General features: G+C 57.4%; 293 protein-coding genes and 6 tRNA genes (1 of these 299 only partly in view). 143 read left to right on the top strand and 156 right to left on the bottom strand.

Annotation, left to right across the window (positions count from 1 at the left end; all coding sequences use genetic code 11):
- Window positions 1-1,111 carry the 3' portion of a glycoside hydrolase family 97 protein gene (locus V9K67_RS00460; protein ID WP_336719292.1) on the top strand. It extends 836 nt beyond the left edge of the window, so only the last 1,111 of its 1,947 coding nucleotides appear in the window; its start codon lies off the left edge, out of view; its stop codon occupies window positions 1,109-1,111.
- A gap of 182 nt (window positions 1,112-1,293) precedes the next feature.
- Window positions 1,294-3,822 (top strand): cellulase N-terminal Ig-like domain-containing protein, encoded by a 2,529-nt coding sequence (locus tag V9K67_RS00465; protein ID WP_336719694.1) that lies wholly within the window; start codon window positions 1,294-1,296, stop codon window positions 3,820-3,822.
- Window positions 3,823-3,919: 97 nt separating this feature from the next.
- Here the strand turns inward: V9K67_RS00465 and V9K67_RS00470 are convergent, their stop codons facing one another.
- Complete coding sequence (locus tag V9K67_RS00470) at window positions 3,920-8,098, bottom strand: hybrid sensor histidine kinase/response regulator transcription factor (RefSeq protein WP_336719293.1); 4,179 nt, start codon at window positions 8,096-8,098, stop codon at window positions 3,920-3,922.
- Window positions 8,099-8,388: 290 nt separating this feature from the next.
- Between V9K67_RS00470 and V9K67_RS00475 the strand changes: the two genes are divergently transcribed.
- From V9K67_RS00475 to V9K67_RS00535, 13 genes are all read left to right on the top strand, one after another.
- Window positions 8,389-10,038: a glycoside hydrolase family 43 protein gene (locus V9K67_RS00475; RefSeq protein WP_336719295.1), complete on the top strand. Its 1,650-nt coding sequence runs from the start codon at window positions 8,389-8,391 to the stop codon at window positions 10,036-10,038.
- A 144-nt stretch (window positions 10,039-10,182) separates the two neighbouring features.
- The gene (locus V9K67_RS00480) at window positions 10,183-15,024 is read left to right on the top strand and encodes a cellulose binding domain-containing protein (protein WP_336719296.1); all 4,842 of its coding nucleotides are present in this window, start codon (window positions 10,183-10,185) and stop codon (window positions 15,022-15,024) included.
- Between the two features lie 199 nt (window positions 15,025-15,223).
- Window positions 15,224-17,806, top strand: a complete 2,583-nt coding sequence (locus V9K67_RS00485) for a glycosyl hydrolase 115 family protein (protein WP_336719297.1) — start codon at window positions 15,224-15,226, stop codon at window positions 17,804-17,806.
- 66 nt (window positions 17,807-17,872) lie between these two features.
- Window positions 17,873-20,335, top strand: a complete 2,463-nt coding sequence (locus V9K67_RS00490) for a glycoside hydrolase family 95 protein (protein ID WP_336719298.1) — start codon at window positions 17,873-17,875, stop codon at window positions 20,333-20,335.
- A 55-nt stretch (window positions 20,336-20,390) separates the two neighbouring features.
- Entirely contained in the window at window positions 20,391-21,284 is an 894-nt protein-coding gene (locus V9K67_RS00495) for an alpha/beta hydrolase (protein WP_336719300.1), read from the top strand.
- A 56-nt stretch (window positions 21,285-21,340) separates the two neighbouring features.
- Entirely contained in the window at window positions 21,341-23,479 is a 2,139-nt protein-coding gene (locus tag V9K67_RS00500) for an alpha-L-arabinofuranosidase C-terminal domain-containing protein (RefSeq protein WP_336719301.1), read from the top strand.
- A gap of 19 nt (window positions 23,480-23,498) precedes the next feature.
- Window positions 23,499-23,879: a helix-turn-helix transcriptional regulator gene (locus V9K67_RS00505; RefSeq protein WP_336719302.1), complete on the top strand. Its 381-nt coding sequence runs from the start codon at window positions 23,499-23,501 to the stop codon at window positions 23,877-23,879.
- A gap of 595 nt (window positions 23,880-24,474) precedes the next feature.
- Window positions 24,475-27,564: a SusC/RagA family TonB-linked outer membrane protein gene (locus tag V9K67_RS00510; protein WP_336719303.1), complete on the top strand. Its 3,090-nt coding sequence runs from the start codon at window positions 24,475-24,477 to the stop codon at window positions 27,562-27,564.
- A 13-nt stretch (window positions 27,565-27,577) separates the two neighbouring features.
- Entirely contained in the window at window positions 27,578-29,473 is a 1,896-nt protein-coding gene (locus V9K67_RS00515) for a RagB/SusD family nutrient uptake outer membrane protein (protein ID WP_336719304.1), read from the top strand.
- Between the two features lie 20 nt (window positions 29,474-29,493).
- Window positions 29,494-32,349 carry a SusC/RagA family TonB-linked outer membrane protein gene (locus V9K67_RS00520; protein ID WP_336719305.1) on the top strand — a complete coding sequence of 952 codons (2,856 nt, stop codon included), beginning with the start codon at window positions 29,494-29,496 and terminating at the stop codon, window positions 32,347-32,349.
- Between the two features lie 24 nt (window positions 32,350-32,373).
- A complete protein-coding gene (locus V9K67_RS00525; protein ID WP_336719306.1) occupies window positions 32,374-34,143 on the top strand; it encodes a RagB/SusD family nutrient uptake outer membrane protein in 1,770 nt (589 codons plus the stop codon).
- A 34-nt stretch (window positions 34,144-34,177) separates the two neighbouring features.
- Window positions 34,178-35,209, top strand: a complete 1,032-nt coding sequence (locus tag V9K67_RS00530; protein ID WP_336719307.1) for a DUF5627 domain-containing protein — start codon at window positions 34,178-34,180, stop codon at window positions 35,207-35,209.
- Between the two features lie 281 nt (window positions 35,210-35,490).
- A complete protein-coding gene (locus V9K67_RS00535; protein WP_336719308.1) occupies window positions 35,491-35,709 on the top strand; it encodes a hypothetical protein in 219 nt (72 codons plus the stop codon).
- A gap of 70 nt (window positions 35,710-35,779) precedes the next feature.
- On the opposite strand, the gene V9K67_RS00540 is transcribed toward V9K67_RS00535, so the two are convergent.
- The gene (locus tag V9K67_RS00540; protein WP_336719310.1) at window positions 35,780-36,049 is read right to left on the bottom strand and encodes a KGG domain-containing protein; all 270 of its coding nucleotides are present in this window, start codon (window positions 36,047-36,049) and stop codon (window positions 35,780-35,782) included.
- 242 nt (window positions 36,050-36,291) lie between these two features.
- Window positions 36,292-37,383 carry a porin gene (locus V9K67_RS00545; RefSeq protein ID WP_336719311.1) on the bottom strand — a complete coding sequence of 364 codons (1,092 nt, stop codon included), beginning with the start codon at window positions 37,381-37,383 and terminating at the stop codon, window positions 36,292-36,294.
- A 388-nt stretch (window positions 37,384-37,771) separates the two neighbouring features.
- Here V9K67_RS00545 and V9K67_RS00550 point away from each other — a divergent pair, with 388 nt between their 5' ends.
- The 4 genes from V9K67_RS00550 (at window position 37,772) to V9K67_RS00565 (ending at window position 40,558) form a co-directional block, all read left to right on the top strand.
- Window positions 37,772-38,221, top strand: coding sequence for a YsnF/AvaK domain-containing protein (locus V9K67_RS00550; protein WP_336719312.1), 450 nt, complete (start codon window positions 37,772-37,774; stop codon window positions 38,219-38,221).
- Between the two features lie 26 nt (window positions 38,222-38,247).
- Window positions 38,248-39,183: a DUF2382 domain-containing protein gene (locus tag V9K67_RS00555; RefSeq protein ID WP_336719313.1), complete on the top strand. Its 936-nt coding sequence runs from the start codon at window positions 38,248-38,250 to the stop codon at window positions 39,181-39,183.
- Between the two features lie 372 nt (window positions 39,184-39,555).
- Entirely contained in the window at window positions 39,556-39,810 is a 255-nt protein-coding gene (locus V9K67_RS00560; RefSeq protein ID WP_336719314.1) for a hypothetical protein, read from the top strand.
- A 289-nt stretch (window positions 39,811-40,099) separates the two neighbouring features.
- On the top strand, window positions 40,100-40,558 hold the full coding sequence (locus tag V9K67_RS00565; RefSeq protein ID WP_336719316.1) for a response regulator: 459 nt from the start codon (window positions 40,100-40,102) through the stop codon (window positions 40,556-40,558).
- Window positions 40,559-40,713: 155 nt separating this feature from the next.
- On the opposite strand, the gene V9K67_RS00570 is transcribed toward V9K67_RS00565, so the two are convergent.
- The 3 genes from V9K67_RS00570 to V9K67_RS00580 are packed head-to-tail and all read right to left on the bottom strand — an operon-like array spanning window position 40,714 to window position 46,587.
- Window positions 40,714-41,901 (bottom strand): TolC family protein, encoded by a 1,188-nt coding sequence (locus V9K67_RS00570; protein WP_336719317.1) that lies wholly within the window; start codon window positions 41,899-41,901, stop codon window positions 40,714-40,716.
- A 50-nt stretch (window positions 41,902-41,951) separates the two neighbouring features.
- A complete protein-coding gene (locus tag V9K67_RS00575) occupies window positions 41,952-45,059 on the bottom strand; it encodes an efflux RND transporter permease subunit (RefSeq protein ID WP_336719318.1) in 3,108 nt (1,035 codons plus the stop codon).
- 10 nt (window positions 45,060-45,069) lie between these two features.
- The gene (locus V9K67_RS00580; protein ID WP_336719319.1) at window positions 45,070-46,587 is read right to left on the bottom strand and encodes an efflux RND transporter periplasmic adaptor subunit; all 1,518 of its coding nucleotides are present in this window, start codon (window positions 46,585-46,587) and stop codon (window positions 45,070-45,072) included.
- A 347-nt stretch (window positions 46,588-46,934) separates the two neighbouring features.
- On the opposite strand from V9K67_RS00580, the gene V9K67_RS00585 reads away from it, so the two are divergent.
- The 3 genes from V9K67_RS00585 to V9K67_RS00595 all read left to right on the top strand — a co-directional run bounded on the left by V9K67_RS00585 (window position 46,935) and on the right by V9K67_RS00595 (window position 50,675).
- Window positions 46,935-48,152 (top strand): chromate transporter, encoded by a 1,218-nt coding sequence (locus V9K67_RS00585; RefSeq protein ID WP_336719320.1) that lies wholly within the window; start codon window positions 46,935-46,937, stop codon window positions 48,150-48,152.
- A 65-nt stretch (window positions 48,153-48,217) separates the two neighbouring features.
- Window positions 48,218-48,979 carry a DUF2490 domain-containing protein gene (locus V9K67_RS00590; protein ID WP_336719321.1) on the top strand — a complete coding sequence of 254 codons (762 nt, stop codon included), beginning with the start codon at window positions 48,218-48,220 and terminating at the stop codon, window positions 48,977-48,979.
- A gap of 106 nt (window positions 48,980-49,085) precedes the next feature.
- On the top strand, window positions 49,086-50,675 hold the full coding sequence (locus tag V9K67_RS00595; RefSeq protein ID WP_336719323.1) for a BACON domain-containing protein: 1,590 nt from the start codon (window positions 49,086-49,088) through the stop codon (window positions 50,673-50,675).
- Between the two features lie 195 nt (window positions 50,676-50,870).
- Here the strand turns inward: V9K67_RS00595 and V9K67_RS00600 are convergent, their stop codons facing one another.
- Complete coding sequence (locus tag V9K67_RS00600) at window positions 50,871-51,302, bottom strand: hypothetical protein (RefSeq protein ID WP_336719324.1); 432 nt, start codon at window positions 51,300-51,302, stop codon at window positions 50,871-50,873.
- A 92-nt stretch (window positions 51,303-51,394) separates the two neighbouring features.
- Between V9K67_RS00600 and V9K67_RS00605 the strand changes: the two genes are divergently transcribed.
- Both V9K67_RS00605 and V9K67_RS00610 read left to right on the top strand, forming a co-directional pair.
- Window positions 51,395-51,628, top strand: coding sequence for a WGxxGxxG family protein (locus tag V9K67_RS00605; RefSeq protein ID WP_336719325.1), 234 nt, complete (start codon window positions 51,395-51,397; stop codon window positions 51,626-51,628).
- Between the two features lie 249 nt (window positions 51,629-51,877).
- Window positions 51,878-52,327 (top strand): lipocalin-like domain-containing protein, encoded by a 450-nt coding sequence (locus V9K67_RS00610; protein WP_336719327.1) that lies wholly within the window; start codon window positions 51,878-51,880, stop codon window positions 52,325-52,327.
- A gap of 57 nt (window positions 52,328-52,384) precedes the next feature.
- On the opposite strand, the gene V9K67_RS00615 is transcribed toward V9K67_RS00610, so the two are convergent.
- Window positions 52,385-53,398 (bottom strand): LLM class flavin-dependent oxidoreductase, encoded by a 1,014-nt coding sequence (locus tag V9K67_RS00615; RefSeq protein WP_336719328.1) that lies wholly within the window; start codon window positions 53,396-53,398, stop codon window positions 52,385-52,387.
- A gap of 301 nt (window positions 53,399-53,699) precedes the next feature.
- Here V9K67_RS00615 and V9K67_RS00620 point away from each other — a divergent pair, with 301 nt between their 5' ends.
- On the top strand, window positions 53,700-54,080 hold the full coding sequence (locus V9K67_RS00620) for a winged helix-turn-helix transcriptional regulator (RefSeq protein WP_336719330.1): 381 nt from the start codon (window positions 53,700-53,702) through the stop codon (window positions 54,078-54,080).
- A 141-nt stretch (window positions 54,081-54,221) separates the two neighbouring features.
- Here the strand turns inward: V9K67_RS00620 and V9K67_RS00625 are convergent, their stop codons facing one another.
- A complete protein-coding gene (locus V9K67_RS00625; RefSeq protein ID WP_336719332.1) occupies window positions 54,222-55,445 on the bottom strand; it encodes a hypothetical protein in 1,224 nt (407 codons plus the stop codon).
- A gap of 168 nt (window positions 55,446-55,613) precedes the next feature.
- Here V9K67_RS00625 and V9K67_RS00630 point away from each other — a divergent pair, with 168 nt between their 5' ends.
- From V9K67_RS00630 to V9K67_RS00640, 3 genes are all read left to right on the top strand, one after another.
- Window positions 55,614-56,057, top strand: coding sequence for a type 1 periplasmic-binding domain-containing protein (locus V9K67_RS00630; protein WP_336719333.1), 444 nt, complete (start codon window positions 55,614-55,616; stop codon window positions 56,055-56,057).
- A gap of 88 nt (window positions 56,058-56,145) precedes the next feature.
- Window positions 56,146-56,274 (top strand): hypothetical protein, encoded by a 129-nt coding sequence (locus tag V9K67_RS00635; RefSeq protein ID WP_336719334.1) that lies wholly within the window; start codon window positions 56,146-56,148, stop codon window positions 56,272-56,274.
- 12 nt (window positions 56,275-56,286) lie between these two features.
- The gene (locus V9K67_RS00640) at window positions 56,287-57,153 is read left to right on the top strand and encodes a sugar phosphate isomerase/epimerase family protein (RefSeq protein WP_336719336.1); all 867 of its coding nucleotides are present in this window, start codon (window positions 56,287-56,289) and stop codon (window positions 57,151-57,153) included.
- 74 nt (window positions 57,154-57,227) lie between these two features.
- Here the strand turns inward: V9K67_RS00640 and V9K67_RS00645 are convergent, their stop codons facing one another.
- A complete protein-coding gene (locus tag V9K67_RS00645) occupies window positions 57,228-57,386 on the bottom strand; it encodes a hypothetical protein (RefSeq protein WP_336719338.1) in 159 nt (52 codons plus the stop codon).
- A gap of 122 nt (window positions 57,387-57,508) precedes the next feature.
- Between V9K67_RS00645 and V9K67_RS00650 the strand changes: the two genes are divergently transcribed.
- Together V9K67_RS00650 and V9K67_RS00655 are read left to right on the top strand one after the other, a co-directional pair.
- On the top strand, window positions 57,509-60,490 hold the full coding sequence (locus tag V9K67_RS00650) for a glycosyl hydrolase 115 family protein (RefSeq protein WP_336719340.1): 2,982 nt from the start codon (window positions 57,509-57,511) through the stop codon (window positions 60,488-60,490).
- Between the two features lie 488 nt (window positions 60,491-60,978).
- Window positions 60,979-63,504 carry a glycosyl hydrolase 115 family protein gene (locus V9K67_RS00655; protein WP_336719342.1) on the top strand — a complete coding sequence of 842 codons (2,526 nt, stop codon included), beginning with the start codon at window positions 60,979-60,981 and terminating at the stop codon, window positions 63,502-63,504.
- Between the two features lie 89 nt (window positions 63,505-63,593).
- On the opposite strand, the gene V9K67_RS00660 is transcribed toward V9K67_RS00655, so the two are convergent.
- On the bottom strand, window positions 63,594-66,038 hold the full coding sequence (locus V9K67_RS00660; RefSeq protein ID WP_336719344.1) for a PAS domain S-box protein: 2,445 nt from the start codon (window positions 66,036-66,038) through the stop codon (window positions 63,594-63,596).
- Between the two features lie 131 nt (window positions 66,039-66,169).
- Here V9K67_RS00660 and V9K67_RS00665 point away from each other — a divergent pair, with 131 nt between their 5' ends.
- The 9 genes from V9K67_RS00665 (at window position 66,170) to V9K67_RS00705 (ending at window position 75,445) form a co-directional block, all read left to right on the top strand.
- Complete coding sequence (locus V9K67_RS00665; RefSeq protein WP_336719346.1) at window positions 66,170-66,595, top strand: response regulator; 426 nt, start codon at window positions 66,170-66,172, stop codon at window positions 66,593-66,595.
- A 196-nt stretch (window positions 66,596-66,791) separates the two neighbouring features.
- Window positions 66,792-67,142, top strand: coding sequence for a DUF6717 family protein (locus V9K67_RS00670; protein WP_336719347.1), 351 nt, complete (start codon window positions 66,792-66,794; stop codon window positions 67,140-67,142).
- 150 nt (window positions 67,143-67,292) lie between these two features.
- Window positions 67,293-67,787, top strand: coding sequence for a hypothetical protein (locus V9K67_RS00675; RefSeq protein WP_336719348.1), 495 nt, complete (start codon window positions 67,293-67,295; stop codon window positions 67,785-67,787).
- Window positions 67,788-67,857: 70 nt separating this feature from the next.
- Complete coding sequence (locus V9K67_RS00680) at window positions 67,858-68,328, top strand: DUF3347 domain-containing protein (RefSeq protein ID WP_336719349.1); 471 nt, start codon at window positions 67,858-67,860, stop codon at window positions 68,326-68,328.
- A 28-nt stretch (window positions 68,329-68,356) separates the two neighbouring features.
- Entirely contained in the window at window positions 68,357-71,005 is a 2,649-nt protein-coding gene (locus V9K67_RS00685; protein WP_336719350.1) for a multicopper oxidase domain-containing protein, read from the top strand.
- Between the two features lie 38 nt (window positions 71,006-71,043).
- Window positions 71,044-71,622: a helix-turn-helix domain-containing protein gene (locus V9K67_RS00690; protein ID WP_336719352.1), complete on the top strand. Its 579-nt coding sequence runs from the start codon at window positions 71,044-71,046 to the stop codon at window positions 71,620-71,622.
- Between the two features lie 77 nt (window positions 71,623-71,699).
- On the top strand, window positions 71,700-73,955 hold the full coding sequence (locus V9K67_RS00695) for a heavy metal translocating P-type ATPase (RefSeq protein WP_336719353.1): 2,256 nt from the start codon (window positions 71,700-71,702) through the stop codon (window positions 73,953-73,955).
- 161 nt (window positions 73,956-74,116) lie between these two features.
- Window positions 74,117-75,142, top strand: a complete 1,026-nt coding sequence (locus tag V9K67_RS00700) for a 2Fe-2S iron-sulfur cluster-binding protein (RefSeq protein WP_336719355.1) — start codon at window positions 74,117-74,119, stop codon at window positions 75,140-75,142.
- A gap of 87 nt (window positions 75,143-75,229) precedes the next feature.
- Window positions 75,230-75,445 (top strand): heavy-metal-associated domain-containing protein, encoded by a 216-nt coding sequence (locus V9K67_RS00705; RefSeq protein WP_336719358.1) that lies wholly within the window; start codon window positions 75,230-75,232, stop codon window positions 75,443-75,445.
- Window positions 75,446-75,592: 147 nt separating this feature from the next.
- On the opposite strand, the gene V9K67_RS00710 is transcribed toward V9K67_RS00705, so the two are convergent.
- Both V9K67_RS00710 and V9K67_RS00715 read right to left on the bottom strand, forming a co-directional pair.
- The gene (locus V9K67_RS00710) at window positions 75,593-75,841 is read right to left on the bottom strand and encodes a site-specific integrase (RefSeq protein ID WP_336719359.1); all 249 of its coding nucleotides are present in this window, start codon (window positions 75,839-75,841) and stop codon (window positions 75,593-75,595) included.
- On the bottom strand, window positions 75,825-76,943 hold the full coding sequence (locus V9K67_RS00715) for a formylglycine-generating enzyme family protein (protein ID WP_336719360.1): 1,119 nt from the start codon (window positions 76,941-76,943) through the stop codon (window positions 75,825-75,827). Before V9K67_RS00715 ends, V9K67_RS00710 begins: the two co-directional genes overlap by 17 nt.
- Before the next feature lie 253 nt (window positions 76,944-77,196).
- Here V9K67_RS00715 and V9K67_RS00720 point away from each other — a divergent pair, with 253 nt between their 5' ends.
- On the top strand, window positions 77,197-78,750 hold the full coding sequence (locus tag V9K67_RS00720; RefSeq protein WP_336719362.1) for a sulfatase family protein: 1,554 nt from the start codon (window positions 77,197-77,199) through the stop codon (window positions 78,748-78,750).
- Between the two features lie 34 nt (window positions 78,751-78,784).
- On the opposite strand, the gene V9K67_RS00725 is transcribed toward V9K67_RS00720, so the two are convergent.
- Window positions 78,785-79,516 carry a GntR family transcriptional regulator gene (locus tag V9K67_RS00725; protein ID WP_336719363.1) on the bottom strand — a complete coding sequence of 244 codons (732 nt, stop codon included), beginning with the start codon at window positions 79,514-79,516 and terminating at the stop codon, window positions 78,785-78,787.
- Between the two features lie 301 nt (window positions 79,517-79,817).
- Between V9K67_RS00725 and V9K67_RS00730 the strand changes: the two genes are divergently transcribed.
- From V9K67_RS00730 to V9K67_RS00780, 11 genes are all read left to right on the top strand, one after another.
- Window positions 79,818-82,988, top strand: coding sequence for a SusC/RagA family TonB-linked outer membrane protein (locus V9K67_RS00730; RefSeq protein ID WP_336719364.1), 3,171 nt, complete (start codon window positions 79,818-79,820; stop codon window positions 82,986-82,988).
- Window positions 82,989-82,997: 9 nt separating this feature from the next.
- Window positions 82,998-84,914 (top strand): RagB/SusD family nutrient uptake outer membrane protein, encoded by a 1,917-nt coding sequence (locus V9K67_RS00735; protein WP_336719366.1) that lies wholly within the window; start codon window positions 82,998-83,000, stop codon window positions 84,912-84,914.
- Window positions 84,915-84,925: 11 nt separating this feature from the next.
- A complete protein-coding gene (locus V9K67_RS00740; RefSeq protein WP_336719368.1) occupies window positions 84,926-85,681 on the top strand; it encodes a DUF3823 domain-containing protein in 756 nt (251 codons plus the stop codon).
- A 134-nt stretch (window positions 85,682-85,815) separates the two neighbouring features.
- On the top strand, window positions 85,816-88,761 hold the full coding sequence (locus tag V9K67_RS00745) for a glycoside hydrolase family 38 N-terminal domain-containing protein (RefSeq protein ID WP_336719370.1): 2,946 nt from the start codon (window positions 85,816-85,818) through the stop codon (window positions 88,759-88,761).
- Between the two features lie 104 nt (window positions 88,762-88,865).
- Window positions 88,866-90,695: a class I mannose-6-phosphate isomerase gene (locus tag V9K67_RS00750; RefSeq protein ID WP_336719371.1), complete on the top strand. Its 1,830-nt coding sequence runs from the start codon at window positions 88,866-88,868 to the stop codon at window positions 90,693-90,695.
- An 11-nt stretch (window positions 90,696-90,706) separates the two neighbouring features.
- A complete protein-coding gene (locus tag V9K67_RS00755) occupies window positions 90,707-93,028 on the top strand; it encodes a GH92 family glycosyl hydrolase (RefSeq protein WP_336719373.1) in 2,322 nt (773 codons plus the stop codon).
- A 25-nt stretch (window positions 93,029-93,053) separates the two neighbouring features.
- Complete coding sequence (locus V9K67_RS00760; protein ID WP_336719375.1) at window positions 93,054-94,481, top strand: sugar porter family MFS transporter; 1,428 nt, start codon at window positions 93,054-93,056, stop codon at window positions 94,479-94,481.
- Window positions 94,482-94,500: 19 nt separating this feature from the next.
- Window positions 94,501-95,406 carry an ROK family protein gene (locus V9K67_RS00765; RefSeq protein ID WP_336719377.1) on the top strand — a complete coding sequence of 302 codons (906 nt, stop codon included), beginning with the start codon at window positions 94,501-94,503 and terminating at the stop codon, window positions 95,404-95,406.
- 17 nt (window positions 95,407-95,423) lie between these two features.
- Window positions 95,424-97,811, top strand: coding sequence for a GH92 family glycosyl hydrolase (locus tag V9K67_RS00770; protein ID WP_336719379.1), 2,388 nt, complete (start codon window positions 95,424-95,426; stop codon window positions 97,809-97,811).
- A 30-nt stretch (window positions 97,812-97,841) separates the two neighbouring features.
- Window positions 97,842-101,018, top strand: a complete 3,177-nt coding sequence (locus V9K67_RS00775; protein ID WP_336719381.1) for a GH92 family glycosyl hydrolase — start codon at window positions 97,842-97,844, stop codon at window positions 101,016-101,018.
- Between the two features lie 158 nt (window positions 101,019-101,176).
- The gene (locus V9K67_RS00780; protein WP_336719383.1) at window positions 101,177-101,404 is read left to right on the top strand and encodes a hypothetical protein; all 228 of its coding nucleotides are present in this window, start codon (window positions 101,177-101,179) and stop codon (window positions 101,402-101,404) included.
- A 171-nt stretch (window positions 101,405-101,575) separates the two neighbouring features.
- Here V9K67_RS00780 and V9K67_RS00785 read toward each other — a convergent pair.
- The 5 genes from V9K67_RS00785 to V9K67_RS00805 form a co-directional block, all read right to left on the bottom strand.
- Window positions 101,576-101,649: transfer RNA gene (locus tag V9K67_RS00785), tRNA-Arg, on the bottom strand.
- A 58-nt stretch (window positions 101,650-101,707) separates the two neighbouring features.
- Window positions 101,708-101,781: transfer RNA gene (locus tag V9K67_RS00790), tRNA-Arg, on the bottom strand.
- A gap of 58 nt (window positions 101,782-101,839) precedes the next feature.
- Window positions 101,840-101,913: transfer RNA gene (locus V9K67_RS00795), tRNA-Arg, on the bottom strand.
- A gap of 247 nt (window positions 101,914-102,160) precedes the next feature.
- Window positions 102,161-104,062, bottom strand: a complete 1,902-nt coding sequence (nagB, locus tag V9K67_RS00800) for a glucosamine-6-phosphate deaminase (RefSeq protein ID WP_336719385.1) — start codon at window positions 104,060-104,062, stop codon at window positions 102,161-102,163.
- A gap of 123 nt (window positions 104,063-104,185) precedes the next feature.
- Window positions 104,186-105,778, bottom strand: a complete 1,593-nt coding sequence (locus V9K67_RS00805) for a S41 family peptidase (protein ID WP_336719386.1) — start codon at window positions 105,776-105,778, stop codon at window positions 104,186-104,188.
- Between the two features lie 109 nt (window positions 105,779-105,887).
- On the opposite strand from V9K67_RS00805, the gene V9K67_RS00810 reads away from it, so the two are divergent.
- The 7 genes from V9K67_RS00810 (at window position 105,888) to V9K67_RS00840 (ending at window position 116,118) form a co-directional block, all read left to right on the top strand.
- Complete coding sequence (locus V9K67_RS00810) at window positions 105,888-106,745, top strand: N-acetylglucosamine kinase (protein WP_336719387.1); 858 nt, start codon at window positions 105,888-105,890, stop codon at window positions 106,743-106,745.
- Window positions 106,746-106,905: 160 nt separating this feature from the next.
- Window positions 106,906-107,736 carry an N-acetylmuramic acid 6-phosphate etherase gene (locus V9K67_RS00815; RefSeq protein ID WP_336719388.1) on the top strand — a complete coding sequence of 277 codons (831 nt, stop codon included), beginning with the start codon at window positions 106,906-106,908 and terminating at the stop codon, window positions 107,734-107,736.
- A 54-nt stretch (window positions 107,737-107,790) separates the two neighbouring features.
- Complete coding sequence (locus V9K67_RS00820; RefSeq protein ID WP_336719389.1) at window positions 107,791-108,357, top strand: hypothetical protein; 567 nt, start codon at window positions 107,791-107,793, stop codon at window positions 108,355-108,357.
- Between the two features lie 318 nt (window positions 108,358-108,675).
- Window positions 108,676-109,395: a succinate dehydrogenase cytochrome b subunit gene (locus V9K67_RS00825; protein WP_336719390.1), complete on the top strand. Its 720-nt coding sequence runs from the start codon at window positions 108,676-108,678 to the stop codon at window positions 109,393-109,395.
- 143 nt (window positions 109,396-109,538) lie between these two features.
- Complete coding sequence (locus tag V9K67_RS00830; protein ID WP_336719391.1) at window positions 109,539-111,512, top strand: fumarate reductase/succinate dehydrogenase flavoprotein subunit; 1,974 nt, start codon at window positions 109,539-109,541, stop codon at window positions 111,510-111,512.
- A 215-nt stretch (window positions 111,513-111,727) separates the two neighbouring features.
- Window positions 111,728-112,477, top strand: coding sequence for a succinate dehydrogenase/fumarate reductase iron-sulfur subunit (locus tag V9K67_RS00835; protein WP_336719392.1), 750 nt, complete (start codon window positions 111,728-111,730; stop codon window positions 112,475-112,477).
- A gap of 170 nt (window positions 112,478-112,647) precedes the next feature.
- Window positions 112,648-116,118: a DUF8818 domain-containing protein gene (locus tag V9K67_RS00840; RefSeq protein ID WP_336719393.1), complete on the top strand. Its 3,471-nt coding sequence runs from the start codon at window positions 112,648-112,650 to the stop codon at window positions 116,116-116,118.
- 94 nt (window positions 116,119-116,212) lie between these two features.
- Here the strand turns inward: V9K67_RS00840 and V9K67_RS00845 are convergent, their stop codons facing one another.
- A complete protein-coding gene (locus tag V9K67_RS00845; protein WP_336719395.1) occupies window positions 116,213-116,791 on the bottom strand; it encodes a thioredoxin family protein in 579 nt (192 codons plus the stop codon).
- A gap of 149 nt (window positions 116,792-116,940) precedes the next feature.
- Between V9K67_RS00845 and V9K67_RS00850 the strand changes: the two genes are divergently transcribed.
- Window positions 116,941-120,645 (top strand): DUF4450 domain-containing protein, encoded by a 3,705-nt coding sequence (locus tag V9K67_RS00850; RefSeq protein ID WP_336719396.1) that lies wholly within the window; start codon window positions 116,941-116,943, stop codon window positions 120,643-120,645.
- A gap of 486 nt (window positions 120,646-121,131) precedes the next feature.
- On the opposite strand, the gene V9K67_RS00855 is transcribed toward V9K67_RS00850, so the two are convergent.
- Entirely contained in the window at window positions 121,132-121,353 is a 222-nt protein-coding gene (locus tag V9K67_RS00855) for a hypothetical protein (protein WP_336719397.1), read from the bottom strand.
- 179 nt (window positions 121,354-121,532) lie between these two features.
- The gene (locus V9K67_RS00860; RefSeq protein ID WP_336719398.1) at window positions 121,533-122,861 is read right to left on the bottom strand and encodes an erythromycin esterase family protein; all 1,329 of its coding nucleotides are present in this window, start codon (window positions 122,859-122,861) and stop codon (window positions 121,533-121,535) included.
- A gap of 76 nt (window positions 122,862-122,937) precedes the next feature.
- On the opposite strand from V9K67_RS00860, the gene V9K67_RS00865 reads away from it, so the two are divergent.
- A complete protein-coding gene (locus tag V9K67_RS00865) occupies window positions 122,938-124,785 on the top strand; it encodes an ABC transporter ATP-binding protein (protein WP_336719399.1) in 1,848 nt (615 codons plus the stop codon).
- 97 nt (window positions 124,786-124,882) lie between these two features.
- Complete coding sequence (locus tag V9K67_RS00870) at window positions 124,883-125,284, top strand: DUF3276 family protein (protein WP_336719400.1); 402 nt, start codon at window positions 124,883-124,885, stop codon at window positions 125,282-125,284.
- A 315-nt stretch (window positions 125,285-125,599) separates the two neighbouring features.
- Here the strand turns inward: V9K67_RS00870 and pgi are convergent, their stop codons facing one another.
- Together pgi and V9K67_RS00880 are read right to left on the bottom strand one after the other, a co-directional pair.
- A complete protein-coding gene (gene pgi, locus V9K67_RS00875) occupies window positions 125,600-127,255 on the bottom strand; it encodes a glucose-6-phosphate isomerase (protein ID WP_336719401.1) in 1,656 nt (551 codons plus the stop codon).
- Window positions 127,256-127,319: 64 nt separating this feature from the next.
- Window positions 127,320-128,336: a threonine aldolase family protein gene (locus tag V9K67_RS00880; protein WP_336719402.1), complete on the bottom strand. Its 1,017-nt coding sequence runs from the start codon at window positions 128,334-128,336 to the stop codon at window positions 127,320-127,322.
- Window positions 128,337-128,706: 370 nt separating this feature from the next.
- Here V9K67_RS00880 and V9K67_RS00885 point away from each other — a divergent pair, with 370 nt between their 5' ends.
- The 11 genes from V9K67_RS00885 to V9K67_RS00935 all read left to right on the top strand — a co-directional run bounded on the left by V9K67_RS00885 (window position 128,707) and on the right by V9K67_RS00935 (window position 142,047).
- Window positions 128,707-131,187, top strand: coding sequence for a TonB-dependent receptor domain-containing protein (locus V9K67_RS00885; RefSeq protein WP_336719403.1), 2,481 nt, complete (start codon window positions 128,707-128,709; stop codon window positions 131,185-131,187).
- Between the two features lie 343 nt (window positions 131,188-131,530).
- Window positions 131,531-132,022, top strand: coding sequence for a YajQ family cyclic di-GMP-binding protein (locus V9K67_RS00890; protein ID WP_336719405.1), 492 nt, complete (start codon window positions 131,531-131,533; stop codon window positions 132,020-132,022).
- 95 nt (window positions 132,023-132,117) lie between these two features.
- Window positions 132,118-132,366 (top strand): type B 50S ribosomal protein L31, encoded by a 249-nt coding sequence (locus tag V9K67_RS00895; RefSeq protein ID WP_336719407.1) that lies wholly within the window; start codon window positions 132,118-132,120, stop codon window positions 132,364-132,366.
- 170 nt (window positions 132,367-132,536) lie between these two features.
- Window positions 132,537-133,715, top strand: coding sequence for a putative sugar nucleotidyl transferase (locus tag V9K67_RS00900; RefSeq protein WP_336719408.1), 1,179 nt, complete (start codon window positions 132,537-132,539; stop codon window positions 133,713-133,715).
- Window positions 133,716-133,722: 7 nt separating this feature from the next.
- Entirely contained in the window at window positions 133,723-134,484 is a 762-nt protein-coding gene (gene tpiA / locus V9K67_RS00905) for a triose-phosphate isomerase (RefSeq protein ID WP_336719409.1), read from the top strand.
- 85 nt (window positions 134,485-134,569) lie between these two features.
- Window positions 134,570-135,106 (top strand): adenylyl-sulfate kinase, encoded by a 537-nt coding sequence (gene cysC / locus V9K67_RS00910; RefSeq protein ID WP_336719410.1) that lies wholly within the window; start codon window positions 134,570-134,572, stop codon window positions 135,104-135,106.
- 15 nt (window positions 135,107-135,121) lie between these two features.
- Window positions 135,122-136,465: an oligosaccharide flippase family protein gene (locus V9K67_RS00915; protein WP_336719411.1), complete on the top strand. Its 1,344-nt coding sequence runs from the start codon at window positions 135,122-135,124 to the stop codon at window positions 136,463-136,465.
- 5 nt (window positions 136,466-136,470) lie between these two features.
- Window positions 136,471-137,355 carry a sulfotransferase family protein gene (locus V9K67_RS00920; RefSeq protein WP_336719412.1) on the top strand — a complete coding sequence of 295 codons (885 nt, stop codon included), beginning with the start codon at window positions 136,471-136,473 and terminating at the stop codon, window positions 137,353-137,355.
- Window positions 137,356-137,364: 9 nt separating this feature from the next.
- The gene (locus V9K67_RS00925) at window positions 137,365-138,567 is read left to right on the top strand and encodes a glycosyltransferase (protein ID WP_336719414.1); all 1,203 of its coding nucleotides are present in this window, start codon (window positions 137,365-137,367) and stop codon (window positions 138,565-138,567) included.
- Window positions 138,568-138,616: 49 nt separating this feature from the next.
- Window positions 138,617-140,407: a translation elongation factor 4 gene (gene lepA / locus V9K67_RS00930; RefSeq protein ID WP_336719415.1), complete on the top strand. Its 1,791-nt coding sequence runs from the start codon at window positions 138,617-138,619 to the stop codon at window positions 140,405-140,407.
- 113 nt (window positions 140,408-140,520) lie between these two features.
- Entirely contained in the window at window positions 140,521-142,047 is a 1,527-nt protein-coding gene (locus V9K67_RS00935; RefSeq protein WP_336719417.1) for a sulfatase-like hydrolase/transferase, read from the top strand.
- Between the two features lie 10 nt (window positions 142,048-142,057).
- Here V9K67_RS00935 and V9K67_RS00940 read toward each other — a convergent pair whose 3' ends face one another.
- The 9 genes from V9K67_RS00940 to V9K67_RS00980 form a co-directional block, all read right to left on the bottom strand.
- Window positions 142,058-143,017, bottom strand: coding sequence for a hypothetical protein (locus V9K67_RS00940; RefSeq protein WP_336719419.1), 960 nt, complete (start codon window positions 143,015-143,017; stop codon window positions 142,058-142,060).
- Window positions 143,018-143,185: 168 nt separating this feature from the next.
- Window positions 143,186-144,475 (bottom strand): HAD-IIIA family hydrolase, encoded by a 1,290-nt coding sequence (locus tag V9K67_RS00945; RefSeq protein WP_336719421.1) that lies wholly within the window; start codon window positions 144,473-144,475, stop codon window positions 143,186-143,188.
- Between the two features lie 15 nt (window positions 144,476-144,490).
- Window positions 144,491-145,081, bottom strand: coding sequence for a D-sedoheptulose-7-phosphate isomerase (locus V9K67_RS00950; protein ID WP_336719423.1), 591 nt, complete (start codon window positions 145,079-145,081; stop codon window positions 144,491-144,493).
- A gap of 84 nt (window positions 145,082-145,165) precedes the next feature.
- Window positions 145,166-146,191 carry a GHMP family kinase ATP-binding protein gene (locus V9K67_RS00955; protein WP_336719424.1) on the bottom strand — a complete coding sequence of 342 codons (1,026 nt, stop codon included), beginning with the start codon at window positions 146,189-146,191 and terminating at the stop codon, window positions 145,166-145,168.
- Window positions 146,192-146,283: 92 nt separating this feature from the next.
- On the bottom strand, window positions 146,284-147,402 hold the full coding sequence (locus tag V9K67_RS00960; RefSeq protein WP_336719426.1) for a glycosyltransferase: 1,119 nt from the start codon (window positions 147,400-147,402) through the stop codon (window positions 146,284-146,286).
- Between the two features lie 51 nt (window positions 147,403-147,453).
- Window positions 147,454-148,395 carry a glycosyltransferase family 2 protein gene (locus V9K67_RS00965; RefSeq protein ID WP_336719428.1) on the bottom strand — a complete coding sequence of 314 codons (942 nt, stop codon included), beginning with the start codon at window positions 148,393-148,395 and terminating at the stop codon, window positions 147,454-147,456.
- Between the two features lie 214 nt (window positions 148,396-148,609).
- On the bottom strand, window positions 148,610-149,155 hold the full coding sequence (locus tag V9K67_RS00970) for a DUF4199 domain-containing protein (protein ID WP_336719430.1): 546 nt from the start codon (window positions 149,153-149,155) through the stop codon (window positions 148,610-148,612).
- Between the two features lie 3 nt (window positions 149,156-149,158).
- Entirely contained in the window at window positions 149,159-150,430 is a 1,272-nt protein-coding gene (locus tag V9K67_RS00975) for a dihydroorotase (protein ID WP_336719431.1), read from the bottom strand.
- A gap of 97 nt (window positions 150,431-150,527) precedes the next feature.
- Window positions 150,528-152,459, bottom strand: a complete 1,932-nt coding sequence (locus V9K67_RS00980) for a T9SS type A sorting domain-containing protein (protein WP_336719433.1) — start codon at window positions 152,457-152,459, stop codon at window positions 150,528-150,530.
- 505 nt (window positions 152,460-152,964) lie between these two features.
- Between V9K67_RS00980 and V9K67_RS00985 the strand changes: the two genes are divergently transcribed.
- The 9 genes from V9K67_RS00985 to V9K67_RS01025 all read left to right on the top strand — a co-directional run bounded on the left by V9K67_RS00985 (window position 152,965) and on the right by V9K67_RS01025 (window position 166,543).
- Window positions 152,965-153,564 carry an RNA polymerase sigma-70 factor gene (locus tag V9K67_RS00985; protein WP_336719435.1) on the top strand — a complete coding sequence of 200 codons (600 nt, stop codon included), beginning with the start codon at window positions 152,965-152,967 and terminating at the stop codon, window positions 153,562-153,564.
- A gap of 79 nt (window positions 153,565-153,643) precedes the next feature.
- Entirely contained in the window at window positions 153,644-154,804 is a 1,161-nt protein-coding gene (locus V9K67_RS00990) for a FecR family protein (RefSeq protein WP_336719436.1), read from the top strand.
- Window positions 154,805-155,022: 218 nt separating this feature from the next.
- On the top strand, window positions 155,023-158,037 hold the full coding sequence (locus tag V9K67_RS00995; RefSeq protein ID WP_336719438.1) for a SusC/RagA family TonB-linked outer membrane protein: 3,015 nt from the start codon (window positions 155,023-155,025) through the stop codon (window positions 158,035-158,037).
- Window positions 158,038-158,056: 19 nt separating this feature from the next.
- Window positions 158,057-159,802 carry a RagB/SusD family nutrient uptake outer membrane protein gene (locus V9K67_RS01000; RefSeq protein WP_336719440.1) on the top strand — a complete coding sequence of 582 codons (1,746 nt, stop codon included), beginning with the start codon at window positions 158,057-158,059 and terminating at the stop codon, window positions 159,800-159,802.
- 35 nt (window positions 159,803-159,837) lie between these two features.
- A complete protein-coding gene (locus tag V9K67_RS01005) occupies window positions 159,838-161,022 on the top strand; it encodes a glycoside hydrolase family 88/105 protein (RefSeq protein WP_336719441.1) in 1,185 nt (394 codons plus the stop codon).
- Window positions 161,023-161,077: 55 nt separating this feature from the next.
- On the top strand, window positions 161,078-162,514 hold the full coding sequence (locus tag V9K67_RS01010) for a GntP family permease (RefSeq protein WP_336719442.1): 1,437 nt from the start codon (window positions 161,078-161,080) through the stop codon (window positions 162,512-162,514).
- A 10-nt stretch (window positions 162,515-162,524) separates the two neighbouring features.
- Window positions 162,525-164,060, top strand: coding sequence for a galactarate dehydratase (gene garD / locus V9K67_RS01015; RefSeq protein ID WP_336719444.1), 1,536 nt, complete (start codon window positions 162,525-162,527; stop codon window positions 164,058-164,060).
- Between the two features lie 52 nt (window positions 164,061-164,112).
- Window positions 164,113-165,036: a 5-dehydro-4-deoxyglucarate dehydratase gene (locus V9K67_RS01020; protein ID WP_336719446.1), complete on the top strand. Its 924-nt coding sequence runs from the start codon at window positions 164,113-164,115 to the stop codon at window positions 165,034-165,036.
- Between the two features lie 7 nt (window positions 165,037-165,043).
- On the top strand, window positions 165,044-166,543 hold the full coding sequence (locus V9K67_RS01025) for an aldehyde dehydrogenase (NADP(+)) (RefSeq protein WP_336719447.1): 1,500 nt from the start codon (window positions 165,044-165,046) through the stop codon (window positions 166,541-166,543).
- Between the two features lie 410 nt (window positions 166,544-166,953).
- Here V9K67_RS01025 and V9K67_RS01030 read toward each other — a convergent pair.
- The 4 genes from V9K67_RS01030 to V9K67_RS01045 form a co-directional block, all read right to left on the bottom strand.
- A tRNA-Pro gene (locus V9K67_RS01030) sits at window positions 166,954-167,027 on the bottom strand.
- An 819-nt stretch (window positions 167,028-167,846) separates the two neighbouring features.
- Window positions 167,847-169,691 carry a UvrD-helicase domain-containing protein gene (locus tag V9K67_RS01035; RefSeq protein WP_336719448.1) on the bottom strand — a complete coding sequence of 615 codons (1,845 nt, stop codon included), beginning with the start codon at window positions 169,689-169,691 and terminating at the stop codon, window positions 167,847-167,849.
- Window positions 169,692-169,771: 80 nt separating this feature from the next.
- Window positions 169,772-169,845: transfer RNA gene (locus V9K67_RS01040), tRNA-Pro, on the bottom strand.
- A gap of 103 nt (window positions 169,846-169,948) precedes the next feature.
- Window positions 169,949-170,022 (bottom strand) — tRNA-Pro (locus V9K67_RS01045).
- A gap of 143 nt (window positions 170,023-170,165) precedes the next feature.
- Between V9K67_RS01045 and V9K67_RS01050 the strand changes: the two genes are divergently transcribed.
- Together V9K67_RS01050 and V9K67_RS01055 are read left to right on the top strand one after the other, a co-directional pair.
- Complete coding sequence (locus V9K67_RS01050; RefSeq protein WP_336719450.1) at window positions 170,166-170,762, top strand: TrmH family RNA methyltransferase; 597 nt, start codon at window positions 170,166-170,168, stop codon at window positions 170,760-170,762.
- Window positions 170,746-171,288 (top strand): redoxin domain-containing protein, encoded by a 543-nt coding sequence (locus tag V9K67_RS01055; protein WP_336719451.1) that lies wholly within the window; start codon window positions 170,746-170,748, stop codon window positions 171,286-171,288. The genes V9K67_RS01050 and V9K67_RS01055 overlap by 17 nt, the downstream gene beginning before the upstream one ends.
- Before the next feature lie 45 nt (window positions 171,289-171,333).
- Here V9K67_RS01055 and V9K67_RS01060 read toward each other — a convergent pair whose 3' ends face one another.
- From V9K67_RS01060 to miaB, 9 genes are all read right to left on the bottom strand, one after another.
- Window positions 171,334-171,933 carry a redoxin family protein gene (locus tag V9K67_RS01060; RefSeq protein WP_336719453.1) on the bottom strand — a complete coding sequence of 200 codons (600 nt, stop codon included), beginning with the start codon at window positions 171,931-171,933 and terminating at the stop codon, window positions 171,334-171,336.
- 251 nt (window positions 171,934-172,184) lie between these two features.
- A complete protein-coding gene (locus V9K67_RS01065) occupies window positions 172,185-172,781 on the bottom strand; it encodes a thioredoxin family protein (RefSeq protein WP_336719454.1) in 597 nt (198 codons plus the stop codon).
- A 143-nt stretch (window positions 172,782-172,924) separates the two neighbouring features.
- Window positions 172,925-173,875: a YihY/virulence factor BrkB family protein gene (locus tag V9K67_RS01070; protein WP_336719456.1), complete on the bottom strand. Its 951-nt coding sequence runs from the start codon at window positions 173,873-173,875 to the stop codon at window positions 172,925-172,927.
- 60 nt (window positions 173,876-173,935) lie between these two features.
- Complete coding sequence (gene mltG, locus V9K67_RS01075; protein WP_336719457.1) at window positions 173,936-174,979, bottom strand: endolytic transglycosylase MltG; 1,044 nt, start codon at window positions 174,977-174,979, stop codon at window positions 173,936-173,938.
- Window positions 174,980-175,052: 73 nt separating this feature from the next.
- Window positions 175,053-175,415 carry a preprotein translocase subunit SecG gene (secG, locus tag V9K67_RS01080; RefSeq protein WP_336719458.1) on the bottom strand — a complete coding sequence of 121 codons (363 nt, stop codon included), beginning with the start codon at window positions 175,413-175,415 and terminating at the stop codon, window positions 175,053-175,055.
- 1 nt (window position 175,416) lies between these two features.
- Entirely contained in the window at window positions 175,417-176,301 is an 885-nt protein-coding gene (locus V9K67_RS01085) for a DUF8458 domain-containing protein (RefSeq protein ID WP_336719459.1), read from the bottom strand.
- Between the two features lie 106 nt (window positions 176,302-176,407).
- Window positions 176,408-176,935 (bottom strand): LPS assembly lipoprotein LptE, encoded by a 528-nt coding sequence (lptE, locus tag V9K67_RS01090; RefSeq protein WP_336719461.1) that lies wholly within the window; start codon window positions 176,933-176,935, stop codon window positions 176,408-176,410.
- A 38-nt stretch (window positions 176,936-176,973) separates the two neighbouring features.
- On the bottom strand, window positions 176,974-178,242 hold the full coding sequence (locus V9K67_RS01095; protein WP_336719462.1) for a sigma-54 interaction domain-containing protein: 1,269 nt from the start codon (window positions 178,240-178,242) through the stop codon (window positions 176,974-176,976).
- Window positions 178,243-178,286: 44 nt separating this feature from the next.
- Window positions 178,287-179,705 (bottom strand): tRNA (N6-isopentenyl adenosine(37)-C2)-methylthiotransferase MiaB, encoded by a 1,419-nt coding sequence (gene miaB, locus V9K67_RS01100; RefSeq protein ID WP_336719463.1) that lies wholly within the window; start codon window positions 179,703-179,705, stop codon window positions 178,287-178,289.
- A gap of 108 nt (window positions 179,706-179,813) precedes the next feature.
- Between miaB and V9K67_RS01105 the strand changes: the two genes are divergently transcribed.
- Window positions 179,814-182,234, top strand: a complete 2,421-nt coding sequence (locus V9K67_RS01105) for an outer membrane beta-barrel protein (protein ID WP_336719464.1) — start codon at window positions 179,814-179,816, stop codon at window positions 182,232-182,234.
- 62 nt (window positions 182,235-182,296) lie between these two features.
- Here the strand turns inward: V9K67_RS01105 and V9K67_RS01110 are convergent, their stop codons facing one another.
- Window positions 182,297-182,809, bottom strand: coding sequence for a hypothetical protein (locus V9K67_RS01110; protein WP_336719465.1), 513 nt, complete (start codon window positions 182,807-182,809; stop codon window positions 182,297-182,299).
- A gap of 121 nt (window positions 182,810-182,930) precedes the next feature.
- The gene (locus V9K67_RS01115; protein ID WP_336719466.1) at window positions 182,931-183,716 is read right to left on the bottom strand and encodes a (Fe-S)-binding protein; all 786 of its coding nucleotides are present in this window, start codon (window positions 183,714-183,716) and stop codon (window positions 182,931-182,933) included.
- Window positions 183,717-183,931: 215 nt separating this feature from the next.
- Between V9K67_RS01115 and V9K67_RS01120 the strand changes: the two genes are divergently transcribed.
- From V9K67_RS01120 to V9K67_RS01135, 4 genes are all read left to right on the top strand, one after another.
- Entirely contained in the window at window positions 183,932-184,987 is a 1,056-nt protein-coding gene (locus V9K67_RS01120) for an ATP-grasp domain-containing protein (RefSeq protein WP_336719468.1), read from the top strand.
- A 123-nt stretch (window positions 184,988-185,110) separates the two neighbouring features.
- Window positions 185,111-185,827: a LysE family translocator gene (locus V9K67_RS01125; RefSeq protein WP_336719470.1), complete on the top strand. Its 717-nt coding sequence runs from the start codon at window positions 185,111-185,113 to the stop codon at window positions 185,825-185,827.
- Between the two features lie 9 nt (window positions 185,828-185,836).
- Window positions 185,837-186,331, top strand: coding sequence for a DinB family protein (locus V9K67_RS01130; protein ID WP_336719471.1), 495 nt, complete (start codon window positions 185,837-185,839; stop codon window positions 186,329-186,331).
- Between the two features lie 161 nt (window positions 186,332-186,492).
- On the top strand, window positions 186,493-187,284 hold the full coding sequence (locus tag V9K67_RS01135; protein ID WP_336719473.1) for a mechanosensitive ion channel family protein: 792 nt from the start codon (window positions 186,493-186,495) through the stop codon (window positions 187,282-187,284).
- A gap of 100 nt (window positions 187,285-187,384) precedes the next feature.
- Here the strand turns inward: V9K67_RS01135 and V9K67_RS01140 are convergent, their stop codons facing one another.
- The 3 genes from V9K67_RS01140 to V9K67_RS01150 all read right to left on the bottom strand — a co-directional run bounded on the left by V9K67_RS01140 (window position 187,385) and on the right by V9K67_RS01150 (window position 190,848).
- On the bottom strand, window positions 187,385-187,927 hold the full coding sequence (locus tag V9K67_RS01140; RefSeq protein ID WP_336719474.1) for a hypothetical protein: 543 nt from the start codon (window positions 187,925-187,927) through the stop codon (window positions 187,385-187,387).
- Window positions 187,928-188,003: 76 nt separating this feature from the next.
- Complete coding sequence (locus V9K67_RS01145; RefSeq protein WP_336719476.1) at window positions 188,004-189,536, bottom strand: NAD(P)H-hydrate dehydratase; 1,533 nt, start codon at window positions 189,534-189,536, stop codon at window positions 188,004-188,006.
- A 160-nt stretch (window positions 189,537-189,696) separates the two neighbouring features.
- Window positions 189,697-190,848, bottom strand: a complete 1,152-nt coding sequence (locus V9K67_RS01150; RefSeq protein ID WP_336719478.1) for a serine hydrolase domain-containing protein — start codon at window positions 190,846-190,848, stop codon at window positions 189,697-189,699.
- A 144-nt stretch (window positions 190,849-190,992) separates the two neighbouring features.
- Here V9K67_RS01150 and serA point away from each other — a divergent pair, with 144 nt between their 5' ends.
- The 3 genes from serA to V9K67_RS01165 all read left to right on the top strand — a co-directional run bounded on the left by serA (window position 190,993) and on the right by V9K67_RS01165 (window position 193,566).
- Window positions 190,993-192,228, top strand: a complete 1,236-nt coding sequence (serA, locus tag V9K67_RS01155) for a phosphoglycerate dehydrogenase (protein ID WP_336719479.1) — start codon at window positions 190,993-190,995, stop codon at window positions 192,226-192,228.
- Between the two features lie 130 nt (window positions 192,229-192,358).
- Window positions 192,359-192,718 (top strand): hypothetical protein, encoded by a 360-nt coding sequence (locus tag V9K67_RS01160; protein ID WP_336719480.1) that lies wholly within the window; start codon window positions 192,359-192,361, stop codon window positions 192,716-192,718.
- A 659-nt stretch (window positions 192,719-193,377) separates the two neighbouring features.
- Window positions 193,378-193,566 (top strand): hypothetical protein, encoded by a 189-nt coding sequence (locus V9K67_RS01165; RefSeq protein ID WP_336719481.1) that lies wholly within the window; start codon window positions 193,378-193,380, stop codon window positions 193,564-193,566.
- A gap of 119 nt (window positions 193,567-193,685) precedes the next feature.
- On the opposite strand, the gene V9K67_RS01170 is transcribed toward V9K67_RS01165, so the two are convergent.
- A complete protein-coding gene (locus V9K67_RS01170) occupies window positions 193,686-193,988 on the bottom strand; it encodes a hypothetical protein (protein ID WP_336719482.1) in 303 nt (100 codons plus the stop codon).
- A 333-nt stretch (window positions 193,989-194,321) separates the two neighbouring features.
- On the opposite strand from V9K67_RS01170, the gene V9K67_RS01175 reads away from it, so the two are divergent.
- Window positions 194,322-195,275 (top strand): hypothetical protein, encoded by a 954-nt coding sequence (locus tag V9K67_RS01175; RefSeq protein WP_336719483.1) that lies wholly within the window; start codon window positions 194,322-194,324, stop codon window positions 195,273-195,275.
- Window positions 195,276-195,345: 70 nt separating this feature from the next.
- Here the strand turns inward: V9K67_RS01175 and V9K67_RS01180 are convergent, their stop codons facing one another.
- From V9K67_RS01180 to V9K67_RS01225, 10 genes are all read right to left on the bottom strand, one after another.
- Window positions 195,346-196,038 (bottom strand): YceI family protein, encoded by a 693-nt coding sequence (locus tag V9K67_RS01180; RefSeq protein WP_336719484.1) that lies wholly within the window; start codon window positions 196,036-196,038, stop codon window positions 195,346-195,348.
- A 134-nt stretch (window positions 196,039-196,172) separates the two neighbouring features.
- Complete coding sequence (locus V9K67_RS01185; RefSeq protein WP_336719485.1) at window positions 196,173-199,220, bottom strand: T9SS type A sorting domain-containing protein; 3,048 nt, start codon at window positions 199,218-199,220, stop codon at window positions 196,173-196,175.
- 242 nt (window positions 199,221-199,462) lie between these two features.
- On the bottom strand, window positions 199,463-200,137 hold the full coding sequence (locus V9K67_RS01190; protein ID WP_336719486.1) for a carbonic anhydrase family protein: 675 nt from the start codon (window positions 200,135-200,137) through the stop codon (window positions 199,463-199,465).
- Between the two features lie 211 nt (window positions 200,138-200,348).
- Window positions 200,349-200,675, bottom strand: coding sequence for a hypothetical protein (locus V9K67_RS01195; protein WP_336719488.1), 327 nt, complete (start codon window positions 200,673-200,675; stop codon window positions 200,349-200,351).
- Window positions 200,676-200,770: 95 nt separating this feature from the next.
- Entirely contained in the window at window positions 200,771-202,096 is a 1,326-nt protein-coding gene (locus V9K67_RS01200; RefSeq protein ID WP_336719489.1) for a glycoside hydrolase family 28 protein, read from the bottom strand.
- 120 nt (window positions 202,097-202,216) lie between these two features.
- A complete protein-coding gene (locus V9K67_RS01205; protein ID WP_336719490.1) occupies window positions 202,217-202,930 on the bottom strand; it encodes a head GIN domain-containing protein in 714 nt (237 codons plus the stop codon).
- A gap of 100 nt (window positions 202,931-203,030) precedes the next feature.
- Complete coding sequence (locus V9K67_RS01210) at window positions 203,031-204,878, bottom strand: STN and carboxypeptidase regulatory-like domain-containing protein (protein ID WP_336719491.1); 1,848 nt, start codon at window positions 204,876-204,878, stop codon at window positions 203,031-203,033.
- 16 nt (window positions 204,879-204,894) lie between these two features.
- A complete protein-coding gene (locus V9K67_RS01215; RefSeq protein ID WP_336719493.1) occupies window positions 204,895-205,866 on the bottom strand; it encodes a FecR family protein in 972 nt (323 codons plus the stop codon).
- The gene (locus tag V9K67_RS01220; RefSeq protein WP_336719494.1) at window positions 205,863-206,483 is read right to left on the bottom strand and encodes an RNA polymerase sigma-70 factor; all 621 of its coding nucleotides are present in this window, start codon (window positions 206,481-206,483) and stop codon (window positions 205,863-205,865) included. The genes V9K67_RS01215 and V9K67_RS01220 overlap by 4 nt, the downstream gene beginning before the upstream one ends.
- Window positions 206,484-206,748: 265 nt before the next feature.
- A complete protein-coding gene (locus V9K67_RS01225) occupies window positions 206,749-207,048 on the bottom strand; it encodes a hypothetical protein (RefSeq protein WP_336719496.1) in 300 nt (99 codons plus the stop codon).
- Window positions 207,049-207,208: 160 nt separating this feature from the next.
- Between V9K67_RS01225 and V9K67_RS01230 the strand changes: the two genes are divergently transcribed.
- The 8 genes from V9K67_RS01230 to V9K67_RS01265 all read left to right on the top strand — a co-directional run bounded on the left by V9K67_RS01230 (window position 207,209) and on the right by V9K67_RS01265 (window position 216,673).
- Window positions 207,209-208,075, top strand: a complete 867-nt coding sequence (locus V9K67_RS01230; protein WP_336719498.1) for a helix-turn-helix domain-containing protein — start codon at window positions 207,209-207,211, stop codon at window positions 208,073-208,075.
- Between the two features lie 67 nt (window positions 208,076-208,142).
- A complete protein-coding gene (locus V9K67_RS01235) occupies window positions 208,143-209,060 on the top strand; it encodes an MBL fold metallo-hydrolase (protein WP_336719500.1) in 918 nt (305 codons plus the stop codon).
- A 595-nt stretch (window positions 209,061-209,655) separates the two neighbouring features.
- Window positions 209,656-210,711 (top strand): hypothetical protein, encoded by a 1,056-nt coding sequence (locus V9K67_RS01240; RefSeq protein ID WP_336719501.1) that lies wholly within the window; start codon window positions 209,656-209,658, stop codon window positions 210,709-210,711.
- Between the two features lie 54 nt (window positions 210,712-210,765).
- Window positions 210,766-212,589, top strand: coding sequence for a GMC oxidoreductase (locus tag V9K67_RS01245; protein WP_336719502.1), 1,824 nt, complete (start codon window positions 210,766-210,768; stop codon window positions 212,587-212,589).
- A 9-nt stretch (window positions 212,590-212,598) separates the two neighbouring features.
- Window positions 212,599-213,753 carry a cupin domain-containing protein gene (locus V9K67_RS01250; protein ID WP_336719503.1) on the top strand — a complete coding sequence of 385 codons (1,155 nt, stop codon included), beginning with the start codon at window positions 212,599-212,601 and terminating at the stop codon, window positions 213,751-213,753.
- Between the two features lie 11 nt (window positions 213,754-213,764).
- Window positions 213,765-215,045 carry a cupin domain-containing protein gene (locus V9K67_RS01255; RefSeq protein ID WP_336719504.1) on the top strand — a complete coding sequence of 427 codons (1,281 nt, stop codon included), beginning with the start codon at window positions 213,765-213,767 and terminating at the stop codon, window positions 215,043-215,045.
- A 104-nt stretch (window positions 215,046-215,149) separates the two neighbouring features.
- Complete coding sequence (locus V9K67_RS01260) at window positions 215,150-215,803, top strand: NADPH-dependent F420 reductase (protein WP_336719505.1); 654 nt, start codon at window positions 215,150-215,152, stop codon at window positions 215,801-215,803.
- A gap of 84 nt (window positions 215,804-215,887) precedes the next feature.
- Complete coding sequence (locus V9K67_RS01265) at window positions 215,888-216,673, top strand: YaiO family outer membrane beta-barrel protein (protein WP_336719506.1); 786 nt, start codon at window positions 215,888-215,890, stop codon at window positions 216,671-216,673.
- Here V9K67_RS01265 and V9K67_RS01270 read toward each other — a convergent pair.
- The 4 genes from V9K67_RS01270 to V9K67_RS01285 all read right to left on the bottom strand — a co-directional run bounded on the left by V9K67_RS01270 (window position 216,657) and on the right by V9K67_RS01285 (window position 222,695).
- On the bottom strand, window positions 216,657-218,093 hold the full coding sequence (locus tag V9K67_RS01270; protein ID WP_336719507.1) for a glycosyltransferase family 2 protein: 1,437 nt from the start codon (window positions 218,091-218,093) through the stop codon (window positions 216,657-216,659). The two genes, V9K67_RS01265 and V9K67_RS01270, sit on opposite strands and share 17 nt — an antisense overlap.
- Window positions 218,090-219,169, bottom strand: coding sequence for a hypothetical protein (locus V9K67_RS01275; protein WP_336719510.1), 1,080 nt, complete (start codon window positions 219,167-219,169; stop codon window positions 218,090-218,092). Before V9K67_RS01275 ends, V9K67_RS01270 begins: the two co-directional genes overlap by 4 nt.
- A 158-nt stretch (window positions 219,170-219,327) precedes the next feature.
- Window positions 219,328-219,684, bottom strand: a complete 357-nt coding sequence (locus V9K67_RS01280; RefSeq protein ID WP_336719511.1) for a response regulator transcription factor — start codon at window positions 219,682-219,684, stop codon at window positions 219,328-219,330.
- 20 nt (window positions 219,685-219,704) lie between these two features.
- The gene (locus tag V9K67_RS01285) at window positions 219,705-222,695 is read right to left on the bottom strand and encodes a PAS domain S-box protein (protein ID WP_336719512.1); all 2,991 of its coding nucleotides are present in this window, start codon (window positions 222,693-222,695) and stop codon (window positions 219,705-219,707) included.
- Window positions 222,696-222,804: 109 nt separating this feature from the next.
- Here V9K67_RS01285 and V9K67_RS01290 point away from each other — a divergent pair, with 109 nt between their 5' ends.
- On the top strand, window positions 222,805-223,887 hold the full coding sequence (locus V9K67_RS01290; protein WP_336719513.1) for a hypothetical protein: 1,083 nt from the start codon (window positions 222,805-222,807) through the stop codon (window positions 223,885-223,887).
- Between the two features lie 13 nt (window positions 223,888-223,900).
- Complete coding sequence (locus V9K67_RS01295; RefSeq protein WP_336719514.1) at window positions 223,901-224,722, top strand: glycoside hydrolase family 16 protein; 822 nt, start codon at window positions 223,901-223,903, stop codon at window positions 224,720-224,722.
- Here the strand turns inward: V9K67_RS01295 and V9K67_RS01300 are convergent.
- Entirely contained in the window at window positions 224,719-225,156 is a 438-nt protein-coding gene (locus V9K67_RS01300) for a response regulator (protein WP_336719516.1), read from the bottom strand. The genes V9K67_RS01295 and V9K67_RS01300 overlap by 4 nt on opposite strands.
- A gap of 132 nt (window positions 225,157-225,288) precedes the next feature.
- Between V9K67_RS01300 and V9K67_RS01305 the strand changes: the two genes are divergently transcribed.
- A complete protein-coding gene (locus V9K67_RS01305) occupies window positions 225,289-227,733 on the top strand; it encodes a PAS domain S-box protein (RefSeq protein ID WP_336719517.1) in 2,445 nt (814 codons plus the stop codon).
- Between the two features lie 100 nt (window positions 227,734-227,833).
- Here V9K67_RS01305 and V9K67_RS01310 read toward each other — a convergent pair whose 3' ends face one another.
- The 5 genes from V9K67_RS01310 to gyrA all read right to left on the bottom strand — a co-directional run bounded on the left by V9K67_RS01310 (window position 227,834) and on the right by gyrA (window position 235,420).
- Window positions 227,834-228,895 (bottom strand): polysaccharide lyase family 20 protein, encoded by a 1,062-nt coding sequence (locus V9K67_RS01310; RefSeq protein WP_336719518.1) that lies wholly within the window; start codon window positions 228,893-228,895, stop codon window positions 227,834-227,836.
- Between the two features lie 351 nt (window positions 228,896-229,246).
- Entirely contained in the window at window positions 229,247-230,623 is a 1,377-nt protein-coding gene (locus V9K67_RS01315; protein WP_336719519.1) for a HAMP domain-containing protein, read from the bottom strand.
- A 92-nt stretch (window positions 230,624-230,715) separates the two neighbouring features.
- Entirely contained in the window at window positions 230,716-231,402 is a 687-nt protein-coding gene (locus V9K67_RS01320; protein WP_336719520.1) for a response regulator transcription factor, read from the bottom strand.
- A 146-nt stretch (window positions 231,403-231,548) separates the two neighbouring features.
- Window positions 231,549-232,796 (bottom strand): tetratricopeptide repeat protein, encoded by a 1,248-nt coding sequence (locus V9K67_RS01325; RefSeq protein ID WP_336719521.1) that lies wholly within the window; start codon window positions 232,794-232,796, stop codon window positions 231,549-231,551.
- Window positions 232,797-232,819: 23 nt separating this feature from the next.
- On the bottom strand, window positions 232,820-235,420 hold the full coding sequence (gyrA, locus tag V9K67_RS01330; RefSeq protein ID WP_336719522.1) for a DNA gyrase subunit A: 2,601 nt from the start codon (window positions 235,418-235,420) through the stop codon (window positions 232,820-232,822).
- Between the two features lie 323 nt (window positions 235,421-235,743).
- Between gyrA and V9K67_RS01335 the strand changes: the two genes are divergently transcribed.
- Window positions 235,744-237,318 carry a saccharopine dehydrogenase C-terminal domain-containing protein gene (locus tag V9K67_RS01335; RefSeq protein ID WP_336719523.1) on the top strand — a complete coding sequence of 525 codons (1,575 nt, stop codon included), beginning with the start codon at window positions 235,744-235,746 and terminating at the stop codon, window positions 237,316-237,318.
- Between the two features lie 174 nt (window positions 237,319-237,492).
- Here the strand turns inward: V9K67_RS01335 and V9K67_RS01340 are convergent, their stop codons facing one another.
- Window positions 237,493-238,179, bottom strand: coding sequence for an SIR2 family NAD-dependent protein deacylase (locus V9K67_RS01340; protein WP_336719524.1), 687 nt, complete (start codon window positions 238,177-238,179; stop codon window positions 237,493-237,495).
- Window positions 238,180-238,280: 101 nt separating this feature from the next.
- Between V9K67_RS01340 and V9K67_RS01345 the strand changes: the two genes are divergently transcribed.
- Together V9K67_RS01345 and V9K67_RS01350 are read left to right on the top strand one after the other, a co-directional pair.
- Window positions 238,281-240,029 carry a hypothetical protein gene (locus V9K67_RS01345; RefSeq protein WP_336719525.1) on the top strand — a complete coding sequence of 583 codons (1,749 nt, stop codon included), beginning with the start codon at window positions 238,281-238,283 and terminating at the stop codon, window positions 240,027-240,029.
- A gap of 64 nt (window positions 240,030-240,093) precedes the next feature.
- On the top strand, window positions 240,094-240,879 hold the full coding sequence (locus V9K67_RS01350; RefSeq protein WP_336719526.1) for a Rieske (2Fe-2S) protein: 786 nt from the start codon (window positions 240,094-240,096) through the stop codon (window positions 240,877-240,879).
- A gap of 39 nt (window positions 240,880-240,918) precedes the next feature.
- Here the strand turns inward: V9K67_RS01350 and V9K67_RS01355 are convergent, their stop codons facing one another.
- Window positions 240,919-241,749 carry a 5'-nucleotidase, lipoprotein e(P4) family gene (locus tag V9K67_RS01355; protein ID WP_336719528.1) on the bottom strand — a complete coding sequence of 277 codons (831 nt, stop codon included), beginning with the start codon at window positions 241,747-241,749 and terminating at the stop codon, window positions 240,919-240,921.
- Between the two features lie 99 nt (window positions 241,750-241,848).
- Between V9K67_RS01355 and V9K67_RS01360 the strand changes: the two genes are divergently transcribed.
- The 3 genes from V9K67_RS01360 to V9K67_RS01370 all read left to right on the top strand — a co-directional run bounded on the left by V9K67_RS01360 (window position 241,849) and on the right by V9K67_RS01370 (window position 244,064).
- Complete coding sequence (locus V9K67_RS01360; RefSeq protein ID WP_336719529.1) at window positions 241,849-242,091, top strand: hypothetical protein; 243 nt, start codon at window positions 241,849-241,851, stop codon at window positions 242,089-242,091.
- Between the two features lie 191 nt (window positions 242,092-242,282).
- Entirely contained in the window at window positions 242,283-242,948 is a 666-nt protein-coding gene (locus V9K67_RS01365; RefSeq protein ID WP_336719531.1) for an NAD(P)H-binding protein, read from the top strand.
- Window positions 242,949-243,005: 57 nt separating this feature from the next.
- Window positions 243,006-244,064 carry an oxidoreductase gene (locus V9K67_RS01370; RefSeq protein ID WP_336719533.1) on the top strand — a complete coding sequence of 353 codons (1,059 nt, stop codon included), beginning with the start codon at window positions 243,006-243,008 and terminating at the stop codon, window positions 244,062-244,064.
- 76 nt (window positions 244,065-244,140) lie between these two features.
- Here the strand turns inward: V9K67_RS01370 and V9K67_RS01375 are convergent, their stop codons facing one another.
- The 5 genes from V9K67_RS01375 to pdhA all read right to left on the bottom strand — a co-directional run bounded on the left by V9K67_RS01375 (window position 244,141) and on the right by pdhA (window position 247,738).
- The gene (locus V9K67_RS01375; RefSeq protein WP_336719535.1) at window positions 244,141-244,554 is read right to left on the bottom strand and encodes an EVE domain-containing protein; all 414 of its coding nucleotides are present in this window, start codon (window positions 244,552-244,554) and stop codon (window positions 244,141-244,143) included.
- An 89-nt stretch (window positions 244,555-244,643) separates the two neighbouring features.
- The gene (locus V9K67_RS01380) at window positions 244,644-245,363 is read right to left on the bottom strand and encodes a (Fe-S)-binding protein (protein WP_336719536.1); all 720 of its coding nucleotides are present in this window, start codon (window positions 245,361-245,363) and stop codon (window positions 244,644-244,646) included.
- A gap of 147 nt (window positions 245,364-245,510) precedes the next feature.
- Window positions 245,511-246,002, bottom strand: a complete 492-nt coding sequence (gene ribH / locus V9K67_RS01385; protein WP_336719537.1) for a 6,7-dimethyl-8-ribityllumazine synthase — start codon at window positions 246,000-246,002, stop codon at window positions 245,511-245,513.
- A gap of 18 nt (window positions 246,003-246,020) precedes the next feature.
- Complete coding sequence (locus V9K67_RS01390) at window positions 246,021-246,713, bottom strand: tetratricopeptide repeat protein (protein ID WP_336719538.1); 693 nt, start codon at window positions 246,711-246,713, stop codon at window positions 246,021-246,023.
- Between the two features lie 29 nt (window positions 246,714-246,742).
- On the bottom strand, window positions 246,743-247,738 hold the full coding sequence (gene pdhA, locus V9K67_RS01395) for a pyruvate dehydrogenase (acetyl-transferring) E1 component subunit alpha (RefSeq protein ID WP_336719540.1): 996 nt from the start codon (window positions 247,736-247,738) through the stop codon (window positions 246,743-246,745).
- Window positions 247,739-247,843: 105 nt separating this feature from the next.
- Here pdhA and recF point away from each other — a divergent pair, with 105 nt between their 5' ends.
- Window positions 247,844-248,932 carry a DNA replication/repair protein RecF gene (gene recF, locus V9K67_RS01400; RefSeq protein ID WP_336719541.1) on the top strand — a complete coding sequence of 363 codons (1,089 nt, stop codon included), beginning with the start codon at window positions 247,844-247,846 and terminating at the stop codon, window positions 248,930-248,932.
- A gap of 173 nt (window positions 248,933-249,105) precedes the next feature.
- Window positions 249,106-249,387: a DciA family protein gene (locus V9K67_RS01405; RefSeq protein WP_336719543.1), complete on the top strand. Its 282-nt coding sequence runs from the start codon at window positions 249,106-249,108 to the stop codon at window positions 249,385-249,387.
- Window positions 249,388-249,395: 8 nt separating this feature from the next.
- Here V9K67_RS01405 and V9K67_RS01410 read toward each other — a convergent pair whose 3' ends face one another.
- From V9K67_RS01410 to V9K67_RS01430, 5 genes are all read right to left on the bottom strand, one after another.
- Window positions 249,396-249,833: a CBS domain-containing protein gene (locus tag V9K67_RS01410; RefSeq protein WP_336719544.1), complete on the bottom strand. Its 438-nt coding sequence runs from the start codon at window positions 249,831-249,833 to the stop codon at window positions 249,396-249,398.
- Between the two features lie 128 nt (window positions 249,834-249,961).
- Window positions 249,962-251,011 (bottom strand): ABC transporter permease, encoded by a 1,050-nt coding sequence (locus V9K67_RS01415; RefSeq protein WP_336719546.1) that lies wholly within the window; start codon window positions 251,009-251,011, stop codon window positions 249,962-249,964.
- Window positions 251,012-251,083: 72 nt separating this feature from the next.
- Complete coding sequence (locus tag V9K67_RS01420; protein WP_336719547.1) at window positions 251,084-251,464, bottom strand: DUF1493 family protein; 381 nt, start codon at window positions 251,462-251,464, stop codon at window positions 251,084-251,086.
- A 91-nt stretch (window positions 251,465-251,555) separates the two neighbouring features.
- Window positions 251,556-252,710, bottom strand: coding sequence for a BT_3928 family protein (locus V9K67_RS01425; RefSeq protein ID WP_336719548.1), 1,155 nt, complete (start codon window positions 252,708-252,710; stop codon window positions 251,556-251,558).
- A 6-nt stretch (window positions 252,711-252,716) separates the two neighbouring features.
- A complete protein-coding gene (locus V9K67_RS01430; RefSeq protein WP_336719549.1) occupies window positions 252,717-253,274 on the bottom strand; it encodes a DUF1599 domain-containing protein in 558 nt (185 codons plus the stop codon).
- A 55-nt stretch (window positions 253,275-253,329) separates the two neighbouring features.
- On the opposite strand from V9K67_RS01430, the gene folP reads away from it, so the two are divergent.
- Window positions 253,330-254,184 carry a dihydropteroate synthase gene (gene folP / locus V9K67_RS01435; protein ID WP_336719550.1) on the top strand — a complete coding sequence of 285 codons (855 nt, stop codon included), beginning with the start codon at window positions 253,330-253,332 and terminating at the stop codon, window positions 254,182-254,184.
- Window positions 254,185-254,451: 267 nt separating this feature from the next.
- Here folP and V9K67_RS01440 read toward each other — a convergent pair whose 3' ends face one another.
- Together V9K67_RS01440 and V9K67_RS01445 are read right to left on the bottom strand one after the other, a co-directional pair.
- Entirely contained in the window at window positions 254,452-255,396 is a 945-nt protein-coding gene (locus tag V9K67_RS01440; RefSeq protein WP_336719551.1) for an FKBP-type peptidyl-prolyl cis-trans isomerase, read from the bottom strand.
- An 11-nt stretch (window positions 255,397-255,407) separates the two neighbouring features.
- Window positions 255,408-256,415, bottom strand: a complete 1,008-nt coding sequence (locus tag V9K67_RS01445; RefSeq protein ID WP_336719552.1) for a DHH family phosphoesterase — start codon at window positions 256,413-256,415, stop codon at window positions 255,408-255,410.
- Window positions 256,416-256,593: 178 nt separating this feature from the next.
- Here V9K67_RS01445 and ung point away from each other — a divergent pair, with 178 nt between their 5' ends.
- Both ung and V9K67_RS01455 read left to right on the top strand, forming a co-directional pair.
- On the top strand, window positions 256,594-257,268 hold the full coding sequence (gene ung / locus V9K67_RS01450) for a uracil-DNA glycosylase (protein WP_336719553.1): 675 nt from the start codon (window positions 256,594-256,596) through the stop codon (window positions 257,266-257,268).
- Between the two features lie 40 nt (window positions 257,269-257,308).
- Complete coding sequence (locus V9K67_RS01455) at window positions 257,309-258,052, top strand: lysophospholipid acyltransferase family protein (protein WP_336719555.1); 744 nt, start codon at window positions 257,309-257,311, stop codon at window positions 258,050-258,052.
- Between the two features lie 170 nt (window positions 258,053-258,222).
- Here the strand turns inward: V9K67_RS01455 and V9K67_RS01460 are convergent, their stop codons facing one another.
- Window positions 258,223-260,856: a putative LPS assembly protein LptD gene (locus V9K67_RS01460; protein WP_336719556.1), complete on the bottom strand. Its 2,634-nt coding sequence runs from the start codon at window positions 260,854-260,856 to the stop codon at window positions 258,223-258,225.
- A 275-nt stretch (window positions 260,857-261,131) separates the two neighbouring features.
- Here V9K67_RS01460 and V9K67_RS01465 point away from each other — a divergent pair, with 275 nt between their 5' ends.
- The 4 genes from V9K67_RS01465 (at window position 261,132) to V9K67_RS01480 (ending at window position 265,839) form a co-directional block, all read left to right on the top strand.
- Window positions 261,132-262,127: an N-acetylmuramoyl-L-alanine amidase family protein gene (locus V9K67_RS01465; protein ID WP_336719557.1), complete on the top strand. Its 996-nt coding sequence runs from the start codon at window positions 261,132-261,134 to the stop codon at window positions 262,125-262,127.
- A gap of 173 nt (window positions 262,128-262,300) precedes the next feature.
- Window positions 262,301-263,308: an MlaD family protein gene (locus tag V9K67_RS01470; RefSeq protein ID WP_489753309.1), complete on the top strand. Its 1,008-nt coding sequence runs from the start codon at window positions 262,301-262,303 to the stop codon at window positions 263,306-263,308.
- A complete protein-coding gene (locus V9K67_RS01475; RefSeq protein ID WP_336719560.1) occupies window positions 263,305-265,248 on the top strand; it encodes an OstA-like protein in 1,944 nt (647 codons plus the stop codon). Before V9K67_RS01470 ends, V9K67_RS01475 begins: the two co-directional genes overlap by 4 nt.
- Before the next feature lie 144 nt (window positions 265,249-265,392).
- Window positions 265,393-265,839: a hypothetical protein gene (locus V9K67_RS01480; protein ID WP_336719561.1), complete on the top strand. Its 447-nt coding sequence runs from the start codon at window positions 265,393-265,395 to the stop codon at window positions 265,837-265,839.
- A gap of 49 nt (window positions 265,840-265,888) precedes the next feature.
- On the opposite strand, the gene V9K67_RS01485 is transcribed toward V9K67_RS01480, so the two are convergent.
- Window positions 265,889-267,385, bottom strand: a complete 1,497-nt coding sequence (locus V9K67_RS01485) for a nucleoside recognition domain-containing protein (RefSeq protein WP_336719562.1) — start codon at window positions 267,383-267,385, stop codon at window positions 265,889-265,891.
- Between the two features lie 114 nt (window positions 267,386-267,499).
- Here V9K67_RS01485 and ychF point away from each other — a divergent pair, with 114 nt between their 5' ends.
- A complete protein-coding gene (gene ychF / locus V9K67_RS01490) occupies window positions 267,500-268,597 on the top strand; it encodes a redox-regulated ATPase YchF (protein WP_336719563.1) in 1,098 nt (365 codons plus the stop codon).
- 65 nt (window positions 268,598-268,662) lie between these two features.
- Here ychF and V9K67_RS01495 read toward each other — a convergent pair whose 3' ends face one another.
- From V9K67_RS01495 to V9K67_RS01565, 15 genes are all read right to left on the bottom strand, one after another.
- The gene (locus V9K67_RS01495; protein ID WP_336719565.1) at window positions 268,663-270,300 is read right to left on the bottom strand and encodes a T9SS type A sorting domain-containing protein; all 1,638 of its coding nucleotides are present in this window, start codon (window positions 270,298-270,300) and stop codon (window positions 268,663-268,665) included.
- A gap of 141 nt (window positions 270,301-270,441) precedes the next feature.
- Complete coding sequence (gene yiaK / locus V9K67_RS01500; protein ID WP_336719567.1) at window positions 270,442-271,467, bottom strand: 3-dehydro-L-gulonate 2-dehydrogenase; 1,026 nt, start codon at window positions 271,465-271,467, stop codon at window positions 270,442-270,444.
- A 41-nt stretch (window positions 271,468-271,508) separates the two neighbouring features.
- Window positions 271,509-272,135 (bottom strand): MBL fold metallo-hydrolase, encoded by a 627-nt coding sequence (locus V9K67_RS01505; RefSeq protein WP_336719568.1) that lies wholly within the window; start codon window positions 272,133-272,135, stop codon window positions 271,509-271,511.
- Window positions 272,136-272,312: 177 nt separating this feature from the next.
- Window positions 272,313-275,201, bottom strand: coding sequence for a glycoside hydrolase family 2 protein (locus V9K67_RS01510; RefSeq protein ID WP_336719570.1), 2,889 nt, complete (start codon window positions 275,199-275,201; stop codon window positions 272,313-272,315).
- Window positions 275,202-275,235: 34 nt separating this feature from the next.
- A complete protein-coding gene (locus V9K67_RS01515) occupies window positions 275,236-276,270 on the bottom strand; it encodes a family 43 glycosylhydrolase (protein WP_336719572.1) in 1,035 nt (344 codons plus the stop codon).
- Window positions 276,260-279,091: a glycosyl hydrolase gene (locus tag V9K67_RS01520; RefSeq protein WP_336719573.1), complete on the bottom strand. Its 2,832-nt coding sequence runs from the start codon at window positions 279,089-279,091 to the stop codon at window positions 276,260-276,262. The genes V9K67_RS01515 and V9K67_RS01520 overlap by 11 nt, the downstream gene beginning before the upstream one ends.
- Before the next feature lie 28 nt (window positions 279,092-279,119).
- The gene (locus V9K67_RS01525) at window positions 279,120-280,340 is read right to left on the bottom strand and encodes an oligogalacturonate lyase family protein (protein ID WP_336719574.1); all 1,221 of its coding nucleotides are present in this window, start codon (window positions 280,338-280,340) and stop codon (window positions 279,120-279,122) included.
- Window positions 280,341-280,348: 8 nt separating this feature from the next.
- Window positions 280,349-281,134 (bottom strand): polysaccharide deacetylase family protein, encoded by a 786-nt coding sequence (locus V9K67_RS01530; RefSeq protein WP_336719575.1) that lies wholly within the window; start codon window positions 281,132-281,134, stop codon window positions 280,349-280,351.
- Window positions 281,135-281,150: 16 nt separating this feature from the next.
- Window positions 281,151-282,725 (bottom strand): rhamnogalacturonidase, encoded by a 1,575-nt coding sequence (locus tag V9K67_RS01535; protein ID WP_336719576.1) that lies wholly within the window; start codon window positions 282,723-282,725, stop codon window positions 281,151-281,153.
- 40 nt (window positions 282,726-282,765) lie between these two features.
- Window positions 282,766-284,118: a rhamnogalacturonan acetylesterase gene (locus tag V9K67_RS01540; protein ID WP_336719577.1), complete on the bottom strand. Its 1,353-nt coding sequence runs from the start codon at window positions 284,116-284,118 to the stop codon at window positions 282,766-282,768.
- Window positions 284,119-284,184: 66 nt separating this feature from the next.
- The gene (locus V9K67_RS01545; RefSeq protein ID WP_336719578.1) at window positions 284,185-286,152 is read right to left on the bottom strand and encodes an alpha-L-arabinofuranosidase C-terminal domain-containing protein; all 1,968 of its coding nucleotides are present in this window, start codon (window positions 286,150-286,152) and stop codon (window positions 284,185-284,187) included.
- Window positions 286,153-286,208: 56 nt separating this feature from the next.
- Window positions 286,209-287,552: a glycoside hydrolase family 88/105 protein gene (locus V9K67_RS01550; RefSeq protein ID WP_336719579.1), complete on the bottom strand. Its 1,344-nt coding sequence runs from the start codon at window positions 287,550-287,552 to the stop codon at window positions 286,209-286,211.
- Window positions 287,553-287,729: 177 nt separating this feature from the next.
- Window positions 287,730-288,965: a glycoside hydrolase family 28 protein gene (locus V9K67_RS01555; protein WP_336719581.1), complete on the bottom strand. Its 1,236-nt coding sequence runs from the start codon at window positions 288,963-288,965 to the stop codon at window positions 287,730-287,732.
- A 522-nt stretch (window positions 288,966-289,487) separates the two neighbouring features.
- Window positions 289,488-291,449 (bottom strand): RagB/SusD family nutrient uptake outer membrane protein, encoded by a 1,962-nt coding sequence (locus V9K67_RS01560; protein ID WP_336719582.1) that lies wholly within the window; start codon window positions 291,447-291,449, stop codon window positions 289,488-289,490.
- Window positions 291,450-291,530: 81 nt separating this feature from the next.
- Window positions 291,531-294,764, bottom strand: a complete 3,234-nt coding sequence (locus tag V9K67_RS01565) for a SusC/RagA family TonB-linked outer membrane protein (protein ID WP_336719583.1) — start codon at window positions 294,762-294,764, stop codon at window positions 291,531-291,533.
- A gap of 436 nt (window positions 294,765-295,200) precedes the next feature.
- Here V9K67_RS01565 and V9K67_RS01570 point away from each other — a divergent pair, with 436 nt between their 5' ends.
- From V9K67_RS01570 to V9K67_RS01625, 12 genes are all read left to right on the top strand, one after another.
- Window positions 295,201-295,821: an NUDIX hydrolase gene (locus tag V9K67_RS01570; RefSeq protein WP_336719585.1), complete on the top strand. Its 621-nt coding sequence runs from the start codon at window positions 295,201-295,203 to the stop codon at window positions 295,819-295,821.
- A gap of 125 nt (window positions 295,822-295,946) precedes the next feature.
- Window positions 295,947-296,963 (top strand): LLM class flavin-dependent oxidoreductase, encoded by a 1,017-nt coding sequence (locus V9K67_RS01575; protein WP_336719587.1) that lies wholly within the window; start codon window positions 295,947-295,949, stop codon window positions 296,961-296,963.
- 157 nt (window positions 296,964-297,120) lie between these two features.
- Window positions 297,121-297,510 carry a VOC family protein gene (locus tag V9K67_RS01580; RefSeq protein WP_336719589.1) on the top strand — a complete coding sequence of 130 codons (390 nt, stop codon included), beginning with the start codon at window positions 297,121-297,123 and terminating at the stop codon, window positions 297,508-297,510.
- Between the two features lie 660 nt (window positions 297,511-298,170).
- On the top strand, window positions 298,171-298,932 hold the full coding sequence (locus V9K67_RS01585; protein WP_336719591.1) for a hypothetical protein: 762 nt from the start codon (window positions 298,171-298,173) through the stop codon (window positions 298,930-298,932).
- A gap of 191 nt (window positions 298,933-299,123) precedes the next feature.
- Window positions 299,124-299,828 (top strand): DUF6250 domain-containing protein, encoded by a 705-nt coding sequence (locus tag V9K67_RS01590; RefSeq protein WP_336719593.1) that lies wholly within the window; start codon window positions 299,124-299,126, stop codon window positions 299,826-299,828.
- Window positions 299,829-299,905: 77 nt separating this feature from the next.
- Window positions 299,906-303,511: a DEAD/DEAH box helicase gene (locus V9K67_RS01595; RefSeq protein ID WP_336719594.1), complete on the top strand. Its 3,606-nt coding sequence runs from the start codon at window positions 299,906-299,908 to the stop codon at window positions 303,509-303,511.
- 60 nt (window positions 303,512-303,571) lie between these two features.
- Entirely contained in the window at window positions 303,572-304,162 is a 591-nt protein-coding gene (locus tag V9K67_RS01600) for a TetR family transcriptional regulator (protein WP_336719595.1), read from the top strand.
- 65 nt (window positions 304,163-304,227) lie between these two features.
- A complete protein-coding gene (locus V9K67_RS01605; RefSeq protein WP_336719596.1) occupies window positions 304,228-304,686 on the top strand; it encodes a hypothetical protein in 459 nt (152 codons plus the stop codon).
- A gap of 2 nt (window positions 304,687-304,688) precedes the next feature.
- Window positions 304,689-304,988 carry a DUF3817 domain-containing protein gene (locus V9K67_RS01610; protein WP_336719598.1) on the top strand — a complete coding sequence of 100 codons (300 nt, stop codon included), beginning with the start codon at window positions 304,689-304,691 and terminating at the stop codon, window positions 304,986-304,988.
- On the top strand, window positions 304,985-305,347 hold the full coding sequence (locus V9K67_RS01615; protein ID WP_336719599.1) for a rhodanese-like domain-containing protein: 363 nt from the start codon (window positions 304,985-304,987) through the stop codon (window positions 305,345-305,347). Before V9K67_RS01610 ends, V9K67_RS01615 begins: the two co-directional genes overlap by 4 nt.
- Before the next feature lie 250 nt (window positions 305,348-305,597).
- The gene (locus tag V9K67_RS01620) at window positions 305,598-306,242 is read left to right on the top strand and encodes a FadR/GntR family transcriptional regulator (protein WP_336719600.1); all 645 of its coding nucleotides are present in this window, start codon (window positions 305,598-305,600) and stop codon (window positions 306,240-306,242) included.
- A 43-nt stretch (window positions 306,243-306,285) separates the two neighbouring features.
- Complete coding sequence (locus V9K67_RS01625) at window positions 306,286-307,503, top strand: MFS transporter (protein ID WP_336719601.1); 1,218 nt, start codon at window positions 306,286-306,288, stop codon at window positions 307,501-307,503.
- Between the two features lie 72 nt (window positions 307,504-307,575).
- Here V9K67_RS01625 and V9K67_RS01630 read toward each other — a convergent pair whose 3' ends face one another.
- Window positions 307,576-307,974: a DUF6941 family protein gene (locus V9K67_RS01630; RefSeq protein WP_336719603.1), complete on the bottom strand. Its 399-nt coding sequence runs from the start codon at window positions 307,972-307,974 to the stop codon at window positions 307,576-307,578.
- Between the two features lie 179 nt (window positions 307,975-308,153).
- Here V9K67_RS01630 and V9K67_RS01635 point away from each other — a divergent pair, with 179 nt between their 5' ends.
- Genes V9K67_RS01635 through V9K67_RS01650 form a run of 4 tightly spaced genes read left to right on the top strand, consistent with a single transcriptional unit; the run spans window position 308,154 to window position 311,099 of the window.
- Window positions 308,154-308,762, top strand: coding sequence for a sigma-70 family RNA polymerase sigma factor (locus tag V9K67_RS01635; RefSeq protein ID WP_336719604.1), 609 nt, complete (start codon window positions 308,154-308,156; stop codon window positions 308,760-308,762).
- A complete protein-coding gene (locus V9K67_RS01640) occupies window positions 308,756-309,205 on the top strand; it encodes a hypothetical protein (RefSeq protein ID WP_336719605.1) in 450 nt (149 codons plus the stop codon). Before V9K67_RS01635 ends, V9K67_RS01640 begins: the two co-directional genes overlap by 7 nt.
- 53 nt (window positions 309,206-309,258) lie before the next feature.
- On the top strand, window positions 309,259-309,678 hold the full coding sequence (locus V9K67_RS01645; protein WP_336719606.1) for a hypothetical protein: 420 nt from the start codon (window positions 309,259-309,261) through the stop codon (window positions 309,676-309,678).
- 29 nt (window positions 309,679-309,707) lie between these two features.
- Complete coding sequence (locus tag V9K67_RS01650) at window positions 309,708-311,099, top strand: amidohydrolase family protein (protein ID WP_336719607.1); 1,392 nt, start codon at window positions 309,708-309,710, stop codon at window positions 311,097-311,099.
- A gap of 55 nt (window positions 311,100-311,154) precedes the next feature.
- On the opposite strand, the gene V9K67_RS01655 is transcribed toward V9K67_RS01650, so the two are convergent.
- Complete coding sequence (locus V9K67_RS01655; RefSeq protein WP_336719608.1) at window positions 311,155-313,977, bottom strand: carboxypeptidase regulatory-like domain-containing protein; 2,823 nt, start codon at window positions 313,975-313,977, stop codon at window positions 311,155-311,157.
- A 2-nt stretch (window positions 313,978-313,979) separates the two neighbouring features.
- On the bottom strand, window positions 313,980-315,221 hold the full coding sequence (locus V9K67_RS01660; RefSeq protein WP_336719609.1) for a 6-bladed beta-propeller: 1,242 nt from the start codon (window positions 315,219-315,221) through the stop codon (window positions 313,980-313,982).
- A 418-nt stretch (window positions 315,222-315,639) separates the two neighbouring features.
- On the opposite strand from V9K67_RS01660, the gene V9K67_RS01665 reads away from it, so the two are divergent.
- On the top strand, window positions 315,640-315,984 hold the full coding sequence (locus tag V9K67_RS01665) for a DUF3127 domain-containing protein (RefSeq protein WP_336719610.1): 345 nt from the start codon (window positions 315,640-315,642) through the stop codon (window positions 315,982-315,984).
- Between the two features lie 70 nt (window positions 315,985-316,054).
- Here the strand turns inward: V9K67_RS01665 and V9K67_RS01670 are convergent, their stop codons facing one another.
- Genes V9K67_RS01670 through V9K67_RS01680 form a run of 3 tightly spaced genes read right to left on the bottom strand, consistent with a single transcriptional unit; the run spans window position 316,055 to window position 319,933 of the window.
- Entirely contained in the window at window positions 316,055-317,200 is a 1,146-nt protein-coding gene (locus V9K67_RS01670) for a hypothetical protein (protein WP_336719612.1), read from the bottom strand.
- Window positions 317,201-317,226: 26 nt separating this feature from the next.
- Complete coding sequence (locus V9K67_RS01675) at window positions 317,227-318,561, bottom strand: Gfo/Idh/MocA family protein (protein WP_336719614.1); 1,335 nt, start codon at window positions 318,559-318,561, stop codon at window positions 317,227-317,229.
- A gap of 7 nt (window positions 318,562-318,568) precedes the next feature.
- The gene (locus V9K67_RS01680) at window positions 318,569-319,933 is read right to left on the bottom strand and encodes a 3-keto-disaccharide hydrolase (RefSeq protein WP_336719615.1); all 1,365 of its coding nucleotides are present in this window, start codon (window positions 319,931-319,933) and stop codon (window positions 318,569-318,571) included.
- A gap of 139 nt (window positions 319,934-320,072) precedes the next feature.
- On the opposite strand from V9K67_RS01680, the gene ppk1 reads away from it, so the two are divergent.
- The gene (ppk1, locus tag V9K67_RS01685) at window positions 320,073-322,187 is read left to right on the top strand and encodes a polyphosphate kinase 1 (protein ID WP_336719616.1); all 2,115 of its coding nucleotides are present in this window, start codon (window positions 320,073-320,075) and stop codon (window positions 322,185-322,187) included.
- A gap of 32 nt (window positions 322,188-322,219) precedes the next feature.
- Here ppk1 and V9K67_RS01690 read toward each other — a convergent pair whose 3' ends face one another.
- Window positions 322,220-322,477: a hypothetical protein gene (locus V9K67_RS01690; RefSeq protein ID WP_336719617.1), complete on the bottom strand. Its 258-nt coding sequence runs from the start codon at window positions 322,475-322,477 to the stop codon at window positions 322,220-322,222.
- Between the two features lie 259 nt (window positions 322,478-322,736).
- Here V9K67_RS01690 and V9K67_RS01695 point away from each other — a divergent pair, with 259 nt between their 5' ends.
- Entirely contained in the window at window positions 322,737-323,441 is a 705-nt protein-coding gene (locus tag V9K67_RS01695; RefSeq protein WP_336719618.1) for a RibD family protein, read from the top strand.
- A 138-nt stretch (window positions 323,442-323,579) separates the two neighbouring features.
- Here the strand turns inward: V9K67_RS01695 and V9K67_RS01700 are convergent, their stop codons facing one another.
- The 6 genes from V9K67_RS01700 to V9K67_RS01725 form a co-directional block, all read right to left on the bottom strand.
- On the bottom strand, window positions 323,580-325,967 hold the full coding sequence (locus tag V9K67_RS01700; RefSeq protein WP_336719619.1) for a metallophosphoesterase: 2,388 nt from the start codon (window positions 325,965-325,967) through the stop codon (window positions 323,580-323,582).
- A 295-nt stretch (window positions 325,968-326,262) separates the two neighbouring features.
- Window positions 326,263-327,318 (bottom strand): sensor histidine kinase, encoded by a 1,056-nt coding sequence (locus V9K67_RS01705; RefSeq protein ID WP_336719620.1) that lies wholly within the window; start codon window positions 327,316-327,318, stop codon window positions 326,263-326,265.
- Window positions 327,315-327,992, bottom strand: a complete 678-nt coding sequence (locus V9K67_RS01710; RefSeq protein ID WP_336719622.1) for a response regulator transcription factor — start codon at window positions 327,990-327,992, stop codon at window positions 327,315-327,317. Before V9K67_RS01710 ends, V9K67_RS01705 begins: the two co-directional genes overlap by 4 nt.
- Window positions 327,993-328,145: 153 nt before the next feature.
- A complete protein-coding gene (topA, locus tag V9K67_RS01715) occupies window positions 328,146-330,224 on the bottom strand; it encodes a type I DNA topoisomerase (RefSeq protein WP_336719623.1) in 2,079 nt (692 codons plus the stop codon).
- A 114-nt stretch (window positions 330,225-330,338) separates the two neighbouring features.
- Window positions 330,339-331,724, bottom strand: a complete 1,386-nt coding sequence (locus V9K67_RS01720; RefSeq protein WP_336719624.1) for a polysaccharide lyase family 20 protein — start codon at window positions 331,722-331,724, stop codon at window positions 330,339-330,341.
- A gap of 545 nt (window positions 331,725-332,269) precedes the next feature.
- Window positions 332,270-334,282, bottom strand: coding sequence for an alpha amylase C-terminal domain-containing protein (locus V9K67_RS01725; protein ID WP_336719625.1), 2,013 nt, complete (start codon window positions 334,280-334,282; stop codon window positions 332,270-332,272).
- A 360-nt stretch (window positions 334,283-334,642) separates the two neighbouring features.
- On the opposite strand from V9K67_RS01725, the gene V9K67_RS01730 reads away from it, so the two are divergent.
- Window positions 334,643-335,422 carry an RMD1 family protein gene (locus V9K67_RS01730; RefSeq protein WP_336719626.1) on the top strand — a complete coding sequence of 260 codons (780 nt, stop codon included), beginning with the start codon at window positions 334,643-334,645 and terminating at the stop codon, window positions 335,420-335,422.
- Window positions 335,423-335,479: 57 nt separating this feature from the next.
- On the opposite strand, the gene V9K67_RS01735 is transcribed toward V9K67_RS01730, so the two are convergent.
- From V9K67_RS01735 to V9K67_RS01855, 25 genes are all read right to left on the bottom strand, one after another.
- On the bottom strand, window positions 335,480-336,619 hold the full coding sequence (locus tag V9K67_RS01735) for a VWA domain-containing protein (protein ID WP_336719628.1): 1,140 nt from the start codon (window positions 336,617-336,619) through the stop codon (window positions 335,480-335,482).
- Window positions 336,620-336,708: 89 nt separating this feature from the next.
- A complete protein-coding gene (locus tag V9K67_RS01740; RefSeq protein ID WP_336719630.1) occupies window positions 336,709-338,919 on the bottom strand; it encodes a DUF5682 family protein in 2,211 nt (736 codons plus the stop codon).
- 103 nt (window positions 338,920-339,022) lie between these two features.
- On the bottom strand, window positions 339,023-340,105 hold the full coding sequence (locus V9K67_RS01745; protein ID WP_336719632.1) for an ATP-binding protein: 1,083 nt from the start codon (window positions 340,103-340,105) through the stop codon (window positions 339,023-339,025).
- Window positions 340,106-340,115: 10 nt separating this feature from the next.
- Complete coding sequence (locus V9K67_RS01750; RefSeq protein ID WP_336719633.1) at window positions 340,116-341,579, bottom strand: DUF5691 domain-containing protein; 1,464 nt, start codon at window positions 341,577-341,579, stop codon at window positions 340,116-340,118.
- Window positions 341,579-342,883, bottom strand: a complete 1,305-nt coding sequence (locus tag V9K67_RS01755) for an SWIM zinc finger family protein (RefSeq protein ID WP_336719634.1) — start codon at window positions 342,881-342,883, stop codon at window positions 341,579-341,581. Before V9K67_RS01755 ends, V9K67_RS01750 begins: the two co-directional genes overlap by 1 nt.
- Window positions 342,884-343,622: 739 nt before the next feature.
- Complete coding sequence (locus tag V9K67_RS01760; protein ID WP_336719635.1) at window positions 343,623-345,233, bottom strand: flavin monoamine oxidase family protein; 1,611 nt, start codon at window positions 345,231-345,233, stop codon at window positions 343,623-343,625.
- A 34-nt stretch (window positions 345,234-345,267) separates the two neighbouring features.
- Window positions 345,268-346,797: a polyamine aminopropyltransferase gene (locus V9K67_RS01765; protein WP_336719637.1), complete on the bottom strand. Its 1,530-nt coding sequence runs from the start codon at window positions 346,795-346,797 to the stop codon at window positions 345,268-345,270.
- A gap of 9 nt (window positions 346,798-346,806) precedes the next feature.
- Window positions 346,807-347,010: a DUF350 domain-containing protein gene (locus V9K67_RS01770; RefSeq protein ID WP_336719639.1), complete on the bottom strand. Its 204-nt coding sequence runs from the start codon at window positions 347,008-347,010 to the stop codon at window positions 346,807-346,809.
- Window positions 347,011-347,129: 119 nt separating this feature from the next.
- Entirely contained in the window at window positions 347,130-347,303 is a 174-nt protein-coding gene (locus V9K67_RS01775; protein ID WP_336719640.1) for a hypothetical protein, read from the bottom strand.
- Window positions 347,293-349,197, bottom strand: coding sequence for a DUF4178 domain-containing protein (locus V9K67_RS01780; protein ID WP_336719641.1), 1,905 nt, complete (start codon window positions 349,195-349,197; stop codon window positions 347,293-347,295). Before V9K67_RS01780 ends, V9K67_RS01775 begins: the two co-directional genes overlap by 11 nt.
- The gene (locus tag V9K67_RS01785; RefSeq protein ID WP_336719642.1) at window positions 349,194-349,547 is read right to left on the bottom strand and encodes an S-adenosylmethionine decarboxylase family protein; all 354 of its coding nucleotides are present in this window, start codon (window positions 349,545-349,547) and stop codon (window positions 349,194-349,196) included. The genes V9K67_RS01780 and V9K67_RS01785 overlap by 4 nt, the downstream gene beginning before the upstream one ends.
- A gap of 545 nt (window positions 349,548-350,092) precedes the next feature.
- Window positions 350,093-350,950: a CorA family divalent cation transporter gene (locus V9K67_RS01790; protein ID WP_336719643.1), complete on the bottom strand. Its 858-nt coding sequence runs from the start codon at window positions 350,948-350,950 to the stop codon at window positions 350,093-350,095.
- Between the two features lie 99 nt (window positions 350,951-351,049).
- Complete coding sequence (locus V9K67_RS01795; protein WP_336719644.1) at window positions 351,050-352,198, bottom strand: alpha/beta fold hydrolase; 1,149 nt, start codon at window positions 352,196-352,198, stop codon at window positions 351,050-351,052.
- An 88-nt stretch (window positions 352,199-352,286) separates the two neighbouring features.
- On the bottom strand, window positions 352,287-352,676 hold the full coding sequence (locus V9K67_RS01800; RefSeq protein ID WP_336719645.1) for an SPW repeat domain-containing protein: 390 nt from the start codon (window positions 352,674-352,676) through the stop codon (window positions 352,287-352,289).
- Window positions 352,677-352,903: 227 nt separating this feature from the next.
- Window positions 352,904-353,041 (bottom strand): hypothetical protein, encoded by a 138-nt coding sequence (locus V9K67_RS01805; RefSeq protein WP_336719647.1) that lies wholly within the window; start codon window positions 353,039-353,041, stop codon window positions 352,904-352,906.
- Window position 353,042: 1 nt separating this feature from the next.
- Complete coding sequence (locus V9K67_RS01810; protein WP_336719649.1) at window positions 353,043-354,197, bottom strand: TIGR03118 family protein; 1,155 nt, start codon at window positions 354,195-354,197, stop codon at window positions 353,043-353,045.
- 269 nt (window positions 354,198-354,466) lie between these two features.
- On the bottom strand, window positions 354,467-355,087 hold the full coding sequence (locus V9K67_RS01815) for a hypothetical protein (protein ID WP_336719651.1): 621 nt from the start codon (window positions 355,085-355,087) through the stop codon (window positions 354,467-354,469).
- Window positions 355,075-356,394: an adenosylmethionine--8-amino-7-oxononanoate transaminase gene (bioA, locus tag V9K67_RS01820; RefSeq protein ID WP_336719652.1), complete on the bottom strand. Its 1,320-nt coding sequence runs from the start codon at window positions 356,392-356,394 to the stop codon at window positions 355,075-355,077. The genes V9K67_RS01815 and bioA overlap by 13 nt, the downstream gene beginning before the upstream one ends.
- Window positions 356,372-357,022 carry a dethiobiotin synthase gene (gene bioD, locus V9K67_RS01825; RefSeq protein WP_336719653.1) on the bottom strand — a complete coding sequence of 217 codons (651 nt, stop codon included), beginning with the start codon at window positions 357,020-357,022 and terminating at the stop codon, window positions 356,372-356,374. Before bioD ends, bioA begins: the two co-directional genes overlap by 23 nt.
- A complete protein-coding gene (locus V9K67_RS01830) occupies window positions 357,019-358,140 on the bottom strand; it encodes an aminotransferase class I/II-fold pyridoxal phosphate-dependent enzyme (protein ID WP_336719654.1) in 1,122 nt (373 codons plus the stop codon). The genes bioD and V9K67_RS01830 overlap by 4 nt, the downstream gene beginning before the upstream one ends.
- A gap of 127 nt (window positions 358,141-358,267) precedes the next feature.
- Window positions 358,268-359,251 carry a biotin synthase BioB gene (gene bioB / locus V9K67_RS01835; RefSeq protein ID WP_336719655.1) on the bottom strand — a complete coding sequence of 328 codons (984 nt, stop codon included), beginning with the start codon at window positions 359,249-359,251 and terminating at the stop codon, window positions 358,268-358,270.
- Window positions 359,252-359,396: 145 nt separating this feature from the next.
- Entirely contained in the window at window positions 359,397-360,368 is a 972-nt protein-coding gene (locus V9K67_RS01840; RefSeq protein ID WP_336719656.1) for a deoxyhypusine synthase family protein, read from the bottom strand.
- Between the two features lie 55 nt (window positions 360,369-360,423).
- Entirely contained in the window at window positions 360,424-361,323 is a 900-nt protein-coding gene (locus tag V9K67_RS01845) for an ABC transporter ATP-binding protein (RefSeq protein ID WP_336719658.1), read from the bottom strand.
- A 58-nt stretch (window positions 361,324-361,381) separates the two neighbouring features.
- Complete coding sequence (locus tag V9K67_RS01850; protein ID WP_336719659.1) at window positions 361,382-362,182, bottom strand: ABC transporter permease; 801 nt, start codon at window positions 362,180-362,182, stop codon at window positions 361,382-361,384.
- 68 nt (window positions 362,183-362,250) lie between these two features.
- Window positions 362,251-363,348: a putative urea ABC transporter substrate-binding protein gene (locus tag V9K67_RS01855; protein ID WP_336719660.1), complete on the bottom strand. Its 1,098-nt coding sequence runs from the start codon at window positions 363,346-363,348 to the stop codon at window positions 362,251-362,253.
- A gap of 666 nt (window positions 363,349-364,014) precedes the next feature.
- On the opposite strand from V9K67_RS01855, the gene V9K67_RS01860 reads away from it, so the two are divergent.
- Both V9K67_RS01860 and V9K67_RS01865 read left to right on the top strand, forming a co-directional pair.
- On the top strand, window positions 364,015-365,256 hold the full coding sequence (locus V9K67_RS01860) for a transporter substrate-binding protein (protein WP_336719662.1): 1,242 nt from the start codon (window positions 364,015-364,017) through the stop codon (window positions 365,254-365,256).
- 151 nt (window positions 365,257-365,407) lie between these two features.
- The gene (locus V9K67_RS01865) at window positions 365,408-366,124 is read left to right on the top strand and encodes a hypothetical protein (protein ID WP_336719664.1); all 717 of its coding nucleotides are present in this window, start codon (window positions 365,408-365,410) and stop codon (window positions 366,122-366,124) included.
- Window positions 366,125-366,169: 45 nt separating this feature from the next.
- Here V9K67_RS01865 and V9K67_RS01870 read toward each other — a convergent pair whose 3' ends face one another.
- From V9K67_RS01870 to V9K67_RS01895, 6 genes are all read right to left on the bottom strand, one after another.
- Window positions 366,170-366,823 carry a response regulator transcription factor gene (locus V9K67_RS01870; RefSeq protein WP_336719666.1) on the bottom strand — a complete coding sequence of 218 codons (654 nt, stop codon included), beginning with the start codon at window positions 366,821-366,823 and terminating at the stop codon, window positions 366,170-366,172.
- Window positions 366,823-368,649, bottom strand: coding sequence for a sensor histidine kinase (locus V9K67_RS01875; protein WP_336719668.1), 1,827 nt, complete (start codon window positions 368,647-368,649; stop codon window positions 366,823-366,825). The genes V9K67_RS01870 and V9K67_RS01875 overlap by 1 nt, the downstream gene beginning before the upstream one ends.
- A 78-nt stretch (window positions 368,650-368,727) precedes the next feature.
- Entirely contained in the window at window positions 368,728-372,405 is a 3,678-nt protein-coding gene (uca, locus tag V9K67_RS01880) for an urea carboxylase (protein WP_336719669.1), read from the bottom strand.
- A gap of 25 nt (window positions 372,406-372,430) precedes the next feature.
- The gene (atzF, locus tag V9K67_RS01885; protein WP_336719671.1) at window positions 372,431-374,200 is read right to left on the bottom strand and encodes an allophanate hydrolase; all 1,770 of its coding nucleotides are present in this window, start codon (window positions 374,198-374,200) and stop codon (window positions 372,431-372,433) included.
- 46 nt (window positions 374,201-374,246) lie between these two features.
- On the bottom strand, window positions 374,247-374,900 hold the full coding sequence (locus V9K67_RS01890; protein WP_336719672.1) for an urea amidolyase associated protein UAAP2: 654 nt from the start codon (window positions 374,898-374,900) through the stop codon (window positions 374,247-374,249).
- 15 nt (window positions 374,901-374,915) lie between these two features.
- Window positions 374,916-375,632 carry an urea amidolyase associated protein UAAP1 gene (locus V9K67_RS01895; protein ID WP_336719674.1) on the bottom strand — a complete coding sequence of 239 codons (717 nt, stop codon included), beginning with the start codon at window positions 375,630-375,632 and terminating at the stop codon, window positions 374,916-374,918.
- Between the two features lie 463 nt (window positions 375,633-376,095).
- On the opposite strand from V9K67_RS01895, the gene corA reads away from it, so the two are divergent.
- A complete protein-coding gene (gene corA / locus V9K67_RS01900; protein WP_336719676.1) occupies window positions 376,096-377,094 on the top strand; it encodes a magnesium/cobalt transporter CorA in 999 nt (332 codons plus the stop codon).
- 163 nt (window positions 377,095-377,257) lie between these two features.
- On the opposite strand, the gene V9K67_RS01905 is transcribed toward corA, so the two are convergent.
- The 9 genes from V9K67_RS01905 to V9K67_RS01945 all read right to left on the bottom strand — a co-directional run bounded on the left by V9K67_RS01905 (window position 377,258) and on the right by V9K67_RS01945 (window position 391,845).
- Window positions 377,258-378,373, bottom strand: a complete 1,116-nt coding sequence (locus tag V9K67_RS01905) for a site-2 protease family protein (protein WP_336719678.1) — start codon at window positions 378,371-378,373, stop codon at window positions 377,258-377,260.
- A gap of 236 nt (window positions 378,374-378,609) precedes the next feature.
- Entirely contained in the window at window positions 378,610-379,128 is a 519-nt protein-coding gene (locus tag V9K67_RS01910) for an ester cyclase (protein ID WP_336719680.1), read from the bottom strand.
- A gap of 85 nt (window positions 379,129-379,213) precedes the next feature.
- Entirely contained in the window at window positions 379,214-380,230 is a 1,017-nt protein-coding gene (locus V9K67_RS01915; protein WP_336719682.1) for a zinc-binding alcohol dehydrogenase family protein, read from the bottom strand.
- A gap of 78 nt (window positions 380,231-380,308) precedes the next feature.
- Complete coding sequence (locus V9K67_RS01920; protein WP_336719683.1) at window positions 380,309-381,139, bottom strand: amidohydrolase family protein; 831 nt, start codon at window positions 381,137-381,139, stop codon at window positions 380,309-380,311.
- 94 nt (window positions 381,140-381,233) lie between these two features.
- Window positions 381,234-384,050 (bottom strand): glycoside hydrolase family 95 protein, encoded by a 2,817-nt coding sequence (locus V9K67_RS01925; protein WP_336719685.1) that lies wholly within the window; start codon window positions 384,048-384,050, stop codon window positions 381,234-381,236.
- A gap of 15 nt (window positions 384,051-384,065) precedes the next feature.
- Complete coding sequence (locus V9K67_RS01930; RefSeq protein WP_336719686.1) at window positions 384,066-385,679, bottom strand: DUF5060 domain-containing protein; 1,614 nt, start codon at window positions 385,677-385,679, stop codon at window positions 384,066-384,068.
- 160 nt (window positions 385,680-385,839) lie between these two features.
- Entirely contained in the window at window positions 385,840-387,402 is a 1,563-nt protein-coding gene (locus tag V9K67_RS01935) for a glycoside hydrolase family 28 protein (protein WP_336719687.1), read from the bottom strand.
- A gap of 39 nt (window positions 387,403-387,441) precedes the next feature.
- On the bottom strand, window positions 387,442-388,989 hold the full coding sequence (locus V9K67_RS01940) for an MGH1-like glycoside hydrolase domain-containing protein (RefSeq protein WP_336719689.1): 1,548 nt from the start codon (window positions 388,987-388,989) through the stop codon (window positions 387,442-387,444).
- An 84-nt stretch (window positions 388,990-389,073) separates the two neighbouring features.
- Window positions 389,074-391,845: an alpha-d-galacturonidase gene (locus tag V9K67_RS01945; protein ID WP_336719691.1), complete on the bottom strand. Its 2,772-nt coding sequence runs from the start codon at window positions 391,843-391,845 to the stop codon at window positions 389,074-389,076.
- A 306-nt stretch (window positions 391,846-392,151) separates the two neighbouring features.
- Between V9K67_RS01945 and V9K67_RS01950 the strand changes: the two genes are divergently transcribed.
- Window positions 392,152-393,606 carry an alpha-L-fucosidase gene (locus V9K67_RS01950; protein ID WP_336719693.1) on the top strand — a complete coding sequence of 485 codons (1,455 nt, stop codon included), beginning with the start codon at window positions 392,152-392,154 and terminating at the stop codon, window positions 393,604-393,606.
- The last annotated feature ends 280 nt before the right edge of the window (window positions 393,607-393,886 follow it).

The following is a 393,886-nucleotide window of genomic DNA, read 5'->3' on the forward strand; positions in this document are numbered from 1 at the left end:
TGTCGAAACGACCATTCCTTTTGACGTGGTCGACCCGCTGTACGAGCCCTCCCAGGAATACAGGTTCGGGCGTTCCTCCTGGAGCTGGATCGTGTGGCAGGACAACAGCATGAACTACGAGGACCAGGTGAAATTCATAGACCTGGCCGCGGCGCTTCGGTTTGAGTACATCCTGGTGGATGCCTGGTGGGATACCCGCATCGGCAGGGACCGGATGAAGCAACTGGTGGCCTATGCCGCTTCCAAAGGAGTGGGTGTCTTCCTGTGGTACAATTCGAACGGGCCGTTCAACGATGCGCCGCAGGGCCCCCGCAACAGGATGAACACCTCCGTGGAACGCAAAAAGGAAATGAAGTGGCTGCAGCAGGCCGGTGTCAAGGGATTGAAAGTGGACTTTTTCGGCGGCGACAAGCAGGAAACGATGCGCCTGTACGAGGACATCCTGTCCGACGCCAATGACCACGGCCTGATGATCGTTTTCCATGGCACCACCCTGCCCAGGGGCTGGGAGGTGATGTACCCCAACTACGTGGGCAGCGAAGCGGTCATTGCCTCCGAAATGCTCGTCTTCTCCCAGCAGGTGCGGGAGTCGGAAGCTTTTTATGCCTCCCTGCATCCCTTTATTCGCAATGCGGTCGGCAGCATGGAGTTTGGCGGCGTGTTGTTAAACAAGTACCTCACCAAAAGCAATAAAGAAAGAAACCAGCGATTGACCACCGATGCCTTCCAGCTGGCTACGGCTGTCCTGTTCCAAAACCCCGTACAGATGTTCGGCCTTACGCCCAACAACCTTACCGATGTTCCCGCTTTTGAGCTCGATTTCCTGAAGAACGTACCGACCACCTGGGAGGAGACGGTTTTTATTGAGGGCTATCCGGGAAAGTACAGCGTGCTTGCCCGGCGCCACAAGGACCAATGGTATGTGGCCGGGGTCAATGCCGAAAAAGAAGTGTTGAAACTGAAGCTCAAGCTGCCGATGCTTGCCGGAAAAAAAGTGCGGCTGTACCAGGATGACAAAAACCGGGAAACCTATGCCAAAGAAGTGGAGGTGGGCAAAAGCGGGGAGCTGAAAATGGAGCTGCAGCCCGGGGGCGGATTCGTTTTGAATTAAACGGAAACGGGCGGGGACTTTATCAATCGTTCCCAAAATTTGACGGAATGTATCCTCCCCGCCCGGAACCCGGTTTTACTTTTAGCCGGATACGCATACCCCGCCCTTAGCGGTGAATGTAACCTATGACAGGGCCTTTAAGCGTTTGCAACGGGGTCAATAAAGAACTTTTTTTGAGCGACATGAAAAGACAAGCATTTTTATCAGTGGTACTGCTGCTGCTCGGCGCATTCAATTTTGCTTCGGGCCAGGTTTTGAAATTAAATGATCTTGAGTATTTCGAGACGCAGGGGGTCAATGTCCTGGTGTATAATAACCTTTTTACCGGAGGTTTTAACGACGAGAAGAATGCCGGGATCGAATTGATCCACCACGGCGTCAGAACCGCCCAGGGGGGGGCGGTGCGGCTTTCCCATACGCCGGAACAGTGGGACCTGGTACCGGACGTACCCTCCCGCAAAGTAGACCGTGCGTCGAAAACCATTGAAACGACCTTAAGGTATAAGGATTACGATTTTGAATCGCGGGTGGTGGTCCGGCCGGAGGGTAAAGGTGTTGAAATAGCGGTTTACCTGGATAAGCCCGTTCCCAAAGCGCTGGAAGGGAGTGCCGGGTTTAACCTGGAGTTTCTACCCTCCCAATATTGGGGAAAAGCCTATTTGATGGACGGGCGTTATAATCGATTCCCCCGCTACGTGGTGGGGAACACTATGACGAGGCCGAACAGTGAAAAGCCAAAGCAGTACAAGGGGTATAAAACGTACGACGACAGGGGAACCGGCAAATTCATCGACCCGCTTCCGCTGGAAAAAGGGCGCACCTTTCTTTTGGCTCCCGATGAGCCCTCGCGTTTGGTAAAAATCACCTCTCAGGATGCCGACCTTATGCTTTTCGATGGGCGCATGCTGGCCCAAAACGGCTGGTTTGTAGTGCGCAGCACCCTTCCGGCCGGAAAAACAGGCAAGGTGCTGACCTGGAAAGTGGAACCCAATGCGATCAATGGATGGATCCGGGAGCCGAATATCGGTTTCTCCCAGGTGGGCTACCTCCCTTCCCAACAAAAAGTTTCGGTAATTGAACTCGACAAGAAAGATAAACCGCGTGAAAAAGCATCGCTGTATAAAATAGGCGCCGACGGCAATGCCACCGAAGTGTTCAGCGGCAAAGTCGTACCCTGGGGCAACTATTTTAAATACCACTATGTAAAATTCGATTTTTCTTCCGTCAAAACCCCCGGCATATACTATATCCAATATGGCAATTTTAAAACCAACAACTTTTTAATAGAAGAGAACGTTTACGCCAGGATCACGGATGCCACCAGCGATATATGGATTCCCATACACATGAATCATATGTTCGTAAATGAGGCGTACCGGGTATGGCATGGCGAGCCTTTCAAGGAGGGCTATCGCCAGGCTCCCCCCGGCACCGATCATTTCGATCTTCATGGCCAGGGACCCACCACCGATACCAGGTATAAACCACTCGAACGGATCCCCGGGTTAAACATAGGCGGTTTTTTCGACGCCGGGGACTTTGATATCGAAACCGGGTCGAATATCAGCGTGGTGCAGAACTTCGTCCGGACCTGGGACTATTTTAAACCCTTACGTGATCAGACCTTTGTGGACCAGAAGCAACGCTATGTCGATCTGCACCGGCCCGACGGAACGCCGGACGTATTGCAGTTTATCGAGCACGGCACATTGAACCTGGTGGCGCAGGCAGAGATTGTCGGCCACATGACCCAAACGCTCTCGAATGCTGTTTTGGACAATTACCATCACCTGGGCGACGCCGCCTCCTTAACAGACGGCCTCCCTTATAATCCGGAGCTTAGCCCTTATGAAATAGCCGCTGATGGCCGATCCAGCGGCGTGAAGGATGATTTATGGGCATTTACCAGCCGTAATCCCGACCTCGATCTCAGTGCCGCAACGATGCTGGCAGGAGCCAGCCGGGCATTGAAGGGGTATAACGACGATCTTTCGGCAAGAGCGTTGCAACAGTCGAAAAGACTGCTGAAAGAGGCAACGGAATTACTGGCCAACCGGCCGCAGGACAGCCTGGGCAGGAGGCGCGGCTCGGATATTTCCACCAATCTTCAATTGTACATCTCGACCCGGGAGCAACAATACCTCGATAAATTCCAGCAACTTTTATGGCCTGCGCTGGACCGTAACCTCAATACCGTCCTGCTGACGGCATTAGATGCCCTGCCGCATATGGATGCCTCCTATAAAGAAAAGCTCCGGCCGTATGTCGTAAAGTTCAAAGAGTATATCCAAAAACTGGAGAAAGATAATCCCTACGGAGTGCCCATCGGCCTGGGCAACTGGGCCGGTAGCGGTGACGTCGTGAACTTTGGTACCACGATTTGCTTTGGCAGCAAACATTTCCCGGACATTATCGACGCCAGCCATGCTTTTAAGACCAGCAACTACCTGTTTGGCTGCCATCCGTATCATAATTATTCCTTAGTGGCAACGGTGGGTGCTACCCGTCCCAAAGCCGTCTTTTATGGGAATAACCGGGCTGATTTCTCCTTTATCCCGGGCAATCTTGCTCCGGGCTTATTATTCAGGAAACCAGACCACTTTGAAAACTACGACGACTGGCCCTTTTTCTGGGGACAAAACGAGGGCACGATTGCCGGAAATACGGGTTATTTAATCTTTGGATCAGCTTTTAAAAACTTAGTAAAATAAATGGATAAAGCCCTGCACAACCGCAGGGCTTTATTTTTGGATCTTAATGAGCGGGGTGCGCCGGTTTTCTTAATCACCTGCTGAAGGCGGGTCCTGTTTATGGAGTGGGCCCGTCATTTTCCTTCAGTTTTTCTCCTTTTCTCATTTGGGCCAGGTATTCGGAAGGCAGCATATTGTATTTTGCTTTGAAGGATTTTGCAAAATAGTTGGGGGTGGAATAGCCGACGGAATAAGCGATCTGGGCGATGTTCATGTCGCTTTTCTCCAGTAAGACGGTTGCCTTCTCCAGCTTTACGGAGCGGATGTATTCCACCGGAGTCTGGCCCGTAACGGCAAAGAGCTTATTGTACAAAGAATTCCGGCTGATCCCCATATGCTTACTCAGGTCTTCCACCGATAATTGGGGATTGGTCAGGTTTTCCTCCAGGTACAGCATCACCCGGCCCAGGAATTTCGCTTCCTCCGATTCGATTTTCACCTCGGGGGTCAGCACCTTGACCTGTTGGGTATACGTATCCTTAAACTTGCTGTTCAAGACCAGCAGGTTTTTCACCTTGGCGTTCAGTACTTCAAAATTAAAGGGCTTGGTGATGTAGTCGTTGGCCCCGGTTTCCAGCCCCTTCAGCTGATCCTGCTCTCCGGATAAAGCGGTCAGCAGGATCACCGGGATATGGCCCGTCCGTTTATCCTCTTTGAGCTTGCGACACAGCTCCATGCCGTCCATATAGGGCATGCTCACATCGCTGACGATCAGTTGGGGATGTTGCGACAGGGCCTTTTGCCAGCCTTCTTTTCCGTTGGCCGCTTCCACCACCCTGTACTGCGTCCGCAGGTTGTCCTTCAGGTACAACCGAAAATCCTCATTGTCTTCCACCAGCAGGATGGTGGGCGGCTCCAGTTGCCCTTTCAGGGTGCCTGTTCCCGCGCTGGCTGCCGGCGTTTCCGACAATGCTTCCCCTTCGGGCACCTCCATGGGTTCCGGCAATGGTTCGGGCAGGAGCGCTCCCGGTCCCTTTTCCGCAACGGCCAGGGGCGTGAAGGGCAGGTGGAGGGTAAAGGTCGTTCCCTGCCCGGGCGCGCTTTCCACCTCTATGGTGCCGCCCTGCATCTGCACAAATTCCTTGGTAATGGACAGGCCGATGCCGGTTCCCTGGTTGAGCACGGCCGCTGGGGTTTCGTGTTGAAAGAAACGCTCAAAGACCTGCTCTTTCTGATCGGCGGGCATACCAATGCCGGTGTCGCTTACCTTCAGGGACACCCAGGTGCGGGCAGGGTCGGCAGCATGTTCCTCCTGGTCCAGTTCCAGGCGGATGGTGCCGCCTTCCAGGGTAAACTTAAAGGCGTTGGACAGCAGGTTGAACAGGATCCGCTCGATCTTATCTTTATCAAACACCGTATCCAGGCGGTCGATCCGGCTGTTTAGGAGAAAACGGATCTTCTTGCGCTCCGACAGGTCCTGGAAGGAATCCGACACCTCTTTCACAAAGGACACGAATTCGCCTTCCGTGGGGTGCAGCCTCAGTTCGTGTTCTTCCATTTTGCGGAAATCCAGGAGCTGGTTTACCAGGTTGAGCAGGCGCCTGGCGTTGCGTTGGATCATCCGCAGGTGGCCGGGGAGCTTTTCCCCCTTTTCACCGGAGAGCAACTGGTCCACCGGCCCCATGATCAGGGAAATGGGGGTGCGGAATTCATGGCTCAGGTTGGTTAAGAACCTGATTTTGAGCCGGTCCAGTTCCCGTGCCTGCTCGGCCTCTTTGCGTTCCTGTTCCCGGGCGAAGGCCTGTTTGAGCCGTTGGATGCCCTTGTGCCGCCCGTACAGCACCAGCCCGGCAAGGGCCAGTACATAGAAAAGGTAGGCATAGGCCGTGCGCCAGAAGGGGGGATGGACATATATTTTCACGGAAGTGACCGCTGTATTCCAGATGCCTTTTCTATTGCTGGCCCGCACCCGGAACACGTATTCACCGGGGTCCAGGTTGGTATAGGCGGCGGTTTTGGAAGTGCCCACGTAGTTCCAGTCCTTATCAAAGCCTTCCAGCTTATAGGAATACCGGTTTTGCTCCGGCGTGGTATAATTCAGGGCGACATAGCCCAGGGCGAAGTTTTGGCCATAGTCGAGGCGGATTTCCCGGGCTACGGAAATATGCGCTTTCAGGGGACCTTCTTCCGAGGGGGCCACCGGCTTATTGTCCACCCGCAGGCCGGTCAGCAGGACGGAGGAAACCTGTTTGTTCGGTTTCAGTTGCCCGGGGTGGAAATAATTAAAGCCCTCCAGGCCGCCGAAAAACAGCTCTCCGTCCGTGGTCCTCAGGCCGGCCCCGCGGACAAAGTTGTTGTTCTGAATGCTATTGGGGTAGGTGTGCCGGGTGAACTTTTGGGTGCGGGCGTCATAACTGCTGATGCCCTGGTTGGTACTGATCCAGATCCGGCCGGTTTTATCTTCCAAAATCTCGTAAACGCTGGTGCCCAGCAGTTCTTCTTCCCCCGGAAAGGAAATAAACCGGTCTGTTTTCGGGTCCAGGTAACAGATGCCCCCGTTGAAGGTACCGATCCAGAGGGTCCCCCGGCTGTCTTCCAGGATACAATGAATGGCATTGCTGGGGAGTTGGCTGTTGGCATTATTATAGACCCTGAACTGGCCGGTGGATGGGTTCAGCCGGGCGATGCCCGATCCATAGGAGGCGATCCAGATCTGTCCCTTGCGGTCCTCTTCGATATCCCGGATATATTCATTGACGGGCAGGGCCCGCTCGTCGGCAGCCACCGGTTGGGGCAGGTATTTTAAAAAAACCTTGTTTTCGGGGTTCAATACGTTGACGCCCCCGCCATTGGTGCCCAGCCAGACGTTTCCCTTGCTGTCCTCCCGCACGCAGAAAATATCGTTGGAGTTGATCGTGCCGGGACCGGCGCCCGCCTTCATTTGGCGGTAGCTTCCGCTGCCCCCCTCCAGCACAAAAAGCCCGTCGGAAAAGGTGCCCATATACAGGCGGCCCTTCCGGGTCATTTCCAGGGCCAGGATGGAAAGACCGTCCGTGGGGCTTTTCCCTTCGGCGGTTACCGGCAGGTGGCGCAGGTTGCCGGACTTCCGGTGGAACAGGCTCAGTCCTCCGCCATCGGTGCCGACAAAAATGTTCCCGGCCTTATCCTCGGCAAAGGAGGTGACCACCGAAACATTGAGGCCGTTCTCATCCATCGTGTTGAGCTGCTTGAAATTGAACAGGTTCAGGTTCTTATCGTACTTATTGACGCCGCCGCGGTAGGTGCCCAGCCAGTAGATGCCTTCCTGGTCATCAATGGAAATACAGCGGACCGACTTATTGGTCAGGCTGTAGCTGGTGCGGTTATCCGGCCGGTAGCGGGCCACCGCACCGGTTTGGGGGTCCAGGATATTGACGCCTGCTTCCGTACCCACCCATAATTGGTTGGCGGCATCCGCCGCCACGGAAAAGATAAAGTTATGGCTTAAGGTGTTGGGGTCGCTGTTGCTGTGCCGGTACGAAATAAAGCCGGTGCCGTCCGGCTTTAACCGGTTCAGGCCATCGGCGGTGCCGACCCACAGGGTGCCCTGTTTGTCTTCCGCTATGGCCTTTACGATATTATGGCTCAAACTGGAAGGATCTCCATCCGCATGCTGGTACCGGGTAAAGGAAGCCGTCGCCCGGTTGTACCGGAATAAGCCCTGGTTGGTGCCGACCCACATCCGGTGTTGGCGGTCTTCAAAAAGGCAGATGATCCGGTCGGTGGGGATGCCCCCGGGGCGGCGGGGATCAATGGGAAAGCTGGAAACCCCATTGGTTTTGGGGTCGAGCACCTGCAGGCCCCCGTAATAAGAGGTCCATATTTTTCCCTGGTAGTCGCTGCAGGCACTCCGGGTTAAATTACTGTTGTGGGGGGAGGTGGTCGGGTTGCGGGGGAAATGCCGGAACCGGTCCTTTTTGCGGTCATAAAGACTGACCGATCCTGCGACGCCGCCGACCCACAGGTTGCCCCACCGGTCTTCATGGAGCGCAAGGATTTCATTGATCTGGATACTGGTCGTGTCGTTGGGCTTATGCCGGTATACGGTCACATTGGTGCCGTCAAACTTGTTCAGGCCGTCTTCGGTGGCGAACCATAGCAGCCCGTAACGGTCTTTTACAATCGCGTTTATGGTATTGGAGGAAAGCCCCTGTTTAGGACGCAGGGAGGTAAACTTGATGTCCCCATTTTGCGCCCGGGCCGGGGGCAACAGGTAAAATACGCAAAAGCAGCAGGAAAGAAACTTATTCAATGTCATATGGCTCCGCAAGAATCGTTTAAAAAGGATGCGAACAGGGGCCGGGTTCCTGGTGACGGCGCCCTCCTTCGGAAGATGTCCTGCAAAGATAACCGCATTGCCTCCCGTCACAGAGGTACAGAAGGGTCCAAAAAAGGGAACAAATGTAAATTTGCCCTCCCTCGATGTTCCCCCTTTTACTTCCCGGTCGAGCCGGTGACGGCCGGTTGGAGGGCGACGGGACAATTGTGCTTTTCTTTTCGCCAAACGTGCCCTTTCCCCGATGGCGCTTCCGCTACTTTTACCTCCAGATGAAAAAGCTCCTTACCTTATTATGGACCCTTCCCTTGTTTATGGGCTGCGGCACGGCGCATAAAACAGCCTCCGACGGAGGCACTGCGGAAGCCGCCGGCAGCAACCCTAAAAACGCCGGTTCCTTCAGCACTCAGTATACCAACCCGGTCATCTGGGCGGATGTGCCGGATTTGTCGGTCACCAGGGCCGGCAGCGATTTTTATTTGATCAGCACCACCATGCACCTCATGCCCGGCGCTCCCATTATGAAATCGCGGGACCTGGTGCACTGGGACATGACCCGCTATGTGTTCGACAGCCTCACGGATCATTCCAAGTATAATTTAACGGGCGGAACGGTATACGGACGGGGCCAGTGGGCGTCGTCCATCCGGTACCATAAAGGCAGGTTTTACGTACTGTTTTCCCCGAACGACCAGCCCTTCCGGTCCTATATCTATACGGCTACGGACCCCTCGGGCAAGTGGGACCTCCTTTCCCGGATGCAGCATTTTCATGACGCCTCCCTTTTCTTCGACGAGGACGAAAGGGTGTATGTATTTTCCGGGACCGGTTCGCTCAAAGAGCTGAACCAGGACCTGTCCGGCGTCAAGCCCGGCGGTGTCGATCAAAAGATTTTCGAGCGGGATCCCGAAGAAACGGGCCTGCTCGAAGGCAGCCAGGTGGTGAAACATAACGGCAAGTACTACCTGCTGATGATCTCCTGGCCCCGCAACGGGAAGCGCCGGCAGGTGTGTTACCGGGCCGACAAGATCACGGGTCCGTATGAAAAGAAAGTGATCCTGGAAGACAACTTTGGGGGTTTCCCCTATGCGGGACAAGGCTGTATCATGGATGATGAACAGGGAAACTGGTACGGCCTGGTGTTCCAGGACCGGGGAGGCGTAGGCCGGGTACCCCTGTTGATGCCCGTGCGCTGGGTGGACGGCTGGCCGATGCTGGGCGATGAAAACGGCCGTGTGCCGCTGACCGGGCAGGTGCCGTTAAAGACCGTCGAGGCGGGACGCCGCATCGTGGACAGCGATGACTTTGCCGGCAAGCACCTGAAGACCACCTGGCAGTGGAACCACAACCCGGTGCCTGCGGCCTGGTCGCTGACGGAGCGCCGGGGCTTTTTGCGGCTGAAGACCAGCCGCGTGGTGGACAACCTGTACGCGGCGCCCAATACCCTTACCCAGCGTATGGAAGGGCCCGGGTGCAGCGGGGTGGTGGCGATGGAGGTATCGAAAATGAAAGACGGCGATGTGGCCGGTTTCAGTGCCTTTAACGGGCATTCCGCCCTTTTGTCCGTCCGTAAAGAAGGTTCTAAAAAATACCTGACGATGTCCACCCATGTCGTGAACCTCGACAACGCCAGTAAAGCCATCCGGGGCGTGGAAGCGGAGGAGAAAGCCCGCATCGAAATCACCGGCGACCGCATTTACCTGCGCATCGATGGTGATTTTCGCCTCGGCAAGGACTTCGCCGACTTTTATTACAGTGCGGACAACAAAAGCTGGATCCCTATGGGACCCCAGTTCAAAATGCGGTTCGACTATACCCGGCTCTTCATGGGTACCAAGTTTGCCCTGTTCAACTATGCCACCAAAGCACCCGGAGGCTATGTGGATATAGACTTCTTTACGTACAGGAGGATGCCCGGATAGTACAGCTGAAGCATCGGTACAATTCTTCCCTTCTTTTACCTGAATGTGCCATCCCTGCTGAAAACGCCGCTCTACTTTTATCCGCCCCCGGAGGAACCCGGGGGTGTTTTCCCCGCTTATTTTTTAACGAACAATTGCTCCATTATGAAAAGAATTTTATGCACGCCCCACGTGCTTAAAGCCCTGCTTTTGCTCCTTATAGCCGGCATTCAGTGTACGGTTTTCGGACAAGCAAGGGTGGCCTCTGTAAAAATTAATAAAAGTGTCGCCTTTCAAAAGATTACGGGTTTCGGCGCTTTTGTCAACAGTCCCCAGTTTGGCTATAACCACATGACCCCTGCCGAAATACAGCAGGTGTGGGGCGCCGGCAGTCAAGCCGGCTGCAACATCATGCGGATCTTTATTCCTACCGGGGAGTCCAACTGGGCCCAAACCATCCCTACGGCACAACAGGCAAAAAGCCTGGGGTTGAAAATCTTCGCCTCGCCCTGGTCGATGCCCACCGAGTGGAAAACGGTGAATATCATCGGCTCCCAGTACGATAGTTCGGGGATCAAGAAAGAGGTTTATCTAAAACCCGAACACTACGGCGATTATGCCCGGTACCTCAATAACTTTGTGCTGCTGCTCCGCGCCAACGGGGTGGAACTGGATGCCATTTCCCTGCAAAACGAACCCGATTACAAGGTGGATTATGCCGGGTGCGTCTGGACCACGTCCCAGATGACGAAGTTTTTAAGAGAGTTCTCCGATTCGATCACCTGCCCGGTGCTGGCGCCGGAAACCGTGGGCATGCCGGACAACTATGCCAATGCCCTTGGGGCTTCGGATGTGCTTCCGAAATTCAAAATATTCGGCGGCCACCAGTACGGTGGCATCGGCACGGCTATAAAAAACCTGCAGGCCAAAGGCAAGGAACTGTGGATGACCGAATTTTTGGTGAACTGGAATTCCGATGAAAATACCTCCCGGAATTTCGACTGGACGAAGGATGCGTTCTCCTTTGCCGGCAAGGTGAATGAAGCCCTCCTGGCCAACGTGAACGCCTGGATCCATTATGCCGCCAAACGCTTCTACGGCCTTATGGGCGACGGCCAGTTTGGAACCACCACCGGCGTCCTTACCAAGCGGGGGCGGATTTTTTCGCAGTTTGCCAAGTACCTTACCGGCTCCACGCGGGTACAGCACACTTTTAATGACAATAGCGGTGTACTGAACGGCTCGGCCTACCTGTCGGCCACAGGCGACAGTGTATACGTGGTGGTGCTGAACCCTTCGGCCAGCACGTACAGCCTGTCGGTGGACCTGCCCTTCCTTTCTGTTTCGGGAAAAACGGTCCGGACCACGGCCACCGAAGACCTGACGGCCACGGATCTTACGTTTGCGGAAACCACCCGGCCGGCAGTAGTCCTCAGCCCCTCCAGCGTTACGACGCTGGTATTCAAAAAGAGCGGTGATTTCACGCCCTCGCAGATGGTAAGCCAGGTGGTGAATTTCAAAAAGATAGAAACCCAGGCGCCCACCAGCGCGGCTTTCGGCACCGCTTACCAGTTAAGCGGTAAAACGGCTGTTTTCAGCGCGAACTCCCGGCTGATCAGTACCAATACCACCGCCGCCAATGGCTACCTGGCCCTCGATGGCGTTTACAACCGGCTGGTGTTCAGCGTGGATACCTTGACTTCTGCCGGCAGCTATACCTCCTCCGTTACAACGCTCAATTACATCAACGCCGCCGGCGCCGTTAAATCGTACAACTACGGCTCCATCGCCTTCAACCAGCGGACCAATTTCAACTGGGTGCTCGATATTTCGCCCAACGTGCTGACGGATACCTGTAAAGGAATTATCAGCCTGACCACCACGAATGCGGTTTCGATCCTCACCTTCAAACTGAAAAACGTATTTTTAGCCCTGGGCACGGAAAAGGAACTGAACCTTTCCGGTCCTTACAGCCCGTATGACGGCAACCTGCTGGACGGCTTTGCGGATACGGCCTACACTTCCTATAACTTTACCGGTGTAACCGGCATTCCTGCGGCGACAAACTGGTATGGTGCGGCCGTCAACAAGAATGCCGTTTTCTACACGGCTGCCGGAACCTTGAGTAATGGCATCAATGTCGTTTCCGGCACTGCCAGCACTCAGCTGCAGCTTAATGACCAGGGGGGCGACTTTTATCCTCCGGCAGGTTTTACGGCTATTGATGCCCGTTACCAGGGCACTTTAAATGGCTATAAAATGCTCACCCTGCCCTTTGCGGCCCGCATCCCTGCCGGTGTAAAGGCGTATACCCTGGTTTTCGCCGAGGGCCAGGTAAAAGGCACCCGCATCACCGGTGATACTTTGCCCGCCCATATGCCGGTCCTGGTATACGGGTCCGGCTCCTTTTCCTTTAGCGGAGCGGGGAATATCGTGCCCCAGCTCAACCCCCGGACAGATATCGCCACCGGCGTTTATATCCGTGTAAAGGTTCCGGTAAACAGCTATGCGCTGACCCTCACCAACGGCGTTCCGTCGTTTACCCGGGCAACCGCCGCGGTTCAGCCTTCGGTCTATTCGTTCGACGCTTACCTTTCCCCGGCCGCCACGGCTTCCTCTTTGAAGGTAGTATTGAACGATACGTCTACGGCGGCCCCGCCCATGCTCACCGTATCTGCCGCTTCGCCGGCCAACCTGGCTGCTGTTTCCGGGACCGGGTACGCTACGGTGGGTTCGTTTACCTTATCCGGTAGCGATCTGCCGCAAAATGTAGCGCTGGCGGCGCCCGCCCCTTTCGAGATCTCCCTGAGGGCCGATTCCGGCTATGCCGCTTCGCTTTCCCTGGTACCGTCGGGCGGAACGCTGGCGTCCACCACCATTTATGCACGGTTGGTTTCCGGCCAGGCGGTCGCTACCTACACGGGAGCCATTGCCATTACTTCTGCCGGCGCCGAAAGCAGGAGCGTGGCGCTCAGCGGAACCGTTTATGCACAAGCGGTGGTAACGGCTTCGGAAACAACGATAACCGGGTTGGGCTACAATACCTTCTCCACGGCAATGGCACCGGTAAAATCCTTCCAGGCAGGGGGCAGCCCGCTGGCAGGAGACGTTACCATTACGGCGCCGGCCCATTTCGAGGTTTCCCGTACCGCGAATAGCGGCTACGTCCCTTCACTTACCCTGGGCATGGCCAATGGAACGGTGGCAGCCACCACCCTCTATGTACGCCTGAAAGGGGGGCTGGCAGCAAACACCTATAGCGGGAATATCGTGGTAACCTCCGCCACCGCTGCCGACAAACTGGTGGCCTTGAACGGTGCGGTCATAGCCCGCAGGGCCTATGATTTTACCCAGGATGCTGCGGCCACCGCCGCCACAACGCCCCCTGCCACGGACATTACGGTGGCTTCGGGCAATAATGCCACTGCCGGCGTCATAAGTTATACCGACGCTGCCGGGAACACCGGCAACCGCTTCCGGGCCTATAGCGGAGGCAACCGCAACGCAACGGGCATTGTCGACCTGAACCTGTTCCCCTCCGATGCCGCGGATTATTCCGTGACCTGGAAGCAAAGCATCGGGTCCGTTACGGACTATAAAGTGGGCTGCTTATTAAGAGGCGGCGGCCCTGCAGGCACGGCCACCACGGGTTACGTGCAGGGGATGCTGAACGGCTATGTGTTCATCGTGTACAATGCCGGTGCTGCCCGCACCGAGTTCCGCATCTACCGATCTACCGCGGCCACTTCGCTCAACACGCTGGTGAATACCACCGTCGCCGGCTATGTGCCGGCCGTAGGCCAGTCCGTATGGTACCGGGCTTCCGCTACAGGTGCGTCGCCGGTAAGCCTGAAGCTGGAATACTCTGTCGACAGCATTACCTGGAACAATGGCGCCGTAGCCACGGATGCCTCCGCAGACCCCTTCACCACCGGGGCCACCCAGCTGGTATGGGGCCTGGGTTCTCCGGGCTATAATTTCTATATGGATGACATTACATACAAAAAAGTGCCGAAGGCCCAGGCGGTCACCTTTAAGGTCCTGGCGCCCAAAAGGGTAGGGGATGCTGCCATAACCCTGGAGGCTACGGCTTCCTCCGGCCTGCCCGTCCGCTATAGTTCTTCCGATACGGGAGTGGCCACCGTGGTGGATGGTACCCTTCACCTCGTGGGACAGGGCACCGCCACCATCACCGCCCTACAAAGCGGGAACGAGGATTATGCCCCCGCACAGGCCACGCAAACCCTGGCCGTGCTGCCCTGGAAGCTGCTGGTGCAGCACCTGGACGGTGATGGCGGCCAAACGGCCAACAACAACCTGCGTCCCTACCTGAAGGTGGTCAGCCAGGACAGCGTCCCGGTACTCCTGGGTGAGCTTACCGCCCGCTACTGGATGACTACCGAAAACGCCTCTTCGATTATTGCCAACATCGACTGGGCGAAGATGGGTGCTGCCAAGGTGAAGGCCCGCTATGTAGGCCTGGCGGCACCCCTGCAGGGCGCTACCGGCTACGTGGAATACAGCTTCGATACGGCCGCCGGCCTGCTGAAGGCAGGCGCCAACTCCGGTGAGATCTTTTCGAAAGTGTACCACAGCAACTGGAAGGCCCTCAACGAGCTCAATGACTATTCCTATGCCGCCCACAGCACCTTCACGGTCCATCCGAAGGTGACCCTGTACCGCAACGGCCAGCTGATCTGGGGCGTGGAACCCGCTGATGTGGGCGGCGCCTCCGTGGTGAAGAGCGCCCCCGGGGAAGAACAAGCGCAGGCAAGCGGCGTTTCGGTATATCCCAACCCGGTAAGCGACCACCTGGTGATCCGCAGCGGAAGCTTGCTGGCGGGAGCGACGGTTCAGGTGATCGATGCCAGGGGCGCGACGGTTGTTGCTGCCCGGTTGACCACTGCCCTGCAAACCCTGCCGGTTCGCCAACTGGCGCCGGGACTGTACCACGTAGTGGTGCGTAACGGCCTGGAGGTCACCACGGCAAGCATCGTGAAGCAATAGTTTGCCCGGGGTGCTCACTGAACAAGAAAGGAAGGGGTTGCTGCCCCTTCCTTTCTTTTTTACCCAAACGCGTCTCCGGGGCCGGCAGGCAGGGGAACATTACAAATGTCTCCTAGGTTTGTACAAATGACCCCTTCACCCTCGGCCGCACACGATACTTTTACCCTGGAATAAGCGGCCATAGATCATTATACGCCATATGAAAAAAACAATCCTGTTACTTTTTTTTCTGCCACAGCTGCTGTGGGCCCAGGTTACCGTCGTCAAACAACCCACCGCCGTAAAGGGGGGCTTCCCGCTGGCAACGAAAAGCAGCCTCGCCCAAATCTGCGTAGATCCGGATGATTTTGAAGCGGTGAAAAAATCGGCCGCACTTTTCGCCGCCGATATGGAGCGGGTCACCGGGCGGTTGCCAGAAGTTGTTGCTTCGACCACCGCGCCGGGCCGGAATGTCGTCATCATCGGCACCCTGGGCGAAAGCCATTTGATTGACCAGCTGGTGGCGGCAAAAAAGCTGACGGCCGACTCCCTAAAGGGTCAATGGGAGCGGTACCTGGTTCAAACGATCGACAAGCCCTTCCCGCATATCGACAAGGCATTGGTAATCGCCGGCAGCGACCGGAGGGGAACGGCCTATGGGGTGTTCTCCCTTTCCGAAGCCATCGGCGTTTCGCCCTGGTACTGGTGGGCCGATGTGCCGGTGAAAAAAAGCGCTACGCTGTTTCTGCCGCCGGTGGCCTGGCTTTCCCGGCCCCCGGACGTAAAATACCGCGGCATCTTTCTCAACGATGAAGACTGGGGCCTGCTGCCCTGGGCGGCAAAGAATTACGAGCAAACCCTCGGCGATATCGGCCCCGGAACCTATGAGCGGATCTGCGAGCTGTTGCTCCGGCTCAAAGGGAACATGCTGGCGCCGGCCATGCACAGCGCCACGGGCGCCTTTTATTCCCACCCCCACAGCAAGGCCGTGGCCGACGCGTACGGCATTATGATCACCACCTCCCACTGCGAGCCGCTGTTGTTCAATAATGCCGCGAAATCGGAATGGGATAACCAACGCGACGGCGAATGGAACTATGCCACCAACAAGGAGGTGATCCTGAAAAAGCTGGACGACCGGGTACGCGAAGCTGCGCCCTACGAAAACCTGTATACCGTGGGCATGCGCGGCCTGCACGACGAAGGCATGCGGGGAAACCTGTCCAAATCGGAACAGGTGCAAATTTTAGCCCGGGTGATCTCCGACCAGCGGGACATTCTTCAAAAATACCTGCAAAAGCCCCCCACCGACATCGCCCAGGTCTTCGTTCCGTACAAGGAGACGCTGGACCTGTACGAGCGCGGGCTGCAGGTTCCGGACGACGTGACCCTGGTGTGGCCCGACGACAACTACGGCTACATCAAGCGCCTGAGCAACCCGCAGGAACAAAAGCGTAGCGGCGGTTCGGGGGTTTATTACCATACTTCCTACCTGGGCGCCCCGCATGATTATTTGTGGCTGTGCACGACGCCCCCGGTATTGATGTACGAGGAGCTGAAAAAAGCTTATAACACCGGGGCGAACCGCTACTGGCTGCTGAATGTGGGCGACATCAAGCCGGCGGAAATGGGCATCCAGACCTTTTTTGATCTGGCCTGGAACGTGGAGGGCTTCGACTTCCAAAAGATCAACCGGCACCAAGGCCGGTTCCTGGGGAGCATCTTCGGAAGGAGCTATGAACAGACATTCCAGGATATTTTGGATACCTACTACCGCCTGGCCTGGAGCCGCAAGCCCGAATTCATGGGCTGGGAGCGCGAATGGGATGCCCCGGAATTCAGGGAACTGGCACCGACCCGGTTTTCCTTCCGGCACTACAATGACGCCCAGCAGCGGCTGGCCGACTACCGGCGCATTGCCCTCCTGGCGGAAGGGATTTTCAAAAAACTGCCCGAACAGCAGCGGCCGGCATTTTTCGAGCTGCTGGGCTACCCGGTCATCGGCTCCTTCGAGATGAACCGGAAGTTTCTCATGGCCCAGCTCAACGGCGAGCAGGTGCGCGACGGCAATCTTGCCGTCGCCAACTGGGCCGCCGGCCAGGCAAAAGCCGCCTACGAGCGCATCGACAGCCTCACCCAGGTGTACAACGCGTTGCTCGGGGGCAAATGGAAGGGCATGATGAAGCTGGCGCCGGGCTGGGTGGCCAAATACCAGCATATGCCCGCGGTCGTTTATACCGAAGGGGCCGGCGAAAAGCCGGCGGACCTGGCCCCCGAAAGGGAAAAGCGCCGGCTGGAGGGATGCACCGTGCTGAACCTGCGGCACTTCAAAAACAAAGTGGCGGCGCAGGGCCATACGCTGCGCCTGGTGGAGGGCATCGGCTACGACGGCAACGTCCTCCAGCTGGGCGAGGCTACGGAAGCCACCGCGGATCCCGGCGATCTCCGGGGTTCCCGGTATGAATACGAATTTTCGGGCGTCACCGCCGATTCGGTCACCGTGCAGGTGTATACGGTGCCTTTCTTCCCCCTCTATGAAGGCCGGAGCACCCGGTTCGGGATTTCGGTGGACGGCCAGCCGGCCTTCGTGGCGAAAAATGACCCCAAGGAGTTTACCAAACCCTGGAAAGACCAGGTGCTCCAGAATGGCGCCGTCGCCCAGGCCCGGTTCCCGGTGAACAAGGCTGCTCAAAAGCATATGCTTGCGTTAACCTGCGGCGACCCGGGTGTCATGATCCAGCGGATCGTGATCGACTGGGGAGGGCTGCAGCCAACCTACACCGGGCCCTCGGTGACTCCCTGAACTATGCTTTTCGGCAGGTGCCACCATCCGGCTCCTTCCTCTTTTAAATCGTTTTGAAATCACGGCATGAAGCAATTCTTTTTGATCTTTTCGCTGCTGGCAGCGACCACGGGCTTTTCGCAAAAGGCCACGGACCTGAAACTCTGGTACAACCGGCCCGCCGGGAAAACATGGGAGGATGCCCTGCCCATCGGCAATGGCCGGCTGGGCGCTATGGTGTACGGAAACGTGGCCACCGAAGTCCTCCAGTTGAACGAGCATACCGTCTGGTCGGGCGGACCGAACCGCAACGACAATCCCGCCGCTTTGGCGGCCCTGCCCCAGATCCGGCAGCTGGTATGGGAAGGAAAGCATAAGGAAGCGGAGGGGCTGGCCAATAAAGCCATCATCAGCAAACAGTCGCACGGGCAGATCTTTGAACCGGTCGACAACCTGAACCTCGTTTTCGACGGGCAGGAAGGGTTTAGCGATTACCGCCGCGAGCTGGACATCGAACGGGCCGTGGCCACCACCTCTTATACCGTGGGCGGGGTGACCTATACCCGGGAGGCCTGGGCCTCTTTCCCCGACCGGGTGATCGTGTTGCGGCTGACGGCCAGCAAGCCCGGGAGCCTTTCGTTCCGGGGCTTCTTCGCCTCCCCGCAGCGAAAGGCGGTCCGCAAAACCGCCGGGACCGGCGAACTAACGGTAACTGGCACCACCAACGACCACGAAGGGGTGAAGGGCCGGGTGCAATTCAAAGGCATTGCCCGGGTGAAACTGGAGGGCGGCGGACTTTCTTCCACTGACACCGCCCTTGCGGTAAAGGGGGCCGACGCGGCCACGATCTATATTTCCATCGCTACCAATTTCAAGAATTACAACGACCTGGGGGGCGATGCCGCCAAAAGGGCTTCGGACTACCTGGATAAAGCCTATGCAAAGCCCTATGCCGCCCTGCTGCAGGCCCACGTGGCGGCCTACCAAAACTATTTCAACCGGGTACGGCTGGACCTGGGGACCACGGACGCCGCCCGCCTGCCCACCGACGAACGGCTGAAGGCCTTCCGGTCGACCACGGACCCGCAGCTGGTGACGCTGTACTACCAGTTCGGCCGCTATTTGCTGATCTCCGCTTCCCAGCCCGGCGGCCAGCCGGCCAACCTGCAGGGCATCTGGAACGATAAAATGCGGGCGCCCTGGGACAGCAAGTATACCATCAACATCAACGCCCAGATGAATTACTGGCCCGCGGAAAAGACGGCCCTGCCGGAGCTGCACGAGCCGTTCCTGCAAATGGTCAAAGAAATGTCGGTCACCGGGCAGCAAACCGCCCGGGACATGTACGGGGCCCGGGGATGGGTGGCCCACCACAATACCGATATCTGGCGGGCCACCGGCGCGGTGGACGGCGCCTTCTGGGGCAGCTGGAGCGGCGGCGGCGCCTGGAGCTGCCAGCACCTGTGGGAACACTACCTGTACAGTGGCGACAAGGCCTACCTCGCCTCCGTCTATCCCGTATTGAAAGGTGCCGCCACTTTTTATGTCGACTACCTGGTGGAGCATCCGCAAAAGCACTGGCTGGTGGTCAGCCCCGACCTGTCGCCGGAAAATGCGCCGAAAGGCCATGCCGGCGCCTCCATGGATGCGGGCACTACCATGACCAACCAGATCGTTTTCGACCTGTTCAGTACCACCATGCGGGCCGCCCGGACGCTGAAAAAGGATGCCGCCTTCGTGGACACGCTGCAGCGGCTGCGCAGCCGCCTGGCGCCCCTTCAGGTCGGGCAGCACGGCCAGCTGCAGGAGTGGCTGGAAGACCTGGACAACCCCACCGACAACCACCGCCATATATCGCATTTGTATGGCTTGTTCCCTGCCAGCCAGATCTCGCCCTACCGGACGCCCCAATTGTACAGTGCGGCGAAAGCCACCCTGCTGCAGCGGGGCGACGTCTCCACCGGCTGGAGCATGGGCTGGAAGGTCAACTGGTGGGCCCGGATGCTGGACGGCAACCATGCCTACCGGCTCATCCAGGCGCAACTGACCCCGGTGGGCACCAACGAAGGAGGCGGAGGCACCTACAACAACCTGTTCGATGCGCACCCGCCCTTCCAGATCGACGGTAATTTCGGCTGCACCTCGGGCATCACCGAAATGCTGCTGCAAAGCGCCGACGGTGCCCTGCACCTGCTGCCCGCCCTGCCCGATGTATGGAAAGAGCACGGAAGCGTGGGCGGACTTCGGGCACGCGGGGGCGTCGAGGTGGTCAACATGGAATGGAAGGAGGGAAAGCTGGTGCAGGTACAGCTCCGCTCCACCCTGGGCGGCAACCTGCGCCTGCGGGTGCCCCATGCGCTGAAGGAGCGCAACGGCCGCGCATTGAAACGGGCCGCCGGCAAAAACACCAACCCGTTTTTCGAAGTGGACGAAACGCCGGCGCCCCTGGTTTCGCCCCGGGCAACGGTGGCGCCCCCGGCACTCAACGCCACCCTGCTGTACGATCTGCCCCTGGAAAAGGGAAAATTATATACCCTGGTCGCCGGCTAGCCGGTGGGCAACAGGAGTTTTCTAAAAAGAAAAAAAGGAACACAATAAAAACAATATGAAACCATTCGCATGCATCCTCACCGCCCTGGTACTGTTGGGCCATCAGAGTTTTTCACAGGACATTATTCCACCGGCCCGGCAGGGATTCGACCTGGAGCGGTCCGGCATTTCGCACGGCCGGGTGGATACTATTACCTACTCCTCCGCAACGGTGGGAGGAGACCGAAAAGCAGTTGTGTATACACCCCCGGGTTTTGCCAGGACAAAAAAGTACCCGGTATTATACCTGTTGCATGGCATTGGCGGGGATGAAAAGGAGTGGCTGAGCGGCGGCAAACCGCAGGTGATCCTCGATAACCTGTATGCCGAAGGAAAGCTGCGGCCCATGATCGTGGTCATGCCCAACGGCAGGGCCATGAAGGATGACCGGCCCACCGGCAATATCTTCGACAGCGTCAAGGTGCGGGCATTTGCCACCTTTGAACAGGACCTGCTCCAGGACCTGGTTCCCTTTATTGAAAAAGCCTACCCCGTTCTGGCCGACCGGGAACACCGCGCCATAGCCGGTTTATCGATGGGGGGCGGGCAGTCGCTCAATTTCGGCCTGGGCAACCTGGACCGCTTTGCCTGGGTGGGCGGTTTTTCTTCCGCTCCCAATACCAAAAACCCGGAGCTGCTGGTGCCCCGGCCGGAGGAGGCCCGGAAGCAACTGAAGCTGCTGTGGATCTCCTGCGGTGCCAGCGACGGCCTGTTGCGGATCAGCAAAAGAACCCATGATTACCTGTCGGAAAACAGGGTGCCCCACATTTATTACATCGAACCGGGCGTACATGATTTTAAAGTCTGGAAAAATGGTTTGTATATGTTTTCCCAACTGCTTTTTAAACCGGTAGATACCGCTGCCTTTTCGCATTATCCTGTGGCAGCCGCTCCCGGCAATGACCGTTAAAAGAATCAACAGATCACAGGAGGATCACCCTCATTATTTACTACTTTAAGGAATTTATGAAAAAGGAAATCGTTCGAAAAAGTTTGTTGGGGATGGGTTTTTGCCTGGCGGCACTGGGAGGCACCCTTACCAGGGCCCATGCGCAAACGCCGAAGCTGACACTGGATTTTACCAAACCCGGTGCTGCCGTCAGCCCGATGCTGTATGGATTGATGACGGAGGAAATCAACCATTCGTACGACGGCGGCTTGTACGCGGAATTAATCCGGAACCGGATCTTTAAAGACAATCCCTCCAAGCCGGAAGCCTGGAGCCTGGTAAATGAAGACACGGTGCAGTCAAAAGCGGCCATTAAGCTGGTCGCTCCCACCCAGGAGAATATTCCATTCGACGAACGGCGGCATGCCATCAACGGGGCGCTGACCACCTGCCTGCGGCTGACCGTGGAAAAGGCCGGCGGATGGGTAGGGATCGCCAACGAAGGTTATTGGGGCATACCGGTAAAGCCCTCCACTGCGTACAAGGCCTCTTTCTACCTGAAAGGCGGCGGCAGCATCCAGCCGCCGCGCCGCCCCGGCGGGCAGCAGGCCACCCAGCCCCCAGCACCGGTCATTGACGACCATACGGCGGGCCCGTTAACCGTAACCCTGGAAAGCAGCGACGGCAAAACGGTGTATGCCTCCGGCACCGTGAACCTGGAAAAGAGCTCTTTCTGGAAGAAATATGAGCTGACCCTGACCACGGCGGCCACTGTGCCCCCCACCGCCGATGCCCGCTTCGTGATCTCCACCAACCGTACGGGGCTTTATTATTTCAACCTGGTTTCCCTGTTCCCGCCCACCTATAAGGACCGGCCCAACGGCAACCGTCCGGACCTGATGAAGATGATGGTGGACATGAAGCCGAAGTTTTTGCGGTTCCCGGGCGGCAACTTCCTGGAAGGCCCCTTGCTGACCGATGCCTTTCCGTGGAAACAAACACTGGGACCGGTCGACAACCGGCCGGGACACCGGGGTTCGTGGGGCTACCGTCCTACGGATGGAATGGGATTGCTGGAATTTTTACTGTGGTGCGAGGATATCGGCGCGGAGCCCGTACTGGGCGTGTATGCCGGTTATTCCCTGAACGGCGACCACATCGATGCAGGCCCGCTCTTAAAGCCTTATGTAGAAGATGCGCTGGATGAAATTGAATACGTGATGGGCGATGTAAACACGTATTGGGGCGCCAAACGTGCCGCGGACGGCCACCCCGCGCCGTTTAAAATGACCTACGTGGAAATTGGCAACGAAGACTGGTTCGACAGAACGGGCAGCTATGACGGCCGTTTCCGCCAGTTCCGGGAAGCCATTGAAAAAAAGTATCCCCGGCTGGTATGCGTCTCCTCCATAGCCGACGCCCAATACCCGAACCTGAAAGTGACTTCGGGTAAAAAGCCGGCCGTACTCGACGAGCATTATTACCGCAACGCCTGGGACATGTATGAAAACGCCGCCCAGTACGATACCTACGACCGCAAGGGTCCGAAGATCTTTGTGGGCGAATGGGCCACCCGGGAAGGGGTGCCCACGACCAACCTGAATGCGGCCCTGGGCGATGCCGCCTGGATGACGGGCATGGAGCGCAATTCGGACCACGTGATCATGTCCTGTTATGCGCCCCTGTTCGTAAACGTGAACACCGCCACCGCCACGGCGCCCAAGGCCTGGCAATGGGATTCCGACCTGATCGGCTATAATGCCCTGTCCAGCTATGGCTCGCCCTCTTATTACGTACAGGCCCTGTTCAGCCAGTTTCTGGGCAATAAGATCGTACCGGTGACGGCGGAAAACATACCGACCCAAAACCGGCCGCTGAGCCGCAGGGACAGTGCCGAGAACCGGGCGCCCAAGGCGGTTCCGACCGTATTTTATTCCGCTACGAAAGATGCGAAAACGGGCACGGTCTATTTGAAGGTGGTCAATACAACCGGCAAACAGCAGCCGGTAGAGATCAACTTAAAAGGAGCGGCCAAGGTAGCACCGGACGCCACCATGGTGGTGATCAAGGGCGATAAGCCGGAAGATACCAACAGCATCACCGACCCGGTAAAGATCGTGCCGGCTACTTCCAAAATAAAGGGCGTTGCACCGGTATTTACCCGGATGCTGGATGCTTATTCCGTCACCATTTTGCAACTGCAAGCCGGCAAATAAAAATCAACTTCATTTGAGCATGAATGGTACGCTGAACAGGCATTCCTTGCACCCGCATGCGGAGGGTGCCTTCCGGGCAAAGCTGGCGGAAGCCATAGATGCCCACCTGGAAGATCCCGAACTGGATGTGGAGAAACTGGCCAGGAGCCTGTACATGAGCCGGGCGGTTTTGTACCGGAAAATAAAGACCATATCGAACCTGCCGCCGAAGAAGCTCATTCATGTTATCCGGCTGCAGCGGGCGGCTTCCCTGCTGGAAGAAGGAACCTGCAGGATCAGTGAAATAGCCTACAGGGTAGGGTATAGCTCGCATACGGTCTTCGGCAAGAATTTCCTGAAACAATTCGGAAAAACGCCCCTGGCCTACCAGGGCAGGCTGAAGTCGGAAAAGAATAGCTAACCGCCAGGCGGACGAGAATGATGTAGATGGGTTGCTCCTAAGGGGCAGCCCATTTTTTTTGCCCTTTGGTATCTATAAAATCCTGGTATCTGTTCAGCCCTGCGTAAAACCTCTCCCCCGCCACGCCCCCGGCGTGGCGGGGGAGAGGTTTTACGCAGGGCTGAACAGAAAATTTCAGTTTGCCATTCATGATACGCTACTACCAGGCTTCCTCTTTCCCTGTTAAGCGATACATTTTTGATAGTATCCGGGACAAATTTGCCCGCTTTCCAGCAGCCTTTCTTCGAATTTTAACACCTCCGGTAACGATTAGCCTTGCCATTCCAGCCTGCTGGTTTGGTGAACCATATTATCATTTAATAAGTAACCAAACGACATGATCAGAATTCCCCGACAAACGGCCTTAAGCAGGCTACACTGCAGATGGATCCCCATTATTTCCTTCCTGATTTTTTGCTTCAAGTCAAGCTTTGATCCGTAGAAAAACAACGAAAGCACGCTTGCTGCTTCCTTATGCTGTCACTACTAATTATCTCCATTAAAATGACTCCTAATGTTACTTGCTATTAAATTATGGAAATGTATTTTTTTATCGATGGTCGTGCTTGCCGCAACGGCTGTCACCTCGCCACTTTCGGCGCAAAATGCACGGATCGTACAAGGGGTGGTGCTCAATAGTGAGGCCAACCCGGTGGTGGGATCTACCGTCCAGGTCAAGCAGACCACGGTCAATACGGTAACGGATCATGAGGGTAAGTTTTCCTTGTCCGTGCCTGCGGGGAAAAAGGTGCTGGTGATCAGTTATATTGGAAAGATCACACAGGAAGTGATCCTTACGGATCAGAAAAGTATCGCGATTACCTTAAAAGACAGCACCGCTGAATTAGATGCCGTGGTGGTGGTGGGTTATGGCAAGCAAAAGAAACAAAGTGTGGTGGGCGCCATCTCGCAGACTTCCGGCAAAGTGCTGGAACAAACCGGCGGCGTCACCAACCTGGGCATGGCCCTGACCGGCAACCTGCCCGGCCTGGTAACCACCTCCTCCACCGGTATGCCGGGCGGTGAGGACCCCCAGGTGCTCATACGGGCCCAAACTTCCTGGAACAACAGTGCCCCGCTCATCCTCGTGGACGGCGTCGAGCGCCCCGGTGCCCTGAACACCATCGACATGACTTCGGTGGAAAGCGTTTCCATTTTGAAAGATGCCTCTGCCACGGCCGTTTTCGGCGTAAAAGGCGCCAACGGGGTCATCCTGATTACGACCAAGAAAGGGGTGGCCGGAAAACCCAGCATCCGCATCCGGTCCAATATGACCACGAAGGTCGCCTCCAGGCTGCCCGAAAAATACGATGCGTATGATGCCCTTACCCTCAAGAATACGGTAATTGAGCGGGAACTGATGGCGGCACCTGCCGGCTGGGCCGCTTATAAGGCCCAGGATATTATTAATAAATACCGCAATCCTGCCAATAGCGAGGAATGGGACCGGTATCCCAACGTGGACTGGGAAAAGGAATTGTTCAAGAGCAGCGCCCGGTCGTACAATACGAGTGCGAATGTATCGGGCGGGTCCAAATTCGTCACGTATTTCGCGGCGGTGGACCTGGTGTATGAAGGGGATCTGTTCAAAACCTTTCAGAATGGAAGGGGGTACGAGTCGGGTTATGGATACACCCGTACCAATGTACGCAGCAACCTGGATTTCAACCTTACCAAAACCACCAAGTTCACCACGAGGCTGTTTGGCTCCAACGGGGTGCGTAAAGGACCCTGGGGAGGGCTGGATGGTGATGGCGCTTACTGGGCTTCCGCCTACCGCAGCTCCCCGGAGGCGATGCGCCCCATATACTCGGATGGAACCTGGGGGTATTTTGCGCCCCGGAACGCAGATGTGCCGAACTCCGTTTACAGCCTGGCCGTTTCGGGCATAGAGAAAAGAACGAACACCCAGCTGACCACGGATTTTGTGCTGCAGCAGGACCTGGACCAGTTATTAAAGGGGCTGGATTTCCGGGGCAGCCTTTCGCTGGATAATAGCTTCCGGGAAAACGGGCGGGGCATCAATGACCAGTTCAATGGCCCGCAACGCAAGTGGATCGACCCGGAAACAGGGAACGTCATCTATGAAACCCCGGTGAATACAGGGACGCAGCTGGATTATTACGACCCGGTGCGCTGGGCCAACCAGGCCGGGTCCGTGGACCGCGGCGCCACCTACCGCCGCTCGAACTACATGCTGCAGTTGAACTATGCCCGCCGGTTCGGCAAGCACGACGTGTCCGCGCTGGGACTGCTGCAGCGGGAAAAGTTCGCCTCCGGCAGTGAGTTTTTCCACTTCCGGGAAGACTGGGTTTTTCGCGCCACCTACAACTATGATACAAGGTATTTTGTCGAAGTCAACGGTGCCTACAACGGTTCGGAAAAATTCGGCCCCGACTACCGCTTCGCCTTCTTTCCTTCCTTTTCGGGCGGGTGGACGATCAGCAACGAAAAATTCATGAGGCCCCTTCCTTTCATCAATTTATTAAAGGTGCGCGGCTCCTGGGGCAGGGTAGGCGATGACAATGTTAGCGGTCGCTGGCTCTACCGCGACCAATGGGTCTTTGGCGAAAATGCACAAATGGGCAGCCCGATCGCCAATACGCCCTATACCTTTTACCGGATCAGCCAGCTGGGTAATCCGAACATTTCCTGGGAGTCGGTGGTCAAACGCAACCTGGGTGTTGATTATTCTTTCCTGAACGGAAAAATTGCAGGGAGCGTGGATGTATTCGGCGACGAAAGAAGCGATATCATCATTGATGGCGGCGCCCGTGCCATTCCCACCTATTTTGGTGTGGCGGCGCCCAAGGCCAACCTCGGGAAGGTAAAAGGCAAGGGCTATGAAATGGAACTGAGGCTCAACCATACGTTCGGCAAAGGACTCCACGTTTGGGCCAACACCAATATGACCCATGCGGAAAATAAAACCGTCTTCCGTGATGATCCCGAGCTGCTGCCCGAATACCAGAAGAATGCCGGCCAGGTGCTGGGACAGACCCGCTCTTATTTGAATTACGGTTACCTCCAAAGCTGGGATGACCTGTATGGCAGTACCCAGCGCACCACCAACAACCAGAATAAGTTGCCCGGCGACTACAACATTATCGATTTTAACGGTGACGGCATCATCGACCAGTATGACCGGGCTCCCTTCGAATACAGCGGCTCCCCGCAGAATTCCTACAACGCCACGGTGGGGATGGACTGGAAAGGACTGAGCGTATTTGTGCAGTTCTATGGGGTCAATAACGTAACCCGTGAAGTGGCCTTTCCCACGTTTAACACCTATTCCGGTTCCAATGTGGCGTTTGTGGAAGGCGCCTACTGGACGAAGGAAAATGGCGGCGGCGACGTACCGCTGCCCCGCTGGTCTTCCCTGAATGCCGCCGGCGGCGACGGAACCCGTTACCTGTATGATGGCTCCTACCTGCGTCTGAAGAATGCGGAAGTCGGGTATGCGATCCCTGCGAAGCGCATCAACAAACTGGGTATGAAATCCTGCCGGGTGTACGTAAACGGAAACAACCTGCTGCTGTGGACCAAAATGCCGGATGACCGGGAATCGAACTTCTCCGGCGGCTCCGGCGGCGGTGCCTACCCCACGGTAAGACGTTACAATTTAGGTATCGACATCACCTTATAAATTTCCTGTAACCATGAGAAAATATATACAATCAATCGTCATCCCCTTCGCGATGGCGTTGGGCCTCACCCTGGTGCTCGGCTCCTGCAACAAGTACCTGGACAAGTCGCCGCTTACCGATATCAATGAAACCGAATCGTTCAAGAATTTCCGGAACTTCCAGGGTTTTACCGAGGAATTATACAGCAGCCTGCCGTTGCTGACCGCTGTGGGCTCGCATAACAACTGGAATTTCGGTGATGATGAAATGTGGGAGCCTACCGAAACCCGTTTGATGGCTTATAACATCGACCTGGGCGATTATTGGGGATGGAACAGTGCCATCTTCGGCTCCTGGTTCAAAAACGGCGGCAGCCCCTCCAATCAGAATAATGCCAATAAAGGCAACCTCTGGGGACTGTCCTGGTATGCCATCCGCAAGGCCAACATCGGCATCGCCAACCTCGATTTACTGACCGAAGCCACCGAAGAGGAAAAGAACCTGATCGCCGGCCAGTTGTATTTTTTCCGGGGCTGGTATCATTTCATGCTGATGCAGTATTGGGGCGGGCTTCCTTATATCGATACGGTATTGCCCACCGACCAGACGCCCAAACTTCCGAGGTTAAATTACCAGGCAACGGCAGATAAAGTGTCGGCGGATTTACAAAAGGCCGCAGACCTGCTCCCGGTAAACTGGGATGAGACCACCGCAGGGGCGCAGACAAGGGGAAACAACAATTTCCGCATCAATAAGATCATGGCGCTTGCCTACCTGGGCAAGAACCTGCTCTTCGCCGGCAGCCCGTTGATGAACCGGGAATCCACCGGTAGCAGCGCCTACCAGGCGGATTATTGCAAAAAAGCCGCGGATGTATTGGCGCAGGGCCTGCAGCTTACGGAAGCTACCGGACGCTACAAGCTGGCGGATTTTTCCCAATATACCCAGCTCTTCTACACATGGAACCAGAATGGTAAAATTCCCGGCCTGGAAGAAGCCATTTTTGTCGAAAACCTGGCGGGCGCCACCGGGCGCTTTCGCTGGAACCAGATCAATGATTACCGCCCGATGACCATCAACGGTTCCGGCATCAAGGTGTATCCCACCGCCAACTACGTGGATTATTATGGAATGGCCAACGGCCTCCCCATCACGGACCCGGAAAAGGCCGACCCGGTATCCGGTTATGATCCCCAGTACCCCTGGAAAAACAGGGACCCCCGCTTTTACCATGATATCATGTTCGACGGCGAAAAGGCGGTGAATGATGCCTCCCGGGTGGGGAACAATCCCCTCCGGCAGTATGCCAGCCTGTTTACCGGTGGCCTGTACCGGACGGATAATCCTACCAAAGCCGTGTTTACCGGGTACATGATGTCCAAGTTCGCGTCCAAGCTGGTGAACGACTGGGATGGGTACCGCGATAACAATACCGTCGTATTGAGCCTGATGCGTTTGTCGGATGTGTACCTGTTGTATGCGGAGGCGGCATCGGAAGGCTATAATGCGCCCACGGGCAAGGCACCCGCCTATGGGAAAACGGCCGTGGAGGCGGTGAATTTCGTACGGAACAGGCCCGGATTGGGCGTGGGTCCTGTAGCCGACCGGTTCCTGGCCTCGCAGGAGGCGTTCCGGAATGAATACAGGAGGGAGCGTGCCGTGGAGCTCGCTTTTGAAGGCCACCGTTTTGTGGACCTGCGGCGCTGGCTGCTGTTAACCGAGCGGCCCTACACGCTGAAAAAGGCCATTGAATTCGACCGGGACAGTCCGAACAATGACATCTATGCGAACCCCAGGAACGCACGTGTGAAGAATTTCCGGGAACGGGTGCTGTTTGAACGGCAGTTGGGGCAACGTCATTACTGGTTCCCCTTTCTTGCCAGCGATGTCAACATGTACCTGGATTTTAAGCAGAACCCCGGTTGGTAACTAAAAAAAGAGTTTATTAAATGAAAAAATTAAAAATAAAAACCCGCTCCTGCCTTTTCCTGCTTTGCTGTTCCGGCGTGCTGCAGCTGCAGGCGCAGGATCGAAAGGATAGTCTGGTACAGGTAGCGTTTGGAACGGTGGCCCAAAAAGAGCTTACCGGTGGCGTTTCCGTGGTCAACGTGACCGAACTGCTGAAAAAAAGTTATGGCACCAACAGCCTCGACAACCTCCAGAGCTTCGTGGGCGGCTATACCGGGAATGTATGGGGCCAGGAACCGCTGATCCTGGTGGACGGCGTACCCCGCCGGGCTTCCGATGTGCGCCTGGTGGAGGTGGAATCCATTACCGTGCTCAAAGGCGCCAGTGCCGTGGTGCTGTACGGAAGCAACGCGTCCAAAGGTGCGGTGCTCATCACCACCAAAAGAGGCGGTGTGAAGCCCCTGAGCATTGATGTGCGGGCCAATACCGGAGTTTTTGTTCCGAAAGGGTATCCCGGTTACCTGAAGTCCGCGGATTACATGACCCTGTATAACGAGGCCAGCCGCAACGACGGCATTGCCGAAAGGTATACGCAGGGGGCCATTGACAGCACCAGGGCCGGCCTCAACCCTTACAAGTATCCCGAGATCGATTATTTCCATTCCGACTACCTGAAAAAGGCGTATTCACGATCCGATCTCACCACCGAAATTTCCGGCGGCAATGACATGGCCCGCTATTATACCAACATCGGCCTGTCCTATAACAACAGCCTCATGAATTACGGGGACCAGAAAAAGAACAACGACCTGGCCTTCAACGTTCGGGCGAACGTGGACATGAATCTTTCCAAATGGCTGACGGCGTCTACGGATGCCGCCGCCGTTATTTCCAATAACTACGCCGGCAGGGGCAACTTCTGGGGCACCTCCGCAACGATGCGCCCGAACTGGTTCTCGCCCCTGGTCCCCGTTGGCATGCTGGACAGTTCCAATGCGGCGCTGCAAACCCTGGTGGAAAACAGCAACCATGTGATCGACGGGAAGTACCTTTTAGGCGGGCTCTCCACGGATCAGACCAATGCGTTTTCCGATATGCTGGCCGCCGGCTATATCAAGCGGAAGAACCGTACCTTCCTCTATAATTTGGGGGCGCGGGCCGACCTGGGTTCCCTGCTGAAAGGGCTGTCCTTCAAAGCCGGTTACAGCATGGATTATACCTCCCTGTATTCCGAAGCCTACCAGGTGGCGTACGCGGTATATGAACCTTCCTGGTCCCGGGTAAACGGCCGGGATGTGATCACTTCCCTCAAAAAGTACAACAACGACCTGAATACCACCAATGAATCCATCGGGCAGACGACGTATTCCCAGACCATGTCGCTGCGGTCGCAATTCAACTATGAGCGTACCCTTTCCGAAAAGCACCAGGTGACGGCCGCCTTGCTGGGCTGGATGTACCGGACGCAATTATCCAGCGACCCCGATAACGAAGGGGGAAGCGATTACCACCCGATCCGCAATACGAACCTGGGTTTCCAGGCGGGCTACAACTATCGCAGGAAATATTACCTGGATTTCTCCGGCGCATGGGTGCACTCTGCCAAGTTGCCGGAAGGCAGGCGCGGCGCCCTCTCACCCACACTGACGATGGGTTGGCGCATCAGCGATGAAGGATTTTTCAAAAACAATGTTTCCTTTGTCGACAACCTCCATCTTTCCGCTTCCTACGCCTCCCTGAACCAGGACCTGGACATTACCGGTTTCCGGCCGGATGGCACCACTCCTACGGATTATTATTTGTATGCGGGCTTTTACGGCAATAACAGCAGCCTGGGCGGGTGGTATCCCTGGCGGGACGGGGCTTCCGGCGGGTTTACCACGCTTTCCGGCCGGGGAGACAACCCGAACCTCACCTTCGTTCAGCGCAACGAGGTCCGGGCCGGGCTGGACGCCTCGCTCTTTCACCGGCTCCTCAACCTCAATGCGAACTACTTTTTACAGAACACCAATGGGCTGCTGACAAGGGGCGTCACCTTGTTCCCGTCCTATTTTACCGGTTCGGGTGATTTCCGTCCCTGGCTGAACTACAATAACGACCGGCGTTCGGGAGTGGACTTTTCCGTGAACCTGAATAGCGAGCTGGGACAGGTGAAATACGCGTTGGGCGTTTCGGGTATGTATTTTTCTTCCCGGGCCGTGCGCAGGGATGAAGTGTACCAGGATGCCTACCAGTACCGGGCGGGCCGCAGCCTGGATGCCTATTGGGGATACATCAGCGAAGGGCTATTCCAAAGCCAGGATGAAATCAACCGCCATGCCGTTCAAACCTTTGGCGGTACGGTGAAGCCGGGTGACATCAAATACAAGGACGTGAACGGGGATGGGCTGATCGACAATAAGGACCAGGTGGACCTGGGACATAACGGCTGGGCCGCCGCTCCGCTTACCTACGGCCTGAACCTTACGTTGAAATGGAAAAACCTTACCCTGTTTGCCCTGGGCAACGGACAAACCGGTGCGGTGGGCTTTAAGAACAGTACTTATTTCTGGGTGAGGGGCACCGGCAAATTCTCGGACGAGGTATGGGGCCGCTGGCAGGAAGCCAACAAGAACACCGCTACCTACCCGCGCCTGACGACCACCGCCGGCAACAACAATTTTCAGCATTCCACTTTTTGGATGTACAAAACCAACCGTTTTAACCTCAGCAGGGTTCAGCTTACCTGCGATCTGAAAGGGCGCCTTTTCCACAACAAGGTCGTTCAGAACGTCAGCGTATACGCGCAGGGTGATAACCTGCTGGTGCTCTCCAAAGATCGTAAACTGATGGAAACGAATGTAGGAGCCGCCCCCCAATACCGTTTTTATAACCTGGGTCTCCGGGCTTCCTTTTAATGAACCGCATAAAGAGATAATTGTATGAAAATTAAAGTAATCCTTATCGGGCTGACGGTGCTCGGTTTTGCCAGTTGCAAAAAGGAGCTGACCGCAGACCCGGAAAACCTCAAGTCGATCGACCAGATGTATACGGATGCCAACTATGCACAAGGCTTTCTCATGAATGCCTACCGGTCCATTCCCGCTTATTACGACAACAGTGACTATGCCACCGATGATGCGGTGACCAACCAGCGCAACCACGCCTTTTTGCAAATGGCTACGGGGTCGTGGACCGCTGCCAACAACCCGGTTTCGGTCTGGAACCCCTCTTATGGCGCGATCCAGTACGTGAACCTTTTCCTGGAAAACGCGGATAAGGTAATGTGGGCGGCCGATACGGCGGCGGCGAAGCTGTTTAACAGGCGGATGAAGGGAGAAGCCTTTGGCCTGCGGGCGCTGTATATGTACTTCCTGTTACGTGCGCATGGCGGGCTTACCGAGGACGGCCAGCTGCTGGGCGTGCCGATCCTGACACAGCTGCAGACCATCGAGTCGGATGTCAACCAGCCCCGTGCCGGTTTTGCGGCCTGCGTGCAGCAGATTTACAAGGACCTGGATAGTGCCGAAGCGAACCTGCCCCTGGAATATGCCGATATCAGTTCCGCCGGCCAGATCCCCGAGCGTTTTCGGGGGCTCACGCAAAAGCCGGAAGTGTATAACCGGGTGATGGGGCAGTATTCCCGCCAGTTGTTCAATGGACTGATCGCGAAGTCCTTCCGGGCACGCGTGGCCTTGCTGGCGGCCAGTCCTTCCTTCCAGCACCCTTCCCATACCAGCAGCTGGGCGGATGCGGCCGACTATGCGGCGGCGGTGATCGATTACAAAGGGGGCGTCAACGGGCTGCCTGCTTCGGGGGTGACCTACTATGCCAACAACAGCGAGATTGACGGGCTGAGCGGGGGTGCCAACCCGGCGGAGATCATCTGGAGGGAAAATGTCCTGACCAACAACAGCGACCAGGAAGCGCAACACTTTCCGCCTACCCTGTTCGGCAGCGGGAACATGAATCCCACCCAGAACCTGGTAGACGCTTTCCCCATGGCCAATGGTTACCCGATCGGCCATCCCAACAGCAATTTCAACCCCGCCAGCCCCTATGCGGGCAGGGATCCGCGGTTTTCGAAGTATATTATTTACAATGGAAGTGCCGCCGGTGTAGGCAACCAGGTCATAGCTACCGGCAGCCAGTCCGGGTCCGATAACGGGATCAACGTTCGGGAAACCTCCACGCGTACGGGCTATTACATGAAAAAGCGGCTCCGGATGGATGTCAACCGGAACCCCGCCTCCACTACCGGGAAAAACCATTACGTGCCCCGGATCCGCTATACCGAGCTGTTCCTGGCCTATGCCGAGGCCGCCAACGAGGCCTGGGGCCCCACGGGGAGCGGCACCCATAGCTATTCTGCCTACGATGTAATCAAAGCGATCCGCAAAAGGGCAGGGGTGGGTACCACCAACGGGGACGCCTACCTGGAAGAATGCAAAGGCGACAAGGAGCGGATGCGTGCCCTGATCCGCAATGAGCGCCGCCTGGAATTATGCTTTGAAAGCTTCCGTTTCTGGGACCTCCGCCGCTGGAAATCCAGCCTCAACGAGGCGGCCAGGGGCATGGATGTGCAGGCAACCGAGTACCGTCCTTTCGAGGTGGAAAGCCGGTCCTACGATGTGTATATGAATTACGGGCCCATGCCGTTTTCGGAAGTGCTGAAATACAGCAACCTGGTTCAGAACAAGGGCTGGAGGTAATTATTGATTGAACATTTAAATGATTAAAAAAAACATGAAAACCTTTAAGATACTTGCAGGACTGGCGATCGCTGCGGGCACCCTGGCAGCCTGTACGAAAAACCAGGAAAATACGTTCTCCGATTTTGACTACCAGACCCTTTATTTTGGTTCGCAGTTCCCCGTACGAACCGTTGAGCTGGGTGAGGATTTATTTGTCGACAACTCCCTGGATAATGAACGCAAGGTGCTGGTGAAAGCCACCATGGGAGGCGTGCGGGAAAATAAAAAGGATGTCGTGGTGGGCGTTTCGGTAGATGAATCGCTTTGCAACAACCTTTATTTTTCCGCCAATGGCAGTAAGGTGATCCCTTTGCCTTCCCATTATTATAAGCTGGCGTCCAACGAGATTACCATTCCTAAAGGAAGTATCCTGGGAGGCGTGGAAGTGCAGCTGACGGATGCTTTCTTTGACGATCCCTTATCGCTGGTCAATACCTATGCCCTTCCCCTGGTTATGGGCAATGCAAAAGGGGGCGACTCCATTCTTCGCGGCGTTTCCTCTGTTGCCAATCCCAACCGTTCCATTGATGCCCACTGGGTGATCAAGCCCCGCGACTTTGTTCTTTATGCGCTCAAGTATGTCAACCCCTGGCATGGCAACTACCTGCGCCGGGGTACGGACGTCATTACGGGAAGTGTGCAGCAAACACTGGTTCGGCATAAGCCCTATGTTGAAAACGACGAAGTGAATAAGCTTTCCTCCGCTTCACTGAGCAAGCTTCATTTCCCTGTCGTATTTAAAAATGCCGGCGGCACCAATGTCCCTTGTACGTTGCAACTCACCTTTGATGCTTCCGGTAACTGCACGGTTGCATCGGCAACCACCGGCGTAACGGCCTCCGGTTCCGGCAGGTTTGTGAAAAAAGGCGACAAAAACAGTTGGGGAAATAAAGACCGTGACGCTTTATATTTAAATTATACGGTTGATTTGTCCAGCCAGAACATGCATGTTTCCACCAACGATACCTTAGTCATGCGGGATCGTGCGGTGACTATGGAAACCTTTACGCCTGTTTTTAAATGATGGATCACCCAAAAACGCATCCCAGGCCTCTTTTCCAATGGAAAGGGGCCGGAGGTGCGTTTTTTTATGCATACCCATCAGGAACCAAGAGTGGATAAGGAGCCCGGGGAGCGGTCCCGGATGCACGTCTAATTCCCCTGGCAACATCCTGGCCAGCTTGGTGGAACGGCGGGGCCCCTTTTATTTTAGAAGGGGTGATTATTGAAGAGCTAATAGTTTGGTAGCCGTTCGATAGCACAACCGTAACATTGCCCGGATAGTTTCGCCGCAAACTTTAAACCATGCGGAAAAATCTACTTCCGGCGCTTGGTTGCTTTTTGGTGCTTACCCTGTCGACAGAACAGTTGTTTGCTCTGGCAAAAGGCTCCAGCACCATCCTTTCTCCCAACCTGCTGCCTGCCAAAGGGGGCGTGCAAACCACTTCCCTGCTCTCGGAAGGGGAGGTCGTTGGCACCTACAAAATGGCGGGGTATCGCCCTCTTGAACGAGTGCAGGGATAAGGAGGAGGGGCCAAAAGGAAAAGCCCGGCCATACAGCCGGGCTTTTCCTTGTCTAACTTTATTAGTTGAATTACGAGCGGTTTTCATTTTCACCGCGACTTTTATTGTTTTCCGAACTACGCTGGCCGCGGCCACCGCCACGGGAACTTTGGCCGCCTTTTCTACCCGCATTTCTTGCTTCTTCTGAAGTCCACTCGTGCGCTACACCTTGTTTGTGCGCGGCGCGTCCGCCCTCACGGGCAATTTCTCTTTGACGTTGTGGGTCCATAGAAGCAAACCCCCGATTAGAACTGCGTCCGGAATTCTCTTGTGTGTTTCTTTGATTCTTGTTGTCCGCCATAGAAATGTTTTTTATAGGTTAAGCAATGGAACAGTATCATCTCTTCCAAATAAATGCCAAACGTTTTAAAGGCAGCGTAAGGGCATTGTTGGGGAAGTTTTGCCAACAAATAGAAAGTTTTAGGGATGATAGTCAACGGTATATAAATTAATAATGCCGTTATTCATTCGGCCTGGTTTCGTGCGCTTTTTTCTGTATTTATATATTTATGAAAGAGATGCGGGCGGTTGTAGCAGGAAGGATTAAAAGCTGATGGCGGAAGAAAAGGTAAGGGCCGTATTTCCCTGTTGGGGAAGGCCTTCTTTTTCAAAGATTTTATCCCGGCTGTTTAATGCCCTGACTTCCAGGCGCAGGACCACCTGCCGGGCGGGCCGGTAGTCTATATTAGCCGAAAAGCCGGTGGTTTGAAAGCCATGGGGCGTGCCGGTGGAAATGATAACGCCCTTCCGGTCGTGGTAATATTCGCCCCGCAGGGCAACAGCCCATTGGTCGGAAGGCATATAACGGAGAATGGCAACCGGGGTGTACCAGTTGTTCCTCTTCCTGGACCCTTTTGCCTGCTGTTCCCACCCCATATCAAAGTCCAGGATAAGCCCCAGTCGCCGGGAGAGGTGAAAAATCCCGTAAAGATTATGGAAGGACCGCCATTTACGGCTGCTGTCCGGAAAGGGGGTGCCCCAAAAGGTGCTGTAGTTCAGCGAAACGGTGCTGCCGGGGGTATACAGGACCTGGGTGCCCCAGCCCGGCAGTGAATTTCCCTCCTCCCTTTGGATGCGTTGCCAGCCATTGAGCGCCAGTGCCGCAAACAGCCAGTTGCTGTCCGGCGTGTGGTAGGTAAGCCGGGCACCCGCTTCGTAATAGGGCGAATTTTCTGCCGCCATGCTGCGGGTGAGGGTCCAGCAACTGGGGGAGTGGGCGCTTTCAAAGCCAATGTGGGAAGGCAGCACCCCGATATCCAGCCAAATAGTTTGATCCCGCAACAGCTTATAGCCGGCGCTGCCCTCGTACATGTTTTTCATCGTGCCCCGTTCCGCTGCATAGTTCGCATTCATGTACGTTCCTGCCCCCAGGGCAAGGCTCACTCTTGCCCTGGCGGTCGTGTAGCTTCCTTTCAGGTAGGCAAGGTTCACGGTAAACTCGTTATGACGGCTATGGTTGTAAAGAAACCCGGGGCGATTGCTGCTGGCCGGCCTGTTAAAATCATAGCTGTAATAGGCTTCCACATGGCCATTGACGGTCAACGGGCCGGCAGCCTCCCGGTGCTGCCGGCTGGAATCCTGGGCCAGGGATGTAATTCCCAGCAGGAGTCCCGCAGCAGTGAACAGTTTTTTCATGTTGTTGTGATTCAGGCGGCGTGTTCCTTAAGCACAGCGCTCCTTCAGTGGCCCGCACCTCCGGGGTTTCATTGAATTGCCATCCCGAAATTATTCATTCTGCTGCTACTTCGAAAAGGAAAGAGTAGGAAACGGTATTTGACCCTTAAGCAGACGGAACATTTACAGAAAAAAACCTGGCGCCTTGCCGTCATATTTTATGGGCCGTGCAAGTGCCGGGAACTGCAGGCCGTTTGTAGAAAATTATGGGTAGTAAGCTGTTTGAATGTAGAATACAGCAACGGCTATTATTTCTTTTCTGTAAAGTTTTCCGTTTAAACCAGTGGAAAAAGGTGCCTCCCGTGTTTAAGAAACGATATAAGGCATGGAATTAGGATTATCCCGGCCTATGAACGGGGAAAGAGATTATAGGGAAAAAGAAAACCTGCCTCAAGGTTCCGAACGCCGGGACGAACCATCCAGGGTACTTCCTGTAGTGGAAGAGCAATTGCGGGTAGACACAAAAGTGGTGGAAACCGGTAAGGTGCATATATCCAAGACAGTGAGCGAAAACGATATTTCCGTAACCGTTCCCCTCCAGCATGAGGTGTACGATATTGAGCGGGTACCTGTAAACCAGATCGTGGATGCGCCCCCGCCGGCTTTCTTCCACGAGGGAGACACCATGGTGATTCCCGTGGTCCGCGAGGTGCTGGTGAAACGGTACGAAGTGGTGGAGGAAGTGCGGGTAACGAAAAGAAGAATGGAAAGAGACGAAACGGTACAAACAACGTTATTACGGGAAGACGTAACCGTCGAGCGCAGGAATATTGACCAGGCTCCCCCAAATCCCCTTTAACATCTTTAATTTTTAAACAGAGTTTTATGGCAAAGACAGTAATTGGTTTTTTCGACAATTATGCAGAGGCGCAACGGGCAGTACAAAAGTTAGAGAGCAAAGGCATCAGCCGTGATCGCATCGATATTTCTTCCGGCAACCGGTCTTCGGCCGATGTTGCCTATGACCGGACCACTACGGACCACAGGGAAGAAGAAAGCGGCATCGTCCGGTTCTTTAAATCCCTGTTCGGGGATGATGACGACGAAGTGAACCGTTACTCCCGCGTCGCCGAAAAGGCCGATGCCATCGTTACGGTTTCGGCCCTCTCGTCGGAAGAAGCCGACGATGCCGCCGATATTCTCGATGACAGTGGCGCCATTAACGTGGACGAGCGCGCTACCGAGTACGGTTACCGGGCTACGGGAAGCGCCGGCTATACCGGTGAAAGCAGGGATATTTCCCATGAAAGCGAAACCTCTATTCCGCGCATCGAGGAAAACCTGGAGGTGGGTAAGCGCACCGTGGAAAGGGGCGGCGTACGGGTACGCAGCCGCATCGTGGAGCGGCCGGTGGAAGAAACCGTTCGCCTGCGGGAGGAAAACGTACGGGTGGAACGCAACCCCGTGGACCGGCCCTTATCCGGTGAGGAGCGCCACGCCTTCCGCGAGCAGGATATCGAACTGACCGAGCGTGCCGAAGTGCCCGTCGTCAATAAAGAAGCCCGCGTGGTGGAAGAAGTACGCCTCAGCAAGGAGGTGAACGAACGGGAAGAAACGATTCGCGACACCGTGCGCAACACCGAGATCGACGTGGAAAACCTGGACAGGACCGATGCGCGCTACCGCGATGTGAGCGCCTCGGATACCGGCGTCACCGGCACTGCGGGCTACGACAGCAGCACTACCTCCCGCTATAATAACCTGGACGATGATTCTATCGATCGTACCGGTCGTACCGACCGCACCGACCGCACATTGTAGGTATTGGAGCAGGAGCAGACAACATGGTTTATCCTTTTCAGGTAAGACAAAAAGCAGCTACAGAAATGGCTGCTTTTTGTTTAGGAGCCAGCCGACGAAGGTCTTTTGTTGCCTCTTTCTCCTGCGGGAACTACCATTATCCCGCCCAACAAAAATAGCCGTCCCCAGGAACCGGGCGGAAGCGACTACGAGATCGCTGGTGGGCAACCCAATATCAAAGGGCGGGATGTAAAAGATGCCCGGGGAAATAAAATAGGAGAAGTGGACGAACGGATATTTGATACACGGTCTTTATAGGTCCGTTACCTGGTGGTAGACCTGGAAGGGAACACGTTTGACCTGGAGGACCGTGATGTACTCATACCGATCGGGTTGGCCCAGCTGGATGAAAAAAGAGAGGATGTGATCCTGCCCGGTATAACGGCCGAGCAGTTAAGGGCTCTGCCGGAATATGTTGAAGACCATTTCCCTCCGGAGGTGGAAACTTCGGTACGGAACGTATTTTCAGGTGCTGCTGCAGCTGCCGGAACTACGCTTGTGGGAACGGATACAGGCAATGAGGCGGATTTCTATAACCATTCCGAGCAAAAGGCAGTCCCTGCCGGGGCTGCCTTTTGCGTTTTTTGAGGGAGTAAAATACCATTGTTCGGCCGCGTTCGAAAAGGTTGACCATAAGGGTGATGCAGCGAATTTGGAATGGCATTTGCTGCTTTCAGATAATTTTTTTGGGAAGTACGGAGGCGAGGCAGTAGGCCAGGAGGTTTATGGCCTTGTTAAACAAAAACGGGGAAATGAGCAGCTAAGAATATTAAATCATACGCAAAACTCTTTTGTTTGCCTAGGCCGACTGCGGACCAGGACTCCTATATCCGATTTGTAACTATTTTTTCTTTGGGAAAGTAACATGAGCGCACCGTTGGAAAATTATCTTATTCTGGCCGATGATGATCCCGATCACGCCCTCCTTTTCAGTCGTATTCTGCAGAAGGTCACGCCCTGCAAAACATTAGCGGTAGCCAAAGACGGAGACGAGTTGTTCCAGCTCCTTTCGAAACAATTGCCGGAAATCCTCTTTTTGGATTTGAACATGCCTTGTAAAAGCGGGCTGGAATGCCTGGAGCAGATCCGGACGACCCCTGCGTATCAGGACCTTAAAGTGGTGGTCTACAGCAGTTCGGCCCACATGACGGACATCCAAAGGTGCTTAACCTCCCGGGCGGACCTTTACATGGTAAAACCCTTTGCCAGCGAACACCTGAAAAATGCCCTGGAGACCGTGCTGGAAAAGACGTGGTGGCAGAAGGCTTCCCCACATCACCACTACTTCATGAATAATCGCTTTGTTCCTTTTACTTTAAATACCGCACCCCCTTAACGGACAGGTGATTCGGGTGGGAGCGCAGCAGCTGCGTCCCGAAACCGATAAGGCCCCGACAATAGGAAAAGGGGCGGAATTTTTTTTCCGCCCCTTTTCCTGTGTACTTCCGTGAAAAGTACTTCGCTGCTAAGCGGAACCGCCGCCTTGTCGGGTCAGAGGCTAAGGCGGTACTTTAACAGGCGGGCAAGGGCCTGGTGGTATTCCAGTTCCTGCTGCAGGTACCGGTCATAGGCGGAAAAATAATAGCTTTCCTCCTGGAAGTAGCTGATCACGGTGATCTGGCCCAGGCGCAGGGCTTTTTCCAGCAGGTACGTGTTGTTCAGGCCTGCCACCAGGGCATTATATTCCTGCATCGCCTTCGTGCGCACTGCAAGCTGGTCATACAGGCGCCGGTGTTCCAGGCGGTGTTCCAGCCGGAGGGCGCCGGCACTTTCCCAGCTATGTTCCAGTTCCGCCTGTACGGCTTTCAGCCGGTTTTTATTTTCCCAAAGGGGTAGGGTAAGGCCGGCATGCCCGCCCCGGTAGCTTTGTCCGAGGATGCCCTGGGAGTGGTAGCCGGCCTCCAGTTTGGGAAGGTTCAGGGCCTTTTGCACCCCCACCTGCCGGCGCAGGACTTCCTGCTGCTGCTCGCTGGACCGGATCCGGGGATCCGCCGCCTCGATCAGGCTGTCCAGGATGTCAAAGTCCGGCAGGGAAGGCTCCTGCGGGTACAGGGTATCCCGCAGCTCCACGGGGAGGCCCCCGTTGAACTCCGAAAGGCGGGTAAGCAGGGCCTGCCGCTCACTGAGGTTCAGGGCGGCTTCCTGGTTGACTTGCAGCAATTGCAGCCTTGCTTTGTTCACGTCCAGCACGATCACCTCTCCGCGATCCAGCTTTTTCTGGTAATCTTCCGCCAGCCGGGCGGTCCTGCGCAGCCGCTGCTCCAGCACGGCTGCTTTTTTGTTGACCGCGATCAGCTGCAGGGCGGTGAGCTTTGCCTCGAGCAAGACGTCCTGGCGGAACACCGCCTGTTCCAGCCCGGCGCCTTCCGCCTGCGCGCCGGCCAGCTCTTTTTTCCGTTTGTAGGCAGTGGGAAAATCCAGCCGCTGGGTAAGGGCAAAATCCCGCTGGGTGCCGGCTCCCGCCGGTGAGCCCGGCAGGTAGTCGAACTCTACCAACGGGTCGTAGGGGGTCAGGCCGGTACGGTACTCCGCAAGGCGGGCTTCCCAGTACTTTTTATTGGCCCCGATGGCTTTGTTGTTCCTGCCAATGGCCGCCAGCACCGTATCCAGGTTTTGGGCCCGGGCAGCGAACCCCGCCAGGCTCAGGGCGATACCGCCCATCCAAATAGCTTTATACATTCCTGATTTTTTAATGGTCATGATCCGGATTGGCTCCGCTTGAAACAAGGTTATGGATTCCGGGTGTACTTATTTTTTTCATCCCTTCTTTTTACCAGGTAATACACCATCGGTACCACAAACAGGTTGAGCAGGGTAGCGCTCAGCAGTCCGCCCAGGATTACCCGGGCCATGGGGCTCTGGATCTCGTTGCCGGGCAGTTCGCCGCCCAGCGCCAGCGGGATCAGCGCCAGTCCTGCGGTCAGTGCCGTCATAAGGATGGGGCTCAGCCGGTCCTTTGACCCTTCGATCACGGTCTCGTACAGGGGCAGTCCTTTATCCTGCAGCAGCTGGTAGTGCGATACCAGCAGGATGCCGTTGCGCGTGGCGATGCCGAACAGGGTAATAAAGCCGATGATGGCCGGTATGGACAGCATACCCGAGGTCAGCCATACGCTCAAGACCCCGCCGATCAGGGCCAGCGGCAGGTTCAGCAGGATAACGCCGGCCATTTTTACTTCCCGGAACTCCTGGTACAGCAAAAAGAAAATAACCAGCAGGGCCAACAGCGAGGTCAGCACCAATGTCCTGGATGCCTCCGCTTCCGCCTCGAACTGCCCGCCGTAGGCGACGCGGTAGCCCTCCGGCAGCTTTACGCCGGCTTCGATCTTTTGGCGGAGGTCCTCCACCACGCTTTTCTGGTCGCGGCCGGCCACGTTGGCCGACACCACCGTTTTGCGCTGCACGTTTTCGCGGTTGATGGTATTGGGCCCCGAGGTCGACACCACTTCGGCCACATAGCTGAGGGGGATCTTCTGCCCGTTCCCCGCATCGATCAGGGTGTTTTGGATGCCTTCCAGGCTGCCCCGGTTCTCTTCGTTGAACCGCAGCACCAGGTCAAAGCGCTGCGCCCCTTCGTAAACCTCGGATACTTTTTCACCGGCAAAGGCCACATCCACCAGCTCGGTGAACTGCCCGATGGTAATGCCGTACTTGCTGAGCATAGCGCGGTTGGCCCTGATCTGTACCTGGGGAATTTCGACCTGCTGTTCCACGCTCAGGTCCACCAGCCCCGGTATGCCTTCAATGGCGGCTTTCACCTGTTTGGACAGGCTAAACAGGGTGCCCAGGTCGGGGCCGAAGATCTTGATGGCGATATTGGCGCGGGTGCCGGAGAGCATATGGTCGATGCGGTGACCGATGGGCTGGCCGATGGTGATATTGGCCCCGGAAACCGTGGCCAGCTTTTCGCGCACCTCCTTCATAAATGCTTCCCGGCCCCGGTCCCGAAGGGTAAAGGGCGCATCGATCTCCGAAGCGTTCACCCCCTGGGCGTGCTCGTCCAGTTCCGCCCTTCCGGTGCGCCGGGTGGTCATGCGGATCTCGGGAACCGTGAGCAGGGTTTGCTCTACGCGGGTACCGATGGCATTGCTTTCCTCCAGGGAAATACCCGGCAGGGAGGTGACGCTCACCACCAGGGAGCCTTCATTGAATTCCGGCAGAAAGCTGCGGCCCAGGGAGAAGAGCACCAGGAGCGCCCCCACGAACAACGCCCCGGCCGTGGCCAGTACCGGCTTTTTAAAATGCATGGCCCGCACCAAAGCCTGCCGGTAGGCGGTGTTGAGGCGGTGCACCAGCGGACTTTCCCGGTGCTGGCGCTGCAGCATGTGATCGCTCGCCAGCAAATAGCGGCACAGCACCGGCGTAAGGGTAAGGGCCACGATAAGCGAGGCAAACAGGGAAACGATAAAGGCAATGCCCAGCGGCGCCAGCAGGCGCCCCTCCATGCCCGATAGGAAGAACAGGGGCAGGAAGGCCACGATGATGATAAAGGTGGCGTTGATCACCGAAGAGCGGATCTCCACCGAGGCATCATAGATCACCCGCAGCTTGTCCTGGCGCAGCTCCGGCGGCCGGGCGGCATTTTCCTTCAGCCGCCGGAACACGTTCTCCACGTCAATGATGGCGTCGTCCACCAGGTCGCCGATGGCGATGGCCATGCCGCCCAGGCTCATGGTGTTGATGGTAAAGCCCAGCCACTTTAACGTCAGCAGGGCGGTAAGCAGGCTGATGGGAATGGCCACCAGGGAAATAACCGTAGCCCTCCAGTTCATCAAAAACAGGAACAGGATCACCAGCACAAAGAGCGAGCCTTCCAGCAGGGTTTTTTGGATGTTGCCGATGGAGGCATGGATAAAGTCGGCCTGTCGGAAAATGCGGGTATTGATCCGGAGGTCGCCGGGCAGGGTCTTTTTGAGTTCCGCCAGGGCCCCGTCGATCCGGTTGGTCAGCTCCAGGGTGTTGGTACCCGGCTGCTTCATCACGGTCATGATGACGGCGGGGCGGCCCTTCATCGAGCCGTCGCCGATCTTGACGGCGCCGCCGATTTTGATCTCCGCCACGTCCTCGATTTGGATGGGGGTCCCGTTCACCGTCTTGATCACCGAGCGGCCCAATTCTCCAAGGTCTGCCGTGCGGCCGATGCCGCGGACGATGTATTCGTTGCCGTACTGGCGCAGGAAGCCGCCGGCCGCGTTTTTGTTGGCGCCTTGTGCCGCCTTCAGCAGTTCGGACAGGGAAACGTTGTAATAGCGCATCTTCTGGGGCGAGGCCAGCACCTGGTACTGCTTGTACTCGCCACCAATGACCACTACCTGCGAGACCCCGCCGATAGAGAGCAGCAAGGGGCGGAGGTTCCAGTCCGCGATCGTACGTACGTCCATCTGGGAGGTGGTGGGCGCCGTGACGCTGATCAGCATGATTTCACCCATGATCGAGCTTTGCGGGGCCATCACCGGCGCGCTCACCCCAACGGGCAGGCCCGTGGCCACCACGCCGATCTTTTCACTTACGATCTGCCGGGCCCGGTAAATGTCGGTGCCCCAGGCGAATTCCACCCAAACAATGGAAATGCCCGCCGAGGAGGAGGACCGCACGCGGCGGACACCACTGGCGCCGTTGACGGAGGTTTCCACCGGGAAGGTGACGAGGCGCTCCACTTCTTCGGGCGCCATGCCGTGGGCTTCGGTCAGCACCGCCACCGTGGGGGCGGTGAGGTCGGGAAAGACGTCCACCTCCATGCGGGAGGCCGTAAACAGTCCCACGGCCATCAGCAGCAGGGAGGCTGCCACCACCAGCAGCCGGTTGTGCAGGGAAAACTGGATGATCCGGTTTAACATGGCGAACCTTTTAGTGCTCGTGGCCATGCGCGGGCATGGTGCCGCCGGCGGTGGACAATTTGATTTGATAGGCGCCCCTGGTGACCACGCGCTCGCCTTCGGCTACGCCGCTCAGCACCTGTGCCTGGCGGCCGTCCTGGGCCCCCAGCCGCACTTCGCGCTTCTGGAAGCTTTCCCCTGCGGTCTGCACGTAGACAAAGAAGGTACCCTGCTCTTCGAGGAGGGCCGAAACGGGCACTGCCAGGACGTTATGCAGCGGCGTCGTTTTGAGGTACACCTGGGCAAAGGAGCCGGGCAGCAGGCCCGGGCGGCTGTCCAGCTCAAAATGAACGGGCACGAAGGGGCTGTGGCCCCCGGTGGTTTTGGCAATGGACACGAGCTTTCCATTCAGCTCGCCGGTGTTGTAGGTTTGTTTGTTTTGCACCAGCGTAAAATTGGCTTCCCGCACGGAGGCGATGCGGCCGGCGTCTTTCAGCGAAACATCGGCCCGCAGCAACAGCTTGCGGTTGCGGGTAAGGGTGGCCAGGGGTTGGCCGGCCTGTACGTACTGGCCTTCGCTGACCAGGACGTTTTTGAGAAAACCGCTGATGGGGGCGGTGAGGGCGTTGCCGGCCCGGGAATAGTTGCGACTGAGATGAGCAAGGGCGATCCGGGCCTGCTGGTAGCGCAGGCGGGCGGCCTGGTATTCCCCCTGGGTAATGAGTTGGTCGGTGATCAGCTCGGAAGCCCGGTCGTACTCTGTTTTGGCGGTCGCCAGTTCGGCCCTTGCGGCCTGTTTGGCCGCCGCCACGTTTTCAAAGGCGATCTCCCCGCCACTGATGCTAAAGAGCTTCTGGCCCCCACGAACCGGGGCCCCCACAACCACTCCGGTGCCGGCAAACGTTACCAGGCCGTTGGAGCGGGCCGCCACCGTCACCTCTTCGCCGGGAGCGTCCAGCAACTCGCCGGTGGCCGGCACCACGTCGTACAGGGTGGTGCGCCGGACCGGGGCGTGGGCAAATTCCACCTTCCAGGCCTGTTCCTTCAGGTAGGCGATGTCGCTGCCGCCCGCTTCGGGCACCTGGGCGGCCAGGGCGGTTTTTTCGTCCGTGTAGACAGGGACGCTGTCAATCGTGATCTGATCGGTCAGCCCTTTCGCCCGTATGTCAAAGACCAGCCTGCCCACGCCTGCTTGGGCGGGCGTGAGTGCCAGGCGGAAGATGCCGGGGGAAGAGGGGGCGCCGGCGGAATCGGACAGGCGCCGGCCCTCCAGCTGTAAGGAGACCGTAACAGCGCCTTCCGTGTAAGGGGTAAAGGTTTCGCCCAGGCGGGTGAGGTGGGCGGCAAATTTGGAAGGGCTGCCCACCACCAGGGGTTTGAATTCCACGAACAGCTCGGTCGTGTCTGAGTAAAGGGTGTAGGCCAGCGGCTCCAGGCGCGCTTCCCCGGGTTGGCCGGCCTCGGCCGGGGCGAGCCCGTGCTCCGCACTTTGGTTGGTGCAGGCCAGGAGGGTAAGGACCACCAGGGCGGCCGCAGAAAAGAGCTTCATAGTGAAAATTGCTTCTGTGTTTTAAGAATTGTAGGAAAATGCAGGCTCCTTTCCCGGACCGGCAGTCAATACCGGTCCTCATGGTGACGGTGGGGCACTACGCTGTGGGCCAATACCAAGGCGTAGGCCGCAAAAAGCCAGAAGAATATGAAAAAACGTTTTTCCAAACTGCCACAAAAGTAGAGAATAAAAGCGCAGCGTAAATGGGTCCCACCGGAATAAGAGGGGGGTAAATTTGGGCAAAAAGGTAAAACGGGTACAAAAGGTTAATTCCCTTCTATTTTTCCGTGGGCGCTTTGGCTAATCTTGCCCAAAATCCTGCATAGGACCCTTCAACCCACACAAAAATGGACCCTTCAACAACAATAGAAACAGCGGCGGTGGTGCCCGAAACCCCGCACCAGCCCCCTTATTCCTTAAAACAGCTCATTGGCTACTTCTTCAAACTGGGATACGCCGGCTTCGGCGGCCCGGTGGCCCTGGTAGGCTACATGCACCGCGACCTGGTGGAGGAGCGGAAATGGATAACGGAAGAAGAGTACCGCGACGGCCTGGCCCTGGCGCAGCTGGCCCCGGGGCCCCTTGCCGCCCAGTTGGGCATTTACCTGGGCTATGTGCACTACCAGGTGCTGGGCGCCACGCTCTGCGGGCTGGCTTTTGTGCTGCCTTCCTTCCTGATGGTGGTGGCCATCGGCCTGGCCTACACCCTCTTTGGCGGCCTGCCGTGGATGCAGGCCATCTTTTACGGCGTGGGCGCAGCGGTGGTCGGCATCATCGCCATCAGCAGCTACAAGCTCACCGAAAAATCGGTCAGCAAGATCAACGGCCCGGCGCTGGCCAAAAACTGGCTCCTCTGGTTGTTTTTCGTACTGGCGGCAATCGTCACCGTCATTACGGAGTCGGAAGAAATGCTGCTCTTTATCGCCGCAGGGCTGCTGTACATGTTTGTCAAAGCCCCGCCCCGCGGGTTGAAAAAGGCGTCCGTGACCCCTTCGGTCTGGTTGCTGGGCATCGGCTTCGGGAACTGGACCGGGGGCACGCTGGGGCAGATCGCCTGGTTCTTTACCAAGGCGGGCGCCTTTGTATTCGGCAGCGGCCTGGCTATTGTACCCTTCCTGCACGCCGGCGTGGTGCAGCAGTACGGCTGGCTGAACGAACAGCAGTTTTTGGACGCGGTGGCCGTAGCCATGATCACGCCTGGGCCGGTAGTCATCACCGTGGGCTTTATCGGCTACCTAGTGGCGGGTTTTCCCGGCGCCTGCGTGGCGGCCCTGGCTACGTTCTTACCCTGTTACCTGCTCACGGTGCTGCCGGCGCCCTATTTTAAAAAGTACGGCCGGCATCCCAGCATCAAAGCCTTCGTGGACGGCATCACCGCGGCGGTGGTGGGCGCCCTGGTGGGCGCCGTGGTGGTGATCGCCCTGCGAACCATCAAGGATGTTCCTACCGCGTTGATTGCCCTGGCCACCATATTCGTTTTGCTGAAATGGAAGGTCAAGGAGCCGGCAATTATCCTGGCGGCCGCTGCGCTGGGACTGATCCTAAAACTCTTTATCCTGGTATAAACCGAAGAAAAAGTAAGGGCCGGCTCTTTACTCCGGCCCCTTTCACTCCCTGCAAAAAACCTTTTATGAACAGAATACTACCCCTTTTCGTTGCTTTTGTCGTTGCTTTTTCCCTGCCGGCAGGCGCCCAGACGGCTCCTGTCAAACAAACCGCCTCCGCTACGCAGTTGTGGGCGGGCTATTTCAACCAGACCCGGTTTTCCAACCGCTGGGGCCTGTGGTTCGACGGCCACCTGCGCACGAAGGAAGCCCTGGTGGAGGACCTCTCGCAGGGCATTGCCCGCGTCGGCCTGACCTATTACCTGGATGACGCCACCAAGTTGACGGCCGGTTATGCCTTTGTCAATCATTTTCCCTCCGATAACCACCCCGACATTTCCCAGCCCGAACACCGTCCCTGGCAGCAGGTGCAGTGGCATACGAAGTACGCCAAGTCGCGGACGATGCAGTGGTTCCGGCTGGAAGAGCGCTACCGCCGCAAGATCGAGGAGGGCTCGAAGCTGGGGGACGGTTATGCCTTCAACTTCCGGATCCGTTATAACTTCATGTGGCAGCACCCGCTGAGCAAAAAAGGCTTTGCGCCCAAGACCCTGGCGGCCCACGTGAACAACGAAGTGCATGTCAACTTTGGCAAGGAGATCGTGAACAATTACTTTGACCAGAACCGGTTTTTCGTGGGCCTGGCCTACCACGTGAACAAGCATGACAACCTGCAGGTCGGCTATATGAACCTGTTCCAGCAGCTGCCGGCTTCGGGACGGTACCGCTCGCTGCATACGGCCCGGATCTTTTATTTCCATAACCTGGACCTGCGCAAGGCTAAATGAGTTGAGTAACCGCCCCGGCGCAACCCTGCCAGGGGTATGCACTTTCCTTATTTTTAAAAGGAAGGGGTATGTATCAATAGCTTAGTTTTGCCCCCCAACCTACGCTATGAAACGACTGCTTTTACCTGCCCTTTCCGCCTTTTTGTGCGCCTTGTTTTCCTGTAAAAAGCCCGGTACGGACTCCCGGCCTTACTTAAAGTCTGACAGCACGACCCTTACCCTGGGTGGCTACCCCGGCGCCCTGGATTCCTTCACGGTCCGGGCCAGCCTGTCCTGGAAAGCTTCCACTTCCGCTTCATGGCTGTCCCTGAGCGATACGCTGACCGGTGGGGAAAAAAAGATCTTCCTGCGGGCGTTGGAAATCAATGCAACGGGGGCCGACCGCACCGCCACCATTAACATTCAGCCCGTGGACCAGCCCGACATTGCCCCGCTGACCCTCCAGGTGCGTCAACGGGCGTTTTCCCTCGGCATCCTGTTTAATAAAACCTTCGGCTTTGATAGGCATGACTATTTTTCCAGCATGGCGCTCACCCCGGACGGGGGCCTCGTGCTGACCGGGGAGTTGTACCGGACCGATCCCCAGGACGGGCAGTATGCCGATAAGGAGGTGCCCCTGCTGAAACTGAATGCCCAGGGCATGGTTCAATGGCAACGGGCCTTCGGCGACGGTCAATTTGACGGGGGCAGAGCCGTGCTTGCCACCCCGGAAGGGGGGTATGCCGTGGCGGGTACCACTGGTGTCAACAACGGCAACACCAACGGGCGCAAAGGCATGTCTGATTTCTGGATGGTCAAAACGGATGCCTTGGGTAACCCGCAATGGGAAAAGATCCTGGGCGGCTCCTCCTTCGAACAGGCTTCCTGCCTGGCCCTAACGCCCGATGGGGGTTATGTGCTCGCCGGCTATACCTACAGCAACGACGGCGACGTTACCGGCAAGCATGGCAGCACAGGAATGATGGATATGTGGGTGGTGCGCCTCGACTCCCGGGGCAACCTGATCTGGCAGAAGGCCCTGGGCGGCAGCGGGCACGAAGAAGCCCATTCGGTGATTGCCGTGCCGGGAGGCTACCTGGTGGCCGGCAGTTCCAGCAGCGGCGACGGGGACGTGAGCCCGGTCAAAGGGGTTTCGGACGGCTGGGTGGTCAAACTGAGTGAAAGCGGCAGCATCCTGTGGGAAAAAACCTTCGGCGGCACCGGCCTGGAGAAAATTTTTTGCATAGCCCCCACTGCAGACCGGAACTTTATCCTGGCCGGCTACAGCAGCAGTGCCGACGGCGAATTCGCCGGGGGCAAGGGAGCGGGCACCTACAATGGCTGGGTGCTGAAAATGGACGGCAGCGGCAACAAGCTGTGGCAAAAGACCTTTGGGGGAACGGAATGGGACGAGTTTCGCTCGGTGGCGGCCGCACCGGACGGCGGTTTCCTGCTCAGCGGGGTGTCGGAAAGCGGGGACGGGGACCTGCCGGCCAATAAGGGCATGAAGGACAACTGGGTGGTGAAGCTGGGTGCTTCCGGGCAGTTGCTCTGGCAGCGTTCCCTCGGAGGGGGCGGTAACGACTACGGCTATCTTGTCCTGCCCGCAGCGGATGGGGCAGTATGGCTGGGTGGGGGCAGTTGGAGCGACAACGGCGATGTGCCGGGCAACAAGGGCGGACAGGATGCCTGGTTGCTGAAGCTGCAGGAACAATAGGCGGACCAAACGGGGTTTTACCCGGTTCACCTTTTGGAGGTGTTGGCTCCCTGTAATCCAGAGCCAGGGGAACGAGAAGATTTTAATCAGGGGGAACGAAGAGGTAACAGCAGCTGAAAGGAAACTATAGCTAAAAAGTCAGCCTCAAGTAATACACTTGAGGCTGACTTTCGCATTCGTGTTTTAGATCCGCCGCTAGTCTTCCCGAAGACGGTATTCCTCCTCAATAGAGCGGTCGATGATGCGGCTGCGGCGCCTTCTTTCGGTGTCGCCGGTTAAACCGGAATGCGAGGCATGCTCATCCACATCAATCGCATCACAGTCATCCAGGATGTCTGCAGCTGTCTCTGCAAGGTCTTCCGAGGTTGCATGAACCGTAACGATGGTCACCTTGCTTTGTCCCACTGTGGAGTACCGCCGGGCATCATCGCTGTCATGGCCGAAGAGCTTATTAAAAAAGTCCGTAACCCTGTTGGTGTTTCGGCCATCCCTGTCTGCTGTGCCGTCGAGATATTCCCCTCTCGAAACATCGATATGCTGGCGGGAAACTCCTTTTTCCTGAAGACGCTGTACAGCTTTTTGTGCATCCGAGCCTTCCTTAAAAAATCCAATCACGGTATGTGCCATAATCAATCGTTTTTTGGAAATCTCTCCTGCCAATCCTATGCCGTTCTGGTACAAGTCTTGCTTTGAGGTTTCAACATAAAAAGAGAATGATTATGAAAAAGGCAAAAACGATTCTAACAGCAGTGGCAATGAGTGTTTTTATGGTAGCGAGTAACCCTGTCGTAGCGCAAAATACGGAAGAGACCCGTACGGAGGTAGACCGCGAAAGCGATGCAGACGATGACGGGGATGACGAATGGGGCTTACTCGGATTGTTGGGCCTGCTTGGTTTGTTGGGGCTGAAGCGAAGGGACCGCGATGACCACCACCGGACTGTTAACCGTTAGAACAGCGACATAAAAGTAAACGAAATGGGTAGCCACGTGTATCTAACCGACACCTGTGGTTACCCTTTTTTTATGGTCTTTTCCTCCAAGTGTAGCGGGTAGCCGGAAAGGAATAAACAAGGAGCAAAAGGAGAGGAGCGGCATCGCTTCAATGGAAAAGGAACAAAAGTTCCAACCATGGTTTTTGCCTTTTTTTCCCGGTTTTATTTAAATTTAATGTGCGGATGGCCCCTTGCTTAAAAAAACCATATGAATAACTGCTGCCTTCTCTTTGCCTTTCTGCTGTTCCTTGGTTTATCTTGTAGTAAAGAAGACTTCAGTAATGCGCCCTTCCCAATGGAACAAGCGCAGGCGCCGCTTGCTGTTCCCACAGCTTCTGCCCTGTACAACCCAATTGTGGGGAAATGGGAGTTAGGGTTATTTAAATCGGTATGCATCAATACAACGGATACCCTCATTTATCCGAACGAAAACGGGAACTTTATTGAATTCCGTAAAAATGACACGGCCTATTATACCTACCCTTCCGCAAATGCCACAGGGAGGTCGCCTTTTAAGGTAGTGGATTCCACCAGGTTTATTTTAGGGGATACCATGCAGATCATATACAATGACGGGGTCCGGTTAACGACCTTCTGTAAATTATCAAAGGGTGCGGTGTACCAATGGATGACCTATAAAAAAGTATCGTCCAACTAAAAAGGTATTTTCAACTTCCATTTCCAGGAGGTTGCCGCTACACAAGGCAGCCTCCATTTATATCCCTTCATTTAGCTCCATCATTATTTCTGCAAATAACCGGGCGGATTTTATCCGGTCATTTATATCGTACATGGTGGATACCGCAATGAGTTCATTCACCTTTGTTTGGTCAAGAAATGCTTTTACCTGGTTTTTTACGGTTTGCTTGCTTCCCACAAAAGAATATTTCAGCATTTGATTTACCGCCGGGTGTTGCAACAATTCTTTTAATTCTGCGGTCATTTCCGTGGGCGGGTGCAGCGGCTCCTTTGTCCCGGTTAACACACCCACAAACATCCTGATTAAGCTGGTGAACAGCTTTTCCGCTTCTTCATCCGTATCGGCGATATAAACATTTACCCCGGCCATGGTATAGGCCTGCTGCAGCGCCCCGGAAGGCTGGAATTCCTGGTTATAGATCTGTAACGCCTGCGGCAGGTAGGTGGACGCAAAGTGGCTGGCAAAAGCATACGGCAATCCCATCCTGGCTGCTAAATGGGCGCTATCCGTACTGGAACCTAATATATAGAGCGGAACATGCGTGCCTTCCGCAATAGCTGCCCGAACGTTTGATTGCCTGTTTTCCGGCGAAAAATACCGCTGAATTTTAGCCACTTCTTCGGGAAATAACTGCGCTGCCTGGAAAAAGTCGGACCGTATAGCCTGTGCCGTTTGCTGATCGGTGCCTGGCGCCCTGCCCAGGCCCAGGTCGATACGGCCCGGATATAAATGCGCCAACGTTCCAAACTGTTCCGCCACGATCAGCGGCGAATGGTTAGGAAGCATGATACCACCGGAACCCACCCGAATGGTATGGGTGTTCTCCGCAGCATAACCGATGAGTATGGAGGTAGCGCTGCTGCCGATATTATCGGAATTATGATGTTCGGCAAACCAAATGCGTTTGTAGTGATACCCTTCCGCTGCCTTCGCCAATGCCAAGGAGTGATGCAGGGTCTGTTGTATCGTCTGTCCCTGCGAAACAATGGCGAGTTCTAAAATAGAATAGGCTATGTTTTTTTCTTTCATACATCAATATTATAGATACGTCTTTTCTATGGCTTCCTTTCGCGTATGCGGAAAACTTTAACGATTCGTCGCCCTTCATTTTACTTCAGGGTAATTCCGGGCAGCGTGAGCGTAAGGGCATACCTGATGCGCCCGTTCGCTTAGACGCTGCGCTTCTTCTTTCCACATTTCAGAAAGGTGCACTGCCCGTTCTACTGCCCATGGGTACCCCTTGAAAGATTCGTTGGCAAAGTTGGGAAATAATACTTTACTTTGTATAGTACTTTCCTAAAGGAAAGTGGATTATCCAATACAATTAACAATGGCTGCCAAAAAACCCTGTCAATCCTGCCTGGACACTCTGAAGCCGGTGCGGGATGCATTAGACGTAATAATGGGCAAATGGAAATTGCCGATTATCATTTCGGTCGGAGTCGGCAATGAGCGGTTTACCGACATCCAGGAGAGCATTGCCGGAATAACGCCGAAAGCTTTGGCGAAGGAATTGAAGGAGCTCGAACAGCATCAACTGGTAAAGCGGATCATTACGGAAGATTACCCGGTGAAGATCTCCTATAAGTTAACCACCCATGCCGACACCCTAACCCCTATAATTTCGTCCCTGAAGGAATGGGGCTTAAGCCATCGGAAGATGATTTTTAACAAGGGTAATGCAACGGGTATCGTCCCTGCCCACTATTAAGACTTTTAGCTGTTTTCCCCGCTGCCCCATTTTTTGTACACCCTCCCAGCAGTTTCTTCCGGGGGAGGTCGGTTTCCGGAAACGCTTTCGGCCATGGCCCCCGTATTTCCTGTACCGGCTGCCGATTCCGCTTTGTCCTCTTCATTCTTTCAGATGAATGACCACCTTCGCATTCTTCTGGCGGGTGGAAGAAATGAATACCTCGTAGCGTTTGGTGCCTGCCCGTACGATCATCAGGGAGGTATTGGGCGGAATCGTCCCCAGGTTTTCGGCTACCATGATCAATTCATGCCGGGGTTGGGCTTCATTCACCGTAATGCGAAGGGAAACGGGCTTTTGCGAAAGCGCCGCATGCGCCACCACCCGTTCATTGTTGTGGTAAATACTTACGGTGTCCCCATCTATTTCCCCGTTGTCATACAGGTCCAGCAGGATTTCGCCGGCTTCCGTTTCTATTTCCCGCACCAGCGGGTTGGCCCTGGTGCTTAGTACCGGGGGAGGTGGTGGAAGGGGAGGATGTGGTGGTGAAAATACGGGCTCGCTTTCTTTTATAGCAGATGGAGCTGTTTCCGGGACCTGCGCCTGCGGGTGCCTGGCCGGTCTCGTTGGTGGTTTCCGGGTTACCGGGGCCTCTTTTTTCTGCACCGGCCTGGGGGCGGCAGGTTGCTTTTTTACCACTGCTTTTGGTGGGGGAGTTGGCTCCGGTGTTTGCCGGATACATTCGCGAAAGGTAATGTCATCCAATGCAAAATCATTTCCGCACCCTCCCGGGTTGTTGTCCACCAGGGAGAGGAGCAGCACGGTTTCAGCAGCCGGCATGGTAAATAGCGCCCGGAAGGGTGTCCATTGCGGGGTTTCCTGCCGTGGCAGCTCCCCGGTGCCCCACTGCGCTACGATCTTTCCTGCCGGTGTTTGTAGCCGGATGGTGATATTGGGCAGCAGCGGAAAGGGACACTTTTGATTGATCTTGCATACATTCACCAGCCATAGGCCGAACTCATAGGTAGCGTTGCTCTTTAAGCCCGGGATCTTTGTGGACAGGAACAGCGAAGGGCCGCCCCGCCGGGCATTCACCAGCATCATATTACCCGCTTTATCGCCGGGCGTATGGTCTTCCGAAAGCGTATGCCAGTGACCGTGAAAGCAGTCTCGGGTAAAGGACGTATAGCTGTAATAACCATCATTGGGACAGGCTTTTGCCACCCTTTCGTAGCCCGGTGGCACTACCGTGTTCAGGTCCTGTACGGGGCCGGCGCCAAAGTGGATGGTGACCTGAGGTGGCTTCAGCGTGCAGGCAGGAGATTGAGCTGCTACAGGAAAGAGGAAAGAAAGTGCCAGCAGCGAAAAAAGGATCTTTTTCAACATTCCGGGTACTTTATTACTAAAGCTACATTAAATCCGGCTCATCCCGGCGGCCCGCACCTTATTCACCGGAGTTAACCGCATCCTAAAAATCGATCCATGCAAATTTCTCCCTAAATGAAGACAAGTTTCTCCCTGCTGTACCCCATGCAATCTTGAACTTTATGTAACGTGAAAAATCATTACGCAGCCACCCGGCTGCTCCACCTAATGAAACCTGTGATGAATGATCCGATCCGCTATCCGGAAAGGAACCAGTTGAAAATTGCGGTACTATTGGATGTGTCCCGACCTATTGACCCGGATGTGCTGGCCGGTATCGGCGACTTCAATAAGCTGTACTATAAGTTTCAATTCTTCTTCTATACCCCAAAATATGTGGACCGGGATGATCGGCGAAAATTAATCAACCGCATCATTGCCTGGCGACCGGACGGCATACTCACCCGGGAGCGCGGCGAGTTGGTAAGACTGCTGCAACGGGAGCTTCCGCTCATTGTCATCACGCAGACCAATTTGTACGAGGACCCTATTCACCTATGGACGGATAATAAGGTCATCGGCGGAAAAAGCGCGAAGCATTTTTTGACAAAAGGCTGTCAACAGGTGAAATAAAGGCGGACATCCGGATGGCAGCGCCTGTTGAAGGGTTCGCACAGTGGCGGATTTTTTTTCAATTGTTTGCTATAATCAAAACTCCTTCATGAATCTGCGCATTGCCTGCCCGGCTTTTCACCTTCGATTTCTTTTGGGTGCGCTGGCGCTTGCAGCCGACTTCCTGGCCGGCAAGGTGCCCATGGTGCGCCCGGAAAGCTTATTCAAGGTTTATTAAAACAATTGTCGGATGAAGTATATGGAATTTTATTGTCCCCGGTGGGGAAGCGAGTACCTCGTTTGGGAGGTGTTTTGCCGTCGTGCCCAGGATAAAGGCTTTGATGGGATCGAGGTGGGTCTGGCGCAGGATGCCCCGGAGGCCGCCTTAGCCGAGGTGTGGAATGCCGCGGCCAAAGCGGGCTTGAAAATAATCGTACAGCATTACGACACTTGTGCGGCAGATTTTTCCCGGCACTACGACGCCTATTGTTCCTGGCTGGAAAGGATGGCGCCCTATCCGGTGGTGAAGATCAATTCGCAAACCGGCAAGGATTATTTTTCCTTCGGGCAGAATAAAGCCCTGATCGAAGCGGCTGCCGGTTGCCGCCTGCCGGTAGTGCACGAGACCCACCGCAGCAAGTTCGCCTTTGCGGCGCATGTTACCCGGGATTACCTGGAGCAAATCCCCGGATTAAGGCTCACCCTGGATGCCTCCCATTGGGTGTGCGTGGCCGGATCTTACCTGGACGACCAGCCCCTGGCCCTGCAGCTGGCCCTTGAACGCACCGATCACATTCATGCCCGGGTAGGCTATATCGGGGGAGCGCAGGTGACGGATCCCCGGGCGCCGGAATGGCAATACGCCCGGGAAAAGCACCTGGGCTGGTGGGACCAGGTGGTGGCCCGCAAAAAAAGGGAAAACGAAGTGCTGACCATTACTCCCGAGTTTGGTCCCTTTCCCTATATGGTCCGGCATCCCTTTAACGGGCTTCCGGTCGCCGATCAATGGTCGTTAAATGTGTATATGATGAATTTGCTGAAAAGCCGGTATGCGCCCGGGGCGCAGGCGTTTTCATCGACGGGTGCCGGTGCCCTGGAAACAATAAAAATGCCTTAGGAATAATTCCCTATGGGATACAACTGCCGCTTTTATGCCAGGTTAAGTAGGGCATAGGGTAATCAGGCAAAGGCTTACCTATTTGCCACGTCCGCCAGGGCGAACCGTACGTAAGTTGGATCTATGTCGCCCGTTTGGTTTTGTTGTATTTGCCGGTGGCAAATAGCCGCTCCTTCCCGGTAGAGGCGCTGCCAGTGCTCCTGCGCATATATGCGGTTGAACAAATGTTTCATAAGTTTCGACAAATGAGTTATTCCTGCTGAGGAAGGGTAAATAGCTTTACCTCCGCTCTGCTGCCGCAGGGGGAGCTTATTAAATCGAATGATCAAACAATTGATGTAATTAACCGCAGGACATGTTCAACCAAAAAGTACGATTCTGTTTTATTATCCTGTTCACCTGCATGCTGGGGCAGGCAATCGGCCAGGGGGCCGCGAAAACGGGCTCGCTGTCGCTGCCCGGCTATATTCAAAAGGAAGCCGGCACGGGTGCCTTCCGGATTGCTGCAAAGGGAAAGAGTTCGGAAATATATGTGGACCCGGACGATTGGAAAGGCGTCCTCCGGGCAGCTGCCGACCTGGGCGACGATGTACGCAAGGTGACGGGAACCGCAGCGCCGGTGCGCCCCCATCTGAGGTGGGGCAATGGCGCCATCCTGGTAGGGACCATCGGCAAAAGCCGTATCATCGACAGGCTGGTGGCGGATAAAAAAATTGACGTCAGCTCCATCAAAGGCAAGTGGGAATCCTTCCTGATCCAGACCGTGGACGGGAACCTGGTGATTGCCGGCAGCGATAAGCGGGGCACCATTTTCGGTATCTACGATGTGTCCGAAAAGATCGGCGTTTCGCCCTGGTACTGGTGGGCCGATGCCCCGGTTAGAAAAAGCAGCAGCCTTTATGTAAAAGGGGGAAAATATATCCAGCAGTCCCCGAAAGTAAAATACAGGGGCATCTTCATTAACGACGAAGAACCTTCATTTGGCCAGTGGGCCCGGGCAAGGTTCGGGGGCATCAATTCCAAAATGTATGTCCATATGTTCGAGCTGTTGCTGCGGTTGAAGGCCAATTACCTCTGGCCCGCCATGTGGGGCAAGGCCTTTAACGAAGATGATTCCCTGAACCCGGTCATGGCAGACGAGTATGGGATCGTTATGGGCACTTCGCACCATGAGCCGATGATGCGGGCACACCAGGAATATACCAGCCGCAAGGACCAGGTGGGTGCCTGGGACTACGTCCGTAATGAAACAAACCTCAAAAAATTCTTTTACGAAGGCATTGACCGGAACAAAGCCTTCGATAACCTGGTCACCGTGGGGATGCGGGGGGATGGCGACGTGGCGATGGGAAAAGGCGATGATGCCGAGAATATGGCCGTGCTGCGTAAGGTGGTGGCCGACCAACGGGAAATCATCCAAAAAGCTTATGGCAAAGCGCCTTCCGAAGTACCCCAGCTCTGGGCCATCTTTACCGAAGTGCAGCGCTATTACGATGCCGGCCTGAACGTGCCGGAGGATGTGACGCTGCTGTTTTGCGACAATAATTGGGGCTATATCCGCCGCACCGGCCCGCTGCAGGAGCGCTCCAGGAAAGGCGGGATGGGACTTTATTACCATATCGATATGAATGGCGGCCCCTGGAACGACCGCTGGATCAACACCACCACCATTCCCAAGCTGCGCGAGCAGTTCTACCTGGCGTACCAGACCGGGCTGGACCGGATCTGGATCGTGAATGTGGGGGACCTGAAGCCCAGGGAGCTTCCGATTGATTTCATTATGCGGTTTGCCTGGAACCCCGATGCGGTTCCGGCCCACAAAACCGGGGACTATACGCGCCGCTGGGCCGAAAGCATTTTTGGAACAGAACATTCGGGTGAAATTGCCGAAATCGTTTCCCGTTATTCTAAATACAACCTGTGGCGCAAACCCGAAGTACAGGACCCCCGCATCTTCAGTTTCGTGAATTTCGGGGAAGCCGACAGCGTGCTCCGCCTCTGGCACGACCTGGTGGCCCGGGCCGAGGCCCTGGAAAAGAAAATGCCCTCCGAAGCAAAGGATGCCTACTGCCAGTTGGTACTTTATCCTGCCAAAGCCTCGGCCGGGGTGGCCGAGATTTATCTTGCGGCCGGTCGCAATCACCTCTATGCCCAACAAGGCCGGGTAAGCGCCAACGATTATGCCCGGCGGGCCCGCGAATTGTTTGCGGCGGACAAAAAGCTCAGCGATCACTACAACGGCCCTATGGCCGGCGGCAAGTGGAAGCACATGATGCAGGATGTTCATATCGGTTACCAGCGCTGGTCCATGCCCCCGCAAAACAGTCTGCCGGAACTTCAGGAGGTGAAGCCGCTGGCGGCTCCTGCCCTGGGGGTTGCCGTGGAGGGAAGCGAGGCCGCCTGGCCGGGACCGGGCGTAACCGCCGCATTGCCCCCCTTTGACGGGCTGCAACAGCAGCGGTATTATATGGACGTATTTAACCGGGGGACGGGTTCTTTCTCCTTTACCGCAAAAGCGGCCCAACCCTGGATCAAACTGAGCAGGGAAGGGGGCACCGTGGAAAAAGAACAACGCCTGTATGTAACCATCGATTGGAAGGCTGTTCCCGAAGGCACCTCCGAGGGGCTCATTGCTATCCGCCAGGGAGCTACGGAGGTGCCGGTTTCGGTCCGAGCCGTAAAGGACGCCCTGCCGCCCGCCAAAGAGCCGTTTTTCGGCAGCCTTACCGGCGAGTTTTCCATCCCGGCCTGCCAGTACAGTGCCCGTAAACGGGGCCGGCAGGCCCAATGGATCCTGCTTCCCGACCTGGGACGATCCGAGGGGTGCATGGGTATCAGCCCGGTTACCGCACCCAGTGCCACACCTCCAACGGCGCCCTGCCTGGAATACAGGGTCTATCTGCCTGCGGGGGGCAAACAGAAGGTTTGCCTCGGCATCCTTCCCACCCAGGATGTAGCCCCGCAGCGCGGCCTGAGGATCGCGGTCTCGATGGATGAAGGAACGCCCCAGGTGCTGGACGCCCGTAAAGGGTTCGTGGACGAATTCCGCGAATACACGGCCGCCAGCCTGGCCCGGTCCCAGAATTTAAAGCCCCTTCCCGCAGTGGGGAACGACTATGCCCTGGTATCCCGTTCAAAACCCCGGCGCAACGAGATCTTCGACAACCAGCGCTGGCTCGACGTGGAACTGGACGTGCCGGCCGCCGGCCTGCATACCCTGAAGGTGTTCATGGTCGATCCCGAATTGGTGCTGGAAAAAATCGTCATCAATCCCGATGACCGGTATCCCAGCTACTTTGGTGCGCCGGCCCGGAAAATTGTTCCGACCCGCCGCTAAAGGCCCTCCCTCCTGGCGGGCTGCTCTCCCTTTGCCCTTTCTGGAAAAGGCTGAAGGGCGGTTCCCCGCTTTTTATGAAGAAGTATTCTAATTTATTTAACCCTATCTCATTCAAATAGTCCATGAAGAAGTTTCGCGTTACCTTCCTGTTTTTGTCCTTCATTTTATTTCCAGCCCTTTGTTTTTCCCAGCTGCTTGTAAGAGAGGGAGGAGATGAAAACAAGCAGTTTCCCATTCGGGGCAAATCTGCTTCCGCTACCATTTTTTATGATGATTCGGAAAATGTCCTGGTAAAAAAAGCGGCCGGCTTCCTTGCGGATGATATCGAAAGGGTGTCGGGGAAAAAGCCGCCAGTGGTTGCCGGGGGCAGCCCATTGACCTCAACCATAATAATTGTGGGCACCATAGGCAACAACAAGCTTATTGATCAGCTTGTAACCAAAAAGAAACTGGATGTCCGTTCCCTTAAAGGGCAATGGGAGCGCTTTATGATACAAACGATTGATAAACCTTTTGCCGGTGTGCAGCAGGCGCTGGTCATTGCCGGCAGCGACAGGCGCGGAGCGGCCTATGGCGTATTTACACTTTCCGAAAAAATGGGCGTATCGCCCTGGTATTGGTGGGCCGATGTGCCGGTTAAGAAAAAGGAAACCATTTTCCTGGAAAAAGGCCGTTTTGTTTCCAGCGGTCCGGCGGTAAAATACCGCGGCATATTTATCAATGATGAATCGCCGGCCTTCAGGAACTGGGCAACGGAAAAGTTCGGCGGTATCAACCACAAGGTTTACGAGAAAATATGCGAGCTGTTGCTGCGGAACAAGGCCAACTTTATGTGGCCGTCCATGTGGCTTCCCACCATGTTCCATGTTGATGATACGCTGAATGCCAAAGTAGCCGACGAATTTGGCATTGTGGTGTCTACCAGCCACCACGAACCCATGATGCGTGCCCACAACGAATGGTCTTTGTTTCAAGGGGGCGCATGGGATTACCGAACCAATAAGGAAAAGCTGCAGGAATTCTGGCGGGGTGGTGTGCAAAGAATGGGCAATTACGAAAGCGCGGTTACCGTAGGCATGCGCGGCGATGGCGACGAGGGAATGGGAGAAGGAACTGCCGTAGACCTGCTCCAGACAATCATCAAGGACCAGCGTAAAATACTAACGGAGGTAACCGGGAAACCTGCCGAACAAATACCGCAGGTTTGGGCCATTTATAAAGAAGTGCAGGATTACTACGATAAAGGCATGCGGGTGGATGATGACATCACCATTCTGTTCAGCGATGACAACTGGGGGAATATCCGCTACCTGCCCAAAGAAGGATTCAATCGCAAAGGAGGATACGGCATGTACTACCACCTGGACTACGTAGGAGCCCCGGTGTCGTACAAATGGTTGAATGTAAGCCAGATAGAAAGGATCTGGGAACAGATGAAAATTACCTATGAACATGGAGTGAAAAACCTCTGGATCGTAAATGTGGGGGATATTAAACCCATGGAGTTTCCCATCAGTTTCTTTATGGATTATGCCTGGGACCCCGGAGCGATCCAGGCGGAAGATCTGCCGAAGTATTATGTCAACTGGGTTAGGGAACAATTTGGAGAAAAGGATGCAGCAGAAATTGCCGAGCTGCTGGCACGCTACACCAAATACAATGCACGCCGGACTCCCGAAATGCTGACGGCAGGCACTTATAGCGTGGAACACTACCGGGAAGCAGACCGTGTTGTAAGCGAATATGACGAACTGGCGGCAAAGGCCCGGAAAATATATAGCCAGCTGGGCGATAATTATAAAGCGGCCTTTTTTCAATTGGTACTTTCTCCTGTGGAAATGTGTGCGAACCTCCAGGCGATGTACGTTGCTGCAGCTAAAAACAAATACTATGGCGAGCGCGGAGCCGCAGCTGCCAATTATTATGCGGATAAAACAAAGGAATTGTTTGAAAAAGATGCCCGGCTCGCAAAAGCTTATCATGAACTGGAAGGCGGCAAATGGAACCATATGATGTCGCAAACGCATATAGGCAACACCTTTTGGAACCATGCGCCCCTGAACATGATGCCGCCGGTATCGTATGTTCAGGTGCCGAAAAAGGAAGCCGAGCTGGGCTTTCTGCTGGAATACGGAAGCAGGCCGCAATGGGGATGGCTGGATGTGGAAGCAGACTGGGCCTTCAGTTCTTCGTTGCCCCAGTTTGATAATGGGAACAAGCAGGATTATTATGTGGACGTCATCAACCGGGGAGAGGAGCAATTACATTATACCCTAAAAGCAAAAGAAGACTGGATCAGGATGTCTAAAGACCGGGGCACGGTTCTGTATAACGAGAAAGTATATGTAACCATCGACTGGAGCAAGGCGCCGGAGGGTATCACCAATGGCACCATCGTTCTTTCCGGTGCCGGGAAGGAATATTCCATCAGTGTTCCTGTTCGAAACAACCTGCCCCCCGCTTCCGGCTTTGTAGAGAATATGGGGGTGGTGTCTATCGAAGCGGGTCATTTTACCAAAAAACTGGATACCAAAGAGCGCCATTGGACGATTGTTCCCAACCTGGGCAGAACCAGTTCCTCCATCACCATGGAGCCCGTTACCGTAAAGACAGGAACGCCCGGATCCAATGCCCCCGGGGTGGAGTACGCGTTTACGGTGCACCAGCCGGGAAAGTTTACCATAGAAACCTTCCTGTCTCCCACACAGGATTTCCGGAAGCAGGGGGGATTAAAATATGCCATTGCCATCGACAGCGAAAAACCGCAGGTGGTGAACATGAATGAAGGCGAAACCAGGCCCGACTGGGAGTTTCCCGAATGGTGGACTAAATCGGTGGGGGATCATATAAAGATTAAAAAAACGGAACACCAGGTAGCCACTGCAGGAATGCATACCCTGAAAATATGGGCACTGGACCCGGGCGTTGTCTTCCAGAAATTTGTGATCCATACCGGAGGAAGGCCCAGGGCCAGCTACCTGGGTGCGCCCGAAAGTTTATACATCAAGCCATAATAAATGCTTGCCCCTGCCCGTGGTTATGCGTTTGCGGGCGGAACTCATAACCGCGGGCTCCGGATTCTCTGATCGGCCTGTGCGAGCCCTTACCGGGGGCGGGGAAACACCAGTTCAAACCGGGCTCCCTGGTGCCTGACGGCCGTAGCTTTAATGCTTCCCTGGTGCATTTCGACGATCTTTTTCACAATGGCCAGCCCAACGCCGGTGCCTTCGTACTGGTCCCGGGAATGCAGGCGAAAGAAAATCTCGAAGATCTTTTCTGCCTGTTCCGGATCAAAGCCGATGCCGTTATCCTGGTAGAGGATCCGGTAGCTCTTTTCCCCGTTTTCGCTTATCTCTTCCGTCTTAATGGTCACCAGGGGCTTTCTTCCTTCCGGGCAGAACTTCAGGGAATTGGAAATCAGGTTTTGAAACACTTGTCCCAGTTGCAGCGGAATGCCCTCCACGGTGGGCAGGGGGTCCCAGTGAACGCAGGCACCTTTTTCCTGGATCAGTACTTCCAGGTCCTCGGCAATCTGGCCCAGCACCGCATTGAGGTCCACCGGTTCAAAGGAAAGCCGGTTCTGCGACAGGCGGGAAAAATTCAGCAGGTCGTCAATCAGCCGGGTCATGCGTTGGGCCGAAGAAGTAATGGTGTCCAGTTGCCGGAGGGTACGTGCGTCCAGGGACGGCTGCAGCTTTTCGGTCAGCAGCTTGCTGAAAAGGGTGATCTTGCGGACCGGCTCCTTCAGGTCATGGCTGGCCACTGAGGCGAACTGCAGTAACTCGTAGTTCCGCTTTTCCAGCTCTGCTGTGCGCTCCTTTACTTTCTGCTCCAGCAGTGCCAGGGTTTCTTTTTCCTTGTTGCGCAGTGCCTGCTGGATCTTTTTTTCCTCCGTGGTGTCCCGGGCCTCAATGACCGTTCCTTTGGGGACGCCATTTTCAATGATGGGGCTGGCTATAAAAGCTACGGGAACAAAGCTGCCGTCCTTGCGTACAAAGACCTCTTCGCCGCGGGTCTGGTTTCGGGAAGGAAGGGCGCAGTTAATAGCGCATTCCTCCATGGGGTAATGGCTGCCGTCGGGGCGGGTATGATGGATGTAATAATGCAGGGGCTTTCCCTGTACTTCCTCCAGCGTATAGCCGGTCATTTGCTCGGCGGCAGGATTCATGTAGGTGCAGATCTGGCGGTCGTCCATCAGGAACAGGGCCTGGAGGGTAGTGCCCATGATAGTATTGATCAGTACGTTCTGGCTTTCGAGTTTTTCCTCCGCCAGCTTCCGTTCGGTAATGTCGGAAAGCGAGCCGACAAAACCGCCGAAGGTGCCGTCCTGCCCGAAGTAGGGGCTGCCATGGGTGGAGCACCAACGCACTTCCCCGTCGCGGCGCCGGATGCGGAAATCCGCCGTAAACACTTTGCGGGCGGCAAAGGCCTGGAGGAAGGCCTCCTGGGTCTTTGTCCGGTCTTCCGGTTCTACGCCGTTCAGCCATCCCTGGTCCAGGTGGCTTTCCTGCGTGCCGCCTGTCCAGTCCGTCCAGGTTTGGTTAATATAAATGGTTTGTCCTTCGGCATTGGTCATCCACAGCACGACGGGGGAGATATTACTGATCAGCTGGGCGAAATCACGGGTCTTTTGAAGGGCTTCCTCTGTTTGTTTGCCCCAGGTGATGTCCTTCACCGCCGACATGACATGGGGCTTGCCCCTGAAGAGAAAGCGCGAACCCTTGAAGTCGGCTTCAAACAGCGTCCCGTCCTTGCGGATGCGCGTATTGGTGCCGCGGTACTGCCGGCCGGAAAAGGCAATTTCCTTCAGTACCTGGAAGTCGGAGGGGTTTTGGAACAGCCGGCTGGCATGGGTGCCGATCAGTTCGGCATAAGCGTAGCCGAAGATCTGGCAGGCCGAAGGGTTCGCTTCGGCAATAAAACCGTTTTCGTCGTAAATGATGATGCTGTCGGAAGTGGCATTAAAGATGCTCAGGTACTGTTCTTTTTGTTCCAGCAGCCGGCGTTCCGTTTGCTTTTTTTCTTCGAACAAATGGGCATTGGTCATGGCAATGGCCGCCTGGATGGCAATGCCTTCCACCAGTTTCTGGGACTGTTCCGTAAAGACCTTTGGCTGGGAATGGCCGAAAAACAGGCCCCCGATCGGCTCTTTGGTTACCGGTGAGACCACCGGCACCGCCAGGTAGCTTTTTACCGGCAGGTGGCCCTTGGGCATCCCGTCGTAGGGCGGGTTCTGCCCGTATTGCGGCTGCTCCGTCACATCGTCGTAGCGCACGGTGCCGCGGGCGGTAAAGGTAGGGTCGAATATTTTAGTGTTCCGGGGCATGGGAAACTTCGAGAATGCTTCCCGGGAAACCCCGGAAATGGTATACAGCATGAAGGATTCCCCTGCTGCGTTGGTGACATCGTAAAAAAAAGCGCCAAACTCCGCGCCTGCCATCTCGGTGGCCAGGTCAGTGGCCCGCTGTACCACTTTTTCCAGTTCGATTTCAGAACTGATCAGCTTCCCGGATTCGAGCAACAGCTCAAAAATCGATTTTGTATACAAGCGTTCGCTACTTTAATAATGGTTAAAGCTCAGCAAGATAATTCATTCGGGCAAAAAAAAGCCGGCCGTCCTTAAATGCCCCGCTCTAACTCTGCTGTTTTATAGATACTTTTGCATTAAATGATTCGTTTATGAAGAAGGGAAGGCAGTTGCATATTTTACTGGTGGACGATGACGCGATGGATCGGGAACTGTTTATAGACGCGTTGGGGCCCGCAGAAAAGAATTGCTTGGTATCCGAGGCTTCCAACGGGCAGGAAGCATTGGATTTTCTTCAAAACCCCTCCCTGCCGGACGTGATCGTTTTGGATCTGAATATGCCGGTCAAGGATGGCCGGCAAACGCTGCAGGAATTAAAGGCGCACCAGGTCTACAAAAGCATTCCGGTTTGTATTCTTTCCACTTCCGGAGCTTCCAGTGACGTGTTGCAGGCTTATGATACCGGGGCTTGCCTTTATCTGGTGAAGCCCCATGATTACAAGGGGCTGATCGAAATGCTTTCCTGTCTGCACGCGATGCTTGCCGGATATGTGACCCTGCCCCGCTGGGCCAATTGAAAGGCCTAAGGTCATTTACCGCAGACTGCATCCCCATTTTTCTTCAAAATGCATGTTCCGGGTTACTGCGCCCTTTTCAGCTTTGTGGCTTTGCCAGGTGGTGTTCGTATTTTTACGAATGGAAATCGTGATTTTACGAAGATGAGTCGTATTTTTACGAGACCAAAACGTAAACTGTAAAACATCAAGCCACCTTATGTTTACCATCACCTATTTTAAGCTGGGAACCCGCTGGTTCCTGGATTATCCTCAACACCTGGACCAGGGAGGGGCTGAAGAAGACCTGGAGGCCATCGGCGGCTTTGTCGATTTTCTAAACCTGGCGGCCAAGGGACTGGATTTTGTTCATTTGGAAATTGGAGACCAGCCCTTTACGGGGGCAGAGGTGGCCGAACGCACCGGTTTCAGCGGAGAAAAGACCGGCGGCTACTACCTTATCAGCCAGGTGGACGGCCTGTCGGCCGAAGTAGAGCTATGGGTCAATGAAATGATTTACTCCCTGTTTTCCGACCTTCCGGAGCGCCTCTATTATAAACGGGCATCCTGAGCAGGAGAGGCGTTGTTTTTTCTCCTTCAAACGATAAAAAAGTCCCGGGCGCCCCTTTATGGAGCATCCCGGACCTAATAAAATATAAATCTGCAGTAAAATTTTATTACGGCATATCCTTTTTCCCCCTCTACCTTTGGTGCTCGTTCAATGACCCGCACACAAAAAAATAGGATAAGGGCCCTGCTGCTGCTGCTGGTATTTTCCTTGAATACCCTGGCGGGATTTGCCTGTTCGGTGGGCATGAACCTTGGCTATAACCGCGGGCACCATCACGGGCAGGGGGGACACGGCCCTGGCAAACACGTGCAGGGAAAGCAGGACCACGGCAAGGGGCACCTGCCCGGAGCAACCGGGCACACCCGGCACCATGACAGCGGGGCGGCAGTCCATGTCTCCCCGGTGGGAAAAGAAGATTGCTGTTCAGGAGACGTGACTCGTCTTGCCCGGCAGGTTAAGAAGGTTGCCGACGAAACCCCGGCGCCTGAGGTTCCGGTACTTATGCTATCGGACATCAGCCTGCTGCTCCTACCCACCCCGTGTCGCCGTGATCCGGGCGCTAATTCCCGCTTCCAGTTTGTCCGACGAAGTTGTTTTCTCAACGATACCGACATCCGAATCGCCATCCGCTCCTTCCAGATTTGATTTTCTGCCTGGAAAAGGCAGGCTTTGTCCTGCCCGTACTCCCTTTATTTCCAACAGAAAATCAATGATAATGAAAAAGATCCTCTTTACTATTGCCCTCATGGCCACCGGCCTGCCGGGTTTTTCGCAGGACACTACCGGCAATGCTTCCGGCCTGCTGCCTCATTACTACAACCTGAAAAACGCACTGGTGGCCGGCGACGCTGCCTCAGCCGCCGCTAACGCCGAACAACTCCTCCAAACGCTCAATACGATCGATTACAAGGTCATTTCAGAAGGAAGTATCAACGCCCTGCTGAAAGATGCCACCGCCCTTTCCTCCACCAAAGACCTCAAAAAGCAGCGCACCCTGTTTGCGAACCTTTCCCGGAACCTTTCTGCCGTGGCCGCTTCGGTGCGGCTGACGGCCCGGCCGGTCTATAAGCTGTACTGCCCCATGAAAGGCGCCTACTGGCTCAGCGCGGAAAAGGCCGTGCAAAACCCCTATTATGGCAGCAGCATGCTGACCTGTGGCCAGGTGGTGGCCACCCTGCAACCCTGATTTTAAGATGAATTCCAAAAGAAATGGCATGAAAAAGATGATTCTGGTGGTGCTGCTGGCAACCGTTTCCCTGTTGGCGGGAGCACAGAAAACGATCCAAAAGGTGATTTATACCTGTATCATGCACGAGCAGGTACGGAAGGACCGCCCCGGCACCTGTCCCATATGCGGGATGGACCTGGTAAAAAAGACCATCCGGGTGGCAGCACCAAAGCGTGTCCCGGCAAAGCCGGCAGCGCCGGCAAAACGGGAGGTAAAACCATCGGCCAGGCAGCAGGCGGACACGCTGCCCCGCGAAAAGGAGCGGAAGAAGGAGGACATCAAAACGGACACGGCCGCCGCGGGGCACCAGCACCAGATGCCCCAGGATGAGCACAGCGAAACCGAAACAGAAAAGCCGCAGGTTTTTCTGCAGCAAGGAAAAACGGTGCGCTACGACCTCTACGTGAGCGACACGGTGGTGAACTTTACCGGCAAACGCAGGAAGGCCGTCGTCATTAACGGCTCCCTTCCTGCCCCCACCCTCACCTTTACCGAAGGCGATACGGCGGAGATCTATTTGCACAACCGGCTGAAAAAGGAAGAAACCTCCCTGCACTGGCACGGCGTCATTCTGCCCAACCAGGCGGACGGGGTGCCTTACCTGACCACTGCCCCCATCGGGCCGGGGGAAACCCACCTGTACAGGTTTGCGGTAGTGCAGAACGGCACTTACTGGTACCATTCGCATACGGCCCTGCAGGAGCAGGCCGGCATGTACGGCGCCCTGATCTTTAAGCCCAGGGCGGATACCCAGCAAACCACGGCTGGCAATAGAGCAGGGGAGCGGCACCATACACTGGTGCTGAGCGAATGGGCCGATGACCGCCCCTCCCAGATCCAGCGGCGCCTGCGTACGGCCAACGACTGGTTTTCCATTAAAAAGGGCAGCACCCAGAGCTATGCCGAAGCCATAGCGGAAGGTCACCTCGGCACCAAGCTGCTTAACGAATGGAAGCGGATGAAGGCCATGGACGTTTCCGACGTGTTCTACGACCGCTTCCTCGCCAACGGTCGGCTCCAAAGTTCGGTGACGGGGCTGAAGGCCGGCGACCGGGTGCGGCTGCACGTGGTCAATGCCGGGGCTTCCTCCTATTTCTGGCTGCAGTACGCCGGGGGCAAGGTTACCGTAGTGGGTCATGATGGAAACGAAGTGGCGCCCGTGGCGGTGGACCGCCTGATCGTGGCCCCGGCGGAAACCGTGGACCTGCTGGTGACCGTGCCCCGGAATAGGAGCTATGAGCTGCGGGCCACCTCCGAGGACCGGACCGGCGCAGCTTCGCTCTGGCTGGGCGCGGGCCCCCAAATGCCCGCCCCGGTGCTGCCGCGGTTGAAATACTTTGAAGGCATGCGGATGATGAACGCCATGATGCGGACCAACGGCACCATGAAGGATATGGGCATGCAGATGAGCAACCAGAAAATGGATATGAATTCTGTCATGTACCCCGAACGCTCCGGCCCGGGCACCGAAGGGGGCAGCATGCCCCTGGATTCTTCTGGCGGCGAAGCCCCGAACGACACGATGGCCGCCAAGGCCGAAGCCCAAATGCCGCAGGAAGGGGCGCCTGCAGGCCATGATATGCATCATATGGGCGCTATGGGCGGCTCCGGCCCCCTCACCCTTAATTACGACCTGCTCCGTTCCCCGGTAAAGACCACCCTGCCCGGGCAGGGGCTAAGGACCCTGCACTTCACCCTGACCGGCAATATGAACCGCTACGTCTGGACGCTGGACAACAAGACGGTGAACGAATCCGACCGTATCCAGATCCGCAAGGGGGAGGTGCTGCGCCTGGTGCTGACCAACCACTCGATGATGCGTCACCCCATGCACCTGCACGGCCACGACTTCAGGCTGGTGAACAGCGGGGGGGAATACGCCCCGCTCAAAAACGTGCTGGACATCATGCCCATGGAAACCGATACCGTCGAGTTTGCCGCCAACCAGAGCGGCGACTGGTTCTTCCACTGCCATATCCTGTTTCACATGATGGCCGGCATGGGCCGGGTATTCACCTATGAGCACTCGCCGCCCAACCCCGAGCTGCCCGATAAAGCCAAAGCCTACCGGATGTTCAAAAAAGACAACAGCATGCGCCACCTGATGGTGCGTGCCGGCATCGAGTCCAACGGCAGTGACGGCGAGGCCATGCTTTCTTCCAACCGCTATGCCCTGCAGCAGATCTGGCATATGGGCCTGAATCTCCATCACGGCTTTGAAAGCGAAACCATGATCGGCCGCTACCTGGGCGTGAACCAGTGGTGGTTTGCCTATGTGGGCTTCGATTACCATTATAAGAAGCTGGACGGCAAAGGGCTGGACAAGGCCGAGGAAAAGAACCTCTTCGGTCAGCAGAGCAACAAGAACCATCGTAAAACGGTGGTGGCGGGGGTGCAGTACACCCTGCCCTGGCTGGTGCAGGCCGACGCCCGGGTGGACGGCAACGGCAAGTTGCGCTTCCAGCTCAGCCGTGAAGATATCCCGCTGACCAAACGGCTGCGGATGAACTTCATGGGCAACACCGACAAGGAATATGCTGCGGGGCTGCGGTATATTCTTTCCAAGTGGCTGGCCCTTTCCACCCATTACGACACCGATATGGGGCTGGGTGGAGGCATAACGCTGACCTATTGACCCGGCTCCGTTAGGTACGTTTATATAAAAAATATGCTATGCAACATCGGAAATATTATATCAGGGGGATGGTCTGCGAGCGGTGTATCGCCTCGGTCAAAGAGGCCCTGGAGCACCTGGGCGTCGAGGTGGTGGCGGTGGGCCTGGGTGAAGTGACCCTCGCGCCCCATGCCCAAATACCCGAAGAGCAGGTTCAGGAGCGCCTGCAGTCCCTGGGCTTCAGCCTGCTGGAAGACAAGCGGCTCCGGCTGTTAAAGGAGGCAAAGGCCCTGGTGGCCGAGGTGTATTCCGGCTCCTTTGACTTTCCCCCGGGCTTCCGCTTTTCCACCCTTGCCGCCGACAGGCTCCGGGTCAGTCCCGATGCGATCAGTACGCTTTTCTCCGAAATGGAAGGGACTACGCTGGAGAAATACATCATTGGTTTCCGGATTGGTAAGATCAAGGAGCTCCTCGTCTATACCGACCGGTCCCTGGCCGACATGGCCTTTGCCCTGGGCTTCAGCAGTGTGGCCCATCTTTCTGCGCAGTTCAAAAGCAACACAGGACTGAATCCCTCCCACTTCAAAAAGATCCAATCGAGCAAGGAGGCTGCCCGGTCCCGCGCCGGCGGCTCCTGAAATTGTATAAGGTAAAGCGCTTATAGTGTAACAGCTACCTGCTGCATCTGCAGGACCTTTGTGAAAATCATTCCATTATGTCCGAAACAATCACCATAAGAAAGGATGCAGCCAGGGGCAAGAGCGTGAGGGAAACCTTCCCGGTGCTGGAAATGACCTGCGCCGCCTGCGCCGTCAGCGTAGAATCCATGCTCAAATCGGTGGACGGGGTACAGGACGCCGGGGTCAACTTCGCCAACCAGAGCGCCTGGGTGGAATACAACCCTTCGGTAGCCACGAAAACCGACCTGCAAAATACCATCCGCTCCATCGGGTACGACCTGGTGATTGATACCGAAAACAGCGAGGAAATACGGGAAACGGCGCAGCAAAACCATTATAAAGCCCTCCGCCGGCGCACCCTCTGGTCTTCGGTCCTTTCCCTGCCCATCGTGATCATCGGCATGTTCTTTATGGACCTGCCTTTTGGCAACGGCATCATGATGGCCCTGTCCACGCCGGTGGTCTTCTATTTCGGAAAAAGCTTTTTTGTTAACGCCTTCAAACAGGCTGGGCACGGGAAGGCCAACATGGACACCCTGGTGGCCCTGAGCACCGGCGTTGCCTACCTGTTCAGTGCGTTCAACACCCTGTTCCCGGGCTTCTGGCACCAGCGGGGCCTGCACGCCCACGTCTACTTTGAAGCCGCCTCCGTCATCATTACCTTTATCTCCTTAGGAAAGCTGCTGGAAGAAAAAGCTAAGTCAAATACCTCCTCTGCGCTGAAAAAGCTCATGGGCCTTCAGCCCAAAACCGTTACCATGGTCCACGAAGGCGGTCCTACGATGGAAATGCCCCTCAGCGCGGTGAAAGCCGGCGACACCCTGCTGGTAAAGCCCGGGGAAAAGATACCGGTGGACGGCGTGGTGACAGGGGGCGAATCCTACGTGGACGAGAGCATGATCACCGGGGAGCCGGTGGCGGTGCTCAAGAAAAGCGAAGAAAAGGTCTTTGCCGGCACCATCAACCAAAAAGGCTCCTTCCAGTTCCGGGCGGAAAAAGTGGGCGCCGATACGGTGTTGGCCCAGATCATCCGCAGGGTGCAGGAGGCCCAGGGCAGTAAAGCACCGGTACAAAAACGGGTGGACCAGATCGCCGGTATCTTTGTGCCCGTGGTGATCGGCATCGCCCTGCTCACCTTTATGGCCTGGATGCTGCTGGGCGGGGACAATGCATTCACGCATGCCCTGCTAACGGCCGTCACCGTGCTGGTGATCGCCTGCCCCTGTGCACTGGGCCTGGCAACGCCCACGGCCATTATGGTGGGAGTCGGCAAAGGGGCCGAAAACAACATCCTGATCAAGGACGCCGAAAGCCTGGAGTTGGGCCATAAAGTAAATGCCGTAGTGCTGGATAAAACCGGCACCATCACAGAAGGCAAACCCGAGGTAACCGACCTGCAGATCCTGGATGAAAGCCGGCAGGGGGCCTTAAAGGCCATCCTGAAGGCCATTGAAGCCCGGTCGGAACACCCCCTGGCCGAAGCGGTGGTCCGGCAGGTAGCAGCGGAGGAAAGCGCCCCTGTTTCGCTGGAAGGAGTGGAAAGTATTACGGGCAAGGGCATCACCTCGGTACACGGGGGCCGTAAATATGGGGTGGGTAATCTCAAACTGATGCAGGAGCTGGGCGTGCTGGTAAAAGGAGCGGTCAGCCGGAGAATGGAAACCCTGCAGGCGGAAGCCAAAACGGTGGTGTTGTTTTCTGAAGACCGGACCGTGGTGGGCCTCATTGCCATTGCCGACAGGGTAAAAAGCACCTCCCGGCAGGCAATTGAAACCCTGCTGCGCTCGGGGATCGAGGTGTACATGCTTACCGGCGATAACCGGCACACGGCGGCCGCCGTGGCCCGGGAAGCGGGGCTGAAGGAGTTCCGGGCCGAAGTGATGCCCTCGGACAAGGCGGCCTTTGTGCAGGAGCTGCAAAAGCGGGGTAAAGTGGTGGCCATGGTGGGCGACGGCATCAACGACTCCCAGGCGCTGGCCCAGGCGGATGTCAGCATTGCCATGGGCAAGGGTTCCGATATCGCCATGGATGTGGCCAAGATGACCCTGATCACCTCGGATTTGAACAGCATCCCCAAAGCCCTGAGGCTGTCGCGCAAAACCGTCGGGACCATTCGCCAGAACCTGTTCTGGGCCTTTATCTACAACCTGATCGGCATTCCCCTGGCGGCCGGCGTGCTGTATCCCGTCAACGGGTTCCTGCTGGACCCTATGATCGCCGGTGCCGCCATGGCGCTGAGCTCTGTAAGCGTAGTGAGCAACAGCTTACGGTTAAAGATGAGCAGTCTGTAAGCAAAAAGCGATACAGGTAAATAAAGTTTAGAATCCAAATTTATATGGCTTTGCTGCACCAGCCGATCAACCGACAGGGTGCAGCAAAGCCATTTACCATCAAATAGTTAAGAAAGAATTTTGTAATGAACCATAAGGCATACAACTGGAAAACAGCTTCCGTGACGCAAGAAACGGAGGATACCGTAACCATCACCTTTGAAACCGACGGGCAACCCTTTCCCTACAGGCCGGGGCAATTTGTAAACCTGCGGCAGATTATTGGAGGTGAGGAGATTTTAAGGTCATATTCGCTCAGTTCCGCGCCGGGGGAGGACGAAAAGCCCGCTATCACGATCAAAAAAGTGGAAGGCGGCAGGATGAGCAACTTCATCTTCCGCCATGCGCGGGACATCCGGGTGTGGGAAGTGGACGGGCCCCATGGCGCCTTTTATGCCGTCCCGGAGGCGACCGGCGGGCACCCGGTGGTGCTTATTGGCGGGGGCAGCGGCATCACGCCCCTGTACTCCATGCTCCAAGCCTTTTTGAAGCATTCCGGGCGACCAATCCTGGTGATCGATTGCAACCGCAGCTGGAAGGACGTGGTCTTTGCCGGTGGCATCACCCGTTTGGAACAGCAGTATGCCGACCGGCTGCAGGTCCATCATTTCCTTTCCCGGGAAACGGGGACAGCCGGCCTTCCCTGCCGAAATGCGCGGGCGGAAAAGCTGAGCCGGCTGGTGCTGAAGAAAACGCTGAAAAAATTTTTGGGCGCAAGCACCCGGGAGTCGGAGTATTTCCTGTGCGGCCCCGGCGGGCTCATGAAGCTGGCCACCGAAGTACTTCATTTCCTGGAGGTCCCTGCCGGTCACATCCATCAGGAAGATTTTGCCCCGGCAGCGGAGGAGCCTGTAGCTATAGCGCTCCCCAGGGTTCCCAAAGAAGTCTTGCTGCATTATTATGAGCAATCCAACCTGTTGGAAGTGCAGTCAGGAAAGACCATACTGGAGGCCGCCCTGGAAGACCGGGTGCCGCTTGGCTACTCCTGTAAAAACGGTACCTGCGGCCGGTGTGCGGCCCGGCAAACCGCTGGTCGTGTGCACATGAGGAAGAATAATGCGTTGACGGAAGAAGAAGTAAATGGAGGTTTCATTCTTCTTTGTCAGAGCCACCCCCTGGACGACGCGGTGGAAGTGATCATTGAATAACGGTCAAAATCTTATACAAACCGGCCGCTAAAGTATAACGGGAGCCTCTCCGAAGCCGGCTAATTTTACCCTGTAAATTTAAAAGTCATGGAAACATTGAAATTCAAAACGACCATTAAATGCTCCGGCTGCGTGGAAAAAGTAACTCCTGTACTGAATCAGGTAGTGGGTGAGGACAATTGGGAAGTGGATACCCGGGTTCCTGAAAAAGTGCTGACCATTGCATCGGAAGAAGCGGTAAATCCGGCTGAAGTGGTAAAGGCTTTGGAAGGCGCCGGCTATAAAGCAGAACCCTTAAAATAACACGTTCTCCCCAAGTCGGGCGCAACGATTTCTCGTTCCGTCATTCGGAGGGCGAACTCCATTTTAGAATACAAAAGTCCTGGCGTGACCAGGATTTTTTGTTTCTATACGGTAAGGAGATGAACACACAGAAGCAGGGAGTAAACACTATTTCATATTTTTCAGTTTTTCCTCCAACGCCGGGATATCAGCGCTCACTTTATTTTCCAGCACTTTCGCATAACTCTGGGTGGTGGTGATCTTGGTAGGGCCCAACATACGGCTTACCGTTTCAATAGGTACACCATTGGCCATTGAAAAGCCCTGCTCTATTTTTCGGATGGAGGAGGTGATCGCCCAAATAGCGGTATCATCGCGGAAGTGCTGGGATGCCGGGTTTTTAATTAGGAGCAACACAGCGGAAACCGGTATGTTCCGACCCGGAATCGGGTGACGTTTTCATACGGGCCGACACCCGGTAGCTGGCACAATAGGAAGCATGGCAGAGGAAGGAGCCGCCCCGGATCACCCGCTTGGGGGTATAAGGCTCCTGCGGATCCAGGCTCGTGGCCGGCCCGCGGGGATTCCGCGCCGGCTGGCCCGGGGACTGCCGGTAATAATCCTCGCGGTACCAGTCGCTGCACCATTCCCACACATTGCCGGCCATGTCGTAGAGGCCGTAGCCATTGGGAAGAAACTGCCCGACCGGCGCCAGCCCCGCAAAGCCATCCCGGGCGGTATTCTTCACGGGAAAGGTCCCCTGCCAGGTGTTGGCCTTTGCCCGGCCCGTTTCCACCGCCTCCCGGCCCCAGCTGTAAGGTTGGCCGCTGAGGCCGCCACGGGCCGCGAACTCCCATTCGGCTTCCGTGGGCAGGCGCTTGCCGGCCCAGCGGGCATAGGCGTTGGCATCCTCCCAGGAAAGGTGCACCACCGGGTACGCCTCCCGGCCTTCCAGGTTGCTGCCCGGTCCCTGGGGGTGCTGCCAGTCGGCTCCCTGCTGCCAGCGCCACCACCGGGTGTAATCGGTTAAGGGAACGGCCTGCGCCGGGGGCGTAAATACCAGGGAGGCGGCCACCAGCAGGCTGTCGTCCGGTTTGGGCGTTCCCGCGGGCAATTGTTTTTTGAGCTCCTCCCAGTCCGGTGCCTTTTCGGCCGTCGTTACATAGCCGGTGGCGTCCACGAATTTTCTGAACTGGGCATTGGTGACTTCCGTCGCATCCATCCAGAACCCGTCCACCTGCACCCGGTGCTGCGGGTATTCGTCCCTTCTTCCTTCGTTATCAGAGGCGCCCATCACATATTCCCCTCCCTTGATCCATACCATGCCGTCCCGCGCAGCGGCGCCGTTGGCCCGGGCGGAACCCGGAAAGGCAGGGTAGTTCGCTGCCGCAAAACGCGGGGGAATATTTTGGTGACAGGAAAGGTTTTCGGGTTGTTTTTTTACAACCGGCTGGCTGTTCGCCGAACGGGTGGCTACCGCCACGCATAGAATAAGGCCCGCTATTTTCAACTGCTTCACGATAATTACTTACGATTTACAATAAAGGTAACGGAACCGGCTGCATACCGGCAAGCACAAAAAATGTAAGGGAAATTCCCGTCCGCTTCCGGATACGGCCGGGCAAACAGGAAGGCAACATTGAGAAAAAAACAATGTAGTAATGTATGTACAAATGATGTACCTTTGACCTGTTCGAGTTCCGGGCAGGTGCGCGGGGCTCCTGCATTCACTCATCCTATTTTTCCCAGACACTATGACTTCCTTACTTGCCATGAAAAAATTGCTCCTGACGCTTGGTGTCGGGATGGCCCTTTCCGCCTTTTGGGGCCATGCCCAACCCGCAACCGCCCAAGCCGGCGGCCCGCCCGCAAAGCCCAATATCATCGTCATCATTACCGACGACCACGCCTACCAGGCCATCAGCGCCTATGGGTCGTCGCTGATCCAGACCCCCCGGATCGACCAGCTGGCACGGCAGGGGGCCCTGATGCAGCAGGCGTACGTGACCAATTCGGTCTGCTCCGCCAGCCGGGCGGTGATGCTCACGGGCAAGTATTCCCATGTGAACGGCCTGCGCGACAACGGCACCTTCTTCAACGGGGCCCAGGAAACCCTGCCCAAGATCCTGCAGCGCAACGGCTACCGCACCGCCATCGTCGGCAAATGGCACCTGTGGAGCGACCCCACCGGCTTCGACTACTGGAACATCCTGCCCGCCCAGGGGCATTACTACCAGCCGCCCTTTAATAAAATGGGAAAAGACACGGCCTATACCGGCTACGTCACCGACGTGATCACCGACCTTTCGCTGGACTGGATCGAGCAAAACCGGGAAAAACCCTTCTTTATGGTCCTGGGGCATAAGGCCCCGCACCGCAACTGGATGCCCCCCATCAAATACCTCGACCGGTTCAACGACCGGAAGTTCCCGCTGCCCGCCAACTTTTACGACCGCTACGACGGGCGGCAGGCCCTCCGGCGGCAGCAAATAACGGTAGGGGAGCACCTGGACGTGCGCTACGACAGCAAGGTGCCCTGCGACAGCTGCCCGGTGGGCGCCGTCAACGACTGGGCCCCGGCCGAATACCAGCGGGAGGTGGAGCGCCTTACGCCCCGGGAACGGCAGCTTTGGGACAGCAGCTACGCCAAAGAATACGAGGAGTTTAAAAAGATAGATAACCCGGACCAGAAGGTCCGCTGGCAGTTCCAGCGCTACTTGGAGGATTACCTGCGCTGCGTGCAGGCGGTGGACGACAACGTGGGCCGGGTGCTGCACTACCTGGAGGCCAAAGGGCTGGCCGAAAACACCATCGTGGTCTATATGTCCGACCAGGGCTTTTACCTGGGCGAACACGGTATCTACGATAAACGGTTCATGTACGAGGAGTCCTTCCGTACTCCCATGATGATCCGGTATCCCCGCCTCATCCCCGCCGGGCGGAAGGTAAAGGAGTATGCCCTGAACCTGGACATCGCCCCCACCTTGCTGGACCTGGCCGGCCTGCCCGTGCCGCAGGACATGCAGGGCGCCTCCCTGAAGCCCCTGCTGCAAAAGGAAAAGACCGGCAGCTGGCGAAAGGAGATCTATTACCACTACTACGAAAGATCCTTCGGGCTGACCAACCATTACGGGATCCGGACGCCCCGCTACAAGCTGATTCATTTTTATGACCCCATCGACAGCTGGGAGCTCTATGACCTGAAGAAGGATCCCAAGGAAATGAAGAACCGCTACGCCGATCCCGCCTATGCCTCCGTGGTGGCCGACCTGAAGGTGCGGCTGAAAAAGCTGCAGCAGCAGTACAGGGACCCGGTGCAGCAATAGGCCGGAAAGCCCACCGAAAAAAAGCCGCAGTGGATCATTCCCTGCGGCTTTCTACGGTATATACAAAGCTGTCGGCCCGGTAATACCCCAGGTTGTATTCGATGGGGCGGTCGCCCTGGTCGAATACAAAGCGCTTGCGCAGCAGCACGGGGCTGCCTTCGGCTATATCGAGCTTGGTGGCGATGAACTTGTCGGCGGCCTTGGCGCTGATCTCTTCCTGCGACAGGTTGGCCCGCACGAAATAATCCATTTCGAGGATGTCGTAGAGCGGGCGCTTGAAATCCTCGTCGCCGGTCAGCCCGATCCGGGGATGGAAATACGAGATGAAATAAACGAACGGACCTTCATTCTTTCCCCGCAGGCGCTCCAGCTTGAGCACTTTCTTGTCCCGCGCAATATCAAAGAAGTCGGCCACCACTTCGTCGGGAAGGACCCAGCTGACATGGAGCTCGAAATTTTTTACCGGGATCCCGCGGGCCTCCATTTCCTGGGAAAAGCTGAGCCAGTTGTTCGACTTGGAGCTGACCGCGCCGCCGGCCACCTTGGTGCCGATGCCTTTCTTGCGGATCAGCAGCCCTTCGTATACCAGCTTGTTCAGCGCCTGCCGCAGCGTGGTGCGGGAGATCGCCAGCTGGCGGGCCAGGTCCACTTCGTTGGGCAGCAGCTTTCCATTGGCGTATTCGGGGTCTTTTATGAGGTTCCGCAGCACCTCTTCTGCCTGCAGGTGCAGCGGTATATAACTCTGATGATCGATGGACAGGTTCATATTGACGGGTTTTGGATGATTTTCATCAAAAGTACAAAAAATTATTTGTCACATTGTATGTATGTCTGTATGTTTGTACATATAAACGCGCCGCCCGGCGCTTTCGAATTTAAAAATTGCCATAATGAGACGTTTACCCCCTGCCTGCCCCGTCCCCGTTCCCTGTGAATGCTGCGACGATTCCGCCTGTTCCTCCGCGATGAGCCCGACGCATTTTACCAAAGCGCCACCCTTCCTCCGCCGAAGTACCTGGTCCTGTTCAACCCATTTATCCATCATTAAACAGACTGCTTAATCCGTTATGAATCCTTCATTACCTATCGACCCCGCAAAAGCCGGTAAGCCTTCCCGGCAGCCCTGGTCCGCTAAGCTGAAACCTGCTTTACCCTTTATTTTTACCCTGGCTGTAGGCGTGCTGGGCGCCGGTTCCGCTTGGGCCCAAACCCCGGTGCGCATCCAGGGTACGGTGCTCGACGAAGGGGGCAAACCCCTGCCCACCGTGACCGTATCCCTCAAAGACAACGCCGGCGGAACGACCACCGATGCCGGGGGCAATTTCTCCCTGCCGGCGAAAACCGGCCAGACCCTGGTCTTCAGCATGGTGGGCTTCAAGCCGGTGCAGAAGACGATCTCCGGCCCTTCTTCCTTCACCATCACCCTGGCCTCCTCCACCGTGGCGCTGGACGACGTGGTGGTGGTCGGCTACGGCACCAAGAAGAAGACCGCCCTTACCGGCGCCATTTCTTCCGTGAGCAATGCCGAGATCGTAGCCACCAAGAACGAGAACGTGCAGAACATGCTGACCGGCAAGATCGCCGGCCTGCGGGTGGTGCAGAACAGCAGCGAGCCAGGTTCCTTCGATAACTCCTTCGATATCCGGGGCCTGGGCGCCCCGCTGATCATCATCGACGGCGTTCCCCGCGACAACATCGCCAGCCTGAATTCCAACGACATCGAAAGCATCTCGGTGCTGAAAGACGCTTCCGCCGCCATCTACGGCGTGCGGGCGGCCAACGGCGTGGTGCTGATCACCACCAAGAAGGGAAAGAAGGGCGCCCTTGAACTGAACTACAACGGCAGCTACGGCCTGCAGGTTCCTTCGCGGCTGCCCGAACCGGTGGGCATCGAGGACTACATGACGCTGGTGAACGAACAGCGCATGCACAACATCAACGGCGGCACGCCCCTGTACACGGCCGCCGATTTCGAAGCCTACCGCAACGGCACCAAAAAGGCCGCCAACTGGCAGGATGCCATCATCCGCAATTCCGCCCCGCAAGCCCAGCACGACCTGAGCGTGACGGGCGGCAGCGAGAATACCACCTATTTCGCCAGTATCGGGTATACTTCCCAGCAATCCTTTTTCAAAAGCAACGACGTCAACTACCACCGAGTCAACCTGCGTTCCAACCTGAGCTCCAGGATCACCAAAAGCCTGACGTTCGACCTGAACCTCAGCGGCATCCTGGGCAAGAAGGACCAGCCCTACATCTCGCCCTGGTACGTGTTCCGCAGCCTGTGGTACCAGCCGCCGACCCAGTCGATCTACGCCAACGACAACCCGGCCTACCTGAACAACGTGCTGAGCGGCCTGAACGGCGTGGCCCATTCTTCCAGCGACATCAACGGCTACCAGGTCCGCGACAATAAGTGGTTCCAGTCCTCCGCCAGCCTGAATTACGTCGTTCCCTTCGTCAAGGGCCTGAGCGCCAAGGCGCAGTACAGCTACGATTTCAGCACCAACGTGAACAAGCTGTACCAGAAGACGTTCAACCTGTACAACTACAACGCCAGCAACGATACCTATGCGGCCGTTCCTAACCAGAAGCCGGCCACCATCCGCAGGGAATACGCTGAATTTCCTTCCAACCAGGTGCAGCTGTCGCTGAACTACGCCCACACCTTCGGGGGCGCGCACAACCTCAGCGCCCTGGTGCTCTATGAAAAGACCAACCGCAGCGGCGACAACTTCAACGCCCAGCGCGAGCTGTCCATCGACGTGGACCAGCTGCTGGCGGGCAACAGCCTGAACCAGCAGGGCGCCATGGCTGCCGGCAACCTGTACCGCAGCGCCATCGCCGCTTACGTGGGACGCCTGTCCTACGATTACAAAGGAAAGTACATGGCGGAATTCGCGTTCCGCGAGGACGGCTCCTCCAAGTTCGCCGCCGACCAGCAATGGGGCTTTTTCCCCGTGGCCTCCGCGGGCTGGCGCGTTTCCCAGGAAAATTTCTGGAAGAGCAGCTCCTCCCTGTCGTTCATCAACAACCTCAAGCTCCGGGCTTCCTATGGTAAGCTGGGCGATGAAAACGCCTCCAACTACCAGTTCATCACCGGTTATAACTACCCGGCCGGCGGCTCCTCGGACAAACTGCCCGCAGGCGCCGTATTCGAAGGCGCGTTCATCAACTCCGTGCAAAGCAAGGGATTGCCCAACCCCAAACTCACCTGGTATAACGCCACCACCCTCGATGGCGGTATCGACCTGGAAGCCTGGAACGGCAAACTGGGCCTGAGCGTGGATTATTTCGAGCGCAACCGCACCGGCCTGCTTACCACCCGCCTGTCGACCCTGCCCGACGTAGTAGGGGTGGGCCTGCCCCAGGAAAACCTGGAAGGCGACCGCACCCGCGGGGTGGATTTCGACATCACTCACCGCAACCGGATCGGCCAGTTCCGCTACAACATCAAAGGAACCTTCGGCCTGACCCGTACCATGAACACGACCCGCATCAAGGCCAAAGCCGGCAACTCGTACCTGAACTGGAACAACAGCTACAATACCAACAACCGGTATAACAACCTGTACTGGGGCTATGGTTCCGAAGGCCAGTTCGCCAGCTACGAGGAACTGGTGAAGAGCCCCATCTTCGTGCGCAGGGGCACCGTGGTGGGCGACTACCGCTACGAAGACTGGAACGGCGACGGCCAGATCGGCGTGGACGACAACCAGCCCATCGCCCTTACCGGAGCGCCCCTGCTGACCGGCGGCCTGACCCTGGGCGGCGAATTCAAAGGCCTGGACCTCACGCTCCACTTCAACGGCGCCGGCAGGTCGTATGTCTCTTATTTCGAACAGCTGAACACGCCCCTCTGGGCCGGTGGCGGCGCCCTGGAGCAATTCCTGAATCGCTGGCACCCCGCTGATCCTACCGCCGATCCGTATGATCCCAAGACGGTCTGGATCCCGGGCCATTACGCCTATACCGGCACCGTGCCGTATACCAACACCCTGGCGAATGCCTCCAGCTCGGCCTACATCCGCCTGAAGAGCGCCGAGATCGGCTATACCGTGCCCGGCCAGCTGCTGTCCCGTCTCGGTATCAAAGGCCTCCGCGTGTACACCAACGGCTACAACATGTTCACGCTGACGAAGCTGAAATACCTCGATCCGGAGCACCCCTCCAGCCAGTTCGGGTACCTCTACCCCCTCGACATTAAATACACTTTTGGTCTGAACGTAAAACTCTAATAAAGAAGCATGAAAAACTGTTTTTATATCCTTCTCGGTCTGTTAATTCTCGGGCTGTCGGCCTGCCAGAAGCTGGACCTGCCGCCGCTGAACGTGGTCCAGGATAAGGATGTCTTTTCCAATACCAGCGGCATCGACGCCTACATGGCCCGTATCTACAGCCAGATCCCCATTGAGGACTTCAAGTACTCCCATACCACGGGGTTCAACAACACCTTTTTCGGTCCTCCCAGCGCCACTACCGGCGAAGCCATCAGCCGCGACATGGGCAATACCACGGAGACCTTCGGCTATTGGGCGGATGCCTATAAGCTGATCCGCGAGTGCAACTACTTCATGGAAACCCTGCCCGCCTACGCCGGCAACTTCAGCACGGCGCAGGTCAACAACTGGCTGGGCGAGGCCCGCTTCATCCGGGCGGCCACCTACTTCGCCCTGGCCAAACGCTACGGCGGCGTGCCCATCGTGGACAAGGTGCTGACCGGCGCCGGCAAGGGCATCAGCGAGCTGGCCGAAAGCATCGAGGAGCTCAAGGTGCCCCGCTCCCCCGAAGCGGCGGTTTGGGACTTTATCGCGGCCGACCTGGATTTTGCCTATGCCAACCTGCCGGAAACCGCTTCGAAGAGCCGGGCCAGCCGGTATGCGGCGGCCGGCTTCAAGTCGCGGGCCATGCTCTACGCCGGCAGCATCGCCAAGTACAACCAGATCGACCTGACCGTAAAGGGCGGCCGCCTGTGCGGCATCGCCAACGACAAGGCCGTGGCGTATTTTAAGGCCAGCTACGATGCGGCCGCCCTGCTGAAGGGAAAGTTCAGCCTGTACAAAAAGAACTGGGCCGCCGGTGACAAGAGCGCCCAGTACCAGAACTTCGTGAACCTGTTCCTGGATGCTTCCAGCCCCGAGAACATTTTCGTCAAGCAGTACAAGTATCCCGACGCGGTGCACGGCTACGACGCCCATAACGTTCCCCGCCAGCTGTGGGGCCCCGGCGGCTATTCGGCCGAAACCAATCCCACGCTGGATTTTGTGGAAATGTTCGAAGGCCTGCCCAAGAACGCCGACGGTACCCTCCAGACCCTGGATGCCAACGGCAAGTATCTCCTGTTCAGCAACCCCATGGAGCTGTTTGCCAATGCCGAACCGCGGTTACGGGCCACCGTGATCTTCCCCAACGATGTGTTCAAAGGCGAAAACATCGAGATCCGCAGGGGCATCTATACCGGCAGCTCCGCCGCGGGCATCAGCCGGCTGGTTCCGGCAGGCTCCACCGCCGCTTACCCCACGGCCAACCTGGTGACCTCCGCCGGCTCCGCCCAAACGGCCTATACCCTGCCCAATGGCAGCAAGATGAACCCGGCCGGCCTGAGCGGCGTGTTTACCAACTACAGCGGCTCCGCAGGCAATATCTCCGGCTTTTCTATTAGAAAATACCTGTCGCCCGACAAGCCGACCGCCGAAGTGCTGCCGAACCGTTCCGAGCAAACCTGGATCGAGCTGCGTTATGCCGAGGTGCTGCTGAACAGCGCCGAAGCGGCCTACGAGCTGCACCAGGCCGGGCAGGGGGGCACCTACCTGGCGGACGCCCTGGCCAACATCAACCTCATCCGCGAACGGGCCGGCGCCACGCAACTGGCCAACCTCGCCTCCATCGACGAGATCCGCCGCGAAAGAAGGAAAGAGCTCTCCTTCGAGAACAAAACCTGGTGGGATATGAGAAGGTGGCGCATCAGCGACAAAGAGCAGAACAGCACCATCTACAAGATCCTGATGCCGTTCTACGTGGCCGATGCGGGTAAATACATCTTCGATTCCCGGTTCGACGAGCGCAACACCCGCTACACCTTCGACCCCCGCTGGTACTACCACCAGATCCCCGCGGGCGTGATTACCAAAAGCCCCAACCTTGATCAAAATCCTGGCTATTAATTCCTATCAACATGAAACTGAACCTGAAAGCTATAGCATTCGTCCTGGCCGTGGCCGCCGCCGGCTCGTGTACCAAGATCGATAATTACGAAGCGCCGACCGAAACCCTCCGGGGCAACATCATCGACGCCGGCACCGGCAAGCCGGTGCAAAGCGAAGTGTCGGGCGATAACGGCGCCGGCACCCGCATCAAGCTGCTGGAACTGAGCTGGAGCGAAACCCCCACCCCCCTGTACCTGGCCTGCAAGCAGGACGGCACCTACAACAATACCAAGGTGTTTGCCGGGAAGTACAAAGTCTCCGCCGAGGGCGCCTTTGTGCCCCTGGTACAGGGCACCACGGTGGATGGGAGCAAAACCCTGGAGATCAGGGGCGGCACCACCACCCTCGACTTTTCGGTGGAGCCGTTCCTGCGCGTGGAATGGGTGGGTGAGCCGGTGCTGAACAGCAACGGCACCATCTCCGCGAACGTCAAAGTGACCCGCGGTACGGCCAACCCGGCTTTCCAGCAGAACATCACCGACCTGTACCTCTATGTCAACAGTACGCCCTATGTCGGCAACAACAATTTCGACAACCGCTACTCCCAGCGCCTGGCCTATAGCGGTACCGCCGGCAACGCCATCGTGGGGCAGACCGTTACCCTGACCACCATCGGCGGCGTGCTGCCCAAATCCCGGGATTATTATGTTCGGGTGGGCTCCCGGATCGACTACGGCTTAAAGCAGTTCAACTACAACGAGCCCAAAGTAGTGACCGTTCCCTAGGTGCACCCATACCTGTCGTGTTACCGGTATCCTCCACGTAGTCCGCTCTTTTACCCGGGGCGGACTACGTTCCTTTACCTCGTCCCTTCTCCTACGCTTTTTGTTTTCCGAAAACCTCCGCTAAATACTTAAAAATGTCCCCTGCACGTTTGTTTTCCCTGCTGTGGCCTGCCTGCCTCGGGTATGCGCTGCTGCAGACCGGGTATGCCCCCGGTTTCCCAGTCCTGCGCCCGGAGCCCACAAAAATTTTTTCCCCCAAATCGGATCCCTTCACCTTCGATTACGCGGTAAAACCCTGGTACAAGTACCGGCCGGACGGGAAGCCCGGGCGGGAAGTACTGCTGTATTTCCCAAAAACCCCGCTGAGCGGCAAGATCCTCCTGACCACCGAGTGGGAAGGAAAAAAGGAAGTACGGGAGCTGGCCCCCGCAACGCCCTGCGATTCCCTGGCGGTGCTGCTGCCGGCCAATGCCGGCCTCAGCGCCACCACCGTGAACATTACGCTGCAAAACGGCGAACGACAGTACCAAAGGCAGGTAGCCGTGCCCGCAAGCAAGCAATGGACCGTGTACATCTACCCGCATTCCCACGTGGATATCGGCTACACCAACCTGCAGGAAGTGGTCGAAGACCTGCATGTGCGCAACATCGACGTGGGCATCGACATCGCCCGCAAAACACAGCATTATCCCGAGGGCGCCCGGTTCATCTGGAACCCCGAAGCCACCTGGGTGGTGCGCAGTTACCTGAAAAAAGCCAGCCCGCAGCAGAAGAAATCCTTTGTCGAGGCCGTCCGCAAAGGCTGGATCCAGATCGACGGGGCCCACTCCAATCTGAATACCAGCGCCTGCTCGGATGAAGAATTGCTCCGGGTATTTGAAAACAACCATGCCATCGCCGCCGCCACCGGCGTGCCCATCACCACCATGGTGCAGATGGACAATCCCGGCGGCTCCTGGGGACTGGTGCAGGCGGCGGCGCAAAACGGAGTAAAAGCCTTTTTCAGCTTTCCCAATTATTACGACCTGCGGCACAGCTGGGACCATAAACCCTTTTACTGGGTGGCGCAGAACGGAAAGGACCGGATCTTCTTTTTGCAGGCCGCTTCCTACGGCTGGGGCTACCGGCTGAAGGGCAGCATCTACGGCCTGGCCAAAACCCAGTCCCTGAGCCCGAAGTACGACCGCGTGAGCACGGCCGACCCCCTCAAAAACTTTATCGACCCCTTTATTTTCCAGGAGACCGCCAAGCTCGAAAAGGCCAACTCTCCCTATGATATTTATGCCATGACCTGGTCGATGGCGGATAACTGCCTCATCGATGCCGACCTGCCCGAAGCGGTCAGGCTGTGGAACGAACGGTACGCTTTTCCCAAGCTCAAAATCGCGGGCATTAAGGAAATCCACGCCGCCTATGAAGCCAAATACGGCTCCGTGATCCCGGAATACAAAGGCGATTTTACGGAGTTCTGGACCAACGGCCTGGGCTCCGATGCCCGCCGCGTGGGCATGGGCCGCCGGGGCAAGGAAAACCTGGTGCAGGCGGAGGCCCTCTGGGCCCTGCTGGGAAAAAACCGCCCGGCGCCGGTAGACAGCCTGAGCCGGTCCTGGGAACAGCTGCTGCTGGCTTCCGAGCATACCTGGGGCTACCAGGACCCGCGGGCGCCCCTGGCCAAGAAGGTGGAAGCCAACAAGGCCGCCTTCTTTGAACAGGCCGAAAGCTCCAGTAAAGAATGGATCCGCCGGGCGCTGGAGCCGGTGGCGAAAAAGGAAGCCCCGGGCATCGCGGTGGTCAATACCCTTTCCTGGCCGCGGGGCGGCATCGTTACCCTGTCGCCGGAACAGGGCAGGGCAGGGGACCGGGTAGTGGACGACCAGGGCAAAGAAGTATTGTCCCAGCGCCTGTCTTCCGGGGAACTGATCTTCCGTGCGGAAAACATCCCGGCCCTGGGTTCCCGCCTGTATAAAGTCCTGCCCGGCCGCTGCAGCCTTTCCGGCGATACCGAAGCGGGCGCGGCACTGCTGCAAAACAGCTTCCTGACGGCCACCCTGGACCCGGCGACCGGCAACATCAGCCGCCTGCTGGAGCGGAAGACCGGCCGCGAGCTGGTGCGGCCTTCCTCCCCGGTGGCCCTGAACAGCTATCATTACCTCCTGGGCGTGAAGAACGGCAAGGACAGCACGTTCACGACCGGGCACCCCACGCAGGTGGCCCTCCGGGTAAAGGAGAAAGGACCCCTGCTGGTGTCGCTGGAAGCCGTCTCGGAGGCGCCGGGCTGCCGCAGCCTCACCCGCGAGGTGCGCCTCTTCAGCGGGCAGCCCTACCTGGAGCTGGTCAACACGGTGGACAAGATCGCCACCCGCAAAAAGGAAGGCATCCACTTTGGCTTTGATTTCAACGTGCCGCAGGGCGTTGTCCGCATGGATATCCCCTGGGGCAACATGGTGCCGGACCAGGACCAGGTGCCCTCCGCCAACAAGAACTGGTTCACCTTCCAGCGCCACGTGGACATTTCCAACCCGGAGTACGGGCTGACCTGGACCTGCATCGAGTCGCCGCTGGTGGAAGTGGGCGGCCTGTCGGGCAATATCCTGGACGGCGCCCGCCAGCCCTGGAACTGGCTGAAAAGCACGCCGCCTTCCCAAACGCTTTATTCCTGGCCCCTGAACAACCACTGGGATACCAACTTCCCCCTGGAGCAGGGCGGGCTGATGTCGTTCCGCTACCAGGTGCTGCCGCATGGGAAATACGACCCCGTGGTGGCCGCCCGCTTCGGCCTGGAACAGAACCGGCCCTTCGTCGTGGTGGCAACGGATAAGAACCCCGTGGACCGGGCGCCGGTCTCCGTGGATAACCCCAACATCATGATCTCCACGCTGAAGAAAAGCGCCGACAATAAAGCCCTGATCCTGCGGTTGAAATCCGTTTCCGGCCAACCCGAACGGGTCACGCTGGGCTGGCCGGCCGGGACGCCGCGCTCCGTGCGCACCTGCGGGGCCGACGAACGCCCCGGGCCGAAAAGCCCCGGTACCGTCATGGTCCTTCCTTATGGCATGACCACCTTCCGCCTCGAATTTTAAACCCTTTTGAAAACAACGAATAAAAAAATGCCGGGATTCTTTGTTAATATGTATATACATACCTACATTTGTCCTGCATTCCACCTCAACAACCTCATTTTACTATGCAAGTCCTGGATAACACGTTAGCAACCGCTCCTGTAACGAAAAAATGGAGGGCCACCTCCGAGACGATCCTTCCCCAGACCCTCCGCGGGCAGGAAAAACAGCCTTCCGGCTACGACATCTATCCGAGTCATGCCGTGGGCGCCGGAAAAATTTTTAGCGGCTACGCTTCCCTGGCCCAATGGATCATCAAACAAAAAACCGTCCTGATCGACGGGTATATCGGCATCTTCTGGGAAGAGGTGCGGCAGTGCCTGGAGCAGGAGCTGCAGCAGGCAGGCGTAACGGTTAACTGGATCCTCCTGGACCGGCTGCGGAAAGGGCCGGAAGCGATAGAGCAGCTGGTGGCGCCCTTCCTGGGCACTCCCGGTTCGGTCTGGGGCACCCGCTCCCGCCTGGACCTGAGAGATTTTTTCCAGGCCGACCGGCTGTCCGCCGCGCAACCCGACGCCCGTTATGACGTCAACATCGCCCTGGGCATCGGCGCCGCCCTGTTGCCCTGGAGCGCCCCGGTGGTGTACCTGGATATTCCCAAGAACGAGATCCAGTTCCGGATGCGGGCGAAATCGGTCACCAACTTCGGTTCCGACCGGCAGGCCGGGAACACGGAGATGTACAAGCGCTTTTACTTTGTGGACTGGCCTATTCTGAACACCCACAAAAAGGCCCTCCTGGACCGCATCGCGGTGATCGCCGATGCCCAGTGGAAGGAGTCGGTGAACTGGATGCCGGGCGCCGACCTGAAGGCGGGCCTGCAGCAATTAAGCCGGTCGGTCTACCGGGTGCGGCCCTGGTTTGAGCCGGGCGCCTGGGGCGGCCACTGGATGAAGGAGCGTTTCCAGGGCCTGAACAAGGAGGCGGTCAATTACGCCTGGTCCTTCGAGCTGATCGTGCCGGAAAACGGCATCGTCTTCGAAAGCGACGGCAACTTATTGGAAGTGTCCTTCGACTTCCTGATGTTCCGCCATGCCCCGGCGGTCCTGGGGCGCGACGCCGCGGTTTTCGGCGACGAGTTCCCCATCCGCTTCGACTTCCTGGATACCTTCGAAGGCGGCAACCTCTCCATCCAGTGCCATCCTTCCCTGCCTTATGTGCGCAGGGAGTTCGGCGAAAACATCACCCAGGACGAAACCTATTATATCCTGGACTGTAAGCAGGATGCCCAGGTGTATTTAGGCTTCCAGGAGGACATCGACCCTAAAACCTTCCGCCAGGAGCTGGAATACAGCCAGGAGTCCGGCCAGGAAATTCCCATTACCCGATACGTGCAGGCGCATACCGCCCAAAAGCACGGCCTGTACCTGATCCCCAACGGCACGGTCCACAGCGCGGGCGCCGGCAGCCTCGTGCTGGAGATCAGCGCCACCCCCTACATCTTTACCTTTAAAATGTACGACTGGCAGCGCCTGGACCTGAACGGACAGCCGCGGCCGATCAATATCGATCATGCCTTCAACAACCTCAATTTCGAACGCAAGGGCGAACGGGTGAAAAAGGAGCTGATCTCCCAACCGGTAACGCTCGCCGCCGGTGCGGACTGGGAACTGGTGCACCTGCCCACCCACGAAGACCATTTTTACGACGTCCACCGGATGGAGTTTGATTCCCGGCTGGAGGTGGACACCCGCAATACCGTGCACGTGCTCATGCTGGTGGAAGGGGAGGCGGTTCGCGTGGAGACCGCCGATGGAACTGTGCAGACCTTTCAATACGCGGAAACCTTTGTCATCCCGGCCGCCGCGGAACGTTACACCCTCACCAACCTGGGTGCCGGCAGGGCCAAAGTGGTCAAAGCCTTTATCAAAGAAAATATTTGTTTCCCCGGCTAATTCTTTTGCATATGCCAACAGATGTACGCAAACTATTCCTGGCCGTCTTTTCCGCTGCCCTGTTCCTGTCGGGACAGGCGCAGCGCAGGGAGCCGGTCGATTACGTGGATCCCTTCATCGGCACGTCCGAGTCGCGCTGGATGCTCAACCCCGGCGCCACCATGCCCTTCGGCATGGTGCAGCTGAGCCCCGACAACCAGGGCGAGGTGTGGAAGTCCGGCTATGAATACAGCCTGGGGAATGTCGGCGGCTTCAGCCACATTCACTCCTGGACCATGGTGGGCCTGTCGGTCATGCCTACCGTGGGCGAGCTCAGTACGTACCGGGGCCCCGCCGATGCGCCCACCACGGGCTGGACGTCGGGCTACCGCTCCCGCATCGACAAAAGCACCGAAGTGTCCCGCCCCGGCTATTATGGCGTCACGCTGATGAACGGGAACATCCGTACCGAACTGACCAGCACCACCCGGGCCGGGTTCTTCCGGTTTACCTACCCCGAGGCCCAGGAAGACGCCCACATTTTGCTGGACCTAGATATCCCGGGCGAAGCCAAGACCGATATCCTGGATGCCCGGATCACCCGCGTATCGGGAAACCAGGTGGAAGGCTACTGCAAGCAGAAGTGGAGCTGGAACGAGTACACGGTGCATTTTGTCGCCCGCTTCAACAAGCCGATCAAGTCGTTCGGCGGCTGGAAGGGCAGCAAGGTGCAGAAAGGCGTGACCGAAGTGGCCGGCAAAGGCCGCATGGGCGCCTTCGCCGACTTCGATATGAAGGCCGGTGAGGTGCTGTTGCTGCAGACCGGGATCTCCCTGGTCAGCATCGAGGGCGCCCGGAAGAACCTGGAAACGGAAATGAACCCCTTTCACTGGAGCTTCGACGCGGTGGCCTACAACGCCCGCAAGGTGTGGAACGGCTTGTTGGGCAAAATCAAAGTCGAGGGAGGCACGGAAACGGACAAGAAGAAATTCTATACCAACCTGTACCGCTCTTACGTGGCCCGCACCACCTGGAGCGACGTGGATGGAAAATACGTGGACGTCAATGAGAACGTGCGCCAGGCGGCCTCGCCGGTCTACGGCTCGGATGCGCTGTGGAATACGTTCTGGAACCTGAACCAGCTGTGGGCCCTGGTGAATCCCGACCTGACCAGCAACTGGGTAAAGTCGCTGCTGGAAATTTATAAGACCGGGGGCTGGCTGCCCAAAGGGCCTGCCGGCATCGAATATTCCGGCATCATGGAAGCCTCCCATGAAATCGCCCTCATCGTGGGCGCCTACCAGAAAGGCATCCGTGATTTTGATGTGCCCAAAGCCTTCGAGGCCATGGTGCACCAGCAGACCACGCCGGGGATGCGCACGCCGGAAAACGGCTTTGTCGGCAACCGGTTTTTCGAGTCGTACCTGAAGGGGGGCTACGTGCCCAACGAGGAAGGACAGGTGTCGAACACCCTGGAATATGCCTATGACGACTGGTGCGTGGCCCAAATGGCCAAAGCCCTGGGCAAGGACCTGGAGTACGAGCTGTTCCGGAAACGGGCGGGCAATTACAAAAACGTGTTCGACCCCGAAAGCAAATACATCCGGATGAAAAACCGCGACGGCAGCTGGGTGAAGGACTGGAACCCGCTCTGCTGCACCAATTTCAGCGGCCCCGGCTACCTCGAAGGCAATGCCTGGCAGTACTCGTTCTTCAACCCGCACGACGTGCAGGGCATCCTGAACCTGATGGGAAAGGACGAATTCAACCACCGCCTGAACGAAGGGTTTGAAAAGTCGGCCCGCTTCAATTTCAACGCCGCCGGCGATATGTACGACAAGGTGCCGGTCAACCACGGCAACCAGCCGAACATGCAGGCCGCCTGGCTGTTCAACTACTCCGGCCAGCCCTGGCTCACTCAGAAATGGACGCGGGAGATCATGGGCCGGTATTACGGGGCCACGGCTTACGACGGCTGGCTGGGCGACGAGGACGAAGGCCAGATGGGCGCCTGGTACGTGCTGGCGGCCATGGGACTTTTCCAAACCGACGGCGGCGTCGCTGCCAAACCCTTTTACGAGATCGGCAGCCCTCTTTTTTCCAAAATAACGATCCAGCTGGATGGCCGCTATTACAAGGGCAAGACCTTCACCATCGAGGCGCAAAACACGTCCGCAACCAATCGCTATATACAGTCGGCCACCCTGGACGGCAAGCCCCAGACGAAGCCCTGGTTCTACCATTCCGACCTGGTCGATGGCGGAAAGCTGGTGCTCCGCATGGGCCCGGCGCCCAATAAGCAGTGGGGCAGCCGCCCGGCCGACGCCCCGCCTTCAATGTCTTCCGCAAACTAACCCCTTTAATTGTTTCCATATGAATATGAAAAAAAAGCAAATCAGTCTCACCGTTATCACCCTGGTCGCCTCCCTGGGAGGGTTCCTGTTTGGTTTCGATATGGCGGTCGTATCCGGGATCCTGCCCCTGGTGCAACAACAGTTTTTATTGTCCGCCGCCCAGGAAGGGTGGTTCGTGTCTTCCGCCCTGGTGGGCTGTATCATCGGCGTGGCCTTTTCCGGCGAGCTGAGTGACCGCCTGGGCCGCAAAAAGCTCCTCCTGCTGTCGGCCGCCCTGTTTGTGCTGTCGGCCCTGGGTTGCGCCCTCCTGCCTACGCTTTCCTGGATCATTGCCGCCCGCCTGGTCGGCGGCATCGGCATCGGCATCGCCTCCAACGTCGTGCCCCTGTATATTTCCGAAATAGCGCCGCCCTCTATCCGGGGCCGCCTGGTGACCTATTACCAGTTCGCGCTGACCTTCGGCATCCTGGTGGCGTACCTTACCAATGCCGCCCTGGTCAGCTATGCCGCCCACCATCCGCCCACCGAAGGGTTCCTGTCGGTGCTGCTGGGTAAGGAGGTGTGGCGGGCTATGTTTGGCCTGGGCGTGGTGCCGGCCCTGTGCTTCCTGGCCGGTTTGTTCCTGGTGCCGGAAAGCCCCCGCTGGCTCTTCCAGAAGGGCCGGGAGGCGGAAGGACGCGAGATCCTGGGCCGGATCGCGCAAAGCCCGCAGGCCCGGGCCGAAGCCCAGGCAGCGGCCGCCGACCGCCATGCGGCCGGTTCCTACAAGGAGTTGTTTGCCCCGGGCATGCGCAAAGCCCTGCTCATCGGCATCCTCCTGCCCCTGTTTTCCCAGTTCAGCGGCATCAATGCCATCATTTATTACGGTCCCAGCATTCTGAGCAATGCCGGCATTTCGCTGAGCAACTCCCTGATCAGCCAGATCATCTTCGGGGCGGCCAATATGCTGTTTACCCTGGTGGCCATCTGGAAGGTGGACAGCTGGGGCCGGCGTCCCCTGTATATCCTGGGAACGGCCGGCGCCGCCCTTACCCTGCTGTTGACGGGCTGGTGCTTTTATGCCGGGGCTACCACCAGCCTCTGGCTGCTGGTCTGCGTGCTGGCATTCCTGGCCTGCTTCGCCTTCTCCATCGGGCCCCTGAAATTCGTGGTGGCTTCCGAGATCTTTCCCAACGCCATCCGGGGCCGGGCCCTGGCCATCAGCATCATGGTGATGTGGATCGCCGATACCATCGTCGGGCAGCTGACGCCCATCCTGCTCCGGGAGATCGGCAGCGCCGGCACCTTCTGGTTCTTTGCCTTCTTCTGCATCGTGGCCCTGGTCACCGTGTACAAGCTGCTGCCGGAAACCAAGGGCCAGTCGCTGGAACAAATCGAAAATTACTGGAAGGAAAAAGGCATTACCGTAACCAAGGAGGAGCTGGCCAAAGAGGAAGGCATGCTGCTCCACTGATACCCTTAAAAAGCGACAAATGAAAAACGATTCTTTGGTCATCGGTGCCGACATCGGCGGCACCCATATTACGGCGGCCCTGGTGGATATGGAAAAGAAGATCATCCTCCTGGACACCCTGGTAAGGGAAAAGGTGGATGCCGGGGCCCCCGCCGAACAGGTCATCGAGGTATGGAGCAACGCCATCGCCCGGGCCGCCCGCGGCCGCTCGGAAATTTTGAGCCTGGCCATGCCCGGACCCTTTGATTACGAAAACGGCGTCAGCTACATGCAGGGCCAGGGAAAGTACGAGCCGCTCTACGGGCGGAACGTCCGGGAGCTGCTGGCATCCCGCCTCGGGTTGGCGCCGGGAAATATCTCGATGATGAACGATGCCGCCGCCTTTTTACAGGGAGAGGTCTGCGTAGGGGCGGGGTACGGGCTGCGCAAAGCGGTGGGGGTGACCCTGGGCACGGGGCTGGGCAGCGGCATCTACCAGGAGGGGGTAGCCGAAGAGGCCGGCCTGTGGCAGGCGCCCTACCGGGGAGATATAGCCGAAAACTACCTGTGCACCCGCTGGTTTGTCCGGCGCTACCGCGAGCTGACCGGCGACACCGTCACCGGGGTGCTGGAGCTGCTGTCAAAAATGGAACACCCGGCAGCCGTCCGGCAGGTATTCGAGGAATTCGGCGAAAACCTGGGCCGGGTGCTGGTGCCGTTCATCAGCCTGCACGAGCCGCAGGTAGTGGTGATCGGCGGCAATATCGCCAAATCCTACGAGCGCTTCCGGGAACCGCTGCTCGGCATCCTGCGCCCACAGCATCCCGGCGTTCCCGTCCGGACGGCCCTGCTGGGCGAGAAAGCGGCCCTGCTGGGCGCCGCCAGCTACCGCGACAGCCGCCACCCCCTGAAAACCAACCATCCCACTGGAATTTACATCGATTAACAACCATGCTTACACATATGAAAGCAAAGAACAAATTAGTACACCTGGCCGGGATAGCGCTGCTGGCTATAGCGGCTCCCACCTATACCCAGGCACAGAAAAAAGGGGACTTGGTCCAATACGTCCAACCCAATATCGGAACGGCGCATTGTCGCTGGTTTCACTATGTTCCGGGTGCCTATCCCTTCGGAATGGCCAAGCCGGCCCCTTCCACCAACGGCAGCTACGGCAATTTCCATGGCTGGGACGCCACGGGCTATGACCACCGCCACGAATCCATCGAAGGTTTTCCGAACTTTCACGAGTTCCAGATCGGCGGCGTGGTCTTCGCCCCGATCACCGGGCCGCTGCAAACGACGCCCGGCAAGCTGGAAAACCCCGATGACGGCTACCGCTCCCGCTTCGACCGGAAGGACGAACAGGCCACGGCCGGTTATTATTCCGTCTTTTTGAAAGATTACGGCGTCAGGGCCGAACTCACCGCCACCCCAAGGGTAGCCTTTCACCGCTATACCTTCCCCGCCGGCAAGGAGTCGCACATCCTGTTCGACATCGGCAACAAGCAGGGTGAAAGCGGCAACGTTAAGGACGCCAAAGTGTACTACACCGCCGACGGGCGGATCGAAGGATTTGTCACTACCCTGCCGGTCTATGTGCAAAAATACCAGCCGGGGGCCGAAGTGACGATGTACTTCTCCGCCGTTTTGGATAAGAAGCCCAAGGCCTTCGGTGCGTTCAGCGGGAAAAATGTAGTCGCCGGCGCCACGGGGCAGGCCGGGAAAGGAGCAGGTCTTTACCTCAGCTTCGATACCAAAGACCAGGAAAGCATTACCATCAAGGCGGGCCTTTCGTTCACCTCCGTGGAAAATGCCCGGTTGAACCTGAAGGCGGAGGCCGGCGGCCTTTCCTTTGAGAAAGCCCGGAAACAATCGACGGCTGCCTGGAGCGACCAGCTGGGCCGGATCAAGGTGGAAACGCCGGTCCGCGAAAATATGGTCAAGTTTTACACCGGCCTGTACCATTCCCTGCTGGGGCGCGGCCTGGCCAGCGACGTCAACGGCGCCTATCCCAAAAACGACGGCACGGTAGGGCAGATCCCCCTGGACAAAAAGCACCGCCCGGTGCACCACCACTATAATACCGACGCCATCTGGGGCGGCTTCTGGAACCTCACCCAGCTCTGGGCCCTGGCGTATCCCGAATATTATTCCGACTGGATCAAAAGCCAGCTCCTGGTGTACAAAGATGCGGGCTGGCTGGCCGACGGCATTGCCAACAGCCGATTTGTGTCGGGGGTAGGCACCAATTTCGTCAGCCTGGCCATGGCCAGCGCCTACATGTCGGGCATCCGCGATTTCGACGTGAACCTGGCCTACGAGGCGTCGCTGAAAAACGAGGTGGAAGCCAACGGGCGCCCCCGCGGCGCCGGCAAGCTGGATGTCGGCAACTTTGTCAAATACGGCTATGTGAACCATATCGACAAGTCCAGGGAGTGGGCCGAAACCTGGCAGTTCTCCGCTTCCCATACCCTGGAATATGCCTACAGCTCCTACGCGGTGGCGCAATGGGCGAAGCTGCTGGGCAAAGAACAGGATTACACGCAGCTGATGCGCCTGTCCAAAGGATGGGAGCACCTGTTCGATCCCTCCCTGAAGCTGGTGCGTCCCAAGCTGGCCAGCGGCGAGTTCATCGGCGATTTCAAGCCCAGCCAGCCCTGGCGGGGGTTCCAGGAGGGCAACGCCTGGCAGTATACCTTCTATGTGCCGCATGATCCCGCAGGACTGGTAGCCAAGGTCGGCCGCGATCCCTTCAACAGCCGCCTGGACAGCATTTTCAGCACCTCGCAGAAAAATGCGTTTGGCGGGGGCAAAACCCTGGATGCCTTCTCCGGCCTGTCCGGCCTGTACAACCACGGCAACCAGCCCAACCTGCATACCTCCTGGCTGTTCAACTTTTCGGGCAAGCCCTCGCTGACCCAAAAATGGGTGCGGGCCATCTGCAATGAATTCTACGGCACCGACGGCATCCACGGCTACGGCTACGGGCAGGATGAGGACCAGGGCCAGCTGGGCGCCTGGTACGTCATCGCCAGCATGGGCCTGTTCGACGTGAAAGGCTTTACCGACATCAAGCCCCAGGTAGGCCTGGGCAGCCCGCTCTTCGACAAGATCGTGATCAAGGGCAATAAAAAGTACTACGGGGGCAAAGATTTCCAAATCGACGTGGTCAACAACAGTGCGGCGAACGCCTACGTGCAGTCGTATACCCTGAACGGCACCGAGCTGTCGCAACCCTTCCTGCAACTGTCCGACCTGCAAAAAGGCGGCAGGCTGGTGGTGCAGATGGGCAGCCAGCCGAAAGACCAATACGGTGCCGCCCCGAATGCAGTAGGACAACGCAAATAATATTTAACCGGATAAATGATGTATCTCCATATGAAAAAATTAGAATCCCGCCTGCGGAAAACGGCTATGATCTGCCTGTTATCCTGCGCAGGGGCGGTAGCAAACGGCCAGTCCCAGGTGATCTGGGAGATCGGGGCCGCCGACAATCAAAGCAAAGGCATGGCCCTGGCGCCGTCGCAGTACAAACGGTTTCTGGAATATGATTTCGGCTGGGAGGACCGCTTCTTCCTGGTCGGCCATTCCAAGCCCGAGCAGGACTGGCCCTACGTGCTGCCGGGACCCAAGGACAGCTGGGGCGGTACGGCCCCCACTTCCGGCATCCGGTCGCACCTGGTCAACATCCTGTTCGGCCTCGACCAGTTGCCCGCCCAGGGAAACTGGAAGCTGGTGGTCGACCTCCTGGGGTATAATGTCGAAAATCCCCCCTTGTTCAAAGTCAGCGTGAACGGCAAATCCACCGTCACCCAGCTGCCCAAAGGCGTTCCCGGCAGCGCCCTGACCGGCGAGGTGTCCACGGTAAAAGAGCACCTGGTGGAGATCCCCATCGACCCGGCTACCTTGCATGCCGGCGGCAATGAAATTCAACTGACCTCCCTGGACGGCTCCTGGCTGGTGTTCGACCAGGTGCGCCTGGAGGCGCCCCAAAGCGCCCGTTTGAAAACTGCGGGCAGCGTGTTTGTCCGCGAAGCCAAGCCCGCCGGCTACGAGCTGGCGGCCGAAGGCAAGCGGGTGCAGCCCCTGCTGGTCGACCTGGAGCGCATCAGCGGCAAGCCCCGGTTCACCGTGCGCCTGGACGGCAAACAGGTGTTTGACGAAACGCTGGAAACCGGCCGCTACCAGTTCGAGGTGCCGATGCCCGCCGTTTCGAAGACCACCAAAAGCCGCTACGAGCTCCTGGCGGACGGCAAAGTGATCGAAGCCGGAACCGTGACCCGGTCGCCCCGGGAATCCGCCTTTTATTCCGATTACGTGGATACCAAAATAGGAACGGCCCATTCCCGCTGGATGATCGGCCCCGGCCCCTGGATGCCGTTCAGCATGGTGAAGCTGAGCCCCGACAACCAGAACGACGGCTGGCAGGCAGGCTACGACCCCACCTTTGAAAGCATCGGCGCCTTCAGCCATATCCACGAGTGGACCATGGCCGGCCTGGGCATGATGGCCGCCAACGGTCCCCTGAAGATCAAGGTGGGCGACCAGCGCAGCGCTCCCGGCACGGGCTATCGTTCCCGCATCGACAAGGCCACCGAAGAAGCGCCCCTGGGCTATTACAAGGTAAAGCTGACCGATTATGACATCCAGGCGGAACTGACCGCCACCACCCGGGCCAGCTTCCAGCGGTATACGTACCCGAAGGCCACCGATTCGCGGGTGATTATCGACCTGCAGACGCCGGCGGAGAACCGCTATCAACTGCCCGAAGTAACGCTGAAGAAAGTCAGCGATTACCGCATCGAGGGCGTCAGCAAGCAGTTTGCGCCCCAGGTATGGATCGCCCAGGCCGGCTCCAGCGAGCAGGAGTACAACGTGCATTTCGTCATCGAGTTCGACCGGCCGATCCGCAAGTTCGGCACCTGGGTGAACGACGAGGTGCGGACCGGCGACCTGCTGCGCATCAAAGACGCCAAAGACGCAGGCGCCTTCGTGGAATTCGACACCCGCGAAAACCAGGTGGTGCAGGTGCGCACCGGCATTTCCTTTGTGGACGTAGCCGGCGCCTCCCGCAACCTGCAGGAGGAGATCAGCAAGCCCTTCGGCTGGAGCTTTGAAAAGGTGCGGGACCACCAGCGCAGCGAGTGGGACCACCTGCTGGGCCGCCTGAAGATCCAAACCAATGACCGCCGCGAGAAGGTGCGCTTTTATACCAACATGTACCGGGCGATGTGCAGCCGGAACATTTTCAGCGACGTGGACGGACGCTGGGTGGATGCTGCCGAGCAGGTGCAGCAGCTGCAAAAGCCTGGGGACGTGGCCCTGGGGTGCGATGCGTTCTGGAACTCGTTTTGGAACCTGAACCAGTTCTGGAACCTGGTGACGCCGGAATGGTCGTCGAAGTGGGTGAAGTCGCAGCTGGCCATGTATGATGCCAACGGCTGGCTGGCCAAGGGGCCTGCCGGCATGGAGTATGTTCCCGTGATGGTGGCCGAGCACGAAGTGCCGCTGATCGTGGGGGCCTACCAGATGGGTATCCGGGATTTCGACGTGGAAAAAGCCTTTGCGGCGGCCCACAAGACCCTGTCCACGCCCCAGACCAAAGTGGGCGGCGGGCTGGCCGGCAACGCCGATTTCGAGGCCTACATGAAATACCAGTATGTTCCCTACGACAAGGGACGTTTTTCCAACTCGCTGGAATATGCCTATGACGACTGGGCGCTGTCGCAGCTGGCCAAATCGCTGGGCAAGGAAAAAGAGTACGAGCAGTATCGCCAGCGGGCCGGCTGGTGGAAGAACGTGATCGATACGGCCACCGGCTATGCCCGGATGCGGAAGTCGGATGGCAGCTGGTACGAGAAGTTCGATCCGTTCCGTTCGGGCGCCAATGAACATTACGTGGAAGGCAATGCCTGGCAGCTGACCTTCTTTGTACCGCAGGATGTGCCGGGACTGGCAAAGACCATCGGCGTGGAGCGGTTCAAGGAACGGCTGGGATGGGGCTTTGACGAAAGCGAGAAATGGCGCTTCAATGCACCCAACGACCAGTACTGGGACTACCCGGTGATCCAGGGCAACCAGCAATCCATGCATTTTGCCTACCTGTTCAACTACGTGCAGCAACCCTGGCTGACGCAGAAGTGGAGCCGTTCGATCATGGACCGGTATTATAACTATGGCGTGGCCAATGCCTATTTGGGCGATGAGGACCAGGGCCAGATGAGCTCATGGTTTATCATGTCCGCCCTGGGATTGTTCCAGGTTGACGGCGGCTGCCAGGTGAACCCGATCTACGAGATCGGCAGCCCGCTCTACGAAAAGGTGACGATCGACCTGGGCGGCCGGTACGGCAGGGGCAAAACCTTTACCCTGGAAGCCAAAAATGCCTCCCGTGAAAACAAGTACGTGCAAAGCGCGGTGCTGAACGGCAGAAAGCTGGATACGTTCTGGTTCCCCGCCAGCGAGCTGCTCAAAGGCGGCAGCCTGGTGCTGGAAATGGGGCCGGAGCCGAATAAAAGCTGGGGAACAAGCACGGTTTCCGTGGCGGCCAAATAGCCGTTGGCATCCGGGTGCGTTCACCCCTTCGTTCCATCACCCGACTGTCTGGTTCAACAAGAGAAGAAAGGATTACGGTTCGTAATCCTTTCTCCTTGTCAGGGCTGAAGGGCATGGAGCTAACTGAAAATAATCCCCTGGCCTATAAAAACTGAATCATGGACCGCAGCAATCTTTTGAAATCATTGGGCGTCACTTTAGGCGCTACATTCCTGAATACCGATCTGTTTGCCCGCGTATCCCCTAACGCTTATAGTTATGCGCTGCCCGCCCCTCCGCAGCATCTGCCACTGGCGAAGCAGGCTTCCGCCCTTACGCTGGGCGCCGGCAACAGGGGGAATATTTATGGCATTTTGCCCTTTGGATCAGGCTTTGGGCGGATCTAGGTCCCCAATCGGTCCCCTGGGGATGTCTTTTCCAAGGAGGGGACCGATTAGGGGACATTTTTTTTGAGACGATTTGAATATTTTGGAAGAGGTCGGAAAGCACAAAAGCCAGTAAATCAATGATTTAACTGGCTTTTGCTATTTTTTGCGCCGATTTGATCGTCGCTTTAGTGACCCCGTCTGGATTCAAACCAGAAACCTTTTGATCCGTAGTCAAATGCTCTATTCAATTGAGCTACGGGGCCATTTCCCGAAGGAAGATTTTTGAAGACCAGCCTACAACTTGTTTGTAAGCGCTTTTAGTGACCCCGTCTGGATTCAAACCAGAAACCTTTTGATCCGTAGTCAAATGCTCTATTCAATTGAGCTACGGGGCCATTTCCCGAAGGAAGATTTTTGAAGACCAGCCTACAACTTGTTTGTAAGCGCTTTTAGTGACCCCGTCTGGATTCAAACCAGAAACCTTTTGATCCGTAGTCAAATGCTCTATTCAATTGAGCTACGGGGCCATTTCCCGAAGCGGAACCTGGTTAAGCGGTCTCACCGTTTCCGGTGCGCTGTTCCGTTTGGGGGTGCAAATATAGGCGGCGAACTTTAATTGCCAAAACTTTTTTCAAAAACGTAAGAATTTTTTCAGGGAGCTAGGTCGGAGCGCCTTTTCCCCGGAATGCAATTCCGGGTACGTGGTCCGTCCGCTCCGGAAAAGCTTGTGTCAACTTCCCCAACCCCCTTCCTCCAACGAACTCGTGAACTTGTTTAGAACGGACAGCGCACAAATGCCTCCATCGCCGCATACCTTGTCAGGCCCAGCTGGGCATAAAGGTTGGCGGTACGGGCATTGCGCTCCTCGGCCCGCTGCCAGAACTCGCGGCTGTCCTCGCCCTGGAAGGGCACCATGTCCTTCTGGCTCTGGTGAATGAAAATGCCGTAGCGCTTCTGCAGCACCTGGCCGGGACTCATGGGAATGGCCATTTCTACCTCCTCCATGTTCCATTCCTGCCAGGCACCTTTATAGAGCCACAGCCAGCAGTCGCGGATCCAGTTGAGGTGCTGGCCCTTCAGCCGCTTCAGCGCCGCCAGCACGATGTCGAGGCATACCCGGTGGGTGCCATGCGGGTCGGCCAGGTCGCCGGCACTGTACACCTGTTGTGGCTTCAGCCGCTCCAGCAGCTCGGTGGTCATATGGATATCCTCTTCGCCCATGGGATTCTTTTCCACCGTGCCGGTTTCATAAAAAGGCAGGTTGAGGAAGTGTACGTTCTCGTCCTTCAGCCCCACGTAGCGGCAGGTGGCGCGGGCCTCGCACTGCCGGATCAGGCCTTTGATGGCCCGGATCTGGGGTGTGTCGGCCTGGTTGGGCCGCTTTTGCGACAGGAACTGGCGGGCCTCCTGCAAAATACGGGCGGAGGTTTCGGCATTGATGCCGGCAATGGTTTCAAAGCCCACGGCAAAGTCCAGAAAGCGGGTCACGAATTCGTCGGTCACGGCGATGTTGCCCGAGGTCTGGTATACCACGTGCACGTCGTGGCCCTGGTCGTGCAGGCGCTGCAGGGTGCCGCCCATGCTGATGATGTCGTCGTCGGGGTGGGGGGAAAAGATCAGCACCCGTTTGGGAAAGGGATAGGCCCGCTCGGGGTGCGCCGGGTTGTCGGGGCCCGGCTTGCCGCCCGGCCAGCCGGTGATGGTGTCGCGCAGCAGGTAAAACACCTGCAAATTAATGCTGTAGGCATCGCCTTTTTCCACCAGCAGGTCGCCCAGTCCGAATTCGTTGTAATCGGCATTGGTGAGCGACAGGATGGGCTTTTCCCTTTTGAGGGCCATGTCGATCACCGCCTTTTTGATGAGGGCGGGTGTCCATTCGATATCGCCGGTAAGCCAGGGGCTCTTAAAGCGGGTAAGGCTGGAGGCGGCGGACTCATCGAGCACGAACTCGCAATTGGCATGGTGCTGCAGCAGCGAAGCCGGCACCTGCTCCGTGGTATTGCCCTCGACGGCCTTCTGTACCACGGGCGCCTTGGCGGGCCCCATGGCCATCAATAGCACCCGTTTGGCTTTGAGGATGGTGCTGATGCCCATGGTGATGGCCAGGCGGGGTACCTGGGAAATATTGGCGAACTCGTAGGCATTGGCCAGGCGGGTGGAGGGCTCGAGGTTGATGAGCCGCGTTTTGGAAAACAGGGAGGAGCCCGGCTCGTTGAAGCCGATATGCCCGTTGTTGCCGATGCCCAGCACCTGCAAATCAATGCCGCCGGCCGCCTCGATCTCCTGTTCGTAGGCGGCGCCCTGCTTTTTCACTTCTTCCCGCGACAGTTCGCCGTTGGGAATATGAATATTTTCGGGAAGGATGTCCACCTGGTCGAACAGGAGGCGGTGCATGTAGGAGTGGTAGCTCTGGAGGGCGTCGCGGTCGATGGGGTAGTACTCGTCGAGGTTAAACGTAATGACGTTGCGGAAGCTCAGGCCTTCCTCGCGGTGCATCCGTACCAGCTCGGCATACAGGGCCTTGGGTGTGGCCCCCGTGGCCAGTCCCAGCACGCAGGACTCGCCGGCCTCCTGTTTGGCCCTTATCAGCTCCGCTATGGCCCGGGCCGTGTACAACGAAACTTCCTTCGGCGAAGGATAAATGCGGCAGGTAATCTTTTCAAAGGTGTCCACCATAAAGAGTTTACGAGTTTACGGGTTTACAAGTTGGTCTTCACTAATGTAAGGGATTGTAAAATGTAAACCGCATCCCCTCGGTGGAAACCAACTCGTAAACTTGTAAACCCGTAAACGCGTAAACTACTTTTTCAGCTCCGACATGGCCGCCAGCACCATACTATCCGTACTGTTCGACACTTCGTAAAAACCCTGCGTGCGCCAGCGGAAGCGGGCCAGGTAGGCCTTAATGCGTTCCTGGATCTCTTTTTTATCGTCGGCGGGGATGTTTTTCAGGTTGATGCTGTCCTTGGCGGCAAACACCACCAGCTGGTCCCAGGCCTCGGCGGTATTGGTGAATTTGGCTTCGAACTCCGCCGGGGTGCGGTACTTCTGCAGTTCGCCCAGGTGGTTGATGTAGTAGGTATACACGAAGTTGTTGAAGCGGCCTTCGAGGTACAGCTTGGTTACGTTGCGGATATACAGGCTCGAGTCGATGGGTACGAAATGGTCGGGAACGATGCCGCCGCCGCCGTAAACGGTCTTGCCGCCGGAGGTTTTGTAGGGATGGTCCTTGGAAAAGTGCATCGAGTCGGCATAGAGCATCTCGCCGTTGTCGTAGCGCTCATAGATTTCTTCCATGTACACTTTTTTGCCGTGGTCGTAGGGGCGCTGGATGCTGCGGCCCGAGGGGGTGTAGTAGCGGGCTACCGTCAGGCGGAGGGCCGAGCCGTCGCTCAGCTCGTACTGCTCCTGCACCAGGCCTTTGCCAAAGGTACGGCGGCCTATTATGGTAGCGCGGTCGTAGTCCTGCAGGGCGCCGGCCAGGATCTCGCTGGCGCTGGCGGTCAGCTCGTCTACCAGGACCACCAGCTTGCCCCGTTCAAAAATGCCCTGCTTGCTGGCCTTGTACTCCTGGCGGGGGATGTTGGTGCCCTTGGTGTACACGATCAGCTTTTCGCCGTCCAGGAATTCGTCGGCGATGTTGATGGCCTGGGTCAGCAGGCCGCCGCCGTTGCCGCGGAGGTCGAGCACCAGGCTCTGCATTTTTTGGGCCTGCAGCTTTTCCATGGATTCCATGAACTCGCGGTAGGTGGTCTCGGAAAATTTATTCAGCTTGATGTAGCCGGTGGTGGCATCGATCATGTAGGAAGCGTCCAGGGAGGGCAGGGGGATCGTGCCGCGGGTTACGAACACGTCCTTCAGCGCCCGGTCGCGCAGGATGGTCAGCTTTACCAGGCTGCCGGCCTGGCCGCGGATCATGCGCTTGATCTCGGAGGAGGGCAGGGTCTTGCTCACGACGGAGGAATCGTTCACCTTCAGGATGCGGTCGCCGGTCTTCAGGCCTGCCTTGTCGCTGGGACTGTTGGCCACCACGTAGATCACGTGCACGGTGTCGGCGAAAATATTGAATTCCACGCCGATGCCCTGGAAGTTGCCGATAATGTCTTCGTTGACTTCACTGACGTTGGCGGCGGGGATATAAAAAGAGTGGGGGTCCAGGTTGCTGACCACCTGCTGAATGGCGTTGTCCTGCAGGGAGTCGATGCCCACCGAATCCACGTAGCGGGCCTTGATCAGGTCGAAGGCCTCCTGGAGGGCGTTGCGTTTATCACGTTTGAAAAAGCCCTGGGTGCTGCCGGTTTGCTGGTGCAGCTTGAAGCCAAAGAACATGCCGGCGATCATCACCAGGGAAAAGGTCAGCGGGAGCCAGACCTGTAACTTTTTATTCCTCATCGTTTGCGGTTACTTTATATTAGTGGTCCAAAATCGGGATGCAAAATACTGGATTTGACCAAACTGAAAGTTTTGCATTTTATTTACAACAATTCTTTAAGCCCATAAAATGGAACCAGCAACCTTAATCGCCGACGGCGGCTCTACCAAAACCGAATGGTGCCTGATCCAGGACGGCCGGAAAAAGTCCTTGTTTACCCAGGGCATGAGCCCGTACTTCTATACCTCCCGGGAGATGACCGAGCTTTTGGCCAAGGAGCTGCTACCCAGGCTGAAGGAGGTTTCCGTGGAAACCCTGTACTATTACGGTACCGGCTGCGCCAGTCCCACCAATGCCCGGAGCGTGCGGCAGGCGCTGGAGGAAACTTTTCCCGATACGGCCATCGAAGTGAATACCGACCTGGTGGCGGCGGCCCGGGCAGTCTGCGGGCACGGCAAGGGCATCGCCTGCATCCTGGGCACCGGCTCCAACTCGTGCTTTTTCAACGGCGAAAAGATCGTCCGCAACAGTCCCGGCCTGGGCTACGTGCTGGGCGACGAGGGCAGCGGCGCCTACCTGGGCAAGAAGGTGCTGCAATACTACCTCTACAATACCTTCGACGACGACCTGCGTTCCCGCTTCGACGCCATGTTCACCACCACGGCGGTGGAGGTCCTCGACAATATCTATTCCAAGCCGCTGCCCAACCGCTACCTGGCCACCTTTGCCATGTTCCTGGCCGAAAACCGGGGGCACTTCATGGTGGAGAACATCCTCGAAGACGGGCTGAACGACTTTTTCTTCCAGCACCTCTGTAAATACCCCGAGGTCTGGACCCACCCGGTCAACTTCGTGGGCAGCATCGCCTACGGCTTCAGCGACGTCCTGGAGCAGCTCTGCCACTCCTACGAGTTCGAGCTGGGCAAGATTCTCAAAAACCCGATGCAGGGGCTGGTCAACTATCATGGGGAAGAGATTAAAAGTTAGAGTTCCTGAGTTTCTAAGTTCCTGAGTTCCCGAGTTGGCGTCACTCCGGATGACGTAGAATTCAGAACAAACGGATAAGCATGTGAGCCTTTCAACCGCGAAGCTTAACTCAGGAACCCAGAAACTTAGGAACTCAGGAACTAATTAATACCGAGACAACTTGCCAGAATTCAAGAAATTAACGGAAGAGCCCGGCCCCTACAGGCACCTGGAAAAAATGCCGGTGGCGGAGGTGTTGGCGCATATCAACAGCGAGGACAAAACCGTGGCGGCGGCCGTGGAAAAGGCGCTGCCGCAGGTGGAGCGGCTGGTGGTGGCCATCGTGGACAAGATGGCGGCGGGCGGGCGGCTGTTTTATATCGGTGCCGGCACCAGCGGCCGCCTGGGCGTGCTGGACGCTTCGGAAGTGCCGCCCACCTTTGGCATGGCTCCCGGCCGGGTGGTGGGCCTCATTGCCGGGGGCGAAAAAGCCCTGACCGCGGCAGTGGAGTTTGCCGAAGACAGTGCCACACAGGGATGGGCGGACCTGCAGCAGCAGGGTGTGGGAGCGGGGGATGTGGTGGTAGGACTGGCGGCCAGCGGCACCACGCCTTACGTGGTCGGCGCCCTGGAGGCCTGCCGGCAACAGGGCATCCTGACGGGCGGCATCACCAACAACCCCGGTTCGCCCCTGGCCCGGCTGGCCCATTTCCCGGTGGAAGTGCCGGTGGGGCCCGAGGTGGTCACCGGCAGCACCCGCATGAAAGCAGGCACGGCGCAAAAGATGGTGCTGAACATGATCTCCACGGCCGTCATGATAAGGCTGGGAAGGGTGGAGGATAACCGCATGGTGCACCTGCACCCCACCAATGCAAAGCTGCTCGACCGCGGCGCCCGCATGCTGCTGGAAAAGCTGCCCCTGCTCCGCTACGAACAGGCAAGAGCCCTGCTGGTGCAATACGGCAGCGTCAAAAAAGCCCTGGCAGCCTACCGCAGGGAACGATCCTCCTAAAAATTGATAAAAACGGGCCGGCGCAAACCAAAAATACGGACCTTCGCGAGGTTTATGCATGATATTGAACCCTACTACAACTGGCGCCACATTTATATCAGCGAAGAGGATGAACGCTCACCGTTTTTCAAGCGCGAATATTCCGAGTTTGAATTCACGCAGACGGTGTACAATTACTACATCCACCCGCAGTGGGATGAGTTCGGCAGCCGCACCCTCTACCTGAAGGTGCTGCAGGCCGACTATGATGAAAGCTATGTCATCATCGAACTGATCGGGGAGTGGAACGATGCGATCGAAAACGACATCATGACGCTAAAGCGCGACGTGGTCGATGAATTCGAAAGCCAGGGCATTTCCAAATTCATTCTCATCGCCGAAAACGTGCTCAATTTCCACAGCGGCGACAAGGACTACTACCAGGAATGGTACGAGGAGGTCAGCGACGAACAGGGCTGGATCGTTTGCCTGAACATGCCCGAAGCCACCCAGTACGATTTCCGCAAGGCAAAGCTCAATTACTACGTGGAGCTGATGGACCTTTCCAACTGGCGCGTGTACAAACCCTATCACCTGTTCAAGAAGATCGATGACGTAATCAATAAGCGCTTGCCGCTTTAGAAAGTTTACAAGTTGGCGGCTTTACAAGTTTAGGGGCTGGTGGGGCAGGAGGTGGATAATGCGTTGCCAGTATACGCTTCAGAGGAGAAATAGCATGTATTAAAAAATAAAATAAGTTTATTGTTTCCAGGGATTTTACGCTTAGTTGCTCCATGAAAATTTGCTTTAAACCTTATATAAAAAATATGCAGATGTGGTAAATCTGCCGAAAATGGGGTTTAAACCTTGCGCAGCTCATATATTTAATTAATCAATGTTTTCTTTTTAACGTTTGACCCTTAACTTAGCGTCGAATTTTCAAATTTACTTTTCCCGCTTATGAAATGGTCGCATTTTTTTACATCGGCTATCGGAAAGAAGATAGTGATGGGATTGACAGGCATTTTTTTGATTCTTTTTTTGGTGGCGCACGTCGGGTTGAACGCATGTATGTTCTATGATCTCCCGATCTTTGACCCGTACGACAATGGTGAAATGTTCAACAAGGCCGCCCACTTTATGGGTTCTACCCTGGTGATGCGTTTGCTGGAAATCGTGTTGTTCATCGGGTTCTTTATCCACATCATCCAGGGATGGTCGCTGGAGCTGCAGAACCGCAAAAAACGCGGCCAGGGCTACAACGTGGACCTGGGTAACCGGGGCAGCAAATGGTACAGCCGTTCCATGGGCCTGCTGGGCACACTGGTGTTCTTCTTCCTGGTGCTGCACATCTCCGACTTCTGGATTCCTTCCCGCATCACGCACAACCTGGAGCCGGTAACTTATAACGGCGTGGATATGCACGATCTGTACCTGAAGATGTTCGATGCCTTTCAAAGTGGGATCGTAGTGGTACTGTACCTCATTGGCGTGATCTCGCTGTTCTACCACCTGATGCACGGCTTCAGCAGCGCCTTCCGCACCCTGGGTGTGTACAACAAAAAATACCAGTCGATGCTGAAAGCCACCGGCTACGGTTTTACCATCATCGTTTGCCTGCTGTTTGCCCTGATGCCGATCAGCATGTACTTCCAGTGGGTAACCCCGCACAACCCGTAAGCAACCGGCAGGCGACGGTCGTTGCCCGCCCCAACTCATTATCAGATCAAATAATTTATCATTTAAATACCGGTTCTTCTGCAACCTCCGTAAGCGCGAATACCCCTTGCGGCGGAAGAACCAGTGGAAATAAATCAGCGGTTATGCTAAATGCAAAAATTCCTGAAGGACCTTTAGAGAAAAAATGGGAAGATTATAAAGGGCATGTGAAACTGGTGAACCCGGCCAACAAGCGCAAGCTGGAGATCATCATCATTGGTACGGGACTGGCCGGCGCCTCCGCCGCCGCCTCCCTGGGCGAACTGGGATATAAAGTAAAAGTTTTCTGCTTTCAGGATTCTCCCCGCCGGGCACACTCCATCGCGGCCCAGGGCGGTATCAACGCAGCGAAAAACTACCAGAACGACGGTGACTCCGTTTACCGTTTGTTTTACGATACCATCAAAGGTGGCGACTACCGCGCCCGCGAAGCCAACGTGCATCGCCTGGCCGAAGTCAGCGCCAACATCATCGACCAGTGCGTGGCGCAGGGGGTACCCTTTGCCCGCGAATACGGCGGCCTGCTCTCTAACCGTTCCTTCGGCGGTACGCAGGTGCAGCGTACGTTCTATGCCGCCGGCCAAACCGGCCAGCAGCTGCTGATCGGCGCCTACCAGGCCCTGGAACGCCAGGTGGCCCTGGGCAACGTTACCCAATTCACCCGCCACGAGATGCTCGAGATCGTGAAGATCGACGGCAAGGCCCGCGGCATCATCGCCCGCAACCTGGTGACCGGTGAGCTGGAACGCCATTTCGGCCATGCCGTGCTGCTGTGCAGCGGCGGCTACGGCAACGTGTTCTACCTGTCCACCAACGCCATGGGCAGCAACGTTACCGCTATCTGGAAAGCCCACCGCAAGGGCGCTTACTTCGGAAACCCCTGCTACACGCAGATCCACCCCACCTGTATCCCCGTAACCGGCGAACACCAGTCGAAGCTGACGCTGATGTCCGAATCGCTGCGGAACGACGGCCGCATCTGGGTGCCGAAAAAACAGGGCGACAACCGCCGCCCCAGCGACATCCCCGAAGACGAAAGAGATTACTACCTGGAAAGAAGATACCCTGCCTTCGGTAACCTGGTACCCCGCGACGTGGCCTCCCGTGCCGCCAAAGAGCGTTGCGATGCCGGTTACGGCGTAGGTACCTCCAAACAAGCCGTTTACCTCGATTACGCCGCCGCCATCCAGCGTTACGGCAAGATCGAAGTGGGTAAGCGCGGCCTGGGCAACGTGGATGCCGACACCATCACCCGCCTGGGTAAGGAAGTGGTGAAGGAAAAGTACGGTAACCTGTTCGACATGTACGAGAAGATCACCGGCGAAAACCCTTACGAGATCCCGATGCGGATCTACCCCGCGGTGCACTACACCATGGGCGGCCTGTGGGTGGACTACGAGCTGATGACCTCGGTCCCGGGCCTCTATGCCCTGGGCGAGTGCAACTTCTCCGACCACGGCGCCAACCGCCTCGGCGCCTCTGCCCTGATGCAGGGCCTGGCCGACGGTTACTTCGTGATCCCCTACACCTTGGGGAATTACCTGGCCGACGACATCCGCACCAATGCCATCCCCACCGACCACCCGGCCTTCCTGGAAGCCGAAAAAGAGGTGAAGGACCGCATCCACAAGCTGATGAACATCAAGGGCAAGCAGACCGTGGAAAGCCTGCACAAGCGCCTCGGCAAGATCATGTGGGACAAGTGCGGCATGGCCCGCAACGCCCAGGGGCTGAAAGAAGCCATCGCCGAGATCCAGCAGCTGAAAAAAGAGTTCTGGAGCGACGTGAAGATCCCCGGCAGCATCAATGAGTTCAACCCCGAACTGGATAAGGCCGGCCGCGTAGCCGACTTCCTCGAGCTGGGTGAGCTGATGTGCCGCGACGCCCTGGTGCGTGCCGAAAGCTGCGGCGGTCACTTCCGCGAAGAATCGCAGACCGATGAAGGGGAAGCCCTGCGGAATGATGACGAGTTTATGTTCGTGTCGGCCTGGGAAATGAAGGGCGAGCACGAATGGCAGCTCCACCAGGAAACGCTGAACTACGAAGTGGTGAAGCCGAGCGCCCGGAGCTACAAATAAACCTGCGGCCCTCCCGTACCGACGGGGGCGGCAGTTCAAACAAACGTTCTTTAAATAATTCGTTGAGGAGGCGGCCGTCCCCGGCCCCGTATCCGTCCGGCCGCTTCCTTTACAGCATATCATTGTAAAAAATTTAAACGCAAACCCGGTCATCCGGAGCGGACAACGAGCCGCCCTGTTGAGCGGGGTAATCAGGGGTTATGGAACATTATAACATGAATCTCACACTGAAAGTGTGGCGCCAGAACAACAGCAAAAGCGCAGGCAGCTTTGAGACCTACAAGGTGAGCGACATCTCTTCCGAAATGTCGTTCCTCGAAATGTTCGACGTGCTGAACGAGCAGCTGGTACGCGAAGACAAAGACCCGATCGCATTTGACCACGACTGCCGCGAGGGTATCTGCGGTATGTGCTCCATGCACATCAACGGCCGCCCCCACGGTCCCTGGCATGCCACCACCACCTGCCAGCTGCACATGCGTGCCTTTAAAGACGGCGACACCATCGTGGTGGAACCCTGGCGCGCCAACGGCTTCCCGGTGATCAAGGACCTGGTGACCGACCGTTCCGCCTTCGACCGCATCGTTCAGGCCGGCGGCTATATTTCCGTCAATACCGGTAATGCCGTGGACGGCAACGCCCTGCCGGTGGAGAAGGACAAGGCCGACGCTTCGTTTGCGGCTGCTGCCTGTATTGGTTGCGGCGCCTGCGTAGCGGCCTGTAAGAACGCTTCCGCCTCCCTGTTCCTGTCGGCCAAGATCGCCCACCTGGCGCTGCTGCCGCAAGGCCAGCCCGAGCGCAAGAGCCGCGTGCTGAGCATGGTGGCCCAGATGGACAAGGAAGGGTTCGGTTCCTGTACCTTTACCGAGGCCTGCGAAGCCGTTTGCCCGAAAGAGATTTCGGTGACCAACATCTCCCGCATGAACCTGGACTACCTGGCAGCAGGCCTGTCCGCCGAGAAATAAGCGAACGAGAAAATCTATACCAGAGCCGGCTGCACAGCCGGCTTTTTTGTGCCCGACCGGAAAGCAGGAGTTGCCTTCTATTTTTCCGTTAAATCCTGCCGGTTGCCGCCCTGCGCGGCCGGTAAGCGGAAAGAGCTTCTTATTTTTATAGCTTAGCCAAAAATCACCTGTTGAAATTCCGGGGCCGCATTATTCTTTTTCTTTTCTGCCTGTTCCCTGCCCTGTACGGCGGGGCACAGTTGCCTGCCCCTGAGCTGCCGTTGTCCAACTTCCGGGCCAAGGCGGTGCCGGTACAGGACAGCCTGGTGCTGGATACGCTCAGCATCATTCCCCAAACCTTCGTCATCAACGGCCTGGCCGACAGTACCTGGCGGCTCGATTTCGTTCGGGCGGTGCTGTACTGGAACCACCGGCCGCCAACGGACACCGTTTCCCTGTCGTACCGGGTATTTCCCTTCCGGCTGAATTCGGTGGTGCAGCGCTTGCGCTACGACAGCATCGCCCGCTATTCGGCGCTCAGTTCCTATGGCCCGAAAAGCGGCGAAGAGGCCAAAGGCCTGTTCCGCTTTGGCAACCTCCAGTACAATGGTTCCTTCGGGCGGGGCATTTCTTTTGGCAACAACCAGGATGCCGTGGTGACCTCCAACCTGAACCTGCAATTGCAGGGCATGCTGGCCGACTCCATCGAGATTGCCGCCGCCATTTCCGACAACAACATTCCCATCCAGCCCGACGGCAACACCCAGCAGCTGAACGAGTTCGACCAGGTTTATCTGCAGTTTCGCAAAAAAGGGTGGCAACTGAACCTGGGCGATATCGACCTGCGGCAGAACGACCTGTATTTTCTGAATTTTTACAAGCGCCTCCAGGGCCTGTCCTTCCAAATCACCAACAAGCTGTCGCCTACAGTGCAGTCGTCCACCCTGGCCAGCGGCTCCATTGCCAAGGGTAAGTTTACCCGCAACGTCTTCCAGGGGCTGGAGGGCAACCAGGGACCTTACCGCCTGACCGGCGCCAACAACGAGCTGTTCTTTATCCTGCTGGCCGGCACCGAACGGGTATTCCTCAACGGCGAGCTGCTGCAGCGGGGCGAGGACCAGGACTACGTGGTCAACTACAATACCGCCGAGGTTACGTTTACGCCCCGCCGCATGATCACCAAGGATTCGCGGATCCAGGTGGAGTTCGAGTACGCCGACCGCAACTACCTTAATGCCAACCTCTACCTGTCACAAACCCTCGAGCTGAACAAAAAGCTTAAAATAAAGCTGGCCGCTTTTACCAACAGCGACGCCAAAAATTCGCCCATCAACCAAACCCTCGACAACCGCCAAAAGCAATTCCTCTTCGACCTGGGCGACAGCGTGCAGCGGGCGCTCTACGGCACGGCCGTCCGGGATACCTTCGCCACCGACAAGATCCTGTACGAACGGGTGTACGATACCACCGGCGCGGGCATCGACTCGTTTTACCGCTATTCCACCGATCCCGCCCTGGCGCGGTACTCGCTGTCGTTTACCGACCTGGGCGACGGCGGCGGCAACTATGTGCCCGACTTCAACGGGGCCAACGGCAAGGTGTTCCGCTACGTGGCGCCGGTAAACGGGGTGAAGGGGGGGCGCTTCGAGCCGGTGATGGTGCTGGTGGCGCCGAAAAAGCAGCAGCTGCTGACCCTGGGCTCCGATTATACCCTTAACAAAAACAACCGCCTGCAAACCGAGGTGGCGTTGAGCAACTACGACGTCAATAGCTTTTCTTCCAAAGACGGGGGCGACGATGCCGGCCTGGCCGCCAAGCTGCAGTACGAAAACCGGGTTCCCCTGAAGGGGCCTAACGCCCTGGCCCTGGCCACCCGCCTCGACCTGGAGCACGTGAACGAAAAGTTCCGGCCGCTGGAGCGGCTGCGGCAGGTGGAGTTCTCGCGGGAGTGGGGGCTGCCGCTGGTGGTTTCGCCCGCCACGGAAAACATTTTTCGTTTTTCCACCGGCCTTCAAAACCAGGCGGCCCGGGGACTGACGTATGGCTTTACCACCTACCAGCGCAGCGACAGCTATAAAGGGTATCAAAATACCCTGCAACAGACGGCAGCGGTAAAAGGATGGAATTTTAATAATGCGGTAGCCCTGACCCGCTTCAACAGTGCGACGGAAAAAGGATCCTACCTGCACCCTTCGCTCGATATCAGCAAACAACTCAGGTTCCTGTCGGGCCTGCAGGTAGGCGGGCGCTATGCCCTGGAGCGCAGCGAGGTGCGCCACCGTGCCAACGACTCTATCGACGCCCGCAGCTTTTCCTTCGACACCTACACCGCCTACCTGAAGACCGATGAAAGCCGGAAGAACCGCTACGGCCTCAGCTTCTTTACCCGGGCGGACCAATACCCCCTGGGCGACGCCCTGGTAAAAGGCGATCGCAGCTACAACGTGAACCTGGAGGCCCAGCTGCTCCAGAGCGCCCGCCACCAGCTGCTGTTCAATGCCACCTATCGCAAGCTGAAGGTGTATGAAAAGGCGGTCTCGCAAAACAACGACGACCAGACCATCCTGGGCCGGACCGAGTACCTGGTGAACGAATGGAAGGGACTGCTGACCGGCAATGTGCTGTACGAGCTGGGGACAGGGCAGGAGCAGAAGCGGGATTTTGCGTTTTTGGAAGTGCCCGCCGGCCAGGGCGAGTTTACCTGGAATGATTACAACGGCGACGGCGTACAGCAGCTCAATGAATTCGAGGTGGCCCAGTTCCGCGACCAGGCGAAGTTTATCCGCATTTTCGTGCCCAGCAACGAGTTCGTCAAGGCCGCTTATACCACCTTCAACTACAGCTTCCGCCTCGATCCCGCAGCGGTTATCGGCAAGGGGGCCGGGCGCCTGGGGCGATGGGTGTCCCGGCTGTACTGGCAGACCTCGCTGCAGCAAAATAAGAAGTTGATTGCCACCGGCGATTTTGAGTTCAATCCTTTTCGGTACAACCTGCAGGATACCGGCCTGCTGACGCTGAACACCTCCTTTGTCAATACCGTTTCCATCAACCGCATGTCGCCCAAGTGGGGCCTGGATGTCAGCCTCCTGCAAAGCAACGGCAAGGCGCTGTTGACCTATGGTTATGAAAGCCGCCGGCTGGAGGACCTGACCGCCCGCCTCCGGTATAATTTCAGCAAGTCCATCTTGTTGAATGTGCTGGCAAAGAGAGGCGCCAACGCCTTATTTTCGCCCGCTTTTGACAACAAGAATTACCACCTGGAGATCATGGCCGCGGAACCACAGCTGGTCTTCATTAAGGGAACCGTTTTCCGCCTGCAGGGCAGTGGCCGGCTGGAGCGGAAGGTGAACGAACAAAAGTTCGGCGGCGAAGAAGCCTTTTCGCGTTCGCTGAGCCTGGAAACGAAGTACAACGTGCTTCAAAATAGTTCCCTCAATGCCAAGTTTACGGTCAACAGCCTCCGCTTCGATTATCCCGCCAATACCACCGTCAGCTACATCATGCTCGACGGCCTGTTGCCCGGCACCAACCTGCTGTGGGCGGCCGACATCACCCGCCGCCTGTTGAACAATGTGGAACTGAACTTCCAGTACGAAGGCCGCCGTCCGGGGGAAACGCGGCCCATACACACGGGTAGGGCCTCATTAAGGGCATTATTCTAATGGGATCATTAAATTAATAGAGCATCTTTTTGAATGGGCACCGCCCGTTCCAAAAGATGCTCTATGCAAAGAAGGAAAATTATGTTCCCTGACCTCAGGCTACCTGCAGCTGTTGGCGGATCGAGTCGACCGCTTGTCGCAACTCGTTTTGCAGGGACCTTCCTTTATCCGCATTGTACCAGTTTTGCAATTCCGTTTTGATGGTTTCGAAATCAGCGCCTTCTTGTTTCAGGCGGTCCATCAGGGCCTGGGCGGCCTCGGGGCGCGGGCCCCAGGTAAACAGGTCACTGCCGTCCTCGGCGCGGGCAATGAGCTTCGGAATGCTTTTCCCGCCGTTGGTCAGGTAGGAGTTGATCAAATAAGGCTCGCTGTCGCGCAGCTGCAGCTCGTAGGTGACAAAGGGACTTTGTTCCGCCAGTTTCACCAGGAAGGGCAGGGTATGGGCCACATCCCCGCACCAGGGCTCCACCAGGATGATCCAGTGCTGCTTTTCGCCGGCGCGTTGCAGCGCCTGAAGCAGGGCGGGGTCCGGTTCCAGGGTTTTCGTCCAGCGCTTCATGCGGGAATGGTTCAGCCGGGTATACTGCAGGTAGTCGGGCTTGTCGTAAGGTGCCGAAGGTGCCGGGCTATTGAATATATCTTCGAATAACTGTAAAAACTGCTTGTAGTCCATGGGTGAATATTTATTGACCGGGCAAAGCTACGCTGCCGCTGGAGGGTGTTCCCTTGCGCTAAGCCAGGAAATTCCATTGATGTAGATCAATGCAATCTTGCGCAGAACCAATATCTTGCGGGTCCTAAACATTCCCTTAACGGTTGCACATGAATCGCAGGATATTTACGCTACTTTCCCTGGTTACCCTGGCCAGCGCCCAGGCCCAAACTCCTTCTTCCGGAACGCCAGCTGCTGCGCCGGCCTCCTGGCATGGCAAAGTGCGGGAACTCCGCTACCGCCCCGAAGGACAAAACTTCGTGATTAAAAACGGCAAGTTACGGTTTAACCGGGCGCTGTACGGCACCCATACCGGCTTCCGCCTGGAAACCGGCGACCTGCCCGAATTTGCCCTCTATATGCCCGGTATGGGCGGCAACCTGCGCCTGGGCCTGGTAAAGGGCGACAACAGCAAATGGCTGATCGACGCCTCCTCCGTCACTGCCCGCTACATTCCCGGCTCCATGGCCTACGAGGTACAGGACCCCCTGTTGCAGGGCGGTACGTTGTTGCTCACCGTTATCCCTACCGCCACCGGCGAGGGCATGCTGCTCAAGGCCGAAGGTCGGAACCTGCCTGCCGGACTGGAGCTGTTCGCCGCCTTCGGCGGGGCCACAGGCAAAAAATTCTCCCGTGACGGCGATATCGGGGCCGACCCGGAATCTTCCTTTTACCTAAAGCCCGAAAACTGCCGCGATAATATTTTCCAGATCGATCAGAACCGGTTTTCGCTTTTTTACGGCTCCAAAAACCCGTTATCGGAAGAAGCCCGCTACGAGATCCAGCACCTGGGCCAGAAGGATACCCTCCCCGGCGCCGCCGCGGCCCTGAAACAGCTCACCGGCCTGTTCCCGGCCGGTACCCGCCTGAAGCTGGGCGATGCCTCCCGGCAGGAGTCGCCCCTCCAATTCTTTGGCGCCACGGCCGCCGCCGCCCCGGCGCTGACGGCCCGCGTGCCCGTAGGGTCCGGTCCCCTGTACTTTTTCATTCAAAACCCCGCGGCCGCCGGTGCGGTGAAAACCACGGACCTGGGGGCCCTGTTCCAACAGGCCGAAACGGCCCGTAAAAGCCTGGCGGGAAGGGTAGTGGTGGAAACCCCCGACCCCTACATCAATACCCTGGGCGGGGCGCTGACCCTGGCCGCCGACGCGGTTTGGGAAGATCCCACCTTCCTGCACGGGGCGGTGGCCTGGCGCATGCGCCTGAACGCCTGGAGGGGCGCCTACGCGGCCGACCCCCTGGGCTGGCACGACCGGGCCCGCCGGCATTTTTCGTCCTATGCCCTGTCGCAGGTGACCAGCCCGCCGGCCGGGCCGGTAGTGGCCGACACCGCCCTGCACCTGGCCCGCCACCAGGAAAAGATGGGCACCGCTATGTTCAGCAGCGGCTATATATGCCGCAACCCCAACGGCGACTTCCGGCCGCACCACTACGACATGAACCTGGTGTTCATCGACCAGTTGCTCAACCACTTCCAGTATACCGGCGATACGGCCTACGTGCGCGAAATGTGGCCCGTGCTCCAGCGCCACCTGGATTGGGAAAAGCGGAATTTCGATACCGACGGCGACGGCCTCTACGATGCCTACTGCTGCATCTGGGCCTCCGACGCCCTCCAATACAGCGGGGGCGGGGTGACGCACTCCTCCTCGTATAACTACCGCGCTTTCAAGGCCGCTGCGGAACTGGCCAGGATGATCGGCCAGGACGGCGAGCCCTACCGGAAAGAGGCGGCCAAAATCCTTGGCGCCCTCAACGGCCAGCTCTGGATGCCCGAAAAAGGCTGGTACGCCGAGTACAAGGACCTGCTGTCCTCCAAGAACCTGCACCCCGCCGCCGCCCTCTGGACCATTTACCATGCCCTGGATTCAAAAGTGCCCGATCCCTTCCAGGCCTACCAGTCGCTGCGGTATGTCGACCACCATATTCCCCGCATCCCGGTGCGGGCAAAAGGCCTGGCCGATACCTCGCTTTACCTGCTGTCCACCACCAACTGGCAGCCCTACGACTGGTCGCTCAACAACGTGGCGCTGGCCGAAGGGCTGCATACGGCCCTGGCGTACTGGCAGGGGGGCCGCCCCGAGCAGGCGTACCAGCTGTGGAAAAGCTTTTTGATGGAAAGCATGTATATGAGCAGCGCCCCCGGCAATTTCCAGCAGCTGTCGTACTACGACGCCATCCGTGGCGAGCTGTACCGCGATTTTGCCGACCCCATCGGCATGGCGGCCCGCAGCCTGGTGGAAGGCCTGTTCGGCGTTTTCCCCGATGCCCTGAACGATACCCTGCACCTCCGCCCCGGCTTCCCGGCCGCCTGGGACAAGGCGTCGCTGAAAACCCCCGACCTGGACCTTTCTTTCCGCCGCAACGGCAACCGGGAAACCTACAGCCTGCGCTATAACAAACCGCTGAAAGCGGCCTTCCGCCTGCCCGCCCGCCTCGACGGCGTGGAAGCGGTGCTGGTCAACGGCAAAAAAGTGGCCTGGACGCTGGTGCCCCAGGCAGTGGAAACGCCGGTGCTCCAGTTTACGACGGCTCCTGCCACCACTTTCCAGGTGGAGATCGTATGGAAGGGCAATAAACTAATTCAGCCGAAGGTAAAAAGCACCTACGCCGCCGGCGAGCCGCTGGTGGTCGACATGGGTCCTGCGGTGATCCAGGAAGTGTACGACCCCCAGGGCGCTTTGGGCCAGCGGAAGCCCGGCTCCCAGATCCTGAATGCCGTGCTGCGGGCCGATGAGGGCGCCAAAACGGTATTTGTAAAGCTTTCCCAGGGCGCCGTGACCTGGTGGCAGCCTATCAGTTTTCGGGCGGTAAAAAGCGCCTCTATTGCCGCCGTAGCCGATGCCGCAGGTATCCAGGTGACGGTAACGAATGCGGCTTCGGCGCCGCTGAACGGCAAGCTGCTCGTTAACGGGCGGGCGATTGACCGCCCGGTTGCGGTGGCTGCCCAGTCGGTTTCCGGAAAGATCAGCATCCCCGCAGAGTACCGGGTGGCCGGCAGCAACCGCATCCGCCTGGAAACGGCCGGGGGCATCAAGGCCGAGGAGACCGTGCTGCATTGGGATAGCCGGAACCCCACTTCCGTGAAATATGAAAAAGTGGACCTGGCCGGAGTTTTCAACGATCAAGTGACGAGCATATTTAAAAACGAGTACCTGTCGCCGCGGCCGGTGCGCCCGACCCTGCAGCTGCCTACCCAAGGCATCGGCAACTGGTGCTACCCACTCACCATGGCGGAGATCGACGATGCGGGCCTGCGGGCAAGGGCCGGCAGCAAAAACGAAGTGGTGCTGGAAGCAGGCATCCCCCTGGCAACCCCCGGCACCGCCGGCGAAAAGAACATTTTGTACACTTCCCTCTGGGATAATTATCCCGACTCGGCCCGGGTGCCGCTTTCCGGAAAGGCGGCCCATGCCTACCTGCTGATGGCGGGCTCTACAAATCCCATGCAAACGAGGCTGGTGAATGGCGCCGTAACGGTGGTGTACAAGGACGGTAGCTCGGAAACGCTGCAGCTGAAAAACCCGGAAAACTGGTGGCCGATCGAACAGGATTTTTATACCGACGGCTATGCCTTTACCACGGGAGCGCCAAAGCCGGTACGGGTGTACCTGAAGTCGGGCCAGGATACCCGCACCTTCGAAAAGTTCAGCTCCATCAAGGGTTATTCCAACAGGGCCATTGAGGGCGGTGCCGCCACGGTGCTGGACCTGCCGCTGGACCCCAAAAAGGAACTGTCGCACCTGGAAGTAAAAACCCTTGCCAACGATGTGGTGATCGGCTTGATGAGCATTACCCTGGTGCGGAGCTTTTAAAATGCGATCCTACGCCCGGCCCATTCGTCAATTTTCAACCGGAGGTCTTTTTGAAGCTGAGTTGTTGAATGATTGTTTGGAAAGAACCTCCATTTTTATATGATTTCTAAAACTTTAAAAGTTTGGTTGAATTATTTTGAAGAAATGGGCCGGGCTCTTAATTTTGTGCTCACAAAGAACAACAACGCTCTTTACACTGTGGGGTGATGAAATTTTTGGCAGACATGCCCTCTTGTCTCGGGGGTGGGGACTACCGGATAAAAACAGCACTTGTGCTGCTGCTAACGGCCCCGTGGAGGTTCGACTCCTTCCCCTACAGCATTTTTAAACGGCCTTACAGGTTTTAAACTTGTAAGGCCGTTTTGTTTTAGGCCTATTTCGCCCCGCCAGGTCGGGACGAAATGGAAAAGGCCAACCTTGCGGTTAGCCTTCTCAATAAGGTAAGTACAAACAATCTTTAGAGATAACCGGTTTGGAAAGCCGGTCTTAAAGGGCTACTTCTTCCAGCATTCTTTTGTTCAGGCGGATGCGGCTGGCTTCCTGGGCGGCCTGGATGGGGTTAAAACGGGCGGCCGGTTCGGCTTGGCCATTGGCATGTTCCTGCAGCCGGGAGGAAGTGCTTTCCTTTTTCTGAAGATCCTGGATCAGGTTGGCCCGCAGGGTTTCTGTTTTTCCCTCCAGCAGGGTAGAGATTTCTTGAATGGTCATTTTTTACATTTGATTTAGCGGGTTCAAGTTAAGACGGATTTTTTTTATAAGAAGAAAAAAGATGAGGTAATCTTTAAATCCATGCTCCATCAGGGCTTTGCCCGGCGAAAAACGCCTTTTGTATAAAAAGCAGCAACCAGCTAACCCTCCACGCGTAAACCAGTAAACTTGTAAACTTCTTAAAACCCGAAGGGGTACGTATCCGGCATCACATGCGCATGCGGGGCCAGGTGCAGCGGGTGCAGCGCCCGGGTCTGGTCCAGGTAAATGAAGGCGTCGTAGCGCTGCGGCAGTACCGACGGTACGTAGTTCCCGTAACGCTCGTATTGCGGCCGGTAGACTACACCAATGGCACGGTGGCCGATGCGGTGCTCATTGAAGGGCGTATCGCGGAAGGCATCCATCAGCAGCAGCTTGTTCTTCGCCCCGGCCTCGTGCAACAGGTATTCCCACGAACTTTCGCGGGCAGGAGGCACGTCCACTTCCTTCATCGGCGCGCCCCAGCTGCCGCCGGCGATCACGCTGCCCTCGTACGAGCCGAAGCCCACCAGGAAGACTTCGTCTTCTTTGAATTTCGTACGTACCAGCTCCCCGATGTTGTACATGCCGTCGTCCATCATGTCGGTGGCGCGGGAATCGCCGATATGGGTGTTGTGCTCCCAGATGATGGCCTTCGAGTTGGGACCGTGCAGGTCCAGCAGCCGCTCCAGGGTTTCTTCCATGTGGCTGTCGCGGACGTTCCAGCTGTGGGGACCGCCCTTCATCATGGCGCGGTAGTACTTTTCGGCGTTTACGGCGATGAGGGCGTTCTGCTCGGCGCTGAACACGTGCTCCTGGTCCGGGTCGTATTCCGGCAGCTTGGCCTGTACTTCCTGCAGCAGCGCCAGCACTTCGTCCTGGCAGAGGTCGGGCACCAGCTGGGTGGCATAAGCATAGGAGGTGCCGTCGTCGGTCTTGTAGGGTTCAAAGCAACGCAGGGCTTCCTGGGCCTTGCCGTGGGCCTCGGGATCCTTTTGCTCCAGGTAGCCCAGGATTGCGTCCAGCGAGTCCCACAGGCTGTACACGTCGAGGCCGTAAAAGCCCGCCTTGCGGTTGCGGGGCAGGTCCAGGTTGTATTCGTACAGCCATTCGGCCAGGGCCACGATCTCCCAGTTGGCCCACATCCAGGTAGGCCAGCGGTCGAAGGACTGCAGCACTTCTTTGGCGCTGCGGGCGCCCGCTTCCTGCTTGATGTACTGGTTCACCTTGTAGCAGTCCGGCCAGTCGCCCTCCACCGCAATGAAGTTAAAATCCTTTTCACGGAGCAGCCGTTTGGTGAGGTGGCTTCTCCAGGTATAGTATTCGTGGGTGCCGTGCGAGGCTTCGCCCAGCATGACGATGCGGGCATTGCCGATCTTTTCCAGCAGCGGGTCCAGGTCCTTCATGGTGTTCAGCTCCAGCGACCGCTCCCGGATCAGCCGAAGGGCTTCTTTTTCCTCGATACCGGTGAATAGTTTCTTTATCAGCATACCTACCTGTCCACAAACTCCAAACCATAAAAAGCTAAGTCCGAAGTACTTATTTCTTCGTGCTTATATTTGGTTCTTGAAACATTTAAAAGCACTCAACAAATACTTTTGGAAGTACCGGTCCCGCTTTGGCATCGGGATCTTTTTTGTGGCGATCTCCAACTATTTTAACGTGCTGGCCCCCCAGCTGACCGGTTATGTGATCGATTACGTGCAGCGGGCCCTGCAATTGCCCGGCTACCGCCCCCGCGTCCATACGGCTTCGTATGATGTGCTGGTGCGGGCCTTTATCCATAAGGTGGAAAGCGCCGGCTATTCGCTGGGCGGGGTAGTGGCGCTCTGCGGCATGACCATCCTGGGCCTGGCGCTGCTGCGCGGCTTTTTCATGTTCCTGATGCGGCAGACCCTCATCGTCATGAGCCGCCTCATCGAATACGATCAGAAAAACGAGGTGTTTGCCCACTACCAGCAGCTCGATACGTCCTTTTACAAGACCCACAGTACCGGCGACCTTATGAGCCGTATGGCGGAGGACGTCAGCCGGGTGCGTATGTTTACCGGCCCGGCGGTGATGTACCTCACCAACCTGGTTACCCTCATCTCGCTCAGCCTGGTGTTCATGTTCCGCCGCGATGCCGAGCTGACGCTGTACGTGCTGCTGCCGCTGCCCATCCTGGCGGCCACCATCTATTTCGTCAACACCATCATCCACAAAAAAAGCGAGGCGCTGCAGGCTACCCTGGCGTCATTGACCACCAATGCCCAGCAATCCTATGCCGGCATCCGGGTGATCAAGTCCTTTGCCCAGGAAGACGCCATGCTGGAGTTTTTCGACCGCAACAGCGAGCAGTACAAGAAGGACGCCACCGGCCTGGCAAAGATCGAAGCCCTGTATTTCCCTTCCATGACCCTGTTTATCGGCCTGAGCACGCTTTTGACCATCATGATCGGCGGGCTGTACTATATCCGCGGGCAGCACAACGTGGGCCTTGATACCATCGTGGAGTTCGTCATTTACATCAACATGCTCACCTTCCCCGTCAGCGCTATCGGCTGGACGGCCAGCATGATCCAGCGGGCCTCGGCCTCGCAAAAGCGCCTGAACGAATTCCTGCTGACCGAACCGCTGATCCGCAACCACCCCCAGGCCCTGTTGCCGGCCCTGTCCGGGGACATCCGGTTCCGCAACGTGAATTTCATCTACCCCCATACCGGCATCCACGCCCTGAAGGATTTTTCCCTGACCATCCGGAAAGGAGAGAAGGTGGCCGTCACCGGCCGCACCGGCAGCGGCAAAAGCACCCTGGCCCAGCTGCTCCTGCGGATGTACGACGTCACCTCGGGCGAGATCCTGCTGGGGGACACCGACATCAGGCAGGTGGACCTGCACGCCCTGCGCCGGCAAATCAGCTATGTGCCCCAGGACGGCTTCCTGTTCAGCGATACGGTGGAAAGCAACATCGCCTTCGGCGCTCCCGAAGGGGGGCCTGCGGCGGTGCGCCGGGCGGCCCGTCTGGCCGTGGTGGACAAGGAGATCGAGGGCTTTCCCCAGAAATACGAGACGGTGGTCGGCGAGCGGGGCGTGACCCTGAGCGGCGGCCAGAAGCAACGGGCATCCATTGCCCGGGCCCTGATGAAGGAGGCGCCCATCGTGATCCTCGACGACGCCCTGAGCGCCGTGGACGCCAAGACCGAAAAGCAGATCCTGGACAACCTGCAGGAGCACCTGGCCGACAAGACCGCCTTCGTGATCACCCACCGCATCTTCAGCCTCTTTGCCTTCGACAAAATCCTGGTGCTGGACCACGGGCGGATCGCCGAAGAAGGTACCCATTCGGAGCTGCTTTCAAGGGGTGGTATTTATGCAGATATGTATGCACGCCAATTGCAAGATGACCCGGATGCGAAAAATTTCCCCAAATAAGAATAAAAATTCCCCAAATTTGGCTGTTGAGAAAACATAGTTATATTTGTAACAATTAGGGAAACCAAAACTTTTTTTAACTGTAAAAACAAATACTGTGGCGTACGAAAACAATGACAAGAAAATGGAAAGCATTTACAGCAAACGTATACGGGCTGGTAAACGCAGGACTTACTTTTTCGATGTAAGGGCAACACGGGGAAATGACTACTATCTGACAATTACCGAAAGCCGCAAGCGCTTTAACGACAACGGATACGACCGTCACAAGATTTTCCTGTACAAAGAAGACTTCAATAAATTCATCAAGGCCCTGAACGAGGCTGTGGATTATGTAAAGACCCAGCTGATGCCTGACTTCGATTTTGATGCCTACAACCACGAAGAAGTGTACGAAGGCGAAGGTGAAGTGGATGAAGTGGTTGAAATTGAAACGCCCGCCAAAACCACCGCAACTCCTTCCTCCGCTGCCGCCACCGACGAAGTAGACAAATGGTAATCCCGCTCTAAGGTTTGCTCTATCAGGTGCTGCGCAGCCTGACCCTGCCTCCTTAGGTTGCCTGCCCCAACCGTACCCTGTACGGCGGACGTCTCATCGTCCTTTAAAGTATTCAACCCTCCATGTTCCGGAGGGTTTCGTTGTGCATAGGGGCGCCCGTTCAATGTTCCACCTTTGGTTTCCCGCTGGGCAGCGAACGGGCACCCCGACCATAATGACCGCCTGACTACCGGCTATGCCGGTCCGAAAAAAAAATGGGCGTATCCGATCCCTGAAGAGGTCGGATACGCCCATTCTATTTTCAAGGCTTACGGGTTATCCGTTGCGCCACTGCTTATAGGCATTGATCAGGCCGTTGGTCGAAGCGTCATGCGAGCTGACGGGTTCGTCGCCTTTCAGTTCCGGCAGGATCTTGTTGGCCAGCTGCTTGCCCAATTCCACGCCCCACTGGTCGAAGCTGAAAATGTTCCAGAGCACGCCCTGTACAAAGATCTTGTGCTCGTAGCAGGCAATGAGCTCGCCCAGCGAGAACGGGGTGATCTTTTTTACCAGGATGGAGTTGGTGGGCTTGTTGCCTTCGAAGATCTTGTAGGGCGTTAACCGGGCGATCTCTTCCACGCTCTTGCCCTGGCTGATAAACTCCTGCTCCACTTCCTCCTCGCTTTTGCCGTTCATCAGTGCTTCGGTCTGTGCAAAGAAGTTGGACAGCAGCTTGGGGTGGTGGTCGCTTATGGGGTTATGGCTTTGCGCCGGTGCGATGAAGTCGCAGGGGATCATCGGCGTGCCCTGGTGAATGAGCTGGTAGAAGGCGTGCTGGCCGTTGGTGCCCGGCTCGCCCCAGATAATGGGACCGGTGGCATAGCTCACGGGTTCGCCGTTGCGGTCCACGCTCTTGCCGTTGCTTTCCATGTTGCCCTGCTGGAAGTAAGCCGCAAAGCGGTGCAGGTACTGGTCGTAGGGAAGGATGGCTTCGCTTTGCGCGCCGAAGAAATTGACGTACCACAGGCCGATCAGCGCCAGCAGTACCGGGATGTTCTGGTCGAACTCGGTGTTCTTCAGGTGCTGGTCCATGGCAAAGGCGCCTTTCAGCAGTTCCTCGAAATTGTTGTAGCCGATGGTCAGGGCGATGGACAGGCCGATGGCGCTCCATAAAGAATAGCGGCCGCCTACCCAATCCCAGAATTCAAACATGTTCTCCTTGTCGATGCCGAAGGCCGTCACCGCTTTTTCGTTGGTGGACAGGGCCACGAAGTGCTTGGCCACATGCGCCTGGTCCTTGGCGGTTTTCAAAAACCAGTCACGGGCCGACAGGGCGTTGGTCATGGTTTCCTGGGTGGTAAAGGTCTTGGAAGCTACCAGGAACAGGGTTTCTTCGGGGTCTACCTTTTTGAGGGTTTCGGCAATGTGGGTGCCGTCCACGTTCGATACGAAATACGACTGGATGCCTTCCACCCAGTACGGCTTGAGGGCTTCGGTCACCATAAAGGGGCCCAGGTCGCTGCCGCCGATGCCGATGTTGACGATCGAGCGGATCTTTTTGCCGGTATAGCCGGTCCAGTCGCCGTTGTGCACTTTCTGGCAAAAGGCCTTCATCTGTCCCTGTACGCGGCGCACGTCGTCCATCACGTTCTTACCGGCCGAATAAATGGGTTCGTCCGAAAAATTGCGCAGGGCTACGTGCAGCACGGAGCGGTGTTCGGTTTCGTTGATGAAGTCGCCGTCGAACAGGGCGTTGATGCCGTCTTTCAGCTTGCATTCATTGGCCAGGGCGATCAACTTTTCCAGGGTTTCGTCGGTCAGGATATTTTTCGAAAGGTCGAAAATGATGTCGTTGAACGGGAAGCTGAATTTTTTGTAGCGGTCGCCATCCTGCTGAAACAATTCCTTCAAATTTGTTTGCTTCAGCGCTTCGGCATGCTGTGCCAGCGAAGACCAGGCAGCAGTAGCAGTCGGGTTAATGTGAGGAAACATGAACTTCTGATTTTTATTGAGGTTACTGATATACGTTAGATAAGAGCTGGTTATCGGTTATTGCTTACAGTGCCCGGATCACTTCCAGGGTCCGCTGCACCATCTCCTCCGTGACGTCGAGGTGCAGCACGAGGCGCACCTGGTGGGCGGAAATGGCCAGGGCCAGGATGTCCTGTTCCTTCAGTGCCGCCACCAGCGCGGCGGGCGTGTAACGGCCCCGGACACTGAAAATAAGGATGTTCGTTTCTACGGGAAGGATTTCTTCGATAAAATCTTTTTGCCGCAGCGCTTCGGCGATGAGGCGGGCATGGTGGTGGTCCACCTCCAGCAGCGAGATGTGGTGCTTCAGGGCATAGAGGCCCGCGGCGGCCAGGTAGCCCGCCTGGCGCATGCCGCCGCCCAGCACCTTGCGGATGCGGCGGGCTTTTTTGATAAAGGGAGCCGTGCCGATCAGCACGCTGCCGGCCGGGCTGCCCAGGCCTTTGCTCAGGCAAATGGATATACTGTCAAACAGCTTTCCGTAATCGGCCGCCTCCTGGCGTTTGGCCACCAGGGCATTGAACAGGCGGGCGCCATCGAGGTGCAGCGACAGCTTGTTTTCCGTACAGACGGCCCGGATCTTTTGAAGCTCCTCCAGCTCGTAGCAGGTGCCGCCTCCGCGGTTGGCGGTATTTTCCAGGCTGACCAGCCGCGATACCGGCTTGTGCACGTCGTCGGCATTCACCCCTTCGGCTACCTGCGCCGCGGTGATCCGCCCATGGTTGCCGCTGATCAGCTTTACCGAGGCGCCGCTGTTGACGGCGATGCCGCCGCCTTCGTACTGGTATATATGGGAGGTGACGTCGCAGATCACTTCGTCGCCGGGCTGGGTGTGGCAGCGGATAGCCACCTGGTTGGTCATGGTGCCCGAGGGGCAAAAGAGGGCCGCCTCCATGCCGAAGATGCCGGCCGCCACCTGCTCGAGGCGGTTGACGGAAGGATCTTCTCCAAACACATCGTCGCCTACGGGTGCCCGGAACATCGCTTCACGCATGCCTTCCGTGGGGCGGGTGACCGTATCGGAACGAAAATCAATCAGCATCGGCTAAATTTTCGCCTAAGATAACTGTTTCGAAGTTTACGAGTTTACGGGTTTACGAGTTTACGAGTTGGGGGGAAAGTTCCTGGGTTGCGGAGTTAGTTCTTACGTTCCTGAGTTCCTGAGTTGGGCGTATCCGGGCTACCCGTTTCTTTTTGCCGTTTATCCGGTTGGCCTTGCCTTCCCTGAAAATTGCCTGTGATTAATAAAATAATGAACGTTTCTTCCCGCCTAATTCCCAATTAACCAATCCCCAATTCCCCCGCCGCCGTTTATCCTAATTTCAGGCCTCTTGTAAAAACCATGTACTATGTAAAGCAAAGTACCTATCTTTGGCTTGTAATAAACGAACACAAGTACTAAACATTAGGTTATGAGAAAATTTTTTCCTCTCTTCCTTTCCATGATATTCTTAGTCGTAACGGCCGGGGCGCAGGGACCCGCCGGCAGCGGGAAAATCGGGGGCACCGTAGTGGACGGCGACCGCAAGACCGTGCAGGCCGCCACCGTGGCGCTGGTGCGCCGGTCCGATTCTTCCGCGATAAAGTTTACCGCCGCCTCGGCGGACGGCCGCTACCTCTTTGAGGGGGTGCCCGCCGGCCATTACCGGGTGAAAGTGTCGGCCGCCGGCCATGCCACCGCCTATTCGGAGGTGGTGTCGGTAGGAGGGGATACCGCCCTCATCCGCCTCAAAACCATCCACCTGGCGCCCGAGGCCAAGGCGCTGGCCGGCGTGACCGTAACGGCGGCAAGGCCCTTTATTGAACAAAAGATTGACCGCACGGTGGTCAACGTGGACGCTTCGCCCTCCAATGCCGGGGCCACCGCCCTGGAAGTGCTGGAAAAATCGCCCGGCATCACGGTGGACAGGGACGGCAACATCAGCCTGAAAGGCAAGCAGGGCGTGCTGGTGATGATCGACGGCCGCCCGACCTACCTGAGCGCCGCCGAACTGGCCAACTACCTCAAAAGCCTGCCCGCCTCGGCCCTCGAGCAGGTGGAGATCATGACCAACCCCTCGTCCCGCTACGATGCGGCCGGCAATTCGGGCATCATCAACATCCGCACGAAGAAGAACAAGCAAAAAGGCATGAACGGCAGCGTGACGGTCAACTATGGCCAGGGACGTTTTTGGAAATCGAACAACAGCGCCAACCTGAACTACCGCACCGGCAAGTTCAACCTCTTTGCCAACGGCAGCGCCAACCAGTGGAACGGCTTCCAGCGCCTGGAGATCCACCGCAGCTTCAAAAAACCCTCGGGCGAGCCCTCGGCCATCTTCGACCAGGTGTCGCACATGCGCAATTCCAGCCGCAACTACAACCTGAAACTGGGCGCCGACTATTTTTTGGATAAAAAGACCACCCTGGGCCTGGTGGCCAACGGCTTTGCCATGACGGGTGACTTTTCCTCCTTGAGTTCCAGCACGCTGATGAACGGGGCCAAGCAGGTGGATTCCATCGTGGAGGCCCAGAGCCGCAACCACAACGACTGGAAGAACGGCAGCCTGAACCTGAACCTGCGCCACCAGTTCGACACGGCGGGCCGCGAACTGAGCGCCGACCTGGACTATATCGGCTACCGTACGGGCCTGGCGCAAACCTTTGCCAACAGCTCCTTTGATCCTTCGCGGGTGAAAAAGGGCGGCCAGGAGCTGCGCGGCGACCTGCCGGTGAACATCAACATCTACACCGCCAAAACCGACTACGTCCACCCGCTGGGCAAGGAAGCCAAACTGGAAGCCGGCCTGAAAACCAGCTTTGTGAAAACCGCCAATGCCGCCGACTATTTCCAGCGGAACGGGCAGGCAGAAACACCGGATTACACCAAGACCAACCACTTCGATTATACCGAGAACATCAACGCCGCCTATGTGAACCTCAGACGGCAGTACAAAAAAATCGGCCTGCAGGGCGGCCTGCGCTATGAGCAAACGGACTACACCGGCAGGCAATCGGGCAATCCCACGGCCCCGGATTCCTCCTTCCGCAGGAGCTATGGCAACCTGTTCCCCACGGTCTATATCAGCTACAACGCGGCCAAGCATCACCAGTTCGCCACTTCCTACGGCCGCCGCATCGACCGCCCGGCCTACCAGGACCTGAACCCCTTCCTGTTCTTCCTGGACAACTACACCTACCAGCAGGGCAACCCCTTCCTGAAGCCGATGTACTCGCACAACGTGGAGCTGGCCCATACCTTCAAAAGCTTCCTGACCACCACCCTGAACTTCAACACCGCCAAGGACATGGTGACGGAAACCTTCGAGCAGGGAAAAAGCAGCATGAGCAACGGCCAGTATACCACCATCATCAAAAGGGGCAATATCGGCCGGCGTACCGGCGGCGGCCTCTCGATCAGCGCCCAGGTGCCGGTGCGGAAGTGGTGGACGGCCATCGTGTACACCAACGCCAACTACAATGCCTTTACCGGCCGCATCAACGGCGGCGAGCTGATCGATGTGCAGGCGGCCAACCTGATGGCCAACATCAACAACCAGTTCAAATGGGGTAAGGGATGGGCGGCCGAACTCAGCGGCTTTTACCGCAGCCGGGGCGTGGAAGGACAGATCCGCATCGAGCCCCTGGGCCAGCTGTCTACCGGCCTCAGCAAGACCGTGCTGAAAGGCGCCGGCACCGTGAAGCTGAACGTCCGCGACCTGCTGTACACCCAGTACCCGCACGGCTCTATCAGCTTCCAGCAAACCGACGCCCGCTTTTCCAACCGCCACGACAGCCGGGTCGCCACGGTTTCCTTCTCCTACCGCTTTGGCAAACCCATCAAAGGCCTGCCCCAGCGCAAAGCCTCCGGCGGCGCCGGCGATGAGCAGAGCCGGGTGCGGGTGGGGAATTAGCAATAGGCAAACAGCCAGGGTCGTTCACCAGACCTGCCTTTTCAGGGATAGGCAAGCAGCCCGGAAGTAACTTTCCGGGCTTTTTTATGAAGGGCGGACAGCCTTTGGCAGAGAAAAAATCAGCCTTCGTAGTCTTTTTTGAAGGGTTCGGCAGGAGGGGACCGGCGGGATGCAGCAAATATCCCATCTTTACTTCCTGATCAGCTACGATACCTGAACTTTTTACATATTTTTATTTTCTCATGTGAACTACGGCCCCTTTGTCCAGAGGGGCTTTTTCCTTTCTTTAACAAAAAATCGTAAATCTGCACTTTCAATTCTAAAATTCAAAACCAGGATTACTATGCCTTCATTTGACATCGTGAGCAAAGTAGATATGCAATTCATGGAGAACGCGATCAACGTAACGAAAAAGGAAATTACCAACCGGTTTGATTTTAAAGATTCGCCTGTAGGCATTGAGCTGAACAAGAAGGATTCGAAGATCGACCTGGAGGCGGCCGACGACATGAAAGTGCGGCAGGTGATTGACATGCTCCTCAGCCGGGCCATGAAGCAGGGCATCGACCCCGCCGCCCTCGACCTGTCGAAGGAACCCTATCAGAGCGGCAAAGTGGTGAAGCAGGAAGTGCCCGTGCGCAACGGCCTGAAGCAGGAGGACGCCAAAAAGATCGTCAAGCTGATCAAAGAGTCCGGACTAAAGGTGCAGGCCCAGATCATGGACGACCTGGTTCGGGTGACCGCCAAAAAAATCGACGACCTGCAGGCCGTGATCCAGCTCTGCAAAACCTCCAGCCTGGAGTTCCCCATGCAGTACCTCAATATGCGTAGCTAAATTTTAACAGGAAAAGCATTTGGTGGAAATAGTTTTATACCCTAATTTTGCCGCTCCAAATTAGGCGAAACGTCTCTTTTATAAAAAGAATTATCATGAAACAAGGTCTTCATCCCCAAAATTACCGGTTTGTAGTGTTTAAAGATATGAGTAACGGCGACAGTTTTCTGAGCCGTTCCACTACTGCTTCCAAAGAAACAATCAAATGGGAAGACGGTAACGAATATCCCGTGGTAAAACTGGAAATTTCCAATACCTCGCACCCGTTCTTTACCGGTAAAAACGTACTGGTTGACACTGCCGGCCGTATCGACAAGTTCAAAAAGAAATACGCGAAAAAGTAATTATTTTCTCCCGTTTTCAACAGTATTGACTATATTATCCCGCCATTCGGCGGGATTTTTTTTTGCTCCGTACCTTCGCTTCCGCTAACCTGATGTCGAACCCCCAATGACTAATGACTAATGACCAATGTCCCAAGACCATTGACTTTTGACCTTTCATGATGCACGCTATGGAAAAGATTGTATTTACCGAAGAGTTTTGCCAGCCGGAAAGCCTGTTCCCCTTTACCCTCACCCGGCAGGTGCAGGATATCCGCGTCGGCATCCTCACCATCCGCGAAAAATGGGAAACAGCCCTGGAGCTGCCTTCTTTTGACAAGTTCGAGGACGACTACAAGGACCTCGACAAAGCCATTGTACTGGAAGAGGAGATCGGCGAGGACGTCGTTTACCTCATCCACGGCAACATCCTGCCCACCCCCAAGCTCGTAAAGCAGGTGCGCAAGCTCAAACACGGCGACTTTATTTCCGTTCCGCAGCGGGAAAGCGTCGTGTACTGCATCTCCAAAAAGGAGGTGCTTAACGAGCACCGCATCAAGGTGGGCAAGCCCGTGGAGGTGGAAGAGGAGCTGAAAGAGATCCAGTGCCCCTGGCACATTTTCGAAATGAACGGCTGGGCCATCGAGCAGGACTTCGGCCTGCTGACCCGCAAGCGCAAATCGCACGGCCTGTCCGGCACCAACAAAGTGATCAACGAAGACCACATCTTCGTGGAAAAGGGCGCCCAGGTGGAACACTGCTTTCTCAACGCCTCCGACGGCCCCATCTACATCGGGAAAAATGCCGTGGTGATGGAGGGCAGCATGCTCCGCGGACCCGTCGCCATCTGCGAGGGCGCCGTGGTGAAAATGGGCGCCCGCCTCTATGGCGCCACCACCATCGGTCCGAAGTGCGTGGTGGGCGGCGAGATCAAGAACTGCGTGTTCTTCGGTCGCTCCAACAAGGCGCACGACGGCTACCTCGGCGACTCGGTCATCGGCGAATGGTGCAACATGGGCGCCGGCACCTCCAATTCCAATATTAAGAACAATGCGTCGCCGGTACAGGTATGGACGCCCCGCGGCGCCATCAACGTGGGCCAGAAATGCGGCGTGTTCATGGGCGACTACACCCGCACCGCCATCAATACCGCCATCAACACGGGCACGGTCATGGGCGTCTGCAGCAATGTTTTCGGCAACGGGCTCACGCCCAAGTATATCCCGCACTTCTCCTGGGGCTGCGAAGGCATCGAGCGCTACGAATTCGACAAGGCCCTGTCGGATATCAGCAACTGGAAGTCGCTCAAAAAAGAAGCGGTGACCGAAAATGAGCGAATAATCCTGAAGCATATCTTTGACCATTATTAATTCCATCATGAGAAAACAAATAGCTGCGGCCAACTGGAAAATGAACCTGACCCTTCAGCAGGCCGAGAAATTATTAGACGACGTATTAGCCGCCGGCGGCGAGCTGGCGCCCGGCCAGCAAGTGGTGTTTGCCGTTCCTTTCCCCTACCTGATCGCCGCCAGCGAAAAGGTGGCCAATAAGCCCGGTTACTTTATTTCCGCCCAGAACTGCTACGACAAGAAGAGCGGTGCTTATACCGGCGAAGTATCGGCCGAAATGCTGCAGTCCATCGGCATCCAGTACGTGGTGCTGGGACACAGCGAGCGCCGCGAATATTTTAGCGAGTCGAACCAGCAACTGGCAGACAAGGTGAACATCGCCCTGCAGTACGGCCTTACCCCCATCTTCTGCTGCGGTGAAGCCCTGTCGGTTCGTGAAAAAGAAGAACAAAACGGTTACGTGCAAGTGCAGCTCGAAGAGTCGCTGTTCCACCTGAGCCCCGAGGACCTGAAAAAGGTCGTGATCGCTTACGAACCCATCTGGGCTATCGGTACCGGAAAAACCGCTTCCACCCAGCAGGCCCAGGACATGCACCACCACCTGCGCTCCGTGATCGCCGGCAAGTACGGTCCGGAAGTGGCCGACCAGGTATCGATCCTCTACGGCGGCAGCGTGAAGGCGGCCAATGCCCCCGAGATCTTCGGCAGCCCCGACGTGGACGGCGGACTGGTAGGCGGCGCTTCGCTGACCCCCGAGTTCGTGCAGATCATCCAGGCACTGAAAAAATAATCGTGTATCGTGTCCCCTGCGGGATCACCGGAAACCATCCGCGGCGGCTGCTGCGGGTGGTTTTCCTTATAAGGAGAAGTACAAAATGATCATTCAGTTTTGCGGTCTTTCGGGTAGCGGGAAAACCACGCTGGCGCAACAGGCAAAGGAATATTTCCAAAAAAGGGGCATGGCCGTGGAAGTGATCGATGGCGACGAATACCGGAAACAGCTTTGTTCCGACCTGGGATTCGGCATGGCCGACCGGATGACCAATATCCGGCGCCTGGCCTTCGTGGCCGGCAAGCTGGCCCAGTACGGGGTGCTGCCCATTATCTGCGCCATCAACCCCTACGAGGAGGTGCGCCAGGAAGTGGCCCATAAGTATCCCGGGGTCAAAACGGTTTATATCAAATGCAGCCTCGAGGAGTTGATCCGCAGGGATACCAAAGGACTGTATGCCAAGGCCCTGTTGCCGCAGCACCATGCCGACCGGATCCATAACCTGTCCGGGATCAACGACCCCTTCGAGATCCCTTCGCATCCCGACCTGGTGATTGCAACGGATAAGGAAACCCTGGAAGTATCGCTGGGCAAGCTGGTCGGCTTTATCGAGCGGCACCGGCATCCGCAGACCGTATAAAACAGGAACCTTATTTTGACCCGGTTTGTTCAAAAGATAATGGCTGCCGCCGCTTCCCTGAAGGCGGAAGGCGGGTTGTCGGGATATGTAGCGAAGAACTCGGTGCGGCTGTTTCTCCTGCAATGCTTTTCCCTGCTCCTGGGCATGTTGCTCAATTACGTTTTCCTGAAGGTCGTCGACCTGGAGGTTTATGGCACCTACGTCTTTGTGTTTAATTTACTGAACCTGCTGGCGACCATTTCCCTGCTGGGCGTAGACTCCCTGCTGGTGAAGGTCATCCCGGTGTTGTATGCCGAAAGGGCCTTTCCCCGGCTAAAGGGCGTGCTCTGTTTTTCACTCGCTTTAGTGGTGGGAGGAGCGCTGGTGACGGCGCTTTTTTCCACGAGGGTCGCCTTTTTATTCGGCGATGTGCGGGGCGCCGTGCCGGTCAACTGGTGGCTGCTGGCGACGCTGGCGCTGGTGACGCTTTCAGGGGCGGCCGTGGTGCGCTCCTGCCTGCAGGGGGTGAAAAAAGTCCTGGCGAGCCAGGTAGCCGAAACCCTGATCCGGCCGCTGCTGCTGCTGGGCGTTGTCGGCTTCCTGTGGCGCGTGGGCGGGCACATTTCCCTGGAGCAACTGTTATGGTTAAACGTAGCGGTAGGCGGTACCGGGCTGTTGATCAGTGGGCTGCTGCTGCACCGCAGCGTGACCCCCGACCTGCGCGGGCGCACACCCGAATATGCCGTCCGGCCCTGGCTGTACACGTCCATGGGCTTTTATGCCCTCAGCCTGCTGCATGTGCTGAGTGCACGGGTGGACATCTTTTTACTGGGCCAGCTCAAAGGCAATGCCGAGGTAGGCGTGTACAACATTGCCCAGCGCCTCAGCGACCTGATCAGTTTTGTGCTGACGGTCGTCAACTTTGTCACCTCCCCGCTCATCGCCCGCCTGTATGCCGAAGGGAACATTTTGCAGCTGCAGAAGCTGGTCACCCGTTCCGCCCAGGCCGTGCTGGCCGCCAGCCTGCCCCTGGTGCTGGTGATGGTGGCCCTGCGCAAGCAGCTGCTGCTGTTTTTCGGGGTGGACCTGCTGCAGGGCCGGGAAGCCCTGCTGATCCTGTGCCTGGGGCAGGCGGTGAACGTGGTCTGCGGTTCGGTGGGGTTGCTGCTGATGCAATCGGGCCACCAGAAGTGGTGCATCGTCAGCCTGGTGGCGGCGCTGGCCGTCAACCTCGCCCTGAATTTTTTACTGACGCCCCGCCACGGCATCGTCGGCACGGCGGTGGCTTCCGCCGCCAGCCTGGCGGTGTGGAACCTGCTGATGTATTATTTTGTACGGAAAAAATTAAAACTTCGCACCACCGCCTTCGGGGTGGTTTAGCAAACATGAACGAGCCGAACTTTTTTATTGTGGGCGCCCCCAAATGCGGCACCACCGCCCTGAACGACTACCTGGCCCGGCACCCGGAGGTATTCATGGCCGAAAAGGAAATGCACCATTTTGGCCGGGACCTGAAGATGAAGGACCGGATCTCCCTGCCGGATTATTTAGCGCATTTCCGGGAAGCCGCTAACCGGAAGATCCGGGGCGAGGCCTCGGTCTGGTACCTGTTTTCCGAAACCGCGGCCGCGGAGATCCAACAGTTTGCCCCGGATGCCAAAATCGTGATCATGCTCCGCAACCCCGTGCAGGTCATCCATTCCCTCCATAGCCAGCACCTGTACGACGGCAACGAGGATGTGTTCGACTTCGAAACGGCGGTCAGCCTGGACGAAGCCCGCAAAAGAGGGGAGCGGCTGCCGGACAGCGTGGATTATTTCGAGCTGCCGCCCTACCGGGATTCCGTTTTGTTTTACCGCCAGGTAAAACGCTACCTGGACGTCTTTCCCCCCGACCAGGTGAAGGTCGTTTTGTACGATGATTTCCGGTCGCACACCCCCGAAACGGTGGCGGAGGTATTCCGGTTCCTGGGTTTGGAGCCTATAGACATTTCCTACAAGGTGATCAATGCCAACAAGCAGGTGCGGCGGCCCTGGCTGCACCGCCTGCTGAAACGGCCGCCGGGGCGGCTGCAACAGCTGGTACGGCTGCTGCTGCCGTTCCGGCCCCTGCGGCACTGGATCATGTCGCAGCTCTTTCAACAAAACATCAGCATTCAGAAAAGAGGCGAAATGCCCCCGGCGCTCAAGCGCCAGTTGCAGCAATACCTGGCTGCAGATATCACCGCCTTAAGCCAATTGATCCGCCGCGACCTGTCGGCCTGGTTGTAACCTATACGTATGCATTCCAAAAACGTTTCCCCGGAGCATGGGGCTCCTTATATTCTGTGGTTGCCCTCCTGGTACCCCAACGAGCGGGAGCCCTTCAACGGCGACTTTATCCAGCGGCACGCCCGGGCCACGGCCCTCCACTTCCCGGTAACGGTCATCCATATTACGCAGTTCGGCGAGTGGGTGCCCTTTAACGAATCAAAAGTGGTGGTGCACCGGCAGGGGCAGCTGCAGGAAGTGACCGTTTACTTCCGGTTCAGGCCCCTGGGCATCGGCCTGCTCGACAAGCTGCGGTATAACCTGGAATACTACCGGGTGGCCCGGCGGTTCCTGGCAACCTACTTCCAAAAAAATGGCCTGCCCCAACGCGTACACGTGCACGTGCCCGTGAAGGCGGGCAACCTGGCGCGCTGGATCCAAAGGAAATTCGGCCTGGGCTATGTCCTTTCCGAACATGCGTCCACCTACCTCCCCGAGGCCCCGGACAACTTTTTTAAGCGCCACTTTTGGTACCGCAGGCAGGTGCGGCAGATTTTTCAGCAGGCGGCTGCGGTGATCAATGTGTCCGCCACCATCGGCAACGTTCTTAGGGATCTTTTCCGGTTAAAAGAAGTCAGGACCATCCACAACGTGGTCGATACGGATCATTTCCGGTATTCGGGGCGGAAGGCCGGGATTTTTACCTTTATCCATGTCTCCACCCTGTCCGAACAAAAGAACATCGAAGGCATGCTCCGGGCCTTCGAAGCCCTGCAGGCGATCCGGACCGACTGGCGGTTGCAGATCGTGGGCCCGCCCAATGCCGAAGTGGAGCGGCTGGTGGCAGCGGGCTCCTTCGGCGGCCGCGTGGTCTTAACAGGGGAGGTGCCGTATACCGGGGTGGCGGAGCAGATGAAGCGGGCCCATGCGCTGGTGCTGTTCAGCCGGCACGAGAATTTTCCCTGCGTGGTGGTGGAGGCCCTGTGCTGCGGCCTGCCGGTGATCGCTTCGGACGTGGCCGGCATCAAAGAGGCCGTCAATGGGTCCAACGGGCTGCTGGTGCCCCCGGGGGACGGCCAAAAACTGCTGGAAGCGCTGCTCCATATGCGGGAACGTTATCCGCAATACCATACAGAGGCCATAGCGGCAAAAGCCTCCGCGGCCTATAATTACCCCGCCATTGGGGGACAAATATTTAACGTCTACCAAATTCATCCGGGTGGCCGTTCGTAGCATTTACTTGCTACCTTTGCCTGTTCACAATCGAAGCATTTTCCTTTACATGAAAAATATCCGGAATTTTTGCATTATTGCCCATATCGACCACGGTAAAAGTACCCTGGCGGACCGCCTGCTGCAGACGACCAATACCATCAGCGAACGTGAAATGATGGACCAGGTGCTGGACGATATGGACCTGGAACGGGAAAAAGGCATTACCATCAAGAGTCACGCCATCCAGATCAACTACAAATACAAGGGCGAGACCTATACCCTGAACCTCATTGACACTCCCGGTCACGTGGACTTCAGCTACGAGGTAAGCCGGGCCCTGGCCGCCTGCGAAGGCGCCCTGCTGCTGGTGGATGCCGCCCAGGGCATCCAGGCGCAAACCATCTCGAACCTGTACCTGGCCATCGACAACGACCTGGAGATCATCCCCGTCATCAACAAGATCGACATGGAAGGCGCCATGATCGAAGAAGTGAAGGACCAGATCATCGAGCTCATCGGCTGTAAGCCCGAGGATATCCTGCTGGCCTCCGGCCGTGCCGGCATCGGCATCGACGAGATCCTGCAGGCTATAGTTGAGCGCATCCCGGCGCCCAAGGGCAGCCCCGAGGCCCCGCTGCAGGCCCTGATCTTCGACTCGGTCTTCAACTCGTTCCGCGGCATCATCGTCTACTTCCGGATCCTCAACGGCACCCTGAGGGCCGGCGACAAGGTACAATTCGTATCCACCGGCCAGGAGTACGAGGCTTCCGAGATCGGCATCCTCCGGCTCAAACCCGAACCCCGCAAGGAAGTACAGACCGGCGACGTGGGCTACCTCATCACCGGTATCAAAAACGCCAAGGAAGTAAAAGTGGGGGATACCATCACCCTGGCGGCCAACCCCACCCCCGAAGCGATCAAGGGTTTTGAAGAGGTGAAACCGATGGTATTCGCCGGCATCTTCCCGGTTAATACCGACGAGTTTGAAGAACTCCGCGACTGCATGGAAAAGCTGCAGCTCAACGACGCCTCCCTCACCTTCGAGCTGGAAACCTCCCAGGCCCTGGGCTTTGGCTTCCGTTGCGGCTTTTTGGGACTGCTGCACATGGAGATCATCCAGGAGCGCCTCGAGCGGGAATTCAACCAGACCGTGATCACCACGGTTCCGAACGTAAGCTTCGTAGCCTACACCACCAAGGGTGACAAGGTAGTGGTGAACAACCCGGCCGAAATGCCCGATACGGTAAAAATCGACCGCATCGAAGAGCCCTTCATCAAGGCCCAGATCATTTCCAAGCCCGAATACACCGGCAACATCATGACGCTTTGCCTCGGCAAGCGCGGTATCCTCATCAACCAGAGCTACCTGACGCAGACCCGCGTGGAGCTTATTTTCGAGATGCCCCTGACCGAGATCGTATTCGACTTCTATGATAAGCTGAAAAGCCAGACCCGCGGCTATGCCTCCTTCGACTACCATCCCATCGGCTACCGCGAGGCGGACATCGTAAAAATGGACATTCTCCTGAACAGCGACAAGGTGGACGCCCTCAGCGCCCTGATTCACCGCAGCCGCGCCCAGGATTTTGGCCGCAAGCTGTGCGAAAAGCTGAAAGAGCTGCTGCCCCGCCAGCAGTTCCAGATCGCCATCCAGGCCGCCGTCGGCGCCAAGGTGCTGGCCCGCGAGAACATCTCGGCCATGCGCAAGGACGTAACCGCCAAGTGTTATGGTGGTGACATCAGCCGGAAGCGTAAGCTGCTGGAAAAGCAAAAGGAAGGGAAGAAGCGCATGCGCCAGATCGGTAACGTAGAAGTACCCCAGGAAGCCTTCCTGGCCGTATTGAAACTCGAAGATTAAGGCGACCCGCATCGCCCCGAATAATATATATAAGCAATCCTGGAAGTGTTTTTCGATAAGAAGAGCGCCTCCGGGATTGTTGCTTCAACGACCCACCTGTTTTTCGGCCTGCTATGAACACCCCTCGCCCTGCACTCAAATACCTGGTTCCCCTTTTCCTGTTGCCCTTGTTTTTTCTCCTGCACGGGGTCAATGAGAACTTCGGGCTGATCCCGCCGGCTGCCGGCGGGTGGCTGCTGGGTAAATATTTCCTGCTGGCCGCCTCCCTGCTGGGCGCCTCCCTGCTGCTGTTCCGCAACCTGCAGAAGGCGGCCCTGTTTACGTTCTTTGGCCAATGTATCTACTTTTTCTTCGGGGCGGTCCACGACCACCTCAAAGAAGCTGTTCCCGGTTCCCTGTTTTCCTCCTACAGCTTCCTGCTGCCCGCCTCGGCCCTCTGCCTGCTGGCGGTATGGGTTTACCTGTTCCAATCAAAGGCGCACGGTTCCCGGTTGATCCGTTTTCTTACGTTGCTCCTCGGGCTCTTTTGTGGTTGGGAAGCGGGGCTGCTGGCCTACCAGGCCGCCACCGGCAAGGACCAGGCAAACAATTTGATGGGCCGTACCTCCCTGCCGCCCCTGCACCCCCTGCCGAACCGGCATACCTCCAAACCGGATATTTATTTTATCGTCCTGGACGAGTATACCAGCTCGGCCTGCCTCCGCCAGGAATTTAATTTTGACAACAGCGGCCTGGACAGCCTGTTGCGGGCCAACCGGTTCTTTATTTCCGCCGCTTCCCGGAGCAATTACAACGTGACGCCCTTCTCGCTGGCGTCCACCCTCGGCCTGCATTATTTACGGCCCGGCCTGGAGCGGCAGCAAGTGTCGCACCGGGAGTTTTTGCAGGCGATCGCCACGCTGAAAAATGCCTGGCTGCCCCAATTTTTAAAACAGCAGGGGTACGCCATCAAGAACTACGGCTGCTTTGACCTGGAGGGTACACCCTCCGAAACCCTCCCTTATTTTTACGGCAAGGACCGGGAGCAGATCGACAACCAGACCCTGGCCTCCCGCATCGACCGCGACATCTGGTGGAATTTTTCGACCCGCAATATTTTTACCGGTGCGTTCCAGGTGCCCCATTATTACAAAAAGCAGAAGCAATACCACCTGTTCCGCAATAAATTCAATTTTGAATCGGTGGTTCAGGAAGTGAAAGCCGAAAGCAGCCAGCCCAAATTCGTCTATACCCATTTAATGCTGCCGCATGAACCCTTTTACCTGGATGCTGCCGGCAGGGAGGTTCCCGATAAGGCGGTGATCCTTCAGGACCAGGATACAAAAGAAGCCTACCTGAAACAGGTGATCTTTACCAACCGCCTGCTGCAGCAGCTGGTACCCCTGGTACCGAAGCACGCGCAGCGCGAACGGGTGGTGATCATCCAGGGCGATCATGGCTACCGCTTTTTCTCCGGTAAGGACGCGAAGCAGAAGGAGTTCATGAACCTGAACGCCTATTATTTTTCCGACGGCGATTACTCGATGCTGTACGAGGGCATCAGCCCGGCGAATACCTTCCGGGTGGTTTTGAACAAGTATTTTCAGCAGTCCCTGCCTTTGCTGAAAGACAGCAGCACCAGTATTATTTTTAAGGAGTAGGGGCGACCAACTATTTCCTGGGCTTATTGCCCGAGCCTTTCGGAGGTTGTTGGGTTTCCTCTTCCATCGTGAAGGGGAAGGGCTGTTGCTTTCTCGGCTGGGGAACCGGCGCCTGTCCATCCTCGAGTTTTTGGTGAAACACTTTTTCGATGTGCACCCATTTGCCGTTCTTCCACTGGAAACCTTCATAGTCGCCGTCGGGAACGAAGGTGTGCGGCTTGTCCGGCTCATTCGATTCGGAGATCAGGTGGTCGAACAGGATCATGTTCAGCTCGGGGTCGTAGTTGACCGTAGTGCTGGCTTCCTTGCTGTATTCGATATAATGCCTTGCCTTGGTGGGTTTGCGGGTGGTGTCCTGCTCAAAGGAAAAGGTACCCCCGAAAACGGGCAGGTTGCGGCTGTCGAAGGTCAGCACGTCGATCCATTTCCGGGTGCTGCGGACGCTGTAGTTATCGATGCCGAACAGGGTGTAGTAGTTTTTGCCGTTGTACTGGGTTTTGATGATGTTGTAGTAAACCGCCCCGATCCAGTTGTCCTTGCTCCGCAGTGAATCCAGGGGCGCGGCGGTGAATTCCGAAAAGTCGCGGAGAGCCACCAGCTTCAGCGAGCCGTCGGGCGTTTTGTATTGAATGGCCCCGCGCTGGCGGTTGTACAGCTCGTCGAGGGCCACCGACCAGGTAAACAGGCGGAAGCTGCTGTCCGGGGCATAGAGGCGCGAGATGCCTTTGACGCTGTCAAAAGGATAATAAAAGGAATGCTTCACCTGCAGGCCGCGGACCAGGGTGCGGACGAACAGGCTGTCGGACCGCATGCGGTCGCCGGACTCTTCCTTGACGATCAGGTTTTTCGCCAGCGCCTTCAGCGTGTCCTCGCGACGCTGCAATAATTTCAGGTCGGCCGGAGCGATCTTCTGGGCGCCTGCGGCTGCAAATAAAAAAACCGTAAAGAGGATCAGAAAGAATTTTTTCACCGTCAGGAAGATTTTGTTCTGCTGCTAAGAACGGCAAAAAAGGACAAATGTTTTCCCAAAAAACAAATAGGCAATGGGCAATAAGCAATAAGTTAACAGCCTTTATAATGAATCAAGTTTCCTTCCAGCTTGCCCCTTGCCTATTGTCTATTGCCTATTGCTCATTGCCTATTGTCTCAGCGCTTCCGCAAACTGCGCCAGGCTGTCGAAGCGCAGGTCGATATCGGGATGGGGGAAGGGCTGTTGGGGGTTGGTGGTGGTGACGAAAACGGTGAACATGCCGGCGGAACGGCCGAAGCGCATGTCGCTGGGTTTGTTGCCCACCATAATGGAGCGCGACAGGTCGATGTCGGGGAAGTCGTTGACGGCCTGCCAGGCCATGCCCGGGTTGGGCTTGCGGTGAAAGCACTTGTCGTCCTTTTCCGTGCAATAATAGATGCGGTCGATGGTGCCGCCTACGGCAGCAACCTCGCGCTTCATTTCTTCATGGATGGCCTTCAGGTCGTCCTCCGTCATGAGCTGCCGGCCCACGCCGCGCTGGTTGCTCACGATCAGCACCCGGCCAAACCGGTCGGGAAAGGTTTTAAAGGCTTCGAGGGCGCCGGTAGTGAAGATAAACTGCTCCCAGTTGAGTACGTATTCGCCCACCCGCTCTTCGTTGATCACGCCGTCGCGGTCGAGGAAGAGGGTCCAGCTTTTGTCGATCTGCGACAGGTCCAGCACGGAAGCCGCCAGGTCGGTCTGCGCTTTTTTAAAGTCTTCGGGAATGCCGATGTCGATGAAGTAGCCTTCCTGCACGCAACCGAAAAAGCGGCCTTCGGCCGTATATTTTTCCAAATAGTCCTTTTCAAAGGAGAACTTTTCGGGAAAACCGTGCTGCAGGAAAATCGGAGCATTGATGAGGTAAATGCCCCCGTTGATCAGACCTTCAGCATAGTATTGCTTTTCCCGGAAGGAGCGGATGCCGCCGTCGTCGCCCGTTTCCACCACGCCGTAGCGGTCGAACTGGTGCATGGGCTTCAGGGCCAGGGTACATTCGGCCGCCTGCTGGCGGTGAAACTGGCTCAACGCTTTCAGGTCCACCTTGAATAAGGTGTCGCCATTTGCTACCACAACGTTTTCGGTAAGCGCCTGCCGCAGCGCCAGCTGGATGCCGCCGCCCGTACCCAGGGGTTCCTCTTCCACCACCGTGGTGTAAGGAAGAGTGGGGTAGTGTTCGGCCAGGTAGGCTTCTATGGCTTCGGACAGATAGCCCAGGGAAAAAATAAAGCGCTCCACGCCCTGCATGCGCAGGTAGTCCACCACGTAGGAAAGGAACGGCCGTTGGGCCACGGGGGCCATGCATTTGGGCAGGTCGGCCACTACGCTGCGCAGGCGCGTGCCCAGTCCGCCGGCCAGGATGATGGCCTCGGTCACTTTCGGGGTTTCGCCAAAATTCTTATTTTCCTGTTGCTCCATGTAACGTAAAAAATTTTACGGGTTGGGGACGGGTTCGCTGAAGATGGCTTCTTCGGCCAGCTGGCAGATGATATGGCCCAGGGTGATATGGCTTTCCTGGATGCGGGGGGTATCGGTGGACGGTATATTCACCAGGTAGTCGCTCAGCTCCCTCATGGCGCCACCGCTGGCGCCGGTAAAGCCCACGGTCACCACCCCTTTTCCGCGGGCCGTTTCAAAGGCCTTGACGATGTTGCGGGAATTGCCCGAGGTGGACAGGCCGATGAGCACGTCGCCTTCGTTGGCGATGCCGTCGATCAGGCGCGAGTAGATCACGTCGAAGTCGTAGTCGTTGGCCACGGCGGTCATATAGGAGGTGTTGCAGTGCAGGGCTTCCGCCGGCAGGGCCTTGCGGTCGGCATAAAAGCGTCCCGAGAATTCTGCCGCCAGGTGCTGGGCGTCCGCCGCCGAGCCGCCGTTGCCACAGAAATACACCCGGTTGCCCTTTTTCAGGGCCGCCACCAGCACATTGGCCACCGTCGAAGTGGTCTGGAGCAGGGTTGCGTCCTGCAGTATCTGCTGCTTCACGTCGATGGAAGCCTGAATGATGTTTTTGATCTTTTCCATATAAAAGTATAAGTCAATGGCCTTTTAGGAATTGGTTAATGGGTTCATTAGGAATTGGGAAGAACGCTACCGAACTCTGGAACTTTAAGAAATCGTCCACGACGTCAGCCCGTGTTCCACGAACTGGTAGTTGCGGTGCTGGCCGCCGAAGCGCTCCAGGCTTTTAATAACGTTGTACTTGGTGTTGCCGGGGCAGTAAAAGACCATGAAGCCGCCGCCGCCGGCGCCGGAGATCTTGCCGCCGGTAGCCCCGGCCTTTTTGGCCGTGTCGTAAATTTCTTCCATCAGTGGGTTGCTGATGCCTTCGGCCATCTTTCGCTTTTGCGCATAACCGTAATCGAGGATCTCGCCGATCTCGTGGAGGCGTCCCCGAAGCAGGGCTTCCTTCATGCGCTGGGCCTGCTGCTTCAGCTGGTGCATGGCTTCGATGGACTGCTCCTTCTTCGACTCCACGTTCTTGGATTGCTGCTCGATGATGCGGGCCGACTCGCGGCTGGTGGAGGTATAATAAAGCACGAGGTTGTTTTCCAGCTCGAACAGGTAGTGCTGCTTGATGCGGAGGGGGTTGACGATCACTTTGTCGCCGGCAAAGAACTCCATGAAGTTCACGCCGCCGAAGGTGGCCGCGTACTGGTCCTGCTTGCCGCCGGCCAGGTGGAGGTAGCCGCGTTCGATCTCGTAGGCGTAGTGGGCGATGTCGTATTCGCCCAGCGGCAGGCGCAGCATTTCGGCAAAGGCGCCGATGATGGCCACCACCAGGGTAGAGGAGGTGCCCAGGCCGGAACCTGCGGGTGCATCCACGAAGGTAGACAGCTTGAAGCCGTTTTTGATGCCGCCATAATCTCGTTGAATGCAGTTGTAGACACCCTTCAGCAGGTCGAGGTGGCCGTCTACGGGCAGGTGATCGCTCCAGGCGAATTCCTGGCGTTCGTTGCGGTCATTGGCCTCCACCACGATCTTGTGTTCCTCCAGCGGCTCGATGGACGCCTGGGCATAGAGCGAAATGGTGGCGTTCAGGATCGAACCGCCATACAGGTCGCTATACGGACTGACATCGGTACCGCCTCCGGCCAGGCCGATGCGCAACGGAGCTTTACTTCGGTAGATCATGCTTAATAAGTTCACGAGTTTACAAGTTCACGAGTTGCCTGCGCAGGTGAAGTTGTTATCTTACTTCAAACCTCGTACTGCGTACCTTCTTCTCACATTTCCAGGATCGCCTGTACTAAATTGGTCCAGGAGTATTTTTGTTTTTCGGCGCGAAGATGCGGAATAAAATAATCTTCGCCTAATTGGTAAAACTTCAGGATGCTGGAGGCAATGGCGGCGGGAGTGGGGGGACAAACCAGGCCCACCCTGCCGTCGGGGACCAGGGCGGGAAGGCCGCCCACGTTGGTGACGACCATCGGCTTTTCAAAGTGGTAGGCCAGGGGCGTCACACCGCTTTGGGTGGCGTCGCGGTAGGGCTGCACCACGCAGTCGGCGGCGCAGAGGTAATATTTTACTTCGCTGTCGGGGATGAAGTGGGTGTTCAGGATCACCGAATCCTGCAGGCCGCCTTCGGCGATCAGCTGCTGGTAGGGCTTTTCGTCCTCGTAGAACTCGCCGGCTACCAGCAGGCGGATCTTTTCGTTGCGGATGCGCTCGTCCTTCATGGCCTGCAGCAGCAGGTCCAGCCCTTTGTATTTACGGATAAAGCCAAAAAACAGGAGGATGCGTTCCTCCTGCGGCAGTCCCAGGTGCTGCCGGGCTTCGGATTTTTGGAGGGCGGCGCCGAAGTTGTCGTAGAGCGGGTGGCGCACCAGGCGGGCGGGCTTGATGGGTTCAAAGCGGCGGAGGTCGGCCATTACCGATTCGCTCATGGTCACAAAGCCGTCGCAGGCTTTGAGGAAGTAGCGGGTGAAGGCTTCGTCGCCGGGCCGCTTTTCGTGGGGAATAACGTTGTCGGCGATGCAGATGATCCGCGTAGGGCGGTTTTTCTTCAGGCCGCGGAGGATCGTGCCCAGGGCCGGGCCCATGAACGGCAGCCAGTAGCGCACCACCACCAGGTCGGGCTTCCAGGACCGCAGGGTGCGGCCCACTTTCAGCCAGTTGAGCGGGTTGATGGAGTTGATGAGGGAATGAATTTTCAGGTCCTTCGGTGCGGGCTCGTCGGAATACTGGGTCTTTCCCGGGAACAGGATGGACGGATATTGCAGGGAAAACGACACCAGGGAGCACTCATGGCCTTCGGCCACAAACTGTTGGGCCAGGCGCTGGTTAAACGTAGCCAGGCCGCCCCGCAGGGGATGCGCCGGACCGATGATCAGGATCTTTTTCATCAGGTAAATGCAATTTAGTCTACATCATGGGTGCGGGTTCGCCGGCCCCTTTTAGAGGCCGAGCTTTTCCTCGATCAGGTACGAATTGCGGCCGGGCGCGTTGCGGGCGATGAGCTCGGATATAAAGCCCGCCAGGAACAGCTGCATGCCGATGATCACCGACAACAGGGCCAGGTAAAAGCCGGGCCGGTTGGTGAGCCCGAACTCGGGCTGGAATAATTTGACGATGACCAGGTACAGGGTGATGAGCATGCCCGCCAGGAAAAACAGGGTGCCCCACAGGCCGAAAAAGTGCATGGGGCGCTTGGAGAACTTGCCCACGAAGGTGATGGACAGCAGGTCGAGGAAGCCGTTGACGAACCGCTCCCAGCCGAACTTGGTTACGCCGTACTTGCGGGCGCGGTGTTCCACCACTTTCTCGCCGATGCGGCGGAAGCCGGCCCATTTGGCCAGCACGGGGATGTAACGGTGCATCTCGCCGTAGACCTCGATGCTTTTCACCACTTTCTTGCGGTAGGCTTTCAGGCCGCAGTTGAAATCGTGCAGGTGGATGTCCGACACCTTGCGGGTCACGGCATTGAAGAATTTGGAAGGAATGTTCTTGGTCAGCTTGTTGTCGTAGCGCACTTTTTTCCAGCCGCTCACCAGGTCGAAGCCGTCCTCGCGGATCATCTTGCGCAGCCCGGGGATCTCGTCGGGACTGTCCTGCAGGTCAGCGTCCATAGTGATCACTACGTCGCCCTGGGCGGCCTTGAAGCCTTCGTTGAGCGCTGCCGACTTGCCGTAATTGCGCTGGAACCGGATGCCCCGGATGTTGGGGTCGCCGGCCCGCAGCTCCTCGATCACGCTCCAGGAGTTGTCGGTGCTGCCGTCATCGATCAGGATCACCTCGTAGCTATACTGATGCTCCAGGCATACCCGCCTGATCCAGGCGCAAAGCTCCGGCAGCGATTCTTCTTCATTTAACAGGGGAACGACGATTGACAGATCCATAACGATTAAAAGTTCACGAGTTTACGAGTTTACAAGTTTACGAGTTCGCCTGTTCACTTGTTCACGAGTTCGGTTCTAAGTTCCGGGTTTTACGTTTATTATGTTGCGCTTCGGTTAGTGCTTATAGTTACTTTGTCTTCGACGGTTTTCGTTGGGCAATAAGCATTGTCCCTTCCCAATACCCAATGAACAAATGAACCAATACCCCAATCCCCTAGACAACGTCTCCCTTCTCCCAGGGTTCGCGCTTGCGGCGGATCAGCAGGGCGAAGAGCAGGGCAAAGATGCCGCTGGTGACGATGGCGTAGGCAAAGGACAGGAACGAGGTGCCCAGCGTCATGTTGCGGCCCATATCGGAATCGAAGTTTTCCAGCTTTTTGTCGATGTCCGCCTGCTCCACCTTGTTCTTGATCAGGAAGGCTTCGAGGGCTTCTTTCATGTTCTGGAAAAAATCGGGGTTGATGAATTTCAGGTAAATGAAATTGAACGCCATGTAAAAGAATTCAAATCCCAGCACGGCGATAAACATGGTCTGGAAGGCATCCCTCAGGTCGATATAGCCGCCCTGGAGTTTGCGGCGGTTCACCCCGCAGATGTACAGCAGGATCAATACCACGGCATAGCCCACGAAGGTCCACATGCCGAACATCATGGGGTTGGCTTCCCCCACCGAATAGCGGATGAACAGGAGCGCAGCATATACCAGCCCGATGATCACGCCCCACCTTAAACCAAAATTGACATTCGTTTCTTTTTGCATTGCTTAGTTCAGTTCGTTCAGAAATAGTTGAGCGCCGTTGACGATGCCCACGGGGCGGCCGGTGACTTCCTTGTCCAGGAAAGGCGTATTCTGGGAGGCGGAGCGGAGGTCCTGCCGGCGTACGGTCCATTTGTGGTTTTCCAGGAACAGGGTCAGGCAGGCCGGGGCGCCTTCCTTCAGGCCGGGGGCCGGCAGGTGGAAGATGTCGCGGGGGGCGGTGGAGAACAGTTCCACCAGCCGTTCTGCCGGCAGGTCGGGCAGGCAGCTTTTCACGACGGCGAAAGCGGTTTCCAGGCCGATCATGCCGTACTTGGCGTATTCGAATTCCACCACCTTGCCGTCCTTGTCGTGGGGCTGGTGGTGCGAGGCGATGCAATCCACGGTGCCGTCGGCTACGGCGGCGCGCAGGGCGTCGCGGTCGGCGGCGGTGCGCAGGGGCGGGTTCACCTTCAGGTTGGTATCGTACTGGGCCAGGTCCTCGTCGCAGAAGCAGAGGTGGTAGGGCGCTACCGAGCAGGTAACGGCCACGCCTTCTTCCTTGGCCTTTTTGATGAGGGCCACCGTGCGGGCGGTGGAAATGCCGGTAAAATGCACCTTGGAGCCGGTGTATTTGGCCAGCTCGATATCGCGGGCCACCATAATCTCTTCGGCGATGGCGGGCTTGCCGGGCAGGCCCAGGCGCGTGGAAACGATGCCTTCGCTCATCAGGCCGGGACCGCTGATGCTGCGCTCTTCGGGCACCTGGATCAGCACCTTGTCGATGGCTTTAATGTATTGGAGGGCTTTCAGCAGCAGGCCGGGCGACTGGATCGAGGCCGTGCCGTCGCCAAAGGCCACGGCGCCGCTGGCGTGCATGTCGTACATCTCCGACAGTTCCTTGCCTTCGGTATTCTTGGTCACCGCGCCGATGGGGTGTACCCGTACCGGCAGGGTGCGGCTGCGCTGCACAATGTATTCCACGGAGGATTTGTTGTGGACCACGGGGGTGGTGTTGGGCAGCGAAAGCACATCGGTATATCCGCCGGCAGCGGCCGCTTCGGTCCCGGACTGCAGGGTTTCGCGGAACTCCATGCCGGGGTCGCAGAAGTGGGCAAAGATATCCAGCCAGCCGGGGGAAACGGACAGGCCGGGCAGGTCAATGACTTTGTCGGCGGAGGTACCAGCATGGCTGCCAATGGCTTTGATCACGCCAGCCTGAATAAGAATATCTGCTTGTTGCTGATGGAAAGGCGAGGAGGGGTCAATAATTCGTGCTTGCCTTATAATGATGTTCATGAAGGGGCGAAGATAAAGTATTGTGCTAAAGGTTGCATAAGGGGTGGAAAAATTTCGGATGCCGTCCCGCCTCAGGCGAGACGACATCCGAAATCCCTTACTTTATCACCAGCAGCTTCAGGGTTTGCGCGCCTTGCCGGGTATCGATCCGCACCAGGTACAGCCCTCGGGAAAGGCCGGCGGTGTTGAGGGTACAGAGCTGCTGACGGCCTGCTTCCGCCTTGCCGCTCTTCAGCAATGCCAGCTTCATGCCCCTGCTGTTGTAAAGGGAAAGGGCGTAGTCGGTGGACCGGGTGAAGTTGTAGCTGATGGCGGAGGTGGTGGTGACCGGGTTGGGCGTGGCCGAAAGGCTGCCGGCTTGGAGCAGATGGCTCAGGCTGCCGGTGATCAGGTCGGTCAGGGTAATATAAGTCGGTGAATGGACCGGGCTGCCGCTGCCGTCGATGCCTTTGACCGAAACGGCCTGCAGGCTGTCTTCGATGCTGGTAGCCAGCACCACGATTTCGGACGGGTAGGGCTGGCGGGTGGTGGTGGTGTAATTGATCAGGTAGTTCCCTGCCAGCAGGGTGATGGGCGGCCCGAAGGAAATGGGGGAGAGGGCCGATTCGCGGTAGAGCACGTCGCCTCCGTTTTCCAGCGAGCTGAAGACTACCTTGACCCGGTTTTTGGCTTCGTTCAGCACCACCACGGGACGCGTCCCTTCATTGGCCGTTACCGGGTAGAGGGGGTCCCAGGTGCCGTTGGGCCGCCGCACCAGCAGCGACACCTTGGGGTAGCCGGGCGAATCGTAGGACGTCTTTACGGCGCAATAGAGTGTACCGTCCGCCGCCGGCACCAGGTTCATATGGTCGTCGGCCATGCCGCCCTTTTTGTTCAGGGCCGACTGGGCGGCCGGCAGCTCGTCCACGGTCCAGAGCGCGGGGTCGGCGCCGGTAGTGTGGGTGCGGAAGCCGAAGCGCTGGGTAAGCTGGTTCGACCACAGCACGCCGATCTTGCCCGGCAGGGCGGTAACGGCGCAGATGTCGTCGTTGGCAATGCCCGAGGCGATCACGATGGGTGCGCTCCAGTGGGTATAAGGGGCGTCGCTCCAGCGGAGGTTCACTTCCGAGGTGCCGTCCGAGGCGATCCACATGCGGCCGTTGCCGTCGAGGGCCAGGGTGGCGGTTTCGGTTTCCGGCTCAAACACCAGGGTCAGGTTTTGCGTCCGTTTGGTCCAGAACACGTAGGTGCCCGCCAGCTCGCTGTATTCCACCGATACCAGGTAGGAGTTGCCTTCGGCGCCGCGGAACAGCAAAATATGGACTTCGTTGCCCACCACCTGCAGGTCGGCCTTGGAGTTGCGGGAGTTGGCCACCTTCAGCACGGGGGTCCAGTGGGTACCGTCGAGGCGAAAGATCTTCGTGCCGTCATAGGTAGGCAGCACCGTCCACCATTTGCCGGCATGGGTCCACACTTTCGACTGGGGCTTGTGGCCGGTATGGCTGCTGATGGGGATGGGCGCCAGGTCGGTAAAGGAAGTAAAGCCGGCGCCGGCGGGCTGCTGGCCGTTGGCATCGGTGGGGCGGGCCTGGGCATTTATGGTATAGCTGGGGCCGGGGGCGTAGCTCCTGCTGAGGGCATTGCCGGCCGTATCGGTGATGCCCGTGGAATCCCGCAGGTCCAGCCGCAGGGCGCCGGTGCCGGCGATGGCGCGCACCGACACGTCGTAGGTGGTGCCGGTCGTTCCTACCGGCTGTACCGATTCCGTTCCCTCGGTACCTACGGGTTCGGGGGCCAGCAGGGCGAGCGTACCCCGGACATTGCCGCTGAGGCGGGTGGCGACAAAATCGGCGCCGGTCACGTCCCGGACTTTTTCCGAAAATACGACACGGTAGGTGACGGTGGGGCCGAAGGCGATTTCCGTTAACGGGTTCTGGCGGGTGATGCGGACGATCCGGGGCGGGGTGACATCCGGCGGCGGGGCCTGGGCAGCGGAAGGCTGGAAAACGAGCAGCAGGAGGCCCGGAAAAAAGAAAGTGGCTTTTTTCATGGTTGATGTTGTTTTTCGCAAAAAAAGAGGGGAGACCTGGTGTGGGACAGGCCGGGTTAGCTTTAAGGGGTAGGCGCAAACAAAAGGGAGCAACTGGAACCCTCCGCCAGGGTAAACAACCGGCATCGACCCCGGGGACCGTAGTTGCTGAGTTGTTCGGAAAATAGGGCTTTAAAAAAAGCATGCCGCTGCTCAGCTCGTTCGAATAAGGGCTGTCCAGCTTACCGGGTCCGGGCCATTTTCCCAATTTGAGAAGAAGATATAAAAAAAGGGTATAATAATATACGTAGCGCTGCCACTGCAACCCCGGTTTCCGGGGATACAAAAGCGTTGCCGGCCAATCGGTTGTACCGGTGCCGTTACCAGGAGCTGCCCCGGCGGTTAAAACGCTACAATATAACAGCAATATCTCAGCAATAACGGGGCCGGCCCCCACCGGTTTTTTTCCGACAGATTTTAAGGGCTGCCGCCAATTTCCTACTTTCAACGCTGCAAGCACTTTTAGATGAGTTTTGATCCCTCAATGAACAACCAGGAAGAGGCGTCCTTTGCGGACTGGAGAAGGAGTGAGGCCGCCTTCGAGGCTTTTTTTAAAAAAACCTTTCCTAACCTCTGCGTTTACTGCAAGTTCAAGTACGGCTTTGACATGGAAATGGCGGAGGACGTGGTGAACACCAGCTTTATCAAGCTTTGGGAGGCCCGCCCCACCCTGGAAGCCGATGTCGCTCCCCGGTCCTATTTATATAAGATCATCCACCATACCAGCCTGAACATCATCAAGCACGAAAAAGTAAAGCAGCAGCATGTGCAGCTGGTGCTGAAGTCGGCCCCGGACAGCGTGGACCCCGAAGGGTTCGATGCCGTGGACCTGAAGCAGCTGCGCGCCGCCATCGAAGGGGCCATAGCCGAGCTGCCCGAGCAGATGCGCCGGGTCTTCGAGCTCAGCCGCTTTGAAGGCCTTAAATACGCCGAGATCGCCGGCCAGCTGTCTATTTCGGTAAAAACCGTGGAAACCCAAATGAGCCGGGCCCTCGCCCGCCTGCGGGAGCGATTGTCGGGCTACCTGGCCTTCTGGGCCATTGTGCTGGTTTCCAGGGTGTTGTAGGCTGCGGAAAAATTTTTTAAAAATTTTCGCTTTTCCTGTCAGGGTAAACTCTTCCATAGTTGTCTCCATTATATAGCGCATGGAAAATAACGATCTCTATAACGAACTCCTGGTCCGGTACCTTGCCGGAGAGGCCAATGCCGAAGAAAGCGAGCTGGTCGAAAGCTGGATCCGTTCCGGTGAGGACAACCGGCGCTACTTCGAAAACCTCCGGGATGCCTGGCAGCTGGCAGGGGCGCAAAAGACCCTGGCCTACGTGCTGGAGGGGATGAACGTGGACGAGAAGTGGCGCCATTTTAAAGAAACACTGGCCGCCCGGGAAGCTGCTCAGGGCGAACAGGAGCCCGCAGCGGAAGCCTATGCCGATGCCGAACCGCCTGCCCGCCGCTCGCCGGTCTACCGCCTGTTGGTAGCGGCCGCCATTGCCGCCTCGGTGCTGCTGGTGATCGGGCTGGCCTGGAAGGCTGCCGTGCAGCCCAAAGAGGCGGCACCCGTGGTTGTCACCGCCCCCGAAACCCCGGCCTCCCCGGTGGCCGAACGGCACGAGGTGAATACCACCGGCAGGGAAAAAAGGCTTTCCCTGGCCGACGGCTCCCTGGTGGTGCTGGCCCATCAAAGTGAAATTACCTACCGCGAACCGTTTACCGGTAAACGGGATATTTATTTAAAAGGCAAAGCCTTTTTCCGGGTGGCCAAAGACAAAACACGGCCGTTCACCGTAACCAGCGGCGCTATTGCCACCACCGCCCTGGGGACCGAATTTACCGTTACGGCTTTTGAAAACGCCCCCCGCATCATTGTGCGGCTGTACGAAGGAAAAGTGGTGGTGAAAGCCGTGGACCGGAACAACCGGAAGCTGAAAAAAGAGGTGTACCTGCTGCCCGGCCAGGCCTTTGTATACGGCAGCAGGACCACCGGGGTGAAAGCCTTTTCGGGCGCCAGCGGGACGGCTCCCGAGGCCATCCTGTCCGAGGAGGCGTCCCGCGACAACCCTTCCCTGCCGCAGAACGCCGAAGGCACCTGGTATATGTTCAACAACCAGTCCCTGGCTATGGTGCTCGAGCAACTGGAGAAAATGTACCAGGTGGAGATCGAATACAACCGGCAGGACGTACAGAATATTTATTTCACGCGGAAATACAATAGCCAGGATTCTATCGATGGTATTTTGAAAGAGATCGCCATCCTCAACAACCTTACGGTTACCCGGAACAACGACACGTTCGTGATTTCGAAGTAAGCCCAATCCACATTTTTCATCCCTTCCCGGCAGCTGCTGACCGGCGCGGCCGGCCGGGAGGATTTTAAAAACGATCGCTGTATGATGCACATGACCCCTGAGGCCAGGCCCCCCTGTTGCCCCTGTCCCTTCCTTTGTAAATAAACCTGATTGCACTTCCACCGGGAAAGCCGGAAACCCTGTACACGGCTTCTTCCCCAAACACAAACGACAGCCATATGACGATTACTCCCCTCAAAGCCGGGATATCCCTGCTCGTGCTCTTCTTGCTTGTACCCTTCCTGCTGCCCCTGACGGCCGGGGCCCAGGAGCATAACAGTTTCGTAAAAGGCGTGGTGAAAGGCCCCCAGGGCGAACCCCTGCCCGGCGCTTCGGTCATCCTCCGCCACGACCGCTCCAAATTCACCCTCGGCACCAAAACCGATTCCATCGGTGTTTTCACCTTTTCCCGCGTACCGGCCGGCGGCCCCTACAGCATTGCCTTTTCCATCGTGGGCTACGAATCCCAGACCCTGTCGGGCTACACCCTCCGCGAAGGCACCACCTTTACGCTGGCCGTGGACATGAAAGCCGCCGCCGGCACCCTCGACCAGGTAGTGGTGATCGGCTACGGAGCGGTAAAGAAAAGCAACCTTACCGGCGCAGTGACCTCGGTAAAGCCCGAGGAGCTGAAGAAAGTGCCCGCCTCCAACGTAATGGAAGCCATCCAGGGCAAGGTGCCGGGAGTGGACATCACCCGCAGCAGCGGCTCGGCCGGCGCCAAGGCCAACGTATCGGTCCGCGGCAACCGCTCGCTGACCGCCTCCAACCAGCCGCTCTACATCGTGGACGGTATCCAGTACACCAACTTCGAAGACCTCAACCCCAACGACATCCAGTCCATGGAAGTGCTGAAAGATGCGGCCTCCACCGCCATCTACGGCTCCCGCGGCGCCAACGGTGTGATCATCATCAATACCAAAAAAGGCAAGACCGGTCAGCCCCGCATTTCGGTGAATACCTATGCCGGCACCTCCGAGATCTACGGCTACCCTGATGTGCAGTCGCCGGAAGAATTCAAACACTTCCGCCGCGAGGCCAACCGCACCACCGGCAAATGGAACGGCCCCGCCGACGACGCGGCCCTGTTCGGCAACCTGCAAAACTCCCCCGGCGTGGTGTGGAAAGACTACCTGATCCACAAAGGAGCGCAGCAGGACGTGCAGGTGGGTGTTTCCGCTGGCAGCGAGAAAACGAATTTCTATGCCTCCCTGGATTATTTCAAGGAAAAAGGCCTCTTTAAAAACGACCAGCTGAACCGCTATTCCGTCCGCGTGAATGCCGACTACACGCTGTCCAAGAAACTGAAGGTGGGTACGCAAAACCAGCTGACCTATTACCTCCAGGACAGCCGCCGCGACGCCCTGGGCGCCTCCAATGGCCTCAACCCCCTGGAGCTGCCCTACGATTCGGCCGGCCACCTGGTGCCCCTGCTGAACAACGGCCGATCGGTGAACCCGCTGATGGAAGAAGTGGAGGGCAACTATGTCAACAACAACCGCACCTCCCGCCTGTTCAACTCGGCCTACCTCGAGTACACGCCCCTGAAGCACCTGATGTTCCGCTCCAACCTGGGCGTGACGGTGACCAACTCCCGCGACGGCCTGTACGCCGGCTCCTATACTACCGAGCGCAACGGCGCCAAGCCCCTGAGCCGCTATGTCAACGGCAATAATGCCAACTTCAACCTCGAAAACGTACTGAACTACACCCGCAACTTCGACGACCATGCGCTGACCCTGACGGCGGTGCAGTCGTACCTGGTAAACCGGGCCGAGCTGATCACCGGCCAGGGCACCAACCAGCTGCTGGCCTACCAGTCGTTCTACGGCCTGGCCAATGCCAATGAAGAAGTGGCCACCTCCACCGCCTTTATCAAGAGCTCCCTGGTATCCGCCGCCGGCCGGATCCAGTACGGCTACAAAGAAAAATACCTGCTGATGCTGACCGGCCGCTCGGACGGCGCCTCGCAGCTGAGCCCCGGCCGCAAGTGGGCCTTCTTTCCTTCGGCTTCCGCCGCCTGGCGCCTGATCAAGGAAGACTTCATGCTGAATCAAAATGCCTTTTCCGACCTGAAGCTGCGCCTGAGCTATGGCGTGGCCGGCAACTCCGCCGTGTCGCCTTATTCCACCCAAAGCAATTTAGTGCGCGTCCCCTTCGCCTTCGACGAGTCGCCCGCCATCGGCTACACCTTCAGCAGCCGCATCGGCAACGACGACCTGCAATGGGAGCTGTCGACCACCTACAACGCCGGCCTGGACTTCGGTTTGTTGAAGAACCGCATCAGCGGTACCGTGGACGTGTTCCAGACCCGCACCAAGAACCTGCTGCTCGAGCGCCTGCTGCCCCTGACCTCGGGCGTGTCCAGCATCATCGAGAACGTGGGGCGGACCCGCAACCTCGGCGTGGAGCTGGGCCTCAATGCCTCCGTGATTAACCAGGGCGCCTTCCGCTGGAACATCAACGCCTCCTGGTGGAAAGTAAAAGAAGAGATCATGGCCCTGGCCACCTCGTCCAACGACGTGGCCAACGGCTGGTTCATCGGCCAGCCCACCCAGGCTTTTTACGATTATCAGAAAACCGGCATCTGGCAGACCGCCGACTCCGCCCTGGCAAGGACCTATGGCCAGGCCGTCGGTGATATCCGCGTCCGGGACGTCAGCGGCGCCGACGGTAAGGCCGACGGGCGCATCGACGCCACCTCCGACCGGGTGATCCTGGGATCGGTACGGCCCAAGTGGAGCGGCAACCTGACCAACGATTTCAAGTTCAAAAACTTTGACCTGAGCTTCCAGGTATTCGCCCGCTGGGGACAAATGATGAAGTATGATTTTACCGGCAGCTACGACCCCTCGGCCAATACCAACAGCCTGAGCCATGTGTACTGGACGCCGGAAAACCCCACCAACGAGTTCCCCCGGCCCAATGCCAACAAAACACAGGCGTCCACCCTGTACTACAGCACCCTGTTTTACAAGGACGGCTCCTTTGCCAAGCTGCGCAATGCCACCCTGGGCTACACCTTCTCCAAAGACCTGCTGCAGCAGCTGCGCCTCTCTTCGCTCCGCGTGTACCTCACGGCCCGGAACCTGTACACCTACAGCAAGGTGAAAAACTACGATCCCGAACGCGGCGGATCCGTTTCCAACCCCATGACCCGGTTGTTCGTGGCCGGCGTAAACCTCGATTTCTAATTCCCAAACCAGACTACTCATGAAAAAGATATCCCTGATCGCCTATATCGCCCTGTCCCTTGCCGCCGCCACCGGTTGCCAGAAACAACTGGCCGAAGACAACCCTTCGGGCCTGACCAGCCAGCTGGTGTACACCACCCCCGAAGGCTTTGAATCGCTGGTGAATGCCGCCTATTCCTACACCCGTGCCTGGTACGGCAAGGAGGAAGGCTACAACCTCACCGAAATGGGCAGCGACCTGTGGCTGCCCGGCGTGGACAACCGCCGCCTCGACCTGATGCTGTACAACAACCTCCAGGGCTCCGAAGCCGGCCTGTCGGCCACCGAAGTGTTTATCGAGCGGCTGTGGCAGCGCTCGTACCAGGCCGTCAACCTGTGTAATGCCGGCATCGCCGGGGTGGCAAAGTCGGGCATGGCCCCCTCCCTGCAGAAAACAAGGGAAGCGGAACTGCGGTTCCTGCGCGCTTTTTACTACTGGCATATCGTGGAGCAGTGGGGCGGCGTGCATTTTACCACCGAGCCCACCGAAGCGGCCCAAACCACTTCCAACCGCACGCCCGTGGCGAAATTCTACGAGCAGATCATTGCCGACCTGAACTTTGCCGTGGAGAACCTGCCCCCCACCAGCACCCAGTGGGGCCGTGCCACCAAACCCGCCGCCGAAGCCTTCCTGTCCCGCATCCACCTGACCCGCGGCAACAACCAGCAGGCGCTGGACCTGGCCAAAAAGGTGATCTCCGGCTATAGCTATGCCCTCAATGCCAAATACAAGGACCTCTGGACCATGGCCAATGCCACCAACGGCGCGGCCAACAAGGAGGTGATCTGGGCGGTGAACTATACTTCCAACCTGACCTATGGTGACCTGAGCACCACCGTGACCAATACGGATGGCACCACCACCATCATCAATCCCGACGGCCATCCCCGGGGCGGCAACAACGGCCACCTGCATTTCTGCATGGCCTACGAGCGCAGCGCTGCCGGCGCCATCGGCATGCAACGCGACGTGGCCAACGGCCGGCCCTTCGCCCGCTACATGCCCACGAAGTTTTTGCTGAACCTTTTTGATGAAACCAAGGATGCCCGCTACGAAGCCACCTTCAAGCAGGCCTGGATCTGCAACAAGGGGGGCACCTACGACAAGAAGATAGGCGGCAACACCATCAAGGTAAGCCTGGCCGTGGGCGATACCGCCATCCTGGCCATGAAAGGGGAAATGCCCGATGCCGTGGAGGCCACCAAAAAATACCTGGTGATCGACGAGAGCAAGATGTACAAGGCCGATGGAAAGATCGCCGCCAACTCCCTGTATCTCCAGTTCCGCAAGTTCGACGACCCTGCCCGTCCCTCGATGAACGAGGTGCAGAGCGCCCGTGACGTGTTTGTGTTGCGCCTGGCCGAGATGTACCTGGTAGCCGCCGAAGCCGCCTTCAAGCTGGGGCGCCCCGCCGATGCCGCCGCCGACATCAACGTCATCCGCAGCCGGGCGGCGCAGCCCGGGCAAACGGCCGCCATGCAGGTTTCCGCCACCGACATCAGCCTCGATTTCATCCTCGATGAACGGGCCCGCGAATTTGCCGGCGAGCAGCTCCGCTGGTTCGACCTCAAACGCACCGGCAAGCTGGTGGAGCGGGTACGTAAGTACAACCCCGAAGCCGCCAGCTTTATAAAGGACTACCACGTGTTGCGGCCCATCCCGCAAAAGCAGCTCGATGCCGTGGTGAACAAAACGGAATTCACCCAGAACGAAGGCTACAAATAAGCGCTCTCTTTTTTCACTTTATTAAAATCATCAGCATGCGCAAACAATTTTTAGGTTTGTCCTTATTGCTGCTGGCGGCAGGCGGTGTCTTTGCCCAGGGCCAGCCCTTATCGCAACAGTTGGCGGCTACGGCCATGAACAAATGGAAAGACTCTTTGGTGGTGGGCTCCAGCAAGGACGGCACGGCCCGCTGGCACTACCAGGAGTCGGTGGTGCTGCGGGGCATGGAGGAGATCTACAAGACCACGGGCGATAAAAAGTATTTCGATTACATCAAGCGGCACGTGGACTACTACGTGAACGAGGACGGCTCCATCCGCACCTACAAGCAGGACGAATACAGCATCGACAACATACCTATGGGGCGGCTGGTCCTCTTCCTGTACCAGGCCACCGGCGAGGAAAAATACCGCAAGGCGGCCCAGCTGGTGAACCAACAGCTCGAAGGCATGCCCCGCACCCTGGAGGGCGGCCTCTGGCACAAGGCCATCTATCCCTGGCAGATGTGGCTGGACGGCCTGTACATGGGCCAGCCCTTCAACGCCGAATACGCCAAAATTTTCAGGAAAGATCCCAAAACCTACGACGACCTGGTGAACCAGTTCGTGTGGATGGAAAAACATACCCGCGACGAAAAGACCGGCCTGCTGTACCATGCGTGGGACGAATCCAAAGGCATGAAATGGGCAGACGAAAAGACCGGCCGCTCGCCCCACTTCTGGAGCCGCGCCATCGGCTGGTACGCCATGGCCCTGGTGGATGCGCCCGACTTCATGCCCGAAGGCCATCCCGGCCGCCAGCAATTGAAGGCGATCCTGCAGCGGACGGCCGAAGGCATCCGCCGCTACCAGGACCCCGCCACCGGCGTGTGGTGGCAGATCACCGACAGCATCAATGCCAGGGGCAACTACATGGAATCTTCCGGCTCCTGCATGTTCGTGTATGCGTTAGCGAAAGGCGTGCGCCTCGGCTTACTGCCCGCTTCTTACATGGAAACAGCTAAAAAGGGCCTCGAAGGCATCCGGAAACAATTTCTGGAAACCGGCGCCGGCGGCCAGCTGAACCTGAAAAATACCTGCCGGGGCGCGGGCCTGGGCAACAACCCCTACCGCGACGGCAGTTACCGCTACTACCTCAGCGAGCCGGTGGTGACCAACGACGCCCATGGCGTAGGCGCCTTCCTGCTGATGGCCAACGAAATGGAAAAGGCCGCTAAGTAAGGAAGCGGAACGAACGATTGCCCTGATTTGCATACATCAAAACCAGTCTTGCCCTATGAACGCATTTTTTATTGTCGGCACCGGGATCGTGGCGGTGCTCTTTTGTATCATCGTGCTGCGGCTCCATGTGCTGATCTCCCTGTTATTCGCCGCGCTGGTCACCGGCCTGCTGTGCGCCCAGCCCCAATTGTACCAGTATGCCCTGCACAGCGGCATGACCGCCGCCGAAGCCGAAAAGTTCTCGCAACAAGCCATCGGCTACCGGCTGTCGCATGCCTTTGGCAATACCGCCGCCAAGATCGGGCTGGTAGTCATCTTCGCCTCCCTCATCGGCTCCGCCCTTATCAAAAGCGGGGCGGCCGAACGCATCATCCGCAGCCTGCTCAAAGGGGTGGGGGAGAAGAACGCCGCCCTGGCCTTCCTGTCGGGCAGCTTTTCGCTGGCCATCCCCATCTTCATCGACATGGTGTATTTCCTGATGATCCCCCTGGTGAAGTCCATGGGCGTGCACAATCCCCGGAAACTAAGCCTTTATTTAAGCTGCGGCGTCGGCGGCGGCGTGATGGCGCATGCCATGATCCCGCCCACGCCGGGACCGTCCTTCGTGGCCAATGAGCTGAGCGTCAACCACGGCATCATGATGGTGATGGGCATCATCGTGGGCATCCTCACCATCCTTTGCGGCTACATCTATTCGGTCTGGGCCAACAAGAAATGGGACCTGCCCCTGCGCGATACGCCCGATAGTACCATCGAGGAGCTGAAGGAAAAATCACAATTGAGCCTGACCGACCTGCCGGGACTGGGCATTTCCCTGCTGCCCGTGGTGCTGCCCCTGGTGCTGATCGCCGGCAATACCGTTCTGACGCTTTTTGTCGAAGACCGCGTGACCGATGTGCATTCCGCTTTGGGCCGGGTGATCGCCTTTTTCCACCTGGTGGGCGAGAGCAACATCGCCCTGTTCATTTCCGCTTTCTTTGCACTGCTGTTGCTGTGGCGCCGGATGGCGGATGCCAAGGCCTTCCAGAAGGTGATCACCGAAGCGGTCACCAGCGCCGGCATGATCGTGCTGATCATCTCCGCCGGCGGCGCTTTCGGGCAGATGCTGCAGCAGACCGGCATCGGCGTGCAGATCGGCGAGATGGCCTCCGTGTACAAAAGCTTTATCCTGCCGCTGGCCTTCCTGATCACCGCCGTGGTGCGTACCTCGCAGGGGTCGGCCACCGTGGCCATGGTCACCACCATCGGGGTAATGAAAGGGTTCAGCAGTGCGGCCATCCTGGGCTTTCACCCGGTTTACCTGGCCCTGGTCATCGGCTGCGGCTCCAAGGTGTTCTCCTGGATGAACGACAGCGCCTTCTGGATCATTACCGAAATGTCGGGAATGCGGGAGCGCGAGACCGTCCGTTATTTCTCCTGCATGCTGACCGTTATGGGCATCGCCGGGCTGGTGTTCGTAATGATCTTATCGAAAGTGTTTCCCTTAACCTAAAAGAACCGTCATGACTGTTTCCTCCGCAGATTTTTTTGTAAAAACCACCGAGATCGATAACGTGGGGATCGTTTCCAACCCCAGGGGTTCGGCCCGGGGCGCCCTACTGGCCGACGGCCTGGTGCTGGCCGAAGACATCCCCATGGGCCATAAAGTGGCCCTGGCCGACCTGCCCAAGGGGGCGCCGGTGATCCGCTACGGCCAGGTGATCGGGTACACCAATACCGACGTGGCCAAAGGCTGCTGGCTGAACGAGACCAACATCGAGATGCCGCAGCCGCCCGAACTCGAAGACATCCCCTACCGGCAACCCCAGGCGCCCGGGTTCGAGCCCCTGGCCGGCTACACCTTTCAGGGCTATCGCAATGCCGACGGAACCGTCGGTACGAAAAATATTTTAGGCATCACCGAAAGCGTGCAGTGCGTGGCCGGCATCGCCCACCACGTGGTGGCACGGATCAAAAAGGAACTGCTGCCCCTTTACCCCCAGGTGGACGACGTCGTGGCCTTCAACCACGGCTACGGCTGCGGCATTGCCATCGACGCTCCCGCTGCCATCATTCCCATCCGCACCATTCGCAATATTGCCCGTAACCCCAATTTCGGCGACGAGACCCTGGTCATCGGCCTTGGGTGCGAAAAGCTGCGGCCCGAGCGCCTGTTGCGGCAGGAAGAGACGGCCCACGAGTCCATTCTGTACCTCCAGGACGAAGCCTTTACCGGCTTTGAAGAAATGGTGGCCGGCATCATGGAGCTGGCCCGGCGGCACCTCCAAAAGCTGAACCAGCGGCGCCGCGAGACCTGTCCCGCCTCCGACCTGGTGGTGGGCCTGCAATGCGGGGGCAGCGACGCCTTTTCGGGGCTGACCGCCAACCCGGTGGCCGGTTTTGCGGCCGACCTGATCGTACGGGCCGGCGGCACGGTGCTGTTTTCCGAAGTGACGGAAGTGCGGGACGCTATTCACCTGCTGGTGCCCCGGGCCGCCAACGAACAGGTGGCGCAGGCCCTGAAGGACGAGATGGCCTGGTACGATAACTACCTGGCGAACGGCCAGGCCGACCGCAGCGCCAATACCACTCCCGGCAACAAGCGGGGCGGGTTGAGCAACATCGTGGAAAAAGCCCTGGGCTCGGTGGCTAAGTCCGGCACCAGCCTCATTGCCGGCGTCGTGGCCCCGGGCGAACGGGTACGTACCAAAGGCCTGAACTTCGTGGCCACGCCGGCCAGCGACTTTGTCTGTGGTACCCTCCAACTCGCCGCCGGCATGAACGTGCACGTCTTCATGACCGGCAGGGGCACGCCCTACGGGCTGGCGATGGTGCCCGTCATCAAGGTTTCTTCCAACTCCAAGCTGGGGCACCGCTGGTTCGACCTGGTCGATTTCGATGCCGGTCCCATTGCCTTCGGCGCCAAAACCATCGAAGAGATGGGGTGGGAGCTGTTTCAACTGATCCTCGACGTCGCCAGCGGCACCAAAACCGTCGCCACCGATAAGCTGGGGCTCTACAACGACCTCGTCCTATTCAATCCGGGTCCCCTTACCTAAACGCATAACCGCTTTCTCCATCAAAACATTTTCTTACACATAACGTATTACTATGGCCTTATCCTTAGCACACATCCGGGCTTCCCTTGAAGACGGCTTATTGTCCTTTCCTGTTACCGACTTCGATGCGCAGGGCAATTTTAATCAAAGCGGCTATGCCGCCCGCCTCGACTGGTTTGTTTCGCACAACGTTTCCTCCGTTTTCGTTGCCGGCGGCACCGGCGAATTCTTTTCCCTGTCGGAAAAGGAATACCGCCAGATCGTTGCCGTCACCGCCGAGACCGTCCAGGAAAAAGTGCCGATGATTTCCAGCGTAGGCAAGAGCATTTCCGAAGCCATTGCCGGGGCGCAAATTGCCGAAAAGGCGGGCATGAACGCCCTGCTGCTGATGCCGCCCTACCTGACCGAATGCCCGCAGGAGGGAACCTACGCCTATGCCAAGGCCATTATGGACCACACCCGCCTTCCGGTGATCTATTACAACCGGGCCAACGGCGTGCTGTCGGCCGAGTACATTCAAAAGCTGGCCGATAATTGTCCCAATTTCATTGGGTTGAAGGACGGTACCGGCAATATCCAGGAGTTGAACGATACCATCAAAACCGTCGGCAGCCGGCTGTCGTATATCGGCGGTGTGCCCACGGCCGAGATCATTTCCGAAGCCTACCTGTCCATTGGGGTGAATACGTATTCTTCCGCCGTGTTCAATTTCGTACCCGAGCTGGCCAACCTGTTTTATACCAGCCTGCGGGGGGGTAATAAGGAAACCGTTTCCCTGATCCTGAAAAACTTCTTTATTCCCTTTGTGCGGTTGCGGGGCCGCAAGAACGGCTATGCGGTCAGCCTGGTCAAGGCAGGGGCCACCCTCATCGGCCGCACGGCCGGCGATGTACGGGCGCCGCTCACCATGCCCTCGCCCGAAGAAGTCCAGCTGTTGGAAGAAATCATTCAGCGTTCGGCCACCCTTTTAGACTAAGAACCTTATGTATAACGATACCTCACTGTCACAGATAAACGTAGTGATGCAGCAGGCCCAGGCTGCATTTCACCGCTATCGTAAATGCTCCCTTGCCCAGCGGGCCCATTTCCTGAGGTGCATTGCCCGTGCCCTGGAAAACAGCGGCGACGAATTGATTCATACGGCCATGCAGGAATCCCACCTGCCCGAAGCGCGGCTGCGCAATGAGCGGGGACGGACCGTCTTTCAATTAACCAGCTATGCCGATGCCTGCGAGCGGGGCGCCTGGCTGGATGTACGCATCGATACCGCGCTACCGGACCGGAATCCGCCGCGGCCCGATATCCGCAAAACCATGGTGCCGCTGGGGCCCGTGGTGGTGTTCGGCTCCAGCAATTTTCCCTTTGCCTTTTCCACGGCCGGCGGCGACACCGCCTGTGCCCTGGCTGCCGGCTGCCCGGTAGTGGTGAAGGCCCACCCGGGCCATGCCCAGACCTCCACCCTGGTGGCGGCGCTCATTTCCCGGGCGGCAGCCGAATGCGGCCTGCCGGAAGGTGTCTTCGCCCATGTGTACGGCGCATCCTTTGACGTAGGCGAGGCCCTGGTCAAGCACCCGATGACCAAGGCGGTAGGTTTTACCGGATCGTACAAGGGAGGCAAACAATTATTCGATTGGGGTGCCCAGCGCCGGGAGCCCATACCCGTTTTTGCCGAGATGGGCAGCATCAACCCGGTCTTCCTGCTGCCGCAGAAATTGCAGCGGTCGGCGGCGGAGCTGGCGAAAGCCTATGCCGCCTCCATCACCCTCGGGGTGGGCCAGTTTTGCACCAATCCCGGTTTGCTCCTGGGCATAGAAGGAGCGGACCTCCAGCTATTCATGGACGTCCTGGCAACGGAGATCCAATCTACAGCACCCGGCACCATGCTCCATCCTGGCATTGCCCGTGCTTATAGCGACTACCGGGAGCGGGCCCTTTCCCAGGAGGAAGTTGCTGTTCTGGCCGAATCGGGCCAGCCTGCGGCTGCCGGCTGCGGAAGCCCCACCATCGCCACGGTAACCGCCGCCGCTTTCCTCCGCAACGAAGTATTGCAGCAGGAAGTCTTCGGTCCTTATTCCCTGGTTGTTCGGTGTGCCCACCGCGATGAATTATTGGCAGTCGCCCGCCACCTGGAAGGGCAACTGACCGGCACCCTCATGGCCACGCCCGAAGAACTGCCCGAATACAGCGACCTGGCAGACCTGGTGCAGGAGCGTTGCGGCCGACTGATCCTGAACGGCGTGCCCACCGGCGTGGAAGTTTGTTGGAGCATGCAGCATGGCGGTCCGTTCCCGGCCTCCACCGATCCCCGCTTCACGGCCGTCGGTGCGGATGGCATCAAACGCTTTGTCCGCCCCGTAGCCTTTCAAAACTGGCCCGACGAATTGTTGCCGGAAGAACTCCAGAACGACAACCCGCTTCAGTTATACCGCACCGTAAATAATGAAGTTACCCGTGGGAAAATAGAGGTGCTGGCTTCTGTTTAGATGAATTCCCGATAATTCAAAAACGCAAGCGCTCCATTGAACAGAGGCTTGCGTTTTTCTTTTTATGTTTCCGCTTATAATTTCCAGCCCTTCCCGAGCAGGTGCTGTTTGCATTTGGGGCAAAACCCGGATTCTTCTCCAGTCGGTTTCCCGCCTTCGGCATCCCGCATGTAACAGGTTTTTACGGCACAGTGCGGTAGTCCTTTTTATGTCCCCGTTCGTGGATGGATACTTTAAATAATTGCATCGCCCTGTCTGTTTTTGACAACCGGAATGTAGCGACTACGCAAACATTTCCCGGGCACAGGGCCAGGCCCATGACGCCCCGGTCCGCATACCGATTTTGGTGGTGCTGATGTCCTTGTAGGGCATAAAAAAAGCAGCTCTTTTCAGAACTGCTCTCTTTGAAGTCGGGATGACTGGATTCGAACCAGCGGCCTCTTCGTCCCGAACGAAGCGCGCTACCGGGCTGCGCTACATCCCGCTATTGTTGATCGGGCCGCGAAAATAGGGGCAATTTTCAAATTGGAAAAATAAATTTAAACATTTTTCCAAAGATTTTTTCCGTTCACAGGTTGCTCCTTTAACTGCTAGTTGTCCATTTTGGTGGGTAGCGGGCAGGTCGGAAATTGGAACTCGCCAGTTTTAAAAGGGAAGAGTGATCAGGCGTATCGGGTTCCTTAGGATGAAGTGAATTCCCCCATATGCTATTTCAAAATACCTGATCTGTTAGGGAAATTGATGGTCAGCAAAACATAAATGCCCTGTGCAAGAAACCAACCGGGAAATAAAAATCCCCTCGGGGAGGGGATGGTTTATAAGGCGTTGACTAATTTCTTCTATCATGGATAATGGACGCCTTTGGTTTTTCAGGATCTGGAAGGTTCCAAGGGTACACGGATCTTTTGGATTTTTCAGGATAATGGAAACGGTCGGTTTAGACTTTTGGATATTTTTTGGATAAAAGGCTTTCAAAGGGTTTGGATCGTTTGATGAATCAAAGGTACGGCCACCCCGGGGGCTATGCCGGCAGGTTTCGGTGAAAGAGGAATTTAGGTAGACGAAAACGTACTTAAGGAGGTGAATAGGGAAGAGGCGCAACCGAAACGACACATAGGGGCAAAAAAAAGGGCCAGAATAGAAATTCAGCCCCGTATTAAAATCCAATATCCTATGAAAAACCGAGGCGAAAGTAAGACGCCTCGGCCTAATGAAAAAGCTTTAGTCGTTAATAAGCGGGCACATTAGCATCTATTTAACGAATGTAAGGGGAAACCTGCATAAGGTTTTAGCTGTTAAGAGCTTAAAGGTAATCGTCGTCGATCAGTCCCATCGCCTTGAGCTTGTGGCTGATGCCGCCGACGCCCCTTTTCAGGGTGGCGGCAATTTCCTGGAGGGAAGCGCCTATCTGGTACAGGTCGGTCAACTCCTGCTCCTCCGAACGGGTCCAGGGCTTGCCGGTATTGCCGGCCGATGCTTTCTTTCCTTCCTTCCGGGCAGGAGGGCGGCTGGCGGAACGGTTCGACGAACGGTTGAAGAACAGCCAATCCTCCTCGTCTTCTTCGGTGTACCTCGTTGTTTTCGGCTTCTCATCCCCATAGCGGGAGGGGTACTTCTTTTCCTCGGAAAACTTTCGCTTATAGGGAGCGGGCTGGGCCGGTGCAGATGCCTGGAACTGCAGGCTCCGGAACGGGTACAGCTCGGTAGGCAGGATCAGCTTGCTGCGGGCACGGGTAGCGGCCACATACAAAATGTTGACCTCCTCGTTGAGCCGGTTGCGGTCGGGCTCCTTCATCGCGCTGCCCCCTTCCATACAGGCCTTGACCAGCTTTTCCTCCGTCATGAAATCATTCAGCAAGGTCACCTCGTCGTATTCCATCCCCTTGCAGCGGTGCACGGTGCTGAAGATCATCTCGGCATCCTCCTTCCCGGTCACGTGGTTGTCCTTCAACTCGCCGATCAGGCGGGGCAGGTCGTTGCCGTACTGGCGTACCACGTCGACAATCATGCGCAAACTGTTGTCTTCGGTCTGTTCGATATATTCTTCGAGGTCCTTGAGGTCGGTCATGGTCTGCAGCAGCTTGTCCTTGATCTTTTCGTGCTTGTTGTTGTGCAGGTTCAGCACATCGTAAAGCGAAGCGCCTTCGTCGGCAAAGGTGTAGCTGCTGATGTTGCCCTCGAAATGCATTTTGCGCAACCGGCCCGACTGCCATTGCCCGATCGCATTCAACAGCAGGCTGAGGTTGGTGCGGGCCAGCGTCGCCCGGGTAAGGATGGGCCCTTCGCCTTTACCATCGCCAATTACGCGGATGGCCGGCGGCTCGCCCAGGTGCTTTTTCCAGCCCAGCACTTTGTTGGCAATAAGGGCGATCTCATCGTCGAAGCGAAAGCTGTGGGTCAGCGGGTAAAGCGGGTAAGGGGCCTGCTGGAGGCTGTTGATGGCATAGCGCCAGCCGTAGATCTGCTGGTGCACGTCGCCCACGATGACCTTGCGGGCCTTCTGCTGCAAAAACACCTGCAGCATGGCGCCGCTGGCATCCTGCCCTTCATCGAATAAAATATAGTCGTAGGGAAGCTGGGGATTGGCCAGCTGGAATTTTTTGAGGTAAAAGTCGTGGGTGATGGCAATTTCGCCTTTATCCATGCGGGCCAAAGCCTGCCGGGTGTACTGCTCGATATTCGTATAAAAATGCTGGACGAACTGGTGGGCCTTGGCTTCCGAAACGGTTTCGGCATAGTTCAGCTCCTGCACCTTCTGGGCCGTGCTGTTGCAGAAGTACGAAATGAATTTGTTGACATGGTGCGCCAGGGTATAGTCCACGTGCAGGTCGCCCGAGTCGATGCGGAGCAGCTCTACCCATTCATAGCTTTTATAGCCGGCCACCACCTTGTAGGGACTTCTTTTCACCACGGCATCGAAGGCCAGGGAGTGGGCGGTTTCCACCTTCACGTTGTTGAGGTCGGCAAATTTGCGGGCGGCCTCCGCCTTTACGCTTTTGTTGAAGGCCAGGTACAGGATGCGGGAACCGGTGGGGCGCGACCGTGCATATTCCATCAGTGTGGTGGTTTTGCCGCTGCCTGCCACCGCGTTAATGACAATATCCTCATTGGTTTGCAGGATGGCTTTCTGTTGGAGCGTAAGCTGCATGGTGTAAAGTAAAAAAGTATTTTTTAGAACCGGGAAAAAGGAAAAGGGATGACCTGTTACGATCATCCCTTTTTAAAGAGTCGGGAAGACTGGATTCGAACCAGCGACCCCTTGCACCCCATACAAGTGCGCTACCGGGCTGCGCCACTTCCCGAAAAAAATTGAACTATTCCGGTATAAAATTAACCAAATCTATGAATCACTAGTCGAAGGGGATAGAAAAGGGATGGTCTGAAGCGACCATCCCTTTCGAAGAGTCGGGAAGACTGGATTCGAACCAGCGACCCCTTGCACCCCATACAAGTGCGCTACCGGGCTGCGCCACTTCCCGAAACTAGTGACCGTCGGAAACGTTTAGATCGCCTCTCTTTCTTTCCTTTTCGTCGTTTCTTTCTATCCGTTTGTCGATCGGGTTGCAAATGTAGAAGTATTTTTTGAAAAACAAAATATTTTCAAATTAGTTTGCAAAAAAAAATGACTGAAGAACGCAGAAGCCGCCTGGAGGCCGTCCTTTCAAAACGGCAAAACGACCTGACGGTGGTGCTCGAGAATGTTTTTGACCCGCATAATATCTCGGCCATCATGCGGAGCTGCGATGCGGTGGGGGTGCAGGAAATTTATGTGCTGAATACCCGGATCCCCTTTCACAAAAAATGGGGTTTCCAGAGCAGCCGCAGCGCCGACAAATGGATCACGGCCCACCAGTTCGGCCATGTGGAGGAATGTTTTGCCGCCTTGCGGGAAAAATATTCCCGGGTGCTGGCAACGCATCTGTCCCAGGACGCTGTCAACCTCTACGAGACGGACCTAACACAGCCGATGGCCCTGGTGTTCGGCAACGAGCAGTATGGCGTTAGTGAAGAGGTGCGGGCGCTGACCGACGGCAGCCTGGTGATCCCGCAGGTAGGCATGATCAAGTCGCTCAACGTCAGTGTAGCCTGTGCCGTCACCCTGTACGAGGCCTTCCGGCAGAAGCAACTGGCGGGACATTATAAAAAACCAAAGCTATCAGCGGAGGAATTAATAATTTTAAGTCAACAATGGGGGATACCAAATGAAAAAACTGTTTAACCTGCTACTCTTTGTTATCATGTTTTCTACGGCCCATGCCCAGGAAGTTCCCGTTTGGAAGATCGGCAAGCTGGAGCAGCACCTGAAAACTGCCGACAAGCCCATTATCGTCAACTTCTGGGCGACGTTCTGCAAGCCCTGCGTAGAAGAGCTCCCATATTTTTTGAAACTGGCCAAGAAATACGATAATGCCGGCCTGCAGCTGCTGCTGGTCAGCCTGGACTTTTCCGAAGCCCATCCCAAGGCCCGGATGTATGCCCTGAAACACAATTTTGCCGAGCGCATGGTGCTGCTGGATGAAACCAATGCGGACCTCTTCTGCCCGAAGGTGGACAGCAGCTGGTCCGGCGCTATTCCCGCCAGCCTGTTCCTCAACAACAAAACCGGCTACCGTAAGTTTTACGAGGCCCAGATGTCACCCGAAAGGCTGGAAAAAGAGATCCAGTCGCTGCTGACCAGCCCCAATGACGGGAAAGGCGAAGTCAGCGAGGCCGACCGGCTGCGTAAAACCGGAGCGGGCGGATAAACGTAAACGTTTGTGGTTCGTAGTGGGTGGTTAGGCTACCCCAAACTAATCGAGTTTCTTGATGGTACAGCCCAGTGATTTGGTCACCTTCAGGGAAATGTCCTTGCCGCCGATCAGCTCGTCCATCGCGATTTTGAGGTGTTCGCGGGTAACGGCGGCGGGATTGGAAGGATTATCGTTCAGGGAGCCGTGGTACACCAGCTTTCCCTGCTTGTTGAACAAAAAACATTCGGGGGTGCGCTGCGCCTGGAAGGCCTTGGCGATGGTGGCATTTTCATCCAGTACGTAATACCAGCGATACCCATTGTATTTCGCGTATTTGATCATGGCCCCGTAGGATTCGTTCCCCTTGTGCTCGGTCTCGTTGGAATTGACCATCACCACCCCGATCTCGTTTTTTAACGCGTATTCACAAGCCAGTGACAAGGGCTTTTCGCTCCATTTGATATACGGACAGGTATTGGCGCTAAAGATCACCAGCAGGCCGTTGGCCTGGGTGGCATTGTAGAGGCTGATGTCATTGCCTCCAATATCTTTCATGTAAATATAGCCTTTGGGAATATCAGCACCGATGGGGAGTTCCGGGGAAGGTGTAAACGAGAAAAAGAGCAGGGCGGCCAGAACAGACGTTAAAGTCTTTTTCATACGCGGGGGGTTTATTAATTTTTTATTATAATGGGCCAAAAACATGCCATCACCTGACGTGGCCGGCTTTCTGTTCCCCACAACCCAGCACTATTTCAATTTTCTTCCCTAACCCGAATTGTTTGTGGATTTGTAGCGCTTCCTGGAATTCAGTCGGTCAGTTTCTTTCCTAATAACTCTCCATACCGGCAAAAAATTGCATAAAAAAAACCCGCAGGGCGGGTTTTTTTTATCGGTACAGCTTGTAACGCTTAGCTTTTTCGTTTGATGGTGCAGCCCACCGAACGGGAGGTTTTGACGCTCACATCTTTACCGGCCAACATCTCATCCATGGCGGCTTTCAGGTGGGTGCGGGTGACCGACTCCTCGTTGGAAGGGTTGTCATCTATGGCCCCGTGGTACACCAGCTTGCCTTCCTTATTGAACAGGAAGCACTCGGGCGTGCGGTTGGCGCCAAAGGCATCGGCCAGCTCGGAATCCTTGTCCAGGGCATAGTACCAGTTGTACTTCTGGTCCTTTGCATAGGCTTTCATAGCCTCGTAGGAGTCGGCATCGCTGCGCTGCGCCTCGTTGGGGTTGATCAGGACCACACCCAGGTCGTTTTTGGCGGCATAGCTGCAGGCTTCGGCGGTCCGCTTCTGGTTTTTGATCACGTAAGGGCAGGTGTTGCAGCTGAACATCACCAGCAGGCCGTTTTTCTTTTTGGCCTGCTGCAGGCTGATCTCCTGGCCGCTGATGTCTTTCATTTTTACTTCCGGCTTGGGAATAGGCGACCCGATCGGCAATTCGTTTACGGTAAACGATAACAACCCCATGGCCGCCAGTGTGGTGAACAATAGTTTTTTCATGTTTCTATGAGTTTACGAGTTTACAAGTTAAGCGTTCCTGAGTTTCTAAGTACCTAAGTTCCTGAGTTAATCGTTCTCCTGTTCAGAGTTACGCCAACTTAGGAACGCAGGAACTTAGGAACTCAGGAACTTTCTCTGCGCCCTTACAACTGTTTTTCTGCCTCCTTCTTCCGCAGCAGGGCCGCAATGGTGACATTGAGCTCGAATCCCATAAGCACTACCAGGGAGTTGACGAAGATCAGCGACATGATGATGAAGATGGCGCTGATGGAGCCATACAGCTTGTTGTAGTTGCTAAAGTGGTTTACCCAGAAGGAGAACAGGCCGGTGGCCAGCATCACCAGCGTGGTGGTAAAGACGGAGCCCGGCGTGAAAAAATGCCACTTACGGGTAACCGATGGTCCGTGGCGGTAGATAAAGGAAACGATGTAAAAAATCAGCATCACGATGAACACCCAGCGGATGTTGATGATCAGCAGGCGGAGCACTTTGTTGCGGATGCCTACCCAGTCGAGCACCACGCCCTGGGCGATCAGCAGCGACAGGAACAGGAAAAACAAGACAAACGAAATAAGTGTGAGCATCAGCGCCGTCTGGCGCTTTTTCAGGCCGTTCCATTTCTCAAAACCTTCATAATCCTTGTCGAAAGACCGCAGCACTCCCATCATGGCATTGCTGGAGAAAAACAGGGCCAGCAATAAACCAAAGGAAAGCAGCTCGTTGCGCGGGTGCAGCAGGAAGTCGTCGAGGAACTCGATAATGACGGCGTTGTTTTGCTTGCCCGGGACCACGTCGCGGATGACGCTGTACAACTCCTCGATGAATTTGCCCGAGATCGGCAGGTGCGGGATCAGGGTGAAGATGAACAGCAGGGTGGGAGGGATGGCCATGACCATGTTGAAGGAGATGGCCGCTGCCCGCTCGATCAGGCTGGTCTTGCGCAGTTGGGCGATAAAGGCCCGCCAGACCTCGAACAGCGAAAAGCCGTGAAAGCCCGGTATATAGGTATCCTTGGTGCGGTCGATACTCCGGTCGATCATGGACTGGACCGGAGTGGGAACCGACACTTTTCCTTTTAATTTTTGTAGCAACATGCTTCGGTAGTTAGGTTGATGGGATCATAAGTTAACGGTTATTCGTCATAAGTCCAGGACTTATTGCCCATTGCCTGATGCCTGTTGCTTGGGGGCGAAACGCTGCCGGAAGGCTTCCTGGTAGGCTTTGGCTTTTTTCAGGTGTTCGTCGTAGGTAGTGCTGAATACATGGGTACCGTTGAACGAGCTGTCGGCCACGAAATACAAATAAGGCGTTTCCGGTGCGTTCAGGACGGCGTCGATGGTTTTCCGCGAAGGCGTGCAGATAGGCCCCGGCGGCAGCCCGTTGTTGCGGTAAGTGTTGTAGGGCGACTCCACGTCGAGATGGGCGCCGTAAACCCGTTTAATGGAAAAATCGTTCAGGGCGAAGCGGATGGTGGGATCGGCCTGCAGGGGCATGCCCGTTTTTACCCGGTTCAGGTAAACCGAGGCGATGTTGCCCTTTTCGGCCTGGGCATTGGTTTCCTCTTCCACGATCGAAGCAAGGGTATAGGCCTGCACGGGTGTCAGTCCCAGGCGTCCGGCCTTCGCCTTGCGTTCGGCGGTCCAGAACTTCGCCGATTCCTCGGCCAGCTTCTGGTATACCTTGTGGGGCGTGGTGTTCCAGAAAAAGGTGTAGGTGTCGGGCAGCACCAGGGCCATGGAGGTGGCGGGATCTATCGAAAAAGAGCGGAGCGAGTCGGGGGTGATGAGGAACTGCAGCATGACGGCCGAATCGAATTCGAAGCGGCTGCCGGCCAGGCGGGCCAGGTCGGCGCGGGTGCGCAGCTTGGTAATTACCAGGTTGACCGGCGTCTGGCGGCCGTTGCGCAGCATGCGTACCAGCGACAGCAGGCTGGTGCCTTTGGGTACTTCATACTTACCGGGCTTGATATTTTTCCAATAATCCAGCTGGTCGGCCAGCAGGGTAAAGAAGGAAGTGTTCTTCACGATGGCGCGTTGCTGCAGCGAGTCGATCACGGCCCTTTTGGTGGCCGCATGGGAACTGATGTACAGCACCTGTTTGCGTTCGCTGAACCCGGTTGCGGGTCCCAGGAAGATCCAACCGACGATTGCTGCCCCCAGCAGAAGGAGTACCAGCAGCAGGAGAATGATTTTTTTCATATCCGTTCTATGCAGTAAAGTAAATAAAAAACCCTGTCTGTCAGACAGGGTTGTACGATAAGATTTTTGGCAATTATTTGTTCGTATCAGCAGCAGCAGGAGCCGTGGGAGCTGCGGGGAAAGCACCAGGAGCGGGAGCTGCCTTCTGGGGAGCGCTTTGCACGGGAGCGGTACCAACGTTTTCCAGGCGGTCGTGACCGGAAGTGGTGCCACCGGAAATGAAAGCCGTGGACGTAATGCACAACACTGCGATCAGGGCGGCAAAGATCCAGGTACCTTTTTCCAGAACGTCGGTGGTTTGTTTCACACCCATGAACTGGTTGCTGAAACCGGCGATGCTGCCGGCAAGGCCGCCGCCTTTAGGGTTCTGTACCAGTACGATCAGGCTCAGGATCACACAAACAATAATGATCAGGATCACGAATAAAATGGTCATATCAATGGGCTTTCTTTAAGTTTTCGACTTTGGCTGCAAAATAAGCCTTTTTGGAGGGATTGAGCAAACTTAATTTGGTATATATTTCCATGGCTTTTTCGCGGTTTCCCTGCTTGGCCCACACTTCGGCCATGGCTTCGGTAAGGATGGCGCTGGCCTCTACGGAGTGGGCCGCCAGGCTTTCCACCTTGCGCTCCGAGGCACGGTCCATTCCCTGGCCCTGTTGTTCCGCCGGCAGGCGCTTCATGGTCTTCAGCCATTCGGTAAAGCTTTTCAGCTGCCGGCCCACGGTATCTTTCGGCGCCTGGGTTTCCTCCTGCGACAGCTTGATGCCCTGGGAAGCGAAATAATCCACGGTATGAAAGGGCTCAAACGTGAGCAGGTTATCGTCGTTGGCAGCCGACGGCACGGCCGGTTGCTGGGGCGCAGCAGCAGGAGCAGGAACCTGGATGTCCAGGGCGGGCAGGGCTTCTTCCTCCAGTTCCTCTGTGTCTTCCTCTTCTTCTACCGGCAGGTCGGCTTCGGGCGCTTCCATGTCTAGTTTAAAGCGGAACGGCTTTTCCTGCGGAACGACGGTTTCCGCCACCGGGGGCACGGGCATTGCTGCCACCGGCTCCGGGGCTTCTTCCACTACAAAGGAAGTAGCATATTTTTCTTCGTTCAGCAACAGGTCGAACAGAAGGGCATCGGGATAAAACAGAGCGGCTCTCTGTACGGGGCCGCTTCCATCGGGGACGGCCAGTTCTTTTGATTTCTTCGCCAGCAGCAACTGGGCCGGAGCAAAGTAGGGATAATGGGTAGCCAGGTTCCGGATCTCCTCCAGGGAACAGGCAGCCATCTTCTTTTGAAACAACTCCAGGGCCAGTAAATCAAATCGCTCAGACATGGGGGCAAGATAGGGAGAAAGTTTACAAGTTTACGGGTTTACAAGTTTACGAGTTCCTGACGGGCGCAAGCAACTCGTAAACTTGTAAACCCGTAAACTCGTAAACTTACCAGTTGGAAAACACTCTATTAAAAATATCGTCCGTCAACCCGCGGACCATCTCATCGAGCAGGGAGGCTTCGGCCGCCTGCAGGGAGGAGTTGGCGGAGAATTCAAAGCTGCGGCTCACGTCGTATTCGTCCGTCTTGTCGGCCAGGCGGTTGGTGACCACGATGTGCACGGCCACGGTCAGGCGGTTGGTTTGCGTCACCTTGTCGGAGATGCCCGAGGTGCTGACCGCGTAGTCGGAAACATAGCCGCTGATCTCGTAGTGGGCATTGTCGCTGTTGGTCCGCGTCAACTTCGTTTGGTTGTTGATCTTTTGTTTGATCCGCTCTGTCAGGTTGGGACTGAGCTGCGGGTTGATGTAGCGGGCTTTGTTGTCGATAAAATTGATGCGGATGGTTTTGATGCTGTCCGGGATCGACACGTCGGCAAAGCTGTAGACGCCGCAACCCGTGGAAAAGCCGGCGGTTGCCAGGAGGAAGAGGGCCAGCAGGAGGGCGGAAACAGGTATATAAAAGCGTTTGAACATGGTCTGGGATTGGGAAAGGTTTAGGATGGTTGCAGGGGCTATTCGTCGATGTTGTACTCCTTTAGTTTGCGGTAGAGGGTCCGTTCGCTGATGCCCAGGTCCATGGAGGCGTCCTTGCGTTTGCCCTTATGTTTTTTGAGGGCTTTGATGATCAGCTCGCGTTCCTTTTCCATGATGTTGAGGCTTTCCTCCACCTCCACGTGCTCATGGATGTCTTCCGGCTGTACCAGCACCGGCTGCACGGGCATAGGCTGCTGGGGGATAGCGGGGTGCGGGTGCACCAGGAAAGGAGCGGGGCCGTCCTGGTGGGCATGGAGGTCCTTGAGGTCCTGGGTGGTGAAGGCCGGCGTCTGCTGCAGGTTGGAGGGGTTCTGCACCACTTCAAAGAACAGGCGCTTCAGCTCGGTGACATCCTTTTTCATGTCGAAGAACAGCTTGTAGAGGATCTCCCGTTCGTTGGCGAACTCGTGGGGGGCAGCCTGCTCGTGTCCCTGCACCAGCACCGGCAGGCGGTTGACATTGTTGTGCTGGGGCAGGAAGCGATCGAGCTCCCGGGCGTTGATCTGTTTTTCCGTGGCCAGCACCGACATCTGTTCGGCCAGGTTCTTCAGCTCCCGTACGTTGCCGGGGAAGGGATAATTCATCAGTTTCGCCCGGGCCTCGTCGTCGAGCTGCACGGGGGCGGTACGGTATTTTTCGGCAAAGTCCACGGCAAACTTGCGGAATAAGAGCGGGATGTCTTCCTTGCGCTCCTTCATGGCCGGAACCCGGATGGGCACGGTGCTCAGGCGGTAGTACAGGTCCTCGCGGAACTTGGCGCCCTGTACCTGCTGGAGCAGGTCGCGGTTGGTAGCGGCGATCACCCGTACGTCGGTCTTTTGTACCTTGGAAGAGCCCACGCGGATGAATTCGCCGGTTTCCAGCACCCTGAGCAGGCGGGCCTGGGTGCCCAGGGGCATTTCGCCGATCTCGTCAAGAAAGATGGTGCCGCCGTTGACGGACTCAAAATAACCTTTGCGGCTGTCCACCGCGCCGGTGAACGAGCCTTTTTCGTGACCGAACAATTCCGAATCGATCGTGCCTTCGGGGATGGCGCCGCAGTTAACGGCGATAAAGGGGTTGTGTTTGCGTGCCGAAAGCGAATGGATCACGTGTGAAAAAGCTTCCTTTCCCACCCCGCTTTCCCCGACGATGAGTACCGTCAGGTCGGTATTGGCCACCTGGGCCGCTACCTGCAGGGCAAAATTCAGCGCCGGTGAGTTGCCAATAATGCCAAACCTGTTTTTTATGCTTTGTATGTCAGTCATTGCTTTTTCCAATTTGTCGATTACTCTTCCCTTTATGTTACATTTCAGGCAATCTCGCCCAGCAGGGTGGCCTGGGTGCAGTCGTTGACGGTCACTACCGTGTAGTCGCCGGGCTTCAGGTCGTAGCTGCCTTTGGGGAAGACGATCACCTTGTTCTGGCTGTTCCGTCCCATCCAGTGGGCGTCGCTGCGCTTGGAGGTGCTTTCGATCAGCACTTTGAAGGTTTTGCCCAGGTCGGCGGCATTGCTTTGCTGCGACAGGCGGTTCTGCAACTCGATGATCTCCTGCAGGCGACGCTTTTTCACCTCTTCGGGAATGTCGTCGGCATAACGGCGCTGCGCCAGGGTGCCGGGACGCTCGCTGTAGAAGAACATATAGCTCATGTCGTAGCGGGCATAGTCCATCAGGGACAAGGTGTCCTGGTGGTCTTCTTCGGTTTCGGTGCAGAAGCCGGCGATGATATCGGAGCTGATGCCGCAGTCGGGCATGATCTCGCGGATGCGGTCTACTTTGGCCATGTACCATTCGCGGGTATAGCTGCGGTTCATCAGCTGCAGCACGCGGGTGGAACCGCTCTGCAGCGGAAGGTGGATGTATTTACAGATGTTTTCGTACTTGGCCATGGTGTGCAGCACGTCGTCGGTAATGTCCTTGGGGTGGGAGGTGGAAAAGCGCACCCGGAGGTCGGGCGACAGCAGCGCTACCATTTCCAGCAGCTGGGCAAAGGTAACGGGGGTGTTGCTGCCGTTTTCGGGCGTCCAGTAGTAGCTGTCCACGTTCTGGCCCAGGAGGGTTACTTCTTTATAGCCGTTGTTCAGCAGATCGCGGCATTCGTTGACAATGCTGTGGGCGTCGCGGCTGCGTTCGCGGCCGCGGGTGAAGGGCACCACGCAGAAAGAACACATGTTGTTGCAGCCCCGCATGATGCTGACAAAGGCGGAGATGCCGTTGCTGTTCAGGCGTACGGGGGAAATATCGGCATAGGTTTCTTCACGGCTCAGCAGCACATTCACCGCTTTCTGGCCGCCGCCGGCTTCGGAGATGAGCTGGGGCAGGGAGCGGTAGGCATCGGGGCCCACCACAATGTCCACCAGCTTTTCTTCTTCCAGGAATTTAGCCTTCAGGCGCTCGGCCATGCAGCCCAGCACGCCGATCAGCAGGCTGGGGCGGCTTTGCTTCAGCTTGCGGAACTCGGTCAGGCGCTTGCGCACGGTTTGCTCGGCCTTTTCGCGGATCGAGCAGGTATTTAATAAAATAAGGTCGGCGGTCTCGAAGTTGCGGGTAGCACCGAAACCTTCGCCGTTGAGGATGGAGGCCACGATCTCGCTATCGCTGAAATTCATCTGGCAGCCATAGCTTTCTATATAAAACTGGCGCCCGTACTGGTTGGGATCTCCCGAAAAAGGAGCAAATGCTTCACCCTGGCGGGCCTCGTCATGCACTTTGGTAGCTACTTCTAACATAATCCGAAAAAATTGGGGCCAAAGATAACCATATTCCGTCCCCACCGTGACAGGTTGGCAGATTTTAAGAAGGATTTTTAGTGCCTCTTCTTTTTATCTTTACTGCCGATGAGATTGTTTGCCCTGACCCTGTGCCTGTTCCTTTCTGTTTATGCCGCCGCCCAGGTGGAAGGAGCGGGCCTGTTGTCCGGCAGCCTCCAGGATGAAGGAAAGAAACCCCTGGCCGGCGCCACCGTACAACTGTTCTCCCTGGCCGATTCCGCCGTTTCCCGCCATACCCTTACCGCCACGGACGGCAGCTTTTCCCTGAGCGGCATCCCCTTCGGCTACTACCGCCTGCAGCTGTCCTTTGCCGGTTTCAGCCCGCTGACCCTCGACAGCATTTTTTTCCGGGCGGAGCGCTTCGATTTCAACCTCGAAGGACTGACGCTTCCACCCCAGGGCAGCCTCGGCGAAGTAATCGTGTATGCCGAAAAGCCGCTGGTGGAAAGCAAGGACGGCAACATCACCTTCAATGCCGGCCAGTCCGCGCTGAGCGCCACCAGCAGCGCCAGCGACCTGCTGACTACCGTACCGCTGGTATCCAAGGACGCCGACGGCAAGCTGGTAGTGCGGGGTCGCGAGCCCAAAATCCTCATCGACGACAAGCCGGTGGAGCTGAATGCCCAGCAGCTGCAGGACCTGCTGGAGTCGATGCCGGGCTCTTCCATCGAAAAGATCGAAGTGCTTACCAACCCGCCCGCCCGCTATGCCAACGAGCCCGGCGGGGTGATCAATATCGTGACCAAGAAGGGAAAGGTCGGCCGCTCGGGCCGGGTGACCGTCTACGGCGGCAGCCGGGGCGAGCTGGCCGCCAACGGCAGCTACCTCTACCGTAAAAACACTCTTTCCTTTACCCTTACGGCGGGCGCCACCAACAGCCGCTATGCAGGAGCAGGCCACTCGGACCGCAAAAACCTGTACAAGGATTCGGTCAATCATTTTTTTACCGAAAGCAGCTACCGAAACCTGACCCTTCGGCCGAACCTCCGCGCTAACCTGGATTACGATATCAACAAGTACCATTCGCTGAACGGGGTGCTGCAGTATAACCAGAACAATTACGACAACCGCAGCGAGGTGGAGAACCGCAACCAGAACCGCCACGACCAGGTATACAAGCTGGTGCAGCGCGACAACGGCAGCCGGGGCGATGGGTACAGTCCCAACATCAGCCTGAACTATACCTTCCGCAGCAGGAAGCCCGGAACGGTGGCGCGGCTGTTTACCAACGCCAACTTTTCTTCCACGGGAAGTGGCCGCAACTTTTACGAGCAGCTCCTCCATCCCGTAGCCCGCAGCCTCGTATCCGACTCCATCCTGCAACAGGATAATGCCAACCGCAGCACGGGCTACCACCTTCGGGGCAGCCTGGACCAGGAACTGCCCAACAAGAAAACCTCCCTTTCCCTGGGCGGCTACCTGACCGGCACCCACGAACGGGTGACGGCCACCACCGCCTACAAGCGGAAGGGGGCTTCCGAACTGGTGGGCATCGATTCGCTGGACCGCGATTTCCGTTTCCAACAACACCTGGCCAACCTCCGGGCATCGGTGCGGCAGCAGCTGGGCGCGGGCTTCAGCCTTTCGGCCGGCACCTCCGCCGAAGCCACCGGCATTGCCTTCGATTTCCGCCAGGCGGTTGGCGATACGGCCAACCGCTACTGGAGCTGGCTGCCGTTCTTCAACCTGGCAAAGAACTGGAAGTCGGGCTACAGCCTCACCGCCACCTACCGCCGCAGCATCCGGCGGCCGGGCATTTACGAGCTCAATCCCACCAAGGATTACTTCGACCCCTACAATACCCGTTTCGGCAACCCCGACCTGGAAGCCTCCCTGGCCCACAACTTCGACCTGATGGCGGGCAAAACCCAAAACAGCTTCTTTGCCAATGCCGGCCTGGGCTATAACCGGGTGGAAAACATTTTCAGCCAGATCCGCACCCGGGTGTCGGACAGCAGAACGGAGATCACCTGGCAAAACATCAGCAGCCGGCAGGAATACGAGGCCAGCGCCTGGGGCGGCTACACCATCAACCGCAAGGTGCGGCTGAACGGCAGCGCCTCCTATACCTACAACCGCTACAGCGACTTCGACAAGGTAAACCGCAAATACCGCGACGGCGGCTCCCTGACCTCCAACCTGAACGGGAATTATTCGCTGAAAGACCGCTATACTTTTTCGGGTAATGTCACCCTCAACCGGTTTGCCAACCCGCAGGGGACGGTCCGCAGCACCCTCAGCTCTAACATCGGCCTGCAGGCCCGGGTGCTGAAAAAGAAAATGACGGTGGGGCTGAACCTGATCGACCTGTTCTCCCAGCAGCAGAACCGCTCATTCACCTACGGCACCAACTACGAGCTGGAAAGCTTCAGCACGGCCAACAGCCGCAACATCCGCCTCAGCCTCAGCTACAACCTGACCAAGGCCCCCGCCAAAAAGCCCCAGGGGAAGGTGATCAATAAACAGCAGTTGCTGAAGAAGTTCTAAAATGAGGAACTGGAAAGGCCCGGCGGGTGCCGGGCCTTTCCAAAAATTTTGCGGGTAAAAAATTACGGGGCGACTGCTTTGATCTTCGAAGCCAGCCAGGAGTCTTTTACCGGTACGATCCATTTGGTTTCCAGGTCGGCCTTGGTGGCGACCAGGTTGTTGAAGTACAGGGTGTCGGGGCCGATAAAACCGTTCTGGAGGGCATAGTTCAACTGGCCCATCGGCAGCAGCTGGATCTTGTCCTTTACGGCAAAGGCCAGGTTGGCCCGGTCAAAGAAGTTCACCCGGAATCGGTGCTCCAGGTCTTTAATAAAGCGAACCGAGCTGTCGGTGCTGCAACCGCTGACCTTGGTTTTCGTTTCATCGGCCATCAGCACGATAAACTGGCCGAAGAACAGGTTGCCGAAGGCGGCTACCTCGTCGCCATGGGCGCGCCACTGGCCGCAGAACTGGTCGAGGAGGTTCTCGATCTCGAGGGCCTCCGACAGGGTGAACAGGCGGCTGCTCTGGTAGATCCATACGCGGCTCTGAGGGGAAAAATTATCGGGAAGTAATTCTTTGTATTCTAAATTCATGAGGCAAAATTAAGGAATAGCCTTGTTGCCAAGGAGTTAATTGGTACATGGGTTCATTGGTTCATTGGGGTAATGGGATGGGACCGGCTCTAAAACCGCTTCCTGGTTCCCAAGGAACCCATTAACCGATATCCTGCAGCGAAGCTGCCACTAGTTCGGCCACGTCCTGCACCTGGACAGCTTCTTCCTGATCGGCATTCTTGATGCCGTCGGTCAGCATGGTATTGCAAAAGGGGCAGGCCACGGCCACGATGCCGGCGCCGGTGCTGATGGCTTCGGCGGCCCTTTCCCAGTTGACCCGGGTGTTGCCCGGCTCGTCTTCCTTGAACATCTGGGCGCCGCCGGCCCCGCAGCAAAAGCCGTTCTTGCCGCAACGCTTCATTTCCACCAGCTCGGCGTCCAGGGCTTCCAGCACCTGCCGGGGCGCCTGGTAGATGCCGTTGCCACGGCCCAGGTAGCAGCTGTCGTGGTAGGTAATGCGTTTGCCCTTAAAGCTGCCGCCTTCCTTCAGCCGGACCTTTCCCTCGTCAATCAATTGCTGCAGGAAGGCCGTGTGGTGCAGCACTTCGTAGGTGCCGCCGAGCTCAGGGTATTCGTTTTTAAAGATGTTGAAGCAGTGAGGGCAGGTGGTCACGATCTTTTGGACCCCGTAATTATTAAGGACCTGGATGTTTTGCTGGGCCATCATCTGGAACAGGAATTCGTTGCCGGCGCGGCGGGCGGGGTCGCCGGTACACATTTCCTCCTTTCCCAGGATGGCGAAACGGACGCCTGTATGGTTCAAAATGCGGGCAAAGGCACGGGTGACCTTCTGGGCCCGCTGGTCGAAGCTGCCGGCACAACCTACCCAGAACAATACTTCCGGGGTTTCGCCGGCCGCAAAAAAATCAGCCATTGTTCGGATCATCCTTTTCTGTTTTCTCAAATGTAATGAAGCCTCCGGCAACGGGCAACAGTAAATAAGGAATTGGTTCATTGGGTAATTGGGTAATTGGGTATTGGGAGGGGAGCAGCTTTATCCGGGTGCAGTAAAGTTCCGGCCGAATTCCTTATACCCAAGGAACCAATTCCCAATTAACCCGTTGCTTATTGCTTATTGCCTATTATTTTTGGCGCCGATTTATGAAATGGAAACGATTTTGGGAGAAGCTGGGCAACTGGGAACTGTGGCCCTTTGAATTGCGCTATTTTGCCATCACGCCTGTCTGGGCCTGGTATTGCCTGCGTTCGGGTTCGGTCTGGTTTTTCAGTTCCTCCAATCCCACGCTGACCTTCGGTGGCTTTGAGGGCGAGGACAAGCGCGAAATGTACGACCTGCTGCCCGAAAGCTCGTATCCCAAAACCGTGTACATCAAACCCGGCGCTCCCTGGGAAGAGGTGCGGCAGGCCGTGGTGGCCCATGGGTTCACCTTTCCGTTCTGCGTCAAGCCCGACGTGGGCATGAAGGGCCTGCTGTTCCGGAAAGTGGACAAATGGGAACAGCTGGAAAAATACCACCGCGAGCTGCCGGTGGACTACCTCGTCCAGGACCTGGTGGACTATCCGGTGGAAGCCAGCGTTTTTTATTACCGCTTTCCCGGCCAGGAAAAGGGCGTCATTACCGGTTTTATCCGCAAGGAACTCATGGAGGTGACCGGCGACGGCCGCAAATCGGTCTGGGAACTTATCCTCGAGCATGAGAAGGCGAAGCACCGACTGGAGGAGATGCGCATCAAGCACGAAGATTACCTCGACACGGTGCTGCCCCAGGGCCAGTCGTATTACCTGACCTATGCCGCCAACCTGAACAGGGGCGCCCGGTTCGTTAACCTGCACCACCTGATTGACGACCAGTTGTTGTCGGTATTCGACCCCATCAGCCACCGGGCACAATTTTATTACGGCCGTTATGATCTGAAATGCACGTCCATCGACGACCTGAAGCAGGGAAAGAACTTCATTATCCTGGAGTTCAACGGCAGCGGGGCCGAGCCCAACCACGTGTACAACAGCGGCATGTCGCTGCTGGAGGCGTACCGGGAGATCCTGATGCACTGGAAGGTCCTGTACCGCATTTCACGGATCAACCACAAAAAAGGCATCCGCTACTGGCCGCTCCGCAAAGGACTGAAGTTTCTTCGCGACGCAAAGAAGCACCTGGCGGTGCTGGAAGAATTGGATAACCGCGTGGTATTCTGATAAGTAAAAGGCACCTTAACTACTTAACAAAAAACCGGAACCAAGAAATCCCGCCTTACGGAAATCCGAACCCGTAAACAACCCGTAAACTCCTAACTCAGGAACTCAGGAACTAACAGAATCATGTCAAAATTCATCCGGATATTTTTCACGGGAATGGTCATTTCCTTTCTGGGGTCGCTGCCGTTGGGAACCCTGAACGTGGCCGTGATGCAGATTTCCATCAGCGATGGGGTGGTGCCGGCCTTTAAGTTTGCCATCGGCGCCCTGCTGGTGGAGCTGGTGTATGTGCGGCTGTCGCTGGTAGCTATGGACTGGGTGCGCAAGCAGGAACGGCTGATCCGGATCCTGGAATGGGCGACGCTGGCCATCATCGTGGCCCTGGCGGCTTCGAGCTTTTATGCCGCCGCCCATCCCACGGTCAACAAGAACGTGATCCTGAGCAGCACGCTCAACCGGTTCGTGCTGGGGGTGCTCATGAGCGCCATCAACCCCGTGCAGATCCCTTTCTGGTTCGGGTGGAGCACGGTGCTGTTCACCAAGAAGATCCTGCTGCCGAAGGCCAGCCATTACAATACCTATATCAGCGGGATCGGCCTGGGCACTTTCATTGCCAGCTGCGTGTTTGTGTATGGCGGGCAGTTCATTGCCGGTCTTTTAAATCAGAATGGTAATATCCTGAACTGGATCATCGGCTCTATTTTTGCGCTCACCGCCCTCATCCAGGTCATTAAGATGAGCCGGAAAAAGGACCCGGCCCACCAGCTGGAGCATCCCGAGGAAGTGACCCATGGCATGGAAGAGCGCTTTATTTCCAAGGACGAGCACAACAATCCATAATCAATTCATATGCGTTTAAATCAACCGCTATTAAACGAGCTGAGACACGAAGCCGACAGCACCCGCAAGATGCTGGAACGGGTACCCGCTGACAAATTTGGCTGGAAGCCCCACGAAAAGTCGATGAGCCTGGCGTCCCTTTCCAGCCACGTGGCCGAACTGTTCAGCTGGCTGACGATGACCCTGACCACCGATGAACTGGACTTCGCCACCAACAAGTATCAACCCTTTGTGCCCCAGAGCACACAGCAACTGCTGGATTTTTTCGAGGACAATTTGAAAAAAGGAACCGAAACCCTGGCCGCCACTTCCGACGAAGACATGATGAAGCACTGGAAGTTGCGCCACGGTGACCACATCATCCTCGACCTGCCCCGCATGGCGGTGCTGCGTTCCTTTGTGTTCAACCACCTGGTACACCACCGCGGGCAACTCTCGGTTTACCTGCGCCTGCTCGACGTGCCCGTTCCGGGAATGTACGGTCCGAGTGCGGATGAGCGCTAAATAAGTTTACGCGTTTACAAGTTTACGGGTTTACGAGTTGTTTGCCGGTTCTGGGGTTGGCATTAGTTGGCATGGAATTGTTGAGTATTCCACCAAAAATGACACCTTGAATTACGGGCCTACTCGTAAACTTGTAAACCCGTAAACGCGTAAACTTTTCAATGATGCAAAAACTCGCTACATTTTACGACAAGCTCTATGCCTGGATATTGGTTGTGGGACCCCGGTTGATCATCGCGATATTTGTGCTGTTTATAGGCTTATGGCTGATCCGCTTTATCCGCAAGGCGGTGAACCGGCACATGGACCACAAGGAGTTCGATCCCTCGCTGCGTCCTTTCCTTATCAGTTTATTTATTACCGGCCTGCAGATAATGCTGGTGCTGGCGCTGATGCAGATCCTGGGGTTGCAGATGACCATCTTCACGGCCCTGATCGGGGCGTTTGGCGTGGCTGCCGGCCTGGCTCTTTCGGGTACGCTGCAGAATTTTACCAGCGGGGTGCTTATCCTGCTGCTCAAGCCTTTCCGCGTGGGCGACAACATCATTGCCCAGGGGCAGGAAGGCACCGTTACGGAAATCCGCATATTCTACACCGTGGTACTTACCTACCAGAACACCACGGTCATCATTCCCAACAGCAAGCTGTCCAACGAAGTGATCGTGAACCTCAGTCGCGAAGGGCGCCGCCGGCTGGATGTGGAGCTGAAGTTTCCCTTTGCCGTTCCCTTCGAAGAGGTGCGGACCACGGTCGATAAAACCATCGGGCGCACCAAGTCGCTGCTCAACGATCCGCCGGTACGCCTGGGCGTTTCTTCCGTGGAGACCGATGGCTATAAGGTGATGATCAATGCCTGGGTGCCGGCCCACGGTTTTTTTGACGCCCGCCTGGCCTTCCAGGAAGCGTTGATCCAGGACCTCAAGGGCGCCGGCCTCAAGCTTCCCGGGATGTAGGAGCTTTTATTTTTCTATTGCTGAAAAAAGCCGGGGAGCCTGGCGACGCAAGGTCGCCGGGCTCCACGGCTTTTAAAGTTGTGTCGATAATGGCCGCTGGCTATTTTATCGGCAGCCTGAAGGATCCTTCGGTGATCAGGATGTTTTCGGTGGTGGTAGCCCCACTGGCATCTGCCTTATAAAAGGCGCCCTGGAAGGTGCCCTCCGCTACGGCGCTGTCGAGTTTGGTCAGGTTCAGGGTCAGGGGCAGGGCAGGGGTCGCTTCCTGTCCGGCATAATAAGAGGTAGACGTGTTTTCGAGGTAGATGCCCCCCAGCACGTAATCATCCGGGTTGCCATCTTCGGAGTAGGCGCCGGTAGCCGGGGCGGCTTTCAGGAAATTGAGGCTCAGGATGAGGCTTTCCGGGTTGGTAGCCGGGGTAGCGGCGGCAAAACCGGTAAGGACCAGGGTGGTGACATCCGGCGTCACCTGGAACTTAGCCTGGTTGTTAAAGTTGAGGTTTTTGGTCGTGCCATTCATTTTAAACCGTAAAAAATAGGTGGTGCTGCCGCCGGCCGTGCCGGTCTCCTCGCTTTTTTCCTTGAGGCAGCCGGTAAAAACTAAACTGAGCAATAACAGGAACAGGAACGATACATACTTCATAATGCCATCAGTTGATACGTGAATAGAAGGGGCAAAAGTTCTAATGAAACTATAAACGGTTGCAGAGGGAAATTTGTTATCCCGGCAATACGCCTTTTTGCCATTTCGCAAAAAGCAGGAACACTTTGGATAAAAAGGCCGAAATGTCGGAGGCCGTCATGGCTTCCTTGCTGAGCGCTTTGGCTGCCAGGTCGCCAGCGAGTCCGTGGACGTAAACGCCCAACAGGGCCGCCCATTCGGGTGCATAGCCCTGTGCCAGGAAAGCGGTAAGGATGCCGGTGAGCACGTCACCGCTGCCGCCTTTGGCCATGCCGGCATTGCCGGTGCTGTTGAAGAACAGGGCGCCGCCGGGCTGGGCAATGAGGGTGTGGTGGCCTTTCAGTACGATGATGACCCCGAGTTCGCGGGCCTTTTCCTGGGCCAGCGCCAGGCGTTCAAAGTCATTGGCGCAGGGACCGAACAGGCGCTCAAATTCTTTTGGGTGGGGCGTGAGGATCGAAAAGGGCGGCAAGTGGGACAGCAACTGGGGCTGCAGGGCCAGGCAGTTGAGCGCGTCGGCGTCCACCACCAGCGGCTGTCGGGCCGTCTGTACCAGTTGGGCCACCGCTTGTTGGGTAGCCTGGTCCGTTCCCATGCCCGGGCCCAGGCCGATGGCGGCGTATTTATGGGTATCGGGCGGGGCGCCTGTTATCCATTCATCGCCGGCATCCGTCAGGGTCATCACCTCGGGCAGGGCGGTTTGCATGATGGTGTAGCCACAGCGCGGCAGGTAGGCGGTCGTGAGGCCAGCGCCTGCATGCAGGCAGGCCTTGGCCGCCAGTACGGCGGCGCCGATCTTTCCATGGCTACCGCCTATAAGCAGGGCATGGCCGTATAGGCCCTTGTGGGCAAAACGCCCCCGCGGCCGGTAAATATTTTTGATCAGCTCTTCGTCGGTCAATTGAAAGCGGGCAAGTTCCTTTTGCAAAAAAGCCCCGTGCAGGCCGATGTCCAGCACCTGCACCTCGCCGATCCAGGGAGCGTTCTCCGCCACCAGCAGGGCCGGCTTGTAGGTTTGAAAAGTAAGGGTGAAGGCGGCCTTTACGATGGGGTGGCCCAAGGACGACTGGTCGATGAACAGCCCGCTGGGCACATCAATGGAAACCACCAGGCTGTGGCTTTGGTTAAGGTGCGCCACCAGGGCAGCCGCTACGTCCCGCAGGGGCTGGTTCAAGCCGCTGCCGAAAAGGGCATCGATGACCAGGCCGCCGGCAGGCATTTGGGGGAAATGCTCCGGCGCCTGGATATACCGGATGTTCACAGGCAGGCGGCGCAGGCGCTGGAGGTTGGCCTGAAAGTCGGGGCTGCCGTTGCGACCGGTTTCCAGGATGTAGACCTCGACCGGCGCGCCCTGCTGGTGCAGCATGCGGGCGATAGCCAGGCCGTCGCCGCCGTTGTTGCCTTTGCCGCAGAGAATGGTAGCCGGCAGGTTATCCAGCCCCTGTGCCGCCAGCCAGCTCACACACTGGCGGGCGGCCCGCTCCATCAGGTCGACGGAAGTCACCGGCTCGTGCTGTATCGTGTAGGCGTCCCAGGCCCTGATCTGTTCGGCGGTAAAAATGTTCGGCAAAGGAATTGGTTAAATGGTTAATTGGTTAATTGGGCTTTGTACGATACTTGCTTTTTTTGTGCCAGATGCAAATATCAGTAAGAGCATACAGTACATTTTATGGTGGGTAGCCTACCGGGGAGGAAGTCCCCAATACCCAATTAACAAATGAACCAATTCCTTATTCCACCGTATCCAAACCTCCATTCTCATCGTATTTGCCGAAAAGGTTATACATCCGGCGGGCGATGGTATAAATGGAGCTGTTGTATTTGTTGCCCAGGATAATAATGGTAGCTTTTTCGTCCGGCAGGCGTGCGAAGGCCGAGTTGAAGCCATGCCAGTGGCCGTTGTGGTAAATCACCTTTTTGCCGTTTTTCATGGTCAGCAGGCGCCATCCCAGGCCGTAATTGTGCATCGAGGGCTTTTCATTGCTGTACGGTTGAAAGGCCGAATCCATCAACGCTTTATTAATAATAGTATTGTAGTACAGGGCCTGGTCCCATTTCAGCAGGTCGCGGGCAGTGGAGGCGATATTCTTGTCGCCGTAGGGGCCGTCGGTATAATCAAAGGCCCACAGGCCGCCCGAGGCCTTGAAGGAAAGGGGGCGGCGGAGGCTGTCGGCCAGGGTCACTACGGACGTGTTTTCCATTTGCAGGGGCTCGAAAAAGTTCTCTTTGAGGTAGGCCGGGAACGATTCACCGCTCACCCTTTCCACGATCAACGCCAGCAGCACGAAGTTCGTATTGCAGTACTGAAAACCCCGGTCGGGGTTGGCGGACCGCGGCGGCTTCAGGGTCATCAGGGTCTGCAGCACGTCCTCGTTGGAAAGCATTTTCTTTTTGTCCCAGCCGCCCTTGTCCAGGTAGTACAGGTAGTTGGGCAGTCCGCTGCGGTGGTTCAGCAGCATTTTTACCGTCACACCGGGATAAGGAAAGCCCGGGAAAAAGGTGCCCAGGGTATCGTTTAGCGACAGCTCGCCCTCCTGTACCAGTTTAAGAATGGCGGCCGAGGTAAATGGCTTGCTGGTAGAGGCAATCTGGAGGGGGGTATAGGCATCCAGGGAGTCCTTGACGCGGAGGTCGCGGAAGCCCACGTATTTTTCATAGACGATGGTGCCGTTTTTGGCCACCAGGATGCTGCCGTTGAAATTGCCACGCAGCAGGCTGGCATTCAGGAAATTTTCCACGGCATTGTGGTATTTCCGGATCTCGCCGGAGTCCAGGGTCGGGCCGGCAACGGCCGGGAAGGCGCCGGCAGCGTCCATCTTGCTTTTGGGGGATTGACAGCTCCACAGGCACAGGACCAGGCACAACAAAAGAAACGTTCTCAAATTTTGATTTTTTGCAAATGTACGGGGGTGAAGAAATCAGAATACCATTAACGATATGCAAAAACAGGTCCAACTGAGCATTATCATCCCCCTCAAAACGGTTTGCTCTTGGCTATAAGGGGAATATTTCCAGATATTTGCAGCATGGAGACAGTAAAAACAAGCTACCCGAAAGAAAAAATTAAGGTGCTCTTATTGGAAAACATCAGCGAAAAGGCCGTTCAGAAGTTTAAACAGAGCGGTTATCCCAACGTGGAAAAGCTGACAAAAGCGCTCCCTGAGCAAGAGCTCATCGAGAAGATCAAAGACGTTCATATCATCGGCATCCGGTCCAAAACGCAGATTACCCAGCCGGTTCTGGAAGCGGCTGCAAAGCTCCAGGCAATCGGTTGCTTTTGCATTGGTACCAACCAGGTGAATTTGAAGGCCGCCACCGCCCAAGGTGTGGCTGTGTTCAATGCGCCTTATTCCAACACCCGTTCGGTGGCGGAGCTGGTGATGGCCGCCTCCATCCTGCTGATCCGCAAAATTTTAGATAAAAACAAGGCCGCCCATAGCGGGGCCTGGCAAAAGGACGCCAGCGGCAGCCACGAGCTGCGCGGCAAGACCCTGGGAATCATTGGTTACGGCAGCATCGGCGCCCAGGTGAGCGTGCTGGCCGAGGCCCTGGGGATGAAAGTGGTGTTCTACGACGTGGAAACCAAGCTGCCCATGGGCAACGCTACGGACATGAAGACGCTCCAAGCCCTGATGAGCGAGGCCGATGTCATCACCTTGCACGTGCCCGAAACAAAGTTCACCAAAAACCTGATCAATGCTGAAAACCTGGCGTATTGCAAAAAAGGAGCGATCCTGATCAACTACGCAAGGGGAGAAGTGGTAGACCTGGATGCCCTGGGAGCTGCGATTAAAGAAGGCCGGATCGGCGGTGCTGCTGTGGACGTGTTCCCGGTAGAACCCGAAAAGAACGGCGATAAGTTCGAGTCGCCCCTGCAAAACCTGCCCAACGTGCTGCTGACCCCCCACATCGGCGGTTCTACGGAGGAAGCACAGGAGAATATCGGTGACGACGTGAGCACCAAGCTCCTGAATTACCTGGAAAAAGGCATGTCTTTGGGATCGTTGACCGTTCCGGGCCTGTCGCTGCCGCCGCAGGAAGGCGCCCACCGCATTCTGCACGTACACCAGAACGTTCCGGGCGTGCTGTCGCAGATCAACGGCCAGCTGGCAGCGAACAATATCAACATCCTGGGCCAGTACCTGAAAACCAGTGACGAGATTGGCTACGTGGTCGTGGATGTAGACAAGGAACTGTCGGGTCAGGCTGCTGAAGTGCTGAAAGAGCTGCCCCATACCATCAAGGTTCGATTATTGTATTAATCCCTTATATGACTGGTGGGAGGGAAGCCATTCCCGGTTTCCCTTTCGCCAGTTGATCCCTGTCCGGAAAGCTTGGGCATTTTTGAATCCGCTGGCATAATTATTTGATCATCGATAAAAAATTAAGTACATGTGGAAGAAAATTCAGGCTGACGAGCAATCTGTACTGTTGAAGATCGGCACTATTGTGATTGAATACCCGGTAGCGGGCCGGCCGGTAGAAGCTATTGATTTTCATGATGTCAACAATTTGAATTCCTACCAGGTGGTGTTGGTCAATCCCATGACAGGAGAGATCGACCTGTCCATCCCGGTCCTGGAAACCTCGGACCAGGCGCTGGTGACGGAAGGGGTGCACGTCGGCGGTTTTGCCGACAATCCGCCCATACTGCATAAGTTTTTCGAGGATTTGAAAGAGGAAGGCATCTGGTGGATCGAGGAAAACGGTCAATCCCAGGCCGTACCGGAGTCCCCGGACAGCGGGCTGTAAGGAAATAATAAATTTGTAACGGGCTGCGGTTCAGTGGTAAAAGCACTGATTCGTAGCCCGTTATGGTTTTAAATTCAGATTACAGGAAATGGTCACTGATGAAATTCAAATTTTGTTTTCCTTTCCGGATTAAGGTAAATTGTTAGGGAAATTCGGCTTCAGATTATTAACTCCTTAAAGCTATGCTATATGTATTCTTTATTTAAACAACTGGGCTTCAAAGGCTTTTTAATAGCCGAAGTTCCTGCTCTGGTTGGCGCCTTAACGATCAGTGAAGTGTTTTATAAATTTGGAAGCTTTACCCTGGAATGTATATGTTTCCTAATTACCTGGTTCACCTTAAGTTTTATTATTCATAACCTGTTACCGCCGAAAAAAAGTTCCTAAAGAGTTCTTCTGACAATTAAAGATTAATTCGTTATCTATTCAATAAAAACATACTGGGACCTTGCTCCCGCTTAAATAGCCTTTTGCCTATAATTTATATTATGTTAAATAGGATCTACTCCTGAACCGATGCTTGGCTCCTGCCGGTTTCCATGCATCTTTCTATTGTCCATCCCTCCTCATTATAAAAATTCCCCGGTCGGTCTGGCCGCTTCGCCAGATTCTAGGGTATTTAAAAGATCAAAAAGGATTTATTTTTGCTTAAAGCAAGTATGTCAAAAGATCAAATCAAATATGAGATAAACCAGGTGCTGGAGCACATTCCGGACAAAGCACTGGATGAGCTTTTAGCTTATCTGAAAGAGCTGGAAGGGAAATACGGGCAATCAGGCGTAAATACAGCACATCTGGATAAGATATTCGGAGAAGATCAGGAACTGCTGAAAAAGTTGGCTCAATGATCAATTCTAACCAGGCTGAGCATATCCATTTCTTTTATGGAACCCTGGAATGGTGAATACTATACCTAACCCGTTAAACTTAATAAATGATCCTGCGTGATCTGAATGACAGCACCATATTACATACCCGACCGGATCCAAAGCGGCTTCATTTTTTGCAGTTGCAGCAGGTACGGTACCAGCACCAGCAATTCCAGGCGGAGGGTAAAGGTATTTCCTAAGGAAGGGATCAGCGGAAAGAGGAACATGACAGCAGTACAAAGGACGATGCCCGCCAGCGCATCCACCAGGCCAAACGTAATGGCCCAGTCCTTTCCGGTCCAGAGTCCCCAGGCAGTAACACCCTTAAAAAGGTATAACAGGCAAAGAAAGTACCCCCCGGCACGCATAGGGCCGTCATGGTGCAAGCCATACAGGGACAAGTCAAAGTTTGGCCGGAAATTGCTCTGTATCAATACCAGAAAAATCAGGGCGGCCAGTATAAAGAAGATCCAGATGAATATTTTCATCCATACAGGAAGCAAAGCCCTCCTGTTTCGATTGCGGGCATGCAGCAGCGGTTCTAATAGCAGGGGTTCCTGTTCCATATGGCTTTGGGAGAAGAGGCCCGGCGACAGCGCCGGGCAGTACTTCAAAGCAAGGGAAATATCCGGAAAAAACAAAATAATATGAGGTGATCCCAAGGTCCTTCCCTCCCCTTTCCTTTTCGTGTTTTTTCTTTTATTCGCGTAGATTAGGCCCATCAAAAACAGCTTATGAAAAGACTTTTGTTTTGCCTGTGCTTCTTGCTGCAGCTAAGCGTTCTGTGGGCGCAAAAGCGGGAAGAAGGCTTTGACTACTCTTTCAGTCCCACCACAACCGTACCCCGGTATTACGTGATCACGGAGAAAAAAGACGCCCACTGGCACCGCCAGGCTTATTACCTGCCCGAACGCAGTCTCGCCCTGGAGGGCACCTACCTCGATGAGGCCTGTACCCTGCCGCACGGAACCGTTAAACGCTACCACACCGACGGAGTCCTCAAATCCACCGGGGCCTATGTGAGCGGCAAAAAAGAAGGTTCCTGGCTGGAATATAACGACAAAGGCATGGTGGTGGATTCCGCCAATTTTGCGGGCGGCCGGCTCAAAGGCGTTCGCCTGCATTGGTACAATGACGGCATGCCGTCCGACTCCATGAACTTCGACGGGGCCGGCAAGGGTGTGGAAGTAAGCTGGTTCGAAAACGGCCGCCCTGCGACCGCCGGCTTCTGGGTCTCCGATACCCTGAGGGAGGGCCGCTGGAAATATTACCACCCCAACGGGCAGCTACTGGCTACGGAAGATTATGTTTCAGGCAAACGGGTGGACTGGAAATGCTTTGACAGCACCGGCCGGGCACTGGATACCGCTGCCTGCCCGGAGCAGGAAGCCGACTTTCGCGGCGGTATCTCCGCCTGGAGCCGATTTTTATCACGGAACCTGAAACCCGATGTTCCGATCCGGCACAAAGCTCCTGATGGCTTGTATACGGTGGTTTACCAGTTTATTGTGGATACGGACGGGGGCCTGAAGAACCTCCAGCCCCTGACAAAATTCGGATATGGTATGGAAGAGGAAGTTGAGCGCATCCTGAAAATGTCGCCCCGCTGGATACCCGCACAGCAATTCGGCCGCGCGGTCAAGGCCTACCGGAAACAACCGATCACTTTTGCTGTAGATACCCGCTAACTGTATCATAGGAATTGGTTCATTGGTTCATTGGGAATCAGGGGCCTGAATGAACCAATGAACCAATTCCCTATTTCACGGCCCTGATGGCGATGCCCAGGTGAATGTCCTTGCGGATCAGATCATCCGGCTTGCCGGGATAAGTGATGTTCCACTGCTGGCGGTCGATGTTGAATTTGGCAATGGCTTCGGCCGTATTCCCGCTGACGGTGATGCGGGCCGGGAATTCGATATTTTTGGTGATATTCTTGATCGTCAGGTTGCCGCTGACGGTATGCGTAGGATGCTCCACCTTGTATTTGCCGATCGTTTCCTGCCGCGGATCAGCGGTGTCTTGGACGGCGCCTTCAAAGGGCTTCAGCCCGGTTAGCTCGAAGGTGGCCTCAGGATGCTTTTCCACCTCGAAGAAGTCGGCCGATTTCAGGTGGCCCAGCAGCTTGGCATTGCTGGAGGGGCTGACGTCTTTGGGGCCGGAAACCGTCAGGTTGGCCAGGTCCATCACGAATTTGCCACCGGTCACCGCTCCGTCCTTCACAAAGATCTCCCCGGATTTTACGGGCACTTCGCCGGTATGGTAGCCGGTGACCTTGGTGCCGATCCATTCCACCTTGCTTTCCCTGGTATTGACCTGCCAGCTTTCGTCGGCTGAATGGGCCGTTACTTCCTTTGCGTCGCTGGTGGCTGCCTTGTCGCTTTCCGGCGCATTGGTGCAGGCGGCCAGCAACAAAATCATTCCGTATAGGAGGGGCGTCTTTCTTGTCATAAAATTCCTTTGGATGAAATGATCCTCAGGCAATAAAAAATTGTGCCGTGATCGCCCCTCTTCAATAGCGAAGAGTGGGCCCGGCGGGCCCACTCCTCTTTGTTTCACCGTTAACCTATACTTGTGCTGTGTCTTTATTTCATTACCGCCCATTGCAGGGTCCGGCTACCCGTGGGGGTTTGCAGGCGCAGCAGGTACATGCCCGCCGCCAGCCTGCCGGCATCAATGCTGTGGGTATACGTGCGGCCGCCTTCCGCCTGCCCCTTTTCCAGTTCCGCTACCCGGTTGCCCCAGAAATCATACAGCACCAGGCAGTAGGCTTCCCCATTCAGCAGGGTAAAGCTGATGGTGGCTGTACCCGTGGCCGGGTTGGGTGCGATCGAATAAGCGCCCGGCCAGCTCGGTTCCGGCTTATGGGGGACGCCGGCAGCTGGTGCTGCCGGCGTCCCGGCATCGCCGGGTGCTGCCCGGGCGTCTTCCGCATCGCGGGCCAGCACGCCCACCGCCAGTTTCGGCTCCACGTCCTGGTTGGTGGCCAGTACCACCACTTCGCCACCGGTGGACTGGTGGGTGCTGGTGGCCTCGTTGAACAGGTATTTGCCGCTGATAAGGGTGCGGGGCGGCCCGAATTCGATCTGCGGCAGCGCGGTTTCGCGGTAGATGATATCGCCCCCCTCCTCTTTGGAACCATAAATGATTTTCAGCCGCCCGGCACGCTCGTTCAATACAGCAATGCCCCGGGTGCCTTCGATGGAGGAAACCGGGTAAAAGCTCCAGCCCCCCCAGGGGTTGCGCACCAGCAGCGAGATTTTCGGATAGCCCGGCGTATCGTAGGAAGTTTTGACGGCGCAATACAGGGTGCCGTCGGAGGCGCAGAGCACATTCAGGTGGTCGTCGCCAAAGCCATTGCCCTGGCGCTGGGCATGGGCCGAGGCCGGCTCTTCGTCGGCCGACCAGCTGCGCGGGTCGTCGCCGTCGGTATGGGTCTTGAAGCCGAAGCGCTGGGTGGATTGGTTCGACCACAGCACGCCTATTTTACCCGGCAGGGGCGTAATGGCGCAGATGTCGTCGTCGAGGATGCCCTGGACGATGCGGAACGTATCGCTCCATTGGCTATAGGGCGGGTCGCTCCAGCGTACGTTCACATCGGTTTTCGCCGCCGAGGCCACCCACATGCGGCCCCTGCCGTCAACGGCCAGGGTGGCGGATTCCGCTCCCGTGCCGAAGCGCAGCTCCGCCGGTTTCGGCCGCGCCCCCCAAAGCCGGTAACTGCCCATGCCGCTATCGTATGCCACCGATACCAGGTGGGAGTCGCTTTCGGGCTGGAACAGCAGGATATGGGTGACGTCCCCCACCACGCGGCAGTCGGCGTGCAGGTTGCCGGAAGAGTGCAGCGTCAGCACCTCGCTCCAGGAGGCGCCGTCGAGGCGGAACAGCTTTGTGCCCCCGGGGGTGGACAGTACGCTCCACCAGCGGCCGGCATGGTACCAGACCTTGGCCTGCGGCTTGTCGGCCGTGTTTTTGGAAATGGCTACCGGCGCCAGGTCGGTTACGGAAAACAAGCGCTGGGAAGTGTTTTGCCGGAAAGAATACGCTTCGCCGCTGCTGAAGCCGGCGGAAAACGACTGCCCGTCCGCGTCCTTGATGCCGTTCCGGCCCTCCCTGGCATCCAGCCGCAGCGTGCCGTTGCCGGTGATGCCGTGAACGGTGACGTCATAGGTGGTGCCGTCGCTGCCCACGGGGGTCACTACCGGGCGGGGGGCCTTGCCCAGGGGCTCGTTGGCCAGCACCGCCAGCGTACCCCGGACGTCGCCGCTGAGGGGGGTGGTGTAAAAGTGGGAAGCGTCCACTCCTTTGACCTTTTCGGAAAACACCACCCGGAAGGTTACCTCGCCATCGGCCGTGTAGGCCTCCAGGGGCGCCTGGCGGCTGATGCGGAGCAGCCGCGGGGCCGGGTTGAGGCTGTAGACCTGGCCGGAAGTAAAGCCGCTGTAAAGGGATTTGCCATAAACGTCGGTAATGCCCGTCCCTGATCCTTTCAGGTCGAGGCGCAGCCGTACCTCGCGAGTAAGGCCGCTGACCGTTACGTCGTAGAGGTTGCCGCCGGAGCCGGCCGGCCGTACCGAGCTGATGGCGCCGCTAAGGTCACCCTTCAGTTCGGCCAGGTTGAAGTCGGCGGCATCTACGCCATTCACCCGCTGGGAAAAGTGCACCCGGTAGGTGACTTCGCCCACTTCGGTGTCTTCCTCCGCCGGCAGCAGGCGGTTGATGGCCAGCACCGTGGGCTGGGGATCGATAATATAGGTTTGTCCGAACGTATAGCCACCGGAAAGGGTATTGCCGGCATGGTCATAGACGCTGCCCCCTTTTATGTCGAGGCGCAGCCGCATCCAGTTGGTGATACTCCCCACGGTCACATCGTAGGCGGTGCCGGCAGTGCCGGCGGGTTTCACCGTTACCGAGGGCCGCAAAGCGTTTCCCTGGGCGCCATCGAGGGTAAAATCCGAAGGCTCCACGCCTTTCACTTCTTCGGAAAAATTAACCCGGAAGGTGACCACCGGGGAGGAGGTGAAAAAAGCGGCCGGCGACTGGCGCATGCTGCTGAGCACACGGGGCCGGGTGCGGTCGAGGTTGCCGGTCAGTCCCAGGTCGAAATAAAGGCTGGAGGCGGCCGCCGACCGGTGCAGCTCCACCGCCACCAGGTTGGGGCCGCTGGTAAAAACATTTTTATCGATGGTAAACGAGTGGCGATTCACGCCGGCGGAATAAGAAGCATAGGTTTTGTAGCCGATGCCGCCCCCGGGCAGATTTTTGCGAAACACCTCCTTCCCGTTCACATACACGACGATGCCGTCGCGGAAGCTGACCGAACCGCTGAAGCTTTCGTATGCCAGGGGATCGGAAAGGGAGAACTTTTTCCGGAAATAGGTGGTGATGTATTTCTGCTGGGGATTGGACCCGAAACTTACGGTGGTGGCCAGCCCGTTGAAGCCGTAACCCATGGGGGCGGCGCCGTTGCGCCAGGAACCATCCTTGGCGGAGGGTTTTTGCCAGGAGCTCCCGGGGTCCTTGCCCTTGTCGTAGTACTTCCAGGAACTGCCCATGGGAATCAGCGCGGCCTGTGCTGTTGTTGGCAGGGTGCGCCCCAGCAGGCACAGGATCAGGAACAGAAGGCTTTTCATGTGACTGGCGGTTTTAACAGGAATCAAATTTTACCGATAAGGCAGGATTGGAGCAGTACTTCCCTGAGGTAGAAGGATTAGAAGCTGGGCAGGCAATGGGAACGGACAGGGAGGATCAGGAAAAAAAACTTTTCAAAAATAATAAAGCGGTCTCAGGCAGCCAAGCTCATGAATGTAAATAAGTTATGATAAAAAAAAGCCTGTCGGGCGACAGGCTTTTTAAAATATAGTTCGGAAACTGGTTAGGAGGCGCTCACACCGGCCGCCTGTTTAACGGCGTGCGTGATGAGGGTATCTTCAAAAAACTCCACATCGCCGGAGGTCACGTCGTACATGGCGCCGCCAATGCCTACTTTTCCTTGTTCCACCAGTCCGCGCAGGATGGGACTGCGTTCGAGGATTTCCTTCACGGTTCTCTGTACGTTGATGGCCGCCACTTTTTCCACGAATTCGGGGTTTTTGGAGGTGCGGTTTTCCTGTACGGTCTGTTCCTGTTGCACGGCCGGGTCAATCTTGGCCAGCAGCGGGGTCAGGTGGTCCATTTGCACGTGGTCGCAGGCACCCTTGATGGCGCCGCATTTGGAATGGCCCAGTACGAGGATGAACTTCGAATTCACCACATTACAGGCGAATTCCATGCTGCCGAGGATGTCGTCGTTGATAACGTTGCCGGCAATGCGGATGCTGAAAATGTCGCCCAGACCCTGGTCGAAGATCAGCTCGGCCGAGGTGCGGCTGTCCATGCAGCTGAGAATAACGGCGAAGGGCCATTGGCCATCGCGGGTATCGTTCACCTGTTCCAGCAGGTTGCGGTTCACTTTCAGGTTGCGTACAAAGCGGTGGTTGCCTTCTTTCAGGATGTCCAGGGCTTCCTGGGGCGTCAGCTTCTCCTGTCCTTCTTTGTTGAATGTTCTCATGTTTTCAAAATTAAGGTTAATTGATTGGGTTTGAGTAGGTTGAAATGATTGGTTTCGGCTAAGGGCGCCCGTTCGCAGGCGCTTTGTCCGGGACAAAAGTCGCCTGCGGCGCAGCGAATGACGGAACCTTTAGGGTGAAAGGTCCTGCCAGCATACAAAATCAGGAAATGGGGTGCCGGGAAATGGGCAGGCGCAGCCTGCCCCGGGCAAATCAGGCCCGGTCGGGGGGCATAAAAAGTTCGTCGGCGATGCCGGAACGAATGGGTTGTGGTCCCAGGGCCGGAGGCGGGGTCCGGGCCGGGGGTAAGCTGGAGGCATGGTCGGGAGTGGCCGGCGGGAATTCGTCTTCTTTTTCATTCTCCGGATTAGTCTTCCCTCCTTTCTGGTCCGCTTCCGGATCATCGTCCTCGTCGCCGTTTGCGGCAGGATCGCCTGCCGGCACCACCAGGGCCAGGCTGTGCCGGACACTGCCGGGAGTGCCGGCAGTGAGCTTCAGCCCGCTGACAATAAGAAGAAGTATGATCAACAATCGGGTCATCTGGTGGTGCGTAACTGTTTTTGAACCGGCACAAATTAAGGGAAAATACCGCGCAAAATTTGCCAATAAAATCAAAACATTCTCAGGACGCCGCCTTACTTGCCGGTGACGGGGGCTTCCATCTTTTTTCCGTTTACGGTTACGTTCTTAAACTGCAGGTCCTGCACCTTGTTCAACTGGAGGTCGGTGTTTTTCAGCTGCACGTTCACGTCCTTCACCAGGATCCCGCGGATCTCGGTCCGGTCATGGCCCGTGATCTGGCCGAAAGAATCGGCATTGCCGCGGACGTTGGTGATTTTAATGTTGCGCACCAGGGCCTTGGGCGGCTCCTGCCCTTTCAGGTCGAAATACTGGGTCCAGGGCGACACTTTGAAAATTACGGTCCCGTTTTCCAGGGTGATGTCGCTCAGGCTGATGTTTTCGTACAGCTGGGGGGTATCGGGGCGGAGCTTCAGGCGCAGTACGGTAGGTTTGCGGGTGGTGCAGCGCCGGATGACCACGTCGCGGACGATGGTGGCTTCGCTGCCGCAGGTGACGATGCCGCCGCCGGCCTCGAACACGCAATCGGTGATCTCGATCCGTTCCACTGCGGGGCTTTCCTTATCCTGCAGGGCAAAGGGTCCCTTGGAGCCTTTGAGGGCGATGCAGTCGTCGCCCACCGAAAAGAAGCAGCCGCGGATGACGACGTCCTGCGAGCTGTCCACGTCGATGCCGTCGGAGGAGGGCGCATGGTTGTCGGGTTTGGAAACGGCGGGAGCCTGGAAGCGGCAGTTTTCCACCGTCACCTTCTGGCAGCGGTAGAGGTGCAGGTTCCAAAAACCCGAGTTCAGAAAAGTGATGCCGCTGATCTTGACGTCTTTGGAATTCTGGATAAAGGTCAGCCGGGGGCGTTCTACATCCAGGTTGGTGGTTTTGCCGTTGGCGTCGCGGCGGCGGTAGAATTCGAGCCAGAAGGGCTTGCCGCTGCCGTCGAGGGTGCCCTTGCCGGTGATGCGCAGGCCGTCGACGCCGTCGCCGTTGATCAGGGCCGCCCGCCAGGGTTCGAAGTGCCCCTCGATGCGGGTATTGATTTTCGGATAGTCGTTGATATCGGTAGAGCCTTTGAGCACGGCGCCTTCCTCCATGTCGATATGCACGCCCTTTTTCAAAAAAAGCGACCCGCTGAGGAATACGCCTTTGGGAACGACCAGGGTACCGCCTCCGGCCTGGGCGCATTCGTCAATGACGGCCTGGATAGCCTTGGTATTGAGCGTCGTACCGTCGCCGACCGCTCCCCTTTCGGCAATGTTGTACCGTTTTTCCTTGGCGGGGGGGAGGGCTGCCGCCAAAGGCTGTAAGCGATCAAGGGGGGCAAAAGCGCTGGAGGCGGCTACCATGCCCAGCAGGGAAAGGCAGATCAGAAAGCGTCCGGGAGTCTTCATGTTGCGATAAAAATTCATTGGAAAGCAGTAAAGCGGGGCAAATATAGCAAAAGGAGGTCCGCCGGGCGGTGGAAGGAAAGGAGAAAAAAGAAAGGCCGCTTTGGAAGCGGCCTTTTGGAATTAAAGCGGGGTTACTTTTCCCGAGCCGGAGATGTGGGAGTTGATGAGGGGCCGGCCCCAATAGCGGACCGAGCCGCTGCCGGAGATGGTCACATCCAGGCGGTCGGCAACCTGCAGGCGGATGTCGCCGGAGCCGCTGGTGGTGGTGGCAGCGGTTTTGGCCCCCACCCCTTCCAGGTCGATGTTGCCGCTGCCGCTGATGCGCAGGCGCTGGTCGGTGGCGGCGCCTTGGGGTACCCGGATATTTCCCGAACCGCTGATGGTGGCGCCCAGGTAACCGGTTTCCAGGCGCTGCAGGTGGATGTTGCCCGAGCCGCTGATGTCCATATCCATATCGGTGGATTTAACCGCGTTGGGTGCGGTGATGTTGCCGCTGCCGCTCACGCGTAGGCTGTTGAGCGCAGGGGTATGGACGGTTACCGTAACTTCTTCGTTGGAGCGTACCCGTTTGCCGTCGCGGTATTTGATCACCAGCTTATTGTCGGCCACATAGGTTTCCAGGATGTCCAGGATATTTTGCTGTGCCCTTACTTCCAGGGAGCGGGTGCTGTCCTGGGTCACGTACACGTTGGCGGAAACCCGCAGGTCGACACCGGAAAAGCTGCCGCGGTTACGCGTTTCCGTTACTACGGGTCCTTCGCCGTTTACTTTTTCGCAGGAAACCAGCAGCCCGGTCATCAGGGTACCCAGTAAAATGGTCAGGATCTTTTTCATGTTCAGTTTTTGTAGAGGAAAGTTTATTGGTTTCAGTTGCTTCTTTGTAGAGTACAACAATTCAAAAGCGCCGTACCCCCATGCCGGTAAAAGAAATTTTTTAAAACAAATGAATGCCGGCGTTCCAGCCGATCCAGCCGGTCCAGTTGGACATTCCGAAGCCCAGGTCCAGCGGGCGGTGGTTCGCCGGCGGCAGCGGGAAGCGGTAGCCGCCCAGGGCGGTAGGCTGGTTGGAGTAAAGGGCATTGAACACGGGGCCGCCAAAGAGGGAAACGTATTTGCCGAATTTCAGGTTGAGGTTCAGTGCGCCTTTGCCCAATATATTCGCATAGTCCCAGGCGCCCAGGTAGAGGTAGTTGCCGCTGATCTCGGGGTTGAGCGACAGCCAGCGGGCCAGCCCGAGCTCGGTGCCCAGGCCGTAGCCAAAGGTGTAGGCCTTCTCCCCTTCCTTCCGGTTCAGGCCCCCTTGCAGGATGCTGTAGAGGCGGCGGTTGCCGGTTTTAAAGCCCAGGTGGAAGGGCGTGACCTCGTTGGCGGAAAGGGCCAGCTTGTGGTAGCCGTGCAGCACCACGTTGATCAGGCCGATGCTGTAGCCGTCGGAGGAATCGGATAAATTGATGAGGCCGATTTGTACGCCTTTCAGTCGTTTCGCATAATTAAAAACCCCGCTCATTTGAAGGCCGTCCATTTCGCGGTTGGCGATGTTGGCCACCCCGGCCACCTGCAGCCCCCGGGCTTCGTCCCGGGCAAAGTTGGCCACCCCGGCCAGCTGGAAGCCATTGACGTTGCGGGATACATGGTTGTACACCCCGCCCACCTGCAGGCCGTTCAAGCTCCTGCCCGCCAGGTTGCTGATGCCCCCGATTTGAACGCCGTTGAACCCGCCCAGCACGGTATTGTTCAGCCCTCCTACCTGCAGGCCATTCACCCCGCCGCCGACGATATTCAGCAGGCCGCCGATTTGGGCATACTGCACATCTTTTTTGTCGATATTGAACAGGCCGCCAAGCTCAAAGCCGTCCACGCCGCCGCCGTAGCCGCCAAAAACGTTGAACGATACATTGTTGATGACCTGACCACTCATTTTGCCCTGGGTGCTCAGCCCGGGTACCACCGACACCTGGAAGGGCCGGTCGGTAAAGAATTTCCGGAGGTTGAGGCTTTGCAGCTTTTGCCGCGAGGACAGCAGCAGGTTGCCCAAGGCCGTGGTTTCCACCGCACCCGTATCCACCCGTACAAAGCGGTAGTCGGCGCTGCCGGCAGGCGTGGTCACCCGTACCCGCAGGGAGTCGGGGACAAAATAATCCTCGGGCCGGATGATGGTGATGTCGGGACCGCTTTCGGGCAGCAGGGTAATGGTGAGCTTTTGGGTAAAGGAGGGTTCGATCCGCACCGTGGTGTCCTGGTAGAATTCCTTGCTGAAGGTGAGGGCGGCGGTCTTGACCCGGCTTTTCAGGCGCAGCTTAAAATAGCCGTCGGCATTGGTAAGGGCCGATACCAGCTGCTGTTTTTCGTAAATGCTGGCCGCCGGCAGCTGGCGCCCGGTGAGGTCGTCGAGCACGTAGCCGCTGACTACGTACTGGCGGTCCTCTGTAGCGGCCTGGTTGGTGACCAGCGTCAGCCGGATAGGTGCCCGGCGGATGATGAGGTAGTTGCCGCTTTCGCGGAATTCATAGCCCTGCGGGAAAAGGGTGCCCAGCACCTGCCGCAGGCTTTTGTCCCGCGCCGAAAGCGTGACGAGGCTATCGGGTTTGAGGATGGCGGAATTGTAGGAAAAATAAAAGCCGCCGCTGTTGCTCAGGAGCTCCAGCACCTGGTCGAGGCGCTGGTTTTTCACTTCCAGGGGAATGACCCGGTTCAGCAGGTTCTGGGCGGCGGCCCGAAGGGAACAGAGGCCGAACAGGCCGAGCATAAGGAGGCCTTTTCGTGCTACAGACGAATTCTTCATAAAAGAGTGCTTATCGTTATTGCAAAAAAATCTGGTCGTCTTTCCGCACCACTTCCAGCTCCAGCGTCTGGGCAATGATGTCCAAAATAGTGTCGAGCGACTGGTGGCGGAAGGTGGTGGTCAGGGGCAGGGAGCGCAGCTGGGGCCGGGCGATGACAATGCGGCTGCCGTAGGCTTCGTTCAGCACCGCCACCAGCTTCCAGAGCGGGGTATGGTCGCAGACGAACTCCCCGGTGCGGTAGGCGTCGTGCAGGTGGTCGGCCAGGGGCTCTTTTTGCAGGGCGCCGTCCCCGGGGGAAACGGTGATACGTTCGGCGGGGTGCAGCTCGGCCACCTGCCCGCGGCGGCTCACCTGCACCACGCCGGTTTCCACCACCACTTCGGTCAGCCCGTTCCGGGCCCTGATATTGAACGTGGTGCCCACTACCCTTACGGTCACCTCATTCACGGTAATGACAAAGGGTTTTTTCCTGTCGGGGGTTATCTCAAAAAAAGCCTCGCCTTCGAGTGCCACCGATCGGGTATCGCCCTTGAATTTTTCGGGATAGCGCAGGCGCGAGTTTTTATTGAGGGTCACCTCCGAGCCGTCAGGCAGGGTTTGGTGCAGGACTTCTTTTTGGCTCTGCACCGCCAGCTGGGCCACGGGGGCTTCGCGGCGGAGGAAAAAAGCCAGCAGGGCGCTGCCTACGACCAGCAGCAGGATGGCCGCGGCCTTCCACCAGCCGGGGGCCATCCGCCCTTTCATCGCCGGTGGGGGCGCCGGCTGCAGGCGGGCTTTCATCCGCTGCCAGGCGGCGTCTTCGTCCAGGGGGCGGCGGGCGCCCGAGGGGCGGCTTTGCTGCCAGAGGGTTTTTAATTGCTCGAAGTGCCGGCGGTTGGCCTCCTGGCCCCCTATCCAGGCGTCCACGGCGGCGCGTTCGGCCTCCGTGGCTTCTTCCAGCAGGTATTTTACCAGCAAGCTGTCCATATCGTGGTATCCCGGGTTCACAGGTGGTCGTTTAAATGGGTGAAAACAAAAAGGAGCGTGAGGAATTCGGCCAGCTTCGTGCGCAGCACTTTGAGGGCTTTGCCCATCTGGTTCTCCACGGTTTTGACCGACAGGCCCAGGTGGCGGGCGATCTCGGCATAGCGCAGGTCCTCAAAGCGGCTGAGCTGGAAAATCAGGCGGCATTGGTCGGGCAGTTCGTTGATGGCGGCATGCAGGCGGGTTTGCAGCTCTTTCAACTGGCCGCTATCAGGGCCGCTGGCGGCAGCCCCCTGCCGGGCCACGTACAGGCCGTGTTCGGCTTTTACTTTGCGGTGTTTGAGGTGGTTGAGGCTTTCGTTGTAGACCGCCCGGTACAGGTAAGCCGCCAGCGGTCCCTGCAGCGACAGGCGGTCCGCCCGTTCCCAGAGCTTGTAAAATACGTTCTGCACCATTTCTTCCGCCGCCCATTCGTCCTGCAGCAACGAGCAGGCATAGGCATGCAACGGCCCGTAATGGGCGCGAAATACCTGTTCGAAGGCCGCTTCATCTTTGCGGGCCAGCAATTCCGCCAGCCCCCTATCGCTTTCTTCCATGCGCAGCGAATGAAAAACGGGTTTATGGACAACAGCTTCTGCCAATGCGCTTATTTTACCTGATAACAATCCAACTGCGGTTATCCCCCATTCCCGGCTGCAAATTTTAAAAAGTTTTTTTAAGAGCGCCGAAAGAGGACCATAACCCATGGACAACAGCCAACAGGCAAGGACAGATGGTTCATCGTCAATAGAGAAGGGACAGCGATCATTCAGGGGGTAAAGGGAAGCGCGTTTCGGGAGGTGGGGGGCGGCACCGCCCGGGGCGGCGCCGTTTCCGGGGACATCTTCAGGCTGGGTAGCCTGTAGCTCAGCAGGCCAGGAGGGCTTTTTCCGGCGCGGTTTCGGCGGCTTCTTCATCCTGTTCCAGGCCCGGATCGTTTTGGGCTTCCTCTCCTTCTTCGGGATCGCTGGAACAGAGAATGAACCGGTTCTTTACATAAACAAACGGCAGTTCGATGCCGGCGAGCTTGTAGCATTCTACCAGCGTGCCCCTGGAGGTGTTGCCATAAACCTCGCCTTCTACCAGGTATACCGCTCCTTCCTGCAACAGGGGCTCCGTGCCGATATCTTCCGCTCTCCTTCCCCCGTCAATACAGATGACTTTCATACAGTTTTTTATCCGATACTATGCTAATATGTTGCCAACCTTGCTTATCACAGGGGTACTTTAAGAAGGAATTGTGCGTCAATCCCTCTTTTGGCACTGGGAGAAATTCACTTAATTTGCCCGGCTGCTGTTGGTGTGTAAAGAGTGCAGCATTTCGTTTATGTCACAGATTGTGCCCACCGTTCCATTCGTCCGGCCCGACGGGAAGTTGTTGTCCTTCGAACTGATCCCGCTGAAAAACAATGTTTTGGATCAGCCTGAAGATCACCACCGCCATGATTTTTATTCCGTGCTGCTGGTGCTGGAAGGCCAAAGCCGGCAAACCGTGGATTTCAAAACGTATACCGTCAACCCGGCCCAGGTGCTGGTGATTCCCAAGGGCAGCGTGCACCTGGGCTATTTCGCCCCTGACCTCGAAGGGTATTTCCTGCTGTTCACGGCCGACTTTTTCGACGCCCGCCTTGCCGACGCCTGGCAGCAGCTGACCATCCTCAATCCGCTGTACCAGCACGCCCTCATCGAAACCGCCGCTGCCGACTGGGACCTGCTCACCCGCATCCTCGCCCTGCTGGCCGCCGAATACCCCAACGCCTTAACTTCCCCCGGCAGCCAGATGCTGCAGCACCTGCTGCTGGCTTTTTTGTGGAAGCTGGAAGAAGTCAACAAAGCCTCGCTGCTGCTGGAAACCTCCGCTACCGATAAATACTACCTGGATTTCTTTTACCTGCTGGATACCCATTTTCGCAACGAACACGGCGTGGGCTTCTATGCCGATTCGTTGAACATCACGCCCAAAAAGCTGTCGGGCATCCTTACGCGCCGCACCGGCAAGTCCACCGCCGACCTCATTACCGACCGCCTGCTGCTCGAAGGGCGGCGCCAGCTGTCCTATTCGCACGACTCGGTGAAGGAGATCGCCTACGACCTGGGGTTCAACGATCCCTTTTACTTCTCGCGCCTGTTTAAAAAGAAGCAGGGCCTGAGTCCCGAGCAGTTCCGGGCGGAGTTTTCCCAAAAATCCATCTGATCGGCCTGTAAGTCCATTGTTCCCCCGCCTGCGGGCCGCTAGTTTTGTGGAACAAAAAATTACAGAAATGAAAAAGATCACCCTCGCTTTCGGCCTGCTGCTTTCGGCCACTTTTTCCTTTTCCACCCCCGTAGTAAAACAGGATCCTCCCGCAAAAAATAAACTGAAGGTAGAAGTGTACCAGGGCCGGGCTTCTTCCGTAAACGCCTACATTTTCGACAACGGACAGTCCATCGTGCTGCTCGACGTACTGCGCAGCAGCCTGGAAGCCGAGAAGCTGGCGGAGCACGTGAAAGCCAAAAACCTGCCGGTAACCCATATCCTCATCTCCCACGGCCACCCCGACCACTACATGGGCATCAACGTAATGCACCAGGCCTTTCCCAACGCCAGGATCGTCGTGGCCACCCCCGAGATCAAGGCCGACGTGAAAGGCTTCAGCGCCTGGATGGAAAGCGTGGGCTGGCTGGATAAGGAACAAGCCCTGAAACCCAGGTCGGACGCCAACCCCGCCGGCTTCGATTACGACAATATCGTGGAAGTGCTGCCTTCCAACAGCCTTACCCTCGAAGGCGGCGGCACCCTGGAGCTGGAAACCAATTACAAGCCCGCCGAATGCGAACACCTGACCACCGTGTACAGCAAGGACCTGAACGCCCTGTTCACCTCCGACCTCTGCTACAAGGGCGTGCACCTGTGGCTGGGCAACGGCGTCGACTTTGACCATATCGCCAACTGGAAGGACGACCTGCAGCAGTTGAAGCAGCGCTACGCTACCCTGAAGCCGAAAGTGTACCCCGGCCACGGCGAAGCCGGCGACCTCAGCCTGATTGATGCCACGGATAAATACATCAACGACTTCGTGGCCGTGGTCAAGTCGGCCAAGACCAAGGAGGAGGCAAAAGCCAGGATGAAAGCCCTCTATGCCAACCACAAGCAGGCCGACTTCCTCCTGCAATACAGCGTGGACTACCACGTGAAGTAAATATGCCGGGTCAAAAGAGTGCATTGGGTCAACAGGCGATCAGGCGCTGAAGATGGATTCCCGCTGGCTACCAAATCCTGCTGCTTACGACGAAAAACGAAGCGGGAAGCAAAAAACGCCGCTGACCCTTTTGACCCTTTTGCCCCTTATCCCCTCCGCCAAAACTACCTGCTTCTGAATGCTCTGCTTGCGGAGCCGCCAAAACCGACTGCTTTTCCCTCTTTTAGGGGGCGCCAAAATTAACTGCTCATGTTTTTCTAAGGGATTTTACTAAGGTGCGGAAAAATAACCCCCAATTTATTGTAGAGTTTAAAATATTTCCTACTTTGATGTCTCGTTGAAAGAAATTGTGCCGCCCGGTGTTTACTAACGATTAAATTTTTACGACAATATTCGCGATCGATACTGCATCGGAATACTGTGAAAAAATTCTGAACCGTGTTCTTTTCAGGCTGATGGCCGTATGTTGTTCCTTTCCTGCCTTGTACTGTGTGACTGCTTATTCCCGGGAACTTCACGCCATCGCTTTGGCTATACGTTTCAGGATTCCCTTTCCTGTTCTGCAGTCTTTTTAAATCCTACAAATACTTTTTACATGGCATTGTATTTTGGCCCCGTCACCAAAGAGGCTCAGGAACTCCTGAACTACTGCACCAAGTACCTCGTCAGGGATGCATACCGCGATCCCACCACACGCAATTTTCCCGAAGGCTGGCGATTCCCGCTGGTAGCCCCCGTGCTGCAGGAGGATGCCACTGCCGGTAAGTTCAATGAAGTGACCTTCATTTACTACAACCGCGACAACGAAGCGATCAACAGCCTGGAGATCGTCGGCTCGTTTTTCCCCATGCACAAGTCGCTGACACTGCAGAACGTGCAGTACAACGGCGAAAGCACACAGCTCTACTACCTTACCGTTATCCTTCCTGTAGGAAAAGGCTACCAGTACAAGTTCCGCGTCAACGGGCAGGACCGCCTGGACTTCATCAACCCCCAGCGCGTGACCCTGAATAACGGTAAGGAATGGTCGTTTTTCTTTACCGACTATTACAACTATACCATGAACTTCGAGGAGTGGGAAATGAACCTGCTCTACCGCATGGTGGAACAGATCATCCCCTTCCGCACCGAGGACGCCCAGAACTACATCAACCGCTACTACTACGGCCTCACCAAGGGCGAAAAGGACGCTACGCCGATCCACCGTCTCGACCAGTCGGTAGGTGAGGTGAACTACATCACCAACCTGCTGGCCAAGGAAGAGCGCCACCACCTGGTCGACTACAAGATCTGCATCGACCTCATCGACCGTGTGCTGCGCCAGCGCAACCCGTTTGTGAACTCCTGGCAGGTGTCGATGGAAATGATCAACGACCTGTACAACCAGATGGCCACGAACAACGTACCGGGCTGGGACTACGGCCGCTACGGCAATCCCCAGTATTTCCTGAAGCTCCTGCGCCGCCACTGCATTACCGGCGCCTTCTGCCACCCCCGCTACGGCGGCAACATCGGCGGAGCCGGCTGGAACTACCTCAAGGAAAAATACTGCGCCAAGGACGCCCAGACCGGTCTGGTAACTTCCTCGTTCTTCAACTGGGACCTGGCCATGGAGGCTCCTTTGGGCAAAAACAAAGACTACCGCGGCTAAAACCAATGTTCACCCTTTTCGAAATTCCTTCCTAATCGTCTAATCATTACTCGAATGAATACCATTTACGATGTCATTGTCATTGGCAGTGGCGCCGGTGGGGCGCCTATTGCTTATACCCTCGCCAAAAAGAACAAATCGGTCCTCGTGCTGGAGAAAGGACCCCTGATCCGTCCCCAGAAAGAAGGCTCCTCGGCCCTTAGCACCTTCAAACGCGACGAGCTGATCTCCGACGGTCCCGAACAAATCATCCGCGTGAAGGAAGCCGCCAATAACGGCGCCCCCTTCTATGCCAGCCACGTGGAACCCGACCTCAACGACGAGCCCCACGTATACCGCGACCTCCAGGGCCAAGACCGCGTGACCATTGAAGGCTACACCGCCCAGGTGGTAGGCGGCGGCACCAACCTGTACGGTGCGGTTTCGCTCCGCTTTACCCCCCGCGACTTCAAGCTGCAGTCCTTCAACCAGGGCCGCAACCTGCCCAATGACCCCAATGGCGACGTCAAGCGCGAGACCCGCGACTGGCCCTTCGATTACGAAACCCTGCGTCCCTATTACGAAAAGACCGAGCAGCTCGTAGGCCTGAACGGCACCGCCGACAACCAACTGAAACCTTTTAACGGTCAGAACTTTTACCAAACCCCGCTGCAGCCCAACCCCATCAGCGAGTACGCCCTCAAGGGCATGATCGCCTTCGGCAAGGAAAAGTTTCCCGGCAAGCCCATACAGCCCTACCGCACTCCCCTGGCGGTGATCACCCAGGACCACGCCCCCAGCGGCCGCAAGGTGCCCACCGACTGCGAATCCATCAAGACCTCGTACGTGAACCGCTATGGCGACCCCCTGGGCCTGAAGTCCAGCACCTGGGTATCGCTGCTCAGCCCCATCGAGGACCTGCCCAACTTTAAGCTCGAGCCCAACTGTACCGTCACCCATATCTCCTCCGAAAACGGCAAGGTAAACAAGGTGCACTACCGCGACCCCCTCGGCAAGGAGCGTATCGTGGAAGCCAAGGTAGTGGTGGTGGCCTGCTCGGCCATCGAGTCGGTTCGCCTGCTGCAGATCTCGGCCCTCATGAGCCCCGATTTCGGCAAACGCATCTACCAGAACAACCTGTTGGGCAAATACTTCCTGACCCACGCCTTCGGCGGCGCCAGCGGCCTGATCCCCGCCGGTTCCCGCGCCGATAAGTCCATCGCCCTGGACAGCGACTGGGCTACCGACGTCTGCAACAACGACGACTACCTCCAGAGCAAAGGCCTGTGGGCCGGTGCCACTATCTACAACAACACCTCCGACTCCGCGCTGCCCTTGTCGCTCTTCCGCACCATGGGCGCCATGGACCTGGACACCCTCTGGCAGGGCATCGAAGGCGACCCCACCCTCCGCGGCCAGAAGATCGTGGATTACCTCGACAGCGAGTTCGGACGCAAGATCTCCCTTTCCTTTATGGCCAACCAGGTGCCGCAGTACAACAACCGCATCGAGCTGCACCCCACCATCAAGGACAAGTGGAACCGCCCCGTGGCGTATGTCAACAAAACCTGGCATGGGCAGGATACCTACCTGATGGATACCCTGGCCAACGAGTGCCGCCGCATCTTTGAACTGGGCGGTGTGCAGGTGCTGGGTGCCGGTGGCTCCTACCAGGCGGTAAACGGCCTGATCCGCATCGCCAACCACGTGCTGGGCGGCGCCCGCTTCGGCTCCAACCCCGCCGACTCGGTGCTGGATCCCAACTGCCGCGCCTGGCATTTCGACAACCTGTACGTAACGGACGGCGCCTTCATGCCGACCTCGGGCAGCGGAAACCCGACCCATACCATTGAAGCCAACTCCTTCCGCGTGGCCGATGAAATTTTGAAAACTCTTTAAAACCTTCTGATGGACCAACGATTTTCGGATATCTATTCCAAAACAGAAAACGAGGTATTCCGGGTGGTGTTCTTCCCGGACCGTATCTACCACGCCGCTTATTTGAATGCCACCGCCAGCCAGCGGTACCGCTATAACGTGCAGGAAGTACGCAACAAGCACGACATCACCCTGATGAAGGGCGAAGTGTACCAGGACGGCCAGTTCCTGTCCCGCATTCTGCGGATCGAGTACCGCGCCAGCCGCCTCATCGAGGTGACCCGTGAAAGCGGCCGTATGCTCCACCACACGGTACGTTGTACCGTCGGCCTGACTGCCCCCGACGGAAAAGTGGTCAAGGCCAACGTGAAGCTGGTGTACGACAACTGGATCCGCGCCTTCCAGTGCGAGATCTGGGAAACCCTGGACCCCATCCCCGGCAGCCGCCACCACTACAAGGTGCTCACCCAGATGGGCCGCAACGGTTCCATCACCCATGTGCCCCAGTTTACCGAGGCCATGAAAAATATCAAGGACCTGAAGCTGTTCACCCTGTTCTTCCAGGAAAGTGAAACCGACGAACCCTCGGGCTTCAAGATCAACAACCCGGCCCAGGACGACAACTACCTGCGCTCCTTCCAGGTGCCCAACACCCAAAAGCCCAGCGCCCCCGAAAATACCGTGCAGGCCAACAACTACGCCATCGACTTCCAGCGCGGCTGGTTCCTCGATTCGAAAGACGTGAAGCCGGTACGCTATAAGAACGCCATGATGGAAGGCCACAACAAAGCCTTCGTCAATGACGGTAAGGACGATACCAACATCGTGGAAATGCGGTGGATCCTCCAGCGCGAGCTGGGCAGCGACCTGGTCTACTTCCACGAGGTGAACGTGACCCCCGGCTCCTTCGAGGGCGTGCACCAGCACATCGGTTCCGAGGAACTGTACTACATCGTCTCCGGCGAAGGCATTGCCTACATGGGCAACGACGACGACCCGGCCATAGCGGATGTATACCCCACCGTGAAGCAGGAGATCTACTGCCTGGGCGAAAAGCCGGTGAAAGAGATCCCCGTCAAGCCCGGAAAGGTGATCTACACCAAGAGTGGCGGCATCCACGGTATCCGGAATACTTCGAAGACCACCCCCCTCATCTTTGTTGCCTTTGGCTATCACTGTTCCTAAACCTTAATTGAATGACAACTTTACTCTCCGATATTCAGGATATTAAAATTTCGAAAGAAGACCGGTTCATCAAAGCCCAGGGCGGCATCAACTACAATACGCAGAACCCTTCGCAGAAGCTGATGCGCGCTATGGAGGATGCCTACTTCTTCGCCGAACACCTGCATTGTTACCAGGCCGACTCCTTCCAGTTCCTGTTTCCCTATTCCGACCTGCAGCTGTGGGGTCCGGCAGGGATCGACATGGACAACCTGAACCCCGTGAACCAGGATAACAAGACCGATTTCCAGAAGCAGAACATCAAGGACTTCCTGCTGACCGACACCTTCCTGGTGCGCGGCTGGGTCAACATCGACGGTGTGGCCCGCCCCTTCCTGAAGCTGTCGTACACCGGCGGTCCCGACTCCTTGCTGAGCTCCTTCTCGGGCCACAAGCTGGACAGCTTTATTTTCCTCCACCTGAAAGTGGGCAACAACGAGGCTCCCGACCTGATCAAGGTGCCCTACAACAACGACACCAACCGCTACGAGATCGAGATCTGGACGCACCCCGACTTTAACGCCCTGCGCAACCAGCTGAGCGATAAAGGCAAGGCTGCCCTGCAGGCCGGCAACCTGATCGTGCGCAACGACCTGGTGAAAGGACAGAAAAGCGACTTCGACCGCGACAACCTGGCCGACCGCAACATGTACGAGGTGGCGCCGGAAAATACCATGCACCCCATCCGCACCCTGCGCGTGGAGTTTGCCTGGACCGATCACACCAAAACCTACTGGGATTCGCGCAACAGCCAGAACTACCAGTACGAGTTCAGCATGATCCTGCGCGGCTACGACCACTTCATGCAGGGCGGCGTCAGCGCCAACCCGCACGGCGGCACCGGCTTCCTGCACTACCGCAACCTGCTGTCGAACTACAAGACCTATTCCGATATTTCCGAGCTGGGACGTCCCGTGATGCCCTGGATGTTCGATGCCGATGGCCACAAAAGCGGCGGCGTGAAAGAAGAGCGCGCCCTGTCGGTGGAATACATGGACCTGCACATCCTCAAAGCCGATTGCAACATCGGCATCCACCGCCACCGCGACAACCAGGAAGTGTTCTTCCTGCTGACCGGCAAGGCGTACATGATGGTGGGCGACTGGTACGAGTTTCCGCACCGCCAGCGTGCCTTCGAGATCCGCAGCCTGCTGCCGGGCTCCCTGGCCCTGCTGAAGGCCGGCCAGCTGCACTGCCTGGTGAATGCGCTCGATATCGACTCCACCCTGCTGATGTTCGGCGGATATGATTAGTCGAAAAGACCTGACAGGTTTCAAAAATCTGTCAGGTCTTCCCTACCCTATCGCTACGCTGTTATTTCTCACCGCAAACCCCCTTACCTTAAAAATTTTCAACAATGAAAATAGCCGTTTTAGGTACCGGAATCGTAGGTAATACTATTGGATCGAAACTGATTGAACTGGGACACGAAGTGCGCATGGGCAGCCGCTCGGCCACCAACGAAAAAGCCGCCGAATGGGTGGGAAAAAATGGCAGCCGTGCCAGCCAGGGCACCTTTGCCGACGCTGCCGCTTTTGGAGAGGTCGTGTTCAACTGTACTTCCGGCGTGGCCTCCGTGGAAGCCCTCGGACTGGCCGGCGCTGAAAACCTCAATGGCAAGCTGCTGGTGGACGTGGCCAACCCCCTCGATTTTTCGAAGGGCATGCCCCCCACCCTTACCGTTTGCAACACCAGCTCGCTGGGCGAAGACATCCAGCGTGCCTTCCCCGGGGCCCGCGTGGTAAAAACCCTCAACACCATGTGGTGCGGCCTGATGGTCAACCCCTCGCTGGTGCAGGAAGGCGACCATACCGTTTTTGTCAGCGGCAACGATGCGGTGGCCAAGGAGGAAGTGAAAGCCCTCCTGGGATCGTTCGGCTGGGACGATAAAAGCATTGTCGACCTGGGCGACATCACCACGGCCCGCGGCACCGAAATGATGCTGCTGCTGTGGGTAACTTTATACGGTGCCAAGAACACCGGCGCCTTCAACCTGAAGGTGGTGGGTTAAGCCCCTTTTTCATTCGAAGCGTTTTGATGATGGCCCCGGTTTACCGGGGCCTTTTTTATTTCGGATTTGTACCTTCATGGCCTTATGAAACCCAGGTTTGTTTTCCTTCTGGCCGTACAGGCGGCTCTATCAGGTTCCGCCAAAGCGCAGGTGACCGATTCGCTGAAAAATGCGGTGACGGTCCAGTATACCCACCACCATTTCGATAAACAGTTTGCCGAAGACTGGCGGCTGGCCAGCGTGGAATACAAACGCCAGACGCGCTTCGGCGCTCTCATTCCGCGGTTGAACTATGCCCGCCGGCTCGGGCACACCGGCTTCCAGTATGAACTGGATGCCTACCCGAAGTTTTCCAAAAAGCTGTATGCTTATTTCAATGCCGGTCATTCCTCCCGGATGCCCGTGTTCCCCCAGTGGCGCCAGGGGCTGTCGCTCTTTTTGGGACTATCCAAAGGCTGGGAAGCCGAGGGCGGCTATCGCTTCCTGTATTTCGACCGGGAGGTCTGGATCGCTACGGCGGGCCTGAGCAAATACTGGGGCAACTGGCTGCTGAACGGCCGCTCCTACTACCAGCCCAGTGCTGCCGGCACCAACCTTTCCTATTTCTTCAATGCCCGCAGGTACCTCAAAAACGAAAGGGACCATATCTGGCTGCAGGCGGGCAGGGGGGTGTCTCCCGACGAAAGCCGCAACATCCAGATCGTCAGCAACGCCCTGCTGCACTCCACCCGGCTGGGGGCCGGCGCCCAGCTGTCCCTGACCAAACAACTGGGATTGCAGGTGTCCGCCAACTGGTCGCGCGATGAATTCCTGCCCGATACGTTTGGCAACCAGTATTTCGGTACCCTGGGCCTTAGCTGCCGGTTTTAGGTTTGGTGGTCTGGAAGCCCTGGCGCGTCATTTCGCCCCAGGCCTTCTTTTTCTGCAGCAGGTCGATGTTGCCTTTGATGGCCGCCCATACCACGAAGGGATGAAAGAACAGGGGCTCCACCAGGGCGGTGGCCAGCAGGCTGAAGATCTCCCTGCGCTTTTTGTACTGGTTGAAGGTGAGCACCTCCATCAGGATGGCGAAGACCGAGAACACGGCCGCAAACGAATAAATGAACAGGGTGATGGCGGCAAAGAACTTCCAGTCGATCAGGTCGAAGAAGGCGAAGACCAGGAAGCCGATAAAGCCCGTGAATTCGATGAGGGGCGCCAGGAACTCGAAGAAAAACCAGTACGGATAGCTGACCATGCCGATAACGCCGTAACGGGGATTGAAGAACAGCACCCGGTGCATCTTCAGCGTTTCAATAGTGCCGCGGGTCCAGCGGTTGCGCTGCCGTCCCAGGATCTTGAAGGAGGCAGGCGCCTCGGTCCAGCAAAGCGGATCGGGGATATAAGCCACCTTGTAGGGCTGCTTTTGTTCCTCCATATAGCGGCGCATGCGCACTACCAGCTCCATGTCCTCTCCCACCGTATTGTGGTCGTAGCCTCCTACCTTGATCACTATTTCGCGGTCGAAGGCGCCGAAGGCCCCGGAGATGAGCAGCAGCCCGTCCATGCGGGCCCAGGCCATGCGGCCCAGCAGGAAGGCCCGGATGTATTCCAGCGTTTGCATGCGGGGCAGGAACTGCCGCGGCAGGTGCACTTCCACGATCTTGCCGACTCTTATGGTGCAGGAATTGGCAATGCGCACCACCCCACCGGTGGCGATCACCCGCTTGTCGGGGTGTTCCAAAAAGGGTTTGGTCAGCTTCAGCATGGCGTCCTGCTCCAGGATGCAGTCCACGTCGATGCACACGATGTACTGGTTGCGGGCCACGTTGATGCCGACGTTGAGGGCGTCGGCCTTGCCGCCGTTGACCTTGTCCACCACCACCAGCTTGCGGAACACCGGGTCCTTGCTTTTGTAAATGCCCCGGACGGGCTTGGTGGCAATGGACGGTTGCATAAAGTAAGGCACTTTTTCCAGCCGGTACACATCGATCAGCTTTTGCAGCGAGTCGTCCTTGCTGCCGTCATTGATGATGATGATCTCGAAGTGGTTGTAGTAAATGCTCAGCAGCGAGCGCACATTCTCCACGATGGTGGCTCCTTCGTTGTAGGCCGGCGCCAGCACGCTTAAGGTGGGCGCATAGTCCGAGGAGGACAATACCCGGTAATCGGTAAAGGAACTCTTGCGCATATACCGGCGGGTTTCGCCGATGGAATAGATGCCGATAAAGATGTAGAAAGACAGGATAATGATCGAATACGCCAGGATCCCGTACACAAAGAAATAATATAGGAACGTCCAGGTGCTCATGCTTCTTTTCCGGTTATGAGGGAGAGTACGTAGGTAAAGGAAGGGTCATCTTGCAGGCCTTGAGCGGTCAGGGCTGCCTGCTGCGGGTCCAGCTGGTGCAGGCTGGACAGGGCTTTGTAGCGGGTGAATTCGTCGGGTGTGGCCAGCAGCGCCTGCAGGAAAGGGACCTGCGCCCGGGTGCCGATGGCGCCCAGGATGTCGAGGATCAGCAGTTGTTCTGAATAATCGGCCCGGGGGTATTTTTCTTCCAGCGCCGCTGCCGCCCCTTCCGCCGGCAATACGCTGACGACCTGCAGGGCTTGTCGCCGTACCGGCGCACCGGGATGGTCCAGCAGGGAGAACACCGCCGGTACGCCATCGAACAGCATGAATTTTTCTACCAGCCGCAGGGCGAATTCCACGACGGTCGCGTTACCCGACCGCATCCATTCCAACACCCGGGCGGGCTGCAGCTCGGCGCCGTCCAGCTGGTGCAGCAGCAGGATCTGCTGCCACTGGGTAATAGGATAAAGGGCGGTCTGCAGGAAAGCAAGGCCTTCGGCTCCCTGCAGGTGTACGATCGCCAGCTGCGCCGCATCCCGCACTTCGGCGTTGCGGTGGTTCGTCTCGGGAAAGATACGGTCGATCTGGTGCGCCTGCCGCAGGGCTGCCAACTGGTTAATGGCCGCCGCCTTGCGGTGCCACTGCGGCGCATCCAGCTGCTCCAGAATATCTTTTTCCAGTCCCAGGGAGGTATACAGTTCCACGATGTTGTCCGAGGCCTGTCCGCTGAGGTCTTCCTGCGCCTTTACCAGTTCTTTAATGAACAGCCGGCGGGCCCGGGCATTCGTACGCAGCCGATTCCAGTCCGGCGCCATGGCGGCTACCAGGTCCGCCACTTCTTCGCGGGAATCGCAAACGCCGGCATTGCTGATGCAATCGCTGAAATACGCCCGCAGGCGCCGCCGCTGCAGGCTGCGCCGGTTGCGCCACAGCAGGTATAACAAAATGAACAGCACCAGGGCGGCGATAGCAACCCAGAAAGCAAGGCTGAACCGGAAAAGCCAATCGGTGAGGGTGTCTGAAAGTAAGATCATTCTTTAAGTTTAAGAGTTCCTGAGTTCCTGGGTTATCCGAACAGTTTAAACTACAAAAGTCTCTAAGACTTTTGTAGTTTGTTTCAGCCCCGGGCTTTACGTTTCGGAGTTACGCCAACCCAGGAACCCAGGAACTCAGGAACTTAGGAACTCAGGAACTATTTAGTGGAAAAACGTTTCACCCGCATCGAAAGTTCGTTCGGGCTGAAGGGTTTGGCAATGAAGTCGTCGGCGCCCAGGTTGAAGGCTTCCACCACCACGTTTTCCTGTCCCATGGAGGTGAGCACGATCACCGGAATGTGGCGGGTTCCCTGCTTTACCTTGCTGACGATCTCGAGGCCGGAGGCATAGGGCATCATGATATCGGTAATGATCAGGTCGGGTTGGAACTGGTCTGCCAGTTCGATGGCTTCCCGGCCGTTGTCGGTGGTGATGACTTCGTGGCCGTCTTTTCTCAGGCGCAGGGCAATGGTCTTTTGAACGATCGGTTCGTCTTCAGCTACCAGTATTTTCATGTCGTGTTTTTTTTCTTTCGCTAATGGTTTCGTTGCCTTATCTCGGCCAGGTCGGCTTCCAGCATGGGCCGTATCAGGGAAAACTGGTGCACCGCGGCGGCAAAGCTGTTTTCGATAGCCTCCGGGTTTTCCTGTTTCCGGGCCCCGTCCTCGATCTGGGAGATGAATTTAAGGATGTTGTTCATTTGCAGCACACCCAGGCTGCTTTTCAGCTTGTGCGCCTTCTGGTATAGCTCCTCCCAGGCCGAACGCAGGAGGGCGTCCTTGATCTCCTCAAACGCCAGGGGCGTGGTTTCCAAAAAGGTTTCCAGCACCTCGGCGGTGTAGGCGTCGTCTTCCAGTTCTTCGATAAAGGCCAGGTTATACAGGCCGTTCGTGGTAAGCTGGTGGGTGTCCTCTGCGGCCGCCGCTTCGGTGGTGCCGGGCTGGAGGAGGTCCGCCATTTTCGCGAACAGGGCGTCGGGGGAAAAAGGCTTGGTAATGTAATCGTTCATGCCGGCCTCCAGGCAGCGCTTCTTTTCGTTGCGCAGCACGCTGGCCGTCATGGCCATGATGGGTGTTTGCAGCAGCAGCTTGTTGCGGATATAGGTCGTGGTCTGGAAGCCGTCCATCCGGGGCATGCGCAGGTCCATCAGGATCAGGTCGTAGCGGTAGCCGGCCGCCAGCAGGTCGATCGCCTGTTTGCCGTCCTGGGCCAGGTCCACCTGCAGGCCCGCTTTTTCCAGCAGGCGGGAGCTGACCTTCTGGTTCACGAGGTTGTCCTCTACCAGCAATACCTTTTTGCCCCGGGCAAATTCCCGCACCCGGGTCCGCAGCTCGCTGTGCAGGGGCGCTTCCACCAGGTTTTCGGGCCGCGAGGGGCGGTAGGGAAGCGCTACGGTGAAGGTGGTGCCTTCCCCCGGAACGGAAGCCACGGAGAGGTGGCCGCCCTGGATCTCGATCAGCTTTTGGGTGATGGCCAGTCCCAGCCCCGTGCCGCCGGCGGTCTTCACCATCGGGTCGCTCACCTGGGTAAAGCTTTGGAAGATCAGCGAAAGGTTCTCGGGGGCAATGCCGATGCCCGTATCGCTTACCGCAAACTGCACCACCTGTTGGAAGCCTTGCGGCTCCAGGGCCCGGACCCGGAGGGTGACCTGGCCTTTGGGCGTGAACTTGACGGCGTTGCTGAGCAGGTTGTTCAGGACCTGTACCAGCTTGTTCTGGTCGCCTTCGAGGTAAACCGGCGCCTCCTCCATTTCTGTTACGATGGGCACGCCCTTTTCCCGTGCCTGGTATTCCAGGGGGGCTACTACCCGGTTCACGGTTTCCTGCAGGTGAAAATGCGCCAGCTCTACGGTCATTTTGCCGGCCTTGATCTTGGAGAGGTCCAGGATATTGTTGATCAGGTGCAGCAGGATGGTGGAGGATTTTTTGATCAGCTCGATGTATTCCTGTTGTTCTTCGTTGAGCGGGGTGGTCTCCATCAGGTTGGTCATGCCGATGATGCCGTTCATGGGCGTGCGGATCTCGTGGCTCATGTTGGCCAGGAATTCCTCCTGCAGCAGTTCGGCTTTCTCCGCCCTGGATTTGGCGTCGATCAGCTGGCGCTGGAAGCGGACCGTTTCGGTAATATCGCGGCCCACGTTGCAGAGGGCAAACATCCGGTTGTCCGGGTCCAGGAGGGGAAATTTTACAAACAGCATGTCGCGGGGACCGCTTTGGGTCTGGAAGACGCCTTCCAGTTCCCGTGCCTGCCCCGTTTGCGTGACCTGGCGGTCCGCCGCTGCGTAGCGTTCGGCGACCGCTGCGTCGGGGTGCATGGCCCGTTCCACTTTTTCGAAGTCCTGCTCCCTGCCGTTGCCGAAGATGGCGTAAAACTGCTGGTTGGCCATCAGCAGCTTCCCCGACAGGTCCTTCATGTACACGGCCATGGGAATATGGTCCAGGATGGACTGCAGCAGCCGCTGGTTTTCCTCCTGCCGGGCCCGCACCTTGCCTTCGGTTTCGGCCAGCAGGCGGGCGGCCTCCTTTCGCTCCGTAATGTCCTTTACCAGGCTCTGGAAGCCCGTGATGTCCTCGCGGTGGCGCAGCAGGATCACGTTCTGCTCCACCCAACGGGTGGCGCCCTCCCGGGTGCGGATCGGGAATTCGATGAGGCTTTCGCTCTGGTTTTGCGCCACCTGCACCTCGTAAAAGGCTTTCAGTACCGCTGCCCATTCGGGATCGAGGAACATCTGGTAGCGGTTGCCCATGAGCTCTTCGCGGCTGTAGCCGGTCAGCTCCCGGAACTTGCCGCCCACATAGGTAAAAGCCCCCTGCAGGTCGGTGGTGAACAGCATCAGGGAGGAATTTTCGATCAGGTTCCGGTATTTTTCTTCCGTGGTCTTGCGCAGCGTATGTTCCCGCTGGAGGCGCAGCAGGGCAACGGTGAGGAGGACAAAGGCCAGGACGGCAATGACCAGGGAGGCGTTGAAGCGCTGCTGGCTCACTTCCTGGTTGGCGTGGATGCGCAGGTACAGCAGCCGCCTTTCTTCCTGCTGCATCACCCGCAGGATGCGGACGAGCGAATCGGAGATCAGCTTTCCCTGCAGGCCGGAGATGAGCTTCAGGGCCTGCCCGTTCGATTGGCGGCTGGACCGGAGCACCTCTTCCTGGAAGCGGATCTTACCGGCAATGAGGGGCGCCAGCTGTTGCAGGTGCCGCTGCTGCACGAGGTTGTCGCGGGTCAGGCGCTGAATATCCCGCAGGCTGGTTTCCAGTTCGTGCTGCAGGGCGTCGTAGCGGCTCAGGAACGATGCGTTGCGGGAAATAACGTAGCCCCGCACCTGCGATTCGAAGTCGAATACCTGTGTATTGACGTGTCCCAGCTTTTCAATGACCTGGTGGGTGTGGTTGACCAGGCGGAAGGTCTGGTCGTTGCGCCGGATGGTGGTGGCGGTGAACCAAATGAAATAAGCCATGCCCAGGGAAAGAAACAACAGCAGGAGGCTGACGGGATTGCGGAACTTCGAGAGCAGGGGCATCATTTTCATAATCGAAAAATAAACCGGTGAACGGGATCGATGGGCGCAAAGAACTACAAATTACCGATATTTCCGCCCGGCAGTTGCTGCCGGCAAAATTTCCCGGGTTGCCATGGGTATGAAAAAAACTGCGAGCATATTGTTGTTATGGGCCTGCTGGGGCTTTTTCCTGGGCACGCTGTTCCTGCTGGGGCCCGTGCGCTGGGTGGTGGATTACGGCCGGAGCCGCAACTGGACCGAAACCCAGGAAAAGGTCCGCGTACTGATCTGTATCGGCCTGCTGGCGGCGCTTTCCTTTTTCCTGGCCCGCTGGTGCTGGCAGCAGCTCCAAAAATCGGGGCGCACGGCCAGGAAGGCCCTGCTTATTGGGCTGCCGGTGGCGGGGGCGCTTTTTTCGGTTTACGCCTTTCTGCACCCCGCCTGGATCAACACGGCCCGCGAAGATGCCGTGGGGCAGGGATTCACCATCGGGCCGTATCCCGAAAAGGACAAGCTGCAGGCGCTGCAGCGGGAAGGCTATACCACGGTGGTGGCCCTGCTGCATCCCCTGGTGGTGCCCTTTGAGCCCGCCCTGCTCGAAAAGGAAAAAGCCCATGCGGCGGAATTGGGGTTGCGCCTGGTCCATATACCGATGCTGCCCTGGGTGAGCAACAACCAGGAAGCCATTGACAGCCTGCGGCAGGTGGTCCGAAACCTGCGGGGCCGGTGTTATATCCATTGCTACCTGGGAAAGGACCGGGTGAACGTGGCCCGGCGGGTTATTAACCAGGAGCACGGGGCCGTAACGGTGGAGGGCCCCGCTATGAAGAGCCGTTCGCTGGACAGCATCCCCGCCCTGGAAAGAGGGCCCGTTTTCCGGCTGGAACCCGGGGTTTATTTTACGCCTTACCCTACCCGGGAAGAATATTTCGGCTTTATCCTGGCGGCCAATTTCCAATCCGTTGCCTGCCTCATCGACCGCAACGACCCCGACGCCCAACAGCGGATCGGCGAAGAACAGGCCTACCTGCAGCCGCTGCAGATCGGCTTCCGGGTATTTCACCTGGACGGGGCTTCCACCCCCGCCGACGCGGACCGGGCCGTGGAGGAAATAAAGCGGATGAAGCGGCCGTTATTGATTCATTCGTTTTTTTCCAATAGTCCCGAAGCAGTGTTGTTCCGCAGCCGGTACGCGGCCGCCCCGGGGCGAAAGGAACGCTAACTCTCCTATCAACATGCTTTCTTCTTCCTCCTTTCCGCCGGAGCTGGCCGGGGGCGACCGCCAGCGGCTGGTGTTTTTCGAAAATTTTTCGGGCCCCTTTCTGGACCGGTCGCGCTGGAATGTGCTGCAAAAAGGGGTGCCTTTTAACAACGAGCTGCAGGCGTATGTCGATTCGCCGCTCACCGTTTCGCTGCAGGACGAGGGAACCGGAGGCAACCGGGTGCTGGCCCTGACGCCCCGTTATGCGCCCGGTTACCGGACCGTCGAGGGCCATGGCTGCGATTTTCTTTCCGGCCGTATCGATACCCGGGGAAGGTTCCAGTTTGTGCACGGTACCGCTTCGGCCCGCATCCGGCTGTGCCCGGGGGCCGGCTTGTGGCAGGCCTGGTGGCTGCTGGGCGTCAACGAGTACCCCCACCACGGCGAAGTGGACATTATCGAATACGTGGGCGAGCAGGACTGGGCCTCCCTGGCGGCACATGGGTCCGGCTTTTACCTCGATTCGCCTTTTGTACAAAAACTGTTCTTCGCGCCCGGGCAATCCATTGCGGACTGGCATACCTATTCGGTGGATTGCACGCCGGAGCGCCTGGTGTTCCGCATCGACGACCGGGTGCAGTACGAACTGACGCGAAAGATGGTGGAGCGGGTGGGAAAATGGTCGTTCGACGAAGAAAAGTTCCTGGTGCTGAACCTGGCCGTGGGCGGTAATTACCCCTATTATACCAACAAGGCGGAAACCCCCTACCGGGGACTTCCCGCGGATACGCTGGCCCTGATCCGGGAAGGCCGCTGCGCTATGCTGGTGGACTGGGTGAAGGTGTCCGAAATTTAAAGGGCATTATGGGAGGCCGGTGCGGCTAATGCGGTGTATTTACCGAAAAGCGTCAGCAGGTTCTGGAGCATTTCGGTCAGCTCGCGGTAGTCGTGGGGCTTTACCAAAAAAAGGTTCGCTCCCGAGTCGTAGGCGTTGAGCACATCGAACTGGGCGCTGGAGGTGGACAGGATGCAAACCGGAATGGTTTTGTAAACCGGGTGCGCCTTCAGCTCCTTGAGGGTTTGCCGGCCGTCCTTGACCGGCATGTTCAGGTCCAGGATGATCAGGTCGGGCAAGGATTGGGCGCCCAGGAAGTCCAGGGCTTCCTGCCCGTCGGCGGCTTCGGACACCAGGCAGTTCTTTTCCGAAGGATTCAGGGCATCGATAAACAGTTCACGGTCCACCGCATCGTCGTCTACCAGCAGTATATGTAATCTTTTTTCTTTCTTCACACGAGGTATTTGTAGATAAATATACCCCTAATACAATATATTGGTGCAGAAAACATTTTACCCTTTCTTAAAACCTTTTCAAAGTTTTTATAATTTTCACACCCCTTAACCCTAACCAAAGAAAATAATACCTTGTTTACGAAAACCATTTTCGAATTGTTGCTCGAGTCGGGGAAGATGATCAGTTCAGAGGTCGAGCTGGAAAAAGTAGTGCAGCGGGTTACCGACGTCGGAACCGAAATGGTGGGCGCACAGTTCGGTGCCTTTTTTTACAATGTCATCGACCAGTCCGGCGACTCCTTTATGCTGTATACCATTTCGGGTGTGTCCAAGGAAGCCTTTGCCAAGTTTCCCATGCCCCGGAACACGAAGATTTTCGATCCCACCTTTACCGCCCGCGGCACCATTCGCTACGACGACGTGACGCAGCAGCCGCATTACGGCCAGAACCCGCCTTACTACGGCATGCCCAAAGGCCACCTGCCGGTAAAAAGTTACCTGGCGGTGCCCGTGGTGTCGCCGGTGACCAAAGAACCTATTGGCGGCCTGTTCTTCGGCCATTCCGAACCCGGAGTATTTACTCCGGAATCCGAAAAGCTGATGGAAGGCATCGCCATCCAGGCGGCCATTGCCATGACCAATGCCCGCCTGTTCGAAGAAAAAAAGCTGACCGAGCGCAAGCTGCTGGAACAAAAGGAACAGTACCTGAGCATCTTCAACGCCACCTCCGACAGCATTATCATTTACGACGAGAACGGCTATATCGCCGAAGCCAATCCCGCCGCCTGCCAGATCTTTGGTTATGCCTACGGCGAATTGATCGGGATCCACGCCAGCCGCCTGTTTCACAACCCTTCCGATTTCCAGGTGCTCAAGGAGATCGCTTTTTCCGGCCGCCAGTATGCCGGTACCAACACCCGCATCCGCAAGGACGGGAACCTTTTTGAAGCGGATTTCAAAGGCTCCCGGTTCATTTTTAAAGGCAAGCCCCACGTGATGTCGGTGGTAAAAGACGTGACCAGCGGCAGGCAGGTAGAGGCGGCCCTGAAAAAAAGCAAGGACTTCGTGCAGGTGATCAGCAGCAGTTCGCCCGTGGTGCTGTGGATGACCGATTCTGCGGGCGAAACCATTTATATCAACCAGACCTGGTTTGACTGGACGGGCGGCACCCCGGAAGGGCACCTGGGCCAGGGCTGGGTCAATGCCGTGGTGCCCGAAGACCGTGCCCATGCCTATGCGGCCTTCAGCCAGGCGTTTGCCGCCCGCAAGGTGTTTACCGACGACTTCCGCATTATCCGGCGCGACGGCGAGGTGCGCTGGTGCTCCACCCATGGCAGTCCCTATTTCAGCGCCGACGGTACCTTTGGCGGCTTTGCCGGTTCGCTGACCGATATTTCCGAGCGCAAAAAGGCCGAAGAAAAACTCGAAAGCCAGAATGTGCTGATCAACACCATCACCAACAACACCCTCCAGGCCCTCTTCCTGATGGATGACCGCCAGTACTGCACCTACATGAACCCGGCGGCGGAGCAGATGACCGGGTACAGCGTAGCGGAAGTGCAGGACAGGCCCCTGCACTATTATATTCACCATACCCGGCCCGACGGGCGGCACTACCCCATTGAAGATTGCCCCATCGAGCGGGCCCTGCCCTCGCGCAACCAGACCCGTGGCGAGGAGATGTTCGTGCACAAAAACGGCCACTTTTTTCCCGTGGCCTTTATTGCCAGCCCCATCATCGAGAACGGGATTCCGAAAGGCACCGTTATCGAAGTGCGGGATACGACGGAAGAAAAAAAGATCCAGCAGGAGCTGCGCAACAAGGAAAAAGAAGCCATGGCGATGCTGGAGCAGAAGGTAAAGGAACGCACCCTGGAGCTGGAAAAAAGGAACTACGAGCTGTTGCAGTTTACCTCCGTTGCCAGCCACGACCTGAAAGAGCCGGTGCGCAAGATCACCATCTTCAGCAAGCTGCTGGCCGAACGGCTGCAGGAAAGCCTGGACGGCACTTCGGTGCGGCAGCTGACCAACATCATTACCTCGGCGGAACGGATGACGAAACTGATCGACGACCTGCTGACGTTTTCCCGCCTGTCGCAGAATCGCCCGGCCTTTGAACCGGTGGACCTGAACCAGGTGCTGGGCCAGATCGCCGAGGACCTGGAAGTGCTGGTGCAGGAAAAAGGCGCCACCCTGCACTGGGAATCGCTGCCGGTAGTGGAAGGCATCGCCCTTCAGCTGGGCCAGGTATTTCAAAACCTGATCTCCAATTCCATCAAGTTCTCCCCCGCCGGCCGGACGCCCGAGATCCGCATCCGGGCCGAAGAAACCGTTAACGGAACGGAAAAACGCTACCGGATCATTTACCAGGACAACGGCATCGGATTCAAGCCCGAACAGTCGGAAAAGATCTTCGAGATCTTTTACCGCCTGCACTCCAAGGATAAATATGAAGGAACCGGCGTGGGCCTGGCGATCGTAAAAAAGATCATCGACCTGCATAAGGGCTCCATCAAAGCCACCGGCATCGAGCACCAGGGCGCCCTGTTCGAGATTTCCCTCCCGGCAAGGCAATAATGGGCAATGGACAATGGGCAACAAGCAATTAATATTCAGTAAATAAGCAAAAGGCAACAAGGATTACCCTGTTGCCTTTTGTATATCTTTTGCCAATTGCCTATTGCCCATTGCCGATTGTTGTATCCGTGTTATTTCCGGTTCCTCCTTCCCTGTCCGTATTGTCGATCCCGCCATCATCCACGTCGGGATCGAGAGGCGTGCCGGTTCCGGGGTCGGTACCCGGGTCATTGATCGACGGTTCGTCGCCGTTATCATTACCGGTATCATCGTTGTTGTCTCCGCCATTATCCGGGGGCGGCGGCGGAAGGGTTTTATAAAGGGAGGTCATGTCTTCGAAGGTGGCGTTGTGGCTGCCCACGCGGATGTTGTCGAAGTAAATGACCCGCCGGGTGACATTCGAGGTGCCGTATTTGAAGGTGGCTTTATACAGGCCGATCTTCCATTTCGGCAGGCGACCCGGGTACATGTTGCCGCCTTTGCGCTTCAGCACCAGTTCGCCGTCGTGCCAGATTTCAATGAGCCCGTGCGAATCGTCGTCATGGATAAAATGGAATACGAATTCGTGCCAGCGGTCCTTTTCAATAGGGCCCAGGTCGTACTGGTACCTTTTAAGAATCTTGTTGCCGGTTTCCAGCAGGAAGCGGTCGCGCTGGGTGCGCATGGAGGTGGCGGGGGTGCCGTCCTGGAACCACTGGTTGATGATCTCCCGGTCGTTATCATACTCATAACCGTTGGAGGGGAAATAGACGGCAAAGGAGTACCAGGCATCCCTGGAGATTTCTTTTTCCGCACCTTTGACGATCACTACTTCGGCCCTTTTGCCCCCCTGGACCAGGGGCTGGGCTTCCCGGATCTCGAAGCGCACGGACTTTTCGCCCTGGAACACAGGCTTGTCTACGTAGCGGATGGCGTATTCCCAGGTGCCCAGGCTGTTCTGGTTGTCCGGGTTAAAAGGCTTGGATTCTTCGAGGGTTTCCTCGTACAAAAGTTTGGGATTGAGCGGGCTACGGTTCATCCGTATATTTTCTCCCCTGGCCGACAGGGAGGCGACGGTGTTTTCCTCGTCCAGGTCCGTCAGGTCCGTGGCGGTCAGGTGGCATGAAATAGAAAGGATCCCCAGGAGTAAGGGTGCCAGAAAGGAGAAACGGGTGGAATTCATAAACATCATTTTTATTGTTCGGCAGGCCTGTTAGGGCCTGCGGGATATTGATGACAATAGAGATCCCGGGCGAATGCGTTTCGCTTAGGGCGTACCGTTATAATATGGCAATAGCTCTGGCTTCAGCTAAGGTGCCGGATCAGGCGGGAATGCAAAGGGAGGAACGGGAAACCGAATTCACAGGGAGCGGGAAAAGGGACGGGACGGACGGAAAGGCAACAACTGCCCGGCTTGTGGACAGTCATGTTAAGGATATGTTAGCGTAAAGTTATAGCCGACCTGCAAGAATAAAAATAGGCTGCGAGCTCAACAGTTTATTTTAAGGTAAATTTAATCGGCCTTTTGTGATTTTCAATCCTTTAATTTTCGGGGAAAGGTGATCACGATCTGGTTGGTTTGCTCATCGGGCAGGCGGTATTCGACCCGGGCCAGGTGGTATTGCAACACCCGCTGCACGATGCTGAGCCCGACCCCACTGCCGGGCTTGTTGAGCACGTTGCTCCCCCGGGTAAACGTATTGAACAGGGAGGCAAGATCGGGGGCATCCGGCACCGGGCCCCTATTGGTGACAAAAACCTGCAGCGTTGGCGTATTTTGACACACGAGGCAGGAAACCACCTGGTCTTCCGAATAAGAACAGGCGTTTTTCAGCAGGTTCAGGAGGGCTATTTTCAGCAGGGTCTCATCTCCTTCCACCTCGATATTGGTTTCGTCGAACGACCGGTTTTCGATCTCAAAGCGCAGCCGGAAGCCCGGGTGGAGGCGGGCGATCTCGGAAGCGGCTGAAAAGATCAGCTCGTCCAGCCGTACTTTCCGAAAGGCGGCCGCCTCCTCCTTGTCGGCCATGGACGACAGCAGCAGCAGGGAGGTCACCATATCGGACAGTTCATAGGCGTCCTCGGCTATGCTTTGGATTGTCATGGTCTCGGCGGGGGAAAGTTTTTTGCGATTCAGGATGTTTTCCAGCTGGGTAACCATCCGGGCAATAGGGGTCCGCAGCTCGTGGGAGGCGTTGCCGGTAAATTCCTTTTGCCGCTGGTATGCCTGGTCGATGCGGTCCATCATCTGGTTGAAGGATTGCGAGAGGGCGTTGATCTCGTCCTCCCGGCCGGTAGTGGGCAGGCGGGTATTCAGATTCTGGCCGGTGATCTCCTGGATGCGGCTGCGGACGCGGTCGAGGGGATACAGGCTCTGCTTGCTCAGGTAAAACGAAAGGATCCACACCAGGGCGGTTCCGATCAGGAAGGCGCCGGTGAGCAGGTATTTAAGGTAGTGGAGCTTCCGGTTTCCGTATTTGTCCTCCGCGGATACCAGCACGAAGTAATCCTGGTTCTTCAGGTCGAAATAAAGGCCCAGCACATCGATCTGGCCCAGTTTGCGCACAAGGCTTTTTTCTTTTTTGATCTGCTGAAGCTCTTCGGGGCTCCATTCCAGGTGGGGGTCGTCCAGGCTGCTGTAGATCAGCTGCATGCTGTCATTAAAGATGAGGGTCTTTTCGTTGTACAGGCGGTTGATGGTATTGCGGTCGATGATCTTCAGGGTCTGGTAGTCCACCTCGTCCACTTCCACCAGCAGGCGGATGGTGGTTTCGGCTTTTTCCGACAGCCGGTCGATAAACTCCTCCTGCCGGAAATTGGCAAACAGGTAATAAACCGTCATCATCACCGCCGCCAGCAGCACCGAGAACAGCAGGCTGAAAAAGAGGGAAAACCGTTGCTTCAGGTTCATAAAGGCAAGTTTCTGAGTCTCTGAGTTCCTAAGTTCCTGAGTTAAGAGGTATCAAGTTCAGAGTAACGCCAACTCGGGAACTTAGAAACTCCTCATTTGGACTCTTTCAAATAGTAGCCATACCCCGGCTTCGTATGGATCAGCGGCAGGTCAAAGCCTTTGTCGATCTTGTTGCGTAAAAAGCTGATGTAGACCTCGATGGTGTTGGTGCCGGTTTCGAAATGGATGTCCCATACCTGTTCGGCTATGGTTTGCTTGGACAGGATCTTTCCCCGGGCCTGGGCCAGCAGTTCCAGCAGCTTGTATTCCTTGAGGGTCAGGTTGATCTCCTTTCCGGCCCGTTTTACCTTCATTTCGGAGGGGTCGAGCACCAGGTCGGCGATGGAGAACACGCCGGAAGGTCCTTTCTGGGCATGGCTGCTGCGGCGGAGCAGGGCTTTTATGCGGGCCAGCAGTTCGTCGAGGTGAAAGGGTTTTACCAGGTAGTCGTCCGCGCCGTATTCCAGGGCCTGCACTTTCTTGGCCACCGCCCCGTAGGCGGTCAGCATCAGGATGGGGGTGGCGGAATTGTTGGCCCGGATGCGTTTGCATACCTCCATGCCGCTGACCCGGGGCACGTTAATGTCCAGCAGGTAGATTTGGTAAGGGGCGGTATCCGCCTGCACAAAAAACTGCGATCCGTCGTTGACCACGTCGCAGGGGTAGCCCTGGTTGTCGAGGAACAACTTTATTTCGGAGGCCATTTTGATGTCGTCTTCCAGCAATAAAATTTGTGTCATTACAGCTGAGTTTTCGCCTGTAAGTTAGCCAAGAACTTCGGTTGTCCCAATTGATTTGGGCGTACTTCCGGACAATTTTCCGGCACTGCCAATGAAAAAGCCGGGACAATGTCCCGGCCTTTACATTTATAGAAGGTTCGTGGTCCTTACAGGCCCAGCGATTTTACCTTGGTTTCCACTTCTTTCGACTTGTCGAACTGCTTTTTCATGTTGTAGTAGTCGATCAGGATGTTCGAGATGTACTTGATGTTTCCTTTATCGGCCACTTTCAGCTCGGGTTTAGAAGCATAGGCCGTGAACGCTGCCTGGGCGTAGGGGGCCATTTGGTCCCACAGGGCATTCTGGCGGGCGGTGATGGCCTGCTTTTTCTTCACGTCGGCCGGCGTAGTGCCTCTTACGGCGCGGGCGCTGTCCTCGGTCTTATAGATCCTTTCGGTCAGGTAGCGCGTCATCAGCAGGTTGCCTTCGGGCGTGTTGTTCACTTTAATGGAATTGGCGATAGCAGCCTGCACCTTCGGTTCAAAGCTGGCGGCATCGGCCGGGGGCTTGTCGCCGGCATACAGGTAGTTGAACAGCTCCACCGCGTAGTTGTAGGTCAGGTAGTAGCTGTTGGGGTTACCGGCGATCAGCTCTTCGTACTTCGCCAGGGCCTTGGACTTGTCGTCCTTCAGCGGTGCCAGTTCCACGTCGAACCAGTAGTCGTTGTTGGGGTACAGTTCCTTGGCGATGGCCAGGTATTTGGCGCGGTTGCCGGCATCGTTCTGCTTGGCGTAGTAGTCGATCAGGATCTGGTAGATCTCGATGTAGTTCTCGCCTTTCAGCTTGGCATCCGCCAGCCGGCGGTAATAGGCCATGGCCGAATCGCGCAGGTTGGCTTTGGAAGCCGCCGCTGCCGTGTTCAGGATCAGGTTGGTATCCAGGGCCGACATGTTGATGCCGGGGTAGCTGAAGCCCTTGCCGATGATATAGTTCTCCACGTTCAGCGCCTGGCTGAAGTTTTTGAAAGAGGCTTCGAAGTTCTTATTGTTGAATGCCTTGATGCCCGAGTTGTAGTAGGCATCGTATAATTGGAAAACACGCACATTCTGCTCCAGGGTACCTCTCAGGTTCTTGGGATCCAGCTCGTAGTACTTCTGCAGGGAGCTGAACGCTTCCTGGCGGTAGTCTTTATCGGTGCGGGTAGAGTCCTGTCCCAGGTTGTAGTAAACGATTCCTCTGTAATACCAGGCTTCGGCGTTTTTCTGGCCTTTGGGGTCTTCGATAATCTTGTCGATCTTTTCCTGGGCCTCGGCGAACTTCCCTTTGCTTATTTTCTCCTGAACGTCATCGAGTTTCTGTGCAAACAGGGCGCCACTGCTGGCGACCATGATTGCGGAGAAGATTAGTTTGCGCATTGTTGATGGTTTTTGTTATTGTTTTATGATTGAACTCCGTTCTCTCCTTCCTGAGATGCTTCCGGGGCCGGATTGGTTGCTTCGCCGGTAGCGGGTGCGGTTTCCGCTCCCTCTTCCGTTTCGCTTATTTCGCCGTTTTCTTCTTCCTGCACATTAATCTTCGTGATGGCGGCAATAGAGTCGCCTTCGTCGATGCGGATCAGTTTCACCCCCTGGGTGGCACGGCCCAGCTCGCTGATGTCGGCTACCTTCATGCGGATGGTCAGGCCGCTTTTGCAGGTAATGATCAGGTCGTCGGTCTGCGCTACGTCCAGGATACCCACCAGGCCGCCGGTCTTATCGGTGACGCTGATGGTTTTGACGCCTTTGCCGCCGCGGTTGGTAATACGGTATTCGTCCACCGGCGTGCGTTTGCCAAAACCGGTTTCGCTGACCACAAGAACGGTCCTTTCGGGCGTCGACGGGTTGACACAAATCATGCCAACAACCTCATCTTCATCACCGTCCACCTCAATACCGCCCACACCGATGGCGCCGCGGCCGGTAGAACGCACTTTATCTTCGGGGAAGCGAATGGCGCGGCCGCTTTTAATGGCCATCATCAGGTCGCAGTTGCCGTCGGTCAGGCGGGCTTCCAGCAGCTGGTCGCCTTCCACGATGGTGATGGCGTTGACCCCTGTCTGGCGGGGGCGGCTGAAGTCGGCCAGGGCCGTTTTTTTGATGATGCCTTTCTTGGTGCAGAGCACGATGTAGTGGTTGTTCACGAAATCCACGTCCTGCAGGTCGGCGATGTCGATGATGGCGCGGATCTTATCGTCGGGGGCAATCTGCAGCAGGTTCTGGATGGCCCTGCCCTTGCTGTTCTTTTCTCCTTCGGGGATCTCGTACACGTTCAGCCAGTACAGGCGGCCTTTTTCGGTAAAGAACAGGAGGGTATGGTGGGTGGAGGCCACGAACAGGTGCTCGATAAAATCCTCCTCGCGGGTACGGCTGCCCTTGGCGCCCCTGCCGCCGCGCTTCTGCGAGCGGAACTCGGTGGCCGAGGTGCGTTTGATGTAGCCCAGGTGCGAGATGGTGATCACCACGTCTTCTTCCCGGATAAGGTCTTTAATGCTCATCTCGTTGTCCAGGAAGGTGATCTCGGTCTTGCGCTTGTCGCCGAAGCGTTCCTTCACCTGGTTCAGCTCGTCCTTGATCACGCCGAAACGCAGGTCTTCGTTGGCCAGCAGGTCGCGCAGGTAGCCGATGAGCTTCATCAGCTCGTCGTATTCTTCCTTGATCTTGTCGCGTTCCATACCGGTCAGACGTTGCAGGCGCAGCTCCAGGATGGCTTTGGCCTGGATGTCGTCCAGTCCCCAGCCGGCATTCACCAGGTTTTCACGGGCGATATCGGGAGTGGCGGAAGCGCGGATCAGGGCGATCACTTCGTCGAGGTGGTCCAGGGCGATGAGGTAGCCTTGCAGGATATGGGCCTTTTTCTCGGCTTCCTTCAGCTCGAACTGCGTACGGCGCACCACCACTTCATGGCGGAACTCCACGAACTCGGCGATCTGGTCTTTCAGGTTGAGGATGCGGGGGCGTCCTTTCACCAGGGCCACGTTGTTGATGCCGAAGGAGGTTTGCAGCTCGGTGTACTTGAACAGCTGGTTGATCACCAGGTTGGCCAGGGCGTCGCGTTTCAGGTCCACCACGATGCGGGTGCCTTCCTTGCCGTTGGATTCGTTGTTGATATGGGCAATGCCTTCGATGGTCTTGTCGTTCACCAGCTGGCCGATGCGGTCGCAGAGAGCGTCGCGGTTCACCTGGTAGGGCACTTCGGTAATGATGATCTGCTCGCGTCCGCTGGGTTTGGTATCCACGTGGAGCTTGCCGCGCAGCACTACCCTTCCGCGGCCAAAGTGGAAGGCCGATTTGACGCCTTCCATGCCGTAGATGAGGCCGCCGGTAGGGAAGTCGGGGGCTTTCACGTGCTGCATCAGCTCGTCGATGGTGATCTCGCGGTTGTCGATATAGGCAATACAGCCGTCGATCACTTCGCTGAGGTTATGGGGCATCATGTTGGTGGCCATACCTACGGCGATGCCGCTGGAGCCATTGACGAGCAGGTGAGGAATACGGGCCGGCAGCACGGTGGGTTCCTTCAGCGAGTCGTCGAAGTTCAGCTGAAAGTCCACGGTGTCCTTTTCGATATCCTCGAGCATGCTTTCGGCTATGCGGTGCAGGCGGGCCTCGGTATAACGCATGGCCGCCGGTCCGTCGCCGTCCGCGCTGCCGAAGTTACCCTGCCCGTCGATCAGCAGGTAGCGGATGCTCCACTCCTGCGCCATACGCACCATCGCATCATATACCGCCGTATCACCATGGGGGTGATATTTACCCAAAACCTCGCCCACAATACGGGCGGATTTCTTATAGGGGCGGTTGTAGTTCATGCCCAGTTCATTCATGGCGTATAAAATGCGCCGGTGCACCGGTTTCAACCCATCGCGTACATCGGGCAGCGCACGACCCACGATCACCGACATGGAGTAGTCGATGTAGGCGGTTTTCATTTGCTCCTCGATGTTAACAGGGATGATGCGGTTGATGTCGTTTGTTTCTTGTGGTTGAAGATTTTCTTCCATTTATTTCTATTCCTGTTGTGTCTAATTTAAAGGGGGCAAAACTACCCTTTTTAAGCTTAAAATCTTTATAAAAAACAACTTTTCCGGGGAAATTGGCGCAGGTTGCAAGCAAAATATTGTTAATGTTTTTTGGCGCCAAAAGTTCCTTAGTTCCCGAGTGCCCAAGTTCCTGAGTTGAGCGGATACCCTTTTATGATTTTGGGTAGTTTAATTTTTCGCATTCGTTTGGGGATTCATGGGCTTGCTGGAAACCAAACTCAGGAACTCAGGAACTCTGGAACTTTGGAACTTTTTTTACAGTATCTTAAGCGTAATTAACTTCCATGAAGAACATTTTGCTGTTTGGGGCCGGCAAGTCGGCTACCCTGCTGATCGATTACCTGTTGGAAAATGCGCCCGAAGAAGACTGGCGCCTGACGGTGGTGGACGCCCACCTGCCCCTGGTGCAGGAAAAGCTCAAGGGTTCGCCTTATGGGACCGCCCTTTCCTTTGACGTTACCGACGAGATCCGGCGGCAGTACTACATCGAGCAGTCCGATATCGTGCTGTCGCTGTTGCCGCCCCTGCTGCACCGGCTGGTGGCCGCGGATTGCCTGCACTACCGCAAACACCTGCTCACGGCCTCCTATGTGGACGATGAGATCGCCCGTATGGGCGAGGAAGCGGCGGAAAAGGACCTGCTGTTTTTGTGTGAAATGGGCCTGGATCCCGGCCTCGACCATATGAGCGCCCGCAAGCTCATCGACGACATCCGGCTCAAAGAAGGCATGGTGACCTCCTTTCTTTCGCATTGCGGCGGACTGGTAGCCCCCGCCAGCGACGACAACCCCTGGCATTACAAGATCAGCTGGAACCCCCGCAACGTGGTACTGGCGGGCAAGGGCGGCGCCGTCTTCCGGCAGAACGGCAAGGTGGAAAACGTGCCCTACGAGGGCATCTTCGCGGAAAAGCGCTACGTGGTGGTGCCGGGTCATGACCTGCTGTGCTGGTACCCCAACCGCGACTCGGAAAGCTATGCCGGCAAGTACGCGCTCTCCCATTGCCCTACCTTCGTCCGTACCACCCTGCGCCACCCCGATTTCATGTACGGCTGGAAGAACCTCGTGGACCTGAAGCTGACCGACGAAACCCTGCTGTACGAGACCGACGGCAAGTCGCTGATGGAATTCTTCAAGGAACACCTGGACCGCAACCAGTTCAACGACTGGCTGGAGCAGCGCCTGCAGCAGCAGTTCCAGGTGACGCAGCAGCTGCTGACCGACCTGATGAACCTGGTGGAACTGGAAGAAACCTCCGCCAAGGAAGGGAATGAAGCCGTGGAGGACTTCCTGATGGTCAATTCGAGCGGCGAGCTGCAGGAGGTGGACATGGCCGACCTGAAGAACAATGCCGCCGCCACCATCGCCTTTAAAATGCACGAGGCCAAACTCACCCTGAAGCAACTGTTCTTCCTGGGCCTGGACGACGGCCAGACCCTGATCAACAAGGGGCGCTGCAGCGCCGCCGACGTGCTGCAATTCGCCCTGGAGAAAAAGCTGGCCCTGGCAGAGCAGGACAAGGACATGGTGGTGATGATGCACGAAGTGGAATACGAACTGCCCGAAGAAAACCCGGAAGTACGCGGTTCGGGGAACGAAGGGCACAGTGAGGAAGAGAAAAGGCCGCGAAAGAAATTCCGCGCCCGCAGCAGCATGACCCTTATCGGGGAAGACGGCCAGCGGACCGCCATGGCCAAAACCGTGGGCCTGCCCATGGGCGTCGCCACCAAACTTATTCTTGCCGGCCGCATCCCCCTGCGTGGGCTGCAGATCCCCACCGCCAAGGAAATCTATGTGCCCGTGCTCAACGAACTCAAAAAGCACGGCATCGAATTTACCGAGCAGCACGAAGAGATATAGTTCCAGCGTTCAAAAGTGCCAGAGTTCCAAAGTTGGGCTAACTCCGTTTGGGAGCAACTTGCAGGTCGGTCAAACTACAAAGTCTTGCAGACTTTGGTAGTTTATTCCTGGCACAGGAACTTCTAAACCTGTAACGGCCTGACTCTGGAACTAGTGAACTCGTGAACTTTGGCACTATCCAAGCAGCAACCGCCTTAATTCGGCCACTCCTTCCGTTGCGGGCTTTTCGATCTTCGTCAGGGCGTATAAACTTTGGGTATAGGGTATTTTTTTGTCGATGATGTATTTGGGGATGTGCCAGGGGGCATAGTCCACCAGGCCGGCGGCGGGGTAAACGACCAGCGAGGTGCCGGCCACTACGAAAAGGTCGGCCTTGCGGACAATGCGGGCGGCTTCCTCCATCAGGGGTACGGGCTCTTCGAACCATACGATATGGGGCCGCAACTGGGCACCGTCGGGGGCCTTGTCGCCCAGGTTGATGTCCTCGTAAATAGGGTACACCAGCTCCTCGTTCTTTTCGCTCCGCATTTTGAAGATCTCGCCGTGCAGGTGCAGTACTTTTTGGGAGCCGGCCCGCTCGTGCAGGTCGTCGATGTTCTGGGTGATGATCTGCACGTCGAACTGGTCCTGCAGTTCGGCCAGGCCGAAGTGGCCGGCATTGGGCTGCGCTTCGCGAACGCCCCTGCGGCGCAGGTTGTAAAAGTCCAGCACCAGCGACGGGTTCCGGCGCCAGGCGGTGGCGGTAGCCACTTCATTGATGTCGTAACCTTCCCACAACCCGTCCGAATCGCGGAAGGTCTTCAGCCCGCTTTCGGCGCTCATGCCGGCTCCCGTCAGCACGACCAGTTTCTTTTTGCTCATGCTTCAAAAATAAAGAGTTTACGAGTTTACGAGTTGTTTCCGTGCCGGGAAGAACTCGTAATCTTGTACACTCGTAAACCCGTAAACTTTTGAATTGTCATATGAAAACATCTGTTTTCGCTTTGCTGTTTTCGCTTTGCTGCGGCGCCGCTTTCGGCCGGAATAGTGCCGATACTTCCCGCTCTGGGACCGGTGCTTCCTTTTCCGGCATCGTCATTCCCGCTTCCGATTTTTTGGCCGACCTGCCCAAGAACGACCAGATGGCCGATGCGGGCGCATTGAAGGAGTCCTGGGTGTTCAACAATACGGCCATCGTGCTCCATTCGCCCACCAACCTGCTGAAAAAAGTGCAGGCCAGGGCCGGGCTGTACCGGCTGTACGTCCGGGGCAGGGGCGGCAGGGGCAGCTCCTTCAAGGTGGCCGTGAATGACACCCTGACCGCGGCGACCTTCGGGGGCGATTCCCTGTCGCTGCAGTATGGCGGCACCTTCCGGCTGAAGGAAGGCCTGAATGATATCAAGATCACCCGCATCCATCCCGGCGCCGTGGTCGACGTGCTGGTGCTGACCCAGGATCAAAAAGTAACGGAAGAAGACCTGAAGTCCCGCCAGTTGCATCCGGAAGTAAACCTGCTGAAAGAATACGCCATCCCCAATTCCAACGCGGTAAAGTTCGGTGATGTGACCGGCGACGGCGCCACCGACTTCATGGTGCTCTCCCCCGATTTTTCCGCTACGGTCTTCGATAACAGCGGCAAGCAATTGTGGACCTACAGTGCTCCCGAAGCCGGCGGCCGCCAGCGGTCGGAATTCGAGGCCCCCGGGGTACTGTGGGATTTTGACGGCGATGCCAGGGCCGAAGTGGTGCACTGGCGCTTCCTGGACGGCAAGGAATGGCTGGTTATTGCCGACGGGCAAACCGGGGCCATCAAAAAGCAGGCGCCCTGGCCGACCAGGCCCCTGCCGCACGAATACAACAACTTCCGCCTGGCCATCGGCAAGCTGGATCATAAAAAGGGGGCCCATATTCTTTGCTTTACCGATATGGGCGGCACCATCAACGTCAGCGCCTATACGCCAGCCCTGGAGCGGCTGTGGAGCCATGACGAAGAGCGGAAAAAGGACAACCTCGGGCATTACATTTATCCCGTGGACCTCGACCGCGACGGCATCGACGAAGTGCTGGTAGGCTCGCTGCTGCTCAACGCCAAAGGCCAGCGCATCTGGGACCGCTTTGCCCTGCTGGGCGATAACCACGACCATGCCGACAGCTACAAGTTTGCCGATGTGGACCGCGACGGCCGCCTGGATATTGTGACGGCCAACAGCGAGACCGGCGTGTTTGTGTACAAGGCCATGAGCGGCGCTATCATCTGGCAGCAAACTGCCGAACACAGCCAGCAACTGCAGGTGGGCGATTTCCTGGACCGCCAGCCGGGACCGCAGGTAGTAGTGGGCGGCCGCACCTACGGCAACCGCCAGGCCGGCGAACCCTACCTGTGGAGCCAGCTGTACTGGTTCGGCAACAAGGGCGACTTCCTGTTCAAGTGGCCGGGCAACCCCATCAACGGCAACCCCGATTTCGTCAAAGGCTCCTGGCGGGGGCAGGGCCCGGACGACCTGTTCTGGTTTAAATTTCATCTCAACAGGTCCGGCCAGGGCAGGCTGTTTTTCCCCGATCCGGTCTTTCATATGTTCGACTTTACGGGCCGGGGCGCCGAGGAAGTAATCACCCTCAACCGCAACGTGCTGCGGGTGTATGGCTGCGCCACCGCCCGCCACAGCGGCAACGACCGCAAAAAAGACCCCGCCTACCTGAAAAGCGTGGTGGTGAACCATACGCATTATTAGCCTGGGGCGGGCCCTGTTTTTGTGGTAGTGCCGTTTATTTTCCAGGTTTTAAATCCTTAACGGCATGAAAAGCAAAGCACAGATCAAGGGCCATCCCCTGCACCCCATACTGCTCCCCTTTCCCCTGGCTTTTTTTATCGGCGCCCTGCTGTTCGATGTCCTGGGCGTTGTCCGGGAAAGCGAGAGCTTCTGGCGCACCGGCATGTACCTGGTGGGGGCGGGTGTGGTGTTTGCCCTGCTGGCGGCGACGGCCGGCTTTATCGATTTTCGGTACACCGTGCCGCCGAAAAGCTCGGCGAAAAAGCGGGCCGCCAAGCACGGGCTGATCAACCTGACGGTCGTGATCCTGTATGTCCTTGCCTTTTTTTACCGGAGAAATGCCGATGCCTCGCCGGCCGTGGTGCTGGCGCTGGAAGGGGTGGGTACCGTCCTGTTGTTCATCGGTGGCTGGCTGGGCGGAACGCTGGTGTACCGCAACCAGATTGGGGTGGACATCCGTTATGCCCAGGCGGGCAAGTGGACGGAGACACACGTGGACGCCCCCGGCGGGCTTGTGGCGGTAGCCGGGCTGGAGGAGCTCAAAATAAACCAGATGAAGCTGGTACATGTGGACGGGAAACGGATTGTCATCGGGCGTACCGAGGAAGGCTATGTGGCCTTTGACGACCGTTGTACCCACAAGGGCGGCTCCCTGGCCGGGGGCGCGCTGATCTGTGGCACGGTCCAATGCCCCTGGCACGGCTCGCAATTCCACACAAAGACAGGGGCCGTAGCCGCCGGCCCCGCCACCGAAAAGATCGCCACCTACCCCACTGAAGAACGGGACGGGAACGTTTATATCCGTTTGTAAGTGTTTCTGTAGAAGTTCACGGGTTCACAAGTTCCTTGGTTAATATCCTTTTAAAACGCTTTTGATAGCGGAATCTTTCTGGGCGGGTGTGAGGTCATAACGGTAATGGTAGAACGCCGATTCCCAGTCGCCGTAAACGGGGTTGGGTAAAACGATGAAACGGTCGCCGAATTCGGCGGCCAGGCTATCGGTGTTGCGTAGCCGTTCATCTGTGGATTTTTTATCGAACAGGGCGCTGAAATCGGACAGGTTGTCGCCCAGGTACAACACCACCTCGTGGCCGGAGAGAACGGCCTGCCTGCGGCTTTCCTTGGAGGAGGCGCTTCCCTTCAGCAGCAGGTGTTCATTATCGGCCTGGGGCAGGCCAAACAGCTGCAGGTTGGCCAGAGTGCCCCGCCGTTCTTTTTCGGAGCGGTTGGTAATGTAAAAGATCTCGATGCCTTTTGCCGCGGCGAATTTGAGGAAAGCGGGGGCTCCCGGTACGGTATCGGCCGAGGCGCGGGCGGTCCATTCGTTCCAGGAAGCTTCATCGTATTCCTTTCCCTGCAGCGCCAGGGCTACATCGTAAGGGCTGTTGTCCAGCACCGTTTCGTCGATGTCGGTCACCACGGCCCGGGGGCGCAAGGCGGGTCGTTGCAGGGAAGCTTCCACCCGCAGGCGGGCCAGCTGAAAGGCCTGCAGGCACAGGGCCCTGTATTCGGCTGCCCGTTGCTGGAAGGCAAGGGCCAGCAGCCTTCCTTCCACCGCCACATTTCCCGGTGCGGCCACAGGTGTCGTGGCCTTTTGGGGGCCGGCACAGGCACTAACGGCAAACACGAAAAACGGAGCCATGGCCGGAAGGCCCCGAAACAGGCGGAAGGCGGTTTTCATGGCCGTAAAGTAACTCTATTTTCCCCTTACCTCCCGGAACCTTCAGCTCAGGGGTGCGCTTTTGGACTTTTTTTTGTGAGAACAACCAAAACCCTAATAATGAATATGCAAGAACGCAATTTTCAAATGGTAGTAGGAAAGGTACCCTACGAGGTAAAAGTAGCCCCTTATACCTTCAATACCGAAACCCGGTACCGGATCAGCTATAACGGTGGTACGGAGCATGTGTTTACCTGGGATTCGCGACTGGGGCGGTTGGCGGCAATTGACGATGACTCCGGTACGCTTCCCGACGACCTGGAAGTGGCCATAGCCGAAAAGCTCCAGTCTGGTAAGTACTGAACAATTGGCAATTGGCAATAGGCAATAGGCAATAGGCAATAGGCAATCCACAAAGGGCAACAGGGGTTACCCCATTGTATTTAACTTTTTAAAACTGGAATTCTATTTCCTTTTACGCATTCGATCCTTCTTCTCCTGTATATTCGTATTTGCCTATTGCCCTTTGCTTATTGCCTATTCATTTCCCTTTCATGATTCCCGAACAACTTCAGACAGCTATCGTAATTGGCGCCACCGGTTTGGTGGGCAGCCAGGTAGTGACCGCCCTGCTCGGCGACGAACGGATAGAGCGGGTGAAGATCTTTGTGCGCCGGCCTTCCGGCCGCCGGCATGCGAAGCTGGAAGAATTCATTATTGACTTCGACGCTCCCAGGAACTGGGAACACCTGGTCACCGGTTCGGTGCTGTTTTCGGCCCTGGGCACGACGCTGCGGAAGGCCGGGAGCAAAGGCGCCCAGTTCCGGATCGACTATACCTATCAATACCTTTTTGCCCGCGCTGCCGCCCGCAATGGGGTTCCTTCCTATGTGCTGGTGTCTTCGGCCGGCGCCTCCCCCGATTCGAGGCTTTTTTATTCCCGCATGAAAGGCGAGCTGGACCGGGACATACAAAAGCTTTCCTTTCAAAAGATCAGCATCCTGCGTCCCGGCCTGCTGACCGGCCAGCGCGAAGAAACCCGCCTGGGGGAAAAGATCGGCGCGGCCGTGCTGAACCTGCTGCACCGTATTCCCGGCCTGCACCGGCTAAAACCCATCAAGGGCGCTATCGTGGCCAAAGCCATGATCCAGGCCTTTTTCCATCAAAAAGATCCCATCTGCACCTATACCCTGGACGAAGTATTCCGCCGGGCCGAATAGAACCACCCGTGAACGGGATAAAAATGGACCTTTGCGACACCTTAATTTTCTTTACACATGAATAAACTGGTAAACGTTGGCCTGGTAGGCTTCGGCATGGCGGGAAGGATCTTCCACGCTCCCACCATCAGCTGTGTGCCCGGACTGAGGTTGAAAAAAATAAGACAAACCAATGCCGCCAATCTTCCGCTGATCAACAGCCGCTATCCCGGCACCGAGGTCGTACCGGCGGCCACTGATATTTTTTCGGATGCCGACATCGAACTGGTAGTGATTGGCTCGCCCAATGCCACCCATTATTCCCTGGCAAAGGAAGCCCTGCTGGCCGGAAAGCACGTGGTGGTGGACAAGCCGTTTACCGTGACGGTGGCCGAGGCCGAAGAGTTAGCCGCCCTGGCCCGCAGCCGGAACCTGCTCCTGAGCGTGTACCAGAACCGCCGCTGGGACAGCGATTTCCTGACCGTACAAAAAGTGCTGCAAAGCGGGCTGCTCGGACGCCTGGCCGAGTGCGAGATCCATTACGACCGCTTCCGCAATACCCTGCGCCCCAACACCTGGAAGGAAGCGGGCGACCAGGGCACCGGCCTGCTCTACGACCTTGGCTCGCACCTGATCGACCAGGCCCTGACCCTTTTCGGCCTGCCCGAAGCGGTATCTGCCGACCTGCGCACCCAGCGTCCGGAAACGAAGATCATCGACAACTTTGAGCTGGTGCTCGATTACGGGAACCTGAAGGTGACGCTGAAGTCCGGCTTCCTGGTAAAGGAGCCCCTGCCAAAGTATATTCTTTTGGGCGAGCAGGGCTCATTTGTCAAATACGGCCTCGATGTGCAGGAGGAAGCGCTGAACGGCGGCCTGTCGCCGGCCACTACGCCCAACTGGGGGCAGGAGCCCGAAAGCACCTGGGGAACGCTCCATACCGAATACAATGGAGTGGAGTTCCGGGGTAAGGTAAAAAGCGAAGCCGGTAACTACGTCGCCTATTACGAAAATATCCTCCGCGCCCTGCAGGGAAGCGAAGAGCTGAGGGTAAAGGCGGAAGACGGCGTCAACGTCATCCGCATCATCGAACGGGCGTTTCAGAGTCAGGCGGAAAAGAGGTGGGTGCGTTTTTAGTTTACGAGTTTACGCGTTTACAAGTTTACGAGTTGCTGGCGCCGGTAACGAACTCGTAAACTTGTAAACTCTGAAGTTAGGAAAGTTCTCCTGCCAGCTCCATCACCACCAGCCATTCTTCTTCGCGTACCGGGGATACGGACAGGCGGCTGAGGCGGAGCAGGGCCATTTCCTGGAGGCGCTGTTCGGCTTTTATTTGTTTCAGGGTGACCGGGTTTTTCAGCCGGCGCACGGGTTGCAGGTCCACCACTACCCAGGCGTCTTCTTCGGTTGTCGGGTCCTGGTAGTGTTCTTTTACTACCTGGGCGATGCCGACGATCTCCAGGCCTTCGTTGCTGTGGTAATAGAAAACCTGGTCGCCTTCCTTCATGGAGCGCAGGTTGTTGCGGGCGCCGTAGTTGCGGACGCCGTCCCAGAAGGTTTGCCCGTCTTTTTCAAATTGTTCCCAACTGTATTTAAAGGGTTCGGATTTTACCAGCCAGTAAGCCATAACGATTGATTTTTTGCGGATTAGGGGCGCGAAGATAAACCAGAACCGCTAAGAACAACGAACTCAGGAACTCAGGAACTTATTGTTTGTCACCATCCGCTGGCGAGCACATCCGCCAGGTGCAGGGTTTTGAGGTCGTAGCCCTGTTGGTCGATATAGCCCTGGAGGTGCATGAGGCAGGACAGGTCGGTGGAGATGAGGTAGCGGGCATCGGTGGCCAGGGCATTTTCGACCTTTTGTTCGGCCATGCCGATGGAAATGGACTCGTGTTTCACGGCAAAGGTGCCGCCGAAGCCGCAGCAGGTTTCCACGTCCTGCAACTCTACCAGTTCCAGCCCGCGCACCTGGGCCAGCAGCTTGCGGGGTTCGCTTTTGATGTGGCATTCCCGCAGGCCGGCGCAGGAATCGTGGTAGGTGGCCCGGCCATCGAGGCGGGCATCGAAGCGGGTATGGCCCAGCACTTTCACCAGGAACTCGCTCAGCTCATAAATGTTCTTCCGGATGGCCGTGGCATTGGTTTGCAGGGGGGAGTCCTCGAACAGCTTTCCGAAATAGTTGCGGACAAAGCCGGCGCAGGAGGCGCTGGGGGAAACGATGTAGTCGTCCGGGGAAAATTCTTTCAGGAACTTGGTGCATACCTGGCGGGCGTCGTTCCAGAAGCCGGCGTTAAAGGCGGGCTGGCCGCAGCAGGTTTGATCGGGATTGAAGGAAACGGTGCAGCCCGTCTTTTCCAATACCTTGACGGTATTGAAGGCGGTTTGCGGGAACAGCTGGTCCATGAAACAGGGAATGAAGAGCTGTACGTTCATGCGAAAAAGGTTTGTGGTTTGTAGTTTGTGGTTTGTAGTTCCTCCACAGGTTACAAGTTTACGTGTTTCAACAATGACTTTTCGTATCCACTGCTTTCATTCCCTTGCTTTCCGGAGTTCCGCCCCCTACAAACCACAAACTATCCACTACAAACTTTTCAGTCCCTGGTTCAGCTGGATCATCTTGATGGCCGTGATGGCGGCTTCTTCGCCTTTATGGCCGTGGACGCCGCCGATGCGTTCCTGGGCCTGCTGATCGGTGTTCACCGTCAGTACGCCGAAGATGGTGGGGACGGGCAGCGCCAGGTTCAGCTGGGTTACACCGTCGGTGATGGACTGGCAGACATAGTCGAAGTGCGGGGTGTCGCCCTTGATCACGCAGCCCAGCGCAATAAAGGCCGAGGGCTGGTTCGTGTTGGCCCAGGTTTGCTGGATCGCAAAGGGAATTTCCACGGCGCCGGGCACCGTCAGGGTCCGGTAGCGGAGGCCGTATTGCTCAAAAATGCGGATGCAGCCGCTTTCGAGCTCGTCCACCACGGCGGCATTCCATTCGGTTTTCACTAAAACAACAAGGGCATCCTTGATGTTCTGGATGCCCTCGATTTGTTGCAGCAGGTTCTTGTTTCCTAAACTTGCCATTGATTCTTTTTATGTAGGTTATTTGGAATCGCTGTAAACTCCCAGCTGGGCGAGGTATTTTTCAGCCTCAAACCCTTTTTCGGTGCGGGGGAATTTATCCTTCAGTTCCTTGAACAGGTCCACGGCTTCCTTCTGGTTATTGGCCACGCGGGCGGCGAAATAAGCAGCGAGAAACAGGTATTCGGAAGAGTTAACGTCGTCGTCCTCGAAATGATGCGCCGCTTTTTTGTAGGCGTCCAGGGCGTCGGAATTCTTGCCCTGTTCGGCATAAGCGTCGCCCAGCAGCTTATAAGCGCGGGCCTGGATCTGTTTGGCGTCGGTCTTAAAGTCCGCCAGGTACTTGGCCGCGTTGGCGGGGTTGCCTTGTTTCAGGTAAATAGATCCGGCATAGAACCGGGCCAGGTTACCGGCCGGGGTGCCGCCCGACTTGTCGATCACCTTCAGGAAGCCGGCATTCACGCCATCGCCGTTGAGGGCGGCGTTGAGCGAGTCCATGCGGTAGTATTCTTCTGCCTTGAACATGGATTCGAGTGCTTTTTCTTCCTGGGGTCGCTGGATGGCATATTTATAGGCAAGGTACCCGCCGCACAGCACGATGATTGCTGCGCTGGCGATCAGTACGGGGCGGCTGTAGCGGCTCCAGAAATCACGGGCCCGGTCTACCACTACCTGCTGGTCATCGTTTTCGATCACCTGTTTCGTTTCAGCCATGAATTGTTAGTTTATGGGATAGTGAGAAATTAGTCAACAATGAAAGGATAGTTCTGGTCGATGTACACATCCTTCAGCACCTCATCATCGCTGGGGAAGGGCGACTCTTCGGCGAATTTCACGCTCTCGGCCACTTGTTCTTCCACGCGCTTGTTGATGGCGGCGATTTCTTCATCGGTAGCGAGCTTTTCGGCTTTGATGGTCTCCAGCAGGATCGCGATGGGATCTTTCGCCTTGTATTGCTCCAGCTCTTCCTTGGTGCGGTATTTCTGGGGATCGCTTACGGAGTGACCTTTGTAGCGGTAGGTTTTGATCTCCAGCAGGGTCGGGCCACCACCTTCGCGGGCGCGTTTCACGGCGCGGGAAACGGCTTCGTGCACGGCTTCGGGGCGCATACCGTCCACCACGTCGGCGGGCATTTCGTAGGCGTCGGCCAGCTTGTAGATGTCGGTTACGTTCGAGGAGCGTTTTACCGAAGTGCCCATGGCGTAGTGGTTGTTCTCGCAAATGAAGACTACGGGAATGTTCCACAGCATGGCCAGGTTAAAGGTTTCGTGCAGCATGCCCTGGCGGGAAGCGCCGTCGCCGAAGAAGGCCAGCGCCACATTGTTGGTACCCATGTATTGGTCGGCAAACGCCAGTCCGGCGCCGGTGCCGATCTGTGCACCCACGAGACCATGGCCGCCGTAGAAGTTCTGTTCCTTACCGAAGAAGTGCATGCTTCCACCCTTTCCTTTAGCGCAACCGGTAGCCTTGCCGTACAGTTCGGCCATGCAGGAGTTCACCGATACGCCCTTGGCAATCGCCAGGCCGTGGTCGCGGTAACCGGTCACAAAAGAATCTCCGGGCTGAGTGGCGGTCATACAACCGGCGGCAATGGCTTCCTGCCCTACGTAGGCATGGAAGAAACCGCGGATCTTGCCTTCCATTTTGTATTTTTCTTCGGCCATCAGTTCGAACTGACGGATCAACTGCATTAACTCGTACCAGTACAGGTAGGTTTCTTTAGAAAATTTAGAAGCCACAGGCAAAAAATTTGAGCCGCAAAAATAAGGGATTAAGCTTTAGTTTCGACGGGAGCCGGGTGATTTTTGCCGTATGCCCTCTTTCTTTCTACCTTGCGAGCCTATATGAGCCTTTCCCTTCAATCGCTTTCGCTGTTTCAGTTCAAGAATTATTTTCACGAGGAATTTCGCTTTACCGAACGGGTCGTAGGCATTTGCGGCAAGAACGGCCGGGGCAAGACCAACCTGCTGGACGCCATCCATTACCTCTGCTTTACCAAAAGCTATTTCACCCGCCAGGACGCCCTGGTGGTGCAGCACGGCCAGCAGGGGTTCCGGGTGGAGGGACGCTTTACCCTGAACGGCAGGGAAGAAAAGGCCGTTTGCATCCTGCGGGAAACGGGCAAAAAGGAGTTTTCCCTGAACGAAGAGCTGTACACCCGTTTTTCCCGTCATATCGGGCACTACCCCTGCGTGGTGATCGCCCCGGACGACGTACAGCTGATCCTGGGTACAGGCGAAGACCGGCGCAAATTCATCGATACCCTCCTCTCCCAGCTGGACAGCAACTACCTGCAAAGCCTCATCAACTACACCCGCCTGCTGCAGCAGCGCAATTCCTTTCTGCGCAATTACAACGAGCCTTTCGGCAGCCGCGACCTGTCGGTGCTGGATATCCTCGACGAACAGCTGGCCCGGGAGGGCAATGCCGTCTTTGAAAAGCGCCAGGAGTTCCTCATGGGCTTTTTGCCGCTGGTCAAGCAACTGTACAACGAGATCGTGCGCCATTACGAGCCGGTAAACCTGCTGTACGAAAGCGAGCTGCAGGGGGCCACCCTCGAGCAGTTGCTGGCCGCCAACCGGTCCAGGGACCTGACCGTGCAGCGCACCTGTGCGGGCATCCACCGCGACGACCTGGTGCTGAACCTCGGCGCCCAGGCGTTCAAGGCCATTGCCTCGCAGGGGCAACGCAAAAGCCTGCTCTTCGCCCTGAAGCTGGCCGAAATGGAGGTGCTGAAGGAACAGAAAAAGCTGTCCCCCTTCCTGCTGCTGGATGACGTATTCGAGAAGCTGGACGAGGAGCGCATCGCCAACCTGCTGCTGCAGGTCTGCACCGGCAATGACGGCCAGGTCTTCATCACCGACACCAACTGCCAGCGCCTGGAAACCCAATTGATCGCTTTAAACCAGCCCTTTCAGCTGATCCGGCTATAGGAAGGACGTACGAGGTTAGCGATACGAAGTACGAAGCAAGGAGGAATACCAACGAACTTCGGAAGGAACAGCGAACCACGCAAACCCATGAACCCGAAAACGGAACCCAGGAACCCAGGAACGAATTCCTAAACTCGTGAACTTGTAAACTCGTGAACCTGTAATTTTGTCCCATGGGAGAGTATTCAATGGGCGATGCCCTGAGGCAGTTTTTGAATCAGAGCCGGCTGAAGGGAGAGATCCAGGCCCTGCAAATTGAGGAGATCTGGGAGAAGATCATGGGCAAGACCATTGCCAAGTACACCGAGAACATCCGCATTATCAATAAAACCCTGTTCATCACGACGCATGTGGCGCCCTTAAAGCAGGAGCTGATGTACCAGAAGGAAAAAATAAAGCTTCGTGTGAACGAAGCTTTAGGTTCGAATGATATTGCTGAAGTGGTCATTCAATAAGTCGCCTTTCAATATTTCCAGGGAGTCTGGTCGGCGGGGGCGCCTTCGAATACGGTATTTCTTTTATATAAAGCTTCCTGCATCAGGTCATAGGAAGAAACCACACCCTTAAACGTAAACTGGTCGTATACCACCAGGTATTTGGCATTATGGCGTTCCAGCAATTGCATGCAATATTCGATGGAGTCGTCCAAAGTTGCCACCGGCAGGTTCCGGTTCATAAATTCCTTTACACGCACTTCATTCAATTGCCGGTTCGTGAAGAGAACCTTGTTGGCAATATCACTACTGGTCAAAATACCCAGGAAGCTATCGCCGTCTAATACAATCAGGAAATCAACGCTCTCCGCACACATCTGGTACAGGGCATCGCTGATGAGGTGATCAGGTGAAACGGTATTGAATTGCGGGTATTTCCGAGCCAATACATCAGCAACTTTTTCCATAATGAAATAGTTTAAGGTGAAAAATTGTGTAATTGTGGAATTATGATTTAATGGTGGCTCATAAAGTTATAACATTTCTACTTGCAACCACTAAAAATTTACCGGGAAAATATTAATTTTTTACTACATTATTTTAACACCACACGTGGGTCCACCAGCCCGTACAGGACATCGGCGAGGATGTTGATAATGATAAAAAAGGCCGATGCGAGTAAAACCGACCCCATAACCACCGGGAAATCCAGCTTTTCCAGGGCGTCCACCGTTACCTTCCCGATGCCCTGCCAGCCAAAAATATATTCGATAAAGAAGGCCCCGGCCAGCAGCTCGGCAAACCAGCCGGTAATGGCGGTGATCACCGGGTTGAGCGCATTGGGCAGGGCATGGCGCCAGATGACCCGGCTGCGGCCGAGTCCCTTGGCATAGGCAGTCCGGATATAGTCCTGCCGCAGCACGTCGAGCATGGCGCTGCGGGTGAGCTGGGTAATGATGGCCAGGGGGCGGATGCCCAGCGTCAGGGCCGGCAGCACCAGGTTCTGCAGCGACAGCCGTTTTTCGCCGGTTTGCAGGTCGATATCGAACCAGCTGCCCGTCAGGTGCAGCCCCGTCCAGCCGCTCCAGATAAAGCCGAAGAGGTAGGCGATGATGATGCCGCTGAAGAAGGAAGGAGCCGAGATACCGGCAATAGAGCCGAACACGGCGGCGGTATCGAACCAGGAGTTTTGGCGGAGGGCGGCGCCTACGCCCAGGGGTATGCCCAGGACTATTGCCACCAGCATGGCGGCTACCGCCAGCAGCAGCGTTCCCGGAAGGGCTTTCCATAAAATGTCGGCCACCGGCTTGCGGGTCTGGTACGAGGTGCGCAGGTAGGGCAGCTTCAGGCCCGCTTTCCAGTGACCGCCCACGAACAGGCCTTTCAGCGCTTTCTGCTGAATTTCCTCCGTGCTGTGCACGCCCAGGGGCGACACATCGTTGAGGTACAACAGGGCCTGTTGCCATTTGGGCTGGTCGAGGTGCAACTCTTTACGGATGGCGGCGCGGGTAGCGGAGTCGCCGGTTTGTCCCATCAGCAGCCGCGAGGGATCGCCAAAGCCCTGGAACAGGAAAAAGACCAGGAGGATGACGCCCAGCAGCACCAACAGCCCGTAGCCTGCTTTTTTAAGAATGAATGTCAGCACCGGAAAGGATTATAGTTTTCTAAAATAGAAAATGTACGCGTATCGCGGAAAGGCCCCCCGAAAAGCCGCCTGCTAGCATTTTTGCAGCAGCACCACCGCCAGGGCAATCACGGCACCAAAGAACAATACCTGGTTGAGCAGGATATCGTAGCGCACCGGGGGCAACCGGTGGTCGGGATACGGTAGGGACCAGCGGCCGCTGTTGGCGAAATCCGCCAGCATCCGCGGCGTTACCGGGATGCGTTCCACCCTTTTGTAGGGTGGGGCGAACAGCCGGCCCCCGATACCGCCGGTGCCTCCTTCCTCATCGGTATGAAAGTACCAGCGGTAGCCCTCCAGGTTGACCCCGTACTTCCGGGCAAATTGCCCGACCATGCCCTGGAAGTCATTGCCCCGCAAACCTGCCTCCTCAAAAAGGTCGGTATCCGGCCCCAACGGCCCTCTCACGCCCATGGATTCCAGGAAAAAGATTATATCATAATCTTCATACATGCTGAAAAAGACCCCTTCCCTCCAACCCAGGAACTCATAAACTCAGGAACTTTCAGAGCTCCCCCACCACCTTCTCCATTTCCCGGTAACTGTATTTCTCCTGCACCGTGCCGCCCTTGAGCAGGTACAGGCAGGGGTTGGTGCGGGCCGCGGTGCGGATGGCCGTCACGTCGCAGGAAAAGAGCTGGACGTTAGTGATGCCGTTGCGGGCCAGCAGGTCCGCTGCTTTTTCCACGGGCATGGCGGTGGCCACGTACACGGGCAGACCTTTGGCGGCGGCGGCGGCCGACACCTGTTGAAAATCGGCGGCCCAGCTTTTCAGGGGGCGGGACTGGTTTTCCCAGAACAGCAGCAGGCAGGCGGGCTGGGCCATCACCAGCCGGGTGGAGTCCATGTTGGGACCCATCAGCGCAAACCCTTTAATGGGCGGCTCGGCATTGCCTTGCCGCACCAGCTTGTCGGTACGTTCTTTAAAGGTATAGGTGCCCAGGTCGGCCGGTAATTGCTCGGGGGAGAATTCGAACTGCTTCCCTCCTTTTTCGTATACGAAGCGGATGGCAAAGCTGTCGGGTATGGACCCGGGAGGAATCTGCATCTGCCGGAGAATGTTGGCGCCTTTCTTAAAGGGCAGGCAATCCACCACCGGCAAATAATTTAATACATACCACTGGCCTCCCAGGCTGATCAGCAAAAACAGCCCGAGCACCGCCGTGCGGACCGGCGGGGCCGCTACGGGCAGGATATAGCGTTGGTAAATATTCAGGAAGATGATCATCACCAGCAGCAGTACGTCCTTGAGGAAGGAAGTAAAGGGCGGGATGGGCAGGCAGTCGCCAAAGCAGCCGCAGCTGCGGAACTTACCCGATAAATAGGCATAGGCGGTCAAAAAGGTGAAAAAGACCATCAGCAGCAGCAGTAGCTTTAGAACGAAGTTGCGGGCCCAGCCCAGCAGCAGGGCCACGCCGGCCATGATCTCCAAAGCGTTCATGGCCACGGACAGGGCCAGGGAGTGCTCGTGCAGGAAATCGAACAGGGCCATGAGGGGACTTTTGAGGAAAAAGCCGGAAGTGGCCAGGCCGGCATTCCAAATCTCGAAAAACTCCTGCATTTTGTAGGTGAGTCCGAGGGGGTCGTTGACTTTGACCAGCCCCGAAATGATGAACAGGACGCCGACAAAGACGCGGATAACGTTGGTCAGGGTTTTCATGCGAACTTAGTTGTGGGTTTCGGATTGCAGGATCTGGGCAAAAACGGCATAGTTGATCATGTCGAGGTAGTTGGCATCCAGGCCTTCGCTGATGAGGGTGGCGCCTTTGTTGGCCACGATCTGGCGCATGCGCTGCAGCTTCATGAGGATGAGGTCGACAAAGCTTTCCTGCGACAGCTGGCGCCAGGCTTCGCCATAATCGTGGTTCTTGGCCTGCATCAGGCTGCGGGCCGTAGCGATCTGTTTGTTGTAAAAATGAAGGGCATCCTCAGGTGTCAGCTCTTCCGGCGCATCCACCGGCAACTCCAGCTGGATAAGGCCGATGACCGCATAGTTCACAATGCCGACAAACTCCGAGGCAATGCTGTCCCCGATCTTCTGGTGACCGGTTTCCTGGATGGTGCGGATGCGATAAGCCTTGATATACAGCTGGTCGGCAATGGAAATGGTGCGCAATACCCTCCAGGCGGTGCCGTAATCCCGCGTTTTTTTGAAAAAGATATCCCGGCATTGATCTACTACCCTGTCGTACTGCTGCTCCGTATTGGATTGAACTGTTTGCATGAACATTTATGGATCGATTATTATACTTTCGGCCCAAAAGTAGCAAATCCCGCATATGAAATCGCTGAATTGTAACGGCCGGTTGCTGGTGATGGACGAGCCGCTGGTGATGGGCATTATCAATACCACGCCGGACTCGTTTTTTGCCGGCAGTCGTGTCAGCCAGACCGATGCCCTGCTGTTCCGGGCGGAGGAGATGATCCGTGACGGCGCCGCCCTGCTCGACATCGGCGGGCAAAGCACCCGCCCCAACAGCCAGCGGGTAGCCATGGAGGAAGAGCTGGCCCGGGTGCTGCCGGCCGTGGAGGCCCTCCACCGGCGCTTTCCCGAAACGCCCCTGTCCATCGATACCTATTATGCCCGGGTGGCCCGCGAAACCGTGCAGGCCGGCGCCTCCATCATCAACGACGTGACTGCCGGCGGCATCGACCCGGAGCTGATCCCCACCGTGGCGGAGCTGCAGGTGCCGTATGTGCTCATGCATATACAGGGTACGCTTGAGAATATGCAGCAAAACCCGGTTTATCAAAACGTGGTGACGGAAGTATTTGATGCGCTGAATGAAAAAATGGCCGGGCTGCACCAGGCGGGCATCAACGATATCATCATCGACCCCGGCTTTGGCTTTGGCAAGACCATCGCCCATAACTTCCAGCTGCTGTCCGGCCTCCGGTACTTCGAGCAATTGAACAAACCCCTGCTGGTGGGCCTGTCGCGGAAGGGGACGGTATACAAAACCCTGGGGGTTACCGCCGAAGAGGCACTGAACGGCACCACGGTGGTCAATACCATCAGCCTGCTCCATGGCGCCCATCTTTTGCGGGTCCACGATGTCAAGGAGGCAGTGCAGGCGATAAGGCTGGTTCAGGCGCTGCGGCAGTCGGACAATTCCAGGGTTCAGAACATTTAAAAAGTCGGGAGGGTCCTAAAAAATAAAAGAGCACCGTCGTGCTCTATTTACTTAGCTCATTTTTAGGGAAGCCATATATACTGGATGGTAATGGCTTTCAATAGGTATAGGATAATAGTTTTCGGATATAGGTTTCTCGCTACGGTAGCGATGGACTCATCAGGACAATTGGATCAAAAACGGGACTTTTTCATCCGGATGAACCAAGAAAAACGGCCCATCGTTGGATGAGCCGTAAAATTGCAAAAAATTACTATCGGAATTTAATTAATGCGCGTGAGTCGTGTCTTCTGTCGGTGAAGGGGCCATATTTGGCGTTGAAGGCGGTGCGCTCACTTCCAGGACCTCCACATCGAAGATCAGGTTTTCGTTCGGTCCGATCTGCGGAGGGGCATTTTCGCCGTATCCGAGGGCCGAGGGAATAAACAGGCGGGCCTTGGCTCCCTGGCTCAGGGGCTGCAGACCTTCCACGAAACCTTTGATCATGCCGCCTTCGGCCAGCACGAAGTCAAGGGTGGGCTTTTTGCCGTCCATGTTGGAGTCAAATTCTTTGCCGTTGCTCATCACGGTGCCTTTGTAGCGGAGCTTCAGGAACTTGCCCATTTCCACCTTGGGACCGGTACCGGGGGTCAGCACCTGTACATAGGTACCGTTGCCGGTTTTGTTAGCGGTAATGTTGTTCTTGGACAGGTAGTCGTTGATGGCTTTGATGTCTTTGGTGAGCTGGCCTTGTACCTTGGTATCGCGGCCGAAGGCGGCGCTGCGCTCTTTGGCTTCGTCCTGCTGGGCTTCTTCCTGCGATTTGAAGACGCCTTCGATCTTGATGGTAGAGATCAGCTTGTCGCCTTTTTTAAACTGGGGCGGAATGCCGCCGGGGTTGCGCTTCATGAAGGTGTCGATCAGTTGCACGGCATACACGCTGTCGCCTACTTTGAGGGTGGGGATCAGTTCGGAGATATCGTAAGGCTGTGATTCGGCGCTGACCGGGAAGTAAACCGGCGATTTATCGTAAGTGGTAAAGAGAACGCTGTCGTTGATCTTTTGGGTAAAGTTGACTTTCACGAAATTGCCTGCCGCCAGCTTCTGGCCGCTTTTGCTGGGATACAGCTTGTAGGGCATCCCGCCTTTGGTTTTTTTAAAGTCCACGTTGCCGCAACTGCTCATGATTCCTGCAATCGCTGCCGCACTGAAAAGGAATTTTACTGATCGCATTGGTTTTTTGTTTATTGTAAAAGATTTTTATTTTCCCGGATGGCCTTCATGAATTTCTGGATGGTCTTGTCCAGGGGCTCGCTGTCGCGGCCGCCGGCGGCATTGTAGTGGCCGCCACCTTCGAAGTATCTGCGGGCAAAGGTGTTGCAGTCGAAGGCGCCCTTGCTGCGGAACGACCATTTGCGTTCCTCGTCGCGGTCCACTACGAAGCCCACGAGCTTAATGCCCTGGATGGAAAGCGGGTAGTTGACCAGTCCTTCGGTATCGCCGGTTTTGATATTGTATTTCAGCAAGTCGCCTTTCGATATGTACACCAGGGCGGTGTTCAGCTCGTAATACACTTCCATGCGGTTGCTGAGGACATGACCCAGGAAGCGCAGGCGGTTCTCCAAAAAATTGTCGTACAGGGCTTCGTGCACCTTGGCATGCTCCAGCCCCTGCTCTTTCAGGGAAGCCACCATATGGTGCACCGTGGCACCGGTGGAGGAAAAGCGGAACGAGCCGGTATCGGCTACCACGCCGGCATACAGGCACTCGGCAATGACCTTGTTGACCTTGTCGCGGTTGCCCGAGCCCACGATGAAATCGTACACCATTTCACAGGTAGAGCTTTTGGCCGTATTGGATTCACCGTAGTGAAAGTTGGCGGCATCGGGTTCCTGGTGGTGGTCGATAAGGATCTTCTCGCAACTCATCGCCTCCAGCTTGGCGGCCAGGCTTTTGGTCCGTCCGAAATGGTTGAAGTCGAGGCAGAACAGCCACTGGGCACTGTCCAGGAATTCGTCGGCCTTGGACCGGTGGAGTTCATAATCCAGCACGTCGGCCACTCCGGGCATCCAGTCGAGCCAGCGGGCCCAGTTGGTCGGGGAGATTACCTGGACGGTATGTCCGAACTGTACCAGGAAGTGATAGAGGCCGAGCACCGAGCCCATGGCATCGGCATCGGGTTTCTGGTGCATGGTAATGGCGACGCGCCTGGGCTGACTGATCTGGGGATATATCTTCTGAATAGGCTGCATAAAGGAGCGGCAAAAGTAGGAGAAAATAGCGAGTCGTGTGAAGAGAGTGGCCGGGGAGGCAGGGAATTGGTTGATTGGTTAATTTGTTGATTTGGAATTTGGGGCAGGCGGAACTTGTGAACAAGTGAACTTGCGGACTCGGGAACTCTAGTTATCTTCAGCCCAAAATTCGCGGACGATGAGTGTTCAGATCGAAGCTTCGTGGAAGGAAGTATTAAAAGAAGAGTTCAATAAGCCTTATTTCAAACAGATAGCCGAGCACCTGCGCACCGAGAAGACGCAGGGAAAGGTCATTTATCCGCCGGGGTCCCTGATTTTCAATGCCTTTAATTCTACCCCCTACGGCCAGGTGAAAGTAGTGCTGCTGGGACAGGATCCGTATCATGGACCCAACCAGGCCCACGGCCTGAGCTTTTCGGTGCAAAAAGGCGTGCCGCCGCCGCCTTCGCTGGTGAATATTTTCAAAGAACTGCATGAAGATACCGGCGTGCCCCTGCCGCCCCATGGCAACCTGCAGCACTGGGCCGACCAGGGGGTGCTGTTGCTCAATGCGTCGCTGACCGTGAGGGCCGGCGAGCCCATGAGCCATTCGAAGATCGGCTGGGAACAGTTTACCAATACGGTCATCGAAAAAGTGTCGGCCGGCCGGGAGCACGTGGTGTTCCTGTTGTGGGGCCGTTTTGCCCAGGAGAAAAAAGCCCTGATCGACGGCAGGAAGCACCATATATTAAAGGCAGCCCACCCCTCCCCGCTTTCGGCCCGCAACGGCTTCTTCGGCTGCCGCCATTTTTCCAAGACCAATGAATACCTGGTGAAGCAGGGCATCGACCCGATCGACTGGGCCATCAATTAATTCCGGGGATTCGTTTTATTTGTGTTGTTATTCTTAGAGCATGAAGGTGATTAAAAGTATCCTGGGAAGGCTGTTTGCCGTTTGGGCGGCGTTGGTATTTGTTGCTTCGCTGCTGGTGGTGATCCTGCCCGTATGGCTGATCTCCCTGCAGCCCGAGCCCCGGCGGACCCGCAATGTGTTCCGGATATTCCGGGTGTGGATGAACTTCTTTTTCTTTTTTACCGGCGTGCGGCGGATTTTTAAGGGAAGGGAGCATTTTCAAAAGGGCGAAAATTATATCGTGGTGTGCAACCACAATTCATTTATGGATGTGCCCCTCTGCAGCCCCGGCATCCCCGGGCCCAATAAGACCATTGCGAAGGTTGAACTGTCGCGTATTCCCCTTTTCGGTACCATCTATAAAAGCGGCAGCGTGCTGGTGGACCGTAAGAGTGAGCACAGCCGCAAGACCAGCTATGCCCGTATGAAGCAGGTGCTGCAAATGGGACTGCATATGTGCATTTACCCCGAAGGCACCCGCAACAAAACAAAGCAGCCGCTGCAGCGCTTTCACGACGGCGCCTTCCGCCTGGCCATAGATACCGGCAAAGAAGTAATTCCCGCCCTGATCTATCATACCGCCATTGTGCTTCCCCGGGGTCAAACCTTTTTCTTCTGGCCCCACAAAGTGGAAATGCATTTCCTTCCCCCCGTTTCCCCCGCGGGCAAAACAACCGAAGAGCTGAAGCAGGAAATCTTCGAGATCATGCAGGCGTATTATGTAAAGAAAAAGGAGCGGGAGTAATAACAAGCTAATAGGTTTTTCCTGCCAGGAAAAACACGCTGGATGAAAATATCATTCTCCAGGCAGCAAAAGAACGAAGGGCTTAAAAGAGATTACCCGTGGGATCCTCTCTTTTAAGCCCTTCCTATTAAAGCTGTGTTTTGAATATGCTCCGGGGAGCGGACAGCCGATTAATAATTGCTGAACGTCCGGGTACGGTTCACCTTCAGGTCCTGTAACAATCCCGATTTGGGGTTGATGTTAAAGCTGAAATAGCGCTGCAGGCCCAACGGCGTAACGCTGATGGACATCTGCCAGCAGTGCAGGTCACGGGAAATGGACATGGTAAAGGTTTCGAGCTTGAGCGACTTCATGTTCATATACCCGTTGGTGCTGAAGTTCCATTTGGGCGTTAGGTTAAAGGAGTTGCTGAACGAAACGTTGGTGTTCAGGTCGGTTTCAAAGCCGGTATAATCCGTTTTGGGCCGGCGGTTGAAGTTCAACGAATACGACAGGTTGATCGACCAGGGAATGTTGAAGTCCACGAACTCGGCGGGGTTGCGGCGCATGTAATCCATCAACTGCTGCTGGTCGGCCAGGAGCGTGGGATCGGTTTCCACCGGCAGGCGGCCGGCATTGCCGTGCTGGCCTGCCTTCTGCTTGTCCTCCTGCCCTTTCTTGCTCTGGAACGAAGTCGACATCGAAATGCTGCCGTAGCTCAGCGTACCCAGGCTGAACTTATCACCCTGCCAGGCATAGTTCCGGGTGGGTTGCCCGAACTGGTTCAGTTGGTAAGGGATAAACAGGCCGCTTACGTTCAGGTTGATCTTTTCGAAGAGCGTGCTGCGGAGGTAGAGGTTGAAGTTCTGCAGCTGCATGGTGTCGGCCAGGAAGTTGTAACCGCTGGTGAAGCCGAAACCGTCGATCAGCCGGATCTTGCGGATGCCGCCGTTGGTGGTATCCTTCTTCGAGCGCCACTTCATTTCCAGGCTATTGTCCACGCCGAACGACATGCCGCCAAACTGTCCCTGCGAATAGCCGCTGAAAATGTTGTTGGAAAATTCGGAGTAGGAAATCTTATTCTGCCTTGCCGAGTCTGCGTAGATCTCGTGCCAGCGGCTTTTCGAAAGGTCAGGGCGGTAGTTCATGCTCAGGGTGGGACGCACCACGTGGCGCAGGGCCGCTACCCGGGCTTTTTTGAACTGGTAGGTGCCGAAGACGTTGGTGTTCAGGCCCACGCCAAAGGATACCTGGCGGTCGGTATACAGGCCCTTCTGGCTGAAGGTGTCCAGCTTGTTGGTGACGTCATTAAAGGTCAGCAGGCTCCGGCGCTGCAGCCATACCTCTTCATACGACACAAAGGGCGACACCAGCAGCGGTCCCAGCGAAGGCAGGGAAAGCGTAATAGGCAGGCTATGGCGGGCACCCCATTGCAGGGTATCCAGGAGTCGGTTGGCCGACAGGTCCGCGGTATCGTAAAACGACAACTGGTTGCGGAACGTACCGTTATAGCCAACCCCCAGCTTCTCGTACCATTTGGGCGTACCTACGGCTTCCTTTTTCTGGAAGGGATAAAGCGTTTGCACCGTAAAGCTACCGTCGGGCAGGATCACGTTGATCAGCCTCGTGTTGTTGTTCTGGCTGTGGTTGGCGCTCAGCGTCAGGTTGTAGGGCTTGCCCGCCCAGGTTTTGGAATAGGCAATGGAGGAGCCCAACTGGTTCTGGAAGTTTCGGTTGGGGTTATTGGCCACAAACCGGTTGTACTGGGTGGAGCCGGCGTTCACGTTGGCCGAAAAGTTGGTCCCCGGCCGTGCCCGCTGGTCCACGCTGTGGTTCCAGGTAATATTAAAGGTCTTGGACAGGTTGTAGTCCGGGTCGCCCTTGAAGTTGAATTTCGTATGCTGGATGCTCAGGTTGAAGGCCCCGTTATAGCGGTACCGGGTACGGTAGCTCGAGGTAAGGTTGGCGTTCCAGCCGCCATAGGAGTAAATATTGCCGCGGATGGTGGCATCGATATGATCGTTCAGCACTTTATAATAACCCAATCCTTCCAGGCCCAGGCCGTACTGGTCGTTCACGGTAAACTGGGGCGGCAGCAGGCCCGAGTGCCGGCCGTGGCTGAGTGGGAACAGGCCAAAGGGCAGGTAGATCGGCACGGGCACGCCTTCGAATTCGGGGTGCGTGGGCCCCGACACCGCCAGCTTATTGGCGATCACCTTCATTTTGTTGGTGCGGAAGGCAAAGTGGGGCTCGTCGAGGTTACAGGTAGTAAAGCGCCCTCCGCGAATAAAGACGGTATTTTCGCCTACCTTCTTGACATCCTCGCCCTGCACGAACATTTCCTGCTGCTGGGTGAAGGTATTTTTGGTCAGGCCCTTCTGGGTTTTGGGGTTAAACTTGATGGTATCGCTCTGGAAGTCGTTGGATCCCTGCACAAAGCGGGCGCGGGTGCCGATGGCGCCCGTACTGTCCCGGTCGGCCGTGGCGGTCATCATGTTGGCCTGCTGGTCCATTTCCACCTGCGGAGCGGTCAGGGTAATATCCTTGTATTCGGTCTTGGTCTTACCGTACATGCGGATCTTTTTTCCCTGTACCAATACCACCACACTGTCCTCCGCCTCATAATTCACGGGGGCGTCCAGGGTGTCCTTGGACATTTTCACGACAAAGGAATCGCCTACAACCGGGCGGCCCAGGCTGTCCTTTCCGGGCAGGGTATCGTTTTGGGGCAAGGTATCCCGGCCGGGAAAGATGGTATCCTGAACGAAGATGGTGGTGTCTTTTTTAATGAAGGTGGTATCCGACCGCACCAGCACCGAATCCACGATGGTGCGCTGGCGAACCCTTTTTTTGGGGGTGGTATCCCTTTTTACCGGAATAGTATCGAATAGTGTTAAAGTGCTGCCAATTTCGTTCCTGCTAACAAGGCGGGCCTTACTTTCCCACGTTATTGCACAGCAAATTGCCAGTACAACCAGAAATAAGGAGCATTTTTTTGAGCTAAATTTGTGCGATCCTGTCATAAGGGGTGGACAAATTTAAACGTTTACCTTATATAACAAGGAGTGAAGATTGCCTAAACCGGATAAACAAATCTGATATGCTAAAGAAAACAATAGTGATCCTTTGCTGCACCATTCTTTTTGCGTCACTTTTTGCCTTTTCTGAGAAAAAGCAAAAGGTGCTGCGTACCATTATTATTGATGCAGGCCATGGGATCATGCCCAGCGGTGGGTACAACGGCGCCAAGGGCAGCTATTCCTGGGAGGATGAAATTTGTTATGATGTGTCCCAAAAGCTGGTCAGCCAGATCACGCGCGAACACCCCGAGATCAAGATTGTGCAAACCCGCACCACCCGCAACATCGTAGACCTTCGCGACCGTGCCCAGATTGCGAATCAGAACCGTGGCGACCTCTTTATTTCCATCCACGTAAACGCCGCGCCCCCCGTCTCCCACCGCGAATTTGTCGGTAACAAAACCGTGGTGAGCTATACCGGTAAAGGCAAGCGCCGCAAAAAAATTACCCGTCAAGTTCCGCAATACCGTTATTATACGACCCCCAACCCGGCCAAAGGCACCGAAACCTACATCTGGGGTTCGCACAAGAACGACGACAAGGAAGTGGCCATCCGTGAGAACGCCCCCATGTTCGCCGAGGAAAATTACAAGGAAAAGTACGGCGAGATCGATCCCAACTCCCCCGACTTTATCGCCCTCTCCTTATTAAAGACCAAGCAATTTTTTAAAAGAAGCTCCACCCTTGCCGGCATGGTGGAGGAACAATTCATTAAGGTAGGCCGCACCAGCCGCGGACAGCAGCAGCGCCAGGTCGGCATCTGGGTGCTGCAGGCCACCGCCATGCCCAGCATCCTGGTGGAAACCGGCTACATTACCAACCGCGAAGAAGAAGATTACCTCAACAGCGAGCAGGGCCAGCAGGAGATCGCCGAGTGCGTGACCAAGGCCGTAAGCGGCTACATCGACTGGCTGGAAAAACACCAGGCCCCGGTGGAAAATCATTCCTCCCGCCGCCTGCCCACCGAAAAGGAAACCTATGCCTTCCTGAAAGCGCTGGATGAGCATGCCCATTAGGATAGGAATTCGTTCATTGGTTCATTGGGATATTAGGCCGGTACAGAAGTGGAATTATGCTACTACCGTAGAGCTGTAATTCCTAATTAACCAATGAACCAATGAACCAATTCCCTTTTTATCGTTACTTTGGCACGCAATAGGCACTCTACTGCCTTGAAAAAAAACCGTTCATGAAGATCAACAATGAAACCAAGATTGGTATTCTAGCGATAGGCTCTATTTTAGCTTTAGTTCTCGGATTTAATTTTTTGAAAGGAAAAACCATTTTTAATAAGCAGCCTACCCTGTTTGCTGTTTTTAAAAATATCGGGTCGCTGGAAAAATCCAACCTGGTCAAGATCAACGGCCTGCCCATCGGAACGGTTTACGACTACCGCCCCTCCAACAAAGAAGTAGATAACGTGATCGTGGAAATCCACCTGAACCAGGACATCAATATTCCCGCCAACTCGGTGGCTTATATCGACGGTTCCCTGGTGGGTTCTTCCTTTATTTCCATCGCCAAAGGTAACGCCAACGGTTATCTCCAAACCGGCGATACCATCGCCACCCGTCTCGAAGGCAATATGCTGAGCGAGATCAAGACCCAGTTCGCTCCTACCGTAACCCGGGTCAACGAAACGGTGGATTCGCTGAAATATGTACTGGGGAAAATCAATTCCATTTTCGATCCCACCACCAATGCCAATATCCAGACACTGATCGCCAACCTGTCCCGCTCTTCGGTACACCTGAGCCATTTGCTGGATACCGAAAACGGTATGGTGACGCATGCCATGGCCAACCTCAACGCGGTTACCGGCAACCTGGCCAAAAGCAATGACCAGATCACCCAGTCCATCCGCAATGTAGAGATCATTACCAGCAATGTGGCCAATGCCCGCATCCAGGAAACCGTTGCCGCCCTGGAGGGAACGATCAGCCAATTAAAAAGCACGGTCAGCGCTTTTGATAAAAACCTCAACAACCCGAACGGTACCATGGGCAAGCTGATGAACGATCAGAAGCTGTACAACCAGCTGAACCAGGCTGCCTTAAGCCTGGAAGTACTGCTCGACGACGTGCGGGTGCATCCCAAGCGCTATGTGAACATATCCGTATTCGGCGGGAAGAACAAAGGCGAACCGCTGACCGCCCCTACCATTAAAGATACTATTGTCGTAACCAGCCAAAAATGAAGCTGAAACTCTTTTTTCTTTTCCTTTTTCTAACCTGTTTATTCAGTTCGCCTCTTTTTGCCCAGCTCACCGGAGCTCCGGCCGATTCTACGGTGCCGGTGGAGATCCTGCATCCTACGGGAAAAATGTCGTTCCGGAAAATCAACGATACCACTACCGTACAGATATTGTCGGGCAGTGTGCGGCTGCGGCAGGGCTCAACCCTGTTTTATGCCGACAGCTGCGTGATCAACCAAAGCGCCAATCGCTTCGAGGCGTTCGGCCATGTCCACATCAACGACAGCGATACGGCCCACGTGTATTCCAATTATCTGCGTTACCATACCAACACCCGCCTGGCCCACCTGCAGGGAGCGGTCAAGCTGTCCGACGGCCAGGCCACCCTGACCACCGACGAGCTGGACTACGATATGCTCAGCCGGATCGGCACCTATACGAAGGGCGGCAAGGTGGTCAATAAGAAATCGGTCCTCACCAGCAGGGAAGGAATCTACTATGCCGACCTGCGCGACGTTTATTTTAAAAAGGACGTGGTGCTGAACGACCCGGCTTACCACCTGACCACGGACTCGCTGCTGTACAATACGGAGCTGCAGACCACCCGCTTCATTGCCGAGACCTTTATCCGCGACAGCAGCGGGCGCACCATCCGTACCTCCGAGGGCTCTTACGACCTCCGCGGCGGGCGGGCCCAGTTTACCAAGCGCACCACCATCGTGGACAAAGGGTTGACGGTAACCGGCGACGAGATCGCCGATGACGACTCCTCGGGCATCGTGCAGGTCCGCGGCCGGGGTGTGGTTAAGGACACCGCCAAGGGCATTTCCATCCTGGCCAACGAGATCTTTGTCAACAAGCACAACGAGGCTTTCCTGGCTACCGTAAAGCCCCTGATGATCATCAAGCAGCAAAACGACTCCATTTATATTACGGCCGACACCCTGTTCTCCGCCCGGCTGTCCGACCTGCACCGGCCGCACCAGCTGACCATCGCCGAAAGGGACGCCCTTGATTCCGCCGCTGCCGCCGAAAAGGCCGTGCCGGATACGATGGAGGAAGCAGTTTCCGATACTACCCTTTCCGCCCCTACCCGGCCGGACTCCGCCACGGTGGCTGCCGACTCGGTCCTTGCCCTTCGCCCGGTTACGGACACGGCCGCCCTGTCCGATACGGCTAGGGCGCGGGTGGGACAACTGCGGGCCACCGGGTTGGGTAAACCCACCGTAGAAGGCCCCTCCGATACCCTCCGCCGGAAGCCCGGGATTCCTGTAGCCCGGCGCCGTGCCGACCCTAAGACGCCCGACCCCAAGGCTGGGGCAGCCAAAACGCCGGCAGCAAAGCCTGTAGCCAGGACGCCGGCCGCCAAAAGCGATACCTCCAACCGCTACTTCGAAGCCTTCCGTCACGTACGGGTGTTTTCCGATTCGGTCCAGGCCGTCAGCGATAGCTTGTTTTATTCGTTCCGCGATTCCACCTTCCAGCTGTTCCAGGGCCCCGTGGTCTGGAGCAATGGCAGCCAGATCACCGGCGACACCATCTTCCTGCGCACCCGCAACCGCAAAGCCGACCGGGTAAAGGTTTTTGAAAACAGCTTCATGGTCAACGAGGTGCAAAAAGGAATTTTTAACCAAATCAAGTCCACCCGGCTGGATGGCTATTTCCACGAGGGGTTGATCGATTCGGTCCGGGCCAACGGTTATGCCGAGTCCGTTTATTTTATCCAGGACGAGGACAGCGCCTTCAGCGGCGTCAACCAGACCCAGAGCGACATCCTCGACGCCTACTTCGCCAACGGCGAGCTGTCACGGATCGTTTTCCGCCGCTCGGTAAAAGGTTCGCTCTACCCCATCAAGCAGCGCCAGCCTGCTGAAACCCTGCTCAAGGATTTCCAATGGCTCGAAGAGCGCCGCCCCAAAACAAAGTACGAGCTGTTCGAGTAAGGAAAAGGGTTCCAGGGTTCACAAGTTCACAGGTTCACGAGTTTGTTTGATGGATGTGCGGTTGCTTTGTGGGTTCGTGGCGTTCTCTTTTCCGTTCCGCAATTAATGATAGGTCTATTCGTTACAAGCCCACAGATAACGTTTATGAACAAGTTCAAAACTTTTGGCGGGATCCTTTTTTTCCTGCTCCTCGGCTCTTCGGTAAAAGCGCAGCGGTATAAAAACGCGGCGGGCATTCGCTTCAGCACCAACGCTGCGGTGATCAACAACGCCCTTTCTTTTAAGCATTTCTTTACCGGCAGCACGGCCCTTGAAGGCCTGCTGTCGTTCGACCCTTTAGCCATCGGCCTGCTGGTGGAAAAGCACAACGCCATCGGCCCTACCGGCCTGGACTGGTTCATCGGCGGCGGCGCCTACGTGGGCTTCAGCCAGCGCAAAAACCTCGGCGCCCAGGGCGTGCTGGGCCTCGACTACAAGATCCCTTCCCTGCCCCTCAACTTTTCCCTCGACTGGAAACCCGAGCTGAACCTGCTCAAAGACACCTTCTTCGAGCCGGCGGCGGTGGGCGTTTCCGCCCGGTTCGCATTCTAATAAAGTTTACGAGTTGCTGGCGCCCGTCAGGAACCCGTAAACTCGTAAACTATCCGCCGAAGAACATATAACAGAGTAAAATAGAGGTAACGATCCCCACGAGATCCGCCAGCAGCATGGTGACAATCGAATAGCGGGTATTGCTGACGGAGACGGCGCCGAAATAAACGGCGATGACATAAAAGGTGGTATCGGAAGAACCCTGCAGGATGCACGACAGGCGGCCGGCAAAGGAGTCGGGGCCGAAGGTCTTCATGCTGTCGATCATCATGCCGCGGGCGCCGCTGCCGCTCAGGGGCTTGATCAGGGCCGTGGGAAGGCCGTCCACGAAGCGGGTGTCGGCGCCCAGGGCGGCGAAAAAGGTTTTCATGGCGTTGATGATCACGTCGAAGGTGCCACTGGTGCGCAGCATGCTGATGGCTACCAGCATGCCCACCAGGTAGGGAATAATGCGGACGGCCGTTTCAAAGCCTCCTTTAGCTCCTTCGATAAAGGCGTCGAACACATTGATCTTTTTATACAGGGCTCCCCCGATGATCAGCAGGAAGATCAGCAGGATGAGTCCGTTGCTCAGTACGCTGGAAAAAATTTGCACCTCCTCGGCGCTCAGGGAAACCAGGTAAACGACCAGCAGGGCGATCACGGCCGAGATACCTCCCACCCAGGCCAGGATCACGGGCTGGAACAGGCGGATCTTCTGCCGCAGCGACACCAGCACCATCGCCGCTATGGTGGCCACGAAGGTGGCGATCATGCAGGGCACGAAGATGTCGGTAGGGTTGGGGGCCTTCAGCGCCGCCCGGGCCGCAATGATGGAGACCGGTATCAGCGTCAGTCCCGAGGCATGGAGGCAGAGGAACATGATCTGGGCGTTGGAGGCCGTGTCCTTATCGGGGTTGAGCTCCTGCAGGCTTTGCATGGCCTTGAGGCCGAAGGGGGTGGCGGCATTGTCCAGTCCCAGCAGGTTGGCCGAAAAGTTCATCATCATATGGCCCATGGCCGGGTGGTCCTTGGGCAGGTCGGGGAACAGGCGCGAGAAAAAGGGCCCGATGATCTTTGACAGCAGGCGGATGCCCCCTGCCCTTTCGGCGATGCTCATAAAGCCCATAAACAGGGCCATGATGCCGATCAGGCCGATGCTGATGTTGACGGCGCTTTTACAGGTTTCAATGATGCCGTCGGCTTTTTTGACCAGCCGCGACTGGATGGAGCGGTAGGTGAACACCCGCAGGGCCGGGTTGGCCTGTTGCAGCAGGGTAGCCGAGTCGGAAGTTTCGGTAGCGGCGATGAGTACGGAGGCCGGGTGGGCCGAGTCGGCCGGCACATAGCCGTAGCCGCCCAGGTATTTGACAAAACCTTCGGTGGAGGTAATGCCCGAGCCTTCGGGCGATCCCGTCATCCGGTAGTAAACGCTGTCGTAGGCTTCGTCGGCCCGGCCGGTGACCATGCGGCTGAAGATCTTTGCGTCCTCCCAGAAAATGCTTTTGAACCCCGCTACCAGTATTGCCACGATAATAAATGCCGACCAGATCCTGCTTAAAGCCATAATTTCAATTTACCCGGGCCTAAGGTAAGTCATCAATTGGAATATAAACAAAGGACGAATGCCTATCTTTGCGCCCCTGTAATCGTACATTAAAAATCGTAATTCGAAATACTTATGGCTTTACAAGCAGGTATCGTAGGACTTCCCAACGTGGGGAAATCCACCTTGTTCAACGCGGTGAGCAACAGCGCCAAGGCGCAGGCCAGCAACTACCGTTTCTGTACCATCGAACCCAACGTGGGACTGGTGGATGTGCCCGACGAACGGCTGAAGAAGCTGTCCGAGCTGGTGCAACCGAACCGTGTCGTACCTACCCAGATCGAGATCGTAGACATTGCCGGGCTGGTAAAAGGCGCCAGCAAGGGCGAAGGACTGGGCAATAAATTTTTGGGCAACATCCGCGAGGTGGATGCCATTATCCACGTGGTGCGCTGTTTTGAGGATGAGAATGTGCTGCGCGAAGAAGGCGCCATTAACCCCGTTAGCGACAAGGAGATCATCGAAACCGAGCTGCAGCTGAAAGACTTGGAGAGCCTGGAAAAGAAGATCGCCCGCACCGAGAAAATGGCCAAGAGCGACCCGAAAGCAAAGGCCGAGCTGGAAGTGCTGCAGCGCTGCAAGGCCCACCTGGAGCAGGGCCGCAGCATCCGGGAGCTGGACCTGAGCAGCCAGGAGGAAGGGGCGGTCGCCGACCTGTTCCTGCTGACCTCCAAGCCCGTTCTGTACGTGGCCAACGTGGACGAGCCTTCCATGCATACCGGTAATAAATATTCCGAGATGCTGAAAGAGGCCGTGAAAAACGAAAAGGCCGAGGTGATCGTGATGAACAACAACATCGAAGCCCAGATCGCCGAAATGGACAATGCCGACGACCAGCAGATGTTCATGGAAGAATACGGTATGAAGGAACCGGCACTGAGCCGCCTGATCCGCTCCACCTACAAATTACTGGACCTGAATACCTATTTCACTGCCGGGGTGCAGGAAGTACGGGCCTGGACCATTCACGAAGGCTGGAAAGCGCCCCAGGCTGCCGGCGTCATCCATACCGACTTTGAAAAGGGCTTCATCAAGGCCGAAGTGATCGGCTACGACGACTTTGTTTCCTACGGCTCCGAAGCCGCCTGCCGCGAAGCCGGCCGGCTGCGCATCGAAGGAAAGGAATACATCGTGAAGGACGGCGACGTGATGCACTTCCGTTTTAACGTGTAAGCGGTGAACCCATACTATTATAAAAAGCACTCAGCAATGGGTGCTTTTTGTTTTTATCCACTCCTTTAATTCCCTTTTATGATCTTCAGCGTTCTATGGAAGGTGGGCGTGCGGAGCTGGACAAAATAAAGACCCTGGGGCAGCCGGGCATTTTCCAGGCTGATCAGGATGCGTTTGCCTCCCTCGGCCCGCCCGCTTCCCAGTACCATAAGGGTCCTACCCTGGCTGTCCAGCAACTGCAGCAGGTACTGTCCCGTTTGCACCAGGCTAAAGCTCAGCTGCGTAGTGGCCGTAAAGGGGTTCGGCGTCACCTGGAATTCCGGGACGGTTACCGGCGGTTCGGCCGGAGGGTCGCCGCCGCCGGGTGGGTTGGCGGACTCTTCGTCCCTGCCGATAATGCCTACCGCCTGCAGGGGAAGGACGCTTACCGTATTGGCCAGCAGCACGACCTCCCGGGTGTACGGTTGGTGGGTGCTGGAAACATAGTTGCACAGGTCGTTCCTGGAAATAAGGGTTTTCGGTCCCCCGAACGAAATGGTAGGGATGAAGGTTTCGCGGTACAGGATCTCACCGCCGTTCTCCTCCGAGGTGTAGGCTACCTTCAGCTTCCGCTGCGCTTCATTCAACAGGATAAAGGGCCGGGTCCCTTCATCCAGGGTAATGGGGTACAGGTCGTCCCAGTGGCCGGAAGGCCGCCGTACCAGCAGGGCCAGCTTCGTCAGGCCGGGCGTGTCGAAGCCGGTTTTGACGGCGCAGTAGAGGATACCATCGGAGCCCACCATCAGGTTCAGGTGGTCGTCGGCCAGGCCGTGCCGGATATTCTGGGCCTCCCGGGCGGCGGGCAGCTCATCCTCCGACCAGGCGGCGGGATCAGTGCCGTCGGCATGGGTCTTAAAGCCAAAGCGTTGGGTATTCTGGTTCGACCACAGCACGCCGATCTTTCCGGGCAGCGCCGCCAGGGCGCAGATGTCGTCTTCCGCGATCCCCGAAGCAATAGTTATGGGGGCGCTCCAGGCGGCATAAGGGGCATCGCTCCAGCGTACCAGCACATCGGTGGAACTTTCCGAGGCGATCCACATGCGGCCGGTGCTGTCCAGGTCGAGGGTGGCGGTTTCCGCCCCCGGCTCGAAATTGATGGTGATGGCGTTGCGCCGCTTGCTCCAGAGTTTGTAGTTACCCGAGGTGCTATCGTACTCCACCGATACGAGGTACGAGTTGTCGATGCCGCGGCCGCGGAACAGGAGGATATGCGCCAGGTTGCCCGCCACCCGGCAGTCGGCCTTGGAATTGGCGTTGCCGGTAAGATGGAGGGCTTCCACCCAGGAGGTTCCTTCCAGCCGGAAAATCTTGGTGCCGGTGAGGGTTGGCAACACCGCCCACCATTTGCCGGCATACGTCCAGAGTTTTGCCTGGGGTTTGTCGAGAATATGGCTGGAAAGGGGTAGCGGCTGCAGGGGCGTCACGGATGAAAAGCCGGTGGGGCTGGGCCGGACCGGGCCCGGCAGGGGTCGGGTGGTATCTGGTAAGGGGGTGGTGGGCGCCGGAGCACAGAAATCAGGTTTCGCCTTATCCCCATAGCGGGCCGCCAGGGCCTTCCCCGGGAGGAACAGCACAAAAAGGATAAAGGCAGCCGGGAACAGACTTGATAAAAGCCGGAAACCGGTTGCCGCCGGGGTGCAGGGGCGTAGGGCATGTTTCGTCATAGCAGGATGGTTGCTTTATGAAAGAAGCAATACTGATGACCTTTAGCCGAAAAACTGTGCCATAAGCGGTCCGGAACCCAAAACTCATCCGCTGGAATGCAGATTTTAAGCCTATTTTAAGTGCCGCTTACCCAATGTGTCTCATTTACAATTGTGCCCGGCCGACAGGGCCTCCAGTTCCTCCCACACCTGCTGCAGCACCGGGATACCTTCGCGGCTGTTCCGCTGCCGGGTTTGTAGCACCCGTTCCCCGGGGTAAGTGATCCCTGCGGAGCCTTCCGCCGGCGTTGATGCCCGGTAATCGTCGATGATGGCCCGGATGGCAGCGGCAATCGCTGGCCGGTGGCCCAGGCGCGACAGGTCAAGGGCAATATACACCTGCGAAACGCCGTATTCGGCTTCTTTTTTGCCCAGCTCTGCCGTAGACAGGCCTGCCGACAGCACCGTTGCCAGCAGGTCGAGCAGCAGCGACAATCCCGCGCCCTTCCAGTAGCCGATGGGCAGGGGCCGCCGGGTAGCCAGGATAACCGACGGATCGTGGGTGATCCCTCCTTGGGCGTCAAAGCCGCCGGGAACGGGCAGCTCCTCTCCTTTCAGGGCCGCCTGCTCCAGGGCGCCAAAGGAAAACTGCGACATGGCCATGTCGAGCACAATAGCTTCGCCTTCGAACGGAAGGGCCACCACCAGCGGGTTGTTGCCCAGGCGGCTGTCCACCGCCTGCCATGCCGGAAGGTTGGGAATGGTATTGGTCCAGCCGATAAACACAAAACCTTTGCGGGCTGCCTGCCAGCCATAGTAGCCGCCCCGCATCCAGTGGTTGGTATGAGCCAGGGCCACGCAGCCGATGCCGTGGCTGGAGGCGAGCTCCAGCACCCGGTCGGTGGCGGCTACCGCGTTCAGCGGACCCGGACCGAGGCAGCCGTCCCATTGCTCCAGCCCGCCAAAAGCATGTTGCAGCCGGGGCTCCGCCGCTACGTCGATAAAGCCTTTTTGAATGTACTGGACAAACCGGGGAAAGCGGTTGACGCCATGGGTGTATACGCCGTCGAGGCTGTTGGCCGTAAAGATTTCGGCGCAGCGGGCGGCCCGCTCCTCCGTCATGCCGTGGCGCAGCAGGATGGCTGTAAACAACGCTTGTAATTGCGGGGCTGGAATTTTCTGAACCATGCCGGGGGGAATTTAGGAGTAAAAAAGTTAAAGCGCCCGGTTCAAAGTTTTTGGGCAAACCGTTCGAACGATCCGTTGTTGATCAGGACGGGGCCGTGGCCAAAGCAAAGGATTTTGGGACGAAGGGCGGCCAGTTTTTTAATCGATCGCCGGTTGGCTTCCCTATCCCTGGTAAACAGCGCCGGCGGTTCCTGCAGGCCGGTTATGGTGGTCAGCAAATTCATGTTCACGGCAACGTCGCCCACGATCAGCAGGCCGTCCGATTCCCGGAAAAACGACAGGTGGCCGCGGGAGTGTCCCGGGGTCTCCACTACCCGAAAGTTGCCGATAAGGTCATTTTCCTTCAGGCTGCGGGACACGGTCTGGCCGCCGCCGGCCCAGAATTTTTTCTGGAACCTGGTGACGAGGTGGCCCTGCCCGGGGTAATCGGCGGTGGCATCGCCCGATTCGGCCGCGGCCCGTTCCGGTTCGCTGCACCACAGCTCAATGCCCAGCCGTTCACAGATCGCCTTGCTGCTGCCCTGGTGATCGGCATGCGCATGGGTCAGCACGTGGGTGTGCACGCCTTTGTCGCGGATGCTGTTGAGGATTTTAGCGGCGGAGCTCCGGATGCCGGCATCGATCAGGAATCCTTCGGCCACATAACAATTGATACTGTTCCGGGGCATAAGGGGAATTTGGAAAACATCGGGCGCAACAGGCTTCATGGGTTTATTTTTTCAGTTTTTGCAAGCTTGGATGAATGGTCCGGCCGCCAAGGTAAGGGAAAGCCGGAGCATAAAAAAAGCACCCCGCCATTTTGCTGCGGAGTGCTTTTATTTTTACTATTTACCAAAAGCGCTTTCCTAGAACAGGTCGTTCACAGCGGGCATGGTAAACTGCTTTTTGTCCTTGTCGGGCTTGGGTAGGCCGAAGTAAAAATACAGGGTACGTTTCGTGGCGCCGCTGATCTTGTTCGGTTCGCTTTGAGGACCCAGGGCCGAGGTGTTGTAGCTGATGTTCAGCGCCAGCTTGGTGCCGATGGGCGGGATGCGGTCCAGGAAGGAAACCGTACCCGTGGGCAGCTCGGGATGGGGGCGCACGCCGGACAGGCCGTAAAAGTCGAACAGGCGCACGAACAGGCCCGTATCAGGCGAAGCTACGGTGAACATGCCTTCTACGGTATTGACCTGCATCCAGTTGATGTCGGCATAATAACCCTTGAACTCGGGGAAGCTCCAGGGAGCCTGGCCGGTCTGGGTGTTGTTGTACACGTTCTGCCAAACGTTGTCGGTCACGCCCTGCAGGCGGTTCTTCCAGACGCGGTAGGGTCCCTTGCCCAGCCATTTGGCGCCCAGTACGTAGTTCTCGGGATAGGTGAACGAAATGCCGGCGAAGGGATAGGTGCCGTTCAGTTCGTATTCGTATTCCAGGGCCAGCCAGCCGCTGCCGTACATCTTCCAGCGGGCATATTTCATGTTGCCGCTATAGTTTACTTCCACCACCTGGGTGTTGCCGTCCTTGTAGGTTTTGGTACCGGTCACGGCCGCGTTGCCGCTCACCAGCACGGGTCCCTTTCCAAAGGAAAGCGCGTCGCTGGACATATTGGCCAGGCCGGCAATGAAGCCGGTCTTTTTGTTGATGTTCACCGAAATGCCACCGCCCCGCAGGGTGTACAGCGAGTCGGTTTCCGCTACGCTGACCGTGGCCGTATCAGGGCCGGGGCTGAAGATGCCTGCCAGCTGGTCGGTATTGGATTTTACTTTCCAGGTCCATTTGTAGATCAGGTTCTTGGCCGGGTCAAAGGCCGATACCACCAGGGCGTCGTAGCCTTTCCAGTCGGAGGGCAGGCCCAGCTTCAGGGCGCCCTTGCCGCCGCCCGGAGCTACCGAGGGCGCCGGGATGGAGCCGCTTTTCAGCACATCGTAGCCGGTGAACTGGTCCATGGGCTTGCGGTAGTTGACCAGCGCCCAGTGGAAGGTACATTGGCTGAGGTTGGTGAAATGGTAGCGGTTTTCCACCGGGATGGAGCCGTTAAAGTCGGCAGGCAGCTCTTTCTGGAAGATCTTTACGGGAGCATAGATTTCCTTGATGGCATTGACGCTGCCCTCCTTTTCGCGGTGGGGACCCACCAGTCCGTCGGGGGCGTTGAGGCCGTTGACGTCGATGAAGCCGTTGAGGTCGGTACGGGCAATGCCTTCATCCACCAGGGCCCAGAGGAAGCCGCCGGCGCCCAGCTTCGAGTTCCAGTGCAGTTCCCAAAAATCGTTGAGGGCAGCGGCGCCGCCACCATCGTCCTGGGAGTGCAGGAATTCGGTGGGCATGTAGATGTTGGTATCCTTTAAAATAGTGGTGGTGCTGTAATAGTCCTCGTAGTGGTTGCAGTCGATGCCGTTAAAGGCGTTGCCCGGGCGGTGGTGGGCATGGATCACCGGGCGGTTGCTGAGGTCGTATTGGCCGTAGTCGTCGTCCAGCTCCTTGTTGTGGCCGCCTTCGTTGCCGTTGCTCCAGATGAGGATGGAGGGGTGGTTGGCATCGCGCTGCACCATTTCCTTCACCAGCGGGGCGCCGGCCTTCGTGCTGTAGGCTTTCTGCCAGCCGGCCAACTCGTCGAGCACGTACAGGCCCATGGAGTCGCAGAGGCGCAAAAAATTCTGGTCGGGCGGGTAGTGCGAGCAGCGCACGGCGTTCATGTTCATTTCCTTAATGAGCTTCACGTCCATCAGGTCGATCTCCGGCGTGATGCAGCGACCGGTCTCGGGCCACCACACGTGGCGGTTCACCCCTTTCATCTTGATCTTGGTGCCGTTGAGGTAAATACCGTCCTGCCGGCGCACTTCGATGGTGCGGAAGCCGAACTTGTCGCCGGTCTGGTACAGGGTTTTGCCACCGGAGCGCAGCGAAACGTTCATGCTGTACAAGTGGGGTGTTTCGGCGGTCCATTGCAGGGGATTGGCCACTTTAGCGCTTACCTGTACCAGTGAGTCCTTCGCTTTAGCCGGCGTGGTAGCGGTGGCCACCACCTTGCCGGCGGCGTCGCGGATCTCGGTCACCACTTCGGTGCCCGCGGTCAGCCCGCTGGTAAACACGTTCATGGCAAAGGAGCCGTCGGCCCTGGCGTCAATGGAAGTACGGTCGATGAATTGTTTGGGCACGGCTTCCAGGTAAACGGGGCGGAAGATGCCGCCGAAGACCCAGTAGTCGGCCAGGCGCTCGGCATTGTTCACCGATTCGTCGGCCGACATCTTGCTGACGGTAGCTTCCAGGAGGTTGGTGCCGCCGAAGTTCAGCTTGTCGGTAATGTTGTATTTGAAGCGGTAGAAGGCGCCCTGGTGTTTCGGGCCGGCGCTTTTGCCGTTGATCTTCACTTCGGTATCGGTCATGGAGCCTTCGAACACCAGGAAGATCTCCTTTCCTTTCCAGGCCGCCGGAACGGGGAAGGAATATTTATACAAGCCCTGCTCGTCGGCGAAGCGGAAGTTGCGGCCGTAGGTCTTGTAGTCGCGGCCGTAGTTGTAGGCGCCGAAGCCCTGTTGCTCCCAGTGTGCCGGCACGGGGATCTTGGTCCATTTGCCGCTGTTGTTGCCGCCGGTGCAGAAGAAGTCCCAGGCCACGGTGTTCTTGCTGTCGGTGCCCGAGAGGTATTTGATCTCCTTGACGGGCGCCCCCTTGACCGGGGGTTGTTTCACGGACGTTTGTGCCTGCCCGGTAAAGGCAAGTACGGCCGCTAACGAAAAAAGTGCTAGTTGTTTCATTTGTTCGGTTTGCTAAAAAAGGTTTTACGTGGTTTTATTTTGGCGCCTTTAAACGGATCTTCACTTCCTTGTTCCGATCGCAGGTGATGACGCCGTCCTTGTATTCCAGTTCCGCCACCTGGATGAGGCTGCGGCGGGCATCCACGGATTGCGGAGGGGCGGGATTCGCCTTCGAGCGGCCGGGGTGGGTGAAATAATAAATGAAGGCACGGCCGTCGTTTACCACCACGTCGGCATGGCCGCCGATGGCGGCGTCCTCGGCGCCGGTACCCGGCTCCTCGAGGATGCGGTTTGGCTGGCGGGTCCATTGCAACAGGTCGTCCGAGTGGTAAATACTCATACCGGCCCAGTTGTCCACCACCATCCAATACTTGTCCTTCCAGCGGAAGACCTTGGGTCCTTCGCCCCCACGATCGCCCGTGGCTTTGCCTTTGTTCTCCCATTGGTACAGGTCCTTGCTGTCGGCATAGTAAATGGATTTGCGGTCCCGCTCGTTGTTGTACCACATGCGCCAGGTGCCGTCGGGCAGGCGGTAGACCGAGGCGTCGATCACCTTGTCGTTGGCCAGCGGCACGGTACTTTGGTACTTCCAGTGAAAAAGGTCGGTGCTGGTGAGGTGGATGATCGTGCGCGGGTGGTTCCAATCGTTGAAAACGCCCGGCACATAAGTCAGGTACATGTGGTAGGTGCCTTCGTGCTCGATCATGCCGGGGGCCCAGTGGGTGTAGTCGGACACGGGCCGGTAGTCGATATCGGCGGTATCGCGGTAGGTCCAGCGGGCGCCGTCGCTTGATTCGGCGATGCCGATGCGGGTGCCGTGCACCCATTTCACACCGCCCGAGTCGGGCAGGCTGGCCCGGCGGTTGGTGTAGAACATGAACCACTTCTTTTCTTTCTTATTCCAGACGATTTCCGGGTCGGCGGCCCCGTCGTAGATGGGGTCGCGGAACAGGGGTTTGGGCGCTACAGTGGCGGCAGCGTTCTTTTGGGTCTTTTTGCTTTGGACGCAGGCCGTCGACCCGCCGCAAAGGGCGGCGAGGCCGAGCGCCAGCAGGAGCTTATTGGTCATGAGCCAGGGGGGTTAAGGTGACGGGACCGGTCAGCCCGGATGCCTGGGGTTGCCAGCCGGAGGCATCGAAGATGCCTTTCTTCGCGTTTTCGGGCTTGCGGGCCGGCATGTTGATGTTGTAAAACTTCTTCCACTCCAGGCCGTTCTTGTCCATATAGGTGATGCGGTTGGCCATGAGGTTGGATACCAGCACTTCCAGCTTGTTGTAGGGCGCCAGGGAAGCGGCGGGGATCACCAGCTGGAAGTTGGGGCCGATAAGGGTCGCCAGCTTTTTGCCGTTCAGCCGCACTTCGGCCGTTTCATCCACCTGGCCCAGGTCGAGCAGCCAGGCCGGGGCCGTTCCTTTGGGCTTCAGGAAGGACAGGGTGTATTTGGCGGTGCCCGAAAAGTTCTTCACGTCCTCCCCTTCCAGGTCGGTCCAGGAACCCAGCTTTGTTTTCGTCAATTTGGAGGGCAGCTTCGGTCCGCCGCTGACGAATTCCAGGGACCAGTCGCCCTGCAGCTCCTGGATGGAGCCGGCCGGCTTGTAGTAGGGATAAGGGGTGCCCGTCTTTTTGGACGTAAAGGTTTGCACGATAGCCGATTCGAAGGGCTGCAGGCTCACCCACACTTCCACCAGCCCGTTGCTGTTGACGGTGCGGTATTTGGCCAGGCCGCTTTTGCCGGTCATGGGATCGAACAGGGCGGCCGAGGCGGCTTTCACGCCCAGCTGTACCCAGCCGGTATAAGGCTTGTCGGTGCGGTTGTTCAGGAAGTAGGTATAGCCGTCGGTGTTCTTGCGGCGCACGTGGTGGAGGCCGGAGGAAGCTAGGGCTTCGGCGGTCAGGCCCGCCTCGTTGAGCAGGCTTTCGAGGTGGTCGCCCACGATAAAGGCCCCTTTGCCCACCACGGCTTTTTTCAGGCCGGCGCTGTCGGTAAACTTCAGGCTTTTTACCTGTTCCTGGAAGGCGGCGCGGCGTTCGGCCAGGCGGTGGTAGCCCGGCACGTCCTGCGGCAGGCTCTTGTACACCAGGATGCGGGCGCCCGCTTTGGCCAGGTGCAGCAATTTCTGGAAGGAAGCCTCGGGAATGTATTTGTTGGCCGGCAGCAGGATGGTTTTATAGGTGGTGCCGCCGGTGCGGATGTCGTCCCCGGAGGTGGTCATTTGCTGTAGCTGGCGGTCGGAAAAGAAGTCGAAGCCGTAGCCTTTCTCCAGCATTTGTTGGGACAGGTGCTCGAAATCGGTGCCGGCAAAGTTGTGCTCCATGTTGTCGAAATGCTGCAGCATCACCTTGCCCGGGTCGGAATAGCGGTCCACCAGCGGGTAGTAGAGCAGTACGTCGTTGGCGGGCAGCCCTTTTTGCAAAAACGACTGGCAGCGGGCCACGTAGGTATTCAGGGCCGAAAAGTCCTTCCACATGGGGTTGGTCTGCTGGAAGTGCGTGGCGGCATAGAACAGCCAGCCGGGCCAGGGTTCGTTTACGGGCGAGTAGTTCACGCCGTGGTAGAAGATGTGGTTGACGCCGCCCAGCATAAAGAGGTCGAGCACTTTTTTCACATCGCCCCAGTTGGAGAGGAAGTGTTCGTTCAGCCAGGTGGCCGCCTCGCAGGACACCAGCCGCTTGCCCAGCACGTGGGCGGCGGAGGTGGCGAACTTGAAGCGCAGGATGTCGTTGCCCTCGGTTTCGGGGATGTCGATGGCGCCGTACAGGTCCAGCAGGTTGGCCGGCGAGCCGTGCGACTGGTTGCGGATGATGGCGCCCTTGGTGGTGCCCCAGCGTTTCCATTCCTGGGTAAAGTATTCCAGGATCAGCTCGTCAATGGTGGCGCGGTAGTCGTAGAGCACGCGGCGGTTGGCGTCGTCGTTGCTTTTCTGAAACAGGGCCGGCAGCTGCTGGCGCAGGTCGTAGCCCCTTCTTTTTTTGAATTCCGCCAGAAAGGCCGGCGTCCAGTTCGACTGGCCGCTGGCGTCGTCCACTTCGTAGGAGTCGTTGAACAGGGCGCGGATCCCGGAGACGTCATGTCCCTTAAAGGCTTCGTCGAATTTTCCCAAAAAGGTGCGCAGGGCCTCGGCCGAGAAGTGGTCGATGGCGTAGCCTTCGCCGCCGGGGGCGGCCCGCTCCACGAACTTGCCGTGCAGCCCCTGGAAGAGGGCGTAGAGCGTCCATTTGCCGGCAGGGGCGGTCCAGGCAAGCTTGCCGGAAGCATCCACCTTATTGGTCAGGTCGATCACCGCTCCTTTATCGGAATACGCCATCAGCACCTGCAGGGGCAGGTTGCCGGGGAACTTCACCTGGTCGATGGCCATGCCCTGCAAATCCTTGTTGTCGGCAATGACAGGGGCTACCTGGTCGGGCGTCAGCTTTTGGTTGTTGGCGGTGCGGACAAAGCCTTCCTGTTTGAATTCGATGGCTTCCTTCAGCTCCTCGCCTCCTTTCAGCTCGTAGGTTTTGAACTGGACGGTCTTGCTGGCATGCTTGTCGGTGATCCAGGGGCCGCCGAAGGGCCAGCCGGTACCGTTGGCGATGTCGATGCCCAGGCCCAGGCGTTTGCCCTCTTTCAGGGTGTGGTCAAGCCGGCTCATCCACTCGGGCGAGAGGAAGGGAATGAACTGTTTTTCAAAACCCTTGACGCCGTAAATGGGCGTCACTTCCAGCCCGCCGAGGCCGGCGGCCTTGTACTGTTCCATGTTGGCGGAGAGGTCTTTGGCGGTCACGGAGCTGCCCTCCCACCACCAGCGGGCCCAGGGCCTGGTTTCCTGTGTAATGGCCGGCCAGGACACCTGGGCGGAAGCCGCGCAGGAAAGGCCTAATAAGATCGTGGTCAGATGTAACTTGGTCATGTTGCTGTGAAAATGATTTTTTATCCTACTAACTTTTCTTGATTTCTACCGCATATACTTCTTCCTGGCCTTCGAAATTGGCGCGGAAGATCACCCATTTGCCGTCGGGGGAAAAGTGCACATTGGGTTCGAGCTTGTAGCCGTGGTGCTTCATGTTCACCAGGCGCTCGGAAACGAATTTATTGCCCTGGGGCCGGAACAGGTAGATCCACATGCCGTCCGGGGCTTTGGCCACCTGGCCGGGGTCGCCGCCGTCGCCGGCAAACAGCTGCTGGTCGGGAGAAATGGTGTAATGGATGGACCACTCGTCGCGCTGCAGCCCGTATTTCTTTTGGGCGCCGGTAGCCACGTTGGTGCCAGCCAGGAAGAAGGTCTCGCCGCGGGGCTGTTGCAGGTCGAACCAGATGGTCTTGCCATCGGGCGAAAAGAACTCGTGGCCCGCGATCTCCATGTCCATCGTGCGTTTGTGCATCAGCTTCACTTCCTTGCTTTGCACGTTGATGGTCCAGATACGGTCCACTTTGTGCCAGGGGCCTTCGTGGCAGAACATCAGCAGGTTCGGGAGGGTAGGCGAAAACTGCACGTGGCCCAGCCAGGTGTTCTCGGTATGGATCTTTTTCAGCTCGCCGGTTTTGATGTTCACGGTAAACAGGCTGTTGGGGATCTTCGCTTCATAGATCCGGTTGAAGTACTGGCTCTTTTCAGGGTACTGGCGATAAATTTCCCGCTCCTGTTCGCCGCTGCTGTAGCGGCCGGCCAGCAGGGTTTCGTCGGCATTGAGGGTGGAGATATTCGCCTTGAAATCCGCGGGGAAGACAAATACCAGGCGGGTCTTTTTGCTGTCGATGCCGGTGGCGAAGACGCTGTCCTTGACCTGGTAAAACACTTCGCGGCCTTTGGTGGCCACCAGTTCCCCGCTCATGGGCGACGGCTGGCGGGTAAGCTGTTCCTCCTTCCGGGTGTGCAGGTCCAGGGTAAACAGCTGTTTGCCGTTGACGCTGTCGGTATGGTAAAACACCATCTTGCTGCCGATGAAGGGGTTGTTGTGAAAGTAAAAGGAGGCGTTGCGGCCCGGGGTGCGCGTCAGCCGCACCAGCCGGTGGCGGGTATCCTTGTCGATCCATTCTTCGGGCATTTTCCGGCCGCCGGTTTCCAGCAGCGGGGGCTGCTGTTGTGCCTGCAGACCGCAGCAGGAGGCCGTTAAGGCTCCCAGGAGGAGCAGCAGGTGCACGGGTTTCGTTTTTTTCATGGCAAGGTTTATTTCAGCTTTTGGGTAAAGTCGGGAGATATGGTTTCCAGGGCTTTTGGAACATTGATGTACTGTTGCAGGTCCTTCATTGCGATCACCTTGAAGTGGTGGTCATGCAGGTAGTTGAGGTATTCTTCAAACAAGGCAGGGGGCGTGGTCACCCAGTCGTGGGCGTAGTCGGGCACGCCGTGAAGGGTCAGTACCGCGATTTTCCCGCCCTTCGCTCCTTCCAGCGCCTGGAGGATCTGTTCCCGGTTGTCCTTTTTGGCGGTATAGCTGGGCACCAGGTAGGGATGGTCGGTGAGCGGGTCGTAGAGGCGGTAGCCGCCGGCGCGGGCAAAGGCATAGCCTCTTTCGTTCAATACCTCCAGCGCCGTGGGATGGGTATCGTAGGCGGGATAGGCAAAGCTAACGGTCCGGGGCAGGCGCAAAGAGTCCAGCTTTTGTTCAATGTAGGCCAGTTCCTGGCCCAATTGTTCCCGGGTCAGCCGGTTCACGTGCTTGTGGGTATGGGTGTGGTTGGCCACTTCAAAGCCCATGTTGCCCAGCTCGTGCATCATCCGCCAGTTCATGTACAGGCTGGTATCGGCAAAATCCGGCGGGAACTCGCAAACGAAAAAGGTTGCGCCGAAGCCGTACTTTTTCAGCAGCGGGGCCACGAAGGTGTAGTGCGTTACCGGGGCGTCGTCGAAGGTGAGCACCACCAGCTTGTCCGGCAGGGGCTTTTTCAGCACCTGCGCCGAACCGGTAAGCGACAAAAACGCCAGGAGGCAGTAGAAGAATGCTTTTTTCATATGTACAAACAGGGAACTAAAATTTCATTGTTTCGGCCTTCGACACTTTCTTATCCAGCGGTCCGCTGCCCGTGATGTTCAGGTCGGACACCTTGTTCAGCTGGAACCGGGGGACCGAGGGCGCTTTCTGGGCCTTGATGCGGAAGAAGTCGGCGCCCTTCACGTCGTCGAGGAAAAAGGCCGGGCGGGTTTCCTGGCCCAGGTAGCTGACCTCCACGTTGTTCAGCTCGATGCCTTTTACGTGGCGGATGAAGAAGCCGTAGGACGGCAGCACGCCGAACTTCTGCGGTTCGGGATAGGTTTTTTCGTATTCCGGCACCATGGTCTGGATGCGGGTCGCCGGCGAGTCGATCGGCCGGTAGTAGATGCGGATGTTGTTCAGCCGTACGTCCTCGATCTCGTTGCCCGGCAGGCCGGAGATCAGGGCAGCGAAATGGGCATCTACATTATGGGCCACGATGTTGCTGATGTTCACGCGGCGCAGCTCGCCGATGGCGGTGCCCTGGGGTCCGCGCATGCGGCCGCCGAGGCGCAGGAACAGGGGCGAGTTCACGATGTCGCGCATGGTGATGTTGGTGATGGACACATCTTCCAGCAGCGCGCCGTCGACGGTTTCCAGGGCCAGGCCGCGGCAGTAGTCGAACACGCAGTTGCTGATGGTGATGTTTTTAAAGCCCCCGTTCGATTCGGTGCCGAACTTGATGCGGCCGGTAGGGCCTTCCTGGTCGGGCACCTGGTTAAATTCTTTACGTTGATAGGTGCCGTTATAAAAAGTTCCCAGGTCGTAGCCGCTCACCTGGCAGTTGGTGATGGTCACGTTCTGCGTGGGGCGGGCATAGCCCAGGGCAAAGGAGCTTTTCAGGCAGATGGCGTCGTCGTAGGGCGAGTTGACGGTGCAGTTGGAAATGCGCACGTTCTGGCAGCAGTCGATGTCCATGCCGTCGCGGTTGGTATCCATTTTCAGGTTGTCGACGGTAAAGTTGTCGACGCCGGTGGCCAGGATGCCGAAGTGGCCGCCGTAGATGAGGGTAAAATCTTTGAGGATCACGTTGCGGCAGTTCTTCAGGGCAATGGCCTTGTTGGCGCCGCCCTCCCACATGAAGGGCCCGGCCCGGACGCCGATGCGCTCCCAGTGCTCGCGGGTGGAAAAGCCGCGGCTCAGCCCCTTGCCGTGGATCAGGCCGGGACCGAGGATGGAAACGTTCTCGAGGTTTTCACCCCAGATCAGGCTGTTGTGCCAGTGGCTGTGGCCGAAATCCTGGAATTTGTCGTGTGGATTCGGTTCGGGGTCGTCGTAGCGGCCGCCATGGGTGGAGTCGGCTGCCAGCAGGGTGCATCCCTGGTCGAGGTAGAGCGAGATATTGCTTTTCAGGCGGATCGAATAGCTTAAATAGGTTCCGGCGGGAAAATAGACGGTGCCGCCGCCGGCTTTGGCGGCTGCTTCAATGGCGTCGTTGATGGCTTTGGAATCCACGGTTCTGCCGTTGCCGGTGGCGCCGAAGCTGCGGATGTTAAAAGGAGCCGTTCCCTGCGCAAAGGCTATGGAGCAGAAAAAGAGCGTGAGAAAAAGAAAGAGGTTCCTTGGGATCATTATGCTGTTTTAGGAGTTCACAAGTTCACGGATTCTCCAATTAATTGCCGTCGGGTTTTTGAACGGCGATAAAGGAGCTTTGCGGCAGTTTCCAGTCCTCGAAGGCGGCGGGTTGGGCCGGGTCGTAGGCGGGCAGGTCCTTTTTGAGGTATTGGGCGATGGGCAGGTTCGCATTGCGGATGCCGGTCACTACCAGTTTGGCCAGCTCGTAGGCACCGTAGGTGCTGAAGTGCGTATTGTCCTGCAGGGCGGCGGTCTGGCCGGGAAACGAGTGGGCCGGGTAGTGCACGAAGGCCCTGATGGAGCGTTCCGGTCCCCAGGTTTCGTACAGGGTTTTGCTCATGGCGTTCAGGTCCACCAGGGCCACATTTTCTTCTTTGGCCGTTTGCCGTACCGCTTCCGGGTAATCGAGCAGGCTGTTGCGGATCTGGCCGGTAGAGTCGAAGGTCCGGCGATGCATGGAGGACACCAGCACGGGGGTGACGCCCCTTTTGCGGGCTTCACCGATCCACTCCTTCAGCGTAGCCTTGTAGGTGGTGAAAGGATCGAGGTGATTGGGCCCCTCCTTCATGTCGTTATGAGCGAATTCGATAAAAAGGTAGTCGCCGGCCTTGGCAAGGCTCCAGATCTTTTCCAGGCGGCGCTCGCCTTTAAAAGCTTTGAGGGTTTCGCCCGACTCGGCATAGTTGGCAATGGCCACTTTGCCGGGCAGGAAGAAGGCGGGGAACATCTGTCCCCAGGCTGCCCAGGGCTCCCGGGCCTGGTCCACCACGGTGGAGTTGCCGGCCAGGAAGAGGGTGGTCGCCGCGGGTGCCGGGCTGATCTCCAGGGCGCACAGCTTGGGGGCGCTGTTGTTGAATTCCAGGGTCAGCTTATCGTCCCAGTGCAGGTAACCGCCTTCGTTTGCCTTCAGCCGCACCTGCCCGGTGGGCGTACCCCCGGTGCGGATCAGGCTGTCGCGGACGTGCACGGTGAACTCGGTAAGTGCGAAGGCGCCTTTGGCGGTTTTCACTTCCTCCACCATCAGCCGGCGGCATTCCGCCTTGATGGTGGTAGCCGAGGTGCCGTTGCGGTCGCCCAGGAGCACCTTGATGTTGTAGTTGCCTTCGGGCAGCCGCACCGAAAAATAATAGGGCTTGTCGCTGGTCACATAGTCGTCGCGCAGCGGGTTTTTACCGGGATAGTTTTGCGCCGTTACCGGGGAGGCATAGTCGAAGCCGTAACCCTTATCGGCCGTGTAAGTCGTGCTGGGCAGCACCTGGGTATAACCGGGCTGTACCTTGCCGGGACCGAAATCGAATTTGAAGGCCGTTTTCACCGGTGCCTCCTGCCCCTGTACCGACAGGGCGGCAGCGAACAGGACCGCGGATGCTATTGCTTTTAACGAGCTCACTGTTTGGTATTGAAGGTGATCGAATGTTTATTGGATGCGGAAAGCGGGCTAATGGTTGCCCATGCCTTATTTTACCTGTACCCGCACGACGTTCAGCGACAGGGGCTCCAGTGCCAGGGAGACCGCGTTCCCTTTCAGCGAAAGGTCCCGCTGCGCGGGCTGAACGGCCTGCGGTTCGTCCAGGGTATTGATGGCCTGCCGGTCCGCCGACCGCAGCACGTGCAGCGTTGCCTTCTTTGCCGGGCTTTTCCCAGTAATCTCCACCGTGTACGGACGGGCAGAGCCCGATACATTCACCAGCTTCACGATCACCTCGCCGGTCTTTTTATCAAAGGTCGAGGAGGCATACACGCTGTCCTGGCCGGTCACCGGCCGGCCCCCTGCAAGGATAGGTAGCACGTCGGTGCCTTTATTGGTAGAAAATAGCTTTTGCACATAGTAGTTGGGCGTGCCGACGGAGCGCAGGTTGTCGAACCAGATCAGGTCGGGCCGCCATTGCCAGGCTTCCACGTGGGCCAGCAGGGGCGCATACGACGCCATCTGCACCACCTCGGCATTGCGCTCCAGTCCCGTCATGAAGGCCGCTTCCGACAGGGCGCTCATCCAGGTATTCTTCGATTCCGGCCGGGCATCATCCTTCCCGTGCGCCGCATATTCACCGGCAAACACTTTCGGACCCTTGCGGTCGTAGCTATCATAGCGGCTGGCATTTTGCAAAAACCATTCGGGCGGCTTGTAGTAGTGCTCGTCCACCAGGTCGGCCTTGAGGGTACGCAGTTGCTTCCAGGCATATTCGAAGCGCGGACCCTCGGGGGCAGGGCCGGCAGCCGCCACCAGCTTTACTTCGGGGTGGCGCTGTTTCAGTATTTTTTCAAATTCCCGGTAGCGCTCGATGTACTGCTCGTCCCACTGCTCGTTGCCTACGCCCAGGTACTTGAGGCCGAAGGGCGCGGGGTGGCCCATATCGGAGCGCAGCTTGCCCCATTTGGAAGAAACGGGACCGTTGGCAAATTCAATGAGGTCGAGGGCGTCCTGGATGTAGGGGTCCAGCTCGGGCATCGCCACCACTTCGCCGGTATTGTACTGGCAGGCCATGCCGCAGTTGAGGATCGGCAGCGGCTCGGCGCCTACGTCTTCCGACAGTTGGAAATACTCATAAAAACCCAGGCCAAAGGTTTGGAAATAGTCCGGCGCATTGCGGGGGGCGCGGAACTCGACGTTCCAGCGGTTCATGATCAGTTTGCGGTCTTCGAGCGGGCCCACGGTGGTCTTCCACTGGTAGCGGTTGGCCAGGTCCCTGCCTTCCACGATGCAGCCGCCGGGGAAGCGGATAAAGCCGGGTTTGAGGTCGGCCAGCCACTGCACCAGGTCGGCCCGCAGGCCGTTGGGCCGCTTTTGCCAAGTATTTTGCGGAAACAGGGAAATTTGATCGAGGTCGATGCTGCCGGTGCCTTCCACATAAATATTCAGTTTCCCCTTAACGGCCGTATCGGTGGCGGCCAGGGAAACGGAATGCTGTTTCCAATCCGGGGTAAAGCCCTGCAGCGAAGCGCTGCCGATCTTTTTGCCGGAGGCGGACACCAGCTCCACGGTCAGCTTCAGGTCGCCCAGCCCTTTGCGGGCCCAAAGCGAAAAGTTATAGCCTTCGCCGGCCCTGATGCCCATGCCGCGGAAGCCTTCGTTGGTCAGCCCATAGGCCCCTGCGGGGGCATCGACCGTAAGGCGGGCGTAGCGGGGATTCTGCGGCCGTTCTTTTTCTTCGTTGATCACCAGCACCCTGCCCGTGCCGCCATTTTTGAGTTCCTTCCAACCCATCAGGGGGGTGGAAAATTCAAAAGAGCGGTTCTTGACCAGCTCGGCATAAAGGCCGCCGTCGGCGCCGAAGTTGATGTCTTCGAAAAAGATGCCCCACATGGTGGCGGGAACGGCCGTTACCGGCTTGTTGGCCTGCACCGTCAGCTTTTTCTGCGCAACGGCCGGCAAGCCGGCCCAAAGGGAAAAGGAAAGGAGAAAAGGAAAGTAATGTTTGGTCATCGGCAAAAACCTTGAAAGGGAACCGGGACCGGGCCAGCCGATCCCGGTTCTCCGGGTTATTTTTTCAGTTGGATGGAGCTGTCGTTGATTTCAAAAGCGTTGTTCTTCACCAGGCGGATGATCTCGGCGCCTGCCAGCAGCACGGGGCCATAGCCATGGGCCGCATACACGTTCACCGGGCGGTAGTAGTAAAACGCCGGGTCGAACGACATGCCGGTGCCGACGCAGGTGTTTTCCACCTGGCCTTTTTCGTTCACCTGGGTGGTCACGGCATTCCAGCCCAGGATGGCCATGCCGGAATAAGCCAGCGGGTCGAGCCAGCCCTTGTTGATGCCGCGGGCCAGGCAATAGGTATAAATGGCGGTGGCGGAGGTCTCGAGGTACGAGTCGTTGCGGTCGAGCAGCTGGTGCCACAGGCCTTTACCCGACTGGAAGGCGGTCAGCCCCTTGGCATGGGCGCGGAACTGTTCCAGTACGGCGGCACGTCCGGGATGGTTTTCGGGCAGCACGTCGAGCAGCTCGGCCATGGCCAGGAACGCCCAGCCGTTGGCACGGGCCCAGTGGAACTCGGGGTGCACATTCATGCCCTGCACCCAGCCGTGCATGTAGATGCCCAGCTCTTTATTGAACATGCGTCCCGAAAACTGCACGATCTGCTTGACGGCATCGTCGTAATATTTGGCATCGCCGGTCAGCTTGCCCATCTGCGCCAGGGCCGGCACGCTCATGTACAGGTCATCCAGCCAGAGTGTGTTTTTCTGGGGCCGGTTGCGGGCCAGCGTCCCGTCGGGCAGGCGGAATTCTTTATGGGAAATATAGTTGATGAAGGTGTCGATCTGGGGCCGCAGCGCAGGCGAACCGCCGGCACGCAGGGTCTTGATCATGGCCGCGCAGATGGCGCCGCCATCGTCGAGCGCATGCGGGGCTACCGGCTGGCGCAGGGGGTTGGTCGACAGGGGCTGCTTTTTGTACAGCGTGCGGAAGGCGGGAACGGCATTGGCGATAAAGCCCAGGCGGTCTTTGCTGTAGGCCGTATACCGGTTGTCGCCGGTGGCCTCTCCTATTTCCAGCATGCCCATATAGGTCACGCCCCATTCGTAGGAAGTCAGGCGGAAGTCGCCCTGTTTGATGGCCACGTTGGTGTCCACATTGGACAGGTTGGTCACGGCGGCGCCGGTTTTTTTGTGTACAAAAGCGGCCGGCGTTACCGCGTCGAGATAAGTGAACACACGGTCCAGCACGCTTTTGACGGCAGCGGTGGTGGGAATCTTGTAGGGAACGGGATAGTCGGGCTGCAGCAGGTGCAGCGGCGCGGTAACGTCGTTCGGCTTTCCCTGTGCAAAGCCGACGGCAGAAGTGCCCATCAGCACTGCCAGTAAGATTTCTTTGGTTCTGTTCATGTTTCCTGTATTTAAAAGTTCACGAGTTCACGCGTTCACCAGTTCACGAGTTACCCTGTTCCCCGGTTTGGAAAGCAGTTAGCATATTTGTTGGTTGTTTGCCGTTCCCGGCCGCCTTTCCTATGTTGTTCGTTCACCCTGACTTTTTCCTGTTGCCTATTGTCAATTGCCTGTTGTCTATTTTTTTTCTATCACTTGTTTCAGACCCGACAGGTCTATTTGTTCCGCGTGTTCGACCACCAGTGTCTTTTGAGCGCGGAGGGAGCACTTTTTGAAAACTACGCCCCTGATGGGACTTGCTGCCAGCCCGCGGATGTCGCCCACGGAGGTTACGGTGCCCTTTATTTTCACCAGCCGTACATTGCGCACCACCGGGAGTACCGCTGCCGGCGGTTTCACCGGCGGCACCATGCGCCAGGCCATGTTGAATTCAACCGCCTTGCGGGTGTTGTTCAGCCGGAAGTTTTTGTACGTAATGTTTTCCACCACCCCACCCCTGCTGGGCTGCGATTTAAAGCGGATGGGCGCCCAGTTGTCCGTCTCCGCGATACAGCGGCGCACCACGACGTTCCGGATGCCGCCCGAGGTTTCACTGCCCATGGCCACCCCGCCGTGGCCGTAGCCGAACCGGCATTTTTCGATCACAATATTTTCGCTGGGCCGGGCCACCCGCAGGCCGTCCTCGTCCTTGCCGGATTTTATGGAGATGCAGTCGTCGTTGACGTCAATAAAGCAGCGGGAGATTTTTACGTTGCGGTCCGAGTCGATGTCGATGCCGTCGGAGGAAGGGATGTTGTGGTTGGCGGTAATATGAAGCCCGGTCAATTCCACGTTCTCACAATAAAGGATGTGCACGCACCAAACCGCCTGGTTGTGCAGCCGCAGGCCTTTGACCACTACGTTGCGGCTGTTCTGGATGCCGATCAGGCGGGGCCGCATCCACCGGGCGGGGCCGCCGCCCTGCTCCCTTTCGTTGCGGATCATTTCCAGCCAGCTGTCGCCAGAGCCGTCGATGGTGCCTTCCCCCGTCAGGCTGACGCCGTCGAGGCTGTCGGCATTCACCAGGGCGCACATGTAGTTCATTTCGGTGCCCTCCCAGCGGGTGGCCACCATCGGGTAGTCGTCGCGGTTGACGGAACCTTTCAGCACGCCCTCCTTTTCTACGCGGAGGGCTACCCCTTTTTTCAAAAACAGGGCGCCGCTGACAAATATCCCGGCCGGAACCACCACCCTGCCGCCGCCTTCGCGGGCGCAACGGTCAATGGTTTGCTGGATGGCCGTGGTATTTAACGTCCTGCCGTCGCCCACCGCCCCGAAATCCGTAACGATATAGGTTTTCTGACGGTTGGAGGGAGCAGCATTTGCAACAGAAACAGTGAAAAGGAAAAGGAAAAAGAAGTGAAGGGGGCCCATGCTCCTACGGCAAAACGGTAACGTACTGCCATGCGGAAGCAAAAAAAAGTTCTTTTTCATAACAAGCGTGAACGTCATATGGCCCAACACATATTTAAAGATAGGACCGGAGGGACATAAGTTTTCCGTTCCTATCAAAAACAAGCATAAAAAAATGGTCCCCTGTTCCGGATCCAAACATTTCTATGGCCGCAGCAACAGGATAAGTGCTTAAAAATAAACAACAACGGAAGGTAAGCGTCCTGTTCCGTCCTGAAACCTCACCCCCGGCCCCTCCCGCTTAGGCGGGACAGGTTCTCCATCTGGAGGGGGGTGCCCAAACTACAGTCTTATCCTACAGGTTGGCACGAATAGCTTTTCTGTAAAACAGAAAAGCCCTTTCCAATTTGGAAAAGGCTTTTCTGTTTTTATGGTACTCCCTCTGCCCAACCAGTAGGAAAAGATTCAAGTTTGGGCACCCCTCTCCAGATGGAGAACCTGTCCCGCCTAAGCGGGAGGGGCCGGGGGTGAGGCGGGTAAGGCCTAATTATAGCCCGGGTTTTGATAAGCCCGCTTTTGTTCATTGGTCATCGGTTGCCCGTCGACGGTAGTGAGGTCGATCTGGATCTGCGGAACGGGTCGCAGCTTATGGAAGGGCTGGATGCTGCCCGCATCTTTGTTAAACAGCTTGGTCCGCTCCAGCAGGGTCTCGGTCCGTACAAGGTCTTCCCAACGGTAAAATTCTCCGCAGAGTTCCCGGGTCCGTTCGTTCAGGATAAAGTGAATGAAACGGGCCGGCGTGGTGGTGGCGCTGGGCGGGTACTTTTCGCTGGCCGCATTGGTGGTGAACAGGGTTTCCGTGGCCATGAGCTGCGGGTAGGTGCTGTTGACATCGCCCTGGGTGCCGCCTTCGAACATCCAGTAGTGCGGGTTCTTGATTTCGCCGGCACGATAGGCGCCCCGTTGCCGCAGGATGTTGACATATTCCAGCGCCTTGGCGTAGTTGCCCAGGCGCCCATAGGCTTCGGCGGCGATCAGGTAGGTTTCCGCGAACCGGGCCAGGGTGCCGTTGCGCACGCCCCGCTGTTCGTTAAAATTGCTGGTCACCCGTACCGGGTCGAGGTGTTTCACCAGCGTCAGGTATTTGTTGTTATTAAAACCCTGCCGCAGCTCCCCGTTGGAACCCCGGAAGTAGCGGGCGAAGACACGGTAGCGGTAGCGGGCCAGTACGGCGGTATCGATCGCGGTGGCTGGGGTATTTACAATAAACAGGGCGGCCGTATCGCCGATGCCGAATTTTCGTTTGCCCACCAGGTCGGGCCGGGGCGCATTGGCGGCGGTAAAGGTGGGCACGCCGGTGTTGGTATTGGAAAAGTAAACCGTGCGGAAGCTTTTGTAAAACCGTGAATCGTTCTTGCGGTCGTAGATGTCGATGGTATAATCCGAGGGGCCCAGGCGCCGGAAGGGACGGCCGTTGAAGTTATCCGCCTGCCGCGACAGGCCGGGAATGCCCTGGTCGTACTGCATGATGAAATAGGTATGGGTCTGGTTGCCCTGGGGCCCGATCAGGTTCAGGTTCGTATTGAACTGGGCGGCCAGGATAATTTCCCGGCTGGCCTGGGCTGTTTGGAAGCGTGAATAGTCGCCCTTGGGGGCGGCGCCGTTTTCGCCCAGCGGCGGCGGGGTGTTGGTGGCATAGACGCCGTTCCAGAGGTTGGCATAATCGGGTTCCAGCGTGTAGGCACCGGACGTGATCACCAGGTCGGCAAAATAAGCCGCGCTGTCGATATCGGTAGGCTGCTGGCCCCGCTGGTCGGTTACGGCGCTGCCCCGGGTCAGGTAGGCCTTGGCCAGGAAGTGGTTGGCCGCTCCCCGGGTGGCCCTGCCCGGCTCGGAAGCGTTCGTGGCCAGGTTGGCGGAGGCGAAGCGCAGGTCGGAAATAAGGGTGCGGTACACTTCGGGAACCGGCGACCGCGGAAAGTCGGTGCGCACGCTGAGGCTGGAGGTATTCACGATCGGGATGGCCCCGAATTGCTGTACCAGCTGGAAGTAATAATACCCCCTGAGGAACCTCAGTTCCGCGAGGCGCTGGGTCTTCTGCCCCTCGGTGCCCAGGGTCAGGGAAGTGGGCTCGTTCAGCGCCGGTATGCGTTCGAGGCCGAGATTGCAGCGGTTGATGCCAAAATAGTTGTTGACCCAGAGGCTGTTGATAAAGCCGTCGCCGGGCGCCAGCCGGGCGTCATAGGTATTGTAGTAACTGAAGTTGTACTGGTCGCCCAGGATGAATTCGTCGGTGCCGAAGTTCCAGAGCAGGTAGGATTGCTCGTCCTCGTATTTGAAGCGCAGCGGGGAATAGGCCGAGCGCACCAGGTCTTCCAGCCCCTGGGCGGTATTGTAATAATCGTAGGAGAGCTGGGTGACCAGTTCTTCTTCCACGAACTTTTTGCAGGAAGTGCCGGCCACCACCAGGAGGCCGGTCAATATGGGCAAGAGGGCTTTTTTCATTTTGTGGTATTTACGTATGGGTTGAGAGGAACCAAAGGGGGCCGGTCCACCGACCCCTTTGATCCGTTTGATCCGGCTGAACTAAAATCCAAGGCGTACACCCAGCACAAAGCTCCGGAAGCTGTAAGAAGTAGGACCGGCGCTGGAGTTCCTGCTCGACGGATAGGAGGTCACAAACGGCAGGGTTTCCGGGTCCACGTCCTCCACCTTGCTCCACAGGAAGGGGTTCAGGGCATTGAAGAAAATGCTGGAGCTGGAAGCCTTGTACCGGCTGACGAATTCCTTGGGCAGGCGGTAGGTGAGCGAAATGCTGCGCACCCGTACAAAGGAACCGTCGCGGAAGGTCATCGACTGCCAGAAGGGTTGCACGTCCACGGTACTGTTCACCTGCGGCCACTCGTTGGTGGGATTGGTCGGGGTCCAGTAGTTCAGGTAGGGACCCGCCTGGCGCCCGTTGGTCTGGGGCCGCAGCACCCTTACCGTGGAGCCTCTGCGGACATACACATAGATGCCCAGGTCGAATCCTTTGTAGGAGAGCGTGCTGTTGACGCTGCCGATCCATTTGGGCACTTCCGATCCCAGGGGCACCTTGTCGGCTTCGTTGAGCAGGGTGTCGCCATTGGTATCCTGGGCGCGGATGCGGCCGGGCTGCATGCGCACATCGGCGCGGTTGCCTGCTTTCTTCCAGTAATAGTCGGCCAGGATGCCGCCGCGCAAGGTATCGGCATATTGGAAAACCCCTTCCTGCTGCCAGTCATAATACGTGCGGATGGGCCAGCCCAGGAACCACTGGTTGCCCACGTTGTCCTGGTCGTCTCCGCCAAAAAGTTCCACGATCTCTTCCTTGTTTTTGGTAAACATGAAGTCGGTGATCCACCGCCAGCCGCCCGGCTGGTTGATGTTGGTGGTCGACAGGCTGATCTCGATGCCGCGGTTGCGGATCTTGCCCAGGTTCACCAGCACCTCGGGAAAGCCCGAAGCGGCCGGAAGCGAGCGGTTCTGGATCTGCTGGGTGGTGTTGGACTGGTACACATCCACCGTACCGGTAATGCGGTTTTTCCACAGCCCGAAATCCACGCCGGCATTCAGGGCGTTGGTCCGTTCCCAGGTCAGATCGGGCAGCGGCAGGGTGCCCGGGCCAAAGCCGGCGGCGGGGTTGTCGGCCCAGTTGTAGGGAATGCGGGTCAGCAGGCCGCGGCCCTGGTAGGGCCTGATGGAGGAGTTGCCCACCGAGCCGTAACCTACCCGCAGCTTCAGGGAGTTCAGCACGTTCACCGCGTCCATAAAGGGTTCGGCATCCACCTTCCAGGCCAGGGCGGCGGAAGGGAACCACAAACCCTTGTGGCCTTCGGTGAATACGGAGGAGTTGTCGTTGCGGACGCTGAGGGTCACGTTGTATTTATCCATCAGCGAGTAGTTGACCCGTCCCATGTAGGACAGCAGCTGGAATTCGGCCAGGCCGCCGGAGCTGGTGGTGGTGGATAAGGCGTTGTTCTGCAGCGAGTACCATTTCTGGCTTTCGTAGCTCAGGTTTTCCGCGTTGGAGGTCAGGGTGTCGCCCCGGATCTTCTGCAGCTCCTGCAGCAGGGTGAAGGAGAAGTTGTGGTCGTCGCCGATCTTGGTGTCGTAGTTGATGATGTTGTCGAAAATCCAGGTCAGGCCGTTGCGGATCGAATAGGAAGCATTGGCCGGGTTTCCCTGCCGTACCGAGGAGATGGTGCCGTTGAAGGTGCCCCTGCGCACGTTGGTGGCGTCGATGCCGAAGGCGGCCCGGTACTTCAGGCCTTTCAGGATCGAGACTTCGCCGAAGACGCTGCCGATGAGGCGGCTGGTCCGGTTTTCTTCAATCACGGTATTGGGGTCGTTCAGCGGGTTGACGATCTGGGGGTCGTTGCCGGGGAAGAAGATCAGGTTGCCGGCGCTGTCGTAGGGCAGGGCCAGGGGGATCATGCCGATGGTGCCGGAGTACACCGACGGACCCACGTTCTGCTTCGACCAGGTGTAGTTGAGGTTGCCACCGATATTGACAATTTTCGCCGGCCGGAAGTCGGCGGTCTGGTTAAAGGTGTAGCGGGTATAGTCCTGTCCGAACTCGATGCCTTTCTGTTTAAAATAAGAGCCGGAGACGGAGGACCGGAACTTTTCCGAACCGCCGGTGACCGAGAGCTGGTGGTTGGTGGTCAGGCCGGTACGCAGGGCCTGGTCGGCCCAGTCGGTGCTCCGCACTTTGGAGGGGTCGTACTGGGCCACGCTGTCCAGTACGGCCAGTCCCAGGTTGCGCAGCAGGGTCTTTTCCGCTTCGGAGGTGGCGCGCTTCTGGTACACGAAGATGTTGTTGGTGGGGTCCAGCCGGCTGAAGTTGTACCCCATGGCTACCGACTGCCACACGTTGGGATCGGCCCGGAACAGCACGTAGTCGGTGGCGGGGTCGGGGAAGTACAGCGAAGGGATGGCCGTGCCCTGGGAGGTATTGTAGGCGCGGGCGCTGATGTAGGCGTCGCGGCGGTACTGGGCCCAGCCCGGCCCGTCGAACACCTTCATTTTGCGCAGGATCTTGTCCTGCGACACGCTGCCGCTGTATTCCACCGCTACGCGGCCGGCCCGGCCTTTTTTGGTGGTGATCTGGATCACCCCGTTGGCGCCCCGCACCCCGTAGATGGCAGTGGCGGAAGCATCTTTCAGCACGTCCATGGATTCGATGTCCAGCGGGTTGATGTCGTCGATGCTGTAACTCTGAGGAATGCCGTCCACAACATAAAGGGGTTCGTTGGTGGCGCCCAGGGAGCGGTTGCCGCGGATGCGGACCGTGGCGCCGGCGCCCGGACGGAACGAGCTCATGTTGGCATCCACGCCCGGCACGCGGCCCTGGAGGGCCTGGGTGACGTTGGTCACGGGCACCGCCTTGATTTTTTCGGAGCTGACCGTGGCGATGGCCCCGGTAACGTCGCCGCGGCGTTTGGTGCCATAGCCCACCACCACCACGTCCTGCAGGGAGGAGCCGGTCGGCGTCATTTCAACGGCCACCTGGCCCTGGCTGGCCAGCGGCAACTGCTGCTCGGTGAAGCCCACATAGCTGATGATCAGCGTGGAGGTGGGGTTGGGAGCGGTGATGGAAAATGTACCGTCGGGCTTTGAAACCGTGCGGGTCTGGGTGCCTTTCACCTGGATGGTCACCCCTGCCAGGGGCGCGCCACTGGTATCGGTAACAGTACCGGTTACCGGGAATCCCTGTGCCAGGGCGGAGCGTGGAATATTGAAAATGAGAAGGGTCGCAAAGAAGATCTGCAACCAATAGCGGGTCAAGTTTCGTTTCATATGACCAAGGTTTAATGGAGGAAGTAAACAATAGAGGAATTAAATGTAACATTTTTTATAAATCGGATGTCCGACTGGTTTCCAGTATTTTAACAAGCTCATCTTTTATTTTACTTTAGGTTCTGGCCGGAGGGGGGACGGGCCGGTGGGACCGGGCTCTTCTTGCGGGGCACAGCTTTGATGCCTTGAACATAACCGTTAGGATGGAAGCCGGTTGGCGGCAAAGGAAGAAGGCGGTCTGGCTCGGAAAAGCAGGTGTTCTTCATCTGGAGCAATTTTGACGTAGGCAAGTATCCTGACACCTCCCCAAATATTGTTCCTTTCCTTAATAGCTCATCTTATACGCGGAGGCTTTTTCGTTTGTACCCTCCCGTGGTCCGGGGTAAAAAATAAAATACGGTGGGCCTGGTGTTGCCCGGAGGCATAATTTTACGCCATGAACGGATCCCTACTCGAAGTACTGAAACGGCTGAAGGCCCTTTCCGATACCGGACTGCTTTACAGTAACAATGACTATGACAAGGAACGCTACCAGGAGCTGCGGGAGATCAGCCTGGGCCTGCTGCAGCAGATAAGCGGGCACAGCCTTGATGAGCTGGCGGAAAGCTTTCCCCTGGTAAAGGAATATCCTACCGCGAAGGTGGACATCCGGGCACTGGTGCTGTCGCCGGAAGGCAGGATCCTGATGGCCCGCGAAAGCGCCGACGGCAGGTGGTCGTTGCCGGGAGGATGGGCCGATGTGGGCCATACCCCGGGGGAAACGGTGATCAAGGAGGTGTTCGAGGAAACGGGCCTGGAAGTGGTGCCCCAGCGGCTGCTGGCTGTTTTCGACAAACGGAAGCACCCCCACCCGCCCCAGCCTTTTTATGTCTACAAGCTGCTGTTTTACTGCACCGCCGTGACCTCTGGGATCCGCAAAGGTTTCGACGTGCTGGACGTGGACTGGTTCGAGATTGACCAACTGCCCGAACTGTCCGAAGACCGGATCCTGAAAAGCCAGATCGAGCTGGGTTATAAAAAAGTCAAGTCCGCCGATCTGGAAACCTATTTCGATTAGCCCCAGGTCTTGGCGGAATTGGTTAATTGGTTAATTGGGCCTTGACGGCAGGACGGTCCCAAATTCCTAATACCCAAATTAACCAATTAACCAATCCCGCCTCAGGCCCTAAACCCCTTCCCGCTATGGACCCCAAACCCTTCTCCGCGCTCCCGATTTCGTTGCTCGACCTGGCGACGGTGGGCGAAGGCCGCAGCCCGGCGGAAACCTTTCAAAACAGCCTGCGGCTGGCCCGGATGGCCGAGCGGTGGGGCTTTCGCCGCTTCTGGCTGGCCGAACACCACAACATGGAAAGCGTGGCGTCTTCGGCCACCGTGGTGCTGATCGGCTTTATTGCGGGCGGCACCTCCACCATCCGCGTGGGTTCGGGCGGCATCATGCTGCCCAACCATGCCCCCCTGATCGTGGCCGAACAGTTCGGCACCCTGGAGTCGCTCTACCCCGGCCGCATCGACCTGGGACTGGGGCGGGCACCCGGCACCGACCCGGTGACCTCGATGGCCCTGCGGCGGGAGCGGCTGGCGGCGGGGTATGACTTCCCGCAAAACATCGAAGAGCTGCGCACCTACCTGTCGGCGGAAAACCGGACGGGCCGGGTACGGGCCATCCCGGGCGAAGGCCTCGATATTCCCATCTGGATCCTGGGGTCGAGCACCGAAAGCGCCTGGCTGGCAGGATCGCTGGGGCTACCTTATGCCTTTGCCTCGCATTTTGCACCGGCCCAGCTGCATGCCGCCCTGAACCTGTACCGGCAGCACTTTACGCCATCGGACCACCTGAAAGAACCCTACATGATGGCCTGCGTCAACGTGGTGGCTGCCGATACGGACGAAGAAGCCACCCGCCTGTCCACTTCCTTCCTGCAACTGGCCGTGGGCCTGGTACGCGGCAGGACCGCTCCCCTGCCGCCCCCGGTAGAAAGCATGGAAGGCAGGTGGACCGAATGGGAGGAAGCGGCGGTACGGGCGTTCCGCACCTACACCTTTGTAGGGGCGCACGACCGGATCCGGAAGGACCTGCAGGAATTCGTGGACCATACAGGGGTGGACGAACTGATGGTGGCCTCGCACATTTATGACCCGGCGGCCCGCTTACGGTCGTACGAGATCCTGCACGAGCTTTGGCAGGAACGGAAGGGATAATCCGGAGCGGGAATGACTGAAATCAGTTTTTCCCGCGGGCGGGCAGGTCATCTTTGCCGCAGGAAACGGATCAGAAGCATTCCCGGCCGGGTGTCTGCCGCAATTTTTTAATGGAAGGGAAAGCCTTTTCTTTACATTCAACCTAACGGAAACCATTATGCTTAAAGTGAACAGCGTGCACCATATTGCGATCATTTGTTCGGACTATGCCGTTTCCAAAGCGTTCTATACCGGGGTGCTGGGGCTGACCATTATCCGGGAAGTGTACCGGGAAGAACGGGATTCGTGGAAGCTGGACCTGGCGCTCAACGGCACCTACGTGATCGAGCTGTTTTCCTTTCCCGACCCGCCGCCCCGTGTATCGCGGCCCGAAGCCAGGGGCCTTCGTCACCTGGCCTTTGAAGTAGAGGACGTGCAGCAGGCGGTAGCCTGGCTGCAGCAAAACAACGTGGTAGCCGAGTCGGTGCGGGTAGACGAATACACCGGCAAGCGGTTTACCTTTTTTACCGACCCCGACGGCCTGCCGCTGGAATTTTACGATAAATAAATCTGGATGGATACAAACTCCGAATTACGATTTTCTATTATTTCCTCAATGGAAGCAAATGATTTTCGATACAGATCGACGCAGGTTTCAGAAGGATTTTGAACTTACCATATTCTGGCTGCTAATTCAAATTCAATAGGGTCCTCCCTAATCAATGAAAGCACGATTATCATCACTTGTTTACCTTCTTTCTTTCGGAGCGTAAAGCCCAGCAAGTCCTGCTGGCTTTCCGGCTTAGTAAATCCTATGGTGGGAGATATGGAAGAACCCGCTTTAAATAATGAAAAATAATTATTAAAAAAATTTCGTTTGTTGTTTCCCTTGCCTTGCCGAATCCAGATTATAATAGAAACGAAACGAACACAAAATTATCCGGAAGCCTTGAAAACCAAATACCCAAAGAAAACCCGTTAGTACTTCATTCCGTATCCAAACGTTTGCCCCGAATGAATCCTTCGCTTCCTGAGCGGGAAGCCTGCCGGCAGCAGGGTCGCTCCCTTCCGCCGCCTCCAATGATCCGGCCCGTTTTCTTATCCAACCCATTTCCCGAACCGGTTCCACTGACCCGTTTCCTGTTGCGCAACAGGAAGCCCCCATCGCGTACCCCCTATCCATTATCCCCTAAACCATTTCATTAACCATTTAAAAAACCTTGTTGTTATGAAAGCTTTGAAATTATCTGTATTCGCCCTCTTTGCCAGTACCATGTATTTGACTTCCTGTCAGAAAAATCATGATAAGGAGATGGACACCGCTCCCGCTGTCAACAGCGCCCGGGCGGCCGACCAGACCCTCAAAATAAAAGAACCCGAAAAACTTTTTGAACGCTCGATCCGCATCTCCGATGCCACCAATACCCGGACCGCCCAGCTGCGCTTCCGCGCCGTTAACAAAGAAACCCTGGACAAACTGGCACTGGACGACCTGGAAATCCGGCTGGTGAACACACCGACCAGCCTGCTGCAACAGCCCAACCCCGGCAAGTCCTCGGAAAAAGGCGCCGCTATGGCCTCCCGGATGGGCGCCCAGCGCACGGCTACCGGTAACGACGTGAAAATACCCGAGAACGCCGTACTGGTGGACCTGCCCCTGGAATCGAAGAACACTCCCGTTTCCATCGAAGTACGCAATAAATCGACAAAAAGCCTGACGGCCGACCCGGCAGCGGCGGCCCTGGCCACCACTTCCCTGTATTACTATAACTCCAGCTGGCACCGGGTGCAGGTGACGAACTTCCATACCAACCCCGTCTATGCCTCCTTCTACTATCATTTCTGGGGCTGGAAGTTCTACTCCGGTTATGCCTACACCCTGTACCGGAATGGCTGGGGCTACTACTACAACTGCGTATCCTCGGTGGGTACGAATGTAACCCGGTACGGCGCATTCTGGTACCGCGTGACCTGGTGGACCTATTGCTAAACAGTTTAGAGGAACGGTTCCCTTCCCCCCACATCGGCCCGACCCTTTCGGCCATGGCCACGGGTTTTGGGTGCGGTGAACGCTGAAAAGGCGGCAAACGACAAAAGGTTGTTTGGCCGCCTTTTTCTTTCGGTTTACTTTTGACCCTTCATAAAACCCTATTTTTCAAGGATCCTAATAATTTTTCGGTCATGCATGCCTCCCTGATATTCCTGTTTGCGCTGCTTTCCGTTGGGGCTTTTGCCCAGCCGGGTAGTCCCGCTAAAACCGGGGGTACCGGCGGTACGCTCCTCTTTTCGGACGACTTTACCGGCAGCCTGGATACCACGGTTTGGATAGCTGAAATAGCGCCCAAGCCCCCGGCGGCGGTGTACACCCGGGGCGGACAGCTGTGGCTGGATACCCGGGGCGGCGTGACGGTCTGGCTGAAGAAAAAGCTGGGCGGCAACTGGCGCATCGAATATACCCGCCGGGTGGTGGTCGATACCGGCAGCAACGACCGGCTGTCCGACCTCAACACCTTCTGGATGGCCTCCGACCCCCGCAATCCCCACTTGTTTACCCGCGACGGCGTGCTGGAATCCTACGATTCGCTGCAGCTGTATTACGTAGGACAGGGCGGCAACTCCAACAGCACCACCCGCTTCCGCCGCTACGAAGGCAACGGCCAGCGCACCCTCGTGCAGGAATATACCGACACCGCCCACCTGATGCAGGCCAACAGGGAGTACACGGTCTCCATCAGCAAAACGGGCCCTAACGTTACCTACGCGGTGGACGGCGTGGTGTTCTTTAGCTGGAACGATCCCCGGCCGCTGCAGGAAGGCTATTTTGGCTTCCGGTCCACCAAGTCGCGCCAGGCCATCGGCAACATCCGGGTATACCGGCTGCCGTAAGTGCTCCGGACCGCCTTGGGCGGTTTGTTACGCCAAAAACCTTTTCCCCCAAACCCAACCCATATACCTTCCCGCTTATGAGCAAGGCGAACCTGTTCTTCGAAGAAGCTGCCCTCCTCCACGCCTCCGGCGCCATCAGCCTGCAGGAAAAATATCCCCGCCTGCGCGACCTGCTGGAGCAGGCCTGCCGCGAGCTGACGCGCCAGGAGCCGGTGCAGTTCACCAACCTGTTTTCGCGCCAGGCCTACCTGGCCCAGCAGCACCGCCTCGACCGGACGGTCAACCATTACCTCAACGGTCTGCGGATCACGGCCAACGGCGTGTTGCACCAGGGGCGCACGCCCGACGCCGCGCTCTACCCCTATCATTTCAAAGCGCTCTGCGAAGCCCTGGCCGTTTTTTTCGGTTGTCCCTTACCGGCAGCCGTGGAGAAGCAACTGCCCCCGTCCTACCCGCCCCCCGCATTCGGGGCCGCCGCCGTGGAACGGATCGGGCAACTTCGTTGCTTGGTTATATCGGTGGGCCCGGAAGCCCTCCGCTGCCGGCGCGAGGAGGGCGATGAAATAGAGGTGCGGGTCAACGTGGCCGGCGTGAACGATTATTTCCGCGAGTCGGTGGAACAGCTCGCCCCGGGCATGGAACTGCTGCTGTGGCAGGTAGAGCTGACCTCGGACGGGCAGTACCTCCCGCAATTCTTCATTGCGGAGCCCGACTACCTGGTGGATGCCTCGGCCCTGGCGGAATGCTTCAAGCAGCAGGGCGATTCGCCCCTGCACTACCTTTTTAATAAGTTCCGGCCCCAGGAATCCACCGCCCCCCTCCTGCTGGGAAACCTGGCCAACCTGTTCGTGGACGAGCTCATGAACGAGGCGCCCACCCCCGTGACCTTCGAGGAAACCCTGGTAAAAGGCTTTAAGCAGGCCGCCATCGATTTTACCAATAACGAGCAGCTGAAGGACCGTCAAAAATTCGCCGACTTCTGCGCCAACGCCAAAAAGCAGTTCGAGACCATCCGCCGGGTTATCCGGCAGGACTTTCCCCGCCAGGGCGACCTGCCCATCGACCCTTCCGGCTGCATCCTGGAGCCTTCCTTCCTGTCGGATACCTTCGGCCTGCAGGGCCGGCTGGATATTTTGGAGGTGAAGTCGTGCCGGCAGAAGGCCAACGTGGTGGAGCTGAAGTCGGGCAGCCCTCCCTTCGGCAACCGGCGCATTTCGGAAAACCACGAGCGGCAGCTGATGGCCTACGAGCTGCTGCTGCAAAGCGCCCTGGACCTGAAATACGGCGACATCAAAACACGGCTGCTGTATTCGAAGGCCGAGGCGGACAACCTGCGGAGCGAGACCTTTTCGCTCAAACAAAAGCAGGAACTGCTGAACCTCCGCAACCTGCTGGTGATCATGGAGTACCGCATGGCCAATGACCGGACGCCCCGGTTCGATACCGTCCGCCGCTACATCGGGTCGCTGAACGAAGCGGGCCTGGTCACCCGCCGGCTGCACCCCAATTTTTTGCCCTACGTGCAAAAGGACATCCAGGCCTTTACCGCCCCCCTGGCCGCCGCCGACGATACGGAGCAGGCCTACTTTCATGCTTTTGTGAACTTCATCGCCCGGGAGCTTTATTTGTCCAAATGCGGCGACGGCGGCGACGCCGCGGCCACCTTCGGGCTGGCCAGCCTGTGGCGGGTGGCTTTTGACGAAAAGAAAGAACGCTGCGAGATCCTCTACGGCCTCACCCTGGACGGCGACGGCAACCGCTGCGCCACCGAAGAACGGTCCATCCGCTTCCGCCGGACCCGGGAAGACAACCGCAACGCCAACTTCCGCGCCGGCGACGTGGTGATCCTGTACCCCTGCCGTCCCGAGGGCTACAAGCCCACCCAGGGCCAGGTATTCAAATGCACCATCAAAGACATCAGCCGGGAGTACGTGACCCTGCAGCTGCGCAGCCAGCAGCGCAACGCGGCCTTTTTCGAGGCCTACGACTGCTGGGGCGTGGAAAAAGACGTCATGGACAGTTCCTATACCCACATGACCCGCGGGCTGATTGAATTTCTCCGGGCGGAGCCCCGGAAGCGCCGCCTCCTGCTGGGCCGGGAGGCACCCCGCCCGTATCCATCTGCCAACGGTCCGCTGCAGGGGCTCTCCGCCGAGCAGGCCGCCATCGTGCGGCAGGCGCTGCAAAGCCCCGACTATTTCCTTATCGTGGGCCCGCCGGGAACGGGCAAGACCTCCATCGTTCTGAAAAACATTGCCCAAGAACTGCTGCGCGAAGGCCGCAATACCCTCATCCTGGCGTATACCAACCGGGCAGTGGACGAGATCTGCGAAAAGATCGCCCAGGCGGGCGCCGAGCTGGCGGGCGGGCAGGCTTCCACCGGCGCTCCCTGTTACCTCCGCATCGGCTCCGAGCTGTCCACCGATCCCCAGCTGCGCGACGCCCTGCTGGACCGCCAGCTGCAGGCGCTGGTGGAAGCGCGGGAGCGGGCCGGCGAACGTTTTAAGAGAGACGACATCCGCACGCTCTTCGACCGCCACAAGGTAGTGGTGGGCACGCTCAGCTCCATCAGCGGCAAGCCGGGGATTTTTGACCTGAAGCGCTTCGACACCATCATCGTGGACGAGGCCTCCCAGATCCTCGAGCCGCAACTGGTAGGCCTCCTGACCCGGGCGCCCAAATTCATCCTGATCGGCGACCACAAGCAGCTGCCGGCCATCGTGCTGCAGGACGAAGAGCGGGCCCGTGTGGCGCACGAAGGGCTGCGGGCCATCGGGCTGGAAACCCGCAGCAACTCGCTGTTCGAGCGGCTCCATACCAACGCCTGCGAAAAAGGCTGGCACTGGGCCCATGCCGCCCTGAGCTGCCAGGGGCGCATGCACGAGGACCTGCTGCAGTTTCCCAACCACTCCTTTTATGAATCCCGCCTGAAGCTGTCCGAGGATCCGCTGCGCCTTGCCGGCCAGACGGCGCCGCTCGACCTGCAACCCGCCGATTCGAGGTCGGGACTGGAGCGCTACCTCTGCTCCCGCCGGCTCCTGTTTATCCCCTCCGCCTGCGATCCTGCCGACGGCCTGCGCCAGGCCAAGACCAACAGCGAAGAAGCCGATACGGTGGTGCGGCTGCTGGAAAAGATAATTGGGATCTACCGGGCGAGCGGGAAGACTTTTGACCCGCAAACCACCCTGGGGGTGATCACGCCTTTCCGCAACCAGATCGCGGCCATAAAGGACCGGATGGAAGAAAGCGCCCTGGTCACCTCCCTGCCCGGCTACCACCACCTGCTGGTGGATACGGTGGAGCGCTACCAGGGCAGCCAGCGCGACATCATCCTGGTATCGCTTTGCGTATCCAGCCACGCCCAGATGGACTTCCTGACCTCCAATACCCGGATGTTCCGCAACGAAGCGCGGGGACAGTACCCCGTGGACCGGAAGCTGAACGTGACCCTCACCCGTGCCCGCGAACAGCTGGTGCTGACCGGTGTGGAGGCCGTTACCGGTACCAACATCCATTACCAGCAGCTGGTGGCCTTTATCCGCTCAAGGGGCGGCTATATTGCCGAAGGCTGCCGGGGCGTGCAAAGCGATGGGGTGGTGTATTCCGGTGAGGGCCGCCATGCCGCCTCCTTTCCTGTGGTGGAGGCGGACGAATCGACCGGCTTCGGGGCGCTGCCGTTTTAAAAATCCTTGCCGGCCGGGGGGATTGATCGTACTTTGCCGTTCATACCGTTTCGTATTTTTATGAAAAAGGCAGAAGCCACCAGGCATACGATTTTACAGAAAGCATTTGAGCTGATTTACGAGAAAGGCTACCAGGCTACCAGCATCGACGACATCATTTCCACGACGCAGGTGACCAAGGGGGCCTTTTATTACCATTTTAAGAACAAGGACGAAATGGGGCTGGCGATCATCCACGAAATCCTGAAGCCCGCGATGGCCGGCAGCTTTATCGAATCGTTGCAAAAGGATCAGGATCCGGGACAGGCGATTTACAACATGATGCACCACCTTTTGCTGGAAGATAAGTTCATGAAAGTGGAGTACGGTTGTCCCGCCTCGAACCTTACCCAGGAAATGACGCCCTGGAACGGAGAATTCCGCCGGGCGCTGGAAGCGCTGACCCAGCAATGGGAGGCTGAAATGACCGCTACCCTGGAGCGGGGAAAAGAAGAAGGCTTTTTGCGCAAGGATGTCGATGCGGCACAGGTGACCCTGTTTGTCATGGCGGGCTATTGGGGCATCCGGAATTTTGGAAAGCTCCGGAACAGCAAAGCCGTTTACCTGTCTTATTTAGAGCAGCTCAAGGCCTATCTGGAAGGGTTAAAATAAATTCCCATTTTAACATACCGCCTGGTATGTTTCTCCTTACCTTCGCCCCGTCCCAAACAAATGACATGTACCCGACCCTGATCTTTCTGCATTCGCTGACCCGCTGGCTGGTCGTTGGCAGCCTGCTGTACGTCCTGTTCCGGGCGGGCCGGGGGTACGTTTCCAAAAAATTGTTTTCCGGCCGTGACGGGGCGGCCCGCACCCTCGCGGTGACGGCGGCCCACCTGCAGCTGGTGATCGGCATGACCCTGTATGGGCAAAGCCCGCTGGTGCGGCAGTTCTGGGGTCATTTTCGCGAAGCATGGCAGGACAGGACGCTGGTGTTTTTCGGCCTGGCGCACATGCTGCTGATGCTGACCGCTGTTGTGTTGCTAACCATTGGCTCGGCCCTGTCCAAAAGAAAGCAGGAAGACCGCCAAAAATTTAAAACGATGCTGGCCTGGTTTGGCATAGCGCTGCTCGTGCTGTTTATCGCCATTCCCTGGCCCTTTTCTCCATTTGCAAACAGACCTTATTTCAGATAACTATGACTCAATTATTGAAGACAAAAGTCGGGCGCCTGCGCCTTATCGGTTTTTTTGAAGGCCTTTCCCTGCTGGTGCTGGTATTCATCGGCATGCCTATGAAGTATTTTCTCCAGGACCAGACGCTGACCAAGCTGGTGGGCCCCATTCACGGAGTATTGTTTGTGCTGTTCGTACTTTGTGCCATCGGCGTGGCCGTGGAGCAGAGCTGGAAGTTCCGCACCACCGGCAAGGTGCTTTTGGCCAGCTTCATTCCCTTCGGCACCTTCTATGTCGACAAGCGCATCCTGAGCAAATTATGAGAACGCTGATCCTGGCCGGGTGTGTTTTCCTGTTGCTGTATATTACTTACCGGACCTACCGTTCGGTAAAGCTGGGCAAAGGGCTGGACCGGCTCCTGGCGGACGGGGCTGTTTTGCTGGATGTGCGGACCGAAGGCGAATATGCCGCCGGTCACCTTCCCGGTTCCCTGAATATTTCCCTGGGCACGATCCGTGAACGGTATACGGAGCTGGACCCCGGTAAAACCTACATCACCTATTGTTCGCATGGTTTGCGCAGCGTAAAGGCGCAAAGCCTGTTGCAGGAGCGCGGCTTTAAAAACGTGTACAATGGTGGCGCCCTCCCCGACCTGGAAAAGATCATTAAAGCACTGTCCTAAAGAAGTTGGTACACGTACCCCGGAATTGCATTCCGGGTAAGGACGGTTCGAACTGCTGTTGCTCTTTAGGATGAAGTGTACTTCCCCGGGAATGCAATTCCGGGGTACGTGATCCTGCCTTCAATCGAACCGGAATAAACGAGCACCTCCTGATTTTCCGGGTTGACTTCCTACAAAAAAATCTGACTGTCGTTGCCGTAAACAACCTTACCTTTGATTCATCTGATGATCTGATGAATTTACGTGTATTATGATAACCAAAAAATCCCTTTCCGAAGAAGTGGCCGAAAAAATCCGGGAACAAATCGCCGGTGGCCGATACCTTCCCGGCGACCGGCTGCCCATTGAGCCGGAACTGATGAAAAGCTTCGGGGTCGGGCGCTCTACGATCCGCGAGGCCATCAAGCTGCTCACCAATGCGGGCCTGCTGCGCGCCCAGCAAGGCGTGGGCACCTTCGTGGAACAGGCCGGCCCCCTGCGGGAAACGATGGACCAGCGCCTCCAGCGCGCCAAAGAGCAGGAAGTGGACGAGATCCGCCAGCTGCTCGAACTGAAAATAGCGGAAAAGGCCGCCCGGAACCGGACGGAAGAAGACCTCGAAAAAATCAGCCAGCACCTGGCCGCAAGGAAGGCAGCTGCCGTCGAAGGCTCCCTGGCGGATTGCGTAGAGGCGGATATTGCCTTTCATACCGCCATCGCCGTCGCCTCCGGCAACGACATCCTGGCCGACCTGTACCGGGCCGCAGCCGGCCATTTAAAGCAATGGTTCCTCAGCCGGTACCACCAGGCCGATTTTCAAAAGACCTATCTTCTGCACGAGCGCCTCTTTAAAGCCATCCGGGCGGCAGATGGAGAAAAGGCCTGGAAGATCGCCTCGGAAATTATTAGCAAATAAGGCGTTCCCCTTTACCACTTATCACCAGCTAAAAACACCGCATATGAAGACCTCCACCCTCGCTGCCCCTCGCCCCGCCGCCTCGCAAACGATCTACGTGATCCTGTTCACCATCAGTTTCAGCCACCTGCTGAACGATATGCTGCAGGCGGTAGTGCCTTCGGTCTATCCCATTATCAAGGAAAAATACCACCTGACCTTCACCCAGGTGGGCTTTATCACCCTTACCTACCAGCTGACGGCCTCGATCCTGCAGCCGTTCGTGGGCTATTATACGGACAAGCGGCCCCGCCCCTATTCCTTGGCCATCGGAATGGGCTTTACCCTGGCCGGCCTGCTGGCGGTTTCCTTTGCCGGCAGCCTCGGGCAGATGCTGGCGGCGGTAGCCCTGATCGGCGTCGGTTCGTCGATCTTTCACCCAGAATCCTCCAGGGTGGCCCACATGGCGGCAGGCGGCAAAAAGGGACTGGCGCAATCGATTTTCCAGGTGGGCGGCAATGCCGGGAGCGCCATCGGCCCGCTGCTGGCGGCGCTGATCGTCGCGCCCCACGGCCAATCCTATATCAGCTGGTTCTGCCTCGTGGCATTTGCAGGCATCCTGGTGCTGTCGGCAGTGGCCCGGTGGTACCAGAACCATCTCGAGGAGCGGGCCGCCCGGCCGGCCCCGTCGACGGCGGAGCAACGGCCCGCACTGCCCCAATCGAAAATCATCATGGCGCTGGGGATCCTGCTGCTTCTCATCTTTTCCAAATACTTCTACATGGCCAGCATGACCAGCTATTACACCTTCTTTCTGATCAGCAAGTTCCAGGTGTCGGTGGCGCAATCGCAGGTATACCTGTTTGCCTTCCTGGGAGCGGTGGCTGCCGGCACGGTCCTGGGCGGGCCGCTGGGCGACCGCTTCGGCCGGAAATATATTATCTGGATCTCTATTCTCGGGGCGGCACCGTTTACCCTGCTGCTGCCCTACGTGTCGCTGCCCTGGACGGTGGTGTTGTCGGTGCTGATCGGCCTGATCATTTCTTCGGCCTTTTCGGCCATCCTGGTGTACGCCACGGAGCTGGTGCCGGGAAAAGTGGGCCTGATCGCCGGCCTGTTTTTCGGCCTCGCCTTCGGCATGGGCGGCCTGGGTTCCGCCGTACTGGGCCGGCTGGCCGACCATACCAGCCTGGACTACGTGTTCCGGGTTTGCGCCTACCTCCCCCTGATCGGCATCTTTACCGCTTTCCTGCCCAATATGAAGCGAAAAAGCCTTTCCTGAAGTCTTAAATAAAAAAGCCGGTTGATGAAGCATCAACCGGCTTTTTTAATGCATTAAAGCAGCATCGCGTAGTTATTGTTGTTGGGTGAAAGCGATCACCTTCAGTTCCGATTTGGATTCGCCGTCAACCAAGAGCTCGAAGGTGTACACACCGGGCTTTTCAAAAGGCAGCTGGGCAAAGTTGATGGAAAAGTTCGTGGAAGCATAATCAACATTCGGTGCCGGGCGCTGAATGGTAATATCTCCTTCGATGGGCTGGATCAGTTCAGCGCCGTCCGGAGTTTTGCCGGTTAATTTGAGTTTATGCGTACCGAATTCCTTTTCGGAAAACCGGAAGCGGCCGGCAATCGAAAAAGAAGGATAAACAAAGGGGAAACCCTGCGAATGAATCGAGTCAAAGGTGCCATTGATAAAAAGCTTTCCGCCATAATCCTGCGCATAGTCGCAGAGTGTAAAAATTTCTACTTGCATTTTTCGTTTTCGACCCTACATCAATTTATGCTCCGTAATTTTCAATTGGGACAAATTGACAGACGATCTTTTCCCGGGCATGAAAAACCGCTTAGGGGTTCCGTAATTTTGCCTTTGCGGCCCGAAAAAGTTTTGGGGAACCTGCAACATTTTCGGCCCCTGCACGTCAGATTTTCCCGGTGGAGCACAATCATCTCATAAACAGCACAGACCGACAACTGGTAAACCGGGTGTTGGCCGGCGACAAGGCCGCCTTCGGGCTCCTTATCCGGAATACGGAACGGCTCGTTGCCCAGATCGTCACCCGCATGATCCCGAACCCGGAAGACCGCAAAGACAAGGCGCAGGATATTTACCTGAAAGCCTATAAAAGCCTGCCCTCCTTCCAGTTCGATGCAAAACTTTCCACCTGGATTGCCCGGATCAGCTACAATGCCTGCCTGGACGAGCTGCGCAAGAAGAAACTGGTGTTTCCCGACAACCTGCCCGGTGGGGAGGAGGATTACGGGCAACTGCCGCCGGATGATTCCGTATTTGCCGGGGGCCGCTCTGCCGACGACCTGCTGCTCCGCAAAGACCTTTCGGGCATCCTGCAGGCCGCCATGGAGCAGCTGCCGCCGGTCTATAAAACCCTGGTCGCCCTCTATCACCAGGAAGAGATGAGTTACGAGGAGATCGGCAACATAACGGGGCTTCCGGGCGGCACCGTGAAAAGCTATTTATTCCGTGCCCGGAAAGCACTCAAAAACTACCTGTTGCGTCATTATAAAAAAGCAGACTTATGGTAAATCAACACCTGAGCGAAGAAGAACTCCAGGCGTATGCGGCCGATCCCGCACACTGCAGCAATGATACCCGGGAACATGTGCTGGCCTGCGCGGATTGCAGGGCCAGGGCCGCCGCCTACGAATTGCTGTTCGCCGGCCTGGAGCAGCAGCCTGCACCGGCTTTTGACTTCGATCTCGAAGCCGCCGTCCTGGCGCAGCTCACACCGCCGGAAAGTAAACCTTTTCCCGGTATCCTGCAGGTGGTGCTGCTCCTGCTGGCCGCACTGGTATTTACGGCCCTGCTGGTTTGGGTCAACTACCGCAACTTTTCCTGGCTGGTGGAAGGCCTCTCCCCTTTCCTCCAGTTAATGTTGCTGTGCACCGGGCTGGTACTGTTATCGGGGCTGGCAATCGATGCCTGGAGAAGCTACCAGAAAAAAGCGGATCTCCTGGATATTTTGTAAAAAACTGCAACAATAAATCCGAACATCCGTCTCATTTTATCAAACAAGCATACATGAAAAAGAGTTTCGCAATGACGGCCCTGCTAGGGGCCGGTTTCCGGGCCGCGGCGCAGGGCCCCCGTATTAACCTGGACGCTGAAATTTTCAAAATGCTGGCGGGCATTTTCTTTGTCTTCCTGGTTATGCGCTTTGTACTTTCCCTCCTGGACAAGATCCTCAGCCACCGGATCAAAAACAAAATTGTCGACAAGGGCGTTTCCGATAGCCTGGCGACCTCTATCCTGCAGACCCAACCTCAGGATAACCGGGGCGTTTCCATTAAATGGTTTTCCCTCCTGGCCGGTACGGGACTTGGTCTATTTGCCGTGCACTACACCCAGCCTTTGGGCATCCATTCCCTCGCCATCATGGCCCTCTGCATTGCCCTCAGCTTCCTGGGCTATTTCTATTACCTGAAACAGTCCGGCAATTAACCGTAAACGTTTAGACAGACCTCACCATCATGAAAATATTTGCGTTTACGCTGGCCTTTCTGGCCACACTGGCAACCTTTGGGCAGTCCGAAAAATATGACCTTGTCATAAAGCATGCAAACGTGTTTGACAGCAGAACAGGGGCAGTTTCCAAAAACCGGACAATCCTTATTAAAGGGGGGATCATTACCCATGTAACCGGCAACCAAAAAAACTTTGCTGCCCAAAGAACGATCGACGCCAGGGGAAAGCTGGTCACCCCGGGATTTGTCGACACCCACATTCATCTCACGGATGTTTATCGCAGGTATGGTGCGCTGCCTGAGTATTTCCACAAGGACTCTTTAGCCGTTTACAGAAAACGGCTGTCCGATACGTATTTGCCTTATGGGGTCACCGCCGCCATGATCATGGGGCAGCCTGAAAAATGGTTGCCCCCGGTACTGGGTTGGCAGGCGGATCCCCGGCCGGATTACCTCGATATCTACACGGTAGGCGGCGCCTTGGTTTCCAACGAAGGCCGTAAACCCTATATCAATCATGTTATTGTGGGATCTCCGCTGGCAGCCCAGCAAAAAGTTAGGGAATATCACCAGTCAGGTATCAGGCATATTAAGCTTTACTGGAAGCTGCGCAGACCCGAATATGAAGCGGCTTTCAGGACGGCCGATAGCCTGGGAATGAACGTATACGGGCATGTGGACCAGAACATTCTGTTTATCGATTCCACCTTGGCGATTGGGTTGCGCCACTATGAACATATACTAACGCTGGCGACCAGCATTCTGCATTTGCAACATGAGGACAAGGATTTTAGCCAGGAAATGCAAAAGCATTATGCTCCGGCAACGGCAAATTTTCCGATCATGCAGTTCGCAGAGCGGTTGGAGCTATTTCGCTTTATCGGTGACAGAAAGCCGGCAGCGATGGATTCTTTAATTGGTAAACTCGCCAAAAACAATGCTACCTTTTCTACGGGCTTCCATTTGCTGGCCGAGCAATTCGGGCTCACCTATTTTACCAACAACAGCGGGAAGGATACTTCTTTGTCCCGGGAGCAGGTAGCCCGGTGCAGGGAGAACTTCCACCTGTTTATGGGCTATGTAAAACAGTTATTTGACGCAGGCGTAAAGCTCCGGATGGGTACGGATTGGCCAAGTGGCGGCAAGGCCCTGATTTCGGAGCAGTTGCTTTTAGCAGAATATGGATTTTCCATCCCGGCCATTCTGCAGATTTCCACCATAAACGGGGCAACGGCTTTGGGCCTGGAGCATCAATATGGGTCCATTGAAGCCGGGAAGAAAGCGGATATACTGATTTGGGACAAAAGCCCTTTTGACGATTATAAAAATTTTCTTGCCGGCAAGACCATTATTAAGGATGGAATTGTTTTCCATAACCCACCCTCCTCCGGCAGGTAATGGTATAAAAGAAGAAGGCAGGTCATTGACCTGCCTTCCCTTTTGACAACCGGTGTTACCACTTGGTACTGGTATCCTTTTTCTTGATCTCGGTCTTTCCAAACTTCCGGGGAAAGTAGGAAAACGTTAACAGGAAATACTGCTGCAGGCCATTGGTGATGCGGGTGGTGGTGCTTTCCCCGTTGACGCTGTTGGAAATATTCTGATACTGCTGCAACAGGTCCATGGCCGACAGCTTCAGCTCGCCCTGCTCCTTCATAAAGCGGTAGGTGGCAAAGCCATTCCACAGCACCGTGGGTTTTGCCAGGTTGGCATTGGCCACCCGGTCCGCCGTGCTGCTAAGGGTGAAGCGGGCCGGGAAATTCAGCACCAGCCCCAGCTTGGTGGTGCCGCTGTTGGTGGAAGAGGAACGCAGCTTCTCGGAGGTCTGCAGCGATTGATACCGCTGGAAGCTCTGCCCGAGATTGAACACCAGCAGGGAGCCCAGCGAATATTGCAGGTTCAGCTGGTTGGACAGGTTTTGCGTGGTACTGGTGTTGTATGCCCCATCGATGTAGTTGGGCGATTTGCCGGTGCTGAACTGTCCGTTGTACATGAGTTGGATACTGTTTTTCTTCAGCTTCCTGGAGATGTTGAAACTGTAATTCAGGTTCAGGTTTTCGCTCTTATCGACATTGATATAATAATACCTTCGCTTGCCCGAAACTTCGTTGATGATGCTGTCCGCCACCGGGTTGAGTGACCGCCGGATGCTGCCGTTGAAGTTGCCGTTGACGGCATAAACCGATTTGGGGTTGTTCGTATTGAAGTTGCCGTTCATGTTCACTGAATGATTGGTGCGGTTGCCCAACAGGGGGTTGCCGAACCGCGTATTATATGCATTGATGTCGTCCACGATGGTGTACAGCTGGTCGATGGAAGCATATTCGTAGTTTTTCGTGTAGTTGCTGTACAGGTAATACACGTACTTTTCCCTTTTGTACTTCTGGTAGCTGAGACTTCCCTCGTACCTCCGGAATTGAAAGGAGCGGTCCAGGTTTCGCTTGGCAAACGAGGACAGGTTTTTATCCGTTTTGATCTCCTCCAGCACCCTCACGGTCAGGTTCAGGTCGCGGTAACCGTTTTCATTCCAGGTAGAGAAATTCTTCGATACCGACAGGGAGGGGGTGTATTCGAATTCTTCCCGTTTATTGTAGTTGGATAAATTGACGTTGGCGATATATCCCTTGGTGGTGCTGTCGTAGTCTTCCACCCTGTTGTCATCGGTGGTCCGGGCCAGGTTGACGTATTGGGAAAACCGGAGGTTCAGCCCCAGCAGGTTGTACCGGCCGAAGAGCAGCCTCTTGAGGCCCGAGTAGTCGAGCGTTCCGCCCACGTTCAGCGACTCGTTGTCGTTGGCGTAGTGGCGGTTGGTGGCCGTATTCTCGCTGCCATTCGTAAACGACTGGAACTGGCTGCTGACGTCCCTGCCCGATTCGGACTTGCCCCGACGGGCATTGACATTCAGGTTGAAGGCTTTGAGCGGATCTTCATAAGCCCCCCTGGAAAAGCTCACGTTCACCGACTCGTTATCCGACCGCCGGTTTTGCCGCGTGTTGATCGTATTGGTGCTTTGCAGGCGGTTCAGCGTGTCCCGCACTTCGGAAAACCGGGTGGAGTTGCTGTTTTCCGTGCCGGCAGACATGTTCCCGTTGACATTGAGGTTATCGCTGTAGCTGTTGGTCTTGATGTAGTTGAAGCCCAGGTCGTGCTTGTCCTGCAGGTTATTTTGACGGCCCTCCTCGCGGATGAACTGCAGCCCGTCGAGGGTGGTCCTGTTTTGCAACACCACATCGGTCATAAACGCATCAGAGCCGGACTTGTTGTAGTTGACCGACAGGCGGTTGTTTTGCCGGCTGTTGGGGGTTTCGATAAAACTGTGCGTTACCACCCCGCCAAAAGAATGGTTCTTATTGATGCCATTGGTACCGAACCGGCCCACGTTGTACAGGTTGGGATTATAGTTCCGATACGTATTGTTCTGGAACATCTCCTGGAGGTTGCCGATATTTTTGTTGATGTTGTTGAACCCTCCGCCGATGCCGGCGCTGGTTTTCTGGTTGTACATCTGGAAGGAAAGGTCCGATTCGAAGCGGCCGGAGGTGCCGATGCCGGCCCCGGCTTTCCCGAAAAATCCTTTTTTGCTGCCTTCCTTGAGCTTGATGTTCATGGTCAGCAGGGAATCCTTGGGCTTATCGGGCTGGTTGATGTTGTTCCGGTCGATTTCCTGGTACAGCTGGATCTTGTCGATGGCCGACTTCGGCAGGTTTTGCGTGGCTACCCGGGGATCGGAAGAGCCCATGAACGGCTTTCCATCCACCAGCACGCTGGATACTTTTTTCCCGTTGACCGTAATCGAGCCGTCGGACCAGATGGTGATGCCGGAAACCTGGTTCAGCAATTCTTCCGCCACCGCGTTCTCCTTCATCTTGAAGGCGGCCGGGTTGATCTCCAGGGTGTCGCCGTTCATCTTGATGGGAATGGTGGCGGTGACCACCACCGCATTGGTATCTTTATTATGGAGCGATAAAATAACGGCCAGCGTATCGGTCTTTCCCGCCTCGAGCAACAGGGGCCGGCTGTAAGCGGCATAGCCCGTATAGGAAATATTCAGCACCAGGTTCTTTTTTACCGGCAGCTTTTCGATGGTGAACCGGCCGTCCTTATCGGACAGCTTGTAGGTGATCATGCTGGAATCCTGTCCGAAAATGCTGACGGTGGCCAGTTCCAGGGGCGATTTGCTTTCCGCATCCATAACCGAGCCGGTGATCCTCCCGGTTTGACACAGGGCCGTCGTGTACCATCCGAGGAATAAACAAAAAAAGAGGATATGTTTCACAGTTAGTTTTTGAGTTTGTATTCAACAATAATGGGCGAAGTGGCGGGCGGATTGCTTTTCAGAAAGGCTTCCAGCTCGCGGGGTATGGCCACATTTTTATTTTTCTCGAAAAAGGCAATGAGGTCGCCTGCTTTCTGGGTTTTATAATACCGGTCGTCTTTTTTCAGGATATTGTATTCCCCCAGCAATTTCAGGTTGTACTGGCTGCTGTCCGGCCGGATATTTTTGGCTTTGTAGGTAATATTGGTTTGCTTGTTATGGACATAGGTGTCATAATTGCTGAGGTACCAGACGCTGAACTGGATGAACCGGGGCGTTTCCTCGAAAGACAACACCTTGTGGAGCAGCCAGCCGTTGTTCCGCTCGAAATTTTCCCGCTCGGTCTTATTCTTGAACGGCCGGGTAAAAAATGCCTGGGGCAGGCTGTTTTCCAGAGGCAGCACCACTTGGTAGGCCGGGAAGATGCTGTCCCTGACCATCTTGTATACCGTATCGCAAAAAGGACGGGTGACATACCGGATAAAGGGGGTATCGGTTACCATAGGGATAACCGATTCAGCGGTAAATAAATACTTCGGTTCCTGGATCCGGTTGTACGGGAAAAAGCCTTTGACCAGCTGGTTGTTCCGGTAAATTTTGAGCTCGTAATCCAGGCTGTCTTTGTACTGCGGGCTGGTGGTGATCTGGCTGTGCAGGGAGTAATCGCCGTAGTAAGGAAGCGCTTGTTTCAGGTCGTTCTGGGCGGGTGTGGTCTTTTTGATGGTAAAGGTGGAGTCGGCCAAATCGACCAGGTATTTTTTAAAGTATTTCAGGTTGCGGGGGTTGTCGGCATCCGCCACTATCTGCAGCTGGTCTTTCGGGGTCAGCGCATAATTTTTATTCGTTCCGAAAAACGTCAGTTGGTTCTTTCGTGCATCATAGGTGGGGTGAAAGTTCTGTCCGAGCTGTTTGTAGTTTATCTTCCGGATAAAGTTGCCCTGCCGGGAATAAACCAGGATGCTTTTCCCGTTGTAATCCAGGATCAGGAAATAGTTGTCCGTCAATTCAATTCGGCTGTACGTTCCCGATTGGATCCCCGCTTTTATTTCCAGGGGGATAAAACGAATGGAGTCGACAAACTGGGATTGTTTTCCGTTGCCTGCCGCTTTGGGTTGCAGGTAAATTTTTTGCAGCTGCGCCCGGGCGACGGAAGAAAAGAGCAGGCAGCAAAGAAGTAACGTACGGTAAAAGGGGTCCTTTCTCATGTGCATAGTAGTGGTTCTATATGATCGGTAAAAGAAACCGGGATCGGAAGATGCCGGAAGGTGTCTTATTGGAGGATAGCCGGTTATAGGAAAAGGTTAGGTGAGCAAGGCATAATGGGCCAGGTAAAAGGCCGGCAGTTTTTTCATACAGCGTTCGTTTTGGTGGAGCGCAAAATAGGGTATTTGCGCTATACAGGGGAACGACTTTAGCGCTTCCTTAACGTCTTCCGGGTTTTCCCTACTTTCCCCGGCACCGGCCGGGAGGGCCCCACCGGCCCCAGCGGCGTTGATTTTGTGGGCAGGAAAAGGCGTCCGTTCCGGGTCAAAACCTTATGTTTGCAAACGGTCCGGGCCGGGCGTCGCTAGCCAAAAATGCCCTGCCGGGAGCTATTTCAACAACAATAAACGATCAGATACAATGCAATTAAACGCAAAACTCATCCAGCTTTTACCGGTGCAGACCGGTAATGGCAAGAACGGCCAATGGAAAAAGCAGGACATTATCGTGGAAACCGAAGGCCAGTACCCCAAAAAGGTGTGTATCTCCATCTGGGGCGATAAAGTGGATGCCAGCCTGCTGCAGCCGGGCAACATGCTCGCCATCTCCTTCGACGTGGAAAGCCGCGAGTACAACGGCCGTTGGTACACCGACGTAAAAGCCTGGAAAGTGGAAAGCGCCGGTGCCGCCCAGGCAGGTGCTCCCGCCCTGCAGGCAGACGGCGGTTTCGAAGGCGGCAACAGCGCCGAGGACCTTCCTTTCTAACCTTGCGGTGTGCAGCCCGAGCGGCTGCACCCTTTTTCCCTCCTTTCCCTTTTCTTCCCGGGTTTCTTTCTTAATCCGAGGTATAATTCAGGAATTCCGCCTGCCTCAGGTCCTTGTGCACCGCTTCCTGCTCCGCAGGGGGCAGCCCCTCGATATCTCCCTGCGTTATAGGAGCTTCCCGCCGCAACCGTCCCTGGCTGGGTTTATAATCGCGGTTCGCGAACTTTTTTGCCGGCTCCGTTACCTTATACTTTTTAATCCGCGCCAACGCCCGCTGGGTATAGGCCTCTCCCATCATGGGCTCCAGTTCCAGCGCCTTGCCAAAGGCGGCGATGGCCTCGTCGAATCGCGCTTCCCGCTGGGCCAGCAGCCCTTCCAGGTAATACGTGTCGGGACTATTCGGGTTCATCTTCCACAGCTTGTAAAAATTGCGGTTGGCTTGCTTCAGGTCGCCCGTGCGCAGGTACCCCTGGAACTCCCGGGCCAGGGTGTTTTGTTTTTCCTCTTTTTTGGAATACAGGGTGAAGCCGTTGCGCACCAGGTGTACGTGTTTGAGCTGGCCGGAAGAATAATAGGTGGTAATGGTATCGGGCCGGGAGCCTTTGCCGGGCCTGATCTCCTGCTCCAGGGCCCCGTTGACGAAATAGGTTTGCGCGGGCCGGATGATCTTTCCCAGCAGGAATACCCGGCTGCGCCGCAGGGCCCCGTTGCGGAAGTATTCCTGGAAAAGGCCGTCCGCCAGGCCTTGCAGGTAAAAGGCCGAAAGCTTGACCCGCCCGTTCCGGTAATATTGAATGATCTCGCCGTGTATTTTTCCCTCCACCATGCTGCCTTCGTTGCAGACCGTGCCCTCCAGGAAGTAGTCGATAAATTTCCCGGTGTAGGGGGTTCCGTTCCGGTACCAGTAGCCGCCCCAGAGGTTCATCTGGCGCAGGCTGGGAATCTTTTTCAGGCTGTCGGGCCGGTTGCGGTATTCGCGGGTGAAGATGTAGGTGACGGCTTCGGCATTTTCGCGGCCCAGGCGCTTCAGGCTGTCCTTATCCGTGACCACGGTTTTGTACGCAATGGCCTCCTCCGGCAGCTGGGCCAGCAGCCGTGAACTGGCTTGGACCAGAAAGGAATCGATGATGTACAGCATCCGGGGAGGGGGCGCTTGTCCCCGGCACAGCAGGCCCAGGGAGCAGCATCCGAAAAGTAAGAATAAGTGCCGGTTCATGCAGTTGATTTTGGGGTGGGCGGGTGTTAATAGGTAAATACCTTCCCTCCCGCCATGACTTCCTGGGTTGTGGCCTCAAATGTAGCCTTTTCACCTGTACGGGCCGCAGCGGTGGTCATGATGGTGGCGATGGAATGGTGGTAGCCGGCTTCCACGGGCCCGTTGGGCTGCCGCCGGCTGCGGATGCATTCCATCCAGTTGCGCACGTGGGCCGAGGTCAAAAGGTCGCCGCCCGTATTGGCGGCGGCCACCACCTTTTCTGCCTGGGGCAGGGTCATTTCGGGCAGCAGGAAGGGCTGTTGGTTCATGGCGGCGGCGGCTTCGCGGGTAAGCCCGCCCCGGGGCGAGATGCGGTTGGTATTGAGGTTCAGCTCGCCCCCGTTGGAGTAATAGATCTCGGCGGGGCGTTCGTCGCCGTTGTGCATGCGCGCCGAGAAGGTCACCTGGAAGCCGGTGGCGGGATCGTCCTGCGGGCCGTAATCGAAAACGGCCGTCATGGTATCCCAGTTTTTGCGGCCGTCCTTCCACTGGTAAATGCCGCCGTTGGCCACCACGTTGCGGGGGTGCGGCAGGCCGCTGAACCAGTGCACGGTATCGATCTGGTGGCTCATCCACTGTCCCGGCAGGCCGGAGGAATAAGGCCAGAACAGCCGGAACTCGAGGTACTTGCGGGGGTCGAAGGCTTCGAAGGGCCGGTTCATCAGGAAGCGTTTCCAGTCGGTATCCTCCTGTTTCAGCTGCTCCAGGAGGGCGGGCCGGCGCCAGCGCCCCGGCTGGTTGACGTTCCAGTTTAATTCGACCATGGTAATGGAGCCGAATTTACCGGACCGGATAAAGTCGTTGGCCGCATGGTAGTTGGCGCCGCTGCGGCGCTGCGAGCCGATCTGCACGATCCGTCCTGAGGCGTTTACGGCCTTCAGGGCAGCCCGGTTATCGGCCATGGTCTCGGCAAAGGGTTTTTCCACGTAGGCGTCGCAGCCGGCCCGCACGGCCTCGATGGTGTGCAGGGCGTGCTGGAAATCGGCCGTGGCAATAAAGACCGCGTCCACCAGCTTTTTGGCGTACATTTCTTCGTTGTTGCGGCAGGCCGTCACCTCGTGCCCCATGTGCTGCTTCCATTGGGCGGCCCCTTCCTCGCGGCGCTTTTTCCAAATGTCCGAAACGGCTACGAAGTCGAAGTTCAGCTCCTTGTAATGGTGCAGGAAGCAGGGCATCAGGGTGCTGCGGTGGCGGTCGGAAAAGCCCACTGCGCCTACCCGTACCCGGTCGTTGGCCCCCACGATCCGCCGGTAGCTCTGTGCGGTCCAGACGCCGGCGGCGGCCAGTGTCGTGTTTTTGATAAAGTCTCTGCGGGTTTGCATGTTTGCTTTATTGGAGTTCACGAATTTTAATACTGCGGAAAGAAACCTTGTCGCCGTGGTCCTGGAGCAGGATATGGCCCCTGGGCGCCAGGCCGAAGTGGGGGCGGTTGGCAAATTTGCTGCGGGCCACCAGGGCCTGGAAGTAAGGGGCGTCGCGGCGGTATTCGAGTACCTTCCAGCCGTTGAGCCAGTGTTCCACCCGGTTGTCGGGGTACACCACCACCATGCCGCGGTTCCATTCGCCGATGGGTTTCCGTGCCCTCGGTTCTTTGATGGAGGGAATGAGGTCGTATAGGGAAGCCAGGGTGCGGTTGCCCACCACCCCCAGTTTGGCGTCGGGGTGGCGTTCGTCGTCCAGCACCTGGTATTCGGGACCGATGGCGGAGCCGCTGGTGGTATCCTGTTCGGTGATCAAGTATTTGACGCCGCTGTTGGCGCCCTCGGACAGTTTGAAATCGAATTGAAGGATAAAGGCCCCGTATGCGCCGGTGGTGACGATGTCGCCCCCGTGCTGGGATTCCCTGCCGCCGGAGGGCTGCACGCTCAGTACCCCGTCTTTTATTTCCCAGCCTTTTTCCGGAAAACTTTCTTTATGGGCGCCCCGCCAGCCGGTAGTGGATTTGCCGTCCCACAGCAGGTGCACGCCGGCCTGTTGTTCCGGGGCGGACAGGTGGTTGGGCAGGAGGTTGACCACGAACTGTTCGGGCTGAAAAGGGGCCGGGGTAAAGTTGCCGGTGCGCAGGCGCAGGCGGCGCCAGCGGACCTGCTTTCCTGCCGCTTCCTTCTTTCCGATGGAATGTACCTGCAGGGCGATGAATCCTTTGGGGGTAAGGTCGTCCACCACGAAGGCCGCCGCCACGCCGTTGATCCAGGTGCGCAGGTGGTGGCCGTGGCATTCGATCCGGGCTTCGTTCCAGGCGCCGGGGCGGTAGGCGGTTCGGGCCACGGGGTTCAGGTCGCCGGTGTACAGCCAGTCGCGGCGGGCCTCGTCGTAGATGCCGCCGGTCCAGTTACGGGCCGAGGGGTCGATCTCGTACTGGTAGCCGTGCACGCGGCCGTTGCGGAAGTCGGGGCGGCTTTCACTGCGGAACTGTATCCCCGAATTGAGGCCGCTGTCCACTTTAAATTCCAGCTCCAGCACAAAATCCCCATACTCTTTTTCGGTCACCAGGAAGGAATTGGGCTCGCCGGCCACGGTGGTGCCCACGATCTCGCCGTTCTGTACGCTGAATTTTGCCTGGCCATTGAGTAGTTTCCAGCCCGCCAGGTCTTTGCCGTTGAACAGGCTTTGCCAGCCTGAATTACCCCTTCCCTGGGCGCTGGCCGCTGTAGAAAGGAACAGGAAAAGAATGTATAGTAAAGTTTGTTTCATATGTGCATCGTTCAGGGCTCCGCGGCCCGTTTGCGTTCAGTTACTCCAACCTCAGCATTTCGGCACAAAGTTGGAATATATGGCTGAGCCATGCCGCATCCGGCCGGGCGGTAGCGGTGTTTGCCAAAGAACGCAATATATGAACAGTATCTCTTTTTTCCACCGCGATATTAGCTGGTTATCCTTTAACGAACGGGTGCTGCTCGAAGCAGGCAGGCAGGCCGTTCCCCTGATGGAACGCATCCGATTCCTGTCCATTTATTCCTCCAACCTCGACGAGTTTTTCCGGGTGCGCATGCCGGCCCTCCGGGCCCTGCACCGGCTGCACGAAAAAGTCCACGGGCTGGGAAAAGACCGGGAAGACCATCCCGACGTGGTGCCGCTGGCCCGCAGCATCGTTCAAAAGCAGCTGCAGCTGTTCGGCCAGACCCTGGCGGATATCCTGCCGCAGCTGCGGGAAAAAGGGTGGCACCTGCTGTACAACGAGCCCCTCCCCGCCCCTGTGCGCGAGCAAACCGCCGCCTACTTTTTTTCCCAGGTGCTGGCCTTCCTGCAGCCGGTTTACCTGTCGCAGTCCGGCGCCCGGTTCTTCCCCGAGAACAACAAGCTGTACCTGGCCGTGATCGTCGAACGCGCCCAGGGCACGCGCGAACTGGTGGTGCTCAACATCCCCTCCGACCATTTGCCCCGCTTCTACCCGGTGACGGCCGGCGACCAGCGCTACCTGGTGTTCCTCGACGACATCATCCGCGCTCACTTGCCGGTGGTGATCCGCACCTGCGCCCTTAAGGGCTGTTACAGCTTCAAGGTCACCCGGGATGCCGAACTGAACCTCGAGGACGAGTACGAGGGCGACCTGGCGGAAAAGATCGAACGGCAAATTGAAAAAAGGGATTACGGCCTGGCCACCCGCTTCCTGCACCAGCCCGTGCCCGAGCCGCAGGACCTTCACTTCCTGACCACCGCCCTGGGGCTTTCCCATGCCATGGAGGTGGAGGGCGGCCCCTACCATAACCTGAAGGACCTGGCCTCGCTGCCGGTCAGCGACCCGGAGCTTTCCTACAAGCCGCTGCCGCCCCTGGAGCTCCCGGCCGGCCGCGAAGAGCGCCGGCTCCTCGACCGCCTGTTGCAGCGCGACCTGATGATCCATACACCTTATCACTCGTACAACACGGTGCTGCGTTTTTTCAACGAAGCGTCGGTGGACACGGAGGTGGAGGAAATTTCGGTTGCCCTTTACCGTGTGGCCTCCGACTCGCGGATCGTCAACGCCCTGATCAGCGCGGCGAAGAACGGCAAAAAAGTGTCGGTCTTCGTGGAGCTGAAGGCCCGTTTTGACGAGGCCAACAACATCAAATGGTCCAAGAAGATGAAGGCGGCCGGCATCCGCATCATTAACAGCATTCCCGAGCTGAAGGTGCATGCCAAAATTGCCCTGGTGAAACGCAGGGCCGAGGCCGGGGTGCAGTATTTCGGCCTGCTGGCTACGGGCAACCTCAATGAAAGCACTGCCCGCTTTTATACCGACCACATCCTGCTGACGTCGGAAGCCGCCCTGCTGAACGACCTCGATACGCTGTTCTATTTTTTGAGCAAGAGGGAAAAGCCCACGAAGGAGAAATTTATTCCCTTCAACTACCTGCTGGTGGCACAGTTCAACCTGCAGCAGCGCTTCCTGGACCTGATCGACCGGGAGATCGGCCATGCCCGCAAAGGGCAGCCCGCAGGCATCACCATTAAGCTGAACAACCTGGAGGAAAAGGTGCTGATCGAAAAGCTGTACGAAGCCTCCCGGGCCGGCGTGCCGGTTTCGCTGATCGTACGGGGTATTTGCTGCCTGGTGCCGGGCATGAAGGGGCTGAGTGAAAACATTACCGTGACGCGGATCGTGGACCGCTACCTCGAGCACGGCCGGGTATTTATTTTTCACAACAAGGGAAAGCAGGAGGTGTTCCTGGGGTCGGCCGACTGGATGAACCGGAACATTTACCACCGCATTGAAGTATGCTTTCCGGTTTATGATGAGGCGTTAAAGCAGGAGGTCATCGACCTGGTGCAGCTGCAGTTGCAGGACAACGTGCAGGCGGTGCGGCTGGATGCGGCGCTGAACAATACCGCGGTGGCCTCCGGGCAGGAGCCCGCCCTGCAATCGCAGGGGGCTATTTACGACTACCTGGCGCAAAAAAACCTGGCTGCCGGTCAGCCCCGGGAAGAGGCCGCCGGGGCGGCAGCAAATGCGCCGGTAACCGGTTGAGCAGGGCGGGCGGCGGAATTCCGGGGCTTCCCTTAGCCGATACCTCCTTCCTCGTGGTAAGAGATATTGGTACCCATGTTATCGAAGTTGTTGGTGCCATAGGAGGTACTGCTGACACGGCCTACCGGGCTGCGGTACATGGAGGCGGCTACCAGGGCGGAAACTTTTCTTCTTTTCCTTTTACCCTGCTGGTTGTCCGGGTTGGCGGCCGGTTCCCTGCCGGGTGTGCCTTCCGGAGAAGCGTTGGCCTGCTGGTCGTTTAATTCCGGATTGACATGATTGGCTTCCATTTTTTTGCGTTTTAAGGTGAACAATGGTCCCATAAACGTTACCATGGTTGTTCCTTTCTATATCGAAGACTTTCGGTATCAATGCTGTAGCCCCTTCCGGGGACAGCTATATAAAGTTATTGAAATCCCTTTGAATCCCGCGACCGTTTGTTGGGAGGGCGGCGGCAACAGGGAAAAAGAGTTTGGCCGCTTTGGCCGAAACGCACAACTTTGAAGCGGCCTGAAAAGGCGACACAGGACCAACAGAAACTCAAAAGACATGATGAAACCTTACGTTATTTGCCACATGCTGGGATCGGTAGACGGGCGTATCAAACAGGATATCTGGGGCTTTAAGGACCACCACAAGTACTTCGAGGAAACAGCGGCCAAAATACCGGCGGATGCCTGGCTGGTGGGCCGGGTGACGATGCAGGAGTTTTCGAGCCGCCGGCCCTGCCCGAAGGCCACCGGCACCCCGCCCCCGCCCGGGGAGGATTTTGTAGCCCGGCAGGAGGCCACCGCCTTTGCGGTGGTCATCGACCCTTCGGGCAAATGTACCTGGGACACGAATATGGTCTCCACCGAGCACGTTATTGAAGTGCTGAGCGAGCAGGTGCCCGGCGATTACCTGCACCACCTGCGCGACCGCAACGTTTCCTACATCTTCGGGGGAAAAGACCAGCTCGACCTGGCGCTGGTGCTGGACAAGCTGTACCGGCTTTTCGGCATCCGCACCCTGCGCATCGACGGCGGCGGCCACGTCAACGGCTCCTTTCTCAAAGCCGGCCTCATCGACGAATTCAGCCTGGTGCTGGCCCCGGTGGCCGACGGCACCATCGGCTCCCCCACCGTTTTCGAGGCCGAAGAAGGTTATGGCGGCCGCAAAGCCACCCAGTTTACCCTCCAGTCGGTGGACCGCATTTACGACGACTTTCTGTGGATCCGCTACCGGGTGGCCCGGGAAGGGCAGGCCAACCGCTAAGCCTGCAGCAGGCAGCCCCCTAAAAAAGGGCGCCGGGTGACCGGCGCCCTTTGAGGCGGTGTGTTTCGGTTAGCATAACGGCCGCTTCAAGACTTATTTTTCAAAGGTTGGCGTTCAGGTGGTTGCCGGGTGCTGCGGCTACTTGGTGATCACCACCCTTTGGGCCGGCGCGTCGGTACCCTTCAGCCTCAGGTAATAGGTGCCGTAGGGCAACATGCCGGTATCCAGGGTTTGGGTGCCCCGGAGGGTTAGGGTACGCACCACGCGGCCGCTGTTGTCCACGACCTGCAGTTGCCGGGATTCATTTGCCGGTGCCTGCAGCGTCAGGGGCTGCCCGCGGTGCAGCACCGTCGGGTAAACCTGGAGGGAGGGCATTTCCTGGAGGGCTTCGGCCCCGCCTTCCGCTTCCCGGCTGCCCGCTTTTACGCCGGTGACCGGGGTGGGCGTTACGTTGAAGGTGTCGGCCAAGCAGCCGAATTCATCCACCACGCTGTAGGTGGCGGGTTTGGCCGGGCTGACGGTTATGCTGCGGGAGGTTTCCCCGGTAGACCATTTGTAGTTGCCCTCCCAGGACGCTTTCAGCCGGGAGGCGCTGCCCGGCGACAGGGCAATATTCTTCTTTTTATTGACGCTGTGCATGAGGGTAAAGCGGTCGGCCGTGGTGCCGTCCATGCGCAAAAACCGGCCGTCCAGGCGGTTGCCTTCCACTTCTAAAAACAGCGAGCCGCCATCCGCATAGGCAAACGGCAGGGCCTTGTGCGGAAACTCCTTCGACACATCGCTGTAAGCGCCCGCCGAACCGGCCACTACGTACACGATGCCTTTGCCCGCGCCCGGCTCGGCGGAGGTGATGTAGGGGCAGGAATTGTTGGTGCCGTTGTACTTTCCCGAAGAATTGCTGGTGGTATGCTTGCCGGCTTTGAAGCTGGCTGCCAGCTCGTAATGGCCGCGCAGCAGGAAGGAGCGTTCGTAATTGTGGCTGTGCGCCCCGATGACCAGGTCCACCCCGTAGCGTTCCCAAATGGGCACGACGCGGGCCCTGATCCGCTTCATGGGGCCTTCGATGTCGGAGTCATGGTCGCCTTTGGAGTAAGGCGGATGGTGCAGGATCACCACCACCCATTCCCGGGTGTTGGCGGCCAGGTCGGTTTTCATCCAGCTCGCCTGTTTGCCCGTGGTATCGTAGAGGTAACTATTGTCCGATTCCATGCCGTACGAGTCCAGGCAGAGCACATGAATGTTGCCCCAGTCTACGGAATAGTAGTTTTTGACCCCTGAGGGCACGCCCCCGCTTTCACCTTGGGTGGGAAAGGTGAAATTTTTGAAATAAGGAGCGGTGCGGGCCGTATTGCTGGTGGTATGATAGTCGTGGTTGCCGGGGGCGGGAAAGAGCACGTGGTTGCGCAAAATATTGGGACTGTAGACGTTGAAAAAGAACTTTTGGAACTCGGCGTCTTTGCCGTCGTCATAGGCCAGGTCGCCGGGGATCAGCAGCAGCTCCGCGGGGTTCCTGCCCACGTAATCCTGGTAGGCCTGGAGCGTTCCGGTCTGGCGGTTCCGGGCATTCTGGCCGCAGTCGCCAAAAACGGCGATGCGGATGTTGCGGTTGGTATTGGCGGGCGGGGCGGTGCGGAAGTAGTGGGTGCTGTCGCCCTGCAGGATAAAGGAGGAGGAGCCGAAGCGGTAGAAGTATTTCGTATCCGGCTGCAGGCTGTCGATGCGCACGATGTGCTCGGTGGTTTTCGTACTGTTGACAGCCGACAGGGTGTAAACGCCCGGGCTGGTGCCCACTTCCATTTTGGAATCGGTGGGGCTGTCGGTGCGCCAGCGCAGGGTGACGCCGGTGGCATTGCCCACCTGCAGGTAAGGGCCACGGGTGAGCTCGGCGTCCTCGCTTCCCTCCCCGCCCCCGGTGCCCTCGTCGTCCTCCCCGTCCCCGGGGGGATTGGTGGCATCCGCGGTAGCCACCAGTTCGAGGTCGAAGGCCAGGTCGGCGCTGTTGGCGGTGGCCTGGTGCACTTCCACGGCCAGCACGTTGTCGCCGACCAGCAGGGCGCTGGCAGGAATGGTCTTTTTCACCGGCGTGGTGCCGTTTTTCAGCGCATGGGTATTGGCGGGGGTGGAAAAGCTGATGGCGCCGGCGGGCATGTTGGTGCGGTACACCTCCTTGCCATTGAGGTAGACCACGGCGCCGTCATCGCGCCGGATGCTGATGCGGCAGGAACTGTATTGCGCCGGGTTGTCGAGGGTGAACGTTTTCCGGAAGTAAGTGGTGAGGTGTTTGGCATCCTCCTCGCCGCCGTAACCGATGACTTTTTTTTCATCGCCGACGCCGTAGCCCAGCTTGCCCAGGCCGGTCTTCCAGGAGGAGTCGTTGAAGGAGGCCTGTTGCCAGGCGGTACCCTGGTCTTTGCCGTTATCGTGGTATTGCCAGCGCGAGCCGAAGGGAATAAGGGTGGTGTTTTGCGCCCGGAGGCAGGGACAGGCTAGCAGGAAAAAACACAACAGAGTAAGGGTTCTTTTCATAATATGGTGTTTAGGGGAAGGTGAGCTCTGTTTCCACCTGGTACCTGCAACAGCAATCGTTGGGGAAGGATAGAAAACGGGCTGCAACTTCTATGCAGAGCTGCAGCCCAGGCCGCTTGCGGGGCGCCGGCAGGAGCGGGCCGGAAGTTTTATCCTGGTCAATTAACCTTGTTCGTCAGTGTTCTATGCAACTTATTGCCATGTGTTCGTGTAGGGTGTATAGGAATCTGGAGGAATTCTGAAGTGAGTAAGAAACCGGGGCTTCGCGGTGAATTTTCCTCGCTTCAAAATGAATTCAGTTTTCAGGCCCCCCTTTTCCGGGGAGGGAACCGGTTATGCACAACCGAAATTTTACCGAAAAGTGGTGCCGGTGATCCAGGAATTCGTAATTCAGCAAAAAGCCGTACCGATGACAAATCTGCCGGGCGATGGCCAGGCCCAGGCCGGTACCGTCGGACTGCTGCGACCGGTAGAACCGCCGGAAGATCCCGTCTGCGTCCAGGGGGGCGCGCCCCGAATTGCTCACCCAGAAGCGGTCGTCCTTCGAGCCCACCAGGATGGTGGCGCCTTTGTGGGAATGCCGGAGGGCATTGCCCAGCAGGGTGTTCAGCAGGATTTCGGCCAGTTGCCGGTTCATGCGTACCCGGATCGGCTCCAGGTGGGGCGCCAGGGTGAGCCCCTTGGTCTGGACCACTCCCTCCAGGTCGGCCATCTTTTTCTGCACCAGCTCGCCGATGTTCACCCATTGCTCTTCGGCGTACTGGTTGTTTTCGATACGGGTCAGCAGCAGCAGGCCGCGGCTGAGCCGTGAGAGCTTGCCGATGGCTTCGTAAATGGCCTGGGCGTGCAGTAGTTGCAGTTCCGTCAGGCAGGGCGCCTGGATGAACAGGTCGAGCTTGGAGTTCATCACCGCCAGGGGCGTCTGCATTTCGTGGGAAGCATGGTCGGTAAATTCTTTCAGGGACTGGTAGTCGCGGATCATTTTCAGGGTCATCAGCTGCACGCCCGCTCCCAGTTCGTTGAACTCGTCGGTGGACGAGGGGGTAATGCGGATGGGCTCCGGGGCCCGCGGGTCGAAGCGTTTCAGTTCGTCCAGGATCGTATGGAACGGCTTCCACAGGAGGTGCAGCAGGTGCCGGGTGATCAGGTACAGCAGCACGGCCGGCAGCACGGTCAGGGCCAGGATGGCAAGGACCATGATGCGGGACATTTTTTGGGGGCTGAAGCCGGGAGCGGCCACCATCCCCGCCGGCAGCATCCGCCACAGCACGAAAAAGGCCGTGCCGGTCAGCAGCAAGAGCAGGATGCAGGAAAGGAGGGCGATACGGTGGTATAAAGCCTCCAGCTTCATGCTTCGGTCAGTTTATAGCCAATGCCGTAGACCGAGCGGATGTAATCCGGGCAACCTTTGTCCTGCAGCTTCCGGCGCAGGTTCTTGATGTGCGTATACACGATATCATACGTTTCGCCGTTGTCCGGTTCGTCGGGCCAGAGGTGGCCGACCAGGGCATTCTTGGAAAGCACCCGCTGCTGGTTGGACAGCAGGAACAGCAGCAGCTCGTATTCTTTGCGCGTCAGGTCCAGGGCGGCCTGGCGAACGTGCGCCTGTTGCAAAAGGGTGTCGATGCTGATCTCGCGGAAACGGACCAGGCTGCCGGCGGCCGGCTGCTTGCGGCGGGTGATGGCCTGGATGCGGGCCGCCAGCTCGGACAGGTGGTAGGGCTTTACCAGGTAGTCGTCGGCGCCCTGGTGCAGACCGTCGACGCGGTCCTCGATACCGTTGCGGGCCGAGGTAATGATGACGCCGTCGGACAGGCGGCTTTTTTTCAGTTCCTGCAGCAGGTGAAAGCCGGAGCCGTCGGGAAGGGAAAGGTCCAGCACGATGCAATCGTAGGTCGACTTCCCAATTTTTTCCAGGGCTTCGCTGCAGGTAGCGGCCAGCTCGCAGGTGAAGCTTTCGTTCTCCATATAGGAAAAGATATTCGCCGCCAGCTCCAGTTCGTCTTCTACTATGAGCAGCCTCATGGAATTTTTGTATAAACCTAGAAAGCAATTCTGAAAACAGTTGGGAAACCATGAGGATTTCGGATTTCGGATGTCGGATTTCGGATCCCCTTGAAAGTTGTAGGAGTCTTGCTTTTATGAAGGGTTCCGAAATTCGAAATCCGACATCCGAAATTATCTTGTTTCCTCTGACGGGGGGTCTGGCGGGGGCGCCCCGAAGTCGGGTCGTACCTTGAAGTTGTCCAGCACCAGGGCGGCTTCGAAGGTTTTACCCGAGCGGCCGGTCAGCCCCTGCAGCACTTTAGTGCGTCCCTTTTCCAGCAGGTCCTTTACGTCCGGCTCTTCCAGGGTTTTTCCATATACTTCGTAATACAGGCGGAAGTCGCAGCCGCTCTTGTAGTCGCTGCAATAAAAATTTTTCTGGCCCCGGCGCAGCTCGCCCTTGCGGCATTTGGGACATTTCAGGCCGGTGGGGCGTCCTACCTGCAGGGCGGCGGGCGCCCCCTGCATCGTTTTATCGATCAGGCCGCTCAACTTGCCGTCAAAGCGGCTGATCACGCCCAGGTAGGTTTCCTTCTGCTCCATGATCTTGTCGAAATCTTCCTCGATGCCGGCCGTAAAATCATAGGCGATGATGTCGGCGAAGTGCCCTTCCAAAAAACGGATGATGATCTCCCCCACTTCCGTGGGCAGGAACTTTCCTTTTTCGGCACCCACCACCTGGCTGCCGCCCTTGCGCGTCACCTGGCCCGCCTTGAGCTCGAGGAGCACGGTGGCTTCTTTCGTTCCTTTGACGGTTTCGATCTTTACATAGCCGCGCGTCTGGATGCTGCCAATGATGGAGGCATAGGTGGAGGGGCGGCCGATGCCCCGCTTTTCGAGCTCCTTTACCAGGCCGGCCTCGTCGTAGCGGCGCGGCGGCGAGCGGAAGACCTGCGTGGCCTTGATGGAGCTGTATTTGAGGGGGTCGCCCGGCTTCACCGGGTGTTTCAGGGTGGTGCTGTCTTCTCCTTCTTCTTCCTGGTCGTCCTCTTCGTCGGCATAAATTTTCAGGTAGCCGTCAAACAGCACCACGGTGGCCGTGGACAGGAACAGGTGCGCATCCACGTTATTTTTGATGGAGATGGTGGTCTTGCTCAGGCGGGCCGCCGCCATCTGCGACGCCAGGGCACGGTTGAAGATCAGCTGGTACAATTTGTTCTCCGCTTCGCCGATGCCGGTGCTCAGGGTATCGAAGTGGGTGGGGCGGATGGCCTCGTGTGCTTCCTGGGCGCTTTCGTTGCGGTTTTTAAACACGCGGCGACTGTGGTATTCCGGCCCGTAGGTTTTCAGGATAAAGCGTTCGGCGTCTTTCAGGGCGTCTTCGGACAGGTTGACGCTGTCGGTACGCATATAGGTGATGAGGCCGTTTTCGTACAGCTTCTGGGCCAGCTGCATGGTTTTTTTGGCCCCGAAGCGCAGCTTCTTAAAGGCTTCCTGCTGCAGGGTGGAAGTGGAAAAAGGCGCCGGCGGGTTTTGGTTCACCTCCTTTTGCTCGATGTCGCCGATCGAAAAGACCTTGCTGGCGCATCCCTGCAGGTAGGCTTCGGCTTCAGTTTCCTCCTTGATGTCCACACCGCTCAGCTTGGCCTTGATGGTTTCGCGGTGGGCGGTGGTGAAGGAGCCGGTGATGCGGAAGTTGTAGCCGCCCGGGAAGGCTTTGATCTCCCGTTCGCGCTCCACGATCAGGCGCAGGGCCACGCTCTGTACCCGGCCGGCCGACAGGCCCTTGTGGCCCTTGATGAACTGCCAGAGCACGGGGCTGATCTGGTAGCCCACCAGGCGGTCGATGCCGCGGCGGCATTCCTGGGCCGCCACCAGGTGGATGTTGATGGTGCGCGGCGCGCCGATGGCCGCCACCACGGCTTTCTGGGTGATCTCGTTGAAGGTGACGCGGTGGGTGGTCTTATAAGGCAGGCCCAGGGTCTGGCAGAGGTGGAACGAGATGGCTTCCCCTTCCCGGTCCTCGTCCGTTCCCAGGTACACGTTCTCCGCTCCCACTTCCCGCACCTTACTTTTAAGGGCGGCCACCACTTTTTTCTTATCCTCCACCACGTCGAAATGGAGCTTGTAGCGGTTGGACTTGTCCACGCCCAGCTCCCGCTTCGGCAGGTCGGTGATATGGCCCACCGAAGCGGCCACTTCCCACTCCTTGCCCAGGATGCCTTTCAGCTTCTTGATCTTCCCGGGACTTTCCACGATCAGCAATTTCATAAGAAGGGCAATTTTGTAAAGAATCCTGAATTTCCCAAAACAAAAAAAAAGCAGCCCCGGAGGGACTGCTCTTTTTGTTTTATTGTTTCCCGCCGGGCAGGAGCAACGCTATTGTTATTTGACAATAGTAAAGTTGAGGCTGTATGCAGGTCCGTTCACCGCGCCCAGCTTGGATTTGGTGCCGGCGTAGGGAACCGCTTTCAGCGTATAGGAACCGGTTTGGGCGGTCCAGTTGTTGTAGTCGCCCGACTCATCACCAAACAGGGCGTAGGGCAGCTTGTCGTCGTAGCGTTCCTTGCTTTCGGCACCGGTCAGGTTCATCCTCACCACGCCGGCGGTAGCGTTGGCCAGGTTGGCACGTACGTTCAGCTTGGTAGCCTTGATCTTGCTCAGGCTGATGGCGGCACCGGGGGTGATGGTCATGATGTCCTTATTGGTCTCCGAGTTCACCAGCGTAAAACTAACAACCTTTTGGGTACCGGTGGTAGGGGTAGTAGGCGTGGTGGGCGTTGTCGGAGTAGTCGGAGTAGTCGGGGTTGCAGGCGTCGTGGGCTGCTCCGTCGGGGGCGGGGGCGGCAGGGTCGGCGTCGACTTGTTCGAGCTCATATCCGCAAAGGTGGCCTTGGCATTACCTACACGTACGTTATCGAAATACAGGACACGCGAGTTGCGGTCCGAAGTGCCGTTCAGGAAAGAGGCTTTGTACAGGCCGATCTTCCATTTGGGAACTTTCAGGTGCATGTTGCGGCCGCTGATGGTATGGATCTTTTGCCCGTCGCGCCATACTTCGATCAGACCGTCGGAACCGGTAGAGTGGATGACGTGGAACACGAATTCATGCCACTTGTCCTTGGAAATTTTGTTGAAGCCGGAAACCGCACCGGTAGCTACGCTGCTGCTGTTGTTCAGCGAGGCGGAGAACAGGTCATATTTTTTCAGGGTAGTAGAGCCGGAGGGGGGCGTTACTTCCAAAAATGCTTTATCGTCCTGGCAGCGGATGGTGGTCTCGTCGGAACCGTCTTCGAACCACTGGTTGATGCAATCCCTTTCGCTATCGGGCTCAAAGCCAACAGTAGGGAAATAGATGGCAAAGGAGTACCAGGCTTCCTTGCCGAAGTTGGGCCATTCGGAGCCGCGGATGACGGTCACTTCCGAGCGGATCTTCGAAGAAGAACCTACTTTGGGCTGGTCCTTGCGGATCTCGAAGCGCAGGGATTTTTTGCCCTGGAACACCAGGTTGGTCGGGAAGGTATAGGAATAATCGGTGGCTGCTACTTCAGGGTTGCCGCCGAAAGAAATAAAAGGATCCGAGCCTTCCATGGTTTCCTCCACGTGGAGGGCGGAGCTGGGGGCAGCATAGGCGGAAGCTACGGTATTGGCTTCATCTAAGGAAGCGGGTTCCTGCACGTCTTTTTTGGAACAGGCGAACAGTGAGGTGGCTACGAGTACGGTAGAAAGCATGCCCTTCCCATGGGAAAGGAAATTTTTAGTGAATTTCATGGGGTGTTTTGACTTAAAGGTTAACAGTTAAACAGGCGTTTTCAGCGCAAAGCGTACGGATGGTGCAGGGTCGCAGCTGGTGTTGGGCAGCGACCGGAAAGTGAACGGTTACAAGGCGTGAAACGATGGGTGCCTTAAGTTTTCAGGGAGGGACGGACCGGTAGTTTTCAGCAAGGTGTTGATCGTTAGCATGATGGAAAAAAACAGGTTTATAAAGGTGATCGGATAATTAGGTTTAGCGCTAATCAGGTCTTCTGCTCTTTAAATTTTGTTTTCCAGTCTTTTGTTTCGTTTGTTGACACAAAGCTACTAGGGATGGGCCTACCTCAGCCGTTTGATTCGGTGAACGGGGTATTGTTCAGGTTAAAAGGTTTCTTTGCCGGGGTGAAGCTCAACAGGGAGGCGTAGAAGGTGAAATAAGGAACAGGCCTGCCGGCAGCCCCGATAAAAAAGGCCTTTGTGAAGCGTACTGAGCAATATTAGTGCGCTTTACAAAGGCCTGTCGCAGGTTTTCTGCCTTATTTTATATCTTACATGCTACATGCTCAGTTTACCTTTTTCAGGACCAGCGCCGTGCGGTTGGTCAGGTAGATGCTCAGCTGCTGGTGTTCGTCGGTGGGGTAATCGATCGCGTCGTCCACGCGTTCGAAGCCGCCGAATTCCTTTTTGTCGGAGTTCAGGATCACCCGGTACACCCCCTTCTGGGGCACCCAGAATTTATAGCCGAAAATGGAGTTGCCGGTGCTGAAGTTGAAGACGAAGATCAGGTTGTTCCGTTCAAAGACGATCACCTTGTTCTGGCCATCCATGTTGAGCTGCTGGGCATTTTGGGCCGACAGCACGTTATTTTCCCGGATGGTATGGACCATGGCCTTGTCAAAATTGTTCAGGAACTGGTATTTCAGCTCCTTGTTGTCGGCCACCGACCAGAGGCGGCGGGCATAGTGGTAGCTCCAGCCGTTGCCTTCGCGGGGGAAGTCCACCCACTCGGGATGCCCGAATTCGTTGCCGATAAAGTTCAGGTAGCCTTCACCGCCCAGGGCGATGGTGAACAGGCGGATCAGTTTGTGCAGGGCGATGCCGCGGTCGATCACCAGGTTGGGGTCGTTCACGTGCATGTGGAAGTACATGTCCTTGTCCATCAGCCAGAAGGCGAGGGTCTTGTCGCCTACCAGCGCCTGGTCGTGCGATTCGGCATAGGCGATGGTCTTTTCCTTATAGCGGCGGTTGCTCAGGATGCTCCACATTTCGTGGAGGTCCCATTCCTCATCCTGCTTTTCCTTCAGGGTTTTGATCCAGAAGTCGGGAATGCCCATGCCCAGGCGGAAGTCGAAGCCGCAGCCGCCCTCTTCGGGCTGGCGGCAGAGGCCCGGCATGCCGCTGACGTCCTCGGCTATGGAAAGGGCGTTCTTCCGAAAGCCGTGCACCACGTCGTTGGCCAGTTGCAGGTAGGTCACCGCATCCCAGTCAACCCCGTTCTTGAAGTATTTGTCGTAATGGTCAAAATCGGTATGGCCGTGGTGGAAATACAGCATGGAGGTGACGCCATCGAAGCGGTAGCCGTCGAAATGAAATTCTTCCAGCCAGTAACGGACGTTGGAGAGGAGGAATTTTTTTACTTCCCACTTGCCGTAATCGAACAGTTTGGAGTCCCAGCCCTCGTGGTAGCCTCGGGGCCCCGAATGGAAATACTGGTGGTCGGAGCCGTCGAATTCGTTCAGGCCTTCCGCCAGGTTTTTGACGGCATGGGAATGCACGATGTCCATGATCACCATCAGGCCGCCTTCGTGGGCTTTGTTGATGAGGTATTTCAGGTCTTCGGGGGTGCCGAAGCGGGAAGAGGGGGCGAAGAAGTTGGAAACGTGGTAGCCGAAAGAGCCGTAGTACGGGTGTTCCTGGATGGCCATCATCTGGATGGCGTTGTAGCCGCCCTCGATGATGCGGGGCAGGATAATGTCGGCGAATTCGCGGTAGGTGCCTACGCCGGCAGTTTCCTGGGCCATGCCCACGTGGCATTCGTAGATGATGGGCTGGCGGAAGCCTTCGGAGGGATCGAATTTGCTGTCGGTCCACTGGAAGGGCTCGGCGGGGGTCCACACCTGGCCGGAAAAGTCGTAGGTCTTGGGGTCCTGGATTACCCGGCGGATATAGGCCGGAATGCGGTCGTGCTCGCCCTTGTGGCCGCTGATGTGCACCTTGATGCGGCTGCCGTGGAGAAAACGGTCCTTATATTCTTTATAGGGTAGAAACAGTTCCCAGTCTCCCCTTTTATTTTTTTTCAGCTGGTGCGTGGTACGGTCCCAATTGTTGAAGTCGCCGATAAGGCTCAGCGCTTTGGCATTGGGTGCCCATTCCCGGTAGACCCACCCGGCCTTTTCTTTGTCGAAGTTGATGCCATAGTAATGATGGGCTGTGGCAAAATCGAGCAAACTTCCTTCTGCATCCTCAATCTCTTTCCGGGCTCTTTTGTACCGCTGAAACCGCTCATGCACATCATGAACATAAGGGTCCAGCCATGGGTCTTCCTGAATAATGGGTAATTTTTCGATTTGATGCATAGTTACAACTAATGGTATGCGACTAAGATAACCCGGGAAGCGGTATGCGCAAATATTTTTTTTCGCTTAAATATGGTCTCCAACGGCGGCCGGATTGGATTCCAACCGCTCAGTAGGCCCCAAACAGGAGGAAAAAAAATAAATTCTGGCCCAAAATGTTGAAAGTTCAGGGAAGTTCCCTATTTTCGTTATGGTTTTTCATAGGATATTGGATTTTAATACGGGGCTGAATTTCTATTCGGGCCCTTTTTTTTGCCCCTACCCTTTCCCTGCCCCGCAACGGATCGGTTTGCCACCCTACAGCAAACGTTTTACATTTGTCCGGACAGCTCACCTTAAGAACCCCCAGAACCGATTCGAATGATCCAGAAAGTCTTGTCATACCAGATTGCCGATAGCATCGATATCAAGCTGTTAAAAGCTGCCTTTAAAGCCGACCTGGTCCATAGCGACGCCGATGAATTGTTTTACCAGACCGATAACCAGCAGTTCATTTACATTTTTAAATACGGCGCCGTCTGCTTCTTCAACCTCGATGCCGTGAAAATTTCCGAGTTTTTGAAACTGATCGCCTCCTATTGCAAGGGGCTGTTCGAAGAAAGCATGAGCGAGGAATTTTTAGTGGAAAGCAACTGCAAGGAGAACCGCATCGGCTACAACAAGATCGAGCTCCGGGAAGCCGACGTGGAGATCATCCGCCTGGTGATGCTCAACGTTTCGCAGTCCGTGGCCCTGGATTATTATTACGACCAAACCTCGCGCCTGCTGGAAGAAACCAACTTCCATACCCAGAAGCTGGAGCTGAAAGGTCGGCTGGACATCTCCGGTACCGCCCTAAAAAAGTATATTGGTAAAACGCTTTTTTTGAAAAACCGCATTGCGGAGAACCTTTATATCTTCGACTCGCCCCCCGAAACCTGGGAGGATGAAACCCTCAATAAAATCGACCTGGGCCTCAAGCGCACCTTCGACCTGCAGGACCGCTTCCGCAACATTTCCGAAGGCCTCCAGATCATCCGCGACAACCTCGACCTGTTCAAGGACCTGCTGCAATACCGACAGAGCACCATGCTGGAATGGATCATCATTATCCTGATCCTGGTGGAGGTGGTCAACCTGTTTTTCGAGAAATTCTTTTAACCCCTCCCCCCGGTTTTATGCCCGCCTGATGGTAAGCAGCCCGCCCCTGCTTGCCTTTTATTTCTTTACTACCAACTCCTCCCGGGCGGCCCAGAGGGCGATGTCCTGTTTGGTGAGGGCGGCGGCCATCAGGTCGGGGAACTTGTCGGGGGTGCAGGCAAAGACCGGGCAGCCCAGCTCGGTAAAGAAATGGGCGTTCTGTTGGTCGTAATAAGGCGCCCCGTCGTCGCTGAGGGCCAGCAGCACGATCAGCTGCACCCCCGAGGCTACCAGCTCCGCCGCCCGCTTGCGCATGCCCTCGTTGCTACCGCCCTCGTACAGGTCGGTGATCAGCACCAGCACCGTATCCAGCGGGCGGGTAATGACCTGGCGGCAATAGGTCAGTGCCGCATGGATGTCGGTGCCGCCCCCGAGCTGCACGCCGAAGAGCAGGTCCACGGGGTCGTCCAACTCTTCGGTCAGGTCGGCCACGGCGGTATCGAACACCACCATCCTTGTTTGGACGGCAGGGATGGTGGCCATCACCGAGCCGAAGATGCCCGAATACACTACTGAGCTACCCATGGAGCCGCTCTGGTCGAGGCAGAGCACCACCTCTTTAAGGGCGCTGCGACGCCGCCCGTAGCCGATGCGGGTTTCGGGGATCACCGTTTGGTAGCCGGGCTGGTAGTGTTTCAGGTTTTTGAGGATGGTGGCGTGCCAGTTGATCTCGTTGTGGCGGGGCCGGCGGATGCGCACGCTTCGGTTAAGGCTGCCCGTGATCGCCTGGCGCGTGGGCTGTTCCAGCTTACGCACCAGTTCCTCTACCACCCGGCGCACAACGGCCCGGGCGGTATCCTTGGTCTTGTCGGGAAGGACACGACTCAGCGATAACAGCGTAGCCACCAGGTGCACATCAGGCGTCACATTTTCCAGCATTTCTTTTTCCAGCAGCATTTGCGTCAGGTTCAGCCGCTTCAGGGCATCCTGCTGCATCACCTGCACCACGCTGGCCGGGAAGAAGGTGCGGATATCGCCCAGCCAGCGGGCCACGTTGGGCGAAGAAGCCCCCAGGCCGCCGCGGCGGTCGCTGTCGTACAGGGCTTCGAGGCTCTTGTCCACCAAGGCATCCTCGCCGCTCAGGCCCACGCCGGTACCATCATTCTGCTGCCCGCCAAGGATCAGCCGCCACTTTCTTAGGGTTTGCTCGTTGGTCATTTTTTCTTTAGGTTGAGGGATCACTAATTTAGTAGTTCCTGAGTTGTTTGTTTGGATAAACGCATGTTCCTTCTCAAGAACTCAGGAACTTATACTCCGAGCATCTGCAACACCACCGGCACGCCGCGCATTGCCCGCTCTTCGTCGAGGTCGTTTTGGGGGGCGGCGGGTGTTGGCTGGCCGTGGGTACCGGTTTTTACTTTTTCGCCCAGCTTTCGCCGTTCGGGGGCGGAGAAGCCCGCGAAGGTGCGGCGCAGCAGGGGCAAAGCCTGGCGAAAGGCATCTTCAGTGAGCTGGGCGATCCAGTTGTGTACCAGGTTCCAGAGCGTTTCGTCCAGGAGCAGCAGGGTGCCGCTGCCCTTTAAAAAGCCTTCCAGCCAGGAGGCGCTGATCGCCGGCGGGTTGGCCGCCGACATGTTTTTGCCAAAGGCCCGAACCAGTTCATCGCCTTGCAGCAAGCGCGCATCGGCCAGCAGGCGGGTGGCATAACCGCCCACCAGGGGCGCCGTGCTGCTGCCGGCGGCAATCCGCAACAGCGTTTGCTGCCATTCCTTTTCCAGTTCGGGCTGCTGCAGCAGGGTCACGGATTCGTTTAGCTGAAATAGTTGTTCGGTCAGGCTTTGGGCCGCTTCGTCGTCGATGCCGGTGACGGCATGGGGAAGGCTCACGCAAATGCGGGTGACCATGCCCGTTACGATGCCCAGCACCAGGGCCGTATCGGTGCCGCGGACGTTGCCGTAGCGGCTGACCGACACCAGGGGCGGCACCACCTCCATCAGCTGGAGCACGTCGCCGCTGGCCGCCGCCAGGTTGCTGACCTGCCGGATCAGCACCTCCACCGCCCGGTGCAGTTCGGCGGGCAGGGCTTCCTGCAACAGGCCGGAAAGGGACAGCAGGGAGGGCGCTTCGCCCGCCTGGTGGATGACAAAGCGGGTGGCGGCTTCTTCCACGGTATTGCCCCAGGAGCCTTTTTCGATCAGGTCGATGGCGAAGGCGGGATCCCATTGGAGGCGCCATTGTTCTTTGAAGGTGCCCTTGCCGCTCACCTGGGCCGGCTTGCCCCAGTGCAGCTGCAACAGGCGCAGGCGGTGCAGAAATATGCTGCGGGCGAGGTCACCCTCCTTGCGCAGGTCGAGCACGTAATCGCGGAAGTCGGCGGTGGGCGGCAGCCGCAGGCTTTTCTGGGCCTTTTCCACGTCGAGCTGCAACGGCGGCTTGGGAATGCCTGTGGGCACGGCGCCCAGGCGGTTGCCGACCACCAGCTCGTTCTGTATCAGTTGCTGCGGCAGGGGATCGCCGTTGCACAGGACGCTCAGGGTGGCTTCGTTCAGTTCTTCGAGACCTGCCTTGGACAATCCCCGCAAAGAGGCCAGGGAGGCGGCCAGGCGCACCGCCTCGATCACGTGGGCCACGGAGGTATCCATGCCCTTTTCCCGAAAGAGGGCCGCCACGCCGGTCATCCAGCGGGTGCCGTCGTCGGCGGGGTGGCGCCACACATGGCCGTACCAGCCGGGCGATTGGATGCCGGCGCCATAGCCGCTGAAAAAGCTCAGGCGCCCGTAGGTCCAGGCCGTCCAGGTGCATTCCACTTTTACTTTGGGCAGGCCTTTCAGCAGGTCGTTGTCTTCCTTTGGTTTCGGGGCGCGGGCCAGCTCCAGGGCGGGGGCGTGCCAGGCGCCGCAGACCACGGCCACGTTCTGGAACAGGTCTTTTTGTGCCAGCCGGATCGTTTTGCGCATATGGGCTTCGCGCAACCGCTCCAGCCGGTCTTCGGGCAGGCGCAGTTCGGCCCGCAGCACCTGCATGGCTTCGGCCACGGCCTCAAACACGCCTTCGCCGTTCTGCCGGTGCTCGATCAGGTGTTCCCACCACTTCTCCCCTTCTTCATAACCGGCCGCTTCGGCCAGGTAGCCGATCGGGTCGGTTTTAATATCGTATTCCGCCGCAGTCGCAGTGGCTTTCGGCTCCTCGCCGGCCTCTTTTCCCAACGCCAGCTGGTGGGCCACCGGCAGGTCCATAAACCGTACGGGGATATTATTTTGCCGGGCATACAGGATGGCCTGCCATTCGGGGGAAAAGGTGGCAAAGGGATAAAAGACCGACCGCTTCGGGTCGTCGGGCACATAACAAAGAATGGCCACCGGCGGCTGCAGCTCCTCCTGTCCCACCCATTGCAGCAGGTCGTCGGCCTCCGGCGGCCCTTCCACCAAAACCACATCCGGTCGTGTCTGCTCCAAAAAGGCCCGCACATTTCTCGCCGAGCCGGGGCCGTGGTGACGTATTCCTAAGATTGTTACCATCGGAAAATTTTCTGAGTTCCTGAGTTTCTGAGTTCCTGAGTTTCTAAGTTCCTGAGTTAAAGGTTTGCGGGTTGGGAGTTACCCCAACTCAGGAACTTAGAAACTATACGCCGAGATCGCGGCACGCCCGGTAAACGTCTTTCCACTCGTCGCGGGGTTTGATGACGGTTTCGAGGTATTCCTGCCAGGCCACTTTGTCCTGGACGGGGTCTTTGACGACGGCGCCGATGATGCCGGCGGCGAGGTCGTCGGCTTTGAGCTGGCCGTCGCCAAAGTAGGCGGCCATGGCCAGGCCGTTGTTGACCACCGAGATGGCTTCGGCCGTGCTAAGGGTGCCGGTGGGCACTTTAATTTTTGATTTGCCGTCGAGGGTGATGCCGTTGCGCAGCTCGCGGAAGATGGTCACGATGCGGCGGATCTCCTGCAGGGCGGGGCGTTCGGCCGGCAGCTCCATTACTTTTTCAAAGCTTTCCACCCGGCGGCGTACGATGTCGATCTCTTCTTCGATGGTTTGGGGCACGGGCAGGATGACGGTGTTGAAGCGGCGCTTGAGGGCGCTGGAGAGCTCGTTGACGCCCTTGTCGCGGTTGTTGGCGGTAGCGATGACGTTAAAGCCGCGGGTGGCCTGCACCTGCGTGTTGAGTTCGGGAATGGGGAGCGTTTTTTCCGACAGGATGGTGATGAGGGTGTCCTGTACGTCGGCACCGATGCGGGTCAGCTCCTCGATGCGGACGATCTTTCCTTCCTTCATGGCCCGCAGTACGGGTGTTTCCACCAGCGCTTTTTCACTCGGTCCTTCCGCCAGCAGTCGGGCATAGTTCCAGCCGTAGCGGATGGCTTCCTCGGAGGTGCCGGCGGTGCCCTGGATGATGAGGGTGGAGGCGCCGCTGATGGCGGCGGAAAGGTGTTCGCTCACCCAGCTTTTGGCAGTGCCGGGCAGGCCGTAGAGCAGCAGGGCGCGGTCGGTGGTGAGGGTGGCTACCGCGATCTCCATGAGGCGGCGGTTGCCGATGTACTTGGGAGCAACCTCGAAGCCGTTCTTCAGGCGGCCGCCCACCAGGTAGGTGACCACCGCCTGGGGCGTCAGCACCCAGTTGGCGGGGCGCTTGCCCTCATCGTCCTTTTTCAGTTCTTCCAGTTCCTGTGCATATAGTTGTTCGGCATGTTCGCGTAAGATAGTCGACATGGATAGGGTTTTAAAGGTGAAAGGCGTTTAGGGTTTCCTGTTTCAGTTGCAGCAGCCCGGCCAGGTAGTCCGACAAGTGCGTCCATTGGGAAGCAAAATGCGGCTCTTTGGGCGTACAGGCGGGCAGTTCGGAAATGAGGCGGACGGGCAGGCGGGCGGCCAGGCCGTTGTAAAACGGGCGCGGGTAGGCGTAAGGGTTTCGGGCCGTGTGCCGCAGCACCCCCAGGGCCAGTTCGGGACCCCATTCTTCCGTATGGTGGCGCACCAGCAGCTCGATGATGTCGGCGGCATACTGGTTTTGGTGGAGGAAGCGCAGGGCATAGGCTTCGCGCTCCGCGGGCTCCAGCAGCGGCAAAGCTTCGGGGAAGAGGAGGTTTTCGCGAAAAGACAGGATTTCGTTTAGCCAGGCGGTATCCCGGAAGCGGATGGCGGCTTTGCCCAGGGCGGTGATCCATTCGTCGCCGTGTTTGGTGGCGGCCAGGAGCCGTAATACGCCTTCGGGGCCGGTGCCGAGGTGGGCTTCCCAGAAAGCGGGCGGCACCGCTTCCATCAGCTGGTACAGAACGAAGGCATTGTCGTCGGCGCCTTTGCGGCTGCTGATCTTTTCGATGCCGGTTTTATAGAGTTTTTCGTCTAGGGGCGGCAGTTCGAGGTGCAGGCCGGCCGGGCCTTGCTGAACGGCCTCCTTCAGAATGGATTGGTAGTGCTGGATGATCGAGGAAGTGGGCAGTTGTTTCAGCAACAGGAGGGCTTCTTCCTTTACCCGGGCGCTTTTTTCCGACAGCAGGCGTTCCAGCCAGTCGCGGTCCGCTTCGGTGACGGTGCCCGACAGCAGGGGCAGCAGGGCGGCGCGGCCGGCGGCGGTTTCCTGGGGCCAGGTGGCCTGCAGCCAGGCAAGGGCGGTGGCGGGATCGGTCCGGCGCAGGCGGCCCAGCACCTCGCGGCGTTGTTCGGCGGTGCCGGTCTGCCAGAGCTCTTCGTCGGGTGCTGCGGCCTGCCACTTCCAGCTTTCGTTGAAGCGGGCCAGCCAGGCGCCTCTTTGACCCGTGCAGGCAAGGACAAAAGGCCGGAGGCCTTTGTGGCGGGTGGCCGCCTCCAGCAGGCGGGGTGCATAGCCCGGGTCGGCAAGGACGCCACTGCCGGCGCAGCGCTGCAGCCACAGGCCCAGCAGGGAGGGGATGTCCCCGGACAGGATCGCGGTCAGCAGGCGGTGGGCTTCCGGGGAGGCCGGGGACTTTTCTTCTTCCGGGGCCGGGGGCAGGTGGGCTCCTTCCGCCCGGGCAGGCACCAGGCCGCACCGGCGGTAGTTCCGGGCAAGGGCGGCCAGTTGCAGGAATTGCTCCTCCCTTCCGCCTTCCGTTTCCCCCAGGCGGGCGGCGGCTTCCCCCAGTGCCGGTGGCAGCTCTTCGGGGCGGAGCGGCCGTTTGTCGGTACCCAGAAGGGCGGTATGCAGGATCGGGTTGTTCGGTTCCATCAGAGAGGTTTGTATTCCTGGCGGTGCCAGATGCCCAGGGGCTCATAGCTGTTGCCATGCCCCAGCAGGGCGGTGCGCAGGGGCTGCCCGCCGCTGTAGGCCAGCAGTTGCCAGATGTTTTTAAAATCTTCTTTCAGGGGCATCAGGGCGCCGGCGGCATCCATTAGCCACCACCGGCCTCCCCGGGGCACGGGCGTCAGGCTTTCGACGAGGTAGGGCCGGTCGCCCCGCACGGGCATCCGGGCAAAGAGGCTGGTTTCCTGTGCCAGCACTTCCTGCCAGCCTTCCAGGACCTGTTGGGGCGGCCGGGAAGCGGCGGCGCCGGGCTCTTTGAGCAGGGCCCGCAGGGGCAGGGCGCCGGGGTAAAACACCAGTTCGGCTTCCAGGTACTGGCCGGGCACCAGCGACAGCTGGCCGCTGGGACTTTGGCCGCGGGCCAGGAACTGCAGCAGCAGGGCGGGCTGGCCTCCTTCCAGGCCCTGCAGCCAGGTGCGTTCCACCGTCAGGTTGTCCTCCTCGGTCAGTTGTTTGGCCAGCACCAGCCAGGTGTCGGTGATGCCCGGTTGTTGTTTCAGATCTTCGGTGCTTTGGGTAAAACCTACGCGGCTGCGGATTTCCTGCTGCAGCGGCAGGGGCAGGAGGGCCCGGTTGCGGTAGCCGGTGGCCAGCAGGTAGATGTCCAGCAGGTTGTCGAGGAAGGCGCTTTGCCAGCCATCACGGTAAAAGGGCGCCTGGCCCAGGCCCTTTACGAGCGCGGCCAGGCCGGGGGCTTGTGCGTCCACCAGGCGGCGGGCCGCTCCCTCCCACCAGGCCGCTCCTTTGTCGGGGGCCGACAGCAGTCCGTTGCGCACCAAATCTTTCAGCCACAGCAGCAGGTCGTCGATGCCGTCGCTTACCTTTTGCTCGCGGGCCTGGAGGCGCCTGGCCTGGGCGGTTTCGTCCACCGGTTTGGCGGCCGCGGGCTGTTTTTGAGCTTTTTCCGCCCGTTTGCCGATCCATTCCCCTACCCAGGCAGGCATTTCCGTAGCGGTGAAGCCGCCCGGCTGGCGGGCATGCAGCAGGAAGAGTCCCAGGCCGTGCTTGCAGGGGGCCTTGCGGCTGGGGCAGGAACATTTAAAGGCGGGGGCCGAAAGGTCGATAATGGTTTGGTAGGGTTTGCTGCCGCTGCCGGCGCATTCGCCCCAGAGGGCGGTTTCGCTGGCACCCCGGGATACCCATTTGGCGGGCTGGGCCAGGGCGGTGCCTGCCTTGCGGGAAGCCTCGTCGGGTGCCAGTTGAAGGATCTGTTCTTCGGAAAAATTCAAGGGGCAGATAGGGATTTTGGGTTACTGCTCCTAAGATAGGTCATCCGGGCGTTGAAGGCGTTAAATGGCGGGAGGATTTGTTGCCGTTGCCCACAACGGGGCGACTGAAAAAAGAGGAAGTGTTAAAAAAAATCTAAGGAGTTGTTGTTTTTTACGATTTTTCTTTGCTTCTTTGTCAAACGAAAGCAAACCGAAAAAACGGGATGCTGCTGATCCCGCCGGAAACGGGACCAGCACTGAAAATTTTGCTACTAACGATTTCTTTTGCTGCTAACGATTCGCTTGCGTATGAAGTTCTTTGCTACTAACGATTGCCTTTGTCACTAACGATTGTCTTGCGTATGAAATCTCTTTGCTACTAACGATTGCCTGTCACGAACGATTGCCTTTCCTTCTTCATTTCCTTTGCTGATACAAAAATAAGAGGAGTCCTACTCCTCTTATTTTCAATTAACGTGCCAGCTCCTCATGCCAAAATAGGCATCCCTATTACTGAAACCCTTTACCAGGGCGGGTTTCACCCTTTTATTTTCATTATTTCCAACTTCCTTTTTGACCTCCAAAAATCATTGTTCTACCATTGAATTCATTCAAAAGGTGGCAAAAGTGCAGGATAGGCAGGGCGGGCTGTTTTCATATGTTTTGCATTGAGTGGGCATCGCGGGGGCGATAAAACCGGAAGTAGAAATTTTGGGTAATCTTTTCTACCTGTGGAACAAAAGAAGAAAAGATCATTTTCCTATTTCCGTTGGATCCTTTTTAGGACGCTATCCGCGGCCCCCAGTCCCTGGTAAAAGGCTTCCTCGAAAAGGCTGACGCCGGCCAGGTCGGTATGGGCGAAGTGCAGGCGGTCGTCGAACAGGGAGGCGGAGAGTTCCGCCCGGGCTCCGCCCCAGATGCTGCCCGGAAGCGGCTGCGCCATGGCGTGACCCCAGAGCATGACGTGGACCTCCTTCGTCGCCTTCCGGAGGTTGGGATGAACCTTTTGGAGGTCGTCGAAAATAAGTTCCACCCATTCGGAATGGGTGCGGGCCAGCGCCGCCCTTCGTTCCTCGGCCGGTGAGCCGGCGGTCAGCGGCAGGTAATAGGTCAGGTTGCGATGGGTGCCCCCCTGCTGCACCTGGTTGTGGGTGGCATCGACATAGCCGAGCGAAGGGCTGTCGTACAACACGTTGTCCCAGGAGGCGGGGGCGCCGGAGCGCTCCTCCAGTTCCGACACGGCCAGGTTGGCCACCATCCAGGGGGCATAAGACAGGCGGCGCTTTACTTTTTCGATCCGCTCCCTTTCGCCCAGCAGGCGAGCGGCCACAAATTGCGGAACGGCGGCAATGCAATGGCCGGCATCGACCGCCCACAGCCGGCCGGAAAGGGTATCCAGGAAGGTAATGCGGATGGCGTCCTCCTTCGGTTCCACCCTTACGGCAAGTGCCTGCCGCTGCAGGCGGCCTTCCAGTCCCTTTTGCAGGCGGGTAGCCAGCCAGCCGTTCCCTTCCGGCCAGGTAAGGACGTCGCTGGGGCCGGCATTGGCGCCCCGCCCCTTGCGGGCGGCAAAATAATGGATGCCCGCCCAGGCGCTGACCTGGTGGAGGGGCGTGCCGAAATCGTCCCGGGTGCAGTAGTTGATATGCCCGTGCAAATAAGGGCTGGTAAAGCCGTTGTGCTGCAGCCATTGTTGCATGGTCAGGCGGTCCAGGCGGGTAAAGGCCTCGTCGGTGCTGGAATGGTTCACGGGCAGGGCAAAGGCGTCTTTGCCGTCCGAACCTTTGCGGTGCCGGAAGTCGTCCATCAGGCGGAAGAAGCGGTCGATCTGCGCCTTTTCTTCCGGCGGCACGCCGAAATGGGGCACGAGGGAATCCTGCCACTGGCCGTTGAGGTACAGCCGCTCCTGCGGGTCGAAACACAGGTAGTATTCGTTGTAAACGGGCAGGCCCTGTTCGTTGCGGCCGGTGATGACGCCGCTTTCTTCCAAAAACTGCAGGTATTCGTGCAGGTCGTTGTTGGGGGTGGGCACGTAGTGGGCGCCCCAGGGGTAAGCCGAAATGCGGTTGGCGCCCTGGGCCGCATTGCCGCCCAGGACCGACTCCAGGTCGAGCACCATAAAATCCTCAAGGCCGCTTTGGTGCAGGCGCCGTGCCGCCGACAGGCCGCTGATGCCGCCGCCTATAATCACCACTTCTTTTTGAAAAATCTCGGAAGGAGGGCCGAATGACCGGTCGCGCAGCTGGTGGCCGGCAGCGGCCGAAGCCCCGATGATTTTTCCCGGTAGGGGGGAAAGGGCGGCGCAGCCGGGGGCCATGCTGGTGATACCCGCCGCGGCGGCGGCCGTTTGCAAAAAAGTTCTTCTATCCACAAAAAATCCGAATTAAGCGCACGTAAGATAAGCATCAGGAGCCTTCCAGGTAGCGGCCCCACTCCTCCTCGAAATAATGCACCAGCACCTGGTTATTGAGCTTATTGGGCTCCAGCGGATCCCGGGTTTTCATGTCCTCGGGAAAAGTCAGCATCTGCTGCAGCGTCAGCCGGTTCAAGAACTTGAGTCCGGGCGGGAAATGGGCAAACCAGGTATGTTCTTTTTGCGGCATGGCCATGATATAGCCCCACTCGCCAAAGGAAGGCACGTAGTTGTGATAGGCCACCGTGTTCAGTCCTGAGGCCTGAACGGTCTTGTCGATGCACCAGAAGCTTTTGGGCGCCACGTAGGGCGAGGTGCTTTGGATCACCGCGATGCCGTCGGGGGCTATGGCCTCCTTAAGCAGGCGGTAAAAGGTGGTGCTGTACAACTTGCCGATCGAAAAGCTCGAAGGGTCGGGAAAGTCCACGATCACCGCATCGAACTGCCTTCGGTTTTGCCGCAGCCACTGGAAGGCGTCCTCGTTTAGGATCGCTACGCGCCTGTCGAGGAGGGCATTGCTGTTGATACGCCGCAGCACTTCCTGGCTGCGGAACAGCCGCGTCATCTCGGGGTCGAGGTCCACCAGCGTCACCTGCTGCACCGAAGGGTAGCGCAGGATCTCCCGTACGGCCAGCCCGTCGCCGCCGCCCAGCACCAGCACCCGGCGGGGCTGGCGCAGCGAGGACAGCGCCGGGTGCACCAGCGCCTCGTGGTAGCGGTATTCGTCCGCCGTGCTGAATTGCAGGTTGCCGTTGAGGAACAACCGCAGCTCGCGGCGGTTGCGGGTGAGCACGATCCGCTGGTAGGGCGAGGAAACGGCATAAATGATCTTGTCGCTGTAGGTGGCCGTTTCGCTCCAGGTCATGATGCTTTCGGAATAGGCGAAGGCCCCTCCTTCGATGGCAATCAGCGCAAGGGCCGACAGCTTCAGGGTTTTGATTCCTTTCAGCTCCGGGGCAAAACGGTGCGCCAGGTACCAGCCCACGGCAATGTTCAGGATGCCGAAGAACAGCGAGGTGCGCATCAGTCCCAGGTGGGGTACCAGCAGCAAGGGGAACACCAGCGATGCCAGCAGGGCACCGATATAATCGAAGGTAAATACCCGGCTGACCAGTTCCTTGAACTCCACCTTGTCCTGCAGGATGCGCATCAGCAGGGGGATCTCCAGTCCCACCAGGATGCCGGTGAGGCAGACCAGGGCGTACAGGAGGATGCGGAAGGAGGCGGCCAGCGGGAAGGCCACGAACAGCAGGGGCGCGCTGAAGCCGCCCACCAGCCCGATCAGCAACTCGATGCGGATGAACCACCGCAGCAGGTCGTGCTGGAAATACCGCGACAGGAAGGAGCCCACGCCCATGGAAAACAGGTACACCCCGATGATGGTGCTGAACTGGGTGACGCTGTCGCCCAGCAGGTACGAGGCCAGGGTGCCGGCCACGAGTTCGTAAATAAGGCCGCAGGTGGCAATGATGAATACGGCCACCAGCAGCAGCCACTGGGCGCTGTTGTCTTTTGGTTTCATGCAAACAGGTTAATGAATGGCGGAAGCCACGATAATGGCAATGGCCAGCATGAAAAAGCCGGCCAGCACGGCCACGGCCAGGTTTTGTTTTTCCAAAATTTCCTTGCGCAGGTTGTGCCGGGGCGTCAGCACTTCCACCAGCACAAAGGCAACGACCAGGATGGCAATGCCCAGGAACGAATACAGGATCGAGGCAGTAACGGGGTGAGGCATGGGATGAATTTGAAATGAAAAAATTTGAAACGGGGTATTGGTTCATTAGGATATTAGGAATCCAGAGGAAGCCTCCGTATAGCACGACCCAATGAACCAATGAACCAATGAACTGATTCCTACTTGTGAAAGCCCTGTCCGCTGGCATTCCACTGCTGCTGGCTGCCAAAGGATAAAATGCGCCAGCCGGTATTGTCGGCATAAGCGACGGTGCCGATGATGGCCAGGGAAATCAGGATGAACCAGCGAAACGGATAAAGCGGCGAGCCGCGGTCGAAAAAATTAATCTTCATACGTATAAGGTGTAAAAGGGCTGTCGTACCAACGGTCCCTTTCTTTTTTAAGGATCCAGAAATACCTGATCACCGGCCAGATCAGCAGGGCCAGCAGGCCAAACAGCAGGTTGCGGTGGTTGGGCACGTCGTAGGTGGCCGAAACCGTGAACTCGGATACCTTGCCCGGTTCGCGGGTGGCCTGGAGTTGCAGGATATAGGTGCCTGCCGGCAGCAGGGTGATATAGGCCCGCTCCCGCTGCCGCCCCTCCGACCAGTGTTCGCCCTCATCGAAGCCCTCGTAATATTCTACGCCCTGTTCCAGGCTGTATTCCGCACCCGTCTGGACGTTGGTCAGGGTGGCCTCCAGTTCCAGCCAGGAGTTGTATACGGGGGCGGAAAGGTCGATCTGCACATTGCTCCGGTACTTATCCAGCCGGTAGCGGCCGGCCACCAGGGAATGGGAGGTTTGCCAGTCGTTGGGGAACGTATAGGTATTTTGCGTCAATAGCCGTTCTTCCCGGGTGGTGGCGGCCAGCACGTGCACTGCTACCAGGCAGGCAATCGCCAATAAGGTGGCGCTCACGAGCTTTGCCGGGTTGATATAGCCCGTTGGCTGCAGGGCGCCCACGCCCCATTGCGGCGGAAGGCGGAAGGGAAACGAAAAATGCTGTTCCATTTCCGCGGCAAATACATATTCACCCAGGTACCAGGAGATGTTGCCCTTCTGATCCTTTTCCTGTACCCACATTTCCGGAGGGGAAATAAATTCCAGTACCTGGGTTTTGCCCGGCTCGAGCACGTTGTAGGGGAATTCGCCCAGCACTTCCACCGCTTTGTAATGGTAGGCATTGTACAACCGGAAGGGTTCGTTTTGATAGGTCATCGTCATGGCCCGGTGGAAGGGGCGGGCGGGTGCCTCATTCCTTTCCCGGGCATAGATCCAGTGCCCCTGGTATTCGTTCAAGAAGGCATAACCCTCCTGGGGATGGAACAGGGTGTATTCCTTCCACCGGCCCGCATACTGGTTTAGTTCTTCCTTGAGGCTGAAGCCCACCACTTCGTAAGTGATGCCCCCGATGGAGCCGAAAGATCCCAGGGTAATGTCCGAATTCGGGCGGCTGGCGTTTTTGAAGTATTGGGCTTTGGGCTCCCCTTTGGCAAAATAATAGGCGGTGCCGCAGTGGAAACAGGTGCAGCAAAGGCAATACGGATAAGTTTTGGCATGAACCGGGCTGCGGCAGTGGGTGCAGGCAAATGTTTTGCCGGGATTCGCATACGTGCGGATATCGGTTAGCCGTAGGTCGGTGAAGCGGGTAGGGGTAAGGTTGAAGGCCATGATGCCGGTTTGGGGAAACTCGCCCAGGGCCAGGCGTCCGCCGCTGCGTTCGGCAAAGGTCAGCAACCGGAAGCCGGCAGCGGCCCCGGGCAGGTAGGCCTCTCCTTCCAGCTCCCATTTGTATACGGAGGAAATGCGTTCCAGGAAATGTGTTTTCCCGGTAAAGAATTCTGTTTCCTGGCCAGGTTGGGCATAAAGGAGGTTTGCGTTGGAGGGGGTATGCTGGAGGTGGGTAAGCTGCAGCAGGGCGTATAGTCCGTAGCCTTCCTGCAGCAGGGCCAGCTCGCCGCCGTCGAATACCAGGGTCCAGTAGTTCAGGACGTCGGTTTCCGACCAGGCCCGGATGCGGCCCAGCACGCGGAAGTGCCGGCCCTTCCAGGAACCGCTGCTCCCGGGCTGGAGGGTGTCGAAGGGCTCCGGAAGAATGTATACGGCTTTGCTTTCCAGTTCGCCTCCGGGTTTCCGGTGAATGACCGTGCCGCAGGTGCAGGGCAGCAGGGTGGTGCCGGGATGGGCAAAGGAAACGGGCCGGGAGCAGCCGGGGCATTGCTGGAGGGAGCAGGTGTCCGGGATCATCGGCGGATGAATTGCTCGTTTACAACGGAGGCACCAAAAAACTGTTGGAAGGCCTGGTACAGGCGGTGCACCTTGCCGTCGTTGTTTTGCAGAAAGTTGCTCAGGTATATATCCATGTTGATCCGGCCGTGTTCGGGCCAGGTGTGTACCGAAAGGTGGCTTTCCGAGAGGCAGATCACGGCGGTGAAGCCGGCGGGGGTAAAGTTGTGGTACACGTCGCCCAGCTTTTGCAGCCGGTGTTCGCTGATCTGCTCGTTTATCCATGGGCGTAAGGCATCGTACTGTTCCAGCAAATGCGTTTGTTCGGTCTGAAGCGTGGCGATGAGGTGAATGCCCGGCTGATAGCTCATAACAGGTGTGGTATTCGGTCAAGGGAAACCGGTAGTTCTTCTGCCGGCAGCGGCGAAGACTCCGGCCGGGAAATTACAGATTCCTGCCCTTACCTGCAACTTCTCTCCCGCCCCTTTTCCGCCCTAAGGGTTCTTCCTGTTGAAAGGATACCTTTTTAAAATATAAAAAAATATAATGTGTTTAAATAGATGCAGATTTGCACTTTACCCTATTTAATTTTGATATTTTTTTGAAATTAAAAATAAAAATATTTGGTAGCATCACTTTTGTTTGTATCTTAGTTCCAGAGTTGAACGAACAGTGAGTTTCCTCATTTTTTATGATCAAAAAAATGGTTTCACTTCCACACCGACAAATATTCACCTCTTTCATATGGCAAGCAATCGTTAATCGCCTTCTGTTTCTACAGAGGGCTTTTTAATTTCCGAAGATCTTTCTTTTGCCTTTTCTTCCCCACAGAGTATACTCGTTTATTGGCGAGTGCTTTCCATAGCCCCACCCGTTTCCGGGCGGGGTTTTTTTATAGCACTGGCGCTCCCGGGCGTTACAGCCAGCGTTTGCGCTTCATCCAGAAATAAAGGGTAAGCGTGGTGGCCACCATCAGCAGGAGTGCCAGCGGGTAACCGGAATGGTGTTCCAGCTCGGGCATGAACTTGAAATTCATCCCGTAGATCCCGGAAATAAAGGTCAGGGGCATGAAGAAGACCGAAAATATGGTCAGCACCTTCATGACGTCATTGGTGCGCTGGGCGGTAAAGGAAAGGTAGAGGTTCATCAGGTTGTTCACGTCCTCGTAAACCTGGGTGTACAGGGTTTGAATTTTGAGGTGCTCGTCCAGTACGTCCTGCAGGGCAATATCGTCCTTTTCGACCGCATTGACATGGTTGATGGGTTCGGCCATCAGGGTGATGACCTTGTGCGATACGGAGGCCTGCCGCTTGATGTAATACAGCGATTCCAGCTGGTCGACGGTGGTTTTGCGCACCATGATATTGTTCTCGTGAAAGTCGATCTGCTCGGACAGGCGCTGGGCCGGATCGTCATAGGAGTTCAGGGTATACCACAATATTTTGGTCACCACCTGCGCCGGCGTGGTGCAGGTGTCGGTGGCCACGAACTTGCGCTGGATGGTTTCCAGGAAGGCCACCTTCGGCTTATGGATCGTAATGATAAAATTCCCGTTATAAAAAATGGCAATTTTGTTGCTCACGTCCTGGATGGTGACGACCCGCTTATGAAAATCGTGGGCAAAGAAGCGTACGATCAGGAAATGTACCTCGTTGATCTCGTCGTATTTCGGGAGGTGGTCCGGCTCCATGCAGTCCATGATGGTAAACTGGTCCAGGTTATAGGCTTTCCCGATTTCCGCCATTTCCTGCATGGTAGGGTCCGTTACATCCACCCATTTGCTTTCTCGGCAAATCGAAAACTCTTTTATGGGCATACCTTCCTGGGGCATCAAAAACTGTACTAACCCCAGCAGGACCCCTGTTCCCCACTGCTACCGGGCCCTGCCGAGGGGAACGGTTTCCAGGGAACCGATAAACCGGGCGGCGGCTTCATTTACTTCGCGGTGCCGCTCCACCAGCGCCTGGTGGCCTCCGGGCTGCACATACACCAGTTGCGCCTGGGGCAGGTGTTGGGCCAGGTATTCGCTGGCCACGGGTTTGGTCAGGCGGTCCTTGTCGGCAGCGATCACCAGCACCGGCAGTTGGATCCGGGGAAGCTCCCCGGTGACGTCGTAGCGGAACATGCCCAGCACACCGCGGGCCGTTACCGCCGGGGGAGCCAGGGTGGAGAGCAGCGTCACGAAATCCAGCTGTTTGGGGCTTTGGGTGCCGGTAAAGGTCAGCAACCGCGTGAACAGGTGGGAATTCCCGTTCAGGTAGCTCATCCATCGGCTGATCCAGACCAGCGGCGACAGGGCGATCAGCAAATAACAGATCGGCACCAGCACCGGCTTTTGAATCGCCATCATCAGTTTCGCGAACAGGATGGTTTTTACCGGGTTGGTAAAGGTGGTATGCTCCAGGATCAATCCCTTGGGCGGATACGTCAGGGATTGGGCGTGTTTGGCCAGCAGCGTCAGCAGCGTCATGCCGCCGATACTGTGCCCCCAGAGAACCGCATTTTTCGCCCCCGTGAATTCGATGACGGCATTGATGTCCTGGGCCATTTTAGAAAGGGAAAAATCCTTGTTCTTCGGCCGGGTGGATTTGCCCAGTCCCGGGAGGTCGACCAGGATCAGCCGGTATTCCTTTTCAAAATATTGGCGCTGGTAAAACCAGCCCGACTGGTTGGAGTTCCAGCCATGGACCAGGATCAGGGGTTGTGCATCGGCAGGTCCGTAGTATTCGATGTTGATCACCGTTCCGTCGGGCCGCTCCAGGCGGTCCTTCCGGTCGCTTTCAAATAAATGGGGTTCTTTTTCTCCCGGGCGCTTTTTCGACAGCAGGCGCAGGATAAGGGGCCTGCCCATCAGGGCCATATAGGCCAGCAGGGCGATAGCGCCATAAAGACACCGGTCGGCATAGTCGTCTGCGGCGGTATTCCGGTATTCATGCCATTCTCGCCACAGGTGAATGTCCAGGAACAAAAAGGCGATGGAGAGCAGGTCGGCGAACAATAAGGCAAGGACCAACAAAGCCATAGGTATGGTTTTAAATGAAGGGGATGTGGTGGTGCAAAACATAGCCTGACGCAGGGCCAGGCTATGATCGTTTCAGAAATGTGTCACCTTAGTGACCGGTAAGGGTATGGTGCCGGTGCACTTCTCGTTCATGAACGGGATGGGTTTTCGTTACCAGGGCTACGCCCATTTCCAGCAGCCCGAAAATGAGGTGCGGACCGTAAATGTCCTCGGCAAATCCGAACAGCCAGGGCGAAACCGCCAGCAACAGGCCGCTTACCAGGTCGAGCCCCAGGTGCGTCCGCATGGACAGCGACTTGCGGACACCCAACTCGTAATCGGTCATCAGGCTGTACAGAATAGCACCGGCACCCAGGATAACAGGTACCCATGTTTCTGCGCCATTGTTGGCGAAATTAAAGATCCAGGGCGCTGCTATCAGGAGCGCACCTACGATGTAATCCAAATAACCATGAACGCTTGTTGATAAGAATCGCATAACGCACAAATTTGGTTCATGCTCCATTTTTCGAAAAACATGCCAAACCCGCTCTGGTGGCTGAGGCCGGTGGGATAATAGACAATTGACAATGGGCAATAGTCAATGGGCAATTCCATAAGGAAAAAGGCTGTTGGCACCAGGCAAACCAGACAGCCTAATAATGCAGTCAGCTTTACTCAAGGGTTTTATCAATTGCCCCTTGTCTATTGTCTATTGCTTTTTTCCTACAGATCGGGGTCGCCTTTGTGGAAGGCGCGATGGAGGTTCAGGACCGCTTCCTTTTGTTCACCGGTCTTTTCCAGCCGCAGGAAGCGGTCCGTTATTTTGTCGATGTGCAAAAGCTCCTGCAGGACCTCTCCCACCTTAATCTTTGGCGATATACCCGAACAGGCCTTCTGTCTCGTCGTCGGGACCGGCGGCAAAATACAGGCGGTTGCGGTCAATGGAGATGGCTGAGGCCGGGGGGAACATCAGCGCCCACAGCCCTTCGATCTCGATGACCTTTTCTTTGGTTTTCAATTGGCCTAAATAATCGCCGACCAGGCTGTAGGCATTGATCCGGCCGTCGCCGAAGTTGCCCACCAGGATAGCCGGTTGCCGGTAGCGGTGGTGGCCGCCGTCTTTTTCTTCCACAAACAGCCCGTTATCTCCTGTGTCCGCAAAAAAGCTGGCGGAGGCTTTTGCCAGTCCCCAGGGCGCATTGAGGTGGCCGCGGGCGGCAAAAGGCCCTACAAACTGGCCGCTGGTGGTGTATACGGCCACATAGCCTTTGCCTTCTTCCTTGACGGCCCTGCCGTCCTCGCCTACCTTGGCATAGGTGACGAACAACTTGCCTCCAATGTTCTGGATGTTAAAGGGAGCGTAACCCTCCGGCAGGCCATGGTCGTAGAAGTACATGCTGACCGAGTCGAATTTCGCGTCCCATACATTGATCTTGCCGGCGCGGAAATTGGCGGCATACAGGTAATGGCGGCCCGCCCATTGCCCGATGGCCAGGCCGGTATAGGCCGCGGTGGCCGAATTATTCTTAATGGCCAGGGCCATGTTGCCGGCGGCACCGTTCCAGCCCGACAAAATGCCGTCCGCCCCCGCAAAAATAAAGGCCGCCCGGGCACCGTTGCTCAGCATAAAATCGTTGGGGCCCGCATTGTTCAGGACAATACCCGTCGGCATACCGCCCGTGGCGCCTGCGGGGGAAGGAATGGCCACCGGGGGACGCAGCGTCATGCCCTCCGCGTTATAGACCGTACTGACGTGACCGCCCGTGGAGGTGACCCAGGCCACGCCACTGGGGTTAAAGGCAATGCCCCAGGCATTCTTCAAGGCCGTGTCGGTGTAGGTGGCCGGGTATTCGGCATCGCTGGTAACGAGGTTCACCTGCTTGAACTCTTTGAGCGACTTCAGGTCGAAATGCTTCCGGCAGCCCGTGAAGCAGCACAGCAGGAAGAGCAGGAAGGTAAGGGGGAAACCTGCCCGGGCAGCGGGCAGGCCTCCGTTGTTGGGGGAACTTTTTTTCATACAAAGCATATTTGGGATGAACAAATCAGCTTCTCAGCTCGCTTTCAAAGGGCTGAACCACCGGGGTGTATGAAATGTGGTAAGGAACAACAGTGAAGGCTACAAACAAGCTCCCGTGCTTAAAGAACTACGACTATAAAAGAGGCCGCTATTTATATGCCAAAATCATTATATATAATAGGCTGAGAGCGCCTGCCGGAGGGGTAAAAAAACGCCTTTTCGCCGCCCGGAAAGGGGCGAAAAGGCGTTGGAAGGGAGTCTCCATGGAATCAGGCAACCACGGGCAGCGCCTGCAGCACCTTTTGGAGCTCGTCGACCCAGGCCTGGTGGAGCCTGCTTTCCAGGGCCACCACCTCGCGACACATCTCCTGCCAGTGCGGCGTGAAGGCCTTCAGCTGGTTTTCCATTTCCTCCAAATGGTTCTTTTCTTCCGCAATGATGTTCATCACGCTGACCGGGCTGTTGCGGCTTCGCAGCACCTCCTGATAAACCGGGTACAACTCGTCGGCCCGTACCTCGATGGCATAGGTCACCAGCAGGTACGCAATGTATTTGAGCTGTTCGTGGCGGTACGCGAAGGTGCGCTTCAGGTAGCGGCACACGTCAATGTCCAGCTGGTTCAGGTAGGCATAGCTCGAACCCGGAGCCAGCAGGTATTGCTGCTCGTAGGTGGGACAAACACCCCGGGCGATTTTTCGGATCTGCCGCTTGAGGTAGTAGGCATGACGGGCTTCTTCGGAAGCGTGCTTCAGGATGACCTCGCTGACGAAGATGGGGTGCTCGCATTTCTTGATCTTCCGGGCGCCCACGTTCTCCATCAGGGAAAGCGTATTGAGCCAGCGGGCATGTATAGCGGGTTGGTCGACGATCTGTTGAATCAGTTGCTGCATATCGGTGTGGGTTGGGGAACGTAATATTTTTTAGCAAAAAAGGCCACCGCCTCTTCGATCAGGCCGTAAACCCGGTCGATCTCCTCTTCGCGGATGCAGTAGGGCGGCATGAAATAAAGGATGTTGCCCAGGGGGCGCAGGAGCACCCCCCGTTCCAGGAACCAGGGATAAAGCTCGTGGCGCAGGGAATGGAAATAGGAAGTGCCGTCGCCGGTTTCGAACTCCAGCGCCAGGATGGTGCCGGTGGCCCTCGCTTCTTTGACAAAGGGCTCCTGCCCTATTTTCGCGGCAAAAGCCTGGTGGCGGTTGGTGAGCAGGGCCATCTGCGCCTGGGTGAAGGGGTCCTTCAGCAGCTCCATGCTGGCCAGGCCGGCGGCGCAGGCAATGGGGTTGGCCGTATACGAGTGGCCGTGAAACAGCGCCCGGGCCTGCTCGTCGGAATAAAAGGCTGCAAAAATTTCTTCGGTACAAACGGTGACGGACAGGGGCAGAAAGCCGCCGGTGATGCCCTTGGACAGGCAAATGATGTCGGGGGTATGCTGCAGGTATTCGCAGGCGAAGTTTTTACCGGTACGGCCGAAGCCGGTCATCACCTCGTCGGCGATGCAGAGCACGCCGGTTTCCTTCGCCACGGTCAGCAGGGCGTCGAGGTTGCGGGCCCCGTACATCCGCATGCCGGCAGCGCCCAGCACCAGCGGCTCGAAAATAAAGGCGGCCACCTCCCCTTCCGCGGCCCACTGGCGGAACAGGCGCAGGCATTCGTCGATATTTTCCTCCGTGGGCAGGGGCAGGCGCTTCACCTCGAACAGCAGGTCGTGGAAAGCGGCGGTAAACACGCTGCGGGCGCCCACGGCCATGGCGCCAAAGGTATCGCCGTGGTAGGCGTCCTCGAGGGCGATGATCTTTTTGCGGTGGTGCACGCCCCGGTTGTGCCAGTATTGTACGGCCATTTTCAGGGCCACCTCCACGGCGGTGGAGCCGTCGTCGGAATAAAATACCTTGGAAAAGGCGCCCGGCAGCAGCCCGATCAGCTCTTCGGCCAGCAGCACCGCCGGCTCGTGGGTGAAGCCGGCAAACAGCACATGGTCCAGCCGGGCGCACTGCTGCGCGATCTTTTCGCAAATGCGGGGATGGCCGTGCCCGTGGATGTTGACCCACCAGGACGAGATGCCATCGAGGTATTCGCGGCCGTCGGTGCCGTACAGGTACACGCCCTGGGCCCGCTGGATGGGCAGGGGTTCCACGGCGCCCTTCATCTGCGTAAAGGGGTGCCAGATGTATTGCTTATCTTTTTCGGCTATGTTCATCCAATTGTTGTTTGAGCCCGTCTTGTATGGTGTGGGCAAACGCGGAAATCACTTCCGGCGTCAGCCTGTCCAGGCGGGGAATGGAAAACAATAAGGGCAGGCCGGAGGCCATTAAAATGTATTCGCGGGTAGGGGGCACTTCCTCGCCGCTGAAGACGATCCCCACGATATCGGCGCCGGCTCCGCGGAGGGCGGCGAGGGTGAGCAGGGTATGGTTGATGCTGCCCAGGTAGTTGTCGGCCACCAGCACTACCGGCAGGCCCAGGTGCCGCACCAGGTCGAGGTTCAGGAGCTTGCGGCTCAGGGGTGTCATCACGCCCCCGGCGGTTTCCACCAGCAGGGCGTTGTCCGTCCGGGGCAGGGCCAGGGCCAGGGCGTCGAGGGTGATCTCCCGCCCTTCCTCCTCCGCCGCCCAGTGAGGCGAGGCCGCCCGCTGCAGGCGGAACCCTTCGGGGTGGATGCGGGTTTGGGCATTGGCCACGTGGCGGCGCACGAAAATGCTGTCCGAAGCTTCGAGGTCGCCTGCCTGTACGGGCTTCCAGTAATCGTATTGGAGGGCCTCGGCCATCACGGCCGAGCAGACGGTCTTGCCCGTCCCCGTATGGATGCCGGCGATGAGTAGGTTCATGAAAAATAGTTTTTTGCGGCGGTGAGCAAATGGTCAACCTGGGCGGCGGTGTTGAAAGCATGCAGGCAGATGCGCACCCGTTCGGTGCCCCCGGCCACGGTGGGCGACAGGATGGCTTTTACAAAAAAGCCTTCCGCGCGCAGGTGGGCCGCAAAGGCCGCGGCCGCTTCGTTGCCCGGCACCAGGATGGCCTGGATGGGCGACGGGTTGGCCAGCACCCGAATGCCCAGCGGCTCGAGGGCCGTTGCGACCTTTTGAAATTGGCTGATCCGCGCAAAAAGCCGGTCGACGCCGGCGGCGGGCAGGCGGTCGTAGGCCTGGCGGATGTGGGCGTACAAGGAGGGCGGCGGCGCCGTGGTGTAAATGAAGGAGCGGGCATGGTTCACCAGAAAGCTGCGCAGCAGTGAACTGCCCAACACGGCCGCTCCGTGCAGTCCCATCGCTTTGCCGAACGTATGGATGCGGGCCCACACCTGCCCTTCCAGGCCGTATTGATGGACCAGTCCCCTGCCCCCCTGCCCGTACAGGCCGGTGGCATGGGCTTCGTCCACCACCAGGGCGGCCGCGAAGGTTTGGCAAAGGGCGGCCATCTCCACTAATGGCGCCCGGTCTCCGTCCATCGAATAGAGCGACTCCACCACCACAAACACCCGGCCCGTTGCTGCCTGCAGCCTGCGCTCCAGGTCGGCGGTATCGTTGTGGGCGAACTTGTGGCGTTTGGCGCCGCTCAGCCGCATGCCGTCGATAATGCTGGCATGGATCTGTTCGTCGTACACGAAGGTGGCGTGGCGGTCGGCGATGCAGGAGAACAATCCCACATTGGCCATATAGCCGGTATTGAAAATAAGGGCCGCTTCGGCGCCGTGGTAAGCCGCCAAGAAGCGTTCCGTTTCTTCCGCTGTGGCGGAATTGCCCGATACCAGCCGCGAGCCGGTAGCGCCGGCCCAACCGGTTTCGCCGGGCGCCGCCTCATAGCGCTCCTGCGCCAGCCCCAGGTAGTCGTTGGAGCAGAAGTCCACCAACCCTTCGTGGCAGGCAAGCCGCCGCAACAATCCGGTCTCCCGGCGTGCGTCCAGCGCCTCCTGCAGGAACGCATCGTGCTGTGCGAAATGACTCAAGCTTTTTTCGATTTACAAGGATAAAAATGGAGTAACAGGCCAGGAAAGGGTTCAGAAACCTGGTAACATCTTTTCAGTTATCAACGGCTTTCCAGGGTTCCGAACCCTTCTGGCTTCGACCCGTTCTTTATTCCGAACAGCCACAGGTATTGCGCTCTTTGAACGGCTCGCGGGCTTTCAGTCCCAGCAGGTCGAACATTTGTTTGTCTTCGTCGATGGAAGGGTTGGGTGTGGTGAGGAGCTTCTCGCCCACGAAGATGGAGTTGGCGCCGGCCATGAAGCAGAGGGCTTGTTCGGCCAGGCTCATTTCGGTCCGTCCCGCCGACAGGCGCACGACGCTCTTCGGCATGACGATGCGGGCGGTGGCGATCATGCGGAGCATTTCGTCTATCTGTACCCGTTTGTTTTCCGCCAGGGGCGTTCCCTTTACCGGCACCAGCGCGTTGATGGGCACGGAGTCGGGGTGCACAGGCAGGGTGGACAGGGTATGGAGCATTTTGATGCGGTCCTCGTCGGTCTCGCCCAGGCCGATGATGCCGCCGCTGCACACGGTCAGTTCGGCCTTGCGGACGTTGTCGAGGGTGCGCAGGCGGTCGTCGTAGGTGCGGGTGGTGATGATCTTGTCGTAGTAGTCACCGGAGGTGTCCACATTGTGGTTGTAAGCAAAGCAGCCGGCCTCTTTCAGGCGCTGGGCCTGTTCGTAGGTCAGCATGCCCAGCGTGCAGCAGACCTCCACGCCCATGTCGTTCACGGCGGACACCATTTCCAGCACGCGGTCGAAGTCGCGGTTGTTGCGCACCTCGCGCCAGGAAGCGCCCATGCAGATGCGGGAGGCGCCGTTGGCCTTGGCCCGTTCGGCCATGGTCAGCAGCTGTTCCATGGGCATCAGCGCATGCACGTCCACGCCGGTGCTGTAGCGGGCGGCCTGCGGGCAATAGGCGCAGTCCTCCGGGCAGCCGCCGGTTTTAATGGAAATAAGGCTGCTTACCTGCACCTCGCTGTAGGCGTTGTTTTCCCGGTGCACCCGGGCGGCTTCAAACACCAGGTCCAGCAGGGGCTGGTAATAAATTGCTGAAATTTCTTCCAGTGTCCAGTTGGTTCGTACGATCATGACAAAAACAATTAAAGGAGGCAAATGTATCCTTTTCGGGATACAAAGAATAGAGCGTGTTTTTTTCTCCTGCGTAGAGGGTTGATAGCTAAATCTTTCATTTGGCAGGAAGGGAATAAATGGCAGGGATGCCGGTCCGGAACGGTTATTTATCCAGCACAATGGCGAAGATCAGCGGGGCCACGATGGTGGCGTCGGACTCGATGACGAAGCGCGGTGTGTTTTTGTCCAGCTTACCCCAGGTGATCTTTTCGTTGGGGATGCAGCCCGAAAAGGAGCCATAGCTGGTGGTGGAGTCGGAGATCTGGCAGAAATAACCCCAGAGCGGAACGCCGGTGCGCTGCAGGTCCTGGTGCAGCATCGGCACCACGCAGATGGGAAAATCACCGGCAATGCCGCCGCCCACCTGGAAGAAGCCGATGGGATGCTCTTCGGTAGCGGTGGCGGTGTAATACTCCGCCAGCTCCATCATGTACTCGATGCCGGTCCGCACCGTATGCACTTTTTGGATGGTGCCGCTGATGACGTGGCTGGTGTACATGTTGCCCAGGGTGCAGTCCTCCCAGCCGGGAACAAAGAGGGGCAGGTTCCGTTTGGCGGCTTCCAGCAGCCAGCTGTTTTTCGGATCGATCTGGTAAAATTCCTCCAGCTCGCCGGACAGCAAAATTTTGTACAGGAATTCGTGGGGAAAGAAGCGCTTGTTTTCCCGGTCGGCCTTTACCCAGTATTTCAGCACCACCTTTTCGATGCGGCGCATGGCCTCGGTTTCGGGGATGCAGGTGTCGGTCACCCGGTTCATGTGGCGCAGCAGCAGGTCTTCTTCGTCCTGGGGCGTCAGGTCGCGGTAGTGGGGAATGCGTTCGTAGTAATTATGGGCCACGAGGTTGAACACGTCCTCTTCCAGGTTGGCGCCGGTGCAGCAGATGGCGTGCACCTTGTTCTCGCGGATCATTTCGGCCAGGCTGATGCCCAGTTCGGCGGTGGACATGGCGCCCGCAAGGGTGAGGAGCATTTTATTTCCGCCCTCCACGTGTTGCTTGTACGCTTCGGCGGCATCGATGAGGGAGGCGGCATTGAAATGCTTGAAATTCTGTTTCAGGAAGTGAGCGATCTTCATTTGTTGAAGGGGTTAATGAGGTAGGTGAAGGAATAATAAAAGGCGGAACGCCTGCTTATACGGCCTGGCGGCAGGCGTCGCGGTGCGAGAGTTCGAACTGGTGGGGCTGCAGGATGCTTTTGGCGTCGAGCCCTTTCTTTTTCAGGGATTTTACCAGCTCCTGGAAGGCATCGGATTCCTTGAGGGAGAGCGGGCGGGGATGTTCCCAGGGTACGGCAATGTCCTTGACGATGCGGGCACCCCGGGCGCCGGAATAATAGTGCGACAGCACGATCACCCGGGTGCCGAGGTAGACTGCTTCGTCCAGGTCGTGGGTCACGAACAGGATGGTCTGCCCCGAGGCTTTCCACTGCTCGATCAGGAACTGGTGCATCTCTTCCCGGGTGGCGATATCCAGGGCGCCGAAGGGTTCGTCCATCAGCAGCACCTTGGGCTTCATGATCATGGCCTGGGCGATGGCCACCCGTTGGCGCATGCCGCCCGAAAGCTGGTAGGGATACTTCTGCCCGTGGGCCGCCAGGCCTACCCTTTCCAGGTATTCTTCGGTGAGCTTTTTATAGTCGCCGATCCGGGAGGAATGGAACACCTTGTGAAAGAGGTTTTGCAGCAGCGAAAAGTTTTCCATTTCCAGTCCCAGCATTACGTTTTCCTTTACCGTCAGGTTGTCAAAAAGGGAATAGCGCTGGAACACGATGCCGCGGCTGCGGTCGGGCTTTTCAATTTCCTTCCGGTCCATCAGGACCGAACCGCTCTGGGGTTTTTCGGAACCCAGGAGCATGCGCAGCAGGGTGGACTTGCCGCAGCCCGTGGGGCCCACCACCGTTACAAATTCCCCTTCCCGGATGCGCAGGTTGATGTTGTCGAGAATGGGAACGGGGCGGTTTTTATTGTCGCGGTATTTCTGGCTGGCGGCATGCACTTCTAACACGAAGGGAGGTGTGGGCGGGGGGTTCATGGGATTTCATTTTTTTGGGGTGAGGAAGCGGTGGGCGGAGGTTAGGACGGAGCGCAAATTATTTGTTGATCCAGGAGAACGATCGTTTGATCCACAGGCGCAGGAGGGCGTCGACCACAAAGGCCAGCAGGGCGATCCAGACCACGTAAGGGATGATGACGTCCATGGCCAGGTAGCGGCGCACCACGAAGATGCGGTAGCCCAGGCCTTCGGTGGCGGCCAGCGCCTCGCCGGCGATCAGGAAGAGGATGACGGATTTGAAGTTCAGGCGAATGGTGTCCAGGGCATAGGGAAAGATCTGGGGCAATACGATCTTGTAAATGATCTGGGCGGTGCTGGCCTTCAGGGTCATGGCCTTGATCAGTTGTTCGCGGGGAAATGCTTTTACCCGCAGGTAGATGTCCAGAATCACCGTGGGCAGGACACCGATGACGATGAGCGCAATTTTGGACAGCTCTCCCAGCCCGAAAAAGATGAACAGGATGGGCAGGAGGGCCAGGGCGGGGATCTTGTCCAGGAACAGGACGAAGGAATAGAGCAGTTTGTCCAGGACCGGGAAGAGGCCCATGTACACGCCGGCCAGGATGCCGGCAAAGACAAAGAGCATGCTGATGAGTACCCTGCGGCCGCTGGCGGCGGTATCCACCAGCAGGCGGTAGTCGCCGTTGGCGTCGGCCTCCAGGGCGGAGCGCCTAAAGCCGTCGGCCAGCTGCGAAAAGTTGGGTGCCAGCTTGTCGCCGGGGTTCAGGGCGTGGCGGTCCAGTGAAAATTGCTGGTACAGCAGTACCAGGGCCACGAAGAGCGCCAGGGAAAGGGTCCAGCGGAGCCAGGAAGGCAGGTTGGTGTGGATCGAGAACATACAATCGATTTAAGGTAAAGGAGAAAGGTGAAGGGCGGCCGTTGGATCGATGCGGTTATGCATGGGCGTTAGAGCGCGGTTTTGGCGGCCATTTCCATGTAGGTGGGGTCGAAGGTCAGCTGAACATTCTGGGCGTCGCCCTGCACCTGTCCGCCGGGGTAGGCAATGCCCAGTTCGTCATACGAAGTGGCTTTTTCGCCCAGCAGGCCGTGGTTGAAGCAGAACTTCCGGACGTAGTCCATGCTTTTCATGATCTCTTTGCTTTTTACATAATTCAGGGCGCTGTTGGGCGTATAAAAAAGGGCGGTGGTTTTCAGTTGCTCTTTGTATACCTCCAGCGGGCAGCCGGCCGATTCGGCCATCACGGTCAGGGCTTTGTCGGCGGCGGCATCTTCTTTTTTCATCACCGCCATCACTTCGTACCAGGCGCCGGTGAGGGCTTTGGCAAAGGCGGTGTTGGCCTGCAGCACCTTGCTGTTGACCACCAGCAGGTCCAGCACTTCGCCGGGGATGGAGGCGGAAGAAAACAGGCTTTTGATGCCCGGCTGGCGTTTGATGTCCAGCACCATGGGGTTCCAGGTCACCACGGCCTTTTGGTCGTTGTTGGCCATAAAGGCGGGGGCGATGTCGCTGTCGCTGGTGTTGAGGATGGTGACGTCCGATTCCTTCAGGCCGCTTTTCTCCAGCGCCCGTGAAAGCAGGTAGTGGGAAACGCTGTATTGCACCAGGCTCACCTGCTTGCCGGCCAGGTCCGCGAGGGAGAGGTTGTCGCGTACCAGCAGGGCGTCGTTGCCGTTGGAAAAGTCGCCCAGCACCACGGCCGTGCTGGCTACGCCGGCGGCGGCGGGCATGTCGAGGGCTTCGATGTTGGTCATCACGCAGGCGTCGGCCTGGCCCGACACATAGGCTTCGATGGAGGGCACGTAATCCATTTTCACCAGTTTTATGTGGAGGCCGTATTTGTCGGCCCATTTTTTCAAAATACCCGAGCGGTCGGCATAGTCCCAGGGCTGCCAGCCGGCGTAGATGGACCAGGCCATGGTAAATTCTTTTTTGGCGCCTGCGCCTGCCGGCTCGCCGGTTTTGGAGGAGGGGCGGTTGCCGCCGCAGCCGGCGGTCAGGGCCGCCAGGAACAGGAAGAGGAAAAGTTGGGGGACAAATTTCATAAAATGGGTTTTAAATAGTTTTAATGTTTCGGGTTCGGGGATGTTTCGGTAAGGGCACGGCCGGGAACAGCAGGCCGGCGGGAGCAGTAAATAAAAAGCTAATGTTTTGGTTTCCGGACCGGAAGCCGCGTTGGCTTCTTCACTTAGGCAAATATGGGTAGAATTTTTTCAAATACCTAGGTATGTAAAAATATATTTGTTTTTCTAATTCAAGTAATGCCTTGCACTGCTTCCGGCTGCTGGCCTCATTAAATTAAGGCATATAGAAGCCCAATCCCCTTCCAGATCTATGATCGGAAGCAAAGTAATCAGAAAACATGAAATATATATATCATAACCTGCCGCCTTTATGTATAAAAAGCTTTATACAACAATTATTTTCCCCCCGTTTTTTGAAAAAATGTCTGGATAATTCCTTTATTTTTTAGAAAATCCTCTCTTATTTACCCATATTTAAGGATAAAATTTAACTTTTTGGCGCTTTATTCCCCCTTTTGTCAAAATATGGAAAAAATTTTGAACCGAGCCAAGGGCCATATGCTTTTTTGGGCTTAATATTGCTTAAGCATTTCGGGAAACCCTGGTTTCCGGGATCCGCCCGAGAAAACCTTCTTTTCCCGGTTTTGGCATACGGTACGGCTCCTCCCCATAATAAAACAAATCCCCATGACCCTTTTGCTCCCCTTGCTACGCTACCGGCCGGTGTTTCGGACACTGGTGCTGTTGCCCCTGCTGGGTTCATGCGGACTGTTTGATCCCGCTCCCCGCCCTTCTGTAAAAGACCGGGAAAAAGTGGGCATCGTCTGCTCGCTCAGCGGTGTGGACGCCGTATCGGAAGCTTCGCTGAAGGATGCTGCCCTGATGGCCATCGAACAGATCAACGACGATGGCGGGCTGCTGGGCAAAAAGATCGAACCGGTCTGGGAAGACGGCCAGTCGCAGGTGTCGGGCCATGTGAGCCGCACGGCGGAACTGCTGAAGGCGGCTCGTCCCACCGCCCTGTTCGGGCTGTGGGACGAACGGTCCGTCAAGGGGATCGCTCCCTTCCTGCGGATGTACCCCACACTGGCTTTTAATATGGAAGCCCCTGAAAACGATTACGGGCTGAAAAATATGGTGTTCCTGGGAGCGACAACGGGGCAGCAGGCGCTGCCGGCAGTGCGGTACCTGTTGGGCCGGAAGACCGGGGCCTTCAACCGTTTTTACCTGCTGGGTAACGATGAGCCTTATGCGCACCACATGATCCGGGCGATCCGCGAACAGCTCCTGCGCCAAAAGGTGCCGCCGCAGCACATCAAAGAGCGGTACCTGCCGGCAGAGGCAGCGGACTTTTCGCAGACGGTCACCGAGATCAAGCAGTTTTCCGCCGGAAGGGCCTGCGTGTTCAATATGCTCCGGGGCGAGTCGAACCTTTCCTTTTTCCGGGAATTTGCCGGCCAGGGCCTGTCGGCCGCTTACTGCCCGGTACTTTCCTTCACCGCCTCGGAAGAAGAATTCCGGCACCTCGATACCGAATTTTTTGCGGGCCACCTGGCCGCTAAAGGATATTTCCAGTCGTCCGAAGCCGACAAGAACATCCGCTTCGTCAGCGACTTTAAACTGTATTGCGCCATCAATGAGCTGCCCGGCGGCATCGACCGGGTCACCAATGACGGCATCTGCTGGATGTATACCGCCATCCAGCTGTGGCGGAAGGCTGTGGAAAAGGCCGGCACCTTTGACCCGGAAAAAGTAAGAGGGGCCCTGGCGGGTCTGGAGCTCGACTCCCCCGCCGGCGCGGTTCAGATGGGAGCCGATGGTTTGTCCCTCCGCAAAAAGGCCTTGATCGGCGAAAGCAATCCCGACGGGCAGTTCACCGTGGTCTGGCAATCCGATTCGTTGCTGTCCCCAGCCCCGGCGGGAAAATAATCCTGTTTTTCTCTAGTGCTCATAACCTGCGCATCCGTGTGTTCGGGCGGTTCGCCGCCGGCGCGTGCTGCAGCTCCCGATTGTCCTGCCCTTCCCCGGCCCCGCTCCCTGCGGGTGCTCCCTTATTGTCACCTGTTCAATCCCATAAAAAATGAAAAGAGTGCTCCTTCTTACCGTCCTTTCCGTGTTTTTTGCCGCCGGCAGCGTTACTGCACAAACCGCCGATTCGGCTGCCGCCCCCAAAGCCTTCAGCGCCGATGCCGGCCTGGATATTCTGAGCAACTATGTCTGGCGGGGTACTACCCTGGATAAGGGTCCCTGCATCCAGCCCTCGCTCTTCGCCGGATACCACCACCTCAAACTGGGCCTGCTGGGCTCCTATTCGCTCAAGCACGATTTCAACAACATCATCCTGAACCTGGGCTACACCTTTTCCACCCCGGTAGGCGACATCACGCCCCTGGTGAACGATTATTATTATCCGTATGAAAGCGTAAAATTCGACCAGTACAAGGGCGATTCCCTCAGCTTTTCGCACCTGACCGAAGCCGGCCTGCAATTCCAGGGAACAAAACTGCGGTTATTCGCTTCCGTGAACGTGCACAACGATCCCCGACGGTCCACCTATTTCGAGGCGGGGTATAAGTTCGATGCCAATGGCGTGGAGGTGGAACCCTTTGTGGGAGCGGTTTCCCGTAAAAGCCCCGAATGGATGGGCGCCGATAAGGCGGGGCTGCTGAACGTAGGTTTCAAAGCATCGAAAAAAATCCGGCTTTCCTCCACCTGGAGCCTGCCGCTCTACGCCGCGGCCTCCTATCACAGCCAGCAGCGCTCCTTCAACATGATGGCAGGTATCAGCATTTTTTAAAAACCTGTGGCCGGTCCCGCCCTCGTGGGGCCGGCCTACGTCCAATTACTGTTCGCTGTCCAGGTGTCCCAGCACTTCCTCCATGTTCCGGGCGGAAAATTTTGCAATGATGTTGTGGCGGTGGGCATCGATGGTGCGTACGCTGTTGCCCAGCAGGTCGGCGATCTCCTTGCTGTTCTTTCCCTGCCGCACCAGGCTGATGATCTCCCGCTCCTTCTTGGATAGATTTTCCCTGGCTGCCGCAGGGGCACTGCTTTCGGCCTGCAGCCTGCCGTGGGTGCGCAGGTATTGGATGACGCTGTGCGACACTTCGCCAATGTAGTAAAATTCATTCTTATGCACTTTCCGGATGGCGTCCAGGAAAATCTTGTTGCTGGTGTCTTTCAGCAAATACCCCATAGCGCCCAGCGCCAGGGCCTGCGTCACGTATTCGACGTTGTCATAAAGCGAAAAGATCAGGATGCGCAGGTTGGGATTTTTCGCCATCAGCAGCCGGGCGGCTTCCACGCCGTTCAGCCGCGGCATGCGGATGTCCATGATGATCACGTCGGGCCGGACGGCTTCCGCCTTCTGCACTACCTCTTCGCCATTAGCGGCCTCGCCCACCACTTCCATGTCGGGCTCCTGGGCGATCAGCGAGCGCAGGCCGTTGCGGAAAATTTCGTGGTCGTCGGCCAGAAAAACTTTGATTGTTTCCATTATAATGCAATTTCTAACTGAATAGTGGTTCCCGAATCTTTTCCGGAAGTGATTTTCAACTCGCCTCCTACCAGCGAGGCTCTTTCCTTCATGATGTGCAGCCCGTGGCTGCCGGCTCCTTCGCTGCGGTACAGCGTCGCTTCGTCAAAGTCAAACCCTTTTCCATAGTCCTCCACCTGCAAGATGAGTTTTTTGCTGTCGTTGAACAAATGCACCTCCACCACGTCGGTGCCCGAATGCTTGACGGCATTGTTCAGCGACTCCTGCAGGATGCGGAAAATAGTCAGTTCCACTTCCTTTTCCAAAATGGGCAGGTCGAGGTGTTCTTCCAGGGTGAAGACGATGCCGGAGCCTTCTTCCACGCGTTTGATCAACTCGCGGATGGCGGCCTTCAGGCCGAAGTCGTCCAGCACGCTGGGCAGCAGGTTGGCGATGATGCGGCGGGTTTCCATGATAATGGTCTGCAGCAGCTGGTGCACCTCGTTCATGTCCTTTTCGGAACCCGGGTGGCGGTGAATGAACATTTCCAGGCGCATGCGCAGGCTGGTGAGCATCTGGCCGATGCCGTCGTGGATCTCGGCGGCCACCCGCTTGCGCTCCCGCTCCTGGCCGGCCAGGATGGCGTGCGACTTCACTTTCTGTTCCATGCTTTTGATGCGCAGCTGTTCTTCCATCACCTGCTGCAGCTTTTGCTCCGTCTGCTTGCGCCGGGTAATATCGTTCGACACCACCAGGTACTGGTACAGCTTGCCTTTGTTGTCGATAATAGGCATCAGGGTCACGTCGAGCCAGAAGCCCGTGCCGTCGGAGGCATGGTCGAACACCTCGCCCTGCCACACCTCGCGGCGGCGCAGGGGATCGCGGATATGCTGGTAGATGATGCTTTCGCCTTCACCGAAGCTGTTGTAAAAAAGCGGTTTGTTCAGCAGCTCGCTCATGCTGTAGCGGGTAACGTGGCAGTACTTATCGTTGGCATACAGGATCGCCCCCTGGGCGTCCGTTTTGACCAGGTAGGTGGCTTTTTCCAGGGCAAAGGAGGTTTCCCGCAATTCTTTCAGCGAGGCTTCCAGCGATTCGTTGGCCTCCTGCAGCTCGCCCGCCAGGCCGCGGGCATTGGCTTCGGACTGGGCCAGGCCCAGCACCATCCGGCGGATCTTCTGCACCAGGGGCTGGAAAATAAAGACCGCCACCACCAGCAGCGCCAGCAGGATAAACGCCAGCATCCAGTATTCCATGGTTTTGAGCCGGTTGACGTTGTTCTGCGAAAAGCGGTCATAGTCAAACACGATCAGCTCCATGGTCATCAGGTAGGGCTTTTCGTTGTCGAGGATCTTTTGCACCTGCGCCTGCAGGCGCGCCTTATCGGGGGAGCGGCCCGGGCGCAACTCGTCGGCAATATGGCTGCAGGCGTCCGCGATGTTTTGATAGGGTTCTTCGATTGCCCCGTACATATGGCGCAGCTCTTCCTTGTCCGGTGCGGGCAGGTCCTGGAAGTCGCTGCCGTTGAGCAGGTTGTGGTGCAGCTTCTGCCACTGCTTAAAGGTGGTGATGAATTCTTTGCGGTAATCTTCCCCATCTGTTCCTTTTTCCAGCAGCAGGGCGGTCTTGGCCAGGGTCTGGCTGTAGGTGCGCAGGCGGGAAGCGTAATTGACCAGGTGGGCATCCGTATTGCGGCTGCTTAGGTAATTCAGGATCAGCGAAAAGCGCACGACCGACACCACGGCAATGGCCGCCAGTGCCACCACATAGACCAGGCGGAACTTATTGATGGCCTTGTGTTCTTCCGTCAGGTCCCTGAACGGTTTGATAAAGGGATTCTTCAACATACTACTTAGGCAAATGTAGGGCATAAGTGGCGAAGGCCCCTTTCCGGGGGAAAGGGGCCTTCGCTAAAAGGGCAGGCATTAAGCTTCTATTGCTTCCGCAGCCCCCACGATTTCGGGTACCAAAAGGGTCACCAGCAGGTCGCCGGTCGTGACCTTTTTACCCACCTTGCACTGCAGGGCGCCCACAATGCCGTCGCAGGGAGCCTGCACCGTGAATTCCATCTTCATGGCTTCGATGATGAGCAGCGGCTGGTGGGCCTTTACTTCCTCGCCCGGTTCCACCAGCACCTTCCAGATGGAGCCGCTGATGATGGAATGCACCGCTTCGCCTTCGATCTCCACCTCGTCGCCGGCGGCTTCGGCCGGGGCGGGTTCTTCCTCGATCTTGTTGAAACCTTCGCGTTGCCAGTAGGCCACTTCCTCGTCAAAGGCGATTTGCTGTTTGGCCTTGAACGCCTCGATGCTGGCGGCATTCGTGTCCAGGAAGCGCTGGTATTCGGCCAGGTCGAAGGTGCTTTCCTCGATGCGGACCACCGTCTTTCCCTGCTGGAAGCCTTTACGCATCTGCAGCAGTTCTTCTTCGGTGACGGGATAATACCTTATCTGGTCGAAGAAGCGCAGCAGCCAGGGCTTCCGGTCGCGGAAGGAGGCGTTTTTCAAAAAGCGGTTCCAGACCGGCAGGGTGCGGCCGACGATCTGGTAGCCGCCGGGCGAGCCCTGCATCGGGTAAATGCACATGTACACCCCCCCGATGCCCACGGTGCCTTCCACCGTAAAGGTGCGGGCCGGGTTGTACTTGGAAGTGACCAGGCGATGGCGGGGATCCACGGGCACGCCGCAGGGCGCTCCCAGGTACACGTCGCCGAGGCCCAGGATAATGTAGCTGGTTTCAAAAACGATCCGCCGCACCTCCTCGGTGCTGGAAAGGCCGTTCATGCGGCGGATGAATTCGATGTTGCTGGGCAGCCAGGGGGCCTTGTCGCGAACCGACTTGCGGTAGTGCTCCACCGACTCCAGGGTAGCCTTGTCCTCATAGGCCAGCGGCATGTGCACGATGCGGCTGGGCACCTTCATCGCTTCTACCGGCGGCAGGGAAGCTTCCCGGGCCAGCAAGGTTTCCACCAGCCGGCGCTGGCCGATCACCCGCCCGTCGTAGTGCACCTGCAGGGAGCGCACCCCCGGCGACAGCTCGATGATGCCCCCAATGGGCTGCTCGTCGAGCGACTGCATCAGGGCATGGACGCGGAAGCGCAGCTTGAAGTCCAGCACGTTGGGCCCGTATTCGATGAGGATGTATTTGTCGCCGGCCTGCCGGTAGACCACGGCGGGCGCCTGATCGGTAGCCGGCGCCTGGGCCAGCATGCATTCGGACAGCAGTTCGGCGGCAGGCGGCAGGGCAGTGACGGCAACGGTGGCGACCGGCTGCAGGTGTTCAATGGCGGCGTCCAGGGCCTTTTCCATCGCCAGGGCCGTTTCGAAGTCGAGGCGACGGAAGCGGATGCGGTCGCCGGGTTTGAGCTGGCCGATCTTCCAGATCTCGGCTTTCACAATGGTGGCCGGGCACACAAAGCCCCCGAGGCTCGGGCCGTCCTGGGCCAGGATCACCGGCATATCGCCCGTAAAGTTGATGGTGCCGATCGCGTATTCCGAATCGTGGATGTTGGAGGGGTGCAGGCCGGCTTCGCCCCCGTCGGTGCGGGTCCAAATGGGCTTGGGGCCCACCAGGCGGATGCCGAGGCGGTTGGAATTATAGTGCACTTCCCAGTCGGTGCTGAAAAAGCTGTCGATGTATTCCTGCTGGAAGAAGTCGGGGGCGCCGTGGGGGCCGTACAGCACGCCGATCTCCCAGGTGGCGGGGTACTGCGGGACCAGTGCCGCCGGGGCTGCGGCCGGGGCGTACAGCGGTGCGGGGGTGGTGCAGGCCGCGATGCCGGGCTGGCTGATGGGCAGCATATCGGCGGCGCGCAGGGGCCGGCCGGCATGGCCGCCAAACTGGCCCATGGCGAAGGTGGAGCGGCTGCCGAGGTACACGGGCACGTCGAGGCCGTTGCGTACCGCCAAATACGTGCGGCAGCCGGTTTGGGCTTTGCCCATGTCGAGCACCTGGCCGGCGCGGACGCTTATGGGCTGCCACATAGCAAGGGGCTCGCCGTCGAGGGTGGCAAGGCTGTCGCCGCCGGTGAGGGCTACCAGCGCGTCGGTATGGAAGCGCAGCTCGGCGCCGATGATGGTGCATTCGAGGGCCGCTGCCGCGGGGTGGTTGCCCACGATGCGGTTGGCGGTGCGGAAGGCAAAATGGTCCATGGGGCCGGAAGGCGGCACGCCGATGTCCCAGTAGCCGATGCGGCCGGGGTAATCCTGAATAGTGGTGTAGGTGCCGGGTTTGAGCACTTCGATCACCGGGGGCGTGTAGGCGAAGCGGGACAGGGTACCCGTGGATACGTCGCCTTGTTGGAAAAAGCCCGAGGCGATCACCTGGCGCAGGTAGTCGAGGTTGGTGGGGATGCCGCCCAGGCTGGTGGCATCCAGGGCGTCTTTAAGACGGGCGATCGCCTCGTCGCGGTCCCTGCCGTGTACGATCAGCTTGGCGATCATGGGGTCGTAATAAGGCGATACTTCGGTGCCGGTATCCACCCAGGTGTCCACGCGGACGCCTTCGGGGAAGCTCACCTCGGTCAGCACGCCGGGGGCGGGCTGGAAGTCACGCACCGGGTCTTCGGCATAGAGGCGCACTTCGATGGAAGCGCCGGAGGGTTTTAACAGGCCGGGGGGCGGCGCCTGCCAGCTGCCGGCAGCGGCCTGGATCATCCATTCCACCAGGTCCACGCCGGTCACCATTTCGGTCACGGGGTGCTCCACCTGCAGGCGGGTATTCACTTCCAAAAAATAAAATTCGTCGCGGGCAGGATCAAAAATGAATTCCACGGTGCCGGCCGAGCGGTAATTTACCCGCCGGCCCAGGTCCACAGCCGCCTGCCACAGGCGCTGGCGGGTGGCGGCGGGCAGGTGGGGCGCGGGGGTTTCTTCCACTACCTTCTGGTTGCGGCGCTGCAGCGAGCAGTCGCGTTCGCCCAGGGCGATCACCGTACCCCGGCCGTCACCGAAAAGCTGCACTTCCACGTGGCGGGCATCGGCCACGAAGCGCTCGAGGAAGACGCCGCTGTCGGAGAAAAAGTTCTGGCCCAGGCGCTGCACCGAGGCAAAGGCGGCCACCAGGGCTCCTTCGTCGTCGCAGCGGGTAAGGCCGATGCCGCCGCCGCCGGCGGTGCTTTTCAGCATCACAGGGTAGCCCAGCTCCCTGGCGGCGGCCACCGCTGCTTCCACGGAGGCCAGCAGGCCGGTACCGGGCGTTAAGGGCACGCCGGCTTCGCGGGCCAGCTCGCGGGAAGTATGTTTCAGCCCGAACTGCCGGATCTGCGCGGCGGTGGGGCCGACAAAGGCAAAGCCCTCCTGTTCGCAGCGCTCGGCAAAGGCGGCATTTTCCGACAGGAAGCCGTAACCGGGAATGATGGCCTGGGCACCGGTCTGGCGGGCGGCCTCCAGGATCTTGTCGGCCTGCAGGTAGCTGTCCGAGGCGGAGGCGCCGCCCAGGGCCACCGCTTCGTCGGCGGCGGTTACGTGGTTGCTGAATTCGTCGGGCCCGGAATAAACGGCCACGCTTTTGATGCCCATGCGGCGCAGGGTGCGGGCAATGCGTACGGCGATCTCGCCGCGGTTGGCTATAAGTACTTTATCGATGGTTGTTCTTTCGTTCATGCGTTTTGAATGTTGGGGTGATGGATCAGGCAAGGGCAGGTTCTTTACGGTCGGCGCCGGAGGCCAGGAAGGCTTCCCAGGAGCCCCATTCGCTGATGTCGTCGGCGCCGGCGGCAGCATAGCTTTCACAGATAAAGCCGGTGACGAAGGAGCCGTCGGCCAGCTCCACGCGGCCCAGTCCCAGGGGGTGCGGCACCAGGTTGAGGAAGGCGCCCAGCCGGTCGGTGGGCAGGTACCAGATCTCCACTTCAATGGAGCAGCCCGGTGCGCCGGCTTCCTGCCGTACCAGGCCCGGCTTCCGTTTGCCGTCCTTATCCAGGAGGTACATGCGGTAGCGGGGGCTGGTGGTGGTGGTGTAGCGGTAGGCGGCCTCCAGGCTGGTGAGCTGCCAGGCGAGCGGCTGGTGGCGCTTGTGCAGGCCTGCCACGGCCACCTCCGTAAAAGGCGGGGCGGGCAGGGCGGAAGGGCCGGAAGCCGCCAGCGCCTCCTGCAGGTCGTTCGCCAGCCGGAGCAGTTGCTGATCGCGACCGCCGGGGGCAATTAAGGTAATGCCGAAGGGAAGGCCCGCGTCGTTGAAGCCGGCGGGAAGAGCCAGGGCGCAAAGGCCCAGCAGGTTCACGTAGTTGGTGTAATATCCCAGGCGGGTATTGCGCTCCACGGGCTGCTCCGCTACCTGTTCGATCGTAAAGATGCCCGGGGCGGTGGGCACCACCAGCAGGTCGATCTTTTCAAAAATAGCGGCGGCCTGCTCTTTCAGCCGGTCCAGTTGGGCCAAGGCCCGGAAGGTGTCGGTGGCGGAATACTGGTCGGCCTGGGCAATGATGCTGCGCACCACGGGGTTCATGCTGGCGGCCTGTTGTTGGAAAAAGGGTTCGATGGCGGCCATGCGTTCGGCCACCCAAGGGCCGTGGTACAGCAGTTGGGCCGTTTGCGAAAAGCTGTCGAAGTCCACGGTAGTGACCGGGAACCGGGCGCCTAAGCGCTTGCAGGCCGATGCAAACAGGGCTTTGTAGCCGGTGCCCTCCTCAAAATACAGTTGCGCTTCCTGTGGGAACCCGATGCGGGCAGGCTGGCGAACGGTGGGCGGCGCTGGTTCTTTTTCGCCTGTACATACCCGGTATACCAGGGCGGCATCTTCGGTGGTGTGGGCAAAGACCGACACGCAGTCGAGCGAGCGGCAGGCCGGCACCACGCCTTTGGTGGAGATCATGCCCCCTGTGGGCTTCAGGCCCACAAGGTTGTTGAACCCGGCGGGTATACGTCCCGAACCGGCGGTGTCGGTGCCCAGGGAAAAGGCGGCCAGGCCCAGGGCTACCGCCACGGCGGAACCCGAAGAGGAACCGCCGCTGATGTAGGCCGGGTCAAAGGCGTTTTTCACGGCGCCGTAGGGGCTGCGCGTACCTACCAGGCCGGTGGCAAACTGGTCCATGTTGGTCTTTCCGATCAGCAGGGCGCCGGCAGCGAGCAGGCGTTGGACGGCTTCGGCGGTTTGGGTGGGCACGTAGGTATATTCCGGGCAGGCGGCCGTGGTGGGCAGTGCGGCCACATCAATATTGTCTTTGACCGCGAAGGGCACACCGAACAGGGGCAGGTGGGCGCCCTGCAGCAGGGCTTTTTTCTGCGCTTCCAGTTGTGCGAGCACCGCTTCCTGCGGCTGCAGGTGGATCCAGATATTGTAATCGGCGTATTGCCCGATGCGCTGGTAAATCTCGCCGATCACGGCTTCCGGCGTCCGGCGGCCGGCCAGGTAGGCGTTGACCAGCGAACGGATGGTGGGGGCGTTTTGTGGAGACATGAGGAATGAGTTAATGGGTTAATGGGGAATTGGGCGGGGCGGTCGTTTATTCTTCCCAGATCAGTACTTCTATGGGGGTGGGGTTATAGGCGTTGCAGGGGTTATTGAGCTGGGGGCAATTGCTGATAAGCACGGTGGTGTGGCGAAGTGCTCGCATTTCCACGTAGCGGCCGGGGGCGGACAGGCCGTCGGCGAAGGTGAGGTCGCCTTCGGGGGTGACCGGAACGTTCATGAAAAAGTTGATGTTGGGGGCCAGGTCGCGCTTGGTGAAGGGGCCGCCGTAGCGGGCCAGCTGCAGCATAAAGGTGTCGCGGCAGTTGTGCATGTGCTCCTTTTCGTGGGCATAGCGCACGGTATTGCTTTGGGCGGAGCAGGAGCCGCCCACCGTATCGTGTCGGCCACAGGTGTCGGCAATGATCTCCAGCAGGGCATTGCCCGATTCGGCCCGCAGCACCGAGCCGGTGGTCAGGTACAGGTTGCCCTGGGCGGTGATGGTTTGTACGGCGCTGTAATGGTCGTGCGGGTTCAGGGTATCGAAGAAAAGCGTGTCGGCGGCCTGGTTGCCTTCCAGGTCCACGATCCGCAGCACCTGGCCGGGCAGCAGGTCGCGCATAAAGCCGTCGCCGGCAAGGATGGTTTGTTGAAAAAAGGCGGCTGCGGCCGTTCGGGTGCTTTCTGCAGGGGTGAGTACCGTCATCATGATGGGTTCGGGGGATTAAGCAAGTGAATAATAGCCAAGCGTATTTTCAAAGGCGCGGCGGTTCTCGCCGCGGAAGTTCCGGCAGTACTCGGAAGAAAGGTCCGGGGTGGGGGCGTCGGACACCTCCATCAGCACCGGCACGGAGGGAAAGCGGGTGCCGGTATGCAGCGGGTGCGGGGTGTTGGACAGCAGCACGAGCACGTCCATTTCGGTGCGCAGCACTACGGTGGCGCCTGCTGGACAGTGGTCTTCCTCGTAGTGCAGGGTGCCCAGGTGGTCGCACCATACCTTGGAAAACAGGTTGACGTGGGGAACCAGGTCGCGCAGGCCGAGGCCGTTGCGGACCAGTTCGACGGCCATATTTTCTTCGCCGCTGCGCAGCCAGTCGTTGCGCAGCTCCTGGTAGGTGGTGGCGCCGTAGCGGGCGTCGGTCCGGGCCCGGGTGCTAAGGCCGCCCAAGGGGTCGTGCCAGCCCAGGCTATCTTCCACGATGGAGGCCAGCACACGGCCGTTATCGCTCATCAGCACGTGGCCGCGGGTCAGCCGGGCCGTGTGCTGGGCTTTAAGGGTATCGGGCATGTTGTAGCGTTCGGTGCGGTCCGCCGCCAGGTACAACAGCAGGGCCAGGTTGGCACCTGCGCCCCGGCTGGTAAAGCGCAGGTGTTTTCCTTTGCCAATCACCCCGGACCATTTGCCTCCCGGCCTGATTTCATTGCTCCAGATGTTCTGCATTCTAAATCTTTTGAGTTAAGTAAACAGGTTGTTGTGTCGGACAGCGGTCTTGTTGTCCTTCGAAAAGCGGCCTGGAGGCCGCCATCCCGGTAATTTCTAATTTACCTAGGTGGTTCAATTTTGATACTTAGGTAAAGGTATTGGCCGGGCGTTAATTTGCCATAACTCTTTAAGTATATTTTTTCTTTTTATTTGTTGCCCCTGGCTTTTTTAGCCGCCTCCGGCTGGAGAAAGTGACCGCCCAATGCCGGGGCATGCCTTTTTCTGCCCTTCTATGGCCTACAGATGGACCAGTAATACTTAGGTGATAAATCTTTAATGGAAAAATTCTTTCCTAAATGTAGGAAGGCGGCCGGCAGGGCGGGGTGTTTCTGGGGGTTTCTTCGGGTTTCTGTATTTTAGGCAGTTCAAGCCGCAGGCAGCGCCGTTACCGTCGCAGGGGCTGCGGTTAAAAGCATGTTCTATGAGCGCAGTGATTAATTGTTCGGCCTATTCCGGGGGCCGCCGTATCGCCGATGTGAAGATCGATGAGATCAGCCACCTGCTGTGCCAGCCCGGCACCTTTGTCTGGATCGGGCTGTACGAGCCGGACGAGGAGCTGATGGCCCAGGCGCAAAAACAGTTTGGCCTGCACGAGCTGGCGGTGGAGGATGCCCACCGGGCCCACCAGCGGCCCAAGATCGAATCCTTTGGCGACACCCTCTTTATCGTGATGCATACGGCGCAACTGCGGGAAGGCACCTGCGACATCGCCTTCGGGGAAACTCATTTTTTCGTAGCTAAGAATTTTATGGTCACCGTCCGCCACGGCTCCAGCCTTTCCTACGGCGGGGTGCGGGCCCGTTGCGAGACTACGCCCGACTTGCTGCGCAAGGGTCCTTGCTATGCCCTGTACGCCGTGATGGACGCCATCGTGGACCAGTATTTTCCCATCGTGGATGCCCTGACCGACGAGTTGGAACGGCTGGAGGAAAAAGTATTCGAGGAGCCGCCCAACCGCGAAACCATCACCTACATCCACCAGCTACGCCGCGAGCTGCTCCAGGTAAAGCGGGCCGTCTCGCCCCTGATCGACGTCAGTAACCGCCTGATCCGGTTCGACTACCCCATCATCCCCGAGGAAGGCAAGCCCTATTTCCGCGATATCCACGACCACGTGCTGCGGATCAACGAAATGCTGGACCATACCCGTGAACTGCTGAACAGTGTATTGGAAGTGAACTTTTCCCTTATTTCCATGGCCCAGAACGAGATCTCCAACAAGCAGAACGAGGTGTCGAAACGCTTTGCCGGCTGGGCCGCCATCCTCGGCCTGCCCACCATGGTGGCGGGCATCTATGGCATGAACTTCAAGTTCATTCCCGAGCTGGAATGGCACTGGGGCTACCCTATTGTCCTGTTCCTGACGTTTTGCGCCTGTGTGGTGCTTTACCACCATTTCCGGCGCTCGGGCTGGCTGTAACATCAACCTCTGCTGCACCCCGTTCTTATGGTAAAAGGGAAGGAATAAGGGAAAATACGGAAAGGGATAAAAGGCAGCACCCGCTTTTTCCTTTTCCTGGAACGTCGCGACCGCTTATCCTGATATCCCAATTAACCAATTAGCCAATTAGCCAATTCCCGCTTCAGCCTGCCAGCGAGCGCACTTTACCGTACTCGCCGGTGACGGCTTTGTGCAGCAGCAGGTACTCGATGATGTGGCGGTAGCTGGTGACGCCGGTAAACCGTTCGTGGTCGCGGACCGGGTAAATCTTTTCTTCGTTGCCGGACAGGCGTTCCAGCACTTCGGGCAGCTCCGATCCGGCCTCCAGGAAGACGAGGTCTTTCTTCATCAGGTCCTTCACCTGCAGCTGGTAGTTCATTTCCGCCACGGCCTTGATCAGGTCCATCCGCTGCAGCGTACCTACCGGCCCCGCCCCTTCCATGACCAGGAACGTTTTTCCATTGTTGTTGGACAGCAGGCTGACGGCTTCCCCCACCGTCATGCCGGCCGGGAGGCTGTCGTACTGGTACTGCACCAGTTCGTTCAGCCGGATGCCTTTGACCAGCTCATGGAGCTGCAGGTAAAACTCTTCGGCCTTAGCCCATAAAAGGATGGCGACCCCCGCCAGCACCGCGATCAGGTTCCACAGCAGTAGCCCGGCGCCAATGGCCGCCAAGGCCAGCACGCGACTGATGACGGTGACCAGGGCCGTAGCCCGCACGTAATTAAAGCGGAAGGCCAGCAGGGCCCGCAGCATGCGGCCGCCGTCGAGCGGAAAGGCCGGCAACAGGTTGACGACCGCCAGCATCAGGTTCAGCTGGTACAGCAGGCACAGGAAGTTGGAACCGTTGACCACGGGGGTGAAGGGCTGCAGGCGCCACATGGGCTCATAGGGATGGATCAGCAGCGCCAGTGCCAGTGCCAGCAGCAGGCTGGCGGCCGGCCCTGCCCCGCTGATGGCCAGCTCGTGCCGGGGGCGGTCGGGAATTTTATTGATGCTGGCCAATCCGCCGAAAGGGAACAGGATCATGTGGGTGGCCCGGATGCCATAGCGGCGGGCGGCCAGCGCATGACCATATTCGTGAGCCAGCAGGCTGGCGGTATACGCCAGCACAAAGAGCAGCGCCCACAGGATGGAGATCGGCTGCATGCCCGCTCCTGCGATGGCGGCGGCCACCCCGCCTGCGAGGAATAAAAAAGTCCAGTGTGCGGAAATGGTGATCCCTTTGAGGGTGATCAATTTTATGGAGGTACACATGGCTGAAGTATTAGCGTTACGAAAATGGGTTTGTCGAAAGAAGAAAGTAGGCAACTCCGGGGTTGCTGTGTTACCGCAAGGAACGGATGGGATACGGGCGGGTTCCGGTGTTTATCAAAAGGTTTTGGAGATTTGGGTAACGGGCTTTTCCTGGCCGGGAAATCGATCCTGTAATAAAGTTAAATTCAGGACCGGTGCGGGAAAACGATATCCGTCAGGCGGAAATATGAGCTGGATCAGGGGGGCGGCAATTGCGCCCCGGCTTTCAGCAGGAAGGTATTCGGTGACTGGACGTTATGGTGTTCGATGATCTTTCCTTCCGCATTGAATTTAAAGATGTCCACGTCGGGAACGTCCCTGTAGGCTTTTCCCGTGGCTTTGATGCCCATCAGGTCATTTTTAAAGGTGCCGCTCCAGGTGCCCCAGACCATGACCCAGTCGCCGTCGGCCACGGCCACCAGCTTGTTGCGCTGCACATCGGGGAAAGCGGTAAACCAGAGGTGCAGCAGGGGTTTGATGCGGTCCACGCCGCGGATCACGGGCAGGGAGCCGTCGCCATAATCGGCCATGCCGGGGGCGGCATCTTTCAGCAGGCCATCGGCGTCCCGGCGGCTGGTGGCCTGTACGGAGGCCAGGGCGGTTTGCCGGTTGCGTTCCTCCTTCGCTTCCTGTTCGCTGACCGCCGGGCTGTTGCTACCCCGGCAAGCGGAAAACCATAGGGCTGTACCAGCCAGCACTAAAAGACGTTTCTTCATGCGTTAATATTTTAATGTACTGTAAACAAAAACGGCAACCCAACAGGGCCGCCGTTTCCAAATATCCTCCTTCCAAATATCCCAATTAACCCAACTCGATCATGGCTTTGATCACGCCGGTCTCGGGTTTCAGGTAGCTGCTGAACTCGTCCTTCACCTTGTCGAACAGCACGCGGTGGGTGATGTAGGTGGTAGGGTCTACCAGTCCTTTTTTCATGGAGTCGATCACGAAGTCGAAGTCGTCGCGGGTGGCGTTGCGGCTGCTCATCAGCGTGGCTTCGCGTTTGTGGAACTCGGGATGCGACACGATGATCTCGCCTTTTTGCAGTCCGATCATCACGTAGCGGGCGCCGTGGGCCATGTACTGGAAGGCGCCGTTGATGGCTTTCTGGCTGCCGGTGCAGTCGATCACCACCGTGGGCATGTCGCCGCCGGTGATCTCCATCAGCTGCTCGGTGACGTTGCCCGAGAGGGCATTGACGGTATGCTCCACCTTCAGGCGGTCCTTGCAGAACTGCAGGCGGGCGTCGTTGATGTCCAGGGCGATCACCTTGCCGCCGGAAATGCGGGCAAACTCCATGGTGCCCAGGCCGATGGGGCCGGCGCCGATCACCAGTACGTATTCGCCTTCGGTCACACCGGCGCGGCGTACGCCGTGGGCCCCGATGGCCAGGGGTTCTACCAGAGCCAGTTCGTCGAAGCTCAGGCCTTTACCGTGGATGAGCGAGTCGGAAGGCACCGACAGGTACTCCACCATGCCGCCGTGTACGTGCACGCCGCACACCTTGATGCTCTGGCAGCAGTTGGGCTTGCCGCGGCGGCAGGCAATGCATTTGCCGCACTGGAAGTACGGGATGATGGTCACTTCCTCTCCCACCTCGAAGCCGGGGGCGTTGTCGAACTCTACCAGCTCGCCGGCGAGCTCGTGGCCCAGGATGCGGGGGTATTCGAAGAACGGCTGGGTGCCTTCAAAGGCATGGAGGTCGGTGCCGCAGATGCCGATCCTTTTTATGCGGATGATGGCGTGGTCTTTTTTCAGTTCCGGTTTTTCGGCCTGCCCGTACTCGAAGGAGCCGGGCGTGGTGCAGGTAAGTATATTCATAATGCTGGTTATAAAAAGTCAGAATACAAAAGTAAGAAAGTCGGCAGGAGCCGCCCGGAAGAGCCATCCGGGCGCCCCTTACAAGTCGTAAAATGCCACGGCATTGCCGCCAAAGAAAGCATCCTGCTCGTCCTGGGAGAAGGAGGCGAAATAGTCTTTTACAATTCCTATCATGTCGGGATAATCCGCCGCCACGAGGCAGACCGGCCAGTCGGAGCCGTACATAATGCGTTGGGGGCCGAAGGCTTCCACCACCGCGTCGAGGTAAGGGGTAAAATCTTCCTTCTTCCAGCCTTTCCAGTCCGCTTCGGTCACCATGCCGGAGAGCTTGCACCATACGTTGCGGTAGGCGGCCACGGCCTGGATGTCCTTTTTCCAGTCGTCGATCTTTTGGTCCTTGATAAAGGGTTTGGCAATGTGGTCGATCACGAACTTTTGTTCGGGGAAGGTGGCTACGAATTCCCGGGTGAATTCCAGCTGGTCGGGGAAGATGAGGATGTCGTAGGTGAAACCGTGGTTGTGGAGGCGGCTGATGCCGTGCTTAAAGGCCGGGCGCAGCATGAAGTCGCGCTGGGGCTCGCCCTGCAGCACATGGCGGAAGCCTTTCATTTTCGAGGTATTGCTGTAATACGCCAGCCGCTCGTCGATATTGGGGGCCTGCAGGTCCACCCAGCCCACGACGCCTTTGATAAAGTCGTTCTTTTCCGCCAGTTCGAGTAGGAAGTCGTTCTGGGCTTCCGTCTGGTCGGCCTGTACGGCCACGCAGCCGTCGATGCCGGCCTGTTGCAGCACGGGCTGCAGGTCGGCGGGCAGGAAGTCGCTCTGGATTACGGACATCTCGTCGTTGATCCAGCTGTCGCGAACGGGATCAAAGATCCAGAAGTGCTGGTGTGCGTCGATTTTGAGCATAAAACGGTTATAAGAATTTTAATGGGTTTTGTTGGGTTTGTTTGCGGCTACGTCCCGCAAATAAAAGCACTATTCCGTAATGCGCTGCATCATTTTACAATGCTTTCAGTGCTCCATTGAAGGAATACGTTTTTCCCTTCACTGTAGAAAAGCGTTGCTCTTTCCCGGCATATTTCAGTACACAGGGGCCGCCGTTTTTCGACAGCACGGTCACGTTCTTCAATGCGTTGTGCTGCCACAGCAGGCTCACCTCAAAACCGCCGCGGGCGCAAAGGCCGCGTACGCTTCCTTCGGGCATGGCCTTGGGAAGGGCGGGCAGCAGGTCGAGGTAGCCGTTCTGGCTTTGCAGCAGCATTTCGCCGATGCCGGCGGCGCCGCCGAAGTTGCCGTCGATCTGGAAGGGCGGGTGGGCGTCGAACAGGTTGGGGTACGCCCCTCCCCCTTTGGCCGCCGGGCTGATCAGCATCTGGATCATTTTATAGGTATGGTCGCCGTCCTTAAAGCGGGCCCACCAGTTGATCTTCCAGGCCAGGCTCCAGCCGGTGCCCGCATCGCCGCGGTAAATCAAGGACTGGCGCGCCGCCTTCATCAGGTCGGGGGTCTGGTCCCAGTTGATCTCACGGCCGGGGTGCACGCCCCAGAGGTGCGATACGTGCCGGTGGGTGTCGGTGGTATCGTCCACGTCCTGCAGCCACTCCTGCAGCTGGCCGTGGCGGCCTATGCGGTTGGGGGCTATCTGCCCGTATTTTTCTTTCAGGTTTTTGCGCAGCTCCGCGTCGGTGCCGAGCACTTCACTGGCCTTGATGACATTGGAAAACAGGTCGCGGATGATCTGGTGGTCCATGGTGGGACCGGCCACCAGGCCGCCGTGCTCGGGCGAGTTGGACGGTGTGCTGATCAGCCAGCCGGTCTTCGGGTCCTTTACCAGGAAGGCATGGAAAAACAGGGCCGCTTCCTTCATCAGGGGGTACGCCCGTTGTTGCAAAAAAGCTTTGTCGCCGGTAAACTGGTAATGCTCCCACAGGTGCTGGCTGAGCCAGGCGGCGCCGGTGACCCAGATGCCGTGGTTGGCGGCGTTGATGGGGGCCGTACCGCGCCAGAGGTCGGTATTGTGGTGGAGCACCCAGCCGGGGGCGTTGTAGTGGATCCTTGCCGTTTTTTTGCCCGCCTCGGCCAGCTCCCCGATCATTTGCAGCAGGGGCTCGTGCATGGCGGAAAGGTTCAGCGCCTCGGCCGGCCAGTAGTTCATCTGGGCGTTGATGTTGGTGGTGTACTTGCTGCCCCAGGGCGGCGACAGCAGGTCGTTCCAGATGCCCTGCAAATTGGCGGGGCGGGTACCCGGCCGCGAAGAGGAGATCAGCAAATAACGGCCGTATTGCAGGAACAGGGCGGCAAAGGGCACATCGTTGGCGCCAGCGAATTGCTCGATCCGCTCGTTGGTGGGCAGGGCCTCGTTGGCGTGCCGGCCCAGGTCCAGGCTGAAGCGGTTGAAATAACCGCCGTACTCCCTCAAGTGGGCCGCTTTCACCGCCGCAAAAGTTTTGCCGCTGAGGCTTTGCAGCGCGGTTTTCACCGGCGCCAGCGGGTCGGCCGTAACATCCTTGTAGTTTTTGTAGTTGGTGCCGGCGGCCAGGTATAAGACCACCTCGTCGGCCCCGTCCACGCGGATACGGTCCGTACCCACCGTTATTTTTCCCCTTACCGATTGCACCCGCAGGTAGCTCTCGCCGCGGAGAGCACCGTTGCGCACCTTTACCGACAGTGCCAGGGTATGGTTGTCGACCTTGCGGGTGGCGGCATATTGATGCGGGCTGTTGAGCACGGTTTCAAAAGAAAGGCTGCCCGGTTTGGAGGCGGACAAACGTACCGCGATGACACCGTTGGGCTGGCTGGCGAAATATTCACGGGTGTAGGTTACGCCCCCAACCGTGTAGGTGGTGCGGATCGTGGCCGTAGACAGGTCCAGCTCGCGGCGGTAACCGGTAGCGCCGGCGGTGCCTTTCATGTTCAGCCAGATATCGCCGAAGGGCTGGTAGTCGGCCTGGTAGCGGGGAACGGCCGGCGGCTCGTCGTTCTGCACCAGATATTTCCACTGCTTTACCAGCGAAATGCCTTCTTTGGGATCGCCCCCTTCGGGGTAAACCGAAATAGCACGGGAGGTATCCTTGTAGCCGGCAATGCCACCCTTGTCAAAATAGTTGAGCACCTGCACGGCCAGGGTATTGGTACCGGGGCGCAGGTCCTCCTTTTTGAGGATATAGCGGCGCGGGTCCAGGCCGTCGGTGGTGCCCGCCAGCTTTCCGTTGAGGTAGGTAAAGTCCTGGTCCCGCACCCGGTTGAGGTCGAGCACGAGGTTCTTGCCCTGCCAGGAGGGGGGCAGCTCAAAGGTGGTGCGGAACCAGAGGGCGCCGTCGAGGCCTTCATAGCCGATAGCTTCCCAGCCTTCGTAGGAAGGCACCCGCATGGTCTTCCAGCTACGGTCGTCAAAGCCGGGCTGGGCGGGATCGCCGCTGATGCCTTTGCCCTCCCGCATGTCGCGGAACCATTGGGCCCGGCCGCCTTCGGCGCTTTTGAGGCCCATGAACTTTTGTTCGGCCAGCTTTTCGGCCGAATCCTGCCGGCCTTCGAATAGCAACTCCCGGATAGGGCCCAGGTACCGGGCAGCGCCTTCGCGGTTGTATTCGCGGGGCGCACCGGTCCAGAGGGTTTCCTCGTTGAACTGGATGCGGTCCTGCTCCACCCCGCCAAAGACCATGGCGCCGAGGCGGCCGTTGCCGATCGGCAGGGCTTCGGTCCACTTTACCGCCGGCTGGCGGTACCAGAGTTTCAAATCATTATTCCGGGGCGTTTGGGCGCCGGCGGTGAGGCAGGCGATCAGGAAGGGAATGAATAAATATCCTTTACGGGCCATCGGTTTTTTCGGGGTTTATTGTTCTTCGTCGGTGAGTTCGTTGCGTTTGACTTTCTTTTCGTTGGGCTGGGTGTGGGCATCCTCCACTTTCGTGATGCGGAGGGCGAGGTAGGGCTTGCCGGGCAGCTTCACCTTAGCGCCGTTCTTTTCCACGAACTGGTAGTTATTCAGCTTTTTCACTTCGAAGAGCTGTTTGGCCGGCGTAATGGTCATGTTCCAGGTATCGATCACCTCCACCTTAAAGCGCATGCCGTCCTTCAGCTCGTCGTCGGGAAGTACGAACTTCCATTCCTTGGGCGTTTCCTTGCCCAGGTAATACAGGTAGTATTCGCCGTACTTGCCGGCGGCGTTGAGGATGTAATACTGGTCGATGGGCCGCAGGCTGGGAGCGCTTTCCACCACCTGGCGCAAAAAGGCGATGCGCTGGGGGCTGGTGCCGGTCAGTTTGCCGCCGCCGGAGATCCAGCCGTCGTTGGTGGCCTCGCCATGGGTGGCATAGGCGCCGCCTACATAAGCGATCCAGAACCGGTGGGTCAGCTCCTCGCCCGACAGCTGTCCCCAGCGGCGTTCGATATTGCCTTCGTAGTTGATCTCGTCGTGCACCACGGGCTTGCGGTAGATGTCGCGCAGCAGCGGTGAAACGCCGAATTCCCGCACGGCATTGTAGTACTGCAGGCTCACATGGGTCACCCAGGGTTTTTTATAATCATAAAGCCGGTCGGCATTGTGGATGGAGCGCAGGTGGCCATAAGGGTCGTACTGTTGCACCACCTGGAAGTAGCGGTCCCAGTCTTCATCAGAAAGGTGCTTGATAAAGCTGTTCTCGTTGCACAGGCTCCACCAGATGTTGTGGTAAGCGCCGAAGCGGGCCACCGCATAGCGCAGGAAACGGATGTTGGTCTCGTCGTCCATGCGGTCAAAGCCCCATTTGCCGCCGTCGTAGGGGCGCAGCAGGATCAGGTCGGCCTGGATGCCCAGGTCGCGCAGGGCTTCCACGTCCTTTTCCAGTTGTTGAAAATACTCGGGGCGGAAGCGCGAAAAATCCCAGTTTTCCCTGGAGGTGCCCACGAACGGGAAGACCTCGATCTTATCGGGACCCTCGAGGTAATTTTTTTTGTAGGGCGGCACCAGCAGCATGCGGGCCTTATTGAAAGGGGCGCCTTTTAAGGTTTGAATGGTCTGCGCCTTGCGGTCTTTTCCCTGGAACGACCATTCGTAGATGGTGGTGCCGAAAGGGATGTAGGCAGTGCTGTCGGCATAGGCGAAGTTGTAGGTGTTCCTGACGCTCACGGGGCCGTGGTTGCCTTTGGCGGGCGCTACGCAGGTAAAGGTGCCCTTTTTGTTGTTCAGGGCTTCCTGGTTGGAGGAGGTGGTGTAGCTCCACTCCCCTTCCGCATCGGGCATGAACCGTACTTTGTAAGTGCCGTTGCCGTCGTAAAAGCCTTCGGGCCGGTAGGTTTTGCCGCCCCTGGTAAAGGTGGCGGTCAAGGTGGTGCCGATAAAAGGATTGCCGGCATCCGATCCTTTCAGCGACAATTCAAACACGCCCCATTTTTCCACCTGTTGCTGGGCATGCACGTGCAAAGAGATAAAAAGGAAGAAAGAGAAAAAGAGAAAAGTTGTTCTCATGGAAGTATATCGTTCAATTATTTATAAGGAAAGTTGCTTGTCCTCCCCAAATGCATTGGGGAAGACAAGCAACGATACAAACGGGTTCTCCTTGTCTTACTATTCAGGTAGGTCTTAATAGCTTACGCTCCTAATACCCAAATATCCAATTAACCAATTCCTAATCAACCGCCACGGCCTCGGTCACCGCTTCGTCCTTGACTACCGGCTTCTGGGCATATTTAAAATTGTTGCTCTTGAGGGTAACCTGGCTGGTGCCTTTGCCTTTCAGGCTCAGGAAGGTGCCGGTACCCTGTACGGGGTTGCAGTTGTGCACGAACACGTCCTCTACGTCGGTGAGGGCGATCACCGGCTTGTCGGCGATGGGGCTGAGGGTGCGCAGGCCGTTGATCTCGAGGCGCTTTACGTTCTCGGCCACCAGGGAGGAACCCACTTTGGTGTTGATGCGGACGTTGTGGAACTCGATGTTCTTCGCGCGCTTGATGGTGGCGCCGGTCTGGGCGTCGAACTGGATATCCTGGAAGGTCACGTCGTCCACAGGCATTTCCTCGAGGCCGTCGATGTAGATGGCCTGGTTGGTCTGGGCGGTGATGTTGCTGAAGTGGATGTTGCGGAAGGCGGGGGTGCGCTCCGATACCGGCTCCGGCTGGGTGCGGGCGTACTGCAGGTCCAGCACGATGGCCTGGTCGCGGATGCCCTTCATGATGATATTGTCCACGCGGATGTCTTCCACCACGCCGCCGCGTCCGCGGGCGGACTTGATGCGGATGCCGCGGTCGGTGCCGTCGAAGATGCAGTTGGAAATGGCGATCTTCTTCACGCCGCCCGACATTTCGGAGCCGATCACCACGCCGCCATGGCCGGAAAGCATGGTGCAGTTGGTGATGGTGTAGTTTTCGGCGGGCACGTTCATTTTGCGGCCGGCCCTGTCCTTGCCCGACTTGATGGTGATGCAGTCATCGCCTACGCTGATGTGGCAATTGGAGATGTGCACATAGCGGCAGGATTCGGGGTTGATGCCGTCGGTATTGGGCGAGTGCGGGTTGTTGATGGTCACGCCGGTGATGGTCACGTTCTCGCAGAACTCGGGGTTCACGGTCCAGAAGGGCGAGTTGATGATGGTGATGCCTTCGATCAGCACGTTCTTGCAGTACATGGGCTGGATAAAGGGCGGGCGCAGGAAGCCGCGTTCCACCCAGCCTTTCAGGTCGGGACGCAGGATGTCCTTGTTCAGGCTGTCGAAGATGTCCTGGTACTTCATGCGGGGCTTCTTTTCGCTGTAGCCTTCGGAAGTGTCCCACCATTTCTTACCGTGGCCGTTGATCAGGCCGCGGCCGCGGATGGCGATATTCTCGGCCTTATTGGCATAAAAGAGGGGCGAAAAGTTGGTGACGTCGGTGCCTTCCCAGCGGCTGGGCACGAAGGGCAGGTAGTCATCAAAGTTGTCGCTGAAGTGCAGCTCGGCGCCGGCATCGATAAAGATGGTGATGTTGCTTTTGAGGTGGATGGGCCCGGTAAGGTATTTACCCGCCGGGAAGTACACCGTACCGCCCCCGGCCTTCGAAGCCGCGGCGATGGCGGCGGCAATGGCCTTGGTGGCGATCTTGCTGCTGTCGTTCTTCGCGCCGTATTTCAAAACATTGTAATACTGCTGCGCCTGGGCACCGGCCATTACCAGCAGCAGCGCCAGGAAGAAAGAAACTTTTTTGAAGTTGAATATCATTTTATGCAATTATTGAACGGTTAGTAGGTTTTACTTCGATTAAGCCTTCAGCTTTACTTTAACCGGCTTCAGCTTTTTGCCCTGGTATACTTCCTTGCCGTCCACGTACAGGCGCAGGCCTTTTCCTTTGCCGTATTTGGAACCATCCTTATCCCAGAGAATGCCGATGGTGCGGCCGTTATAATTCACGTTGTCGAGGGCGAACCAGTCCCATTTTCCTTCGGGCACCAGGGGGTGCAGCTCCAGCACGTTGTCGGGGCGGGGCTTCAGGCCCACCAGGTCGCTGATCACCAGGTCGCAGAAGGTGGAGTGGTTGTAGTAGCTGCTGCGGGGGTTGTCGCCTTTCAGCCAGTAGCCGGTCTTTTCGTCCTGGTACTCGCCCAGGTAGGGCTTGCCGTTCTTCTGGTGCGACCAGGCATAGGTGCGCAGCTCGTCGTAGAAAACGGCAGGGGTCATTTTGCCTTTGTGCTTATAGGACGTCAGCAGGTTCGACAGGCCTTTGAGGGTCTGGGAGGTGGCAAAGGGCCATACGGCGCCGTCCCACTCGCAGCCGTGGCCGGTGCCGTGGGTGCGGAAGCCGGGGTGGCGGCGTTCGGCCGTGGTGATGCCCCAGGGGGCGTCGAAGCCGGCGGTGTCGAGCAGCTGGTCCCACTGGCGAGCGTATTTGGACTTGTCTTCCGGCAGGTTGAAATACCAGGGAATATAGCCCAGGACCTCGCGGGCGTCGCACAGCTTGCCGTTTTCGAACTGCACTTTAAAGAAAGAGGCGGTATCGTCCCAGAGGGTGCTCTGGGTCTGGGCTCTCAGCTGGGCCGCCTTGGCGCCGTAAATTTTTTGCAGGCTGTCCACGCCGGCCAGCTTTGCCAGCGCCACCAGGGCTTTGGCGTTGCCGTACATATAGCTGTTGATGGTGGGGCGTACGTTCTTTACGCGGCGGCCGCCGCTGATGCTTTCTTCCATGGCGTCGCGAACGTCGTACTGCCAGAACATTTTGGAGGGCAGCATCTTTTCGCCTTCCCATGCCCGGTAGTCGGCGTCCAGGGCCGGCAGCAGCAGCTGCACAAACGCCTTGTCGCGTTTTACCAGGTATTGCTGGTACACGGCATCCTGCAGCCAGGAGCTGAAGGCCCGCAGGTGCGGCTTGGGTGTTTTTGCGTCCACGAACACCCAGAAATTGATATACTGGTTCAGGTATTGGGGATCGCGGAGCCAGCGGGCTTCGTTGATGTGGTGGCCGAGGGCGCTGCTGACGGTGTTGTACTTGCCGGCATGGTTGACCGGGGTGATGAACTCGGTGAATACGTAGCCGTCGGGGGTTTGTTTCAGGTGCTTGCGCAGCGTCCACCAGCGGTAGTAATAGGTTTGTTCGATCACCTGGTCGGGGCACTCGAACAGGGGCACGTTCTGCTGCATCCAGTCGGCCGCATCCTTATTAGCAATGAGGTTGACGGCGTATTCCGAATCCACGGAGTTGAAATAGCCCACATGGGTCTTCAGCTTGTCGGCGTTCAGCACCTGTGCATCTGCCGACTTAAAGCCTGCCTGCAGCAGGAGCAGCGAAAGGGATATTTTGAAAAATGACTTCATCTGATGCTATAATTTTTGCGTACCTGTAAGATCTGTTTCAAGTTTGGGCACCCCTCTCCAAATGGAGAGGGGCCGGGGGTGAGGCTATTCTAATAACCAGTCCATCTCCTTTTGGGCGGGGGCGCCGAGGCCGGCGTCGTAGGCTTTGAGGGGTTGACCGGGTTCTGTAAAGCCCAGCACCAGGATCTGGCCCTTGGGCAGGGTCAGCGTATGCGTGCCCGCTTTGAAGGAATAGGTGTGAATATTCAGGCGGGGCAGGTCGCCGGCCACCAGGGCGTTGGCGATCTTCACCTCGTCCTGGCCGTATTCGTTGGCGGTGGCGTCGGTCTCCAGCTCGGGGGCTTTGGCATAATCGGTATTCTTCTGAAAGGCGGCCGTCTTCGGGTTAAAATACCCTACCACCAGCTTTACCGGTTTGGCGGCTTTGAACTGAAGGGTGGTGCCGGTTTCCAGCTGCTTCTTTTTGGAGAATTGAATTCCCTTCAGGCCTTTCAGCTCGGCGGCGAAGGTGTCCACCAGCACGGTGGTATCGGAAAAGAGCGAAGCGCCCTTGGCCAGGGTATAGCTGCCTTCTCCCCCGCTGACCAGGGTCACGGGCACATTCTTCAGGGCGGCAACCGCAGCAGCGGCTGTATTGGGTTTTACGTGCTTCAGCGAGTCGATATTCTTTTTCAGGTTGTGCAGCTCCTGTTCAAAGACCGGCAGCACTTCGTGCCACTCCTTATAGGTGCCGTCCACGCCCCGCAGGGGGATCTTGCGCATGGAGGTCTGCATGCTGTTGGCATACAGGTAGCTGCGCGAAGTCAGGGCGGTGAGCTTGCGGTAGTGGGCCACGCTTTTTTCCAGCAGGGGCACGGCCTTTTCCAGGTCGGCGATATCGTTGGAGTATTTGTACCGCAGAATTTGAAGGCCTGCCCGCACCTTGTCGGCGTAGTGGTTGGCCAGCTCGTCGTAGCAATAGACGTCATTTTTGAGGCGCATGAACTCCTGGCGGTCGGTAGTGACCAGGGGGGCTGCGGCTTCAATGGCTTCGATGGCTTTGCGCCCGTGGGCCACCACTTCGTCGGCTACCTGTACCGGGGTTTCGCCCACATGCTGCTGCCCTTTCCATTCCTTCTCGGCGTATTCGATGATCATTTCGCCTTCGGGGGCCTCGCTTTCGTACAGCAGGGTGAACAGGCCGTACTTAAACGGGTTGATCAGTTGTCCCATCAGCATGCCCAGGGTCAGGGTCTGGCGGTTGCCGTCGGTGATGCCGTAGCGGCGCAGCAGCTTGGGAGCGATCTCCCCGGTCTGCTCATAGGCTTCCAGAATGCTCTGGCCGCCTTTGGAGCCGGCGCCGAACTTCGTGCCGAGCTGGTTGCCCCAGTAGGCCACTTCGGAAGAACGGTCGCGGCGGCAGTTCCAGGCGTAGCGGGCCCATGCCTTGTACCAAATCCAGTCGCGCTCGAGCTGCAGCTGGCGGTCGCTCTTGCGATCGGCGGTATAGGGCCAGTCCCAGTAGGACGCCTGGGGATACAGGTGCAGGCCGTTGGAACCGTAGACGTCGTGCATGGCCTTTACGGATTTCTGGATAAAGTCGGCCGAGCCGTAGCGGAAAGGTTCCAGGTTGGCCAGGATGTGCACGTTTTGTACGTGCACGGTGCCGATGCTGCTCAGCGTGCGGTGCAGTTCGGCCCATTTGCCCCGGGGGGTGTAGGTGGTCAGCGCCTCGCCGTTGTACTTGGCCATGGTGTACAGGTTGGTGTAAATCGGCTTGGAAGCCGCCATCACGCGGGGGGCGTCGGTATCGTGGGCCCGCAGCACCACGGGCGGCTCGTTGGTCCGGCCCAGGGCTTTCAGCCCGTCCTTCACGCCGGGGAGGATGGTTTGGGTAAACCAGTTCACGTCGTCCTCGCCCACGCCTTCCATGGCTTCGCCCAGGGTGATGAGCAGGCCCACGTTGGGGTATTTTTCCACGAAGGCGGCAATGGACTTGCGGGTATAATCGGCAATGACGGGAACGATGGGCCGGTTGCGGTCCTGCGTCTTCAGCCCGTGCTTGTCGGCAAAGGGTTTGGAGATGATGATGTTATAAAATGCCTGGATCACCCAGATGCCGCGCTTGTCGGCTTCGGTGGTGAGGAAGCGGTAGATCTCTTCGTTCCTGGCAAAGGTGGCGCTGTCCACTTCCACGGCGTAGGGGTAGTCGGGCAGGCGCACGAGGGAGGCAAAGGGGTGGCCGTTCCAGAGGTAGAGCGAGTTCATGCGGTTGGCCACCAGCGAGTCGAGGTAGCGGGTCCACAGGGCCTTGTCGTACAGCCAGGGAAAGGTTTCGGGGGTGATGGGGTATTCGTACACGCCCCGGCCCGGCAGCAGGGTGGGTTTTTGCACGCCCACGCAGGCGCCGCGCAGCACCATTTCAGGGGCGTCGGTCAGCGAAAGATTCTGGGGCAGCCTGCCTTTTTCCGTAATCCGGTCGGCCAGTTCCAGGCAGCCGTAGAGGGTGCCCGATTCGTCGGCCCCTCCGATAAAGGCCGCCTTGTTTTGAACGGCCAGGGAAAAGCCTTCTTTTTTCGGGGCGGTGGTAAAGGACAGGCGGGCGGCGCCGGAGGCTTTTTTCCAAAGTTCGTCTTCCTGTCGGGCAATAACGATAAAGGAACCCTTGCGGGGGGCTTCGCCACGCTGTTCCTTTTTGACCGTGTAGCCGGCCTTTACCAGGGCGTCGGTCAGCTTCTGGGCGCCGAACTGCAGGCGGGCGTGGCTTCCCTGCGGAAGTACCAGGGTGATGGTTTCGCCCTTGCCCGAAGTCGGGGGGGCAGCAAAGGACCAGAGGGAAAAGAAGGCAACGGTAAGAGAGAGGAACAGTTTCTTCATGCTACGTCAATGCAATCGTTTACGAATGATTTTAGAGCTAACCTGTTGAGCTGCAATCCCAATGCGGGCCTGCCAAACAGCGCGTAAAGTTAGAAGGACCCTGCTGCTCCCCAAATATAATTTGTTACTGACCTGATGGATTATCTTACTGAAGAGATTCTTTCGGGTTAAGTTTCTTGTATTCAATGTGTTCGTATATTAGCTGTTCCTGCCACCTGCTTGCCTTGTCTCCCTGGCTATTAACCGATTAATTTTCATAAAATGATTTTCAACGCTTGCCGAAAGTTCCTTGCTGTTCTTTATTTTATGGCCCTCCTTCCCCTACCGGGCCGGGCCCAGCAACCCGCAAATACACTTCCCGGATGGGAACAGTGGAACAGCCCTGTTCCGGCCTGGCTCCAGGATGCCAAGTTCGGCATCTACTTTCATTGGGGGGTGTATACCGTGCCGGCCTATAACAGCGAATGGTACAGCCGGTCGATGTATGTGCCGGGCACCGGGCCTTACCGTCACCAGGATTCCGTTTACGGCCCGCGGACGCAATTTGGCTATAAAGAATTTATCCCAATGTTCCAGGCGCCTCGCTTCAATGCCGACGAATGGGTGGACCTGTTCGTGCGGGCCGGCGCCCGCTTTGCCGGGCCGGTGGCGGAGCATGCCGATGGCTTTTCGATGTGGGACAGCCGCGTCAATCCCTGGAACGCCAAAAATATGGGGCCGAAGCGGGACATCGTGGGGCTGATGGAAAAGGCGGTGCGCAAGCGCCAGCTGAAATTCATCACCACCTTCCACCACCAGTGGCTGTGGGGCTGGTACCCCACCTTTGACAGCAGCTTAGATGCCGGTAATCCGAAGTATGCCGCTTTATATGGCCCCCGGGTGTCGACCGCTGCCTGGCAGCAAAAGGATTCCGCCGAACGTCCCAACGATGCCTTTTGTGCCACCTGGCTGGCCAAGGTGCAGGAAGTAGTCGGGAAATATCATCCGGACCTGTTGTATTTCGATTCCCGCCTGGGGCACATCGGCGAGTCCTACCGCAAGCAGGTCGTGCAAACCTTCCAGGGATCGGCAAAAGACAGGGGGAAGAAAGTAATCCTGTACAAAGGAAAAGACCTCCCCGAAGGCATCGGTGTACGCACCTATGAGAAATCGCGGATGAACCGCATGAATGAAACCACCTGGCTGACCGAGGAGCCGATCAGCACCTACAGCTGGAGCTATACGCAGGATATGGTGTTGCGGCCCGCCGAAGACATTGTGAAAGGCATGGTCGACATCGTCAGCAAGAACGGTGTGTATTTATTGAATATTTGTCCGAAAGCCGACGGCACCATCCCGCAGGAGCAGCAAGCAATTTTACTGGCCATCGGCGGCTGGCTGAAAAAGTACGGCGAGGCCGTGTACGGCACCCGAACCTGGCATACCTATGGAGAAGGCCCCCGCAAGGACGGGGAGGAAAAGGTGGATCCCGCCGACCGAAAGAAGTACCATACGTTGAAATTTACGGCGGAAGATATCCGCTATACCCGCAAGGGAAATGTGGTTTATGCCATTTCCCTGGGGCGGCCTTCCGGAACGCTTTTGCTCCGGTCGTTTAAAGGGGATGCGACGCCACAAACAAAAGTTTCCCGGGTGACGATGCCCGGCTCCTCGGCAAAGATAAAGTGGACGCAAACGGCCGAAGGGGTGTCTATTGAAGTACCGGCAGGGGTAACCGGGGAGATGCCTGCGGTGTTTAAAATGGAGACGAAAGGGATTTGATGGCGCGTAAAACCTCTCCCCCGCCACGCCGGTGGCGTGGCGACCCCTCCCCACATAGGGAGGGGTGAAGTCATCGTAGCTCCGCGTTAGTGGTTTATGAAAAAGGAAAGAGCAGTAGGAACTGAATTTTTTCGGAAATATCAGCTTTGGTTTCTGACTTTCATACACTTCTGCCGCGAAGCTACGCACCCCCTCCCTATGTGGGCTACCGTTAGGACACATTAAAGGCTGAGCCTGGTTTGAAGAATGCAAGCAATGAAGATGGTTGCAAGAATAGAAT

This window comes from Huijunlia imazamoxiresistens (genome assembly GCF_037132455.1).
Classification (GTDB): domain Bacteria; phylum Bacteroidota; class Bacteroidia; order Chitinophagales; family Chitinophagaceae; genus Flavisolibacter; species Flavisolibacter imazamoxiresistens.

Coding starts and splice junctions, on each gene's coding strand:
- V9K67_RS00465 (WP_336719694.1), top strand. CDS start 1,294: ATGAAAAGACAAGCATTTTTATCAGTGGTACTGCTGCTGCTCGGCGCA.
- V9K67_RS00470 (WP_336719293.1), bottom strand. CDS start 8,098: ATGACATTGAATAAGTTTCTTTCCTGCTGCTTTTGCGTATTTTACCTG.
- V9K67_RS00475 (WP_336719295.1), top strand. CDS start 8,389: ATGAAAAAGCTCCTTACCTTATTATGGACCCTTCCCTTGTTTATGGGC.
- V9K67_RS00480 (WP_336719296.1), top strand. CDS start 10,183: ATGAAAAGAATTTTATGCACGCCCCACGTGCTTAAAGCCCTGCTTTTG.
- V9K67_RS00485 (WP_336719297.1), top strand. CDS start 15,224: ATGAAAAAAACAATCCTGTTACTTTTTTTTCTGCCACAGCTGCTGTGG.
- V9K67_RS00490 (WP_336719298.1), top strand. CDS start 17,873: ATGAAGCAATTCTTTTTGATCTTTTCGCTGCTGGCAGCGACCACGGGC.
- V9K67_RS00495 (WP_336719300.1), top strand. CDS start 20,391: ATGAAACCATTCGCATGCATCCTCACCGCCCTGGTACTGTTGGGCCAT.
- V9K67_RS00500 (WP_336719301.1), top strand. CDS start 21,341: ATGAAAAAGGAAATCGTTCGAAAAAGTTTGTTGGGGATGGGTTTTTGC.
- V9K67_RS00505 (WP_336719302.1), top strand. CDS start 23,499: ATGAATGGTACGCTGAACAGGCATTCCTTGCACCCGCATGCGGAGGGT.
- V9K67_RS00510 (WP_336719303.1), top strand. CDS start 24,475: ATGGTCGTGCTTGCCGCAACGGCTGTCACCTCGCCACTTTCGGCGCAA.
- V9K67_RS00515 (WP_336719304.1), top strand. CDS start 27,578: ATGAGAAAATATATACAATCAATCGTCATCCCCTTCGCGATGGCGTTG.
- V9K67_RS00520 (WP_336719305.1), top strand. CDS start 29,494: ATGAAAAAATTAAAAATAAAAACCCGCTCCTGCCTTTTCCTGCTTTGC.
- V9K67_RS00525 (WP_336719306.1), top strand. CDS start 32,374: ATGAAAATTAAAGTAATCCTTATCGGGCTGACGGTGCTCGGTTTTGCC.
- V9K67_RS00530 (WP_336719307.1), top strand. CDS start 34,178: ATGAAAACCTTTAAGATACTTGCAGGACTGGCGATCGCTGCGGGCACC.
- V9K67_RS00535 (WP_336719308.1), top strand. CDS start 35,491: ATGCGGAAAAATCTACTTCCGGCGCTTGGTTGCTTTTTGGTGCTTACC.
- V9K67_RS00540 (WP_336719310.1), bottom strand. CDS start 36,049: ATGGCGGACAACAAGAATCAAAGAAACACACAAGAGAATTCCGGACGC.
- V9K67_RS00545 (WP_336719311.1), bottom strand. CDS start 37,383: ATGAAAAAACTGTTCACTGCTGCGGGACTCCTGCTGGGAATTACATCC.
- V9K67_RS00550 (WP_336719312.1), top strand. CDS start 37,772: ATGAACGGGGAAAGAGATTATAGGGAAAAAGAAAACCTGCCTCAAGGT.
- V9K67_RS00555 (WP_336719313.1), top strand. CDS start 38,248: ATGGCAAAGACAGTAATTGGTTTTTTCGACAATTATGCAGAGGCGCAA.
- V9K67_RS00570 (WP_336719317.1), bottom strand. CDS start 41,901: ATGTATAAAGCTATTTGGATGGGCGGTATCGCCCTGAGCCTGGCGGGG.
- V9K67_RS00575 (WP_336719318.1), bottom strand. CDS start 45,059: ATGTTAAACCGGATCATCCAGTTTTCCCTGCACAACCGGCTGCTGGTG.
- V9K67_RS00580 (WP_336719319.1), bottom strand. CDS start 46,587: ATGAAGCTCTTTTCTGCGGCCGCCCTGGTGGTCCTTACCCTCCTGGCC.
- V9K67_RS00585 (WP_336719320.1), top strand. CDS start 46,935: ATGGACCCTTCAACAACAATAGAAACAGCGGCGGTGGTGCCCGAAACC.
- V9K67_RS00590 (WP_336719321.1), top strand. CDS start 48,218: ATGAACAGAATACTACCCCTTTTCGTTGCTTTTGTCGTTGCTTTTTCC.
- V9K67_RS00595 (WP_336719323.1), top strand. CDS start 49,086: ATGAAACGACTGCTTTTACCTGCCCTTTCCGCCTTTTTGTGCGCCTTG.
- V9K67_RS00600 (WP_336719324.1), bottom strand. CDS start 51,302: ATGGCACATACCGTGATTGGATTTTTTAAGGAAGGCTCGGATGCACAA.
- V9K67_RS00605 (WP_336719325.1), top strand. CDS start 51,395: ATGAAAAAGGCAAAAACGATTCTAACAGCAGTGGCAATGAGTGTTTTT.
- V9K67_RS00610 (WP_336719327.1), top strand. CDS start 51,878: ATGAATAACTGCTGCCTTCTCTTTGCCTTTCTGCTGTTCCTTGGTTTA.
- V9K67_RS00615 (WP_336719328.1), bottom strand. CDS start 53,398: ATGAAAGAAAAAAACATAGCCTATTCTATTTTAGAACTCGCCATTGTT.
- V9K67_RS00620 (WP_336719330.1), top strand. CDS start 53,700: ATGGCTGCCAAAAAACCCTGTCAATCCTGCCTGGACACTCTGAAGCCG.
- V9K67_RS00625 (WP_336719332.1), bottom strand. CDS start 55,445: ATGTTGAAAAAGATCCTTTTTTCGCTGCTGGCACTTTCTTTCCTCTTT.
- V9K67_RS00635 (WP_336719334.1), top strand. CDS start 56,146: ATGAATCTGCGCATTGCCTGCCCGGCTTTTCACCTTCGATTTCTTTTG.
- V9K67_RS00640 (WP_336719336.1), top strand. CDS start 56,287: ATGAAGTATATGGAATTTTATTGTCCCCGGTGGGGAAGCGAGTACCTC.
- V9K67_RS00645 (WP_336719338.1), bottom strand. CDS start 57,386: ATGAAACATTTGTTCAACCGCATATATGCGCAGGAGCACTGGCAGCGC.
- V9K67_RS00650 (WP_336719340.1), top strand. CDS start 57,509: ATGTTCAACCAAAAAGTACGATTCTGTTTTATTATCCTGTTCACCTGC.
- V9K67_RS00655 (WP_336719342.1), top strand. CDS start 60,979: ATGATACAAACGATTGATAAACCTTTTGCCGGTGTGCAGCAGGCGCTG.
- V9K67_RS00665 (WP_336719346.1), top strand. CDS start 66,170: ATGAAGAAGGGAAGGCAGTTGCATATTTTACTGGTGGACGATGACGCG.
- V9K67_RS00670 (WP_336719347.1), top strand. CDS start 66,792: ATGTTTACCATCACCTATTTTAAGCTGGGAACCCGCTGGTTCCTGGAT.
- V9K67_RS00675 (WP_336719348.1), top strand. CDS start 67,293: ATGACCCGCACACAAAAAAATAGGATAAGGGCCCTGCTGCTGCTGCTG.
- V9K67_RS00680 (WP_336719349.1), top strand. CDS start 67,858: ATGAAAAAGATCCTCTTTACTATTGCCCTCATGGCCACCGGCCTGCCG.
- V9K67_RS00685 (WP_336719350.1), top strand. CDS start 68,357: ATGAAAAAGATGATTCTGGTGGTGCTGCTGGCAACCGTTTCCCTGTTG.
- V9K67_RS00690 (WP_336719352.1), top strand. CDS start 71,044: ATGCAACATCGGAAATATTATATCAGGGGGATGGTCTGCGAGCGGTGT.
- V9K67_RS00695 (WP_336719353.1), top strand. CDS start 71,700: ATGTCCGAAACAATCACCATAAGAAAGGATGCAGCCAGGGGCAAGAGC.
- V9K67_RS00705 (WP_336719358.1), top strand. CDS start 75,230: ATGGAAACATTGAAATTCAAAACGACCATTAAATGCTCCGGCTGCGTG.
- V9K67_RS00720 (WP_336719362.1), top strand. CDS start 77,197: ATGAAAAAATTGCTCCTGACGCTTGGTGTCGGGATGGCCCTTTCCGCC.
- V9K67_RS00725 (WP_336719363.1), bottom strand. CDS start 79,516: ATGAACCTGTCCATCGATCATCAGAGTTATATACCGCTGCACCTGCAG.
- V9K67_RS00730 (WP_336719364.1), top strand. CDS start 79,818: ATGAATCCTTCATTACCTATCGACCCCGCAAAAGCCGGTAAGCCTTCC.
- V9K67_RS00735 (WP_336719366.1), top strand. CDS start 82,998: ATGAAAAACTGTTTTTATATCCTTCTCGGTCTGTTAATTCTCGGGCTG.
- V9K67_RS00740 (WP_336719368.1), top strand. CDS start 84,926: ATGAAACTGAACCTGAAAGCTATAGCATTCGTCCTGGCCGTGGCCGCC.
- V9K67_RS00745 (WP_336719370.1), top strand. CDS start 85,816: ATGTCCCCTGCACGTTTGTTTTCCCTGCTGTGGCCTGCCTGCCTCGGG.
- V9K67_RS00750 (WP_336719371.1), top strand. CDS start 88,866: ATGCAAGTCCTGGATAACACGTTAGCAACCGCTCCTGTAACGAAAAAA.
- V9K67_RS00755 (WP_336719373.1), top strand. CDS start 90,707: ATGCCAACAGATGTACGCAAACTATTCCTGGCCGTCTTTTCCGCTGCC.
- V9K67_RS00760 (WP_336719375.1), top strand. CDS start 93,054: ATGAAAAAAAAGCAAATCAGTCTCACCGTTATCACCCTGGTCGCCTCC.
- V9K67_RS00765 (WP_336719377.1), top strand. CDS start 94,501: ATGAAAAACGATTCTTTGGTCATCGGTGCCGACATCGGCGGCACCCAT.
- V9K67_RS00770 (WP_336719379.1), top strand. CDS start 95,424: ATGAAAGCAAAGAACAAATTAGTACACCTGGCCGGGATAGCGCTGCTG.
- V9K67_RS00775 (WP_336719381.1), top strand. CDS start 97,842: ATGAAAAAATTAGAATCCCGCCTGCGGAAAACGGCTATGATCTGCCTG.
- V9K67_RS00780 (WP_336719383.1), top strand. CDS start 101,177: ATGGACCGCAGCAATCTTTTGAAATCATTGGGCGTCACTTTAGGCGCT.
- nagB (WP_336719385.1), bottom strand. CDS start 104,062: ATGGTGGACACCTTTGAAAAGATTACCTGCCGCATTTATCCTTCGCCG.
- V9K67_RS00805 (WP_336719386.1), bottom strand. CDS start 105,778: ATGAGGAATAAAAAGTTACAGGTCTGGCTCCCGCTGACCTTTTCCCTG.
- V9K67_RS00810 (WP_336719387.1), top strand. CDS start 105,888: ATGGAACCAGCAACCTTAATCGCCGACGGCGGCTCTACCAAAACCGAA.
- V9K67_RS00820 (WP_336719389.1), top strand. CDS start 107,791: ATGCATGATATTGAACCCTACTACAACTGGCGCCACATTTATATCAGC.
- V9K67_RS00825 (WP_336719390.1), top strand. CDS start 108,676: ATGAAATGGTCGCATTTTTTTACATCGGCTATCGGAAAGAAGATAGTG.
- V9K67_RS00830 (WP_336719391.1), top strand. CDS start 109,539: ATGCTAAATGCAAAAATTCCTGAAGGACCTTTAGAGAAAAAATGGGAA.
- V9K67_RS00835 (WP_336719392.1), top strand. CDS start 111,728: ATGAATCTCACACTGAAAGTGTGGCGCCAGAACAACAGCAAAAGCGCA.
- V9K67_RS00845 (WP_336719395.1), bottom strand. CDS start 116,791: ATGGACTACAAGCAGTTTTTACAGTTATTCGAAGATATATTCAATAGC.
- V9K67_RS00850 (WP_336719396.1), top strand. CDS start 116,941: ATGAATCGCAGGATATTTACGCTACTTTCCCTGGTTACCCTGGCCAGC.
- V9K67_RS00855 (WP_336719397.1), bottom strand. CDS start 121,353: ATGACCATTCAAGAAATCTCTACCCTGCTGGAGGGAAAAACAGAAACC.
- V9K67_RS00860 (WP_336719398.1), bottom strand. CDS start 122,861: ATGCTGATAAAGAAACTATTCACCGGTATCGAGGAAAAAGAAGCCCTT.
- pgi (WP_336719401.1), bottom strand. CDS start 127,255: ATGTTTCCTCACATTAACCCGACTGCTACTGCTGCCTGGTCTTCGCTG.
- V9K67_RS00880 (WP_336719402.1), bottom strand. CDS start 128,336: ATGCTGATTGATTTTCGTTCCGATACGGTCACCCGCCCCACGGAAGGC.
- V9K67_RS00885 (WP_336719403.1), top strand. CDS start 128,707: ATGAGAAAATTTTTTCCTCTCTTCCTTTCCATGATATTCTTAGTCGTA.
- V9K67_RS00890 (WP_336719405.1), top strand. CDS start 131,531: ATGCCTTCATTTGACATCGTGAGCAAAGTAGATATGCAATTCATGGAG.
- V9K67_RS00895 (WP_336719407.1), top strand. CDS start 132,118: ATGAAACAAGGTCTTCATCCCCAAAATTACCGGTTTGTAGTGTTTAAA.
- V9K67_RS00900 (WP_336719408.1), top strand. CDS start 132,537: ATGGAAAAGATTGTATTTACCGAAGAGTTTTGCCAGCCGGAAAGCCTG.
- tpiA (WP_336719409.1), top strand. CDS start 133,723: ATGAGAAAACAAATAGCTGCGGCCAACTGGAAAATGAACCTGACCCTT.
- cysC (WP_336719410.1), top strand. CDS start 134,570: ATGATCATTCAGTTTTGCGGTCTTTCGGGTAGCGGGAAAACCACGCTG.
- V9K67_RS00920 (WP_336719412.1), top strand. CDS start 136,471: ATGAACGAGCCGAACTTTTTTATTGTGGGCGCCCCCAAATGCGGCACC.
- V9K67_RS00925 (WP_336719414.1), top strand. CDS start 137,365: ATGCATTCCAAAAACGTTTCCCCGGAGCATGGGGCTCCTTATATTCTG.
- lepA (WP_336719415.1), top strand. CDS start 138,617: ATGAAAAATATCCGGAATTTTTGCATTATTGCCCATATCGACCACGGT.
- V9K67_RS00935 (WP_336719417.1), top strand. CDS start 140,521: ATGAACACCCCTCGCCCTGCACTCAAATACCTGGTTCCCCTTTTCCTG.
- V9K67_RS00945 (WP_336719421.1), bottom strand. CDS start 144,475: ATGGAGCAACAGGAAAATAAGAATTTTGGCGAAACCCCGAAAGTGACC.
- V9K67_RS00950 (WP_336719423.1), bottom strand. CDS start 145,081: ATGGAAAAGATCAAAAACATCATTCAGGCTTCCATCGACGTGAAGCAG.
- V9K67_RS00955 (WP_336719424.1), bottom strand. CDS start 146,191: ATGATCTACCGAAGTAAAGCTCCGTTGCGCATCGGCCTGGCCGGAGGC.
- V9K67_RS00960 (WP_336719426.1), bottom strand. CDS start 147,402: ATGAAAAAGATCCTGATCATCGGTCCGGCGCATCCCCTGCGGGGCGGC.
- V9K67_RS00965 (WP_336719428.1), bottom strand. CDS start 148,395: ATGGATCTGTCAATCGTCGTTCCCCTGTTAAATGAAGAAGAATCGCTG.
- V9K67_RS00970 (WP_336719430.1), bottom strand. CDS start 149,155: ATGCAAAAAGAAACGAATGTCAATTTTGGTTTAAGGTGGGGCGTGATC.
- V9K67_RS00975 (WP_336719431.1), bottom strand. CDS start 150,430: ATGAACATCATTATAAGGCAAGCACGAATTATTGACCCCTCCTCGCCT.
- V9K67_RS00980 (WP_336719433.1), bottom strand. CDS start 152,459: ATGAAAAAAGCCACTTTCTTTTTTCCGGGCCTCCTGCTGCTCGTTTTC.
- V9K67_RS00985 (WP_336719435.1), top strand. CDS start 152,965: ATGAGTTTTGATCCCTCAATGAACAACCAGGAAGAGGCGTCCTTTGCG.
- V9K67_RS00990 (WP_336719436.1), top strand. CDS start 153,644: ATGGAAAATAACGATCTCTATAACGAACTCCTGGTCCGGTACCTTGCC.
- V9K67_RS00995 (WP_336719438.1), top strand. CDS start 155,023: ATGACGATTACTCCCCTCAAAGCCGGGATATCCCTGCTCGTGCTCTTC.
- V9K67_RS01000 (WP_336719440.1), top strand. CDS start 158,057: ATGAAAAAGATATCCCTGATCGCCTATATCGCCCTGTCCCTTGCCGCC.
- V9K67_RS01005 (WP_336719441.1), top strand. CDS start 159,838: ATGCGCAAACAATTTTTAGGTTTGTCCTTATTGCTGCTGGCGGCAGGC.
- V9K67_RS01010 (WP_336719442.1), top strand. CDS start 161,078: ATGAACGCATTTTTTATTGTCGGCACCGGGATCGTGGCGGTGCTCTTT.
- garD (WP_336719444.1), top strand. CDS start 162,525: ATGACTGTTTCCTCCGCAGATTTTTTTGTAAAAACCACCGAGATCGAT.
- V9K67_RS01020 (WP_336719446.1), top strand. CDS start 164,113: ATGGCCTTATCCTTAGCACACATCCGGGCTTCCCTTGAAGACGGCTTA.
- V9K67_RS01025 (WP_336719447.1), top strand. CDS start 165,044: ATGTATAACGATACCTCACTGTCACAGATAAACGTAGTGATGCAGCAG.
- V9K67_RS01035 (WP_336719448.1), bottom strand. CDS start 169,691: ATGCAGCTTACGCTCCAACAGAAAGCCATCCTGCAAACCAATGAGGAT.
- V9K67_RS01050 (WP_336719450.1), top strand. CDS start 170,166: ATGACTGAAGAACGCAGAAGCCGCCTGGAGGCCGTCCTTTCAAAACGG.
- V9K67_RS01055 (WP_336719451.1), top strand. CDS start 170,746: ATGAAAAAACTGTTTAACCTGCTACTCTTTGTTATCATGTTTTCTACG.
- V9K67_RS01060 (WP_336719453.1), bottom strand. CDS start 171,933: ATGAAAAAGACTTTAACGTCTGTTCTGGCCGCCCTGCTCTTTTTCTCG.
- V9K67_RS01065 (WP_336719454.1), bottom strand. CDS start 172,781: ATGAAAAAACTATTGTTCACCACACTGGCGGCCATGGGGTTGTTATCG.
- V9K67_RS01070 (WP_336719456.1), bottom strand. CDS start 173,875: ATGTTGCTACAAAAATTAAAAGGAAAAGTGTCGGTTCCCACTCCGGTC.
- mltG (WP_336719457.1), bottom strand. CDS start 174,979: ATGAAAAAAATCATTCTCCTGCTGCTGGTACTCCTTCTGCTGGGGGCA.
- secG (WP_336719458.1), bottom strand. CDS start 175,415: ATGACCATTTTATTCGTGATCCTGATCATTATTGTTTGTGTGATCCTG.
- V9K67_RS01085 (WP_336719459.1), bottom strand. CDS start 176,301: ATGTCTGAGCGATTTGATTTACTGGCCCTGGAGTTGTTTCAAAAGAAG.
- lptE (WP_336719461.1), bottom strand. CDS start 176,935: ATGTTCAAACGCTTTTATATACCTGTTTCCGCCCTCCTGCTGGCCCTC.
- V9K67_RS01095 (WP_336719462.1), bottom strand. CDS start 178,242: ATGACTGACATACAAAGCATAAAAAACAGGTTTGGCATTATTGGCAAC.
- miaB (WP_336719463.1), bottom strand. CDS start 179,705: ATGTTAGAAGTAGCTACCAAAGTGCATGACGAGGCCCGCCAGGGTGAA.
- V9K67_RS01105 (WP_336719464.1), top strand. CDS start 179,814: ATGAGATTGTTTGCCCTGACCCTGTGCCTGTTCCTTTCTGTTTATGCC.
- V9K67_RS01110 (WP_336719465.1), bottom strand. CDS start 182,809: ATGAATTTAGAATACAAAGAATTACTTCCCGATAATTTTTCCCCTCAG.
- V9K67_RS01115 (WP_336719466.1), bottom strand. CDS start 183,716: ATGATCCGAACAATGGCTGATTTTTTTGCGGCCGGCGAAACCCCGGAA.
- V9K67_RS01120 (WP_336719468.1), top strand. CDS start 183,932: ATGAAATGGAAACGATTTTGGGAGAAGCTGGGCAACTGGGAACTGTGG.
- V9K67_RS01125 (WP_336719470.1), top strand. CDS start 185,111: ATGTCAAAATTCATCCGGATATTTTTCACGGGAATGGTCATTTCCTTT.
- V9K67_RS01130 (WP_336719471.1), top strand. CDS start 185,837: ATGCGTTTAAATCAACCGCTATTAAACGAGCTGAGACACGAAGCCGAC.
- V9K67_RS01135 (WP_336719473.1), top strand. CDS start 186,493: ATGATGCAAAAACTCGCTACATTTTACGACAAGCTCTATGCCTGGATA.
- V9K67_RS01140 (WP_336719474.1), bottom strand. CDS start 187,927: ATGAAGTATGTATCGTTCCTGTTCCTGTTATTGCTCAGTTTAGTTTTT.
- serA (WP_336719479.1), top strand. CDS start 190,993: ATGGAGACAGTAAAAACAAGCTACCCGAAAGAAAAAATTAAGGTGCTC.
- V9K67_RS01160 (WP_336719480.1), top strand. CDS start 192,359: ATGTGGAAGAAAATTCAGGCTGACGAGCAATCTGTACTGTTGAAGATC.
- V9K67_RS01165 (WP_336719481.1), top strand. CDS start 193,378: ATGTCAAAAGATCAAATCAAATATGAGATAAACCAGGTGCTGGAGCAC.
- V9K67_RS01175 (WP_336719483.1), top strand. CDS start 194,322: ATGAAAAGACTTTTGTTTTGCCTGTGCTTCTTGCTGCAGCTAAGCGTT.
- V9K67_RS01180 (WP_336719484.1), bottom strand. CDS start 196,038: ATGACAAGAAAGACGCCCCTCCTATACGGAATGATTTTGTTGCTGGCC.
- V9K67_RS01185 (WP_336719485.1), bottom strand. CDS start 199,220: ATGAAAAGCCTTCTGTTCCTGATCCTGTGCCTGCTGGGGCGCACCCTG.
- V9K67_RS01190 (WP_336719486.1), bottom strand. CDS start 200,137: ATGAGAACATTCAACAAAGAAGGACAGGAGAAGCTGACGCCCCAGGAA.
- V9K67_RS01195 (WP_336719488.1), bottom strand. CDS start 200,675: ATGACCCGATTGTTGATCATACTTCTTCTTATTGTCAGCGGGCTGAAG.
- V9K67_RS01200 (WP_336719489.1), bottom strand. CDS start 202,096: ATGAAGACTCCCGGACGCTTTCTGATCTGCCTTTCCCTGCTGGGCATG.
- V9K67_RS01205 (WP_336719490.1), bottom strand. CDS start 202,930: ATGAAAAAGATCCTGACCATTTTACTGGGTACCCTGATGACCGGGCTG.
- V9K67_RS01210 (WP_336719491.1), bottom strand. CDS start 204,878: ATGAAGAATTCGTCTGTAGCACGAAAAGGCCTCCTTATGCTCGGCCTG.
- V9K67_RS01225 (WP_336719496.1), bottom strand. CDS start 207,048: ATGAAAGTCATCTGTATTGACGGGGGAAGGAGAGCGGAAGATATCGGC.
- V9K67_RS01230 (WP_336719498.1), top strand. CDS start 207,209: ATGTCACAGATTGTGCCCACCGTTCCATTCGTCCGGCCCGACGGGAAG.
- V9K67_RS01235 (WP_336719500.1), top strand. CDS start 208,143: ATGAAAAAGATCACCCTCGCTTTCGGCCTGCTGCTTTCGGCCACTTTT.
- V9K67_RS01240 (WP_336719501.1), top strand. CDS start 209,656: ATGGCATTGTATTTTGGCCCCGTCACCAAAGAGGCTCAGGAACTCCTG.
- V9K67_RS01245 (WP_336719502.1), top strand. CDS start 210,766: ATGAATACCATTTACGATGTCATTGTCATTGGCAGTGGCGCCGGTGGG.
- V9K67_RS01250 (WP_336719503.1), top strand. CDS start 212,599: ATGGACCAACGATTTTCGGATATCTATTCCAAAACAGAAAACGAGGTA.
- V9K67_RS01255 (WP_336719504.1), top strand. CDS start 213,765: ATGACAACTTTACTCTCCGATATTCAGGATATTAAAATTTCGAAAGAA.
- V9K67_RS01260 (WP_336719505.1), top strand. CDS start 215,150: ATGAAAATAGCCGTTTTAGGTACCGGAATCGTAGGTAATACTATTGGA.
- V9K67_RS01265 (WP_336719506.1), top strand. CDS start 215,888: ATGAAACCCAGGTTTGTTTTCCTTCTGGCCGTACAGGCGGCTCTATCA.
- V9K67_RS01270 (WP_336719507.1), bottom strand. CDS start 218,093: ATGAGCACCTGGACGTTCCTATATTATTTCTTTGTGTACGGGATCCTG.
- V9K67_RS01275 (WP_336719510.1), bottom strand. CDS start 219,169: ATGATCTTACTTTCAGACACCCTCACCGATTGGCTTTTCCGGTTCAGC.
- V9K67_RS01280 (WP_336719511.1), bottom strand. CDS start 219,684: ATGAAAATACTGGTAGCTGAAGACGAACCGATCGTTCAAAAGACCATT.
- V9K67_RS01285 (WP_336719512.1), bottom strand. CDS start 222,695: ATGAAAATGATGCCCCTGCTCTCGAAGTTCCGCAATCCCGTCAGCCTC.
- V9K67_RS01290 (WP_336719513.1), top strand. CDS start 222,805: ATGAAAAAAACTGCGAGCATATTGTTGTTATGGGCCTGCTGGGGCTTT.
- V9K67_RS01295 (WP_336719514.1), top strand. CDS start 223,901: ATGCTTTCTTCTTCCTCCTTTCCGCCGGAGCTGGCCGGGGGCGACCGC.
- V9K67_RS01310 (WP_336719518.1), bottom strand. CDS start 228,895: ATGAATTCCACCCGTTTCTCCTTTCTGGCACCCTTACTCCTGGGGATC.
- V9K67_RS01315 (WP_336719519.1), bottom strand. CDS start 230,623: ATGAACCTGAAGCAACGGTTTTCCCTCTTTTTCAGCCTGCTGTTCTCG.
- V9K67_RS01320 (WP_336719520.1), bottom strand. CDS start 231,402: ATGACACAAATTTTATTGCTGGAAGACGACATCAAAATGGCCTCCGAA.
- V9K67_RS01325 (WP_336719521.1), bottom strand. CDS start 232,796: ATGCGCAAACTAATCTTCTCCGCAATCATGGTCGCCAGCAGTGGCGCC.
- gyrA (WP_336719522.1), bottom strand. CDS start 235,420: ATGGAAGAAAATCTTCAACCACAAGAAACAAACGACATCAACCGCATC.
- V9K67_RS01335 (WP_336719523.1), top strand. CDS start 235,744: ATGAAGAACATTTTGCTGTTTGGGGCCGGCAAGTCGGCTACCCTGCTG.
- V9K67_RS01340 (WP_336719524.1), bottom strand. CDS start 238,179: ATGAGCAAAAAGAAACTGGTCGTGCTGACGGGAGCCGGCATGAGCGCC.
- V9K67_RS01345 (WP_336719525.1), top strand. CDS start 238,281: ATGAAAACATCTGTTTTCGCTTTGCTGTTTTCGCTTTGCTGCGGCGCC.
- V9K67_RS01350 (WP_336719526.1), top strand. CDS start 240,094: ATGAAAAGCAAAGCACAGATCAAGGGCCATCCCCTGCACCCCATACTG.
- V9K67_RS01355 (WP_336719528.1), bottom strand. CDS start 241,749: ATGAAAACCGCCTTCCGCCTGTTTCGGGGCCTTCCGGCCATGGCTCCG.
- V9K67_RS01360 (WP_336719529.1), top strand. CDS start 241,849: ATGAATATGCAAGAACGCAATTTTCAAATGGTAGTAGGAAAGGTACCC.
- V9K67_RS01365 (WP_336719531.1), top strand. CDS start 242,283: ATGATTCCCGAACAACTTCAGACAGCTATCGTAATTGGCGCCACCGGT.
- V9K67_RS01370 (WP_336719533.1), top strand. CDS start 243,006: ATGAATAAACTGGTAAACGTTGGCCTGGTAGGCTTCGGCATGGCGGGA.
- V9K67_RS01375 (WP_336719535.1), bottom strand. CDS start 244,554: ATGGCTTACTGGCTGGTAAAATCCGAACCCTTTAAATACAGTTGGGAA.
- V9K67_RS01380 (WP_336719536.1), bottom strand. CDS start 245,363: ATGAACGTACAGCTCTTCATTCCCTGTTTCATGGACCAGCTGTTCCCG.
- ribH (WP_336719537.1), bottom strand. CDS start 246,002: ATGGCAAGTTTAGGAAACAAGAACCTGCTGCAACAAATCGAGGGCATC.
- V9K67_RS01390 (WP_336719538.1), bottom strand. CDS start 246,713: ATGGCTGAAACGAAACAGGTGATCGAAAACGATGACCAGCAGGTAGTG.
- recF (WP_336719541.1), top strand. CDS start 247,844: ATGAGCCTTTCCCTTCAATCGCTTTCGCTGTTTCAGTTCAAGAATTAT.
- V9K67_RS01405 (WP_336719543.1), top strand. CDS start 249,106: ATGGGAGAGTATTCAATGGGCGATGCCCTGAGGCAGTTTTTGAATCAG.
- V9K67_RS01410 (WP_336719544.1), bottom strand. CDS start 249,833: ATGGAAAAAGTTGCTGATGTATTGGCTCGGAAATACCCGCAATTCAAT.
- V9K67_RS01420 (WP_336719547.1), bottom strand. CDS start 251,464: ATGGGCGTGAGAGGGCCGTTGGGGCCGGATACCGACCTTTTTGAGGAG.
- V9K67_RS01425 (WP_336719548.1), bottom strand. CDS start 252,710: ATGAAAACCCTGACCAACGTTATCCGCGTCTTTGTCGGCGTCCTGTTC.
- V9K67_RS01430 (WP_336719549.1), bottom strand. CDS start 253,274: ATGCAAACAGTTCAATCCAATACGGAGCAGCAGTACGACAGGGTAGTA.
- folP (WP_336719550.1), top strand. CDS start 253,330: ATGAAATCGCTGAATTGTAACGGCCGGTTGCTGGTGATGGACGAGCCG.
- V9K67_RS01440 (WP_336719551.1), bottom strand. CDS start 255,396: ATGCGATCAGTAAAATTCCTTTTCAGTGCGGCAGCGATTGCAGGAATC.
- V9K67_RS01445 (WP_336719552.1), bottom strand. CDS start 256,415: ATGCAGCCTATTCAGAAGATATATCCCCAGATCAGTCAGCCCAGGCGC.
- ung (WP_336719553.1), top strand. CDS start 256,594: ATGAGTGTTCAGATCGAAGCTTCGTGGAAGGAAGTATTAAAAGAAGAG.
- V9K67_RS01455 (WP_336719555.1), top strand. CDS start 257,309: ATGAAGGTGATTAAAAGTATCCTGGGAAGGCTGTTTGCCGTTTGGGCG.
- V9K67_RS01465 (WP_336719557.1), top strand. CDS start 261,132: ATGCTAAAGAAAACAATAGTGATCCTTTGCTGCACCATTCTTTTTGCG.
- V9K67_RS01470 (WP_489753309.1), top strand. CDS start 262,301: ATGAAGATCAACAATGAAACCAAGATTGGTATTCTAGCGATAGGCTCT.
- V9K67_RS01475 (WP_336719560.1), top strand. CDS start 263,305: ATGAAGCTGAAACTCTTTTTTCTTTTCCTTTTTCTAACCTGTTTATTC.
- V9K67_RS01480 (WP_336719561.1), top strand. CDS start 265,393: ATGAACAAGTTCAAAACTTTTGGCGGGATCCTTTTTTTCCTGCTCCTC.
- V9K67_RS01485 (WP_336719562.1), bottom strand. CDS start 267,385: ATGGCTTTAAGCAGGATCTGGTCGGCATTTATTATCGTGGCAATACTG.
- ychF (WP_336719563.1), top strand. CDS start 267,500: ATGGCTTTACAAGCAGGTATCGTAGGACTTCCCAACGTGGGGAAATCC.
- V9K67_RS01495 (WP_336719565.1), bottom strand. CDS start 270,300: ATGACGAAACATGCCCTACGCCCCTGCACCCCGGCGGCAACCGGTTTC.
- yiaK (WP_336719567.1), bottom strand. CDS start 271,467: ATGGTTCAGAAAATTCCAGCCCCGCAATTACAAGCGTTGTTTACAGCC.
- V9K67_RS01505 (WP_336719568.1), bottom strand. CDS start 272,135: ATGCCCCGGAACAGTATCAATTGTTATGTGGCCGAAGGATTCCTGATC.
- V9K67_RS01510 (WP_336719570.1), bottom strand. CDS start 275,201: ATGAAACAACTAGCACTTTTTTCGTTAGCGGCCGTACTTGCCTTTACC.
- V9K67_RS01515 (WP_336719572.1), bottom strand. CDS start 276,270: ATGACCAATAAGCTCCTGCTGGCGCTCGGCCTCGCCGCCCTTTGCGGC.
- V9K67_RS01520 (WP_336719573.1), bottom strand. CDS start 279,091: ATGACCAAGTTACATCTGACCACGATCTTATTAGGCCTTTCCTGCGCG.
- V9K67_RS01525 (WP_336719574.1), bottom strand. CDS start 280,340: ATGAAAAAAACGAAACCCGTGCACCTGCTGCTCCTCCTGGGAGCCTTA.
- V9K67_RS01530 (WP_336719575.1), bottom strand. CDS start 281,134: ATGAAAAAAGCATTCTTCTACTGCCTCCTGGCGTTTTTGTCGCTTACC.
- V9K67_RS01535 (WP_336719576.1), bottom strand. CDS start 282,725: ATGATCCCAAGGAACCTCTTTCTTTTTCTCACGCTCTTTTTCTGCTCC.
- V9K67_RS01545 (WP_336719578.1), bottom strand. CDS start 286,152: ATGACCAAACATTACTTTCCTTTTCTCCTTTCCTTTTCCCTTTGGGCC.
- V9K67_RS01550 (WP_336719579.1), bottom strand. CDS start 287,552: ATGAACAGAACCAAAGAAATCTTACTGGCAGTGCTGATGGGCACTTCT.
- V9K67_RS01555 (WP_336719581.1), bottom strand. CDS start 288,965: ATGGGCCCCCTTCACTTCTTTTTCCTTTTCCTTTTCACTGTTTCTGTT.
- V9K67_RS01560 (WP_336719582.1), bottom strand. CDS start 291,449: ATGAAAAAAGCCCTCTTGCCCATATTGACCGGCCTCCTGGTGGTGGCC.
- V9K67_RS01565 (WP_336719583.1), bottom strand. CDS start 294,764: ATGAAACGAAACTTGACCCGCTATTGGTTGCAGATCTTCTTTGCGACC.
- V9K67_RS01570 (WP_336719585.1), top strand. CDS start 295,201: ATGAACGGATCCCTACTCGAAGTACTGAAACGGCTGAAGGCCCTTTCC.
- V9K67_RS01575 (WP_336719587.1), top strand. CDS start 295,947: ATGGACCCCAAACCCTTCTCCGCGCTCCCGATTTCGTTGCTCGACCTG.
- V9K67_RS01580 (WP_336719589.1), top strand. CDS start 297,121: ATGCTTAAAGTGAACAGCGTGCACCATATTGCGATCATTTGTTCGGAC.
- V9K67_RS01585 (WP_336719591.1), top strand. CDS start 298,171: ATGAAAGCTTTGAAATTATCTGTATTCGCCCTCTTTGCCAGTACCATG.
- V9K67_RS01590 (WP_336719593.1), top strand. CDS start 299,124: ATGCATGCCTCCCTGATATTCCTGTTTGCGCTGCTTTCCGTTGGGGCT.
- V9K67_RS01595 (WP_336719594.1), top strand. CDS start 299,906: ATGAGCAAGGCGAACCTGTTCTTCGAAGAAGCTGCCCTCCTCCACGCC.
- V9K67_RS01600 (WP_336719595.1), top strand. CDS start 303,572: ATGAAAAAGGCAGAAGCCACCAGGCATACGATTTTACAGAAAGCATTT.
- V9K67_RS01605 (WP_336719596.1), top strand. CDS start 304,228: ATGTACCCGACCCTGATCTTTCTGCATTCGCTGACCCGCTGGCTGGTC.
- V9K67_RS01610 (WP_336719598.1), top strand. CDS start 304,689: ATGACTCAATTATTGAAGACAAAAGTCGGGCGCCTGCGCCTTATCGGT.
- V9K67_RS01615 (WP_336719599.1), top strand. CDS start 304,985: ATGAGAACGCTGATCCTGGCCGGGTGTGTTTTCCTGTTGCTGTATATT.
- V9K67_RS01620 (WP_336719600.1), top strand. CDS start 305,598: ATGATAACCAAAAAATCCCTTTCCGAAGAAGTGGCCGAAAAAATCCGG.
- V9K67_RS01625 (WP_336719601.1), top strand. CDS start 306,286: ATGAAGACCTCCACCCTCGCTGCCCCTCGCCCCGCCGCCTCGCAAACG.
- V9K67_RS01630 (WP_336719603.1), bottom strand. CDS start 307,974: ATGCAAGTAGAAATTTTTACACTCTGCGACTATGCGCAGGATTATGGC.
- V9K67_RS01640 (WP_336719605.1), top strand. CDS start 308,756: ATGGTAAATCAACACCTGAGCGAAGAAGAACTCCAGGCGTATGCGGCC.
- V9K67_RS01645 (WP_336719606.1), top strand. CDS start 309,259: ATGAAAAAGAGTTTCGCAATGACGGCCCTGCTAGGGGCCGGTTTCCGG.
- V9K67_RS01650 (WP_336719607.1), top strand. CDS start 309,708: ATGAAAATATTTGCGTTTACGCTGGCCTTTCTGGCCACACTGGCAACC.
- V9K67_RS01660 (WP_336719609.1), bottom strand. CDS start 315,221: ATGAGAAAGGACCCCTTTTACCGTACGTTACTTCTTTGCTGCCTGCTC.
- V9K67_RS01665 (WP_336719610.1), top strand. CDS start 315,640: ATGCAATTAAACGCAAAACTCATCCAGCTTTTACCGGTGCAGACCGGT.
- V9K67_RS01670 (WP_336719612.1), bottom strand. CDS start 317,200: ATGAACCGGCACTTATTCTTACTTTTCGGATGCTGCTCCCTGGGCCTG.
- V9K67_RS01675 (WP_336719614.1), bottom strand. CDS start 318,561: ATGCAAACCCGCAGAGACTTTATCAAAAACACGACACTGGCCGCCGCC.
- V9K67_RS01680 (WP_336719615.1), bottom strand. CDS start 319,933: ATGAAACAAACTTTACTATACATTCTTTTCCTGTTCCTTTCTACAGCG.
- ppk1 (WP_336719616.1), top strand. CDS start 320,073: ATGAACAGTATCTCTTTTTTCCACCGCGATATTAGCTGGTTATCCTTT.
- V9K67_RS01690 (WP_336719617.1), bottom strand. CDS start 322,477: ATGGAAGCCAATCATGTCAATCCGGAATTAAACGACCAGCAGGCCAAC.
- V9K67_RS01695 (WP_336719618.1), top strand. CDS start 322,737: ATGATGAAACCTTACGTTATTTGCCACATGCTGGGATCGGTAGACGGG.
- V9K67_RS01700 (WP_336719619.1), bottom strand. CDS start 325,967: ATGAAAAGAACCCTTACTCTGTTGTGTTTTTTCCTGCTAGCCTGTCCC.
- V9K67_RS01705 (WP_336719620.1), bottom strand. CDS start 327,318: ATGAAGCTGGAGGCTTTATACCACCGTATCGCCCTCCTTTCCTGCATC.
- V9K67_RS01710 (WP_336719622.1), bottom strand. CDS start 327,992: ATGAGGCTGCTCATAGTAGAAGACGAACTGGAGCTGGCGGCGAATATC.
- topA (WP_336719623.1), bottom strand. CDS start 330,224: ATGAAATTGCTGATCGTGGAAAGTCCCGGGAAGATCAAGAAGCTGAAA.
- V9K67_RS01720 (WP_336719624.1), bottom strand. CDS start 331,724: ATGAAATTCACTAAAAATTTCCTTTCCCATGGGAAGGGCATGCTTTCT.
- V9K67_RS01725 (WP_336719625.1), bottom strand. CDS start 334,282: ATGCATCAAATCGAAAAATTACCCATTATTCAGGAAGACCCATGGCTG.
- V9K67_RS01730 (WP_336719626.1), top strand. CDS start 334,643: ATGATCCAGAAAGTCTTGTCATACCAGATTGCCGATAGCATCGATATC.
- V9K67_RS01735 (WP_336719628.1), bottom strand. CDS start 336,619: ATGACCAACGAGCAAACCCTAAGAAAGTGGCGGCTGATCCTTGGCGGG.
- V9K67_RS01740 (WP_336719630.1), bottom strand. CDS start 338,919: ATGGTAACAATCTTAGGAATACGTCACCACGGCCCCGGCTCGGCGAGA.
- V9K67_RS01745 (WP_336719632.1), bottom strand. CDS start 340,105: ATGTCGACTATCTTACGCGAACATGCCGAACAACTATATGCACAGGAA.
- V9K67_RS01750 (WP_336719633.1), bottom strand. CDS start 341,579: ATGGAACCGAACAACCCGATCCTGCATACCGCCCTTCTGGGTACCGAC.
- V9K67_RS01765 (WP_336719637.1), bottom strand. CDS start 346,797: ATGAAACCAAAAGACAACAGCGCCCAGTGGCTGCTGCTGGTGGCCGTA.
- V9K67_RS01770 (WP_336719639.1), bottom strand. CDS start 347,010: ATGCCTCACCCCGTTACTGCCTCGATCCTGTATTCGTTCCTGGGCATT.
- V9K67_RS01775 (WP_336719640.1), bottom strand. CDS start 347,303: ATGAAGATTAATTTTTTCGACCGCGGCTCGCCGCTTTATCCGTTTCGC.
- V9K67_RS01780 (WP_336719641.1), bottom strand. CDS start 349,197: ATGATCCCGGACACCTGCTCCCTCCAGCAATGCCCCGGCTGCTCCCGG.
- V9K67_RS01785 (WP_336719642.1), bottom strand. CDS start 349,547: ATGAGCTATCAGCCGGGCATTCACCTCATCGCCACGCTTCAGACCGAA.
- V9K67_RS01795 (WP_336719644.1), bottom strand. CDS start 352,198: ATGGCTTTGTTGGTCCTTGCCTTATTGTTCGCCGACCTGCTCTCCATC.
- V9K67_RS01800 (WP_336719645.1), bottom strand. CDS start 352,676: ATGCGATTCTTATCAACAAGCGTTCATGGTTATTTGGATTACATCGTA.
- V9K67_RS01810 (WP_336719649.1), bottom strand. CDS start 354,197: ATGAAAAAAAGTTCCCCCAACAACGGAGGCCTGCCCGCTGCCCGGGCA.
- V9K67_RS01815 (WP_336719651.1), bottom strand. CDS start 355,087: ATGCAGCAACTGATTCAACAGATCGTCGACCAACCCGCTATACATGCC.
- bioA (WP_336719652.1), bottom strand. CDS start 356,394: ATGAACATAGCCGAAAAAGATAAGCAATACATCTGGCACCCCTTTACG.
- bioD (WP_336719653.1), bottom strand. CDS start 357,022: ATGAACCTACTCATCGCCGGCATCCATACGGGGACGGGCAAGACCGTC.
- bioB (WP_336719655.1), bottom strand. CDS start 359,251: ATGATCGTACGAACCAACTGGACACTGGAAGAAATTTCAGCAATTTAT.
- V9K67_RS01840 (WP_336719656.1), bottom strand. CDS start 360,368: ATGAAGATCGCTCACTTCCTGAAACAGAATTTCAAGCATTTCAATGCC.
- V9K67_RS01845 (WP_336719658.1), bottom strand. CDS start 361,323: ATGAACCCCCCGCCCACACCTCCCTTCGTGTTAGAAGTGCATGCCGCC.
- V9K67_RS01850 (WP_336719659.1), bottom strand. CDS start 362,182: ATGTTCTCGATCCACACCAACCTGCCTTCCTGGCTCCGCTGGACCCTT.
- V9K67_RS01855 (WP_336719660.1), bottom strand. CDS start 363,348: ATGAAATTTGTCCCCCAACTTTTCCTCTTCCTGTTCCTGGCGGCCCTG.
- V9K67_RS01860 (WP_336719662.1), top strand. CDS start 364,015: ATGACCCTTTTGCTCCCCTTGCTACGCTACCGGCCGGTGTTTCGGACA.
- V9K67_RS01865 (WP_336719664.1), top strand. CDS start 365,408: ATGAAAAGAGTGCTCCTTCTTACCGTCCTTTCCGTGTTTTTTGCCGCC.
- V9K67_RS01870 (WP_336719666.1), bottom strand. CDS start 366,823: ATGGAAACAATCAAAGTTTTTCTGGCCGACGACCACGAAATTTTCCGC.
- V9K67_RS01875 (WP_336719668.1), bottom strand. CDS start 368,649: ATGTTGAAGAATCCCTTTATCAAACCGTTCAGGGACCTGACGGAAGAA.
- uca (WP_336719669.1), bottom strand. CDS start 372,405: ATGAACGAAAGAACAACCATCGATAAAGTACTTATAGCCAACCGCGGC.
- atzF (WP_336719671.1), bottom strand. CDS start 374,200: ATGTCTCCACAAAACGCCCCCACCATCCGTTCGCTGGTCAACGCCTAC.
- V9K67_RS01890 (WP_336719672.1), bottom strand. CDS start 374,900: ATGATGACGGTACTCACCCCTGCAGAAAGCACCCGAACGGCCGCAGCC.
- V9K67_RS01895 (WP_336719674.1), bottom strand. CDS start 375,632: ATGCAGAACATCTGGAGCAATGAAATCAGGCCGGGAGGCAAATGGTCC.
- corA (WP_336719676.1), top strand. CDS start 376,096: ATGAGCGCAGTGATTAATTGTTCGGCCTATTCCGGGGGCCGCCGTATC.
- V9K67_RS01905 (WP_336719678.1), bottom strand. CDS start 378,373: ATGTGTACCTCCATAAAATTGATCACCCTCAAAGGGATCACCATTTCC.
- V9K67_RS01910 (WP_336719680.1), bottom strand. CDS start 379,128: ATGAAGAAACGTCTTTTAGTGCTGGCTGGTACAGCCCTATGGTTTTCC.
- V9K67_RS01915 (WP_336719682.1), bottom strand. CDS start 380,230: ATGAATATACTTACCTGCACCACGCCCGGCTCCTTCGAGTACGGGCAG.
- V9K67_RS01920 (WP_336719683.1), bottom strand. CDS start 381,139: ATGCTCAAAATCGACGCACACCAGCACTTCTGGATCTTTGATCCCGTT.
- V9K67_RS01925 (WP_336719685.1), bottom strand. CDS start 384,050: ATGGCCCGTAAAGGATATTTATTCATTCCCTTCCTGATCGCCTGCCTC.
- V9K67_RS01930 (WP_336719686.1), bottom strand. CDS start 385,679: ATGAGAACAACTTTTCTCTTTTTCTCTTTCTTCCTTTTTATCTCTTTG.
- V9K67_RS01935 (WP_336719687.1), bottom strand. CDS start 387,402: ATGATATTCAACTTCAAAAAAGTTTCTTTCTTCCTGGCGCTGCTGCTG.
- V9K67_RS01940 (WP_336719689.1), bottom strand. CDS start 388,989: ATGAAGTCATTTTTCAAAATATCCCTTTCGCTGCTCCTGCTGCAGGCA.
- V9K67_RS01945 (WP_336719691.1), bottom strand. CDS start 391,845: ATGAAGAAACTGTTCCTCTCTCTTACCGTTGCCTTCTTTTCCCTCTGG.
- V9K67_RS01950 (WP_336719693.1), top strand. CDS start 392,152: ATGGCCCTCCTTCCCCTACCGGGCCGGGCCCAGCAACCCGCAAATACA.